This window comes from Paraniabella hibiscisoli (assembly GCF_022512515.1).
GTDB classification, from domain to species: Bacteria; Bacteroidota; Bacteroidia; order Chitinophagales; family Chitinophagaceae; genus Niabella; species Niabella hibiscisoli.
The window spans coordinates 224,615-674,531 of sequence record NZ_JAKWBK010000001.1; the positions used below are offsets into that span (position 1 = coordinate 224,615).

General features: G+C 41.7%; 577 protein-coding genes, 1 other RNA gene and 41 pseudogenes (2 of these 619 cut by a window edge). 264 read left to right on the forward strand and 355 right to left on the reverse strand.

Features of this window, described 5'->3' with window-relative positions; translation table 11 throughout:
• The 5 genes from MKP07_RS01425 to MKP07_RS01445 all read left to right on the forward strand — a co-directional run.
• On the forward strand, positions 1-82 hold the 3' end of the coding sequence (locus MKP07_RS01425; protein ID WP_240844669.1) for an amidinotransferase domain-containing protein. 440 nt of this gene lie to the left of the window's left edge; only the last 82 of its 522 coding nucleotides appear in the window; its start codon lies off the left edge, out of view; the stop codon is at positions 80-82.
• Between the two features lie 20 nt (positions 83-102).
• Positions 103-483 (forward strand): arginine deiminase family protein, encoded by a 381-nt coding sequence (locus MKP07_RS01430; RefSeq protein ID WP_240850607.1) that lies wholly within the window; start codon positions 103-105, stop codon positions 481-483.
• 156 nt (positions 484-639) lie between these two features.
• Positions 640-996: an arginine deiminase family protein gene (locus tag MKP07_RS01435; protein ID WP_240844670.1), complete on the forward strand. Its 357-nt coding sequence runs from the start codon at positions 640-642 to the stop codon at positions 994-996.
• A gap of 71 nt (positions 997-1,067) precedes the next feature.
• Positions 1,068-1,991, forward strand: a complete 924-nt coding sequence (ctlX, locus tag MKP07_RS01440) for a citrulline utilization hydrolase CtlX (RefSeq protein WP_240844671.1) — start codon at positions 1,068-1,070, stop codon at positions 1,989-1,991.
• 82 nt (positions 1,992-2,073) lie between these two features.
• Positions 2,074-2,589 (forward strand): DUF1684 domain-containing protein, encoded by a 516-nt coding sequence (locus tag MKP07_RS01445; protein ID WP_240844672.1) that lies wholly within the window; start codon positions 2,074-2,076, stop codon positions 2,587-2,589.
• A 60-nt stretch (positions 2,590-2,649) separates the two neighbouring features.
• On the opposite strand, the gene MKP07_RS01450 is transcribed toward MKP07_RS01445, so the two are convergent.
• The 6 genes from MKP07_RS01450 to MKP07_RS01470 form a co-directional block, all read right to left on the reverse strand.
• Positions 2,650-3,537 (reverse strand): SDR family oxidoreductase, encoded by an 888-nt coding sequence (locus MKP07_RS01450; protein ID WP_240844673.1) that lies wholly within the window; start codon positions 3,535-3,537, stop codon positions 2,650-2,652.
• 331 nt (positions 3,538-3,868) lie between these two features.
• The gene (locus MKP07_RS01455) at positions 3,869-4,726 is read right to left on the reverse strand and encodes a sigma-70 family RNA polymerase sigma factor (protein WP_008585204.1); all 858 of its coding nucleotides are present in this window, start codon (positions 4,724-4,726) and stop codon (positions 3,869-3,871) included.
• Positions 4,727-4,896: 170 nt separating this feature from the next.
• The gene (locus MKP07_RS37470) at positions 4,897-5,052 is read right to left on the reverse strand and encodes a hypothetical protein (protein WP_262919105.1); all 156 of its coding nucleotides are present in this window, start codon (positions 5,050-5,052) and stop codon (positions 4,897-4,899) included.
• A 56-nt stretch (positions 5,053-5,108) separates the two neighbouring features.
• The gene (locus MKP07_RS01460; RefSeq protein ID WP_262919106.1) at positions 5,109-6,182 is read right to left on the reverse strand and encodes a prolipoprotein diacylglyceryl transferase; all 1,074 of its coding nucleotides are present in this window, start codon (positions 6,180-6,182) and stop codon (positions 5,109-5,111) included.
• Between the two features lie 187 nt (positions 6,183-6,369).
• Positions 6,370-6,576, reverse strand: a complete 207-nt coding sequence (locus tag MKP07_RS01465) for a BrxA/BrxB family bacilliredoxin (RefSeq protein ID WP_240844674.1) — start codon at positions 6,574-6,576, stop codon at positions 6,370-6,372.
• Entirely contained in the window at positions 6,573-6,785 is a 213-nt protein-coding gene (locus tag MKP07_RS01470; protein WP_240844675.1) for a BrxA/BrxB family bacilliredoxin, read from the reverse strand. The genes MKP07_RS01465 and MKP07_RS01470 overlap by 4 nt, the downstream gene beginning before the upstream one ends.
• 203 nt (positions 6,786-6,988) lie before the next feature.
• Here MKP07_RS01470 and MKP07_RS37475 point away from each other — a divergent pair, with 203 nt between their 5' ends.
• The 4 genes from MKP07_RS37475 to MKP07_RS01485 all read left to right on the forward strand — a co-directional run bounded on the left by MKP07_RS37475 (position 6,989) and on the right by MKP07_RS01485 (position 8,919).
• Complete coding sequence (locus MKP07_RS37475; protein WP_262919107.1) at positions 6,989-7,384, forward strand: Hsp20/alpha crystallin family protein; 396 nt, start codon at positions 6,989-6,991, stop codon at positions 7,382-7,384.
• Positions 7,381-7,545 carry an Hsp20/alpha crystallin family protein gene (locus tag MKP07_RS37480; RefSeq protein WP_317235924.1) on the forward strand — a complete coding sequence of 55 codons (165 nt, stop codon included), beginning with the start codon at positions 7,381-7,383 and terminating at the stop codon, positions 7,543-7,545. Before MKP07_RS37475 ends, MKP07_RS37480 begins: the two co-directional genes overlap by 4 nt.
• A gap of 127 nt (positions 7,546-7,672) precedes the next feature.
• Complete coding sequence (locus MKP07_RS01480; protein ID WP_240844676.1) at positions 7,673-8,773, forward strand: hypothetical protein; 1,101 nt, start codon at positions 7,673-7,675, stop codon at positions 8,771-8,773.
• Positions 8,770-8,919 carry a hypothetical protein gene (locus tag MKP07_RS01485; RefSeq protein WP_240844677.1) on the forward strand — a complete coding sequence of 50 codons (150 nt, stop codon included), beginning with the start codon at positions 8,770-8,772 and terminating at the stop codon, positions 8,917-8,919. Before MKP07_RS01480 ends, MKP07_RS01485 begins: the two co-directional genes overlap by 4 nt.
• Positions 8,920-9,098: 179 nt before the next feature.
• On the opposite strand, the gene MKP07_RS01490 is transcribed toward MKP07_RS01485, so the two are convergent.
• The 18 genes and pseudogenes from MKP07_RS01490 to MKP07_RS01575 all read right to left on the reverse strand — a co-directional run bounded on the left by MKP07_RS01490 (position 9,099) and on the right by MKP07_RS01575 (position 25,607).
• Positions 9,099-9,293: a hypothetical protein gene (locus MKP07_RS01490; protein ID WP_240844678.1), complete on the reverse strand. Its 195-nt coding sequence runs from the start codon at positions 9,291-9,293 to the stop codon at positions 9,099-9,101.
• A 287-nt stretch (positions 9,294-9,580) separates the two neighbouring features.
• Positions 9,581-10,983, reverse strand: a pseudogene (locus tag MKP07_RS41950) (MFS transporter).
• A gap of 50 nt (positions 10,984-11,033) precedes the next feature.
• The gene (locus MKP07_RS01505; protein WP_240844681.1) at positions 11,034-11,696 is read right to left on the reverse strand and encodes a beta/alpha barrel domain-containing protein; all 663 of its coding nucleotides are present in this window, start codon (positions 11,694-11,696) and stop codon (positions 11,034-11,036) included.
• Between the two features lie 115 nt (positions 11,697-11,811).
• On the reverse strand, positions 11,812-12,270 hold the full coding sequence (locus MKP07_RS01510) for a YhcH/YjgK/YiaL family protein (RefSeq protein ID WP_240844682.1): 459 nt from the start codon (positions 12,268-12,270) through the stop codon (positions 11,812-11,814).
• Positions 12,271-12,376: 106 nt separating this feature from the next.
• Complete coding sequence (locus MKP07_RS01515; protein WP_240844683.1) at positions 12,377-13,402, reverse strand: sugar kinase; 1,026 nt, start codon at positions 13,400-13,402, stop codon at positions 12,377-12,379.
• Between the two features lie 124 nt (positions 13,403-13,526).
• Entirely contained in the window at positions 13,527-14,369 is an 843-nt protein-coding gene (gene kduI / locus MKP07_RS01520; protein WP_240844684.1) for a 5-dehydro-4-deoxy-D-glucuronate isomerase, read from the reverse strand.
• 133 nt (positions 14,370-14,502) lie between these two features.
• Positions 14,503-15,276 (reverse strand): SDR family oxidoreductase, encoded by a 774-nt coding sequence (locus tag MKP07_RS01525; protein WP_394803610.1) that lies wholly within the window; start codon positions 15,274-15,276, stop codon positions 14,503-14,505.
• A 30-nt stretch (positions 15,277-15,306) separates the two neighbouring features.
• Positions 15,307-16,718: pseudogene (gene uxaC, locus MKP07_RS41955) on the reverse strand (glucuronate isomerase).
• A gap of 158 nt (positions 16,719-16,876) precedes the next feature.
• Positions 16,877-17,866, reverse strand: coding sequence for a UxaA family hydrolase (locus MKP07_RS40900; RefSeq protein WP_317235752.1), 990 nt, complete (start codon positions 17,864-17,866; stop codon positions 16,877-16,879).
• Entirely contained in the window at positions 17,851-18,132 is a 282-nt protein-coding gene (locus MKP07_RS40905) for a UxaA family hydrolase (protein WP_394803524.1), read from the reverse strand. Before MKP07_RS40905 ends, MKP07_RS40900 begins: the two co-directional genes overlap by 16 nt.
• Positions 18,093-18,368: a hypothetical protein gene (locus tag MKP07_RS40910; protein ID WP_317236123.1), complete on the reverse strand. Its 276-nt coding sequence runs from the start codon at positions 18,366-18,368 to the stop codon at positions 18,093-18,095. Before MKP07_RS40910 ends, MKP07_RS40905 begins: the two co-directional genes overlap by 40 nt.
• A gap of 159 nt (positions 18,369-18,527) precedes the next feature.
• A complete protein-coding gene (locus tag MKP07_RS01545; protein ID WP_240844687.1) occupies positions 18,528-20,015 on the reverse strand; it encodes a UxaA family hydrolase in 1,488 nt (495 codons plus the stop codon).
• Between the two features lie 58 nt (positions 20,016-20,073).
• On the reverse strand, positions 20,074-20,319 hold the full coding sequence (locus tag MKP07_RS01550) for a hypothetical protein (protein WP_240844688.1): 246 nt from the start codon (positions 20,317-20,319) through the stop codon (positions 20,074-20,076).
• Positions 20,320-20,426: 107 nt separating this feature from the next.
• Positions 20,427-21,512, reverse strand: coding sequence for a tagaturonate reductase (locus tag MKP07_RS01555; protein ID WP_240844689.1), 1,086 nt, complete (start codon positions 21,510-21,512; stop codon positions 20,427-20,429).
• Positions 21,513-21,605: 93 nt separating this feature from the next.
• Positions 21,606-23,408: a glycoside hydrolase family 88/105 protein gene (locus MKP07_RS01560; protein WP_240844690.1), complete on the reverse strand. Its 1,803-nt coding sequence runs from the start codon at positions 23,406-23,408 to the stop codon at positions 21,606-21,608.
• 154 nt (positions 23,409-23,562) lie between these two features.
• Positions 23,563-23,886: a hypothetical protein gene (locus MKP07_RS01565; protein WP_240844691.1), complete on the reverse strand. Its 324-nt coding sequence runs from the start codon at positions 23,884-23,886 to the stop codon at positions 23,563-23,565.
• On the reverse strand, positions 23,879-25,207 hold the full coding sequence (locus MKP07_RS01570; RefSeq protein WP_240844692.1) for a glycoside hydrolase family 28 protein: 1,329 nt from the start codon (positions 25,205-25,207) through the stop codon (positions 23,879-23,881). The genes MKP07_RS01565 and MKP07_RS01570 overlap by 8 nt, the downstream gene beginning before the upstream one ends.
• Positions 25,208-25,403: 196 nt before the next feature.
• On the reverse strand, positions 25,404-25,607 hold the full coding sequence (locus MKP07_RS01575; protein WP_240844693.1) for a hypothetical protein: 204 nt from the start codon (positions 25,605-25,607) through the stop codon (positions 25,404-25,406).
• A gap of 353 nt (positions 25,608-25,960) precedes the next feature.
• On the opposite strand from MKP07_RS01575, the gene MKP07_RS01580 reads away from it, so the two are divergent.
• Positions 25,961-26,905 (forward strand): tetratricopeptide repeat protein, encoded by a 945-nt coding sequence (locus MKP07_RS01580; RefSeq protein WP_240844694.1) that lies wholly within the window; start codon positions 25,961-25,963, stop codon positions 26,903-26,905.
• Positions 26,906-26,910: 5 nt separating this feature from the next.
• Here MKP07_RS01580 and MKP07_RS43545 read toward each other — a convergent pair whose 3' ends face one another.
• The 4 genes and pseudogenes from MKP07_RS43545 to MKP07_RS01590 all read right to left on the reverse strand — a co-directional run bounded on the left by MKP07_RS43545 (position 26,911) and on the right by MKP07_RS01590 (position 29,398).
• On the reverse strand, positions 26,911-27,270 hold the full coding sequence (locus MKP07_RS43545; RefSeq protein ID WP_449589528.1) for a hypothetical protein: 360 nt from the start codon (positions 27,268-27,270) through the stop codon (positions 26,911-26,913).
• Between the two features lie 18 nt (positions 27,271-27,288).
• A pseudogene (locus tag MKP07_RS41960) lies at positions 27,289-28,577 on the reverse strand (toprim domain-containing protein); the annotation flags it as partial.
• A gap of 8 nt (positions 28,578-28,585) precedes the next feature.
• On the reverse strand, positions 28,586-28,888 hold the full coding sequence (locus MKP07_RS43550; protein ID WP_317235755.1) for an ATP-binding protein: 303 nt from the start codon (positions 28,886-28,888) through the stop codon (positions 28,586-28,588).
• A gap of 258 nt (positions 28,889-29,146) precedes the next feature.
• Positions 29,147-29,398 (reverse strand): hypothetical protein, encoded by a 252-nt coding sequence (locus MKP07_RS01590; protein WP_240844695.1) that lies wholly within the window; start codon positions 29,396-29,398, stop codon positions 29,147-29,149.
• 193 nt (positions 29,399-29,591) lie between these two features.
• Between MKP07_RS01590 and MKP07_RS01595 the strand changes: the two genes are divergently transcribed.
• Positions 29,592-29,810 carry a PLDc N-terminal domain-containing protein gene (locus MKP07_RS01595; RefSeq protein WP_240844696.1) on the forward strand — a complete coding sequence of 73 codons (219 nt, stop codon included), beginning with the start codon at positions 29,592-29,594 and terminating at the stop codon, positions 29,808-29,810.
• On the opposite strand, the gene fabZ is transcribed toward MKP07_RS01595, so the two are convergent.
• From fabZ to lpxC, 3 genes are all read right to left on the reverse strand, one after another.
• Entirely contained in the window at positions 29,807-30,181 is a 375-nt protein-coding gene (gene fabZ / locus MKP07_RS01600) for a 3-hydroxyacyl-ACP dehydratase FabZ (RefSeq protein WP_240844697.1), read from the reverse strand. The genes MKP07_RS01595 and fabZ overlap by 4 nt on opposite strands.
• Positions 30,166-30,408 (reverse strand): UDP-3-O-acyl-N-acetylglucosamine deacetylase, encoded by a 243-nt coding sequence (locus tag MKP07_RS01605; RefSeq protein ID WP_394803525.1) that lies wholly within the window; start codon positions 30,406-30,408, stop codon positions 30,166-30,168. The genes fabZ and MKP07_RS01605 overlap by 16 nt, the downstream gene beginning before the upstream one ends.
• 68 nt (positions 30,409-30,476) lie before the next feature.
• The gene (lpxC, locus tag MKP07_RS01610; protein WP_240844698.1) at positions 30,477-31,208 is read right to left on the reverse strand and encodes a UDP-3-O-acyl-N-acetylglucosamine deacetylase; all 732 of its coding nucleotides are present in this window, start codon (positions 31,206-31,208) and stop codon (positions 30,477-30,479) included.
• Between the two features lie 342 nt (positions 31,209-31,550).
• Between lpxC and MKP07_RS01615 the strand changes: the two genes are divergently transcribed.
• Genes MKP07_RS01615 through MKP07_RS01630 form a run of 4 tightly spaced genes read left to right on the forward strand, consistent with a single transcriptional unit; the run spans position 31,551 to position 32,866 of the window.
• Complete coding sequence (locus MKP07_RS01615; protein WP_240844699.1) at positions 31,551-31,886, forward strand: hypothetical protein; 336 nt, start codon at positions 31,551-31,553, stop codon at positions 31,884-31,886.
• Positions 31,876-32,349, forward strand: coding sequence for a hypothetical protein (locus MKP07_RS01620; protein ID WP_240844700.1), 474 nt, complete (start codon positions 31,876-31,878; stop codon positions 32,347-32,349). Before MKP07_RS01615 ends, MKP07_RS01620 begins: the two co-directional genes overlap by 11 nt.
• Complete coding sequence (locus MKP07_RS01625) at positions 32,325-32,489, forward strand: hypothetical protein (protein WP_240844701.1); 165 nt, start codon at positions 32,325-32,327, stop codon at positions 32,487-32,489. The genes MKP07_RS01620 and MKP07_RS01625 overlap by 25 nt, the downstream gene beginning before the upstream one ends.
• A gap of 47 nt (positions 32,490-32,536) precedes the next feature.
• The gene (locus MKP07_RS01630) at positions 32,537-32,866 is read left to right on the forward strand and encodes a hypothetical protein (protein WP_394803611.1); all 330 of its coding nucleotides are present in this window, start codon (positions 32,537-32,539) and stop codon (positions 32,864-32,866) included.
• Positions 32,867-33,144: 278 nt separating this feature from the next.
• Here the strand turns inward: MKP07_RS01630 and MKP07_RS01635 are convergent, their stop codons facing one another.
• The 4 genes from MKP07_RS01635 to MKP07_RS01645 all read right to left on the reverse strand — a co-directional run bounded on the left by MKP07_RS01635 (position 33,145) and on the right by MKP07_RS01645 (position 34,414).
• Positions 33,145-33,312 carry a hypothetical protein gene (locus tag MKP07_RS01635; RefSeq protein ID WP_240844703.1) on the reverse strand — a complete coding sequence of 56 codons (168 nt, stop codon included), beginning with the start codon at positions 33,310-33,312 and terminating at the stop codon, positions 33,145-33,147.
• 161 nt (positions 33,313-33,473) lie between these two features.
• Positions 33,474-33,677, reverse strand: coding sequence for a hypothetical protein (locus MKP07_RS01640; protein ID WP_240844704.1), 204 nt, complete (start codon positions 33,675-33,677; stop codon positions 33,474-33,476).
• 32 nt (positions 33,678-33,709) lie between these two features.
• Positions 33,710-33,835, reverse strand: coding sequence for a hypothetical protein (locus tag MKP07_RS37485; RefSeq protein ID WP_262919110.1), 126 nt, complete (start codon positions 33,833-33,835; stop codon positions 33,710-33,712).
• Between the two features lie 18 nt (positions 33,836-33,853).
• Positions 33,854-34,414: an RNA polymerase sigma factor gene (locus tag MKP07_RS01645; RefSeq protein ID WP_240844705.1), complete on the reverse strand. Its 561-nt coding sequence runs from the start codon at positions 34,412-34,414 to the stop codon at positions 33,854-33,856.
• 112 nt (positions 34,415-34,526) lie between these two features.
• On the opposite strand from MKP07_RS01645, the gene MKP07_RS01650 reads away from it, so the two are divergent.
• On the forward strand, positions 34,527-35,177 hold the full coding sequence (locus tag MKP07_RS01650) for a C40 family peptidase (protein ID WP_240844706.1): 651 nt from the start codon (positions 34,527-34,529) through the stop codon (positions 35,175-35,177).
• Between the two features lie 120 nt (positions 35,178-35,297).
• Here the strand turns inward: MKP07_RS01650 and MKP07_RS01655 are convergent, their stop codons facing one another.
• The 10 genes from MKP07_RS01655 to MKP07_RS01700 all read right to left on the reverse strand — a co-directional run bounded on the left by MKP07_RS01655 (position 35,298) and on the right by MKP07_RS01700 (position 41,742).
• Positions 35,298-35,966, reverse strand: coding sequence for a hypothetical protein (locus tag MKP07_RS01655; RefSeq protein WP_240844707.1), 669 nt, complete (start codon positions 35,964-35,966; stop codon positions 35,298-35,300).
• Positions 35,967-36,232: 266 nt separating this feature from the next.
• Positions 36,233-36,601, reverse strand: a complete 369-nt coding sequence (locus tag MKP07_RS01660) for a hypothetical protein (protein ID WP_240844708.1) — start codon at positions 36,599-36,601, stop codon at positions 36,233-36,235.
• Between the two features lie 106 nt (positions 36,602-36,707).
• Complete coding sequence (locus MKP07_RS01665; RefSeq protein ID WP_240844709.1) at positions 36,708-37,313, reverse strand: hypothetical protein; 606 nt, start codon at positions 37,311-37,313, stop codon at positions 36,708-36,710.
• Positions 37,314-37,464: 151 nt separating this feature from the next.
• A complete protein-coding gene (locus MKP07_RS01670) occupies positions 37,465-38,007 on the reverse strand; it encodes an inorganic diphosphatase (protein WP_114792064.1) in 543 nt (180 codons plus the stop codon).
• Positions 38,008-38,070: 63 nt separating this feature from the next.
• Entirely contained in the window at positions 38,071-38,472 is a 402-nt protein-coding gene (locus MKP07_RS01675; RefSeq protein WP_240844710.1) for a hypothetical protein, read from the reverse strand.
• 5 nt (positions 38,473-38,477) lie between these two features.
• Positions 38,478-38,900 carry a hypothetical protein gene (locus tag MKP07_RS01680; protein ID WP_240844711.1) on the reverse strand — a complete coding sequence of 141 codons (423 nt, stop codon included), beginning with the start codon at positions 38,898-38,900 and terminating at the stop codon, positions 38,478-38,480.
• The gene (locus MKP07_RS01685) at positions 38,897-39,052 is read right to left on the reverse strand and encodes a hypothetical protein (protein WP_240844712.1); all 156 of its coding nucleotides are present in this window, start codon (positions 39,050-39,052) and stop codon (positions 38,897-38,899) included. Before MKP07_RS01685 ends, MKP07_RS01680 begins: the two co-directional genes overlap by 4 nt.
• Positions 39,053-39,156: 104 nt before the next feature.
• Positions 39,157-41,067, reverse strand: coding sequence for a phosphoenolpyruvate carboxylase (locus MKP07_RS01690; protein WP_317235927.1), 1,911 nt, complete (start codon positions 41,065-41,067; stop codon positions 39,157-39,159).
• A gap of 16 nt (positions 41,068-41,083) precedes the next feature.
• Complete coding sequence (locus MKP07_RS01695) at positions 41,084-41,383, reverse strand: phosphoenolpyruvate carboxylase (RefSeq protein WP_262919111.1); 300 nt, start codon at positions 41,381-41,383, stop codon at positions 41,084-41,086.
• Positions 41,384-41,391: 8 nt separating this feature from the next.
• Complete coding sequence (locus tag MKP07_RS01700; RefSeq protein ID WP_240844713.1) at positions 41,392-41,742, reverse strand: hypothetical protein; 351 nt, start codon at positions 41,740-41,742, stop codon at positions 41,392-41,394.
• Positions 41,743-42,478: 736 nt separating this feature from the next.
• Between MKP07_RS01700 and MKP07_RS37490 the strand changes: the two genes are divergently transcribed.
• Positions 42,479-42,604 (forward strand): hypothetical protein, encoded by a 126-nt coding sequence (locus MKP07_RS37490; protein WP_262919112.1) that lies wholly within the window; start codon positions 42,479-42,481, stop codon positions 42,602-42,604.
• Positions 42,605-43,564: 960 nt separating this feature from the next.
• Positions 43,565-43,816 carry a hypothetical protein gene (locus MKP07_RS01705; protein ID WP_240844714.1) on the forward strand — a complete coding sequence of 84 codons (252 nt, stop codon included), beginning with the start codon at positions 43,565-43,567 and terminating at the stop codon, positions 43,814-43,816.
• Positions 43,817-43,893: 77 nt separating this feature from the next.
• Here MKP07_RS01705 and MKP07_RS01710 read toward each other — a convergent pair whose 3' ends face one another.
• The 4 genes from MKP07_RS01710 to MKP07_RS01725 form a co-directional block, all read right to left on the reverse strand.
• Positions 43,894-45,156 carry an aminotransferase class I/II-fold pyridoxal phosphate-dependent enzyme gene (locus MKP07_RS01710; protein ID WP_240844715.1) on the reverse strand — a complete coding sequence of 421 codons (1,263 nt, stop codon included), beginning with the start codon at positions 45,154-45,156 and terminating at the stop codon, positions 43,894-43,896.
• Between the two features lie 73 nt (positions 45,157-45,229).
• On the reverse strand, positions 45,230-46,348 hold the full coding sequence (locus MKP07_RS01715) for a penicillin-binding transpeptidase domain-containing protein (protein ID WP_240844716.1): 1,119 nt from the start codon (positions 46,346-46,348) through the stop codon (positions 45,230-45,232).
• Positions 46,273-46,917, reverse strand: coding sequence for a PBP1A family penicillin-binding protein (locus MKP07_RS01720; RefSeq protein ID WP_240844717.1), 645 nt, complete (start codon positions 46,915-46,917; stop codon positions 46,273-46,275). Before MKP07_RS01720 ends, MKP07_RS01715 begins: the two co-directional genes overlap by 76 nt.
• A complete protein-coding gene (locus MKP07_RS01725; RefSeq protein WP_240844718.1) occupies positions 46,914-47,753 on the reverse strand; it encodes a transglycosylase domain-containing protein in 840 nt (279 codons plus the stop codon). The genes MKP07_RS01720 and MKP07_RS01725 overlap by 4 nt, the downstream gene beginning before the upstream one ends.
• 160 nt (positions 47,754-47,913) lie before the next feature.
• Here MKP07_RS01725 and MKP07_RS01730 point away from each other — a divergent pair, with 160 nt between their 5' ends.
• From MKP07_RS01730 to MKP07_RS01740, 3 genes are read left to right on the forward strand one after another with little or no spacing between them, the layout of a single operon-like run.
• Positions 47,914-48,135 (forward strand): AtpZ/AtpI family protein, encoded by a 222-nt coding sequence (locus MKP07_RS01730; RefSeq protein ID WP_240844719.1) that lies wholly within the window; start codon positions 47,914-47,916, stop codon positions 48,133-48,135.
• Entirely contained in the window at positions 48,122-48,529 is a 408-nt protein-coding gene (locus tag MKP07_RS01735; RefSeq protein ID WP_240844720.1) for a hypothetical protein, read from the forward strand. The genes MKP07_RS01730 and MKP07_RS01735 overlap by 14 nt, the downstream gene beginning before the upstream one ends.
• On the forward strand, positions 48,522-49,151 hold the full coding sequence (locus MKP07_RS01740) for a SprT-like domain-containing protein (RefSeq protein WP_240844721.1): 630 nt from the start codon (positions 48,522-48,524) through the stop codon (positions 49,149-49,151). Before MKP07_RS01735 ends, MKP07_RS01740 begins: the two co-directional genes overlap by 8 nt.
• On the opposite strand, the pseudogene MKP07_RS01745 reads toward MKP07_RS01740, so the two are convergent.
• From MKP07_RS01745 to MKP07_RS01760, 3 genes and pseudogenes are all read right to left on the reverse strand, one after another.
• Positions 49,152-50,260 (reverse strand): annotated as a pseudogene (locus MKP07_RS01745) (carboxylate-amine ligase).
• 132 nt (positions 50,261-50,392) lie between these two features.
• The gene (locus tag MKP07_RS01755) at positions 50,393-50,809 is read right to left on the reverse strand and encodes an ATP-grasp domain-containing protein (RefSeq protein WP_240844722.1); all 417 of its coding nucleotides are present in this window, start codon (positions 50,807-50,809) and stop codon (positions 50,393-50,395) included.
• On the reverse strand, positions 50,806-51,330 hold the full coding sequence (locus tag MKP07_RS01760) for an ATP-grasp domain-containing protein (protein WP_240844723.1): 525 nt from the start codon (positions 51,328-51,330) through the stop codon (positions 50,806-50,808). Before MKP07_RS01760 ends, MKP07_RS01755 begins: the two co-directional genes overlap by 4 nt.
• 206 nt (positions 51,331-51,536) lie before the next feature.
• Here MKP07_RS01760 and MKP07_RS01765 point away from each other — a divergent pair, with 206 nt between their 5' ends.
• The 5 genes from MKP07_RS01765 (at position 51,537) to MKP07_RS01780 (ending at position 55,023) form a co-directional block, all read left to right on the forward strand.
• Positions 51,537-52,346, forward strand: coding sequence for an alpha/beta hydrolase (locus tag MKP07_RS01765; protein ID WP_240844724.1), 810 nt, complete (start codon positions 51,537-51,539; stop codon positions 52,344-52,346).
• Between the two features lie 85 nt (positions 52,347-52,431).
• Positions 52,432-53,598: a thioredoxin domain-containing protein gene (locus tag MKP07_RS01770; RefSeq protein WP_240844725.1), complete on the forward strand. Its 1,167-nt coding sequence runs from the start codon at positions 52,432-52,434 to the stop codon at positions 53,596-53,598.
• Positions 53,561-54,478, forward strand: a complete 918-nt coding sequence (locus MKP07_RS01775; RefSeq protein WP_240844726.1) for a hypothetical protein — start codon at positions 53,561-53,563, stop codon at positions 54,476-54,478. The genes MKP07_RS01770 and MKP07_RS01775 overlap by 38 nt, the downstream gene beginning before the upstream one ends.
• Before the next feature lie 93 nt (positions 54,479-54,571).
• Positions 54,572-54,769: a DUF1543 domain-containing protein gene (locus tag MKP07_RS41965; protein ID WP_394803612.1), complete on the forward strand. Its 198-nt coding sequence runs from the start codon at positions 54,572-54,574 to the stop codon at positions 54,767-54,769.
• Positions 54,770-54,783: 14 nt separating this feature from the next.
• Positions 54,784-55,023, forward strand: coding sequence for a hypothetical protein (locus tag MKP07_RS01780; RefSeq protein ID WP_240844727.1), 240 nt, complete (start codon positions 54,784-54,786; stop codon positions 55,021-55,023).
• Positions 55,024-55,032: 9 nt separating this feature from the next.
• On the opposite strand, the gene MKP07_RS40930 is transcribed toward MKP07_RS01780, so the two are convergent.
• From MKP07_RS40930 to MKP07_RS01800, 3 genes and pseudogenes are all read right to left on the reverse strand, one after another.
• Complete coding sequence (locus MKP07_RS40930; protein ID WP_240844728.1) at positions 55,033-55,257, reverse strand: helix-hairpin-helix domain-containing protein; 225 nt, start codon at positions 55,255-55,257, stop codon at positions 55,033-55,035.
• Positions 55,258-55,325: 68 nt separating this feature from the next.
• Positions 55,326-56,203 (reverse strand): annotated as a pseudogene (locus MKP07_RS01795) (hypothetical protein).
• 20 nt (positions 56,204-56,223) lie between these two features.
• Positions 56,224-56,757 (reverse strand): excinuclease ABC subunit UvrC, encoded by a 534-nt coding sequence (locus tag MKP07_RS01800; protein ID WP_240844731.1) that lies wholly within the window; start codon positions 56,755-56,757, stop codon positions 56,224-56,226.
• 237 nt (positions 56,758-56,994) lie between these two features.
• Here MKP07_RS01800 and MKP07_RS01805 point away from each other — a divergent pair, with 237 nt between their 5' ends.
• Genes MKP07_RS01805 through MKP07_RS01815 form a run of 3 tightly spaced genes read left to right on the forward strand, consistent with a single transcriptional unit; the run spans position 56,995 to position 59,162 of the window.
• A complete protein-coding gene (locus MKP07_RS01805; protein WP_240844732.1) occupies positions 56,995-57,801 on the forward strand; it encodes a metallophosphoesterase N-terminal domain-containing protein in 807 nt (268 codons plus the stop codon).
• Positions 57,802-57,836: 35 nt separating this feature from the next.
• Complete coding sequence (locus MKP07_RS01810) at positions 57,837-58,562, forward strand: calcineurin-like phosphoesterase C-terminal domain-containing protein (protein ID WP_240844733.1); 726 nt, start codon at positions 57,837-57,839, stop codon at positions 58,560-58,562.
• Positions 58,563-58,619: 57 nt separating this feature from the next.
• On the forward strand, positions 58,620-59,162 hold the full coding sequence (locus MKP07_RS01815; protein ID WP_240844734.1) for a GNAT family N-acetyltransferase: 543 nt from the start codon (positions 58,620-58,622) through the stop codon (positions 59,160-59,162).
• Positions 59,163-59,221: 59 nt separating this feature from the next.
• On the opposite strand, the pseudogene gpmI reads toward MKP07_RS01815, so the two are convergent.
• Positions 59,222-60,732 (reverse strand): annotated as a pseudogene (gene gpmI, locus MKP07_RS01825) (2,3-bisphosphoglycerate-independent phosphoglycerate mutase).
• Between the two features lie 256 nt (positions 60,733-60,988).
• On the opposite strand from gpmI, the gene MKP07_RS01830 reads away from it, so the two are divergent.
• The 10 genes and pseudogenes from MKP07_RS01830 to MKP07_RS01875 all read left to right on the forward strand — a co-directional run bounded on the left by MKP07_RS01830 (position 60,989) and on the right by MKP07_RS01875 (position 67,402).
• A complete protein-coding gene (locus MKP07_RS01830; RefSeq protein ID WP_240844736.1) occupies positions 60,989-61,378 on the forward strand; it encodes a DUF4783 domain-containing protein in 390 nt (129 codons plus the stop codon).
• A gap of 148 nt (positions 61,379-61,526) precedes the next feature.
• A pseudogene (gene nadC, locus MKP07_RS01835) lies at positions 61,527-62,386 on the forward strand (carboxylating nicotinate-nucleotide diphosphorylase).
• A 45-nt stretch (positions 62,387-62,431) separates the two neighbouring features.
• A complete protein-coding gene (locus MKP07_RS01840; RefSeq protein WP_240844737.1) occupies positions 62,432-62,734 on the forward strand; it encodes a translation initiation factor in 303 nt (100 codons plus the stop codon).
• A gap of 151 nt (positions 62,735-62,885) precedes the next feature.
• A complete protein-coding gene (gene apaG, locus MKP07_RS01845; protein ID WP_240844738.1) occupies positions 62,886-63,272 on the forward strand; it encodes a Co2+/Mg2+ efflux protein ApaG in 387 nt (128 codons plus the stop codon).
• 176 nt (positions 63,273-63,448) lie between these two features.
• Positions 63,449-64,057: a 2'-5' RNA ligase family protein gene (locus MKP07_RS01850; RefSeq protein WP_240844739.1), complete on the forward strand. Its 609-nt coding sequence runs from the start codon at positions 63,449-63,451 to the stop codon at positions 64,055-64,057.
• Positions 64,058-64,205: 148 nt separating this feature from the next.
• Entirely contained in the window at positions 64,206-64,577 is a 372-nt protein-coding gene (locus tag MKP07_RS01855; protein ID WP_240844740.1) for a radical SAM family protein, read from the forward strand.
• Positions 64,578-64,594: 17 nt separating this feature from the next.
• Positions 64,595-65,203, forward strand: coding sequence for an SPL family radical SAM protein (locus MKP07_RS01860; RefSeq protein WP_240850613.1), 609 nt, complete (start codon positions 64,595-64,597; stop codon positions 65,201-65,203).
• Positions 65,204-65,424: 221 nt separating this feature from the next.
• Entirely contained in the window at positions 65,425-65,913 is a 489-nt protein-coding gene (locus MKP07_RS01865; RefSeq protein ID WP_240844741.1) for a ribonuclease H-like YkuK family protein, read from the forward strand.
• A gap of 164 nt (positions 65,914-66,077) precedes the next feature.
• On the forward strand, positions 66,078-66,578 hold the full coding sequence (locus MKP07_RS01870) for a DEAD/DEAH box helicase (RefSeq protein WP_240844742.1): 501 nt from the start codon (positions 66,078-66,080) through the stop codon (positions 66,576-66,578).
• A gap of 8 nt (positions 66,579-66,586) precedes the next feature.
• The gene (locus MKP07_RS01875; protein ID WP_240844743.1) at positions 66,587-67,402 is read left to right on the forward strand and encodes a helicase-related protein; all 816 of its coding nucleotides are present in this window, start codon (positions 66,587-66,589) and stop codon (positions 67,400-67,402) included.
• A 171-nt stretch (positions 67,403-67,573) separates the two neighbouring features.
• On the opposite strand, the gene MKP07_RS01880 is transcribed toward MKP07_RS01875, so the two are convergent.
• The 5 genes from MKP07_RS01880 to MKP07_RS01900 all read right to left on the reverse strand — a co-directional run bounded on the left by MKP07_RS01880 (position 67,574) and on the right by MKP07_RS01900 (position 70,518).
• Positions 67,574-67,957: a DUF4153 domain-containing protein gene (locus MKP07_RS01880; RefSeq protein ID WP_240844744.1), complete on the reverse strand. Its 384-nt coding sequence runs from the start codon at positions 67,955-67,957 to the stop codon at positions 67,574-67,576.
• A complete protein-coding gene (locus tag MKP07_RS01885) occupies positions 67,902-68,942 on the reverse strand; it encodes a DUF4153 domain-containing protein (protein WP_240844745.1) in 1,041 nt (346 codons plus the stop codon). Before MKP07_RS01885 ends, MKP07_RS01880 begins: the two co-directional genes overlap by 56 nt.
• 52 nt (positions 68,943-68,994) lie before the next feature.
• Positions 68,995-69,285 carry a winged helix-turn-helix domain-containing protein gene (locus MKP07_RS01890; protein ID WP_240844746.1) on the reverse strand — a complete coding sequence of 97 codons (291 nt, stop codon included), beginning with the start codon at positions 69,283-69,285 and terminating at the stop codon, positions 68,995-68,997.
• Positions 69,286-69,302: 17 nt separating this feature from the next.
• Positions 69,303-69,917 carry a hypothetical protein gene (locus MKP07_RS01895; RefSeq protein WP_240844747.1) on the reverse strand — a complete coding sequence of 205 codons (615 nt, stop codon included), beginning with the start codon at positions 69,915-69,917 and terminating at the stop codon, positions 69,303-69,305.
• A gap of 106 nt (positions 69,918-70,023) precedes the next feature.
• Entirely contained in the window at positions 70,024-70,518 is a 495-nt protein-coding gene (locus MKP07_RS01900; protein ID WP_240844748.1) for a hypothetical protein, read from the reverse strand.
• A gap of 301 nt (positions 70,519-70,819) precedes the next feature.
• Between MKP07_RS01900 and surE the strand changes: the two genes are divergently transcribed.
• Both surE and lpxB read left to right on the forward strand, forming a co-directional pair.
• Positions 70,820-71,668 carry a 5'/3'-nucleotidase SurE gene (gene surE / locus MKP07_RS01905; RefSeq protein WP_240844749.1) on the forward strand — a complete coding sequence of 283 codons (849 nt, stop codon included), beginning with the start codon at positions 70,820-70,822 and terminating at the stop codon, positions 71,666-71,668.
• A 48-nt stretch (positions 71,669-71,716) separates the two neighbouring features.
• Positions 71,717-72,859: a lipid-A-disaccharide synthase gene (lpxB, locus tag MKP07_RS01910; protein ID WP_240844750.1), complete on the forward strand. Its 1,143-nt coding sequence runs from the start codon at positions 71,717-71,719 to the stop codon at positions 72,857-72,859.
• Here the strand turns inward: lpxB and MKP07_RS01915 are convergent.
• The 3 genes from MKP07_RS01915 to MKP07_RS01925 form a co-directional block, all read right to left on the reverse strand.
• The gene (locus MKP07_RS01915) at positions 72,845-73,009 is read right to left on the reverse strand and encodes a DUF6728 family protein (RefSeq protein WP_240844751.1); all 165 of its coding nucleotides are present in this window, start codon (positions 73,007-73,009) and stop codon (positions 72,845-72,847) included. The two genes, lpxB and MKP07_RS01915, sit on opposite strands and share 15 nt — an antisense overlap.
• Positions 73,010-73,176: 167 nt before the next feature.
• Complete coding sequence (locus MKP07_RS01920) at positions 73,177-73,731, reverse strand: hypothetical protein (RefSeq protein ID WP_240844752.1); 555 nt, start codon at positions 73,729-73,731, stop codon at positions 73,177-73,179.
• A gap of 90 nt (positions 73,732-73,821) precedes the next feature.
• Entirely contained in the window at positions 73,822-75,231 is a 1,410-nt protein-coding gene (locus tag MKP07_RS01925) for an FAD-binding oxidoreductase (RefSeq protein WP_240844753.1), read from the reverse strand.
• 257 nt (positions 75,232-75,488) lie between these two features.
• Here MKP07_RS01925 and cysM point away from each other — a divergent pair, with 257 nt between their 5' ends.
• From cysM to MKP07_RS01955, 7 genes are all read left to right on the forward strand, one after another.
• Positions 75,489-76,253 carry a cysteine synthase CysM gene (gene cysM, locus MKP07_RS01930; protein ID WP_240844754.1) on the forward strand — a complete coding sequence of 255 codons (765 nt, stop codon included), beginning with the start codon at positions 75,489-75,491 and terminating at the stop codon, positions 76,251-76,253.
• 130 nt (positions 76,254-76,383) lie between these two features.
• Positions 76,384-76,776 (forward strand): hypothetical protein, encoded by a 393-nt coding sequence (locus tag MKP07_RS01935; RefSeq protein WP_240844755.1) that lies wholly within the window; start codon positions 76,384-76,386, stop codon positions 76,774-76,776.
• Positions 76,777-76,781: 5 nt separating this feature from the next.
• Positions 76,782-77,078, forward strand: coding sequence for a hypothetical protein (locus tag MKP07_RS01940; protein WP_240844756.1), 297 nt, complete (start codon positions 76,782-76,784; stop codon positions 77,076-77,078).
• Positions 77,079-77,143: 65 nt separating this feature from the next.
• Positions 77,144-77,992, forward strand: coding sequence for a DUF885 family protein (locus MKP07_RS01945; protein ID WP_240844757.1), 849 nt, complete (start codon positions 77,144-77,146; stop codon positions 77,990-77,992).
• Positions 77,989-78,120, forward strand: coding sequence for a hypothetical protein (locus MKP07_RS37500; RefSeq protein ID WP_262919114.1), 132 nt, complete (start codon positions 77,989-77,991; stop codon positions 78,118-78,120). Before MKP07_RS01945 ends, MKP07_RS37500 begins: the two co-directional genes overlap by 4 nt.
• 23 nt (positions 78,121-78,143) lie before the next feature.
• Positions 78,144-79,103 (forward strand): mandelate racemase/muconate lactonizing enzyme family protein, encoded by a 960-nt coding sequence (locus tag MKP07_RS01950; RefSeq protein WP_240844758.1) that lies wholly within the window; start codon positions 78,144-78,146, stop codon positions 79,101-79,103.
• A gap of 136 nt (positions 79,104-79,239) precedes the next feature.
• Positions 79,240-79,797: a 2'-5' RNA ligase family protein gene (locus MKP07_RS01955; RefSeq protein ID WP_240844759.1), complete on the forward strand. Its 558-nt coding sequence runs from the start codon at positions 79,240-79,242 to the stop codon at positions 79,795-79,797.
• A 3-nt stretch (positions 79,798-79,800) separates the two neighbouring features.
• On the opposite strand, the gene MKP07_RS01960 is transcribed toward MKP07_RS01955, so the two are convergent.
• Entirely contained in the window at positions 79,801-80,130 is a 330-nt protein-coding gene (locus MKP07_RS01960) for an MmcQ/YjbR family DNA-binding protein (RefSeq protein WP_240844760.1), read from the reverse strand.
• Positions 80,131-80,302: 172 nt separating this feature from the next.
• On the opposite strand from MKP07_RS01960, the gene MKP07_RS01965 reads away from it, so the two are divergent.
• From MKP07_RS01965 to MKP07_RS02030, 14 genes are all read left to right on the forward strand, one after another.
• The gene (locus tag MKP07_RS01965; protein WP_240844761.1) at positions 80,303-81,445 is read left to right on the forward strand and encodes a right-handed parallel beta-helix repeat-containing protein; all 1,143 of its coding nucleotides are present in this window, start codon (positions 80,303-80,305) and stop codon (positions 81,443-81,445) included.
• A gap of 80 nt (positions 81,446-81,525) precedes the next feature.
• Positions 81,526-81,888, forward strand: coding sequence for a hypothetical protein (locus MKP07_RS01970; protein WP_240844762.1), 363 nt, complete (start codon positions 81,526-81,528; stop codon positions 81,886-81,888).
• Between the two features lie 166 nt (positions 81,889-82,054).
• A complete protein-coding gene (locus MKP07_RS01975) occupies positions 82,055-82,258 on the forward strand; it encodes a DUF5123 domain-containing protein (protein WP_240844763.1) in 204 nt (67 codons plus the stop codon).
• Entirely contained in the window at positions 82,225-82,617 is a 393-nt protein-coding gene (locus MKP07_RS01980) for a hypothetical protein (RefSeq protein WP_240844764.1), read from the forward strand. Before MKP07_RS01975 ends, MKP07_RS01980 begins: the two co-directional genes overlap by 34 nt.
• Complete coding sequence (locus MKP07_RS01985) at positions 82,614-83,417, forward strand: glycoside hydrolase N-terminal domain-containing protein (protein WP_240844765.1); 804 nt, start codon at positions 82,614-82,616, stop codon at positions 83,415-83,417. The genes MKP07_RS01980 and MKP07_RS01985 overlap by 4 nt, the downstream gene beginning before the upstream one ends.
• A 128-nt stretch (positions 83,418-83,545) precedes the next feature.
• The gene (locus tag MKP07_RS01990; RefSeq protein ID WP_240844766.1) at positions 83,546-84,172 is read left to right on the forward strand and encodes a glycosyl hydrolase family 95 catalytic domain-containing protein; all 627 of its coding nucleotides are present in this window, start codon (positions 83,546-83,548) and stop codon (positions 84,170-84,172) included.
• A gap of 83 nt (positions 84,173-84,255) precedes the next feature.
• Positions 84,256-84,492 (forward strand): hypothetical protein, encoded by a 237-nt coding sequence (locus MKP07_RS01995; protein ID WP_240844767.1) that lies wholly within the window; start codon positions 84,256-84,258, stop codon positions 84,490-84,492.
• Between the two features lie 414 nt (positions 84,493-84,906).
• Entirely contained in the window at positions 84,907-85,347 is a 441-nt protein-coding gene (locus MKP07_RS02000) for an alpha-L-fucosidase (RefSeq protein ID WP_240844768.1), read from the forward strand.
• Positions 85,278-86,246: an alpha-L-fucosidase gene (locus MKP07_RS02005; protein WP_240844769.1), complete on the forward strand. Its 969-nt coding sequence runs from the start codon at positions 85,278-85,280 to the stop codon at positions 86,244-86,246. The genes MKP07_RS02000 and MKP07_RS02005 overlap by 70 nt, the downstream gene beginning before the upstream one ends.
• Before the next feature lie 166 nt (positions 86,247-86,412).
• Complete coding sequence (locus MKP07_RS02010; RefSeq protein WP_240850614.1) at positions 86,413-86,739, forward strand: sulfatase-like hydrolase/transferase; 327 nt, start codon at positions 86,413-86,415, stop codon at positions 86,737-86,739.
• On the forward strand, positions 86,736-87,260 hold the full coding sequence (locus MKP07_RS40935; RefSeq protein ID WP_317235757.1) for a sulfatase-like hydrolase/transferase: 525 nt from the start codon (positions 86,736-86,738) through the stop codon (positions 87,258-87,260). Before MKP07_RS02010 ends, MKP07_RS40935 begins: the two co-directional genes overlap by 4 nt.
• Complete coding sequence (locus tag MKP07_RS02020; protein ID WP_317235929.1) at positions 87,233-87,619, forward strand: sulfatase/phosphatase domain-containing protein; 387 nt, start codon at positions 87,233-87,235, stop codon at positions 87,617-87,619. Before MKP07_RS40935 ends, MKP07_RS02020 begins: the two co-directional genes overlap by 28 nt.
• Before the next feature lie 32 nt (positions 87,620-87,651).
• Complete coding sequence (locus tag MKP07_RS02025) at positions 87,652-89,097, forward strand: sialate O-acetylesterase (protein ID WP_240844770.1); 1,446 nt, start codon at positions 87,652-87,654, stop codon at positions 89,095-89,097.
• Between the two features lie 27 nt (positions 89,098-89,124).
• Complete coding sequence (locus MKP07_RS02030; RefSeq protein WP_240844771.1) at positions 89,125-89,925, forward strand: lipid II flippase Amj family protein; 801 nt, start codon at positions 89,125-89,127, stop codon at positions 89,923-89,925.
• On the opposite strand, the gene priA (MKP07_RS37510) is transcribed toward MKP07_RS02030, so the two are convergent.
• From priA (MKP07_RS37510) to MKP07_RS02040, 3 genes are all read right to left on the reverse strand, one after another.
• The gene (gene priA / locus MKP07_RS37510; RefSeq protein ID WP_262919115.1) at positions 89,918-90,880 is read right to left on the reverse strand and encodes a replication restart helicase PriA; all 963 of its coding nucleotides are present in this window, start codon (positions 90,878-90,880) and stop codon (positions 89,918-89,920) included. The genes MKP07_RS02030 and priA (MKP07_RS37510) overlap by 8 nt on opposite strands.
• Positions 90,881-90,912: 32 nt before the next feature.
• Complete coding sequence (gene priA / locus MKP07_RS37515; protein ID WP_262919116.1) at positions 90,913-92,358, reverse strand: replication restart helicase PriA; 1,446 nt, start codon at positions 92,356-92,358, stop codon at positions 90,913-90,915.
• A gap of 80 nt (positions 92,359-92,438) precedes the next feature.
• The gene (locus tag MKP07_RS02040) at positions 92,439-93,059 is read right to left on the reverse strand and encodes a lysophospholipid acyltransferase family protein (protein ID WP_240844772.1); all 621 of its coding nucleotides are present in this window, start codon (positions 93,057-93,059) and stop codon (positions 92,439-92,441) included.
• Positions 93,060-93,427: 368 nt separating this feature from the next.
• Between MKP07_RS02040 and mtaB the strand changes: the two genes are divergently transcribed.
• Positions 93,428-94,717, forward strand: a complete 1,290-nt coding sequence (gene mtaB / locus MKP07_RS02045; protein ID WP_240844773.1) for a tRNA (N(6)-L-threonylcarbamoyladenosine(37)-C(2))-methylthiotransferase MtaB — start codon at positions 93,428-93,430, stop codon at positions 94,715-94,717.
• A 9-nt stretch (positions 94,718-94,726) separates the two neighbouring features.
• On the opposite strand, the gene MKP07_RS02050 is transcribed toward mtaB, so the two are convergent.
• The 7 genes from MKP07_RS02050 to MKP07_RS43565 form a co-directional block, all read right to left on the reverse strand.
• Positions 94,727-94,936: an OmpH family outer membrane protein gene (locus tag MKP07_RS02050; RefSeq protein ID WP_240844774.1), complete on the reverse strand. Its 210-nt coding sequence runs from the start codon at positions 94,934-94,936 to the stop codon at positions 94,727-94,729.
• A gap of 76 nt (positions 94,937-95,012) precedes the next feature.
• Positions 95,013-95,327, reverse strand: coding sequence for an OmpH family outer membrane protein (locus tag MKP07_RS02055; protein WP_240844775.1), 315 nt, complete (start codon positions 95,325-95,327; stop codon positions 95,013-95,015).
• Between the two features lie 296 nt (positions 95,328-95,623).
• Positions 95,624-95,776 (reverse strand): hypothetical protein, encoded by a 153-nt coding sequence (locus MKP07_RS43555; protein WP_240844776.1) that lies wholly within the window; start codon positions 95,774-95,776, stop codon positions 95,624-95,626.
• Positions 95,764-99,459 carry a DNA-directed RNA polymerase subunit beta' gene (gene rpoC, locus MKP07_RS02065; protein WP_317235758.1) on the reverse strand — a complete coding sequence of 1,232 codons (3,696 nt, stop codon included), beginning with the start codon at positions 99,457-99,459 and terminating at the stop codon, positions 95,764-95,766. Before rpoC ends, MKP07_RS43555 begins: the two co-directional genes overlap by 13 nt.
• Positions 99,437-99,922, reverse strand: coding sequence for a hypothetical protein (locus tag MKP07_RS43560; RefSeq protein WP_449588738.1), 486 nt, complete (start codon positions 99,920-99,922; stop codon positions 99,437-99,439). Before MKP07_RS43560 ends, rpoC begins: the two co-directional genes overlap by 23 nt.
• Before the next feature lie 104 nt (positions 99,923-100,026).
• Positions 100,027-103,572 (reverse strand): DNA-directed RNA polymerase subunit beta, encoded by a 3,546-nt coding sequence (rpoB, locus tag MKP07_RS02070; protein WP_240844777.1) that lies wholly within the window; start codon positions 103,570-103,572, stop codon positions 100,027-100,029.
• The gene (locus MKP07_RS43565) at positions 103,557-103,829 is read right to left on the reverse strand and encodes a hypothetical protein (protein WP_240844778.1); all 273 of its coding nucleotides are present in this window, start codon (positions 103,827-103,829) and stop codon (positions 103,557-103,559) included. The genes rpoB and MKP07_RS43565 overlap by 16 nt, the downstream gene beginning before the upstream one ends.
• Before the next feature lie 234 nt (positions 103,830-104,063).
• Between MKP07_RS43565 and MKP07_RS02080 the strand changes: the two genes are divergently transcribed.
• From MKP07_RS02080 to MKP07_RS02090, 3 genes and pseudogenes are all read left to right on the forward strand, one after another.
• On the forward strand, positions 104,064-104,696 hold the full coding sequence (locus MKP07_RS02080; protein ID WP_240844779.1) for a ComEA family DNA-binding protein: 633 nt from the start codon (positions 104,064-104,066) through the stop codon (positions 104,694-104,696).
• 23 nt (positions 104,697-104,719) lie between these two features.
• Positions 104,720-104,788 (forward strand): annotated as a pseudogene (locus MKP07_RS02085) (hypothetical protein); the annotation flags it as partial.
• An 87-nt stretch (positions 104,789-104,875) separates the two neighbouring features.
• Complete coding sequence (locus MKP07_RS02090; protein ID WP_240844780.1) at positions 104,876-105,067, forward strand: helix-hairpin-helix domain-containing protein; 192 nt, start codon at positions 104,876-104,878, stop codon at positions 105,065-105,067.
• Here the strand turns inward: MKP07_RS02090 and MKP07_RS02095 are convergent, their stop codons facing one another.
• From MKP07_RS02095 to rplK, 8 genes are all read right to left on the reverse strand, one after another.
• Entirely contained in the window at positions 105,068-106,252 is a 1,185-nt protein-coding gene (locus MKP07_RS02095) for a hypothetical protein (protein ID WP_240844781.1), read from the reverse strand.
• 129 nt (positions 106,253-106,381) lie between these two features.
• Positions 106,382-107,377 (reverse strand): hypothetical protein, encoded by a 996-nt coding sequence (locus MKP07_RS02100; protein WP_240844782.1) that lies wholly within the window; start codon positions 107,375-107,377, stop codon positions 106,382-106,384.
• 128 nt (positions 107,378-107,505) lie between these two features.
• Positions 107,506-110,955 (reverse strand): Ig-like domain-containing protein, encoded by a 3,450-nt coding sequence (locus tag MKP07_RS02105; protein WP_240844783.1) that lies wholly within the window; start codon positions 110,953-110,955, stop codon positions 107,506-107,508.
• A gap of 446 nt (positions 110,956-111,401) precedes the next feature.
• Entirely contained in the window at positions 111,402-111,701 is a 300-nt protein-coding gene (locus tag MKP07_RS41970) for a transposase (protein ID WP_394803526.1), read from the reverse strand.
• A 285-nt stretch (positions 111,702-111,986) separates the two neighbouring features.
• On the reverse strand, positions 111,987-112,358 hold the full coding sequence (gene rplL / locus MKP07_RS02110) for a 50S ribosomal protein L7/L12 (RefSeq protein ID WP_114792121.1): 372 nt from the start codon (positions 112,356-112,358) through the stop codon (positions 111,987-111,989).
• 187 nt (positions 112,359-112,545) lie between these two features.
• Positions 112,546-113,160, reverse strand: coding sequence for a 50S ribosomal protein L10 (gene rplJ, locus MKP07_RS02115; protein ID WP_240844784.1), 615 nt, complete (start codon positions 113,158-113,160; stop codon positions 112,546-112,548).
• Positions 113,161-113,225: 65 nt separating this feature from the next.
• Positions 113,226-113,918 (reverse strand): 50S ribosomal protein L1, encoded by a 693-nt coding sequence (gene rplA / locus MKP07_RS02120; RefSeq protein ID WP_240844785.1) that lies wholly within the window; start codon positions 113,916-113,918, stop codon positions 113,226-113,228.
• A 58-nt stretch (positions 113,919-113,976) separates the two neighbouring features.
• Positions 113,977-114,426 carry a 50S ribosomal protein L11 gene (gene rplK / locus MKP07_RS02125; RefSeq protein WP_240844786.1) on the reverse strand — a complete coding sequence of 150 codons (450 nt, stop codon included), beginning with the start codon at positions 114,424-114,426 and terminating at the stop codon, positions 113,977-113,979.
• 242 nt (positions 114,427-114,668) lie between these two features.
• Here rplK and MKP07_RS02130 point away from each other — a divergent pair, with 242 nt between their 5' ends.
• From MKP07_RS02130 to MKP07_RS02175, 11 genes are all read left to right on the forward strand, one after another.
• Positions 114,669-115,595 carry an SMP-30/gluconolactonase/LRE family protein gene (locus tag MKP07_RS02130; protein ID WP_240844787.1) on the forward strand — a complete coding sequence of 309 codons (927 nt, stop codon included), beginning with the start codon at positions 114,669-114,671 and terminating at the stop codon, positions 115,593-115,595.
• A gap of 98 nt (positions 115,596-115,693) precedes the next feature.
• The gene (locus MKP07_RS02135; protein ID WP_240844788.1) at positions 115,694-116,119 is read left to right on the forward strand and encodes a hypothetical protein; all 426 of its coding nucleotides are present in this window, start codon (positions 115,694-115,696) and stop codon (positions 116,117-116,119) included.
• Positions 116,120-116,121: 2 nt separating this feature from the next.
• Positions 116,122-116,616, forward strand: a complete 495-nt coding sequence (locus MKP07_RS02140; RefSeq protein ID WP_240844789.1) for a hypothetical protein — start codon at positions 116,122-116,124, stop codon at positions 116,614-116,616.
• A gap of 201 nt (positions 116,617-116,817) precedes the next feature.
• Positions 116,818-117,642 (forward strand): asparagine synthetase B family protein, encoded by an 825-nt coding sequence (locus MKP07_RS02145; RefSeq protein ID WP_240844790.1) that lies wholly within the window; start codon positions 116,818-116,820, stop codon positions 117,640-117,642.
• Positions 117,615-118,514 (forward strand): asparagine synthase-related protein, encoded by a 900-nt coding sequence (locus MKP07_RS02150; RefSeq protein WP_240844791.1) that lies wholly within the window; start codon positions 117,615-117,617, stop codon positions 118,512-118,514. The genes MKP07_RS02145 and MKP07_RS02150 overlap by 28 nt, the downstream gene beginning before the upstream one ends.
• Before the next feature lie 241 nt (positions 118,515-118,755).
• Positions 118,756-118,974: a PqqD family protein gene (locus MKP07_RS41975; protein WP_394803614.1), complete on the forward strand. Its 219-nt coding sequence runs from the start codon at positions 118,756-118,758 to the stop codon at positions 118,972-118,974.
• A 10-nt stretch (positions 118,975-118,984) separates the two neighbouring features.
• Positions 118,985-119,425, forward strand: coding sequence for a lasso peptide biosynthesis B2 protein (locus MKP07_RS02155; protein ID WP_262919117.1), 441 nt, complete (start codon positions 118,985-118,987; stop codon positions 119,423-119,425).
• Positions 119,416-119,919, forward strand: coding sequence for a hypothetical protein (locus MKP07_RS02160; RefSeq protein WP_240844793.1), 504 nt, complete (start codon positions 119,416-119,418; stop codon positions 119,917-119,919). The genes MKP07_RS02155 and MKP07_RS02160 overlap by 10 nt, the downstream gene beginning before the upstream one ends.
• 76 nt (positions 119,920-119,995) lie before the next feature.
• Positions 119,996-120,424: a hypothetical protein gene (locus MKP07_RS02165; RefSeq protein ID WP_240844794.1), complete on the forward strand. Its 429-nt coding sequence runs from the start codon at positions 119,996-119,998 to the stop codon at positions 120,422-120,424.
• Positions 120,391-121,197, forward strand: coding sequence for an ABC transporter ATP-binding protein (locus MKP07_RS02170; RefSeq protein WP_240844795.1), 807 nt, complete (start codon positions 120,391-120,393; stop codon positions 121,195-121,197). The genes MKP07_RS02165 and MKP07_RS02170 overlap by 34 nt, the downstream gene beginning before the upstream one ends.
• Positions 121,194-122,141 carry a nucleotidyltransferase domain-containing protein gene (locus MKP07_RS02175; RefSeq protein ID WP_240844796.1) on the forward strand — a complete coding sequence of 316 codons (948 nt, stop codon included), beginning with the start codon at positions 121,194-121,196 and terminating at the stop codon, positions 122,139-122,141. The genes MKP07_RS02170 and MKP07_RS02175 overlap by 4 nt, the downstream gene beginning before the upstream one ends.
• 282 nt (positions 122,142-122,423) lie before the next feature.
• On the opposite strand, the gene MKP07_RS02180 is transcribed toward MKP07_RS02175, so the two are convergent.
• The 7 genes from MKP07_RS02180 to MKP07_RS02210 form a co-directional block, all read right to left on the reverse strand.
• On the reverse strand, positions 122,424-123,308 hold the full coding sequence (locus MKP07_RS02180) for a glycosyltransferase family 2 protein (RefSeq protein ID WP_240844797.1): 885 nt from the start codon (positions 123,306-123,308) through the stop codon (positions 122,424-122,426).
• Positions 123,309-123,331: 23 nt separating this feature from the next.
• The gene (locus tag MKP07_RS02185) at positions 123,332-125,158 is read right to left on the reverse strand and encodes a hypothetical protein (RefSeq protein WP_240844798.1); all 1,827 of its coding nucleotides are present in this window, start codon (positions 125,156-125,158) and stop codon (positions 123,332-123,334) included.
• Positions 125,155-126,093 carry a CARDB domain-containing protein gene (locus MKP07_RS02190; RefSeq protein WP_240844799.1) on the reverse strand — a complete coding sequence of 313 codons (939 nt, stop codon included), beginning with the start codon at positions 126,091-126,093 and terminating at the stop codon, positions 125,155-125,157. The genes MKP07_RS02185 and MKP07_RS02190 overlap by 4 nt, the downstream gene beginning before the upstream one ends.
• 20 nt (positions 126,094-126,113) lie before the next feature.
• Positions 126,114-127,481 carry a C25 family cysteine peptidase gene (locus MKP07_RS02195; RefSeq protein WP_240844800.1) on the reverse strand — a complete coding sequence of 456 codons (1,368 nt, stop codon included), beginning with the start codon at positions 127,479-127,481 and terminating at the stop codon, positions 126,114-126,116.
• Positions 127,478-128,407 (reverse strand): hypothetical protein, encoded by a 930-nt coding sequence (locus MKP07_RS02200; protein ID WP_240844801.1) that lies wholly within the window; start codon positions 128,405-128,407, stop codon positions 127,478-127,480. Before MKP07_RS02200 ends, MKP07_RS02195 begins: the two co-directional genes overlap by 4 nt.
• A gap of 238 nt (positions 128,408-128,645) precedes the next feature.
• Positions 128,646-129,236 (reverse strand): PorV/PorQ family protein, encoded by a 591-nt coding sequence (locus MKP07_RS02205; RefSeq protein WP_240844802.1) that lies wholly within the window; start codon positions 129,234-129,236, stop codon positions 128,646-128,648.
• Positions 129,215-129,547: a hypothetical protein gene (locus MKP07_RS02210; RefSeq protein WP_240844803.1), complete on the reverse strand. Its 333-nt coding sequence runs from the start codon at positions 129,545-129,547 to the stop codon at positions 129,215-129,217. The genes MKP07_RS02205 and MKP07_RS02210 overlap by 22 nt, the downstream gene beginning before the upstream one ends.
• 219 nt (positions 129,548-129,766) lie before the next feature.
• On the opposite strand from MKP07_RS02210, the gene tyrS reads away from it, so the two are divergent.
• Positions 129,767-131,047 (forward strand): tyrosine--tRNA ligase, encoded by a 1,281-nt coding sequence (gene tyrS / locus MKP07_RS02215; RefSeq protein WP_240844804.1) that lies wholly within the window; start codon positions 129,767-129,769, stop codon positions 131,045-131,047.
• Positions 131,048-131,083: 36 nt separating this feature from the next.
• On the opposite strand, the gene MKP07_RS02220 is transcribed toward tyrS, so the two are convergent.
• The 5 genes and pseudogenes from MKP07_RS02220 to MKP07_RS02235 all read right to left on the reverse strand — a co-directional run bounded on the left by MKP07_RS02220 (position 131,084) and on the right by MKP07_RS02235 (position 133,994).
• A complete protein-coding gene (locus tag MKP07_RS02220) occupies positions 131,084-131,839 on the reverse strand; it encodes a sulfite exporter TauE/SafE family protein (RefSeq protein ID WP_240844805.1) in 756 nt (251 codons plus the stop codon).
• 5 nt (positions 131,840-131,844) lie between these two features.
• The gene (locus MKP07_RS02225; protein ID WP_240844806.1) at positions 131,845-132,510 is read right to left on the reverse strand and encodes an SGNH/GDSL hydrolase family protein; all 666 of its coding nucleotides are present in this window, start codon (positions 132,508-132,510) and stop codon (positions 131,845-131,847) included.
• 111 nt (positions 132,511-132,621) lie between these two features.
• The gene (locus tag MKP07_RS02230; RefSeq protein ID WP_394803710.1) at positions 132,622-133,278 is read right to left on the reverse strand and encodes a GIY-YIG nuclease family protein; all 657 of its coding nucleotides are present in this window, start codon (positions 133,276-133,278) and stop codon (positions 132,622-132,624) included.
• Between the two features lie 6 nt (positions 133,279-133,284).
• A pseudogene (locus MKP07_RS41980) lies at positions 133,285-133,368 on the reverse strand (hypothetical protein); the annotation flags it as partial.
• Positions 133,356-133,994, reverse strand: coding sequence for a 3'-5' exonuclease (locus MKP07_RS02235; protein WP_240844808.1), 639 nt, complete (start codon positions 133,992-133,994; stop codon positions 133,356-133,358). The gene MKP07_RS02235 and the pseudogene MKP07_RS41980, both read right to left, overlap by 13 nt.
• Positions 133,995-134,103: 109 nt before the next feature.
• Here MKP07_RS02235 and MKP07_RS02240 point away from each other — a divergent pair, with 109 nt between their 5' ends.
• From MKP07_RS02240 to MKP07_RS02265, 6 genes and pseudogenes are all read left to right on the forward strand, one after another.
• A complete protein-coding gene (locus MKP07_RS02240; RefSeq protein ID WP_240844809.1) occupies positions 134,104-134,784 on the forward strand; it encodes a hypothetical protein in 681 nt (226 codons plus the stop codon).
• A complete protein-coding gene (locus MKP07_RS02245; protein WP_240844810.1) occupies positions 134,781-134,936 on the forward strand; it encodes a hypothetical protein in 156 nt (51 codons plus the stop codon). Before MKP07_RS02240 ends, MKP07_RS02245 begins: the two co-directional genes overlap by 4 nt.
• Positions 134,937-135,067: 131 nt before the next feature.
• On the forward strand, positions 135,068-135,607 hold the full coding sequence (locus MKP07_RS02250) for a class I SAM-dependent methyltransferase (RefSeq protein ID WP_240844811.1): 540 nt from the start codon (positions 135,068-135,070) through the stop codon (positions 135,605-135,607).
• Positions 135,604-136,017, forward strand: coding sequence for a methyltransferase domain-containing protein (locus MKP07_RS02255; RefSeq protein ID WP_240844812.1), 414 nt, complete (start codon positions 135,604-135,606; stop codon positions 136,015-136,017). Before MKP07_RS02250 ends, MKP07_RS02255 begins: the two co-directional genes overlap by 4 nt.
• A gap of 62 nt (positions 136,018-136,079) precedes the next feature.
• Positions 136,080-136,391: a hypothetical protein gene (locus tag MKP07_RS02260; RefSeq protein ID WP_240844813.1), complete on the forward strand. Its 312-nt coding sequence runs from the start codon at positions 136,080-136,082 to the stop codon at positions 136,389-136,391.
• Positions 136,392-136,507: 116 nt separating this feature from the next.
• Positions 136,508-137,082, forward strand: a pseudogene (locus tag MKP07_RS02265) (peptidylprolyl isomerase).
• Positions 137,083-137,085: 3 nt separating this feature from the next.
• Here the strand turns inward: MKP07_RS02265 and MKP07_RS02270 are convergent.
• The 4 genes from MKP07_RS02270 to MKP07_RS02285 all read right to left on the reverse strand — a co-directional run bounded on the left by MKP07_RS02270 (position 137,086) and on the right by MKP07_RS02285 (position 140,240).
• Positions 137,086-137,847, reverse strand: coding sequence for a sugar phosphate isomerase/epimerase family protein (locus MKP07_RS02270; protein ID WP_240844814.1), 762 nt, complete (start codon positions 137,845-137,847; stop codon positions 137,086-137,088).
• Positions 137,848-137,903: 56 nt separating this feature from the next.
• On the reverse strand, positions 137,904-138,518 hold the full coding sequence (gene lpxD, locus MKP07_RS02275) for a UDP-3-O-(3-hydroxymyristoyl)glucosamine N-acyltransferase (RefSeq protein ID WP_240844815.1): 615 nt from the start codon (positions 138,516-138,518) through the stop codon (positions 137,904-137,906).
• A complete protein-coding gene (locus MKP07_RS02280; RefSeq protein WP_240844816.1) occupies positions 138,503-138,946 on the reverse strand; it encodes an LpxD N-terminal domain-containing protein in 444 nt (147 codons plus the stop codon). The genes lpxD and MKP07_RS02280 overlap by 16 nt, the downstream gene beginning before the upstream one ends.
• A gap of 76 nt (positions 138,947-139,022) precedes the next feature.
• The gene (locus MKP07_RS02285; protein WP_240844817.1) at positions 139,023-140,240 is read right to left on the reverse strand and encodes an HD domain-containing protein; all 1,218 of its coding nucleotides are present in this window, start codon (positions 140,238-140,240) and stop codon (positions 139,023-139,025) included.
• A gap of 139 nt (positions 140,241-140,379) precedes the next feature.
• Between MKP07_RS02285 and MKP07_RS02290 the strand changes: the two genes are divergently transcribed.
• Complete coding sequence (locus MKP07_RS02290; protein ID WP_240844818.1) at positions 140,380-140,640, forward strand: hypothetical protein; 261 nt, start codon at positions 140,380-140,382, stop codon at positions 140,638-140,640.
• A gap of 72 nt (positions 140,641-140,712) precedes the next feature.
• Positions 140,713-141,495 carry an MBL fold metallo-hydrolase gene (locus MKP07_RS02295; RefSeq protein WP_240844819.1) on the forward strand — a complete coding sequence of 261 codons (783 nt, stop codon included), beginning with the start codon at positions 140,713-140,715 and terminating at the stop codon, positions 141,493-141,495.
• Positions 141,496-141,614: 119 nt separating this feature from the next.
• On the opposite strand, the gene MKP07_RS02300 is transcribed toward MKP07_RS02295, so the two are convergent.
• The 19 genes and pseudogenes from MKP07_RS02300 to MKP07_RS41985 all read right to left on the reverse strand — a co-directional run bounded on the left by MKP07_RS02300 (position 141,615) and on the right by MKP07_RS41985 (position 156,260).
• The gene (locus tag MKP07_RS02300; RefSeq protein ID WP_240844820.1) at positions 141,615-141,854 is read right to left on the reverse strand and encodes a hypothetical protein; all 240 of its coding nucleotides are present in this window, start codon (positions 141,852-141,854) and stop codon (positions 141,615-141,617) included.
• A gap of 142 nt (positions 141,855-141,996) precedes the next feature.
• Entirely contained in the window at positions 141,997-143,448 is a 1,452-nt protein-coding gene (locus tag MKP07_RS02305) for an alpha/beta hydrolase family protein (RefSeq protein ID WP_240844821.1), read from the reverse strand.
• Complete coding sequence (locus MKP07_RS02310) at positions 143,432-144,265, reverse strand: TolB-like translocation protein (protein ID WP_240844822.1); 834 nt, start codon at positions 144,263-144,265, stop codon at positions 143,432-143,434. The genes MKP07_RS02305 and MKP07_RS02310 overlap by 17 nt, the downstream gene beginning before the upstream one ends.
• A 65-nt stretch (positions 144,266-144,330) precedes the next feature.
• Complete coding sequence (locus MKP07_RS02315) at positions 144,331-145,821, reverse strand: glycine--tRNA ligase (RefSeq protein ID WP_240844823.1); 1,491 nt, start codon at positions 145,819-145,821, stop codon at positions 144,331-144,333.
• A 51-nt stretch (positions 145,822-145,872) separates the two neighbouring features.
• Entirely contained in the window at positions 145,873-146,025 is a 153-nt protein-coding gene (locus tag MKP07_RS02320) for a YdeI/OmpD-associated family protein (protein ID WP_262919566.1), read from the reverse strand.
• A 99-nt stretch (positions 146,026-146,124) separates the two neighbouring features.
• Positions 146,125-146,388: a DUF1905 domain-containing protein gene (locus MKP07_RS02325; protein WP_240844824.1), complete on the reverse strand. Its 264-nt coding sequence runs from the start codon at positions 146,386-146,388 to the stop codon at positions 146,125-146,127.
• Between the two features lie 59 nt (positions 146,389-146,447).
• Positions 146,448-147,317 (reverse strand): outer membrane beta-barrel protein, encoded by an 870-nt coding sequence (locus MKP07_RS02330; RefSeq protein WP_240844825.1) that lies wholly within the window; start codon positions 147,315-147,317, stop codon positions 146,448-146,450.
• Between the two features lie 232 nt (positions 147,318-147,549).
• Positions 147,550-148,248 carry a hypothetical protein gene (locus MKP07_RS02335; RefSeq protein WP_240844826.1) on the reverse strand — a complete coding sequence of 233 codons (699 nt, stop codon included), beginning with the start codon at positions 148,246-148,248 and terminating at the stop codon, positions 147,550-147,552.
• Between the two features lie 16 nt (positions 148,249-148,264).
• Positions 148,265-148,678 (reverse strand): hypothetical protein, encoded by a 414-nt coding sequence (locus MKP07_RS02340; RefSeq protein ID WP_240844827.1) that lies wholly within the window; start codon positions 148,676-148,678, stop codon positions 148,265-148,267.
• The gene (locus MKP07_RS02345; RefSeq protein WP_240844828.1) at positions 148,564-149,232 is read right to left on the reverse strand and encodes an anti-sigma factor; all 669 of its coding nucleotides are present in this window, start codon (positions 149,230-149,232) and stop codon (positions 148,564-148,566) included. The genes MKP07_RS02340 and MKP07_RS02345 overlap by 115 nt, the downstream gene beginning before the upstream one ends.
• 55 nt (positions 149,233-149,287) lie before the next feature.
• Positions 149,288-149,773, reverse strand: a complete 486-nt coding sequence (locus MKP07_RS02350; protein ID WP_240844829.1) for an RNA polymerase sigma factor — start codon at positions 149,771-149,773, stop codon at positions 149,288-149,290.
• A gap of 117 nt (positions 149,774-149,890) precedes the next feature.
• The gene (rodA, locus tag MKP07_RS02355; protein WP_317235930.1) at positions 149,891-150,319 is read right to left on the reverse strand and encodes a rod shape-determining protein RodA; all 429 of its coding nucleotides are present in this window, start codon (positions 150,317-150,319) and stop codon (positions 149,891-149,893) included.
• Positions 150,320-150,330: 11 nt separating this feature from the next.
• On the reverse strand, positions 150,331-150,684 hold the full coding sequence (locus MKP07_RS02360; RefSeq protein ID WP_240844830.1) for a hypothetical protein: 354 nt from the start codon (positions 150,682-150,684) through the stop codon (positions 150,331-150,333).
• A gap of 13 nt (positions 150,685-150,697) precedes the next feature.
• The gene (locus tag MKP07_RS02365) at positions 150,698-151,213 is read right to left on the reverse strand and encodes an FtsW/RodA/SpoVE family cell cycle protein (protein WP_240844831.1); all 516 of its coding nucleotides are present in this window, start codon (positions 151,211-151,213) and stop codon (positions 150,698-150,700) included.
• 35 nt (positions 151,214-151,248) lie between these two features.
• The gene (locus tag MKP07_RS02370) at positions 151,249-152,007 is read right to left on the reverse strand and encodes a penicillin-binding transpeptidase domain-containing protein (RefSeq protein WP_240844832.1); all 759 of its coding nucleotides are present in this window, start codon (positions 152,005-152,007) and stop codon (positions 151,249-151,251) included.
• Positions 151,998-153,374, reverse strand: a complete 1,377-nt coding sequence (locus MKP07_RS02375) for a penicillin-binding transpeptidase domain-containing protein (RefSeq protein WP_240844833.1) — start codon at positions 153,372-153,374, stop codon at positions 151,998-152,000. Before MKP07_RS02375 ends, MKP07_RS02370 begins: the two co-directional genes overlap by 10 nt.
• A gap of 332 nt (positions 153,375-153,706) precedes the next feature.
• Positions 153,707-154,084, reverse strand: coding sequence for a rod shape-determining protein MreD (locus tag MKP07_RS02380; RefSeq protein WP_240844834.1), 378 nt, complete (start codon positions 154,082-154,084; stop codon positions 153,707-153,709).
• 151 nt (positions 154,085-154,235) lie between these two features.
• Positions 154,236-155,111 (reverse strand): rod shape-determining protein MreC, encoded by an 876-nt coding sequence (mreC, locus tag MKP07_RS02385; protein ID WP_240844835.1) that lies wholly within the window; start codon positions 155,109-155,111, stop codon positions 154,236-154,238.
• 124 nt (positions 155,112-155,235) lie between these two features.
• A pseudogene (locus MKP07_RS41985) lies at positions 155,236-156,260 on the reverse strand (rod shape-determining protein).
• Between the two features lie 275 nt (positions 156,261-156,535).
• Here MKP07_RS41985 and MKP07_RS02400 point away from each other — a divergent pair.
• From MKP07_RS02400 to MKP07_RS02415, 4 genes are all read left to right on the forward strand, one after another.
• Entirely contained in the window at positions 156,536-157,498 is a 963-nt protein-coding gene (locus tag MKP07_RS02400; RefSeq protein WP_240844838.1) for a transketolase family protein, read from the forward strand.
• A 98-nt stretch (positions 157,499-157,596) separates the two neighbouring features.
• Positions 157,597-158,163 carry an RNA polymerase sigma factor gene (locus MKP07_RS02405; RefSeq protein WP_240850617.1) on the forward strand — a complete coding sequence of 189 codons (567 nt, stop codon included), beginning with the start codon at positions 157,597-157,599 and terminating at the stop codon, positions 158,161-158,163.
• 28 nt (positions 158,164-158,191) lie between these two features.
• Positions 158,192-158,710, forward strand: a complete 519-nt coding sequence (locus MKP07_RS02410) for a hypothetical protein (RefSeq protein WP_240844839.1) — start codon at positions 158,192-158,194, stop codon at positions 158,708-158,710.
• 182 nt (positions 158,711-158,892) lie between these two features.
• Positions 158,893-159,174: a hypothetical protein gene (locus MKP07_RS02415; protein WP_240844840.1), complete on the forward strand. Its 282-nt coding sequence runs from the start codon at positions 158,893-158,895 to the stop codon at positions 159,172-159,174.
• A gap of 257 nt (positions 159,175-159,431) precedes the next feature.
• On the opposite strand, the gene MKP07_RS02420 is transcribed toward MKP07_RS02415, so the two are convergent.
• The 4 genes and pseudogenes from MKP07_RS02420 to MKP07_RS43580 form a co-directional block, all read right to left on the reverse strand.
• Positions 159,432-160,025 (reverse strand): MBL fold metallo-hydrolase, encoded by a 594-nt coding sequence (locus MKP07_RS02420; protein ID WP_240844841.1) that lies wholly within the window; start codon positions 160,023-160,025, stop codon positions 159,432-159,434.
• 38 nt (positions 160,026-160,063) lie between these two features.
• Positions 160,064-161,896, reverse strand: a pseudogene (locus tag MKP07_RS43570) (methylmalonyl-CoA mutase family protein); the annotation flags it as partial.
• A gap of 35 nt (positions 161,897-161,931) precedes the next feature.
• Positions 161,932-162,660: a hypothetical protein gene (locus MKP07_RS43575; RefSeq protein WP_240844843.1), complete on the reverse strand. Its 729-nt coding sequence runs from the start codon at positions 162,658-162,660 to the stop codon at positions 161,932-161,934.
• Positions 162,657-163,394 (reverse strand): cobalamin-dependent protein, encoded by a 738-nt coding sequence (locus tag MKP07_RS43580; protein WP_240844844.1) that lies wholly within the window; start codon positions 163,392-163,394, stop codon positions 162,657-162,659. Before MKP07_RS43580 ends, MKP07_RS43575 begins: the two co-directional genes overlap by 4 nt.
• Positions 163,395-164,038: 644 nt before the next feature.
• Between MKP07_RS43580 and MKP07_RS02440 the strand changes: the two genes are divergently transcribed.
• Positions 164,039-164,326 (forward strand): hypothetical protein, encoded by a 288-nt coding sequence (locus MKP07_RS02440; protein ID WP_240844845.1) that lies wholly within the window; start codon positions 164,039-164,041, stop codon positions 164,324-164,326.
• Positions 164,327-164,376: 50 nt separating this feature from the next.
• On the opposite strand, the gene MKP07_RS02445 is transcribed toward MKP07_RS02440, so the two are convergent.
• Entirely contained in the window at positions 164,377-166,809 is a 2,433-nt protein-coding gene (locus MKP07_RS02445; RefSeq protein WP_240844846.1) for a TonB-dependent receptor, read from the reverse strand.
• Positions 166,810-166,844: 35 nt separating this feature from the next.
• On the opposite strand from MKP07_RS02445, the gene MKP07_RS02450 reads away from it, so the two are divergent.
• The 3 genes from MKP07_RS02450 (at position 166,845) to rpiA (ending at position 168,974) form a co-directional block, all read left to right on the forward strand.
• Positions 166,845-166,994, forward strand: a complete 150-nt coding sequence (locus MKP07_RS02450) for a hypothetical protein (protein ID WP_240844847.1) — start codon at positions 166,845-166,847, stop codon at positions 166,992-166,994.
• An 83-nt stretch (positions 166,995-167,077) separates the two neighbouring features.
• A complete protein-coding gene (locus MKP07_RS02455; RefSeq protein WP_240844848.1) occupies positions 167,078-168,259 on the forward strand; it encodes an aspartate aminotransferase family protein in 1,182 nt (393 codons plus the stop codon).
• 37 nt (positions 168,260-168,296) lie between these two features.
• Positions 168,297-168,974: a ribose-5-phosphate isomerase RpiA gene (rpiA, locus tag MKP07_RS02460; protein WP_240844849.1), complete on the forward strand. Its 678-nt coding sequence runs from the start codon at positions 168,297-168,299 to the stop codon at positions 168,972-168,974.
• Between the two features lie 80 nt (positions 168,975-169,054).
• Here rpiA and MKP07_RS02465 read toward each other — a convergent pair whose 3' ends face one another.
• From MKP07_RS02465 to MKP07_RS02505, 9 genes are all read right to left on the reverse strand, one after another.
• Positions 169,055-169,246 (reverse strand): hypothetical protein, encoded by a 192-nt coding sequence (locus MKP07_RS02465; RefSeq protein WP_240844850.1) that lies wholly within the window; start codon positions 169,244-169,246, stop codon positions 169,055-169,057.
• A gap of 20 nt (positions 169,247-169,266) precedes the next feature.
• Entirely contained in the window at positions 169,267-169,560 is a 294-nt protein-coding gene (locus MKP07_RS02470; RefSeq protein WP_240844851.1) for a hypothetical protein, read from the reverse strand.
• A 234-nt stretch (positions 169,561-169,794) separates the two neighbouring features.
• Positions 169,795-170,112 carry a hypothetical protein gene (locus MKP07_RS02475; RefSeq protein ID WP_240844852.1) on the reverse strand — a complete coding sequence of 106 codons (318 nt, stop codon included), beginning with the start codon at positions 170,110-170,112 and terminating at the stop codon, positions 169,795-169,797.
• Between the two features lie 16 nt (positions 170,113-170,128).
• A complete protein-coding gene (locus tag MKP07_RS02480; RefSeq protein WP_240844853.1) occupies positions 170,129-170,404 on the reverse strand; it encodes an RNA polymerase sigma factor in 276 nt (91 codons plus the stop codon).
• Positions 170,405-170,435: 31 nt separating this feature from the next.
• Positions 170,436-170,702, reverse strand: a complete 267-nt coding sequence (locus MKP07_RS02485) for an RNA polymerase sigma factor (RefSeq protein WP_240844854.1) — start codon at positions 170,700-170,702, stop codon at positions 170,436-170,438.
• Between the two features lie 315 nt (positions 170,703-171,017).
• Entirely contained in the window at positions 171,018-172,250 is a 1,233-nt protein-coding gene (gene hisS / locus MKP07_RS02490; RefSeq protein WP_240844855.1) for a histidine--tRNA ligase, read from the reverse strand.
• Complete coding sequence (locus MKP07_RS02495) at positions 172,229-172,378, reverse strand: hypothetical protein (RefSeq protein WP_240844856.1); 150 nt, start codon at positions 172,376-172,378, stop codon at positions 172,229-172,231. Before MKP07_RS02495 ends, hisS begins: the two co-directional genes overlap by 22 nt.
• A gap of 43 nt (positions 172,379-172,421) precedes the next feature.
• Positions 172,422-172,982 carry a low molecular weight protein-tyrosine-phosphatase gene (locus MKP07_RS02500; RefSeq protein ID WP_240844857.1) on the reverse strand — a complete coding sequence of 187 codons (561 nt, stop codon included), beginning with the start codon at positions 172,980-172,982 and terminating at the stop codon, positions 172,422-172,424.
• 23 nt (positions 172,983-173,005) lie between these two features.
• A complete protein-coding gene (locus tag MKP07_RS02505) occupies positions 173,006-173,704 on the reverse strand; it encodes a MarR family winged helix-turn-helix transcriptional regulator (RefSeq protein ID WP_240850618.1) in 699 nt (232 codons plus the stop codon).
• 81 nt (positions 173,705-173,785) lie between these two features.
• Here MKP07_RS02505 and MKP07_RS02510 point away from each other — a divergent pair, with 81 nt between their 5' ends.
• Together MKP07_RS02510 and rlmN are read left to right on the forward strand one after the other, a co-directional pair.
• Positions 173,786-176,110, forward strand: a complete 2,325-nt coding sequence (locus tag MKP07_RS02510) for a TonB-dependent receptor (protein WP_240844858.1) — start codon at positions 173,786-173,788, stop codon at positions 176,108-176,110.
• 333 nt (positions 176,111-176,443) lie between these two features.
• Entirely contained in the window at positions 176,444-177,364 is a 921-nt protein-coding gene (gene rlmN / locus MKP07_RS02515; RefSeq protein WP_240850619.1) for a 23S rRNA (adenine(2503)-C(2))-methyltransferase RlmN, read from the forward strand.
• A 159-nt stretch (positions 177,365-177,523) separates the two neighbouring features.
• Here the strand turns inward: rlmN and MKP07_RS02520 are convergent, their stop codons facing one another.
• From MKP07_RS02520 to MKP07_RS02545, 6 genes are all read right to left on the reverse strand, one after another.
• Positions 177,524-177,931, reverse strand: coding sequence for a hypothetical protein (locus tag MKP07_RS02520; protein WP_240844859.1), 408 nt, complete (start codon positions 177,929-177,931; stop codon positions 177,524-177,526).
• Positions 177,928-178,503, reverse strand: a complete 576-nt coding sequence (locus MKP07_RS02525; RefSeq protein ID WP_240844860.1) for a hypothetical protein — start codon at positions 178,501-178,503, stop codon at positions 177,928-177,930. Before MKP07_RS02525 ends, MKP07_RS02520 begins: the two co-directional genes overlap by 4 nt.
• Positions 178,504-178,594: 91 nt before the next feature.
• A complete protein-coding gene (locus MKP07_RS02530) occupies positions 178,595-179,191 on the reverse strand; it encodes a helix-turn-helix domain-containing protein (protein WP_240844861.1) in 597 nt (198 codons plus the stop codon).
• Between the two features lie 139 nt (positions 179,192-179,330).
• The gene (locus MKP07_RS02535; RefSeq protein WP_240844862.1) at positions 179,331-180,005 is read right to left on the reverse strand and encodes a sensor histidine kinase; all 675 of its coding nucleotides are present in this window, start codon (positions 180,003-180,005) and stop codon (positions 179,331-179,333) included.
• Positions 180,006-180,404: 399 nt separating this feature from the next.
• The gene (locus tag MKP07_RS02540; protein WP_240844863.1) at positions 180,405-180,515 is read right to left on the reverse strand and encodes a winged helix-turn-helix domain-containing protein; all 111 of its coding nucleotides are present in this window, start codon (positions 180,513-180,515) and stop codon (positions 180,405-180,407) included.
• A 35-nt stretch (positions 180,516-180,550) separates the two neighbouring features.
• Entirely contained in the window at positions 180,551-181,078 is a 528-nt protein-coding gene (locus MKP07_RS02545; protein WP_240844864.1) for a response regulator transcription factor, read from the reverse strand.
• 127 nt (positions 181,079-181,205) lie between these two features.
• Here MKP07_RS02545 and MKP07_RS02550 point away from each other — a divergent pair, with 127 nt between their 5' ends.
• Together MKP07_RS02550 and MKP07_RS02555 are read left to right on the forward strand one after the other, a co-directional pair.
• Complete coding sequence (locus MKP07_RS02550; RefSeq protein ID WP_240844865.1) at positions 181,206-182,993, forward strand: hypothetical protein; 1,788 nt, start codon at positions 181,206-181,208, stop codon at positions 182,991-182,993.
• Between the two features lie 2 nt (positions 182,994-182,995).
• Positions 182,996-183,547 (forward strand): hypothetical protein, encoded by a 552-nt coding sequence (locus tag MKP07_RS02555; protein WP_240844866.1) that lies wholly within the window; start codon positions 182,996-182,998, stop codon positions 183,545-183,547.
• Positions 183,548-183,608: 61 nt separating this feature from the next.
• On the opposite strand, the gene MKP07_RS02560 is transcribed toward MKP07_RS02555, so the two are convergent.
• The 5 genes from MKP07_RS02560 to MKP07_RS02580 form a co-directional block, all read right to left on the reverse strand.
• Positions 183,609-183,959 carry a RidA family protein gene (locus MKP07_RS02560; RefSeq protein ID WP_240844867.1) on the reverse strand — a complete coding sequence of 117 codons (351 nt, stop codon included), beginning with the start codon at positions 183,957-183,959 and terminating at the stop codon, positions 183,609-183,611.
• A 187-nt stretch (positions 183,960-184,146) separates the two neighbouring features.
• Positions 184,147-184,608, reverse strand: a complete 462-nt coding sequence (locus MKP07_RS02565) for a transglutaminase-like domain-containing protein (protein WP_240844868.1) — start codon at positions 184,606-184,608, stop codon at positions 184,147-184,149.
• The gene (locus MKP07_RS02570) at positions 184,557-185,120 is read right to left on the reverse strand and encodes a transglutaminase N-terminal domain-containing protein (RefSeq protein WP_240844869.1); all 564 of its coding nucleotides are present in this window, start codon (positions 185,118-185,120) and stop codon (positions 184,557-184,559) included. The genes MKP07_RS02565 and MKP07_RS02570 overlap by 52 nt, the downstream gene beginning before the upstream one ends.
• A gap of 89 nt (positions 185,121-185,209) precedes the next feature.
• Positions 185,210-186,145, reverse strand: a complete 936-nt coding sequence (locus MKP07_RS02575) for an alpha-E domain-containing protein (RefSeq protein WP_240844870.1) — start codon at positions 186,143-186,145, stop codon at positions 185,210-185,212.
• Between the two features lie 93 nt (positions 186,146-186,238).
• Positions 186,239-187,687: a circularly permuted type 2 ATP-grasp protein gene (locus tag MKP07_RS02580; protein ID WP_240844871.1), complete on the reverse strand. Its 1,449-nt coding sequence runs from the start codon at positions 187,685-187,687 to the stop codon at positions 186,239-186,241.
• Positions 187,688-188,348: 661 nt separating this feature from the next.
• Between MKP07_RS02580 and MKP07_RS02585 the strand changes: the two genes are divergently transcribed.
• A complete protein-coding gene (locus MKP07_RS02585; protein ID WP_240844872.1) occupies positions 188,349-189,650 on the forward strand; it encodes a phenylacetate--CoA ligase family protein in 1,302 nt (433 codons plus the stop codon).
• Here MKP07_RS02585 and MKP07_RS02590 read toward each other — a convergent pair.
• Positions 189,647-190,108, reverse strand: coding sequence for a hypothetical protein (locus MKP07_RS02590; RefSeq protein ID WP_240844873.1), 462 nt, complete (start codon positions 190,106-190,108; stop codon positions 189,647-189,649). The genes MKP07_RS02585 and MKP07_RS02590 overlap by 4 nt on opposite strands.
• 253 nt (positions 190,109-190,361) lie before the next feature.
• Between MKP07_RS02590 and MKP07_RS02595 the strand changes: the two genes are divergently transcribed.
• Genes MKP07_RS02595 through MKP07_RS02610 form a run of 4 tightly spaced genes read left to right on the forward strand, consistent with a single transcriptional unit; the run spans position 190,362 to position 194,394 of the window.
• Positions 190,362-190,913, forward strand: a complete 552-nt coding sequence (locus tag MKP07_RS02595; RefSeq protein WP_240844874.1) for a TonB-dependent receptor plug domain-containing protein — start codon at positions 190,362-190,364, stop codon at positions 190,911-190,913.
• A gap of 19 nt (positions 190,914-190,932) precedes the next feature.
• Entirely contained in the window at positions 190,933-192,408 is a 1,476-nt protein-coding gene (locus tag MKP07_RS02600; protein ID WP_240850620.1) for a TonB-dependent receptor plug domain-containing protein, read from the forward strand.
• A gap of 11 nt (positions 192,409-192,419) precedes the next feature.
• On the forward strand, positions 192,420-193,466 hold the full coding sequence (locus MKP07_RS02605; protein ID WP_240844875.1) for an HmuY family protein: 1,047 nt from the start codon (positions 192,420-192,422) through the stop codon (positions 193,464-193,466).
• Positions 193,467-193,500: 34 nt separating this feature from the next.
• The gene (locus MKP07_RS02610; RefSeq protein WP_240844876.1) at positions 193,501-194,394 is read left to right on the forward strand and encodes a DUF6607 family protein; all 894 of its coding nucleotides are present in this window, start codon (positions 193,501-193,503) and stop codon (positions 194,392-194,394) included.
• Between the two features lie 224 nt (positions 194,395-194,618).
• Here MKP07_RS02610 and MKP07_RS41995 read toward each other — a convergent pair whose 3' ends face one another.
• From MKP07_RS41995 to MKP07_RS02625, 3 genes and pseudogenes are all read right to left on the reverse strand, one after another.
• A complete protein-coding gene (locus tag MKP07_RS41995) occupies positions 194,619-194,912 on the reverse strand; it encodes an alpha-L-rhamnosidase C-terminal domain-containing protein (RefSeq protein WP_394803615.1) in 294 nt (97 codons plus the stop codon).
• Positions 194,913-194,939: 27 nt separating this feature from the next.
• Positions 194,940-196,186, reverse strand: a pseudogene (locus MKP07_RS42000) (family 78 glycoside hydrolase catalytic domain); the annotation flags it as partial.
• The gene (locus MKP07_RS02625; RefSeq protein ID WP_240844879.1) at positions 196,147-197,151 is read right to left on the reverse strand and encodes an alpha-L-rhamnosidase N-terminal domain-containing protein; all 1,005 of its coding nucleotides are present in this window, start codon (positions 197,149-197,151) and stop codon (positions 196,147-196,149) included. The gene MKP07_RS02625 and the pseudogene MKP07_RS42000, both read right to left, overlap by 40 nt.
• Positions 197,152-197,550: 399 nt before the next feature.
• On the opposite strand from MKP07_RS02625, the gene MKP07_RS37520 reads away from it, so the two are divergent.
• The 7 genes and pseudogenes from MKP07_RS37520 to MKP07_RS02650 all read left to right on the forward strand — a co-directional run bounded on the left by MKP07_RS37520 (position 197,551) and on the right by MKP07_RS02650 (position 202,218).
• The gene (locus tag MKP07_RS37520; protein WP_262919120.1) at positions 197,551-198,081 is read left to right on the forward strand and encodes a class I tRNA ligase family protein; all 531 of its coding nucleotides are present in this window, start codon (positions 197,551-197,553) and stop codon (positions 198,079-198,081) included.
• Entirely contained in the window at positions 198,081-198,974 is an 894-nt protein-coding gene (locus MKP07_RS37525; RefSeq protein ID WP_262919121.1) for a class I tRNA ligase family protein, read from the forward strand. Before MKP07_RS37520 ends, MKP07_RS37525 begins: the two co-directional genes overlap by 1 nt.
• Positions 198,950-200,787: pseudogene (locus MKP07_RS37530) on the forward strand (DUF5915 domain-containing protein). Before MKP07_RS37525 ends, MKP07_RS37530 begins: the two are co-directional and overlap by 25 nt.
• 213 nt (positions 200,788-201,000) lie before the next feature.
• Positions 201,001-201,195, forward strand: coding sequence for a hypothetical protein (locus tag MKP07_RS02635; protein ID WP_240844880.1), 195 nt, complete (start codon positions 201,001-201,003; stop codon positions 201,193-201,195).
• Positions 201,196-201,278: 83 nt separating this feature from the next.
• Positions 201,279-201,434 carry a hypothetical protein gene (locus MKP07_RS02640; RefSeq protein ID WP_240844881.1) on the forward strand — a complete coding sequence of 52 codons (156 nt, stop codon included), beginning with the start codon at positions 201,279-201,281 and terminating at the stop codon, positions 201,432-201,434.
• On the forward strand, positions 201,413-201,655 hold the full coding sequence (locus MKP07_RS02645) for a TraR/DksA family transcriptional regulator (protein ID WP_240844882.1): 243 nt from the start codon (positions 201,413-201,415) through the stop codon (positions 201,653-201,655). The genes MKP07_RS02640 and MKP07_RS02645 overlap by 22 nt, the downstream gene beginning before the upstream one ends.
• A 92-nt stretch (positions 201,656-201,747) precedes the next feature.
• Positions 201,748-202,218, forward strand: a complete 471-nt coding sequence (locus MKP07_RS02650) for a YcxB family protein (RefSeq protein WP_240844883.1) — start codon at positions 201,748-201,750, stop codon at positions 202,216-202,218.
• A 5-nt stretch (positions 202,219-202,223) separates the two neighbouring features.
• On the opposite strand, the gene MKP07_RS02655 is transcribed toward MKP07_RS02650, so the two are convergent.
• Together MKP07_RS02655 and MKP07_RS02660 are read right to left on the reverse strand one after the other, a co-directional pair.
• Positions 202,224-202,487, reverse strand: a complete 264-nt coding sequence (locus MKP07_RS02655; RefSeq protein ID WP_240844884.1) for a GNAT family N-acetyltransferase — start codon at positions 202,485-202,487, stop codon at positions 202,224-202,226.
• Positions 202,445-202,609 (reverse strand): hypothetical protein, encoded by a 165-nt coding sequence (locus MKP07_RS02660; RefSeq protein WP_240844885.1) that lies wholly within the window; start codon positions 202,607-202,609, stop codon positions 202,445-202,447. Before MKP07_RS02660 ends, MKP07_RS02655 begins: the two co-directional genes overlap by 43 nt.
• 217 nt (positions 202,610-202,826) lie before the next feature.
• On the opposite strand from MKP07_RS02660, the gene MKP07_RS02665 reads away from it, so the two are divergent.
• The 5 genes and pseudogenes from MKP07_RS02665 to MKP07_RS02690 all read left to right on the forward strand — a co-directional run bounded on the left by MKP07_RS02665 (position 202,827) and on the right by MKP07_RS02690 (position 206,386).
• Positions 202,827-203,063 (forward strand): acyl carrier protein, encoded by a 237-nt coding sequence (locus MKP07_RS02665; RefSeq protein ID WP_114792255.1) that lies wholly within the window; start codon positions 202,827-202,829, stop codon positions 203,061-203,063.
• Between the two features lie 117 nt (positions 203,064-203,180).
• Positions 203,181-204,435, forward strand: a pseudogene (gene fabF, locus MKP07_RS02670) (beta-ketoacyl-ACP synthase II).
• Positions 204,436-204,498: 63 nt separating this feature from the next.
• Positions 204,499-205,170 (forward strand): ribonuclease III, encoded by a 672-nt coding sequence (gene rnc / locus MKP07_RS02675; protein ID WP_240844886.1) that lies wholly within the window; start codon positions 204,499-204,501, stop codon positions 205,168-205,170.
• Between the two features lie 43 nt (positions 205,171-205,213).
• Complete coding sequence (locus MKP07_RS02680; RefSeq protein WP_240844887.1) at positions 205,214-205,549, forward strand: aminotransferase class V-fold PLP-dependent enzyme; 336 nt, start codon at positions 205,214-205,216, stop codon at positions 205,547-205,549.
• Positions 205,479-206,386 (forward strand): annotated as a pseudogene (locus MKP07_RS02690) (cysteine desulfurase family protein). The gene MKP07_RS02680 and the pseudogene MKP07_RS02690 overlap by 71 nt, the downstream one beginning before the upstream one ends.
• A 79-nt stretch (positions 206,387-206,465) precedes the next feature.
• Here the strand turns inward: MKP07_RS02690 and MKP07_RS02695 are convergent.
• Positions 206,466-207,545 carry a DUF7151 family protein gene (locus MKP07_RS02695; RefSeq protein ID WP_240844890.1) on the reverse strand — a complete coding sequence of 360 codons (1,080 nt, stop codon included), beginning with the start codon at positions 207,543-207,545 and terminating at the stop codon, positions 206,466-206,468.
• 233 nt (positions 207,546-207,778) lie between these two features.
• Here MKP07_RS02695 and MKP07_RS37535 point away from each other — a divergent pair, with 233 nt between their 5' ends.
• The 4 genes from MKP07_RS37535 to MKP07_RS02710 all read left to right on the forward strand — a co-directional run bounded on the left by MKP07_RS37535 (position 207,779) and on the right by MKP07_RS02710 (position 209,615).
• On the forward strand, positions 207,779-208,144 hold the full coding sequence (locus tag MKP07_RS37535; RefSeq protein WP_262919122.1) for a zinc-binding metallopeptidase family protein: 366 nt from the start codon (positions 207,779-207,781) through the stop codon (positions 208,142-208,144).
• On the forward strand, positions 208,107-208,256 hold the full coding sequence (locus tag MKP07_RS37540; RefSeq protein ID WP_262919123.1) for a M20/M25/M40 family metallo-hydrolase: 150 nt from the start codon (positions 208,107-208,109) through the stop codon (positions 208,254-208,256). The genes MKP07_RS37535 and MKP07_RS37540 overlap by 38 nt, the downstream gene beginning before the upstream one ends.
• A 46-nt stretch (positions 208,257-208,302) precedes the next feature.
• Positions 208,303-209,145, forward strand: a complete 843-nt coding sequence (locus MKP07_RS02705) for a M20/M25/M40 family metallo-hydrolase (protein ID WP_240844891.1) — start codon at positions 208,303-208,305, stop codon at positions 209,143-209,145.
• A gap of 92 nt (positions 209,146-209,237) precedes the next feature.
• Positions 209,238-209,615: a GxxExxY protein gene (locus MKP07_RS02710; protein ID WP_240844892.1), complete on the forward strand. Its 378-nt coding sequence runs from the start codon at positions 209,238-209,240 to the stop codon at positions 209,613-209,615.
• A 219-nt stretch (positions 209,616-209,834) separates the two neighbouring features.
• On the opposite strand, the gene MKP07_RS02715 is transcribed toward MKP07_RS02710, so the two are convergent.
• From MKP07_RS02715 to MKP07_RS02720, 3 genes are read right to left on the reverse strand one after another with little or no spacing between them, the layout of a single operon-like run.
• Complete coding sequence (locus tag MKP07_RS02715) at positions 209,835-210,236, reverse strand: hypothetical protein (protein WP_240844893.1); 402 nt, start codon at positions 210,234-210,236, stop codon at positions 209,835-209,837.
• On the reverse strand, positions 210,128-210,457 hold the full coding sequence (locus tag MKP07_RS42005; protein ID WP_394803616.1) for a family 16 glycosylhydrolase: 330 nt from the start codon (positions 210,455-210,457) through the stop codon (positions 210,128-210,130). Before MKP07_RS42005 ends, MKP07_RS02715 begins: the two co-directional genes overlap by 109 nt.
• The gene (locus MKP07_RS02720; protein ID WP_240844894.1) at positions 210,454-210,936 is read right to left on the reverse strand and encodes a glycoside hydrolase family 16 protein; all 483 of its coding nucleotides are present in this window, start codon (positions 210,934-210,936) and stop codon (positions 210,454-210,456) included. Before MKP07_RS02720 ends, MKP07_RS42005 begins: the two co-directional genes overlap by 4 nt.
• 227 nt (positions 210,937-211,163) lie before the next feature.
• On the opposite strand from MKP07_RS02720, the gene MKP07_RS02725 reads away from it, so the two are divergent.
• Positions 211,164-212,057, forward strand: a complete 894-nt coding sequence (locus MKP07_RS02725) for a tetratricopeptide repeat protein (RefSeq protein WP_240844895.1) — start codon at positions 211,164-211,166, stop codon at positions 212,055-212,057.
• Positions 212,058-212,167: 110 nt separating this feature from the next.
• On the opposite strand, the gene MKP07_RS02730 is transcribed toward MKP07_RS02725, so the two are convergent.
• The 8 genes from MKP07_RS02730 to MKP07_RS02770 all read right to left on the reverse strand — a co-directional run bounded on the left by MKP07_RS02730 (position 212,168) and on the right by MKP07_RS02770 (position 219,963).
• Positions 212,168-213,307, reverse strand: a complete 1,140-nt coding sequence (locus MKP07_RS02730; protein ID WP_240844896.1) for a cytochrome-c peroxidase — start codon at positions 213,305-213,307, stop codon at positions 212,168-212,170.
• A 4-nt stretch (positions 213,308-213,311) separates the two neighbouring features.
• Positions 213,312-214,571 (reverse strand): DUF6850 family outer membrane beta-barrel protein, encoded by a 1,260-nt coding sequence (locus tag MKP07_RS02735; RefSeq protein WP_394803617.1) that lies wholly within the window; start codon positions 214,569-214,571, stop codon positions 213,312-213,314.
• A gap of 395 nt (positions 214,572-214,966) precedes the next feature.
• Positions 214,967-215,158, reverse strand: coding sequence for a DUF4876 domain-containing protein (locus MKP07_RS02745; protein ID WP_240844899.1), 192 nt, complete (start codon positions 215,156-215,158; stop codon positions 214,967-214,969).
• Positions 215,149-216,312, reverse strand: a complete 1,164-nt coding sequence (locus MKP07_RS02750; protein ID WP_240844900.1) for a DUF4876 domain-containing protein — start codon at positions 216,310-216,312, stop codon at positions 215,149-215,151. Before MKP07_RS02750 ends, MKP07_RS02745 begins: the two co-directional genes overlap by 10 nt.
• A gap of 12 nt (positions 216,313-216,324) precedes the next feature.
• The gene (locus tag MKP07_RS02755; RefSeq protein ID WP_240844901.1) at positions 216,325-216,981 is read right to left on the reverse strand and encodes a TonB-dependent receptor; all 657 of its coding nucleotides are present in this window, start codon (positions 216,979-216,981) and stop codon (positions 216,325-216,327) included.
• An 11-nt stretch (positions 216,982-216,992) separates the two neighbouring features.
• On the reverse strand, positions 216,993-218,084 hold the full coding sequence (locus MKP07_RS02760; protein WP_240844902.1) for a TonB-dependent receptor domain-containing protein: 1,092 nt from the start codon (positions 218,082-218,084) through the stop codon (positions 216,993-216,995).
• 31 nt (positions 218,085-218,115) lie between these two features.
• Positions 218,116-219,090, reverse strand: coding sequence for a TonB-dependent receptor (locus MKP07_RS02765; RefSeq protein ID WP_240844903.1), 975 nt, complete (start codon positions 219,088-219,090; stop codon positions 218,116-218,118).
• Positions 219,091-219,384: 294 nt separating this feature from the next.
• Positions 219,385-219,963: a hypothetical protein gene (locus MKP07_RS02770; protein WP_240844904.1), complete on the reverse strand. Its 579-nt coding sequence runs from the start codon at positions 219,961-219,963 to the stop codon at positions 219,385-219,387.
• A gap of 710 nt (positions 219,964-220,673) precedes the next feature.
• Here MKP07_RS02770 and MKP07_RS02775 point away from each other — a divergent pair.
• The 5 genes from MKP07_RS02775 to MKP07_RS02795 all read left to right on the forward strand — a co-directional run bounded on the left by MKP07_RS02775 (position 220,674) and on the right by MKP07_RS02795 (position 224,288).
• Positions 220,674-221,093 carry an RNA-binding S4 domain-containing protein gene (locus MKP07_RS02775; protein ID WP_240844905.1) on the forward strand — a complete coding sequence of 140 codons (420 nt, stop codon included), beginning with the start codon at positions 220,674-220,676 and terminating at the stop codon, positions 221,091-221,093.
• A gap of 174 nt (positions 221,094-221,267) precedes the next feature.
• Positions 221,268-221,771 (forward strand): RNA polymerase sigma factor, encoded by a 504-nt coding sequence (locus MKP07_RS02780; protein ID WP_240844906.1) that lies wholly within the window; start codon positions 221,268-221,270, stop codon positions 221,769-221,771.
• Positions 221,761-222,372: a hypothetical protein gene (locus tag MKP07_RS02785; RefSeq protein ID WP_240844907.1), complete on the forward strand. Its 612-nt coding sequence runs from the start codon at positions 221,761-221,763 to the stop codon at positions 222,370-222,372. Before MKP07_RS02780 ends, MKP07_RS02785 begins: the two co-directional genes overlap by 11 nt.
• A gap of 45 nt (positions 222,373-222,417) precedes the next feature.
• The gene (gene trmD, locus MKP07_RS02790) at positions 222,418-223,026 is read left to right on the forward strand and encodes a tRNA (guanosine(37)-N1)-methyltransferase TrmD (protein WP_240844908.1); all 609 of its coding nucleotides are present in this window, start codon (positions 222,418-222,420) and stop codon (positions 223,024-223,026) included.
• Positions 223,027-223,178: 152 nt separating this feature from the next.
• Positions 223,179-224,288: a DUF2911 domain-containing protein gene (locus tag MKP07_RS02795; RefSeq protein ID WP_240844909.1), complete on the forward strand. Its 1,110-nt coding sequence runs from the start codon at positions 223,179-223,181 to the stop codon at positions 224,286-224,288.
• A gap of 163 nt (positions 224,289-224,451) precedes the next feature.
• Here the strand turns inward: MKP07_RS02795 and MKP07_RS02800 are convergent, their stop codons facing one another.
• Both MKP07_RS02800 and MKP07_RS02805 read right to left on the reverse strand, forming a co-directional pair.
• The gene (locus tag MKP07_RS02800) at positions 224,452-224,625 is read right to left on the reverse strand and encodes a hypothetical protein (RefSeq protein ID WP_240850621.1); all 174 of its coding nucleotides are present in this window, start codon (positions 224,623-224,625) and stop codon (positions 224,452-224,454) included.
• Positions 224,625-225,848, reverse strand: a complete 1,224-nt coding sequence (locus MKP07_RS02805; RefSeq protein WP_240844910.1) for a class II fumarate hydratase — start codon at positions 225,846-225,848, stop codon at positions 224,625-224,627. Before MKP07_RS02805 ends, MKP07_RS02800 begins: the two co-directional genes overlap by 1 nt.
• Positions 225,849-226,189: 341 nt before the next feature.
• Here MKP07_RS02805 and MKP07_RS02810 point away from each other — a divergent pair, with 341 nt between their 5' ends.
• Positions 226,190-228,301 (forward strand): heavy metal translocating P-type ATPase, encoded by a 2,112-nt coding sequence (locus MKP07_RS02810; RefSeq protein WP_240844911.1) that lies wholly within the window; start codon positions 226,190-226,192, stop codon positions 228,299-228,301.
• A gap of 286 nt (positions 228,302-228,587) precedes the next feature.
• On the opposite strand, the gene MKP07_RS02815 is transcribed toward MKP07_RS02810, so the two are convergent.
• From MKP07_RS02815 to MKP07_RS42010, 13 genes and pseudogenes are all read right to left on the reverse strand, one after another.
• The gene (locus MKP07_RS02815; RefSeq protein WP_240844912.1) at positions 228,588-228,980 is read right to left on the reverse strand and encodes an Imm7 family immunity protein; all 393 of its coding nucleotides are present in this window, start codon (positions 228,978-228,980) and stop codon (positions 228,588-228,590) included.
• 173 nt (positions 228,981-229,153) lie between these two features.
• Entirely contained in the window at positions 229,154-229,477 is a 324-nt protein-coding gene (locus MKP07_RS02820) for a hypothetical protein (protein WP_240844913.1), read from the reverse strand.
• Positions 229,478-229,479: 2 nt separating this feature from the next.
• Positions 229,480-229,992 carry an MFS transporter gene (locus MKP07_RS02825; RefSeq protein WP_240844914.1) on the reverse strand — a complete coding sequence of 171 codons (513 nt, stop codon included), beginning with the start codon at positions 229,990-229,992 and terminating at the stop codon, positions 229,480-229,482.
• Positions 229,986-230,411 (reverse strand): MFS transporter, encoded by a 426-nt coding sequence (locus tag MKP07_RS02830; protein ID WP_240844915.1) that lies wholly within the window; start codon positions 230,409-230,411, stop codon positions 229,986-229,988. The genes MKP07_RS02825 and MKP07_RS02830 overlap by 7 nt, the downstream gene beginning before the upstream one ends.
• Before the next feature lie 66 nt (positions 230,412-230,477).
• Positions 230,478-230,963, reverse strand: a complete 486-nt coding sequence (locus MKP07_RS02835; RefSeq protein WP_240844916.1) for a RagB/SusD family nutrient uptake outer membrane protein — start codon at positions 230,961-230,963, stop codon at positions 230,478-230,480.
• Positions 230,944-231,354: a hypothetical protein gene (locus MKP07_RS02840; protein ID WP_240844917.1), complete on the reverse strand. Its 411-nt coding sequence runs from the start codon at positions 231,352-231,354 to the stop codon at positions 230,944-230,946. The genes MKP07_RS02835 and MKP07_RS02840 overlap by 20 nt, the downstream gene beginning before the upstream one ends.
• Before the next feature lie 32 nt (positions 231,355-231,386).
• Complete coding sequence (locus MKP07_RS02845; RefSeq protein ID WP_240844918.1) at positions 231,387-232,046, reverse strand: RagB/SusD family nutrient uptake outer membrane protein; 660 nt, start codon at positions 232,044-232,046, stop codon at positions 231,387-231,389.
• 139 nt (positions 232,047-232,185) lie between these two features.
• Positions 232,186-234,045, reverse strand: coding sequence for a TonB-dependent receptor domain-containing protein (locus MKP07_RS02850; protein ID WP_240844919.1), 1,860 nt, complete (start codon positions 234,043-234,045; stop codon positions 232,186-232,188).
• The gene (locus MKP07_RS02855; protein ID WP_240844920.1) at positions 234,042-234,371 is read right to left on the reverse strand and encodes a hypothetical protein; all 330 of its coding nucleotides are present in this window, start codon (positions 234,369-234,371) and stop codon (positions 234,042-234,044) included. Before MKP07_RS02855 ends, MKP07_RS02850 begins: the two co-directional genes overlap by 4 nt.
• Before the next feature lie 23 nt (positions 234,372-234,394).
• On the reverse strand, positions 234,395-234,799 hold the full coding sequence (locus MKP07_RS02860) for a TonB-dependent receptor plug domain-containing protein (protein WP_240844921.1): 405 nt from the start codon (positions 234,797-234,799) through the stop codon (positions 234,395-234,397).
• An 8-nt stretch (positions 234,800-234,807) separates the two neighbouring features.
• Positions 234,808-235,023 carry a carboxypeptidase-like regulatory domain-containing protein gene (locus tag MKP07_RS02865; RefSeq protein ID WP_240850624.1) on the reverse strand — a complete coding sequence of 72 codons (216 nt, stop codon included), beginning with the start codon at positions 235,021-235,023 and terminating at the stop codon, positions 234,808-234,810.
• Between the two features lie 2 nt (positions 235,024-235,025).
• Positions 235,026-235,205, reverse strand: a complete 180-nt coding sequence (locus MKP07_RS02870; RefSeq protein WP_240844922.1) for a hypothetical protein — start codon at positions 235,203-235,205, stop codon at positions 235,026-235,028.
• A 70-nt stretch (positions 235,206-235,275) separates the two neighbouring features.
• A pseudogene (locus MKP07_RS42010) lies at positions 235,276-236,795 on the reverse strand (trehalase family glycosidase).
• A gap of 153 nt (positions 236,796-236,948) precedes the next feature.
• On the opposite strand from MKP07_RS42010, the gene MKP07_RS02885 reads away from it, so the two are divergent.
• The 14 genes and pseudogenes from MKP07_RS02885 (at position 236,949) to mnhG (ending at position 245,716) form a co-directional block, all read left to right on the forward strand.
• Entirely contained in the window at positions 236,949-237,437 is a 489-nt protein-coding gene (locus MKP07_RS02885) for a cupin domain-containing protein (RefSeq protein ID WP_240844925.1), read from the forward strand.
• A 117-nt stretch (positions 237,438-237,554) separates the two neighbouring features.
• Positions 237,555-237,794 (forward strand): helix-turn-helix domain-containing protein, encoded by a 240-nt coding sequence (locus MKP07_RS42015; protein WP_394803527.1) that lies wholly within the window; start codon positions 237,555-237,557, stop codon positions 237,792-237,794.
• A gap of 117 nt (positions 237,795-237,911) precedes the next feature.
• Positions 237,912-239,828, forward strand: a complete 1,917-nt coding sequence (locus MKP07_RS02890) for a RecQ family ATP-dependent DNA helicase (protein WP_240844926.1) — start codon at positions 237,912-237,914, stop codon at positions 239,826-239,828.
• 133 nt (positions 239,829-239,961) lie between these two features.
• Positions 239,962-240,396 carry a hypothetical protein gene (locus MKP07_RS02895; protein WP_240844927.1) on the forward strand — a complete coding sequence of 145 codons (435 nt, stop codon included), beginning with the start codon at positions 239,962-239,964 and terminating at the stop codon, positions 240,394-240,396.
• Between the two features lie 17 nt (positions 240,397-240,413).
• Positions 240,414-241,319, forward strand: coding sequence for a proton-conducting transporter transmembrane domain-containing protein (locus MKP07_RS02900; RefSeq protein ID WP_240844928.1), 906 nt, complete (start codon positions 240,414-240,416; stop codon positions 241,317-241,319).
• Positions 241,301-241,978 carry a hydrogenase subunit MbhD domain-containing protein gene (locus tag MKP07_RS02905; RefSeq protein WP_240844929.1) on the forward strand — a complete coding sequence of 226 codons (678 nt, stop codon included), beginning with the start codon at positions 241,301-241,303 and terminating at the stop codon, positions 241,976-241,978. Before MKP07_RS02900 ends, MKP07_RS02905 begins: the two co-directional genes overlap by 19 nt.
• A 32-nt stretch (positions 241,979-242,010) precedes the next feature.
• Entirely contained in the window at positions 242,011-242,268 is a 258-nt protein-coding gene (gene mbhE / locus MKP07_RS02910) for a hydrogen gas-evolving membrane-bound hydrogenase subunit E (protein ID WP_240844930.1), read from the forward strand.
• Between the two features lies 1 nt (position 242,269).
• Complete coding sequence (locus MKP07_RS02915; protein WP_240844931.1) at positions 242,270-242,683, forward strand: Na+/H+ antiporter subunit B; 414 nt, start codon at positions 242,270-242,272, stop codon at positions 242,681-242,683.
• 1 nt (position 242,684) lies between these two features.
• Complete coding sequence (locus tag MKP07_RS02920) at positions 242,685-243,041, forward strand: Na+/H+ antiporter subunit C (protein ID WP_240844932.1); 357 nt, start codon at positions 242,685-242,687, stop codon at positions 243,039-243,041.
• A 437-nt stretch (positions 243,042-243,478) separates the two neighbouring features.
• Positions 243,479-244,269: pseudogene (locus tag MKP07_RS02925) on the forward strand (complex I subunit 5 family protein).
• 38 nt (positions 244,270-244,307) lie between these two features.
• On the forward strand, positions 244,308-244,538 hold the full coding sequence (locus MKP07_RS02930) for a hypothetical protein (protein WP_240844933.1): 231 nt from the start codon (positions 244,308-244,310) through the stop codon (positions 244,536-244,538).
• Between the two features lie 11 nt (positions 244,539-244,549).
• Entirely contained in the window at positions 244,550-245,026 is a 477-nt protein-coding gene (locus MKP07_RS02935; RefSeq protein WP_240844934.1) for a Na+/H+ antiporter subunit E, read from the forward strand.
• Entirely contained in the window at positions 245,023-245,295 is a 273-nt protein-coding gene (locus MKP07_RS02940; protein ID WP_240844935.1) for a monovalent cation/H+ antiporter complex subunit F, read from the forward strand. Before MKP07_RS02935 ends, MKP07_RS02940 begins: the two co-directional genes overlap by 4 nt.
• A complete protein-coding gene (gene mnhG / locus MKP07_RS02945) occupies positions 245,288-245,716 on the forward strand; it encodes a monovalent cation/H(+) antiporter subunit G (protein WP_240844936.1) in 429 nt (142 codons plus the stop codon). The genes MKP07_RS02940 and mnhG overlap by 8 nt, the downstream gene beginning before the upstream one ends.
• Positions 245,717-245,748: 32 nt before the next feature.
• On the opposite strand, the gene MKP07_RS02950 is transcribed toward mnhG, so the two are convergent.
• The 7 genes from MKP07_RS02950 to MKP07_RS02975 all read right to left on the reverse strand — a co-directional run bounded on the left by MKP07_RS02950 (position 245,749) and on the right by MKP07_RS02975 (position 248,847).
• Entirely contained in the window at positions 245,749-246,129 is a 381-nt protein-coding gene (locus MKP07_RS02950; protein ID WP_262919125.1) for a DoxX family protein, read from the reverse strand.
• A 66-nt stretch (positions 246,130-246,195) separates the two neighbouring features.
• A complete protein-coding gene (locus MKP07_RS02955; RefSeq protein WP_240844938.1) occupies positions 246,196-246,765 on the reverse strand; it encodes a dihydrofolate reductase family protein in 570 nt (189 codons plus the stop codon).
• Positions 246,762-247,178, reverse strand: coding sequence for an SRPBCC domain-containing protein (locus MKP07_RS02960; RefSeq protein ID WP_240844939.1), 417 nt, complete (start codon positions 247,176-247,178; stop codon positions 246,762-246,764). Before MKP07_RS02960 ends, MKP07_RS02955 begins: the two co-directional genes overlap by 4 nt.
• A gap of 2 nt (positions 247,179-247,180) precedes the next feature.
• Positions 247,181-247,570, reverse strand: a complete 390-nt coding sequence (locus MKP07_RS02965; protein ID WP_240844940.1) for a VOC family protein — start codon at positions 247,568-247,570, stop codon at positions 247,181-247,183.
• A gap of 17 nt (positions 247,571-247,587) precedes the next feature.
• Positions 247,588-247,857, reverse strand: a complete 270-nt coding sequence (locus MKP07_RS02970) for a DinB family protein (protein ID WP_240844941.1) — start codon at positions 247,855-247,857, stop codon at positions 247,588-247,590.
• A 107-nt stretch (positions 247,858-247,964) separates the two neighbouring features.
• Positions 247,965-248,093, reverse strand: a complete 129-nt coding sequence (locus MKP07_RS37545; RefSeq protein WP_262919126.1) for a hypothetical protein — start codon at positions 248,091-248,093, stop codon at positions 247,965-247,967.
• Positions 248,094-248,262: 169 nt separating this feature from the next.
• On the reverse strand, positions 248,263-248,847 hold the full coding sequence (locus MKP07_RS02975) for a Crp/Fnr family transcriptional regulator (protein WP_240844942.1): 585 nt from the start codon (positions 248,845-248,847) through the stop codon (positions 248,263-248,265).
• Positions 248,848-248,987: 140 nt separating this feature from the next.
• On the opposite strand from MKP07_RS02975, the gene MKP07_RS02980 reads away from it, so the two are divergent.
• The 6 genes and pseudogenes from MKP07_RS02980 to MKP07_RS03005 all read left to right on the forward strand — a co-directional run bounded on the left by MKP07_RS02980 (position 248,988) and on the right by MKP07_RS03005 (position 254,097).
• Positions 248,988-249,518 (forward strand): Fic family protein, encoded by a 531-nt coding sequence (locus tag MKP07_RS02980; protein WP_240844943.1) that lies wholly within the window; start codon positions 248,988-248,990, stop codon positions 249,516-249,518.
• On the forward strand, positions 249,515-249,685 hold the full coding sequence (locus tag MKP07_RS42020; RefSeq protein ID WP_394803528.1) for a Fic family protein: 171 nt from the start codon (positions 249,515-249,517) through the stop codon (positions 249,683-249,685). The genes MKP07_RS02980 and MKP07_RS42020 overlap by 4 nt, the downstream gene beginning before the upstream one ends.
• A 47-nt stretch (positions 249,686-249,732) precedes the next feature.
• Positions 249,733-250,077, forward strand: a complete 345-nt coding sequence (locus MKP07_RS02985; RefSeq protein ID WP_240844944.1) for a hypothetical protein — start codon at positions 249,733-249,735, stop codon at positions 250,075-250,077.
• Between the two features lie 341 nt (positions 250,078-250,418).
• Positions 250,419-252,426 (forward strand): annotated as a pseudogene (gene ispG / locus MKP07_RS02990) ((E)-4-hydroxy-3-methylbut-2-enyl-diphosphate synthase).
• Between the two features lie 396 nt (positions 252,427-252,822).
• A pseudogene (locus tag MKP07_RS03000) lies at positions 252,823-253,442 on the forward strand (lysoplasmalogenase).
• Positions 253,443-253,458: 16 nt separating this feature from the next.
• Positions 253,459-254,097 carry a class I SAM-dependent methyltransferase gene (locus MKP07_RS03005; protein WP_240844946.1) on the forward strand — a complete coding sequence of 213 codons (639 nt, stop codon included), beginning with the start codon at positions 253,459-253,461 and terminating at the stop codon, positions 254,095-254,097.
• Here the strand turns inward: MKP07_RS03005 and MKP07_RS03010 are convergent.
• The 11 genes and pseudogenes from MKP07_RS03010 to MKP07_RS03060 form a co-directional block, all read right to left on the reverse strand.
• Positions 254,087-254,527: a hypothetical protein gene (locus MKP07_RS03010; protein WP_240844947.1), complete on the reverse strand. Its 441-nt coding sequence runs from the start codon at positions 254,525-254,527 to the stop codon at positions 254,087-254,089. The genes MKP07_RS03005 and MKP07_RS03010 overlap by 11 nt on opposite strands.
• A gap of 10 nt (positions 254,528-254,537) precedes the next feature.
• A complete protein-coding gene (locus MKP07_RS03015) occupies positions 254,538-255,014 on the reverse strand; it encodes a hypothetical protein (protein ID WP_240844948.1) in 477 nt (158 codons plus the stop codon).
• 47 nt (positions 255,015-255,061) lie between these two features.
• Positions 255,062-255,385 (reverse strand): cupin domain-containing protein, encoded by a 324-nt coding sequence (locus MKP07_RS03020; RefSeq protein WP_240844949.1) that lies wholly within the window; start codon positions 255,383-255,385, stop codon positions 255,062-255,064.
• 277 nt (positions 255,386-255,662) lie between these two features.
• Positions 255,663-256,064: an RCC1 domain-containing protein gene (locus MKP07_RS42025; RefSeq protein WP_394803618.1), complete on the reverse strand. Its 402-nt coding sequence runs from the start codon at positions 256,062-256,064 to the stop codon at positions 255,663-255,665.
• The gene (locus MKP07_RS03030; RefSeq protein ID WP_240844951.1) at positions 255,968-256,639 is read right to left on the reverse strand and encodes an RCC1 domain-containing protein; all 672 of its coding nucleotides are present in this window, start codon (positions 256,637-256,639) and stop codon (positions 255,968-255,970) included. Before MKP07_RS03030 ends, MKP07_RS42025 begins: the two co-directional genes overlap by 97 nt.
• Positions 256,633-257,409 carry a PL29 family lyase N-terminal domain-containing protein gene (locus tag MKP07_RS03035; RefSeq protein WP_240844952.1) on the reverse strand — a complete coding sequence of 259 codons (777 nt, stop codon included), beginning with the start codon at positions 257,407-257,409 and terminating at the stop codon, positions 256,633-256,635. Before MKP07_RS03035 ends, MKP07_RS03030 begins: the two co-directional genes overlap by 7 nt.
• A 188-nt stretch (positions 257,410-257,597) precedes the next feature.
• On the reverse strand, positions 257,598-257,864 hold the full coding sequence (locus tag MKP07_RS42030; RefSeq protein WP_394803619.1) for a helix-turn-helix domain-containing protein: 267 nt from the start codon (positions 257,862-257,864) through the stop codon (positions 257,598-257,600).
• A 204-nt stretch (positions 257,865-258,068) separates the two neighbouring features.
• A pseudogene (locus tag MKP07_RS03045) lies at positions 258,069-259,108 on the reverse strand (ATP-binding protein); the annotation flags it as partial.
• The gene (locus MKP07_RS03050; RefSeq protein WP_240844955.1) at positions 259,105-259,464 is read right to left on the reverse strand and encodes a hypothetical protein; all 360 of its coding nucleotides are present in this window, start codon (positions 259,462-259,464) and stop codon (positions 259,105-259,107) included. The gene MKP07_RS03050 and the pseudogene MKP07_RS03045, both read right to left, overlap by 4 nt.
• Positions 259,458-260,249 carry a hypothetical protein gene (locus tag MKP07_RS03055; RefSeq protein WP_240844956.1) on the reverse strand — a complete coding sequence of 264 codons (792 nt, stop codon included), beginning with the start codon at positions 260,247-260,249 and terminating at the stop codon, positions 259,458-259,460. Before MKP07_RS03055 ends, MKP07_RS03050 begins: the two co-directional genes overlap by 7 nt.
• Positions 260,222-260,488: a hypothetical protein gene (locus MKP07_RS03060; protein ID WP_240844957.1), complete on the reverse strand. Its 267-nt coding sequence runs from the start codon at positions 260,486-260,488 to the stop codon at positions 260,222-260,224. Before MKP07_RS03060 ends, MKP07_RS03055 begins: the two co-directional genes overlap by 28 nt.
• A gap of 367 nt (positions 260,489-260,855) precedes the next feature.
• On the opposite strand from MKP07_RS03060, the gene nadB reads away from it, so the two are divergent.
• The 8 genes and pseudogenes from nadB (at position 260,856) to MKP07_RS03095 (ending at position 265,648) form a co-directional block, all read left to right on the forward strand.
• Positions 260,856-262,379, forward strand: coding sequence for an L-aspartate oxidase (nadB, locus tag MKP07_RS03065; RefSeq protein ID WP_240844958.1), 1,524 nt, complete (start codon positions 260,856-260,858; stop codon positions 262,377-262,379).
• A 127-nt stretch (positions 262,380-262,506) separates the two neighbouring features.
• Positions 262,507-262,707: pseudogene (locus MKP07_RS37550) on the forward strand (LpxL/LpxP family acyltransferase); the annotation flags it as partial.
• A gap of 131 nt (positions 262,708-262,838) precedes the next feature.
• Positions 262,839-263,384 (forward strand): lysophospholipid acyltransferase family protein, encoded by a 546-nt coding sequence (locus MKP07_RS37555; protein ID WP_262919572.1) that lies wholly within the window; start codon positions 262,839-262,841, stop codon positions 263,382-263,384.
• A 19-nt stretch (positions 263,385-263,403) separates the two neighbouring features.
• An RNA gene (gene ffs / locus MKP07_RS03075) (signal recognition particle sRNA small type) lies at positions 263,404-263,502 on the forward strand.
• A gap of 160 nt (positions 263,503-263,662) precedes the next feature.
• Positions 263,663-264,316, forward strand: coding sequence for a fructose-6-phosphate aldolase (gene fsa, locus MKP07_RS03080; protein ID WP_240844959.1), 654 nt, complete (start codon positions 263,663-263,665; stop codon positions 264,314-264,316).
• A 98-nt stretch (positions 264,317-264,414) separates the two neighbouring features.
• The gene (locus MKP07_RS03085) at positions 264,415-264,570 is read left to right on the forward strand and encodes a hypothetical protein (protein WP_240844960.1); all 156 of its coding nucleotides are present in this window, start codon (positions 264,415-264,417) and stop codon (positions 264,568-264,570) included.
• Between the two features lie 62 nt (positions 264,571-264,632).
• Positions 264,633-265,223 carry an ABC transporter permease gene (locus tag MKP07_RS03090; RefSeq protein WP_240844961.1) on the forward strand — a complete coding sequence of 197 codons (591 nt, stop codon included), beginning with the start codon at positions 264,633-264,635 and terminating at the stop codon, positions 265,221-265,223.
• A gap of 2 nt (positions 265,224-265,225) precedes the next feature.
• Positions 265,226-265,648 (forward strand): ABC transporter permease, encoded by a 423-nt coding sequence (locus MKP07_RS03095; RefSeq protein ID WP_240844962.1) that lies wholly within the window; start codon positions 265,226-265,228, stop codon positions 265,646-265,648.
• A 75-nt stretch (positions 265,649-265,723) separates the two neighbouring features.
• Here MKP07_RS03095 and MKP07_RS03100 read toward each other — a convergent pair whose 3' ends face one another.
• The gene (locus tag MKP07_RS03100) at positions 265,724-266,434 is read right to left on the reverse strand and encodes a TrmH family RNA methyltransferase (protein ID WP_394803620.1); all 711 of its coding nucleotides are present in this window, start codon (positions 266,432-266,434) and stop codon (positions 265,724-265,726) included.
• Between the two features lie 44 nt (positions 266,435-266,478).
• On the opposite strand from MKP07_RS03100, the gene MKP07_RS03105 reads away from it, so the two are divergent.
• The 4 genes from MKP07_RS03105 to MKP07_RS03120 are packed head-to-tail and all read left to right on the forward strand — an operon-like array spanning position 266,479 to position 268,836.
• Entirely contained in the window at positions 266,479-266,985 is a 507-nt protein-coding gene (locus MKP07_RS03105; protein WP_240844964.1) for a hypothetical protein, read from the forward strand.
• 56 nt (positions 266,986-267,041) lie between these two features.
• Positions 267,042-267,809, forward strand: coding sequence for a BamA/TamA family outer membrane protein (locus tag MKP07_RS03110; protein WP_240844965.1), 768 nt, complete (start codon positions 267,042-267,044; stop codon positions 267,807-267,809).
• Positions 267,806-268,294, forward strand: coding sequence for a hypothetical protein (locus MKP07_RS03115; RefSeq protein WP_240844966.1), 489 nt, complete (start codon positions 267,806-267,808; stop codon positions 268,292-268,294). Before MKP07_RS03110 ends, MKP07_RS03115 begins: the two co-directional genes overlap by 4 nt.
• Complete coding sequence (locus MKP07_RS03120) at positions 268,288-268,836, forward strand: BamA/TamA family outer membrane protein (RefSeq protein WP_449589529.1); 549 nt, start codon at positions 268,288-268,290, stop codon at positions 268,834-268,836. Before MKP07_RS03115 ends, MKP07_RS03120 begins: the two co-directional genes overlap by 7 nt.
• On the opposite strand, the gene MKP07_RS03125 is transcribed toward MKP07_RS03120, so the two are convergent.
• Positions 268,782-269,621, reverse strand: coding sequence for an LOG family protein (locus MKP07_RS03125; protein WP_240844967.1), 840 nt, complete (start codon positions 269,619-269,621; stop codon positions 268,782-268,784). The genes MKP07_RS03120 and MKP07_RS03125 overlap by 55 nt on opposite strands.
• Positions 269,622-269,737: 116 nt before the next feature.
• On the opposite strand from MKP07_RS03125, the gene MKP07_RS03130 reads away from it, so the two are divergent.
• From MKP07_RS03130 to MKP07_RS03150, 5 genes and pseudogenes are all read left to right on the forward strand, one after another.
• Complete coding sequence (locus MKP07_RS03130; protein WP_240844968.1) at positions 269,738-269,959, forward strand: endonuclease/exonuclease/phosphatase family protein; 222 nt, start codon at positions 269,738-269,740, stop codon at positions 269,957-269,959.
• A gap of 88 nt (positions 269,960-270,047) precedes the next feature.
• Positions 270,048-270,506, forward strand: a complete 459-nt coding sequence (locus MKP07_RS03135; RefSeq protein ID WP_240850627.1) for an exodeoxyribonuclease III — start codon at positions 270,048-270,050, stop codon at positions 270,504-270,506.
• Positions 270,506-270,826 (forward strand): DUF4286 family protein, encoded by a 321-nt coding sequence (locus MKP07_RS03140; RefSeq protein ID WP_240844969.1) that lies wholly within the window; start codon positions 270,506-270,508, stop codon positions 270,824-270,826. The genes MKP07_RS03135 and MKP07_RS03140 overlap by 1 nt, the downstream gene beginning before the upstream one ends.
• A 295-nt stretch (positions 270,827-271,121) precedes the next feature.
• Positions 271,122-271,390 (forward strand): annotated as a pseudogene (locus MKP07_RS03145) (HU family DNA-binding protein).
• 80 nt (positions 271,391-271,470) lie between these two features.
• Positions 271,471-271,617: a 30S ribosomal protein THX gene (locus MKP07_RS03150; protein ID WP_240844970.1), complete on the forward strand. Its 147-nt coding sequence runs from the start codon at positions 271,471-271,473 to the stop codon at positions 271,615-271,617.
• Positions 271,618-271,673: 56 nt separating this feature from the next.
• Here the strand turns inward: MKP07_RS03150 and MKP07_RS03155 are convergent, their stop codons facing one another.
• The 4 genes and pseudogenes from MKP07_RS03155 to pyrH all read right to left on the reverse strand — a co-directional run bounded on the left by MKP07_RS03155 (position 271,674) and on the right by pyrH (position 273,860).
• On the reverse strand, positions 271,674-272,000 hold the full coding sequence (locus MKP07_RS03155) for a DUF6686 family protein (protein WP_240844971.1): 327 nt from the start codon (positions 271,998-272,000) through the stop codon (positions 271,674-271,676).
• Between the two features lie 388 nt (positions 272,001-272,388).
• The gene (locus tag MKP07_RS03160; protein ID WP_240844972.1) at positions 272,389-272,649 is read right to left on the reverse strand and encodes a pyridoxine 5'-phosphate oxidase C-terminal domain-containing protein; all 261 of its coding nucleotides are present in this window, start codon (positions 272,647-272,649) and stop codon (positions 272,389-272,391) included.
• 53 nt (positions 272,650-272,702) lie between these two features.
• Positions 272,703-272,774, reverse strand: a pseudogene (locus MKP07_RS42035) (pyridoxamine 5'-phosphate oxidase); the annotation flags it as partial.
• A gap of 375 nt (positions 272,775-273,149) precedes the next feature.
• A complete protein-coding gene (gene pyrH / locus MKP07_RS03175) occupies positions 273,150-273,860 on the reverse strand; it encodes a UMP kinase (protein WP_240844973.1) in 711 nt (236 codons plus the stop codon).
• A 92-nt stretch (positions 273,861-273,952) separates the two neighbouring features.
• Between pyrH and MKP07_RS03180 the strand changes: the two genes are divergently transcribed.
• The 5 genes from MKP07_RS03180 (at position 273,953) to MKP07_RS03200 (ending at position 276,637) form a co-directional block, all read left to right on the forward strand.
• Positions 273,953-274,099: a hypothetical protein gene (locus tag MKP07_RS03180; RefSeq protein WP_240844974.1), complete on the forward strand. Its 147-nt coding sequence runs from the start codon at positions 273,953-273,955 to the stop codon at positions 274,097-274,099.
• A 37-nt stretch (positions 274,100-274,136) separates the two neighbouring features.
• Positions 274,137-274,895 carry an aldo/keto reductase gene (locus tag MKP07_RS03185; protein WP_240844975.1) on the forward strand — a complete coding sequence of 253 codons (759 nt, stop codon included), beginning with the start codon at positions 274,137-274,139 and terminating at the stop codon, positions 274,893-274,895.
• Between the two features lie 70 nt (positions 274,896-274,965).
• Complete coding sequence (locus tag MKP07_RS03190) at positions 274,966-275,121, forward strand: hypothetical protein (protein ID WP_240844976.1); 156 nt, start codon at positions 274,966-274,968, stop codon at positions 275,119-275,121.
• Positions 275,122-275,209: 88 nt separating this feature from the next.
• On the forward strand, positions 275,210-276,082 hold the full coding sequence (locus MKP07_RS03195; protein ID WP_240844977.1) for a carbohydrate kinase family protein: 873 nt from the start codon (positions 275,210-275,212) through the stop codon (positions 276,080-276,082).
• A 267-nt stretch (positions 276,083-276,349) separates the two neighbouring features.
• Positions 276,350-276,637 (forward strand): hypothetical protein, encoded by a 288-nt coding sequence (locus tag MKP07_RS03200; RefSeq protein ID WP_240844978.1) that lies wholly within the window; start codon positions 276,350-276,352, stop codon positions 276,635-276,637.
• A 75-nt stretch (positions 276,638-276,712) separates the two neighbouring features.
• Here the strand turns inward: MKP07_RS03200 and tsf are convergent, their stop codons facing one another.
• The 14 genes and pseudogenes from tsf to MKP07_RS03260 all read right to left on the reverse strand — a co-directional run bounded on the left by tsf (position 276,713) and on the right by MKP07_RS03260 (position 288,030).
• On the reverse strand, positions 276,713-277,546 hold the full coding sequence (tsf, locus tag MKP07_RS03205; RefSeq protein ID WP_240844979.1) for a translation elongation factor Ts: 834 nt from the start codon (positions 277,544-277,546) through the stop codon (positions 276,713-276,715).
• A gap of 211 nt (positions 277,547-277,757) precedes the next feature.
• A pseudogene (rpsB, locus tag MKP07_RS42040) lies at positions 277,758-278,577 on the reverse strand (30S ribosomal protein S2).
• Positions 278,578-278,735: 158 nt separating this feature from the next.
• Positions 278,736-279,125 (reverse strand): 30S ribosomal protein S9, encoded by a 390-nt coding sequence (gene rpsI, locus MKP07_RS03215; protein ID WP_240844980.1) that lies wholly within the window; start codon positions 279,123-279,125, stop codon positions 278,736-278,738.
• Between the two features lie 95 nt (positions 279,126-279,220).
• Positions 279,221-279,388, reverse strand: a complete 168-nt coding sequence (locus MKP07_RS43585) for an uL13 family ribosomal protein (RefSeq protein WP_317235761.1) — start codon at positions 279,386-279,388, stop codon at positions 279,221-279,223.
• Positions 279,389-279,395: 7 nt separating this feature from the next.
• Positions 279,396-279,662 carry a 50S ribosomal protein L13 gene (rplM, locus tag MKP07_RS43590; RefSeq protein WP_317235762.1) on the reverse strand — a complete coding sequence of 89 codons (267 nt, stop codon included), beginning with the start codon at positions 279,660-279,662 and terminating at the stop codon, positions 279,396-279,398.
• A 184-nt stretch (positions 279,663-279,846) separates the two neighbouring features.
• On the reverse strand, positions 279,847-281,277 hold the full coding sequence (locus MKP07_RS03225; protein WP_240844981.1) for a SusE domain-containing protein: 1,431 nt from the start codon (positions 281,275-281,277) through the stop codon (positions 279,847-279,849).
• A 145-nt stretch (positions 281,278-281,422) separates the two neighbouring features.
• The gene (locus MKP07_RS03230) at positions 281,423-282,646 is read right to left on the reverse strand and encodes a DUF5004 domain-containing protein (protein WP_240844982.1); all 1,224 of its coding nucleotides are present in this window, start codon (positions 282,644-282,646) and stop codon (positions 281,423-281,425) included.
• Between the two features lie 29 nt (positions 282,647-282,675).
• Positions 282,676-283,860 carry a RagB/SusD family nutrient uptake outer membrane protein gene (locus MKP07_RS03235; RefSeq protein ID WP_240844983.1) on the reverse strand — a complete coding sequence of 395 codons (1,185 nt, stop codon included), beginning with the start codon at positions 283,858-283,860 and terminating at the stop codon, positions 282,676-282,678.
• Positions 283,861-283,877: 17 nt separating this feature from the next.
• Positions 283,878-284,063, reverse strand: coding sequence for a hypothetical protein (locus tag MKP07_RS03240; protein ID WP_240844984.1), 186 nt, complete (start codon positions 284,061-284,063; stop codon positions 283,878-283,880).
• A 28-nt stretch (positions 284,064-284,091) separates the two neighbouring features.
• Positions 284,092-284,364, reverse strand: a complete 273-nt coding sequence (locus tag MKP07_RS03245; protein ID WP_240844985.1) for a hypothetical protein — start codon at positions 284,362-284,364, stop codon at positions 284,092-284,094.
• A gap of 101 nt (positions 284,365-284,465) precedes the next feature.
• A pseudogene (locus MKP07_RS03250) lies at positions 284,466-285,518 on the reverse strand (TonB-dependent receptor domain-containing protein); the annotation flags it as partial.
• Positions 285,519-285,538: 20 nt separating this feature from the next.
• On the reverse strand, positions 285,539-287,170 hold the full coding sequence (locus MKP07_RS03255) for a SusC/RagA family TonB-linked outer membrane protein (protein ID WP_240844986.1): 1,632 nt from the start codon (positions 287,168-287,170) through the stop codon (positions 285,539-285,541).
• Between the two features lie 123 nt (positions 287,171-287,293).
• Complete coding sequence (locus MKP07_RS42050) at positions 287,294-287,458, reverse strand: NrtR DNA-binding winged helix domain-containing protein (protein ID WP_394803621.1); 165 nt, start codon at positions 287,456-287,458, stop codon at positions 287,294-287,296.
• On the reverse strand, positions 287,452-288,030 hold the full coding sequence (locus MKP07_RS03260) for an NUDIX domain-containing protein (RefSeq protein WP_240844987.1): 579 nt from the start codon (positions 288,028-288,030) through the stop codon (positions 287,452-287,454). Before MKP07_RS03260 ends, MKP07_RS42050 begins: the two co-directional genes overlap by 7 nt.
• A 308-nt stretch (positions 288,031-288,338) precedes the next feature.
• Here MKP07_RS03260 and MKP07_RS03265 point away from each other — a divergent pair, with 308 nt between their 5' ends.
• From MKP07_RS03265 to MKP07_RS03295, 7 genes are all read left to right on the forward strand, one after another.
• Entirely contained in the window at positions 288,339-290,795 is a 2,457-nt protein-coding gene (locus MKP07_RS03265) for a DUF4961 domain-containing protein (RefSeq protein ID WP_240844988.1), read from the forward strand.
• A 135-nt stretch (positions 290,796-290,930) separates the two neighbouring features.
• Positions 290,931-292,181 carry a 6-bladed beta-propeller gene (locus tag MKP07_RS03270; RefSeq protein WP_240844989.1) on the forward strand — a complete coding sequence of 417 codons (1,251 nt, stop codon included), beginning with the start codon at positions 290,931-290,933 and terminating at the stop codon, positions 292,179-292,181.
• A 231-nt stretch (positions 292,182-292,412) separates the two neighbouring features.
• Complete coding sequence (locus MKP07_RS03275; protein ID WP_240844990.1) at positions 292,413-292,820, forward strand: hypothetical protein; 408 nt, start codon at positions 292,413-292,415, stop codon at positions 292,818-292,820.
• Positions 292,821-293,045: 225 nt separating this feature from the next.
• Positions 293,046-293,633, forward strand: coding sequence for a hypothetical protein (locus MKP07_RS03280; RefSeq protein WP_240844991.1), 588 nt, complete (start codon positions 293,046-293,048; stop codon positions 293,631-293,633).
• A complete protein-coding gene (locus tag MKP07_RS03285) occupies positions 293,579-295,060 on the forward strand; it encodes an outer membrane beta-barrel family protein (protein WP_240844992.1) in 1,482 nt (493 codons plus the stop codon). The genes MKP07_RS03280 and MKP07_RS03285 overlap by 55 nt, the downstream gene beginning before the upstream one ends.
• 81 nt (positions 295,061-295,141) lie before the next feature.
• Positions 295,142-296,977 (forward strand): NAD-dependent DNA ligase LigA, encoded by a 1,836-nt coding sequence (gene ligA, locus MKP07_RS03290; RefSeq protein WP_240844993.1) that lies wholly within the window; start codon positions 295,142-295,144, stop codon positions 296,975-296,977.
• Positions 296,941-297,255, forward strand: a complete 315-nt coding sequence (locus MKP07_RS03295; protein ID WP_240844994.1) for a BRCT domain-containing protein — start codon at positions 296,941-296,943, stop codon at positions 297,253-297,255. The genes ligA and MKP07_RS03295 overlap by 37 nt, the downstream gene beginning before the upstream one ends.
• Positions 297,256-297,262: 7 nt before the next feature.
• On the opposite strand, the gene MKP07_RS03300 is transcribed toward MKP07_RS03295, so the two are convergent.
• Positions 297,263-297,457 (reverse strand): Lrp/AsnC ligand binding domain-containing protein, encoded by a 195-nt coding sequence (locus MKP07_RS03300; protein ID WP_317235932.1) that lies wholly within the window; start codon positions 297,455-297,457, stop codon positions 297,263-297,265.
• A gap of 17 nt (positions 297,458-297,474) precedes the next feature.
• Complete coding sequence (locus tag MKP07_RS03305) at positions 297,475-297,735, reverse strand: winged helix-turn-helix transcriptional regulator (RefSeq protein ID WP_240844995.1); 261 nt, start codon at positions 297,733-297,735, stop codon at positions 297,475-297,477.
• 553 nt (positions 297,736-298,288) lie between these two features.
• Here MKP07_RS03305 and MKP07_RS03310 point away from each other — a divergent pair.
• Entirely contained in the window at positions 298,289-299,218 is a 930-nt protein-coding gene (locus tag MKP07_RS03310) for a DUF3078 domain-containing protein (protein WP_240844996.1), read from the forward strand.
• A gap of 4 nt (positions 299,219-299,222) precedes the next feature.
• Here the strand turns inward: MKP07_RS03310 and MKP07_RS03315 are convergent, their stop codons facing one another.
• Together MKP07_RS03315 and MKP07_RS03320 are read right to left on the reverse strand one after the other, a co-directional pair.
• Positions 299,223-300,095: a glycosyltransferase gene (locus tag MKP07_RS03315; protein WP_240844997.1), complete on the reverse strand. Its 873-nt coding sequence runs from the start codon at positions 300,093-300,095 to the stop codon at positions 299,223-299,225.
• Positions 300,092-300,331, reverse strand: coding sequence for a hypothetical protein (locus tag MKP07_RS03320; RefSeq protein ID WP_240844998.1), 240 nt, complete (start codon positions 300,329-300,331; stop codon positions 300,092-300,094). Before MKP07_RS03320 ends, MKP07_RS03315 begins: the two co-directional genes overlap by 4 nt.
• A gap of 97 nt (positions 300,332-300,428) precedes the next feature.
• On the opposite strand from MKP07_RS03320, the gene MKP07_RS03325 reads away from it, so the two are divergent.
• Positions 300,429-300,671 carry a hypothetical protein gene (locus MKP07_RS03325; protein ID WP_240844999.1) on the forward strand — a complete coding sequence of 81 codons (243 nt, stop codon included), beginning with the start codon at positions 300,429-300,431 and terminating at the stop codon, positions 300,669-300,671.
• A gap of 234 nt (positions 300,672-300,905) precedes the next feature.
• On the opposite strand, the gene MKP07_RS03330 is transcribed toward MKP07_RS03325, so the two are convergent.
• The 5 genes from MKP07_RS03330 to MKP07_RS03350 all read right to left on the reverse strand — a co-directional run bounded on the left by MKP07_RS03330 (position 300,906) and on the right by MKP07_RS03350 (position 303,875).
• A complete protein-coding gene (locus MKP07_RS03330) occupies positions 300,906-301,292 on the reverse strand; it encodes a ribonuclease E/G (protein ID WP_240845000.1) in 387 nt (128 codons plus the stop codon).
• Positions 301,293-301,306: 14 nt separating this feature from the next.
• Complete coding sequence (locus MKP07_RS03335; RefSeq protein ID WP_240845001.1) at positions 301,307-301,705, reverse strand: ribonuclease E/G; 399 nt, start codon at positions 301,703-301,705, stop codon at positions 301,307-301,309.
• Between the two features lie 8 nt (positions 301,706-301,713).
• Positions 301,714-302,244: a ribonuclease E/G family protein gene (locus MKP07_RS03340; protein ID WP_240845002.1), complete on the reverse strand. Its 531-nt coding sequence runs from the start codon at positions 302,242-302,244 to the stop codon at positions 301,714-301,716.
• Positions 302,245-302,562: 318 nt separating this feature from the next.
• The gene (locus MKP07_RS03345) at positions 302,563-303,447 is read right to left on the reverse strand and encodes a tetratricopeptide repeat protein (protein ID WP_240845003.1); all 885 of its coding nucleotides are present in this window, start codon (positions 303,445-303,447) and stop codon (positions 302,563-302,565) included.
• 104 nt (positions 303,448-303,551) lie between these two features.
• Complete coding sequence (locus MKP07_RS03350) at positions 303,552-303,875, reverse strand: HU family DNA-binding protein (protein WP_114789766.1); 324 nt, start codon at positions 303,873-303,875, stop codon at positions 303,552-303,554.
• A 126-nt stretch (positions 303,876-304,001) separates the two neighbouring features.
• Here MKP07_RS03350 and mutY point away from each other — a divergent pair, with 126 nt between their 5' ends.
• From mutY to MKP07_RS03390, 11 genes and pseudogenes are all read left to right on the forward strand, one after another.
• Positions 304,002-305,102, forward strand: coding sequence for an A/G-specific adenine glycosylase (gene mutY, locus MKP07_RS03355; protein WP_240845004.1), 1,101 nt, complete (start codon positions 304,002-304,004; stop codon positions 305,100-305,102).
• 124 nt (positions 305,103-305,226) lie between these two features.
• Entirely contained in the window at positions 305,227-305,514 is a 288-nt protein-coding gene (locus tag MKP07_RS03360) for a single-stranded DNA-binding protein (protein WP_240845005.1), read from the forward strand.
• A gap of 8 nt (positions 305,515-305,522) precedes the next feature.
• Positions 305,523-305,645: a hypothetical protein gene (locus MKP07_RS37575; protein WP_262919131.1), complete on the forward strand. Its 123-nt coding sequence runs from the start codon at positions 305,523-305,525 to the stop codon at positions 305,643-305,645.
• Positions 305,646-305,702: 57 nt separating this feature from the next.
• Positions 305,703-306,401 carry a DUF21 domain-containing protein gene (locus MKP07_RS03365; RefSeq protein ID WP_240845006.1) on the forward strand — a complete coding sequence of 233 codons (699 nt, stop codon included), beginning with the start codon at positions 305,703-305,705 and terminating at the stop codon, positions 306,399-306,401.
• An 87-nt stretch (positions 306,402-306,488) separates the two neighbouring features.
• Positions 306,489-306,677, forward strand: coding sequence for a hypothetical protein (locus MKP07_RS03370; RefSeq protein ID WP_240845007.1), 189 nt, complete (start codon positions 306,489-306,491; stop codon positions 306,675-306,677).
• The gene (locus MKP07_RS03375) at positions 306,662-307,042 is read left to right on the forward strand and encodes a transporter associated domain-containing protein (RefSeq protein ID WP_240845008.1); all 381 of its coding nucleotides are present in this window, start codon (positions 306,662-306,664) and stop codon (positions 307,040-307,042) included. Before MKP07_RS03370 ends, MKP07_RS03375 begins: the two co-directional genes overlap by 16 nt.
• Positions 307,043-307,218: 176 nt before the next feature.
• Positions 307,219-307,562, forward strand: a pseudogene (locus tag MKP07_RS03380) (DUF3109 family protein).
• Positions 307,526-307,669, forward strand: coding sequence for a DUF3109 family protein (locus tag MKP07_RS37580; RefSeq protein WP_262919132.1), 144 nt, complete (start codon positions 307,526-307,528; stop codon positions 307,667-307,669). The pseudogene MKP07_RS03380 and the gene MKP07_RS37580 overlap by 37 nt, the downstream one beginning before the upstream one ends.
• Before the next feature lie 42 nt (positions 307,670-307,711).
• Positions 307,712-308,275, forward strand: coding sequence for an LUD domain-containing protein (locus tag MKP07_RS37585; protein ID WP_262919133.1), 564 nt, complete (start codon positions 307,712-307,714; stop codon positions 308,273-308,275).
• Positions 308,262-308,753, forward strand: a complete 492-nt coding sequence (locus tag MKP07_RS37590) for an LUD domain-containing protein (RefSeq protein ID WP_317235933.1) — start codon at positions 308,262-308,264, stop codon at positions 308,751-308,753. Before MKP07_RS37585 ends, MKP07_RS37590 begins: the two co-directional genes overlap by 14 nt.
• 5 nt (positions 308,754-308,758) lie before the next feature.
• On the forward strand, positions 308,759-309,223 hold the full coding sequence (locus tag MKP07_RS03390) for a LutB family protein (RefSeq protein ID WP_240845009.1): 465 nt from the start codon (positions 308,759-308,761) through the stop codon (positions 309,221-309,223).
• On the opposite strand, the gene MKP07_RS03395 is transcribed toward MKP07_RS03390, so the two are convergent.
• Genes MKP07_RS03395 through MKP07_RS37600 form a run of 3 tightly spaced genes read right to left on the reverse strand, consistent with a single transcriptional unit; the run spans position 309,140 to position 311,318 of the window.
• Positions 309,140-310,231 carry an alpha/beta hydrolase family protein gene (locus MKP07_RS03395; RefSeq protein ID WP_262919134.1) on the reverse strand — a complete coding sequence of 364 codons (1,092 nt, stop codon included), beginning with the start codon at positions 310,229-310,231 and terminating at the stop codon, positions 309,140-309,142. The genes MKP07_RS03390 and MKP07_RS03395 overlap by 84 nt on opposite strands.
• Positions 310,232-310,254: 23 nt before the next feature.
• Positions 310,255-310,749 carry a DPP IV N-terminal domain-containing protein gene (locus MKP07_RS37595; protein ID WP_317235934.1) on the reverse strand — a complete coding sequence of 165 codons (495 nt, stop codon included), beginning with the start codon at positions 310,747-310,749 and terminating at the stop codon, positions 310,255-310,257.
• Positions 310,731-311,318 carry a DPP IV N-terminal domain-containing protein gene (locus MKP07_RS37600; protein ID WP_262919135.1) on the reverse strand — a complete coding sequence of 196 codons (588 nt, stop codon included), beginning with the start codon at positions 311,316-311,318 and terminating at the stop codon, positions 310,731-310,733. The genes MKP07_RS37595 and MKP07_RS37600 overlap by 19 nt, the downstream gene beginning before the upstream one ends.
• Positions 311,319-311,441: 123 nt before the next feature.
• Here MKP07_RS37600 and MKP07_RS03405 point away from each other — a divergent pair, with 123 nt between their 5' ends.
• Both MKP07_RS03405 and MKP07_RS03410 read left to right on the forward strand, forming a co-directional pair.
• On the forward strand, positions 311,442-311,963 hold the full coding sequence (locus tag MKP07_RS03405; RefSeq protein ID WP_240845010.1) for a LacI family DNA-binding transcriptional regulator: 522 nt from the start codon (positions 311,442-311,444) through the stop codon (positions 311,961-311,963).
• Positions 311,911-312,483 (forward strand): substrate-binding domain-containing protein, encoded by a 573-nt coding sequence (locus MKP07_RS03410; RefSeq protein ID WP_240845011.1) that lies wholly within the window; start codon positions 311,911-311,913, stop codon positions 312,481-312,483. Before MKP07_RS03405 ends, MKP07_RS03410 begins: the two co-directional genes overlap by 53 nt.
• An 8-nt stretch (positions 312,484-312,491) precedes the next feature.
• Here the strand turns inward: MKP07_RS03410 and MKP07_RS03415 are convergent, their stop codons facing one another.
• On the reverse strand, positions 312,492-313,073 hold the full coding sequence (locus tag MKP07_RS03415) for a 5' nucleotidase, NT5C type (protein WP_240845012.1): 582 nt from the start codon (positions 313,071-313,073) through the stop codon (positions 312,492-312,494).
• Between the two features lie 377 nt (positions 313,074-313,450).
• On the opposite strand from MKP07_RS03415, the pseudogene MKP07_RS03420 reads away from it, so the two are divergent.
• Positions 313,451-314,328, forward strand: a pseudogene (locus tag MKP07_RS03420) (MFS transporter).
• On the forward strand, positions 314,312-314,569 hold the full coding sequence (locus MKP07_RS03425; protein WP_240845013.1) for a hypothetical protein: 258 nt from the start codon (positions 314,312-314,314) through the stop codon (positions 314,567-314,569). The pseudogene MKP07_RS03420 and the gene MKP07_RS03425 overlap by 17 nt, the downstream one beginning before the upstream one ends.
• Here MKP07_RS03425 and MKP07_RS03430 read toward each other — a convergent pair.
• From MKP07_RS03430 to rsmA, 5 genes are all read right to left on the reverse strand, one after another.
• Positions 314,556-314,828 carry an HIT family protein gene (locus tag MKP07_RS03430; protein WP_240845014.1) on the reverse strand — a complete coding sequence of 91 codons (273 nt, stop codon included), beginning with the start codon at positions 314,826-314,828 and terminating at the stop codon, positions 314,556-314,558. The two genes, MKP07_RS03425 and MKP07_RS03430, sit on opposite strands and share 14 nt — an antisense overlap.
• Before the next feature lie 195 nt (positions 314,829-315,023).
• The gene (greA, locus tag MKP07_RS03435) at positions 315,024-315,497 is read right to left on the reverse strand and encodes a transcription elongation factor GreA (protein ID WP_240845015.1); all 474 of its coding nucleotides are present in this window, start codon (positions 315,495-315,497) and stop codon (positions 315,024-315,026) included.
• A gap of 143 nt (positions 315,498-315,640) precedes the next feature.
• A complete protein-coding gene (locus MKP07_RS03440; protein ID WP_240845016.1) occupies positions 315,641-316,219 on the reverse strand; it encodes an NAD(P)-dependent oxidoreductase in 579 nt (192 codons plus the stop codon).
• A 4-nt stretch (positions 316,220-316,223) separates the two neighbouring features.
• On the reverse strand, positions 316,224-316,562 hold the full coding sequence (locus MKP07_RS03445) for a Rossmann-fold NAD(P)-binding domain-containing protein (RefSeq protein WP_240845017.1): 339 nt from the start codon (positions 316,560-316,562) through the stop codon (positions 316,224-316,226).
• 20 nt (positions 316,563-316,582) lie between these two features.
• Positions 316,583-317,335 (reverse strand): 16S rRNA (adenine(1518)-N(6)/adenine(1519)-N(6))-dimethyltransferase RsmA, encoded by a 753-nt coding sequence (gene rsmA / locus MKP07_RS03450; RefSeq protein WP_262919137.1) that lies wholly within the window; start codon positions 317,333-317,335, stop codon positions 316,583-316,585.
• Positions 317,336-317,546: 211 nt separating this feature from the next.
• Here rsmA and MKP07_RS03455 point away from each other — a divergent pair, with 211 nt between their 5' ends.
• Positions 317,547-317,870: a hypothetical protein gene (locus MKP07_RS03455; RefSeq protein ID WP_240845019.1), complete on the forward strand. Its 324-nt coding sequence runs from the start codon at positions 317,547-317,549 to the stop codon at positions 317,868-317,870.
• A gap of 5 nt (positions 317,871-317,875) precedes the next feature.
• Positions 317,876-318,627, forward strand: a pseudogene (locus tag MKP07_RS03460) (PdxA family dehydrogenase).
• Between the two features lie 36 nt (positions 318,628-318,663).
• Here MKP07_RS03460 and MKP07_RS03465 read toward each other — a convergent pair.
• From MKP07_RS03465 to MKP07_RS03515, 11 genes are all read right to left on the reverse strand, one after another.
• Positions 318,664-319,161 carry a hypothetical protein gene (locus MKP07_RS03465; RefSeq protein ID WP_240845020.1) on the reverse strand — a complete coding sequence of 166 codons (498 nt, stop codon included), beginning with the start codon at positions 319,159-319,161 and terminating at the stop codon, positions 318,664-318,666.
• A gap of 193 nt (positions 319,162-319,354) precedes the next feature.
• Positions 319,355-319,735: a hypothetical protein gene (locus tag MKP07_RS03470; RefSeq protein WP_240845021.1), complete on the reverse strand. Its 381-nt coding sequence runs from the start codon at positions 319,733-319,735 to the stop codon at positions 319,355-319,357.
• A gap of 53 nt (positions 319,736-319,788) precedes the next feature.
• Entirely contained in the window at positions 319,789-320,265 is a 477-nt protein-coding gene (locus tag MKP07_RS03475) for a hypothetical protein (protein WP_240845022.1), read from the reverse strand.
• Between the two features lie 6 nt (positions 320,266-320,271).
• Positions 320,272-320,670, reverse strand: a complete 399-nt coding sequence (locus MKP07_RS03480; protein ID WP_240845023.1) for a hypothetical protein — start codon at positions 320,668-320,670, stop codon at positions 320,272-320,274.
• A complete protein-coding gene (locus MKP07_RS03485; protein WP_240845024.1) occupies positions 320,657-321,781 on the reverse strand; it encodes an ATP-binding response regulator in 1,125 nt (374 codons plus the stop codon). Before MKP07_RS03485 ends, MKP07_RS03480 begins: the two co-directional genes overlap by 14 nt.
• Entirely contained in the window at positions 321,720-322,619 is a 900-nt protein-coding gene (locus tag MKP07_RS03490; RefSeq protein WP_240845025.1) for a sensor histidine kinase, read from the reverse strand. Before MKP07_RS03490 ends, MKP07_RS03485 begins: the two co-directional genes overlap by 62 nt.
• Positions 322,595-322,825 (reverse strand): hypothetical protein, encoded by a 231-nt coding sequence (locus MKP07_RS03495; protein WP_240845026.1) that lies wholly within the window; start codon positions 322,823-322,825, stop codon positions 322,595-322,597. The genes MKP07_RS03490 and MKP07_RS03495 overlap by 25 nt, the downstream gene beginning before the upstream one ends.
• Positions 322,826-322,872: 47 nt before the next feature.
• Positions 322,873-323,580, reverse strand: coding sequence for a LytR/AlgR family response regulator transcription factor (locus MKP07_RS03500; protein WP_240845027.1), 708 nt, complete (start codon positions 323,578-323,580; stop codon positions 322,873-322,875).
• Positions 323,581-323,696: 116 nt separating this feature from the next.
• Positions 323,697-325,280 (reverse strand): F0F1 ATP synthase subunit alpha, encoded by a 1,584-nt coding sequence (gene atpA / locus MKP07_RS03505; RefSeq protein WP_240845028.1) that lies wholly within the window; start codon positions 325,278-325,280, stop codon positions 323,697-323,699.
• Between the two features lie 551 nt (positions 325,281-325,831).
• Complete coding sequence (locus tag MKP07_RS03510; protein WP_317235935.1) at positions 325,832-326,080, reverse strand: DUF4920 domain-containing protein; 249 nt, start codon at positions 326,078-326,080, stop codon at positions 325,832-325,834.
• Positions 326,014-326,247, reverse strand: coding sequence for a hypothetical protein (locus tag MKP07_RS03515; RefSeq protein WP_240845029.1), 234 nt, complete (start codon positions 326,245-326,247; stop codon positions 326,014-326,016). Before MKP07_RS03515 ends, MKP07_RS03510 begins: the two co-directional genes overlap by 67 nt.
• Before the next feature lie 49 nt (positions 326,248-326,296).
• Between MKP07_RS03515 and MKP07_RS03520 the strand changes: the two genes are divergently transcribed.
• The 9 genes from MKP07_RS03520 (at position 326,297) to MKP07_RS03560 (ending at position 331,089) form a co-directional block, all read left to right on the forward strand.
• The gene (locus tag MKP07_RS03520; protein WP_240845030.1) at positions 326,297-326,887 is read left to right on the forward strand and encodes a DUF6580 family putative transport protein; all 591 of its coding nucleotides are present in this window, start codon (positions 326,297-326,299) and stop codon (positions 326,885-326,887) included.
• A 165-nt stretch (positions 326,888-327,052) separates the two neighbouring features.
• On the forward strand, positions 327,053-327,463 hold the full coding sequence (locus MKP07_RS03525; RefSeq protein ID WP_240845031.1) for a hypothetical protein: 411 nt from the start codon (positions 327,053-327,055) through the stop codon (positions 327,461-327,463).
• A 69-nt stretch (positions 327,464-327,532) separates the two neighbouring features.
• Entirely contained in the window at positions 327,533-328,666 is a 1,134-nt protein-coding gene (locus tag MKP07_RS03530; protein WP_240845032.1) for a hypothetical protein, read from the forward strand.
• The gene (locus MKP07_RS03535) at positions 328,663-329,142 is read left to right on the forward strand and encodes an MBL fold metallo-hydrolase (protein ID WP_240845033.1); all 480 of its coding nucleotides are present in this window, start codon (positions 328,663-328,665) and stop codon (positions 329,140-329,142) included. Before MKP07_RS03530 ends, MKP07_RS03535 begins: the two co-directional genes overlap by 4 nt.
• A 223-nt stretch (positions 329,143-329,365) precedes the next feature.
• Positions 329,366-329,605: a hypothetical protein gene (locus tag MKP07_RS03540; protein WP_240845034.1), complete on the forward strand. Its 240-nt coding sequence runs from the start codon at positions 329,366-329,368 to the stop codon at positions 329,603-329,605.
• A gap of 20 nt (positions 329,606-329,625) precedes the next feature.
• Positions 329,626-329,916, forward strand: a complete 291-nt coding sequence (locus MKP07_RS37605) for an ABC transporter transmembrane domain-containing protein (RefSeq protein ID WP_317235936.1) — start codon at positions 329,626-329,628, stop codon at positions 329,914-329,916.
• A 56-nt stretch (positions 329,917-329,972) separates the two neighbouring features.
• Positions 329,973-330,635, forward strand: a complete 663-nt coding sequence (locus tag MKP07_RS37610; protein ID WP_317235765.1) for an ABC transporter ATP-binding protein — start codon at positions 329,973-329,975, stop codon at positions 330,633-330,635.
• Positions 330,635-330,886 (forward strand): P-loop NTPase family protein, encoded by a 252-nt coding sequence (locus MKP07_RS03555; RefSeq protein WP_240845035.1) that lies wholly within the window; start codon positions 330,635-330,637, stop codon positions 330,884-330,886. Before MKP07_RS37610 ends, MKP07_RS03555 begins: the two co-directional genes overlap by 1 nt.
• Positions 330,880-331,089 (forward strand): hypothetical protein, encoded by a 210-nt coding sequence (locus MKP07_RS03560; protein WP_240845036.1) that lies wholly within the window; start codon positions 330,880-330,882, stop codon positions 331,087-331,089. The genes MKP07_RS03555 and MKP07_RS03560 overlap by 7 nt, the downstream gene beginning before the upstream one ends.
• Before the next feature lie 24 nt (positions 331,090-331,113).
• Here the strand turns inward: MKP07_RS03560 and MKP07_RS03565 are convergent, their stop codons facing one another.
• The 35 genes and pseudogenes from MKP07_RS03565 to MKP07_RS03715 all read right to left on the reverse strand — a co-directional run bounded on the left by MKP07_RS03565 (position 331,114) and on the right by MKP07_RS03715 (position 352,892).
• Positions 331,114-331,503, reverse strand: a complete 390-nt coding sequence (locus MKP07_RS03565; RefSeq protein ID WP_240845037.1) for a DUF1398 domain-containing protein — start codon at positions 331,501-331,503, stop codon at positions 331,114-331,116.
• A 175-nt stretch (positions 331,504-331,678) separates the two neighbouring features.
• The gene (locus tag MKP07_RS03570) at positions 331,679-332,176 is read right to left on the reverse strand and encodes a sensor histidine kinase (RefSeq protein WP_262919579.1); all 498 of its coding nucleotides are present in this window, start codon (positions 332,174-332,176) and stop codon (positions 331,679-331,681) included.
• Positions 332,156-332,320 (reverse strand): annotated as a pseudogene (locus tag MKP07_RS37615) (histidine kinase dimerization/phospho-acceptor domain-containing protein); the annotation flags it as partial. The pseudogene MKP07_RS37615 and the gene MKP07_RS03570, both read right to left, overlap by 21 nt.
• Positions 332,321-332,348: 28 nt before the next feature.
• Positions 332,349-332,873: a GAF domain-containing protein gene (locus MKP07_RS03575; protein ID WP_240845038.1), complete on the reverse strand. Its 525-nt coding sequence runs from the start codon at positions 332,871-332,873 to the stop codon at positions 332,349-332,351.
• A gap of 168 nt (positions 332,874-333,041) precedes the next feature.
• A complete protein-coding gene (locus tag MKP07_RS03580) occupies positions 333,042-333,461 on the reverse strand; it encodes a class I SAM-dependent methyltransferase (RefSeq protein ID WP_240850639.1) in 420 nt (139 codons plus the stop codon).
• On the reverse strand, positions 333,449-333,697 hold the full coding sequence (locus MKP07_RS03585; RefSeq protein WP_240845039.1) for a hypothetical protein: 249 nt from the start codon (positions 333,695-333,697) through the stop codon (positions 333,449-333,451). Before MKP07_RS03585 ends, MKP07_RS03580 begins: the two co-directional genes overlap by 13 nt.
• 378 nt (positions 333,698-334,075) lie before the next feature.
• On the reverse strand, positions 334,076-334,495 hold the full coding sequence (locus MKP07_RS03590) for an alpha/beta hydrolase (RefSeq protein WP_240845040.1): 420 nt from the start codon (positions 334,493-334,495) through the stop codon (positions 334,076-334,078).
• 81 nt (positions 334,496-334,576) lie between these two features.
• Complete coding sequence (locus MKP07_RS40965; RefSeq protein WP_317235766.1) at positions 334,577-335,095, reverse strand: helix-turn-helix domain-containing protein; 519 nt, start codon at positions 335,093-335,095, stop codon at positions 334,577-334,579.
• 8 nt (positions 335,096-335,103) lie between these two features.
• Positions 335,104-335,421, reverse strand: a complete 318-nt coding sequence (locus tag MKP07_RS40970) for a hypothetical protein (protein WP_317235767.1) — start codon at positions 335,419-335,421, stop codon at positions 335,104-335,106.
• A gap of 131 nt (positions 335,422-335,552) precedes the next feature.
• On the reverse strand, positions 335,553-336,389 hold the full coding sequence (locus MKP07_RS03600) for an SDR family NAD(P)-dependent oxidoreductase (RefSeq protein WP_240845041.1): 837 nt from the start codon (positions 336,387-336,389) through the stop codon (positions 335,553-335,555).
• Between the two features lie 125 nt (positions 336,390-336,514).
• Positions 336,515-336,670: a CFI-box-CTERM domain-containing protein gene (locus MKP07_RS42055; protein ID WP_394803622.1), complete on the reverse strand. Its 156-nt coding sequence runs from the start codon at positions 336,668-336,670 to the stop codon at positions 336,515-336,517.
• Positions 336,664-337,281, reverse strand: coding sequence for a hypothetical protein (locus MKP07_RS03605; RefSeq protein WP_240845042.1), 618 nt, complete (start codon positions 337,279-337,281; stop codon positions 336,664-336,666). The genes MKP07_RS42055 and MKP07_RS03605 overlap by 7 nt, the downstream gene beginning before the upstream one ends.
• A gap of 9 nt (positions 337,282-337,290) precedes the next feature.
• A complete protein-coding gene (locus MKP07_RS03610) occupies positions 337,291-338,610 on the reverse strand; it encodes a Na+/H+ antiporter (protein WP_240845043.1) in 1,320 nt (439 codons plus the stop codon).
• Between the two features lie 94 nt (positions 338,611-338,704).
• Positions 338,705-339,292, reverse strand: a complete 588-nt coding sequence (locus MKP07_RS03615; protein WP_317235937.1) for an NAD(P)H-dependent oxidoreductase — start codon at positions 339,290-339,292, stop codon at positions 338,705-338,707.
• 76 nt (positions 339,293-339,368) lie between these two features.
• Positions 339,369-339,593: a VOC family protein gene (locus MKP07_RS37620; RefSeq protein WP_262919139.1), complete on the reverse strand. Its 225-nt coding sequence runs from the start codon at positions 339,591-339,593 to the stop codon at positions 339,369-339,371.
• Entirely contained in the window at positions 339,593-339,757 is a 165-nt protein-coding gene (locus MKP07_RS37625) for a VOC family protein (RefSeq protein WP_262919140.1), read from the reverse strand. The genes MKP07_RS37620 and MKP07_RS37625 overlap by 1 nt, the downstream gene beginning before the upstream one ends.
• 394 nt (positions 339,758-340,151) lie before the next feature.
• Positions 340,152-341,048 (reverse strand): hypothetical protein, encoded by an 897-nt coding sequence (locus MKP07_RS03625; RefSeq protein WP_240845044.1) that lies wholly within the window; start codon positions 341,046-341,048, stop codon positions 340,152-340,154.
• A complete protein-coding gene (locus MKP07_RS03630; RefSeq protein WP_240845045.1) occupies positions 341,036-341,200 on the reverse strand; it encodes a hypothetical protein in 165 nt (54 codons plus the stop codon). The genes MKP07_RS03625 and MKP07_RS03630 overlap by 13 nt, the downstream gene beginning before the upstream one ends.
• A gap of 75 nt (positions 341,201-341,275) precedes the next feature.
• On the reverse strand, positions 341,276-341,848 hold the full coding sequence (locus MKP07_RS03635; RefSeq protein ID WP_240845046.1) for a hypothetical protein: 573 nt from the start codon (positions 341,846-341,848) through the stop codon (positions 341,276-341,278).
• A 50-nt stretch (positions 341,849-341,898) separates the two neighbouring features.
• Positions 341,899-342,609 (reverse strand): SMI1/KNR4 family protein, encoded by a 711-nt coding sequence (locus MKP07_RS03640; RefSeq protein ID WP_394803623.1) that lies wholly within the window; start codon positions 342,607-342,609, stop codon positions 341,899-341,901.
• Positions 342,610-342,651: 42 nt separating this feature from the next.
• Complete coding sequence (locus tag MKP07_RS03645; protein ID WP_240845048.1) at positions 342,652-343,491, reverse strand: VanW family protein; 840 nt, start codon at positions 343,489-343,491, stop codon at positions 342,652-342,654.
• A 108-nt stretch (positions 343,492-343,599) separates the two neighbouring features.
• The gene (locus tag MKP07_RS03650; protein ID WP_240845049.1) at positions 343,600-344,019 is read right to left on the reverse strand and encodes a GDYXXLXY domain-containing protein; all 420 of its coding nucleotides are present in this window, start codon (positions 344,017-344,019) and stop codon (positions 343,600-343,602) included.
• On the reverse strand, positions 344,006-344,887 hold the full coding sequence (locus MKP07_RS03655; RefSeq protein WP_240845050.1) for a DUF4401 domain-containing protein: 882 nt from the start codon (positions 344,885-344,887) through the stop codon (positions 344,006-344,008). The genes MKP07_RS03650 and MKP07_RS03655 overlap by 14 nt, the downstream gene beginning before the upstream one ends.
• A complete protein-coding gene (locus tag MKP07_RS03660; protein ID WP_240845051.1) occupies positions 344,881-345,078 on the reverse strand; it encodes a hypothetical protein in 198 nt (65 codons plus the stop codon). Before MKP07_RS03660 ends, MKP07_RS03655 begins: the two co-directional genes overlap by 7 nt.
• Positions 345,068-346,072, reverse strand: a complete 1,005-nt coding sequence (locus tag MKP07_RS03665; RefSeq protein WP_240845052.1) for a DUF2157 domain-containing protein — start codon at positions 346,070-346,072, stop codon at positions 345,068-345,070. The genes MKP07_RS03660 and MKP07_RS03665 overlap by 11 nt, the downstream gene beginning before the upstream one ends.
• Positions 346,073-346,275: 203 nt before the next feature.
• Positions 346,276-347,121, reverse strand: coding sequence for a rhomboid family protein (locus MKP07_RS03670; protein WP_240845053.1), 846 nt, complete (start codon positions 347,119-347,121; stop codon positions 346,276-346,278).
• 55 nt (positions 347,122-347,176) lie between these two features.
• Positions 347,177-347,599, reverse strand: coding sequence for an RDD family protein (locus MKP07_RS03675; RefSeq protein ID WP_240845054.1), 423 nt, complete (start codon positions 347,597-347,599; stop codon positions 347,177-347,179).
• Positions 347,600-347,827: 228 nt separating this feature from the next.
• Complete coding sequence (locus tag MKP07_RS03680) at positions 347,828-348,841, reverse strand: XAC2610-related protein (protein WP_240845055.1); 1,014 nt, start codon at positions 348,839-348,841, stop codon at positions 347,828-347,830.
• Positions 348,842-349,180: 339 nt separating this feature from the next.
• A complete protein-coding gene (locus MKP07_RS03685) occupies positions 349,181-349,783 on the reverse strand; it encodes a tetratricopeptide repeat protein (RefSeq protein WP_240845056.1) in 603 nt (200 codons plus the stop codon).
• 42 nt (positions 349,784-349,825) lie between these two features.
• Positions 349,826-350,947, reverse strand: a complete 1,122-nt coding sequence (locus MKP07_RS03690) for a hypothetical protein (protein ID WP_240845057.1) — start codon at positions 350,945-350,947, stop codon at positions 349,826-349,828.
• 218 nt (positions 350,948-351,165) lie between these two features.
• A complete protein-coding gene (locus tag MKP07_RS03695) occupies positions 351,166-351,318 on the reverse strand; it encodes a hypothetical protein (protein WP_240845058.1) in 153 nt (50 codons plus the stop codon).
• Between the two features lie 42 nt (positions 351,319-351,360).
• On the reverse strand, positions 351,361-351,888 hold the full coding sequence (locus MKP07_RS03700; protein ID WP_240845059.1) for a zeta toxin family protein: 528 nt from the start codon (positions 351,886-351,888) through the stop codon (positions 351,361-351,363).
• Positions 351,889-352,000: 112 nt separating this feature from the next.
• A complete protein-coding gene (locus MKP07_RS03705; protein ID WP_240845060.1) occupies positions 352,001-352,288 on the reverse strand; it encodes a hypothetical protein in 288 nt (95 codons plus the stop codon).
• Positions 352,289-352,419: 131 nt separating this feature from the next.
• Positions 352,420-352,578, reverse strand: coding sequence for a hypothetical protein (locus MKP07_RS03710; RefSeq protein WP_240845061.1), 159 nt, complete (start codon positions 352,576-352,578; stop codon positions 352,420-352,422).
• 98 nt (positions 352,579-352,676) lie between these two features.
• Entirely contained in the window at positions 352,677-352,892 is a 216-nt protein-coding gene (locus MKP07_RS03715; protein WP_240845062.1) for a helix-turn-helix domain-containing protein, read from the reverse strand.
• 398 nt (positions 352,893-353,290) lie between these two features.
• Here MKP07_RS03715 and MKP07_RS03720 point away from each other — a divergent pair, with 398 nt between their 5' ends.
• The 4 genes and pseudogenes from MKP07_RS03720 to MKP07_RS42060 form a co-directional block, all read left to right on the forward strand.
• Positions 353,291-353,755, forward strand: coding sequence for a hypothetical protein (locus MKP07_RS03720; protein ID WP_240845063.1), 465 nt, complete (start codon positions 353,291-353,293; stop codon positions 353,753-353,755).
• A 10-nt stretch (positions 353,756-353,765) separates the two neighbouring features.
• Positions 353,766-354,296 (forward strand): hypothetical protein, encoded by a 531-nt coding sequence (locus MKP07_RS03725; RefSeq protein WP_240845064.1) that lies wholly within the window; start codon positions 353,766-353,768, stop codon positions 354,294-354,296.
• 98 nt (positions 354,297-354,394) lie between these two features.
• The gene (locus MKP07_RS03730) at positions 354,395-354,931 is read left to right on the forward strand and encodes a DUF2059 domain-containing protein (RefSeq protein ID WP_240845065.1); all 537 of its coding nucleotides are present in this window, start codon (positions 354,395-354,397) and stop codon (positions 354,929-354,931) included.
• Between the two features lie 118 nt (positions 354,932-355,049).
• Positions 355,050-355,205: pseudogene (locus MKP07_RS42060) on the forward strand (hypothetical protein); the annotation flags it as partial.
• A gap of 47 nt (positions 355,206-355,252) precedes the next feature.
• Here MKP07_RS42060 and MKP07_RS03735 read toward each other — a convergent pair.
• The 4 genes from MKP07_RS03735 to MKP07_RS03750 all read right to left on the reverse strand — a co-directional run bounded on the left by MKP07_RS03735 (position 355,253) and on the right by MKP07_RS03750 (position 359,277).
• Positions 355,253-355,519 (reverse strand): hypothetical protein, encoded by a 267-nt coding sequence (locus MKP07_RS03735; RefSeq protein WP_240845066.1) that lies wholly within the window; start codon positions 355,517-355,519, stop codon positions 355,253-355,255.
• Between the two features lie 211 nt (positions 355,520-355,730).
• Positions 355,731-356,420, reverse strand: a complete 690-nt coding sequence (locus MKP07_RS03740; protein ID WP_240845067.1) for a DUF4062 domain-containing protein — start codon at positions 356,418-356,420, stop codon at positions 355,731-355,733.
• An 86-nt stretch (positions 356,421-356,506) separates the two neighbouring features.
• Complete coding sequence (locus MKP07_RS03745) at positions 356,507-358,183, reverse strand: ribonucleoside-diphosphate reductase subunit alpha (RefSeq protein WP_240845068.1); 1,677 nt, start codon at positions 358,181-358,183, stop codon at positions 356,507-356,509.
• Between the two features lie 347 nt (positions 358,184-358,530).
• On the reverse strand, positions 358,531-359,277 hold the full coding sequence (locus tag MKP07_RS03750) for a ribonucleotide-diphosphate reductase subunit beta (protein ID WP_240845069.1): 747 nt from the start codon (positions 359,275-359,277) through the stop codon (positions 358,531-358,533).
• Positions 359,278-360,855: 1,578 nt separating this feature from the next.
• On the opposite strand from MKP07_RS03750, the gene MKP07_RS03755 reads away from it, so the two are divergent.
• From MKP07_RS03755 to MKP07_RS03765, 3 genes are all read left to right on the forward strand, one after another.
• Positions 360,856-361,335, forward strand: a complete 480-nt coding sequence (locus tag MKP07_RS03755; RefSeq protein WP_240845070.1) for a GNAT family N-acetyltransferase — start codon at positions 360,856-360,858, stop codon at positions 361,333-361,335.
• Positions 361,336-361,494: 159 nt separating this feature from the next.
• Positions 361,495-361,662 carry a hypothetical protein gene (locus MKP07_RS03760; protein ID WP_240845071.1) on the forward strand — a complete coding sequence of 56 codons (168 nt, stop codon included), beginning with the start codon at positions 361,495-361,497 and terminating at the stop codon, positions 361,660-361,662.
• Positions 361,663-362,328, forward strand: a complete 666-nt coding sequence (locus MKP07_RS03765) for a hypothetical protein (protein WP_240845072.1) — start codon at positions 361,663-361,665, stop codon at positions 362,326-362,328. It begins immediately after the preceding gene.
• A gap of 438 nt (positions 362,329-362,766) precedes the next feature.
• On the opposite strand, the gene MKP07_RS03770 is transcribed toward MKP07_RS03765, so the two are convergent.
• Positions 362,767-363,168, reverse strand: a complete 402-nt coding sequence (locus tag MKP07_RS03770; RefSeq protein WP_317235938.1) for a transposase — start codon at positions 363,166-363,168, stop codon at positions 362,767-362,769.
• 12 nt (positions 363,169-363,180) lie between these two features.
• On the opposite strand from MKP07_RS03770, the gene MKP07_RS42065 reads away from it, so the two are divergent.
• Positions 363,181-363,501: a type II toxin-antitoxin system RelE/ParE family toxin gene (locus tag MKP07_RS42065; RefSeq protein ID WP_394803624.1), complete on the forward strand. Its 321-nt coding sequence runs from the start codon at positions 363,181-363,183 to the stop codon at positions 363,499-363,501.
• Between the two features lie 84 nt (positions 363,502-363,585).
• Here MKP07_RS42065 and purH read toward each other — a convergent pair whose 3' ends face one another.
• From purH to MKP07_RS03810, 7 genes and pseudogenes are all read right to left on the reverse strand, one after another.
• Positions 363,586-365,112 (reverse strand): bifunctional phosphoribosylaminoimidazolecarboxamide formyltransferase/IMP cyclohydrolase, encoded by a 1,527-nt coding sequence (gene purH / locus MKP07_RS03775; RefSeq protein ID WP_240845074.1) that lies wholly within the window; start codon positions 365,110-365,112, stop codon positions 363,586-363,588.
• 25 nt (positions 365,113-365,137) lie between these two features.
• Positions 365,138-365,685: pseudogene (locus MKP07_RS42070) on the reverse strand (aspartate/glutamate racemase family protein).
• Between the two features lie 173 nt (positions 365,686-365,858).
• Positions 365,859-367,471 (reverse strand): annotated as a pseudogene (locus MKP07_RS03785) (ComEC/Rec2 family competence protein).
• Complete coding sequence (locus tag MKP07_RS03795) at positions 367,363-367,890, reverse strand: hypothetical protein (RefSeq protein WP_394803529.1); 528 nt, start codon at positions 367,888-367,890, stop codon at positions 367,363-367,365. The pseudogene MKP07_RS03785 and the gene MKP07_RS03795 overlap by 109 nt, the downstream one beginning before the upstream one ends.
• Positions 367,891-368,079: 189 nt before the next feature.
• Positions 368,080-368,367, reverse strand: a complete 288-nt coding sequence (locus MKP07_RS03800; RefSeq protein WP_240845079.1) for an RNA polymerase alpha subunit C-terminal domain-containing protein — start codon at positions 368,365-368,367, stop codon at positions 368,080-368,082.
• 31 nt (positions 368,368-368,398) lie between these two features.
• Positions 368,399-368,821 (reverse strand): SRPBCC family protein, encoded by a 423-nt coding sequence (locus tag MKP07_RS03805; protein WP_240845080.1) that lies wholly within the window; start codon positions 368,819-368,821, stop codon positions 368,399-368,401.
• 109 nt (positions 368,822-368,930) lie between these two features.
• Complete coding sequence (locus MKP07_RS03810) at positions 368,931-369,566, reverse strand: MBL fold metallo-hydrolase (RefSeq protein WP_240845081.1); 636 nt, start codon at positions 369,564-369,566, stop codon at positions 368,931-368,933.
• A 94-nt stretch (positions 369,567-369,660) separates the two neighbouring features.
• Between MKP07_RS03810 and MKP07_RS03815 the strand changes: the two genes are divergently transcribed.
• From MKP07_RS03815 to MKP07_RS03830, 4 genes are all read left to right on the forward strand, one after another.
• Positions 369,661-369,942: a carboxypeptidase-like regulatory domain-containing protein gene (locus MKP07_RS03815; protein WP_240845082.1), complete on the forward strand. Its 282-nt coding sequence runs from the start codon at positions 369,661-369,663 to the stop codon at positions 369,940-369,942.
• Positions 369,943-370,033: 91 nt separating this feature from the next.
• Positions 370,034-370,360, forward strand: coding sequence for a hypothetical protein (locus MKP07_RS03820; RefSeq protein WP_240845083.1), 327 nt, complete (start codon positions 370,034-370,036; stop codon positions 370,358-370,360).
• Positions 370,348-371,214 (forward strand): DUF5686 family protein, encoded by an 867-nt coding sequence (locus MKP07_RS03825; RefSeq protein WP_240845084.1) that lies wholly within the window; start codon positions 370,348-370,350, stop codon positions 371,212-371,214. The genes MKP07_RS03820 and MKP07_RS03825 overlap by 13 nt, the downstream gene beginning before the upstream one ends.
• Positions 371,205-372,128, forward strand: a complete 924-nt coding sequence (locus MKP07_RS03830) for a DUF5686 family protein (protein ID WP_240845085.1) — start codon at positions 371,205-371,207, stop codon at positions 372,126-372,128. Before MKP07_RS03825 ends, MKP07_RS03830 begins: the two co-directional genes overlap by 10 nt.
• Before the next feature lie 194 nt (positions 372,129-372,322).
• Here MKP07_RS03830 and MKP07_RS03835 read toward each other — a convergent pair whose 3' ends face one another.
• Positions 372,323-372,505 (reverse strand): SemiSWEET family sugar transporter, encoded by a 183-nt coding sequence (locus tag MKP07_RS03835; protein ID WP_240845086.1) that lies wholly within the window; start codon positions 372,503-372,505, stop codon positions 372,323-372,325.
• Positions 372,506-372,604: 99 nt separating this feature from the next.
• Here MKP07_RS03835 and MKP07_RS03840 point away from each other — a divergent pair, with 99 nt between their 5' ends.
• The 12 genes and pseudogenes from MKP07_RS03840 (at position 372,605) to MKP07_RS37635 (ending at position 379,047) form a co-directional block, all read left to right on the forward strand.
• Complete coding sequence (locus MKP07_RS03840) at positions 372,605-373,345, forward strand: ligand-binding sensor domain-containing protein (RefSeq protein WP_240845087.1); 741 nt, start codon at positions 372,605-372,607, stop codon at positions 373,343-373,345.
• Positions 373,346-373,380: 35 nt separating this feature from the next.
• A complete protein-coding gene (locus MKP07_RS03845) occupies positions 373,381-373,578 on the forward strand; it encodes a hypothetical protein (RefSeq protein WP_240845088.1) in 198 nt (65 codons plus the stop codon).
• A 64-nt stretch (positions 373,579-373,642) separates the two neighbouring features.
• The gene (locus tag MKP07_RS03850) at positions 373,643-374,026 is read left to right on the forward strand and encodes a hypothetical protein (protein WP_240845089.1); all 384 of its coding nucleotides are present in this window, start codon (positions 373,643-373,645) and stop codon (positions 374,024-374,026) included.
• A complete protein-coding gene (locus tag MKP07_RS03855; protein ID WP_240845090.1) occupies positions 373,968-375,104 on the forward strand; it encodes a triple tyrosine motif-containing protein in 1,137 nt (378 codons plus the stop codon). Before MKP07_RS03850 ends, MKP07_RS03855 begins: the two co-directional genes overlap by 59 nt.
• On the forward strand, positions 375,050-375,643 hold the full coding sequence (locus MKP07_RS03860) for a sensor histidine kinase (protein ID WP_240845091.1): 594 nt from the start codon (positions 375,050-375,052) through the stop codon (positions 375,641-375,643). The genes MKP07_RS03855 and MKP07_RS03860 overlap by 55 nt, the downstream gene beginning before the upstream one ends.
• Positions 375,585-376,343 carry a response regulator gene (locus MKP07_RS03865; protein ID WP_240845092.1) on the forward strand — a complete coding sequence of 253 codons (759 nt, stop codon included), beginning with the start codon at positions 375,585-375,587 and terminating at the stop codon, positions 376,341-376,343. Before MKP07_RS03860 ends, MKP07_RS03865 begins: the two co-directional genes overlap by 59 nt.
• Positions 376,344-376,422: 79 nt before the next feature.
• Positions 376,423-377,067, forward strand: coding sequence for a hypothetical protein (locus tag MKP07_RS03870; RefSeq protein ID WP_240845093.1), 645 nt, complete (start codon positions 376,423-376,425; stop codon positions 377,065-377,067).
• The gene (locus tag MKP07_RS03875; protein ID WP_240845094.1) at positions 377,064-377,465 is read left to right on the forward strand and encodes a hypothetical protein; all 402 of its coding nucleotides are present in this window, start codon (positions 377,064-377,066) and stop codon (positions 377,463-377,465) included. The genes MKP07_RS03870 and MKP07_RS03875 overlap by 4 nt, the downstream gene beginning before the upstream one ends.
• A gap of 34 nt (positions 377,466-377,499) precedes the next feature.
• Positions 377,500-378,060 carry a hypothetical protein gene (locus MKP07_RS03880; RefSeq protein WP_240845095.1) on the forward strand — a complete coding sequence of 187 codons (561 nt, stop codon included), beginning with the start codon at positions 377,500-377,502 and terminating at the stop codon, positions 378,058-378,060.
• 123 nt (positions 378,061-378,183) lie between these two features.
• Positions 378,184-378,543, forward strand: coding sequence for a septal ring lytic transglycosylase RlpA family protein (locus MKP07_RS03885; protein WP_240845096.1), 360 nt, complete (start codon positions 378,184-378,186; stop codon positions 378,541-378,543).
• An 85-nt stretch (positions 378,544-378,628) separates the two neighbouring features.
• Positions 378,629-378,805: pseudogene (locus MKP07_RS37630) on the forward strand (YqgE/AlgH family protein); the annotation flags it as partial.
• A 95-nt stretch (positions 378,806-378,900) separates the two neighbouring features.
• Positions 378,901-379,047, forward strand: a complete 147-nt coding sequence (locus MKP07_RS37635) for a YqgE/AlgH family protein (protein ID WP_394803625.1) — start codon at positions 378,901-378,903, stop codon at positions 379,045-379,047.
• A gap of 18 nt (positions 379,048-379,065) precedes the next feature.
• Here MKP07_RS37635 and MKP07_RS03895 read toward each other — a convergent pair whose 3' ends face one another.
• The 13 genes from MKP07_RS03895 to MKP07_RS03950 form a co-directional block, all read right to left on the reverse strand.
• Positions 379,066-379,872 (reverse strand): alpha/beta hydrolase, encoded by an 807-nt coding sequence (locus MKP07_RS03895; protein WP_240845097.1) that lies wholly within the window; start codon positions 379,870-379,872, stop codon positions 379,066-379,068.
• Between the two features lie 34 nt (positions 379,873-379,906).
• On the reverse strand, positions 379,907-381,259 hold the full coding sequence (locus MKP07_RS43595; protein WP_240845098.1) for a vitamin B12 dependent-methionine synthase activation domain-containing protein: 1,353 nt from the start codon (positions 381,257-381,259) through the stop codon (positions 379,907-379,909).
• Between the two features lie 5 nt (positions 381,260-381,264).
• Positions 381,265-382,590 (reverse strand): dihydropteroate synthase, encoded by a 1,326-nt coding sequence (locus MKP07_RS43600; protein WP_240845099.1) that lies wholly within the window; start codon positions 382,588-382,590, stop codon positions 381,265-381,267.
• A gap of 11 nt (positions 382,591-382,601) precedes the next feature.
• A complete protein-coding gene (locus tag MKP07_RS03910; protein ID WP_240845100.1) occupies positions 382,602-383,033 on the reverse strand; it encodes a PDDEXK nuclease domain-containing protein in 432 nt (143 codons plus the stop codon).
• Between the two features lie 68 nt (positions 383,034-383,101).
• The gene (locus tag MKP07_RS03915) at positions 383,102-383,695 is read right to left on the reverse strand and encodes a DUF1016 N-terminal domain-containing protein (protein WP_240845101.1); all 594 of its coding nucleotides are present in this window, start codon (positions 383,693-383,695) and stop codon (positions 383,102-383,104) included.
• A gap of 9 nt (positions 383,696-383,704) precedes the next feature.
• A complete protein-coding gene (locus MKP07_RS03920) occupies positions 383,705-384,325 on the reverse strand; it encodes a homocysteine S-methyltransferase family protein (protein WP_262919141.1) in 621 nt (206 codons plus the stop codon).
• Positions 384,326-384,330: 5 nt separating this feature from the next.
• Entirely contained in the window at positions 384,331-384,720 is a 390-nt protein-coding gene (locus MKP07_RS37640; RefSeq protein WP_262919142.1) for a homocysteine S-methyltransferase family protein, read from the reverse strand.
• Positions 384,721-384,995: 275 nt separating this feature from the next.
• Positions 384,996-387,371 (reverse strand): outer membrane beta-barrel protein, encoded by a 2,376-nt coding sequence (locus tag MKP07_RS03925; RefSeq protein WP_240845102.1) that lies wholly within the window; start codon positions 387,369-387,371, stop codon positions 384,996-384,998.
• Positions 387,263-387,946, reverse strand: a complete 684-nt coding sequence (locus MKP07_RS03930) for a carboxypeptidase-like regulatory domain-containing protein (protein WP_240845104.1) — start codon at positions 387,944-387,946, stop codon at positions 387,263-387,265. Before MKP07_RS03930 ends, MKP07_RS03925 begins: the two co-directional genes overlap by 109 nt.
• Entirely contained in the window at positions 387,946-388,410 is a 465-nt protein-coding gene (locus tag MKP07_RS03935; RefSeq protein ID WP_240845106.1) for a hypothetical protein, read from the reverse strand. The genes MKP07_RS03930 and MKP07_RS03935 overlap by 1 nt, the downstream gene beginning before the upstream one ends.
• A 29-nt stretch (positions 388,411-388,439) precedes the next feature.
• A complete protein-coding gene (locus tag MKP07_RS03940) occupies positions 388,440-388,805 on the reverse strand; it encodes a hypothetical protein (protein ID WP_240845108.1) in 366 nt (121 codons plus the stop codon).
• Between the two features lie 208 nt (positions 388,806-389,013).
• Complete coding sequence (locus MKP07_RS03945) at positions 389,014-389,190, reverse strand: hypothetical protein (protein WP_240845110.1); 177 nt, start codon at positions 389,188-389,190, stop codon at positions 389,014-389,016.
• Between the two features lie 216 nt (positions 389,191-389,406).
• On the reverse strand, positions 389,407-391,968 hold the full coding sequence (locus MKP07_RS03950) for a TonB-dependent receptor (RefSeq protein ID WP_240845112.1): 2,562 nt from the start codon (positions 391,966-391,968) through the stop codon (positions 389,407-389,409).
• Positions 391,969-392,693: 725 nt separating this feature from the next.
• Between MKP07_RS03950 and MKP07_RS03955 the strand changes: the two are divergent.
• Positions 392,694-393,744: pseudogene (locus MKP07_RS03955) on the forward strand (IS3 family transposase); the annotation flags it as partial.
• Between the two features lie 134 nt (positions 393,745-393,878).
• Here MKP07_RS03955 and MKP07_RS03960 read toward each other — a convergent pair.
• From MKP07_RS03960 to MKP07_RS04065, 22 genes and pseudogenes are all read right to left on the reverse strand, one after another.
• On the reverse strand, positions 393,879-394,139 hold the full coding sequence (locus MKP07_RS03960) for a hypothetical protein (RefSeq protein ID WP_240845114.1): 261 nt from the start codon (positions 394,137-394,139) through the stop codon (positions 393,879-393,881).
• A gap of 501 nt (positions 394,140-394,640) precedes the next feature.
• On the reverse strand, positions 394,641-396,209 hold the full coding sequence (locus MKP07_RS03965) for a TSUP family transporter (RefSeq protein WP_240845117.1): 1,569 nt from the start codon (positions 396,207-396,209) through the stop codon (positions 394,641-394,643).
• A 45-nt stretch (positions 396,210-396,254) separates the two neighbouring features.
• Positions 396,255-396,629 carry a serine O-acetyltransferase gene (locus MKP07_RS03970; RefSeq protein ID WP_240845119.1) on the reverse strand — a complete coding sequence of 125 codons (375 nt, stop codon included), beginning with the start codon at positions 396,627-396,629 and terminating at the stop codon, positions 396,255-396,257.
• Between the two features lie 56 nt (positions 396,630-396,685).
• Complete coding sequence (locus tag MKP07_RS03975) at positions 396,686-397,192, reverse strand: serine O-acetyltransferase (RefSeq protein ID WP_240845121.1); 507 nt, start codon at positions 397,190-397,192, stop codon at positions 396,686-396,688.
• 88 nt (positions 397,193-397,280) lie between these two features.
• Positions 397,281-397,607: a hypothetical protein gene (locus tag MKP07_RS03980; RefSeq protein ID WP_240845123.1), complete on the reverse strand. Its 327-nt coding sequence runs from the start codon at positions 397,605-397,607 to the stop codon at positions 397,281-397,283.
• Positions 397,595-398,326 carry an assimilatory sulfite reductase (NADPH) hemoprotein subunit gene (locus MKP07_RS40975; RefSeq protein ID WP_317235941.1) on the reverse strand — a complete coding sequence of 244 codons (732 nt, stop codon included), beginning with the start codon at positions 398,324-398,326 and terminating at the stop codon, positions 397,595-397,597. Before MKP07_RS40975 ends, MKP07_RS03980 begins: the two co-directional genes overlap by 13 nt.
• On the reverse strand, positions 398,287-398,937 hold the full coding sequence (locus MKP07_RS03990; RefSeq protein WP_240845125.1) for an assimilatory sulfite reductase (NADPH) hemoprotein subunit: 651 nt from the start codon (positions 398,935-398,937) through the stop codon (positions 398,287-398,289). The genes MKP07_RS40975 and MKP07_RS03990 overlap by 40 nt, the downstream gene beginning before the upstream one ends.
• A gap of 99 nt (positions 398,938-399,036) precedes the next feature.
• The gene (locus MKP07_RS03995) at positions 399,037-399,618 is read right to left on the reverse strand and encodes a flavodoxin domain-containing protein (protein ID WP_240845127.1); all 582 of its coding nucleotides are present in this window, start codon (positions 399,616-399,618) and stop codon (positions 399,037-399,039) included.
• A 2-nt stretch (positions 399,619-399,620) separates the two neighbouring features.
• Positions 399,621-400,745 (reverse strand): flavodoxin domain-containing protein, encoded by a 1,125-nt coding sequence (locus MKP07_RS04000; RefSeq protein WP_240845129.1) that lies wholly within the window; start codon positions 400,743-400,745, stop codon positions 399,621-399,623.
• Complete coding sequence (gene cobA / locus MKP07_RS04005) at positions 400,735-401,616, reverse strand: uroporphyrinogen-III C-methyltransferase (protein WP_240845131.1); 882 nt, start codon at positions 401,614-401,616, stop codon at positions 400,735-400,737. Before cobA ends, MKP07_RS04000 begins: the two co-directional genes overlap by 11 nt.
• 14 nt (positions 401,617-401,630) lie before the next feature.
• Entirely contained in the window at positions 401,631-402,101 is a 471-nt protein-coding gene (locus tag MKP07_RS04010; protein WP_240845133.1) for an elongation factor 1-alpha C-terminal domain-related protein, read from the reverse strand.
• A gap of 23 nt (positions 402,102-402,124) precedes the next feature.
• Positions 402,125-402,871: a sulfate adenylyltransferase subunit 1 gene (locus tag MKP07_RS04015; RefSeq protein WP_240845135.1), complete on the reverse strand. Its 747-nt coding sequence runs from the start codon at positions 402,869-402,871 to the stop codon at positions 402,125-402,127.
• 49 nt (positions 402,872-402,920) lie between these two features.
• Complete coding sequence (locus MKP07_RS04020; RefSeq protein ID WP_240845137.1) at positions 402,921-403,286, reverse strand: four helix bundle protein; 366 nt, start codon at positions 403,284-403,286, stop codon at positions 402,921-402,923.
• A gap of 92 nt (positions 403,287-403,378) precedes the next feature.
• Entirely contained in the window at positions 403,379-403,732 is a 354-nt protein-coding gene (locus tag MKP07_RS43605) for a phosphoadenosine phosphosulfate reductase domain-containing protein (RefSeq protein ID WP_317235942.1), read from the reverse strand.
• Positions 403,636-404,286, reverse strand: a complete 651-nt coding sequence (gene cysD / locus MKP07_RS04030) for a sulfate adenylyltransferase subunit CysD (protein ID WP_240845139.1) — start codon at positions 404,284-404,286, stop codon at positions 403,636-403,638. Before cysD ends, MKP07_RS43605 begins: the two co-directional genes overlap by 97 nt.
• A gap of 144 nt (positions 404,287-404,430) precedes the next feature.
• Positions 404,431-404,853, reverse strand: a pseudogene (locus MKP07_RS04035) (phosphoadenosine phosphosulfate reductase domain-containing protein); the annotation flags it as partial.
• A 49-nt stretch (positions 404,854-404,902) separates the two neighbouring features.
• Positions 404,903-405,184, reverse strand: coding sequence for a phosphoadenosine phosphosulfate reductase domain-containing protein (locus tag MKP07_RS04040; protein ID WP_240845141.1), 282 nt, complete (start codon positions 405,182-405,184; stop codon positions 404,903-404,905).
• 68 nt (positions 405,185-405,252) lie between these two features.
• Positions 405,253-405,432 (reverse strand): thioredoxin domain-containing protein, encoded by a 180-nt coding sequence (locus MKP07_RS43610; protein ID WP_240845143.1) that lies wholly within the window; start codon positions 405,430-405,432, stop codon positions 405,253-405,255.
• A 56-nt stretch (positions 405,433-405,488) separates the two neighbouring features.
• Entirely contained in the window at positions 405,489-405,887 is a 399-nt protein-coding gene (locus MKP07_RS43615; RefSeq protein ID WP_240845145.1) for a redoxin domain-containing protein, read from the reverse strand.
• 246 nt (positions 405,888-406,133) lie between these two features.
• A complete protein-coding gene (locus MKP07_RS04055; RefSeq protein ID WP_317235943.1) occupies positions 406,134-406,436 on the reverse strand; it encodes an RrF2 family transcriptional regulator in 303 nt (100 codons plus the stop codon).
• A gap of 500 nt (positions 406,437-406,936) precedes the next feature.
• The gene (locus tag MKP07_RS40980; protein WP_240845147.1) at positions 406,937-407,203 is read right to left on the reverse strand and encodes an LptF/LptG family permease; all 267 of its coding nucleotides are present in this window, start codon (positions 407,201-407,203) and stop codon (positions 406,937-406,939) included.
• A 26-nt stretch (positions 407,204-407,229) separates the two neighbouring features.
• Complete coding sequence (locus MKP07_RS04065; protein WP_240845149.1) at positions 407,230-408,531, reverse strand: LptF/LptG family permease; 1,302 nt, start codon at positions 408,529-408,531, stop codon at positions 407,230-407,232.
• On the opposite strand from MKP07_RS04065, the gene MKP07_RS04070 reads away from it, so the two are divergent.
• A complete protein-coding gene (locus tag MKP07_RS04070) occupies positions 408,509-409,168 on the forward strand; it encodes a hypothetical protein (RefSeq protein ID WP_240845151.1) in 660 nt (219 codons plus the stop codon). The two genes, MKP07_RS04065 and MKP07_RS04070, sit on opposite strands and share 23 nt — an antisense overlap.
• A 36-nt stretch (positions 409,169-409,204) precedes the next feature.
• Here MKP07_RS04070 and MKP07_RS04075 read toward each other — a convergent pair whose 3' ends face one another.
• Complete coding sequence (locus tag MKP07_RS04075; protein WP_240845153.1) at positions 409,205-409,582, reverse strand: START-like domain-containing protein; 378 nt, start codon at positions 409,580-409,582, stop codon at positions 409,205-409,207.
• Positions 409,583-409,933: 351 nt separating this feature from the next.
• On the opposite strand from MKP07_RS04075, the gene MKP07_RS43620 reads away from it, so the two are divergent.
• From MKP07_RS43620 to MKP07_RS04100, 5 genes are all read left to right on the forward strand, one after another.
• Complete coding sequence (locus tag MKP07_RS43620) at positions 409,934-409,990, forward strand: hypothetical protein (protein ID WP_240850646.1); 57 nt, start codon at positions 409,934-409,936, stop codon at positions 409,988-409,990.
• Positions 409,974-411,137 carry a signal recognition particle protein gene (gene ffh, locus MKP07_RS04085; RefSeq protein WP_240845155.1) on the forward strand — a complete coding sequence of 388 codons (1,164 nt, stop codon included), beginning with the start codon at positions 409,974-409,976 and terminating at the stop codon, positions 411,135-411,137. Before MKP07_RS43620 ends, ffh begins: the two co-directional genes overlap by 17 nt.
• A gap of 234 nt (positions 411,138-411,371) precedes the next feature.
• Positions 411,372-411,848 (forward strand): 30S ribosomal protein S16, encoded by a 477-nt coding sequence (gene rpsP, locus MKP07_RS40985; RefSeq protein WP_317235768.1) that lies wholly within the window; start codon positions 411,372-411,374, stop codon positions 411,846-411,848.
• An 80-nt stretch (positions 411,849-411,928) separates the two neighbouring features.
• Complete coding sequence (gene rimM, locus MKP07_RS04095; RefSeq protein ID WP_240845157.1) at positions 411,929-412,462, forward strand: ribosome maturation factor RimM; 534 nt, start codon at positions 411,929-411,931, stop codon at positions 412,460-412,462.
• A gap of 56 nt (positions 412,463-412,518) precedes the next feature.
• The gene (locus tag MKP07_RS04100; protein WP_240845159.1) at positions 412,519-412,857 is read left to right on the forward strand and encodes a hypothetical protein; all 339 of its coding nucleotides are present in this window, start codon (positions 412,519-412,521) and stop codon (positions 412,855-412,857) included.
• A gap of 130 nt (positions 412,858-412,987) precedes the next feature.
• On the opposite strand, the gene MKP07_RS04105 is transcribed toward MKP07_RS04100, so the two are convergent.
• Entirely contained in the window at positions 412,988-413,215 is a 228-nt protein-coding gene (locus tag MKP07_RS04105) for a hypothetical protein (protein WP_240845161.1), read from the reverse strand.
• A gap of 170 nt (positions 413,216-413,385) precedes the next feature.
• On the opposite strand from MKP07_RS04105, the gene dinB reads away from it, so the two are divergent.
• The 6 genes and pseudogenes from dinB (at position 413,386) to kbl (ending at position 417,061) form a co-directional block, all read left to right on the forward strand.
• Complete coding sequence (gene dinB, locus MKP07_RS04110) at positions 413,386-414,552, forward strand: DNA polymerase IV (protein ID WP_240845163.1); 1,167 nt, start codon at positions 413,386-413,388, stop codon at positions 414,550-414,552.
• A gap of 111 nt (positions 414,553-414,663) precedes the next feature.
• Positions 414,664-415,286: pseudogene (locus MKP07_RS04115) on the forward strand (ATP-binding protein).
• Between the two features lie 55 nt (positions 415,287-415,341).
• Positions 415,342-415,569 (forward strand): DUF4143 domain-containing protein, encoded by a 228-nt coding sequence (locus MKP07_RS42085; RefSeq protein WP_394803626.1) that lies wholly within the window; start codon positions 415,342-415,344, stop codon positions 415,567-415,569.
• A gap of 4 nt (positions 415,570-415,573) precedes the next feature.
• The gene (locus MKP07_RS04120; RefSeq protein ID WP_240845165.1) at positions 415,574-415,771 is read left to right on the forward strand and encodes a DUF4143 domain-containing protein; all 198 of its coding nucleotides are present in this window, start codon (positions 415,574-415,576) and stop codon (positions 415,769-415,771) included.
• A gap of 103 nt (positions 415,772-415,874) precedes the next feature.
• Positions 415,875-416,171: an aminotransferase class I/II-fold pyridoxal phosphate-dependent enzyme gene (locus tag MKP07_RS43625; RefSeq protein WP_449588757.1), complete on the forward strand. Its 297-nt coding sequence runs from the start codon at positions 415,875-415,877 to the stop codon at positions 416,169-416,171.
• 14 nt (positions 416,172-416,185) lie between these two features.
• Entirely contained in the window at positions 416,186-417,061 is an 876-nt protein-coding gene (gene kbl / locus MKP07_RS04125; RefSeq protein WP_449589530.1) for a glycine C-acetyltransferase, read from the forward strand.
• A 246-nt stretch (positions 417,062-417,307) separates the two neighbouring features.
• Here the strand turns inward: kbl and MKP07_RS42090 are convergent.
• From MKP07_RS42090 to MKP07_RS04140, 3 genes and pseudogenes are all read right to left on the reverse strand, one after another.
• Positions 417,308-418,242: pseudogene (locus MKP07_RS42090) on the reverse strand (ABC1 kinase family protein).
• A gap of 249 nt (positions 418,243-418,491) precedes the next feature.
• On the reverse strand, positions 418,492-418,587 hold the full coding sequence (locus tag MKP07_RS42095; RefSeq protein ID WP_394803627.1) for a hypothetical protein: 96 nt from the start codon (positions 418,585-418,587) through the stop codon (positions 418,492-418,494).
• A complete protein-coding gene (locus tag MKP07_RS04140) occupies positions 418,548-419,165 on the reverse strand; it encodes a hypothetical protein (protein WP_240845168.1) in 618 nt (205 codons plus the stop codon). The genes MKP07_RS42095 and MKP07_RS04140 overlap by 40 nt, the downstream gene beginning before the upstream one ends.
• Before the next feature lie 216 nt (positions 419,166-419,381).
• Here MKP07_RS04140 and MKP07_RS04145 point away from each other — a divergent pair, with 216 nt between their 5' ends.
• From MKP07_RS04145 to MKP07_RS04165, 5 genes are all read left to right on the forward strand, one after another.
• Positions 419,382-419,999, forward strand: coding sequence for a hypothetical protein (locus MKP07_RS04145; RefSeq protein WP_240845169.1), 618 nt, complete (start codon positions 419,382-419,384; stop codon positions 419,997-419,999).
• On the forward strand, positions 419,992-420,309 hold the full coding sequence (locus tag MKP07_RS04150) for a hypothetical protein (RefSeq protein WP_240845170.1): 318 nt from the start codon (positions 419,992-419,994) through the stop codon (positions 420,307-420,309). The genes MKP07_RS04145 and MKP07_RS04150 overlap by 8 nt, the downstream gene beginning before the upstream one ends.
• A gap of 82 nt (positions 420,310-420,391) precedes the next feature.
• Positions 420,392-420,778, forward strand: coding sequence for a hypothetical protein (locus MKP07_RS04155; protein WP_240845171.1), 387 nt, complete (start codon positions 420,392-420,394; stop codon positions 420,776-420,778).
• On the forward strand, positions 420,742-421,569 hold the full coding sequence (locus MKP07_RS04160) for a hypothetical protein (protein ID WP_240845172.1): 828 nt from the start codon (positions 420,742-420,744) through the stop codon (positions 421,567-421,569). The genes MKP07_RS04155 and MKP07_RS04160 overlap by 37 nt, the downstream gene beginning before the upstream one ends.
• A complete protein-coding gene (locus MKP07_RS04165; RefSeq protein WP_240845173.1) occupies positions 421,560-422,033 on the forward strand; it encodes a hypothetical protein in 474 nt (157 codons plus the stop codon). The genes MKP07_RS04160 and MKP07_RS04165 overlap by 10 nt, the downstream gene beginning before the upstream one ends.
• On the opposite strand, the gene MKP07_RS04170 is transcribed toward MKP07_RS04165, so the two are convergent.
• From MKP07_RS04170 to MKP07_RS04190, 5 genes and pseudogenes are all read right to left on the reverse strand, one after another.
• A complete protein-coding gene (locus MKP07_RS04170) occupies positions 421,994-423,487 on the reverse strand; it encodes a M14 family metallopeptidase (protein ID WP_240845174.1) in 1,494 nt (497 codons plus the stop codon). The genes MKP07_RS04165 and MKP07_RS04170 overlap by 40 nt on opposite strands.
• Positions 423,484-423,648, reverse strand: coding sequence for a hypothetical protein (locus tag MKP07_RS04175; RefSeq protein WP_240845175.1), 165 nt, complete (start codon positions 423,646-423,648; stop codon positions 423,484-423,486). The genes MKP07_RS04170 and MKP07_RS04175 overlap by 4 nt, the downstream gene beginning before the upstream one ends.
• An 11-nt stretch (positions 423,649-423,659) precedes the next feature.
• Positions 423,660-423,920: an SDR family oxidoreductase gene (locus tag MKP07_RS04180; RefSeq protein ID WP_240845176.1), complete on the reverse strand. Its 261-nt coding sequence runs from the start codon at positions 423,918-423,920 to the stop codon at positions 423,660-423,662.
• Positions 423,921-423,938: 18 nt separating this feature from the next.
• Positions 423,939-424,402: pseudogene (locus MKP07_RS04185) on the reverse strand (SDR family NAD(P)-dependent oxidoreductase); the annotation flags it as partial.
• Complete coding sequence (locus tag MKP07_RS04190; protein WP_240845178.1) at positions 424,399-424,593, reverse strand: hypothetical protein; 195 nt, start codon at positions 424,591-424,593, stop codon at positions 424,399-424,401. The pseudogene MKP07_RS04185 and the gene MKP07_RS04190, both read right to left, overlap by 4 nt.
• 79 nt (positions 424,594-424,672) lie before the next feature.
• Here MKP07_RS04190 and MKP07_RS04195 point away from each other — a divergent pair, with 79 nt between their 5' ends.
• The 15 genes and pseudogenes from MKP07_RS04195 to acpS all read left to right on the forward strand — a co-directional run bounded on the left by MKP07_RS04195 (position 424,673) and on the right by acpS (position 434,502).
• The gene (locus MKP07_RS04195; protein ID WP_240845180.1) at positions 424,673-425,425 is read left to right on the forward strand and encodes an isoprenyl transferase; all 753 of its coding nucleotides are present in this window, start codon (positions 424,673-424,675) and stop codon (positions 425,423-425,425) included.
• 191 nt (positions 425,426-425,616) lie between these two features.
• The gene (locus MKP07_RS04200) at positions 425,617-428,340 is read left to right on the forward strand and encodes a BamA/OMP85 family outer membrane protein (RefSeq protein WP_240845182.1); all 2,724 of its coding nucleotides are present in this window, start codon (positions 425,617-425,619) and stop codon (positions 428,338-428,340) included.
• Positions 428,341-428,499: 159 nt separating this feature from the next.
• The gene (locus tag MKP07_RS04205; protein ID WP_240845184.1) at positions 428,500-429,012 is read left to right on the forward strand and encodes an OmpH family outer membrane protein; all 513 of its coding nucleotides are present in this window, start codon (positions 428,500-428,502) and stop codon (positions 429,010-429,012) included.
• Between the two features lie 93 nt (positions 429,013-429,105).
• Complete coding sequence (locus MKP07_RS04210) at positions 429,106-429,669, forward strand: OmpH family outer membrane protein (protein WP_240845186.1); 564 nt, start codon at positions 429,106-429,108, stop codon at positions 429,667-429,669.
• Positions 429,670-429,743: 74 nt separating this feature from the next.
• On the forward strand, positions 429,744-430,274 hold the full coding sequence (locus MKP07_RS04215) for a glutamate racemase (protein WP_240845188.1): 531 nt from the start codon (positions 429,744-429,746) through the stop codon (positions 430,272-430,274).
• 34 nt (positions 430,275-430,308) lie between these two features.
• The gene (locus tag MKP07_RS04220) at positions 430,309-430,566 is read left to right on the forward strand and encodes a hypothetical protein (RefSeq protein WP_240845190.1); all 258 of its coding nucleotides are present in this window, start codon (positions 430,309-430,311) and stop codon (positions 430,564-430,566) included.
• A gap of 30 nt (positions 430,567-430,596) precedes the next feature.
• Positions 430,597-431,187: a Crp/Fnr family transcriptional regulator gene (locus MKP07_RS04225; RefSeq protein WP_240845192.1), complete on the forward strand. Its 591-nt coding sequence runs from the start codon at positions 430,597-430,599 to the stop codon at positions 431,185-431,187.
• A 62-nt stretch (positions 431,188-431,249) separates the two neighbouring features.
• A complete protein-coding gene (locus MKP07_RS04230; RefSeq protein WP_240845194.1) occupies positions 431,250-431,543 on the forward strand; it encodes a hypothetical protein in 294 nt (97 codons plus the stop codon).
• Positions 431,544-431,822: 279 nt separating this feature from the next.
• Positions 431,823-431,978 (forward strand): 50S ribosomal protein L34, encoded by a 156-nt coding sequence (gene rpmH, locus MKP07_RS04235; protein WP_114789870.1) that lies wholly within the window; start codon positions 431,823-431,825, stop codon positions 431,976-431,978.
• A 3-nt stretch (positions 431,979-431,981) separates the two neighbouring features.
• Positions 431,982-432,230: a hypothetical protein gene (locus MKP07_RS04240; protein WP_240845196.1), complete on the forward strand. Its 249-nt coding sequence runs from the start codon at positions 431,982-431,984 to the stop codon at positions 432,228-432,230.
• A gap of 11 nt (positions 432,231-432,241) precedes the next feature.
• Positions 432,242-432,469, forward strand: a pseudogene (locus MKP07_RS42100) (helix-turn-helix domain-containing protein); the annotation flags it as partial.
• A gap of 169 nt (positions 432,470-432,638) precedes the next feature.
• Positions 432,639-433,307: an SDR family NAD(P)-dependent oxidoreductase gene (locus MKP07_RS04245; RefSeq protein WP_317235945.1), complete on the forward strand. Its 669-nt coding sequence runs from the start codon at positions 432,639-432,641 to the stop codon at positions 433,305-433,307.
• A 119-nt stretch (positions 433,308-433,426) separates the two neighbouring features.
• On the forward strand, positions 433,427-433,831 hold the full coding sequence (rnpA, locus tag MKP07_RS04250) for a ribonuclease P protein component (protein WP_240845198.1): 405 nt from the start codon (positions 433,427-433,429) through the stop codon (positions 433,829-433,831).
• Positions 433,806-434,036 carry a membrane protein insertion efficiency factor YidD gene (gene yidD / locus MKP07_RS04255; RefSeq protein ID WP_240845200.1) on the forward strand — a complete coding sequence of 77 codons (231 nt, stop codon included), beginning with the start codon at positions 433,806-433,808 and terminating at the stop codon, positions 434,034-434,036. Before rnpA ends, yidD begins: the two co-directional genes overlap by 26 nt.
• Before the next feature lie 91 nt (positions 434,037-434,127).
• Complete coding sequence (acpS, locus tag MKP07_RS04260; RefSeq protein WP_240845202.1) at positions 434,128-434,502, forward strand: holo-ACP synthase; 375 nt, start codon at positions 434,128-434,130, stop codon at positions 434,500-434,502.
• Here the strand turns inward: acpS and MKP07_RS04265 are convergent.
• The 3 genes from MKP07_RS04265 to MKP07_RS04275 form a co-directional block, all read right to left on the reverse strand.
• Positions 434,499-435,845 carry a PSP1 domain-containing protein gene (locus MKP07_RS04265; protein ID WP_240845204.1) on the reverse strand — a complete coding sequence of 449 codons (1,347 nt, stop codon included), beginning with the start codon at positions 435,843-435,845 and terminating at the stop codon, positions 434,499-434,501. The genes acpS and MKP07_RS04265 overlap by 4 nt on opposite strands.
• Positions 435,846-436,068: 223 nt before the next feature.
• Positions 436,069-436,926: a DNA polymerase III subunit gene (locus tag MKP07_RS04270; RefSeq protein WP_317235946.1), complete on the reverse strand. Its 858-nt coding sequence runs from the start codon at positions 436,924-436,926 to the stop codon at positions 436,069-436,071.
• The gene (locus MKP07_RS04275) at positions 436,923-437,270 is read right to left on the reverse strand and encodes a hypothetical protein (protein WP_240845206.1); all 348 of its coding nucleotides are present in this window, start codon (positions 437,268-437,270) and stop codon (positions 436,923-436,925) included. Before MKP07_RS04275 ends, MKP07_RS04270 begins: the two co-directional genes overlap by 4 nt.
• A gap of 132 nt (positions 437,271-437,402) precedes the next feature.
• Here MKP07_RS04275 and MKP07_RS04280 point away from each other — a divergent pair, with 132 nt between their 5' ends.
• On the forward strand, positions 437,403-438,491 hold the full coding sequence (locus MKP07_RS04280) for an MBL fold metallo-hydrolase (protein WP_317235769.1): 1,089 nt from the start codon (positions 437,403-437,405) through the stop codon (positions 438,489-438,491).
• Positions 438,492-438,577: 86 nt separating this feature from the next.
• Complete coding sequence (locus MKP07_RS40990) at positions 438,578-438,796, forward strand: rhodanese-like domain-containing protein (protein WP_317235947.1); 219 nt, start codon at positions 438,578-438,580, stop codon at positions 438,794-438,796.
• An 11-nt stretch (positions 438,797-438,807) separates the two neighbouring features.
• On the opposite strand, the gene MKP07_RS04285 is transcribed toward MKP07_RS40990, so the two are convergent.
• The 8 genes from MKP07_RS04285 to rsfS form a co-directional block, all read right to left on the reverse strand.
• Positions 438,808-439,290 carry a hypothetical protein gene (locus MKP07_RS04285; protein WP_240845208.1) on the reverse strand — a complete coding sequence of 161 codons (483 nt, stop codon included), beginning with the start codon at positions 439,288-439,290 and terminating at the stop codon, positions 438,808-438,810.
• Positions 439,268-440,179 carry a hypothetical protein gene (locus MKP07_RS04290; RefSeq protein WP_240845210.1) on the reverse strand — a complete coding sequence of 304 codons (912 nt, stop codon included), beginning with the start codon at positions 440,177-440,179 and terminating at the stop codon, positions 439,268-439,270. The genes MKP07_RS04285 and MKP07_RS04290 overlap by 23 nt, the downstream gene beginning before the upstream one ends.
• Positions 440,180-440,232: 53 nt before the next feature.
• Positions 440,233-440,427 (reverse strand): SWIM zinc finger family protein, encoded by a 195-nt coding sequence (locus MKP07_RS04295; RefSeq protein ID WP_240845212.1) that lies wholly within the window; start codon positions 440,425-440,427, stop codon positions 440,233-440,235.
• Positions 440,428-440,555: 128 nt separating this feature from the next.
• Entirely contained in the window at positions 440,556-440,849 is a 294-nt protein-coding gene (locus MKP07_RS04300) for a gamma-glutamylcyclotransferase family protein (protein ID WP_240845214.1), read from the reverse strand.
• 165 nt (positions 440,850-441,014) lie between these two features.
• Complete coding sequence (locus tag MKP07_RS04305; RefSeq protein ID WP_240845216.1) at positions 441,015-441,647, reverse strand: LutC/YkgG family protein; 633 nt, start codon at positions 441,645-441,647, stop codon at positions 441,015-441,017.
• Position 441,648: 1 nt separating this feature from the next.
• On the reverse strand, positions 441,649-443,004 hold the full coding sequence (gene ftsH, locus MKP07_RS04310) for an ATP-dependent zinc metalloprotease FtsH (protein WP_317235770.1): 1,356 nt from the start codon (positions 443,002-443,004) through the stop codon (positions 441,649-441,651).
• A 136-nt stretch (positions 443,005-443,140) separates the two neighbouring features.
• Positions 443,141-443,710 carry an ATP-dependent metallopeptidase FtsH/Yme1/Tma family protein gene (locus MKP07_RS40995; RefSeq protein ID WP_317235771.1) on the reverse strand — a complete coding sequence of 190 codons (570 nt, stop codon included), beginning with the start codon at positions 443,708-443,710 and terminating at the stop codon, positions 443,141-443,143.
• Positions 443,711-443,770: 60 nt separating this feature from the next.
• Entirely contained in the window at positions 443,771-444,169 is a 399-nt protein-coding gene (gene rsfS, locus MKP07_RS04315) for a ribosome silencing factor (RefSeq protein ID WP_240845219.1), read from the reverse strand.
• A gap of 140 nt (positions 444,170-444,309) precedes the next feature.
• On the opposite strand from rsfS, the gene MKP07_RS04320 reads away from it, so the two are divergent.
• A complete protein-coding gene (locus MKP07_RS04320; protein ID WP_240845221.1) occupies positions 444,310-444,996 on the forward strand; it encodes a biotin--[acetyl-CoA-carboxylase] ligase in 687 nt (228 codons plus the stop codon).
• A 314-nt stretch (positions 444,997-445,310) separates the two neighbouring features.
• A complete protein-coding gene (locus MKP07_RS04325; protein WP_240845223.1) occupies positions 445,311-445,883 on the forward strand; it encodes a hypothetical protein in 573 nt (190 codons plus the stop codon).
• A 25-nt stretch (positions 445,884-445,908) separates the two neighbouring features.
• Here MKP07_RS04325 and MKP07_RS04330 read toward each other — a convergent pair whose 3' ends face one another.
• From MKP07_RS04330 to MKP07_RS04370, 8 genes and pseudogenes are all read right to left on the reverse strand, one after another.
• The gene (locus MKP07_RS04330) at positions 445,909-446,280 is read right to left on the reverse strand and encodes an outer membrane protein assembly factor BamB family protein (RefSeq protein WP_240845224.1); all 372 of its coding nucleotides are present in this window, start codon (positions 446,278-446,280) and stop codon (positions 445,909-445,911) included.
• Between the two features lie 34 nt (positions 446,281-446,314).
• Positions 446,315-447,105, reverse strand: a pseudogene (locus MKP07_RS04340) (glycerophosphodiester phosphodiesterase).
• Positions 447,106-447,158: 53 nt separating this feature from the next.
• On the reverse strand, positions 447,159-447,467 hold the full coding sequence (locus MKP07_RS04345) for a DUF4157 domain-containing protein (protein WP_240845230.1): 309 nt from the start codon (positions 447,465-447,467) through the stop codon (positions 447,159-447,161).
• Positions 447,468-447,641: 174 nt separating this feature from the next.
• Entirely contained in the window at positions 447,642-448,166 is a 525-nt protein-coding gene (locus MKP07_RS04350) for a YceI family protein (protein WP_240845232.1), read from the reverse strand.
• Positions 448,167-448,274: 108 nt separating this feature from the next.
• A complete protein-coding gene (locus MKP07_RS04355; protein WP_240845234.1) occupies positions 448,275-448,940 on the reverse strand; it encodes a DUF2461 domain-containing protein in 666 nt (221 codons plus the stop codon).
• 50 nt (positions 448,941-448,990) lie between these two features.
• A complete protein-coding gene (locus MKP07_RS04360) occupies positions 448,991-449,392 on the reverse strand; it encodes a hypothetical protein (protein ID WP_240845236.1) in 402 nt (133 codons plus the stop codon).
• Between the two features lie 2 nt (positions 449,393-449,394).
• Complete coding sequence (locus MKP07_RS04365; protein ID WP_240845238.1) at positions 449,395-449,718, reverse strand: hypothetical protein; 324 nt, start codon at positions 449,716-449,718, stop codon at positions 449,395-449,397.
• Positions 449,719-449,801: 83 nt separating this feature from the next.
• Positions 449,802-449,917: the final stretch of a GntR family transcriptional regulator gene (locus MKP07_RS04370; protein ID WP_240845241.1), read on the reverse strand. 256 nt of this gene lie beyond the right edge of the window; the window shows 116 of its 372 coding nt (coding positions 257-372); its start codon lies off the right edge, out of view; its stop codon occupies positions 449,802-449,804.

Here is a 449,917-nt window from a genome sequence, read left to right on the forward strand (position 1 = left end):
CAACGTTTTTATTACCGGTAGTTATAAAAATGCGGGAATGCTATTTCCCCGGTTCCCAATTTTATTTTCACCAGGGATATAGGTATCGTCATTAATGATCATATTCTTTTAAATAAGCCAGCAAAGCAGGCCCGTACCCGGGAGGCGCTGTTGATGAAATACATCTTTTTCAACCACCCACTTTTTAAAAACTATCGCGATAATATTATAGAATTACCAGAAAGCCCCCAGCAATTTTTACTGCCGGCAGATTCAGAAGACAAGCTGGTAACCCTGGAAGGCGGCGACATCATGGTTATTAGCCCGGAACATGTACTGATCGGCGTTAGTGAACGAACTTCTATGGAGGCCGCTCATATTGCTATTAAAACATTATTCGAAAAAAATGTAGTAAAGAAAATATCAGTTATCAAAATCCCTAAAAAAAGGGATTACATGCATATTGATACCATTTTTACCCAGGTTAAAAAAACATGTGGGTAATGTTGGGCAAATTCTCTAGAAAGCATGTAAAAAAGAAGATGCCGACGATATTCAAAAAGCGCTGGACACAAGAAAAAAGAGGAAAGTATCAGCATCATTCAATTTAAAAAGAAGGACATCGGGGATCCTGTTTATTTCGACACCCTTGAAGATCTTTTGATCGATATCAGCAAAAATGATTTGAAATGCGAAGACAAAGTGAAGTTCATATACTCAGGCAATAACGAATTCCCTTTTGATGTACGTGAGCAATGGACAGACAGCTGCAACTTACTGGCACTTAAAGATGGTGTTGTGGTAGGCTACGATCGCAATGACAAAACGCTGCAGGCTTTTGTTAAAGCTGGTTTCAAAGCTGTTCCCGTTAAAGAATTATTGCAACAGCTGGAGACAGACGCTATTACTCCTAAGGACATTAAAAATACGTTCATCATCATGCCTTCGGCAGAACTGTCCCGGGCACGTGGTGGCTTCCATTGCATGAGTATGCCCTTATTAAGAGACGAAGAATAATGTTAAAACAGTTACTTGAAAAACCTTGAAGAAGGCTCCATCACAAATCAACTAACATCTGTCGATAAAAAATGACTACTTCCACCTTATTAATGATTCGCCCGGCGGCATTTGCTTTTAATCCGCAAACTGCTGTCAATAATAGTTTTCAAAAAATAACTGAACAGCTGCATGTACATGAAAAGGCATTGCTCGAATTCGACAATTTTGTTAGCTTACTAGGAGTATACGGTATTAAAGTTACCGTTATACAGGATACCTTAGAACCGCACACACCGGACTCTGTGTTTCCTAATAACTGGATATCTTTTCATGAAGATGGCACTATTGTGCTTTACCCCATGTTTGCCAACAATAGAAAACTGGAACGTAATAAAAGCGTAGTAGAAAAATTAAGCGAGACTTTCTTTATCCGGTCTACCATCGACTTAACGGAATATGAACAAAAAAATGCGTATCTGGAAGGAACCGGCAGCATGGTGCTGGACAGAGATAATGAAATAGCATACGCCTGTCTGTCTCCCAGAACTAATGCCTCTGTTCTATACGACTTTTGTGATTCGATAGGTTATAGCCCTGTATTGTTCAATGCTGTTGATGAAATGGAAAAGGAAATTTATCATACTAATGTTATGATGTGCATGGCTGAAACCTATGTCGTTGTTTGCCTGGACAGTATAAAAGACTCACTGCAAAAGCAGATGTTGGCCGATAAGTTTAATGAAACAGGCAAGCTGGTTATTGAGATCAGCTTACAGCAAATGAATCATTTTGCAGGCAATATGTTGCAGGTAGAGAATATTGCAGGTAATCAATTCCTGATTATGTCAACGCAGGCGTATAATAGCCTGACGGAAGAGCAGATCACTCTTTTGAAATCATTTAATCCGATCATTCATTCGTCGCTTAATACGATTGAACAAAATGGCGGAGGCAGCGCCCGATGCATGATGGCAGAAGTCTTCCTACCCTTAAAAAACAACAATTTTAACTGATGATAAAATGGTATGCTTTTTTCTTTGCGTCTTTTCAATGAAAAGTTTTAACACTGAGGCACAGCAATCTTACAGCGACAGTTTGCGAGCTTTTATAAACAACTATACGCTTAACCATGGGGTAGTAAAAAACCAGGACCAACAGTATTTACAATTTTTCCCCATAGATGAAAAGGCAAGAATAAATGCTCGTTTTGAACCGGTAAAAAATGCAGAATGGTTTATCCTGCCCACATCAAGTGGCCGTTCTAAAATGTACCGGCAATATGGAAAGCTTCGTTTTGTTTATGAAGATGTCGCGCAAGAATTATACGTTTATCAATCGCAAGCATTATTGCTGGATCCTAAACATGCAGACCACCTGTTCCTGCCTTTTACTGATCTTACCACAGGCCAAGAGTCTTATGAAACAGGGAGATATATTGACCTCTCCATTTCTGAGATAAAAAACAATCAAGTAACAGTTGACTTTAACAAAGCTTACAACCCTTATTGCGCTTATATTTCGGGCATCTACAGCTGTCCTATACCACCTAAAGAGAACCGGTTAAAAGTGGCTATTAAAGCCGGAGAGAAAAAGTATCTAAAGGCACATTAGAAAGGAGCAAAACCTGTTATCGGCTATATTATCTTTAAGATGATCTGTTCACAATAAGTGCTATCGCAAGGTATCTGTCAACCCCTCGCTAAAGCTTACAGGCTGATACTGCAGCTCACTTATCGCTTTATTAATATCCAACCCGCCCTTCAAAGGCCGCTGAGCCAACTCTTTAAACTCATCCTTTGTCACCGGACTTAGTAAGTGGTCGGAAACATCAAGATAAGCCGCCACTGCCTCCGACATTTCAAACGGGGTTAATATATCTTTACCTGCAATGTTAAACACCCCTCCTGCTTTTTGTTTAATAATAGCAGCAATTCCATTGGCAAGATCGGCTACATAAGTGGGTGTGCGCAATTGATCGCTTACTACATTGAAAGGTTGCCTGTTCTTAATTTTTTCAGCAATCATTGTAATGAAATTTCCCCGGCCATATAAAGGCTTACCATACACGAAGGAAGTGCGAACAATGGCCCAGCCATGCTGATACTCCATTACGGCTTCTTCTGCATCCGTTTTTGTTTTCCCATAGTAACTTACCGGGGAGGGCTTATCCTCCTCCTTGTACATCCCTTTATTGCCATCAAAAATAAAATCCGTTGACAGGTATATAAAGAAGCTTTTATAAGCTTCCGCATTTAATAATAGTTGCACTGTGCCAAACACGTTTGTATCAAAAGCATCCGACTGTTTCAATTCACAATCATCAGGCTTACTCATAGCCCCGCTATGTACCACCATATCAGGCTGGACAAACTCAAAAGCATCATGCAGAGAAAACGGATCGGAGAAATCAACCTGGATAAAGCGATAGTTCTTATTAGTGTTGAAGGAGGACAGGTCTCCTGTGCGGGAAGACGCGTACACTTCATGTCCATCAGCCAATAATTGAGCCACCACATAACTACCCACAAAGCCATTGGCTCCGGTTACAAATACCTTCATATCAATTCGTTAAATCGTAAATAGTAAAATTTTTTTAACAGATTTTATAATGCTAAAATAGAATTCATTTTGTTTCATTGTACAAATTTTTAAACCCTATATAAATACATGATGAAAACAAAACTGATGAGCATGCTGAAGGGGCGCTGGCCGGGCAGGCTTTAGCACCAACAGGCGGAATCATTTAGTGCCAATACAAGCCTCAACAATGGTGTTCTTAGCAACTTGGGCATCGGCTTTAAGATATTCTTCTAACCTACCATTAAAACCCTTACACGAAAAAACTCCGGCTTTGACCGGAGTTTTTAATATCTGTACATTTACAATGATCTTAACCTAAGTAAGACTTCAAGGCACTGCTATATCTTGCTTTTTGCAGGCGTTTAATCGCACGTTCCTTGATCTGGCGAATACGCTCTTTAGTCAAATCATATTTCTGACCAATTTGCTCAATCGTAACGCCATTTTCTCCATCCAGGCCGAAATAAGCATTTACAATCTCAGCCTCACGAGGCGAAAGCGATTTCAATACGCGACGGATCTCATTACGTAAAGAATCTTTCATAACATCATCATCCGTATCCGATCCGCCTTCCAGCAAATCACCCATAGCAACATCTTCAGCTTCGTGTACCGGTGCATCCAGCGATGTATGACGGGTATTACTCTGGAAGATATTATTGATCTCTGTTTCACTCATCTCCAGCAATTCAGACAGTTCTTCGGTAGAAGGCTCTCTTTCATGCTCCTGTTCAAAAGCCATATAGGCTTTATTAGCTTTGTTATAAGTACCAATTTTATTCTGAGGTAAACGAACCAAACGCCCTTGTTCAGCCAAAGCCTGTAAAATACTTTGACGAATCCACCATACGGCATAAGAAATGAACTTAAACCCTTTAGTTTCATCAAAACGTTGTGCCGCTTTAATAAGCCCGAGGTTGCCCTCATTGATAAGGTCACTCAGAGATAAACCCTGGTGCTGGTATTGTTTCGCAACTGAAACTACGAAACGCAGGTTGGCCTGAACGAGCTTGTCTAAAGCGCGTTGGTCACCCATTTTTATTTTTTGAGCAAGAGTAGTCTCTTCCTCTGGTGTGATCATTGAAATTTTAGAGATCTCCTGAAGGTATTTTTCAACCGCCTGTGAATCCCTGTTGGTAATCTGAGTAGCAATTTTGAGCTGACGCATATTTTAATTGAATCTCCTTTTGGTAACTTTAGTGTAGGATTGTACCTAAATATAAATAATAACATGCAAAAGTACGCAGAAATTAGAAGAAAATCAACAGATATTAGCTAACATATTCTAAAATCTGTCAATCCCCCTGTAATTTTTTCGCTTTACTATATTATAACGTATTAAACAGCGGTTGGTTTTGCTTTTTTGTAATTTGTTTGAGCAAATATAATCATGGCAATGCCTCCTAATATGATGGCAAAAGAGATTAACTGTGCCTGCGTCATTTCAATTCCGAGAAAGTGCATTTTTACATTTACACGGATGCGTTCGATCATAAAACGCTCCAGCCCGTTAAATACCAGGTAAATACCAAATAATAATCCGGGTACTTTTATTTTTTACGAAGCATCCATAATACGCCAAATAAAATAAGACATAGAATGATCTCGTATAAAGATGTAGGAAACACAGGAACCGGCAAATGATTACAATATTGAAGATCAGCGCAATTGGCCAACCTTACACCGGTTTCATTAACATTATGAGGAAAATCGTATGCAAAAAACCAATCTGGCAGAAAGCTCAAAAAGCCTGGTTTGGAGAAAAACGTATGATGGGTATCATGACGAGCAAAAAACTCAGCGTTGGCGTTAACAGCAGCTTCGAAATCGCCTTGTACTGCGGGCAAAATACCACCATTAGGCGTTGTTTTAAAAGCAGCATTGTAAATCCCCCAATCGCCATCCCCTGAAACCTGGCAGCCTATTCTACCCAGGCCGTATGCCAGCATCATTACAGGTCCCATCACATCCACAAAATGAATAAACGGGATCTTGTGCTTGCGGGTAAACCACCAAAGAGCGATACCGGCCAGGATCAATCCTCCATAAAAAGTAAGGCCTGAGGCTGAAAAAATAGAAGAAGGATCTTTGATAAAGGAATCCCAGTTCTCAAACGTATCGAATATTTTAGCGCCAACCAGTCCGAATATCAGAGCGATCATCGTGATCTCTCCCACCCTATCGTGGGGCCACACGCGTATTGTTCTGGTTTCGGGCTTTGCAAGCTTTTGCTTATTCTTTTCCCGCCATTTCATGGCAGCGAAAATGACCCCAAGAGCTATTCCAGCAAGCCAGTTTCCTTGTGAGGAAAAGATATAATCCTGGGGATTGATGTTAAGAGAGTTCTTTAAAAACAGAAGTCCTAATATTTTATAACCTAGTATAAAACCCAATATAAAATTAGTAGCCAGCTCACTTACCGATGCAGGATGCCCTACAGTAATTGTTTCTTCCGTTGGCTGAAAAATCCCCTCCTTGCTTTTTCGTCTGAGCTCTTTTGCCAATACCACAGAGCATACTATGAAACCTATAGCTACAAAAAAACCAAAAGAATTTACAAAATGTAAAAACTTCCATTCTACACCAAACCAGTCGCGGAAAACATAATATAAATTAGGATACATGCAGCAGGTAATTTAATTTATTTGCGGCAATATTACGATAAATTAGGTGTAAAAGATGATCAATTAGAAGCAGCCCTAAGGGAAGTTGAGGTTTGACAATACTTTTGACACTACATTTATTATTGAAAAGGGGATGTACTTTATAAAGCACATCCCCTTTCAACTATTATACTTACTACCTACTAACTTAACTGCAATATTCATCAAAAGCGGCCAGCAGATTCTGGGCGATCATTTGTGCAGAGCGACCTTCAATCATGTGCCTTTCTATAAAATGCACCAATTTCCCATCTTTAAACAATGCTATAGACGGAGAAGATGGAGGGTAAGGCAATAAATGTTCACGCACTTGCTTTACTGCATCGAGATCAAAACCAGCAAAACTGGTAGTCAAATGATCAGGTTTTTTTCAGCATTGGCTACCGCCATTAATACGCCTGGCCTTGCTGTACCCGCTGAGCAGCCACATACTGAGTTAATCACTAAAAGATTAGTACCGCCTTCTGCAAGGCTGGCATTTACCTGGTCGGGAGTTTGCAATTCCACAAACCCGTTATCTGTTAATTCCTCTTTCATAGGAACCACTATTTCTGCAGGATACATATCGCTGTTTTAAATTTTGATTAATTACTGATTTATTTAACGCAAAAGTAGATAAAAAGTTTTCCTGAATTAAAGGGGACTTTATATCCCGCCTTCTTTTAAAATTGTCGCCACCCAAATAAACCTCCGCAAATGAGCAGAAGCGCTGATACAGAGGTTAAAACATGTCAAAACACAAGTCCTAATTAACAAAAAGAGACTTTTTGTCGCAATTTACATTCAATAAAAGTCATATTGTCATTAAAAATGCATTGGTTTATAATTTGACTACTTCCCGGTATAACAAATTATTTCAAAAATTAAAATTTAATACAATGACCAACGTAAAATTTAACGGCGTTCCCTTTGAGAGAACTTTTACCAGCTTAGTAGACGACTTCTTTACTGAAATACCAGGATTATTGAAAACGGAAGTGGCTAAACCTAATATAAAAGGACATGCTCCTGTGAATATTACTGAGCACGAAAATGAATACGAGATTGAAGTGGTTGCACCCGGCTATGATAAAAGTGACTTTAAGATAAAAGTAGAGAATAATATTTTGACTATTTCTGCTGAAAAAAGGCGGAAGATCAGAAAGAGTCAGGTAAATCTATAAGAAAGGAATTTCAACTACGGTCTTTTAAAAGAACGTTTACTATTGATAATAAAATAGATAGTGAAAAGATCAATGCCCGTTTTGTTAATGGAATCCTAATAGTAACATTACAACGCAAGGAAGAAGCTAAAGCGGCGTCAAAAGATATAGAAGTACAATAATAAGTTTTTCTCATAAGCAGTTAGTTTTGGTTTAAACCCTTCGTTTCCACGAAGGGTTTTTTATTTTTGTGATCTAAAAAGGAACCAATCCCCGCTTTTCGCCGTCTTATGCGTAAATTTGCGTTTATTGAAAATTCAAGTCCCTGAAATGCGTTATCCTATTCTTATTTTTTTACTATCGCTTTTTTCGGTCACCCACGCCCAGGTGAGGCCCGATAGCATAGTATTAAAGCCGATACACGAGATATCCCAAATTTTTTCTCTCGACACAGCCCTGAGAATTACTAATTTCAGTCCGTTCTTTTCATTACATGTGGATTCCAGTTTAAATTATAGGTTTTCAATAAACAAAGATTCCAGGAAATATTACTGGTATCTTAAAAATGCACCAGCTGGATTTAAAATAGATAAGGACAATGGCACTTTAAGCTTTCGGTCTAATAAGTCACTTTTCTTATCGGGCCGTTTAAAGTATGACAGAGAGTACCCTATTTCTTTCGGAATCCAAAGTCTCTCCAACCCTTCTGATAGACTGGACACTACATTAAACGTAATTTTTTACAGTACTGATGTTGTATATCCAAAAATTAAGCCCTCCGTTGTGAGCCCCGTTACTATAAGTGAAGGTGACCGTCTTAGTTTTAATGTGCTTTGCGAGAATGGCAATTTCCCCATTGAGAAAATATTAATGTCAAGCGATATATCCATCGGCAATTTTAAGCTTCCCAAAACCTGCGATGATAATTTTGAATGGGTTCCCGGCTATGATTTTGTTACGGAGAAAGATGCCAAGGGTGAAAGAATTGTAAACCTGGAATTTATTGGCACTACAAATTTCAATTTTGCTGATACGGCCAGGGTAAGAGTGGTGGTTAAAGACGGATTAAACTATGACATCGCCACCAAAGAGTATAATGATGCATTAAACCTTATGAAAATATGGATACTCAGGTATAAATACACTTTTTATCAACTTGACAAAAAGATCAAAAAAACAAAAGGCTGGCGTTCCGGCTTCGATATTACAACAGCATCTACTACTTTAACAGGCACAGTGCTCGCAACTACGGCAGATAAAGAGGACACTAAAAAGCAAAATACCGGAAAAATTTTGCCGAGCATCGGCGTGGTGGCTATGCCTGTAAAAGAAGCAGCAGCTCCACAAAAACAACTGAGCAAAACCAGGCAACTTTATTGCGTGTTAACATTAAGCGCCTGGATTATATGATGACAGAGACACAGCTATTAGGAGCCCGGGATCCACTGATTAGCACCAAGACAGAAACCCTGAAAAAGAGCTACGCCAAAGCCAGGATCAATTACGGAGGTGCCTACCGAAATGTCGGAACGCTTTTCGGAAAAACAACTGAATGAATACTTTGACAATCCGAGGGTGCAAAAGAAGTATAGGTTCAGGTAAATTTAACCCTAGCAATTTATAAAATAACAAAGAGGCTTTTCTGCAATTTGCAAAAAGCCTCTTTTTATTGGAGCTGGAACTATTGACTTTGGAATTATCGGCTTAGTTGTTAGGCAATAATCAGGTATAAGAATTATTTTCCGGGAAGGCATTTTTGAGCAGCGGACGCCATTATTTCTTTTACTTCGTCAGAACTTACTTTATCTGCATCTTTATACGTATACTTTTTCTCAATTATTTCACCGCTTTCCTTACACATGCAGGTAATAACGGCAGAGTCGGGCTGCTGCCCTCTTTCCTCATAAGTTTTTTTGCAGAAACGATACAATTGCGCATAAATTCCTTTCTCTCGCCCTGCGTCCAGCCCTTCTCGCCTTTTTTATCAGCACCCGAACCACAGGCGCCTAAAAGAACCACTGAGCCGATTAATAAAAAACTTACTTTTTCATCGTATAATTTTGAATGTAAAGAAAACAATAATGATGCAAAAATCCGAGCATCCTTTACGATTCGAACTTCCGGCTTACTATTCGCAGCAGCACCTCCACATCATAGCACTAAAAGCCGCCTCAGATACTGAGACGGCTTCCTGTAATTCGTTCGCTAGTATATACCTTATAAATCGGTAATCGGTGCGTATTTAGGCACCAGAGATTTCATTACGATCCAACCTATTAAATAAGCAATGGCACAAAAACAAAATATAATAAAATAGCCTGCTGGTTTACCTTCAAAACCTAAAAACTCGAGGTTGTTTTCACCAGCGTAAACAAAAAGTTTACCCGCTGTTTTTTGGAGGAACATGGAACCCAAGCCACCAGCCATACCGCCGATACCCGTGATAGTGGCAATTGCTTTTTTAGGAAACATATCTCCTACAGTTGAAAAGATATTGGCTGACCAGGACTGATGCGCAGCACCACCTAACCCTATCATAATAACCGGCAGCCAGGGGGATATAGTTCCCAAAGGCTGAGCTAATAATACCAGCAAAGGCACAAAAGCAAACATCAGCATAGCTTTCATGCGTGCTGCATAAGGATTCTGCCCGGTTTTTTTGATGATAATAGAAGGTAATTTTCCACCATAAATAGACAACATAGTGATTGCATACAAGGTGAAAATGAGCGCTACTCCCAAACCTTCTGAAGTTTTAATACCAAATTGGGTGCTGAGATAAGAGGGTGTCCAGAACAGGAAGAACCACCATACCCCATCTGTCATAAACTTACCAAAAGCAAAAGCCCAGGTTTGCTTATAATTGAAACATTTAAGAAACGAGATCTTTTCTGTTTCAACTGCAGCAGCTACACGCTCTGGTTGCGCTTCATTTTCTCTATCAGAAAGTATATAAGCTAACTCTTCTTTATTCACTTTGGGATGCTCTTCAGGCTTTTTATACATAAATACCCAGAAGCCCATCCATATAAACCCTAATGCACCAATAATGATGAAAGACATTTCCATCCGAATACGGCTGCCAAAGGTGGGATTGAAAGGGGAGCTAACAATGCCCCAACTGATGCACCTGCATTAAAAATACTCGTTGCATAAGCCCGGTCCTTCTTAGGAAAGTACTCAGCAGTGACCTTAATAGCAGCAGGAAAATTACCAGCTTCACCTATTGCAAGCACAATGCGTGCTACTATAAAAGCATACATACTTATCGTAGATATAATTACAGCAGTATCGCCTGTTGCCTGTACTAATTCGGCAGCAGAATGAAGTCCCACGTACTGCTCGGTAATTACGCCGCAAAGCGCATGTAAACAAGCACCTACTGACCAAACACCAATGGCCCATAAAAATCCCTTCTTAGTACCTAACCAGTCAACAAACCGCCCGGCGAAGAGCATCGATACCGCGTAAACGATGGAAAATATAGAAGTGATAGTTCCGTAGTGATCCTCGTTCCAGTGGAACTCGGGTTTGATAAATTCATCCCACGTAAGAGATAATACTGCCTGTCGAGATAGTTGATGGTAGTAGCTACAAAAAGTAGTATGACCATCGTCCATCTGTAATTGGTCATTTTTCCATTTCCATTGGCTTGCTGCATGTCGTTAGTTTATTTTTTGATTGATTGAATAGTGGCAAAAACTTCTTTAGTAGCGCTTTCAATGGTTGCGTAATCTTTATTAGCCATCAGCTCTTTGCTGATCAATTTACTGCCCATACCTACCGCGCTTACTCCAGCTTTAAACCAGCTTTCAATGTTTTCTTTTGTAGTATCTACCCCACCTGTTGGCATAAAGATCAAATTGGGAAACACCGGCTTAATCGCCGATAAATATTTTGGCCCTAATGTGTCACCCGGAAATAATTTGATAAACCTTACACCTGCGGTTTCTGCTGCGATGATCTCTGTGGGAGTCATACAACCAGGAGCATATAATACATCATTGGCAACTGCATATGCTGCAATCTCGGCTACATAACCCGGACTTACTAAAAAGTCAGCGCCAACAGCCAGGTACTCTTTTACCTGCGTCAGGTTTTTAACGGTTCCAATACCTAACAAAAGACCCGGCATTTCTGCATTACGTACTTTTACCATTTTGGCAAAATTGTTTAAAGCAGCTTCACCGCGGCTGGTATATTCAATTGCTTTAACGCCTGCTTTATATACAGCACGTAAAATTTCCACGCTTACTGTTTCGTCTGCATTAAAATATAGAGGCAGCATGCCTTGCTCTACTATTGCATCAATTGCCTGTTGTGTTGTAGCCATTTAAATTTAAGATTTGAGGCCTGTCTGCCGACAGGCAGGTTTAAGGGTTGAAATAAATTCAAGACTTAAACAGTTATTGTTATTGTTTTTTAATGGACCTGTCAACCTATCCCACCTAGATCTTCACCTTGATCACCATTTTTTTAATACTCCCCTCGCCTACACCGATCATAGGTGCGTGCACATCTTCAGGAAAAAGAATCACAAACTGGCTATCAGTCAGGTTAAAATACATATCTGGCTTCTCATCCCAGAACTGTACATCTTTTGCATCGTTATACCCACCTTTGTCGGTGTCACATTTTTCTATAGGTTTCCAACCTATTTCTTCAACGCCGCTGATGCATACCTGGATATCGATATGCTTGCGATGACATTCAAATTTCTCCAAAGCTTCTTCGCGGCTTTTACCTTCTTTATCAGACACAATGGCTTTCAACTCATCGCCTTGTATTTCATATGTGCCCGGTTCTATTGTTGCTAAGTCAGTGGCAGCAATATATTCAAATGCTTTGGCAAACAGCGGATGAACACTGTTATACTTCTGTGCGTTCTGTAAGGAATCAATAATCATAGTGATATGTTTGAAGTACGAGATACTATATCAGATGTAAGATGTGAAATGTACGAGGAAATTTACTCCGCTCGTACATCCTACATCTTATATCGTACATTATTAATTAACGTTGTACCCTTCCGCTGGCGTCGCCTTTCATCAGTGTTTTTACATCACTTAATGTAGCGTGGTTTAAATCGCCGGGAATAGTGTGTTTTAATGCTGAAGCAGCAACACCAAACTCCGCTGAATCAGCCATGCTCATACCGGTAACCAGACCATAAATCAATCCACTCGCAAAGCTATCACCACTACCTACACGGTCTACAATACGCACATCATACTTGCGTGTATGATAGAACTCGTTACCATCACTTACCAACGCGCTCCAGCCATTGTCGCTGGCGCTATAGCTTTCGCGTAAAGATGATGCAATGTATTTGAAGCCAAATTTTTCTTTCATTTGGCGAATCACGTCTTTATATCCATCCAGGTTTAACTCACCTTTTGTGATATCACTGTGAGCCGCTTTAAAGCCTAAGGTTGTTTCTGCGTCTTCTTCGTTACCGATACACACATCTACATATTTGCACAATTCGGTCATTACTGATTGTGCTTTTTCTTTGCTCCACAATTTTTTGCGGTAGTTTAAATCGATAGAAGTAGTAATGCCTCTTTCTTTTGCCGCTTTCAAAGCTGCTTCAGTAAGCGCTGCAGCTTTATCGCTTAATGCAGGTGTGATACCTGTGGTGTGGAACCAGTCTGCACCTTCAAAAATAGCATCCCAGTTAAACTCGCTTGCATCCACATCGGCAATTGATGCACCTGCACGGTCATAGATCACCTGCGAAGCACGCATAGAAGCACCTGTTTCTAAAAAGTAAATACCCAGTCTTTCACCACCTAAAGCCACATGTTGCGTATCAACGCCATAACGACGCAAATGGTTAATAGCAGATTGTCCTATAGCATTATCGGGCACTTTCGAAACAAAAACACCATTTAAACCATAGTTAGATAAAGCTACCGCTACGTTGGCTTCGCCGCCACCATAGGTAACATCAAATGAATCTGACTGAACAAAACGTTGAAAGCCTGGTGTGGAAAGGCGCAACATTATTTCTCCGAGTGTAACTACTTTTTTTGACATGACTTCTTATTGAAAAATTGAGTATTGAAATTGTTTTAGTTTACTGATAACCATTGCACCACTGTACAAATGAGAGTCTGAAGAATTTCTTCTCGCTGCCTTATGCAACAAGCTGGCATCTTCATTATTTTACGCTATGTACAGGCGCCGGATCCATATCGCTGTATACCAGGTTTTCGCCCGCCATACCCCATATAAAACCGTAGTTGGCGGTACCACAGCCAAAGTGTGTGCTCCATGGTGGAGAGATCACCGCTTCGTTATTGGCCATCACCAGGTGACGAGACTCTGCCGGATTGCCCATAAAATGGAACAGGCGTTGTTCTGCCGGTAAATCAAAATAGAAATAGGCCTCCATGCGGCGTGTGTGTGTATGCGGCGGTACCGAATTCCATACACTACCCGGAGCCAGAATGGTTAAGCCCATTACCAATTGGCAACTTTGAAGACCTTCGAGGTGAATGTATTTATAAACGGTTCTTTTATTGGATGTTTCAGCTGCACCTAAATCTACCGGAGAAGCCTGTTCTTTCGTAAACACTGCGTTAGGATATGTAGCATGTGCAGGAGCCGACAAGATGTAAAAAATAGCCGGAGCCTTTTTGCTTGCCGAAGAGAAGCTTACTTTTTTAGTCCCTTTACCCAGGTACAGGCAGGAAAGTTTTTCTAATTCAAATTTTTGGCCGTCGGCTGTTACCGTTCCTTTACCACCAACATTGATGATGCCCATTTCACGACGCTCCAGGAAATACTCAGCACGTAACTCCGGATGATTACCCAATGTTAATGCTTTGGTTGCAGGAACAGCGCCACCGATAATAACGCGGTCGTAATGAGAATAAACCAGTTTTATGGTATCGGCTACCATCAGGTCTTTTACCAGGAAATTGTCGATCAGCTTCTGGGTGTCCATCGTCTTGGCCTCCTCAGGACCCACCGCAAAACGGATTTCCATATCTCCATCCACGAAAGTGTTGGTTTTATAATCTTTGAATGCAGGTGCTGCACTTATCTTTTTGCCATTAGTTCTTTTTTTATGTACGTATCTGACTTATACATCCCTATAACATATCGGGACAGCCTGATATTGTTTTTAATAATTAGCGCCCCATCCAGCCGCCATCTACAACAAGAATTTCCCCGTTTACATAGTTGCTCGCCTGCGATGCGAGGAAAATTGCGGGCCCAGCAAAATCTTCAGGAGTTCCCCACCTGCCAGCCGGGATACGGCTCAATATAGATTGGCTACGATCGGGATCGTCGCGCAATGCCTGTGTATTATCGGTAGCAATATAACCCGGAGCAATACCGTTTACATTTACACCTTTTGAAGCCCACTCGTTAGACATGGCTTTGATAACACTGGCCAATGCACCCTTGCTGGCAGCATAGCCCGGCACCGTAATACCGCCCTGGAAAGTAAGTAATGAACAGGTAAATATGACCTTACCACCTCCCTGCTCAATCATTTGACGGCCGAACTCGCGGGCCAGAATAAATGGTGTGTCAAGGTTAATTGCTAACACACTATCCCACCATTCATCCGGATGCTCTGCAACCGGTTTGCGCATAATAGTTCCGGCATTGTTAATCAATATATCGATGCGCTCGTTTTCGCTTTGCACATTTTTGATAAAAGCATATACACTATCCCTGTCGGATGCGTCCAGCTTATAAAATTTAAAGCTACGTCCCAGCGCCGTAACCTGCTTTTCTATTTCAGAACCAGCTTCAACTGTTCTGGAGGCTACGATTATATCAGCACCGGCCTGTGCAAGCCCAAGGGCCATACCGGCACCAATGCCTTTATTGCCACCTGTTACCAATGCTGTTTTGCCGGATAAATCGAAAAATTCAAGCTCATTATTTATTATTTAGAAGCGGATGCTAGTCCGCCGAAGCTACTATTTTAATTGTAAGTTGAAGTATTTGTTGGCATTATTAAAGCAGATATCCTGGATTACCTGGCCTACCCATTCGATATTCGCAGGCAGCTCTCCATTCTCTATATCGTTACCAAACAGATTGCACAATATTCTCCTGAAATACTCATGCCTGGGGAAAGACAGGAAGCTTCTTGAATCTGTTAACATTCCAACAAACTTACTCAGCAAACCCATATTGGATAAGGCATTCATTTGTCTAATCATGCCATCTTTCTGATCGAGGAACCACCAACCCGATCCCCATTGGATCTTACCGGGAGCAGAACCATCATTGAAATTCCCGATCATGGTTGCCATCAACTCATTGTCTGCAGGATTCAGGTTATACAGAATAGTTTTTGTGAGTTTATCTCTGTCGATCAAACCACCCAGGAATTTTGAAATAGCGCGTGCCTGAGGAAAGTCACCGATAGAATCCCACCCGGTGTCGGGTCCTAGCTCACGCATTGCTTTTAAATTATTGTTGCGGATGGCGCCCAGGTGAAACTGCTGAACCCAGCCCTTTTCATGATCCCACTCTGCAAAATATACCAGCATAGCCGAACGGAATTTGTTTTGTTCCTCTATGCTCAGTTCATCGCCGCTGTATACCTTATCGAAGATCTCATGTATTTCATGTTCTGTGTAATCTTCAGCATATATCTGCTCCAATCCATGATCGGAAACAGAACAACCCATGGTTGCAAAAAGTCGTGACGCTTTTTCAATGCATCCAGGAAATCTTTAAAAAAGACAATATGTACGTTAGATGCGGCTTCCAGTTTTTTCGCATAGGCGATGAAATTAGCAGCGTTGCTGACGTTCATTGCATTGTCGGGCCTCCAGGCCGGAATGATCGGAATTTCGAAGCCGTCGTCTTTTACTTTCTGATGATGCTCTAATGAATCAACGGGATCGTCGGTGGTACAAACTGTTTTAACATTCATCTTGCGTAAAAGATTTCTTACGCTGTATTCGGGTGTTTGCAACTTAGCGGTACACTCATCATATATTTTGCGTGCTGTTGTAGCATCCAATACATCATGCACATCAAAATAGCGTTGCAGCTCCAGGTGTGTCCAATGATATAATGGATTACGCATGGTGTAGGGCACTGTTTCGGCCCACTTTTCAAATTTTTCGTAATCGCTTTTATTACCGGTGCAGTAAGCTTCATCTACCCCATTGGTACGCATAGCGCGCCATTTATAATGATCACCGTACAACCATATTTGTGTAAGGTTCTCAAATTGCTTATCGTTCGCTATCTGATCCGGAGGAAGATGGCAGTGATAATCGATAATCGGCATTTGTTTCGCATACTCATGATAGAGCGTTTGTGCCGTTTTAGTTTCCAGTAAAAAATTCTCGTCTAAAAATTGTTTTGCCATATCGCCTTTGTCAAATTTTTTGATTTTACGAATACGCGGAAATATTTTAATTAATTGTATCGTTTGAAAATATCGCGAAACGTGAAAAATAATTAGAAAATCTTGATTACTTTAAACGATTCTACATATATTAATATTCAAACGTTTGAATTAAAAAACTACAAACTCACACCGCGCTTCCATGGAATAAAATCGTCCTGGTTTAGTAATACTGCTTTGGGGATCACCTCACCACTTGCAGCTTTGATGCAATATTCCAGGATATCTTCACCCATTTCTTCAATTGTCTTTTCTCCCTCCACTACTGGTCCGCAATTGATATCAATAATATCGTTCATTCTTTTAGTCAGTACATTATTGGTTGATACCTTAATGGTAGGACAAACAGGGTTACCTGTTGGCGTACCCAAACCTGTAGTGAACAATATCAAGGTGGCTCCGGATGCTGCTTTACCCGTAGTGGCTTCCACGTCATTACCTGGTGTACAAACCAGGCTCAGACCCGGTTTCGTAGCCGGCTCGGTATAATCTAAAACATCGACTACCGGTGAAGTACCTCCCTTTTTTGCCGCACCTGTACTTTTAATCGCATCGGTAATTAAACCGTCTTTTATGTTACCTGGTGAGGGGTTCATATAAAAACCAGACCCCACCGCTTCTGCCTGGCTATTATAAGTAGTCATCAGGTGAATGAACTTCTTCGCTTTATCTTCATCAATCGTTCTGTCGATCAGCTGTTGTTCGGCTCCGCATAATTCTGGAAACTCTGCTAATAAAACTTTACCGCCTATGGCAGCCAACAAATCGCTGGTATAACCTACCGAAGGATTGGCACTAATACCACTGAAACCATCACTGCCACCACATTTTACACCCAGCACCAACTTAGTTAAGGGCGCTGGTTGACGCTCGATTTTATTGGCTTCAATCAGTCCTTTAAATGTATCTTTAATAGCGTCGCTGATCAATTGTTCTTCACTTTGCGATTGTTGCTGTTCGTAAACTAACAGCGGCTTATCAAAATTGGGGTTGCGTAATTTGATTTCTTCCAGTAATTGCTTTGTCTGCAGGTTTTGACAACCCAGACTTAATATCGTAACACCTGCTACGTTAGGATGATCGGCATAAGCAGCTAACAACCGGCCCAAAACACCGCATCCTGACGGGTACCGCCACAACCACCCTGGTGATTCAGAAATTTGATACCATCTATATTTTTAAAAACCCTGTCGTTGGGTGTTGTTTGCGCAGCTGGTGCCAGGTTGAGCGAAGCAATATCTTCACCATGCTGGTAGGCTTCTACCAAATGATGCGCATACCTTTTATATTTATCTGTTACAGCATAGCCCAGTTCATTATGAAGCGCTTCACGGATCACGTCCAGGTTACGGTTTTCACAAAATACAGTAGGCATAAACAGCCAATAATTAGCCGTTCCAACTCTCCCATCTTTACGGTGATAACCATTAAAGGTCCTGCCTTCAAATTTTGAAACATCCGGGGAGTCCATTTGTAATGGTAGGGACGATACTCAAAAGGATCCGCGGCATGCCTGGTATTCTCGGTATTCATTACGCCGCCTCGTGGAATAAAATTTTGCGCCTTCCCCACTAATACGCCATACATGATGATCTCGTCCCCCGCCTGCATATCATTCGTAAAAACTTATGCTTCGCATTCACATCATCCTGCAGCACAAAATCTTCACCTTTGTATTGAACGGTTTGCCCTTTTTCAGATCTTTAAGAGCAACTATTACATTATCGTTTGGGTGTACCTTTAAAACTAATTCAGCCATGGCAATATTTTTTACAATGTTACGCCCATTTTGAATATCGCGATTTCTTTAAATCCAGTTAGCTCATGTTTTAACTGTTTGCCGCTGGCTACTTCTACTATAAAATCTGCAAATTCCTGCGTCACTTCGTCTTTATCCCGTCCTTCCAGTAACACACCTGCGTTAAAATCGATCCAGTTTTTCTTAAAATCGAATAAGCGGGTATTGGTTGAGATCTTCATGGTTGGGACAAAGCTGCCAAATGGCGTACCACGGCCTGTCGTAAATAATACGATCTGGCATCCCGATAAAGCCAGGGCTGTTGATGCTACCAGATCATTACCCGGAGCATTTAGCAGGTTTAATCCCTTTACTTTTACAGGTTCCGCATAGTCCAGTACCGCTACCACTTCAGAGTTACCACCTTTTTGTGTGCACCCTAAAGATTTATCTTCTAAAGTACTGATCCCGCCTTTTTTATTACCGGGTGACGGATTTTCGTAAATCGGTTGATCGTGTTTACGGAAGTATGTCTTAAAGTTATTGATCAATGCTACCGTATCATCAAATACCTGCTCGGTAGTACAGCGGTTCATTAATATCGTTTCCGCACCAAACATTTCAGGCACTTCGGTAAGAATAGAAGTTCCACCTTGCCCGATTAACCAATCAGAAAAACGCCCTACCAGAGGATTCGCCGTAATTCCGCTAAAACCATCACTGCCGCCACATTTCAAGCCTACTTTTAAAAGAGACAATGGCAGCTCTTCACGTTTGTCGGCCCTCATCTTTTCTACCAATTCGCTCATCATTTCAAAGCCGGCTTCTACTTCATCGGCTACATCCTGCGAAATCACAAACTTTACACGGTCTTCATCAAAAGTGCCCATGGCCACTCTGAGTTCATTCTGCTGGTTATTCTCGCAACCGAGGCTCATAACCAACACTCCACCCGCATTAGGATGTTTAGCCAGCGCAACCAATGCATTCTTGGTATTCTCATGATCATCTCCCAACTGAGAGCAACCATAGTTGTGAGAAAACACACGGATATCATCGATATGACTTACATCCAGCTCGTTTTTAATACGATTGATGATGGCCTGCGCCTGCCCGTTTACGCAACCTACTGTAGGTACGATCCACAGCTCGTTCCTGATCCCCGCCTCGCCGTTATAACGCCTGTAACCTTTAAACGTAAGATTACTTTGCGGGATATCGAGCTTACCACCTACCGGGTTATACTGATACTCCAGATTGTCGTGTAAATTGGTTTTTACATTATGTGTATGCACATGTTCGCCCACTGCTATGTCATTTAAGGCATGGCCAATAGGATAACCGTACTTGATGATGTCTTCCCCTTCAGCGATCGGCCTGATCGCAAATTTATGGCCTGTTTCGATTGCATTCTTTGCAATTATGGCCTCGCCGTTTACTGTTAACAAATCCCCTTCTGCAATAGCATCAATAGCTACGCAAACATTATCATTGGGGTGTATTTGCAGATATTTTTCCATTTCCGAATGTTTCCTTTTATTTGATTGTTTTCCGAGAGATCAACCTATGGTTGATGATTTATTGTAACAGTTCTGTTACCGCAGCTTTCATTCCTTTACTTAAAATTGCTTCTACTGCAACTGCCACTTCATCAGCAAAACCCGGCAGGTCTTTTAATGGAGCAGTCCATATTTTACCATTATTGATGATACCATTTACCCACCCTTTGATATCTTCTTTATTAAAGGTGGATTGTATAAACTGAACAAACTCAGGTGTATCATTTGGCGTGAAGCTTACTTCAGACTGACCACTGTATAACACCAATAATGCCGCCAGGGAAAAAGTAGTCAGCTTAGCTTGTTTGCCTAATTTATTGTAATTATCCGCTACTGTTGGGAAATCGCGGGTTTCCCATTTGGACAGTGAGTTTAAAAGATATCTTTCAGATAATGCTTCAGATAAGGATTATAGAAACGCTCCAGGATCTTTGCTGCGAAAGCTTTCAACTCTGCAGGATCCTCGCCAATGCCTGGTAACACTTCTTCAGCTACCATACGGTTAATGAATTGTTCCACCTCTGGTGTGTTAAAAGCATCCATCACTGTCTCACAACCCAATTGTAAAGCAACAGGTACCATTGCAGTATGTGCACCATTCAATACCCTAACCTTCTTCGCTCTGAACGGGCGGATATCATCCATGAACAATACGTTCAAACCGGCTTTATCTAATGGCAGTTTTTCTTTAATGCTGCTATCACCGCCAATGGCCCATACGTGAAAGTATTCACCTTTCACCACCAGGTTGTCCTCAAAACCAATCTCTGCTTGTATATCGCCAATGGTTTCTTTTGGGAAGCCCGGTACAATACGATCAACCAATGTGTCGTAAAAATGATTGGCTGTTTTTACCCAGCTGATAAAGTCATCGCCCAGGTTGTTGGCTTGCGCATGCTTGATAACAAACTCTCTTAAAGTAGAGCCATTATCTTCAATCAGCTCGCAGCAAACAATTTGTAAGCCTTTTGCTGCATCTCCATTAAATTTTTGAAAACGCTTGTGTAACAAAGCGGTCATTTTTGCAGGGAAAGACTTGGGCGGCTCCGCATTCAGGTCATCGCCTTCTTCATAGCGGATACCCGCTTCCGTAGTATTTGAAAAAATGAGCTCCAATCCTTCATTTAAAAATAACTCTTCGTATTTTTTATACTCCGTGTAAGGATTAATAATATCTGTGATGGATTTGATCAAGGCTACTTCCTTTACGGGTTGCTTATCCTTGATCCCTTCTAGATATACATGGTATAAGTTATCCTGCTTTTCGAAAATCTGCTTTACCACTTCGCCTCCGCCAATAGGCTGAACCAGTGCAATTCCATGATTCATGATACCGTCGTTATTGGCTTTATCAATCATCCAGTCTACAAATGCTCTAAGGAAATTTCCTTCGCCGAATTGCATAATCTTAACCGGGTATACCGGCTTTTCCACAGTGGTTTTATTTAACGGTTTCATCTATTTGTCTTTTATTATTTTGAATGGTCTGATGTTATTCAGATTTTTAGATATTAGTATTGAGATGTTCGTACTTAGACAAGGGTAATTGTATTACTTACCGTTTTTCAACAACCATTTAACGAGATCGCTGGCTGCATTAAAGTTTTCGTACTTAGCAGGCAATTTTCTGCCATCCACATATTCATTATAAATCCATGGATCGCCCAATACAAACACTTTCCCCTTACCTAGCTGGGCAACTGCCATTACATCAAAATCTTTTGTTTTAACGATTGCTTTTGCCGGGCTTTTAACTGTTAGCGAGCTAATCTCTTTTATATACAAAGACCGGCCGGCCTTGAATATAGGATTACCCGCCTCTGTTTTTACTTCTCCCTGCTCATAATTGCTTCCCTTTACCATCAGCTGATCATCTCCATTAAAACGTACGCCAAATTTTTCTGCCAATAGGTTGATATGCACCTGCTCCGCATTCACCGAATTATTACCCAACAAAACCAACACACCGCCAGCTTTTACCCAATTAGCAATTGTGGTAGCATACGCTTCGGTCATGTAATTAGGCTTAGCCGTTTCTTTCTCTGTATCTGCATCTACAATAATATATACTGAGGCTTTGGAAAGAATAGACGTTGTAGGTGCATCTTTTAATGTATGCAGTTTTGCACCATACTGTTCAAATAGATTTCCTAAGAATTGGTACCCGTTATTATCGCGTTCGTCCCAAACATAATGAAAAGGAATTTGTACGCCTGATGGACCTTTTTGCCATTCGTTGTTAAAGAAATTATCTAATACCACAGCCTTGCCTTTCCCGGTTGCCAATTTGGGCAGCATCTCTATTTCGTTAGCTGCCATGATGAATGCTCCCATACCTTTAGGATCATTCTTAATTACCTTTTCACGCATATAGTAATCAAAGCTACCATCACGATAAGGTTTGCCACCCAACCCGGAAACAGAAACCGTTCCTTCGAGGTTAGTAAAGCCGTCTTTATCTTTTGTCAACTGAAGTTTCGTTAATCCATCAAAAGCTCTTTTGGCATTAGCTGCATAGCTGGATGCTATATAGCCTTTTCGCGCACCTTTAGCTAATGTGTAGGTAAGCATAGCCGTTGCCGAAGACTCCAGGTAATTAGGTTTGCGGTTGGGCAGGTCTACAATATCGTACCACATACCCGATTTGGCATCCTGTACTTTTACTACTGCAGCAGCAAAGCGCTTTAATATATCAATGATCTGTTGGCGGCCCGGATGATCCTGAGGAAAATAATCCAGCGCATCTACCATTGCCACACCATACCAACCTAAAGCACGTGCCCAGAAATGAGGCGACTTCCCTGTTTTTTTATCTGCCCACTGTTGTTCTCTTGCTTCATCATACCCATGATATAATAAGCCCGTTTTAGGATCGCGGCTATTTTTTTCCATCAGCACAAACTGTTTCGCCACATCATTAAAAACAGTATCCTCTCCAAACACCTGTGCATATTCTGCATAAAAAGGCTGTCCCATATAAAGACCGTCCAGCCACATTTGCCACGGGTAAATCTGCTTATGCCAAAACCCACCTTCTTTGGTTCTCGGATGCGCTAATAATTGCTTGCGTAATAGCTGAGCTGCTTTTTTGTATTTCTCTTTCCCTGTTACCCGGTAAATGGTCAGCAACACCTTTCCATTATTCAAGTGATCAATATTATAATGATCCTGGTCGTAATCTTTGATCGTGCCGTCTTCACGCACAAAATGATCCATGCTATGCTCAATATAATTAAACCATTTACCATCGCCGGTGGCTTGCCAAATACCTTCTATACCTTTTAATATAACCCCCTGATCATAACTCCACCTCGCCGCGCGTCCTGGCGTCACACTAAAAGAGTCTGGCCACATGTGCATGGCAGTTAATGCCACGCTGTGAATAAGGAATCTCCTGCGCCTGTGCCTGCAGGGATAAAAAGCTAACTAAGAGGTATAATATTTTCTTCATCATTTTTTCGAACCGGTTTTGATATGAATGATCAGACGAGATAACAGTTAAATAAATTTATTTGATCTGCACCGAACTTTCACCGGCGCCTAATTCAGCTTTTGCTTTTACTTTGGTATTGCTGTAATTGGTTTGTTGTACCAATACAGATTTTGTTCTGTCACCGGCTACGCGTATCAGCAGGTCGGTTCCTTTCGTATAATCGAGCCCTTTTACAGAAATGTTATCGCTGTTAATAATATCGATAACAGGGTCTGTTTTTTTAGTAAATACTTTTACGTTGTTCAGGGTAATATTGCTGGCCTCCTGTATATCAACACCTATATCAGATTGAAATACCGAATTTTCTATTTTAATGTTTTTTACATGCATCTCAGGCAATCCCCTGATGAAAATGGCTTTTTCGCGCCATTGCAGTAAATATTGCTGATATTAATGTTCCTAAACTGTGGAGTGGTTTCATCAACCGGTAACATCTGCACTTTGGGTAGCTCTCTTTTTCGCCTTCCATTGGTACAGGATCGTTACCCATATAATACATGTCAAATAATACCGCATCGCCAGGAATATCTTTCATATAAATGTCTTTAATAAAGATATTCTCTACAATACCGCCGCGGCCCCGGGTTGTTTTAAAACGAAGTCCAATATCTGAACCAACAAACGTGCAATTGCTTACATAGATATTTTTAGCGCCACCGCTCATTTCACTTCCTACCACGAAACCACCATGAGAAGCATAAACCGTGCAGCCCCTAATGATCACATCCTGCGTAGGCATCGCGCGGGCACGGCCATCAGCATCGCGACCGCTTTTAATACAAAGACCATCATCACCAACGTCAAAAACACTGTTTTCAATTAATACATTACGGCAGCTTTCAAGATCGATGCCGTCTCCGTTTTGTGCATACCAGGGATTTTTTACCTGTATATTTCTTACCGTAATGTTGCTGCTCATTAAAGGATGCAGGTTCCAGGCCGGTGAGTTTTGAAAAGTAACACCCTCCAGTAATATCTTATCACATTTAGTTAATACCAGCAGGTTAGGACGCAGAAAGTCTTTGATAGATTGATAGTGCGCTTCATCTCTGTCAGGAGTTATCCTTCCCGGATCTTTCATGTCCTGTCCTTTGGCAAATCCCTCAGAAGGCATCCACAAACGGCCGTCTTTAGAAACGATGCCACCGGAGGCTACCAGTTTTTTCCATTGAGACTCGGTGAGCTTATCTTTTTTAACCATACGCCATCCATCGCCATTACCATCAACAATGCCCTTACCGGTAATAGCTATATTGGTAGCATTTTCTGCTGAGATAGGTGATTGATTACGCATCTGGTCATATCCTTCCCAGTTGGCTTTTACCAGCGGATATTGTGTTTTATCTTTTGTAAACAATAATGTAGCACCCACAGCCAGGTTTAAGTTAACATTGCTTTTGAGCACAATTGGCCCTGTTAACCACAAACCCGAAGGAACCTGAACAACCCCTCCTCCTTTTTTGCTGCAGTCGTCAATAGCATTTTGAATGAAACGTGTATTCAACTGATGGCCATCCGGAACGGCGCCATATTTTGTAATATTATACGTAACTGCTTTAAACTTCGCTTCAGCAACTTTTGGTAGAATCCAGTTTGTTTGAGCAAAAACGGTTAATGAACCAATAACAAGCAATAACGATAAAACAACATTTTTATACATCTGCAATCTATTAGAACGTACAAGGTACTCACAATCCCTTTTGCCGAAACAATAAGCCAGTACTTTATTTACGCAAACGTTATCGGTTACAGGCATTTAGTAAAAAAGAACATCCCTTTTAAAAAAACTACATCAGGTATAAATTAAAAACCCGGCAAACAAGTTGCCGGGTCAATATATTGTTTAACACTGGGTATTACCAATCTTGTTTTGCAAGACCCGCTTTAATAGCAGCCAATGCTTTTTCTTCTCCCAAAAGGGCTGTTAACTTGCTGCCTTTGCCATCGTGGCCTTTGGCAATGTACCCACCTTTCGCAGTTCTTGAGATCACGGCTTCCTGGATCGGTACATTCTTTTCTTTGGTTTTTACATTGTAAGCTGTAAGGGTTACATCTGCCATAGCTATTATTTTTTGATTAAGAAAAATTGAAATTAAGGGTTTTACTTAGAACTGAAGGCAATTATTCGATGAAACAGCATTTTTATAACTAAATAATTAGTTATATTTGTCTTATAAATTTTTGTTTATTGCCTATAAATTATAAAAGAAAATATGAAAAACCTTGCTATTCTATGGATGATGCTAATAACATTTAAAGGAAATAGTTCTTTAGCACAAGCAGTATATGATCGTGCTCAATTTCAACAATTTATTCAAAACCAAGAGTATAGCCAGGCCGTTCAGCTCCTGAAAAAGCTTCTCCACCGGGCTTCGATAAAGAATACTACCTCAATTTAGGATATGCCTATTTTATGAACGATGAGGAAAAGAGTGCGCTGCCTGTTTATCAGGCGGTTTATCAGCAAGACCCGTCAGATGGGCCGGCAAATTTATACCTGGCTATTATTTACCAGAGATTGAAGAAATACGCCTATGCACTTGGACATTACAAAAATCTTACGGTTTTGCAGCCAGCGCAATATAAGTACTGGTTTTATGCATCAACTATTTACAATGCACTGGATGAAAGAGATTCTGCATTTGCTTATAATGAGAAAGCTTATTTGCTAAATCCCCGGGCGGCCAATGTAGTATTACGGTATTCAAGTGGTCTGGCCTACAAAAAGGAGCAAAAAAGAGCTGTCGCAGTCATTGATAGTTTTTTACTCAGTGACTCAACTAATGAGGAGGTTGTGGCCCGGAAAATAAACTATAGTGCAAGGGAAAATAAATACAAGGAAGTTATCTTTTGGGGAGAACGATTGCTAAAGGACTCAGCAATACAACCATCTGCCTACATTAGCCTGGCTTACGCTTATCTGAATACAAAAAAACTAGACCAATGCCTGGCTCTTTGTGATTGGCTGGAGCTACAGGGAATGAAGAGTGAACCAACCACTTATTGTGCAGCTTTGTGTTACGCGCAGAAAAAGGACTTTGCCAGGAGTAACCTTTTGCTGGATGAATGCCTGAAGCAAAACCTGCTGGAGGAAGCTAAAACTTATTTTAGAAGCAAGGCCGACAACTACGAAAAAACTAAAGAATATAAAAAAGCTATCGCACAATACGATAGCTCCTATTATATTTTTCAAAACCCTTATGACCTGTATTACAAAGCCCGGGTATATGATGTTAACCTGAATAATAAAACACAGGCTTCTGTTTTTTACAAAAAATTCATTGCAGAAAAACAGAAGCCTGAAGGCCCAACTGAAGAAAAATTATTCAATTACATTAAGGAATACATTAAACCTTAATACTATTAGATATCCAGTTTAGCGTATTTAGCATTGGTTTCGATAAACTCACGTCGGGGTGCTACCTCATCTCCCATCAGCATACTAAATACCCTGTCTGCTTCAGCAGCACTTTCAATGGTAACCTGTTTTAAGGTACGGCGATCCGGATCCATAGTAGTTTCCCAAAGCTGCTCTGCATTCATCTCTCCCAAACCTTTATATCGCTGTATGTTTACAGATTCTTCTTTACCTGCACCTAACCTTAGCACCAATGCCTTGCGTTGCTCCTCATTATAAGCATAAGCCGATTCTTTTCCTTTCTTTACAAGATATAATGGTGGCTGGGCCAGGTATACATATCCCTGCTCTACCAATTCTTTCATGTAGCGGTAAACAAAGGTCAGAATCAATGTGGCAATGTGGCTACCGTCCACATCGGCATCCGTCATAATGATCAGCTTATGATAACGGAGTTTGGCAAGGTTTAAAGCTTTAGGATCGTCTGGCGTACCTACAGTAACACCCAATGCTGTATAAATATTACGGATCTCTTCATTTTCGTAAATTTTATGCTCCATCGCTTTTTCTACGTTCAGGATCTTACCTCGCAAAGGAAGAATAGCCTGGAAAGACCGGTCACGGCCCGATTTTGCCGTACCGCCTGCCGAGTCTCCTTCCACCAGGTATAGTTCGCAACGCTCCGGATCACGATCAGAACAGTCGGCCAGCTTACCGGGTAAGCCGCCTCCGCTTAGAACCGATTTTCGTTGAACCAGGTCGCGTGCTTTCCTTGCGGCCGCTCTCGCCTGGGCTGCAAGAATTACTTTATTGATGATGTTTTTGGCATCCTTTGGATTTTCTTCCAGGAAGACTTCTAAAGCACGGGCCAGGGTAGTTTGTACTACACCGCTTACCTCGCTGTTACCCAGCTTGGTTTTTGTTTGTCCTTCAAACTGAGGTTCCGGAACCTTCACAGAAATAATAGCACTCAAACCTTCGCGAAAATCATCCCCTTCAATGCTAACTTTTGCTCTCTCAAACAACCATTCTTATCACCATAGGTTTTAAACACCCGGGTCAGGGCCTGCCTGAATCCGGTAACGTGCGTACCTCCTTCGATGGTGTTGATATTATTTACGTAAGAATAAATATGCTCACTGTAAGAATCATTATAGGTAAGGGCTACATCTACAGCCACATTAGTGCCCGCATCATGCCCCTCAACCGTGATCACACTAGGTATCAGCGCCTTGCGCCCCGCAGCCTGGTCCAGCATTTCTACAAACTCAGTAATGCCTCCCTCGCTGTAAAATACTTCTGAAAGAACCTCGCCGTTATCGTTCTTTTCCCGTAAATCGGTCAGTGATATACGGATGCCTCTGTTCAGATAAGACAGCTCTCGCAGGCGTCCTTTGAGAATATCAAACTTATATTCGGTAACCGTAAAAATGGAATCGTCCGGCCAGAAATGCTGATGAGTTCCTGTTTTATCCGATACGCCAATTTCCCGAACAGTGTATTGAGGTATACCAATATGGTACTCCTGCTCAAATACCTTACCCTCCCGGTGAACAGTGGTGATCATCTTGGTGCTTAAGGCATTAACGCAACTCACACCTACACCATGCAAACCTCCGGAAACCTTATAGCTGTCTTTATCAAACTTTCCGCCGGCATGCAACACGGTCATTACTATTTCTAAAGCCGACTTGTTCTCTTTTTATTGATACCGGTTGGAATACCCCGGCCATCATCCTGTACAGAAATGGAGTTATCTTCATGAATGAAAACTTCAATGTTCTTACAATGGCCGGCAAGGGCTTCATCGATAGAGTTATCAACCACCTCATACACCAGGTGATGCAGGCCTTTAATCCCAATATCTCCAATATACATCGCCGGGCGCTTACGCACCGCTTCCAAGCCTTCTAAAACCTGTATACTATCGGCACCATAAACGGGTTTTTCTACTGCTACTGCTTCGTTTATTTCTTCGCTCATAAATATTTAAAAATGTATAAGATACAATAAGAATAGTCCTCTTTTTACCAAGAACCGATTCAAGCATCTCATCAGGCTAAAATCAATAATAGATTACACAATAATTGATGCCCGTAAGGCAACGGACAAATTTACGAAAAAATGAGCGTTTATTGGGCTTTAAATTGAAATGTGAATAGTTGGTGAACTTCGTGCGTGGCAGCTATTTTAACAACCCAATATGGCTGCTAAATACCTGTTTTTCAGGCAATAAAATTTCTAGTTCTGCTTATTGAAAGTGAGGGGATCAACATTAGGTAATGCGGGATGAAACTTTTTTATGGTAAAAGACTGCGCATTGTCGGAAAAAGTGATTTTGTATGGTACATTTTTGGCGCCTCCGGTTGACAGATCCGATAAGTAAATTGAATCGCCTGTGCTATTAAGCCGATACATAAAGAAGTAACCGGTTGAGGCGACATGGAGCGTAAGATTGGGCAGGTTCTCCTCTCCGGCAGGTGGCGCACTCACTACTATAGATGCGGCCTTTGCACTGCTTTCTATCCAGTTGCCCTGGAACCTCCCGTTTACACTGTCATCCGTTTTGTCTTTTTACAGGACACTGCAATTAAAGCAATCATTACAAAAACTAACAGGCTTATACGTTTAAGGATCATGATAGTATTTATTTTCGAATATTGAACTAAATTAGCTAAAAAACCGAATGGCTACACTTGGAACAAACGAACTGATTATCATAGCGGTTATCGCAATTATGTTTTTAATACCTCTTTTTGCTTTGATAGATATTTTACGCAACCAATTTAAAGATAGCTCCAATAAAATTATCTGGGCGCTGATTGTACTGTTCTTTCCTATTTTAGGTGGAATTCTTTACTTTCTCTTTGGAGTAAAGCAAAAAGTATCCAAAATTGATTTTTAACGCTTCACAATCTGAGCCACCAGGTCGGCCTCACAGCAAACTTTGTTACCAACATAGGTCGTTCCCTTCATCTCACAAATGCCTCTTCTTATGGGCGCAGTTAGTTCCATTTTAAGGATGAGCGTATCGCCAGGCTTCACCATATTCTTAAACTTGCAATTGTCTATTTTCAGGAAATAAGTATCATATTGACCTTCAGGACTCAAATTGATGGCCAGCATGCCTCCGCATTGTGCCAGCGCCTCAATCTGAAGTACGCCAGGAAATACCGGGTTTTGCGGAAAATGTCCCTGAAAAAACCATTCGTTGAAAGTCACATTCTTTATGCCCACAATTTTCTCATCCGTTAAATCAATTACCTTATCAACCAATAAAAAAGGAAACCGATGAGGTAAGGTTTTTCGATATGCTGAATATCGTAAACAGCCGGCATTGTAGGATCATAGCTAGGTACGTCTTTGATGTGCTTATTGGCTTTGATGTGTTTTTTGATCACTTTTGCAAATGCCACATTAGAGCTATGCCCCGGACGATTGGCAATAACCCTTCCCTTTACCGGGTAGCCGATCAGCGCTAAATCGCCTACTATATCGAGCAATTTGTGCCTGGCCGGCTCGTTAGGGAACCGGAGCTCCAGGTTATTTAGGTAGCCTTCGCTTTTAACTTCTATATCGTCTTTTTTGAATATTTTTTCAGCCGGTCCAATTCCGCACTACCTACGGGTTTATCAACCACAACAATTGCATTATTGACATCTCCTCCTTTAATCAGGTTGTGATCCAATAACATTTCCAACTCATGTAAAAAGCAAAACGTACGACAGGATGAGATCTTATCCTTAAAATCTCTCATACTTTTCAGCTCTGCATGCTGCGTTCCCAAAACCGGGGAATTAAAGTCGATCAAAGTCGTTATCTGGTACTCACGCGCAGGCATAATCACCATTTCTACCCTTTTATCTTCGTCTGTAAGGTACAGATTCTCATCTATCGAATACCAGGCTTTGGCCGCATTTTGCTCCTCCACTCCCGCTTCTTCAATAATTTCTATGTAAGGCATAGAGCTGCCATCCATGATGGGCACTTCCGGACCATTTATCTCGATCAGGCAATTGTCAATACCCATGCCTACTAAAGCCGCCAACAGGTGCTCCACTGTACTTACTTTGGCACCATTGGCTTCCAATGTAGTACCCCGACTGGTATCAGTAACCAGATCGCAATCGGCCTTGATAACGGGTTTATTAGGCAAATCAACCCTTTGAAACTGGAATCCGAAACCTGCATTGGCGGGCTTCAGCGTTACATCAGCCAGTATACCGGTATGTAAACCTGTGCCACTTATGCTTACTGACTTCTTTAACGTATGTTGTTTATCAGGATTGAAATTATTACTCATAGTCATTATTGAATTTGGCAAATATAATAATCTTGCCACATCTGTCATATTTTATAGTTCAATAGCGCTAAAATCGCCTAAGTCAACACCCTGGCTCAGGCTCCGGCCCTCTTTATTATCGATTACGATGTTTGCGTTCTGATAACAACCTCCTGCCAAAAATAGTTGTACATTCCCTTGTATATTTACGCTTTTGGCAGGAATAAGCTTTGATAAAACTTGTAGTTTCTCTGCATAATTTTGAGCCTGATAATTACATTAACCCGATTGGAATTTTGACATTATGAGTATTGAACTGAAAAATATAAAAGCGCCCTTTTTATAGGTGTTGCAGGCGCTGGCATGAGCGCCATAGCCCAGTATTTACAAGGTACGGGCATGAAGGTAAGCGGCAGTGACCGTTTTTTTAATGAAGGAAAAGCCGGTGACATCCGGACCAAACTGGAGGTTGAAGGTATACAGTGTTACCTGCAGGATGGAAGCGGTATTACAGCAGAAACAGACCTGGTAGTTGCTTCTACCGCCATTGAGGATACAGTAGTAGAAATAAAAAAGCCCGGGAACTGGGCATTCCGATTATTAAAAGATCTGAACTATTGGCCCTTATTGCTGCCAGTAAAAAACTATTGCGGTAGGTGGCACCAGTGGCAAAAGCACGACTACTGCAATGTTGTTTGATATACTAACCTTTGCCGGGCTTTCTCCATCTATTATCAGTGGAGCCGGGCTGGTAAGCCTTATTAAAAAAGGTAAGATCGGGAACGCTTTTGTTGGGAATAGTGAGTGGCTGGTAATAGAAGCCGATGAAAGTGATGGTTCTATTGTTCAATATCATCCCAAAATCGGGCTATTGCTCAATATCGAAAAGGATCACAAAGAACTGGACGAATTAATGCAGGTTTTTGAAACTTTTAAAAATAACAGCGAGTTCTTTATCGTTAATCAATCTAACGAACATTCGAGGAAACTCTCTTCCCACCTGGTGAATGATTTTGAAATTGAAGGTGAAAACAGGGGGCGGGCTTCTTTGCTACCGGTTTCCAGCAAAAGGGTTTTAAAATTTCTTTTGATATTGAAGCTCAACATTTCGACCTTAATGTTGCGGGCCGCCACAATATGGAGAATGCGGTGGCAGCCGTAACAGTGGCTGTGCAAGCTGGTGTTCCGTTGAAAGTTGCCAGCGAGGCGCTGGAAAAATACGAAGGAATTTATCGCCGCTGCCAGGTTTTGGGTAACAAAAATGGCGTATGGGTGGTAGATGACTTCGCGCACAACCGGTAAAATGCGCCGCGGCTATTAAAAGTTGCCAGCCAGTTGCAGACAAAGTTATTGCCTGGTTTCAGCCGCACGGATACACACCTACCAAATTTCTCCGAAGCGATTTTGTTAAAGAGATCTCCGAAGCCCTTAGACCTCAGGATGAAATATGGATGAGCGAAATATTTTATGCAGGGGGCACCACTACCAAAGATATTTCGGCCAATGATCTTATCAACGATATTAAAGCACTAGGTAAAAACGCTTATTTCGTAGAAGATCGCAGCCAACTGCTTGACAACATAAAACCGCACCTACAGGATGGCGATGTATTGCTGCTCATGGGAGCGCGGGATCCTTCGCTGGAACAGTTTTCTAAAGAAATATTTGAGGGGCTTTAAACCGCCATTGCGGGCTGCTCGCGCTTTTGCGGGTGGCCCAATAAATAGTAACAAAGTACCATTAACAAGCCTTTTTTGCTTCTGCTGTAGGATTCTCCAGGTCGAGACTGCAAACAGTGAGGGGTTCCCGGGCATCTTCAGCTATGATTTCTACTTCTTTATTATTGAGGAAATTGAGGTAGTACTTTTTACCGTCGATTAGGATAAACTCCCTGCTACCTTCTTTTTCAGCTTTCCAAGATTAGTTCCGTACTCGTTTTCAAGTACGATCTTGTTTTTTAAAAGACCCTTATTTCTACATTTAAAATGCCTTTTTCTCCATCTTCAGACTCGATATACACTTTATCTGATTGCCCCTGATAAGCAAGGGTCAATAATTTACGTCCATTGCTCCACAAGCTAAAGGCAGTATGCCCCAGGTTGCTTGTTATAGTCTTCCACTGCATAATTTTCGATTTTTGCACCCCAAAGGTGGCAATTAAAATTAGCTTTTGGAGCCAGTTAACATTAAATTAATATTGAAAAAGGGCAGTTTATGCGTAAAAAACTACTTGTTATCACCAATTGAAAAAAGGCACAATTTTAGTGTTGCAACTTTATTCTGGTCTTATGGATTGATTTTCCGGTGTAAATAAATGTATACCAGTATAATGATGATCAAAAAGATAATGATCGAAAAATAAAGGGTCCAATTGGTTTTCAGCTTCATCTTGTCCCGCAGCTCATTTTTCTTCGAGACACGTTTTTTAAGATCCCTGTTTAAGCCATCTACCATCAACTCCAGCTTTGCCTGATCCTTCAGCTCCTGCAATCCGTCTAATGCATCGCTCTCAAAAGCATCGTCTATTGCTTTTTTTCAAGATCATGCTTTTCTGCCTGTGCCAGTTCATCTTTCAGGTACTTTAATAGCTGATCCTGGCTCGTAGTGCCGCCTGCATCGGATAATATGTCTTTTAAATCATCTTGCATTGGTTGAATCAGCTGCTTTCATTTTTTCTGGATACTGAGCTTCAGATTCCTCTTCCCGTTCTGAATATGACTCTTCACTTTTAACATCGGGTAGCCCGTGTTCTCGCTTATTTCCTGGTAACTTTTTTTCTTCAGATAAAACAAAGTTACACATTTGTATTGCTCTTCATTAAGGTCCTGTAAGGCTTCCTGTAGCATTTCGTCACTTACAGTGAGAGAGCCGGCATCCGATAAAACATCAGCATCTTCCGTCACCTGGCTATTGGTATCATTAAGCTCTATCAGACCTTTCCCCTTTTTATCCCGTAATATGGTAAGACATTGATTTTTGGCTACCATGTATAACCAGCTTTTGAAGTAATCGATCTTGTATTTCCCGGCCTCCTGTATTACTTTTAAAAAGACCTGCTGTACACAATCACGTGCATCATTCTCATCCTTCAAATACTTCATACAAACACCCAGCAATAACAAAGTGTAGCGCTGCAATAAAATGCCCAGCCACTCATTATTCTGAGTTTGCCAGAAACGCTGCAACAGCTCTTTATCGTTAACATCCTGGTATTTGTCTTTCCCCACCGGCTAAAGTTATAACGTAAAGATGCAAACCCGACCCAATTCCATAAGTTTTTGCAGATATATTGGTCTGGCACTCCCAAAAGATCAATCAGGAGCCTTTATATTTACATATATGAAGGCCGTATATGCAATCGTTACCGTACCCGCAGCTCCTGTACGCAAGAGCCCCAATCACAGAAGGGAAATGAGCAACCAATTGTTCTTTGGAGAAACGGTACAAATTACAGCGAGCAAAGATGACCAATGGCTGAAAGTAAAAAGCCTCTACGATGGTTACACCGGGTGGTTAACACCCCATCTTGTTACAGTTATTGACCAGGATACGGCCATGCAGGAGTCTTCGTTCCTGGCGTCACAATTTCTTACCCCCATTGAGTTTGATGACCAGATTATGCAGATACCGTTGGGGGCTACCCTGCCGGGGTTCAAAAATGGTAAAGGAGTAATAGCCAGGATGCCCTATCGCTGTTTGTCGAAACCTATCAACACCGCTACGATTAAAGACCCTAAAAATCGATTACTGGAAAATGCACATCTGTGGCTGAATGCGCCGTATTTATGGGGAGGTAAAACCATATTGGGTGTGGATTGCAGCGGCTTTGCGCAGACCCAATACAAATTGGCAGGGCTACCTATACCAAGAGATGCCTGGGAGCAAGCCTTAAAAGGTGAGCCCGTAACCTCATTAAAAAGGCACAACCTGGCGATCTTGCTTTTTCGAAGACAGGGAAAAGATCGTGCATGTAGGGATTTTACTGGATAGCAAGACGATCATACATGCCGCAGGAAAAGTGCGTATTGATACCATCGACCCCAGGGGTATAATCAATAGAGATACCGGTATTCGTACCCATCGGCTGAAGCTGATAAAAAGATTTATGCATTAGTACTTGCGCCAGTTCTCCAGATCATTAAACTGATCTGAGCTGCGTCCGGGATAATGTCCCAGAGGATATGCATAATCGTTAATGACTATAAAATAGCATTGAAGCTTCAGTTGTATCTCACCGGAATTGGTGAGTGGGTTCCAGCTCAGCTCCATGGCTTTGAAAAGCGTCAGGTTTTTAAACCAAAACTTTATCACATCTTCATCCTCTACAATATCCCGTTTTCGTAACACGGTCTTTTTACTATTTACATAAAGCCGGCGCATACGGTTTGAGATCAACCAGATTTCATTCATAACTTTCGCCCTGACATACTTTGAATCGGTAAAAACCCCTGTTATTTCGTAAGCATATACAGGCACCTGCCTTGAATAATAGGTAATCAGGCCTTCGTTGCGCAAACCTACTTTTATACTGTTGGCATTAATGCCAAAGGGGTTAAATATCTTGTAATTCCCGGAGATATCCAGACTGCTTCCATTTTCACTCCGGTTGAATTCTTTATTTAAAAGAGAGCGGTCGTTCTTCAGCGAATTATAAAAGATGGGGAAAGCCCCTTCAAAAGGATCGACCCGGAAATAGTCATTCACCAGTTTTACAAAATCTGCCTGGGAGAAAGCAGACCCGGTAGTCATACATAATATCAAAACGATAAAAGCCTTCATTTTAGATAGATAATGTTATTTGACATTCTGTTTCCAGGTCAACAGATCGTATTGCTCGTCCACCCCTCTTCCAGGATAATGACCAAGCGGGTAGGCTCTGTTATCGATTACGGCCAAACATATACCAACACTTACTTCAATCTCATTTGACACCTGCAATATCTGCCAGTTAAGGTAACAGGAGGCCTGGTTTTTATAACCTGAGAAGAAAAATTTTCTGTTGTCTCCATTGTCATCCAGCGTTCTTCGTTGTAGAGGCTTCGGCTCTACTCCTGTAAAAAATCAGCGGTGTATAATCTTCGAAAACGGTTTACCATTTGCCAATAGTCTTTTCTTATTTTTCTCCTCCCGATAGGACTATCCGGAAAACGGGCTACCAACTGATAAATGTACATAGGGGTTGATACGCCAAAATAGTGGCGAAGGCCGATACTCCTGATATGCATTTCTACATTGTTGGCATTTAGGCTAAACGGGTTAAAAACTTTGTAGGTCCCTGAGATAGAATAATTGGAATAATTATCTGTCAGTTCTTTCTTTTGCAGCAATTGTTTATCATAAGACAACGCCTTTGTAAAGGTTGAGAATTTTGCATCAAATGGATTTACCCGAAAATAGTCTCCTGCAAATTTCACGATTGCCTCCTGCCCTCTTGAGACCACCGATATTAAAAGAAAAAAGATACGGTTAGTATTTTACCCATAATTACGCAGTTGATTATTTCAATATATAAGTATCCAATTACCAGACGCGTCGAAACGTGTTCTTATGGTTAACCGGGTAAGCGTAATTATTAACCTGCTCTAATCTTAAAATAATGGTCAATCCCAGCTGCTTTGTCTTCGCAAGCGTTTGCCAGCTCACGATTACCGGTTCCAGGGGAGACCCAGAATCGTTAAAAGTGGTTATCTCGCCATCTTCGATATTATTATATCCTTTCAGGTTTTGTCGCTGCGTATCATACAGGTCTTTTCGAAACTTTTTAACCAACTTCCTGTAATCTTTTACTACAGCCTTCCGGGCTAACTCGGTGTCGGGAAAGTAAGACGTTAACTGATAGGTATAAAAAGTAAAAAGTGACCGGCTTTTTGCCCGGTAAACATTTTCGTAGAAAAGCATGTCTACCTTGTTCGCATTAATGCTGTATGGATTGAAAACATCATACTCGCCTTTTACAAAGTAGCCTGTTGTATCAGTTTGCCTGTAAATCTCCTTTTTCAACAAAGACGGGTCTTTTGTTAAAGCATCAACAAAGGAAGAAAAATTGCCCTTAAAAGGATCAACACGATAATACTCTTTGACGGTTCGTGTAAAATTGGTCTGGGCCACTATAAAAGAGGCCGGCAACAATAGAAGGATGGCAAAAAATATTTAAGCATATCTGGATTGTTAGCTGTTGGATACGGACGTGCTTATAAATAAAAAGGTTGCATTGGGCTTAAATTATCAGTTAGCAGCTATTAAAAAGGACCTGCAAGCAGGTCCTTCGTTTATTTTATTATTTTCTATATTTTTCTTTGTAGTAGTCTATCGCCTCCGTTACAATGGGAAGCGCAGTTTCTTTATCCTGGAAGGTATCGATCACCACTTTTTTATCCTCCAGTACTTTGTACTGCTCAAAAAAGTTGCGCATTTCCAGTAAAAAGTGCTGAGGCAGCTCATCAATATTGTCATACTGTCTAACAGAAGGGTCGTTGAGTGCTACCGCAATAATTTTATCATCGCGTTCACCACTATCAATCATCTGCATGTTACCAATTACCTTGGCCTGCACCAGGCAAAGGGAGCGGATCGTTTGCGAACATAGAACCAGGATATCTAACGGATCCATATCCTGCCCCAGGGTTTGAGGAATAAAACCGTAGTTTACCGGATAATGGAAAGAAGAATAAATAACCCTGTCTAACTTTAGTAATCCTGTTTCTTTATCGATTTCATACTTAGATCTTGAGCCTTCAGGAATTTCTATGATCGCATTAACATACTCGGGAGCATTTGCGCCGTAACTTACACCATGCCATGGATGTTGTATAGTTGACATAAGGTTCTATTGATTTTTGAAAATTATTTAAAAGTCTGCAAAAATATGCTTTTAACGGTAGTTCTATTCATGGTCAAACAGGTATTTAAAATCTACCAGCCATTTGCCTTCTTTTTTGACCACTTTTAATGTATCCTGGTTTTCTTTATGAAAAGAATTGGAATAAATGATAATACTTGTAGAATCATTAACCAGTTTGCGGCTATGAATATTAATGCTGGCATCCCAAAGGCCTTGTTTTTCATCTGACGATAGCTCCATACGCGACACCGCATCCAGCCGCTCATCATTTAACGAATCATGGAGCATAAAATCTGCAGCCCGGTCATACTTGCCTTTTAAAGCCGCCTGCACAAATCCTCTTGCCGCGTCCAGATCATTTTCGGCGGAGTCCTGTTCACTGCCACTTTTACATCCGGCAAGCAACAACATTGCCATAACTCCTATTAGTCCAATAAACTTCATAACTACTATTTTAGATCGTCTAATTTTTTCTGAATTTCATCCAGCATTTTAGGGTCCATATTTTTCAACACGCTATCGGCCATCTTCATTCCCTTTTGTATTTCCTCGCTGTTCATATTAATAGAATCCTTGATCTCTTCGCCCTGATTCTGCACGCTTTTCATTCCCATTCGCATTAATGTGCCCATGGTAAAATCCACTTTCCAGCCGTTGCTTTGCTTCAGCAGCTTGAATTCAGCATCGGGTCTTTGCTCAGTTTTACTCTTAACTACGATAAAAGCAGAATCGCCCATCACTCTTGCCGGCTCAATAATGACATCCTGGAAATCTTTCATGGGATCTGACTGAGGCAGGGAATCTTTCATCTTTTCAGCCATATCCAGGCCCTTTTTCATCATTTGCATGGTAGGCTTACTATCAGAAGTCACATATTTGCTCGCCCCATCAATATCTTTTTTGCCAGGTGCTCAAAAAACTCCTGTAATACAGCATTGGGATCATTGCTGGTAACACTGCTGCAGGATAATAACAAAACAGCAACTACCAGGCAATAGGTTAATGTATTCACTATATTTCTCATAGTTTCTTTTTTGGAAACAAATGTAAGCAGGAGTTTCTATATAAAAGATTAATAAAAAAAACCGGAGCTCGCATGAACCCCGGTTTCTATCTTATTTAATTAATTTAAGCTGAGTTACGCCCAGCATTAATGATACCAAAAGAACAGCGCATTACCAGTTTTCCGTAGGTGTCTTTTAAACCTTCGTTATCTTCTCCGTTCGCATCTAACGCGCGTATTTTCGACATAGCATACTGCTGGATCGTTAGCAGCGGTAACACAATTCTTTCCCGCATGGATATGGAAAGTTTATCAACCGGGTAATTACCCATCAACTCCTCGTTACCCGAAAGCTTTAAAATGTACCCAAGGGTGAGCTGATACTCCTCGTAGATCATGTTCCAGAGTTCGCCGTAGGTTTCGTCCTGGGACATGTACGCCGTTAAAGGAAAATAGGATTTAGACATCGCCATTTCACAATTATCGATAAGTGTTTTGAAGAACAACGATTCATCATATAATTTCTTCACATCTTCAAAACGACCGATATATTCCATTTTTTTAAGCGCAGACCCTACGCCGAAAAAGCCGGGCACGTTCTGTTTCAACTGGCTCCAGGCACCGGCAAACGGTATTGCGCGAAGATCTTTTAACGAAATACCGCCTTGTGTTTTACCACGTTTAGCCGGACGACTACCGATATTGGTTTCGCTATAAAAACGAAGCGGACTTATTTCGTATAAATAGCTGGCTAATAAGGGGTGCTCTTTCAGCTTTTTATATTCATCAAAACCGTAAGAAGAAAGTTCCTGTAATAATTCTTCCTGCTTTCCTGTTAAAGGGGCATGACGATCTACATGTATGTTATTGGTAATACCTGCATTCAGCAACTGCTCCAGGTTGTATTGCGCAGAATCGATGATACCGAAATTGGAACTAATGGTTTGCCCCTGTATGGTTAACTGTATCTCCCTGTTAGAAATATTGTTACCCATAGATGCATAAAACTTATGGGTTTTACCACCGCCTCTTGACGGAGGACCGCCTCTGCCATCGAAGAAGATCACTTCGAAACCATAATACCGGGTAATACGGGTAAGTTCTTCTTTTGCACGGTATATACTCCAATTCGCCATTAAATAACCGCCATCCTTAGTACCATCGCTAAATCCCAGCATAATTGTTTGGGTATTTTTACGACGTTTCAAATGCTCTTTATAAGCCGGAATGCTATACAGGGTTTTCATAATTTCGCCTGCATTACCCAGGTCATCTATCGTTTCAAATAAAGGGACGATATCTACATTAATGTCATCATTGGCAAAGCCCTGCATTTTAAATAGGGCAAATACCTCAATAATATTTAAGGTGCTGTTACACTGACTGATGATATAGCGGTTACAGCCAGCTTCACCATTATACTCCTGTATGGTTTTTACCGCCATTGGTATCTGGGCTGTATCGGCTGCTACTTCATCTTCGAAAATACCTGGATCTACCACCCCATTTATCTGAAGCAAGGCTTTTATTTTTTCAGTCTCGGAGAGCTCTGTATAATTGCCTGGAATAATACCATCTGATTTGTCGGCTACTGTTTCAAACAGTTTTTGGTGTATTGTACTTTCCTGCCTTATATCTAAAGATGCAAAGTACAAACCGAACAAGTCTATTTTATTAATAAGGCTCTGCACCTGAGAAGTAAACAAAGAGTTGTGCTTCTCTTCCAGTATTGCCTTTACAGTTACAAGGGTGTCCTTGATTTCCTGGGTGGTGATATTTATTTTAAAGCCAGGTACAAATACATTATCATACAACTTCAGTTCAAGCGCGGCAATGGGCTCTTCCACTCCTGGGAAAGTAAGTCTGCGTTTTAGGCGACGGATATCCAGGTAGTAGCACTTTAGAATAGCGCCACGCAAAGCATCGGCCACTTTTAAAGTAGTGTCGCACTTTACAAAAGGATTTCCATCGCGGTCTCCCCCGGCCAGAAACCCATTTGCAGCACAGGGTTCAGGTCCGTTACTGCGTCGGGGAATTGGCTTTTCAGTTCATTCACAATTCTTCCCGCAGCCGTATAAAAACATTCTCAAGGAACCAAACCAGGCTGATAGCTTCATCAAAGGGCGTTGGCTTTTTCTTATTTAAGAATGGTGTTTTACCCAGCTGCTGGAGGTAAGTATTAATTTCTATAGAGTCATTCCTAATAAGCGCGCTGCTTAAATCGTGAATAATACCTAACACAGACCCAGGATAAAACTGAGTAGGGTGCGCGGTTAATACCAGGCGTACACAGAAAGTCTTAAGTATCTCAGCCAGTGAGTCCTCATTATTGTTCTGCACCACATCGCTCATCACCTGCTTTAGGGTGCGGCACCGCTAAGATCGTGCGTATTTTTATAAGAGGCGTCTTCCAATGCATCAAACAACACTACCTGCCGCTCTACATATTGAGTAAACCTGAACAGGAGATCCAGCTTCTCCTTCTCGGTAATTAAGCTGGTATGCTTATTAAAAAAATCATTGATAATATCAATGGGGCTTTGAGCTTTCCCATAACCTTCTTCACAAATACTTGAAAAAAGAGACAGCAGTATACCAGTCTTTTCCATCTTATGAAAAGGTAGAGAGGTAAAGAGACTGTTGTAAAGCTGGAATCTGGTTCCAACCTCTGTCCTGAAGTGATGTAAGCTCCTGCTAACAGCAATATCCATTATTCTTAAATTATATTTTTCCTTTTATTCTTCAACAGCAGGCAATAAAGCCGTTAAGATAATATTTTTAGATAGATGAGGGCAATTTTTTGCTGTTTAGCAAGTATAAAAGGTCTTATATACTCAAGTGATTTCGTAAAAGAACGCTTCAGATTAGTAATAAGCAGGAACAATTTTTCATGTGATCAAAAGGCTTTATTTTTGGGCTCTTCATAATCGTGCATACCGGTTGGTTGCTAACTTTTACGCTATAACCTACCTCATTTAGAGACTATTTCAAGCCCTTGGGCATCATTCAATTTAAAAAAGCAAACAATTGAATATCAGACAAATAAATAACCATTCTTAAATTTCAGCTTCCTAAAAAGTGCTAAACATTGGTTTCTACCAGGCTTTGAGGCTTGCTATCTTTGTGTCATCATTACATAATCGAATACAAACTACCGGTATAGATTATAAGAGCTCAACACCAACTTTCGCTTGTCTCGTTTTGTTTGCCGCCCGGCGATTAAGGTCCATATTGACGAGAAATAATTTTGAAGACTTTAAAAAAAGGAGACAATTATGAAAACAGTTCTTTTAAAAGCAAAGCAAATAGCCTTTCAATTAGGGGTATTATTTGCAAACACTTTGACAACCCATTCGGTGTCAAACAAACAAAGCAAATGGCTTCCCAGATAATGGTAACCCATTTTTAAACAGTGATCAATTTTAAAAACATATAAAACTTTATACGATGAAAACATATTTTTCTACAACAAAAACTTTCGCATTTGCATTAGTAACTCTTTTTGCAACCTCTTTCACTGCGCCTGCATTTGCGGCCGAAGAAGATGAGAAAAAGCAGAGATCAGCTATGTAGGTAATGTTAACGACTTACCTGTTTACAGGCTGTCTTTAAACAACAAGGCTAATGAGATCTTCTTTGTAGCAGTTACCGACAATGATGGTAATGTTATCTACAATGAAAAAGTAAGCGGCGCTAAAATCGTTCGTAACTATCAGTTTGATGCTGATTTGTACAGCGAGTATGATCTTACTTTTACTATCTCTAACTTAAAAGGTAAAACTGTTAGTGTTTACAATGTAAGCAAAAGCAAAAAAGTTATTAACGAAGTAGCGGTTAATAAAGTAAAATAATTTATACAAATTATTCCCTATAGAAAATGGCTTCTGCAAATGCAGAAGCCATTTTTTTGCTGTCCGGCCTTGGTGCTTCTAAATAGCGATACTTAAAATCACTCCTTGGGTATCATACAGCAACAAATAACAACTAGCTAGTAATCATAACATTACACAAACAAATACTCTTCTTGCCTTCTGAAATCGCTCCATAAGATGGTTATACTGCTATTTGCAAGCATATTACCTTTGCACTCCCAATTACAAATCCATACACCAAGTCAAGTTAATTGGGCAAACACTATTTCGATTAAATCTTTGATACTTGTACCTGGGCGCTCCCGCTAAAATGGTCAAGTTTATAAAAGCAGAGGTTTTGCAGAAATCATTTCAACTAAAAAAAGTTTGGTTTTTACCTGCTTCAGTTGAACCATATACCCGGCTGATAAAGCTGACTCACTTAAGATGATCCGGACCATTGCAGGTGACAGAGAAGCTATCGGCGGTATACATTATTTAACAATAAAAAACTCATTCAAATGAAATCGTATTTATCAAAAAAAAAGTTGTTATCCTGGCTTTACTGGCTATTGTAGGAACTACCTTAGCTGCATCTGCCTTAACAGCAAAATTCAACGACAACAGCAATAAGGCGGGCATTAGCTATCTTGGCGTACAGGACAATCTATCTGTATACAGGTTGGCACTGAAAAACAGTACTAACGAAACCTACTTCATTTCGATCAGCAATATAGAAGGCGATGTTATCTTCTGTGATGAAGTAAGTGGAAAGGCTATTGTGCGTAATTACCAGTTTGATAACAAAATTTACAACACAGACGACAGTCTTACGTTTACTGTATCTGATTTAAAAGGTAAAACTGTAGCTACCTACAAGGTAGACAGGGCTCAGAAAACAGCCTATGCTGTTGATACAACAAACGGGAAATAATTGTTCCCCGGTTTTTTAAAAGCATAAAAAATACCCCTCGGATATCGTGGGGTATTTTTTATAAATAGTTCAACAATTTATTTCCTTTCGTCTGCCATATCAGGAATAGCATTCACTTTATAGCTGCCGGCATCTAGCTTTTCTTTAACCGCAGTAAATGCCTCCAAGGTGAGTTGTATATCTTCATCGGTATGTACAGCTGTTGGTATGAGCCTGTAAATAATGTGGCCGCGAGGTATTACCGGATAAACGACGATAGAGCAGAAAATTTTAAAGTTTTCACGCAGATCCATTACCATGGCGGTTGCTTCTTCTACGCCTCCGTTCATATAAATCGGGGTAACTACCGAGTCTGTTTTTCCAATATCAAATCCTCTCTCTTTTAATCCCTGCTGTAATTTTAAAGCATTTTCCCAAAGTTTATCCTTTAATGCAGGTTGACTTTTCAGGAGTTCGAGACGCTTTAAATTACCGATCACCAACGGCATGGGCAGGCTTTTAGCAAAGATCTGGCTGCGGATATTATAACGGATGTAATCGATGATCTTTCTTTCACCGGCAATAAATGCTCCTATAGAAGCCATTGACTTGGCAAAAGTAGAAAAATAAAGATCTATCTGGTCCTGAACGCCTTGCTCTTCACCTGCGCCGGCGCCGGTTTTTCCGAGCGTACCAAAACCATGCGCGTCATCTACCAGAAGCCTGAAATCATATTTATTTTTAAACGCTGCGATCTCTTTTAATTTGCCCTGGTCTCCCGCCATACCAAATACGCCTTCGGTTACCAGCAATATGCCTCCTGCCTTTTGCCTTTCAATTAAAGAAGTAGCTCTTTGCAATTGCTTTTCAAGATCTTCCAAATCATTATGCTTAAAAACATACCGATGACCGGCATGCATACGCAGTCCATCTATGATACAAGCATGGCTTTCCGCATCATATACAATCACATCGTGACGGCTACATAGTACATCTATAAGGCTTGACATTCCCTGGTAACCGAAATTCACCAGTATGGAATCTTCTTTCTGTACAAACGCAGCCAACTCCGCCTCCAACTGTTCATGATGATTACTATTACCACTCATCATGCGCGCACCCATAGGTAGCGCCAAACCAAAATCTTTAGCACCATCGGCATCAGCCTGCCTGACTTCGGGGTGATTAGCCAGACCCAGGTAGTTATTCAAACTCCATACTATCATATCCTTACCACGGAACTTCATCCTGTTACCTATTTCGCCTTCCAGCTTTGGAAATGCAAAATATCCATGTGCTCTTTCGCGATGCTGTCCCAGGGGGCCGTAATTTTTCAGTAATCTTTCGAAAATATCTGCCATATACTACAATGTAATTTAATATGAGTAAAAAATTCGTGCAAATATAACATGCAAGTTGCAAAGACAGCTGATATCATTTAAAAGCAGCAGCCTGTCTAACAAGATTCCCTGCGTCACAGACATTTACACTAAGTCCTTTATAATTAAATGTTCTAAACGAATAAAGCCTGCTTTCGCAGGCTTTGAGCTCTATTTTTCTCGTCTTTTTTACCGAATATTTTTTGAAAAGTCCCTTCTTCTTTTTGGGTTCTTCCTGTGTGCCAATGGGTTTCTCTTTTTTGGCACTTGTATCTTTTACAGGTTGTTTCTTCTTATTAGGATCATCCGGCAGCGGTGCAGATTCGGGGCCTATATATTCATTATTGTTCTGCATATAGTCTTCCTCAGTTCCTACGCCCATATCTTCACCCGCAGCTGCGGGTCCGTTACCGGAATCATCTTTTACATATAAAGATGGATCTGCACTTACAGCTTCATTACTCATGGTAGGAGGCTCCGCAAATCTTTCATCCTTTAAAATCCCCAGATCTTTATTCGCATATACTTTCTTGAAGAAATGCTCCCAGATAGGACGTGCTGCCTGGCCGCCAAAACCGCCGGCCCCTTCATTCCTGATAAAACGGTCGTCACTACCTACCCATACACCGGCCAACAACTGGGGTACAAATCCCATAAACCAGGCATCACTATTATCGTTAGTAGTACCTGTTTTACCCGCCATCTCTGCCGCTCCCAACCGGGCCATCAGCCCAGCTGCAGTGCCTTTAACTACAGCGCCCTGCATCATTCTTGACATTGTATAGGCAGTCGCTTCACTAATTGCTTCTCTTCTATTAGCACTATAGTCAAATCTTTTGATCACATTCCCATTCCTGTCTTCAATCCTGCTGATAAAATACGGTTTCGTAGAAAAACCGCGGCCGCCGAACATAGAGTAGGCCCACATCATTTCAAATAAGGACAGCTCGCAAGAGCCTAATGCAATAGAGGGAAAGGGTTGCACTTTTGTAGGTACACCGATTCTTTGCAGAAAATCTACAAAGCGCCTTGCTCCCACCTGTTTCATGATGTATGCGGTAGCGCAGTTTTTCGACCATGCCAGCGCATTTGCCATTGTCATAGTACCTCCGCCACATCCTTTTCCGGCGGGCACCCATCCATTACCAGGAAAATACTGTGCAACATCCTGCACCGGTGTTTCGGGGTATAATTCAACTCTTCTACGGCCTCTCCATAGAGTAAAGGTTTGATAGTTGATCCTACCTGTCTTTTGGTATTAATATTAACGTGATCGTACTTAAAAGTATTAAAACCAATACCACCCACCCATGCTCTTACTTCACCTGTCGAAGGGTCCATGGCCATAAAACCGGCCTGTGTAAACAATCGATGGTACTTAATAGAATCATAAGGCGTCATTATGGTATCCCTGGAGCGCTCCGTATTCCAGGCAAACACTTTCATAGGCGTTTTCTCAAGAAAGCTCGCTCTTATTTCCTTATCGCTTAACCCATCTTCAGCGGAATTTTTCCACCGGTCACTGGCTTTCATTGCCGCTTCCAGTATATTATCGCGCTTGTTCCAGACACTTCCATTTTTTACAAAGCCTTGCCTGATTACGTTGCGGTATAACTGGGGAGCCTGGGCAGCAACTGCTTCTTCAGCATACATCTGCATTACCGGGTTGATGGTTGTATAGATCTTTAACCCATCGTTATAAATATTATAAGAGGAGCCATCGGGCTTGGTAATATCTTTCAATATTTTTTAACCTCATCGCGCAGTACCTCCCGGAAATAAGGAGCGAACCCCAGATCTTCGGCTGGCTTTTTGTAATTAAGATCGATCGGCTTCGCCTGAAGATTTGCGGCCTCAGCAGCAGTTATATTACCATTTTCAGCCATTCTACCCAATACCAGGTTTCGTCTGTCCATAGATGCTTTAGGGTTACGGCGTGGATTATAAATACCGGGACCATTAATACTTCCAACCAATAAGGCGGCTTCTTCTACATTTAATTGTCCCGGCTCCTTTTGAAAAAATCGCTTCGAAGCATTTCTAATGCCAAATACGTTATCCGGATAAGGCACTGCATTCAGGTACAAAGCCAAAATCTCTTCTTTGGTAAAGTTCCGCTCCAGCTTAACAGCAATAATCCACTCCTGAAGCTTCTGGATAACTCTTTTAAGCGGGTTGTTTGCCCGTTTATTGAACAAAGCCAAAGCCAGCTGTTGTGTAATAGTACTACCCCCACCCTGCGAGCCGCCGGAAAATACAGCCCTCAATGTGCCTTTTATATCGATGCCTGAATGCTCGTAAAATCTTTTATCCTCAGTAGAAACCAATGCGTTAATAACATTAGGCGAAATCTCTTTATATTTTACAATACTTCTGTTACCCGATGGCAGATAATACCTCCCCATTAAAGTTCCTTCACTTGCATAAACTTCGGAGGCCTGGGCAATGGTTGGATTTTCGAGTTCTTCGATAGAAGGCATTTTACCAAACACTCCGTAATTGGCCATTAAAATAACCCCTATAAATAATACAAAGCCAATAAAAAACAACCGCCAAAATATTCGTACCGATTTCTTCATTCAATATGCTATTTAAAATTCTTCTCTTAGTGAAGCAAAATTGCAGTAAATCTACATTTTAAATTAATTATTTATTTCTTAAAATTCAAATCTGCTTTCAAACCTATCATTTTATGCTATTTGCCCTCATTCAAGTAGCTTTATCAGCAAATATCATTCCTTGCAACAGAAAAAGTATAGTCCCTGGTTTCGCTATTTGGGTATTACCGCACAATTGCTGGTTTTAATTGGCCTTGCCCTTTACGGCGGAATAAAACTTGACGACAGATTTGATGTAGCGCCTTTATTTACAGTAGCCTTACCTTTGCTGGTATTGGCTGTTACATTTTACAAACTAATTAAAGAAACAGGGAAAAAGGAACACGATAATGGACGCAAGTAAAAAAGGGTTTAATCCGCTTAAATTGATGATACTGGTTTTTGTACTTTTAAGTGCTTTCTTCCTTATTTTCAGGGAAACGCTGACGAAGGCAGGTGCAGACACCAATGTGTTGATCGTAGCCAATATCATTTTATTTTTAATCGGGATTTTTACCGTAAGAAATGGTTTGAAAGCAATTGGCAATCCTAATCCGCATGTATTTGTACGTGTATTTTATACCGGGTTTATTATTCGCCTTTTTGCCTGCGCTATTGCAGCGTTCGTTTATATTTCCCTTACTGATGGAAAAGTAAACAAAGTGTCGCTTTTTGCCAGCCTTGGTATATATATACTTTACAACGTAATAGAAGTTTCTTCTTTACAAAAAGCTTTAAGGAATAATAAGAATGGCTAAAAAGGAAGTTCCTTTACAACAACTAGCCGAATACCTGCCCGATCACACTTTTGAGGCGGTTGTTGCATATCTTAATTTTTACAAAGTACATTTAACCATCGCTAAAAGCAGGAAATCTGTTTTGGGCGATTACCGTCATAGTATTAATACGCAGCACCACCGCATCAGCGTCAATGGGAACCTGAATAAGTATGCATTCCTGATTACCTTATTACATGAACTGGCACACCTGGTTACATTTGAAAAATATGGCAACCGCGTTCAGGCACATGGAAAAGAGTGGAAAACGCTGTATGGACAGATACTGGCCCAGTTTATCGAGAAAAAGATCTTCCCGGCTGATATTGAAAATGAATTACTCGCCACCCTACACAATCCAGGGGCTTCTACCTGCGCCGAAGAAAGCCTACAACGCATCCTGTACCGTTACGATACAAGAAAAGAAGGCTATTCACTGGTGGAAGCTATTCCTGAAGGGCAATTTTTTCGACTGAAGGATGGCCGTATTTTCCAGAAAGGCAAAAAGCGGACAAAAAGGTATAGTTGTGTGGAAATATCTACGAATAAAACCTACCTGTTCAGCCCGGTTTACGAAGTGCAGCATGTAAAAATTTCTCAATAATCAAATCCCGTGCAGAAAACTATTGCTGATATATTTAGCCACGTGGGCCAGATCTTTGGTTTCTTCAAAAACAGCTAACTGCCTGTCTGCCCCTGTACCGTTTTCCAGTATTTTATGAACATAATCAATTCTATGCTGACTACCCAGATGTGGGATTACCGGATCTACAAAATCAAGCAATTCGTAAATAAGCGCTCGGGTATTCACTTCCTCCTCTTTACCAAAGTCGATCAGGTAACCATCTAACCCATAACGGCTGGCCCGCCATTTATTTTCATTGATGAGGGGACGGGAATATTGTATGTAGTTCAGGTTTTTGCTGCGCAACATATATATGCGTGCGCAGATTGCCTGGAACAAAGCGGCAATCGCAATGGTTTCATCTACCGTCATCGGTATATCGCATATCCTGAACTCTACGGTGTTAAAGAAAGGGTGCACTCTCAGGTCCCACCAGATCTTCTTGGCATTATCGATGCAATTCGTCTTAATAAGCATTTTCACGTAGTTGTCATAGGCTTCAATGCTCTCAAAAGCATCGGGGATACCGGTGCGCGGAAACTTATCAAAAACTTTGGTGCGGTAAGATTTATATCCCGTGGTACGCCCCTCCCAAAAAGGCGAGTTGGTACTTAACGCAAAAATATGCGGCAGAAAGTAGCGGGTAGAATTGGCGATGTGGTTAGCCAGCTCCCTGCTCTCCATGCCTACATGCACATGCAAACCAAAAATGAGATTGCTACGGGCGGCTTCCTGTAGTTCTGCTATAATCTCGTTGTAGCGCTGATGATCAGTAATCAACTGTTTTTCCCAATGACTGAAAGGATGGGTTCCCGATGCTCTAAAGTTAAACCCAGGTCGCCGGCAATATCGTGGATTGTTTTGCGTAACAGGGAAACATCTTTATGGGCTTCATCAATATCCTGACAAATGTCCGTCCCCACTTCCACTACTGCCTGGTGCATTTCGGCCTTCACTTTATCCTTGATCGTTTTTTGTCCTTCCTGAACAATCCGCTGCTCATGGCTTTTAAGCTCGTAGGTTTCCGGGTCGAGCACCATGTACTCCTCTTCTACGCCTAGTGTAAATGTTTTATAATTTAAGACCATCTTTTAAAATTTGCTAATGTGATAATTAGCCAATGAGCCAATGTAAATGCTGATTATTTACTAGAACGATCCTATATCAAGCGCTTTTGCCAGGCAGGCACTAGCGAATCATCACATTAGCACACTAGCATTTTATTTCCCTGCGCTCTGTTTTACGTATTCACCCCATGTAAGATTATCACCTCCGTTATTCGCTAAAGCTTTTTCGATGGCGAAGTTGGCGGAGGTTTCTACTACCCATTCGAAGTTTTCTGCACCCACACTTGCCACATCAGCATCCGGTGCAGGATTACAGAAATCTATGGCATAAGGAACACCATCCCTCAACGCCAGCTCAACCGTATTAAAATCGTAGCCAAGATATTTATTAATCTTTAAAACGATATCTGTCATTTCTTTCAGTTTCTCTTCGGTCGGGGAAAAGTCAGCCTTATAACGCAAATGATGTGGGTTACGCGGCTCATAGGGCATAATTCGCACATGCTTGCCACCAATACAGTAGCAGCGATAATATTCTTCAAAAACAATTTCTTCCTGCAAAAGCATCACCAGCTGGCCCGTTTCGTTGTGCTTCTCAAAAACTCTTCCATGGTGTTTAGCTTGTACACATTTTTCCAGCCCCCGCCGGCAAAGGGCTTCATATAAGCAGGAAACCCTACTTCTTCAAAAATGCCCTGCCAATCCAAAGGATAAGACAGATTACTAAAAGAGTCTGCGCTGGTATCATCCGGCATTTCATTAGACGGAAGTATAGCTGTTTTAGGCACAGGCACACCTATCTGCGTCATGAGGCAATTATTGAAGTATTTATCATCGGCGCTCCACCAGAAAGGATTATTAATAACTGCGGTTCCTGTAAGAGCGGCGTTTTTTAACCAGGTGCGGTAAAACGGCACATCCTGCGATATACGGTCAATGATAACGGAATAACCGCTACCTACACCCTGTAAGGCTTTTTCAATTTTTACAGGCTCGGCAATAATGCCATCTACGTTTTTGCTGTTTACCCTCTCTACAAAGGCTTCCGGAAACGATCTTTCCTTTCCGTGCAGAATACCGATTTTTTTCATGTTTAAATTAGTTTGTTGGTACAATAATTATGGTGCGGTTATTTATATGGTCTTCAAAAATGTTCGTGATTAAAAATACTTCTCTATCAAATATATTTTTTAAAATGATATAAACAAAAATTGTTTCTGATCAACTATTAAACATTACTGGAAACTGAAATTAATAATTAAATAATATTGAAAATACATTTACTATTTTTGATTTAATGGAAACTGCAGCCGAATTAGAATTGGTTACCGATACCTTAACCATCGCATCAGCACATTTAAAAAGAGAAGTTGCGCTTAATTTATATCTACCTAAAAATGTTGTCAACCCGGCAACTATCAGCTTATTGCTGATCAACGACGGACAAGATATGGCGGTTATGGAATACGATAAAATATTGCATGACCTCTATCTGCAAGATGCTATTCATCCCATATTATCGGTGGCTATTACAGCCGGTAGCGAGAGAACACAGGAATATGGTGTGGCTAAAAAGAAAGATTATCTCGGTCGTGGGTCGAAGGCCGGCGCCTACAGCAAATTTATTATAAACGAATTGCTGCCTTTCATAAGTGAAACGTACCAGGTTACTCAATTTAAAGAGATAGCCTTTGCCGGGTTTTCTCTGGGAGGCTTGAGCGCGCTGGACATGGTTTGGAATAATCCTGAGGTTTTTTCCAGGGCGGGCGTTTTTTCAGGTTCGCTCTGGTGGCGTAGTGTAGACCAGCATGACGGTAAATATGACGATAATAAACACCGTATTATGCAACAACAAATACGCAAAGGCGCGTATGCCCCGGGTTTAAAATTCTTCTTCGAGTGTGGCAAGCTGGACGAGAGCGGGGACCGTAATAATAATGGCATTATTGATTCGATTGATGATACGCTTGATCATATTAAAGAGCTATTTGCCAAAGGTTATGGGCCTGAAGACATTGCTTACTTAGAACTGGATGAGGGGAAACACGATGTGCCCACCTGGGGCCTGGCTATGCCTGCGTTCTTAAAATGGGGATGGGGTAAATAAATTTAAAGTTGGAGATTTAAGGTTTGAGGTTTAATGTTGTTTATAGAACTTTGAACTTCCAAACATTGAACCTTAAACTTCAAACATGTCCAATGCACTTATCCATGAAACCAGCCCTTACCTGCTGCAACATGCGCACAATCCTGTAAACTGGTATCCCTGGGGAGAGGAAGCACTACAAAAAGCAATTACTGAGGACAAACCCATTCTGGTTAGTATCGGCTATGCCGCCTGCCACTGGTGTCATGTAATGGAACGGGAAAGCTTTGAAGACGAAGCAACCGCAGCATTGATGAACGAGCATTTCATCAATATTAAAATTGACAGAGAAGAAAGACCCGACCTGGATCATATTTATATGGATGCGGTTCAGGCAATGGCCGGTAGCGGCGGATGGCCGCTCAACGCATTTCTTACCCCCGACAAAAAGCCCTTCTATGGAGGCACTTACTTTCCTCCGCAAGCCGTAATGAACCGACCTTCCTGGAAAGAGGTATTAGTAGCGGTTTCTGATGCATTTAAAAATCAACGGACCGATATAGAGGAACAGGCTAATGGACTTACCCAACATCTTTTCCAGGCCAATAGTTTTGGCATTAGCGCAGGTGAGCAAATTATTAATATTGATCAAATAGATGCGGCCTGCGACAACCTCCTTAAACAGGCCGACAAGCAATGGGGTGGTTTTGGAGCGGCGCCCAAATTTCCGCAAACCTTCTCCATACAATTTCTACTGCGATATTATACCTTCGAAAATAAAAGAAATCCGCAACTGGCTGACGACGCATTAAAGCAGGCGCTATTAAGCCTGGATAAAATGATTGAGGGTGGAATTTATGACCAGATCGGCGGAGGATTTGCCCGCTACTCTACCGACCCTGAATGGCTTGCCCCACACTTTGAAAAAATGTTATATGATAATGCGTTGTTGATAACTACTTTAAGTGAAGCTTATGCCATTACCCAAAATGAATATTACAAAAGAACTATTGAACATACACTAACATTTATTGATCGGGAGCTGACGCACCCGTCGAATGGCTTCTACGCGGCACTCGACGCCGACAGCGAAGGAGAAGAGGGCAAATACTACGTATGGCAGCTGAAGGAAATACAGGAACTATTAGAGCTGATGCTGCTGTTTATTGCGACTATTATAACGTATCTGCTAATGGCAATTGGGAAGAAAAAATATCCTACGCATACTGGAACCATTGCCGGTGTTTGCAGCCAACCGGCAATACAAAATTGAAGATCTTCAGTTACTATTGGATAAGTGTAATAATATATTGCTTGCCGTAAGAGAACAACGTGTCAAGCCCGCCCTTGATGATAAGATCATTTTAAGCTGGAATGCATTAATGAATACTGCATATAGCAAAGCTTACGCAGCAACAGGCAATACAGCTTACAGGCTGAAAGCCATTAATAATATGAAATTCCTGCTATCTGCTTTTCAGACCGCTGAGGGCCGTTGGCAACATGTATGGAAAAACGACACAGCAAAATACCCTGCATTTCTCGATGACTATGCCTACCTTATCCAGGCGTTGTTGCAGTTAAGCAGGGTTACGGCGAATACAGAATACCTGGTTCAGGCGAAGGAACTTTGCGAAAAAGTAATCACTGATTTCTCAGAACCCGACGGCTATTTTTATTATACACCCGAACAGCAAACCGACATTATTGTACGGAAAAAAGAAGTGTATGATGGCGCAACGCCAAGCGGGAATTCGGTTATGGCGCAAAACCTGTTAGAGTTGGGGCTATTATTTGATCAACGTGATTGGCTGGAACGTTCTTATCAAATGACCAAAGGACTAGGTACGGTAGCAGTCAAATATCCTACCTCTTTTGGAGTATGGTTGGCAGGCCTTTACCAGCAAATAACCGGAACTAAAGAAGTAGTGCTGATAGGCGATTTCGAAAATTCATTAAGTGAGCTGCTATCACAGCCTTTATTACATAGTATTATTATGGCGGCTCCTAAGGCAATCGAGGCTTTTCCTCTTTTAAAAGATAAAAATACGGACAAGCCTCTTGCGCTGTTTTTGTGCGAGAACTACGCCTGCCAACAACCTGTATTTTCGGTTAACGATTTATTGAAACAATTGAACAAGGATGGCTTATAAACTTTTTACTTACTGCTGGGTTGTACGCCAGCGGGAAGGCATACAGAACAACATGATGTATTTTTTTGCATTGGAAAAGATCTAAAAGATATCATCCCTGAAATCAAAGCCTTTTCGCCCGGGTCTGGTAAAATACATATCGATAGCTGGCGTGAAGTCACAACTGTTGACGGCTTTAGTATCTCCATAATAGAGAAAGCAGTCAAACCGAAAAAAATCAACATCTCTTCTTCATTAACCTGGGCGGCTACTTACCAGGCTCTTTTGAAGAACATCATTATAAACTGCTAACCGTAGCAGAAGATATGTCGCAAGCAATTAGAAACGCCAAACAAACTTCTTTCTACAGGGATTATAATACCGAAGATAAAAGTGGCATCAGCCATGTAGACAATAAATACGGGGTAGATGTGGATGAGATATTAAATGTAGCTGATATTCTACCTATACATCAGAAAGAACAGTTTTCTATTTTATTGAAACCGGAAGACAGCCTCAAAGAAGATCCGTTACATATAGGGTATTTAAAACTGGATAAAGTTTGATTTCATCCTTTATTCGGGCTTATTGTCACCCTCACTATTAAAATAATCCCAAACCACTTTGGCCTTTGCCATGCCAACTATCGCAGCCAATTCCTCCAAAGTTTTCTCCCGGATATTTTTTACAGATCTGAATTCTTTAAGCAATTGATCAGCTGTGGCTTTACCTATCCCTTTAATATCTTCCAGCTCATTTTTAAAAGTTCCCTTGCTGCGCTTTTGCCGGTGAAAGGTCACCCCAAACCGGTGTACCTGGTCTCGTATAAAACGGATAAACTTCAGGCTACCGCCATTGTAAGGAAGTTTTAAAGATTCTTTATCACCCGCAAAAACAGCTCCTCCTCATTTTTGGCAAGACCTACCAATGTGATCATTCCGTGCAATTCCAACTCCTCTATAGCCTCCATCGCAGCGCCCAGCTGTCCTTTGCCTCCATCAATAATCACCAGCTGCGGAAAGTCCTGCTGCTCCTCCTTCAATCTCTTATAACGGCGATACACCGCTTCTTTCATAGAAGCAAAATCATTGATACCCTGCACCGTCTTTACATTAAAATGGCGATAGTCTTTTTACTGGGCACCCCATTCTTAAAACAAACCATCGCACTCACCGGGTAGCTACCCTGGAAGTTGGAGTTATCAAAACATTCGATATGTGTAGGCAGATCCTGCAACTGCAGATCTGTTTGTAATTCTTCCAGCACTTTGATCTGGTCTACGTTCCGGCTGATTTTCAAACGCTCCTTATTCTTTAGCTCTTCGATAAAATAACCGGCATTCTTTTCAGAAAGCTCCACCAGTTTTTTACGATCGCCTCCTTTGGGCACCATTATCTCTGTATTCATTTCAGGATATTCGATCTCAAACGGAACCACGATCTCGCGTACATCACTGTGAAAAGTGGAACGCAAATGTTGAATCGCATATACCAGTATTTCCTCGATTGGTTCATCCAGGTGCGTTTCCAGTTTATTGGTTTGCGTTTGTACAATCGTACCGCCCCTTACCATAAGGTAGTTAACATAGGCAATGTCCTTATCTTTCAAAATACTGAACACATCCTTATCCCCACCTTTCATGCCTGTTACTACAGAACGCGATTGATAGTAATCTTCCAGGTACGCAATTTTCTTCCGGGTATATTCGGCTTTTTCAAATTGAAGATCAGCAGCAAGCGCCTTCATTTCTTCTTTAAAATGCCTGATCACCGCGACAAATTTCCTTTTAACAGATCCCGCACCTGCTTTATGTTATCATCGTAGTCTTCTTTAGCCTGATAAGCTTCGCAAGGTCCCTTACAGTTACCCAGGTGGTACTCCAGGCATACTTTAAATTTGCCTTTTGCAATATTATTTTTTGTAAGATTAAGGGTACAGGTTCTTAGAGGAATCGCCCTCCTGATAAACTCTAACAATTCCCTAACCCGGAAAACAGAGGTATAAGGACCAAGGTATTCAGAGCCATCATTTACCGGCTGCCGTGTTAAATATACCCTGGGGAATGGTTCGTTTTTTATAACGATATAAGGATAAGACTTATCATCTTTAAGATTGATATTATATCTAGGCTGAAACTGCTTGATCAGCGAGTTCTCTAAAAAGAAAGCATCCTGCTCGCTGTTTACAATAGTGAATTCAATTTTGTGAATCCGCTGTACGAGCTCGTGGGTTTTGTAATTGGTAAAGGTTTTATTAAAATACGAGCTTACACGTTTACGAAGGCTTTTAGCCTTGCCCACATAAATAATCTTATCTCCTGCATCAAAATACTTATAGATGCCGGGCTGCAGGGGATAGTGGACGCTATTTTCGAGAATTCTTCCTGGGTCATATCAATCACTCATCTTATGAAACCACAATGATAAGCATGATTCCGCTAAACTTAATATTGGCGTAATAGTGAACTTATACATTTGCCGCCATTCTAAGCTAAAATTACAAAGCATATTATCAGCAACTAAAAAATAATTGAAATCATGTTAAAGCAACTCTTTTTAACAGCGGGACTGGCTTATTGTTTAGCCGCAACCGCTCAAAGCAATGTAACGGGCTACGTTTACATTGATAAAAATAATAACGGCCAGTTGGATAAAAAAGAAACAGGACTGGGTGGCGTAGCAGTTTCCAATGGCAAGGATATAGCCTTAACTGATAAAAATGGCCTTTACCAACTTCCTGTTGGCAATGATAATATCATCTTTGTTATTAAACCTACCGGCTATCAGTTTAAAAGAAACACCTACAACCTATCGGAGTTTTATTATATCCATAAGCCACAGGGTTCTCCGCAAACTTCCAAATATAAAGGTGTGGCCGCTACTCCAGCTCTTCCGAAAAGTTTAAATTTTGCACTTTATCAGCAAGCGGAGCCGGTTGATTTTAGCGTATTGGTTTTTGGCGACCCACAGCCCTACAATGAGCAGGAGCTGGGTTATTTTGCCAAAAGTATTGTGGATGATGTACGCACGGGCGGCCACGTAAAATTTGGTATCAGCCTGGGAGATATAGTAGGCGACAATCTCGACCTGCATTTACCTTACAAAGAAATCATGACCCGGCTGAAATTACCCTGGTATAATGTAATGGGCAATCACGATATGAATTACGAAGCTACTACCGATTCTTTATCAGACGAAACCTTTGAAAGAAATTTTGGTCCGGCCAATTATTCATGGAACTACAGCAATACCCATTTTATCATATTGGATAATATCCTCTATCCTGATCCACGTGATGGAAAAGGTTACTGGGGCGGCTTACGTCCTGACCAGATTGAATTTTAAAAAACGACCTGGCACTGGTTGATAGAAACAAACTGGTGGTAATTTCCTTTCATATCCCCTTCAGCAATGAAGGCGGCGACGCCATCAGGCTGGAAGACAGGCAAGCGATATTTGACCTGTTGAAAGATTTTGATAATTGCTTGTTAATGTCGGCCCATACACATTTTCAGAAACAGATCTATTATAAAACAGCCGATGGCTGGAAAGGTAAAAGCCAGGGCCTACACGAGTACAATGTGGGTACTACTTCGGGCGACTGGTATTCGGGAGAATTAGATGCAGCGGGTATCCCCGACGGAACCATGCGGGACGGAACACCCCGTGGCTATGCTTTTTTAAACATACAAAACAATAAATACAACCTGCGCTACAAAGTAGCCGGTAAAGACAGCGCTTACCAAATCAGGATCTATGCACCGAAGATTGTAGCACATAATAGTCGCGGTGCGGCTCCGTTCTATGTCAACTTCTTTATGGGATCGGAAAACGATGTGGTAGAATACAAAACAGACAATGGCAAATGGTCCGCTATGCTGCGCGACTCTACATTCGATTATACTTACCTGGACATGGTAACAAGATGGGACGAAACAACGACCTTACTGCAAGGCAGACGCCCTTCTGCACCCGTTGCTACAGGCCATTTATGGTCAGCGCCGGTTAATAAAAAACTAGCTCCCGGCAAACATACTATTCATGTAAGAGTAAAAGATGTGTACGGCAATGTACATGAGGAACAACAAAGCTATACTATTCAATAGTGTTTTACTGCATTCAATATTAGCCCGGTATCTGCCGGGCTTTTTTATATTTATAAAATGATTCTTCCTGTCAATGAAAATACTACGCTGGTTTTCAACGAGGCTAACCACGCTGCCGCATTATTTGCGGTGGTAGATACTAACCGCCCGCATTTATCCAGATTCCTGCCCTGGGTGCCCTATATGCTATCAGTAGCGGATATGGAGCGCTACCTGGTGAAATGTGAAAACTTAAACCGTGAAGGTTTAGATACAAGTTTTAATATTTTTCATCAGGGCGAGATCGTTGGCAGAATTGGGTTAAGCTATATTAACAGGTCCAACAAATCGGCTAATATTGGGTATTGGCTGGCTGAAAAAGCACAGGGCAAGGGAATCATTATCAATGCTGCAAAACAACTATTGGGATTGGGATTTGAGCAGCTTGATTTAAACCGGATCGAAATAAAAGCGGCCACTACCAACGAACGCAGCAAAGCTATACCCGAAAAACTAGGCTTTAGCTTTGAAGGTATTTTACGGGAAGCAGAGTGGGTAAACAATGAGCTGCTGGATCTGAGGCTTTACGCGTTATTACGTTCTGATTGGACTAAAGAATAGTAAAAGCCTCGTAGCTTTTATAACTACGAGGCCTAACAATTATGTTCCAAACGCTACTTTTACAACGAAGCCGTGTCGACCAACACTTCTCCGGTCATTTGAGCTGGTATGGGTAGTTTCATAAAGCTCAGGATCGTTGGCGCGATATCGCCTAACTTACCTTCTTTTATTTCACCACGCCAGTTATTATCAATAATGAACAACGGTACCAGGTTCAGCGTATGCGCCGTGTTCGGACTACCATCATCATTGATCATAAAGTCTGAGTTACCATGATCCGCAGTTAAAAACACTACGTAATCCTGCGCCAACGCCTCAGTAACTACGCGCTCCACACAGTGGTCCACCGTTTCCACTGCCTTGATAGCTGCCGAAAATACGCCTGTATGGCCCACCATATCTGCGTTAGCAAAGTTCAGGCAAATAAAATCTGCGGACTGGTTTTTAATTTCAGGCAACAGCGCCTCAGTTAATTCATTAGCACTCATTTCCGGCTGCAGATCATAAGTGGCTACTTTGGGAGAAGCTTTCAGTATCCTGCTTTCACCTTCAAAAGGCAGCTCGCGGCCCCGTTGAAAAAGAAGGTAACATGCGGGTACTTTTCGGTTTCAGCAATACGTATTTGCTTTAGTCCATTTTCTGACACTACCTCGCCCAACGTTTTGGTAAGGTCTTCATTTCTGAAAATAGAATAAACAGCCGTGTATTTATGATCATACACCGTCATGGTAGTATAGTCCAGATTCAGGCGCTTCATGCCAAATTCGGTATTGTCTGCCTGGGTCAACACCTCGGTTATTTCCCTGCAACGATCGGTACGGAAGTTAAAACACAACACGTGGTCGCCCTCTTGTATGGTTGCTACCGGCTTATTATCAGCTCCTACTACTACTGTTGGGTTGATGAACTCATCGGTAATATTCTCTTCATAGCTCTGCTTTACAGCCTCCACGCCGCTGGTAGCCGTATCACCCGCACCATTCACGAGGGCATCGTAGGCTTTACAAACTCTTTCCCAGCGCTTATCTCTATCCATCGCGTAATAACGACCACTAACCGTAGCAATTTTACCCAACCCAATAGTATCAATATGATTTTGCAGGTCTTCAATAAAATGTAAACCGCTTTTTGGGTCGGTATCGCGGCCATCTGTAAATGCGTGCACATATACATCCTTAAGACCATGCGCTTTACAAATATCCAGCAACGCTTTTAGATGGCTGATATGTGAGTGAACGCCGCCATCACTAACCAGGCCCATCAGATGCATAGGTTTATTGCTGGCTTTTGCAGTTTCCAATGTTCTTATCAATTCAGCATTTTGCGCCAGTTCCCCTGTTTTTATAGCCACATTAATGCGCTGCAATTCCTGGTAAACGATGCGACCCGCTCCTAAATTAAGGTGCCCTACTTCCGAATTACCCATTTGACCTTCGGGCAGACCTACCAGTTCGCCAAAAGTGGTTAAAGTTGTATGCGGATATTGGCTGTATAAGGATTTGGTAAACGGCGTATTAGAGTTCTGAATTGCATCGGCTGATGCAACTTTTCCTAATCCCCAGCCGTCCATTATAATTAAAATAGCTTTTTTTGTGCGGTTGACATTTTTTTGACAATTGATTATCAGTTAATTAATATATTTAATAAAATTATTAATGCGCGTAAAGTTAAAGAATGCCGGGAGAACAAAGGGTGCAGTCTGGCATATTTTTAGCACTTTTGACAAAATATCGTAATAATTAAACATGAAATAAAGCATAAAAAATATTCATTGAGCTATTAAATAATGAATATTTTTCCTGCCGAAATCAATAAAAAGTATACACATGAAAAAGTTTATTGGTATTGCGTTGGTTGCCGGTTCTATTTTATTTACTTCTTCGTTATATGCCCAAAGCCTTGACGGAGTGGTTACCGGAATCAAAAATGGCAATGCAGTACAGGTAACTGATAATGCCGGAGCCAATTTTTCTCTTACTATTATGGATAAGAGTAATAACTATAGCAAGACAGAGGCGCAACAAGCTATAAAAGATTTTTTTGCGAAGAACAGCGTAAAAGGTTTTGATGTAAAGCACAAGGGAAATTCACCTAATGGTCAGTATGCCATCGGCACTTTATCTACCGGCAGTGGTAACTACCGTGTTAATATCTTTATGAAGAAAGATGGCGGCAAAGAGGTTATAAAAGAATTACGTTTTCAGTTGATTGAGTAAGTTATAAACCATATTTTGGCAATGCCTCTCTGCATGGGAGGCATTTTGCTTTTAATAAGAACACAGGGGAGTTACTATCAAAACGGCTTTTACGTTTGGCAGATGCAATAGCACTCATTTAAAAAGCATCATTTATCTTGCACGTATTATGACACAGGAATTTCAGCAAAAACTAAAACATCTGGTAGACGAAGCATTAGCAGAAGACATTGGCAGCGGCGACCATTCTACCCTTTCCAGCATTAGCGCAGAGGAAGAGGGAAGTGCAGTGTTAAAGATCAAACAGGACGGTGTTTTAGCAGGCGTAGATGTTGCCCGGTTTATTTTTGAGCATAAGGAACCGGGATGCAGTTTTGAAGTGTTTAAAAGGGATGGCGAGCCTATGTTCGCCGGAGAAAAAGCTTTTGAAGTAGCTGCACATGAACATACCATACTGCAGTGTGAAAGGCTGGTGCTCAATTGCATGCAGCGTATGAGTGGTATTGCCACGCTTACCAAACAGTATACAGATAAGCTCAAAGGTTATAAAACGAAGCTGCTGGATACCCGTAAAACCACGCCCAATTTCAGGTTGCTTGAAAAAGAAGCCGTGCGTATCGGTGGTGGCGTCAATCACCGGTTTGGGTTATACGATATGATCATGTTAAAGGATAACCATATTGATTATGCAGGAGGAATAGAAAAGGCCATTAACAAGGCTTATGACTACGTAGTAAGCAACAACCTGGATATTAAAATAGAAGTGGAAACCCGCTCCATAGAAGATGTAAAAAAGTAATAGCCATTGGAGCGGAAAAAGTTTTCAGGGTAATGCTGGACAATTATACAACCGAACAAATTACTGAAGCTTTGCATTTGATCGCAGGGCGTTTTGAAACAGAAGCCAGCGGTGGCATCAATCTCGAAACCATTGAAAGCTACGCAGCGACAGGCGTTGACTATGTAAGCGTAGGCGGCTTAATACACCAGGCCAAAAGCCTGGACCTGAGTTTAAAAGCAGTACTTTAGCAAATGATGAGTAGTGAGTAATGAGTAACTTCTTAACCAGAACCCATGTCAAAAAATAAATCAAATAGTCCATTTGTATTCAGCACCAACCCCGATTTCAAATTGGATAAGGATACTGAAGAAGTTGTTACATTGGCGCCCGCTGCGCAAAAAATACGGCTGCAGCTGGAAACCAAACACAGAGGCGGTAAAACTGCCACTGTGGTATTAGGCTTTGCAGGTACTGCAAAAGATCTTGAAGAGTTAGGTAAAAAGCTCAAATCCTTTTGCGGCACCGGGGATCGGCCAAGGACGGTGAAATTATTATACAGGGGGATCACCGGGATAAATTACTTCAATGGTTCCTGAAAAACGGGTATATGAATACGAAAAAAACGGGTGGTTGATTATTTTTGCATTCTCTCATCTTTGCCGGTCATCAATTAAATCCTTTAGATTAAGATGAGGTTTATCAAAAAAATAAAGTAAAAATGACTATTTTTACGAAAACGCACTTTTCATGAGCAGCATGATCTCAGCAGGCATAATGGTGAATGTAGAGGTTTTTTATCAACCTGAATACAGCAATCCGCTGCAGCACGAGTATATGTTTGCTTATCGCATCACTCTTGAAAATTACAACCCCCATCCCGTAAAACTCCTGCGCCGCCACTGGAATATATTTGACAGCAACGGTGTATACAGGGAAGTAGAAGGCGAGGGCGTTGTTGGCGTACAGCCGGTATTACAGGCCGGAGAAAGCTACCAATACATGAGCGGTTGCAACCTCAGCACCGATATGGGCAAAATGAAAGGCGTTTATGAAATGGAAAACCTGGACCTCCGTAAAAAATTTCAGGTGCTCATACCTGAGTTTGAAATGATCGTACCGGCAAAGGCCAACTAATAGGCTGCTATACCCGCCCGATTTCCCTTCTTTATTTTATCGCGAACACTACTTCATTACCATCTTTATTAATTAAAGATTGCAGCTGCATGCTTTGATATGTTGAAAACTAATTCTTCGAATTACTAATTTTATTAGTAATATTGTACTAATATTTTTAGTTTTAAAATTTGATTATGCTCGCAGATATTAAAACACCGGCCGTTGCTGAATACCTATTATTAATTGAACCCCGCAAAGATCTGAGTAATGTTATCACCAACATCAAAAAGGCTTTTTATGATCAATACAAAGCCCCGGAAGCGCTTAAGGGAAAACCACACCTTACCCTTGTGAACTATAAGCAATACACCAGCTTTGAAAGTCGTATTGTTCAAAAACTGCGCACCGTCTCCATGCAGATCTCTCCCATCGCTATTGATCTCCAGGATTATGGGTCTTTTCCATCCCACACTATTTTTATAAACGTGGTTTCGAGAAGCACCCTGCAAAACCTTGTAAAAAACATCCGTACCCATTTACAGGTTTTAATGAAAATGGACAAAGACAATAAGCCTCATTTTATTATGGAGCCGCATATAACTATCGCCCGGAGATTAAAGCCCTGGCAGTACGAGCAAGGGTGGTTGGCTTATAGCCATCAAACCTTCAGCGGCAGGTTTATTGCCAACGCAATGGTTTTGCTGCGAAGAGCAACGCCGGATCAAAAGTATGAGCTGGTCAGCAGATTTGAGTTCCAGGGAATGCAGGTGGGCGCCTCCCAGGCTATGCTTTTTGACAGCTAAGGAGCATTCTCGCACCTATTAAAACAAGTACCTAACCAATGGACAAGAAATTAAAACAAGATCATTTTAAAGTAGCGGTGTCTTCAAAAAAGAAGAGCAGCAATACCTGCAGGGACGCGGGGCACAGATCAATACGCGTAATCGCTTTTTGAAAGATGAGCGCGTGAAAGAACATGTGGAAGGTATTGACGATTGGGATGAGCCCAACCTGGCTACCCAGTACATTGAGCAGGAAGCTAAAACGATCGTTAACAAAGTAGAAAGTCCGGATGTGGGGATGGCTTATAGCATGAATGCTTATGCCGGGTGTGAGCATGGCTGTATTTATTGCTATGCCCGTAATGTGCATGAATACTGGGGTTACAGCGCAGGGTTAGATTTTGAGAGAAAGATCATTGTAAAGAAAAATGCGCCCCAGCTGTTGCGAAAGCAACTCATGCACCCCAAATGGGAAGTGATGCCTATTATGCTAAGCGGCAATACTGATTGCTATCAACCAGCAGAAAAAAATACCGCTTAACCAGGGGCTTGCTGGAAGTGTGTAACGAGTTTAACCAGCCTGTGGGCATTCTCACTAAAAATTCGGGCATCTTAAATGACAAAGATGTATTGCAGGAAATGGCTCAGAAAAACCTGGTGAGAGCCATGGTCTCTATTACCTCATTCAATGAAGACCTGCGTAGGGTTATGGAACCACGTACTACCACAGCTACGCAGCGCTTAAAAGTAATTGAGGAGCTAAGCAAGGCAGGGGTTACTATGGGCATCATGATGGGACCTATGATACCTGGCTTAAATGAACATGAAATGCAGCGGATCATGAAAGCCGCATCGGATGCCGGCGCCACATTTACCGCTTATACTTTTATCAGGTTAAACGGAGCGATCAAGTTTTTATTTCATGATTGGTTGTATAAAAATTTTCCTGACAGAGCAGACAAAATATGGCACCTGATAGAACAAAGCCATAACGGGAAAGTAAACGATAGCCGCTGGGGTTTGCGCATGCGCGGAGAAGGTAGCATTGCGGATATAGTAGCCCAGCAGTATGCTAAATACGGCAGATTATACCATATGAATGAAGGCCGCACAGGTCTTAACCTAAACAGTTTTAAGAGGCCTGGGCAGCAATATACCCTGTTCTAAATGCTGCGCTACCACATTGCACCAGGCAATAGGTCTGCGAGAATTTATAGCTGGTAATATAATCTTAATATAACGGAGCCGCAAAGCTTCCTAATTTTAGCACTTATCCTGAGTAATAAACCCCATGCATATCATGTATGCTTTGCCCATTCACATGCTGTGCATAAGTTTATTTGCTTTATATAACGAATAAATAATAACGTTGTGAAACACTAATTTCCATGCAGCATCAAACAAAACAATGGAGGAAGTTGACGGGCGAGTACCTCAAGAACTACATTGCAGACGAGGTACATGGCGCCATACTCCGCGAAAAAGAATTAGGCCACACGCTTAAAGTGTGCATTGGCACCGACAGCCAGGTAAAAGGCTCCCAAACAGAATTTGCTACAGTGATCGTTTTCGTTCGTAAAGGCCGTGGTGGCTTTATGTTTTTAAATAACGAAATCACGCGCGAAAGAATGAGTATTAAACAACGCATGATGACTGAAGTAGCAAAAAGTATTGATGTGGCTTATCATTTAAGCAATGTCTTTTCCGATCATAGTATTGATATGGAAGTGCATGTAGACATCAATACCAGCCCTTTGTACAAAAGCAATGACGCGCTAAAAGAAGCGATCGGTTATATAACCGGAATGGGCTTCTCTTTTAAAGCCAAGCCCGAAGCTTTTGCAAGTTCCTGCTGTGCCAATAAAGTGGTACAGTAAACCGGTTTACCTGATCATTCGTTTATGTCGCAGCAATGTCTCCCGACAATGGGGACTATTACTGCGTTTGATGATCATGACTATGCGGCCAGGTATATCTATTAGAGATAGTATTACCTAAAGGCGAAACTCTTATTCCCTTTAAATTAGTTTAGATTTGCCGGATGAATGAGATCAATAATACGAATGCCTATTTACGTAATTTAAAAATAAAAGAGCTGAATGATATGCAGTTGGCTACCATTGCTGCTGCCGGAACGCATCATGACATGATCCTTTTATCCAATACAGGATCAGGCAAAACCCTGGCCTTTCTGTTACCGATGCTAGCTACGCTTAAAGCTGATATAAACCTGGCACAGGCATTGATCCTCGTACCCAGCCGGGAGCTGGCTTTGCAGATAGAAGCTGTATTGAAACAAATGCAAACAGGTTTTAAAGTATTGGCTTGCTATGGTGGACATAAAAGAGAAATTGAAGAAAATAGTTTGATAGAACCACCGGCCATCATTATAGCTACTGCCGGGCGCATGACAGATCATATCCGCCGGAAAAATATCGATTTATCGGAAATCCAGTATTTGATATTAGACGAATTTGATAAAAGCCTGGAGTTAGGTTTTTGGAAGAAATGCAGTTTATTATTGAAGCATTGCCTGCAGTAAAAAAACGTATGCTTACTTCTGCAACGTTTTCTGAAACGATTCCCGATTTCTTAAAAATGGAGCAAGCCCAAACACTCAACTTTCTTTCCGGTGACGCAATAACAGCAGAGGCACTTGACATCAAGACCGTACTTTCTCCTGATAAAGATAAACTGGAGACTTTACTTCAATTGATTTGTTACGTAAGAAATACGTCTACCATTATATTTTGTAACCATAGGGACTCCGTAGAAAGAACCAGTCAATATTTGACTGACAAAGGCTTAATCAATGTATTCTACCACGGCGGCATGGAGCAGCAGGAAAGAGAAGTGGCACTCACTAAATTTCGTAATACCAGTTCAGATATTCTGGTAACCACAGATCTTGCCAGCCGGGGCCTGGATGTAGCCAATATTCGCAACATCATTCACTACCATCTGCCTGCCGACGAAGCGTCCTTTACCCATCGTAACGGACGCACTGCCAGAAACGGAGCCACAGGAAATGTATATGTTATTTATTCTGACGGTGAAAAAATGCCTGAGTATTTTACTCCATCTGAAACGCCGCTACAATTGACCGAAACCCTTTCTTTTCCAGACAAGCCCAAATGGAGCACCCTGTACATTGGCGCGGGCAAAAAAGACAAGATCAATAAAATTGACATTGTAGGATTTTTATTGCAGAAGGCCCAGCTAAAAAAAGATGAAATAGGCCTGATAGAAGTAAAAGACTTTATGGCATTTGCTGCAGTGCGAAAATCTAAAATTGGCATTGCACTGGAGCTTATTAAAAACGAAAAAATAAAAGGTAAAAAAGTAAAAATAACGATAGCTAAATAGCGCTCTAAAAGCATCGAAGTTTTACCTATTCGATAAAATCTTTTTGTTTCAGAAATAGAATTATTTACAATAATCATCTCTTAAACCGACGATTATTGCCGGTTTGTAGACGCTTGCTAAGCCTCCACGAACCGGCAAGTTGTACAAGTAAGTGTTGGCTTTGCTGATAAGCTACAGGCTAAGTGTGAGCCAGTATAAACTTGTAGATAAAAATGGTTGGGGCTGCCTCTTATAAACACCTTCAACCAGCGTCTTTCTATCCATTCCTTTTTCGATGTAAATCCTGTTAAGCAACGCTTTATTGTAGTCTAACGACTCGAGGTATTGCCAATCGGGGTTAGCAAAATGCCGGGTATTGTATTTCGTTACGATCCAGCTCCAATTGATAAAGCTGCTTATTACCAGCACATAGAAAGCGGCCCAGATCATCCTGTTGATTAAAAATATATTTGTCTTTTTGCTTTTTAGTTTAACCCAGGTGGCAAAAAGCCCAAACAAACTAAGCAAAAGAAATATAAATACACCTATCCTTTTTAAAAGTAAGACCGTAGGCATTTACATATTCCAGGTTTCTTAAAAAAACAGTTAATATCAATAATACATTAAGGGCAATCCATACAAAGGACAGCTTTTTAAGCAGGCCGGATTGTAGGTCAAAATTGAGCAGTCCCTGGAAGTAGATCATAATAACCGCAATGGCCATAACAATTGAGAGGATGAGCACATATACACGTTCGTGCACTTCGCTGCTTAAGTTTCCTGATGAAGTGGCTGCTCCAAACTGTTCTATTCCGTAAATGATGATAAAGAAAATCAACACAAGGTTCAAAAGTACCAGCGAGATTTCTCCGCTGCGTCTTTGGGAAACTACATCCAGCAAATGAAAACCTTTATGTCTTCTTTGTACAAAACCTTCAGAAAAATCATCTTTCAGAAAGCCATTATATGCAATAAATATTTTGGGTACCGATGAATAGAAAAAATTAAACATCAGGAAAAAACCAAGTGCTGTTAACACTGCCAATTGTAAAAAATCGAACTCCAGATTTATCATAAACAAAGAAGCAAATTTGTCGCTGGCGGCGGTATACACACCTATGAAAATAGCGACCAATATACCCGGGATCAGCACATAACTGATTGCTTTTTTGAGCAACCCATCGCTAGACAACCGGACACCCAGCCATTTCTGTGGCGTTAATACGCGAAAGACGAAAGTTATATAATTGAAGGCCGTATTAAAGGGCAATACCAAAACGTTCAGCCTCGGATAAAAGGCCTTAAACCCAACCAGCAATAAGGATAAGAATAACGCTACAAAACTGATGAAATCTCCATACCAGGCAAATGCCCCAACAGATAAAAGACTGGTTACAGAAAGTAGCCAAAACATGGGAGTACGTTTTACAGCAGGTGTTATATTTAGCAGGAATAGCCAGGTCATCAGACCAAAAAGGCTAAGATTTAATCCGGGGGTTTGGTTATAGAATAATGCTACAAAAACAATCACCGAAATAAGGAAGAAACAATTCTTTTTCATATTTTAAATTTAAAAGCACTTTGCAATTCAAAGTTACTGCGCAAAAAAAGGACTATCCTCTTAATAGTTTTTCCAAAGCGTTAATATGTTTTTCAAATGCTTCTTTTCCCGCTTTTGTAGCCTTATAAGAGGTTTTAGGCTTCTTACCAACAAACTCCTTTTTCACTTCGATATATTTTTTCTGCTCCAGCGCATTAATATGGCTGGCCAGGTTACCATCTGTCACCTGCAAATGATCTTTCATCTCCAGGAAATCGATCCAGTCGTTTACTACCAGAACCGACATGATACCCAGCCTCACCCTGCTTTCGAAATCCTTATTTAAATGCTCTAGTAAGCTCATCACAGAAATTAATAGTATTACCGATACTTCTTATACATCAGTAAACCGTATACAATATGCAACACCCCAAAACCCAGTGCCCAAAACACCAGTCCGTAACCCGGTATAAACATCGCAATAACACCTAAAAAGGCCTCACAATAGCCCAGGTTTTGTATATCCGAAAAAGTATACCGGCCTGCATTTATTAATGCCAGTCCGTAAAATACCAACATTAAAGGAGCCATGATGATGAAGTGGCCATGATACATTGCAGCCAGGCAAAATAAACCTCCAAAAACCAATGGAACAAATAAAGCAATCAATAATTTTTTGGTAGTGGAGGTCCATATCTTATGCCCCTGCTTCTTTGTTTTACTTACCGTAAGCGCAATGCCCAGGCCAACAGCAGCTATAAGAACCGTTACCGCGAGAAGGGTTAACTGTGTAACCACACCTGTTCTACCAACTCCACTATAGTCCTGAAAATAATCGATACTGTTTTTCTGAAGAATGTAATAAGCAGCTAAAGCACCTGCCAAAGCTATAATACCGGCAGCCACACCCGATAAGCCGTTGAGCGAAATAAACCGGGAGGATTGCTCCATCATTTTCCGGATATGTTGTAAGTCGTCTTTTAACTCCTGACTCATAAAAGCACTTTGAAATACAAAGTAACTATTCTAAAACGAATCTGCCAAAAAATAAAAAAGAAAAAGTCGCTTTTCAGCGACTTTAACCAACTATTTATTTTGAAAACTATCTGCGCCCTCTTTTTACATACTCCCTGTCATTGTTACGGCTGTTGTTATTACGTGCATTATTCCATTCTTTATGTTTAGGGTGATACTTGCTTTCATAATATTTATACTCACGGCTATCACGGATCACTACCTGGTTATGTGTATTCCTGTACCTTCCGTAGTTCTGTATATCGCGTCTGTTATCACGGAAAGGTTCATAATTTCTGTTTACTACTACCTTGTAAGTATTGTAAAGGTTTACCCGTCCATAAGATGCAGGTAAAGACCGCCCGTAAACCCAGCTACGCCTGTTAGGGTAAATAAACTGCTCGCTCGCCACATCATAATAAGCATTATACTCAGGCAGGTAATAGTACCGCGCATAATCGTAGCCTACTGGTCCCCATGCCGGCTGGTTACCGATATTGATGTTAATGCGAACCTGTGCACTGGCACTTTGTGTTAAGCTAAAACCGGCAATCACTAACGCAGCAAAAATGAACTTTTTCATGATCTTTAATTTTAAATGTCTTCCCTTTTAAAGGGTGGGACGGGTTTACAATTTTTTGTAAAGCGCTTTGATTAATAGACGCCGTTTGAAATCGAAAAGGTTGGTATCTTTTTCACTTTATCAAATTATTAGCAAATCATTTTTTTACAATTATTACGTTAAATAAGCTACTGTTTGTGCCGGAGTGTATTGCTCAACCTGTATATCACCACGCAAGCCATTCAAACGGTTGGGCACTTGTAAAGAGAGACCAACTAACCAACCTTTCAACTTACCAACTTATCAGTTAAATTTGCTTCCTATGGCAAAAGCAAAGAACAGCAAACCGGTTATCCTGATCACCAATGACGATGGTATTACATCACCTGGTATCAGAGCTTTGTACGAAGCAGTTAAAGATCTTGGACAAATAGTTATTGTGGCACCAGACAAACCTCAATCAGGTATGGGGCATGCCATCACCATCGGTCATCCCCTTCGCTTGCAGCCCTCTGATCTCTTCCCCGGTATTGATGCCTACTCCTGCTCCGGCACGCCGGTAGATTGTGTGAAGCTGGCTGTTGATAAAGTATTGCATCGTAAGCCAGACCTTTGCCTGAGTGGTATTAATCATGGTCCTAATCATAGTATCAATGTAATTTACTCAGGTACCATGTCTGCCGCCATGGAGGCTGCTATTGAGAATATTCCGGCGGTTGGTTTTTCACTGATGGATCATAGTATGAATGCTGACTTTTCTGCGGCCCAGCACTATGCGAGAGTGATCACTGAAAAAATGCTAAAAGATAAACAAACTAAACATATTCTGCTGAATGTAAACATCCCCAACTTTCCATTGTCAGAAATAAAAGGCTATAAGATCTGCAAGCAGGCTTATGCTAAGTACCAGGAGAAGTTTTTGGAGCGCAAAGACCCCAGCGGCAAGAAATACTATTGGTTAACCGGAGAGTTTGTCAACTTCGATAACGGAAGAGACAGTGATGTTTGGGCGCTCGCTAATAACTACGTGAGTGTTGTTCCCGTGCAGTTTGATTTAACCAATTATGACCTTAAAGCGAAACTGGAAAAGCAATGGAAGGACAAGCCTGACCGTTCGGTTAAAGCGCCGATTAAGAAGATCGTTAAAAGATCCATGCGAAAATCTGAGTAAGAAAATCAGCTGCCCTGGAAGTTTAGATAAATAAATAGATACGAAACTTTGAGTCAACAGAAAAAATATTACATCATAGCCGGCGAAGCATCGGGCGACCTGCATGGCGGCAACCTGATACATGCTATGAAACAACAGGATCCGGCAGCCGATATACGTTGCTGGGGTGGCGATAAGATGCAGGCAGCGGGTAGCACCCTGGTAAAACATTACCGGGAACTAGCGTTTATGGGTTTTATAGAAGTGGTAAAAAATCTGGGTACTATTCTAAAAAACTTAAAATTCTGCAAACAGGATATTCTTGCATTCAAACCTGATGTTCTGGTGCTGATAGATTACCCCGGCTTTAATCTACGGATAGCCAAATGGGCTAAAGAACAGCAGATAAAAGTGGTGTATTACATTTCTCCTCAAGTTTGGGCCTGGAAGGAAAACCGGGTAAAAATGATGAAGCAATGTATTGATGAGATGATTGTAATATTACCATTTGAGAAGTCTTATTTTAAGGATAAATGGAACTGGAATGTAACCTATGTCGGACACCCCTTAATGGAGGAGATCGCCCGAAAGCAGGCACAACCATCTGACCTCGTAATAACTGACGCAGCAGGCAATAAAAACGAAAAACCTGTAATTGCATTATTACCCGGCAGCCGCAAGCAAGAGATTGAAAAGAAACTACCGGTTATGCTTGAAGTAAGCAAAGCCTATCCTGATTACCAGTTTGTAGTAGCACAGGCCCCTTCTTTGGATAGCGAGTTCTATCATACTTATACTAATCAGTACCCCAATGTAAGTGTCGTGAACAACCGCACTTACGATGTTTTGCTGCAATCGAAGGCAGCCCTGGTTACCTCGGGTACTGCTACTTTGGAAACGGCCTTGTTTGGGGTGCCTGAGGTTGTGTGCTATAAAGGTTCTGAAATCAGCTACCAGATAGCCAAACGGGTGATCAGCATCAAATACATTTCGCTGGTAAACCTTATAATGGATAAGGAAGTAGTAAAGGAGCTGATACAGCAGGACATGAATGTTACCAATCTTGTTGCTGAGCTCGACAAATTACTGAACGATGCTACAAAGCAGCTGCAGATACGGGAAGATTATGCTCAGCTTCACAACATACTGGGAGCGGGTGGTAATGCCTCAGCAAAAGCTGCTACAATTATAATAGGCTCAGCTTCGCAATAGTTTTATCGCCAATATGATCATACAAATGATAAACAGTAAAATACTGAGGCGGTTAATATTGTGCATATACCCCACCCAGCTGCTTTTAGGCCTGTCGGGATCTTTCTTTTTCAGGAAAAGATATTCAGCCAGTTGTTTTAATACACCCATGCCATTTTATTTAATAGTGAGCTGCTAGTATTCGGGGTCATAGCTATTGTACCTCTTCTGAAATAGTCCCACATTCACCCCTGCACGTAACACAGGTACAATACGAACTCTCTCTCCGCCGGTATTAGGATCCCTGGAAAGATCTACATAAGGACTGTTCCTGTTTCTTAATACATCTGCAAGAACCGTGAAGTAAAAAAAGTGGTTCCGCCTTTAGCCCGTCCTGTAGAAAGCCCGCCACCCAATAACAACGAGGTTGCGCTGGCGCTGTATTTGTCCGAAATTCTCCCCGAACCGGAAGCGGTGTAATTCACATTCGTGAAATTGTGCTCCAACTGTGCCTGTGCAAAAAGAAATGGGATCGGGTAAGCTCTTGCAAAAATACCCGGACCATATACATGCTGTCTTAATTTATCATTGTAATCATAAACATCTCTCGACCCTGTATACACATAGTTTAAAACCACACCGGCATCAAAGTAATCGTTTAGTTTATATCCCAAGACCGGACTTGCCCCCAATAAAGATCCCCCTGAATAAAAGGAAGCAGTTACTCCACCTCCGGTAAAAAGGTTGTCTTTTTTAAAACCTTTTTCCACTGTAGGTTCCGGACCTTCATTCGCATTTCTCACTTTTACTTCTTCGCTCTGCGCCAAAGCTGCTACGCTTAATACCAACATCAATGTCATCGACATACCTGCTATACCAAAAATTTTCTTCATCTATATCTGTTTAGTTTTACCACCGGTAAAAATAGTACATATTTACAATGACCGTATACCCCTGTTAACCAGATCAATAATTTAACAATCTTAATCGAATATCTTACCTGCATTCAGGATATTATTCGGATCAAATACTTTTTTAATATCCCGCATGATCTGCAGTTGTCTTTCTTCAAAAACAATATCCATAAATCCCTTTTGTATCAGTCCAATGCCATGCTCACCGCTGATAGTACCGCCCAACTGCTTTATTAATTGAAACAGCTCCCGTATAATAATATCCATTTCCGGATTTTGATAGCTATTGGGAATACCCTCCTTTTTTATACGTATATGCAGGTTACCATCTCCCGCATGCCCGTAAGCTACCGCATCAAAATTATATTGCCGGCCCAGGGCTTTTAACCCTCTAATAAGCTTGGGCAATTCGGCCCGGGGCACCACGGCATCTTCTTCAATGGTATAGCCCGCCATTTTTACATATTCAGCCACTTTACGGCGTAGTTTCCATAATGCTTCTTTTTGTTGTGCATCCTCAGCTAATAAAAGTTCCCCGGCTTCATATTGCTCCACTACTCCGGCTATCTGCTCCATTTCTTTCAACAATACGTCTGCATCGTTACCGTCTACTTCTATCAATAAATGAGCTTCTATTGGGTCGTTCACCGGCATCGAATGAGTGTCTACCATGCTGCTTACGATCTTTAGTGCGTTGATCTCCATCAGCTCGAGCGCGCTTGGCGTATATCCTGCCCTGAAAATAGCACTTACAGCTTCACATGCTTTTTCCAGGCTGGCAAACGGAGCCAGCATCAGCAAATCATATTTAGGTAAGGGAATTAAACGTAACACTATTTTGGTAACAATGCCCAGGGTGCCTTCGCTACCTACTATCAGCTGTGTAATATTATATCCTGTTGAATTTTTCAGCACATTGGCACCGGTCCATATAATTTCGCCCGTGGGCAACACCAGTTCCAGGTTTAACACATAATCTTTCACCACTCCGTATTTTACCGCTCTGGGACCACCGCTATTTTCTGAAATATTCCCTCCTATAAAACAAGATCCTTTGCTGGCAGGATCTGGCGGATAAAACAACCCTTTTTCAGCAACAGCATTTTGCAATATTTCTGTAATGACACCGGGTTCGGTGGTTACCTGTAAATTACGCTCGTCGATATCTAAAATCTTGTTCAATCTTTCGGTAGATATTACCACACCCCCTAAGTGAGGCAGTGCGCCACCTGTCAGGCCTGTTCCCGCACCTCTCGGCGTTACCGGGATGCGCCGTTCATTGCATATTTTCAGAATATCACTGATTTCCCGAGGCGTAGCGGGCTTTAATACTACTTGTGGAGCAAAGCTCAGTGTCTCCGTTTCGTCACGGCTGTAATGCTGTAAAGATGCCTCATCTGCAAAAAAATGGTCATTTCCCACTATCGATCTGAACGATTTTGCCACCTCCTCTGTTATTATGTTCTGCAAATGCACCATCGGTGTAAATATAACTTTTTTAAATTGATGCGAAAATGGGGCAATGGTTGAAAAGCGAGAGGTAAAAGAACAGCTACGGTTAAAAAGCAGGATAGTCGATAAAATTAACATACTTATCTTTGAACGATTCAAAATAAAAAAATGGCGGGAATACTTGACCAGATTGGTAATACACCTTTAGTAGAGCTAACTAAAATAGCGGTAAACAATAAAGTAAAAATATATGCCAAGCTGGAGGGAAATAATCCAGGGGTAGTGTGAAAGACCGGGCCGCCTATGGTATGATCAAGGGCGCTTTGGACCGCGGTGAAATTAAACCGGGCACTCGTTTAATTGAAGCCACCAGCGGTAATACGGGTATTGCACTGGCAATGATCGCGAACCTGTTTGGAATAGATATTGAGCTGGTAATGCCTGAAAGCGCTACCAGGGAACGCGTGCTAACCATGCAGGCTTTTGGCGCCAAAGTCACACTTACACCTAAAGAAAGAGGCATGGAAGGCTCGATCGACTATGCAAATGATAAACTAAAATCGGGTGGTTATTTGATGCTCAACCAGTTTGGCAATCCTGATAACCCGGGTATGCATTATAAAACAACGGGGCCGGAAATATGGAAGGATACCGAAGGGCAGATCACTCATTTTGTATCTTCGATGGGTACCACAGGTACGATCATGGGTGTTTCCCGTTACCTGAAAGAAGTGAACCCCAATGTACAAATTGTGGGCTGCCAGCCAACCGACAACTCCAGCATTCCAGGTATACGAAAATGGCCTGAAGCCTATTTACCCACCATCTTTGATCGCAGTCGCATTGATCGCGTGATGGAACTCGACGAATCGGACGCCCGTACCATGGCTAAAAGATTGGCCCGCGAAGAAGCTGTATTTGCCGGAATGAGCAGCGGAGGTGCGGTACATGCGGCCATCGAACTTTCTAAAGAACTGGAGTCGGGGGTTATCGTTTGTATTATTTGCGATAGAGGAGATAGGTACCTTTCTTCCGACTTGTTCGATTAATCGACTGCAAAACTATTTTGAATGCCGGTGCCTTTAAACAGCGTACCGGCATTTTTTTGCGTCATTTCGAATAAAAACATTTCTGTTCAATAAGAAGCATTTATCTTCATTTCTTACTAAAGTTTTATACATGAAAAGGTTCCTCTCCATTTGCCTGCTGCTGGCATACTGCACTGCTTTTTCTCAAAACGCCAACTCTCTTTATCTCCAAACCAGCGAAGTGCATGATATTATGATACGGTACCAGGCTGACAAGGGAAGCATTATGCGTTTTTACGGCGGCAACGAAGGATGGCGTAGCGAAGGTGGCTTTAACACACCTGAACGACGAGATCGGCTGTTAAAACTGATAGACAACTACATTCAGGAACTTGTGCATATGCCTTTTGAAACCATGAATATTAATGGTAAGGCAGATTACCTGTTATTTAAAAACCAGCTGGAAGACCAGCAATATCAATTAAAAAAGAAGAAAAAACTTATAGTGAAATCGCAGGTTTACTTCCATTCACCAACCGGGTGATACAGATGCAAACACCCCGCAGGCGCGGGCTTTCAGTAAAAGGCGAGGAAATAGCGAAGGAGATGGAAGATATGCGCAAAGGAGTAATAACACTGATAAAAAAACTGGATGGTAGTCCGGCTCTTGAAAAAGACCAAGCCCAGGTCGCATCCGGATCAACAAAAGCGCTACAAACCCTGCTGAAAAATTATTTCAACTTTTACAACGGCTACGATCCCATGTTCAGCTGGTGGGTACCTAAAACCTATTATGCGCTGGATAGTGTTTTAGGTGTATACGCTACGGCCTTATCAAAAAAATAACGACCCATGGTATTCAAAAAGATGATGGAAGCGGTATTATTGGCAATCCTATAGGACGCGAAGAATTGATACGACAGCTGAAACTTGAATTTATCCCCTATACACCAGAAGAACTGGTAGATATTGCAAACAAAGAATTTGCCTGGTGTGACGCTGAGCTGTTGAAGGCTTCTAAAGAAATGGGCTTTGGCGCTAATTGGAAAGCAGCACAGGAAAAAGTAAAGAACAGTTATGTGCCGGTGGGGCAACAACCAGCGGCGATGCTGGAGTTATACAACCAGTCGGTCGATTTTTTAAAGAAACACGACCTGGTTACCATTCCCCCTATTGCTGAAGAAACCTGGCGCATGACTATGATGTCGCCGCAGCAACAACTGGTAAGCCCCTTCTTTCTAGGAGGCGAAACGTTAATGATCTCCTATCCCACCGATGAAATGGCTTATGATGATAAGCTAATGAGCATGCGGGGCAATAATCCTCATTTCTCGCGGGCAACGGTTCATCATGAACTGATAGCCGGGCATCATTTGCAGGGTTTTATGAATAATCGTTATAAAACCTACCGCGATTTTGGCACTCCATTCTGGCATGAAGGCAACGCACTGTACTGGGAATTTATTTTATGGGACCTTAACTTTCCCCGCGGACCGGAAGATCGCATCGGTATGTTGTTTTGGCGTATGCACCGTTGCGCCCGTATTATTTTCTCTTTAAATTATCATTTAAACAAATGGACTCCGCAACAATGTATCGACTTCCTGGTTGACCGGGTAGGCCATGAAAGAGCGAATGCGGAAGGTGAAGTGCGCCGGTCTTTTACAGGCGGATATGGCCCCCTCTATCAAATTGCTTACATGATCGGAGGACTACAATTTTACGCATTGAAGAAGGAATTGGTAGATACAAAAAAATGACCTACAAACAATATCACGATGCCATCCTCCGGGAAAATAGTATGCCGCTTGAGATGCTTAGGGCTATTTTAACAAACCAGGATCTGAAAAAAGATTTCAAAACCAACTGGAAATTCTACAACAAATAATTGCATCATTTTTATATATCACAATGAGTATTTCTTCAACAAAAGTAAAATCCTTTCAAATTTTCAAAACCAGTGCGCGGCTTCCCAAACCTATTTCAGATGCAACGCATACTTTGAACGAAATATCTTTCCTCGTATTGCGGCTGCAACTGGAGAATGGCATTACAGGCGAAAGCTATCTCTTGTCTTTTCAATATTCTCCCAATGCTATACTGGGCGCATTAAAAGATATGCTGCCACATATTAAAGGGCTTGAAGCCTTTGAAACAGGTAAGGCAGAGGCACTGCTCTATCACCAGTCGGAATACTTTGGCGCTAACGGGCTGAACAAATGGGCTGCCGCTGCAATAAACATTGCTATGTGGGATGCATGGGCCAGATCGCTGGATCAGCCCGTATGGAAATTGTGGGGCGTTCATAAAGACCAATGTGCTATTTATGGCAGTGGCGGTTGGCTCTCTTATTCTATTGATGAACTGATTGAAGAAGTGACCAATTACAAAGCACGTGGTTTTAAAGCTGTGAAGATAAAAGTAGGTTCTTCCAACTGGAAAACGGATGCAGAGCGCCTGAGATTGGTTAGAGCCGCTGTTGGTGATGATATCAACATTATGATGGATGCTAACCAGGGTATGCAATTACCCGAAGCAATTCAGTTGGCTCACAAGGCCAGAGAACTGAATATTTACTGGTTTGAGGAACCCCTACATCATCAGAATTTTGAAGGATACAAAACACTAAAACAACAAACCGGCATATCGCTGGCTATGGGAGAACGTGAATACGATATGCAGCCATTAAAGGAGCTTATTGCAAGAAGCGCATTGGACATCTGGCAACCCGACATTTTAAGGATTGGCGGTGTAGAAGCCTGGCGATCGAGCGCAGCTCTTGCTGACGTCCATCACCTGCCGGTACTACCTCATTACTATAAAGATTATGACGTTCCACTTGTTTGCAGTGTGCCTAATGGCGTTGGGTAGAAAGCTTCGACTGGATCGACCCGCTTATTGATCACCCGATGTTAGTAAAGGATGGATTTGCATTTCCACATAACCGGCCAGGTTGGGGTTTCCGTTTTTGGATGAGCACTTAGAGGAAATAAAATGGTAGTTCTATATGTCAAGGGCTAACCTGTATTTTATAGCCGTCATTCCGCACCAGCAATTGCAGGATAAAGTCAGAAAGATTGAACTGGACTTTGCTCAACGTTTTAATAGCAGCAGGGCATTGAAAGTGATGCCGCATATCACGTTGAAAGCTCCTTTCATTATACCTCCGGAGCTACACGATTCATTACTGAAGTGGTTTGAGGATTTTAAGCCGGCACAAAGAGCGTTCACAACAGCATTAAATGGATTTGGTGCTTTCACCAATAACTTACACCCCGTTATTTTCATCAAGCCTGTGAACCACACAACGCTAATCCTCCTGCAGCATAACCTCATTCAAAGCTTTAAAGGATTTGCACCCTTCGTCATACAACCAGTTGACAAAAAATTTGTTCCCCACTTAACGGTAGCCTATCGCGACCTGACGCCGGATCATTTTGAAAAAGCATGGGATGAATACAAGGATCAGGCATTTGAAGATCAGTTTGAAATAAATGCACTCCATCTGTTACAACACGACGGCACAAAATGGAACATTATTGCTACCCAGACTTTAGACGCTTAACCCCTATTTCTTTTTCGTCTTAGCCACAAGGTCGTATGAATGATCAATCCACTCTTTTAATTGCTTAAATGGGACTGATCCATCAGCAACAATAGTATTCCAATGTTTTTTATTCATGTGATAACCGGGTTGTACGCAGTTATATTGCTCCCTCAGTTCCAAAGCCAGGTCGGGGTCACACTTTACATTAAAGGAGACGGGGTCTGCATCCATTCCCATCAGCAAAAATATCTTACCATTCACCTTATACACCAATGTATCGGGGCCGAAGGGTAGGGTTTTTTCCACGTCAGCCTTTCCTAAACAATAATCTCTGATACTTTCTATATTCATAAAAATTAATATAGTTTATATGCAACCGTTTGCGCGTTAACCATCCGTATAAAAATACTAACTTGATGTGTTTTATAGGCTCGATTGTTTAAAATTTCTCAATAAGAATTTACAAATAGCTTTTAACTGATCCTGCATATGCTGTATTACTCAAAAAATATTTTTTGCTGGTTTGCTATTGGTTTTAGGATATACGGCAATAGCTCAAAAAAGCCTGTATGTTTCCCTAAAAGGTAAAGATAGCAATCCGGGAAATTTATCCCTTCCGTTTCTTTCGGTACAACGAGCCATAACAAAAGCCAGTGCCATAACAGGAGATGTTGTTATTCATATAGCAGAAGGCATTTATTACCTGGATGAGACCATACAATTACGTGCCCAACAGTTTAAACCCCGATCGCTAAAAATACAAGGTTCAGGATCGGTAATTATTAGTGGCGGTAAAAGGTTAACCTTAAACTGGAAACCCTTCAAAAACGGCATTTACGTAGCTAAAGTAGCAGGCAACATAAATTTCGAAAGATTATTTTGTAATAACCTGCTCCAGGTTCTAGCTCGTTATCCCAACTACGATTCGGCCGCAACAACATTTAATGGGACAGCAGCAGATGCTATTGCTCCCCAAAGAGTACAAAAATGGTTAAACCCTACGGGAGGATATTTACATGCGCTGCATGGAGGTGAATGGGGTGGATTTCATTATCGTTTTACCGGGGTTGATAAAAACGGTAATTTAGAAATGGAAGGCGGTTGGCAAAACAACCGGCCCAGTAAACTGCACCCGGACATGAGGTTTACAGAAAATATTTTTGAAGAACTCGATGTACCAGGAGAGTGGTTTCTGGATAAAGACAAAAAATTATTATACTTCTATCCGCCTGAGAACGCTCCCCTTTCTACTGCAAAAATTGAAGTATCTCATTTAGCTAAAAGCTTTGTTATTGAAGGAACTGTTCAGCAGCCGCTTCGGAATATTACTTTTTCCAATCTTCATTTCACACACAATGAAAGAACTTTTATGGAGACCAAAGAGCCATTGCTAAGAAGCGACTGGACCTTTTATCGTGGTGGCGCTTTGCTTTTTGATGGTACAGAAAACTGTACAGTAACGGATTGTACTTTTGAGGGATTGGGCGGCAATGCGATCGTGTTCAGTAATTATAATAAAAACAACCTGGTAACGGGTTGTCATATATACAATATCGGCGCTAATGCGGTGGCCTTCGTTGGTGATATGAAAGCGGTGAGAAGCCCGTCTTTTAGCTATGGGAGCCATATAGCTTATACCAACATGGACAAAACGCCGGACCATTAAGTAATAACTACCCGCAACACTGTTCTGTAGACAACAATCTCCTGCACAACCTGGGACAAATAGAGAAGCAAGCTACCGGAGTGCAGATAGAAGTAGCATCTCAAATAAAAGTGAGCAGGAACAGCATTTACAATTTACCCAGGGCGGGGATTAATATTGGCGATGGTTGTTTTGGAGGCCACCTGATAGAAAATAATGACGTCTTCAATACGGTGCTTGAAACGGGTGACCATGGCTCTTTTAACTCCTGGGGAAGAGACCGGTTTTGGGCAGCCGGAAGAAGTTATATGGATAGCCTTGTAGCTGTACATCCTGAATTGATACTGCTTGACGCGAGGAAAACAACCGTTATACGCAACAACCGATGGCGCTGTGATCACGGCTGGGACGTTGACCTGGACGATGGTTCTTCTAATTATCACATTTATAACAACCTTTTTTAAATGGTGGTTTAAAATTCAGGGAAGGTTTTTTCCGGAAAGCGGAAAACAATATTATGATCAACAACAGTTTTCATCCGCATGTGTGGTTTAAGAATAGCAATGACGTATTTACCCGAAATATTGTGATGAAAGCTTACGCACCAATTGGCATGAATGATTGGGGAAAATGATCGATCACAATCTCTTCCCCGATGAAGCCGCTTTAGAAAAAGCAAGGGCGAATGGAACAGATCAAAACAGTTTGGCGGGTGATCCGCTTTTTATAGATCCTGTCAACGGCAATTTCAATGTAAAAGCCAATTCGCCTGCGCTTAAAGCGGCTTTAAAAATTTCGACATGTTCCATTTTGGAGTACAAAAACCTGCCCTGAAAAAAATTGCCCGTCACCCCCAAATACCCGCATTACAAATAGTAAAAGAAGCCGATGAATTTAGCCACCCCATTGAATTTAGCGGAGGGCTGATTAAATCGGTAGCCGGTTTAGGTGATCGATCCGCCTACGGCTTACCAGACGAAACAGGGGTCATCATTATGGATGCAGGCAAAGGCTTACTGGCTCAATCCCATTTACGCTCAAAGGATGTTATAGTAATGATGGATGGCAAAAAAACCAGGAACGTAAAAGACTTCCTGGATACCTATAACGCACTTAAAAACTTTAATAAAACCATCCTGGTTTCCATTATCAGGAACCAGCAACCATTAGACATTAATTTAAATACCAAATGACAAAAACCTCTTTACTACTGTTTTTATTTACCCTGCTGGCTGTAACTGCAAAAGCACAACCCCGCGCAGCACATAACCTACACTTCAGTCAGCTGGCTAAAAGATGGGATGAAGCCATTCCGCTGGGTAATGGCATGTTAGGTGCCCTGGTATGGCAAAAACAGGGGCATCTAAGGCTTTCGCTTGACAGGGCAGATCTATGGGATGAAAGAAAAGCACTGGATCTTTCTCAATTCAATTTCGCGGATGTGCAAAGATGGGTTGCGAATAAAACCTATGACTCTGCGCATCGCCTGGGCGACCGGCCTTATGATGCCAGTCCCTACCCTACCAAACTTCCCGCTGCCGCAATCGAATTCGACATCTCGTACCTGGGCAAGGTACTATCTAATGTGCTTGATATAAATACGGCGTTAAACACGGTAACATTTGAAAACGATGTCCTGTTCAAAACTTATATACACGCTACTAAAGAAGCGGGCTATTTTTCATTCGAACATATTGACGAAAAGAAAGTTCCCGATATAGCCAGGCTATTGTCGCCAAAGTTGATCGCACATAACTATAACAGCGGCATTTCTTCTGCAGACAAGGATAACAGCCATGCAGGAGAAGGATTAGGAAAATTAGGATATACCAAAGGCACGGTTTTTCAAACACCTAATAGCATCCATTATCATCAACCCACTTATGATGGTCATTATTTTGAAGTGTTGATCAGCTGGAAGAAATTTCCCGGCAACCGCATCATTGGTCAGTGGATCATATCTAATGATAAAAAGCACAGGCTTCAGAATTAAGCACTACCAGTAAGGAGCCAACTAACTGGGCCAGTCACGCCGGCTGGTGGAAGAATTTCTGGTCAAGGTCTTCTGTTTTATTACCAGACACCCTGATTGAAAAGCAATACTATCTTGAAATGTACAAGTTGGGGGCTGTATCTCGTCCTGCTGCTCCTGCGATAACACTACAGGCCGTATGGACCGCTGATAACGGAAGTCTGCCGCCATGGAAAGGCGATTTCCATAACGATCTGAATACGCAACTGAGCTATTGGCCGGTATATACCGCCAACCGTTTACAGGAGGGAGAAAGCTTTATTAACTGGCTCTGGAATAATAAAAAGAAGAACGAGCAATACACCAGGCAGTATTTTGGTGTGAATGGTTTGAATGTACCAGGTGTAGCTACGCTTAATGGAGATCCTATGGGAGGCTGGATACAGTATTCGCTCGGGCCAACTGTAGGAGCCTGGTGCGCGCAACATTTTTACTGGCAGTGGAAATATTCTATGGATAAAACATTTCTGCAAGCCAGGGCTTACCCCTATATACATGATGTGGCTAATTACATGGAGCAGATCACTTTTTTAAAGAACGGCAAAAGAATGCTCCCCTTAAGTTCCAGTCCGGAGTACCACGACAATGCTATTACCGCCTGGTTTACCAGTTGGAGCAATTTCGACCTGTCGCTAGTGCAGTTCCTGTTTAAGGCAGCGGCTGAAGTAGCATTAGCTTCTAATAAAACCGCCGAGGCTGATCACTGGAAAAAATAAGTGCTCAGTTACCCGCTTATGAAACCAACCAGACAGGCTTTACGGTTGCGCCTGGCGAGGACCTCAACTCATCGCACAGGCATATGTCTCCTTATATGGCTATTTACCCTTTAGCGCTTTTAGATATCAACAAACCGGAGGATAAAAACATTATCCGGAACTCACTGAATAGAATCGAGGAAAAAGGAACCCGGGCCTGGTGTGGCTACTCTTTTAGCTGGATGGCATCACTCTACGCCAGGGCATATGAAGCAGATAAGGCGGTGCAACAACTACAGATCTTTGCTTCCAATTTCTGCTCTCTAACAGCTTTCATTTAAATGGTGATCAAAAAGGCGGCCAGTACTCTAATTTTACTTACCGGCCATTTACACTCGAAGGAAACTTTGCTTTTGCTCAGGGTGTACAGGAATTGCTGTTACAAAGCCGGGATGGATACATCGAAGTATTCCCTGCGGTACCCCGTAGCTGGAATAATGTATCCTTTGACCGGCTCAGAACTGAAGGCGCTTTTATTGTATCTGCCAAAAAGAAAACGGCGTACCTACTACCATAACGATTACAGCCGAGCAGGGAGGTTTACTACAGATAAAACTACCCTTCAGAACATGGATCACAAGGAGTATTTCCATGTCAGCGTTTAATACCGGTAAAGAGGGTATCATTTCTTTAAAAATGAAAAAAGGACAGACCATCATTATTGAAAACGGGTACGAATAACTAAACAAAAACTAATGAAACGTATAATCTTATCAATAACCATATTGGTTTGGGCAAACACCCAGGCACAGCAGATCACGGCTACAAACCGGGCCAGCTGGTTTAAGGAAGCCCGGTTTGGCATGTTTGTGCATTGGGGACTATACAGCATATTGGGAGGCACTTATAAAGGCCATACCATGCCCGACAAAAGTTTTAAGAATGGCAATAGCTGGTATGCAGAATGGATACAACAAAGGCTTGAAGTGCCGCAAACCGAATATCGGGCATTGGCAAAACAATTCAATCCCATAAACTTTGATGCCGACAGCTGGATCAGGGAAGCTAAAGATGCGGGCATAAAATACTTTGTAATAACTTCCAAACACCACGATGGCTTTGCTTTGTGGGATTCGAAAGTTTCTACCTACGACATGGGCGGCACTTCGTACAAAAAGATCTCCTGGGAGATTTAGCAAAAGCCTGTAAGAAATATGGTTTAAAATATGGTTTTTATTACTCTCACTGTGAAGACTGGGAGCATCCCGGCGGAGCTACGCCCTCCTGGACGCCTCAAAAAACAGATGCACAATTCGAGCAGTACTGGAATGAGAAATGCTTACCCCAGGTAAAAGAGCTTATTGAACGTTACAATCCTGACCTGTTTTGGTTTGACACCTGGGGAGATGAGCAGGAAAAAATATTTATATCTGATAAGCGGCGCGACCAATTAATAGCGATGATCCGCAAGCTAAGCCCCAAAACGCTGATTAACGGGAGAATATCATGGCTCAATCCCGGCAACGATATCGACTTCCTTGAAATGATGGACAATGATTATCCAAATGAGTTATTGCAGCGTCCCTGGCAAACACCTGCCACTATGGTACATTCATGGGGCTGGCATGCCAAAGACTACAACTGGAAAACAGCCAAAGAAATGATCGGCTACCTGGTGAATAATGTATCGAAAGGCGGTAATTACTTATTAAACATAGGTCCTAAAGCTGATGGCTCCATTCCCCCTATGGCTATAAGGCGGTTAAGAGAAATGGGCGGCTGGATGCTCGCCAATGGAGAAGCAATATATGGCGCCCTGCCTGCTACAATAAAAGCACCTGAAAATATCCGGTTAACGCAAAAGAGTATCGACGGGAAGAATTACCTATACGCTTCCATCCTGAAATCGCTCGAAAGTAAAAGCTTTTCGTTGCCTCTCCTATCCGGCAAAATAGCGTCCTGTAAAATGCTGGACACGGACATGCCCATTCAATACCAGGATAATAATGATCGCAGCACATCATTTATATTACCCGATAAAATAGCAGCTGCAGAAGATGGTGTACAGGTAGTACAGATTGAGCTAAAACCATAATTACTATTTTTACAGTAGTAAACAACAAGCCATTATTATCAAAAATTTCAACATCCATCATGCGCCTGATCATTGTCCTGCTTTTCACGTTTATAGCTTCTATCCTATCTGCTCAAAAAAGCCAAATATTATTTTAGTCCTGGCTGATGATCTGGGTTACAGCGATATCAGTTGTTATGGCAACCCTTTAATACAAACGCCGTTCCTGGATAAAATGGCGCGAAATGGTGTGATGGCTACTAATTTTGTCACCACCTCTCCTATTTGTTCTCCCTCTCGTGCATCGCTGCTAACAGGCCGCTATTGCACCCGGTCGGGCATTACTTACGTGATTGGCCCGGGTAACAAAATCACGATGCCTGAGAATGAGGTAACCATTGCTGAAGTACTACAACCTAATGGCTATGCAACAGGCGCTGTAGGCAAGTGGCATGTAGGCGATTATGGTAGTGGCTTACCCAATCAACAAGGTTTCGACTTTTTTATGGAATGATGTATAGTCATGATTATAGAAGCCCTTATGTAAAAACGGATACGGTAATTAAGCTATTCAGAAACACTACTCCCGAAATCTATCAGCCCGCTGATAGTATACTGAATGATCTTTATGTAAAAGAAGCTACCGGATTTATTACTAAATCGGTTAAAACGCAAAAACCCTTCTTCCTGTACCTGGCTCATAATATGCCACACTTGCCGGTTGCTTTTGCAGCGATGAAGAAACGGGGAAAAAGTTCGGCAGGTGGTGAACTGGGTGATGTAATAGAGGAGATGGATGAAGGATTATCCAGGATATGGAAAGCTGTTGAGCAAGCCGGGCAAGCGGATAACACAATTTTCATATTCAGCAGTGACAATGGTCCCTGGCAGAATGCCCCACAACGAATGTATGACGATGGTTACAGTCAGCCCTATCATGTAGGCGCGCGGGTATCTTCAGAGGCTGGAAGGCCCTTTCTTATGAAGGCGGACATCGCGTACCTTTTATTGTTTACTGGAAGGGACACACTTTAAGCAATGAAGTGTTGCTGAAACCGATATCCAATCTTGACGTACTACCCACATTAGCCCAGTGGACTAAATCGAAACCACCGGCGAATACTTTAGACGGTCAATCCATATCCGGATTTCTTACTACAAAAAACTACAATCAGTCGCATCGGCCTATTTACTATCACAACACAAAACTAGAGGGCGTAAAAGAGGGCGACTGGAAATTGCGCATCACCCAAAAGGATAGCGGTGAACTACGGGAGTTATTTAACCTCGCATGGGATCCTTCTGAAAGAGTCAATCTCTTTGAGTATCCGAAATACAGCAAGGAGAAAGAACACCTGCTACAATTATTTAAAGAGTTTCCTAAAGGCAAATAAAGCCTTAACTTCAAGCCCTTAAATATAGAATAATGATTGTAGCAATGCCCCGCGTTTTGTTTAAACAACTATTGAAAGCTCTTTCTTTTTGCTTTTTCCTCACCATATCATTTACTGCTTTTAGTGCTATCCGACTACCGAATATCATTGGCAGTAATATGGTGTTACAACAGAAAAGTGAAACGGCCATCTGGGGCTGGTCTAATCCCTCTGAGAAAATCTATATTACTACCTCATGGAACAATCAAAAGGACTCTGTAGTAGCTGATGGTAATGCCAAATGGAAATTAAATCTAAAAACACCGGAAGCGGGAGGCCCTTATACTATTACGTTAAAAGGCGAGAACAGCATAGTACTGGACAATATTATGATCGGCGAAGTATGGGTATGCTCGGGCCAGTCGAATATGGAATGGAGCAGCCTACAAAAGCTTCAGCAAATCATTGACGAAATGCCCAATAGCCAGAACAACAATATCAGGCTTTTTCATGTGGCTAAAACAACATCGCCCTATCCACAGGATTATGTAGAGGGCAGCTGGAAGGTTTCGGGTCCTGATGCCTTGAAAGGCTTCAGCGCGGTTGCCTATTTTTTCGCAAAAGAGCTACAGCAAAAACTAAATGTGCCGGTTGCAGTAATTAATACAAGCTGGGGCGGTACACCCGCAGAAACCTGGACACCAGCAGAAAAAGTAAATAGCAGCGATGTATTAGCAAAGTCTGCTGCCATGCAAAAAACAGTGCCCTGGTGGCCTGTAACACCTGGTTATGCTTATAATTCCATGATCTATCCACTACTGAACCTTTCTATAGCAGGTGCTATCTGGTACCAGGGAGAAGGGAATACGGTGATGCCTTTTACTTACGGGCAGCTATTCGCCGAAATGATACAAAGCTGGCGAGCCGCCTGGAAGAAGGACTTCCCGTTTTATTATGTACAAATAGCTCCTTTTAATTATGGCAATAACAATGTAGGTAACCTGATACGTGAGCAACAGGCCAAAGTACTTAACCTGCCCAAAACAGGCATGGTGGTTATTTCAGACCTGGTGAATGATGTAAAAAATATTCACCCCACTAATAAAAAAGATGTGGCTTTGCGGCTTGCTAATTATGCGTTAGCCGAAACTTATGGGAAAAGCTTAACCAGCTATAAAAGTCCTATGTTTAAACGGATGGATATAACAGGCAATAAAGTCAATTTATATTTTGATAACGCAGCTAACGGTTTTAAATTGAATGCGGGTAAAGCGGCTACTGAATTCTATTTAGCGGGACCTGACAAAGTATTTGTACCGGCGGTTATTAAAATAGAAAAAGACCGCTTGGTAGCTTCCAGCCCCGAAGTTAAAAACCCCGTAGCAGTACGGTTCTCCTTCAGCAATGGTGGCATGTCCAATATCTTCAGCAAAGAAGGGTTACCGGTTGCCCCTTTCAGAACAGATGACTGGGTAGTAGATACGAGTAAAGTGAAATAGTTTCATTGTAACATATACATTTGCTTTATGTCTTCGCAGATAATTATTGTACTGGCGTTAACTTTTTTGATCAACCTGATTACCACACTCTCTTATTCGGTTAGAATAGTAGGCGTTCGCACTGGTCGGATTGCTATCTCGTTTGCATTGTTTAATATCCTCGTTTTAATATCCAGAACAGCGAATGGTTTTCAGGCGCCGCTATTGGCTAAGACTGTAGAAAATGATATTAAAGCAGGTATCAATGGACATGCCGATGTATTCAGGTGGATTATTTTTTCCTGCTCGCTGGCTACGATAGTGGGAGGTTTTCTTATTCCAACATTTCAGAGAGTCTTGTCCAGGGCGGTTGTAAGCTTCAGTTATCATAAATCAATGTCGAAGCTGGTGCTGCATGGATTTTCGAAAGCGGGTATCCTTTATTTCCGAAATAATGTAGCAATACCGGTGAAAGAAAATATCACTATGCTCAACTTTCAGGCGAAATTTCCCTGGAAGGTCTTTTTACTGAACATTATAGCTGTAGCTATTCTTACTGTTGGCGTCCTATCTGCAGTTTATGCTTCTTATGTTGATCCGGATTATAGGACGACCGCAAGCCAGCTATCTGCTTTTATCAATGGTTTTGCTACTATTTTAATGTTTGTATTTATCGACCCTCAATTATCAGTAATGACTGATGACGTAACTATGGGTAAATGTGCTGAATCTACTTTCCGGAGATATATTATATACATGACCATCGCCAGGCTACTGGGCACTTTTTTAGCCCAACTGCTTTTTATACCCGGTGCTGAGTTCTTGGCATATTTAGCAAGAATCATTTAAGATTACTATACCCCTCTACGTCCGGTATTACTACCACCGATTTATACCGGGGTTCCTGGTGCAATACAGCAACCTGGTAAAGAATATCTTTTTTACATTGCTCCAGCATTTTGGCATTACGGGGTAATTTCAATAACACCTCCATCAAATACTGGTTTCTAAGCCGGTTAATAACAGGTTCCGCAGGCCCTGTAATATAGTCCTTATACCGGTTGGACAAAGCGCTTGTAAAAATCTGGGCGGCATCCTGCACCACCTCTCGTATCTTGCTTTTAAAGGTGAGCTTAATAATTCTCGAAAAAGGAGGATAAAAGAATTGCTCCCGTTTAGTTATCTCATCGTTGTAAAGCGCGTCATAGTCATGTTGCTGCACCTGCATTAAAACAGGGTGTGTTGGTTGCGAGGTTTGCACCAGTACTTTTCCTTTACCATGCTTTCTTCCCGCGCGACCGCTCACCTGCTCCATCAACTGGTAAGCTCTTTCGTTTACCCTGAAATCGGCAAACGACAAAATACCATCCGCATCTAAAATGCCCACCAGGTCTACGTTTTCAAAATCTAATCCTTTAACCACCATCTGGGTGCCTACCAGTATATCAATATTCAATTGCTCAAAATTCTGGATCAGCTGGTCGTGCGCATTTTTACCTCTCACAGAATCCATGTCCATGCGGGCCGTTTTAGCCAGAGGGAAAATTTCCTGCAACACTTCCTCAATACGCTCGGTACCAAATTGTTTTTGCACAAAATCGTGGCTGCCACAAGCTGCACAGGTGGTCATTGGTGCATAACTGGTTCCGCAGTAATGGCAAACCAGTTTGTTATAAAATTTATGAAACGTTAGCGACACATCACAATGCTTACATTGCGGTATCCACCCGCAAGCATTACATCGCTGGTAGGGCGTGTATCCACGCCTGTTCTGAAACAGTATTACCTGCCTAGCGGCATCCATTGAAGCCTGTATAGCATTGCACAAAGGCTCACTCAAAATTGCCGCATTGGGATCTTTATTTTTTGCCGGCGCATATCAACCATTTCCAGCACCGGCATTTCTACATTACCGTAACGCTGCGTAAGTTTTACCAGGCCATACTTCTCTTTTACAGCATTATAATAAGACTCCAGAGAGGGTGTAGCACTTCCCAGCAATACTTTACACTCTTCATACAAAGAAGACATGTAAATAGCTGTATCCCTGGCATGATAGCGCGGTGCCGGCTCCATTTGTTTGTAAGAGGTATCGTGCTCCTCATCGCAAATGATCAATCCCAGGTTTTCGAAAGGCAGGAACAAAGCTGAGCGGGCGCCGAGCACAATTTTCAACTCTCCATCTTTCACTTTATTCCATATTTCTACTCTTTCGTTCTGCGAAAACTTGGAATGATACACACCAATATGTCCGCCAAAATGTTTTTGCAAACGCCTGATTGTTTGTGACGTGAGCGCAATCTCCGGCAACATGTATAAAACCTGCTTGCCCTCCCTTATACGATCCTCTATCAGGCGTATGTATATCTCGGTCTTACCACTGGAGGTAACGCCATGCAGTAAACAAATAGGCTTATCCGTCAACGATGTCTTAATTGCTTCAAGAGCCACATTCTGTGCTTCAGATAACTCAAAATTGATGTCAATATTTTTCGCTCCCCGCTTGATCCGGTCTACCACTCTCCTTTCAGCTATTAATATGCCTTTCTCTATTAATCCTTTTAACTGCGCATCGGTTGCCCCCGACTTTTTAAGTAATGCAGCCTTAGTGATCTCTCCCTCAGTTTTTTGAAAATGCAGGTAAGCCAACAGCAGCTCCATTTGCTTTTCTGCACGCTGTAATCTTTTATCCTCGTTGAGCAATAGTTCCAATGATTTCTCCGAACTGTATTCGGGGCTCAACAAGATATAGTCCTCCTTTTTGGGAATATAGGTTTCTTTCAATGCCTCCCATACATAACAGATCCGTTTTTGTATCAGCCGGTTGATCACCGGGTAAATATGAGATGCGTCAAGTATCAACTGCACTTCGGGCAATTTCAGTTCTTTCCTGATCAGCAGTGCTTCGGCTACGAGGTATTCTTCATTATCCAATTCAGTAAAGTCCTCGCCAGCTTCTTCATTAAACACAATGATGGATTCACTACTCAATTTAAAATGCGCGGGTAATGCGGCCGCCATTACCTCTCCCTGCGTGCACATATAATAGCCCGAAATCCACTCCCAAAGCTGCAGCTGTTGCGGATATACGACCGGTTGCATATCAAGAATGTTCAATACTTCTTTGGCCTCAAAAAATTCAGGCGCTTCATGGTGTAACTGTTTTACAACACCTGCATACCTTTTATTTTTACCTAAGTTCACTTCCACCCGACATCCCACTTTAATACCCGACAGCAAATGTTCGGGTACTAACCAGGTATAATTAAGAGGCAATGCCAACGGAATGATAATTTCCGCGAAGACCTTTTTTTATTGGTTTGATCGTATAATCCCAGCTCCTGCATGTGTTATCAATATAGTTACAATTTCGAGATCCAGTCTGCCTTATATTTTACTAATGCCTGCTCCATATCGTCAAAAACGGTTTTTTTGAGCAAATGATAATCTTCTCCTGCTTCTACCTTGTTCAGATACACTACCCTGCATTTCCCGGGCGTTAAAGAAAAAATTGTTTCATAATGCATTCTTCTATAAGTATCTAAAAACAACACCGGCTGAACAGGGGTTTGTGTTTCCACGGCCAGCTTAAAAGCGCCATTATAAAACTCCTTAAGAGGGACGGTTGTTTCATTAAATGTTCCTTCAGGAAATACAAATATGGATATTCCTTTGTTTAAAACGGACCTAAGTGTTTTCAAACTAGCGGCACGATGAGCGGCATCTCTTCTATCAACGGTGACAATTGCATTTTTATAAATAAAGCCGAAAACCGGCACTTTGGTCATTTCAATTTTCCCCAGTGGTCGCAAAGGCTTTCGAAATACTTTAACCAGCATGGGAATATCGAGATAAGAAATATGATTGGCTACAATAATACTTTTTTCATTCGCGTTAAAAGGTGCTTCATATATCGATTTTACCCTTATGAAAGTAAAAGCAAACCAACAGTCGGCCCAGAACACACAGAGCCTGTAAATCATATTTCCACCTTTTATCCGGCCAAAAAAACTTGCTATAATTACCAGTGGGAATATCAACAGCATCAGGGCCACAAAAATGATGGCAGCATAAATACTGAATAGGAAACGAAGGATTGTCATATACTGTAGCAAATGTAATGATTAGTTGATTGGTTGATTAGTTCACCAGTTGATATGTTGACTACCTGCCCGGCGGCAGACGGGGTTAACAAGGGTACACAAAATCTAATTCTTTTTGGGCAGTGCCCCAAAAGAAAAAACGGTCGACCTAAAAACATCCAAAACAGACAGCGGCATGTCCACTACCCTTCCTGGGAAAGGTTTGGGGAGATCAACCTTTCAACTTTTCAACGTACCTTTGCGCTCATATGCAGGGCGCAAAATCAGTGGCTTTTCACACGTTGGGATGTAAACTAAATTACTCTGAAACCTCTTCCATTTCGCGAATGATGGAAAATGAAGGGTTTGTGAAAAAGGAATTTACTGAAGCGGCAGATGTGTACGTTATTAATACCTGTTCGGTTACAGAAAATGCCGATAAGGAATGCCGGCAGCTGGTGCGTCGCATACAGCGCAAGGCGCCCGAAAGCATTGTGGTGATTACAGGCTGCTACGCCCAGTTGAAACCCAAAGAAATCGCAGAAATTCCCGGCGTCGACCTGGTGCTGGGCGCTGCCGAAAAGTTTAATATCACCAAACATATTAAAGAAATATCTAAAGGAGATTCAGCTAAAATATGCAGTTGCGATATTGAAGAAGTGTCCGGGTTCAATTCTTCATTTTCCATCAACGATCGTACCCGTACCTTCTTAAAAGTGCAGGACGGCTGTGATTACAACTGTTCGTTTTGTACGATACCTATGGCGCGGGGTAAAAGCCGTAGCGATAGTATTGCCAATGTGATCAAAAGCGCGCAAAGCCTTGCGGCAAGCGGGGCTAAAGAAATTGTACTTACAGGTATTAATTTAGGTGATTTTGGAAAAGGCCCCGATGGCAATGAACCTATATCTTTTCAAAACAGGGAGGAGAACTTTTACAAACTGATACAGGAGCTGGACCAGGTGGAAGGTATTGAACGCTATCGCATTTCTTCTATCGAGCCCAACCTGCTTACCAACGAGATCGTGGAGTTTGTGGCCAATAGTAAAAGATTCATGCCGCATTTTCATATTCCGTTGCAAAGCGGAAGCAATACGGTGTTGGGTATGATGCGCCGCCGGTACAAAAGTGAGCTTTATGCAGAACGTGTTGGCCTAATAAAAACCTTAATGCCACATGCAGCTATAGGCGTTGACGTTATTGTTGGTTTTCCCGGTGAAACAGACACAGCGTTTAAAGAGACCTATGACTTTCTGCATGCTTTAGACATTTCTTACCTGCATGTGTTCACTTATTCAGAAAGAGATAACACGCATGCACTCACCCTCGGCCCCGTGATAGATATGCACACCCGGCACGAAAGAAACAAGTCACTTCGCAATCTTTCCTACATGAAAATGCAGTACTTCGAAGCCAATCATGCAGGCCAGACCCGAAAAGTGTTGTTTGAAAATCACAATAAAAATGGGATGATGGAAGGATATACTGATAATTATATCCGCGTTAGTGTTCCTTATAAAACCGAATGGGAAAACAGTATTGTAGAATGGCGTTTATAATGGGGTTTTCTACTTACCCTTATTTGCTTTATACTGTTGATTTAACCCTTTTATCACCTCGCTGGTAATATCATAAGCCGTGTCGCTGTAATAGAAGAAAGGCTCGTGAGAAAATATAAAGGAGTAAGTGCCGTCTGCATTAAACTTCTTGAGGTAGTCCTGTATATCCTTAATCACACTCATATTTTTAGAAGCCAGCCAGCTTTGATAGCCATCCATTAATGATTGTCTTTTTCCAACATTTGACGCTGCGTGGTTTCCAAGTCTTCCCTCGCCGCAGCCGCCTGCTCTTCCGTCATGCTAGCCCCCTTTGCTGGTAGCCTTCATATTTATTCCTGTATGCTTTGTCCATCTTATTCAGTTCGGCATCTAAACTTTCCTGTCTTCTTTCAACCTCGTTCGATACCGCTTTCGCCAGTTCATACCTGCCTTGTATAGAATCCATATTCATGTAGGCAAAAAGCAGTTTCTTACTCCCCAGGCTGTCTTTAATTTTCAAAACACTCCCAGCCGTTGTCACTTTTTCCGAGCCGTTTGTAAACTGCTTATATAATAAAAATGATACCGCAACAACCAGTAAAGCATTTACAATCAATAAGGCTTGTTTCATCCGAATATTTTATATTTTTTAATCAGGTCGGATAGGAACGCCCCACCAACATCCTCCCTTTATGAAACCGTTTTAAATGGGCGTTTCACAATTACCTTAAAATTTTAAACTGCAATATACTCATCAATTAAAGAAAAAGTGCAGATGAAAACCTTTCTTATGAAAGGCTTAACGAGAATTACAAGATTTTAGATCGAAAAGTTAAGAGTTAACATGCGAACTACCAAGTTTCTTGCATAAAAAAGAGCAACCCTGGTATTACCCAGAATTGCTCTTGCAAATTTTTATTTTAAGAATTACTCTTCCTCATCAAACGCCATGGCTTCGCGGGTAGTTTGTAACAATTCGTATTCTTCTTTGCTTCCTACGATCATGTTTTCAAACTCACGCAAACCTGTACCGGCAGGAATATGGTGACCGGTAATTACGTTCTCTTTCAGGCCCAGCATCTCATCTGCTTTACCGTGTATAGCTGCGGAAGATAATACTTTAGTTGTTTCCTGGAACGAAGCTGCAGAGATCCAGCTTTGTACACCCAGAGACGCTTTGGTAATACCCAGTAATGTAGGCGATGAAGTTGCAGGTTGTGCATCCCTGAATTCAACAGGCTTTTATCATTACGACGTAATACAGAGTTTTCTTCTCTCAGGTCACGCAGGCTGATGATCTGCCCCGCACGTAGCTTAGCAGAATCACCCGGATCGGTAACTACTTTCTTCTCGTATACATAATCATTCTCGTCAACAAACTCAAATTTATCTACTAAATCATCTTCAAGGAAACGTGTATCTCCCGGATCAACGATATTTACTTTACGCATCATCTGGCGTACAATTACCTCAACGTGCTTATCGTTGATTTTCACCCCCTGTAAACGGTAAACCTCCTGTATCTCGTTCACCACATACTGCTGTACGGCAAACGGTCCCTGGATAGAAAGAATGTCCTGAGGAGAAACCTGGCCATCACTTAAAGAGGTACCTGCTTTTACAAAGTCACCATCCTGTGCCAGGATCTGACGCGTTAAAGGAACCAGGTATTTTCTGGTAACGCCATCTTTAGCTTCGATGATGATTTCGCGGTTACCACGTTTTACGGCACCCATTGTTACCACACCATCAATCTCAGAAACCACTGCAGGGTTACTTGGGTTACGTGCCTCAAACAATTCTGTTACGCGAGGCAGACCACCCGTGATATCCTTCAGTTTACCTAAGATACGAGGGATCTTCACTAACACTTTACCAGCTTTCACTTCATCCCCTTCATCCAGCATGATGTGAGAACCGGTAGGTAAGTTGTAAGATTTATCCGTTTTACCTTCTACAATGATGGAAGGAATTTTCGTTTTATCTCTTGTTTCAATTACCACTTTCTCGCGGTGACCTGTTTGCTCATCCGACTCTTCGCGGTAAGTGATACCTTCAATTACATTATCAAATTTCAGCTCACCATCTACTTCCGCTACGATAACATTGTTATAAGGATCCCATGAGCAGATCGCTTCTCCTTTGGAGACTTTCTGACCATCTTTCACCAATAAAGTAGAACCGTAAGGAATGTTATTGGTAATTAATAATCTGTCTGCTTTTGTATCAATGATACGCGCTTCACCGGTACGGCCAATAACCACTTTCACTTCTTCACCTTCAGCATTGGTAGTAACAACAGAACGCACACCGTCAAACTGTATAGTACCATCAAACTTAGCAACCAATGTAGATTCTACCGAAGCAGAACCGGCAACACCACCCACGTGGAAAGTACGTAATGTAAGCTGTGTACCAGGCTCACCAATTGACTGGGCAGCGATGATACCTACCGCATCACCTCTCTGCGCCAATATACCGGAAGCAAGGTTTTTACCATAACATCTAACGCAACATCCGCGTTTGCTTTCGCAGGTTAATACAGAACGGATTTCAATAAACTCAACACCAGCGTCTTCAATTTGTCTTGCAACTGCTGCTGCTGAGATCTCTGTACCAGCTTCAATGATCAACTCATCAGTTTGAGGATGGAATACATCATGTAATGAGGTACGTCCTTCAATCCTGTCTGATAATGGTTCGATCACATCTTCGTTATCTTTTAAAGCAGATGTATTGATACCACGTAATGTTCCGCAATCTTCTTCAGTAATTACCACATCCTGAGATACGTCTACCAGACGACGGGTCAGGTAACCTGCATCCGCCGTTTTTAATGCCGTATCCGCAAGACCTTTACGCGCACCGTGCGTAGAGATAAAGTAATCCAATACATTCAGACCGCCTTTAAAGTTAGAAAGGATCGGGTTCTCAATGATCTCAGAACCTGTAGAGCCTGATTTTCTTGGTTTCGCCATCAGACCCCTGATACCCGCCAGCTGTTTGATCTGCTGTTTAGAACCACGGGCTCCTGAATCCAGCATCATGTAAACCGAGTTAAATCCTTGCTTGTCTGAAGCCAGTTCACGGATCAACGTTTCAGTTAATCTGGTATCCACACGGCTCCAGATATCTACGATCTGGTTATAACGCTCGTTATTGGTAATAAGACCCATGTTATAGTTGTCCCAAACCTCATCTACCTCACCTTTAGCGTTCTCCAGCAATTCAGCTTTGATTTCCGGAATGATCAGGTCATTAATACTGAACGATAAACCACCCTGGAAGGCAGTACGGAAACCTAACTGCTTGATATCATCCAGGAATTTTGCTGTTTTAGGAACGTTAGTGATCTCGATGATATTACCGATGATCTCACGAAGCGCTTTCTTTGTCAACAAAGCGTTTACAAATCCAACTTCAACGGGAACGTGCTGGTTGAATATAACACGACCAACTGTGGTCTCTAATAATTTAAATTCGAGTTCGCCATTTTCATTACGAACATTGGTTTTTACTTTAATCCATGCATGCAGATCAACACGCTTTTCGTTATAAGCAATGATCACTTCTTCTGCAGAATAGAAAGCCTTGCCTTCACCACGAACTTTTTCAGTTTCGGTAGTTTTCTTACCCTTAGTGATGTAATACAGACCGAGTACCATGTCCTGAGAAGGAAGGGTAATTGGCGTACCATTCTGAGGGTTCAAAATGTTGTGAGAAGCCAGCATCAATAACTGAGCTTCCAATACTGCCGCATTGCTTAAAGGAACGTGTACCGCCATCTGGTCACCATCAAAGTCGGCGTTGAATGCAGCGGTAACTAATGGGTGTAGCTGGATGGCTTTACCTTCAATCAGTTTAGGCTGGAAGGCCTGGATAGATAAACGGTGCAGTGTTGGGGCACGGTTTAACATGATCGGGTGACCTTTCAGAATATTTTCAAGGATATCCCAAATAACCGCTTCTTTTTTATCTACCAGTTTCCTTGCAGATTTTACGGTTTTTACAATACCCCTTTCAATCAATTTGCGAATGATAAATGGTTTGAACAGCTCTGCCGCCATATCTTTTGGCAAACCGCACTCATGCATTTTCATTTCAGGGCCTACAACGATAACCGAACGACCAGAATAGTCAACACGTTTACCCAAAAGGTTCTGACGGAAACGACCTTGCTTACCTTTCAGTACGTCTGAAAGCGATTTTAAGGCACGTCCACCTTCAGCTTTAACAGCGTTAGATTTACGGCTATTGTCAAATAAGGAGTCGATGGCTTCCTGAAGCATACGTTTTTCGTTACGTAAGATTACCTCAGGCGCTTTAATTTCCATTAAGCGTTTTAAACGGTTGTTACGGATAATCACACGACGATATAAATCGTTCAGATCAGAAGAAGCAAAACGACCACCATCCAACGGCACTAAAGGACGCAGTTCTGGTGGAATTACAGGAATGTATTGCATTACCATCCACTCAGGGCGGTTAGTAATACGGGTATTCGCATCACGGAAAGCTTCTACTACGCTCAAACGCTTTAATGCGTCTGCTTTACGTTGCTGAGAAGTTTCTGTAGCGGCGCTGTTTCTCAGATCAAAAGATAATTGATCCAGATCGATACGCTGTAACAGGTCATGAACCGACTCAGCACCCATTTTTGCAATGAATTTCTGAGGATCATCATCAGGTAAGTACTGGTTGTCTTTTGGTAAAGCATCCAGTATATCCAGGTATTCTTCTTCAGTTAATAAATAAATCACCATAACCCTGCCCTTTATCTTCACGCACACCTGCCTGAATTACTACATAACGCTCATAGTAAATAATGCTCTCTAATTTCTTAGAGCTCATTCCCAACAGGTAACCAATTTTATTAGGAAGCGATTTAAAGTACCAGATGTGAACTACAGGAACCACTAATTTAATGTGTCCCATTCTTTCACGACGTACTTTTTTCTCAGTTACTTCAACACCGCAACGGTCGCACACAATACCCTTATAACGGATACGCTTGTACTTACCGCAGGCACATTCATAATCTTTTACCGGGCCAAATATTCTTTCGCAGAACAAGCCATCCCTTTCTGGTTTGTAAGTACGATAGTTGATGGTTTCAGGCTTCAATACTTCTCCAAAGCTCTTCTCCAGGATAGAGTCAGGCGAAGCAAGGCCAATTGTTATTCTTGAAAACGCTGCTTTTGGACGATTGTCTTTTTTAGTAGCCATGTTTCTATTTAAAGTTTTTTATTTAAAGATTTAAGAATTTGAACGCTGACTTTTTTGAAGATGCCCATGAACCATTTACAATGATCCATGAACATTTCTCAATATTATTCAAACGTCAGGTCAAGACCTAAACCTCTTAACTCGTGTACCAATACATTGAATGATTCAGGAACTCCGGCGCGAGGCACGTTTTCACCTTTCACAATGCTTTCGTATGTTTTAGCGCGGCCAATGATATCATCCGACTTAATGGTTAATAATTCCTGTAAGATGTTAGATGCACCATAAGCTTCGAGTGCCCAAACCTCCATCTCACCAAAACGCTGACCACCGAACTGAGCTTTACCACCCAGAGGTTGTTGTGTGATCAATGAGTATGGCCCGATAGAACGTGCGTGCATTTTATCATCCACCATGTGGTGTAGTTTGATCATATAGATCACACCCACGGTTGCTTTCTGGTGGAAGCGTTCGCCGGTTTCTCCATCATACAGGTAAGTGTGACCAAACTTAGGTATACCCGCCTCATCACAATAGGTTTCTATCTCTTCAGTAGAAGCACCATCGAAGATTGGAGTAGCGAATTTTACACCCAGGTTTTTACCAGCCCATCCTAAAACAGTTTCGTAAATCTGTCCGAGGTTCATACGCGAAGGTACCCCTAGTGGGTTCAGTACGATATCTACAGGTGATCCATCCTCAAGGAACGGCATATCTTCCTGGCGTACGATTTTCGCAACGATACCCTTGTTACCGTGACGACCCGCCATTTTATCACCCACTTTCAGCTTACGCTTAACCGCTAAGTATACTTTAGCCAGTTTCAATACACCCGCAGGTAATTCATCACCTATTGAAATATTGAACTTCTCTCTCTTGTAGCGACCTAACTCTTCGTTGAACTTAATATTATAGTTATGCAACAAAGTATTTACCTGGTCGTTGATCTTCTCGTCGGTAGTCCAGCCCAAAGGATTGATGTTCGCATAATCCAGTGAAGCCAGGTTCTTAGCATTGAACTTAGAGTTTCTGCCGATCACGATTTCTTCGAAGCTGTTTTTAACGCCTAAAGAAGTCTGATTTTCCAATAAGGTTCCCAGTTTTTCTAAAAGAACGTTCAATATATCCTGCTCATTCTTTTCGTGAACGCGATCTAATTTTTCAATGGCTGCTTTTTCACGAACCTTAGCATTCTTATCTTTCTTAGCACGTTGGAACAGTTTCTTGCCGATCACCACACCTTCAACCCCGTTTGGAGCTTTCAGAGAAGCATCTTTTGCATCACCGGCTTTATCACCAAAGATGGCACGCAATAACTTCTCTTCAGGAGTTGGGTCACTTTCACCTTTTGGAGTGATCTTACCAATCAGGATATCGCCTTCTTTAATTTGTGCACCAATGCGAATGATACCATTCTCATCCAGGTCTTTAGTAGCTTCTTCAGATACGTTAGGTATATCAGCAGTTAATTCCTCTTCTCCTAATTTAGTATCACGCACTTCCAGTTCATACTCAGAAATGTGGATGGAAGTAAACATGTCTTCTTTTACTACACGCTCGCTGATCACGATGGCATCCTCGAAGTTGTACCCCTTCCATGGCATGAACGCCACTTTCAGGTTTTTACCTAACGCAAGTTCCCCATTCTGAGTGGCATAACCCTGTGTAAGGAAATCTCCGTTTTTCACCTTCTGACCTTTCTTTACAGTAGGCATCAGGTTGATACAAGACTCCTGGTTGGTTTTAATGAACTTCGTCAGCTTGTATACTTTCAGATCTTCTTCAAAGCTTACCAGCTTCTCATTCACATCTCTGTCGTAACGCACATGAATTTCAGTTGCATCTACGAATTCCACCACACCATCACCTTCTGCGTGTATCTGTATCCTTGAATCGCGCGCTGCTTTTCCTTCCAAACCGGTACCTACGATAGGTGCATCAGGGCGTAATAATGGAACGGCCTGACGTTGCATGTTTGATCCCATCAACGCACGGTTGGCATCATCATGCTCCAGGAACGGAATCAGGGAAGCGCTCAAACCTACAATCTGGTTAGGAGCTACGTCCATGTATTCTACTTCCGATTTATCCAGGATAGGGAAGTCACCTGTTTCGCGGCTTTCAATTTTATCTTCAACAAAATTACCATCAGCATCTAACGCGGTATTTGCCTGGGCGATTTTAGCTGAATCTTCTTCTTCTGCACTTAAGAATTTCAGTTTCTTAACATCCACTTTACCATTCACTACTTTATGATAAGGCGTTTCGATAAAGCCCATTTCATTGATAGTAGCGTGTACGCAAAGTGTAGAGATCAGACCAATGTTCGGTCCTTCCGGCGTTTCAATAGTACACAAACGACCATAGTGTGAATAGTGTACGTCACGAACCTCAAAGCCGGCTCTCTCACGACTCAAACCACCTGGCCCGAGCGCTGAAATACGACGTTTGTGGGTAATTTCAGACAGCGGATTAGTTTGATCCAGGAACTGGGATAACTGGGAAGTACCAAAGAAAGAGTTGATCACAGAAGAAAGGGTTCTTGCATTGATCAGATCCACCGGGGTAAATACCTCGTTATCACGAACATTCATTCTTTCACGGATGGTACGTGCCATACGAGCCAGACCCACACCAAACTGAGCATATAATTGCTCGCCTACAGTACGTACACGACGGTTGCTCAGGTGATCGATATCATCGATCTCCGCTTTACCATTGGTTAAACGTACCAGGTATTTGATGATCTCAATAATGTCAAGCTTGGTCAGGGTTTTTTGTTCCAGCGGAGCGTCTATATTCAACTTACGGTTGATTTTATAACGTCCTACTTCACCCAGATCATAGCGTTTATCGCTAAAGAATAATTTATCGATAATACCACGGGCAGTTTCATTATCAGGAGCATCAGCACCGCGTAATTGACGGTAAATAAACTGGACCGCTTCCAACTCACTGTTCGAAGTATCTTTATTTAAAGTATTGTAAATGATTGCATAATCACCACCTACGTCCTCTCTCTGGATAAATACGGTTTCGATCGCCATATCTACGATGGTTTCGATAGCCTCTTCATCCAGTACAGTATCGCGCTCCATCACAATTTCATTACGCTCGATAGACACAACCTCACCAGTATCTTCATCCACAAAATCTTCTACCCATGTACGTAATACGCGCGCTGCTAATCTTTTGCCAATATGCGCTTCCAGTGCTTTTTGTTCTCCGGCCACTTCATCTGCCATACCAAACAGCTCCAGGATATCCTTATCTGTTTCGTAACCGATAGAGCGCAATAAGGTAGTAACCGGGAATTTCTTCTTACGGTCGATATACGCATACATTACGTTATTAATATCTGTAGCAAACTCCATCCATGCTCCTTTAAAAGGAATTACACGCGCAGAGTAAATTTTTGTACCGTTCGGGTGAACAGACTGACCAAAGAATACACCCGGAGAACGATGTAATTGAGAAACAACCACACGCTCAGCACCGTTGATCACAAAAGTACCACGGGGAGTCATGTAAGGAATGTTACCTAAAAACACGTCCTGAACGATTGTCTGGAAATCTACGTGCTCTTCGTCGTTACAGCTTAAGCGAAGTTTTGCTTTAAGCGGAACGGCATAAGTTAAGCCGCGCTCCATACACTCATCGATCGAATAACGGGGGGATCAATAAAGTAGTCTAAAAATTCCAGCACAAAGATGTTTCTCGTATCGGTGATAGGGAAATTATCTTTGAATACACGGAACAAGCCCTCAATGTTACGCTTGTCGGGTGTAGTCTCCAGCTGGAAAAACTCTTTAAATGATTGAATCTGAACTTCGAGCAAATCTGGCGTTTCAGCCAAATGTTTGATTTTCCCGAAATTCACTCTTGATTTTACGCTTGTAGCAGACATAAATAATACACCGGTTTTAATGATTCACCTATAGAAACGCCAAAAAGGACCACTTTTATCGCTAAAAGAAATCCTGCTGAAATTCAATTACTTGAATACGTTTCGTAAGTCAAAATTTTATTGGCCAAAATAAAAAGGACTGCAAAGTTAGGGGATAAATTATAAAGAAAAAACTTATTAGCAATAATTTTGCCAAATCTTATTTTGATAGTGATTTTTATAATTCGTAAATTTATGAAAATAGCTATCTATGAGCCTGAAACACATGGTGAAAGAGTCTTTTACTTTTTCAAAAAAGAACGCGTAGGGATCATTTTCCTGGTTCCTGTTATCCTGGTTATCGCCTTTCTTCCCTTTTTTCAAACGCAGCAAGATGAGGTCCGGGTGTCACCTGAAGACTCGATCTGGATGCAGACCGCCCAAAATCTGCAGCAAAAAGAACAGGATGAATCAACAAACGCATCAGGAGAAACATCTGAACCTGTGGCCAGCTACCAGGCTGATCATACAGAAGGAAGTTATGCCAGCTCGCCGAAAGGAACGGCTTTTAATTTCGATCCCAACACCCTGGACGCCGAAGGTTTCAAAAAGCTGGGACTAAGAGACAAAACCATCCGCACCCTCATCAATTATCGTAACAAAGGGGGAAAATTCAGAAAACCAGATGATCTGGCCAGAGTGTACGGCCTGAGACAGGAAGAGTTTACCCGTTTGAGACCTTATGTATCCATTCCAAACAGTGCATCTGCGAGCAGCTACACTCATCAAAATGATAACCACCGGCAGTCGGAGAACCACAATTATACTCCCCAGAAAACAAGCCCCGTTATGCTGCCAAAACCATCGAAATTAATACAGCCGATATAGGAGGTTTTGAATCGCTGTACGGGATTGGAAACAAGCTGGCTACTAAAATTGTCAATTTCAGAGAAAAGCTGGGTGGGTTTTACTCAATCGAGCAGGTTGGAGAAACGTATGGAATTCCTGATTCGACCTTTCAGAAAATAAAACCTCAGTTAAAGGTTGATGCAGGCGCGATCAGGAAAATGAATATCAACACGGCCTCCTACGATGAGCTTAATAATCATCCTTATATCAGCGCGAAACTGGCGTTCCAGATTTTAAAGCAACGGAAAGAAAAAGGAAATTTTACGGATATTGAAGCTATAAAAGAATCGGTGGCACAAACTGCCGACTCCTACGAAAAAGTTGCCAGGTATATTACTACCGGTAACTAATTATTTATTAACCACCTGAATGATATTGCTATACTTAAACTGGCCATTAATATCTACCTGCTTAATGCGTATAAAGATTTTTTCAATATCACTATGATCAACAATATCAGCTCGCTTATTACAGGCAATAAAACCTGCTGCTGACAGTACCGTCAGGATTATTAAATAAAACCTGCTGCGACGGTTAAATCCTGCTACGCTTAGTAAGCCTAAAACAACAGGAATAGATAAAAGCCCAGCAAAATCTGATGTTGTTATGCTCGTACGGTAATATTGAATAGCAGGTGAATTTCCGTTTAATGACGGAACAGTTTTTAAAGTATAGAAAGTGCTGCCATCTTTTGAGGCTTCTACTTCAAAATGATCATTATTTGTTTCCTGCTGGGTTGACCAGTTTATATTAATGACATTACCAGCTTTTACTGCTTCGAGCGTACCGAAAGTAACTGGCAAAGGCGAAGTTTCTACTGTTCCTGTGAATGAAAAATCACTAACGCTCGCCGTGCCGCTGGCAGCTGAAGCACCCCAACCATAAAGCCTGAAAGTGATAGGAGCGGCGATGTTTTGAAATGCTGACATATCCAGTTCAATTAATACGCCGGTTTGATTAGCAGGATCTGCAATAGTGGCTACAAACAAATCGTTCGCAAACCCGTCAACACTCGAACGGCCTGAAAATGATACAGGACCTGTAAATGATCTTTGAATAGTTAAAACACCGTTGGAAAAGTCTATTCTTTTACCAGCGTCAGGCGTCAGCGTAAAGCTAAAATAAGCATTCAGATCTGGTGCAAGCGTATTCCAGCTGTCAGCATTATACTCATCAGTACCATTTACACCATTGATACCCGGCCCCCTGCCAATACCCGAAACCGTAATACCTGTAGCAACAACATCACCAACCGTAAAGGGGTTCAGCGTATTCGGATTACTGTAAGTTATGGAATTGCTCCACAGATTACCCTGCGCCGAAATGCCGGCCACAGCGATAATTCCAACGAGGACAAGAATAATTTTTTTAATCATAAAAAGAATAATAGCGATTGTTTTGCTGCTAAACTGAAACGGAAAGGCAAGTATCTGAAATATCAAATTAATATTGTTTTTAATAGCATAAAGCATACCAATAACATCTTCTCCCGACAAAGTTCTCCCACTACTACACTTATTGTTGCGGAGCAGCATAAAACAACTTTATCAGATTAAAATATTGTTGAAATATATCTTTTCTTACAAAACAGCTTACTAAAAAACCCGCGATATAATCGCGGGCTTTCGTGTTAAAAGGGCTGGCTACGTAACAGGGCTTATACCCTATTTTTTAACTACGGTAACTACTTTAGAGTACCTCACGGTTCCATCAATATCTGTTTGTCCGATTCGAATATAAAGAGTGGGTGTTTCACTGGTATCCACGCTATCCTTCTTCCGGCAGGAAAATAAAACCACCGCTATAACAATTGCCAGTAAAGGGGTTGTAAGATATATTTTCTTGCGCGCCGCAGGATAAAGCATTGCCATCAATAACACCAAAACAGAAGCGGTGAGCAAGGAGAAACCAGATAATTTCGCTAATTCCTTCCAACTGGTAGAAAAGCTATATTTCAGCTCCGCATCTGAGTTGCCGTCTGTTGCCTGTGTAGCAACAGTAGCAATCTGGTGAAAGTCTGTTCCATTGTGTGATGCATTAACAGAAAACTCCTTATTATTTTTTTCACTCAGGGTTTGCCAGTCAACCTTAAGTTGACTTCCTACGAAGGCGGCTTCTACACTTCCAAAAGCAACAGGCAATACTCCGTTGGTATACCCATAAACCGATACCGCATCATTAGTGGTTGAATTGCCTACTATGTTTGAACCGGGTACGATATTAACGTTGATGCCGTGACCGGTTGCCCCCGCATTTTGTGCCGAAGCTTCGGTTACAATGGCCTGAAAGATGATACTTCCTCCGCTGGGGTCTTCAAACGTGCTACCTGGTATTGTTTGGTTTTGAGTGCCGATAAGGGTTGCCGATTGCGCATCATAGGCCCAGGTAAAATAAGTAGCAAATGTGCCCGTTACCGGTACAGCGCCGCCTCCATCGGTGATAGGAATCATCTTCTGAAGATTTACGGTAACCCGTGTTGGCTCTGCAGTAATGGTAACCGGAATTGTGGATTGGTTAATAAAGTTAAAGTTTAAAGTTACCGTTCCATTTACCAGTGCAGGCGTTGGGGCCACTGTAGCGCCGTTCACAGCTATGTCCTGAGCCAATATTGCCTGCGTGAAAAACAACGCGATGATTAAGGAGACTAACGATTTTTTCATAATTACTTTGTTAATTGTTGCTGAATAAGGTTTAGATTATGGATTTTGAGATGGTGCATAATTAATTCGATCACTGTCTGTATTATTTAGTGTATTAGCGTCGCCACCCGATGCGTCAAAAATGGTGACTATGATGTTATCAGAGCCAGTTGCACCGTTACCATTGAACAGTAAGGATACAGCAAAAGAACTTGCAGACTGCCCGGCAATTGTCTGCCGGTTATTAGTACCTCTAACCGGAACCGATAGCTCAGAGTATTTTCTCCCAGGTAAGTCCAATCTGCATTTTGTACAGGGATGCCCGCCACTATTGTTTGAGAAGGGTTATAGGTTTGCATGGCGTAGTTGGGTGACTTGGGAATAGTAACATAAACCGGCGTTCCATTGGTCGTAAGCGCATTGGCTGTAGAAATGGTAACCCTGGCATTTAAAGTAGCGGTACCGGTAACCTGGGTTGGCAAAACAAGTATATTGGCGGTAAGATCTACCCCAGCCACTTCGTTCACGTCAACATATAACGTTCCCATGCTGTTCAGTTGCGCATTGGTACTGCGTGAAACCTTGTACGTGAATTGTGCTGTTCCTGAGTAGCCGGGAGCCGGTGTGTAGCTATAAGCTCCGGTTGTTGCTAATGTTAATGTCCCTGTAGGGTTTGTTATACTTTGCTGCTCTACCACCAATGCCGCTCCTTCCGAGTCAGTGTCGTTGGAGATTACGTTACCGGAAACGGCTTCACCTTTAGTTCTGTCAAAATCATCTCCTGCAGCTACTGCGCCGGGATTTGGCAATACTACCTCCGTTACAAAATATGCGCTTCCACATTTACTGCCACCAGGCTGTTCGCACACGTTGTACGTAAGCGTATCCCTGCCTACGAACCCGGTTATGGGTGTATAAGAAATTGTTCCGTCACCATTTACAACAGCGGTTCCATGCTTAGGTTGTACAGAAATAGTAGGCAAGCCAAAGGTAGCACCGGATGTACTTACTTCATCGTTATTTCTCACCGGATAAGATATAGCCGTATTTACTTTAGTGGTGGCAATATCCGTGTTGACAATCGGTGGAGTAAGATTCACATCGGTAGCGTTACCCACTATAATCGTAAGGTTTTCCTTTCTCACCATACCGTTGGATGGATCGGTGAGTGTGGTTTCGTAAGTATAAACACCTGTCTGAGTGGCCTGGTGTGTGTAAGTACCGTTAGCATTTAAAATAAGTGTTGCACCTGAAGGGTTAGCCGCCTGATCTGCGCCATTGGCTGAACCCGAGTTGGAATATACCGCACCAGCAGGCTTTTTATCATTTGTAGCTACATTACCTGTAAGCGGTACATTTATAATACCGTAATTGATATCAGGCAACGTAAAGAACGAACTACAACTCAGGCCAGGCGTTCCTACCGGTAAAAAACGGGTATCTACTGTTGCATAAAACACATCTATATCTTTAAGAGCGCCCACGACGGTGGTGGTAGATATCTGGATTTCGTCGTACGGTAAGCTTGTTAAAAATCCAACGTTATAAACACCGGAAGTTGTGCCCAAAATGGGTATGATCACCTGCAGATTGAGAAGCTCGGCAGCAGAGCGGGTTTCCTGCTGTACTCCGTTGTTCCAGGTTGTTCTTATTGAGCTAAGCAGATCGGCATATAGTAGTGCATTGTTATTATTTCGAATAAGGAACCCTGCTATAGTACCTGCCGGGAATGTATTGGCCGGCGCAGATACGGAAATTGATCCGGTAGCAGCAACACCTGCTGTAATCCTGATATTGGCAAAATCGGTAGCTGCCGCGTTATTATCAATCACTTTTTCGGCATCGGTAACGGCACAACTTACGCATGCTACACCTGAGATACCAGACCGTGCATTTTCAATAATAGCGCCGTATTCAGGAGTTTTAATAATATTAGTGGTGTTACACTGCACCTCTCCGGCGCAGTTTTTCTGAATCTTTACTCCAAATACCTGTATAGTACCAAGATTAGCTCCTACCGGCTGTGTAAACTCAATTTGCACCTGGTCAAAACTGCCATTGGCAACTACACCAACTGTTTGCCTGATATTATCCCCCAGCAATCCGGATTTGGCGCCCACCAGTAACGCATTGCCTGTGGTAACCTGCACCTCTGTAGTTCCATTGTAAAGCCTGATAATGGCGGAACCCAGTACTGACGCGTTTAGCAGAGAGGCTGTTTGCACGTCAAAACCCACATAGGTTCCGGCAGCGTAAGGTGTCAACGCATTTTTAACCGCAATGCGTCCACGGCTTAATCCGGATACAGCCAGGCTAATAGTGGCGGCACTGTTTGGATCAGCGTCTATTATATTATCCAAGCCAGCGATATTATTACCCACTGCAATGGCGCCGTCCACGCCGGTATTAACCATATTCACGAAAACAGGATCAATAGTGGAAACAAGATTAGTTGGCACATTACAGGTAAAATCAGTAGCCCGGTTACAATATTGTTTAATAACGGCGTTGTAAACAGCTATGGCGCCCAGGTTTACATTAGCCGGTTGGGATAAAGTGTATCGAATTTCATCAAATGAAAGACTCGTTTTAAAGCCCACAGTGTATCGCCCCGTACCCGATAATAGAGGAGCTGAAACTAGTAGGGCGCTACCCGGCACAGACTCTCTGAAAACACCTTTCTCATAGGTACTTACACTTGTATTAGCCAAAAGACTCAATGACAGAGCGCTTGTACTTGCTATCTCAAATCCAGCAAAATAACCGGCAGGATGACTCGTGTTGCCTGCTTCTCTAACAGAAATATAGCCTGTAGATAGTACGCCTAGCACCGGCAATGTAATAGTACCGGAGTTATCTGTATTGCCATCTACCACGTTCCCTATATTAGAAAATATGCTTCCAAGCAAACTTACATCTGCTATACCGGTAGTACCCGTGCTAACTATTGCAGGCGAAGTATTTTGTACCAACGCAGTTGTTATGTTACATGCCGGTATCGCCAACGGCGTTTGCGCTCTTAATATCTCGGCATAATAAACGCTGCGCGTACCAGCGCCCACGGCGGAAAAATTGATACGAACCCTGTCAAATTCTTTGCTGGTTACAAATCCTACTTTACCTAGTCCTCCACCCAGTAGTGAAACAGATAAAAGGCCACTTCCTCCGTTATAAGTGTCTTGCAATGTGTTACCCAAATACGTAGTTATGGTTATAGAACTGGCCAGGTCTAATATACTGGCTGTGCCTATTACAAAACCTGCATAAGAACCTGCCGGGTATATGCCAGCACCGATTGCATTGTTATCTTTTACTTCTATCCAGGCGGCACCCGCAACCGCATAAGTCCAGGTCGAAGGATTAGTTAAGATGTTATCAGTAATATTTTCTTTATTACCAAATACATCAAACCCTAATGCAGTACTACTTGTTACTGTAAGATTAGTAAAAACATCAGAAGTTAAAGGACGATAAAGATTAAAGGGTGCTGAGGATACCTGAGCCTGGAGTTTTGTACCGGGCATTATCAGCAATAGTTGGCAAAATAAGAAAGTCAGGGCAATACGATAGAATCGCGTGAGATTAGTGTTAAGTCTCATAACGTATAGGTTTTTAAAATTTGCGTAAATGCGTTAAAAGACACCACATCAATCATGGTCGTAGTATTTCAATTAAGCTCTGCTGCTAACAGGCTTCATTGCGCACTACACGACACATTTCAGAATATGAGTTTTAACGGCCTTTCCGTCGGGCTTATTTGATTTTTAGTGTTCTAAATATCCAGGTAACGGTGGACTAGGGCTGGTATCGCGGGCTTAAACGTGATTATTAGGGCTTCTATACTACCTGTTACCGGGCTTTGAAAATGAATTCTTTGGAAAAGGTACTACAATTCGTTTAACAAAAAAAATATCATTGTTAACTTTTTTTATAAACAATTTACATGCCATTCTTATGTAACAAAAAAGAAGCCGTCTCAAAAGTATTTGAGGAGGTTTTTTTATTTTGTGGCTCTTAGGCTGTGAGGTTTTTCAAGTTTTCTTTTTTATGGCTGGGATAAGTTCATAAGACATCCAACGCCTTTTATGCGGATTGTTTTGTTGTTTTTGAGCGATATTGGGCTTTTGTGAGTTTTTGCAGGTTGTGTGCCAGCGCTATCAGCACCTGTTTCCATCAATACTTCTCCAATTCCTCTTAGCATAAAGCGCCTAAAGCCCTTGTTATGCTTGATATTGGCAAATACAGGTTCTACATCTGCACAGCGGTTCTTTCGCCTGGCGATTCCTTCGGGACTTCGCAACCGTTCAGCTGCTTGCTGTTTTAAGATCCGTAGCCGATGATTCACTTCTATTACCGGTTACCTTTTTGCCCGTGACACATTTCACGTAAAGGACAGTCATTGCAGTCAGCTGCCCGGTAACTCTTCCGGATCCGGAGGCAGTAACATGGCCTGTTGCGGATTGTACGTTTTGAAGATTACATTTAATTTACCCATCAATTATTAACGCCAACACAACTAACTGCTAATCATATACGAACAGTAACCTATTTTTATTTACATCTGTGCATAACCCCACAAAAAAGAGACTGTCCCTTTGAGACAGCCTCTTGAAAACTATATAAGTTAGAATTAAGCTACTTCAACATCAGCTCCAGCTTCTTTCAGCTTAGCTGCGATATCTTCAGCTTCTGCTTTGCTCACACCTTCTTTAACAGGTTTTGGAGCGCCGTCTACTAATTCTTTAGCTTCTTTCAAACCTAAACCAGTTAAGTCTTTAACGATCTTAACAACGTTTAATTTAGAAGCACCACCGCTTTTCAGGATAACGTCAAATGCTGTTTTTTCTTCTACAGCAGCTGCGCCACCACCGTCGCCAGAAACTACTACTGCTGCAGCAGCTGGTTCGATGCCATACTCAGTTTTTAAGAAATCTGCTAATTCCTGTACTTCTTTTACAGTTAAGCCTACCAGGCTTTCTGCTAAATTTTTAATATCTGCCATTTTGTTTAATTTTTACCGTCTTCACTTCCTTAAAAAATGGATCCGACGGCGGGTTTTAAAAAAATTGTACCCCCATCCCTTCAAGGGATAACTTGGGCGGTGATTTATAAAAAGAACTAAATCCTTGTGACTGATCTCCCCATTGTCCATTCTTTGTCATCCTCAGAACAACAATTTGGGAATTAAATTACTCAGCAGCAGGTTTCTCTTCTGCTGCAGGAGCTTCAGGTGCTGCAGGAGCCTCAGGAGCCGCTTCGGCTGCAGGAGCTTCAACCACTGGCGCTGTTTCAGCAGCAACCGGGGCAGCATCGCCTCCTTCTGATTTATTCTGTAATGCACCAATAACACGCTGAATTGGAGAAAGCAACAAGCCAATAACTTCGCCGATAAGCTCGTTCTTGGTTTTGATTTGCGTTAATGCTTTCAGCTGGTTGTCACCTGCATACAGGTCACCATTGATAAAAGCAAGCTTCAATTCTGGTCTTTCAGCTTTTGCTTCGCTACGGAAAGAACTTAAAATAACAGCTGGTTCTTTTGGATTCTCAGAAAACATTAAAGCGGTTACTTTATGTAGAGAATCGTAAACGCCAGCATATTTTTCAGCATCCAGAGACTCTAATGCTTTTTTAATCAGCGTGTTCTTAGCCACTTTCATTTCAACATTTTTGTCGAAACAAGCGCGGCGTAGTTTAGTTACCTGCGCTACAGTAAGTGATTCTGTATCGGTTATGTAGAAATTGTCGTACTGAGAGAACTTACCCTTCAATACTTCAATTACTTCGTTTTTTTGATCTTTAGTCATTTTATTTCGATTTGACTGTCCCACCAGGGCGGGATGATTTTTTAAAAAATTGTTGCGTCGCCGTATTAATGAACAAAGCCTTTAGTGTCTAAAGCAATGCCTGGGCTCATAGAGCTAGCCATGCTGATACCTTTTAAATAGGTACCTTTTGCTGTAGAAGGTTTTGCTTTAACGATAGCGTTGATGAACTCCTGTCCGTTCTGAGCGATTTTTTCAGGAGAAAAGCTTACACGTCCGATAGAAGCATGAATAATACCTGCTTTATCAACTTTGAACGCGATTTTACCACCTTTTACTTCGTTTACTGCAGCTGCTACATCGTTGGTAACCGTTCCGGTTTTAGGGTTAGGCATTAAGTTACGTGGGCCTAACACTTTACCTAATTTACCAATTTTAGGCATTACAGCAGGAGTAGCGATGATCACATCAATATCTGTCCAGCCGCCTTCAATTTTTTGAATAAACTCGTCTAAACCTACGTGGTCAGCTCCCGCTTCAATAGCAGCAGCTTCTTTATCAGGAGTGCAAAGTACCAACACTCTTTTTGTTTTACCGGTACCGTGTGGTAAGGTAACAGTGCCGCGAATTGCCTGGTCTGCTTTTTTAGGATCTACGCCTAAACGTACATGCAGATCAACAGAAGCATCGAATTTCGCAACATTTATTTCTTTAACCAATGCAGAAGCTTCGTTAAGCGTATAGGCTTTGTTAGCATCCACCTTGGAATTTACAGCTTTTCTTTTCTTTGTAATTGCCATTGTAATTCTTTTAAGGCCTGCCCGGAGGTCTAAAGGACTCCACTGGAGCAGACGGGGGTTATGGATTAATTTTCCCAGGGGCTTTACCTTCTACAGTTAATCCCATGCTGCGTGCAGTACCAGCAACCATTTTCATAGCGCTTTCCTCAGTGAAGCAGTTAAGGTCGGGCATTTTATCTTTAGCGATAGCCTCAACCTGATCCCATGAAACTTTACCCACCTTAATACGGTTACTTTCTTTAGAACCTTTTTGAATTTTAGCCGCTTCCATCAACTGTACAGCAGCAGGAGGCGTTTTAATTACAAAGTCGAAACTTTTGTCGGTATAAACTGTGATTAATACAGGAAGTATTTTTCCTGGTTTGTCCTGTGTGCGTGCATTAAACTGCTTGCAGAACTCCATGATGTTAACACCTTTGGAACCTAGCGCCGGACCGATTGGAGGTGCAGGATTGGCCTGACCACCTTTACACTGCAGCTTTACAAAGCCGGAGATTTCTTTTGCCATTTTTAAATGATTTATTGGTTCAAACGCTCTGCCGGTTATTCCGGAAAGAGCTCCCAAATTCCTCGTTCTGTATAAATATTATTTGTACAGAAAACCTAAAAAGAACTAATTGGGGTGCAAAGGTAAGTGTTTTAGTTGAAATGTTGATACGTTAACGGTTAGTTTAGGCGTTTATCCGGGAGGCTGCCTATTGAAGGAACAAAACTAATTGGTTTGAAAGGTATTATTGATAATTTTAGTCGATGAAATACATGCTTTTAATATTTTTTGCCGCACTCTCAGCCCCCGTTCTGGCACAAACGGCGCCATTTTTCGACTCAACGGGTATTATTGCAAGCAACTTCGAAGGCCTTATGAAGATAAAGCACGAATTTGCTTTCACGGAAGGTCCTGTTGCCGATAAGGACGGTAAAGTTTATTTTACGGATCAGCCCAATAACAAAATCTGGCGCTACGACCCTAAAACTACCGTGTTATGGGAATTTAAAAAAGATGCGGGCCGGGCCAACGGCCTGGATATAGATGCAAAAGGAAACATTATAGCCTGTGCCGATGAAAACAATGAAATATGGTCGATTGATACCCGTGGGCATATCGTAAAAGTATTATTGGGTAAAGTAGATGGCAAAAAGCTGAATGGCCCCAATGATTTATGGATCGACCATAAGGGCGGCATTTATTTCACTGATCCTTACTACCAACGCGACTACTGGACGCGAACAGCGCCGGAAATACGGCAACAAAATGTGTACTATTTACCCAGTGGAGCCACCCAGCCCATAACAGGAAGTAACGAACTGGTTAAACCCAATGGCATTACCGGCTCAGCCGATGGGCGCTATCTTTTTGTAGCGGATATAGGCGACAATAAAACCTACAGGTTTTCGATCAACCCCGATGGCACTTTATCAGAAAAACAACTATTTATTTCTCAGGGCTCAGACGGGATTACCCTGGACAACAGGGGAAATCTCTATTTAACCGGTAATGGTGTTACGGTTTACGATTCTGTGGGAAAGAAAATAGCCTATATTCCTGTGCCTGAAAAATGGACGGCCAATATTTGTTTTGGAGGAAAAGACCGGGATATTCTTTTCATGACCGCGGGTCCTTCTGTTTATTACTTAAAAATGAGGGTTAAGGGAGATAAAGTGCTAAACAGCAAGTAAACGGCAATTTCAATACTGCGAAATATTAATTGTCCAACTTAAAATTCACCCGCTACTTTTGTATTCAAAGCCAATGATTATGGCTATCAAATATTTCAATGACTTATCATTACCTCGCATTTGGTATTCCCGTAATTTCAGAAATCGAGCTTCCGGCATTATTTCCGCTGAAAGAATCGCAGAACGCGGACAATCCAATATATGTACGCTTAGGCACGGCACCCGACCAACTGGTTGAAAAAGGGCAAAATGCTGACAGGTGCGCTGTTTGCAATGCAACTGAAATGCTTTATACAATCCCGGATAAAATAAGGCTGTATATTTCAAACGGGAACCAGATAACGATTGAACCTATCGACAGCGACTATGAAACAAACCTGATCTACTTTTATTCTAACGGCCTGGCGGCCGCATTATACCAACGGGATATCATACCTTTTCATGTATCGGGTGTATTTACCCAACCAGGAAAAGTAGCTCTTTTGCGGCACCCTCAGGAACAGGCAAGTCTACCCTGGCGGTAAAATTGCAGGAACTGGGATTTCAGCCGTTTACCGATGATACTGCTATATTATTTATGAAGGATGGAAAATGTTACGCCCAGGCCTCCTACCCTATGATCCGCTTATGGGAACAAACGCTTGATCAACAAACCGTATTAGACACGAGTGATAAGCAGAAACTTTTTGATGATGGAGACCGGGATAAGTTTGGCTTTTCATTCCATACGCAATTTGCTACGGCCCCGGTGGAAGTTGAAAAAATAATCTTTCTGAGCAAAGAGGGTACAGAAATGCGGCTTTCAGCAATTGGAAAAATGGAGGCTTTTAAAGTGTTAGCGGATAATGTATACCGCAATCACTGGATACCCATGATACAAAAAAGCAAGTTACAGTTCTCATTGATAGGTCAAATATTGAATAAAATACCTTGTTTCTTGGCTCTGCGTCCCAAAGATGTCAATAGCGTATCAGAATTCCCTATATTCCTGAAAAAAATTTTGCAAAATACTAATAACTAGTTAATTTGCACACCGTTAATTAACAATAAATCTTATTTTATGGAAATTAAAAAAACATGGATTTTACCAGAAGTAACTGAAATAGAAATAAACTCAGCAGGCGCTGCCGGCGGAGACCTTGACGTAAAGTCATAATCTATATTAATTTTTTTAAGCAGGGAATAATACTCCCTGCTTTTTTATGCTTTAAAATGCCTCGTCATGAGCCTGATATGGGGATTTTGTAACTATCAAAACGACGATGATGGAATGCTTATACATAAGCAGATGTATGATCCCATCAAGGACTTCCCTCATAGCAAGCATCATTTTGAAACACAAAGAAATGTTGGTGCAGGACACATGCTGGTAGCCAATACACCTGAGGCTGTTTATGAAAATCTCCCGATTTATCTTAAACAAGAACAAGTACTTTTCACAGCACAGGGGAGAATTGACAACCGGGTTGAGCTTGCCGGTAAATTAGGATTAAAAATTGACGACAGATGCACTGACGGAACACTCATTTTGCAATCTTACTTGAAATGGAAAAGGGATTGTGTTCAATACTTAAAAGGTGACTGGAGTTTTGCAGTTTTTGACTATTCCGACCAAGCATTATTTATAGCGCGTGATCAAATGGGGTATACCTCTTTGTATTATTACCAAGATGAAACAGGTTTTTACTTCAGCTCTTCCATTAAAAGTATCCTATCACTTCCCAGTTATAAGAGAAGACTAAATGAGCTTCATTTCGTCCGACATCTAACCTTATGGGATGACTCGATCGATAAACATGGCACCTACTTCCAGGACATATTTTCGCTGCCAATAGCGCACATGCTTTCAGTGAAAAACAGGAAAGTGAGTCAGGAACGCTACTGGCATCCTAAAAACATCTCGATCAGCTATCGTAAAAACAAACAGGATTACGCTGATGAAATGCTCCACCTTTTTCAATCGGCAGTAAAAGCCAGGTTGCGAAGCCACAAGCCAGTAGCCTCTATGCTAAGCGGGGATTGGATAGCAGTGCTGTTAGCTATATAGCAGCCGACCTATTAAAGCCGCAAGGCACTGTACTCACTACATTTAGTCATGTTCCGCTTTTTGTCAAAGAAATTCAAAGCGACAAAGAGCAGCATCGCCGAATCTTAGATGAAACACCTCTTATAACGGAAGTAGCCAATGCTTCAGGAAATATTAACCCAATTCTTCTGTCATCTGAAAAACAAAGCATAGTGCAAGGGATGGTAGAAGCTATGAATGTCTGTAATGCTCCGTCTCACGGATCAGCCAATTTATATTGGGTATATGACATCTACAAAACAACATCGCAAGAAAAATTTGGAACACTGCTAAGCGGTGAAGGGGGTAATGGCAGTATCTCGTTTGCTGGTACAGACTATTTGCTCCCCTTTAATCTAGCAAGCTTAATCTTACATCCTTATCAGTTTTTAAGAACACAAATAGCAAAAAGAATCGGCAAAAAATACTTTAATAAATATCTTAATAAAAGAAGAGATGTTGTTGATAGCCTTGAAAAATATGTGTCTAATATATTTCTTAACCAGTCGGTTTTAGACGCATATAATATTAAGGAAGACATCGCAAAAAATGACAAAGAGATATACCGGCATATTTCTGACGTCCAAGAAATAAAAGAACTTTTTATTGACTTTTATTATTTAAGAAGTCTAAGAGGGGCTGTATGCGGGCACTACTATGGATTTGAGTTACGAGACCCTTGCACCGACTTAGATCTTATGGAATACTTTTTTAGCATACCCAATGAAGCTTTTTTTGATGACCATTACAATAACCGGATGCTGGTAAAACGTATGATGAGTGGCAAAATCCCTGACAAGGTTTTGTTTGAAAAAGAAAAGGTCTGCAAAGTGCTGACATATCATATAGAGTAAAGGCACAGCGCACAGAAATTACCGAAGCTATCCATACAGTAAGAAAGAGTGCTGCCGCAAATCAATATATCAATACAGGTGATTTGACAAAAACCTGGCAATCGTACTTAAAGGAAGAGTATATACAACCGTATCAAATGCAACGACTCTTAAAGGCTTTACAATTTGCCTTATTTTTACAAACTAATTTTGATTAGTTTAAATATATCAGCATGGGCTACCAATTTAACGCAAAAGACATATTAATAACTCAGCTAGAGAAGAAGGTGTAGCTTTTAACAGCGCTACCAATGAGTATTTCTCACTGAATGAAACATCCTTTAAAATTCTTAAAGGAATTGAAAACAACTCATCAGTAGAAGCGATATGCCAGCAACTGGAAAACGAATATGATATTTCGAAATTAAATTGTGAAAAAGAAGTAAAAAACACCATTAACTTTTTGTTTCCAGGAAGTTGATTATTGAAGAATGATCAACAAAATCAAATCGTTTAAGCAGTTAAGCCCTTCAAGGAAAATTATAGTGCTTCAAACATTCTGGCTCTCAGTGTATACCTACTTTCTTTTTAAGTTTTTCAATCAAAGGGCCCGGCTCGGGAAAAAAACAGCATTGATAACAACTGACCATCAGTTACCTGACAAAAAAGCGAATGATATAGGTTGGGCCATACAAGTTGTCGCAAAATATATTTCCTGGAAGAACGTATGCAGGCACCAGGCATACCAGGCTAAGTTACTTTGCAACTTTTATAAAATACCTTGCCTGATTTTTATAGGCTTTAAAAAAGACCCTAATAAGAAAGAAATAGAAGCACATGCATGGGCGGTTGCGGGCGGAAAAATAATAACAGGTTTTTGTAATCCTAATGAATATATTATACAAAGTGTTTACCAAAACAAATGGCAATAACTTTAAGTAACTTCAGCCCTAAAGATCTGGCAAAGAATATCAGGCGTTCGGTAATGCTTTTATGGCATACCAGTCATTCCCTGGCGCTACTAACTTTATGCCTGCATATTGTACAGGCTATGCTACCAGTACTCTCATTGTACCTTGTAAAAATACTGGTAGAAGGTGTTACGAACAAAGCAGCATTCTCTCAACTTATTCCTCTAATCGTATATTTTGCTATTGCCCAATTGTCGCTGGCCCTGGTACAACAATACGCGAGCTATATTATTACTATTTATCAGCCCAGGCTCACCGACTACCTGTCGAAGCAAGTGTTGGAAAAAGCCGTAAGTGTTGACTACGGGTATTATGAGAACCCTGCTTACCATGATAACCTGCACCTGGCACAGCAACAGTCACTTTTTAGAGCCGGTATGCTTTTAACCAGCTTTACCAGTTTTATTACTTCAGGCTTTGCGTTGTTATTTCTATTGGTCTTTTTATCAGCATGAAATCCTTTTTTGCCTTATTCTTTATTGCCTTTCTCTACCACTGGCGGCGATAAAATGGTATTATGGCATCGCCATTATGCAACAGGAGCGAAAGCTAACGCCACTCGAAAGAGAAAGCAATTATTTACATCACATTTTAACTGGTGTAAGCTTTGCAAAAGAAACCAGGGTTTTTGGGTTTGGCTCCTTCTTTATAGAAAAATTCGTCAGCATTCGAAGAACCATTCGTATGCAAAAACAGCGTTTAAACAGTAAACTGACCCGTTATAGCCTCGTTGCAGAAGCTGTGGAAATCATTGCTATGGCGATCATATTTGCTATATTATCGAAGCAAACTATCGAGGGAGCAGTAACCCTGGGATTATTCGTAGTCTACATCCAGGGCTTTCAGAACCTGCAGCATAATTCAAAAAACTTCCTGCAAAGTATTGTTCAGATTTTTCAGCAACGTATTTTTTACAGGATCTCTTTTTGTTCCTGGACATCCCTGTATCTCCAAAGGTAGGTAATCAAAATCCTTTTCCTATCCATCACTCAGGCCTTAAAATTGACAATCTTTACTTTCAATACAACTCTACCGGGAGGCCGATACTTCAAGACATTTCCCTTCAATGCCAACCAGGGCAAATTATTGCTATTGTAGGAGAAAATGGTTCGGGAAAATCTACATTAATAAAGCTCCTGGCTAAGTTGTACGAAGCAGAACAGGGAAGCATCTTATTTGACAACACTCCGTTGCGGGATATACCCGAAGACGCATATAAAGACCGGACGGTATTCCTGTTCCAGGATTTCGAGAAGTATTTTTTCACCATCGAGGAGAACATTGTCATGGGCGAGCAAGGCCCCACGAAAACAATGGAAAATATTGAGGCTGCTGCACGGTCAGCGGGGGCTGAAACTGTGATATCAAGACTACCGCAGGGTTACCAAACCCGCATGGGACGCATATTTGAAGGTAGTGCACAGTTAAGCGGTGGAGAGTGGCAAAAAATTGCCCTGGCAAGAGTTTTTTACAGGAAGGATGCTGAACTTATTGTTTTGGATGAACCTACCAGCGCGTTGGATGCGCCGGCAGAATATGAGATATTTAAACAGATCAAGGCTATTGCAAAAAATAAAATGGTGATTTTGATAACGCACCGGCTATATAATTTAAAGATTGCTGACCACTTATATGTAATGCAGGAAGGTCGTATTGCGGAGGAGGGATCTTTTGATGAACTGATTAATAAAAAAGGCGTATTTGCCGAACTTTATAATATGCAGCAGTTATGATACCTACCCAGGACGTGAAATCAAAATATGGAATTGAAATAGCAGTAGTGCTGTTGTGTTGCAGGCTGCATTTTAATACCGAAGAACTATCAACCTTACAGCGCTGTATTGATACGGATACAATAGACTGGAACGACGTTATCTATCTTTCAAAGTACCATAGAATTGAACCCATTGTTTACAAAATATTAAGCAAAGTCCGTTTACCTGCGGCAGTTGTGTCCCGAATAAAACAAAGTCAGTTTGCCTTAGTGCAGAATAACTTTAAACAAGCACTGGAAACGGAGAGAATTATTACACTCTTGGAAACTAAAGGTATTGAATGCACACCCTACAAGGGGGTAGCTTTTTCGGGCCAGTTTTATGGCGATATTATTTCAAGGGAATCAAGCGATATAGACCTTGTTATTTCTCATAAAGATTTCAGAGAGGTATTAAAACTCATGATAGCAGATGGTTATCTTTTTGAGAACGAAGTTGAATACAGCTACTTTAAAGAGCAAATTTTCACCAAAAGTAACAGCCTCAATTTCGACAAGTTTAAAAATGATGTCAGAGAATTTCATATTGAGTTTCACTGGAGGATAACCGAAAATTTTATAAGGATCCACAAGCAGGCACATGCACAATTATTCAACAATTCGGATAAAATTACTTTGGCCAGGCGCGAGGTAAATGCTTTAAATGCCAATGCGCATTACCTTACGCTTTTTATTCATCATTCCAATCACGACGGCTTCAGAGTACTTAAAAATATCGTAGATCTTTGCCAGATTAATTATGCAAATAATTCCGCTATCGATGCTCTATATATTAAAGAAGCCTTTACAAATCTCCGATTGGTAAAGGCAGCAGACGTTTGTTGTTACCTCTCCTCTGAATTAATGGGAGTTCATCTCCCTTCTCCCATACAGGCAATAAAAAAACAGTATCGGAGAAAGTAAAAGCCTTTTTATAGAGCGACTCCTGGGTAAAAGATCCTACCGGGATACCGCCCTGGACAACCTCGACAACAGAAGCCAGTTATTCCTCAAAGACTCTTTGTCGGAGAAAATTGCTTTTATTCTTGCCGGCTTTAAACAAAGAAGCATGCCTTCCGCGGAAGATCTCCAAACATTTAAACTACATCGCAACTTTTATTTTCTCTACCCGGTTCTTAAATCCTTCAGAGTACTAACCAAGGGCATTGACGACAAGCATATCAGAAAACACCGGTAATTTGATGATCAACGATGATAGCCTCTGTATAAATGATAAAAAACCAGCAGATGCACCACCTTTAACCTGATAATGAGTGGTATACGTGAACTTTCAGCAGCCTGCATCAATATCTTCCTTGGAATTAAATGGTATAACATTTTCCCCGCGGCAGATTTCAAAAGACGGGTACGAAAAATATCTTTTGCCCAGGGGTGCTTTTTCAGTAGGTATTTTAACCCTTCATTGGCAAAAGCCTCCCGTTGTTGCAAAGCAAAATCCAAAGACTTCTCCATTACCCCGAAGGCTAGGGCACGTTGGTTAAAAAGAATTTTCAAGCCAAATTCTTTTTGTATCCTGCATCCCAATTCTGTATCTTCTCCTCCGTATGTTAAAATGCCTTCATCAAAACCATTCAAAGCGACGAACACTGAAGCGGGCATAGAAACATTTCCAGTCAAAATATATCTGGCAGGTAATTCGGCCAGGTCTTCCTGAAATTGGTTCATACCACGCGTCATATCGTACTCTCCCCAAATATTTCCCTTTTCGTATTTTATTTGCCCTAATGAAATTATATTTCCCCTACTGAGAGCCGAATAATGCGATTGAAGATAGTCGCTTTGTACCACCAGGTCGGAATCCAGAAACAAAACATAAGTAGCCGTCAAATGAGCCAATGCAAGATTACGTGTTGCGGCTCTTCCATGATTCTTCTTATCGGAGTGTTCGAGCAACGCCAGCGGAAACTGAAACCGGCTCTCTAACAAATATTCTAAAGTACCGTCGGTAGATCCATCCACAGCAATCCATACTTTAAAATTTTGTAGCGTCTGTACCTCTAAGCCTTCCAGGCACTTCCGAAGTTCACCCAGGTTATTATAAGTTGGGATAACGATATCAAATAACAACATAAAAGCATCGTTTAGCGTATCGATTACCTGATCAACACCATTTTGCCATAACCTTTATTGAAATACTTATCAGTATTATTATCCTTGGTGCTGTATTTATCCAGGGTTCTGCCATTAAGATTGGTGAGCACCCTGTACAAATAAACCCCATTACCCAACTTTTGGCCATATTGATCGGTTCCATCCCACTTATACTCGGTAATATTTCTACCAATCCGTAAAGGCCCCAACTCAGCCTTAGTGATTTCTCTAACAATTTTACCTGTCACCGTCAATATTTGTATACGTATGTTCTGGGGTATATCAGAACCTGTTAGCGTAAATACAAATGCCGTTGAACTGGTGAAAGGATTTGGGTAGTTGAGTAAATTAGAGATCATAGGTTTATTAATCACCTGAAATGCGATGCGGTAATTGAGAGCGCCTGCTGTATTTCCACTCTGATCCTTTGCACTCACGATTAATTCATAATCCCCATCTGCCAGCAAGTTTGGTTTAAAGGTCACCATCGCTGTATTTCCATTATTGCCACCCTGGCTAGGCGGTGTTAATACCAATGTATCATTATTAAACTGGTAGTCCCGCACCGCACCGTCCGGATGTTTTAGCTGGACTTTTATCAGCTCTGTATTGTTCAGCAACATATATTGAGAGTCATCTGTCAGCTTCATGATAATATTAGGCTTACTAGATACAATGTCACGGTTTAAAATACGGGCACCATCAAAGGTTACATCCAGGTAAGGATTCGTAGTATCGCCTCTCACATAAAAATTCTGGTATATAAAATTGTTGAACTGGTGTTGCTCCGGCTGATGCATGCCTGGGTTGAACTCCAAAAGGGCAAGATTACTTCCTGCCAGCGATTTTGTATTGACAGGTATATTGATCCTTACGGTATCACCTGCTATCAAAGGTTTTAAGTTGGGAAGCGTAACAATGCTTTCCACATTATCTTTATTTCGTATAGAAAGCCTAACCTTTAGGCTATCAAAACCAATACTGCTTACATTTTTAAATGCCATGCTCAAATTCAAAGGAGCGCCCACATCAACTGTATCTATCTTGTTATAGTAAAGATTAGGCGCTACAGCACCTTCGGGAACAGCAGTACCGTAAACCCTCCAATACTTTAGCTGGTAGGGAGACCGGTTAGTTGTATCTGTAGTTTGAAGACTAACCCGAAGACCAGGATAATTTGCTGCATTAATAGAAGACAGGTCAACCATATTTTGAGAAACAGGTATATCACTTATTAATTTATCTTCTGCCCCATTTTGATCAATGCCGGAAACAGTAATAAACGCCTGGTCCGTTGAAGGATTTTCCAGGCTGTTGCCATCCCAAACTAATTGACTCCAGGATTTAGCCTTGGAGAAAGCGGAAGATTTGAGTATACCCGTTGTACGACTTACAGGAACAGTAATAGTCACTTTTAAAAGATCTCTAATATCGGTTCCAACCACCTGCGCTAAGGGAACTGTTTTACCTTTTTGATAAATAAAAATATATGGAACTGTGTCACGAACCAAGTCTAGTTGAGTAAGCCCTATTGTCTTTAATTTATGGTAGAGCGATACATTATTTCCAAAAACAGCAGTGTCTGCCTGCCAAATAGAAGGCAAAATCATTTGTTCCATTTGGCCGCTCGTAAGCCCTACATAAAACCCTGTTGGTATAGAATCAAGAAAATTCATTACTACCATTCTCGACGCAGGAGTCGAAACATCAAATTGAAAAAACTCAGGTTTAGCATTCTGATTCCATGGAATAGGTCTATAACTACCGTACTTACCGCTTGTACCTAAGTCTACGTTCTTAACAGGAGTTAAATCTATATTATTGATCAAATAAAAACGTAAAGAATTTTGTTGGGGATTTGACTCAATGTTTGGCGGTCCAAGAAAAAATACTGGTGATAAACATCGTCGATTTGTAAAGCGTAATCTCTTACTGAAGTTGGAGTGATCGTAGGGAAAATCGCATTGCTTATTGTGATAGTCGACTTAAGACTGTCATACACCCATAGCCCCGACTCTTTAATTTTTATATACTCATTTAAATCATCATTATTAAACTGCGCATAATGCGATTGGCTATACCCGCTATTGGCGCCGGGTATATACGTAAAAGATGCACCGCTCCAAACCTGCTCCTGACCTGAAGAAGGAACAGCAGCCACCCGCCAGTAATAAACAACGCTATCTCTAAAAGTTATGCTGGGCGAAAACTCAACAACACCGCCCGTTGAATTTTTTGTTTGAGATACTTTCGCAGACGAACTAAACAGCTTGCTTGTATCCATCTCCATAATATAACTCCTGGATCCTGCAAAAGGATTACCAGTAGATGCAGCAAACACAATGCCCTGCTTGTTTACAATTGAAAGATCGTACGGGTAGATGGGCTTAATATCGTCTTCGTAAATAAATATATCTTTCGTCAGCGTATTATTATTCTCAAAAAGTTCTTCAATATTGTTTTCCGGATCAATTGTAATCGTAAACTTATTAGCCCCTTTATCCATGGCAGGGTCTATTTCAATTTGATAATTGATGGAATCCGCATAGCGTATACCGGGTAGTGTGTCACGCCTTACGATCTTTGTAGACATATCAGCATAAGTTCTTTTTAACTCTACTATGAGATCACGGTTCACCGCCTTCCCCAAATTGAGGATTTTAGCTTTTATGGAAAAGTTAGATTCCGCTACTGATATAATACCCGGCGTTACGGTTACCATCGCGTCCTCTATTGCATAGTCTGGCTTGCTAAACTGGTACAACCTGATAGCCGGATCTCCGTTTAACGTATACTCTTCAGCTTGCGCCCGGTCAAAAATATTTGACTGCCCCCGGAAGCAGCGAAATAGTTAGTAATGGTTTTTTGCATTAGCTCACCCAATGTAAGTCCGTAACCTGTACGGGCAAGAAGCTTATACAATTCGCCATTATATTGTCCCAAATTAGATACATAACCGAAACTGGTCCCCGCCATCATGCCCACACTCCCTCTCTCTTTGGCAAAAAGGTATCTCTCTGATATCGTATTAATGGCAGATATCCTGGATTGATCGAAAATAAAGATGTCCCCCACATTACACCCCATCATGTGAAATACGGGATATTTTCCGAAGTTGGAGTAATTTGCAGGGTCTTCTAAGTTGTAAGCTAAAGTGGTGGCAGCAGAATGACCAAAATAGGTAAGCAGGTTTACACCACTATTCATCAGGTTTTTTAGTCGCTCCGTAGCCGTTTGCTCACTACCGGGTATGGAACTCTTTACAAAATCTGTTACCTGGGCACCATGGAGCGTATCCCGAATAATTGCCTCATGCGCATTCAAATAACCCGACAGTTGCCCAATAAGACCCTGGTCATTGGCCCCCACCATGTGAATAATATTTTTCTTCCAGGAACTGGCGTTTACACCGGCCACGGGAGTAAGCTCCTGCTCATATTGTTTTACTTTGTCCAGGTAGGTCGTCAACTCATCCCCGCTAATAACAGAAACGCGGCCAATCGGCGTTAGCGGAACCGAGCTGCTTCCTTCAGCAGCTAGTAGCACATCAGAAGCAGGTTCGCCAAATGTAGGAATCATGTGAAGCCGCTCCATTATTGCATTGGATTCGTTATACCGCGCAGAGGTATACTTGACGCCTCTGCCTATAATGAAAGTGTTCTTAATTTTTGTGGCATATTTGCTCCTGGCCATACGCAGGAAATTTCTTACGGACAGGGGACTTCCTTTAATTCCGTAAGCGAACTGATCTGTGAGTTGATCAATCAGGTATATTTTAGCATTATAACTACCTCCCGCCATCGAACTCCTGTAAGCACGGTATGCTTCGACAGGCTGAGCGCCACCCGAACCATTTAAAATAGCCCTGTGGGTGATCATCAGATAATCGCCCTGGTTAGCAGTAGCTGAATAATCTACGAAGTTCCTGGTTTCAAAATTGCTGATTGTTCTGATATTGGCCGTTGCGGTATTCGCTATCACTATTTCAGCATTAGCAACTGTAGGCTGCAGGTATACCTTTATAAGAGCCGGATTGGAAGCATCTGCCTCATATCTCCGGCCGGTGCCTAAATCGTACAAAACCGGCGTTCCGGAATTGCTAAAACCAGCTATCTCCAGGTATTTGCCACCTGCAACTCCAGGTAACTTCAAACGAAAATTACCGGCACCCCTAAATTAAAACTACGGGGATAAGTAATTTCAAAGGTTCCGATCTTGATCCGGTTATTAGGTACCGTAGCTATATTAGCTACAGATATATTTTCGGTGGAACCATTAAGGGTTGATACAGGCAAATTGTTAGACAACCTCGAATAACTAAAACCATTTAACGTGGTATTCCATAACTCTACATTATTAAGCTTCACTTGCACGGTACGGCTGTTAGGACTATTGCCCACCACATTCATACTCACTTGCATCTGGGGCGCTCCGGCTCCTGTAAAAGGAAACAGGCTGGTCTGAGTTAAGCTGCGTGTTTGGTTTTCTGATATTTCATTAGAGGTCCAACCTTCTCCCTCTTCAAAAGATGCCGATATAGCGGCTTCAGAAACAGCGCCTCCGTACGGACCCAGGTGTATGGTTTCATTAGGATAAATAGCTGCTGTATGCATAAAATAAGGCTCAGCAACTGCACCGGCCGGTATGGTATTAGCCGTTGGCACAAGCCTTTTATTGCTGCCAGCTGTATTAATAGTAAGGAAATAAGCCGCCGTATCGGTAAACAAACTTTTACTGTTATTAATCTGGTCTAAAGGGTTGCGGTATAAAACCTGATCCGCTTTACCATCATTGGCTTCACCCCAAAACTCTATGAACCCGCCTGCAGCCAATACTCCGGTTTGATTAGATGTATAAATGGCTACTTCTTCACCGTTACGCCATAGCTGGAAAGCTGACACATCAGCATTACCCAGGTTGATGGCGGCCAGGGCCGTTTGTGGAATACGATAAAGGCCGGTAGTTCCTACTTTAAATTTATAATAGGTTTTACTATAGTCGATCCATTCATTATTGAATGATTGCGCCGTTGCGGCCACCGTATACAACAGGAAAAATATAGTCAGCAGTTTCTTCATCGAATACTCATTAATTTAAAATACCGAGGATCTCTTTTCGCGATTCAAATCCAGTCTTAGAGAAAAAACATGGGTAAACAAAGGGTTTGATTGATTGGCCAGGTTGGCGAACGCATAATCTATTACAACAGATTTGACCCTAAAACCCACACCCACACTGGGCTGGTAGATCCAAACCTTTTTTGGTTGAGCGTATCTCCGTCGGCTAACCCCTGTTGAAAATTATTAATCCCTCCTCTTACGAAAAAATATTCTTGTACCCATATTCTAATCCAACTTTAGGATCGATACTAACTGCATCGCTGCTCACCACCGTATTTCTTTTCCCATCAAAAGTCAGGTCAAAGTCAGTTTCGGCCAATACCGTTGAGGTTTTACCAATATTAAAAACACGGGATGCTCCTACTGTTACTCTTGGTGCGGTAAGCTCCGATGATTTAACCGGGATATCATTTTGGGTAAGGTATAGCACTTCTTTTTCTTTCTCGCTAAAATTGAAGGTCCAGGTATTAAAGGTGCTGGTTATGTCCTTTGCTACTATTCCAAATCTCCATTTGTCTTTAAACACCTGTAAACCAGCGTCCAAACCAAACCCCCAGGCCTGGGCAAATTTGCCTACATTTCGATAGATCACTTTTGCATTGGCCCCAAAATTCACCATACTATTTTCCGTTTTGCTGAGGTTTTGTCCGTAAGACAATAAGAAGGCATAATCAGCAGAAGAAAAAGTCTGGATATTATTATAATTAAGCGACCCATCCGGGTTGACCAGGAAGAGTGTATTGGGAATATCATCTACTGCAAACCTCATAGCGGAAAGGCCCAACACTCTTTTTCATTGGTGGTGGGTATAGCTACATTCGCAAAATCATATTTCCCTATCCCGGCAAAATACTCAGAGTGCATTAAGTTCACTTCAGTACGGCCCTGTACATTCACCAACCCGGCAGGGTTCCAGTACCCCGCCGTTCCGTCGGTTACAGAAGCAGCCTGGGCGCTACCCATAGCCAGGCCACGGGCGCCTGCCCCTATATTCAAAAATTCGTTGGAGTATTTTCTAAACTGCCCAACAGCCTGCTGGCAACAGAATTGAACTGCCAGAACAGTGCTTACAAAGGGTATAAATTTTCTTATAGTCACTAAACAGTTATTAATATTTACCGGTCAGCTCTATACTGCGCTTACTTAAATGGCCTGTTAGTCGTCAAGGTCACCATAATGGCAGTACTATCAGCATTTTATCACATTACCAAATTAAAGGGCTGATGCGAAATTAACATTATCATACTAATCATCAATAGAATTAGTTAAATGCTCAATAATATTCGCCCAACAAGGTAAAAACGTACTTTTGCGCCCATGGATTTAATAAAAGAACTGAAATGGCGTGGAATGGTGCAGGACATGATCCCCGGTACCGATGAACAACTGAAAAAAGAAATCACAACCGGTTATATTGGCTTCGACCCTACAGCAACCAGCCTGCATATTGGCAGCCTGGTACCTATTTTACTGTTGGTGCACATGCAAAAAGCAGGGCACCGTCCTATTGCTTTAGTGGGTGGCGCAACAGGCATGATCGGTGACCCGAGCGGTAAAAGTGAGGAAAGAAACCTCCTGAATGAGGAACAATTGGCTGAAAATGTAGCCGGTATCAAAGCCCAGCTGGAAAAATACCTGGACTTTGACCCGTCAAAACCCAACGCCGCCTTAATGGTGAACAACTACGATTGGTTTAAAACGATTTCGTTTATCGATTTTCTACGCGATGCCGGGAAGCACATTACGGTGAACTATATGATGGCAAAGGACAGTGTGAAAAAACGATTTGAAGGTGAAGTAGGCATCAGCTATACAGAGTTCGCTTACCAAATGATGCAGGGCTATGACTTCTTCCATCTGTTTAAAGAAAATAATTGTAAACTGCAGATGGGTGGCAGCGATCAATGGGGTAATATTACTACCGGGACGGAGTTCGTGCGCCGAAAAGTGCAGGGTGAGGCTTTTGCATTTACCTGTCCGCTGATCAGAAAAGCGGACGGCACTAAATTCGGTAAAACAGAAAGCGGGAACATATGGTTAGACCCTGAACGCACTACACCTTACCAATTTTACCAGTTTTGGTTGAACGCCAGCGATGCGGATGCCGAAAACTGGATCAAAATATTCACCTTTTTAGATGAACCAACTATCAACCAGCTGGTTGAAGAACATCAACAAGATCCGGCTAAACGTGTACTACAAAAGTCACTGGCCCGCGAGGTGACAAGCTTTGTACATGGCACTGAGGCTTACGAGCAAGCTGTAGCCACTACAGAAAAGCTTTTTGCTGACCAGAACAAGCCCGCTGAAGAAATGAGTATAGAAGATCTGGAAGGTATGGCAGGAGTTGTAAAATCAACTATTAGCAAAGAAGCTATTGAGAACGGAATTGATATCGTAAGTTTTCTGGCTGACGCAAAAATAACCGCCAGCAAAGGCGAAGCCCGCAAATTAGTGCAGGGTGGCGGTGTACAGTTGAATCGCAGAAAAGTAGAAGACGCACAGCTATCAGTGGGCAACAACAATCTGCTTCACAGCAAATATCTCCTGCTTCAAAAAGGGAAAAAGAATTACTACCTCGTTGAAGTAACCGGATAAAAATTAAAGGGAGTTGTCGCTCCCTTTTTTATACACTTATCTTTTCAGGAAAATAAAAATTGCACCGATAAAAGTCAACCCGATAATTAAACGCCGGTAACTGGTGTCCTTTATTAATGCTACAATTTTAATACCCAATAAAAACCCCACCAGCAAGGCAGGCAGCAACATCGCATCCGTTTTTAAAGTATTGGCTGTAACATTTTTCCAAACAAATACCTGGAAGGGTAGTTTAAAGAAATTGATCGCCAGGAACACCCATGCCGCCGTACCGATAAAATTATTCTTGGGCATGCGCATCGCTAAAAAATAAATATTAGCAAAAGCGCCTGCCAGATTCCCTATCATAGTGGTAAAACCAGAGATTAGTCCCATACCGGATACAAAGAATTTATTGGATGGAACGATCATCGTTTTCCTTACCTCGATATACAGCATAATAACTACAGTGATCACAATGATCGTAGCCATTATTTTTCGAAACACAGCTTCATTCATATGCTGACCGGCAAACACGCCTACCAGCACACCAACGACCATCCAGGGAATCAGCTTCCAGAAATGCTTCCATTCCGCATGCCGGTGATAGTATTTTACGGCCATCAGGTCGGCTGCACATAACAAGGGTAACACTACCCCGGTGGATGCCTTACCACCCAGCACTATGGCCATGAGGGTTACATTCAGCATATCAATACCCTTCAAACCAGCCTTGGCCAGGCCGATAAAAAAGGCCGATAACGCCAGGAGCACCCAATTAGTTAAGGAGTAATCTTCAAATAAAGCCTGCAATAGATCTATTTAATTTTTTTCAGCGTATTCCACATTTCCTGTGCGACCAAAAGGTTACCTGCGCCATTCAGATGTACTTTATCCGTAGTCAAAATGCCCTTATCCTGGTTACGCGGGTTGTTTATTTTGAGATAATCCATAAAAGATTTGCGCAAATCAACAACCGGTATATTATTCTTACCGGCATATTCCCGTATCCATTTGGAATAGAAATTAAGGTCTCCATCCTGCAGGTTAGTACCATCATTAAACTCCCCAATCACCGAAGGCGTACACATCACCACCTGGATACCCTGGGCCTTCATTTTGGTAATCATTTTATCATAAAAAGCACCAAACTTACTTAGTTCAGTTCCGGTTCCACTGGTTGTTTTATGCCAAACATCATTAATACCAATATAAACCACTACCACATCTGGTTTTTGATCCAATACATCTTCCTGGAAACGATAAAACAGGTCGTATACGCGGTTGCCACCTATGCCCTTACCAACAAACTCAAAAGCATCTCCTTGCTTATCGAGCTTACAAAGGCTATCTACTTTAGGAATATAGCCTCCGGCATCTGCACCCTGCCTGGTTATAGAATCTCCAAAAAAGATTACTTTCTTCTTTTTAACAGGCTGAAAGGAAATAAGCGCGATGGCGGCAAGCGTTAGTAGATACTTCATTTGTTGATATTTTTTATTGAGTGGAAATGTTTAATACTGTTTGGAGCTTATCGTTAATTAAATTAACGGGTACAAGTTTAAACAAAAACCGGTAGAAATCATTCATCCAGGTTAGATTATAGCATTAAAAGTTTTTATCCTGGTGGGATATCGCTTGGCATAACTGAAAAGCATATTGGTTATCGTGCTATTTTCTTTGTAGGGTTGTACAAGGCTTTTAACTACTTCCGGTTCGTCTACTACAGTGTTTAGAGGTATAAATCCCATCCCATAAAATTTCCCCTGCCACACAAGAATGCATGAATTTTGGTCACGGGTGATACCCTCATCAATAATAACAAAAGATGGCAGGCTCTTTAGCTTATTGATAGCCGATTCAACCCGCCAGTTATAATCGACTGTCGCCTCCTTTTTATCACAGGCCCCTTTGCATATAATAGCATGCGTTGTTTCATCGTATATTTTTTCGCCGATAAAGCAAAGCCGGGGACAAAGATTAAAATCCTGAACGAGCTGTCGTAATGCTGCCGCCGCATTTTCTAAATGATGGTAAGAACTGACCACTTCATACCGACTGTTCACTTTATCTACGGCCAATCTTGTATATCCATTCTGATCGTAATAGCGAATAATGCCATACATATCTTCCCTCCTTTTTTGGGCAGCATTAAAACGTGGCCATAATCTTTTTATCTCCGAGGACTCTTTTACAGCAGCCATCAATTCTGTACCACATTCTTCAAAACTAATACGGTATACTTCCCGCATAAAATTCTGCTTTTGCCTTGAGGTTGAATTATTACTGAAATGGCTGCTTACCCTGTAACGTATATTTTTAGCCTTGCCTACATATACCACTTTTCCTTTCTCGTCATGAAAATAATAGACCCCGCGGTATAGGGCAGGTTTTCAAAATCCGTTTTAGGAACATTAGGTGGCAACACATGCTCTTTAGAAGTACGCTTCAGACTTTTAAGTATATGCCCCTCTTGATCATGCTCCAGCAGCATTTGAAATAATGCAACCGTAGCGTCGGTATCGCCACCAGCCCTGTGATGGTTGACATGCTTTATACCCAATGCATTGCATAATTTGCCCAAACTGTACGACTGATATCCGGGCAATATTTTGCGGCTCATCCTTACCGTACACAGCTTGTTCGCATCATAAGTATACCCGCAGGCTTGCAACTGGTTGCGCACAAAAGAGTAATCGAAGTTTACGCTGTGGGCCACAAATATTTTATCTTTCAGCAATTCATAAATACGTTCCGCCACTTCTTCAAAAACAGGCGCTTCTGCTACCATCGCATTGCTGATCCCCGTTAATGCTTCTATATAGGTAGGTATACGATGCAGTGGATTGATCAGCGTTTCATACCGCTCCACCACCTCGCTCCCATCTAAAACAACGATGCATATCTCGGTTATGCCATTAGCATCAGCATAACCACCCGTAGTTTCTATGTCAACAATTGCATACATGTACGACTCACTAATTTCGGAAAATTATTTGTCTTTTTCCTATGCAAAATTCGGAATACAGCGTCATAGATTTTGATAAATCTGTTTGTGAAAAAACAAAGCTTTGTATATGCGCTTTTCGGTTAAATGCTTTTTCTCTTTATCTTTTATATATATCATTGGTTGCCATGCTACTCCGTCAGCAAACGTGGGATTAGTTACACCCGATGCGCTCGTTGCAAATGAACCGGTATATGATACCACTCAAAAGAATATTCATATATTGGTAGCATTGTGCGACAATAAATACCAGGGAATTGTACCCGTTCCGGCAAAAATCGGGAATGGCCAGGATCCCGACAATAACCTGTACTGGGGTTGCGCTTTCGGCGTACAAACCTATTTTAAGAAAAGCAGCTACTGGACATTTATTAAAAGCATTAAGCAGGATGGCATAAAAATGCAAAGGCTGGTGTTTAAAAACCGGCAAAAGAATATATATCTTATAGCTGATGCTTACAATGGCATGTATATTAAAGAATGTACCGTTGATTTTTTAAGGAGTTGCTCCGGCCAGTTAAAAGAAGTGTTAGAAGTTGATGGTAAGCGTATCGGTATTAATGGGAACGCTTCGCTACTTGCTTATGTAGGCCATGACGGATTGATGGATTTCAGGCTGTCTGAATCTTTTCAGAATGCCGATGGTAAAAAGCGCGATGCCATTATACTGGCTTGCATCAGCAAAAATACTTTGCCCCCCATTTATCACAAACCCAGGCCCGGCCACTGGTTTGGAGCACCGGTCTTATGAGCCCTGAAGCCTATACGCTGCATGATGCGCTGGATGCTTATACCAATGATCAATCGCCGGAAGCTATCAGAAGCGCAGCTGCCAGAGCTTATGCGAAATATCAAAAATGTAGTGAAAAAGCCGCCAGGAATTTGTTGGTGACGGGACTCTAAATCTAGGTCACGGTTTAAACCGTGACCTGAAGATGACTTCCGCCCTGCAATTGGGGAATATGTATCCGTTCCTGAAACTTTGTTACTTATAACCTGTCCGAAAGTTTATTTTCGTGCAAATATTTGTATTGATGAGCGGAGCAGATAAATTCGAGATGTTTAAAAACCGGTTAACCAAGGTTTACAGGCATTTGCAAAAAATAGCCAGGAAGCAAAATATATCCTGTTACCGGATTTATGATCATGACCTGCCTGAGTTCCCTTTTATTATAGAAAAGTATGGCGATACGCTTTATGCATCTGAGTATAAACGAAATCACAGCCTCAATGAGGAGGCACACCAATTTTGGATGATGCAAAGTACACAGGTTATGGCAGATGTACTTAGCATAGCGCCGGAAAATGTATTTACCAAATTGAGACAACGCAAAGCAGGCCGTGAAGGACAATATCAGAAGACTGCTGAAACGAAAAGTGAATTTATTGTAGAGGAAAATGGCTTACAATTTATCGTAAACCTGGCCGATTACCTGGATACCGGGCTGTTCCTCGATCACAGAACTACCCGAAAAATGGTGCAGGAGCAATCTGCAGGCAAGCGGGTACTGAATCTGTTCGCCTATACAGGCTCTTTCTCGGTATATGCAGCAGCCGGGGCGCAGCACAGGTGACTACAGTAGATTTGTCCAACACTTATACCAACTGGGCTAAACGCAATATCGAACTGAATGGCTTTACAGATGAAAGCCGGTATATTTTTATAGCTGCCGATGTTATACAATACCTTCAAACACTGGCCCCTGCTTCTTTTGATATTATTGTGATGGATCCGCCTACTTTTAGTAACAGTAAAAAAATGGATGGCGTTTTGGATATCCAAAGAGATCACGTTTCCCTGGTCAACAACTGCCTACATGCCCTCTCCCCGGGCGGTTTACTTTATTTCAGCAATAACTACACGAAGTTTCAGCTGGATGAACAAGCAATCCCAGCCTCTTCCATCAGGGATATTACCAAAGCTACTACGCCCTTCGACTTTGAAGGCAAGCTTAAAAGAAGCTGTTTCCTGATCACCAAATAGAGTCTTACCTGAATCATTTACTTTTGCGACATGTTTAATAATGACGATTTACAGGTGCGTTGGTGGACTTTGGAAGCCAAACTAGTGGAGCGTTTTGGCAAAAAGCCGGATATGGAAACTATCCTTTTTTGATTGGCATTCAGGAGTTAGGCACAGTAGCAGAAAGGTTTACCAAAGAACAAAAGCAAGATTTGATGCATATAGCGGTGTGCAGGTTACTGGTACCCAGCGGTTATTATGAGCTCACTGCCACCGACCCCGATGGCTGGCCACACTACAAGCAGTTAAAACCCATGCCCGACCTGAATCCGTTTGAACAGGAAAGTTTCCTGAAAGACCATGTATTGCTTTATTTTGAAGAAAACGAAATCTGATGTCCAGGCTATTTGTAATATTATTTTCCCTTGTAGTTTTAAGTTGTACATCTCAACAAAAAATTCGTAAAGCAGACCTCAGAAAAGATATACTGCTGGAAACTAACCACGGCTCTATGCGTGTCCGGTTAAGTGATGAAACACCTCTGCACCGCGACAATTTCATCAAGCTTGTCAAAAGCAAGTACTACGATGGTGTTTTATTTCATCGTGTCATCCATAAATTTATGATACAGGCCGGCGATCCCGACAGCCGTAAAGCAGCAGCGGGCAAACCGTTAGGCGAAGGCGGTCCGGGTATATGTGTCCCTGCTGAATTTAAGCATGATCTTTTTCACAAAAAGGCGTGATAGCTGCGGCGCGTGAAGGTGATGATGTAAACCCGCAAAAAGCCAGCAGCGGCAGCCAGTTTTATATTGTACAGGGTAAGGTTTGGACCGATGGCGGCCTGGATACACTGGAAATAAAAAGGTTGAATGGAAGAAAAATCCCGCAGGAACAACGTGCGGCGTATAAAACGGTTGGCGGCTCTCCTCACCTGGATCAAAACTACACCGTATTTGGCGAAGTAATAGAAGGCTTGCCTGTTATTGACAGTATTGCGGCAGTAGCTACCAGTAAAGGAAAGGATAAAGACCGCCCGTTAAAGGATGTAGTGATCAGAAAAGCCAGGCTGGTAAAGCGCCAATAATAGTTAGAATAGTTTTTCTATCGTTTTATGGCTACTTAGTATTTTACCAAGTGGGTCTTCAGCATCCGAAGCCATTTCAACAATGGCGTATTCAAGTCCTGCAAGGCTTTGGTTCGCAATGACAGGTGCAAAATCGATCATTCCGCTACCAATGGCGGTAGATTTTTTCGTATCAACATCAATATCCCGAAAATGCCATAGCGGAAAGCGACCAGGAAATCTTTCAAAAATTTTTACCGGATCCTGTCCCGCAAGTCCCATCCATCCCAGGTCTGGTTGAAAAACCACCAGTTCGGGGTCGGTATAATCCAATAAAATGTCAAAAGGCAATACACCACCCATTGGGGAAAACTCATGGGCGTGGTTATGATAGCCCACCTTAATACCATATGCACGGGCAATTTCCCCTACTTTATTTAACTCATTAGCAGCAGTCTTGTAGCTATCCACGCTTATTTTCAATTCGTCTCTTAAATTGAAAACCACAAAATATTTCATACCCAATTGTGCAGCATAATCGCAGACAGCGGGCGCTGTATTAACATCAAGCTGAAAATGTCCGCTGATAATTCTTAACCCGTGACTGTCAGCCAGGCTCTTTAAATCTTTCGGCTTAAAGCCCTGAATCGTACGTTCATCAATATTGAATCCGGCAGGTTCAACTACTGAATACCCTGCTGTCGCCAGTTTTTCAAGCGTTGTTTCCGGTTCTTGTAGCAACACATTTCTTAAAGACCATAGTTGTGCGCCTGTTGCCGGTTTCATTAAAAGTATATTGGATATGGTTACTCTTACGGAGTTAGAATCAATTGAAATAGTTGCTATTCCACCGCTGGTTTCAATTGCAGTATTACCTGCTCCAGCTCTTTGATACGTTTTTCAAGGTCGGGCAGTTTACGGCTCAACGCCTGGCTTCTCAATGCAGAGGTGTATTCGTGTGCAGGTGAACCTGTAACAGCTTTGCCCGGTTCAAGGTTCTTGCTTACCCCGCTTTGTGCATTTATTTTAGCACCATCTCCAATTTGCAAATGGCCCACGATACCAGCCTGGCCACCGATCATTACACCCTTACCTATTTTGGTGCTACCGCTGATACCTGCCTGAGCAGCTACCACTGTGCTACTGCCTATTTCAACATTATGTGCAATCTGAATGAGGTTATCCAGCTTAGCTCCCTTTCTTATAATAGTGGAGCCAATAGTGGCACGGTCAATGGTACTGTTAGCACCTATCTCCACATCATCTTCCACAATTACGTTACCAATTTGAGGCACTTTAGAGAAGCTTCCGTCCGCCTGCGGCGCGAAACCAAAACCATCACTGCCTATTACCGTACCGGCGTGTATGGTAACATTATTACCAATCTGGCAGCTATGCAGCACTTTCACACCCGGGTGCAGAGTTACATTGTTACCGATGGTTACATTATCGCCCAAAAAACACCAGGGTAGATTTTTGAACCACTTCCAATTTTTACCTGTTCTCCCACATAGGCAAAAGAACCAAGGAAAATATCATCGGCGTAGCTGGCAGTTGCCGCTATATAAACCGGTTGCTGAATGCCTTTTAGCTGCTGCTGCCGAAACTCCTGGTACTTTCCCAGCAAAAGAGCAAAAGCGCTATACGCATCTTTTACCTTTATAAGAGTAGTATTAACCGCTTGTTTCAATTCAAGCGAATCATTAACAATAACAATTGTTGCTTTTGTATTGTATAAATATTCTTCGTACTTAGGGTTAGCTAAAAAGCTCAATTCCCCCTCTCCTGCTTCTTCAATTTTACCAAAGGACTTTACAGTGGCGTCAGGGTTGCCGTCAACCTTCCCATTTATTAGCAGTGCAATTTGCGAAGCAGAAAAAACCATTCTTGGATTTTTAAAATATTTTATTGGAATCGAAAGTAGGTAAGTAAATAATTATTAAAAGTTAAAAATCGTAAACTTAAACCCGTAAATAGCAAAAGTAGTATTTTTTGACAGGCTCACTGATTTTTACGTCAATCAAAGGATCATCTACCTGTGAAATATCTTTTAAAGATCCATCTTTATATAAAATGTTGATACTTTCATTATCAGCGTTATACAACCGGTTGGAGGCATCTCCGCCAAACGCAAAATAGTCCATATCCTTTTCATCAATACCCGTAGCCAGCACTATTTCTTTTATTTTCTGCAGTTGGAAAGATTCCTCTATTGGGGTAGACTGCAGCTTAATGCGCATTATTTTTCGCTGGATAATGGCTTTACATAAAAGAGAAAGGACTGCATCGTTATGACTGCACCAGTTTTTTACAGTAGCCATGATGTCATGGTCATCCATCTGGCAAAAATCATCCAGCAGGGCTTCAATAGCTCCGTTGCTGTGGCTTCCCTGTAAAAACCGGTTAAAAGCAGGAGTGGCAGCAGTAGTTTCTATCCCGGCTGCAATCAATGCTTTGGCCCGGCGAATGATCATGATCAGCATTTTTTCGGCAGCAACTACTGTTTTATGCAAGTATACCTGCCAATACATCAGCCTGCGGCTTAACAGGAATTTCTCTATAGAATAAATAGCTTTTTCTTCAACTACCAGGTTACCATCATTCACTGCCAGCATTTTGATGATCCGGTCATACCCGATAACGCCCTCTGCAACACCGGTAAAAAAGCTATCTCTATTCAGGTAATCCATGCGGTCCACATCTAACTGGCCAGAAACCAACTGGTGTAAAAACTTCTTGGGATAGTGATCAGTAAAAATATCGATGCCTGTTTGAAGCTGGCCGTCAAACTCCTCATTAAGTTTCTGCATGATCAGTAAGGACAGGCGTTCGTGATGGGTATCCTGAATGAGCTCCTGCTCCAGGGCATGGGAAAAAGGCCCGTGCCCTATATCATGCAATAGAATGGCTAGTTTTGCCCCCAGTTCTTCTTCCTCCGTTATTTCTGCCCCCTTGCCTTTAAGTTCCCTCAATGCCGTGCACATTAAATGGTATGCCCCCAGGGAGTGATGCAGGCGGCTATGTACCGCACCCGGGTATACCAGGTGCGCAAAAGCCATCTGGTGAATATTACGCAACCTTTGATAATAAGGGTGGGAAATGATCTGCAACAAAAGCGGATGATCGACAGTAATGAAGCCGTATACCGGGTCGTTGATAATTTTTCGAGCCTGGGCCATAATGTATTAAAAAAGCAAATGTAGTACGAGCCTGCCTATTTTTCACATTCCCCATAATATTAACATGCTCCTGCTTCCCTTTTTTAAACCTTTATCTTTGTGCATTAACAAAAAAATGATCAAGTATACTCAAAATACATTGGATAAGCTGGAAGCGATTCCGGAGCAGTGCGGATATATTTTAAGGTATGAAAGAGGGAATTTTCAAAGCGGTTATTGTATTTTAGATAATAAAAAAGTAGTGGTTTTAAATAAATTCCTTCAAACAGAGGGACGCATTAATGCCCTGATTGAAATTATTCCCAAACTCAATATCGATACAGAGCTGCTCGATGACAATGCAAAAAAACTCTTTGCTGAAGTATCAGAAAGGGATGATTCAAATGAAGCCGGAGCATAAACTCCGTCATTTTATTTAACTGACTAAGGCTCATCACCGATTAATCATTTTCATCACTCATCATTTACAACCTTGCCTTACCCTCCACTACAAATAACGTTCTTAGGTACCGGAACCAGCTCAGGAGTACCCATGGTGGCTTGTGGTTGTGAGGTGTGTTCGTCTTCCAATACCAAAGACAAAAGACTCAGGTCGAGCATACTGGTGCAATCACCCACTACTACGCTGGTTGTCGATTCCGGGCCAGATTTCAGGCAGCAAATGCTTACGAACCAGGTAAATAAGCTTGATGCGATCTTGCTCACCCATTCTCATAAAGACCATATTGCAGGACTCGACGATGTACGGGCTTATAATTATTTCCAGCAAAAACCCATGGATGTTTATGCTACGGATGCTACGCTTAAACGGGTAAAGGTTGAATTTGACTATGCTTTTGCCGAAATCAAATACGCAGGTGTCCCTTCGATACAATTGCACAGCCTTAACGATACCAGCTCTTTTCGGGTTGGAGATATGGATATACAGCCCATACCTGTGTGGCATATGTACATGCCGGTTATTGGCTTTAGAATAGGAGATTTTACTTATATCACTGATGCCAATCGTATTGAGGAAAGCGCTAAAGAAATGATCAAAGGATCTAAAATACTCGTTTTAAATGCTTTGCGAAAAGAGAAACATATCTCTCATTTTTCTTTGCAGGAGGCACTTGACCTAGCCGACGAATTAGGTATTCCAGAAGTGTATTTCGTACACCTGTCTCACCAAATGGGTTTACATGATGTGGTTTCGCAGGAGCTTCCATCAGGCCGTTTTTTGGCTTATGACGGATTAAAAATTCAAATACCCTAACATTTGTTAGTTTAATTGAAAAAGATATATTATATTTACACTGACCTCTTTAGCTTGTCAGGATAGTCTCAAAGTTTTACCGCCATGTAATAAAAACATGGCGGTTTTTTATTGTACTCTTAGCAGTACAGTACTAAAAAAAAAAAAAAAGCGGCCAAAGCCGCTTCCTTATATACTATGCTGTGTTTTTGCGGATTTACCGCATCTTTAACGCCCTGAGGAACTTTGTCCCAGAGGTTTTTGCCTGCATCACTTACTTTGTCTTTTACGTTCTGTTTTTGCTCCGGGGTCATTTTATACTTCCAGTAAGCAAAAGCTGCTAAACCTAACGCGATTAATCCGCTTGTTTTATTTTTCATAATTATTGGTTTTAAATGTTGTTAACCGAATAAACCATAGACTAAAAGTGTGCCATTACTTCGCCAGAATCTTAAAATATGGTCAAAAAAATCCCGGCCTTTGTCACCCGGGATTTTAATAATATAGCACTATGATTTTTAGCTATTTGAGATACTGTGCGAAAAAGCCCAGCATTGTTTTATAGAATTCTATCCTATTATCTTCCCGCTGAAAACCATGCCCCTCGTTGTATTTTACAACGTAGGGTACATTAAATCCTTTGGCACGTAAGGCTTTTACAATCTGGTCAGACTCATTAATATTTACACGTGGATCGTTGGCGCCCTGGACTACTAATAAAGGCTTACGGATCTTATCTAACTGGTAAACAGGCGATACTTCTTTGGCGATTTTGGCTTCTTCAGGATTATCCAGGTCGTACCAGATCTGCTTTACCATTTCCTTATAAGGTTTCCAGTATTCAGGGAAAGAAGCAAAGAAGGTTTCAATATTCGACACCCCCACGTAATCCACACCACAGGTATACAAGTCAGGCGTTTTCACCAGCCCCATCAAGGTAGCATAGCCACCATGACTACCTCCGTAAATAGCGGTCTTGGTTTTATCCACCCAGCCCTGTGCAATAGCGTATGCTACACCATCTTCAATATCATCCATTAGTTTACGGCCAATTTGCTTGAAGCCGGCTCTTAAGAATTCTTTTCCATAGCCACCACTGATTCTAAAGTTTACCTGCAATGTAGCATAGCCACGGCTGGCAAAAAGCTGCGTTTCGGGATTAAACCCCCAGCTGTCCCTGATGCCTTGCGGACCACCATGCGGGTTTACTACTAATGGCACTTTCTTGCCTTCCAATGCGGCCTTGGGCAAAGTGATATAACCATGGATGGTTTTACCATCGCGGCTTTTGAACGAGATTGGCTTCATTATAGCCATATCGCCTTCTTTCAATTGTGGCATTAAATCATAGAGGAAAGTGGTTTTGCCAGTAGCAGCATCATAGATATAATACTTGCCAACTAACCTGTCGCTGGTTACATATACCAGGTATTTGCTTTCATCATCTGTTTTACCTGTTAAACCAAACTGGTAACCTTTAAACTCTTTGGAAAGATTATCATAAATCTTTTTGAAAGTAGCGCTAACCGGTATGATCTCATCTTTTTCTCCCTCATAATTGAAATAATCTACCTCGTAGTTTCTTTTGCGTGAAAGTCCGATACCCGACACATCAAAGTCTTTGTTACCGAAAACTTCTTTGATCTTTTCTTTCTTCTTAAAATCGTATAAAATGATGCGTGCTTTATCAGAATCCAGGTTGGTTACTACATACGCTTCATCGGGGTTGGAAGGGTTATAACTAAAGGACTGTATATTGAAATTATCATCCCAGTTATTGGTAAAATATAATTCAAACTCTTTTCCGCCAGCTGGTTTGTAGAAGTACTGAGATTTAATACCCTGGAACATTCTGCCAAAGCCTCTCAGGTTACCGTCTTTATCAAAATCATATCCAACGATGGGGTTAGCTACATCTTTATTCTCGTACAACTTTTCAAGCGCGCGGTTACCACGTTTACCTTGTAGGTTCAAAAACCTGTTTATTGTCTTTGTTCATGGTAATGATCATGTAATTCTTCTGATCTTTCAGGATCCGCTCGATGCTGGCCTGCACGCCATCAAAAGGTGTCAGATCTAGTACATTTCCACCGTCAACATTAGCCGCATAAATATGAAAATTTTCATTTCCTCCATTATCCATTACATATACCAGGCGTTCGTCGTTGATCCAGCCATAACCTTTGATCAACTCATCTTTCTCTTCTATCGCCCTGGCCACTTTACCGCTGGCGATCTCCTTCACATACACATGTCGCTTACCATTTTCTTCTTTCTCCATGTAAGAAAGATATTTACCACCTGGCGACAACTGGAATTGGGATGACTTAGGACGGGCAAAATAGTCCTCTACTTTGTATTTGTAATCGCCTTTATCCTGCGCTATGATCTTTTGAATTTCTGCGTCGCCCGATGGCAAAGTGGTGTCGCCGGGTTTGGTAACTACTGTTTTGGTGAGCACCAACGGCAGGTTCATGCCTGCCTGCTTGAATTCACCCGTGATCGTTTTATCAGCCAGGGTCCCGCTGTAGGTTAAGCCGGCAGCCTTTACGCTTAAGGACAATTTATTATCTGCAAAAGCAGTGCTATCAACCGGTATACCCGATGCTCCCTGGGCGGGACTGTCCATTGTAGTAACCCATTTATCACTATCTTTTTTGATATGAAATACCAGCGGAATTTTAGTGCCCTGTACTTCGAGGGTTCCCTTCCAGGATCCTGCAATATCCTGTGCTTTTATTAATGTCATAGAAATAATACAAACAATAAAGGTGAGAAAGAGTTTTTTCATTGTACAAAATTTAGGATGGTGTTAAAACAAAAAGCACATCCTGCGAGATGTGCTTTTGTATATTTTCAGCTAATAGCCCGGGTAACGATGTCCCCGATCTTTTCTATAGATATTCTTTCCTGTTCCATACTATCGCGATGGCGTATAGTAACGGTGCCGTCCTCTTTAGTTTGGTGATCGATGGTTACGCAGAACGGAACACCCAGGGCATCCATTCGTCTGTAACGTTTACCGATAGCATCTTTCTCTTCATAGAAGCATTTAAACTCTCCGCGGTATTGCGCCATAATCTCCTGTGCGATTTCAGGTAAACCGTCTTTTTTCAGCAAAGGGAAAACCGCCAGCTTAATAGGAGCCAGCTTGGCCGGGAATTTAAGTACTACCCTGTTATCCTGCTTTTCCGGTGTGCTCAGATCTTCTTCGGTATAAGCTGAACAAACCATGGAAAGAAACATACGATCCAAACCAATAGAGGTTTCGATTACATAAGGAATATAGTTACCATAAGGCTTGCCGGTTTCGGGATTCACATCATTATCGAAGTACTGCATTTTCTTTTTGCTGAACTCCTGGTGTCTGGATAAATCATAGTCCGTGCGGCTATGAATACCCTCCAACTCTTTAAACCCGATAGGAAAATTGAACTCTATATCGCAAGCTGCATCGGCATAGTGCGCCAGCTTTACGTGATCGTGAAAGCGATACTCTGTATCTGGCACACCCAATTCCAGGTGCCATTTTAAACGGGCCTGCTTCCAGTACTCATACCATTCTTTCTGCGTGCCAGGCCTGATGAAAAACTGCATTTCCATTTGCTCAAACTCACGCATACGGAAAATAAACTGGCGTGCTACGATCTCGTTACGGAAAGCTTTACCAATTTGTGCTATACCAAACGGGATCTTCATCCGGCCGGTTTTCTGCACATTCAGGAAGTTTACAAAAATACCCTGTGCTGTTTCCGGGCGCAGGTATACCTTATTGTTCTCATCTTCGGAAGAAACCGTAGAACCAAATTCGGTAGAGAACATCAGGTTAAACTGGCGGATATCCGTCCAGTTGGCTGTACCGCTAACCGGGCACTTAATTTTATTATCGTCGATGATCTTTTTCAGTCCTGTAAGATCGCCCGCCGCATCAGCTTTTTCCATTTCGCTGATAATGGCAGCCGCTTCTTCTTCTTTACCGTCCGCCTTTAACTGCTCTGTGTGAGATTCTATTAAATGGTCTACACGGTAACGTTTTTTACTGTCTTTGTTGTCGATCATAGGATCGTTAAACCCGTCCACGTGACCGCTGGCTTTCCAGGTAGTAGGATGCATAAATATTGCCGCATCGATCCCTACAATATTATCCTGTAGCTGGGTCATCCATTTCCACCAGTAATCCTTTATATTTTTCTTTAACTCAGCACCCCACTGACCGTAGTCGTAAACTGCCTGTAAGCCATCGTAAATTTCGCTGCTTGGAAAAATAAAGCCGTACTCTTTACAGTGCGATATAATCGCCTGAAACCTGCCTGCCGGCAAAGCAGTTTTATTTGTATCTGTTGCCATAAGGCTGCAAAAATAAGGGCGTTTTTTGATTTGGGGTTTAAGAATTGATATTTAGCTTTTCCCTTTGTGATAGCGGATCATTTGCCCGTAATCCATTTTATTATTCAGGCCGAAAAGCGCCTGTGCTATGCGCTTTGTTTTGGTAGCATCAGTTTTCGCATCATCAATCCATTTGCTGAAATAGTTTTGATGCGAGGGAGCCAGGGTTTCAAAAAAGCCCGGGCCGCCGGATCATCATCCAGGCAGGCTAGCAGGTCTGGGTTAAGCTCATACTTTTTTCATCTACTTCGAGCGTAGCGGTTATCATAGCCCCTGCCTTTTGGCAATTCCCTTTCGCATGGACGCATTAACAGCCATAATATAATTTCCCCCGCCGGCAGGTAAAAGTGTTACACCCGAAACAGGATGCTGATCTAATGTGCCTTTTACGCGAAATGCTTTTTTACTACCGGCTTTCAGTTGCTCCGCCAGCTCTGCAGGTATTTCAATATAGGTCCAGCCGGTTTTATCACCGTTTTCCGCAAACTTTTGAAGAGCAGCTGTAAAATGAATACTGTTAGATTTCATACCTATCTGCGTATCTTATGCCTGATATCGTAAATCACACATTATATACCTTACCTACTCTAATTGGTTTGTACTTTACCAAAAACCTCCATGGGTTTGATCCGTACACCAAAATTATAAGGCGTCATATCCAGTCCCCGCAGGTACATGCTTTTGAAAGCATAAGATCCGTATAGCCTGATAATACCCAGGTTCAATTCGGCTATATAGGATAGCTTCCAGGGCCGGATATCAAAATCACCACGCGACTTGGCTTTTCCCTCATCGGAGTTGACATACTTATTTCTTGCGGAATACAGGTATCCTACGCTCATTCCCGCACTCAACTCAACGGCATATAAGTTATGGGGCGTTAAATTAAAGTTCAGCATTAAAGGAACGGTTAAATAATCTGCAGCGAGTTTGTTCTTTTTATAGGTTCGTCCAAAGGTTCCGTCAAACCCCAACGCCGGCGCATTTTCTACGGTTGCCGTCTGCTGTTGATACCTTATGGGTTGTTTATAATGATAATTATTCAGCTCCAACCCGATACCATAATTAAAGTTCACATAATGATTAATGATACTTACCTGTTGCGTAACCACCCAGATATTGACATTACGTGACTTAAAGGGTTTCAGGCTCATCCAGTCGGCGTTAACGGCAGGTGTGGCGTACTCCTGTGCCTCGATACTGGAATAATCTGTATTATCTACGAAATTGGAAAAACCGATGTCTACAATTCCCCACTGTGTACGTACTTTTCTGGGATTGGTACGACTACTTAATTTCTTCAGGAAACCTTTTTTAGGTGGTGCTGCAAATGCCCCGGGATCATTATCCCTGATGATGGTAACACCACCTATTTCAAGGGTGTCGGGCTTCGGTTGGTCCTGCGCTATACCAGAGACGGCCCATGATAAACAAAGTACGGAAAGCAAAAATCTCATAATCCCGTAAAGATACATTTTAGCAAGAACCGAAAAGTTAAAATTCGAGCCGCAAATTCAGTTACTGACAAATACTATCAGAACCTGATTCCCACATTATAAGGGGTCATATCCAACCCGTCTTTAAACATACCTTTAATGGCATAAGACCCATATAAACTGATCACACCTAAATTCACCTCAGCTACATAAGATAGTTTCCAGGGATTTAAATTAAGGTTGTCTTTCAGCTTTAACTTGCCTTCGTCGGAGGTGATGGTTTTATTGCGCGCACTGTATAAATAGCCTGCGCTGATACCCGCACTAAAGCCCCACTCCTTGGTTTTTTTGCGGAGAGCTCCAGTCCTTTTTTATGCTTTTTTGTAATGGAGTAACCACCTGTATGTTTTCCAAAATCAAAATTCAGCATCAAAGGAAAGGTGACGTAATCTGCTGCTAATTTATTTTTAGAATAGGTACGACCTGCTGTATTATCCCATTCTACATAAGGCAGATTGTCGTTAAACCGAACCGGGTTCTTAAAGCGGTAATTATTCAATTCCAGGCCCAGTGCATATTTCAGATTCACGTTATGATTGATAAGGTTCACTTTTTGACTTACCAGCCAGATATTTACATTCACCGACTTACCGTTCCTCAAGTCGAACCAGGAAGCATCAGCACCAGGAGCAAAAGCCTGGGCGCCCGCCGAAGTGTAATTGGTATTATCTACAAAATTAGAAAAGCCCAGGTCAATTCCACCAAACCAGCTGGTAGTGATATTTTTCCGGCGTGTAGTTTTTTCCCATACCTCGCCGTTAGTATCTACAATCACTTTTTTATTATCCTTATCGGTAATAACCTGTACTGTTACAGAAGAAGTATCTTTTTGCGCATAAGCCGCGGCCGACATCACCACACACAGGGCAGTTGGTAAAAATTTGCGTAACATATATTGTATTTTAGTATTATTTTTCTACACGAATGGCAAACCCTGCGACATTTATATTATCGCCACCATCAGATAAGATATCCAATGCGCGGTCGCCGATCTGCTTTTTAATTTTTTTAAACAGCGATTTTTTTTCTTTCACCGGCTCCTTTGCTGATAGCAAAGAAGTTGATGTTTCTGCTACGGGTGGCTGGGAAATTGTTCCTACAGGTTCTTTGACAGGCTCGGGCGATGATTGAACCGGATTGCCTTTAACTCCGTTTCCATTATTGGTGGTAGCCAGAGAATTGCTATTAGTTACTTCTTTTCTGCCTGCTAAAGGCTCAGGTACCGTTGTAGGCTCAATTGGGCTTTGTTTAGCTCTAGCATATGTTTTGCCTTGTTTTTGAGTATTCTCGTCATCCGCTTTAGCAGATGCAGCCTCCGGCATAACAGGCGTATCCGTATGAGTAATGGTATCAACAACCACCGCGCCGGGACGACCGGCTGTGTAACAGGTGGCGTATTAATTGCCACACGCTCATCATTAGCCTCTTCCTGCTCCGACTGATTTAAAACCAACCAGGTACTCACACACAATAATAAAGATGCGGCAATAGCCAACTTACGCCAGTCCATACTTCTTACTGCGGCTCTTTTATATAGTTTTTCTTTAGCCGGGTATTTTATTGAAGTGTCTGCTTTTAAATAAAGCTTGCTCAAAGTATCTAACTCCAATTTTAGCACCTTGTCGCTCATAGCCTCATGTTCCACTTTGCCAGCCAATTCCTTTCCCGCCTCACCATCGAGGTAGGTGAGCAGATCTTCTTCTGTTAATGCGGCGCTTCTGATCAGTTTTTCTTTACCGGCAAATCCAATATTCTCATCGCCGCCAAAAACCGTTTGCTTTAACAAATCCAGCTCAACAGCCAGTTCAGGATTTTGCTTAACAAACGCTTCGACCATTTCTTTTTCCTCCGCCGACAATTCATTGTCAACGTACATTAAAAAAACTCCTCGTAATTATGTTGATTAATTTGCATTGTTAACTTCTTTGTTGTTAAACCAGATTATTCACACTTACCAGGTAAGATTTTAACTGTAACCTGGAACGATGCAGGTATACTTTCACCTGCGATGCATTCAGCCCGGTAATTTCGCCAATTTCTTCATAGCTATACCCTTCATAATCTTTCAATAGAACTAAAGAGCGGTTTTGTTCTGACAGCCGGGATAAAGCCTGCTCTAATACAGCTTTTAAGTTATTACGCTTTTCTTCAACACCCTGGTCCAGGCTTTCAAATGACTCATGTAAATCCATCCTGCTGGTTTTCCGATAATGATCTACCATTTTGTTATAGGCCACTCTAAACAGGTAAGCTTTTGCCGTATCCAGGTTAATATCCGACCTGTTCTGCCACAACACTTCGTATGCATTCTGCACCATATCTTCTGCATCCGCCCTGTGCCGCATGGTTTTCAGCATAAAGCGATACAAAGCATCTGAATAATCCGTTACACAATCATTGTAGTCTTTCTCAGTCATAAAACAGCCAGAACCTTAATTATCAATTACTTTACGATCATTTAACTTCCGATTGCAGTACAAAAATTATTTAAATGCCCGCCCTCGTATCTATTATACGGGCAGGGAAATAAAAAGTTACAAAAAAATAAAAAAATTAACGAAGCACCATCTGGCGGTCAGCATCAGCCTGATGAGAATAAAAAGCATTACTGAAAAGGTGAGTAAAGAAGTACCTCCATAGCTTATGAGCGGTAATGGAATACCGATTACGGGAGCAAGACCGATAGTCATGCCCAGGTTAATAGCAATATGAAAGAAGAAAACGGAGGCCACACCGTAAGCATAACAACGGCTAAAAACACTTCTTTGCCGCTCCGCAATTGTTACAATTCTAAATAAAAGCAGCAGATAAAGGCCGAGCAAAACCACACTCCCGGCAAAACCAAAGCCTTCACCAATGGTGTCAAAAATAAAATCGGTGCGTTGTTCCGGCACAAAACCATACCTTGTTTGTGTTCCGCTTAAAAGCCCTTTACCTACTAATCCGCCACTGCCAATGGCTATTTTGGATTGCTTTACATTGTAATCGGCTGTATTTTTTGCTTACCGGTTTTGGCATCCACTTTCATTTCACCTTTAATATACTCTTCAGGTATATCTCTTCCGATGGTACTAAAAATACGTTCCACCTGGTGTTTTTCAAATACATGGGTGAATAAAAACGGCACCCCAAACCGCTGTACACCAATACAAAGCAGTCCGATCAATAAGATCTTAACTAAAACACTTTTATCTCTTTTTATCTGCCGCTGGTTTAGCAAAAGCACAATACCAATAATTACCGCCAATATAATCGCCAGCAGGTTTTTGTCTAGCAACAAAGTAGCAACTACCAGTGTTGCGGCTGCAAAACCAATTACAATATACATGGGTGGAAGCCCTTCACGGAACATTACCAGGAAAAAGCAAAAAACACCAGGGCCAGCCCTGTTTCTTTTGCAAAATGGTTAATACCGCAGGGGCCAGCGTTAGGCCGGCTGCAATCAATTGCGACTTCGGCCGGCTAAAGTCCATTTCGGGCAGCGAGAGGTATTTTGCCAAAGCCAATGCTACGGTTATTTTACAAAACTCTGCCGGCTGAAACTGGAAACCGCCGATACGGATAATTGATTCCGTACCTTTTACAGCAGAGTGGAAGGGAAATACGAGTAGCAACAGCAATATGCCCCCGGCATACCAGAGGTTAGCAGTCGCCGGAAAAAACTTACTATCGGTTAATAGAATAAACAACCCGAGAGCCATTGCTACACAGGCATAATAAAATTGCTTGCTGTAATCTGTTTTGTAGTTTAAAAAGCTCTGCAACACCGGATCGCCATCTTTATAGGTTACCGCAAAAATAGCCAGCAGGCCAATAGCCAGTAAAATAAGGTAAACAATGATTAGCACGTAATCCACCCCTTTTGATATCTCTGTTTTTCGCTGTGTCATGCTTATGCCGGATGTGTAGCTTTAGATTGTTTGGAATATTTTCTGGTATCTGTTAATATAGCCACCGCGGTTGCTATATTCTTTTTCCTCTGCTCTTCTTTTTTCTTTTCTTCTTCTAATTTTTTACGCTTAGCTGCACTGTCGGCTGTAGCCCTGTTGCGTCCACGGAATTTTAGAATCAGGCTGCTATCCTGGTAATCCTTTAACCACTGGTGAGCCCTGGCAGAGTCCGTCAAGTATTGCAACCTGGGTAAATAAGGTGGCATTAAGTTTACTTTAGCGGTTCTTTCTACATCTGCTTCACTTTTGGCATTTAATGTATCAAACAGGTATTTTTCCATCATCAGGCGTGCAATAGGACCTGCGGAGGACCCTCCATATCCACCGCTCTCCACTACCACAGCAACACATATTTTCGGGTCTTCTTTAGGGGCAAAACAAACAAACATCGCGTTATGCGGTAAATCCCATTTCTTGCCACCAATGATCCTTGAGTTTTGAGCGGTACCGGTTTTTGCACAAACATTAATTCCCTGAATTCTTACGTTACGGGCAGTACCATGCGTAACTACATCCTGCATACCATTGATGGTTGCGCTGAAAGCTGTATCTGAAATATGAGTAAGCGCATCATGCCGGGTGCGATATTTACTCATAAATACTGAGTCGGCGATGGTTTCATTTTCAAGACTATCCACAAAATGCGGTGTATAGTAATAACCCCGGTTAGCAATAATACACATGGCGTTAGCTAATTGCAAGGGGTGGCCAGCATTTTATCCTGCCCGATACCCAGTGTGAGGTTGGTACAGGAGTTCCAGGAGCCCCGGTATTCTTTATCATAAACAGCTACTGTAGGAATATTCCCCATATTTTCACTGGGCACATCTACACCGAGGCGAACACCCAAACCAAACAAGTTCATATAATCTTCCCAAACCTCGTATCCCTTTTTAGCATTTCCGTATTTACGGTTGTCCACTACTTTTCTATATACATCTACAAAATAGGAGTTACAGGAGTTAGCGATTGCAGCTCTCAGGTTAGCAGCGTGTCCTCCTCCGGCATGAGTACAAGCCGGCTTCCCCGCACCGCAGGCAAAATAACGTCCGCCACAAGGATAACCAAACGCAGGTGTTATAACGCCTTCATCCAAAGCAACCAAGCCACCAAGGGGCTTAAAGGTTGAGCCGGGAGGATAACGTCCCTGTATCCCCCTGTTTAAAAGAGGTGATGCCACATCCAGGTTCATCTTCTGATAATTCTTTCTGAACTCGGGTCCCGTAAGGTCATTGGGATTAAATGTAGGTCCTGAAGCCATTGCCAGGATACCTCCAGTTTTAGGATCGATGGCTACAGCGGCACCTACTTTATTACTGATCAGTTTTTCGGCAAGCGCCTGTAATTCTACATCAATATGCGTTTTCAGTCCGCGGCCGGCCACGGCCATTGTATCAAACTCGCCGTTCTCGTAGTGCCCAACCAGTCGGTTCTTATTATCCTTTATCATGTACTCAATACCCCGCTGTCCCATCAGCACTTTTTCATAAGTATATTCCAACCCGTTTTTCCCACGATAGTCACCCATGCGGTAAAAACCACCAGAGCGTTCTATATCACGCTGATCGGCTTCACTGATATATCCTAAAATATGTGCTCCCACATTAAACGGGTAAGATCTCACAGGTCGGGCTACCAGGTTAAAGCCAGAAAACCGCCAGCCATTCTCTTCAAACCGGGCCTGCATTTCCGGGGTCAATAACGACATGAATATGGAAGGCCTCACCCGTGTATTCTTAACCACTGCATCCACAATTTTTTGCCGGAACTCAGCAGTATCAATATTCATCAGGCTGCAAAAGGCTGAGGTGTCGATATTCTTTACTTCGGCAGGTGTAACCATCAGATCGAACATAATAATATTGTTCAAAATGGGCTTTCCCTTGCGATCGAAAATAATACCTCTCTCAGGGTAAACTATTTTTTGGAAAACAGCATTATTCATGGCCAATTCGTGATACTTCCTGCCAAAAATCTGCAGGTTCACCAATTGAGCTAGTATAACGATGAAGACGGCCAGGAAAATGGCGCGTATGATATAACTCCTTGACTGATTGAATACGGACATGTAAAAGGGAAAACTTTAGCAGGATAACAATAATAGATGCAAAAGTACATACAGAGCTGCGTTGCTTTAACTATTTCTACCTAAAAATTTAATAATACTTTGCAGCTCCCGATACACTCAGTTATCACCGGGCCAACCTCGATCTATGCTTGAAGGTATAAAAGGTTCTAACCAGGCAAACATGTTATTGGAAAGCATAAATGACCACTAATGAATGCTCTATTTCCATACAGCTCGTTAGTATATCACGGAGGTTTAGGAAAACTACAGGTCAACTCCATGAACGAAGCTGTAGCCAAGGCCATCAAACAACAAATTGTATAAGAGGTAAACTAGGCTGTATTCGACCTGAACTTTAGCTTGCGTGGAAAGATCAGTTCGGCTATGATGATCATTAGCATGCTGATGGCAGTTGTTATAATCACTTTCATCAAAAAATGAAGGATAGAGCCAAATGACAGCCACTCCAGGAACAGCAGGTAAAAGTTGTGGCAAAAAGCAAGGATCAACGCATATAATAAATAAGCGTTCCATCCCATAGCTTTGGGAGAAGGTTCTTTATAGCTAAACTCTGTCGCGTCTTTAGGCGCAAAAAGATTAATAATAAAAGGGCGTAGAAAAGCGATCAGCACGCTGGCAGCTGCATGTAGTCCCGGCGTCATGGTGTAATAATCTACACTGATCCCTAATAAAAAACCGAGTATCAGCACCCATCCTTTTTCATATAGAAAGGGAGCCATAAGATAAAAAGAAAATAAATATAAGGAGTGATCAGCTGGTGCAGGTGCGGCATTATGTTTAACACATATACCTGCAAAAAAACAAACAATATAAAGCGAATGGTATTTCTTACTAGATCACTCATTTATTCCCTCCTTTCTTATCAACCATATCATGCGTTGCTTTATCTAATTGCTCCAACTCATTGTAATGAATATTCTCCACCACAAAAACCTGCTGAAGGCTGGTTAAATTAGCTGCTGGCTGTACTTTTAAAATAAAGAAGTTACTGGATTTATCGATCAGCACTTTGGAAACAATGCCCACCATACGGCCGGGAGGATAGCTCCGCGAATAAGTTCCTGTTAAAATAGTATCCCCTCTTCGTACCGAATCGGTTTTAGGAATATTGTTCAGCGTCAGCTCCTGCGGCGACTTCCCATCCCAGCTCAACATACCGGCGCTGCCGGTTCTCTTGAGCTGTACACTGAATTTATTCACTACATTCAGCAGGCTCATTACCTCACTAAAGTTCTTACCGGTATTGATCACTTTCCCAACCAATCCGCCATTGGAACTAAACACGCCCATATCATCACCTACGCCTGTGCTGCTTCCCCGGTTGATCTGAAGATAATTTTTATCGCTGGCCGAAGTGCTGTATACTACCTGTGCACTTCTCCACGCATAGTGACGATTACTGCCCAAAGTATCTCTGTAGGTTGAATCGCGCATCACCGTTGTTCCCGAATCTGCTACCACGAAATTCGCGTTCAATAAATTCATCAGGGAGTCATTCAGCAGGTGCACCCGCCTGTTTTCTTCCTGCATGGTAAAAAAATCTTCTAGTGAATTATACTTGCCGTTAAAATAGGAAGTAATCCCTCCGGCAAAGCCAAGGCCTTTCGCCCGGTGCGATCTGTTATAAGTAAACAGAAAGTACAATGCAATGATCTGCAGTACCAGGAACAGGATAAAAACTGAGTAACGCCGGATGAATAAAAAGATATTGCGCATGGCTCCTTTGGATGTTGAAAAGTTAACAGGTTGATCAATTGATAAGGAAGATAATTAAGTGCATCCGCATATAAACCTGCTCATACTTATTTAACCTGTAAACTTATAACCTATCAACCCACAATTATCTCATTACAAATGGATACCTGTCATAGTTCTGCAACGCAATACCCGTGCCTCTTACTACACTTTTCAGCGGATCATCGGCTATATGTACAGGCAGCTTAATCTTCTGGCTTAATCTTTTATCCAAACCTCTTAACAAGGCGCCACCACCTGTAAGGTATAAGCCACGGCGATAAATATCACTGGCCAGCTCGGGAGGTGTTTGCTCAAGCGCTTTTAATATTGCTTCTTCGATTTTAAAAATACTTTTATCCAGGGCTTCGGCTACTTCCTGGTAGCTTACCATAATCTGTTTAGGGATACCGGTTACCAGGTCACGCCCGTTTACAGGAATATCATCAGGTGGGTTGTCCAGGTCTTTCATAGCAGCACCAATCTGTATCTTGATCTGCTCAGCAGTACGCTCCCCTATTAAAAGGCTATGGTACCTTCTTAAGGCTTCCATAATGTCGGCTGTAAATTCATCACCGCAATACGTATACTCTGGTCGCAAACAATACCTGCTAATGCAATAACCGTAATACCTGTAGTTCCACCACCGATATCAATGATCATGTTACCAACCGGTTCCTCCACATCAATACCAATACCTAAGGCAGCAGCCATCGGCTCATGAATCAGGTATACTTCTTTGGCGCCCGCCTGCTCTGCACTGTCTCTAACCGCGCGCTTTTCTACTTCCGTAATCGAAGAAGGGATACAGATCATCATTCTCCAGCTGGGTGGGAACAATGGTTTTTTAGGATACACCAGCTTTATCAGCTCGCGTATCATTAATTCGGCCGCATTAAAATCTGCAATCACACCATCTTTTAATGGTCTAACCGTTCTGATGCTTTCATGCGTTTTTTCGTGCATCATCAATGCACGTTTACCAACCGCCAATACCTCCTTCGGGTTATTGCGGTTAAGTGCTACAATACTTGGCTCATTTACAGCCACTTCATCGTTATGTATAATGAGGGTATTTGCGGTACCCAAATCCATTGCTATTTCCTGAGTAAACCAGTTGAAAAGTCCCATTCTGCTATATATTCAAAATTGTGTTGGCAAAGGTGAAGTAATTTCCCGAAAGTAACAAAGCAAATGAACAAAACGCTTTATTTTTCGGCATTTGCACATTATTAACAGAATTTTTAATCTGAAGTTTAACGGCTTCATTTCTGCATTAAAAGTGCGACCAAATACTAACCCCATAACAGCCCATTCCCACGCTTTCCAGCTTTATCTGTTGTTAACCCAAAGGAATGGTTTTTTTCAGTACGTTTGCCGGATAACTAAAGTTAAAACCAAAAGAAATGGCTTTAAAAGACATTCAATCAACAGGAAGTAAAGATACCCGTAGCGGCTTCGGCGATGGTATAGTAGAAGCAGCGCGTAAAAACGAAAATATTGTAGCCCTCACCGCCGATTTGTTAGGCTCGATGAAACTGAACCAGTTTGTTAAAGAGTTTCCCGAAAGATTTGTGCAGTGTGGTATTGGCGAAGCCAATATGATCGGGGTTGCTTCAGGATTATCCATCGGAGGAAAAATTCCTTTTACTACCACTTTTGCTAACTTCAGTACAGGCCGGGTATACGATCAGATCCGTCAATCTGTTGCTTACAGCGGCAAGAACGTAAAGATCTGCGCTTCTCACGCCGGTGTTACCCTGGGAGAAGATGGCGCTACCCACCAGATCCTGGAAGATATTGGTTTGATGAAAATGTTACCTGGTATGACGGTAGTGGTACCTTGCGATTATACACAAACAAAAGCAGCTACGCAGGCTGTTGCAGAATACGAAGGACCTGTTTATCTGCGTTTTGGTCGTCCAAGCTGGCCTATTTTCACCAAAGAAGAAGATTTCAAGATCGGTAAAGCACAATATTTCTCTGAAGGTACTGATGTAACTATTTTCGCCTGCGGTCACCTGGTATGGAATGCCATACAGGCAGGAGCTGAGTTAGAAGAAAAAGGTATTAGCGTAGAAGTGATCAATATACACACGATCAAGCCTTTAGATGAAGAAGCCGTGATCAATTCTCTTAAAAAGACGAAATGTGCGGTTACCGCAGAAGAGCATAACATTATTGGCGGATTAGGGGATGCTATTGCACAGTGCGCTGCTAAAAACTTCCCTGTACCTATTGAATATGTGGGTACTAAAGATACTTTTGGCGAAAGCGGAACACCTAAGGAGTTGCTGAAAAAATATGGCATGGACATTCCAGACATTGTTGCTGCTGCCGAAAAGGTTATGGCAAGAAAAAATGCTTAATATTTGTGATCGAATTATAGTAGCAAACCCGCGCCATGTCGCGGGTTTCTTTTTTAGTTTAAACCTTTCCCTATCTTGAAAGTCTTATCAACTCATTGATGGAGCGCTCCTTTCTTTCTGATGACGAACTTTTATTGCTGTTTCGTGACCCGGTTACGAAACAGAAGGCATTTTCCCAGGTTATCGACAAATACAAGGAGAAGCTCTATTGGCACATACGCAGGATGGTTTTAATACATGAGGATGCGGATGACGTACTGCAAAATGTATTCATAAAAATGTGGAAAGGGCTGGATCAGTTCCGGGAGGAAAGTAAACTCTACAGCTGGCTATACCGGATAGCTTCCAACGAAAGCATCACCCATCTCAACCGGATAAAAAAACAGAAACAGGTTGAAACGGACGAAGAAGCATATAGTTTCCTGGAAGAGAAAGTAAAAGCGGACTCTTATTTCGATGCGTCAAAGGTTGAATGGAAACTACAATTGGCTATTCAAGCCCTTCCCGAACAACAGAAGTTGGTTTTTAACCTGCGTTATTTTGACGACATGCCCTACCAGGAAATGAGCGAGGTACTAGGTGTAAGCGTAGGAGCCTTGAAGGCCAGTTATCACCACGCTGCGAAAAAAGTGCAGGATTACCTGGTAAATGAATTAAACTTTTAATACCCTTGCGGGTCTATTTTAGTAAGAGATGAATGAGCACAATGACATATTAAAGGCATTGCGGCAGCAAATGAAAGAACATGATCAACATGATGGACCATTTCATGTTCCGGAGGATTATTTTCCTGAACTTGAGAACAAAATTCTTGCAACAGTTTCGGACGAAGCCGCCGCTGACCCAATGATATTTACCAATGAGGGTAAAAGGCAAACGTTTACTGTGCCCGATGGTTATTTTGACGATCTCGGGCAAAACATTCTCAAAAAAACCACATCACCTGCGTCTGTCAGGAGGCTATTCACCTCCAAATGGCAACAGATTGCAGCAGCAACCATTACCGGGCTGATCGTTTTAAGCGGCATTTATTACCGGGAATCGTCTGACTCGCGTCCAATTGCCATTCAAAATCAACCCAACAGTACCCCAGCAATCCGTAATATCAGCGTTAATGAGCTGACCGATTTTGTGGAGGATGCCGCTACCGGCAATATTAAAGGCAACGATAAAAAAATTCCGTTGACATTAATCAACTTTTTCAACAAGTAAGCAGCCAGGATTTAGAAAGTTTTTTAAACGAAACTGCCGCTAACCATACTGAATTATTTTAGATAGCTATGATCCAATACCGTCAAATATTACTTGTTTTTGCGGCACTTTTAGTGTGTTGCACCAGCATATGCGCTCAGCAAAAACCTCCCTCAAAAGTTGATGATGTATTCTTTGAATATGTGTCAAAAACGCTAGAACTAAAGCCTTCAGACGCAGCACAGATGCGACCTCTGGTTAAAAAATACCTTAATGAAAGAAAGAAGGTTTATGGCCGGTTTTCCGACCCGCTGGAGCGGGAACAGGAGATTCTAAACATCAAAATAAACTCCCGGAAAGAGATGGCCTCCATCATTGGCATACAAAAGGCCAATGCCTTTTTTCAAGCGAACAGAACTTTCGCCGTAAGATACGCGAAGAGCTTAAAGAGCGTGATAAGGAACGGAAGAAAAATTAATGTTTAAACTTTTTTTCAATAAATTTTTTTGTCTGATAGTATTTCCTATTTTTGCAACTGGTGTTTTTCATAGGTTAGCAACGGCCAGCTCTTTTAGGGCAGGCCTTTTTTTATCTGCTACTTTTTCATTCTCCAAAACGTTTTACCGGTGTTTGAATGTCATGATAAAACAAAAACTGCCAATCACCCCCTTCCTGCAACCATTTTTCCCGCAATTGCATAGCTTTTTTCCATCATAGTCATACTTGGCTGCAAACCTTGTTTTCATCTGTGAAAGCTGGGGGCATCGTCGGCGCCAAAGAAAATCGTCTCTCCGCCCTCATTCAGCCAAATTACGCGGTGAAATTTCGAATGGGCGCCGGTAACCTCGTAACTGATTCCATCGGCAATAAAGCCCGTTTCAGCCTCCGTGAGCACCAGGTTATCGGACTGCTGTAGTAACTCCAGCAAATCAGTATTGTATGAGGCTGAACCTATTTCCAGGGCATAATCCAGCTCCTGTTGCTGAATATGGTAAGTGGCATTTTCAAAAGCAAGCTGCCTCGTATAAGGATTGATCAGTCCGCCTGCATGGTCTTTATGTAAATGACTCATAATAACCTGGGTAACATCAGTAGCGTTAATGCCATTGTCGCGCAGATTTTTATATAATTGAAACTGGCCGTCATCGTCGATAAGCCCAAGACCTGTATCCAATAATATGATATCGTCAGCGGTTATTACTACAAAAGGCTGAATTTCCACTAAAAGGCTGCCTCTGTTGCGGTCCGCCATTTCGTCTTCACTTAACTTAAAGGGAATAAATTTCTTTGAGGCATCTACGGTGAATGCGCCTTCCGATAAAGGTATAATTTTCATAGAAGCAAAAGTAGCTGTTATTACGAGGAGAAAAATGGCTACATATTCCTCCTATACTGCCCTCCAACCTCATATAAAGCATGTGTAATTTTTCCCAGCGAACAAAATTTCACACAGTCCATCAATTCCGCAAAAAGGTTACCATTCTGAAGCGCCACTTGCTTAAGTTTTTGTATTGCTTTCGCGCCTTCCTGTTGATTTCTTTTTTAAAAGCCTCCAGGTTGGCAATCTGCAGTTCCTTTTCCTCCGTTGTGCTCCTGATCACTTCCTGCGGCAGGATCGTTGGGCTTCCTTTCTTACTTAAAAAGTATTGACCCCCACCAGCGGTAACTCCCCATTGCTTTTCTGCATTTCATAATGCATGCTTTCTTCCTGTATCTTATTGCGCTGATACATTCTTTCCATCGCTCTAATACGCCGCCTCTTTCGCTGATGCGCTCAAATTCGGTCAGCACAGCAGTTTCAACCAAATCAGTTAGTTCTTCCAGGGCAAAACTTCCCTGCAAAAAGTTTTCTGATTTAGCGCTACCCAATTCACGGTTAATGATCAGCTGTATGGCCATAGCTCTTCTCACACTCTCTTCAGTGGGCGTAGTAATCGCCTCATCATAAGCATTCGTATGCAAAGAATTACAGTTATCATATATAGCGTATAGAGCCTGTAAAGTGGTACGGATATCATTAAAGTCAATCTCCTGAGCGTGCAAACTTCTACCCGATGTTTGTATATGATATTTTAATTTTTGTGAGCGCTCGTTAGCCCCATACTTCTGCTTCATTGCTTTGGCCCATATACGCCGTGCTACCCGGCCTATCACACTATATTCAGGATCCATGCCATTACTAAAAAAGAAAGAAAGGTTAGGCGCAAAATCATCTATATGCATACCCCGGCTTAAATAATATTCTACATAAGTAAAACCATTGGCCAGCGTAAAAGCCAGTTGGGTGATAGGATTAGCTCCTGCTTCCGCAATATGATAGCCACTGATGCTGACGCTATAAAAATTCCGCACCTGGTTATTAATAAAATACTCCTGCACATCGCCCATCAGTTTCAGCGCAAATTCTGTAGAAAAAATGCAGGTATTCTGCGCCTGGTCTTCTTTCAAAATATCTGCCTGCACCGTTCCCCGCACCTGCTTTAAGGTTTCCGCTTTTATATTCTCATAAACATCAGCAGGCAACACTTCATCTCCACGTAAACCTAGTAGCTTTAACCCAAGACCGCTGTTACCTTTTGGAAGATCACCGGCATAAACCGGTTGACCATTCTCCTTAAACTTCTCCTGTAGCCGGCTATTCACTATTGACCATTGACTATTTTTCTCCAACCACTTCTCACATTGCTGATCTATGGCCGCGTTTAAAAAGAAGGCCAGCAATATAGGCGCAGGACCATTAATCGTCATGGATACTGAAGTAGCCGCATCACAAAGATCAAAGCCACTGTATAATTTCTTGGCATCATCTACGGTTGCAATACTCACACCGCTATTACCCACTTTCCCAAATATATCTGCCCGATGCGCAGGGTCTTCACCGTATAAAGTAACACTATCAAAGGCAGTGCTCAAACGTTTGGCCGGCTGATCGAGGCTTACATAATGAAAACGCTTATTGGTACGCTCGGGCCCACCCTCTCCTGCAAACATCCGGGTTGGGTCTTCACCCTGGCGTTTTAATTCAAATACACCTGCAGTAAACGGAAATTTACCGGGCAGGTTTTCCTGTAACTGCCATTTTAAAATATCACCCCAATCCTTATACTTCGGCAGCGCGATCTTTTTGATCTTCGAACCGCCTAAAGACCAACTGATCAAAGATTGCCGGATCACTTTATCCCGCACCTTATACTCGAAATAATCCTGGCTATAAGCCTTAATTATTTCCGGCCAATCATCTATTAGTTGCTTATTTCCCAGCTCCAGATTGGCCAACAGTTCCAGCTTTTTTCGTCAATAATTGCCTTTACATTCTCCAGCAATTGACCTGCGCCTTCGAGCTGGTATAATTGCGAAGCTATGGTCGATTGAGACACCACCCATTGATCATAGGCTTGTATTGCCTCTGTTACTTCGGAGAGATAGCGCACCTGCTTTGAGGGGATGATCTGCGTTTTCCCTGTACTATTACCCTCAGGCAGTTCAACAGTCCTGTTCCAGGCTATTCCGGTTTTCGACTGAATGGCTTTTACAATGCGATCGAATAATTCATTTACGCCTGCATCATTGAATTGTGAAGCTATTGTACCAACCACCGGGATATCCTCCTCTTTTGCAGTCCATAACTGGTGATTACGCCTGTATTGTTTTTTCACATCCTGCAAAGCATCCAGTGCGCCGGGCTTATCAAACTTATTGATACAGATCAGATCAGCATAATCCAGCATATTGATCTTCTCCAGTTGAGACGCGGCGCCGTATTCAGGCGTCATCACATATAAGCTCAGGTCGCAATAGTCCACAATAGAAGCATCGCTTTGTCCCACGCCTGCGCTTTCCAATATCACCAGGTCAAAGCCCGCCGCTTTACAAATGCTGATCGCCTCCCGGGCTGTCTTGCTTAAAGCAAGATGATCATTACGGGTGGCCATGGACCGCATATAGGCACGCGAGTGTGAAATGGCGTTCATACGGATACGGTCGCCCAGTAAAGCGCCACCCGTCTTTTTCTTGAGGGGTCAACCGATATAACTGCAATGGTCTGATCAGGAAACTGATGCAAAAAGCGACGTACTATTTCGTCTGTAACAGATGATTTACCTGCACCGCCGGTACCTGTAATACCAAGCACAACACCCTCCCTATTTTCTGAAACCGGAAAGCCTTCGACAGGCAAACCCAGCTCCGCATTGGTTATAGCCCTTGCTATACGGCGAACATCTCTGCTTTCGCCCAGAGGGGGTGTATCATTCCAGTTTTCAGCTGCTTTAAAATAATCAGTTTTACGTGCCCGACTCAGCAGGTCTTCGATCATACCCTCCAATCCCATTTGCCGGCCATCATCAGGCGAATAAATATGCTCGATACCATACTCATGCAATTCGTCGATCTCTACCGGTAAAATAGTACCACCACCGCCGCCGAATATTTTTATATGTCCACAACCAGCCTCCTGTAACATGTCAAACATGTATTTGAAGAACTCAATATGTCCGCCCTGGTAACTGGTTATAGCTATAGCATGTGCATCTTCTTCAATTGCACACTCCACTATTTCATGCACGCTCCGGTTATGCCCCAGGTGAATGATCTCCGCACCTTTACCTTGAAGAATACGGCGCATGATATTAATAGCGGCATCATGTCCGTCGAATAAAGAAGCGGCTGTAACAATTCGTATCGTTGTTGTTTGTGTTTCGTTCATATAGCGGGTACTGATCTTAACAAACTTACATGAAAATCAGCAACCGGGCTTCACCTCCATTGGGTGTATTTCAAATTTTCGCTAAAGTCATGCCGTCGAAGTGCAGCGCCTCGGAAATAGTAGAGATTTCCTCGGGCGGATGCATGAATCATTAATATATCGCTGCGATGCAGCTCTACCCCCTTTGTGATTATTGTTTTACTGATATATCGCAGCTATGCTGCTTTTATTATTGTGTGATCATTGCCGCATAGCGGCATCGTATTAATAGCTGCCATAATAATTCGTCAGCTATCTGAGCTGCGTAGCAGTGATATATTCTGTTTTAAACAAAGAGGAATTGATGCGATCGTTCTAGAGATTTCCCCGCAGGCTCAAAGGGATCTGCAAAAGGAACTATAGCATAAGCGAAAATTTGAAATGCACCCCCTCCACTTGACTAACCAGGAATCATCTTAGATAGAAAGTAAAAAAACATATCGGTATTTTTACAGCTAAATGCTTACTCACAAAAAACTAAAAATCGGGACCATTATTTTACATGGCTTGATACTTATTGGTGCGGACATGGAATAGCGCCTTTTTTTCTGCTTGAAATAGTCGGATTTTTAAATGCCAAAGAGACTAACACCAACTTTTCATTTTTGCCCGAAGAAAACCATTTTTTTGCCGTCGGACTGACTGCCATCCTGGGTAAGATAGTCATTATTATTTCCTTGTTTATTGTACAGAAAAACCGAAAACTACTATTTCACATATCAGGACTATGCCTGCTTTGGCTAAGCGTTATTTACTTTGGATATGATGCGGCTAATGACTCTTATGTACATATTGCCTGGGTCACCGTAGTCCCCTTTTTTATTTGTACTATTTTAACCTTTACAGGCAAGTACCTGAAAAAAGCATATCATTGGCTGGGAGAGAATTTATAGAGGCACAACAAAAGTCACTTTCTTTTGCTGCACGTCCAATCTTTTTAATTTTAAAACTTCAAGGTAATACTGGCCATTGCCGATCTCGGCATTTGAGGTGCCAATACGCCCTGCCCTGCAAAATACAGCTCATCCGTCAGGTTATCCAGTTTCAAGCCTAACCTGAAAGATTTGGTTTCATAGAACACCGTTGCATTGAGCAGTGTATAAGCCGGTATGGTGAAAACACCGGTTACCGCAGAATTCGCTGTTTCGAAATCGCCAATATAGTTACCGCCAAAACCAGCTCCCAGCCCTTTTAATCTACCACTGGGTATACCATAGCTGATCCAAAGATTAGCCAGGTCTGCCGGGCCTGCACTTGGAGGTCTTCTGCCCTGTGTAGCAGCTACCGCTGATTGAGTAAGCTTGCTGTTATTATGCGAATAACCTGCTACCATGTTCAAGCCGCTGAAAGGATTAGCGATCAACTCCAGCTCAAAGCCTTTGCTAAACTGCGTACCATCCTGTACCTTGATATTGTAATTAGCGCCATCCCTTACCAATTGTTCATCGCGTACCACATTGGTCACCTCAATTTCGTAATAGCTGGCAGTAAGGTTCAACCGGCCGCTAAACATATCCAGCTTCACACCTGTTTCCCACTGATTCGCCTGCTGCGGTTTTAAAACCCCTGAAATATCCGGTACAGGTTGGGTTACAGGAGCCACATTGGAGAAGCCATTCATATAATTGCCGAATACAGAAAGACGGTCCTTAATCACCTGGTATACCAGCCCTAGTTTGGGAGATAAAGCAGTTTGACCATATTTTGAATTAGCTAATACGGTGTCAGTTGCCAGGTCGTAAGTACCATTTCCTTCAAAGCGATCCAGCCTCAAGCTTACCATTGCCAAAAGATTATCCGTAATATTCAGCACATTTGATGCATAAGCGCTATAGATATTGGAACGTGTATTATTTCTTACGCCCCTGGCCGTGCTGGCAGCCAGCCTGGCATCAACAAGCGCCCTGTTTAGCTTTGAATAATTAGGGTCAGTCGGATTTAAGGCATTTACAAAATCTAAAACGATATAGGGAGAGTTATCATTTTTGATGCGCTGGTTTACATAGTCCAGTCCTACCAGTAACCTGTTACGCATCTTCCCTATCTTAAAATCACCCACAAAATTCTGCTGTATATCTAAATTGGCGTTCATGGTATTCTGGTAAGAGATATTTCTTTCCAGGCTATCATCGGTTGCTTTACGTATAAACTGGTACTGGTAGTATCCTTCAGACTGACGGGTATTGTTGGAGAGAATGGTTTGTGAAGTCCATTGACTGGATATCTGGTAATTAAAGATAGCCCTTAGATTAGCTGTTGGATTTTTCATAGAAAGATCGTTATTGGTATAAGATCTTTTGAAATTAAATCCTAATTCTTCAGGTGTATGAGCAACGAACGGCCTTGTACGATTTAAAAAAATAGCAGAAGGCGTGGTAAACTCCGATGTATACAACTCTGCATTCAGATTAATCCTCAGTCTTTCGTTTACCCGGTACTCCAAGGCAGGGGCCACAAAGAAAGATTTTCTGAAACCCGCATCCTGCCAGCTGTTCTGATTCTGGTAAGCAACATTCACCCTGCCCAATAAGTTTTTCTCTTTATTGATAGGACCGTACACATCGGCTGTAAGCCGGTTTAGATTAAAACTACCGTGTATAAAAGAAACTTCACCTCCGAAACTTTCCTGGGGCTTACGGGTAATAAGGTTGATAACGCCACCGTAGGTAGCCACCGCACCGCCATAAAGCGTAGCAGATGGACCGCGTAATACTTCAACTTTTTCAACATTAGCGGGATCAATTTCTCCGTTTGTTTGCGTAGGCACTCCATCAACCATGGATACTTCGGTTCTGAAACCACGAAGACTGTAATAAGTAGCTCCGTCTGAATTGATACCCCTATTTGCCGACACTTTAAAAATACCCGGTGCATTCTTTAGCAGGTTACTGAAATCGGTGGTAATCTGCTCTTTGATCAATTCTTTGGATATACTGCTGTAAGCCTGGGGATTTTCCAGGTTGCTCAGCGGCATTTTTGCTACCGTCTGGCTTTTCTTTACCAGGAATTTATTCTTACCGGCTGTTATAATTACCGTTTCCAGTTCAGCGCTATTGATCTGCAAAGTAAACACGGGCTTCGCTGTTTGAACCGAAGCTACACTCACCTCCTGCTCTTTGCTTTCGTAGCCCAATAACGTAACCTGTAATGTATAAACACCCGGCTTCAGTCTTGCAAATTCAAAACCACCTTCGTTATCTGTAGCGGTACCCTGCTTTGTATTTTTAATCACTACACTTACATTGGCGGCTGGCCGGTCGTCGGAAGTTTTAACCATACCTGCAATAGCTCCAAATTTTTCCTGGCCCAATACATTTAAGCAAAGCATAGTGCAGATAACAACTGCTAACACGCGGAATACCATCAATTTTTTCATTAATTTGGTTTTGTGGCCGCAAAAGTAGGTCTAGTATGAAGCAGGGAGTTTACGAGATGCGGAAAATTATCGATCTGAGAGCATCTATGCATTTTTACGCAGCCTCTTACCGCCAGGACGCAAGGGCGGCAGGTTCTGAACGAGAGCAGCGTTGTTGTTATTTAAAAGCCCTGGCGGTTAAATAGCCATCTATAATCTAAGATTATATTATAATAAGTAAAACTCACTGAATCGTAGAATTCTCTTCCCTTTCTTAACTTCGCCCCGCATGAATCAACGGGAACTATTTTTGCGCCATGTAGCGCAAACTTCTACAGCGCCACTGGCATTAGAAATCACGAAAGCAGAAGGCGCCATCTTGCGCGATGTAAATGATAAAGAATACATTGATCTTATCGGGGGCATTAGTGTGGCCAATGTAGGCCACAGGCATCCAAAGGTTATTAACGCTATACATCAGCAGCTGGATAGCTATATGCATATTATGGTGTATGGTGAATTTGTAGAAGCGCCACAGGTGCAATACGCTCATTATCTGGCGCAGCACTTACCCGAAAATCTGAACTCGGTTTATTTTACCAACTCAGGGGCCGAAGCGGTTGAAGGCGCCATGAAGCTAGCCAAACGGGCTACCAACCGTACCCAGATCATTGCCTGCGAAAATTCTTATCATGGATCTACCCAGGGCGCTTTGAGCATTATCGGCAGCGAATACTGGCGCAATGCCTACCGGCCGCTTTTACCAGGCATCCTGCATTTGCAGTATAACAGCCAGGAGCTCATTGATACTATCGATACGAATACAGCCTGTGTAATACTGGAAACTGTACAGGCGGAAGCAGGCATTATTGTGCCTGAAGCAAACTGGCTGCAAGCAGTACGGAAAAAATGTACCGAAACAGGAACCCTTTTAATATTGGACGAGATACAGGCAGGTTTTGGCAGAACGGGCAAACTTTGGGGATTTGAGCATTTTGGAGTAGTGCCGGATATTGTTCTGCTGGGAAAAGCATTAGGCGGTGGCATGCCCCTCGGTGCTTTTGTGGCAGATAAGGAATTAATGATGCAATTGGCAGACAACCCGGTGCTGGGGCATATCACTACTTTTGGCGGTCACCCGGTTTGCTGTGCTGCAGGACTGGCGGCCATGCAGGCATTGATTGATGAAGCTATGGCAGACGGCGCAACTCAAAAAGGCAACCTGTTCAAGTCGCTACTTCAGCATGAGCAAATAAAAGCGGTGCGTCATATAGGTTTATTAATGGCAGTGGAGTTTGATAGTTTTGAAACCAATAAAAAAGTGATCGATGCAATAATTGAAACCGGTGCGTTAACAGATTGGTTTTTGTTTGCATCAAACTGCCTGCGTATTTGTCCACCGTTAACGATCAGCGAAGCAGAAATACGGAAAGCCTGTACTATCATCATAGATGTGCTCAACAAAAATTAAGACATTATACCCAATCGCAATTACACAAAAGAATACAATGGATACCGCAAACAACGAAAAGAAAATGGCAGCGCTGGAAGCTGTAAAAGAAATTAAAGACGGCATGACAATAGGACTGGGCACCGGCTCTACGGCTTATTATGCCATACATGCTGTGGCAGAGCTGATCCGGCAGGGTATGACGCTCAAAACCGTTCCAACTTCCGAGCAAACCAAACAAATGTCTATAGAGTTAGGTATTCCTATGGTAGATATTAACAGCATTGATTCGATTGACGTGACGATCGATGGAGCTGATGAGTTCACCCAAAACCTCGAACTGATCAAAGGAGGAGGCGGCGCACTTTTAAGAGAGAAGATTGTGGCCTCTATCACTAAGAAACAGATCATCATCACTGACAGCTCCAAAATGGTACACCAGCTGGGAAAGTTTAAAGTACCGATTGAGGTGATCCCTATGGCCTGCAGCTATGTAATGCGGCAGTTAACCGCAATTGGCGGCATCGGGCTGGTACGTACAAAAGAAGGCAAGGACTATATCACCGACCAGGGTAACCTGATCATTGATGCCGACTTTGGATTGATTGAACACCCGGCGGTGTTAGATGAGCAGCTGAACAAAATTGTGGGCATAGTAGAACATGGTTTATTTATTGGCCTGGCTCATAAAGTTATTATGATCAGGGACGGCGAAACAATTACCTTTTCTGCATAGTAATGAATTATAAAAGGGCTGTACCGGCAAACGCCCTGTACAGCCCTTCTCTTTTTCGAACCGGGCACTAATCCCTGGTTTCACTTTTTTATGGCCGGCCGCTCACCGTCCTTATACCATTCTTCCCCATGCATCTGCTTACTACGATGTTCACTGCAAAACCTCCCGTTATGGCGCTTTGCAAAATATTTCTCTCCCGCAAATGCATAAAAACTTCCAAACGTTATTACGGCAGCCGTCAAACCGATCCAAATACTTTTTCTTCTGTTCATTGCTTGTTTTTTAAAGGTTATTAAATGGATTGAGTTGCAGCTGCTTTACGATCACGGCCTCCGCAACCATATTGAAAACGTTCTTTGAACTGGGCATACTCCTCATCCGTCATGTTTCTTACCTTGTCAGCAAAGCGGGTAAAACGCTCATGGCGCCTGCTTCCCGGCCCCCAGGACCCACGCCCGAACAAACGGAATAATAAGCCTACAATGAGTACCAATACAGCTACCCGCAACACGAAGAAGGGTATAAAAAATAAAGCGGCTCCAATAAGGACGCCTCCTATTATGGGTTTTACAATTGATCTGTTCATAACTATTTTTTTTAATTGTTTACCTATAGAATAACGTCCCTTGATCGTAAATTACTTTAGAAAAAACCGCTTTTGCTGCAGGTTTTGGCTTTTTGCCGGTGAAAGCACCTGTAATGCCGGTTAGCCATTATTGTAAATTATCACTTACGTTAAAAGAGCTTTTGCACTATTACCCCCAAATAAAAATGCGAAGAGAAAACTCCCTTCGCATTGCTACTATTTCGCTTTAATTATTTAAGAATGCATCCCGCATCGGCGCTTCCAGGCTTCCCTAAATTTTTGCCGCTCTTCCTCACCCATATTTCGATACTTGTCTCTCAGTTCACCCCGGGATCCGAATTTTTTACGACCGCCGCCACCAAATCCACTGAATAATATTTTACTCAGCACCAGTATACCCATCGCCTGCCAGTAATTCACCGGCCTTACAGGAAGTACATCGGGTAATACTGCATTCCAAAGCAGCATTACAATGGCGCTAAATAAAAAGACAGCCGCTGCGCCACAGAGTACCATCAGTATAACCGGCGGCCGCCCACATTTTCTTCTCATGCTCATAAAATATCTTTTATAAATTACTTAACTCGTTGTACAAATACTGCAATCGTTTACGCAAATGTTGTACCGCATAACGCTTACGGCTGATCACAGTCTTAATGCTTTCACCACTTTTATCGGCTATTTCCTGCAAGGTCATATCCTCCAGCTCATTCAACACAAAGGCTTCCCGCTGCGCTACCGGTAGCTCTTCCAGGGCCTCAAATAAAGACTCCCAAAAAAGCTCCTTAAAATCTTCGAGTTCGGGGTTATCATTAATAGCCAGTAAAATATCCTTAAAATACACATCGCCGTCCTCCCCTTCGTACTGGTAATCTTCAATAAGTTATCGGGCTTCTTTTTCTATACCTGTCGGTGATCTTATTGCGGGCCACGGCAAATAACCATCCGCTTACCTCTTCGATAGTTTGAGTGGTTGACGTATTGGTAAACTGGTACCATACATCCTGCAGAATATCTTCGGCATCGGCATCGGTATTTACCTTTCCGCGTATGAAGCCAAAAAGCCGCTTACTGTAATTTCTCACAGTATCCACAATATTCTGCTTTTTGTCTTCGGCCATTATCGCTATTCCGTCCGCCATTAAAATAGTAAACGGACGATGGAGGAAATTACTTTAAAAAATCTGAATTACGGTTTTAGAGACTGATTTTGAGTATACAAAAATCTGTTAACCCGGTTTAAGATGTAGAATGCCGGCGGATACCAGATGGTGAGCATGTTGAAATAACGCTGCAATTAAATGGTCAGTAAAGATACCAGCAACAGAATAGATGGCATTTTCCTTGCCTGCCGCCCGGTCAGGCGGGTGTCGCAATCAGTTTATCTACAGTGCTAAGGGCATCAATGGCTGCTACTAACAATAACATCCCTGCATCTTCCGGTATAGCCTCCATTATTACCAGCTAAAATGCAACAGATCATTAAAATTCACCTGTTGCTGCTTTCCCGTTGCCAGGTTTTTGACATTTACTACACCCTGTTCTAATTCCTTGCTTCCCAGCGCCGCTATATAAGGAATGGCCTTTTTCTCAGCATATTTAAACTGCTTATCAAATTTGCTGTTCTCGTGAAACACTTCACAGGCAATACCCTCATTACGCAGTGCTTGAGCCAGTTCTATTGCTTTGGCAACTTCAGCTTCGCCTAAATTGAAGAATAAGAGCTTCGTTCCGGTTGCTACTTCTTTTGGGAAAAGATCCAGCTCGCTCATTACATCATAAATACGATCGACCCCAAATGAAATACCTACTCCCGGAACATTCGGTACGCCAAATAAACCGGTCAGATCATCATAACGGCCTCCGCCGCCAATGCTACCTATTTGTACGCCGTTGGCTTTTACCTCGAAGATAGTTCCGGTGTAATAGTTCAGGCCCCGGGCAAGTGTAAGATCAATTAGGGGTGAATAGGGAATAGCGAGTGGTGAATGGGAAATAATGTACTCCAGTTCTTCAACACCCTTTAAGCCGGTTTCGTTTTGGGCGAAAATGGCTTTTAGTTGTTGTAATTTTTCTTCGTTGCTACCGCTAATATTTAAAAAAGATTCGATGGTCTGAATCTGCGCTTCATTTAAACCCCGGCCTGATAATTCTTCTTTTACTTTTTCTATACCGATCTTATCCAGTTTATCGATGGCAATGGTAATATCGATCATTTTTTCAGCGCCACCACAAATATCTGCAAGGGCAGCCAATACTTTCCGGTTGTTAATCCTGATCTCTACCTCCACTTTCAGCTTTTGAAACACCGTAGCGTATATATTTACCAGCTCTAACTCGTTCAGTAAAGATTTACTACCCACCACATCGGCATCGCATTGGTAAAACTCGCGGTAACGGCCTTTCTGAGGGCGGTCTGCCCGCCATACCGGTTGCATCTGGTAACGTTTAAAAGGCATGGGCAACTGCTGATGGTTCATGGCCACATAGCGGGCGAAAGGGATGGTTAAGTCATAACGCAGCGCTCTTTCCGTGATATCTTTACTGGATTTACCTTCAGTAATTTTAGCAAACCCTGCCTGGATCTTCTCCGCCTTGGCTTCATTATCTAATCCGTTATTTAATATTTTAAAGATCAGCTTATCGCCTTCTTCTCCATACTTCCCCATTAAAGTTTCGAGGTTTTCCATGGCGGTGTTTCCAGCGGCTGAAAGCCATATAACTCAAAAACAGTACGAATGGTATTGAAAATATAATTACGTCTTCTTACCGTATCCGCTCCAAAATCTCGCGTTCCCTGTGGTATTGTTGGTTTCATTTTTTTGTCGATTGTCGATGGTCCATTGACCATGGTCTATTAGCTATTTTCTATATTTCTCTATTATCGCCTCGCAGGCACTGTCAATCATATCGTATACATCATGATAGCCGGGTTCGGGACCATACCATGGATCGGGCACATCCCTGTTTTCGCCGGGATAAATTTCGTTCATTAATAACTCCACTTTTGATGCATCGAATTTCCCCTTGGCGATCCATTTTATTTCATCTACTACGTCCTCGGCCATTGCATAGATCTTGTCGTATTTTTCAAAATCGGCTGCAATAAACCTGCGGGAGCATTGCCCGCTAATATCCAACCCTCTCGCTTTTGCTACTTTTTGAGAAAGCTGATGTGGGGCCTCACCCGTATGATAGCCATTGGTTCCCGCACTATCCACCCTCCAGTTTAAACCGGCCTGGTCTACCCTGTGCTGCAAAATGCCTTCAGCCAAAGGACTTCGGCAGATATTTCCGAGACATACCATCAAAATATTCATCCTTCCTCCGTTATTACTTTTAATCAATGTAAGCAGCCCGCTAAAACGCTGTACAGGCCTTATTTCACGGGCGCAAAGATAAGCGCCATTACAAATTGTCAATCCTCTTTCCCCAGGGAACGCAATTAATTTCTTTCTGAGTTGTAATCCCTGTTACAGTCGGGCATATAATCCTCCAACGAGTGTAATTGCTTGTTGTTATAGTTGTCGAAATGAAACTGATCCAGCTTTTTAAGGAGGTTTGCCAGCTGGTATTTTTCGGCATCCGCTAAATTCCCGGCAGCAATAATCCCTAATACATCCATTTTTTGAAAAGCGCTAAAAAGGGCTTGTCTACCGTTAGGAGTTATCGTCATCAGTTGGCTGCGATGATCATCCGGATTGTCCGATTGTGTCATATAACCTGCTTTTATTAAGCGTTTTACAATTTCAATCCCACTGCTTTTCTCTATAACATTTTTTCTTATCAACTCAGTTTTAGAGATAGCATGCTGCTGCATAGCTGTGGCCAGCATACCGAATTCCTCAATTGTATTGATCGTTGTACCTGCCAGCGCCGTTTTTGCGTAAAATTTGATATAGCGATATAAAAACAAAAAATGCTGGGCTATCACCCGCTCTATATTATCAGGATACGTTTTTCCTTCTGTAATAAAAGGACCGGATTCCGCACTTATAAAACTGTTTTTCAACTCAGTTAAGTCCTGCTTTTCGTTAATTGAGTCAATCATTCCTGCCAGGGTAAGCGCTTCTTTGTCAGCCACTGTCGATTCATACGCTTCCAACTTTTCTAATAGCACCTTTAAAAGTTGAATACTGTTCATCAAAATGTATGTTTTTGTTCCAAAATTACTTAAAATTTATTGCTATCTCATTTAAATTGTGTTTTTTGTACTAAAAAACCAATGCCTAAGCCGATATTGTATGTTTTAATACTATTTTTATGCTATTCGAGAGCCTTTTCTCAAACCACGGGAAACATCAATGGTATAGTAAAAAACAAAAACACCCAGGAGCTTTTAACCGGTGTAACTATTGTTGCTGAAGGCCCCGATACGGTCACCGCTGTAAGCGATAGCAAAGGTTTCTTTTCAATCAACACGCGTGTAGGCAATTATGCAATTAAAGCCACCTCTGTAAATTATGATGCGCTCTACCAGTATAATATTACGGTAAGCTCAGGTAATGCTACCATTATTGAACTGGAATTACAGGAAAGCTCAAAGCTGCTTGAAGGGGTGACGGTAAAGACCGGTAAATCGGTAATGGCCACCAATATGATCACACCGCTATCCACCCAAAGACTTACTTCAGAAGAAATTAAGGTAAACCCCGGAGGAAATTTTGACCTTTCGAAAGTGATACAGGTATTACCTGGTGTGGGCGGCGGTACCACCCCTAGCCGGAATGATATTATTGTACGCGGCGGCGGCCCGGCTGAAAATGTGTATTACCTTGATGGCATTGAAATACCCGTGTTGAACCATTTTCAAACCCAGGGCGCCAGTGGCGGTGCTACGGGTATCATTAACGTATCTTTTGTAGACGACATACAATTAACCTCATCGGCATTCGACAGTAAGTATGACAATGCGCTGGCATCCACCTTTGTGATTAAACAAAGAAATGGTAACCCTGAAAAAACGGGCGGCAACCTCAGGCTTTCCGGGAGCGAATTTGCCGCTACACTGGAGGGTCCTGCTGGCCCTAAAACCACCTACCTGGCTTCTGCCCGCAGATCTTATCTAAAGTACCTTTTCACCCTGCTTGACCTTCCTATAAGGCCCGACTACTGGGACTTCCAATACAAAGTGAATCATAAGATCAACAAAAAAACCGAACTTAATTTTATTGGTATTGGTGCTATTGACCGCTTTAAACTGGAAGCACCTTCCAATTCAGATGCCAATACCGAATATACACTCAGAGCCAACCCATTGATCAATCAATGGAATTATACTGTGGGAGCTACTTTGAAAAGGCTGGTCAATAATGGATTTTATACCCTGGCCTTAAGCAGAAATATGTTCTCTAATGGCTTGCGCCGGTATGAGAACAATGCAACAGAGTCGGGTGCCTTGCTTTACGATCTGAACAGCCGGGAAGCAGAAAACAAGCTGCGCCTGGATGTAAATAAGTTCAAAAATGGCTGGAAGTATGCTTATGGCCTGGGCGGACAGTACGTAAAATATAATGCCGACCTGTTTAATATACTGCCTGCTGATGCTGATAATGCCACACAACCCACCACCATTAGCAGCCAAACCGATATTGATTTCTTCAAACTTGGCGCTTATGGGCATGTAAGCAAGCGCTTTTTTGAAGACCGGCTGCTGCTTTCGGCTGGTGTTCGGTCTGATGTAAATAGCTTCACCACAACCGGCATGAATCCGCTGAAAACATTATCGCCCCGATTATCACTTGCCTATTACTTATCCGATAGCTGGAACCTATCAGCTTCAGCGGGTAGCTATTATAAAATTCCTGTTTATACAAGCCTCGGTTATAGAAATGCATCAGGAGCCTTAGTGAATAAAGACCTGGAGTATATTCAATCTATACACTATACAGCGGGCATCCAGTTTATACCGCGAAATGATTTCCGGTTTACACTGGAAGGGTTTTATAAAAACTACAACAACTACCCGGTATCGGCAACAACCGGTATTTCCATCGCCAATATCGGTACTGATTTTTCCGCTATCGGCAATGACGTGTATCGCTCATCGGGTAAAGGAAGAGTGTATGGTGTAGAAGCCTACGCGCAACAGAAACTGGTGAACAACCTGTTTTACGTAGTGAGTGCGACTCTGTACCGGTCAGAATTTTCGGGCAGCGACAACCGCTTTATCCGCTCTACCTGGGACCTGGGCTATATCGTTGCTTCCACGCTGGGTTACAAATTTAAACGCAACTGGGATATAGGCGTTAAGTATCGGATCGCAGGAGGACAGCCTTACACTCCGTTTGACATGACTGCTTCGCAAGCCGCTTACCTGACAACCGGCAGGGGCACCCCTGATTACAGCCAGCTCAATTCCGAAAGGCTGCCATTCTTCCAGCAGCTGGACCTGAGAATTGATAAAAGATATTATTTCAAAAAGACCAGCCTGGATCTTTTTATAGATTTCAGAACGTGTTGTTGTATAAAACGCCCGGCCTGCCAGATTATACTTTTCAACGCAATGCAGATAACACCGGCTTTGCCACTACCGACGGGCAACCGATAGCCCCTAACGGAAGCAATGCCATCCCTGTTATCCTAAACGATCGATCGGCCAATATTGTACCTGCGATAGGATTTATCTTTGAGTTTTAAGTATTTAGGAAGCCCTAAGCCGCAAAACCGCTGCACTGGCTTTCTAAGAGCAGATTTTTGAATGCAGACTGGGTGTTGTTTTACAATAATTATTTCAAAAGTGCAACATTGGGTATCTTTGCAAAATGGCAGGAAAACAGAATATCAGAGATCTGACGCTCTCAGACCTCGAAAACTACCTATTATCTATTGGTGAAAAAAATTCAGGGCAAAGCAGATTTTCGAATGGCTTTGGTTGAAACCCGTGCAGCATTTTGATGCAATGACAAACATTAGCAAGGATTTACGTGAGAAACTGACTAATAATTTCACCTTCCCTTCTATAACCGTAGATACCGTTCAGCACTCGGAAGACGGTACCATCAAATCGAGGTTCAAGACCGTTGAAGGTCACCTTACCGAAGGTGTGTTGATACCTACAGAAGAGCGGAAAACCGCCTGCGTAAGTTCTCAAATAGGGTGTAGCCTTAGCTGTAAGTTCTGCGCTACGGGTTATATAGACCGGAAGCGCAACCTGAATTTTGATGAGATTTTTGACGAAGTTGCGCTGATCAATCAACAATCTTTGGAGGTTTACGACAAGAAACTTACCAATATCGTTTTTATGGGTATGGGTGAGCCTTTGTTGAATTACAAAAATGTATTGAAAGCCATCGAAAAGATCACATCGCCTGAGGGATTAGGAATGAGCCCGAGACGTATTACTGTTTCTACTGCCGGCGTTGCTAAACAAATCAAACAATTGGGTGATGACAAAGTAAGGTTTAAACTGGCTTTATCCTTGCATGCGCCGACCGATAAAAAGCGGCATGAGATCATGCCTATTAATGACAGTAATAATATCAAATCGCTGATAGAAGCGCTGAACTATTTTTACAAACAAACCAAGAACGAAATTACTTTCGAGTATATCCTCTTTAATAATTTTAACGACTCCATACAGGATGCGGACGACCTGATCAAGATCTATAGACAGGTACCATCGGATCTGATTAACCTAATCGAATACAATCCTATCGAATTTGCCCAGTTTACCAAACCCTCCGAAGAAAAGGTGGAGGCGTTTATGAAGCATCTCGAAAAAAACAGGGTAAATGTACGTTTACGCCGTAGCCGCGGAAAAGATATTGATGCCGCATGCGGGCAGTTGGCGAATAAAGGATAGGAGGAAGATATCTGGATATTAGATGTGGGATGTACGGGTACACCACCACCACAACTTACATACTACCGAAGAACTGAGCTTTTTCCACCGGCAACTACAAAGTATAACTGAAAAACCTGCAACATGTAAGCGTTGCAGATTTTTTGTTTTACATCTCTGTTACTTTAAATCGCTTTTCTTTAACGACGACAAAATACCAAACTGTTGATTTTTTGTATCGAGTATCAAAACCTGGTGTAAAAACAATTTATTTCCCGTCATGCCGCCTATCCCCGCTTTTAGCATCCGCTCTACCTGTGAGGTGCTGGCACCTTCCATATAAGTTACAGACTGCAGAGAAAGTTTTGTACCGACTATATTGATGCAAGCTGTAGATGGATAAGTATTAGCAGTTAAGGTCCTGTCCCATGATTTTACCTGATGCTGCATCGGTTTTGCTCCGGACTCAGCTAATTGTAAACAAGTTTCTTTGTTGGTTAGCAGTTCAAACATGCTTGATCCCGTATCGAAAAACAAAAGGGTTTCTTTTGCGTTTATTTTTGCGGGCAACAATACACTTTTATTCACGTAGGTGAAGTTTGAAAAAAAAACATCTTTTGTTTTAGCCTATGAGTAACCGACGATAAAAGGTGGATCTTTTTATCCGGATAATCAAGAACTACAACCCGATAATCTATCAGGTCGGCCCCAATTGTTCCGATTATTTCTTTGCGCCCCTCCCTCCAATCTGCAGCAGCATTATCAAATTGTTGTACCAGGATTTTACAGGCCGTAGCCGGTGTTTGACCTATCCAAAAATTATACTCCCCGATCCTGTTGTCATTTTCTGTCAAGGGGACTGCATCCGGGTATTTCAGCCGGATAGCATCGAGTTTATTTTTATAAAATATTGAAGAAGGAGCGCCCAAATCGAATTGCATATAAAATATGCGTGGGCAATTTCTTAATCTTACCGGAATGAGCATAGCTGTGTACGCTTCCCATTTAGAATGAACGGAATCGCCCTGCCACTCAAAAGAAATAGTAGATAGCCCCGAAGGCAATACTAATGATCCAACCGATGCGGATTGAGCCCAAAGGCTGCAGATAGGAAAAATAACAAAAGCAATAATAATGGGTAGTAAGTTTAATAACTTCATTTTAATTGGTATTTTTTGCATGCAAACCTAAAATGAAGTAACGGTCAACAAACCGGCATTTACCCGACATTTACCCGACACTCAATAGTAATCAACATTTTACAGAGGCTAATTTCAGTTGATTGATCTGTTGGAGCGTTGCCACAATAATAAAAGCATTGAGCAGGTACATTGCAAAGAATGGCAGTAAATAACTTATCAAATATGTCTTATTGAAATGAGCGGCCACAAGCAAGTTATAACCGAGCGTTAGCAACATTAATGCATGAAGTGAAATGATCCAGTAAATTTGTTGCCGGATAATGGTTCGCGCAGCTGCTACAGTTTCAGGATGACTAAGTCCATGCTTTCTCAAAAGGTAAACAGGAATTAAAAAGTGTACGAATGGAATGACCAGGTAACTGAAGCAGGATAGGCAAAGGTTTTGTAAAAAATGCTTTTCATTACCGGCAACCACACTTTCAGGCAAACCTGGTTTGTCTTCCAAACCCTCATTCTCCGTTTCATTTATCAGCTCTTCAAAACTTGTTTCCAGTGCCTGGGCCAAAGCCTTTATAGTAAATGCCCTGGGAATACTTTCACCATTCTCAATTCTTTGAATGGTTCGAACGGTTACATGGGCAAGACCCGCCAGATCCTCCTGGGTAAGCCCTTGCTTCTTTCTCGCCAGTACTATTTTTTTTGACAACTCCATTGCAGTAGACTACTACAGTAAAGATAAGTATTGTATTTTCTTTAGCTTCGGAGGCGCCTGTTACCGTATTGCCTGGAGGAGGTTGCATAGCGTGTACATATACATAGACCACCATGTATCGTACATAAAAAGTCTAATCCTTCTTCGCTCTTAATGTAAACCCGATAGTGGTGCCTACATCCTGCGTACTCCGTATATGTATGGTCTGACCATGCGCTTCAATAATATGTTTGCAAATGGCCAGCCCGAGGCCGCTACCCGTTGCGTCCATGCTACGGCCAATATCCGTTCGGTAAAAGCGTTCGAAAATGCGAGGCAGGCTTTTTTCGGCAATGCCAACGCCGTCATCACTTACTTCAATCAATATTCTTTTATCATCAGTGCGGTAAATACCTGCCTTAATAGAACCGTTATGCTTACCATATTTAATGGCATTTTCAAAAAGGTTTAAAACAATCTGCCGTATTTTTTCTTTATCGGCATGCACAACAATGGGCGCTTCACAACCTTTTTTAATGCTAAACTTAATGGCCTTGGGTTCAGCCTTAATAGAAATGCTTTCGAAAGTATCTTTCAGCAGATCCTGTACCACAAAATTTGTTTTCACCAATACCAGTTCGCCACGTTCAAGGCTGGAGATCTCATCGAGGTCCGTCAGTAAATTGGTAAGCCGCTCTACATTTTTAGCAGTCTTCTCCAAAAATTTCCTGCGCAGCACCGGGTTTTCGGGTTCATCCTGCAGCAAAGTATCTACATAACTTTGTATGGTAAAGATGGGCGTTTTGAATTCGTGCGAAAGGTTTTGCAAGAACTCCCTCCTGAACTGTTCATTAGCCTTTAACTGATCTACCTGCTTCTGATTCTCCTGGGCCCAGGCTTCTACATCCTCGGTAACTTCACCAATGCTTTTTTGGGTAAAATATACTTGTAATAAGTCTCCTCGCGTTTGGTTGCTTTTGTTTGATAAATAAATTTATAGATCAGCTTTATTTTACGATAAATAAAATTGTCTAACACAAAAGAGATCAAAATATAAGCGCGGTGAGCAGGATCACGAATGAAACCAGTGCAAACAGCCAACGCTTTTCCACCGCGTATAATAAAACACTTACGGGTACGGCCAGTGCCAGGGCTGTATAAAATGATAACTGCTTGGGGAAAGATTTTTTGGATTCATCCGTTTCTAAGATTCAGGGCTTCACGGTTCTTAAACCTCAAATTTATAACCCACTCCTTTAACGGTGGTAATACAATCCATATCCAGCTTCTGACGTATTTTGCGAATATGCACATCGATCGTTCTGTCGCCTACTATCACGTCATTACCCCAGATAGCATTTAAAATCTCGTTTCTTAAAAAACACGACCGGGTTTTAATGCCAGCAGGTACAATAATTCAAACTCCTTCTTCGCTAACACAATCTCTTTGTCTTCTATCTGAACCAGGAATTTCTCCGGATCAATACTAATATTACCCACTTTAACCGCCTTGGAATTATCTTTCTGCACTCTTCTTAAAAGAGCTGCTACCCTGCTCAACAGAACTTTAGGGCTTACGGGCTTGCTTACATAGTCATCTGCTCCCGTTTCCAAACCACGTACCTGGGTAACTTCATCATTCAGTGCGGTCAAAAACATGATCAAAGTATCCTTGAAAGCCGTTTGCCCGCGCAGCACCTGGCAAACCTGTACACCCGTTTTTTTCGGCATCATCATATCCAGTATGATCAAATTGGGCTTATGCTGATAGGCTTTGTCTATTGCTTCATCCCCATCTTTTGCTGTAATTACTGTATATCCTTCTTTCTCAAGATTATAGGATAAGATTTCTAAAATGTCTGGCTCGTCATCTGCAATTAGTACTTTATAGCCTTTATCCATTTTAATAATAATTTAAAGCAAACGTAACAGTAATTTGTTTTATACGGAAATAACCGGCTTTTGTTAAGCCTATCTTAATGTAAATTTAATATTGCAAGCTCCTTCAACTATGTGTTTAATATAAAAAATGTTACAAACCGGCTTAATTATTGCTGCTGTGTGGTTGATTTTTACAAATACCAATAAATTTGCTGTCACCTTATATACTATGAATTCTTTATCTATCACTATTCTGAAAAGAATACTTCCTTTGCTGGCGCTGCTACTTTTTACGGTTAACGCTGATGCCCAGAGACGAAAAAAGAAAAAGCAAATAGCCGAACCCGTTAAAATTGTTGATACGATCCCTGCTTACAAGATCGCCATCAACAGGCAGATCATGCACGAAAAGTTAGAAAAGGAGCAGGCTTCTTTGCTTTCTATTGATGGTAAAGCAGATAAGCTCTTAACCATATCAGCCGACGAACAGCTAAACGCGGCAGTGACAGACGCAGCTACTAAAAGAGTGGATTGGCTGCAATATGAAATAGAGACCAGTTCCACTATTGATGCTCGCCTGAAAGCCAATTACCTGGATGGTCTGACCACCATTCTGAAGTACGTAAAAACCTATAGCCGCAGCAGGCAATCGGCCCTTAATTACCTGCCACAGGTTATTGCTACCTATAAGCAACTCATTGAAGCTAATACCAAAAACCAATCCATTGCCCCTATTATACAGCCACTTTCGTTTGAAATAGCCAATGCGGCGCTTCAACCGGAAGTATTTAAAGATAATACCGGTTACAGCGATGTAAGAGACCTGATGATACTTAAAACCGCTGACCGTTATCCGGAAAAGGCATTTGCAGCGCTGAAAGCATATCCTGAATCACCGGTAGCAGACAGTTTGATTAGGGTGATCGGCCATAAGTATCCCTACCTGGTTTACGATTACGCACAGGCTAACAATAAATTCAGCTATCGCCTTCAAAACATAGAGGACGACTCGCTGATCGTTCATATTGTTTCTATGGCTCGCAATCCTAATAAAAGCGGGCAGTTTTATTTTCCCTTCCTGGACAATATTGTGAAGGGAAAAATAACCATGGAAGATATCGACAAGGCCAAAACAGACCCTGTAAAATATTTCCGCCTGCTGGTGCAAACACAAATAGATTATACGCAACGCGCATTAAACGGCGATACAGCGATGGGCCATACCAGCCTTTTAAAGAAACTGGAGCAGAAAGCTAAGGACGACTTTGTGGCTAAGATCAACGGACTACACGAAATGTCTGACGGGGTTCGTTTTCGTTGCCTGCAACCATTAACAGCCGAAGAGTTATATTATGTTGCGGTACTTACCAACGGACTTATTTATACCAGCAGTTATACCAATGGTGTTTACCCGTTAATGATGCGCAAAGCCAATCAAAAAGGCGATGAGCTGTTGAAGAATATCCATTTTGATCATTACAGAAAATTCCTAAGCCAGGCCGCATCCTATAATACCTTAAAGAACTTTTTGGGAAGCTTCTCTAATAACGCAGACGCAACGGACCTGATGAAGGCATTTGTTACGGGGCTGGAAAAAACAAATGGGCTGGAAGACGGTGTGGACGTGGCAGACTCTTATGCCAGTATAGCTGAGACCTTGCCGGACCTGTCGAAGGATATGTTAGCAAACGTAAAATTAAACCTGGACAGAAATCATAGCGACAACAATAAAAAAGGTATTGCCATCTACGATATTCTTTATAACCTGTTCCTGTCGGCAGACTCATCCAATCATGTAGATCTGACCAGTAAACTGGAAATTCCACCGGTATATAATGTTCCGTTCTCTACACTTACCAACGAAAATGGGGAAGTAATATCGCAGGTATTTTTTACGGAGACCAGGATGGACGTAATATCTTCAACGGTTTTTTAAACATGTTTGGTGGTGGTAACTGGAAGGTGGACGGCAGCAACAAACAATGGGTCGTTATCAAATCAACCAAAGGCAAACCCGTATCTATTTATGCTAATCGCCCGCTGGATGAAAACAAAGGCCTGGATGATAAAGCCCAGCGTGCATTAAATGATTACCTCGATGAGCATAACCTTCACCCAACCGTTACGATACACCGGGGCCATAGCTATTATGCAGAGGCCACTATCGGTTATATGGCACCCACGTCTAAAATTGTGTTTATGGGGTCCTGCGGTGGCTTTAACCTGATTGACTCTATTCTTAAAAAATCTGAAGACGCACATATTATTGCTTCCAAGCAAATCGGGCGTACTTCAATCAATAAACCTTTCTTTTATTTATTAACAGAAAAGCTGCGTACCGGTACTGATATCGACTGGATCCCTTTTTGGAAAGAATTTAAAGGAAGGGCTAATGTAGCCGGCTTTGAAGACTATATTCCACCCTACAAAAACCTGGGCGCTATTTTTATAAAAGCCTATAAAAAAGAAACCGGCGAAACGGATGTATAATAAAGAAGCTGCCTCAAAAATGAAACAGCTTCGTAAGTATGTAGTCTTTTAAAAACAAGAATTATACCGTAGCAAAAACCTGCACTTCTACTTTCCATTCAGGGCGTGCTAAACGCACTACCTGCATAGTGGCGCGTGAAGGTGTTTGTCCCTGATCAGCCGCAACCCAGCCTTCCCATACCTTATTCAACTCATCAAAGTCGTTGATATCGGTAAGATAAATATTGGCAAAAAGGATATTAGCTTTATTAGTGCCGGCTTTTTCCAATAAGGCATCAATACTGTCAAAAATATTTTGCGCCTGAGAGGCAACGGTATCCCCATCTGCCACTTGTCCGGCTAAAATCACCAGGTTTCCGGCTTTCGAAGCCTCACTCATACGAGGATTTTGTTCTATTCTTTGAACACTCATTTCTTTTACGTTTGCTTAGTTAAAAAGTTAGAAAAATATTTTATTATCGATCGCATAAATATATCAATAAAAAATTATCCTGCCTCTTCCGGCAATCTAAAGCTAACCGATCGTTCGTTCATAAATGAAAAAGATCGCCTCCCAATTTTAGAAGCAACCTTTTCTTAGTTATCTGTAAAAGTTATTGTTACTGTTGCTGCTGTTGTTGCATCTGCTCCATATAAAACCGATATGAATTGGTTTCAGTAGATGGAACCGGCTTGTCCGATTTATAACTGAAAGCGGGTTGGTTCACCGTTTCTTCAATAGGAACCACTGTTCTATTATCGATGGAAACCAATACTTCCAATACGTGGTGCGAAGACCCTTTGTAAGTGCCCTTTACCGGTGTTACATCAGAGAAGTTTCTACCTACAGCCAACCTTATATGCCTGTCGCTGGCGATACAATTATTGGTGGGATCCAAACCGATCCATCCATAATCCGGTAAATAAGCTTCTACCCAGGCATGAGTAGCACCTTCTCCTCTAAACTCATGATTTTTGGGGCAGATATAGCCGCTTACATAGCGTGCGGGAACCCCTACCCTTCTTAACATCAGCAATAAAAGATGGGCAAAGTCCTGGCAAACGCCGCCTTCAATTTCCATATTTCATCCACTTTGGTTTCTACACTGGTAATGCCCTGTTTATACTCAAAATTTCTATAAATATGCTCAGAGAAACCCAGTGCATTCACAAACGGTGTTTTACCGCTGTCAAACATCCCCTCTAAAAACATTTGTAATTCATCGGCACTTTCAAAAGCTTCCTGGTGCATAAAATCGATATATGGAAACTGTTCCTGTACCGTTAGCAGGCGCTCCCATTGATCCGCTGCCGGCATCTCGTTTTGAGGAACCTGCACTTCCTGGGTAACTACTTCTGCTTCCGAAGAAACCACCAATTCATTATGAGGCGCTACTATAGAAAACATGCCCAGCTTATTCCCGAAATAATCTATAAAAATCTCCACCGAAGGATTTTGAGTAATTGTTATTTTATGACTCACCAACTGCTGCAGTGCATCCTGTATGGGATATAACATAATCTGGTTGGTACATTCAACTGCCGGACTGCTGTAAGAATAGCGGGTAATATGTTTGATCTTAAATGATGGCATTCTTAATTTTTTGAAACGTTTTGGTTCTGCAATGCTAATATCAAAATTTTATTTCGTAAAATCGGAATTTACCATTGCAGCAACCCGGCTTAATTATAACCGAAATAATGTTTGTTAAAAGCTCTTGCTATATTGTGCAGATCTGTACGGGTTTGCGCCAGCAAACTCCTGATACTATCTCCTTCTTTTAAATTGCAGGAACTATATTTAAGATTGTTCAAACCTTTCCCAATCAGAAAGTCCACATGCTCATAGCTTTCAGGAATACTTTGCCCATACAACCTTTTAAAGTACCGGCTGATATGCGAGGTACAATACAAAATGGAGTGTACAAAATCTTCGTCGTACAATATCTGCTTTATAATAGTATCGGGTTCTACGATGCCACGGGATGACTTTAAATAAGCTTCATATCCCGAAAGAGAATATAACAGGTACCTCAGCGAGGGTGTCGCCGTTTCATGCGCCATATCATAATCAATCTCTTTGAGCTTGATATCAGTAACATCTGTTGTGATCACCGCTCTCTCTACATAAAGTCCTACATTTAAAAAATTGTAAGCTTCTCCACGCGACATGGTAACATTAATTGTACCGTATAAGAAAAGTCCGTGTTTCAGCAAAGCATCCAAAGCGGTAATAGGATCACCATATTTAATGGTGCGTTGAATGCTTCCCTCCCTGATCAGTAAATAATAGCCATTAAGTGTGTGCCACATTTCTTTGGTAATATGATCCTGCACAGCCTTGGCATTCTCCCGCGCACGGGTAATATTATTGATGAGAGAAGCATCGTTATCCCTGTCCAACATCACGTAGTTCAATACAGCACGCGAGTCAAACTGGATGGGTTCAATCTTAGCAGCATCGAGGTAGCCGTAAGTTTGCAACACCGTCTTCCAATTGTATTCTCTTATTTCATCCTGGGACGCAATATAGTTGGTTCGCAATACCCTCAGCAACCCATTGGTTCTTTCCATATAGCGAGCCAACCAAAACACCGATTCTGCAACACGACTTAACATTTTAAATTCTAAATTTTAAACTTTAAATGACTATTCACCCAGTCAACTTGTCAACTCCGTCTGCCGCCGGGCAGGCAGTAACTCTTAACTTTTCTATTCCCCCAAGACCCAGGTATCCTTACTGCCTCCTCCCTGAGACGAGTTTACCACCAAAGAGCCTTCCCGCAAGGCAACGCGCGTTAACCCGCCAGGAACGATATTGATACCGTCAGGTCCATACAGTGCGAAAGGTCGCAGGTCTACCCTTCTCGGCTGCAGCTTGCCATCAATATAGCAGGGAGATGAGGACAAATTAATAATGGGTTGGGCAATAAAATTTCTAGGGTCTTCCAATATCGCTTTTTTATACTCTTCCATTTCCTCTTCCGTCGCTTTATTCCCCATCAGCATACCATAACCACCCGACTCGTTCGTTTTTTTGATGACCATATTGCCCATATTGGCAAACACCATGGATCGGTTTTCTGGTACATCCAATCCATAGGTAGGAACATTTTTCAGAATGGGCTCTTCATTCAGATAATAGCGGATCATGTCCGGCACATAAGAATATACCGCCTTATCATCTGCTACACCATTACCCATGGCATTTACGATAGCCACATTACCTTTTCTGTAAGCCCAGTAAATGCCCGGTACACCCAGTATACTATCTGGGCGGAAGGTAAGCGGATCAATAAACTCATCGTCTACACGGCGATAGATCACATCCACCTTCTGCAAACCGCTCGTTGTTTTCATATAAACATGATGGTTTTCCACTACCAGGTCTCTGCCTTCCACCAATTCGATACCCATCAGGCGTGCCAATGTCGTATGCTCAAAATACGCCGAATTGTACACGCCTGGGGTTAGTAAAACAACGGTGGGGTTACTGGTTTGCCGGTTAGCCAGGCCCAGCAGATTCTTCAGCAATAATGAAGGGTATTCGATCACCCTGCGTACATTATTGCGCGGTATTAAATCAGGAAATATTCTAAAGGTAATGCTCCGGTTCTCCAGCATATAAGACACACCCGAAGGCGTTCTCAGGTTATCCTCCAATACATAAAAGCTGCCATCTGCATCCCTGATCAAATCAATGCCTGATATATGAGAATAGATATCGAAGGGCACATTGACATTCATCATTTCCCTCAGAAACAAGGGACAGGAATAAATAAGCTTAGCCGGAACAATACCATCTTTTATGATGAACTGCTGGTGGTATACATCTTTCAGAAATACATTTAATGCCCTCAAACGCTGCTTTACCCCGGCCTCAATAATTGCCCATTCCTTAGCCTCAATGATGCGAGGTATGATGTCAAAGGGGAATATCTTTTCCACCCCCTCATTATCGCTATATACGGTAAAGGTAATTCCCTGAGTCATGAAGAGCTTTTTTGCCAGCTCGTCCTTATTGCCCATTTCTTCGGCCGAAAGGCCTTCAAGGGTTTTAACCAGGTGGAGATAGCTTTCTCTCACCCCGGTCTGGCTCATCAACTCATCCCAAACATTAGACTGTGTATGATAAGATTCTAAAATTTTCGGTAATGTCATAATACAGGCTGCGTTTGCTTTAAAATTGAATATATATATAAAAAGGATAGAAAACAAAGAATATTTTAATATATAAAATATAGTAAATGTTAATATTTCAAACCAAAAAATACAAAAAACGAATTTATAATATAAATTATAACATATAAAAACAATATTATCTAATATATAAGACATCCAAAGCCTGGTATTTCATCAAATAAAATACAAATACATTACTTTAATTTATTATACCTATACCGAACCTACCTTTTGAGATTAGTTCAATTTTATATATTAATTTTTATTAAATCCTATTTTCACCAACCAAATCCTTTTATCTTCGCCAGGCTAATAAATCATTGTATCGAAAACTATAATCAATGAAAGGACACGCAACGCTACAAAAACCCAGGCAGGTTTTGAGAATCATTAAATTGAAAAGAACCATTACAAAAAACACCGAACTGTTCAGTACTCTTTACTGGAATTACTATGCCATGAATTTTTTGTCTTAGCAGCCGGATCAATACCGTTTTTTGTAACTCAAATATGCCAGGAGGGTTCACTACATCAGCAGGCTACCGAACGCTGTACATTCGAGTGCCAATACGAGCCATTAATTGAAGTTAAAATCTTCTCCGGATGATGTAAAAATCAGGACGAAAACTTTTATCTACATTTGGCGCATGAACGAGTTACCATCTATTTCTTTTCAGAAAGCGTCCTCCATAAAGACCTACCAGGAAAAAAGCTGGCGGATCTTTTAGTATATCTGCAAACCCATTCGGCTTACTACCAGGAACTGTTCCAGGTAAATGGTATACAAATTCAGGACATAGGAAGTATAGATAATCTGTCGTTAATACCTCCAACAGAGAAAGAGCACCTGCAAATGAGGAACAAGGAGTTCCTGTGTGTAGCCCAAAACAAGATTATTGAATATACTGCCACTTCGGGCACAGTAGGTAGCCCGGTAACTGTTGCACTAACCGAAAATGACCTGCAAAGGCTGGCGTATAATGAGTACAGCTCTTTTGCCTGTGCCAATGGCACTTCTGAGGATATTTACCAGTTGATGCTGACCCTCGACCGTCAATTTATGGCCGGCATGGCTTATTATAGCGGTATCCGTAAACTGGGCGCAGGTGTAGTGCGCGTAGGCCCGGGTGTACCCTCCTTACAATGGGAAACGATAGAAAGACTTAAACCTACGGCTATTGTGGCAGTACCTTCTTTTATTATCAAACTGATACAATATGCGGAAGATAATGGCATTGACATTAATGCCTCTTCTGTAAAGAAAGCCGTTTGTATAGGGGAGAATATCAGAACCGAGCAACTTGAACCTAATATACTGGCACAAAGAATAACAGATAAGTGGAACATACAGCTGTTCTCTACCTATGCGTCTACTGAAATGCAAACGGCTTTTACCGAATGTGAGGCAGGCAAAGGAGGTCATCTAAATCCGGAACTACTGATCGTAGAGCTGATTGATGACAATGGCCAGCCAGTTACAAATGGAGAGCCTGGCGAAGTAACCATTACCACCCTGGGTGTAGAGGGAATGCCCTTATTAAGATATAAAACCGGTGATATTTGCAGGGCTTATACCGAACCCTGCAGTTGCGGCAGGCATACCTTACGACTTTCGCCTGTGATCGGCCGCAAAAAGCAAATGATCAAATACAAAGGTACGACCCTGTTTGCTCCTGCTCTATTCGAGATCATTCACCGGATAGACGCCATAAAAGAATACGTAGTGGAAGTGTACAGCAATGAAATAGGAACCGACGAAGTGCTGTTGTATCTTACGGCAGTCAACGACCTCGAAGAAACGCAAAACAAGATCAAAGCTTATTTACAAGCGAGACTACGCGTAACACCTCATATTAAATATATAGAACCCGATGTAATGCAAAAAATGCAGTTCCCGGACGGAGTGAGAAAACCGGTGAAGTTTATTGACCGGAGAAACTAGCTAATATTTATACTCCAATGTTTTATAGTATCCCTGCTGCCCTGAGATATCGATGGATATTTTATTGGTGTTTTTTGCCTGATGGGATAAAGATCAAAACTATAGGTTCGTACACCTGGCATAGCACAGCCAACTCCATAAGTTAATGCAATTTTTAAACCATGCAGAGGAGGGTAAACTGCAGCAATAGAAACTTCATGCAGTACATCAAGACTTGCTGGGTCTGTACAGCCGCTGGCCAGGCCTAATTTTAATGTCAGGCAATCCCCGGATATAGAAGCATCCATAATAGTGAAAACATCCGAAGCTACGGTAGCAAAGTTTTGAGCGTTGGCAGTAACAGCATTCCCACATGGCTGACTCGTCCTGGCCTTCTCGGTATTTTCCTCAACTGGTGAAGAACGCTTGCAGGAAAAACCAACAATAAGTAACAAAATGGGCAGATAGATTAGTTTCATATGTATATTTTTATTATCCCAATTCCGGCCTCGGCCAAAAGAATAGGTTATTTCTATTAATAACGCAGGCTACCGGAATAACGCAACTGGGTAAAGATTCTTTACATCCCAAAATCAGCACTATTCGTCCTGTAAAATACCAGATTGTCATAACACAGTAAAAGTTTTCCCGATCTCGTAAATAGAATTTCCCGATCTCATAAACGATTGCTTGAACTTATTAAGAGTTTTGCCCTCTTATTACGAAAGGAAAATGAAGGAACTTTACAAGCATCTGCTATTTATATTAACTGCACTATCGGCTAACCAATACTTACACGCACAAAGCGATACCAGCAAAGTATTGGAAGAAGTTACGGTTAGTACGGGACAGTATGCACCCCAGTCCTTAAAGAAATCAGTGTACAAGATAAAGGTGATCACTGCCGAGCAAATCAAAGCAAGAGCAGCGTTAAACCTGATACAGGTGCTGAATATGGAACCCGGTATTCGCTTCAGCAATGATAATACCCTGGGGGTTACTGATATACAGCTAATGGGAATGACGGGACGTAGCATAAAAATATTACTGGACGGTGTACCTGTGGCTGACCGTAACGATACCCGCGAAAGCCTGAACCAGATTGACATACAAACTATAGAGAGGATTGAAATTGTAGAAGGACCTATGAGTGTCATCTATGGTTCTGATGCATTGGCCGGGGTGATCAATATCATCACTAAAAAAATAAGAATACCCGCTTTACAGTTGGGGCACGTGCTCAGGAGGAAACCGCAGGGGATGAGTATAGCTTTTAGGGAATAAAGGATCGCACCTTCAATCGATAAACGCTTCTTTTTCCAAAAACAAATTTTTCGTAAACGGAGCTTTTACCCGTAATGATTTCAGGGGTTATGGGGGTAATTATGGCCGTGATAAAAGCTGGAAGCCCAAAGAACAATGGTTAGGTAATGCCACAATTGGTTACCGTGGAGAAAAGAATACAATTTACTACCGCATTGACGGGCTGGATGAGAATATTGCAGCTAAGGGTGCTATTAATATGAATACTTATAAAGCATTTGATCAGCAATTTATCACCAGCAGGTGGATGCACCAGGTGCAGGACGACTGGCATATTAATCAAAAGTTCCACCTCAACAGTGCCATTTCTTATACCGATTATAGCCGCCGCACTCATAGCACCCGCCACGATTTTACCAACAATACAGATGAACTAACCACCGGCCTCGGAGAACAGGATACTGCCGTGTTCACCACTTTATTCTTCCGGTCGCAGGGACATTATAAGATTAATGAAAAGCTGTCGGTACAACCCGGTGTTGAATACAACCGTAATGCAGCTTCAGGCGCCAGGATAGAAGGCTCGCCGGTAATTAACGACTTTGCCTTTTTTGCATCAGCAGAGTGGAGGCCTTTAACGCGTGTTAATATACGCCCTGGTTTCAGACTGATTAAAAACTCCCTGTATGATGCACCGCCTATTGTACCTGCACTCAATGCTAAAATTGGCTTGAGGGATAATATTGATCTGCGTTTGGCTTATGCTCAAGGTTACCGGGCCCCTGCACTCAGAGAATTATATTTTGATTTTGTAGATGCCAATCACAAAATCTACGGTAACAAAGACCTGGAAGCCGAAACCTCTAACAGCATTAATGCGGCGCTAAGCTGGCGTTATGGCACTCAACTACGCTCTACTTTTACTTTCAGCAGTTTCTACAACGTATTTAAAAACCTGATCGACTATGGCACAGACCAGACCGATGGCACCATCACCCGCATGATGAATATAGATGAATTTAAAACGACCGGGGCTTCGTTCGAGCAAATGTTTGTATACAGACAATGGCAGCTTAATATCGGCGCCTTATACATCGGCCGGTATAACCGGTTAAGCAGCGAAGACAACGTTAGCCGCGAAGTACCAAAGTTTAACTGGTCGCCGGAAGCCAATGCCAGCCTGTATTACAACTGGAAAAAAGCTGAAACTACGCTGGCATTTATGTACAAGTATACAGGCCCTCGTCCGACATGGCAATATGTAAGTATAACTACCAGTAACGAAGTAAAACTCACCCAGTTAAGTAGCTTTAGTTGGGCTGATTTTACTGCTACCAAAACGTTACTGAAAAACATTACCCTACAAACAGGTATCAAAAACATTTTTGATATCAAAAACGTAAACAATACATCGGCCGGCGATGGTGTACATAGCGGAGGCGGAGGTGCATCTCCTATTGGCTACGGCCGTTCCTATTTCCTCGGTATTTCTTATCAATTTATAAAAAATAAATAATCAATACACACATGAAACAATTACTCGTGATGACGATGGCCGTAGCAGTACTGGCCTCCTGCAGCAAAGATGAAGATCCTATTATTATTGTACCACCATCTAATGGTAGCATAATTACGCTCAATGGGCTTATAGCCAGCGAAGCGGGTACCAGTGCGGGCAACTCAGTCTTTGTAGACTTTAGTACAGAAAAACAATTTCCGGTAGCCAGAGAGAGCTGGGACCTGGGATTTTATACCGGTTCAGATTTTCGGGTCATAACTAATAACACGACGTTTGCTTTTGCAAAAGTTACTGGCAAAACTGACATCAACACCGTAGGCTCAGCTGATACTATTGGGGTAGTTCTTTCATTCAACCAGGTATCTCCTCCCTTATTAACATCCGGTATAGCCGATGACCCAAGCGGTGATCTATCAAAAACAGCCATACCCGCTATCTCTGCAACTGAAGCAGATAATAAAGTTATTATAATAAACAGAGGAACAAACGGAGGAATTGCTGCAAAAGATTTTATAAAAATCCGAATACTAAGAAGTAGCAACGGCTATACGCTCCAGTATGCACCGCTCACTTCAAGTACCTTTAGCACCGCTCAAATAGCCAAAAGTGGAGACAGCGATTTTGCATATATAAGCCTGAGTAATGGCGCCACAGTTACCACTTTTCCTACAAAAGTAAACTGGGACATTCAATGGGGCTATTCAGTAATGGCGTTTGGAACTTACTATTACGGATATTCAGACGTTGTTGCCATCAACCATAGAAACGGAGTTCAGGGATTACAAAGAATATACAGCAGTGCGGAAGTTGCAGCTGACGCCTTTACTAAGTTTAATAAAGATAGCGTTGCAAAATATTCTCTATCGTCAGACAAATGGTCAATCGGCAGCAATTGGAGAACAGCCTCACAGACTGTGACCAGCGTTGCAAAAGATCGTTTCTATATTGTAAAAGATCAGGCAGGGAACTATTATAAACTCAAATTTGTAAGCTTCGCAGCTCAAGATGGCGGTACCCGTGGGAAGCCGCAGATTGCTTACGAATTAATCAAGTAATTTTAATACGATCAAAAACTATCAAAAAAGAACAATGAAAAAACTATTGTGTATCGCGGTGGCAGCAGCTTTGGCCGTGCCTGCAACCGCTCAAAATGGCAAGGAAAATATTAATAAGCTCTGCGGATGCTTCGAGGTTACTTTTAAATATGCCGAAACATTCTCGCCGGATAAAGATTATAAATTTCACGACCGCGAAAAAATACAGGGAGCTACTGAATTGTCTTTACCTATTATCAACACCGATAAAAGAGTAGTAATACAACACTTATTGGTAGTAGGCAATGGCATGGTGGTAAAACACTGGCGGGAAGACTGGACTTACGAAAACCCGGTACAGTGGAACTACAAAGGCGATAAGGTTTGGGAAAAAGTGAACCTGAACAAAGCAGATGTAAAAGGCAAATGGTCACAGTCCGTATGGGAAGTAACCGATGCACCACGCTACCAGGGCTCAGCGCCATGGCAGGTGGTAAACGGTCATACGATCTGGGAAAATACGGCTGATGCTCCGCTTCCTCGCAGGGAATATACCCAACGTTCAGATTATAATATCCTGCAAAGAACCAACCGCCTGGTGATCAACGGTAACGGATATGATCATATCCAGGACAATAAAAAAGTATCACGTGCCAATGGCGCCGATAAAGTAATTGCAGAAGAAAAAGGTTTGAACCTGTACGAAAAAGCAGATGACTCAGATTGCGAAGCAGCTACTAAATACTGGAACGAGCATAAAGGTTTCTGGACTGCTGTACAGCAGGAATGGGATAAAGTATTAACACAAAAATCATCCATCAAACTGGTGAACGATAATGAGCTGATGGGTACTTTGTTTAAACTGGCCGACGACTGGAAGGAGAAAAAACTGACAGCCGCCGATGCAAATACTACTGTGGCAGCAGTGTTAGCAAAGCATATACAGTAATTGAAGCGCTAGGGTTGTTGTATCTAACTTGATGCCTTTGATCAGGCTGTCAACAAAATATACTACCAAAGTATAAAATAAATGTCGTCCTGAGCTTGACGAAGGACATTAATGGTCCGTCGCCTATGACTTCGTCAAGCTCATCCTGACAGCAAAAATTTGAGAGAAACATTCATTTTCTAAATAGTGGATATACGCCGCGTCATTTTTGGCGTGGCATTTTTTTATTCCGAAAAGCTAAAACTGTGCCTGCCCCCAGCCACTTGCTGTGCCGGTTGACCGGGTATTACAACCGATGCAATACAACCCTTAGGAATAGTAATATCTAATTGTACTTTATTGCCGGTTCTTTTCCATGCAGACCTGATTGTACCGTAAACGGACTCATGATAACCTTCTGCAAACTGCAGCTCTTTTATAAAGGCCGGTTTAATAGTGATCTTTTTAAAAGCAGGAACAGACTCATCCATCTGTATCCCGGCAAGGGCTTTATACATCCACGCCGCAATAGCCCCCATAGAAGGGTGATTACGCGAAGCATCACCAATATTCCTGCCGACATCCCAGGTTTCAAAAAGGCTGGTGGCATCATAATTTTTGATCCAGTATCCCCAGGACGGAAGGGTTTCCTTGGTTACCATTTTATATACTGTTTCTGTATAACCAAACCTGGACAATACTTCCGGCACGATCAATGAACCTATAAAGCCAAAATCAAGACTATAGTTATTGGAAGCTATTGTTTTGTCCAGCTTTTTAGCCAGTGTTTCCCGGTACTTCTGCGGCGCAATATTCATGTACAATGGCAATGCATAAGAGAGCTGCGTTTGATTCGCATAAGTCATTTTCTGTTCATCGAAATAATGTTTATTGATGCGTGCTTTAAGATCTTCGGCTTTGGCTGCATACTGCTTCTCCTCTTCTGGTTTACCTAACAAAGCCGCCATGCGCGACATCAAGACATAGTCCCAGTAATAATAACAGGACACCATAAAATCATTAGGCGTGATGGCCTTATAGTACAGCCAGTCTCCCAGGCCGTCTTTTAAAAGTCCCTTATCGTTTTCGATAGTAGCCAGGTATTTTAAATACCGTTGAGCTGTAGGATACACACTGCGTATACTTTCTACATCACCATAGTATTGATACAATAGGGACGGCACAATGAATATAGCGGCGTCCCATACGGGCCCGGCCCATTCTGAATTCCAGTTCCAGGAAGTGGGTACAATGCCCGGCACATTACCATCTGCGCTTTGCGCATCAGTCATATCCTTCACCCATTTGGCATAGATGCTGCCCGAGTTATAGCTGAGCATACCTGCTTCCTGCACCATAAAGCCATCGGCCATCCAGCCATTTTTTCGCGGGTGGGACAGTCGGTAGGAATACCAAATAAATTGCTGAGATAAGAATTGCTGCAGATATCGAAAATCTGGTTTAACAATGGATTCGAGCTTTTAAAGCTGCCCGCTTTATCCACCAGGCTATGCATGCGCAGGCCCTCCATGGTAATGGTAGAAAGATCAATCTTTTTATCAGATGTCATTTCGATATACCTGAATCCATGATAAGTAAAATCAGGAACAAAAGTTTCTTTACCTGTACCTTTCAGATGATAGATGTCCATCTGGATCACATCCCTCGGATTCCGGGGTCTTAAATGCATATTAATATTACGCTGATCAATGCGGCCGGTACTATCTGTCATTTCCGCATGGCGTAAAGTAACCCGGGTTCCCCCCTCGCCTCTTATATGCAGTTGGGGCACACCAGCAAAATTGACACCCATATCGAACACATAGCAGGTATCATTGATCTTTTTATCGATTTTGCCCGCAACACTTCTGACACGCCGATGGATGGCATCGACTGGGCTTCCATAAGCGGAGCCGTGGCTGCTGTAACTATTGCCGGCTGCCAACCCTGCGCGTCAAAACCTGCAGTAGCCCATCCTGTTTCTTCTTTTGTGGCATCATAAGTAGTTCCGGCATGAATATTATCAAAGCGAACAGGGCCGGTTGCCGTAAGCCAGTCCGCGCCTGTTTTAATAATCTCTTTGGTACTGTTTGCATATACTATATGAACTTCGCCTATCGCCTGCGGACGTTTGCGCCAGGGTGCTTTATGAAAATTCCATACCGTTGGCGTTTGTTCGTTAAACCAGCCATTGCCCAACTGTATACCGATACAATTATCGCCCCTTTTCAATTTTCCAGTAATATCATACACATTATATAATATGCGTTTGCTGTAATCGGTAAACCCGGGATCCAGGGAATGGGGATTGAGACATTCGCCGTTAATATAAAGCTGGTAGTATCCCAGCCCGCTGATATAACATCTGGCTGAAACGATTTTGCTTTCGGCGCTAAAAATCTTCCTGAACCGGGGAGAAGCATCATATTCGATACTCTGGTTATCGGTAATCCATTCGCCGGTCCAGTCAGAAGCCTGCATTTTAGCTGTTTCAAACCAAACCGGGGCCGATTTAAAAGATTTATTACCGGCCTGTGCTTCCACCCTCCACCAGTACCGGGTATGTGCCTTCAGCGAATTGCCATTAAAATAAATCATTTGCGCATCGCCGGTTTGAACCTGGCTGTCCCAAATATCCGCCCTACCCTTAAGCAACAGTTTTTTATCAGAAGCCACCAGTATCCGGTAGGAAGTTTGAGTAGCCGTTTTGGCGTTTGTCCACTGCCAGCTTAATCTGGGTTTCGACTGATCAATACCAAGGGGGTTCCCGGTATTCACAACGCAGACCGGTAGGGCCGTTTTGACTCATGGCCGGGAAAACTGAGCTGAGCAATATCCATACCAGCGTAATCTTAAAAATAGTTTTGAAAAATTCTGATCGGTTCATAGCAAGAGGAAGTATTCGTTTACCTAATGGCGGAAGATAATCCATTTCGGGCTATTTTACCCGGCTGAGAGGCGGATACAGTATAAAAGCCCTATATTCCTTACCTTTGCACTCATTTTTTAGCGTATTATGAGTGCAAAATATCAGGAGTTTTCGGGTTTGAATCTACCCGCAATAGAAAAGGAAATATTATCGAACTGGACAGCAAATGAGGCGTTTGAGAAAAGTGTTTCTTTGAGAGAAGGCGCTGAGCCTTTGTTTTTTACGAAGGGCCACCCAGTGCCAACGGCATGCCGGGCATTCACCACGTTATTTCGCGCACCCTTAAAGACCTGGTTTGCCGGTATAAAACCATGCAGGGCTTCCAGGTAAAACGCAAAGGCGGCTGGGATACGCATGGCCTGCCCGTTGAGTTAGGTGTAGAAAAAGAGCTGGGCATTACCAAAGAAGATATTGGCAAAAAAATTACGGTTGAAGAATACAACCAGAAATGCCGGGAAGCCGTACTGCGCTTTAAAAGCCAGTGGGACGACCTTACCCGTAAAATGGGCTATTGGGTTGACCTGAATGATCCCTATATCACTTTCAAAAATGAATATATTGAAACGCTGTGGTGGATCTTAAAGCAATTGTTCAATAAGGGGCTTTTATACAAAAGCGTGAGCATCCAGCCTTATTCTCCTGCTGCCGGTACAGGCCTCAGCTCGCATGAGCTCAACCAGCCTGGAACTTATAAGGATGTAAAAGATACCAGTGCCACCGTATTATTTAAGGCGGTTAAAAATGAAAAGCTGGCTGATATAGCTGGTGATGTTTTTTAATGGCCTGGACCACTACCCCATGGACCTTACCTTCTAACCTGGGCTTAACTGTGGGACCCAATATTGAGTACAGCCTGGTTCAATCCTTCAATCCATATACACATGAGGCACAAAATGTGGTAATAGCAACGGCTTTGCTGCATAAGTATTTTAAAGCAGAGGGTAAAGATGCGGATCTGGCAGCTTACCAGAAAGAAGATAAGATTATCCCCTGGAAGGTGATTAGCACTTTCACCGGCAAAGAACTGGAGGGGTTAAGATATGAGCAGTTGATGCCTTTTGAGGCCAACAGCCTTGAAGCGGTACAAGCCATCACGCCGGATGCAGATCCATTTAAAGTTGTGATCGGCGATTTCGTTACCACAGAAGACGGAACCGGTATCGTGCATACGGCTCCTGCTTTTGGTGCAGATGACTATAAAGTAGGTCAGAAAAACAACCTGGGCATTGTGACCCTAGTAGACCGTGAAGGGAAATTTGTTCCCGGTGTGGGAGAATATAGCGGCCGTTATGTAAAGGATTATAAAGACGAAGCCAACTATGTTGATGTAAACGTTGATATTTCGGTAGACCTGAAATTGAAAGGCAGAACCTTTAAGGTAGAGAAATACGAGCACAATTACCCGCACTGCTGGCGTACCGATAAACCTGTTTTATACTACCCGCTGGATGCCTGGTTTATCAGAACCACGGCCCTGCGCGATAAAATGGTGGAGTTGAACAAAACCATACACTGGAAGCCCAAGTCAACCGGCGAAGGCCGATTTGGTAACTGGCTGGAGAATATGGTAGACTGGAACCTGAGCCGTAGCCGCTTCTGGGGAACGCCGTTGCCCGTTTGGAGCACTGAGGATGGGGAAGAGATCAAATGCATCGGTTCTATGAGGAGTTAAATACCGAGATCAAGAAGGCCAGCGAAGTTTTGGGCGGAGAGGTTAACAAACATTACCTGCACGATGGCATCCTCGACCTGCATAAACCTTATGTGGATGAAGTGATACTGGTAAGCGATAGTGGAAAACCGATGCGCCGTGAGCCCGACCTGATCGACGTATGGTTTGATAGTGGGGCCATGCCTTATGCACAATGGGGACTGGATTACGAAAAGCTGAAAGCCGGAGATCCGAAACCGTTCAATCAGCCCTTTGATCACAATTTCCCGGCCGACTTTATCTGTGAAGGCGTAGATCAAACCCGTGGCTGGTTTTATACCCTGCATGCCATCGGCTCTTTGTTATACGAAAATGTTGCCTTTAAAACAGTGGTGAGCAACGGTTTGGTGCTGGATAAAAACGGCAACAAGATGAGTAAGCGCCTCGGCAACGTGGTGGATCCGTTCGACACCATTGAAAAATTTGGTGCTGATGCTACCCGCTGGTACCTGATCACCAATGCATCGCCCTGGGACAATCTTAAATTTGATATTGATGGTATTAAAGAAGTACAACGCAAATTCTTTGGTACTTTATATAATACCTACCAGTTTTTCGCTTTATATGCTAATGTTGATGGCTTTACCTTTAAAGAGCCTTACCTGCAAATGAACGAAAGGCCGGAAATCGACCGCTGGATCATTTCTTCGCTCAATACCCTGGTAAAAAATGTACATGTGGCGATGGACGACTACGAGCCGACGCAGGCCGGGCGTTTAATAGAAGATTTTGTAGATGAGCATTTAAGTAACTGGTACGTACGTCTTTGCCGCCGCCGGTTCTGGAAGCCTGCCCGCCGTAGCTCAGGTTCAGCCCAGGCAGGCGGGGGAGAGTATGAGGCAGATAAAGTATCTGCTTACCAGACTTTGTATGAATGCCTGGAGACCGTATGCCGGTTGATGGCTCCTATTGCCCCCTTCTTCAGTGATGCGGTATTCCGTAACCTGAACAGCATTACCCAGCGTCATAGCGCAGAAAGTGTGCATCACGCCTTTTTCCCAAAAGCCGATGAAGCCCTTATAGACCCATCGCTGGAGGAAAGAATGCAACTGGCCCAGGATGCTTCTTCACTGATCTTATCCTTAAGAAAGAAGGTGAATATTAAAGTACGTCAGCCTTTGCAAAAAGTGTTGATCCCGGTTTTAAACCCTTCGATGAAAGATCAGCTGGAAAAGATCGAAGAACTGATCAAATCAGAAGTAAATGTGAAAGAAATAGCTTATCTTACCGAAACGGAAGGTTTTATCAAGAAAAAGATCAAACCAAACTTCGTTGCTTTGGGTAAAAAGCTGGGTCCTAAAATGAAGGCAGTTTCTGGTGCGCTGGCTCAATTCAGCCAGGAAGACATCAGTCGCCTCGAAAAAGAAGGTAATTATGAATTGCTTATTGATGGCGAAACCGTATCACTGAACGTGAACGAAGTAGACATTAACAGCGAAGATATTCCGGGCTGGACAGTGGCCTCCAAAGGAGCGCTTACAGTAGCTCTGGATATTACCATCACCCCGAATTACAACAGGAAGGCGACGCTCGTGAGTTTATCAACCGTATTCAGAAGATCAGGAAGGATAGTGGTTTTGAACTTACAGATAAGATAAATGTTGTTATTGACACAAGTGAAACATTAAAAGATTCGCTGACGGCCTATAAAGATTATATTTGCGCGGAAATTCTCGCAGAAAATTTATATTTTCAGGCTGTTACATCCGACAATGGTATAGAAATTGATGTTAACGAGAACATTTTAAAAACGATTGTTTCTAAAAAAGGGTAAAATAAATGGCTACAAAAAAAGCACACCGGTTAAGAAAACAGCTCCGGCCAAGAAAACAGCTCCAACAAAAGCGGTAGCAAAAGCTCCTGCTAAAAAACCTGCGCCATCTGCAGGGGGAGCGGCTCCAAAAAAACTGCCCGTCCGGCAGGTGGTGCAACTCCGGCTAAAGCTGCCAGCAAAAAACCCGCTCCCGCTAAAACTGTAGCCAAAGCAGTGCCTAAAAAAGCAGAACCTGCAAAGGTTGCTAAAGCACCGGCCAAGAAGGTGGAGCCTGCTAAAACCGTTGTAAAAGTGATCCCTAAAAAAACGGCGGCCAGCAAAGTAGTTGTAGAAAAAACACAGGCACCGCCGCAAAAAAAGCCGGTACCCAAAGTACCACCCAGAAAAGAAACAGGTAAACCCCTGTAGTACCTAAACTGTCTACCAAAAGTGCAGTAAAGTACACACCGGATTTTACCAAAAGCATTTTAGACACCCATAAAAACGAAAAAGTGAAATCAGTAGTAAGGTATTCAGATAGTGATTTACAGGAGTTCAAAGAGATTATCCTTAGAAAGTTAGACGCCGCAAAAAAGAGCTGGCCTATTTACAGGGACTTATCACCCGTCGTGATGAAGGTGGTGATATGGACGAAGGTCGTTATATGACTATGGAAGATGGCAGTGTAAGTATGGAACGCGAGCAACTGAGCCAATTAGCAAGCCGCCAGATTACTTTTATCGACCACCTGGAGAAAGCGTTAATGCGTGTTGAAAACAAAACATACGGTATTTGCCGCGTAACAGGTAACCTTATCGACAAAGCCCGCTTGCGTGCCGTGCCTCATGCTACTTTGAGCATCGAAGCTAAGTCGATGATGAATAAATAAGCTGGTAACAGTATTAAAATAGTAAAGCGAGGCGGCAACGCTTCGCTTTTTTCTTATCCTCCATTTGTTTTCAAGTACTCCTTATATATATAATGACCATTTCATTCGATTACGATAAAAAACAGGTAATTCAGGCCTTACGCTATCATTTTATATCTAAAACGGAACTCCGTATTATGATTATACTGGTGAATGCGTTTGCCATTTTATCGCTGGTATTATATGCATTGGGAAAGATCACCCCTACCGCCTTCCTTACCTATTCCTTTCTCTGGATCGTATTAATGGCCAGCTTGTGGTTTATTTTACCTACCGCAGTGTACCGGCAGGCCAAAACATTTCAGCATTCATTTAATATGTATTTTAATGATACCGACTTTACACTGGAGCATGAACGGGGAAAAAGAAGCTGGCCTTACACAGCCTTACGTAATTATAAGGAAACGCCTAATTTCTTTCACCTGTATTTTGATGCCAAATCGTTTCTGCTGGTTCCTAAAAACGCATTTGATGACCTGGAAACACTGCAGCGTTTCAGAGATCTGTTGAAAAGCAAAATATAAGACTGCTAATTAATACGTTTCTTCATCAGGATATGGGCAATGGAAAGCTTTAGAAATTCATCGCCTGTAATAATGTATCCCATTTTTTCATAAAACCCGGCTGCGCTCGAGCGGGCATGCATTGATATCTCGCGGTAACCTATGTCCCGTGCTATTGTTTCAGCAAATTCCATCAGGGCACGGCCAATCCCTTTCCCCTGCAATTGGTTTCTTACCGCCATTTGTCTCAAGATAACGCCAATATCGCCACCTTCACCAACATGCAGCAACCCAGCATTTTTTCTTCTTCAAACGCACCGATCAGTATATTTTCCCTGTCTGCCTCAATATCGGTGCCTTCCAGTTCCATCCCCAATGGTTTGCGCAGAATTTCGTTGCGCAGGTCGATCATTTGCTGATACTTTTGTACCGTAATCTATAATTTTTAAGGCCATCCGGATTGTTTTACAAGACTGATTTTACGATAACCGTTGTTTGTAAAATAGTGTTTTTTTTGGCTTAAATTCAACTTTTTTAAAGCATGACAACATTTTTACATTTTTTTTGTTTCTCATACTTATTTAGTCAAAAACTCTATTTTTGCACTCAACAAACAAAAACAATCAGATATGTCAGACATTGCATCAAGAGTAAAGAAAATCATCGTTGACAAATTAGGCGTTGACGAAGCAGAAGTAACTACCGAAGCATCTTTTACCAACGATTTGGGCGCAGATTCTCTCGATACCGTTGAGTTGATTATGGAATTTGAAAAAGAATTCAACATTTCTATTCCTGATGAGCAGGCTGAAACAATTACCACTGTAGGCCAGGCTGTATCTTACTTAGAAGAGCACGCTAAGTAATAACTTTAGAAACAAATGCTTCGGTTGCCGGGCTTACCGGCGATCCGCTAGCAAAATTTTATATCCGCCTTTGAAGTGGTTACCCATGCAAAGGCGGTTTTTATTAACGTAGAGCTAATGGAATTTAAAAGGGTAGTAATTACTGGTATGGGTGCTTTGACACCGCTGGGGAATACGGTAGACGAATATTGGAACGGATTGATCAATGGCGTATCAGGTGCCGCACCTATCACCCAGTTTGATGCATCGAAGTTCAGAACCCGGTTTGCCTGTGAAGTAAAGAACTTCGAACCTACCAATTTCCTGGATAAAAAAGAGGCTCGTAAAATAGACCGCTTTTCCCAGTTTGCACTAGTGGCAAGCGACCAGGCAATGGCCGATGCAGGGCTGAATAAAGAAAATATCAACCCCGACAGAATTGGTGTGGTACTGGGCAGCGGTATCGGAGGCTTAATTACTTTCCAGAACGAGGTAATGGATTTCGCCAAAGGCGATGGCACTCCCCGTTTTAACCCTTTCTTTATTCCTAAAATGATCCTGGATATTGCTGCAGGACAGGTGAGCATGCGGCATAATCTACGTGGTCCTAACTACGCGGTAACCAGTGCCTGTGCCAGCAGCACCAATGCGATGATCGATGCGATCAACTTACTACGCTTAGGCAAAGCAGATATTATTGTTACAGGTGGTAGTGAAGCCGTTATCAGCGAAGCTGGTGTTGGCGGCTTTAATGCTATGAAAGCCATGAGCGAACGTAACGACGACCCGGCTGCTGCCTGCCAGCAGACCTTATGACAAAGATCGTGATGGCTTTGTAATGGGTGAAGCAGCAGGTATTTTAATACTGGAAGAATTAGAACATGCAAAAGCTAGGGGCGCAAAAATCTACTGCGAAATAGTAGGTGGTGGCGCCAGTGCCGATGCTTACCATATTACAGCTCCTCATCCTGAAGGGTTGGGCGCTAAAAATGTAATGCTGGCGGCTTTAAGCGATGCCGGCCTGAGCATTACCGATATAGATTATATCAATACACACGGAACCTCTACTCCATTGGGAGATGTAGCTGAAACCAAGGCCATCCTTGATGTTTTTGGAGAACACTCCTATAAACTTAACATCAGTTCTACCAAAAGTATGACAGGCCATTGCCTGGGAGCTGCGGGTGTAATTGAAGCCATTGCCTGCATCAAAAGTGTTATGCACGATATTGTTCCGCCAACGATCAATCATTTTACAGACGATCCGGATCTGGATCCGAAATTAAATTTTACCTTTAACAAAGCACAAAACCGCGTGGTAAACGCTGCCTTAAGCAATACTTTCGGTTTTGGAGGGCATAATGCCTGTGTTATTGTAAAGAAATACACATAAACATAAGTGAGTTTTATTAGGGACCTTTTTTCCAGGAGTTCTGATACATCTCTTAAAAAAGAGTTGAAGAATATATTGGGTTTTGCACCCGATAACTTTCAACTTTATAAAACGGCCCTAACCCACCGGTCTATCAGCGAAAACGTAGATGAAAACAACGAAAGGCTGGAGTACCTGGGCGATGCAATACTTAGTTCCATAACAGCCGACTACCTTTTCAGACGCTACCCCTATCACGGTGAAGGTTTTCTTACCGAAATGCGCAGTAAAATGGTGAACCGCCAGCAGCTGAATGATGTGGCGGTAAAAATGGGCTTGAAAAAGATTGCCAAATTCAACAAGCTCGACAACTGTCTTAAAACCAGCCATATTTTTGGGAATACACTGGAAGCCCTGGTAGGCGCTATTTACCTGGATTATGGGTATAAACGCACTTGTAGATGGGTACAGGACTACCTGATAGGGCCGCACATGTTTATGGACGAGTTGGAAACCCGGGAGATCAATCACAAAAACAAACTATACGGCTGGGCTAACCGCAATGGCAAAGTGCTTGAATTTAACCTCCTGAGTGAAAAGATAGAAAATGGCCGGAGGTTATTTACCATGGCCGCCGTTGTAGATGGAGAAGCCCTTGCACAAGGCAGCGCTTTCAATAAGAAAGACGCTTCTCAAATTGCTGCTAACACTGCACTAACGTTACTGGGTATTAACCAAAGCGAACCCGTACAATAATCACCGTTTTATAGTTCCTGTCCCTTTTTATTACCTTTAGCTGATGGTAAAAGAGATGCCCGTGTACATGGACTACAGCGCTACAACGCCCTGCGATGAAAGAGTAGTGCAGGAAATGCTCCCCTATTTTACGCAATATTTTGGCAATACCGCCAGCCGTGTACATAGTTTCAGCTGGCAGGCAGAAGCTGCCGTAGAACAAGCCAGGGAAAGAGTAGCCAGACTGTTACAAGTACCAGCCAGGGAGGTTGTGTTTACTTCAGGAGCTACAGAAGCCTGTAACCTGGCATTGCGGGGGCATTTTCGAAATGTATGCAGTAAAAGGCAATCATATTATTACCACCAAAACAGAGCACAAAGCCGTTTTGGATACCTGTAAGGCTTTGAGAGAAAAAGGAGCATCTGTTACTTACCTGGATGTGGATGCTAATGGGATCATTGATCTGCAACAGCTGGAAGCAGCAATCCAACCACATACTATTTTAGTAGCTGTTATGTTCTCTAATAATGAAACCGGCGTGCTGCAACCTGTAGCGCGAATAGGTGCCATTTGCAAACAACGCCAGGTATTATTTTTTGCGATGCCACACAGGCAGTAGGCAAAATACCCGTGCATCCCAACGAAGCAGGCATAGACCTCATGAGTTGCAGCGCTCACAAAATGTACGGACCAAAGGGTGTGGGCGCTTTATATATCAGAAGTCGTAATCCCCGGGTTAAAATAATGCCTCAACTTACGGGAGGTGGCCATGAACAAAACATCAGAAGCGGTACTTTGAATGTGCCGGGTATCGTAGGTTTTGGTAAAGCCTGTGCTTTATGCAGCGAAGAGATGGCTACGGAAGCCACCAGACTGGAGACCTTTCGAAATACACTTACCCAGGCACTACTCGAAATACCAGGTAGTTCGCTGAACGGGCATATTACCCAACGCCTGCCTCATATTTCCAATATTTCATTTAACGGACTTAACAGCAGCCTGTTGTTATCAGCACTTAATAAATCACTGGCACTTTCGGCGGGGTCAGCCTGCACCAGCGGCAGCCTCGATCCTTCCTACGTTTTGGCCGCAATGGGCTTACCCGAGCAGGTGTCGCGCGCTGCGCTGCGCTTTAGCCTGGGCAGGTTTACTACAGCAACTCACATTGATTTTGCTATTGAAGAGGTTTGGAAATGTGTAACTGAATTAAGAAACCAGATCCCTGTATTTGAGTAATCAGGCATCGGCCCCATGCACAAAAAAGCCCCGGCGCATGGGCCAGGGCTATATTTAAAAAGAGGCTAATAGCGTCGCATTAATCTACCACCAAAAGACCTACGGTAACATTTAAGAAGTTATCGCAATAAGTTATGGGCGATGTTGAACAAACATTTTCCAGGTTGATCGTGTTTCCTGAAATCAAGGTAGTGGTAACATTGGTATTGTTGCTTAACACCAGGGTTTTTGCCGTGTTTATTGCAGGACTGATAGTACCGGTATACTTTCCTGCAGCTGTCCGGCTCCATGTAACAGTAACGCCCAGGTTATTTACTAATGGAACTCCTACCGGAGCGCCGGTTCCCTGCTGGCTTACCACTGTCGCATACACCCGGTTGGCATTACACATATAAGAAGTCTTACTAATCTCAGATTGATCTAACACATTATTCCGGTTCATGTCCGTACCATAATTGATACGGGTACCACCACCTGCGCAATTGGCACCGATAGGCTCGGGTACCACATCTACCAGGCTGTTATAACCATTGGTGCCGGTACCGCCTGCCGCATTACAGATATATTGCGTGCTTTGCACTTCACTGTTATCCAATACATTGTTACGATTAATATCTAAACCCGCACTTATTTTAAAACCGCCGCTGGCACAATTGGCGCCGGCAGCTTCTGCCACAACTGAGGTCAGGGTGCTGAGTCCATCATTTCCATTGCAGATATAGGCAGTGGTTTGCACTTCAGCAGCATCCAGCACATTATTGCCATTGGTATCTACGCCTGAAGTAACCTTATATCCACCTTTTGCGCAATTGGTTCCCGCACTTTCTGTTACAAAGGAGATCAGCGAATTTCTGCCATTGCTGCCGGTACCTCCGTTGCCATTGGTACCGTTACACAGGTATTTGGTAACCTGCACTTCGCTGGCATCCAATACGCTATTCCCATTCAGATCTATTCCGGAAAGTACCTTATACCCTCCATTGGCACAGTTAGTACCTGCGGGCTCGGTTACAAAATCGATCAGGCTATTTTTGCCATTAGTGCCATTGGCACCATCAGTACCGTCTGTTCCGTCAGTACCATTTCTGCCCTGGGTTCCTTTTTTGCAACTAAATAAAAGGGCACAGAACAAAGTAACTACAATAAAATAAGTTCTCATTTTGTTTTGGCCTAGAGGGGGTAATGTTTAAAGGCTAATCCGCCGCAAAAATACTATAAACCAGTTAAATAAAGAGAATTTTATCGTCAATGCCATATGAGTGTAAGAGAGTATAGAATATATTGAAAACGGCTTTGTTTTTTTGAAATTTATCATCCGATGCCACTTATCATTGTCCTGGTATAAAAATTATCTAAATCTACTACCTTCGTAAGCATAATAAAACATTCTATATGAGCCAAGTTTGGAAAGAATACCAGGAGCAAAACCAGGAAAGATTTTTGAAAGAAATGATGGATCTGTTACGTATTCCATCAATCAGCGCTAAAAGTGAACATAAAGATGATATGATCCGGTGCGCTGAAGCGGTGAAGGCATCTTTACTGGCCAGTGGTTGTGATAAAGCTGAAGTGATGGATACGGGCGGGCATCCGGTGGTTTATGGCGAAAAAATGATTGATCCGACAAAACCTACCGTATTGGTTTACGGGCATTATGACGTACAGCCTGTGGAACCACTGGAGCTGTGGCATACACCTCCTTTTGAGCCTACTATTAAAGATGAAAAAGTATTCGCGCCGCGGCAGCGCAGACGATAAGGGACAGTTTTACATGCATGTGAAAGCCCTGGAAACCATGGTGAAAACCAATACCATGACTACCAATATTAAGTTTATTATTGAAGGCGAGGAAGAAGTAGGCTCTCTCTAACCTGGGCAGGTTTGTAGCAGCCAATAAAGAGCTATTAAAAGCCGACGTGATCCTCATCAGCGATAGTTCTTTGCTGAGCATGGAGAACCCGTCTCTTGACACGGGCGTGCGTGGGCTAAGCTATATTGAAGTGGAAATAACCGCGGCAGCGCGCGACCTGCATAGCGGTACTTATGGAGGAGCAGTGGCCAATCCGATAGTAGTATTATCTAAAATGATCGCCAGCTGTCACGATGAAAACAACCATATTACCATACCTGGATTTTACGATGACGTAAATGTGGTTTTGGAAGAAGAAAGAGCGTTGATCAATAAAGCGCCTTTTAACGAACAGGAATATAAAGACGAAATTGGCATCCAGGAATTATGGGGTGAGAAGGGCTTTAGCACTTATGAACGCACCGGCATCAGACCAACACTGGAACTTAACGGTATCTGGGGCGGCTATACCGGTGAAGGAGCGAAAACGGTGTTACCAGCCAAGGCAACGGCGAAGATCTCTGCAAGACTGGTTCCTAATCAAACCAGCGAAAAGATCACTGAATTATTATTAGCTCATTTCAGAAAAATAGCCCCTTCCTGCGTAACAGTGAATGCTTTTGAACATCATGGTGGCGAGCCTTACGGTACACCAATCGACAGTAAGGGTTACCAGGCGGCAAGCAAGGCGCTGGAAGCTACTTTTGGCAAAACACCGATACCGGTAAAAGGTGGCGGCAGTATTCCTATTTGTCATACACTCGAAAGCGAGCTGGGCACTAAAATCATCTTCATGGGCTTCGGACTGGATAATGACGGATTGCATAGCCCGAATGAGAAATACAATATCGAGAACTATTATAAGGGCATCGAAACCATTCCTTATTTCCACCAGTTCTTTGCAGAATAAAGTGAATGCCACGAATGCACGAATAGTTATTACTTATTCATTCGAGCATTCGTGGCTAATATAATATTGCTGACACTTATAAACCACCACCTATGAACGAACCAATCATCTTTAAAGAAGAAAGCTATGAAATTGTAGGCGCCTGCATGGAAGTACATAATCATCTGGGTGCAGGGTTTGCTGAAATAGTTTATAAGGATGCGCTGGAATATGAGTTTAGACAACGCGACATTCCTTTTGAAAGAGAAAAACAGTATACTGTCCAATACAAAAACATCCTGCTACCTCATTTATTTTATGCCGACTTCGTTGTGTTTGATTGTATCATTCTCGAAATAAAATCTGTTTCACAGTTCACTAATGAATTTACAGCACAATGTATTAATTACCTGAAAGTGTCGGGTAATCAGTTGGCCATGCTGGTAAATTTTGGCTTAGCGCGTCTGGCTTATAAACGTATTGTCTGGTAGTAGTGCCTTATTGAAGAATTTTATAACGCCACGAATGCACAAATGATACGACAAAAGTCTTGAACTTATTAGGTAGTTAGCTATTTGCTCATAACATCGAAGAACATAATTCGTTTCAACGAATCAATAAAGCTCTTCCATTGATTTACTAACTTTTTCTGAACATCTCAAAAATTCGTGCATTCGTGGCAAATCTGCATAGCTCATTTCAAAACCCTACTACAGCGGCTTCACTTTTATATAATCTACTTCGAACACCGCAGGAAAGGTGGTGAAAAATAAGCCTTCTATATTACAGGCATTGCTATTATTCCCGGCTGGTGTCTTCTGATCTTTTAAACAACGGTTCGGCATAGGTAAGTATCCCAACTGCTGATCTGGCTGGCCTACCCAGCGGCCACCTACCGCCATATTCACACATATATCCCAGGTTTCGTTAGCGCTGTTTGGGTAACGTTTCTCAACGGAGGTCCTGTCAACCAGGTGCAGGTCACGGATCGTTTGTATATCCGTTAGTTTATAATACCCGTATGGTGTACCATCGAGGTAGGCCGTAAAGATGATAGGATCGAGCAGCTCGTTATTGTTTTCATTAGCGCTTTTAATTTCCACCGCCCACACATGCCAGCCGCCGGTTCCGGCAACGGGCTCTTCAAAAAAACATGCTGTTGCGTGGTGTTCGCTCCTATTGTATTGGGAAAATGCAGGGTAAATTTAGAGTACCCGGGCCGATAGCCGCCAAAATACTCCATAATATCTACTTCTCCCCAGGAAGCGCCATCTTTCCTACGCAGCCAGAACGCAGGTAAAACGCCCTGTCCATGCGGAATACGTGCTCTTATTTCATACCGGGCGAATAAGGAAAATACCTGGGCGTAGCAGCTTCACGGGTATTGATCAGCCCTGACGTCCAGTACCGGGTACCTGCAGGTAACCCCTCCTGCGGTGATGCACGCATAATACCATCGCTACTAACAAAAGACATTACAGGCGCCTGGTAGGCGGGCCCGGAGAAAGTTTCTTTACGCGAAGTGATCTTCAAAGTTCCATTGGAGACCTCCAGGTTATCAGGGCGATACCATTGGGATTCGAAGTTGCCTGATGAGTAAGGTAGCGACATTCTCAACCACTTAGCCGGATCAACGGCTGTGCCCGAAAAGTCCTCGTAGAAATAATACTGTTCTTTTTCAACAGGTGGATCAACAGGGGCAGGTTTTTTACAGGACGCCAGCAATAATACAACGATCATCCATTTTATACCAGCAGTAATAGAATTACGAGGATGGAGCTGTTTATGTATCCATTGGTGAACAAGCATCATATTATAGCTTCAGATAATAAAGTTAAGCAATAATAAAGCCGCTTTCATCAGGTCTGGTAATTGATGTTCACATTGGTGGGTTCACTTTGCAGTGTCTTCTAACCTCGCAATTTGCCTGTTCTTTTTGTTGCTTTACCGATAAAAATTGGTTCTTTAATAGCGGTATCTTTTCTTTGAAGCACTAAGATTATTTTATTCACTCAGCTATTGCTACAAACATTTACCCTATGACTAAGTTGCTCGGAGGAGTTACCCTCTTCTGCTTTATATTCATAGCTGTTGCGCCGGTACTGGCGCAGGATAATACCGAGCTCAAACAAATGCATGATGCTGACCAGGCCGCCCGTATGCAACAACCTATTAACTGGGACATATTGAATGTGCAGGACAGCCTGAGAAAAATAAGAGCTTACCAGTTGCTGGATTCGGGTAAGGTAAATACCGGACAGGATTATTATCATGCTGCCATGATCTTTCAACACGGCGCATTTGGCGATACGACCTCATCGGCTATGGCGGTAAAACTGATGCGCAAAGCCCTGGAAAAAGATTCCAGCGTGAACCGGTGGTTACTGGCAGCAGCTATTGACCGGAACCTGATGTATAGCGGCAGGCCTCAGATCTATGGCACACAGTATACTGCCAATATGGAAAATCCGAAAATGCATTTATACACCATCGACAGTACAAAGGTTACCGATGAGGAACGGCAATACTATTTTGTAGATACTATGGCGGAGATCAGGGAAAGGGAGCGAAAAATGAGTTTGCAGCCTTTAGACAAATTATATAACCCGGCTCAACCCATCAGCGAAGCTATTGCTGCTATTAAAAGGGAACATCAAAAAGGCAAAAGCTCTTTATATGCAATAGATGAAAGAGCCATCAATGGCTTTGGCTACAGTTTATTGAAATCTCAGAAAACAGAAGATGCGCTTGCTATATTTAAGTTGAACACAGTATTATATCCGGATGGTTATAATACATGGGATAGCCTGGGTGAATGCTTGCTACAATTCAATCGTAAGAACGAAGCCATCAAAGCTTATGAGCAATCTGTAAAACTCAACCCCAAGCATAAAGCCGGTATAGAAACATTGAAAAAGTTGAAAGCGGAGTAAGACGTATTGGTCCCGGCTTCTTCTTTGAACCATTAAGACATGAAGGTTCATTAAGGCTTAACTATTCTGAACTCTTTCATGGTTCATGCTTCAGCTGTATGGGGATTTTATTACTTCGGCAACTCAGGCCTGCGCATGCGATAAGGCGTACCCGTTAATGTATTCAAGAATGCCACCAGCTGTTTCTTTTCCTGGGGAGTCAGGTTCAATGGCTTTATCAACTTATCGGTTTTAGGGAACATCGGATCATTGCGCTGCTCCTCTGTTTTAGCCGGTTGAGGCATACCACTGTTATAAACATTAACGATTCCTTCTAAGCCATCAAACAAACCATTGTGCATCCAGGGACGGGTTCTGTTCAGCTCTCTTAAAGAAGGCGTACGGAATCGGCCAACATCTTCATTTTTCTTTGTTACGTTATAGCGTCCCAGGTCTTCAAATTTTCTTTTATAATAAGTCAACCCGATATTATGAAAGCTGGTATCGGTTAAGAAGGGGCCGCTATGACAGTTCATACAGCGGGCCTTTGTTCTGAACAGATGTAAGCCGGCCACTTCATCATCGGTAAACTCTTCGTAATCGCCGCCCAAAAACTGATCGTACCGGCTGGAGCGACTTTTAATGATTTTTTGAAATGCAGCTAAAGCCCGGGATATCTTATCAAAGTCGATCTCCTTACTTTGATAGGCCTTCTCAAATAAGGTTTCATAGCCTTTTATTTTACCCAGCTTTTCACCCAGGGTAGGCACATCCATATTCATTTCATGGTGAGCGCTCAAAGGCTCTACCATCTGGGTTTCAAAACTATTGGCTCGTCCATCCCAGAACAGTTCCTTATTAATATGTACATTCAGCAGGCTCTGCGTATTTCTCGTGCCCTGCAAATGGTCATTCCCTAAGGCAAGCACTCTTCCATCCTGCCAGGACAGGTCCGGATCGTGACAGCTGCTGCAGGAGATCTGGTTGGAACCTGACAAACGCGGGTCAAAGAAAAGTATTTTACCCAGGTGCGTTACGGGGTCTTTATCGGCTTTAAACCAGGAAGTATCGTCTTTAGGCATCGCCGTCATTTCGCTCCATATAGCGCCGGCATCTATTGCAGGTCGCGGCCATTGCGCCACAGGACGACTGTATAAGTTTCTTAAAGAATCATTATAGGTTTTAAACACCGGCAAAGCCCGATTCGTAAAAAGAAAAGAGCCTAGTCCAACGAGGACAATAAGGCCTATGACCAGATAGATTTTTCGCATGAGGTTACAAAAATATTTGAAATCCTAATGAAATCTGCAATTGATTTTTACCGGTATATGTGGGGACCAGTGTCCGGTTAATATCGCTATCCTTAAGTTTTTGCAGGTAGTTGATGTTTAAAGAAATGGAAGAACCTGCTAATCTTAACATAGAAGGCGAGTAATACATAAGGCCCAGTTTGCCGGTGAAGAAAGTTGATCCGAGAAAATCGTATTCAGGATACACAATACTTTTTGTAAAAACATTTACCTGGGTCTCTGGCACCTGCAAACTGTTTGTAAATGGCAGGATCAAACCCGGCTGGGCAGTGATCTTTAAACTATGGTTTTTCCCATAAAGGTATTTACCTCCTTGAACAGAGAAATCGGCTTTGGTATTTTCATAAAAATGCATTGCAAGAAAGTCCTTCTTGGCAAAATGGCTAACCTGGGCTTCAAAACCCAATTCGATATTTACTCTTTCCTTTTTCTTCAATGACAGTAAGTATTGAACCTGGGCGTTATGTTCGTCAAAAAGGTAATTAGCTCCACCCGGTGAAGACATTAGTTGTGCCGTACCTTCATTGATTTCTGCATTAAAATGGACCTGGTGATTCCTTACCGAATTGTCAGTAAAAATTAACGCATCCAGTTTTTGAGTTACAAGCTCATATTTGCTATGTATTGTTTCCTTAATTGGGTTATTAATGCTGTCGGTATTGGTTAGTAGATTAAAATTTTTTCTTGCTAAAAAAGTATTGCTATAATTTACTTTTACATTCCAGTTATATAGTATTGTGGAAGCGCTAAATTTCCAACCGTCTATTTTATCTCGTGATTGGGAATAGGCTTCTTTACCATACTTTGCCGTATATCCATAGCCCGTGTTTAACCACAATTGACGTTCCGGATAAAGCTGGCTTCTTGCATACATACTGTTTTTAAATCCAATATCAAAATCACCGTCCGCCTTGCCTATCACATACTCACCCCCAAGAACAGTATTTCCTACTTTATAAAATAGACCGGGCGTATACGTAAGCTGAAATAATTTGTTATCGGGCCTGGGATCTACAGAGCCGGTAGACCAATGATAGTTGTAATTGAGTAAAGATCCTAAGTAGAGTCCTTCAATCAAGCGATATCCCATACCTGCTTCAAATCGGATGTTTTGCCGTTCATATTTACCTGGCTTAATCGCAAAATGCGTAAATGGCTCTCCCGCCTGTAAGTCTCCCGCAAGATTGTTCGCCAGACTATCATCCCACTGTTTATCAAAAAGAATTTCCCCATTATCTTAGCTTTACCAATGGTAGTAAAGCCTTCTGTATACAGGGTTGCCGCCTTCGAACTGTAGGCTTCAGTTGGAAGTCTGACAGCCCTTCTATTGTTTTTATAAGATAACTGTAAAGTACTTGCGGCAGGTAGGGTATCTCCTAAAAGTTGGGCAACGTTACTTTGAATAAATTGTAATCTGATTTGCTGCGCCGTATAAATATATAAATTATCTGAACGCCGTCTTTGTCCTCTTTCTATTTGCAATCGCTTATAGAATTCCGGACTGATAGCAGATAGTGTATCTTGTAAAGTTTGTATCTGTGCATGGCCCTCGGCTACGCACAGATACAATAAAATAGTGAGTAATAATATTTTAAAAACTCTTAGCATTCTTTATCTTACTTATTTAGAAAAAGAAGCATCTAATTTAGACGGATCCGCCTTTGTTTTTGTTTCAAAATCATTTGCAGAATTATTAGTATCCTGTAAAATTCTTCTTCCATCAACTGTTTTTGTAATCTTACGAATTAAAGATTGAGAAGAATATTGTCCTCCTGTAACAAAAGCTCCTGTTGCGTCTAAGCTTATCGGCAACCGTTTAGAGTCCTACCGGTTTCTAAAGGGGTAATAATTTCAACAGCATCCAAAATTGATACAGTTATTGGCACTTGCAAAGAAGGGTTAGTCCCTGCAAGAGGCAATGTATAAATGGGTCTTAATGCAATATTCACTCCCGGAGCTTTAAACATTATGAAATCATCCTTTCCGGTTGCATCCATCACCCAGTCATTACTACCTAAACAATTCAATACTGCAAGATTCGGTACAAGTGGATTATCTACATCGGTACCGAATGGCTTAAAAGTAGTTGTACCGCTGTAATTAGCTCTTTTATACTCTACAACATTTGTCTCAAAATCAGCATTGCTCAAATTTATAGTTACCGCTGGATCTAAAATCCCTTCATTACCTACTTGTTTGCCATCATTGTCGATATACGGCTTCGTATGGTCTAATGCAGTTTGAGCTATAATAATACTTTTTCCGGGAGCCAACGGGTGATCCTTTCCTGTTCCTGGAATCATAAACAAATGACGGAAGTAAAGGTAGTCCTTATTAGCATCGCCTGTACCTGACGGCATTCCGCCTATAACCGTTGTCCAGTCAAGAGGAACACCTCCGGCGGAAAGTGCGGTATTACGCGCCTGGGTACTTCCCACATAAAGACTGTCAAGATAGATGGTTTGATTTGAATTGTTATATATTTCAACAAACTGATCTCTAAAAATCGCCCCTGATTTAGTATTAGACCCAGCATAATAAATCTGCTTAAAAACCAAGTCGCCTATTTTGCCACTTTGCAGTTGTAGCTTCACACTAGCATTCGTATTCAATGCTTGTGTTTCTGTAGCGTTATACGCTACGTTAGAACCTACAGAAACATTAGTTAAAGTAAAAAATTCTTCGGCAGTATAATTTTTTGAGACAGCTATGGTGTAGTTACCCGGAACAATACTTGCAAAAACTGCTACCCCATCCGCGTTAGTATTTGCAGTATTTTCCTGCCCATTTATCAGGTTGGTAATTTTCACTGGCATATTATTTTTAGGTAGTCCTAATGCACTATCGGCGCTAGAGTAAGCTACCTGAACACTTAGTGAAATGGCCTGAACAGTTTGAATATCTGACTTTCTGCAGGAAAACAAAAATGTTAAAAGCAGAACAAAAATGAGAAATTGTTTTTTCATGATATATAGATTTTATAATTGCAGGCTTGCGCCAATAGTAATACTTACTGGTTTATAATTATACAGGCTAACGCTCGTGGCTCCGTCACCATTTGAAAAGGTATAAGCCTGAGGTTTCCTGTTTAAAACATTAAATGCGCTAACAGACAATCTAATATTTTTCCTTATTTCCTTTGCAACACGCACATTGAAATTCCAAAATCCCTTTGAAGGAAAATAATTCTTCTCGTTATCTGTTGATCCAAATCCCCTCCGGAGATAGGCCATGCCTTCGCTTCTCGCTTCTTCTTGCGTAAGAAGAATTTTTTCACCCGTAGCAAGCGTATAACTAACAGGGTAGATATTTTTAGCATCCTGCTGTTGTTTCAACAGTGGCTCATAATCAGCAACCACACTTACTACAAATCCAATTTTGGGAATATGAGTGTTGGTATTAAAGCTAAGAACTGCGCCTTCGGACTCACTTCTTTTATTAAGGAATTCAGTGTAAACAATCCCTTTTTCTTGCGCAGTGACAGACGCAACCTCTGTGCTAGTAAGATTTGACCCGTAATATTTTGAAACAGTATAACCTGCCCTGATGGCCAGAGAGGTAGCTAAAACGGCTACAATTTTTGTTTGGAAAGAAAACTGCAAGCCATAATCTTCCGAACTAAGGCCATTATTCATACGCGTTCTCTTCAAGTCCCACATTCTTCCATATTCGCCAGTAGGAAAATAATTGATGGTACTATCCTTATTGATAGAGTAATTATAAATAGGAACATCTGTAGGGATATACTCTTCGTAAGTATTAAAGCCATTTTTATTTTTTTATAAAACAAAAACAACGAGGCACTACCTATTTTGGGTGAGTTAAATGAAACCCCTTGCTCGGCTTGATACGTAACGGCATTTCGAAGATTTCTATTTTCAGCTAGTACTTTTTGCGTATAAACCAGGTATAAACTACTTCTGGTGTATCCAGTGTACAGATTAAGTAACGGTATATCAAAATATGTTGGCGAGGGATACAAATGCGCGAGCGATGGTGATTTGAAAGTTATCCCATAAGAACTGCTAATACTCCAATTTTTATTTAAAATATAATTGAACGATAACCGAGGTTGCGGATTACCTCTGCCATTTTGCATACTCCACCTAAAACCAAGTCCTAGGTTAAATCGTTTATCAAATAATTGGCCTCTTAGATTATCCTGGAAGTAAAATGCTACACTATATTCAAAGCGAACACTATCAGAGTAGTTAAACGGTCTTTCATTTTGGCCGCCATTTAGGTTTACCCAACGTGGCGCATTAGGATCAACGATATTGCCTCGTCCTTTATTTCCGGATCCATTAACAGCAACCCCAAATGAAAGCTGATGCTGGATATTCCATAACTTTAGCAACTTCGACTGCATATCTAAATTACCACTATAAGAAATAGGCTTACCGTCTATTTCTTCAACTGCAAGATACTGTCCGGGTAAAAAGTACCCAGCGTATACACCTGTAGTATCTTTATAACCAATTCCTTTAGGTAAAGTATTGAATGCTAATTGTGCGTAAGAATATTGTTTTCCTATTGAATAATTAAAGCTTGTAGATACATTGTCCAAAAACTTCTTATCAAAGTTGAATAAAGTGTTATTACTAAATCGGATGCTCTTTCTTTCTGAATAACTCATTACTCTCGAATCATCGTCAGGATCCGCCTTAATATCATCTAAATTGGATGAGGTATTTGCCGAAAACGAATTAGTTCCAGTTTTGAATATTTTTTGGTCCATTTGACACTTGCACTAATATTATCATAGCTTTTCAATTTATCTCGGGGTCGTCGTTACTATTAGTATAGCCTCCGCTTATATTTAAAGCGCCGAATTTCCCTCCCAGCTCTACCCCTTTTGTAAGTGAAAAACTGCTGCTTCCACCATTAAAGTTTATATTGGCATTATAGGGAGTTCTCCCCGCCTTCGTTGTAATAAGTATGGCACCATTGGTAAAGTCTCCATATCGTGCGGTACCAACTCCCTGGATCACTTCTATACTAGCGATATTGGACATAGGTATATCACGTAAATCAAAGCCATTATACGTCACATCCAGTACAGATTGATGCAGGCCGAATACGTAGGAACCACTCAACCCTCTTGATGATAAACCTCGACTTTGCATATCTGTTTCATTGCTAATGCGAATCCCGTCTATGAATATGGCTACTCCAAAAGAATTATTCATAGCATCTGCGCCACCAGAACTGGTTCTTAATGTGATTGTTTGGGGCGACTGTAAGTCTGGGGCGACTGTTTTTCTACCAGGCAATGTATTTAGCACATCCATTAATGAAAAAGCCTGTAACTGTCTAATAGCTTCCTCATCAAAAACGATAGAAGAGGCTGAGTTCTGGTTTTTGATCGTACCCGTTACCACTACATCATTCAATGTTAAACTCAGGTTGGCCAATACCACTTTCACAACAGAAGCGTATTCAGCCTTTTTTAACACAATGGTTTGGGTTGCCTTATTTACATGCGAAATTTCCAGCGTAATGCTGTCTAACCCTAAAAAATCCGAAGAAAACTCGAAAATACCATTCGCATTGGTTGTCTTTGATGCGAGCTCGGCTCCATCTAAACTCAATTTTGCGGTAGCAAACTGTAATGGCTTACCTTGCGTATCCTCTACCCGGCCGTGGATGCCCCCGGCATTTTGTGCGCATAACGCAGAAGCAATAAAATTTGCTACAAGCGAAAACAGCCCAATATAAAAATATTTAGCGATAGTTCTCTTCATTTCGAGTTGCAAAATTATCACCAAGTCAACCCCTTGTGTTTACGAAATGCGGAAAATTATACTCTTAATAGAGAAAAATGATCTCGTTTCTCATATATCAATAGAAATTGAGTTAATCATTTCGACTTAAATACATAAGTATGAGAAATAATTTTTAAACACAACTGATTATAAAAATCCCGACTGCTTGAGACAATCGGGAAGAATTAGCAACTACTATTATATCAAAGCCATTTATTAGACCTTGTCACCCAACTAGATCCTATCTCTTTAGATATTTTAGAGAAATAAAACTCATTGAATTTTAAAAAATGATCCATCTGGACAATCTTGCGCTGCTTGGTTTAGCGCACTTCGTTCGCTGGGAGAGTTAGAAGCTTGAAACTTCACGGTCATTACACCCTCCATTGGACCGATCCAAATAAAACTAGACGTTGGGGTACCATAATACTTTGTACCTCCAGGACAAAGAACCTCATAAGGAATTTGATTGATTCTAGCCAAATTTATAGCAATATCATCATTACCTACCCCGCCGTAATCTTCTATTATCTCCGATGGCGCCATAACGCCACTCATTATACATTCATTAGCATGCAATTCATATTCGCAATCCATAGAGGATATGCTTCGAACTAGACTGGTATTTAGTGGTAGGTTATGATTAAAAACAACCAATGTATCCTTCAATTTGAAAAACTGAAATCCTTGGACTCTGATTTCAAAGTCCTCTTTATATCCCTTGGCTTTTAATATCTCAATCCTTTCATGAATATATTCATCAGCATTTTGTACTTCATCAACACTTGTATCCTTGTTACATCCTATAGCTAGCACCATAGTTAATATACAAAACAGAAATAATTTTTTCATAACTTTTTTTTTAAACATTGACTATTTGACATAAAATTTTTAAGCTAAAATAATTGTTCTTCAAATTAAGAACGCTAGAAAATAAAAAATGATCATTTCTGTTGGGGAGATTTGTTTTTCATTTCATTTGTGTTTTACTTCTTTAATATCGAGAGTTTTTAACCCCAAAGTATTAACAGAGGGATAAATTTTTTATGTAAAGAATTCTTCCATTGCACACACCTAAAGTGAAAGTTGCGCTTTTAAAATTATTTTGGCTTGGAAAGGCATTTGACTTCAGTCCATCTATTGTTATAAGACGATGTCTTTCAATTTGAACTAACTTTATCGTCTCATACAACTTCTTCAGTCTGCAACTGCAGTCATCTTCTCAACTCTACATGAAATCTATTATAGTGTGTGAAAGTTTTAATGTTGTTTTCCGGTGTAGCTGTATCCAAAAGAGCTAGCTGCATAATATTTTATTGGTGATTCAATCTTGGTCGTATTTTCTAGCATTGGGCCGCAAAAAACAGGTTAAAATAAATAAGTCGGTTAATGCTAATCAAAAATAAATCTAAATCAATGCACCTGTTTACGAAATGCGGAAAATATCAATTGACTAAAATCAATTTCATTGTTTCAACATAGTGTACATTCAGGAGTGAACAGGAGAACTACCTGAACCCGGTCCAATACGGAAATAAAAAAATCAATGTAATTTTGACCTGATGACAGACAAAGAAAAATTACGCCTCGATAAATATTTATGGTCTATCCGCCTGTTTAAAACCCGGCGGATTGCTACCGATGCCTGCAACGATAACCGGGTGAAATACCAGGAAGAATCGGCCAAACCGGGTAAAAACGTGCACTTGGGAGATATATATGATATAAGAACCGAAGGCCGTAAATGGCGTATTAAAGTAACCGGGCTTTTACATACCCGTTTGAAATACGAAGAAGCCATCAAATATTACACTGATCTGACTCCGCCTGAAGAACTGGAAAAATCAAATAACCAGGCTGCTTCCTTCTACAGCGGTAAGCGCCTGAGCAAAATTGGCCGTCCTACCAAAAAGAACGTCGCAGCCTGGATGGCTTTATGGACGGGGACGAACTACCCGAAGAAAATTTATAACGGACTGTAACGAATGCTGTTCGCCCGGTACTAACCTATTACATGAAGTGTTACCCCGCCTGTTGCAGTCGGGCAGGTGCCAGGATGCTATGACGCAAAGGAGAAAAAGATCTTTCTTTGCTAATAAGCAGCGCGCCTTTGTGGCTTCGCGATTAACAAATAGTATCATTATTCAATCACCATTTTGGCAGAAAAAGAGCAGGCATTTTTACAACTCATGAAGCAACATGCAGGCATACTGCATAAGGTTGCCCGCCTGTATATGGATACCGATGCCGACCGGCAAGACCTTATACAGGAAATGATGGCGCAGCTCTGGCGTTCTTTTCACAGCTTTAATGGTGGCAGCCAGTTTTCCACCTGGATGTACCGCGTGGCATTGAACACCGCATTAACCTGCCTGCGCAATAATAAAAAGCACACCGATCACTTAGTATACGCCGAAGCGCCTGAAGTGGCCGACCACAGTGTTCATCCGCAAAAGCAGGCGCAGCTGGATGTTTTTTATGCGGCCACCCATTATTTAAACCCGGTTGAGAAAGCACTGATCTTTTATTTCATGGAAGGCCTTTCGCACAAAGAGATCGGATTACAGCTGGGCATCAGCGAAGTAAATGCCCGCGTAAAGCTGAACCGCACCAAAGAAAAATTACAGAAAATCATTAAATCATTGGGCTATGAATTTTGACAACTTAAAATCAGAATGGGATAAAGAAAGCACCGAAAATGTGCAAATACCCGATGCCATAGAAAAGCTGCAAACGGCCAAACACCCGCTGGCTCAGCTAAAAGCTACAATGAAGAAGGAGTTGCAAATGCAGGTAGTTAGCCTGGCATTATTTATTTTCTTCCCATTCATTCTTCAAATGGAGTCTTCGCTCTACCTCATCTATTACCTGGGTTTTATGCTCATCACCGTTATATCTGTGTATTACCTGGTAGCATTTTCAAAGTTTTACAAAACAGTCGATTCCTTCGACCTGGCTACAAAAGACCAGCTACTGGAAATTTACTTTGACCTGCGTTTGAATATGGAACGGTATAGGTCCTGGGCTTTTTTGCTTACCCCCTTCCTGATGTTCACCATTGGGCTTTTCTCCTATAGCCATTTATTAAGAGCGGGAAAGTGGGACAATTTTACCGGGCTGCCCGTTGTGCTCTTGTTTGTAATAGGATTTGCCTCGATGATCTTTATGATCGCTGCTACCAACTGGTGGCTAAAATACTATTATGGAAAATATGTTGATCAACTGAAAGCCGTGATCGATTCACTAAAAGAAGACAATTAACGGGCCTGGCCGGAATAATATCTGCCTACGGCTTAAATTTGCAGCATGCATATCGATATACTTACCGTGTTACCCGACCTGTTGACCAGTCCTTTTGAGCATAGCATTATGAAACGTGCGCAGGATAAGGGCCTGTTGACCGTTAAAGTACATCAACTACGCCAATGGGCGGTGAACGAGTATGGACAAATAGACGACTATCAATATGGTGGCGGGGCAGGTATGGTAATGATGTGCGAACCCCTGGCTAATGCCATTGAGCAATTGTCGAAAGACCGGACTTACGATGATATTATTTACTTAACACCGGATGGTGAGCGCCTGAACCAGAAAATGGCCAACAGCTTTTCGCTTAAAAATAACCTGCTCATGATCTGCGGGCATTATAAGGGTATTGACGAACGTATCCGCCAGCAATATGTAACCAAAGAAATATCTATTGGCGATTATGTATTAAGCGGCGGTGAGCTGGCGGCGGCAGTATTGGTAGATTCTATCGGAAGACTGCTACCCGGCGTGTTGGGTGATGAAACCTCAGCCCTCACCGATTCTTTCCAGGATAATTTACTTGCCCCTCCTGTATATACCCGCCCCGTTGATTTTCGTGGCCTTAAAGTACCGGATGTATTAATGAGCGGCGACCACAAAAAATAGACAACTGGCGCTACGAGCAGTCGGTTCAGCGTACTAAAGACAGGAGGCCTGACTTGCTGGAGGATTAACTTTTATATATACGGTATTTTTCATCAGCAGACGGTATAGAACAGGGAGACCCGCTATCGTAGCTTTGTATAAATACTTTTGCCATGAGAAATCAATTTCTAGTAATCCTGCTTTGTCTTGTTTCATCCATATGCGTGCAAGGGCAGTCGTTAACCACATTACCCAGCGGCGGCAATAAAAAAGCCACTGTAAGTGAACAGGTAGGACTAACGGATATTACGATACAGTACAGCCGGCCGGCAGTGAAAGGGCGCGAAGGAAAGATATGGGGAGCCTTGGTGTATGAAGGATTTGGCGACCTGGGTTTTGGTAATAGTAAGGGCGCCCCCTGGCGGGCAGGTGCCAATGAAAACACAACCATCAGCTTTTCTAATCCTGTTAAGATAGAAGGACAGCCCATTCCTGCAGGCACTTATGGTTTCTTTATCGCCTATTATCCCAATGAATGCATATTGATATTTTCTAAAAATCATAATTCCTGGGGTAGCTATTACTATAACGAAGCAGAAGACGCTCTTCGGGTGAAGGTAACGCCTCAAAGCCTTGACAAATCGGTTGAGTGGCTGCAGTATGCATTCACCAATCAATCAGAATCTGCTGCCGCTATAACTTTAAGCTGGGAAAAATTATCCATCTCTTTCCGGGTAGAAACAGATTATGTAAATGATCAGTTGAATATGTTCAGACAGGAGCTAAGAACAGAAAAAGGCTTTGCCTGGCAGGGATGGGAGCAAGCGGCTCAATGGTGCCTGCAACATAATACCAACCTGGAGCAAGCCTTATTATGGTCAGATTCTGCTACGGGAAAGAGCTTTGGCGGAGACCAGCAATTTGCTACCTGGAACACCAAATCCCAAATACTCGAAAAGCTGGGGAAAAGCAACGAAGCTGCGCAGGCCATTCAAAAAGGATTGCCCTTTGCGGGCATGAACGATATGCATCAATACGCACGCACCTTGATACAACAGAAAAAAACAAAAGAAGCCGTAGCTGCATTTAAAGCCAACTTTAAAAAATTTCCGGGTACTTACACAACGCTGATGGGAATGGCAAGAGCTGCTTCTGCTGAAGGTGATTACAAAGCATCATTGAAATATGCACAGCAGGCTTTACCACTGGTTACAGAAATCAATACAAGGAATTCTATGCTCGGGATCATAGAAAAGTTAAAGGCAGGAAAAGATATCAATTAAAATACAAAAGCCACGGATACACTGATCATATTTGTACATTCATTGCATTTAATATTTTGTTTTATATTCCATAGCTTACTATGAAATAAAAAGCCTCGAATACACAAATCATATACATCATCTGTGCATCCGTGGCTATATTTCTTTAAAAGATAAGTAAAGCCTATATTTTCCCCACCATCTTCGCAGGTATTACCCACTCATCAAATTCTTTGTCGGTCAAATAACCCAGCTTCAAAGCCATCTCTTTCAAAGTCGTTCCTTCTTTATGCGCTTTCTGTGCTATTTCAGCTGATTTGTAATAACCAATCTTGGTATTTAATGCAGTTACCAACATCAATGAGTTATCCAGGTGTTTTTAATATTAGCCTGAATTGGCTCTATGCCCACCGCACATTTATCGTTGAACGAGACACAACCGTCTCCTATCAGCCTGGCACTATTCAGGAAGTTGTAGATCATCACCGGCTTAAATACATTCAACTCAAAATGGCCATTAGCACCTCCGATGCTTATCGCCACATCGTTACCCATTACCTGTGCCGATATCATCGTTAAAGCTTCACATTGGGTAGGGTTTACTTTACCCGGCATGATAGAAGAGCCCGGCTCATTATCCGGTATAAAGATCTCGCCAATGCCACTACGCGGACCGCTTGACAACATGCGGATATCATTCGCTATTTTCATCAGGCTTACGGCAACTGTTTTTAATGCTCCGTGTGCTTCAACAATCGCATCGTGTGCCGCCAGCGCTTCAAATTTATTTTCCGCTGTTTTAAAAGGTAGCTTGGTCAGTTTCGCGATCTCAGCCGCTACGTTTACATCGTAACCTTCAGGTGTGTTAATACCCGTTCCTACTGCTGTCCCCCCCAGTGCCAATTCACTCAGGTGAGGTAGTGTATTTTTTATCGCTTTTAATCCGTGATCCAGTTGCGATACATATCCGCTTATTTCCTGACCCAGTGTTAACGGAGTAGCATCCATAAAGTGGGTGCGACCGATCTTCACCACTTTCATGTATTGTTTGCTCTTCTTCTTTAAAGTATCGCGCAGCTTTTCAATACCCGGTATGGTTACTTCTACCAGTATTTTATAAGCCGCGATGTGCATAGCTGTTGGGAAAGTATCGTTACTGCTCTGGCTTTTATTTACATCATCATTCGGATGCAGGAATTTTTCTTTGTCGGTCAGCTTTCCGCCGTTCAACACATGACCTCTGTAAGCTACCACCTCATTTACATTCATATTGCTTTGGGTACCGCTACCGGTTTGCCATACCACTAATGGAAACTCTGCATCCAGCTTACCATCCAGTATTTCATCGCATACTTTACCAATCAGCACACTTTTATTTTTAGCTAATACTTTAGCCTTTTGGTTGGTAATCGCAGCGGCTTTTTTCAGGTAAGCAAAGGCGCGGATAATTTCTTTGGGCATTCTATTGGTATCCTGCGCTATTTTAAAATTCTCAATAGAACGCTGGGTTTGTGCGCCGTAAAACGCCTGGGCAGGCACTTTTACTTCTCCCATGGTGTCCTTTTCAATCCTGTATTCCATAATTATTTAAAATTTATTTAATAGGTGATGCTAACAAACGTACAGAAAAATTCTCATCCGTTTTTTACTTTGTGTTATAACATTTTCGTAAACGTTTGCGTTCTTTCCGATGCACTCCCCATAACACCTGCCATTCGGGGCTTTATCCTACCAATTCTTCATGCGGTGGGCCCCGGCTATGGCTTTACGCAACCCCATTGCAATAATAGTTACTGATTCTGCAACCTTGTTTTAATAATAGGCGGGGCGAAGGCCCGGGGCATTTCAACCTTGCAATAACTTTGCATGTTATAATAGTGAGTTATGGAAACCAATAAAAAATACAATGGAAAGTAGAGGGCATGGACTGTGCCACCTGTGCACTAACCATTAATAAATACCTGAATAAAGAAGGCGCAAAAGATGTAAAAGTAAATTTTGCTACCGGCGCTGTAAGCTTTGAAAACAATAGCAATCTCGCGGTTGATAAAATCACGAAAGGCCTGGCAGACCTGGGTTACACGGTTGCTGGTGAAGCATCCCATCATGATCATGCACACGGGCATAATCATGAAAACAGTAAAACAGGTTTCTTAAAAAACAACGCCCAACGCTTCTGGTTTTGTTTGCCTTTTACGCTGATATTGATGCTACACATGATACCGGCCCTGCATCATAGCTGGATCATGCAACCCTATGTACAGCTGGCCTTGAGCTTACCGGTTTATATAGTAGGCATATCTTTCTTCGGGGTAAGCGCCTGGAAAAGTATTCGTAATGGCATGCTCAATATGAATGTGCTGATCGCCATTGGCGCCACGGCTGCTTTCGTTTATAGCCTGTATGGAACTTTAACCGGCCAGGATGCCTATATATTTTACGAAACCGCAGCTACTGTAATCACATTGGTTTTCCTCGGAAATTTCATTGAAGAAAAAGCGGTAGACTCTACACAGGCACAATTAAAAAAATTATCAGAAAGCCAGGTGGTGATGGCTAATATGATCGCCTATGATAATGAACATAATGAAAATGTGTTCCCGGTAGAAACCAGCTCCCTGCGTACCGGAGACCTGATCCTGATCAAAAGCGGCGAGCAGGTGCCAACAGACTGTAAGATACTCTGGGGCGACGTGAGCGTGAACGAGGCCATTATTACAGGAGAAAGCGCACCTGTTCAAAAAGGTTATAAGCAGGAGCTGATTGGCGGCAGTGTAGTAACAGATGGTACAGTGAAGGCCCAGGTAACAGCTGTGGGTAAGGATACTGTTTTAGCCGGCATCATTAATATGGTACAGGAAGCCCAGGGAGAGAAACCACCCGTGCAGCAAATGGCCGATAAAATCAGCGCCATTTTTATCCCTGTAGTATTGGGCATTGCTGCAATAACACTGGCAGCAAACTGGATCATTTTAAAAGAGTTTACCCCAGCCCTGATGCGCGCTATTGCTGTATTAGTCATTGCCTGTCCCTGTGCCATGGGCCTGGCTACCCCTGCTGCTATTGCGGTAGGATTAGGAAGAGGCGCCCGCAATGGTATCCTATTTCGTAATGCCACCAGTCTCGAAAACTTTAAAAATATAAAGCAGGTTGTATTTGATAAAACCGGCACACTTACTACGGGTCAGTTTGCCATCACCGATTATACAATACTGGATAATCGTATTGATGAACCTGCATTCCAACTGCTGGTGTATTCTATGGAAAAGTACTCCAATCACCCAATAGCCAAGGCTCTTATTAAAGAATGGAAAACCAAAGGAGAGATACGCTGGCAGAAGGTAGAAGAAATAAAAGGTGAAGGCATGCGGGCGCTGGATAAAGCCGGGAATGAGTACCGGGCCGGTTCTTATAAAATCGCAGCACATTTAACAAAAGATGACAGTCATAATATTTATGTATTGGAAAATAATACACTGATAGGTTACATCAATGTAGCAGATGAGTTAAGACCCGAAGCCAAACAGGTAGTAAGCTATTTTCACAACCGGGGCATTAAAACCGTATTGCTGAGCGGCGACAAGCAATCGAAAGCGCAACATATTGCCAACACACTCGGCATTGACGAAGTGATCGCTGAAAAAACACCCGAGCAAAAGCTGCAGATCATTGCGCAGAAAAATGCTGAAACGCCGACAGCCATGGTAGGCGACGGCATTAATGATGCGCCTGCTCTTGCAAAAGCCACCATTGGTATTAGTATGAGCGATGCTTCGCAGATAGCTATGCAAACCGCACAGGTGGTGCTTATGAATCATGGCTTAAAGAACTTACCCATGGCATTGGGACTTGGGAGGCATACTTATAAAACCATTAAAGAAAACCTGTTCTGGGCTTTCTCTTATAATATCATTGCCATACCCATCGCGGCTCTTGGCTTTTTAACGCCTTCATTCGGCGCATTGATCATGGCATTTAGTGATGTAGTGCTGGCGGCCAATAGCAGCCGGTTGCTGGTGAAGAAAGTGGATTAAACCATGAGTTAGTTGTGTGCCATGAATTCACGAATGATAATAAAAAAGCTTCCGTATATTCGTGGTGATAAGAACAAAAATTATTTAACTTATCTGGCATAGCTGTTGTCATAAGTATCTGTCCATATCGGTCTTTTTAGTGTCATACCGTCTATTGCTTCTTTCTTCGCCTGAGATATCTTACTATGAAAACAAATAGTAAACCGCCACCACAAGCAAACTCAGATGTAGGCAATCTGGAGTAATAAGTTGCATTTTTTATTGTTTTCTTTAGCCCTGATAAGACCTAATACTGTTCTATTATAGAATTCGTTGGAGACAGCATTGAATCTTTTAATTCCTCTACCTTTCCTTTGGCCATTCGGTATATCGTAAAATTATAAACATCTGCCTCATCATTTCTCAAATAAAAGATACCATATGAGCCAATTGCCGTTTTCGTAATAAACTCCCATATTTCCAATACATCGTCAATTTCTTTTCCCCAATGGTTTATATATCCTTCCCAACGCAGGATGGCAGCCCCATTGATAAATTGCACTTGTGTTCGGGACTTAGTTTCCAAAATCTTATTATTAATATCCTTTATAATTTTACGCAATTGCAAATCTTCATCCAGGTTCTCCTCTTCGACTTTGTAGCTCGCACTTATATTTGCCCAGCCGTAATATTCTACCATAATTCATACTTTTTCACCGTTATTGGTGTTTATTACCGCCATAAATGTAGTCGATCATTTCCTTTTGTCTATGCTTATAAATATAATATATGCCACGAATGCACAAATGATAGTAAAACATCCGTGCATTCGTGGCAATAAAAAACAATATTTATCTGCTGGCAGGTTACCCTCTATGCCGCTGCATTAGCTGACGCTACGGCAACAGACTGGCTCTTCTTCTTAATAATCCGCTGTATTACCAACACTGAAACAATCAACAATATCATCGGGATTAGTAACACATAAAAGGCCTTTATCCCTCCTACTTCTCCAAACAGTATACCCACGATCCGCGAACCGAGGGTACCTCCAAGAGCAGAAAAAATAATGATAAGGCCGGACATGGGCGAATGCAGATTCTTCGGCAAATGGCTTAATACCGTTGAATTGAGCAATGGATAAATGGGAGCTATGAACAAGCCTATCAAAGGTAACATAAAACCTAACAGCGGCACATCTAAAAAGCTGGCCAGCCTGGTAATAGGCGCAGCAATATTGAGCTGTGGCAGTATAGCGAGCAACAAGGCGATAGACAACAACGCACAGCCAATGACAATAACCGCCCAGGAAATTTTTTAGACAACCAACCGGCAACAAACCTCCCTACCGCCAGTGATATGGCTAACAGCGATGCCATCTGTACACTTAGCTTTTCTGAAAATGAAAATATCTTTTCGTTAAAACGGGGTAGCCAGGTCATGATCCCTTGTTCAATCATCACAAAGAAAAAAGCCGAACAGATAAATACCAATACCAGGGGAACAGCGATCAGGGAGAAAGAGCTTTTAAGATCCTCCCTCCAGTTAGCACCGGCAGTGGAGGCAGGTATTTGAACATTCGATAAAATAAGGAACAGGAAAGAAACAACAATACCACCGCAAAGCAACAGGTATACATTGAGCCAGGCATTGGTATCCGTTTCCGAATAAAAAGCGGGGAACAGGAAATAAGCACTGGCAATACCTACCATAAAAATCCTTCTACGGAGCTCATTAAGGCCGAATGCTGCCGGGGCCCGTCGGTAACCACACCAACCAAACTATACACCGATAACTTGATCAACGCAAAGCTTACTCCTACTGATAAGAACATCATTTTGGCTGACCAGAAACTATTGCCAAAGCGCATACCCAGGCAGCCTACAAATACAATGGCAAGCGCGATCAGCATGGCCCTTTTATAACCCAGCCGCGGTAAGAAAGAAGCAATAAAAAAAGATACAATGGCAATGGGCAGGTCTTTAAACGCTTCCAATATAGAAGCTGCTTTTTCATCCACCCCGTATACATTAATAGACTTAGCAATAACAATACCCACACTATTCAACAGTATGGCAAAAACAAAATAGTTGATATAAAGCGAGAGCTTGATTTTCCAGTTAGTTGACATAACCTAGACTTTAAAAATGAAAGGCCATTAATTTGCTAATGGCCTTTCAGAAAACAACGGAAGAAATTAGTATCCTGTATTTTGCTTCAGATTCGGATTTACCGCAATCTGCTGGCTTGGTATTGGGTATACCAATGTTTTAGGATCGGGATCAGCAGCTTTCTCCTGCCAGGCTACGAGATACTTACCAAACCGGATCAGGTCCTGCCTTCTCCACCCTTCCCAATACAGCTCGCGCGCACGCTCGTCCAGCAAATTATCCAATGTCAAAGAACCGAACGCAGTAATGCCCCTATTAGCTCTTATCGCATTTACCAAACCCAGCGCTTCTCCTGCAGTGCCTGTACCACCTCTTAAAATGGCTTCAGCCTGCATCAGCAACACATCCGAATAGCGATACACCACCCAATCATTATTTCTTTGCCCGGTAACACTATAATCAAATGCATATTTCATGGGTCGGATACCTGCGGTTTCCAACGTAGCCCCTGAAGTGCGTATAGTTACTTCGCGGGTAAACACTAAGGGCGCATTAGCCGGGTTCCTGGCCATTAAAGGGCATTCGTTTTCCAGTCATATTGTTGCCCTGCAAAAAAGCCAACATTCTGCCGGTTAAATCCTTTGGTTTTATTATAAGTGGTATCAGCCGGATAATTATAATAAATACCTCTGCGCTCATCATTGGCGGCAAACTTATCGTAGTAGTCAGATAAGGTAGACCAGCCGTTCCAGCCCCCGGGCTCATATTGTAGTGGGCAATAGTGTTCCAGGCCCTGTCCACATTACCACCCCTTTCACCGTTCTTATTTAAAAGGGTATAAATGTTTTCTGTAGATTTCACATCGTTATCTGGTGCAAAATTATCAAAGTATTTGCCGGCTGCAGACACGCTGTATAATCCGGAGCTTTTGATTTCATTGGCCAATGTGATTACCCGATTCATATCCTCTGCGGCAAACGTCGGCGCCTGCCTGTTCAAAAAGCACCCTTATTCAGGTATATTTTCATCAGCAAAACTTTGGCTGCATTTCGGTTGGCAACATAAGCAGCCGTGGGACCGTTGAGCGGTAAGCTGTTCAAAATTTCATTCAAATCTTTGACCATATAGTCAATGGCAGCCTGTGGCTGGAGCACTTCGGGTGCAATCCTGAAATCTTCCAAAGCAGCCCCTTCTCTTACGGGAACCACACCATACAGGTCTACCATATCAAACATGGCTAAAGCCCGTATAAACCTGGCTTCAGCGGCCTGTTGCGCACTGGGGCTATATTTCAACACATTGGTAGCATTATAAATAGCCGTACCCAGGCTTACAAAAGTACTGTTCATATAACCGTTGTCCGCATTCCAGGTATGCAGGTGAATAGCGCGGTGCATACCATTATCATCCCAGTCGCCACCCCGCGTGGGGGCGATAGCCGCATCGGTTGAGACCTCCTGCATTACCCATCTTTGCTCTTGTTGGTAGGGCGTATTCAAAGAAGTGTAAGCGGTAACCAAAAGACCCGCCGGATCTATATTGGCATTTCCTTCGCCCAGCTCTCCTTTAAACTCCTCATTGAGCTTGGTGCAGGAAAACGTTCCTGCCGCCACCGAGCCCATCAGTAATGTATATAATAAATATTTCGATTTCATCTGTTTAATTTTTATGTTCCTCGGGTATTATCCGTTGAAACAGGTTATCAATGGACTGTATAAAGCATAAAAATTTACTTCCGGTTTTCAGTTGTTGATGCAATCCTTTTATGCTTTGCCTTATCATGAGATTCCAGCTTTATAAAGAAAAGTTGACTCCTAATAAAATGGTTCTTGCCGGAGGATAAGGCAGGTACTCAATACCTAAAGAAGGAATACCATTAGTGGCACCATCGGTATTTACTTCAGGATCAAAGCCGGTGTATTGGGTAATAATAAACAGGTTTTGCCCGGTAAGCGATACATTGAAGTTCTTCAACGTATTTCCAATATTACCTACTCTATAACTTAAAGTAAGATTGGCCATTTTCAGGTAATCGCCTTTCTCCAGATATCTTGTAGAAGGTGCCGCTGAATTAGAGATCGACTCTTTTACACCGGTATTAAAAAATGAGGATCCGATATTCCTTAGAGAAAGGTTACTTAAACCAAGCGTGGTAGCCGCTGTATTATTAAACAGGTAATGTCCCATTGCGCCATTCATATTAGCGCCCACTGTGAATTTTTTATACGTTACGTTGGTTGAAATACCCAGCAATGTGGTTGGGTTGGGACTATTGTTATAAAACTTATTGATGGCCGGATCGTTGGCACTGCTGATGCTGCCGTCTGCCCCGCGGTACATGCTCATGCCGGTTTGAGGATCGATACCTTCATGAATAGCGAGGTACCAAACATTCAACGGCTGACCATTTACCATTCGCTGGCCCAATACGCCTGAAAAACCCTGGCCTCTCAACGCGCCTGTTTCGTAATATCCTACCAAACCACTTACACTATTTTTTAAGAACGTAACATTACCGGTGAGGTCCCAGGTCCAGTCCTGGCTTTTTACAATGGTTCCTGTAAGTGCAATCTCAACCCCTTTGTTCACCACTTCACCATCCAGGTTTACCCACACACGACCCGCAGGCGCCGGCTGGGCCAGTGTTTGCTCAAATAAGGCATCAGTTGTTTTTTTATTGAAGTAATCAATCGATCCATATAAACGATTATTCAAAATAGAGAAGTCGATACCCGCATTGATCGTAGCAGAGGTTTCCCATTTCAGATCAGGATTACCATAGTTGGCCTGGCTGATGCTGCGGTTGCCAAACACCAACCTGTTTAAAGAAGCTCCAGAAGGAAACTCCTGGTTACCGGTTTTACCCCAACCCAATCTCAATTTAAGCTGGTTGATATGACTATTACCTTTTAAGAAGGCTTCTTCAGCGATATTCCAGGCAATGGCTACAGATGGGAATATTGCATACTTGTTGTTAGCCCCAAACTTGGTAGAACCATCTCGCCTTGCAGTAGCGGTAAACAAATAGCGACTAAGATAATTAAAACCACCCCTTACAAAAAGAGACTGCAGCTGGTTGGTTGGACTTCTGTAAGATGCGATCTCCCTTGTAGCCGGAGTTGAATATTGCATATAGTCAAAATAGTCTAACCCAACATAATTAAAACCGCGACCGAAACTTATGTTATTATTAAAATTATAGTCGAGATATTCATAACCGGCAACGGCATTGATATTCCAGTCATCACTTACCTGTTTATTATAGGATAGGGTATGCGTCATTTGCTGGTTGGTTTCTCCATTATTTGAGATGAAAGCCTGCTCATCGTTTAAACCGTTGGCGGGATCAATAATGCCGGCTCTGTATATACCTTCACGATTACCGGTTTGCCTCATCACACTGTAGATAAAACGATATTCGAGGTCGTCGGTAAATTTGTAATAGGGCGCCAGGTTTACCACCATGGTATTGGTTACCGACCGGTCTTTAAAAGCGTCAATGCTGGCTAAAGGATTACGGGTAGAGGTATTGATAAATGTAAGATTGCCCTGATCATCTCTTAACGGGCGGGTGGGGTTCCACTGCAAGGCCTGGGATATCAGGTTACCCTGCGAACCTACCATAGCGCTGATAGGCGCATACTGGTTATTCATCTGTGTGAGAAATAAGGCGAAATCAATCCAAGCCTCCTGCTTTCGAGAAAGCGGAAGTTGCCCGTAAAATTGGCGGTATATTTTTTTAATTGAGATCCGATGATAATACCGTTCTGGTTCTGGTAACCTCCTGACAGGCGGTATTTACCATGCTCTGTACCACCCGATACATCTGCATAATAATTTTGCGTTACCGCATTGCGCGTAATTTCTTTAAACGCATCCACATCGCTTCCAAAATCTGCATTCGCGGCTTCTGCAGGGGTATAATAGTTCAATGCCTCTCTGAATCGTGATGCATCTAGTACGTCGGGATATTCACGCATATTGGAAATACCGGTTGCCGCTCCTACTGAAAGAACCGGAGGACCGGCTTTACCTTTTTAGTGGTGATGATCACTACCCCATTGGCGCCCCTTGAACCGTATATAGCTGTAGCAGATGCATCTTTTAAGATATCCATACTGGCTATATCGCCGGGGTTCAGGTAGGTAAGCGGATTTCCCCGGTCGGAAGAAAAATCGCCGCGCCCTTCAGGTAAAGGAGAGTTGCCCGACATGGGCACTCCGTCTAAAACAAACAAAGGGTTATTACTGGCTCTTATGGAAGAGTTACCCCTGATACGTACTGTAACCGACCCACCGGGTTGGCCGGTATTATTGATCACCATTACACCAGGTGTTTTACCCTGTATCAACTGATCAGGATTGGTCATTACTCCTTTATTAAAATTTCGTTCGCTGATCGTCACCATCGAACCGGTCAGGTCTTTTTCCGCGCCGTTCCGTAGCCGATCACTACTACTTCATCAATACTCTGTGCTACCGGCGTAAGTGTAAAATCAACTGTTTGGGCTTTGCCATCAGCAATATTAACCGATTGGGTGCCGGATGTGTACCCTATAAACGATGCCGTAACCGTATAGTTACCATCTTCGAGTTTGCTAAAAGAAAAAGCGCCATCGCTTCCTACAGAAATACTTAAGTTTTTTCTACTATTACTACTGTAGCGCCGGCCAAAGCTTCTCCCTTATCGGAGCTCACTTTACCGCTGATTGTGCCGGACTGCGCATAGCTGTTGAAGGCGAAAAGCAATTGCAGCAGCAGGAATACTCCTGCAATTCTTGCAGTTCGCCCGATCCATAAAGGTGGTCTTTCCATAATCATTGAGTTTAAAGTTTGAATTAAAAAGAGATTCATTGGCAAAACGTTTATTAATTAATAGCTATTCTCATACATTTTTCATTTTCAGGTAAACCCCATTGGTCCACCCAAAGCCGTCCTGGTTGGGGTACTCTCCACCGGTATCCTTGTCATCATAACTCTTTACTACCGGGTACTTCTCCATTAGCTTTCCTGTTTGTGCAAAACGATGTTCTACATTGTTTATCCAGCTGCTCCTGATTCCATCGGCCAGGCCTGAATCACCATATTGCCGGGCAGCTTTGTAGCCTACCCATTGCAAAGGCGCCCAACCTTTGGGAGCATCCCATTGTTGCTCTGTTACTACATCAGTAGTCAGCAAGCCTCCATCCTTTAACAAATACTCGTTTACAAACGCCAGAACATGCGCTGCACGCTCAGCCGAACTAATACCTACATACAAAGGGAACAGCATAGCAAGCGATCGTGATCCCGTATGATGTTTATGCTGGAAATGATAGTCTTTATACACTTTATCCTGCTCATCCCATAAGTAATTTTCAATGGCGTCAACTCTCCCGGCAACTATCGTTTCAAATTTTATTCTCATGTTCCTGTTATCTGAAACGGTATAGGCATCTAACAATGTTTGTTCAAGATGCAGCATCATACAGTTCAGATCAACCGGAATAATTTCTGTAGTACAAATACTGTGCAGATTCTTACCATCTGCCAGCCAGCGGCGGCTTGAAAAATCCCAGCCAGACTCACAGGCAGCCCTTAAATTGCGATATAAATTTTTATTTCCGGGCGCCAGCTCCATTAAAGCAACATCCAGCGCATAACCTTCGGGCCGGGGAGTGTTTTCTGCATCCCAATAGCGGTTTAATAAAGAACCGTCTTCCATTTTTACGATACGCAGATCAGCTTGCCCACCGCTCAGGCTTTCTGCACCTTTCATCCAGAAAGCGTATTCTTTTTCCAGCGCTTCCAGATATTTCACCAGTACAATTTCTCCCCTGACATCCTCCAGTAGCCGCACCATAGCTGAATAAAAGGGATCTGCGAACGCGTAAGATAGTAGGTACGACTGGCGTTGGGTATAAACCCGATACTGTGAATCAGGTAAGTAAAATTGTCGATCATGCCTTCTACCAGGTCTAACCGGCCGCTTTCAACCAAACCCAGCATGGTGAAATAACTGTCCCAATAATATAATTCATTGAACCTGCCGCCAGGAGCCACATAGGGATGGGGTAAGCCTATCAAAGAACCATTATCTGTAGTATTGATGCGGGTTAGATTATCCCATAGTTTTAAAATATAGTCGTCGATATTAGCTACCTCCCGTGTAGATTTGAGATTAACCTGAACAGGCAATGAAAAATTTTCTTTCACAAAAACCAAAAGATCAAAATCGGGATCATTCTTCTGGTTCTCATATTTTGCTGCAATATGGGGCAATGCATACAGCGGCTCTGCATCAACAAAAGTCTTTTGATCCTTAAACACATGCCGGGCCTGTACATCGGCCAGCAAAACCCCAATAACTGAAGCGTTTGTAGCAATCATACTATTATGTTTTGAAATGAGCAATCGGCAAAGCATTCAACTACCTGGCAGCAATCATCCGGTTTTAATCCAGATAGTTTACATCGTTTATACATAACAAAAGTCAACAACCTGGCGCGATTTACATACAACACTATTCACTTTTTATTGAACGCTATTAATCATTTTTTATTTATATTTAACAGAATAATGAAAATAGAATACGAAATTGTAAAAGCCGACCCCGGCAGCTCCTTTAGACTTCTACATCATAAAATGGTTCGGGAATCCGATTTTGTGTGGCAGTTTCATTATCACCCGGAGTTGGAACTTGTTTTTGTACCGGCGGGAAGCGGCACAAGACATGTTGGTAATCACCTGAGCACTTATCACCAGGGAGACCTGGTGCTGATAGGCAGCAATTTACCCCATTCGGGCTTTGGCCTTAACTCTTCCGGACTACACGAAGAAATTGTGCTGCAGGTAAAGCCGGAAATACTCCCCCTGCATTTTGCAGAAATGACCCGGGTGGAAGCAATGCTGGACAGGGCAAAATATGGTCTGTCATTTTCCGGAACCGTCAAAGAAGAAGTAGGCGCCGTTATGAAGGCGATGGTTCATCAACCCCTTTCAAAAAATGTTGCTGCTGCTGGAGATTATGGAAATATTAGCGAATTCAGAAGCGTACACTATTCTTAACAGCAGTATTGTATCCCCGGCATTACTTTCAAACATAAAGCCCGCCTGCAAAAAGTATTTTCTTATGTAGAAAAAGAGTACGCGGGCAACGTACAGGTACAAAAAGCGGCAACCCTGGTGGGACTATCGGTACCTTCATTTTGCAATTTTTTTAAAAAAACCACACAGATCACTTTTTCTGATTTTGTCAATCAGTACCGGATACAAAAATCTTGTATGCTGCTTCACCAGGACAAAAGCATTTCGGAGGTTTGCTTTGAATGCGGTTTTAATAACGTCACCTATTTTAACCGGCTATTCAAACAGGTTATGAATGAAACACCCTCGGGCTTTAAAAAAGAAAATAAGCCGGTTTAGCGAAGTGGCTTAACGGGTAATACTTACTATATCCTGAAATTTTACTCCTCATCCACCTGGCTTCTTTACAGTTATATAATAATTGATGTATTTTAGAGCCGGCGTAATTAGCCCAATATGAACTCACTGGCGCAGGAAACTCTTAAAGAATATTTTGGCTTCGATCATTTCCGCCCGATGCAGCAGGAAATAGTAGAAGCCGCATTGCAGGGTAGCGATGTGCTGGCACTAATGCCTACAGGCGGAGGTAAATCTCTTTGTTACCAGGTACCGGGTCTTGCAAAAGATGGCTTATGCCTGGTTATATCCCCTCTTATTGCTTTAATGAACGACCAGGTACAAAACCTGAGAAAGAAAAACATTACCGCCTTTAGCATACATGCAGGCATGCAGCGAAAAGATGTGATCAGCGTACTGGAAACAGCGGCTCACAGCAATTGTAAATTCCTGTATGTATCGCCTGAGCGACTTGAGAGCGCGCTGTTTAAAGAATACCTTCCAGGCCTGGGTGTCAATTTCATAGCGGTTGACGAAGCGCATTGCATATCGCAATGGGGTTACGATTTCAGACCACCTTATTTACGTATTGCCAAACTCCGCGAAGAGTTACCCGGCATACCTGTTATAGCACTTACCGCTTCTGCTACTCCACTGGTACAGCAGGACATCTGCGAAAAGCTATCTATCGACACTGAAAACAGGTTCAGAATATTTCGACAGTCGTTTGAAAGGCCCAACCTTTCTTACAGTGTGTTCAATACAGAATCCCGCATCAATAAAATTGTTTCTGTTTTGAAATCAGTACGGGGATCAGCCATTGTGTACTGCAAAACCAGGAAACGCTCCAAAGAGATCAGTGAGCTACTGAATGCACAAAACATTAATGCTGATTTTTATAATGCAGGTCTTTCGTCTGATGAAAGGGCCGAAAAGCAGGAACGCTGGATCAAAAATCAGATACGCGTAATGGTATGTACCAATGCGTTTGGCATGGGCATTGACAAGCCCGATGTACGTATAGTAGTACATGCGGATGTGCCTGATTGCCTGGAGAATTATTACCAGGAGGCCGGGCGCGCAGGTAGAGATGGAGAAAAATCTTATGCTGTATTGTTGTATGATGCCATGGAGCTGGACGCCCTGAAAGCGCTACCTGATATGCGTTATCCGGGCATCGATGGCATTCGCGATGTTTATAGAAACGTGGTGCATTACCTGCAATTACCCGAAGGTGAATCGCCGGGACATAGTTACGATTTCAACCTGAAGGACTTTATCAAAAAATTTTCACAGGATATTCAAACCACTCTTTTTGGCCTTAAGGCACTGGAACAAAATGGGTGGCTTAGTTTTAACGAACAGGTTTTTAACCCGGCTACGGTACGTTTTAATATTTACAAAAATAATTTGTACGAGTACGAAAAAAACTTTGCTGATTATGAGCCGATCATCAAAATACTGTTACGCACTTACGAGGGCATTTATGATTACCCGGTAGCGATTTCAGAAGGATATATCGCCTATCTTTTAAAATCTGATACTGCGGTTGTTAAGGATCAGCTACATAAGCTACACGCAGATAGGGTCATTATATATGAGCCGCAAAAAGAAGACCCGCAGGTAATGCTTACAAGAACCCGTATAAAAACGGCTTTATTACATATAGATACCGAAGAACACCTAAAGCGTAAGAATATTTTTACGGAGCGGATCGACAAGATTATTGATTATGTAACGGACACCAGCAATTGCCGGAGTAAAATTATCGGCAATTATTTCGGCGATGCTAAAATGAATGATTGTGGCATTTGCGATAATTGCCTGAAAAAGAGAAAAGCTACCCTGTCACAGGATACATTTAATAAAATTGCCGACGAGCTGCAACAACTGCTGCAGGTAGCTTTGCCTGCAGAGGAGGTTTTTAAGCGATTAAACAGGTACTCTAAAGATCACGTATGGACGGTTATTAATTTTTGGGTAGATGAAGAAAAACTAAGCATTGAAAAGAACGGCAACATCCGTCTTTCGCATTGATGTTTCATTGCATTCGGCATCTTCCACGTCGTAATTTCATATGTATGCACCTCTAAAATTGAGGTTCCTTTTTTGCGGAAAAACGACCTGTTTTCCTTACTTTTAGCGCAATCGGAAAACAAACCTGTTATACATGCTTTTAACGGTATTGGCTGGCTTACTTACCTCTGTTCTTATTATTCCCTTTGGCAAAATTATCAAATCAAAGTGGAGCATTTTACTCATGCTCCTACCTCTGGGCTTATTTTTTTATTATTTAAGATTGGTGCCCAATGTTTCATTAGGAGAAGTGTTTCAGCAATCTACTAAGTGGATCCCCTCTCTGGGTGTTAACCTGGATTTTAAGCTGGATGGCCTTTCGCTGCTATTTGCCTTATTAATTACCGGGGTGGGAACAGCAGTTTATTTTTATGCACGTACTTATTTAAAAGGGCATCCTTACTTTGACCGGTTCTTTGGCTACCTGAGTTTATTCATGTCAGCCATGCTGGGTATGGTACTCTCAGACAATATGCTGCTTCTTTTTATTTTCTGGGAACTCACCAGCATCAGCTCTTTTTTCTCATAGGATTTAATAACAGCGAGTTGAGCTCCCGCAAAAGCGCACTTACAGCGCTCTCAGTTACGGGTATGGGTGGTTTTTTTCTTTTAGCAGGTATTATATTGTTAGGAAATGTAGCAGGCACTTATTCCATATCTGAGCTGATACATGCGCGCGATACGATCATCCATCATGCACAATATCCATTGATACTGGTATTATTTTTCATGGGGGCTTTTACCAAGTCGGCGCAGTTTCCCTTTCATTTCTGGCTACCAGGTGCGATGAAAGCACCCACCCCCGTGTCAGCCTACCTGCACTCTGCCACGATGGTTAAAGCCGGTATTTACCTGTTGGCAAGATTTGATCCTGTATTAGGTAATACGCCTATGTGGAGTTACCCGCTCATGATCGTTGGCGGCTTTACCATGTTATTTGCTGCCGTTCACTCTCTGTTACGTGTAGACTTAAAAAGTATACTGGCCTACTCTACTATTTCGGCATTAGGCATTTTAACCTTTCTCATTGGCCTGGGCACCAGGGATGCGGTAATTGCTGCCAGCGTTTTCATCCTCGTGCATGCCCTGTACAAAGCTGCCTTATTTCTCGTTACCGGCATCATTGATCATGAAGCGCATACAAGGGACATTACCCGTTTATCGGGCCTTCGTAAAGTCTTGCTACCAGTAGCTATTGCCGGCTTTCTGGCCGCTTTATCCAGCGCTGGTGTGCCTTTAACCTTTGGATTTATTGGTAAAGACCTTATTTACGAAGCAACACTTCATGCAGGCTCTTCCCTGATGCTGGTGCTTACCGTATTAGCTGTCATTACTAATATTTGCCTGGTAGCGGCAGGTTTTATGGCGGGCATCAAGCCATTTACAGGTTCCCTGCCTTCATCATTTCAAAAATACACCTTCCTTATACTTCTATGTGGTTACCACCATTGATACTGGCTGTATTAGGTGTGGTGTTTGGTTTGATGCCGCATTATATTGGAGAAGTTTTTTCCTTACGCGCTGCCAACACCATGTTTGGAGCTGATACGCAACTCAATTTAAAAATATGGCATGGCTTTAACACCGTGCTGTTCTTAAGCCTGCTAACATTAGCGGCGGGTACAGCACTTTACTTTTTCAACAAGCCGAGCCATGCAAAAAGCAATGCGGTGCATCGTTTTAAAGTGTTGGCCCCTGAATTCCTGACGGAACGCTTCACGGCAGGGATCTTTAAATTTTCTGATTGGTATACCAGTACTTTTCATAACGGTTATCTACGCTCCTATCATTTAAAGATCATTCTTTTTACGGAAGCTTTATTGGCTTACAAGCTCTGGTTAAGCGGCCCCATAGATATCAATTTTTATAACCTGGCCATGTTGAGCGTATATGAAGTGGCCATTGTAGCTATCCTGATCGGGGCGTTGATCATCATGATTACCACCCGAACCAGGCTTACAGCCGTAGTGGCCATGAGTGTTATTGGTTATTGTATTTGCCTGATGTTTGTTTTTTACAGCGCGCCCGACCTCGCCATGACCCAGTTTACTATTGATACGCTCACCACCGTACTCTTTGTACTGGTATTGTACAAATTACCACCATTTTAAACCTCGGTACCCGAAAAGAACGTTACCGGGACATGGCCGTTGCATTAGGTTTTGGGCTTATTCTTTGTATGGTGGCATTACAGGTGCATCACGAACCTATTGAAACCGCTACCAGTGATTTTTATGGATCAAAGGCCTACCTGGAAGCGAAAGGAAAAAATGTAGTAAATGTGATACTGGTAGACTTCAGAGGTATTGATACTTTATTTGAAACAGTGGTGTTGAGCATTGCAGCAATTGGCGTATACAATTTATTAAGGCTGCGCTTAAAACCATCAGAAAAAGAATAATATGAGAAGTAGCATCTTACAAACAGCAACGCGTTACCTGCTTCCTATACTATTATTATTCTCGGTTTTCCTGTTGTTAAGAGGCCACTATTATCCCGGTGGCGGGTTTGTAGGAGGACTGGTAGCATCCATCGCATTTGTATTGCACAGTTTTGCGAACGGTACAGATGCAACGATGACATTATTAGGCAGAAAGCCCCTATCCCTGATCCCAATGGGATTGGGTATTGCAGCGCTTAGTGTGATGGCGCCTATGCTATGGGGCCTGCCTCCTATGACAGGACTCTGGCTGGAAGGAAAATTCCCCATTATAGGGTCCTTCGGTTCAGCCTTGTTTTTTGACCTGGGAGTATACCTGGTAGTAGTGGGCGTGGTTTTAACTATTTTATTTACGATATCGCTAACAGACGATTAATATGGAGTTACTACTGATATTGGTGATTGGATTATTATATGCAGGCGGAGTATATATGATACTGCGGCGAAGCATGGTAAAGCTTTTATTGGGTATTATGCTATTAGGCAGCGCCACCAACATACTCATATTTGTATTGGGAGCCATTGTGAAAGGTAAACCGCCAATTATAGATAGTTCCGCTGATGTAATGGACAGATCGTATGCCGACCCTGTTCCGCAGGCGTTGATACTAACGGCCATTGTGATCAGCTTCGCCCTCACGGCTTTTGCTATCGTACTATTAAAGCGTGTATACGCGTTGGTTGAAACAGATGATTTAGATAACCTAAACACTCCGGAGGAAGAAGATATATGATGGGGAATTTTATTTTAGCTCCGGTTTTTATTCATCTGCTCATCGCCATCTTTCAATTGATCGCATGGCGCAAAACAGTTACACAGCGTATTTTATCGGTGGGCGGCGCCCTGGGTGCATTAGTTGCTGCCAGCTTATTGTTCAGGAAGGTTTATCTGCATGGCACTTTTACGGTAAATGCATCCAACTGGGAAGCTCCATTCGCCATCGTTTTTGTAGCCGATCTTTTAGGGGTCACCATGGTATTGCTTACGTCTATTGCCGCTTTTGCCGTATCTATTTTCTCAGCAACAGGCCTCAGCCGGCAAAGAATGCTGTATGGCTATTTCCCGATATTTCATTTCCTGGTAATGGGCTTAAACGGGGCCTTTTTAACCGGTGATATTTTCAACTTATACGTATGGTTTGAGGTGATCATTATTTCGTCCTTCGTACTGATGACATTGGGCGGACGAAAGACCCAGCTGGAAGGTGCGTTAAAGTACATGTCGATGAATATACTGGCCTCTATGTTTTTCTTAACGGGCATTGGTATATTATACGGCATGACAGGCTCTCTCAATATGGCCGATCTGGCTATTAAAATGCACGACGTTCAGAACCGCTCCCTGGTAGGTATTACCTCCGTTTTTTTCATTCTCGGGTTTGGTATTAAATCGGCAGTATTCCCTTTATATTTCTGGCTACCGTCTTCCTACCACACGCCTCCTTCGGCAGTGGCAGCCACATTCGGCGGACTTCTTACCAAAGTAGGTATTTACGCCATTCTTCGCGTAAACAGTCTCATATTTATCCCTGATAACTTTACCCGAAACCTGTTGATGGTTATTGCCGTACTCACCATATTGACCGGCACTTTTGGCGCGCTCAACAAAACGAGTATACGCAGATTATTCTCTTATTTAATTGTATGCCATATAGGCTTTATGGTGGGTGGTATTGCTATGTTCAGTAAGCTGGCGCTGATGGGAACACTTTTTACCTGGTGCACGACATCATAGTAAAAACCAACCTGTTCCTTATTTCAGGCGTCATCATGCAGCTTCGGGGCGTGGTTACGATGGAAAAACTGGGAGGACTTTATAAAGAATATCCGAAGATATCTTTACTAATAGCCATCGTACTATTGTCATTGGTAGGCATACCGCCATTATCAGGGTTTTGGCCCAAGGTGTATTTATTCAGGGAGGCATTTAACCAGCATCAGTATTTTTTGTTGCCGCTTTAATTATAGGGAGCCTGGCCACCCTTTACGTAATTGCTAAAATGTGGGCAGAAGTGTTTTGGAAGGAAGTGCCCGCAGATGTGGTAGTTGACAACAAATTCGAACCGATGCCGTTTTTAAGGAAAGTATTGCTGCTTGCCCCTGTTGGGATACTCGGTATTGTATCCGTTTATATAGGGCTGAACGCAGAAGTGATTATACAGGTGGTAGACAGGATTGCCGAAGAGTTGCTGGACACCAGTTCTTATGTAAATGCAGTTTTTAAAAATTAAAACAGGAAATTATGATTAAGAATTTTCTGATGAACCTCCTGCTCTCTTTTTTATGGGTAGCGCTTACAGGTTCTCTTTCTTATTCCGGTTTTGCTTTTGGTTTTATACTCGGCTTTTTTGTGCTCTGGATCATGAACAAAAATGAGGAAGAGCAGCGATACTTTTACCGGGTACCGAAAATATTCAGCTTCGTTTTTTATTTTCTCTACCAGATGATCAAAGCCAATATTGAAGTGGCTTATGATGTAATTACACCCAAATACTTTTTCAGGCCAGGTGTTGTTCGTTATCCTTTAAGCGCCAGATCCGACTTCGAGATCAATGCACTTTCTACGCTGATTTCGTTAACACCTGGTACGCTTATACTGGATGTTAGCGAAGACAAAAAAGCATTATATATACATGCCATGTATCTTAAAAGTCCGGAGCAATTTGTAAAGCAGTTAAAAGAAGGCATGGAAAAAAGACTATTAGAAATTATACGATGACATTAGCCAACTATTTTGATTTCGTTATTCTGCCTATACTCACTCTTTCGGTGGTATTGGTTTTTGTCCGGCTGTTTAAAGGGCCGGCAATCGTAGACCGTGTTATTGCCTTAGACCTGATCATTACTATTGGTATCGGCATTATTACGGTTTACAGTATCAGGCAAAATCAAAAGATATTACTGGATGTAGCCATCATATTGGCGCTGATTGCATTTTTGGGCACCATTGCCTTTTCTTATTACATAGAAAAACAAAAAGATGATTAATATAATTTTAGCTGTACTCAGCACCCTGGGCGCACTGGCTATCTTATTCGCCTCTATCGGTATTTTAAGAATGCCCGATTTTTACCTGCGGTTATCGGTTACGGTAAAAGCTTCCAGCCTCGGCGTAGGTCTTTTACTGATCTGTGCAGCCATTATGTTCCCCGGCGACGCTTCGGTAACCACAAAAGCTATCGCTATTATCTTCTTCCTTATCATTACAGCGCCCATTGCAGCACACATGATTGGCCGCACTGCCTATTTTATAGGTACACCTTTATGGAAGGGCACGGTGGTTGACGAACTGGACGGCATGTACAATAAAGAAACCCATGAACTGCAAAGCGATCCCCGTCAGGCTGTTGATAAATCAACCTCACCGCTTGATGACCAGATAGCCGATACTGAAGATGAAACGAAGTAATTGGAGTTTGCTATTATAAAAAATGGTAAGTATTAGCTTACCATTAATTGATATTTTTTCCAGTTATCACCAATCATCCAAAGATTGATCAAAAACAGAACACCGGATATAGCCAATCCAGTTGGGTCGCCATTATAAAAAGTTGCATTATGACAGATGATGCCAACCATTACCGGCAGTATCATAATTGCACCCAAAGCTCTCGTTCTCGGAAAAACAATCAATATTCCAGCCACCAGCTCAATAAGGCCTGTTAGAGGTGTTAGCCAACTCAATGTGCCAAAAGCTTCAAAAACGGGCTTCATGTCGGGCGTCATTTCCGGCATGGGCATGTAATGTAGAAATTTATCTAACCCTGCATTGATAAACATCAGTGCAAAAAGCACGAAAAAAATTGTTTTTACAATTTTCATTTTAGTTTGATTTTAAGGTGATATTAACGTGTGTTTAGAGCGCTTATTCGTAAAGCTAAAACTTTTCTATTTTTCTGCGAGATATTTTAAAGCGATTTCCCCGTTAGCAAACCTCCGGGTTTCGATGAGCGTAAGCCTTCGTTGACAAAAACCGCTTTTAAAAAGAGGAATACCTTCTCCGAAAAGAACCGGGTTTACAAAGACCCAGTACACATCAATGAGGTTGCCCTCCATCAATTGGTTCCCTATATCGGGGCTGCCAAAAATAACTATCTCGCTGCCTTTGCAGCTTTTAACCTTCCGTACATATTGAGACAGGTTATCATCAACAAAAGACAGGTTGCCCTCACAAGGCTGCGATGGGCTTCGCGTGGCTATTATTTTATTGGCAGCATTATACCAACCGGCATACTTTTTCTCGGCATACGTTGCTCCGGGCTGATCGCCTGCTTCAGGCCAGAACGAGTGCAATAATTCATGCGTAACTCTTCCGGATAAAATAGTATCCGCCTCCTTACATATTTCGGCAACGAAATCCAGGTTATCTTCACCTGATTCAAAACCATCCAGCGCCCCGGCTTTATTAGCTACGTACCCATCTAATGAAATATGGGCGATCCAAATAATTTTCCTCATTGTTGTTCTACATAATTTTTAAACCTATTCAGCACCGATTGGCAAAATTGTTTTTGTATTTCGATAGCTATTCCTGGTGCCGGTTCAAACCGCTCCCTTACGATGGTATTATCATCTATCTGCTGAAACTCTACCAACGCCTTTCGTCCATCGTTTAATGTATAAGCAATTATTTCAAAAGGAACTACCTGTTTATAGATTCCGGCATGTTCAAACCCTTCGCTGCCGTCCTTTCGCTCCATTTTAAATCTAAAGCCAGCGCCTGCTGCCAGTTCATTATCCACCTCCGGGCAATGCCACTCATCAAAAGGAATATTCCATTGCCTAATATGCTCCGCCTCCGTCCAATATTCCCACACATTACTTACCGGACGGCCTATTAAAACCCATGCTATTAAACTTTCTGTATCCATTGCTACTTCATTGAGTGAAGACCAATAGTATTTCCTTCGGTATCCTGCGCGATAGAGCAGAAGCCATATTCACCGATAGACATTTTAGCCTGAGTTACTTTACCACCGGCAGCTTCAACCCGGCTTTCTTCTACCGCACAATCTTCACATCCAAAATATATAGTAACATTACTACCCCCGGCTTTCATCCCCTCCATTTTTACCAGGGTACCGGATGCACCGAAACCTTCCATATTTCCCGGGAAGGAACGCATGTCCATTGATTGATCTGTAGGGTCAGACATTTGGTCCAGCTTTACATCGAATACGGCTTCATAGAACTGAGTGGCACGATTCATATCATCCACATAAATTTCAAACCAGACTACCGGATTTCCTTTTTTGTTTTCCATGACTTATATTTTAAGGTTTATTGTGTATTTGCTAAACGGTCCTCAATATTCCTGATCTGGTTCAGATGCCGTTGCGTATGAACCTGCACAAACCGCAACCATTCATACCGGGTCAGGTACCCCATAAAAGGGAACTCCATACCCAGGCATAGCTGAGACAAATCTTTTTCAGCACTTATCGTCATAAGAGTTGCTTTATTGGCCGACAGCTTTTTCAGCAGATCTTCTTTTTGATGGGGTGGCAAATTTGGGGTGACGGCCTCCGCCGCCTTTGACTTTTGCTCCATATCCAGGAAGATGCTTTTCAGCGTCTCTTCATTTTCGTTGTAGGGCCGCCCTGCTTCTTTTACATCACTATCAGGGATACCCCTGCTACAGATCGCAATATGCTCCGCTACCTGGCAATCGTCCAGCTATCTTCAAAAGGCAGTTTATTAAAAACCTCTTCAGGTACTTCACCAATAGTTTGAATCACATCATCAAAGACTGTACTGATCTCCTGGCTTAGTTGTGCTGTTTCCATATTTGATTATTTTGGGGTTCAATCGTTACTCAAAAATAGGATCAGATACAGGTGCAGGTGCTTGTCATTTGGCAAGTAATACAACAGGCACTCCTTAAAAAGAAATACTTGCCAAATGGCAAGTAGACAGGGTGACAAGTAATTGATAGATGGACTTGGGACTACTTCTTTATCCGGCAGGATAGGTAGCCACTTCTTTCCTGATCCGGCTTAAGGAAGTATCGGTAACACCCAGGTAAGAAGCAATTTGCTTTAATGGTACATTCTGTATGATCTGTGGTTTGGCATTCAGCAATTTTAAATAGCGATTGGTAGCTGTTTCCTGCACCATATCGAGCGATCGCTGTTTAATAGCAAATAATTGGCTGGTAAACCAAAGACGCCCCCAATCTACATAGGCAGGTATCCTACTAAACAGCGCCTGGAAAACATCAAACTCAATCTTCAGCATAACACAATCGGTAACGGTTTGTATGTTTTCAGGAGAAGGAATGCGTTGAAACAAAGAAGCAGTAGAAATCACGATCTCTCCTTCGGTAAAAAATTCGGTGCTGATCTCATCATTGTTGTAATCAAATACATAAGCCCGGGCTACTCCTTCCTGCAATACATAATATTCGTTAGCTACTTTTCCTTCCCGCAAAAGAAGGGTACCTTTTGGTACTTCCATTAACTCATGCGCATCAGCGATTTGTTGAAAATCGGCTGCTGACAAAAGGGGGTGGTGGTAAACCGCTTTTAAAATCTGGTGCATAAAAATTAATCTAAAATAATCAAAATACCTAACGCCCGTTGCAGCAAATGCAGTTTTTTAAACCTCAAACCGTACAAGTTACTTATCGTTCCTCAGATTATCTATTTTTGTCTTTAGTTAATACCTCAAAATTGTTCATTATGTCAATTCTGGATAACATCGACAAGCTATATAAAGAATTAGTCAATTTATCGCCTTTATCGAAGGCGCAACAAAGAAAGTTAGACGAGAAATTCAGGCTTGAATTTAATTATAATTCTAATCACCTAGAAGGAAATACCTTGACTTATGGCGAAACAAAGCTTTTGCTGATCTTTGGAGAAACAAACGGGAGCCATGAGTTTAGAGAATATGAGGAGATGAAAGCTCATGATGTTGCTTATGAGCTTATAAAAGAATGGGCTAATCAAGCCGAACACGACCTTCTTGAAAAAGATATCAAAAACCTTAATGAGATTATTTTAGTACAACCTTTTTGGAAAGAAGCAATTACTGAAGATGGGCAAACTACTCGTCGCCAAATTCAAATCGGGAATTACAAAGAACAGCCTAATTCCGTTAGGCTGGCCAACGGAGAAATATTTGAATATACAAGTCCTTTAGATACGCCGATAGCCATGCAGGAACTGATGGATTGGTACAATACAGAGAAAAAAATTTACATCCGTTGACTTTAGCCGCAATGCTTCACTATAAATTCGTACGAATTCATCCTTTTGATGACGGAAATGGGAGATTGGCCAGGCTTTTACTGAATTATGTATTGCTGAAAAATGGCTACACACCGGTTGTTATTAAATCGGATGATAAAAAAATTATCTGCAAGCTTTACACTTAGCTGATGTTGGAGAATACGAGGCATTTGTTAATTATATAGGAGAACAATTGTTATGGTCTTTAGATTTAGCTGTTAGAGCCGCAAACGGTGAAAAAATTGACGAGCAAGACGATATCAACAAATCCATTTTCTTATTTAAGAAAGAACTAAAAATTAAAAATTCCAGTATTGAAAAGAAAACTTATGATAATGTTGTCAATATTCTAGCAAATTCGGGAGTAGAATTATTTGAAAGAATAAAAAAAACGCTGTACAATTTCAACGAGCTTTTTCATGATGTAGAAGTCGGTACACATTTACTCAAGAAACTCAGCCAGATTATGACATTGATAAAAGGTCCGGTGGACTTACTCTTTACAATACTACAACCACAAAGCTCATTGACTTTTTAGATAAAGGACAATATCAGTTAAAGACCTTCGGCATTGAGTACCATTGGAAAGGATATAAACCATCGACACCTGCGTTTGAAATCGGCGTATTTACTTTTTCAGGTTTGATGAATACTCATATACTATTGAAAATATAACCTCTTGGAACAAACGGGAACGTTATGTCGAAAATCATTATGATAGTATTATTTCTGAAAATGACATTCAATTTATCATAACCGATATAGCTCAAGATATAATGAGAGAAATAAAACAAAGAAGTTTTATAGATTAGAAATTTTATAAATAGCACCTTCGTTTCGACTTCCATCCTTTCGACCATTCAATCTTATCTTTGCAGTATGGAATTATTTGCGGAATCATTAACTCAATATAAAAGACTGTTAACCAAAGAAGAAAAAATAGGAGACCTGCTTCTGGGCAATAACCATCCTATAAGGGTGCAAACCATGACCACCACAGATACGATGGATACGATTGCCACGGTAGAACAGACGATCCGTTGTATTGAGGCAGGTGCTGAACTGGTAAGAATTACTGCGCCTTCAAAAAAGAGGCGGAGAACCTGCTGAACATCAAAAACGAACTGAAGAAAAGAGGTTATAACACGCCCTTGGTTGCCGACATACATTTTACCCCCAATGCGGCTGAAGTGGCGGCGCGTATTATTGAAAAAGTAAGGGTAAACCCCGGCAACTATGTTGATAAAAAGAAGTTTGAGCAGATAGAATATACTGATGCGGAATACGCCGAAGAAATAGACCGTATCCGCGAACGCTTTACACCATTGGTGAAGATCTGTAAAGAATATGGCACGGCCATGCGTATAGGAACTAACCATGGCAGTTTGAGCGACCGCATCATGAGCCGGTACGGTGATACTCCCATTGGTATGGTGGAAAGCGCTATGGAGTTTTTACGTATAGCCCGGAACGAAAGCTACCACCAGATTATTCTAAGCATGAAAGCAAGTAACCCGCAGGTGATGGTACAGGCGTATCGCTTGTTGATCAAAACCATGCAGGATGAGTTTGGCGAAATATATCCTTTACACCTGGGTGTTACCGAAGCAGGCGACGGAGAAGAAGGTCGCATTAAATCAGCGGTAGGTATTGGCACTTTAATGGAGGACGGTATTGGAGATACCATCCGTGTTTCGCTTACCGAAGACCCTGAGCTGGAAATACCGGTTTGTAGGGATATTGTAAAGCGGTATGAAAATAGGGTTGACCAGTTGGCCAGTTTAAAGGTTGAAAAGGATAGTACCAATGACCAACCTATCAACCTTTCAACTTACAACCCTTTCAATTTCAAAAGGCACCAAACCATTGCTGTTAATAATATTGGCGGAGGCCAGGTACCCGTGGTAATTGCGGATCTTAGCAAAACAGGCAACATAGCACCTGCTTCGTTAAAAGGTATTGGCTACACGTACAACGAGGCAGATGATAAATGGAATATAGCAGATGCTGCAGCTGACTATGTCTATATTAATAAACCCAATATTGGTTTTGCTGTACCTGGCACATTAAAAATAATTACTCCTTATCAAAACTGGCTGATTGCAACTGATAAGGCCAAGTACTTTCCCATTTATGGCGCAGAAGAGTTCCTCGCACTAGAGCCGGCAGAAAGTGATATTCATTTTGTGATGATCGATTGCCCGCTGGAGGAACACTACCTGAAACAGGTTACGCAAAAACCCAATGTGGTTTTGTGCCTGAGCAGTACACAAAAAATGCGATGCAAACCGTAAGGGCTGCCTGTGTAAAATTGCAGCAGGAACGTATTACAGCACCTATTGTATTTATAACAGACAGCAATTGGAATACTGCAGATGAGCACCTGATCCACTATGCTACAGAGACAGGGGCATTGTTCCTGGATGGCTTTGGTGATGGTATTTGCCTGGGCATGACGAAAAATGCCTATACCCAGGCGGCTACATTAAACGCATCCGGAAGAAATTATCTTAATAATCAATCTCCCGAGCAGTTCGTCAATAACACCGCTTTCAGCATATTGCAGGCAACGCGTATGCGTATTTCCAAAACAGAATATATTTCATGCCCTTCCTGCGGCCGCACTCTATTCGATCTGCAGGAAACGACTACCAAAATCCGGTCGGTAACCAACCATCTCAAAGGCGTTAAAATAGCTATTATGGGATGTATTGTAAATGGTCCGGGTGAAATGGCAGATGCTGATTTTGGGTATGTGGGAAGTGGACCGGGTAAAATTACGCTCTATAGAGGCAAGGAAGTAGTGAAAAGAAATGTTAACAGTGAGGTTGCGGTAGATGAGCTGATTAATCTTTTAAAAGAAAACGAAGCCTGGGTAGAACCTTAGTGGATCAATGGCACTATTACCACGGAAACCAGCATTTCTCCTCTATTTCAAAGAAGGAAAAAACGCATTCATTGACGATAACGGTAGGTTCATCGAAAAAACACACCAACATTTTCCTGACTGAGCATTTTTTCTAAAATTTGCACATCGATGTTAAGAAAATAACCAGTTGGTAAACACTTACCGTTGCTGACAAGAAATAAGTAAATCTTAACCACCAACCTTATCTTACAAAACAGGCTATTCTTCAAGGATAGCCTGTTTTGCTTTCAACAATACAAGTTTTTTTGTTCTGGTTGCTATGATACACTGCTTATCTTTAGCATGCCATTTTGCAATACATATATGAAACCTGCTTACATTTTTATCATAGTTGTAGCCTGCTATTTTCTGGGGATGATACTTAGGCAAGATGCTATACAGCTTATATTCAAGCCACTGCTGGTAAGCTCGCTGCTTTTCTATTTTGTAGTAAACACTAAGCAGGTAAAATCGACCTTAAAGAAGTGGACAATAAGTGCATTGATATTTTCTGTAGCCGGCGATACGCTCTTAATGTTTGCCAATGTCAAAGAGTTGTTTTTCATGCTGGGACTTTGTGCCTTCCTGGTAGCCCATCTTTTTACATCTATACATTTCACCAAATACGCACGCATAACGATATTACGGGCAAATGGTATGTGGCGATCATTGTAGCTATTTATTATTTCCTGATCATCAATTTCCTGCTCCCCTACCTGGGTGGTTTAAAATACCCCGTAATTGTTTATGGCTTAGTGATCAGCTTTATGCTGCTGGTAGCCATGCATCTTTACGACCTTGAAGACAATCTTACTGCACGCTATCTCTTAACCGGCGCTATTCTTTTTGTAGTATCCGACTCCATTTTAGCGATCAATAAATTCTATCAGCCCTACCCCTGGGGCGCATGGGCGATCATGGTCACGTATGTAGTGGCGCAATGGTTATTGGTAAAAGGTCTTACCCGGTATATTAATAATACTACTGCGGTTTAAGCCGCATCTTTGCATCATGTCATTACCCCAAAAGCTGGAAACCTATTTTTTAAATGATAAGTGCATAGAAATCTATGTGCCGGAGGAGCGAGCGATACAGCAGCTGTATCGCAACAATAAACAGGATGCTTACTGGGCTAAAGTATGGCCTGCATCAGTTGGACTTTGTCTTTTCCTGGAGCAATACCCTCATCTCATCCGCGATAAAAAGATACTCGAACTGGCAGCCGGGCTGGGATTATCGGGATTACATGCCGCACCTCTGGCGCAACATGTAACTATTACTGACAGAGAACCACTTGCCGAAGTTTTTGTAAAACAGTCTGCATTGCGGCTCGGGTTGAAAAATGTAACAACCAAAACCCTGGACTGGAAGGATGCTGCCCAAGAACCCCTTCCCCAGGTTGTGTTGTTAAGCGATGTAAACTATGAACCACCAGTGTTTAATGTCCTACAGAAAATAATAGATCACTTTATTACCAACAGGGCAACTGTTATTATAAGTACTCCACAACGTTTAGTTGCTAAACAATTTATAGAGACTTTACTACCATATAAAATGCTGCATTGGAATGAAACGATTTTACTTAATAAAGCGGAAACGGCTGTGAGTGTATTCGTGTTAAATCGTGTGGAGCAAGATATTAATCAATAATAACCGGTTTTGTGTGGTCGTATACGTTAATAGCTACTACATCGCTACCAGACACTGCTTTAATCGTAAAATTCTCCTCCCATCCCCTGTTGGTGAGGTTTATTTCTTTCAATGTCCATAAACCGCTCTTATCCGTGGTTAGGTTAAACACCTGGTTCATACCTTTCAATGGACCAGCTCCTTTTAATAGTTTTTCGCCTTTATACATTTTTGCGAAATAAGTACTGGTAACATAGAGCTTAACCTGACTACCCGGCTTTGCTTTACCATATATTTTAATATACCCTCTTACTTTTTGATTGCTCCTGGGGTAAATAATGGAAACAGTTGAGTTTGCTGCCTGGTAAACGGGCCGTTCTCCATTTGAATAGGCGGCATTAAATGTAGGGCTATTGACCATAAAAAAGGCTATGGCGATGTAGATGTTCATGATTGATCATTTATTTAGTAGCGGATTCTTTTAATTCGCAAGCGGCAATCCAGAAGTTGTTTACAACCTGGGTAACAGCATTGGCATCTTTATATTTGTTTTTAGATATAAGCAGTTTGTTGTAACCTATGTCTATAAACCTTTCCCATGCGCCAATGAAATAAATCGTTCTTTGAGTGATAATAGGTGGACAAGGAGGTTGACGGCAAACGATATCCTGCTTTCGAGTTACTGATTGCGGTATTATTTTATATTGATTCAATAATTTCTTATTGCGGTAATGGCTTAATCCATTCTTCCTGTCAACTTTAATCACATCGCCTTTTTTAAAAGGCAGTAGGCTATTCGTTACATCGCCTATAACAAAAGTTTTCTCCTCCCAAAACGGATCTCCCGGCTTTTTGACTATTATATCAGCATGCCTATTTTGCGCAGCAATGTGAATGTTAAGTAACCATACTAGCAGTACCGGAAAAAGTGTTTTCATACAAGATATATTTCAATTAAAATACAGGACACGATCACCTTTGGATTCTACCATCCGTCAGGAACGATATCTTCGGGTATACTTCCATGTTCACTGATATAACTGAAAAAAGCTTCAACTTTTTTGGGTGCCGGTTGAAATATAGTGATCAGGCAACCCGGATTATCGTCCATCGGGTTGGTAACGGTATGCATGGTCCCTCTTGGAATAAAAGCTGTATCACCCGCCTTTACCAGGTGATCTTCTCCATCGATCTGCACCATAAACGATCCCGATACGACGTAGATAATTTCGTCTTCGTATGCGTGTACATGGGGCGGTGGCCCGCCTTTCATTTTAAATAACCTGGGTGTAGATGTTTGGATAAACAAATGTCCATCTGTATCTGCCGAAGAAATTTTGCAATGTAGAAAGGCATCTTTGGGCGCTGCAGGCCTGCCGTTATACCTACTTTCGCCCCCTCTTACAACAAATCCCTTTTTTAGCTGCCGTCCGCTTATCGCTTCTTCCCGCTTATACTTCGACTTACCCCAAAAAAGACAAAGCAGGCATGATCATCAGGGCAGATCTGATAAAGTTCTTTCTTTGCATCTTACGAAAGTTTAGATTAACTGTTGTAACTACTCGCTGATTTTTTTACCACCATTATTACTCAAAATCCGGAATAAGTGTAAACGCAGTTCTGTATTCTGCATCTCCTAGTCCTAATTGTCCGTAGCGGTTAGAGCCGGTAGTATACATTTTGCCATTTGTTTTCAAAATTACCGAATGCAGGTACCCACATCCTACCGCTTTTACACTACCCGTTACAGGTTCAGGCACCAACCTTGCTTCGGTGCCGGCAAGTCCTAACGGCCCAACAATGTTGGCGCCGGCAGCAAACAAACCTCCATGAGTTTTTACTATTAGAGAATGCCATTCTCCTGCAGCTGCTGCAATTACATCGCCAGTAACTAATACAGGGTTTTTCTGATTGATGGTGTTCCCAATGCCCAGTTGTCCAAAGTCATTTTTACCGGTTCCATATAAAGTACCGTCGTTTTTAATAATGAGTGAATGAAAAGAGCGGCTGCAATGGCTTTTACATTGTCTGTAACTAAAACCAGTGTTTTTTGATTCTCTGTATTGCCAATACCCAATTGTCCCACATCATTTCTGCCGGTAGCATAAAGCTTTCCGTCATTTTTCAACACCAGGGAGTGGCCTTCTCCCAAAGCCATTGATTTCACATTGTCTGTAACCGGACCTAATTTATATTGAGTAGGATTGTTACCCATTCCCAATTGACCAAAGTCGTTTCTGCCACAAGCATATAGTTTTCCGTCCGTTTTTAAAACATAAGAGTACCCCTGGCCAGCTTGTACATCTTTTACGTCTGTGGTAACCAATACGGGTATACTCTGATGAATGGCATTACCAATACCTAGCTCTCCATCAAAATTTTGCCCTGTTGTATACAGCCTGCCATCCTTTCTAACAATCAGCGTGTGCTCAAAACCAGTTGCAACGGATGCAACATTATCCAGAATAAATCGGGGGCTAATTTCAGTGGCCGGCGTCGTAATGCCTAATTGTCCGCGGTCATTTTCGCCGGTGGCGTATAAATTCCCGTTACTGTTTAACAAAAAGTACTGTTTGCTCCTGCAAAAATCCGCCAGGTTGGAGCCGTTCCGGCTTTAGGCAATGTGTAAGTACCTCCCATGTAGGTGATCACTATGGTTGTATCATTTTCTGTAATACCAAACCCGGTAATACCGCTGGGACCTTGTGGTCCCGCAGGTCCTTGTGGTCCTGTTTGACCCGTTTGACCGTTTGCTCCAACCGCTACAACAGGATTGCCGTTTTTATCTTTTACCGTGCTCCAGCTAATGCCATTGTCATAACTGATCATCCAAAAGTTGGTTTCGGCATTTATCTGTAGCAGCGGCGTAATACCATTTGTGCCGTTTGTGCCATTATTGCCATTGTTACCTGTTACTCTTAGCTTTTGCCCGTTTTGTAGCAAAAATTCGCCTGCCAGTGTCCAGTAAAATTGGTCATCCGTATCCTGCTTTACGCCAATGCGTGGTGCATCTACGCCGTTGGTGCCATTTGTCCCATTAGTTCCGTTCGTACCATTCAGTCCATTTTTTAGTTCAATGGTAGTGCCGTTGCTCATACTTAGCACATAGCCGGTAGGCGTAGCCGCGTAAGAGGTAACGCTTATTTTATTCTGCAAAGCAGTAGTTATACCCTGCAGGCTTTTAATATCCGTATTAATGGTACTGATGCTGGTTTGCAGCTGTGCAATCAGGTCCTTTTGTTTGTCCAATTCGTTGCGAAGCGCATCAATGTCTTTTTTCTGGCAGGCAGTGAAAGCCCATAGCAGAAGCGTAAAGCCAATTATCTTTTTCATTTCATTTTTATTTTCCTGTTGTTAAAGGAGATATATCCATTACATTCAATCAGGATCAAAACTAATTGGGGAAACAAAAAAGGCATTTGCTATTGTTGCAAATACCTTTGAAATTATTCAACCTAAAATGTTGATAATTAAATCATTTGATTTTGTTGCAGACGCATTTGCATTTGTTGCAGCGGTATTTATCCCTGCTTTCCAACCTCGCTGGGAGGGTAACCAAAATGCTTTGCAAAGCTGGTTGAGAAATTAGCAGGGTTACCATAACCTACCATATAACCCACTTCGGCCACCGTGCCAATATTCTTCTGTAAGAGTTCGTGCGCCTGCTGCATACGCACAGAACGGATGAGTTCGCCGGGCGTTTGGCCAATAATGCCTTTTAACTTACGATGTAGTTGGGTGCGGCTTAACCCCACTTCACGGCCTAACTCTTCAGCGCCAAACTGCACATCGTCTAACCGGCTCTGAATGGATTCTTTTACCCGGGTGAGAAAGCTTTGTTCTATGGAGGGTAATGCTGCTGCACTGGTTAGCCACCCATTGTTTTTGCCGAATTTCTCTTTTAAAACCCTCCTGTTTTCAATTAAGTTTTCAATTAATGCCAGCAATTCGGCTTTATCAAATGGTTTGGCCAGGTAGGCATCGGCGCCTGTTTTAATGCCCTGTATTTTGCTATCCTGGTCGGTTTTGGCGGTTAGCATAATAACCGGTATATGGCTGGTACGTTCATCTTTTTTAACGTGTCGCACAACTCGTACCCATTTTTGGCGGGCATCATTAAATCAGTGATCGCCAGGGTTGGAATCATTTCTAATGCAATAGCAATTCCCTCAACGCCATCTTTTGCAGTTAACACCTGGTAACTATCACTTAAAGAAAGTTCAATAAATTGTCGCAGCTGTTCGTTGTCTTCAGCAATCAATATAGTTTCTTTATGATCTCCTTCATGTTCAGCCATTGGAGCCGCAGGCTCTGTAACCAGGTAGCTCTGTTCCTTATCTCCGGCTGCCGGGGTAATTGCCTCCGCATTTTCTTTTGCAGGTTGATAGGGTAGTATTACCGTAAAAGTGGTACCGATATCTTCTGCACTTTCTACTTCTATAGCACCACCTAGCAAGGTCGTCAATTCTTTAACCAGCGCAAGGCCGATACCGGCGCCTTCGCGGGTGCGGGTGTCAGATGCATCTGCCTGGTAAAAGCGGTCGAAAATGTAAGGTTGCTTTTCTTTTGAAATACCAATGCCATTGTCTTTTACCTTTATCAGAAGTTGTTCGTCTTTTTTGTGAAGTGAAACCACTACTGCACCATTTGTATGAATGAATTTAAGTGCGTTCGACACCAGGTTCTGAACAATTTTCTCCAGCTTATCCATATCAGCTTCTACCCAAAGCTGATCCATATCCGAGGCAAATTTCAGCTTGATATAATTATGTTCGGCCAGGGACCCAAATTGCTGCACGTGCATACGCAGCCATTTCACCATATCAATGTTCCGATACCTGATATCCATTTGTCCGTTTTCAATGCGGCTGAGGTCCAGTAGTTGATTGATCAGCTGCAAGAGCCGTTCGCTATTCTGCAAAATGTAGCCGGCGTATTGTTTTGCAGTAGCCGCATCGGGATGCTGCAGTAATTCTTTGGCCGGGTTAATAATCAGCGTTAGCGGGGTTTTAAACTCATGCGTAAGGTTCACAAAAAACGGGATTTAGCCGCATCCATCGCTCTCAGTTTTTCTGATTGCTCCCGTACCTGTGCCGTTCTCTCCAGCACCGTCTTTTCCAGTTGCTCTGCCTGCTCCGAAATCAGCTTATTCTTCTCTTGCTCTTTTGCGATGTTTTCTGCGGCCAAACGGTCATTTTCTTTGAGCTGAGCAGCCAGTTTGCGATTGGTAGAAGCTATATCCATTGCCATATAAATGGAGAAAACAACCGGCATGAGCAGGTTACCCCATCCGAAAAAGATCATTACCTGGTTCAACGTAAACCAGTTCAACTGGTTAGAACCAATAAATATCCCCATCAATATAAACAGTATCATTCCTGCTACCAATAACCATAGTTTTTTATTGCCCTGCGTATGGAGCGGAGCAGCACCAGTAAAACATCTGTAAAAAATATCAGCATAAAAATATTCTGATACCATTTCTGAAATAAATCAAAAGCAGGAATGGTCCATGCACGGTACCAGTCAATAATTGCCCATACCGCTACAGGTACAGAAAGCAATAGCATAATGATGGTTTTGCGTCGCGGTATAAACCCATAACCGGCATAGTACAACAGGAGCAAACCAAAACTAAAATTGAGTGTTACAAAACCCATAAATACCCGGCTGTAAAAAACCTGGGTTAAGGGGTCAGTAGTTACAATAGTTTCGTAACGGGCATATAAACCCAATGCCACCACACCTACAAATAATATATAGTAAAGATTTATTTTCTGACGGGGATAGAAGATGAACAATAGAAGGTGTAACACAATAAGGATACAGGCCGCAGCAACGCTCATTAAAAGCTGGTCCATCATTCGCTGATGGTCTTTTTGCCGGCTGTTCATGATATGTAAATCCTGCAACTGAGCCTGAAAACCGTAAAAGTTAGGATAAGGCCCGGTGTAATTACTATAACGAATAGCGAGAAGATGGGGTAAAGTATCAGTAATGGCCATCGGTATAGTTAGATATGGCTGCCGGGAAGCAGTCATCGTTTGCGCCGATAAGCCCACTTTACCCAAAGCTCCCACCCGCTTACCATCCAAATACACTTCAGACGCGCCGTCCTGGTTAATGAACATACCCCAGGTATTCGTTAAAGAGTCGCTCGCTTTTTTAGCCAAATACGAAACCAGCCAACACCGTTCCAACCTTTTGGCAGGGCGGCGTCACTATATTGGTCAGTTCCGAAGGCAGTATTGCCCACCACCTGCCAGCTACTATCCAGGAATAGTGGATCGGCCCATTTCGGGTTATCGCCCGGGGCAAAACGAAAAGAAACTTTTTGCAGCGATTGTGGTTTCTTCGGATCTGTTAGCATAACAACATCGGCCTGTCCATAAATGTCGAAAGCCCTGCACATTAATACTAGAACAAAAAACAGGGGAACAAGTATTTTATGTTTAACCAGGACTCGCATTAGATATTTCGTATTGGATAGCGTTAAAGATATTATTTAAATAGGGAATATTATATAATTCAACCCCACCAAATGATAACCAGAGCCCTGAATATACGTACATTTGATGTCACATAATCAGGACGTACAAGTGCGAAACACCTGTCCGGGCATTTCATAGGGGCAGGCAATGGAGATGCTACTTGCTTTACTGCCAATAAATTATCTTTACACACATGCAACAAGTAGATTTTTTAGTAATCGGAACAGGAATAGCCGGTCTTACTTATGCTTACAAAATGGCTGAAAAGTATCCCGATAAAAAGTATTGGTGATCACCAAAGCAGCGGCAGACGAAACTAATACGAAGTATGCACAAGGCGGTGTAGCAGTAGTAAACGATTTGGAGAAGGACAGTTTTGAAAAGCATATAGAAGATACATTAATTGCAGGTGATGGATTGTGTAATGAAAAAATAGTAGAGATTGTAGTAAAAGACGGACCCGACCGGGTGCAGGAGTTGATTGACCTGGGAGCTAATTTCGATAAGGAGTCCGACGGAGATTATAAACTGGGCAAAGAAGGTGGCCATAGCGAATTTCGCATTATCCATCATAAAGATATCACCGGCTGGGAAATGGAGCGTGCCCTGCTGGAAGCTGTGGCCCGTTTAAATAATATTGAAATCATAAAGCACTGTTTTGTGGTGGATATAATTACACAGCATCATCTGGGCTACCTCATTACCAAATCCACTCCCGATATTGAATGCTATGGGGTATACGCGCTTAACCTGCATACAAACGAAATAGAAACCATCCTGGCTAAAACCACCTACCTCTCCAGCGGGGGTAACGGCCAGGTATATCGAACCACTACAAACCCCGCTATCGCTACAGGAGATGGCGTAGCTATGGTATACCGCGCTAAAGGCCGTATAGAGAATATGGAATTTATCCAGTTCCATCCCACTGCCTTGTACGAGCCCGGCCTCAGAGGTCAGGCATTTTTGATTACCGAAGCAGTACGTGGTGATGGCGGCATACTACGTAATAAAGAAGGAGAAGCCTTTATGGAACGCTATGACGACCGTAAAGACCTCGCTCCCCGCGATATTGTGGCGCGTGCGATCGACAATGAAATGAAAACAACCGGTACCGAACATGTATGGCTGGATTGCAGGCATTTTGCTACGGAAAAGTTTGTTGAGCATTTCCCCAATATTTACGAGAAATGCAAAAGCGTGGGTATTGATATTTCAAAAGATATGATACCGGTTGCACCTGCGGCTCATTATAGCTGCGGCGGTATTAAGGTAGATGAATGGGGGCAAACCTCCATCAGAAACCTGTACGCGGTAGGCGAATGCAGCAGCACCGGCTTGCACGGCGCTAACAGGCTCGCCAGTAACTCATTGCTGGAAGCCATGGTATTTGCGCACCGCTGCTTTGTGCATGTTTCTCAAAAAGTTGACAACAACGATCTGCCTGAACACCCTACTTTCAAGCTGAATATACCGGCCTGGAATGCCCTGGGTACCAACACGCCGAAAGAGTTGATCTTAATCACCCAAAGCCTGAAAGAAATTCAACAGGTAATGAGCGACTACGTGGGTATTGTTCGCAACAATATAAGGTTGCAAAGGGCCATCAGGCGTATTGACCTGCTTTGGGAAGAAACAGAGCAGCTTTACAAAACCAGCACACTTTCGCCAAATATTCTCGAACTTCGCAATCTGATAACAGTAGGTTATTTAATTGTAAAAGGTTCCAGTTTCCGTAAAGAAAGCCGTGGGCTGAACTACAATACCGACTATCCGCAAAAAGGCGAACTGTTGCAAAATATTGTTTTATAAGTGGAGGAGATAGTAAGTAGTTTATAGCGAGCGGCTATGGGGCAATGGACACTGAGCGATAAGCCGTCCCCTACCCACTATGCGCTATCCCCAATTTACGATTCACCACTCACCATCAACTTTTCTCATGTATTATATCGTTTACGGTTTTCTATATCTCTTCTCTTTATTGCCACTAAGAGTTATTTACTGGATCTCTGATTTCTTTTACTTTATTGTTTATTATATAGTTGGCTATCGCAAAGAAGTGGTAATGCACAACCTGGCGATTGCATTTCCAGAGAAAACGGTTAAAGAAAGAACACGTATCGCTAAAAACTTCTATCACAAATTCATTGATTCGATGATTGAGACGATCAAGCTATTATCGGCTCCCGACTCTTTTTCGAAAAACACTTTACCGGTAACTGGGAGGTATTTAATCAATACTACGCTGAGGGTCGTTCGGTACAACTACACCTGGGACATAATTTTAACTGGGAATGGGGCAATGTTTCCTTACTCATGCATAGCCAGTACAAATTCCTGGGTGTGTACATGCCGCTGGCAAATAAAATTTTCAACCGGATATTTAAGAAAATACGCTCGCGGAGCGGAACTGTTTTACTCAGTGCACATCATATGACACGGGAATTCCTGCCGCACCGAAATACACAATACTGCCTGGGCCTGGTAGCAGATCAAAGTCCCGCAAATTTAGGCAAGGCAGAATGGTTCCATTTTTTTGACCGGAAAACAGCTTTCACCATGGGACCAGCAAAAAATGCTGCCAAAAATAATACGGTTGTAATTTTTGGTTTTATCAGTCGACCAAAAAGAGGCTACTATCATGTAACGTTTTCGGTTGCTGAAGAATTTCCTACAGCAGAAAGTGCCACTACGCTGACATCTGAGTTTGTAAAATACCTTGAATCAGTGATCAAGGCCAATCCGGATATGTGGCTGTGGAGCCACCGGAGGTGGAAACATGAATGGAAAGAAGAATATGGCCCGGTAATTCAATAAAAAAGCACTATATTTGCAGTCGCAGGTCTCATACGGCCAGCTCCTGTTGAAACTCCCCAGGGCCGGAAGGCAGCAAGGATAGATGGTTGAGCGGCGCGATGTGAGTAGCCTGCTTTTTTGTGCCCGTACTTTTCGCTTTAGCTTTATTATACTACTTTAGCTGTCTCTAAGACAATGTTGAACCACGTTCTTTCGATGGGAGATGTTAATGCATCCCTGACAAATGACCGGGCAACACTGACGCTACATATTTATAGCTAAAACAAAAAAATAAAATCATGAAATTTTTTATCGACACCGCAAATCTCGATCAGATCAGGGAAGCGAATGACATGGGTATATTGGATGGCGTTACCACCAATCCTTCCTTAATGGCTAAAGAAGGCATTAAGGGCCATGATGCCGTTATGAAACATTACGTGGATATATGCGAAATCGTAGATGGAGATATAAGTGCAGAAGTGGTGAGCACCGATTTTGAAGGCATTATTGAAGAAGGTAAAAAGCTGGCAGCACTGCATAAGAATATTATTGTAAAAGTGCCCATGATCAAAGAAGGGGTGAAAGCTATTAAATGGTTTACCGACAATGGTATTAAAACCAATTGCACCCTGGTATTCAGCGCAGGCCAGGCCATTCTTGCTGCCAAAGCCGGAGCCAAATACGTATCTCCTTTTATCGGACGTATAGATGATAGCGGTTGGGACGGTGTACAACTGATTGAGCAAATTGCCCATATCTATAATGTACAGGGTTTTAAAACCGAAGTGCTGGCCGCTTCTATTCGCAGCGCTAATCATATTATTCGTTGTGCTGAAGTGGGCGCCGATGTATGTACCTGCCCGCTGGAGCCAATCCTCGCATTATTAAAACATCCGCTCACAGATAATGGCCTGGCTAAATTTTTAGAAGACGCTAAGAAGTTTCAATAAATTATAGATGAACAATTGATGAGTTGGTAAGTTAACCGGGAACAATCCGGGACACTTATCAACTTTTCAGTTTTTCTGCTTTCAATCCATCACAGTAATTGAACATTTCAACCTTTATTGCCAACCGCATTGCATTTAACCGAAGCCGGTCTTTTTCGCGGTTTATCATCAGGCTTTCTATTGTAGCCACAGTAATTAGCGTGGCGGCCATGCTGATTACACTGGCTTTTGCCAATGGCTTTCAGAAAAAGTAAGCGAAAAAGTATTTAGCTTCTGGGGGCATGCCCGTATACAGGAAACGCTCCCTTACAATTCATTGATTACCGAAGAAATTCCCCTTATTGCCAGCAGCGAAATAGAAGAAGGTATTCGTAAAACACCTAATGTACACGCCGTATATCCTTTCGCCACCCGATATGCGATACTTAAAACAAAAGACGAACTGCAGGGCATTTTAGTAAAAGGCCTTGATAAAAGCTATGATTTCAACAACCTGAAAGAATTCATAATAGAGGGAACTCCTATCCATTTCAACGACAGTACTTACAGCCGGGATATTATGATCTCGAAGAAAACTGCGCAGGAACTGCATCTAAAAGTAAATGACCGGGTATCTATTTATTTTATCAGGCCCGATGGTTCCAAAAGGCGTGATAAGCTTACCATCAGTGGCATATTCAAAACAGACATTGGCGACTTTGACAATTCATTTGCTATAGGTGACATACAATTGATCCGGAGGTTGAACAACTGGCAGCAAAACCAGATTGGCGGCTACGAGGTAATGTTGCAGGACTTTAAAAAACAGATACCACTATACATCAATTGTCTCAGCTACCGGGCTTTAACGAAAACTGGAGCGTTCAGAATATCAAAGAGTATATTCCCAATATTTTCGACTGGCTAAATATGCAGGACACTACCAGGAATGTGTTGATTGGCATTATGATCGTTGTAGCAGTCATTAACCTCATCACCTGCCTGATCATCCTGGTGCTGGAACGCATGCGCATGGTGGGTGTGTTAAAGTCTATAGGCGCTTCAGACTGGACTGTTCAAAAAATATTTCTGCGCCACAGCCTTATTATTGCGTTGCGGGGCATCCTCATTGGAGCTATAGTAGGTTTAGGTATTTTATACGCACAGGTAAAAACCGGTTTTATTAAACTGGATGAAGAAGCCTATTATATGGACAGGGCTGCCGTACAAATCACCCCTTGGGAAGTAGTAGCCATTTGCGGCGCCACTTTTCTCATTTGCCTGCTGGTACTATTAATCCCGTCTTATATTGTAAGAAAGATACAGCCCGTTAAGGCCATCCAATTCAGGTAAAACAAGGGAAAACAATTGATAATAAGCGATTGACTACTCACTATTCGCCTTTGACCATTGACTATTCACCATTCCTCACCTCAAATGAGAAAGGATAATACCCGTTGCTACAGCGGCATTTAGTGATTCGGCCTCTCCCCATTTCTCAATAGTAATTTTTTGTGTAACCCGGCTCATCACTTCCGGTCTTATACCTTTCGACTCATTTCCAATCAGGATCAGGCCATTAGTTATAGCAGGTATATTTTTTAAAGGGGCGCCGTCTAATGCAGCGCCATAAAAGGCTAAGCTTTTCTGCTCATCCATCCAGCTTTCCAAATCCGTATATAATAATTTAACCCTGAAAATACTTCCCATCGTAGATTGAACCACTTTGGGATTATACGCATCTGCACAATCCCTGCTGCAAATAACCTGGTATATTCCAAACCAGTCACCAATCCTGATAATCGTCCCGAGGTTTCCAGGATCCTGGATGCCGTCAAGAATAAGGCCGGGCTGATCCCTTTCAAATTTGAAGTGCTCAACTCCCGGCACCGCTATAACAGCCACCACCTGGTTAGGCGTTTTCAGCTGTGATATTTTCTCCAGCTCAAAATCGGCTACTATTTCGCAATCGATATTTTTACACAGGTCCTCATTCAATACCCACCACTCCTTCAACGCATATAGCTTCTTCACGTCCAGGTGTTGGGCAACCAAAGCTTCTCCAACTATTTTGGGTCCTTCAGCCAGGTAAACCCCTTCTTCATCCCTGAATTTTTTTGGCTTAAACTTTGAATATATTTGACCTCAGATTTATTAAGCATCCTTTTAATATAATTCATCCATTGAATAATAGCATTCAATCATACAAAAATATACATCTTCTTTTCTTACCCCTTATAACGGTATTTATTTTTTCCTCCTGTACACTCTTTACCGTAGTTAGAAACGAACCTCAAAACAAACCGTATATCTTTCAAACCTCTATAAATATAGCAGATAATGACCTTAAGAAAGATGAAAAATCGAGACTGGAAGGCGGTTTATATGAGCAATTAGACGATAGTATTGCCGCCAGGAAACTGGACAAAGTTTTTTGGGAAGTATTAAAAAACCCCCAACCGCTCGACACCGGCCTCATCAGCCGGTCGCTGGAATTTATGAACAATTATATGGTGGCGGAAGGTTACTTTCACGATTCGATCAATTATACCACCCAGATAAAAAAGTTGGTGATCAGCAAAGAGCTTTTATTGACTTTAATGTTTGGCCCGGAAAAGCTACCCGCATTGACTCACTGGGCTACGATTTACAAAATGACAGCCTGCAACATCTTACCGATAAGAACCTGAAGGACGCCCTGATCAGGAAGGGTGATCCGTTTGCACAAACGCCTATTTCGCTGGAGATGGACCGTCTGGTAGAATTATACAGGAATAACGGTTACCTGCTGTTTACACGCAATAACCTATATGCGCTTTGGGATACGCTGGACCTTGACCTGCTCCAACCCGCACTGGACCCTATGGAACAGGTAAGCCAGATGCAAAAACTCCAGGAAAGAAAAGAAAACCCCACTGCCAACCTGGAGATCAGGCAGAAGCAGCTAGCGGATACCATCAGCCTGCAAAAGTATTATGTGGGCAATGTAACCGTATATCCAGATGTAAGAGCAGACACTACCAACCGGGCAGAAAAAGTAACTACCATCCGTAACGTTACTGTTGTACAGCGGTCAGATAAGTTTAAACCCAGGATATTTCCCCAATATGTTTACCTGACCCGCGGCGAACTATATCGTCAAAGCCGCTATATGCGTACAATGAACCGATTTAACAACCTGGGTACCTGGCGGTTGGTGGATATACAACAAATTCCGCGCGAGCGCACCGATACTGTAGATTTTGTAATGCGGCTTACACCGGCTCCTAAGTATAACTTTACGACTAACCTTGAGGGAAGTTTTAGCCAAAGCGTTATTAGCGGAAACTTTGTAGGCCTTGGCCTTAACGTTGGGCTACAAAACAGGAATTTTTTAAAAGGGGCTAACCAGTTAAATACCAATATAAGGGAGGGCGTAGAACTTGGAGGACTCAACTCAGGCCAGTTCATTCAAACGCGCCAGATCAGCTTGAGCAACTCATTGATATTCCCCGCTTTGTTTTCCCCGGCATGAACAATTTCAGGCAGTCATTCAGAGGTAATATACAATCCGTACTAAGTTTAAATGCAGCGAATACCGAAAGAAGGGTATTATTTAATCTTACCAGCTTCAACACCTCCTGGGGATATGAATTTGGCTGGCGTTCACGGGAGTATGCATTAACCAACCGAACCTTTAACCTGGGAATCAAGATACCCAATATCGAATATTCCTATATCCGGAAAAGAGACAGTCTTTTATCCCTGATCAGGGACAACCCCTCTATTCAAAACCTGTTCTCTGATGGTTTAATTACCTCTGTGATCACTAACTTCTCAATGCCCTGGAACAGTGCCAACAGGAGAAGTATAAATGTTTTAAGAATGAACCTGGAGGCTTCTGGCCTGCTCACCGGATTCGTGCGGAACAGCTTCATTGATGAGCAACTATATCGCTTTGTTAAGCTGGACGCAGAATATGCAAAGCTGCTAAAACTCTCTCAAAAACCGGGCTGGTAGTAAGGGGCTTTGCTGGTGTTGGCTACGAGCTGGATGCCACAGCCAATCCATTAAAACGCTCACAGCTACCATTTTTCAAACAGTACTATAGCGGTGGCCCTAATAGTATGCGGGCCTGGCAGTTACGCAGGTTAGGGCCTGGCTCAACGGTCAAATATTACGAGAACGATGAATCTATTGAAGGAGAGTTTATAGTACCTGACCGTTTTGGAGACGTGCAGCTGGAAGCTAATATCGAATACAGGCTGCCGCTGTTTAATATTGCAGGCCTACCCATTAACGGTGCTATCTTTACGGATATTGGCAACATCTGGTATCTTAAAAAAACCGCCGGTCTTGAAGAAGAGCGATTCAAATTATCGCGCCTGGGTAAAGATATTGCCATTGGCTCAGGCGCCGGAATACGGGCAGATTTCAGCTTTTTTGTAATTCGCCTGGACTATGCCTACAAAGTAAAAGACCCGAGCCCCGATGGCCGGTATGCAGCCTACCAGAATAAGTTTTTCGCGTATCCTTTTTCAAGGGTAGTCAACTGCAGATAGGAATCGGTTATCCGTTTATATTCTAACCTATTTTTTTCAAAAAACCACGGGATACGCTTACGTTTTTTTATTTTATAGTTGGAGGTAATGTACTTACTGATATGGCCCATTGCTTCATCAATATCATCAGTAAGCAATACCAGATCAAGGTCCTCCGGCGAGATAGTGCCTTTTTCAGCCATGTCTTCAATCGCAACCATCAGGTCGGCATAAAATTCTTTACCGAAGATCACGATGGGGAACTGGGCAATCGTTTTTGTTTGTATCAACGTTAGGGTTTCGAAAAACTCATCCATTGTACCAAAACCTCCCGGCATAATAATAAAAGCATAGCTGTATTTGATCAGCAGGGTCTTCCGTATAAAGAAGTGATCAAAGGTCACTGCCTTGGTAAGATACTTATTATAATGTTGCTCAAAAGGCAGCCTGATATTGCACCCTACAGACTCGCCACCCGCCTCGAAAGCGCCACGGTTAGCGGCTTCCATAATACCAGGGCCTCCTCCGGTCATTGTGGTAAATCCCGTACCGGCGATCCTTGCACCAAACTCCACGGCCTTCTGATAATAGATATGATCTTCTTTAAACCGGGCAGAACCAAATACGGTCACACAGGGGCCTACAAAATGCAGGTTTCTCATGCCTTTCAAAAACTCTCCGGCTACCTTAAAAAGAAACACAAACTCATACCCCCTGCTTTTAGGTCCTTCTAAATACACGTGCTCTTTAGCTGGTATAATCGGCTCCGCAATTTTCTCTGCAATTTTCTCTTTTTCTTTCATCATTTTTGAATCGTTTTTCTGTACGCTACAAGGCGGTATTGTCTCTGGCGAATATAAATTTAAATATCATAAACATGCAACATCTTATTTTTGTCCTCCATACACTTTAAGTAAATTTTATGCGTATTATCAGCTATAACGTAAACGGTATACGGGCTGCCGTTAAAAAAGGCCTGCTCGACTGGATGAAAACAGATCCGGCAGATATCATTTGCCTGCAGGAAACCAAGGCAGAAAAGGACAATGTAGACTGCACTCCTTTTAACGAATTAGGTTACCACGACTACTGGTTTTCAGCACAAAAAAAGGATATAGCGGTGTGGCCGTTTTTACCAAAATAAAACCGGATAACATTGTGTATGGCACAGGCACCAGGTAAGCGATGAAGAAGGCCGCGTTATACAGCTGGACTTTGGCGATACCCGCGTTATTAATGCTTACTTTCCTTCGGGCACTAGCGGAGATCTCAGGCAAGCCTTTAAGTACATGTGGCTTGATGAATTCTTTGTTTACCTGAACGATCTTAAAAGAACGCATCCCAAACTTATTCTTTGTGGCGACTACAACATCGCTCATAAGGAAATAGATATACACGATCCCAAGGGGAATAAAAAATCATCCGGTTTTCTGCCGGAAGAAAGAGCATGGATGGACAAATTTGTTACGGAGGGATTTAACGATACCTTTCGCCTCATTCACCCTGATGCCGCTCATAGGTACAGTTGGTGGAGTCAGCGTTTCCCCAGCGTACGATTAAATAACAAGGGTTGGCGCATTGATTATATTACGGTTACTGATCCGCTTAAAAACAAGGTTTCCGACGCTGAAATATTTCCTGATGTGAAGCACAGCGACCATTGTCCTATTTACGTTAAACTCGAGGCATAATGGAACTCAATACCGCTCTTATATACAATATCACCAATAAAGTGTCGCACCATATACATAGCGAGTGGCTGGCGTGGATGAAAACGCACCATATACCCGCTGTTTTGGCTACAGGATGCTTTCTGAAAGCAGTTTTACTAAGGTTAAAAGGTGTGGATGATGAAGAAGGTCCCACTTATGCAGTTCAGTATCATGCTGCCAGTGAAGCTGATTATGAACGTTATTTATCCGATTTTTCAACCGGCCTGCGCCAGGAAAGCCTCAACAAATGGGGCGATCAGTTTATAGCATTTCGTACCATTATGGAGGTTGTGAATTGAATGTGCATAAGATTTTATTTGCTGTTGGCCGATTCAAAAAAAATGTATATTAGTCTACAACCCTTTACTAGTCTGCATTTCAGCGAAATAAGCCTAAAACCCTTTACTGTAGCGGCTTTCAGCAAAAGGCACTTTTATTGTCAACCACCTGGCCACTGATTAAATATTGCGCAAATCCTTGCCACACCTGCATTGTAGCGGATTAACAAAAGCATAATTATAACAAAATATTTTGTTGGTATGAATGAAAAGCTTCTAAATTTGTTGGCAATTAAAACTCATTAAAATATCAACTATGAACAAAGCAGAATTGATTGAAAAGCTTGCTAAAGATGCGGGTATCACTAAAACTCAGGCAAATGCCGCTATAGACTCTTTCACAGAGGCAGTAACAAAAACCCTGAAAAAGGCGACAAAGTAACTTTGGTTGGCTTTGGTACTTTTTCTGTTACTAAGAGAGCTGCACGTAACGGACGTAACCCTCAAACAGGCGCTGTTATTAAAATTAAAGCTAAAAAAGTGGCTCGTTTTAAAGCAGGTAAAGAGCTTTCTTCTAAAATCTAAAAGAAGTAAATCAAACTCAATAATGCCCTTGCTAACGCCGGGGCATTTTTTATGGCCGATATAGCCATTTTTTTGTACGTTTGCAAAAATTTTTAATTATGGGAAGAGGCGATAAAAAAACCGCAAAGGGAAAACGTTTTAAAGGGTCATACGGCAAAAGCCGCCCTGCAATTTCTCCTGAGGTAAAGCAAAAATTAGCTGCCAAGAAAGAAGAAGCAGCTAAGTAATTTGATACTTTAGGGCGAAAAAATTATATAACAGGAACCTTTCGGTTCCTGTTTTTTTATTTAAACAAACAAAGTAACTCCTGGGTTTTGATCTCACTATCAGCCTCTTCCAGCGTTTTGTAAAGCCGGGTCAATTCACCGGGCGTTAATATCAGGTGCACATCCTGCGAGGGAGTGGCGATCATAATGATCTTTGAATCCTGGTTTACATTGGAATAAGATTGCAAAGCCTTGTATTTTACCTGTTTACAAAAGATGTAAAAATCGGCTTCATTTAAAGTAAGCATCGTTGAAATAAAAGCTACCTGGTAGTGACCACACTGCTTGCAGCGCACTACGTAACCTTCTTCGCCATAATAGAGAGACTGAAAATCACAGGCCATATAAAATAGTTTTTAAAACACAAAATTTGCATTTGTCATTAACTATTATATGCCGTATCGGGAATTTTCTTTTACGAGATCGGGAATTTTATTGGTAGTTGAACAGTTGACTGGCTTACAGTTAAACAGGATTATCTATAAAAATGATATTCGATCTTACAACTTAAAATATTACTCTCTTTAGCATGGCGCTGCGCATAAACATCTTCAAAAGACATAATACCAGAGATGATGGAACCATAGGGTATATATCATACGAGAAGACATTGTTCACACCGAAGCATTGCACTTCATCCTACACAACTGCACTACGTTTGATCGTACGGTACTTATAAACCTATAAACTTGTCATCTTATCAACCAGTTAACCTATTAACCAGCCCCACCATCAAGGCGCCAGCCTTTCTATTTTCCAGGTTCCATCGTTTTGGATGGTATAAAGTAACCGGTCGTGCAGGCGATTGGGCCTACCCTGCCAAAACTCAATAGTATGAGGCTGAACAATATAACCGCCCCAGTATTCGGGCTTTTCAATGGGTTTACCGGCATCAGCTTCTGATTGTAAGCTACTAAGCCGCTCAACAAGAAATTTTCTGTCGGGCAACACGCTGCTTTGCGGTGAGGCCCAGGCGCCCAGCTGGCTGCCCACCGGCCTTGAGAAAAATAGGTTTCGCTGTCTTCTTTTGAGACCATGGCAACAGAACCTGTGATCCTTACCTGGCGTTCCAGTTCTTTCCAGAAGAATACCAGGCAGGCCCTAGGGTTTTGAGCCAGCTCCTGCCCTTTACGGCTTTCGTAATTCGTGAAAAAGTAAACCCTTTTGGAGAAAAATCTTTCAGCAACACAATCCGGGCATCCGGTAAACCGTCAGCAGATGCAGTAGCAAGGGTCATTGCGTTTACTTCGGTCAACTCAGCATGAACGGCTTCCTTCCACCATTGTTGAAACTGGTCGATCGCATCGGGAAGCGCATCGGTTTCCAGCAAGCTTTTTAAGGAGTACTGTGTACGGATATCTGCAATAGACATAACAAAAGATTTAAAATCATGAAATGATTGAGCAGGATCAAAGGTCGTATACCACTTCAGCAACAGCAATGACCATCCTCCTTAATCAACCTGATTATTATCACTGATCAGGCGTCCATCATCAGCTGATCAATGTACCTACATCTTCGCCCAAAGCCACCCTGGCAAGATTGCCTGGACTGTTCATATCAAAAACAATGATAGGCAGGTTATTCTCCATGCAAAGGGTAAAGGCTGTCATATCCATAATACGGAGGTTATTTGTTAAACACTCCTGGTAGGTAACTGTTTTATAACGGGTAGCAGTAGGATCTTTCTCGGGATCTGCTGTATACACGCCATCTACACGCGTTCCTTTCAAAATCACATCTGCCTGTATTTCTATAGCTCTTAAAGAGCCAGCTGTATCTGTTGTAAAATAAGGGTTGCCTGTACCCGCGCCAAAAATCACCACCCGGTCTTTCTCCAGATGCCTGATTGCCCTGCGACGAATATAAGGCTCCGCAATCTGCTCCATATTAATGGCGCTTTGCAAGCGGGTAAACATACCTGCTTTTTCAAGTCCGGCCTGTAAAGCCATTCCATTGATTACTGTAGCCAGCATTCCCATATAGTCGCCATGTGCACGCTCAATACCGGTTTGAGCTTCATTCATTCCACGATAAATATTACCGCCGCCTATTACAATGGCCACCTGCACACCCAAATCAACAACAGACTTAATTTCCTTGGCATACTGCGTAATTACATCCGCATCCATACCGAAATTCTTATTTCCCATTAAAGACTCTCCGGAAAGTTTTAACAGAATCCTTTTGTATTTAGGCTGCATCTTTTTTATTTTTTAGTTAATTGTTCAAAATTGCCCGGCGAAGATAGGAAACAGTTAAAAAGTTTATAAGTTTATCATTTAAAAGTTTTAGAATGAAGCGCCAACCAGATATCGGCATTCATTGTTTATTGGTTAAGATTAAAATTGATGCCCGACCCGAATGCTCCAATGCCCGGTTCAGCAGTTGGTTATATACCGGCAAGGTTGTTGAGCATTTTAGCAGAGTAGCTGTTGATTAACGGGTTATTCAATATAAACATTTAAAATACTTAAAAGATGAAAAGGAAATTAGGCAACAGTGATATTTCGGTTACACCCATAACGATGGGCGCATGGGCTATAGGAGGCTTTATGTGGGGAGGTAACGAGGAAAAAGATTCTATTGCTGCTATACAGGCCTACATAGACAATGGTGTTACATCTATAGACACGGCACCTATTTATGGCTTTGGGTATAGCGAGGAACTGGTTGGTAAGGCCATTAAGAATTATGATCGAAGTAAAATAGAAATACTCACTAAATTCGGCATGGTGTGGGATATTGAAAAAGGAGACTTTGCCTTTGAAGGTAAAAATAACGAAGGCGACCTAAAGAAAATATATCGCTATGGCGGGTATGAACGCACGATCAGTGACGTAGAGCTTAGCCTTAAAAGATTGCAAACAGATTATATTGACCTGATCCAACTCCACTGGCCCGACACTACTACACCCATAGATGAAACGATGAAGGCAATGGAAAAGCTATTGCAGGATGGTAAAGTAAGAGCTGTTGGCGTATGTAATTATAATGCGGCGCAATTGGAAGAAGCAGAAAAAACGGTGAAGCTGGCAAGCAACCAGGTTCCCTATAGCATGTTGAAACGTGATATTGAAGCAGAAGTAGTACCTTATGCATTAAAGAACGATCTGTCGATTATTGCCTATAGCCCAATGGAGCGCGGACTTTTAACCGGCAAATACGAGAATATGTCAGCTTTGTCGGCAGATGATCATCGAAATAGCTATTTTAAAAATTTGACTTCGCAGCAGTAAAAACGCTGACCGACCACCTGGCAGATCTGGCAACAAAATATAACGCTACTATTGCACAGCTGGTGTTAGCATGGACCTACCATCAGCCATCTGTGCAACAGCATTGGCAGGCGCGCGCAACGCCCAACAGGCCGAAGAGAATTCAAGGGCATTACATATAACGATCAGCGCTGAAGATCTGAAGCTGATAGACGGATGGCTTACTAACCGCTTTCAGACTCAATAACATCCTGAAACAAAACATTATAAAGTCCGGCCAGACGGGTCGGCTCTACCCCTACTGTACTTTATTACTTAATGGCTAAATTAGATACATGAATACGATTTGCTTTGGCGAAATTCTTTGGGATATATTACCGCAGGAAAAAGTTCCGGGTGGGGCTCCGATGAATGTTTGTTACCATTTAAACCAGTTAGGACAAGCAGCAGCCATTATTTCTAAAATAGGAAAGGACGAAAACGGCCAGGGTTTGTTTGATTTTTTACAGCAGCATAAAGTAGATGTTTCCTTAGTGCAAACAGATGAGCAACATGCTACCGGCACCGTAATTGCCACACAGAAGGGCAATGAAATGGAGTACGATATTGTACAGCCGGTTGCCTGGGATTTTATCGATGCAACAGAACAACTGCTTGATAAAGTTTCACAGGCTTCCTATTTTGTTTGCGGCAGCCTGGCCGCCAGGAGTGAGCTTTCCAGAAACACGTTGTATCAGCTGCTCCATGTCGCTCAGACAAAAGTGATTGACATTAATCTTCGTCCCCCTCATTTTGAAAGAGACACTTTAGAACATCTTTTTCAACAGGCCGATATTTTAAAGCTCAACGACCATGAACTCGCTATGATAGCAGGTTGGTATATTAACGAGCCGGACTTTGAAAAACAGGTAATTTTCCTGAGCGATCAGTTTTCAATTCCCACAATTATTATAACCAGGGGTGCAAATGGTGCAGCACTTTACTACAATAATGCATTCTACTACCATAATGGCTACAAAGTAACCGTTGCCGACACCATTGGTAGTGGAGATGCTTTTCTTGCTGGATTCCTGTCAAAGCATATCCAACAAAATAATGCGCCTGAATCCTCTCTGGATTTTGCCTGCAAATTGGGCGCTTTTGTTGCTTCGCAGAAAGGAGCTTGTCCACCTTATAATGCAAGTGAGGTTGATCAGTTAATTAGTTGAAAAGTTGACTGGCTGATCAGTTGACTGGTTTAAAATTATTGTCTAACTTGTTCAAATCTTTCAGGGCACTAGACTGAGGCTTTCTCACGATATAAATAAATGGGTCTTATAATAAAGCAAATTTACAATCATATAGGTTTTCGCTTATGGAAGCTATGTTCCGCCTTGGGCGGATGCTATGCGCTTTCTTCAGAGTAAAGGTTACATACCTATGTAATAAAAAATAGGTTCTACGAAAAGAAAGCCTACAGTATTAAATAACAAACTATGACAATCGAAGATTTAAAAAACACATTAAACAACACTGAGCCACCATCCCATTTTTCTGACCTTCAAAAAGGTATTTGGCATGCTGCCAAAGGCGATTGGGACGCCGCGCATAATATAGCGCAGGCGCATGAAGGTTCAAAAGATTTCGACCATTTACATGCGCATTTACATCGAGTAGAAGGCGATGACTGGAATGCAGGTTACTGGTACCGGAGAGCCGGAGTTGCAATGCCAACAAAATCGCTTAGTGATGAGTTAGATGAATTGATACTACAATGGGGCTGATTTCGGTCAGGCTTCTAAGCATAAAAAAGCGCCTCATTACTGAAGCGCTTATCAAATATATCCTTAAGGTTTTTATTAACCTAAAGCTACTCTTTTGAACTCTAAAACTTTTACACCGTTTTCTTTCAGGTAGTCGCCAACAGATTTGCTACCATCTTTTACGAAAGCCTGTGCAGTTAAAGTTTGTTCTTTAAAGAATGCACCTAATTTACCTTCAGCGATCTTAGAGATCATTTCTTCAGGTTTGCCAGCCATTTTAGGATCTTCTTTCATGATATCCATGATAACCGCTTTCTCACGGGCTACTACATCAGCAGGAACACTGTCAGCATCTACTGCAACAGGGCTTAATGCCGCAACCTGCATTGCTACATCTTTACCAGCTTCAGCTGCTTCTTTATCTAAAGCAACCAATACACCGATACGGTTAGCACCATGAATGTAAGAAGCCACATAAGGAGCCGTTACCTTTTCAAACTTAGTGATACCGATTTTTTCACCGATTGCAGCTAATTTATCATTGATCAATTCTGCAATTTTAGTTCCGTTTACAGAAGCTTCGTTTAATTCTTCAGCAGAATTTACGTTATTTTCGATAGCCGCATCAGCGATACTTTTTACGAATGCGATGAAATCTTCATTTTTAGAAACGAAGTCAGTTTCGCAGCTTACGCATACAACGATACCGGTTTTGTTATCAGCCGTAGTTTGTGCGATTACCACACCTTCTTTAGCTTCACGGTCGCTACGTTTTGCAGCCACTTTCTGACCTTGCTTACGCAACCAGTCGATAGCCGCTTCAAAATCACCATTTGTTTCTGTAAGTGCTTTACGGCAATCTAACATACCCGCACCGGTAGCCTGGCGCAGCTTATTAATATCTTGTGCTGTAATTGTTACTGTAGACATATTTTTTGTTTAAAGTTCAAGGTTGCATGTTTTAAGGTTTCAAACATAAACCGAAAACGTTTTAATGTAATCTTATTTTATTATTAAGCCATCAGAGCGTACACTTCATTGGTTGCTATCGAAATGCCGTCAACTGTTGACAATAAAAAAGTTCATAGTTCACGGTCCATAGCAATGAACTATCAACCATGAACTATTAACTCAATACGAATTATCTTCTTGGAGCTCCGCTTCTCGCGCCGCCACCGCCGCCAGTGCTTCTTCTGCGCTGACCGCCTTGTCCCTGACCTTGTCCGCCACCGCGTCCACCACGTCCACGACCAGCTTCAGCTTCAGCTTCAGCCTGTATTTTCGCAGCTTGCTTTTCGTTCTCATCAGAGAAATTATCTTCTACATCATCATCTTTAGCAGCTTGTCTTTCAGCCAGGCCTTCTTCGATCGCAGCAGTAATATAATTTACTACGATCGCGATAGATTTTGTAGCATCGTCATTTGCTGGAATTGCAAAATCAACTTTATTAGGATCGCAGTTAGTATCTACTACACCAAAAGTGCTTACACCAAGGCGTTTTGATTCTGCTAATGCGATATGCTCATGACCGATATCAACAATGAATAAAGCAGCAGGTACACGGCCCAGTTGAGCGATACCACCTAATACTTTCTCCATTTTATCTTTATCGCGGGTTAAAGTAAGACGCTCTTTTTTGTAATGCTATCGAAAGAACCGTCAGCCAGCATTTTTTCGATGCTCTGCATTTTCTTTACACTCTTACGAACTGTGTTGAAGTTAGTTAACATACCGCCCAACCAACGCTCAGTAACATAAGGCATGCCTACTTTCTGTGCGCATTCTGTAACGATATCTTTTGCTTGTTTTTTTGTACCAACAAACAATATTTTTTACCGCTGCGTGCAATTTGTTTCATTGCAGCTGCAGTTTCCTGCAGGCACTCAACAGTTTTGTTCAAATCGATGATATGGATACCTTTTTTCTCAGCAAAAATGTAAGGTAACATTTTAGGTTCCATTTCTTTTTTAAGTGACCGAAATGTACACCCGCTTCCAGAAGCTGCTGTTGTAATGATGTATTATTATTTTCCATTTAAAGTATAAGTTTAAAGTTTGAAGTAAAAAGTTTAAAGTTTGCCTAAGGATGCTAACCTTAAACTTTAAACATTTAAACAAATTAACGTTTAGAGAACTGGTAGCTCTTTCTTGCTTTTTTATGACCAAATTTCTTACGCTCAACAGAACGTGGATCACGTTTCAGTAAACCGGCAGCTTTTAAAGCAGGGCGGTATTCAGCGTTAATATCTACCAACGCACGGGCAATACCCAGCATTGCAGCTTCAGCCTGGCCTTTAACACCACCACCTGCAGCATTGATTTTAACATCAAATTTATCTGCCGCTTCGATTGTTTTTAAAGGACGCTCAACCTGGTTTTGAAGGTATACCAGTGAAAAATAATTTTTATAATCTTTATCGTTTACAGTGATAGCACCAGTACCCCTGCTGATGAAAATCCGGGTAACTGCTTCTTTACGGCGACCAACTGCATTTTTTTGCTTTTCCATTTATTTGAAGATTTTAGTAGTTAGTAATTAGTAATTAGATATTAGACATTGTTGGATTCGCATCTAAATACTAGGACCTAAATACTTTGTACTAATTAAAATTTAAGTTCTTTAGGTTGTTGTGCAGTGTGAGGATGGTTACCACCTGCATATACAAATAATTTTTTGTACATTTTACGACCTAAACGGTTTTTAGGTAACATGCCTTTTACCGCTCTTTCAATAATTACTTCAGGACGACGTTTTTGTAAATCGCTGGCCACTTCTTCTTTACGGCCACTTGATACCCACTGAAAGTATCATATACTTTCTGATCCATTTTTTACCGCTTAATTTAACTTTCTCACAGTTGGTAACGATGATATAATCGCCTGTGTCAACGTGTGGAGTGTAAGACGCCTTGTGTTTACCGCGTAAAATAGCGGCAATACGGGAACACATACGACCTACGGTTTGATTAGTACCGTCTACAACGTACCAGTTACGCTGCACAGTAGCCTCGTTCGCATGCTTCGTGGTGAAATGTTGTTTGCTCATTTTTTTAAATTCTATTTGTTATAAAAAACCGGGCTATCCCCGACCCCTTCCGAACCAAATCGGAATTGGGAGTGCAAAAGTAGGCAGTATATTGCAAGAAAGGAACAAAAAAAGGCGCTATTTTTTATAGCACCTTTGCAAATAATTGATTTTCAATAATATTTTTGCTGGTAAAATAAAGCACCTAGTTCTTTATTAACGAATACCTCCAGTTCCCACCATTATTTACGCTTAAAGTAACCGTGTACGTACCGGCTGAAGTAATTGAAATATTGGCACCATTCAACTCCAGCATGCCATCTGGTCCGTCATCGCCCAGGTTCAGGTCCCAGCCATCATTAGCACGGAACTTAATAGCACCCGTACCTAAAGTCAGGGTAATGGACCATTTTTGGGTAGCAGCATCATAAGTCATATCCTTATCTACATCCCATGAGCCCGTAGCATCACCGATCAGGCCAAAGCTATTGATTTTAGTAGCTGACCAGCTCATTGCGGTTGTGTTCACTTTAAAAAGATAAACACCTCCTGACGCCAGGCTAAAGTTACTGCCGTTTCCAATGGTGGTAGCATCTACCATTCCATAATCACCGGCATTCCAATCATTACCTTTCACTATTTTAAATTCAGGAGTATTGTTGTCAAAGTCTATAAATCCCGCATATTCTGAATAAGGTCCTCCTACCGGTGTCATTGCAACCAGCTGCGGCGCAGTGGCGGGCGACCATCCCTGGAAGTTGCCCGCTACATTTAATGCCTGCGGATAAACATATTTGATCAATCGGCTTACGGAAAAATCATTTGTATATTCAGACACCTGGCTCCAGGTACCAGATATTGCCATGACGGTCCACTTCAACAATGGATTTACGCTAAAATCGCCATACCCATATTTTACAAGAGAGTCATTAAATTGCTTATGACTGATAGAAAGCAAAGTATCGGCTCCTGCTGTATTAGAATTAACAGAGAATAAAGAACTACCATCTGCTTTTGCAAATAAAACTTTGTATTTTATTGCCCCACCGCCACTTGCAGGGTTAGACTTTGTCCAGTTAAACTTCAATAAGTCTGTGGTAGAGGAGGGAGACAGCTCTATAGAAGAGCTTGACGATGCAGGTCCTAATAAGTAAAAAGGAGAAGCGCCATCTTTCATGCGGGTAATATCAATAAAAAACTGGTTTTGCGCAACAATAGTTACGTCGCCATTAGTTGCTTTTACTGACCATAGTAATTCAGATACGGCACCATCGGCAATACCTTTTGCTTTCAGTGCGTCATCTATTTGTTTTGCGGTTAAAGCAACAGAAGTATTAGCCCCTGCATCAAACTGTATCAACGGTATATCGAAGTTGGCCGCATCATTCGTTCTTGCTACAGCCACTAAAGTATAAGTGGGTGATTTATGAAGCCCCGGCTTAGATTCGTTCCAGCTAAAAGTGATCGCAGTACCGGGAGTGGCTGCGTTTAAAGCCAGCTTGGTACCTGTACCCGGACTTTTCAGCGTAAAACCTACCAAGCCTTCTCCTTTGGCTGTCATGTCACTAAACTCTGTTTTCTTACAGCTCCCCAACACCAGCGTAAATAATGGTAATATATAAAGCAATGTTTTCATCAGAATATTTTTATTTTTTTATATGGCCTGAATGAAGCGCCTTGTCTATGTTGCCAGCTGCGACGCTTCAACTATTCTTATTTTAAAGAAGTAAAAATTATTTCTGTTTCCGAGCTGGACACATTTTGTGATGCGCCCGTAGTGCCTAAAACAGTACCATTAAATTTATATTTGAATTTGGCGAGCTTTTTCCTGCCGGAGCTGTAAAAGAACGGGTAGGAATCATCGCAGCACTCCAGGTGGTTTCATTCACCTTTTTAGCATTGATCGTTAACGGCTGCCCGACCTGGTTACCCGCATCATCAAATATGGTTACGGTAGCACTTACCGGTGTCATTCTTTGCTCATCCACCGTTACTGCGTAAGTTCTGTCGAAATTTAGTGTTATAACGTCATCGACATCTGCTTTGGCAGGAAAAATCCTCAACATAGTAGGTACAAATACCAGCGGATCAAAAGTAAAAGGCTTAAAATCTCCTGTTTGTTTAGATCCATCTTTACTTTTTAAAAGAAAACCAAACGTCTTTAGCTCTCCCGGGGATTGACCAAACATAGCAGTTGCTATAAATTTAAACTGCCATTTGTTATTGCCTAAGCTGGTAACTTTTGCTCCGTCTGACGAACTGCTCCAGGCCCCGTTAGTAATCCCATCTTTTCCACCACCAATATCAGGATTAGAAAAGATCCATAGATATGCTTCAGTTGCGCCAATTAATGTTTTGCCAATGTCCGGATTTGAGACATCAACAGTAACGGTAATTTCATCTTCGGCAGTAAAAGACGAAGGAGAAATAGTAACCTGCCCAAATGAGAACACACTAATAAAAATACCTGCCAATAATGTAAATACTTTTTTCATTCTTTCAGTTATTTTATTGTTTAGTAAATTCATAGTTATAAGAAATCTGTACCTTACCTGATCCGTCTTTTTCTCCTTTCTTAACACTAATTTCTCTGAACCGGCAACAGGATAACCGCCTAATATTACTATCTCATCTGTGCTTCCGCTGGTGAATGTAATATCTTTAGGAAAAGCCGGGTCATCCACCTTCCAGCTACCGGTGGTAAGGTTGATTATTTTAGGTGAACTACCCGGAGTAGTTATAAAATCAGCAGGAGCTCCATTAGCCGCATTTAATGTAAGCTGAAAGTCGCTGTAAGGAAATAAAGTAGTCAGGTCCATCGTTTGATAAGGAAAGCCTTTGCGTTTCGCATCTTCATCGGTTTGGGTAACTTTTGTTAATTTCCAGGTACCTGATAAGGAACTAAGTATGCTCCTTTCTTCACCTACAATACCGCTTGTGTCGGGCCGGCAGGAAAAAACCAGTACGGTTATTAAAGCAATCGATAGAATTAAAAAATTTTTCATCGTATGTTTTTTAGTCTTCACGTAAACAATTAGAAACATCCTCCTTCAGGATTTAACTGGAAGGATTGATTGGCATCATACTCTGCTTTAGGAAACTGTAAAACAAAGCCATTGCAGCTCCACACGGATCCGCGCCTATCTATATTCTGACCCGAGCGCGCCCCAATTCTCTTTATTTCCTGGGCTCTGTTTCCTTCACCAACCATTTCAAATTCACGCTCTGTTCGGGCATTCGTGATAACTGACGCAGCGCTTGCTGTAGCGGGTAAGTTAAAGGTTGTAGAACCATAGGCCCGGGTAAGGATATCGTTGATATCTGTAATAGCAGTAGCCAGGTTAGCGCCACCCGATTCAGCGCCTGCTTCAGCCCTGATCAATTTGATTTCTGTTAGGTGTACCAATGGCAGATCGAAATTGTTTTTATTGTATTTGGTTAATACATTATATCCTGGCTGCAAAGTATTGCTGTACCATACTTTTCTTTTATCAACCGACCTCGCGTTGGCTACCGTGTAATACTGGGTAGTAAATCTAAACCCTGGAATACTAATATCTGACCGGAAATTATCTCTTAACCCGCCGCCTGGTGTGAAAGCGCCTATGGAATCCCTGATCACCAGAATACCCTCCTTACTTAATCCTTTTGAAAAACGATTGGTATAATTGGTGTCCAGGCTAAATTTCTGACTTGTAATTACATCATTAGCAGCACTAAATGCATCAGGAAAATGATTCTGCTGAAAATACACTTTAGCCAGGTAGGCTTTGGCCGCCCATTTGGTGGCAGTATAAAAAGTACCATCTGCTGCCACATCCGGCAATAAGCTTTCCGCATCTTTTAAATCTGTAATAACCTGTGCATATACATCAGCTACTGTTGACCGTTGTACCGGATTAATATCAACTGTTGTTCTCAACGGAATGCCTAAATGCGAATTATCAGGTGTATAGCCCCAGGGCTGTGCAAACATTCTTACCATTTCAAAATGTCCTATAGCCCTGAATAGTTTTGCTTCACCTTCTACTAAATTCCGCTGTGTTGTAGCCAGGTTCAGCTTACTTAAAATAATATTACTCCTGGTAACAACGGCATAGGCTTTTTTATAATAATCATCGCGGGTGCCACCAAAAATGGAGTTTTGTCTTTTATACACCTCGGAGTAATCACCGGTAAAGAAATCTCCCAGGTATTCATCGCCCAACAATTCGTTCATTACCTGATGCCGCCCTCCTAAAAAACATTATCAGATAATAAAGTGTACACCCCATTTGCAAACGCTATAATATCTGACTCGCTTTTTAATGCCTCGGCTTCTGTCATCTGTCCTTCGGGTGGCCGCTCCAAAAATTTACTACATGATATAGTCCCTACAACTATAGCCAGTATTAAAATGGTAATAAATCTATTTTTATTCATACAAATAAGTTAATCGGGTTTACAAAAATTAAAATCCCAGGTTGAGCCCAAATACAAATGTTTTTTGATTGGGAGCCGTTAAATAAGTAACATTAGGACTTAGGTTCCTGTCTTGTGGATTGTCAAAATCACGTGTTATTTCCGGATCGCCTCCCGGGTACTTGGTAAACGTTAATAAATTAGAACCGGATACGTAAACTTTTAATGTTCTAAAACCAATTTTCTTTAACGTATTGGCGGGCAAATTGTAACCAAGGGTCAGCTCTCTTAATCTTAAATAGCTGGCATCATATAGAAACATAGTTGAGTTAAATTGGTCCTCACTGGGTACGCCAGGGTATTTAGCAGCATCATAGGTTAGTCGCGGATATTTTGCATCATCGCCAGGTTGTGTCCATCTATCTAAAAAGTCTGTTCTGAAATTCCAGTTCTTTTTGATGTTCCTAAAAATTGATATTTCCCTGAATTGTCATAAACATTACCGCCAATTACGTATGTAAACAAGGTTGATAAATCAAACCCTTTGTACTGTAGTGCCGTGTTAAAACCACCAATATAATCTGGCATTACGCTACCAGCAAATACCCGATGATCTAAGGAGAATGTTTTTGTCTGATTTCCATTTTTATCTAACCATATAGGTAAGCCATCAGTAGCATCAACCCCGTAATACCGCACCAGGTAGTTAACACCAATAGGCAATCCTTTTACAACACGGGTATCGTTTGTGCCGCCGCTTACGGCATCTGGTCCCAACTCCCAGTTTAAAACTTCATTGTGGTTTTTCGCGATATTACCACCCACCGACCATTTAAGGTCAGCCTTATTGATAATTTTGTAGTCAATACTAAATTCAAAACCTTCATTTAATACCTTGCTATCGAACAGATTTCTTGGAATATCGGGTACCCCTACAGAAGGCGAGATACCAGGGCTCATAATGGTAGAGGTAGTAACCTTTCTGTAAAAAGCTAATTCGCCCGTAATCCGATTGGAGAACAACGCATACTCTAAGCCCAGGTCTACGTTTTGCATTTGCTCCCATTTCAAATCAGGATTACCTAAATTATTTAAATATAATGTTGGATTGCCATTATAAGGGGTTCCGCCAACCTGGTAGTTATCATAATAAGCGCCTGAACCAATACTCGCATTACCCACTATACCCCAGCTGGCTCTTAGTTTTAAGAAGTTAATGGCGCTAACATCTTTCATAAAATCTTCCTGGCTCAATACCCAGGCGCCCGAAGCAGCCGGGAAAAAGCCATGCTTGTTATTGGTACCAAATTTGGACGAGCCATCAACCCTGCCTGTCAGTTGAAATAAATAGCGATCTTTTAATGAATAATTAATTCTTGCAAAAACACTGTTAAATGTATAAGCCTCCGCCTCTTTGGTGGTAGCCTGAGGAGGGGTCTGAGATTCTCTCTCCTGGATAATCTGGTCCCTGCGCTTACGATATAAAGAAGCATTTCCTAGGTAAGGCGCACTGGTAAACTCCCTATTTCAAATAAATAATTTTCTCTTATATATTCTTGCGCCTCAACCCCAGCAAGGAAATTAAATTTGTGATCGCTACCTATATTCTTCAAATAATTTACCGTTACATTGCCATTTTTATTGGTGCCCCAATAAGGAAAACGTTTAGCATATCCTGAATCAGGGTTAGCTTGATTGATCCAGATATTGGACTCGTATACATCATCAATAGCTGTTGTATATTCTACTGAGCCATTCGCTCTAATAAACAGGTTTTTTATCGGCTGATATTCCAACGATAACCCTCCTATAAACCTGTTATCAATTTCTCGCCTCTTTGTCTCCAACATGCGGCGCATAGGATTTGCCCCGTTCGTAAAATAGCTTCCGTCTTCATTATAAACCGAAAAAAATGGTAGCGCTCCGCTCATTGCATCGCCAATACCACCATCCCAGGCTGCAGGTACCCGTTTGTTAACGCCCCTGTTCCATCCGGAAGTTAATGACAGTTTCAGGTTGCTCAGGATATTATAATCAATATTCAATCTTGCACTTAACCTTTCGTAAGCATTACTCTTAATATACCCTTCATTATTGCTATAAGAGAGGTTGGCAAAAGTTTTAAATTTTTTGGTACCCTGGCTCATGCTAAGATTATGCTCATTGATAAAGCCGGTCTGTGTCAGTAAATCCCACCAATCTGTATTATTCTTAGCAGCACTTTCATAGGTAAACCCGCCCGGAATATCAGCGTATCCTGTATTACCATCATTTACCCAACCTTCCTGGCGCAACTGCAACCATTCTGCAGTACTTACAAAGCTTGGTTTTCTTGTATAAGTAGATGCCCCCAACCTGGTGGAATAATTAAAGGCAGGCTTACCAGACTTACCACGTTTAGTAGTAATTAGTATAACACCATTGGCACCACGCGAACCGTATATACCGGTTGCACCGGCATCTTTCAACACCTCTATAGACTCTATATCGGCGGGGTTAATAGATGCTAAAGGATTCTGGTTCATCCCACTCCTGTTGTCCTGCCGCAAAAACTGGTCAGAGCCAATTGGAATCCCATCTACAACGTACAAGGGATCGCCACCGGCTGTTACCGATCCCACACCCCGTATCCGGATCACTGATCCTGAGCCTGCCAAACCATTTCCCTGCATTACCTGTACACCCGGGGCCTTACCTTGTAGCGCCGCTTCAAAACTTGGTGCTACAATAGTATTGAGCTTATCCCCGCTAACTTTAGAAATAGCCCCAGTAACCTCCCTTTTTCTTTGAGTACCATAGCCGATGACTACTACTTCATTCATCTCCTGCGTAGTAGCAGTTAACACGATCTGGAGAAAGCTAGAGTCCCCGATGTCCACAATTTTAGTTTCGTAACCAACGCCTGAGGCAGATAAAGACTGGCCGGCAGCTACGTTAGATAGCGTGAACGAACCATCCTGGGCACTTACGGTTCCATTGGATGTTCCCACAATCTGGACACTTGCTCCGGAAATTCCCTGACCATCCTTTGAGTCAGTTACTTTCCCCGAAATTGTCTTTTGAGCAAACGTGGTAGACGCTACCATCAACAACAGCATAGTGGCTGTTATGACAAACAATCTTTTCATAAACATAGACAAACAATGTTATTTTCCCAAACAATTATGTGTATCAGGTACACAATAGATTTTCGATACGAAAGCAAAGGTAATGGAACTATGTGTATTAAGTACACATAGTAAAAATATTTTTTAGCTTTTCCGGGAAACCGAAGCTTTGGCTGCCTTAGTTTTAAATTTATGGAGCTTTCCGGGACGATGCGTGACATCTTCTTCCAACTCATCTAGTTCTGATAACCAGCTTTTTAGAGCAATCTTCTTCCTGAAGTTTCTACGATCTAACGGTGTTCCTAAAATGGCTTCATATAATTCCTGTAAAGCGCGAAGGAGAACTTTTCGGGTAACAGGTTATGTACAACAGGGTGTTCCATGATCTGCTCCCTTAGCATTTTGATACAGGTATCGATGATCTGTTTATGGTCAAAAGCCAGCTTTTTAATGCCCTTAACAGCATGCCAATGTAAATCATTGCTGTCGATGTTTAACTTGTGGCTATTTATATCTACCAGGGAATAATAAGCGGTACTTACTACCCGGCCAGAGGGGTGACGATTCACACTTCCAAATGTATGTACCTGCTGTAAAAACACATCATCCAAACCGGTACGGTCTTTCAGCACCCGGTAAGAGGCGGCGTCCAGATCCTCATCTGGTTTTACCAGGTCGCCCAATAAAGAATACAAGCCTGAAAACTCTTCCAGGTCTGACTGTATTAACAGTACCTTCAACTCCTTATCTTCGTAACCGAAAATCACACAGTCTACCGACACCGCAATATTGAAATACTCCAGGTGACTACTTTTCTCTGCTGCTGCACTTTTTAGAAGGGGGTTACTCGTCATGGCTTTTACAATGTGTTCTATATACACAAACCTAATATAATTTTCCTAATAAGGCAAACATTGCAAAAATTCTTTTCCTGCCGGGAAAAACAATCCGCTATTTAAAAACTTCCGCTACATTTGTGTATTAAATACACATTAATACACCGTTGCCTGTATTGTCTTGCCACATTCTGTTACCGGTGTCATCTGATTAATGGTTTTTAGACGCAAAACGTATATATGAAACGATTTCTATTACCTATACTCCTTTTCGTGATCACCCTGGGATGTAAAAAACAAACCCGGACGAACCATCTCAACCGGAGCCGCCGGTTACCACACCCATCGTACAAATGGGTTTGATTACCACTGATAAAAACTTTCCGGCTGCAAACGAACCAGTCACCATTAACTTTAATCCGGCCAAAGGAAACGCAGCATTGAAGAGCATTACCGGGGATATATATATTCACTGGGGCGTTGTTACCAATAGCAGTAACGGCAGTTGGAAATATGTGAAAAGCGATTTCAACACGGCAGACCCATCCTCCCGGATGAGCCGCCAAGCAAACGGCAGCTACTCTATTACTATCACACCGCAAACATATTTTGGTGTGCCCCTGGGCGAGCAAATACTAAAAATAGCCATGGTTTTTAAAAATTCAGATGCCAGTATTACAGGCCGTAATACCGATGGAAGCGACATCTATCTTCCCGTTTACAACAGTGCTTTAAATGTTCGGTTTTTACGTCCCGAACTGGATCCCGCTTTAATACCAATCCCTGCTACTACAGTAGCTACTGTGGGTCAACAAATTGAAATAAGCGGCGTTGCTTCTCAGCCATCGGGCTTAAGGCTTACCTTAAATGATATAGAGTTTGCCAGTGCAACAAATGCTACGCAAATTACCGGCAAAGCAACCATTACTACTGTAGGAGAACAGGTCGTAAAAATAATCGCTAATGGTTCTGTACAAGAATCATTTAAGCTAACCGCGGGAGGCGCTGTCACCACCGCAGCTTTACCAACAGGTGCCAGGCCCAATGGTGTGACGTTTTTAAATAATGGCAGTTCTGCTGTACTGGCCTTATATGCTCCGCAGAAAAACTATGTATATGCGATCGGAGATTTTAATAACTGGACGGCAACTACCGCCAGCTACATGAAACGCACCGCTGACGGTAATACCTGGTGGGTACAATTGGACGGACTTAATCCTAATACAGAATATGCTTACCAGTTTTGGGTAGACGGGACACTTAAAATTGCGGACCCCTATACCGAAAAAGTGCTGGACCCGGGGAATGACCCATACATTCCGGTAGCAAACTATGCTAACTTCGGCACCTACCCTACTGGCAAAACAACTGGCATCGTCAGCACTATGAAGGCCAGCCAGCCATTGTATAACTGGACGACACCCGTTATTACCAGACCTGCAAAAAACGACCTGGTGATTTACGAGTTGCTTCTGCGTGATTACCTGGGCGCTAATAACTACCAGACACTAAAGGACACTGTTAACTATTTAAGTCAATTAGGCGTGAATGCCATTGAATTGTTACCTGTAAATGAATTTGAAGGTAATAATAGCTGGGGTTACAATCCTTCATTTTACTTTGCATTAGATAAATACTATGGTAGCAAACCAATGCTGCAGGCTTTTATAGATGCCTGCCACGCGAAAGGTATTGCGGTGATACTCGATGTTGTTTTTAATCATGCAGAGGGGCAATCGCCTATAGTGCAACTGTATTGGGATGCTGCGAATAACAGGCCTGCCGCCAACAATCCCTGGTTTAATCCTGTAGCACCACATAGCGCTATAAAATTTGGCAACGACTTTAATCATGAAAGCCCGGCTACGCGAAGTTTTGTAAAAGACGTGCTCAGGTTCTGGATGCAGGAATATAAAATAGATGGCTACCGGTTTGATTTTACCAAAGGCTTCACCCAAAAAATAACATCAGATGATGGAGCCATGAGTGCGAAAGACGACAGCCGTATCGCTATTTTAAAAGATTACAATAACTATATCAGGTCCATCGATCCTAATGCCTATGTTATACTGGAACATCTATGCAGCGATGAGGAAGAGCGGCTGCTCGCAGCAGAAGGCATGATGCTTTGGAATAACCTGAACCATACTTTCATGGAAGCAAGCATGGGATGGCTGAATAACTCCAACCTGAACCGTGGTATCTATACAACACATGGATTTGCACAGGCTGATGGTCTGGTAAGTTATATGGAAAGTCATGATGAGGAACGCATGATGTACAAAAACCTGCAATATGGTAATGCCGCAGGAAGCTACAATGTAAAGGATCTGAATACCGCATTAAAAAGACAGGAATTATGTGCAGCATTTCTATTGGCCATGCCAGGCCCCAAAATGATCTGGCAGTTTGGCGAGCTGGGATATGATATATCCATTGATCATAACGGGCGTACCGGCGAGAAGCCGCTTTTATGGGACTATAATAAGCAGGCAGCAAGGCTGGCTTTGAAAAATGCCTTTGCCCGGTTGATCGCGCTAAAGAAGAACAATAGCATTTTCAGATCTAACAACATTGTTTCCAGCCTGGCAGGTGCGGTGAAATACATCAAATTAACAGAAGGTGCCAATACGGTAGTAGTGGTGGGTAACTTTGATGTAACTAATCAAACCGCATCCATAGACATGGGAGCTGCAGGCACCTGGTATGATGCGGCCAACAACAGCACTGTTACACTGGCAGGAAACAGCTACAACGGTACGCTGGCCCCGGGCGGGTATCATATCTTTTCAAAGACTCCCTTACAATAACAGAGCAATTTGAACTATAAAAATGCGCTTTAAATCAGCGCATTTTTATTTTGACCTATTTCATAATAATACGTTAAAACGATTACGAAATATTCGTAGACCAGTTAAGATATTTATCTTGCTGCAAAATAGTTTATGAGAATATTGACCTGGCTTACCTGCCTGGCCTTATGTCCTATGTTTGTATGGGCGCAGGACAAAGCCTTATACCTGAATCCTGAAAATGCACTGGGCCTCAAAGCCTCCGTAATATTTTCTGAAGCTGAGCTGATACCCCTGGAAACCACCAAAGCCAGCAGCTTTAATAATGTGCAGAATTTCCTGGTAACACCTCATCATTTTGTGCTGCTCGACAATATAGCGAACGCCGTACTCATTTTTGATAAACAGGGAAAGTTTCTATACAAGTATAAGAAGAAGAAATTCCGGATAACAGGTGTTCAATACGTAGCTTCAAAAAATGCGCTCTTCATCAAAGCCCTCAATAAAAACTATACCATTCCCGAACTGAAAGCGCAGCAAATGATTGAGCAATCAGTCAAAACAGATTTTTCAAAATACACCAGCCTGGAACTATTGTACCTGGATAAAACCTCGAACTACCGGGTTGAGAATCTGCCAACACCCCGTTATGCGCTTAACAATATTTTTTATTTAAACGGCTACTACCTCTCAGTAAGCAGCCGGTACAACAAATATTTAAAAGATACCATAGATTATCACCTGGATCTTATCAAAGACAATAAAATCGTAAAATCATACTTTCCTTTTATTAACCTCCCTAAGCTACCGCCCTACTATTCCAACGTTGATTTTTCCATTAACAACACGCTGGATGAAAATTCACTCCTGATTCAAAAGCAGTTTGACAATACTATTTACAGGCTTACGCCCGACTCGCTTTATCTGGAATATAAATTTGTTTTCCCCGCTGATCAGACAATGACCGGAGAGTTCCAGTCTACCATGTTTCGCAGCAACATAGAACATAACACAGCCGTTAATAAAAACAATAAAGTAATATCAGGTTTAAATAACCTCGTAGAGCATAAACACTTATTATTCTTTTCTGCAAGAGCTGTTAATTACGCACAAAAAAACTATCTCTTCAACACGGTTGACAATAAACTGTATGACCTGGGGAAAATAACTACAGACAGCGTTGTGTACAATTTGCCTCCCAAGATCTTCTCATCTATTACAGAGCAGGATGAAGAATATGTTTACACAAGAATATCAAGTGTAGACCTGTTAAAAGAAAAAGATAAGCTGCTCGCTCAGAATAAAGAGCTGCCTTCAAAAACAAAGAACCTGTTAACTAAGCTCGATAAGTTCGACAATGCGATCGTTATTAAATTAAAAGTAAAACCATCAACTGCTAAATAATGAGAACTGTATTATTGCTATGCTTCATAGCTTTCCTCCCATCGGCATTGATGGCACAAAAAATACCGGCGGTGTCAAGGGTATCATCTACGATTCGATTAACGATTATGCTTTACAATCGGCCTCTATATCCGTTTATAAACAATCCGACTCCAGCATTGTAGAGTTTCAGCTCAGTAATACCTCGGGGAATTTGATATTAAAAATCTACCACCGAAAGTACCCCTGTATATGATCGTATCCCACACAGGATACAGGCCGGTGGTAAAAAACCTTCAGCTGGATAGTTTGAACATGGTCACAGATTTCAAAAAATTATTCCTGTACCAGAAAGCAGAAAATGAAATGGATGAGGTGGTGGTAAAAGCCGTACAGCCTATAAGAATGAACGGGGATACGCTTGAAATAAACCCGGATGCTTTTAAACTGGATTCGAATGCAGTAGTAGAAGACATGCTGATGCGGGTACCCGGCCTTACGGTTTGGGGCGATGGAACGATTACCATGAATGGCCGAAAACTGGAAAAAGTATATGTAGATGGCAAACCTTTTTTGGCGGAGCCGCGCAAACAGCTACACAAAATCTGCCCAAAAACGCTATTGAAAAATTCAACTGTACCAGGAAAAAGACCTTTCTAAAGTACAGCAGTCTGAAGAAAAAGCAGACTCATCATACGCTATGAATATTAAGCTGAAAGCTGATAAAAAGAAAGGTATGTTTGGTAAAGTAGGAGCCGGCTACGGAACAGATGAGCGATACACAGGAGACGGAGTTATGCAATTCTATAACAAACGGACACAGGCGGGCTTTGCTGCGGGTATCAATAATATCAATAAGGAAGAAGGCACAGGCGAAAATGCTTTTTGGAAAACACGTTTAAGTCTAATTTCAGGGTATTCTTTGGCGGACGCGGTGGTAGCGCTGACGGTATCACCAGGCGAACTTACGCCAATGCCAAAGTACAGCATAGTTTTTCTGAATCTGATAATTCGCAATTCTACAACCGCATGTCGGCAGACTATGGATACCTGAATACCCTAAGAAACGTATTAACTAATACAACCAATATTCAGAATATCACGCAAAACAACAGCAGCTATAAATTATCCAACATTAGCGAGAGCAGGGGCATGAATAATGCTACCAGTAACAATGTGAAGTTTATGTATGAGAATCGAAAACAATTCGGCAACTTCGTAAACATTACAGCCAATTATACCAACCAGTTTACCACAGGCGATAACGAATCTACCACCAATGTTTTCAAAAACGATTCTACCGCAATAAGTACCGCTCTTAATCGCAGCAGGTCTACCACGGTTAATGACAACCTGAACATGTTTGGTTTTATACGCTCGAACGATGCCGGACAGTTACAGGACCCCGCAAAAACTTTATGTTGTTTTTTAACGGAGGTTACAATAACTCCAGCAGCAATAGCAATACGGTGAGCCGGTTCCTCTCGTATATCGACACCATTCCTTCTGATTTAATTGACAGAAAGTACAATAACCTTAATCGTAATTATAATGCCAGCTTAACCCTCAACTACGATGGTTTCAAAAGCCTGATATTCGGCATCTATAACTTCTTTAACATTGACCTTTCCCTGGCCAACGATATCAGCATCAACAGAAGTGAGATGGATTCGCGGGTTTCCGACCTGGATACGCTCACCAATTTATACAGGCAGAATGACCTTTTGACCAATAACAATATACTCACGAACTTTTCTTACAAACCAGGTTTTAGTTTAAGAAAGTCTATCAGTAAATCGGTATGGGAAAAATACAATTACTGGTTCTCTATGGGCGTGGAATTAAAATACCAGTTCCTGAATCAAAAAAATGAATCCAGCTTTTTGTTTCGCAATTTAGATAGGAATTTCACGGCTTTTACGCCCAACCTGAACATGAATTTTAATTACACTAAGAACAACGCGTATAGGATCAATACCTATTTATGGGCAAATATGAATCAAACCCCTGCTTCTATTGATCAACTGTATCCCTTGGTAGATAGTACCAACCGGTATAGTATTATAGCAGGTAATCCTAATCTTAAAGCCTCTACCAACACCTATAGTAACTGGAACTTCGACATTAGCCGGGCCAAAATGAATACCAAAAGTAACTACAGTGCAAGCATAGGTTTAAACTACAACAATACAGCTAATGCCGTTAGTGATAATCTTGTATACGATAGCTCAGGCAGAAGTATCCGTTACCTCATCAATGTAGATAATCAAACAGCTATCAGTGGAAACTTTAGTTCCCGGTTTTCGACTAACCTTAGTAAATTAAGCAATATCAACTTTTCTTACAGGCTCAACTTATCTACCAACGAACGGCCAGGATTTATTAACTCTGTTAGTTCCACATCTACCAATAATTCAATTTCAAATAACCTTAGTGCTACTTACAGTCTCATAGACAAATTCAATATCACAATAGGCGAAACCATTGCCACTAATAGAAGTATACAGCAAAGTTCCAGTCGCATCAGCTCCCTTATACGTAACTATACCACTTCCGGAAATATCAACTATTTCCTTACAAAGGAGCTCACATTGAACACATCGCTCAACTATCAGAACAATATAGCAGCTAACGGTAATTCTGCAAAAGCTACGATCTGGAATGCCAACGCTATTTATCGTTTTATGCAGCAGAAGGCAGAGTTAAAACTTTCAGCTTTCGACCTTTTACGCCAGAACCGGAATATCACCAATTTTATTGAACGTAATACGGCAACAACAACTATTTCCAATGGCCTGCAACAATATTTCATGGTCACCTTCTCTTACTATCCAAGGAAATTTGGAGGAAGATCGGGAGTGCCGCCCCCACCGTCTGGAGCCATGATGATAGTTAGGTAAAATGATCAAAAGCCGTCTTTCACAGGACGGCTTTTTTCTGTGCGCCAAAAACTTTACTTTTAGACCTGTTTATCCGTTTATATGTACAGCAAAGAAAATACCATCGCCCTGCAGGAAACGACGCAGGCGCTTTTAAAAGATACTCCTGAAACGCTTACCTCCCTGGAAAGTACTGAACAGCTACGCCAGGCATTGCGTTTTCATGAATACCGGTACTACGTTTTAAGCGACCCGTTGATTGCTGATGGGGAGTATGATCAGCTATTTAAGCTACTGGAGAGAACAGAACAAGCTCATAAAGACTGGATCAGCAAAGATTCCCCCACGCAAAGAGTGGCCAAAGAGCTGACAGGCAATTTTGTAACGGTACAACATTTGGTGCCAATGCTGTCTCTGGACAACTCGTATAACGAAGCCGACCTGAAAGATTTTGACAGGAAAGCTAAACTACTATCCAAACTGGATACGATCACCTATTGTGTAGAACCCAAATTTGACGGCGGTAGCATCTCTCTTATATATGAAAATGATTTGCTCGTACGCGGCGCCACCCGTGGCAATGGTGTGGCAGGAGATGATGTAACCACCAATATAAAACAAATACGCACGCTCCCTCTCTCTGCACGCTTCAGCGATTACGGATTGCAGCAGGTTGAAATTCGCGGTGAAGTGCTAATGAATAAAAACAGCTTTAAAAAGTATAACGACTCTCTGATAGAAAAAGGTTTAGCGCCCCTGGCAAACCCACGCAATGCAGCAGCAGGAACGCTTCGCATTAAAGACTCCGCGGAAGTGAAAAGAAGAAACCTGGAAGCCTTTGTTTACCATATTAGCGATTATACACTACTCCCCGGAAGAGAAATACCTGAAGAGCTGACCACGCATGAGGGCTCTCTGAAACTCCTATGGGAGCTGGGTTTCAGAAGCCCGGTTAAAGAAATGCGTGTATTTGACGGCATTGATCCGGTAGTAACGTACTGCCTGGAATTTGAGGGTAAAAGAGATGACCTCCCCTATGAAATTGATGGAATGGTCATCAAAGTCAATAGCTTCGATCTGCAGGATCAGTTAGGCATGACCTCTCACCATCCAAGATGGGCCATGGCTTTTAAATTTAAAGCCCGCCAGGGAACCAGCAAATTATTAAATGTAGATTTCCAGGTAGGGCGCACAGGCTCTATTACCCCGGTTGCCAAAATCGACCCGGTATATATCGGCGGCGTTACCGTAAGTTCCATTTCTCTGTTTAACGAGGATGTAATAAGGGAGAAAGACCTGATGATTGGCGACACGGTATTGGTTGAAAGAGCAGGTGATGTGATCCCCTACATCGTAAAACCGCTCTCAGAATTGCGTACCGGGGCAGAAACGAAAATAGAATTTCCTCAAAATTGTCCCGTCTGCGCCAGTAGCTTAGTTAAAGAAGAAGGAGAAGCGGCCTGGCGCTGTGTAAATATTGAATGTCCTGCCCAGGTGGTAGAGCGCATGATCCATTATGTAAGCAAAGATGCGCTGGACATTAAAGGATTCGGAGAGGCCAATATCAAGAAGTTTTACGATCTCGGGTTATTAAAAGACATTCCCGGCATTTACAGGCTCGACTTTGAAGCCATTGGCAAGCTCGAGGGGTTTGGCGCCAAATCAATTGAAAAACTTAAAGAAGCGATACAGCAAAGCAAAAAACAGCCTTTGCACCGGCTCATTTTTGCCCTGGGCATACGGTTTGTAGGCGAAACAACAGCCAAAGTGCTGGCGCAGAAAGTAGCTCACCTGTTGGATCTCCGCAATTTTTCGCAGGAAGCCTTACAGGAACTGGAAGATATCGGCCCAAAAGTAGCGGGAAGTATTGTTCATTTTTTAGCAGCGAGGACAATATTAAAATGCTGCAGGAACTGGAAGAGATGGGTATTGAAATGAACAATAGCATCAAACAAATGCATGGCGGCGGGGAACTAGAAGGCGTAACTTTTCTTTTTACCGGAACACTTCCTACACTAAAAAGAAGTGAGGCTGAAGAAATGGCGGAAGCTAAGGGCGGAAAAATACTGGGCGGCGTTAGCGCCAAACTCAACTATCTGGTGGTAGGTGAAGATGCCGGCAGCAAATTGGATAAAGCCAAAAAATTAAATACCATAAAAATTATCAGCGAAGCCGAATTCCTTAAAATGATCGCTTCAGAAAATACCGGTTCTTAGGAGCCGGTTATTGATCCAATACTTTCACACTTCTTGAAAAGCTCTCTTCCAGGGATATAAAGGTCTCGGTTCGTTCAATGCCCTTTATTTTCTGCAGCTTTTCGTGCAACACATCTCTTAATTCTGAGATATCCTTACATACAATTTCAGCAAACATGCTATAATTGCCGGTGGTATAATTTAAACGTACTATTTCATTGATCTTATGAAGTTCCTTAGCTACCGAATCATATAACGAGCTCTCTCTCTCAGGTAAATACCAATAAAAGCAATTACATCATACCCCAGGAGCTTAAGGTCGGGATTTAAACGGGTACCTTTTACTACGCCATCCTTTTGCAGCTTTTTAATACGCACATGTATAGTACCTCCCGAAACAAATAATTTCTTTCCCAGGTCGGCATAAGAGATTTCTGCATCGTCCATCATATGCTCAATAATCTGCAGATCGAGCTTATCAAGATTTAATTTAGAATTCATATTTCAGCAGCTTTAATTTGATATAATCTAATACTATTCGCAATTTATTGAAAAAATACTATATTTTGAAAAAATTATTAAAATATTTGGAACGAACGCCCATTTATATTTATTTTTGTTCTAACAACGCCTGATAATACAGGTAAAGTTCTTAAAATTGTGGGGTGATGAAACTTTTGGCAGACATGCCCTCTTGTCTCGAGGGTGAGGATCACGGAATAAACACAACATAGAGCCGACCGTCAGGCCGACCAGGATTGACCACTAACTTTGTGTTGCGGCTAACCGCCTCGTGGAGGTTCGACCCCTCCCCTACAGCATATTAAACCTTCGCCATTGGCGGAGGTTTTTTTATTGCCAACTTTTTGAGGATGAAGATGCTTACAACATCTTTATTCATAAAGCGTTCAATTTGGCCTAGCTGTAATAGTCATTGTGTTTTTGCTTAGTACCCACTACTCACCCATTACACCACAGTAGCCAAATATAAAATTAATTTCCAACAAACCTTTCGGCGTCAGATACTTATTTTTGTAACCAACACAAAACAAATATGAAAAAGATACTATTTATAGTTGCTTTTTTAGGCAGCTTAACTGTTCTGGCCCAGGACGAGACTGTAAAAAACTTAAAGAAAGATTCAGAGAGACAGATCAAGAAGGACCCCAGTGATACCACTACCAAAACCTGGAAGACCGGTGGTTTTATTGGATTGAACGCAGCACAGGGTTCATTGAGCAACTGGGCTGCCGGAGGCGATAAATTTTCTCTGGCCCTTAACGGTAATCTTAGCACCTACGCTTTCTATAAAAAGAATAAACACTCATGGGATAATACACTGGATATTAACCTCGGATATATGAACACCACATCGCTGGGAAGCAGGAAGAATGATGACCGTATCGACCTGGTTTCAAAATATGGATATGCTATTGGTAAGAAATGGAATATAGGCGCGCTGTTCAATTTCAGGTCGCAGATGTTTAAAGGCTACACCTACGACAGTGATGGCAATCGTACTTTTAGTTCTAACTTTTTATCGCCTGCCTATGTATTACTAAGCCCGGGACTCGAATGGAAACCGAATAAAGAGTTTTCTGCTTTCATGTCTCCCGCTACCGTAAGATGGACCATCGTAAGAAATGACTCACTTTCGGGTGTGGGCGCTTATGGTGTAGATAAAGGCAAACACGCAAAAACCGAGTTCGGTGCTTTTGCTTCACTTAATTATTTCAAAGAAGTTAATAAAATGTTCTCTTACAGAAGCCGCCTGGACCTGTATGCCAACTACCTGGATAAGCCTAAAAATGTAGACGTTTATTGGACCAACCTGATCAACATGAAGCTTACCAAATACCTGACACTTACCTACAGTCTTGACATGATCTATGATGATGATGTAAGATTATTTGGCGCCAATAACGAATCTCCGGCAGCACAGATAAAATCTATGTTGGGGTTAGGCTTCCTGGTAAAATTTTAGCCGCTTAAGACTTTTCAATAACTGACCTGCAGTCGGATAAAAAAGCGTCTACCGCTTTTGTCAATAATGTATCATCAGGATTGATAAAGCCATCATAAGCAAATTGTGAAGCACGGTAAAGAAGCTGCAGCAGGTTAAAATTGTCCTGATCAGCACTTATGGCGAATCTTTTGTCCATAAGATATTCTGCCAGGTATTGCTGCTCGGTTTGCCCCGGTGTAGGTATCAGCACTGATCTTTGTCTTAAAGCGTTAATATCCATTACCGAGCTATAACCGCTCCGGCACACAATTAATGCAGCTGAGCGCATGATCGGCTCCATTTCTGTTACGGGCAAATGGTTATAGACAGTTACGCCATCAATCGGGGGTAAGTCTTCCTGGAGTGGTTTGCCTCTTATAATAGTAACAGGCTGTTTAATATATTTTAACTGAGTCAAAACAGCTTGCTCAAAAATACTTCTCTGGGGTTCCGGACCGGAAAACACAAATAAAATCACCCCCTCTTTATTAGCAAAGGATGAGCTATGCACCCTTGTTAGCGCTCCCACATAAGAAACCGTATTGCGGGGCATTGAGGAAGGATGCGATAAAAGACCGGCCAGATTTTGAGCACCTTCAAAATCGGGTATCCAAACCCCGGAAAACCGGTTGATATACCTGTAATTAAATAATTGAGCCATATCATCCGCCCAACGGCCCAGCCCTGTTTGTATACGCAGCTGGTGGGTTATAAAAACACAGGGTATAGCCGGGTTAAAAAGCCCAAGCCGGTTATCGCTAATCACCCCATCAATCTTTTCGCGACGAATAACTTCTTTTAACCAGCTATTTTCCCGCTTTACAGCAGCTGCAATACGGGGCGCCTGCCGCATCATTTTCCATAAAAACCTTTGCGGGTATTGCTGTAAGCAACATTGTAACCTTCCAGAAACAAAAATTTATTATCGGGAAACTCCGCTGTTAAAACCTTTTCCTGCACCTTATTTCCCGCCATTACCACTTCTACATTGCATTTCAGCAAAGCCTTAATAACGGGTATACAGCGGGTGGTATGTCCTAACCCCCAGTCTAAAGGAGCTACCAATATTCTTAATTTTCGGGGAAAAGGCATAGATATTGCTAAAAATATACTAGAACTTAAACCTTTTGTTTGATCTAATTGTAAAATAAGGTAAATTTACTACTACACATTTTAGTTTGCCTGTAAAATGAATAAATATCGCAGAGATATCATTTTGGTCATTAAAGACGACGCTGTTTACCCTAATTCAATAGATACTCAGGTAGAATCCCTGAACTATGTAATTGCCTGTGTAGACAATAAAGAAGGTTTTTGCAAGGTTCATGAGCTGGTGAACCGGAACCGGATCACTTCCAGCAGCAGAAAAATACTGGCGGCCATAAAAAATGAACGTTTAAAACCATTCAGGTTTTTATTGAATAAAAATTAAAAAGCTCCTCAACGGAGCTTTTTAATTTAGAACTTAATTTCTTCCTCATTCGAATCGAAGAAGTGATATTCTGTCAGCTGATAGGCTGTATCTTTTTCAATTCTCGTTTTCTGACCAAATTTTTATTCCACTTAGACAGTTTACTGCTCCACCATAAGCCTTTGGTTAAATAGCCGTACACAATAGGGTGAACAATAAGCTTGAGGTTTTTGTGCTTGTGGGTAATAAGGTAGTTTAGATTTTTTCGATCTCATCTTCCAGTACCAGTGTTGAAGTTATTTTACCGCTACCGTTACAGCTGGGGCAAACTTCCTGGGTATTGATGTTCACCTCCGGGCGCATCCGCTGACGGGTGATCTGCATTAAACCAAACTTAGATATGGGTAATACCGAATGCTTTGCTCTATCGGCGGCCATTACTTCTTCCATCGTATCAAAAAGCTTCTTCTTATTTTCAGCAAGCTTCATGTCAATAAAATCCACAACGATGATTCCACCAATATCCCTCAGCCTTAATTGCCGGGCTATTTCAGCTGCAGCTTCCAGGTTAGTTTCCAGCGCATTTTGCTCCTGGTTATTACCTACATTCTTATAACCGCTGTTTACATCAACTACATGCAATGCCTCAGTATGTTCTATAATAAGATAGGCGCCACTGTTGAGTGTGTAACCGTTTTACCAAACGAACCCTTTACCTGCTTGGTAATACCCATCATATCAAATACATTACCCTGCGCCTGGTTCACAATCTCTGCTTTTTCAGGGGCTATTTTCTGTATGTAATTTTTGGTTTCGTTGTAGATATTTTTATCGTTGGTAACAATGCGGTTATAATCAGCACTTAAGAGATCTCTCAGAATACTATTGGTTTTGTTCTGCTCGCTAAAGATCTTCGTAGGTGCTACTGCGCCTCTCAGGTTTTGTTGAACAGTATTCCAGATATTTACCAGGTTACCCAGGTCTTCATAGAGTTCTGCAGTATTTTTCCCTTCGGCCGCTGTTCTTACAATTACACCAAAGTTCTTTGGCTTCACCGCTTCAATTATTTTCTGCAGTCTTTTTCGCTCTTCAGAAGAATGAATTTTTTAGATACTGCTACGATATTATTGAAGGGAGTTATAACAACAAATCTGCCTGGTAAAGAGAGCTCACAACTAAGCCGGGGACCTTTGGCCGCAATAGGCTCCTTTAAGATCTGCACCAATACATGCGGCTTACCACCCAATACTTCGCTGATCTTTCCGGTTTTTACGATCTCTGGCTCTACATCAAATTTTGAAAAATCTACGGGGTTGGCATCTGTGGCTGCCATGGCCATATTGGTAAACTTTAGTAACGATTTTGCATAAGGGCTCAAATCAGTATAATGCAAAAATGCGTCTTTCTCAAAGCCTACATCTATAAAAGCGGCGTTAAGCCCAGGCATAAGCCTTTTTACTTTGCCCAGGTATAAATCACCCACGGCAAAGCGGCCATCGCTTTTTTCGCTATGCAACTCCACCAGCTTCTTATCTTCTAACAAAGCAATTTCAACACCAGTGGGAGCGGCATTAATTACAATTTCTTTATTCATTGCATATGAACGTGTGCTATGCCTTAAAAGTAAATCTGACCAACTTTATCGGTTATACATGCAGGCAGAAAAGTATATGGCATTAAAGGATGGAAAATGCATATAACGATAAAGCAGCTGAAAACGAATATATTACATAAAACCCCGCAAATAAACTACGGGGTTATATGTAGAATATATTTCAATAAAAGAAAAGCTTATTTCTTTTTATGGCGGTTTTTTCTAAGTCTTTTTTGCGCTTATGAGTTGCAATTTTATGACGTTTTCTTTTTTACCACAAGGCATAGTTAAATAATTTAAATCTTGTTAATATAATAGTTAATTCTGCTTTTTTAAAGCATCAATCCTTTTTTGAAGCTCAGCCCTCATTTCCGTATGTTCTGTTGCCAGCGGTAATGCCTTCTGATAATATGCTATTGCATCCTGTTTTTTATCCTGCTTCTCATAAATATCTGCTAACAGCAATAAAGCCTGCAGATTTTTAGAGTCAAGTCGTGTTATTGTTTCAAGACGCTCTTTGGCCTTATCTGTTTGCCCGCTCATTAGCGAACCCATAGCCAATGTCATTTGTGCATACAAATTAGTGCTGTCTTTTGTAACCACTTCCCTGATCTTGGCAATTCCTTCCATGGGAGCATTGGATATACCTCCAAACATGTAAGTTGAACCCAACCCTACTTTTGCAGAGTCGTTATCAGGATTTAGCTTTAAAGACCTTTCAAACAAATCTTTTGCCTGCAACGCCATCCACTTCGCCATCTCTCCATTATCCACGTGTTGCAGGTTGTTCAAAAACAAATGGCCTGCAAAATTGAGGTTTTTTTCTGAATTTTCCAACCTTGCACCTTCAGCAACATACCAAGCGTAAGGAATAAACGCTTTTACACTGTCTTTCCAATACAAAGAAAGCTCGTTGAAAGCCTTTAATTTTTGCCCCTGATCGGGTGATTTTGCGATGGTGGATTCTAACGAATTTAATCGGGCAGCACCTGCCGGCAAAAGTGTTCCTTTGGCGGCGCTCAATGCGCTATCTATTGAAAATGATGAAGTTGAAACAGAACCAGCAGCTGGCTGGTCGGCATGTTCATGCTGATGACCTTCGTGTGAATTGGCCTTAGCCTCCGGTTTAATGCTCCCGAATGCCCATAGCAATCCAAGTGCAGCAATAGCAACGAAGATGGTAATATATTGAGGTTTCTTCACAATCAAAAAAATTTGGATTGCAAAGTTAACCCCAATACTATATAAATTGTTAAAAAAGAGTGGATAAAAACTCAATGACAGCTACGTTCTTCGTTTAGAACCTATTAATCGTCGCCATCTTCTCCGGGGCCATCATCTGGTTTTGGCTCCTTTAGCTTCTTCACTTCAATGCTAAACTCTTTCGCTGGTTTAAATGCAGGGATGTAATGCTCGGGAATATGTACCGCAACATTTTTCTTAATATTGCGGCCAATTTTTGCAGCCCGCTTTTTTGTAATAAAACTGCCAAAACCACGAATGTAAATGTTTTCGCCAGAAGCCAAAGTATCTTTAACCTCTTTAAACATTGTTTCGAGTGTAACCAGCACGTCTACTTTTGGTATGCCGGTTTTATCAGATATCTTGTTTACCAAATCTGCTTTTCGCATAGAATAGAATTAATATTATTTTAACGATTCAATTAAATTGTATAACAGCTTTTTACGCTTAATACTTCTAAGATATAAACAATTATTAATCCAATTTTTTTCTTTGAAAAAAATAAATAAAATCTTTTGAGCAATTTAACACATAACAACCTGGAAGTCAGCAATTTTTCAAAATTGCTGTTAAAGTGGCATAAGACGGATAATGACCGTCAGCTGCCCTGGAAAGGAGAAAAAGACGCTTATAAGATATGGCTGAGCGAGATTATTTTACAGCAAACAAGAGTGGAACAAGGCCTGGAGTATTATCATAACTTCATTCTTAACTTCCCAACTATTAAAGATTTAGCCGCTGCTGACGAGAAAAGGGTATTTAAATTATGGGAAGGTTTGGGCTACTACTCGCGTTGCCGTAACCTGATTGCAACCGCCCGGATTATTACAGAGGAATATAATGGAATTTTTCCGAGCAGCTATTATGATATATTGAAACTCAAAGGAGTAGGACCATACACAGCATCTGCCATTGCCTCCTTTGCGTTTAACCTGCCTCATGCAGTGGTGGATGGCAATGTTTACAGAGTGCTGGCCAGAGTTTTTGGGATTGGAGAAGCTATAGACAGTACTGCGGGCAAGAAAAATTTCCATCAACTCGCCAACGAGCTGTTAGACCGAAAGCAGCCCGGTAAATACAACCAGGCGATCATGGATTTTGGCGCTACCGTATGCAAACCTGCCGTACCGTTATGCGACTGTTGCACTTTTCAAAAATATTGTGAGGCCTATGCTGATAACAGGGTACAGCAACTACCGGTAAAGGAAAAGAAAATCAAACAGCGAGCACGTTATTTTTATTTCTTTATCATACAATGTGGCAGTAAAGTTGCCATAAGAGAAAGACAGGATAAAGATATCTGGCAGCACTTACATGAGTTTCCTCTTATAGAATTAGTGCAGGACGCCCATGTGGATGCTGCTATAGAAGAAGCTTTAAACAGGAAATGGATTACCGAAGATGCTATTGTGAAACAGGAATCAGCCGTTTACCGGCAAAAATTGACTCATCAAAGCATTACAGCCGTATTTATTAACACAAGGGTAAAGAAATTACCGGCTTCACTTAAAAACTACGATTGGATCGAAACTAATGACCTTGCGGCTCATTCTTTTCCAAAAATCATCAACGATTACTTAAACAGTGAGGAATTGTTACAAGAAGAAACGCACTAATTTACTCTAATCAATATTAAAAAATATAAGCTGCATGTATTAATTTTTCAGAATGGTTAAAAAAAATTAATTTTAGCATACTATAGCTTAATACATACTTACATAAGAAAAATCAATAATTAATATGAGAGGAGTTAATCGCGTAATGCTAATCGGCAACCTAGGTAAAGACCCTGAAGTGCAGTTACTCGAAGGGAATATTGCAGTTGCTAAGTTTCCTTTGGCTACTACCGAAACTTTTAAGGACCGATCGGGCAAGCTGGTTTCTCAAACAGAATGGCACACAGTAGTGTTGTGGCGTGGCCTCGCAGATCTTGCACAAAAATTTTTACACAAATCGAGCCTGGTTTATATAGAGGGCAGATTACGCACCAGAAGCTGGGAAGATAAGGATGGCGTAAAAAATATATAACCGAAGTAGTGGGCGAAAATTTAATTATGCTTGATAAAAAAGCTGAAGGGCTGACGCAGGAACATGATGACCCTGCGCCGGGTGGAACAGCTCCGGGCGAAGATGGAGAAGCTGATGCTATTAACTTTTAATTAGTTGCTATGATGCCGGAAAACCGGCAATAGTATTTTTCACTAATAATATTTGTTTTGTATACACAGAGCATTACTCATTTATTATTTACCGATTTTTTGCAGATAGAACTGCAGGCAACTACTCAAAGCAGTACTGTTATGGTAGTAGTTTTGCTGCTCCTGATTTTTTTATCCTTTTCTATTTCTGGCTCGCAGGCTGCCATTTTCTCTCTCAATGAGAAGGATATAGATGTGTTGAAAACCAAGCAGCAGCCTGCTGCCCGTAGAATTATTGATTTGTTGGATGAGCCAAAGGAAGTGTACACTTCTATGCTTATTTCCAAAACTGTTTTAAACATCTGCCTTATTATTCTAACCAACTACCTGATTGATGAATATACACCTGAAGAATACAAACATAGCGGCTACACTATTTTGCTAAAATGGCTGTTGATCGCGTTTCTCATCGTTTTCCCCTTAGAAATATTTCCGCGTGTATGGGCCAGACAGAATAGCTTAAGATTTGCTTACGAATGGCCTGTGCTGCTGTTTATTGTGGAAATGATCCACTACGTATTAAGGCGCATGAGCAAAGGTATTGTGGCTGTGGCTGATGGCCTGGGCAAAACTTTGGGCGCTGATAATGCCGAAGCCAATAGCCTGCAGGAATTTGATGAAGCCATAGATGTTCAAACGGATGATGAAGCTTCGCCGGAGGAAAAGAACATCATGAAAAGCATCGTGAAGTTTGGAAAGATCTCGGTAAAAAAGTGATGCGTAGCCGTTTGTATGTAAATGGTATTGAGTACAATACCACTTTCGCGGAGTTAGTTGAAAAAATTAAAGAACTACAATATTCAAATGCCGGTTTATAAGGGAGACCTGGATGAGATAGAAGGAATATTAAATACGAAAGACCTGATCCCTCATTTATATGAAGAGAATTTTGACTGGCATTCGGTTATACGCCCACCCTATTTTGTACCGGACTCCAAGCTGATTGAAGACCTGCTTTTAGAGTTTCAGAAAAAAGGATGCACTTCGCCATAGTGGTAGATGAATTTGGAGGCACCAGCGGCATCGTAACCATGGAAGATATTCAGGAAGAAGTAATTGGGGATATTAAAGATGAGTTTGATGTGGAAGAAATTGACAATAAAAAAGTAGACGACCATACCTATATTTTTGAAGGAAGCACCATGTTACGTGATGTTTGTAAAGTGTTACAGCTCCCTGTAAATACTTTTGACGAAGTGCGTGGCGACAACGAGTCTCTCGGTGGACTGATTAATGAAATTTCGGGAGAACTGCCCAAGGAAGGCGATATCGTAAGTTCAGGTGACTTTGAATTTACCGTACTGGAGGTAGAAAGAAACAGGGTTAAAAAAGCCCGCATTGTAATTAAACAGGCCTAATAGTTCGCGGCTTCCGATAACCTGTAGTACTTTTGCATAATGATCATAATCGAAAACAAAATAATCAGTGATGATGTGGCAGAGGCGCAATTTGTTTGCGACCTTACCAAGTGTAAGGGGGATGCTGTGAGGAAGGCGATGCCGGAGCACCCCTGACCGAGGAAGAGCTGGATGAAGTGAATAAGGCCTACGAGATTATAAAACCTTACATGACCCGGGATGCCATTAAGGAAGTTGAAAAAAAGGCAGGTATCAATATGATGATGAATTTGGCTGGGTAACACCTACCCTGCCCAGCGACAACGAAATATGCGTTTATGCGTACCGGGAAAATAATGGCCTTATCAAATGCGCCTTTGAGCAGGCATATAATGAAGGCAAAATAAAATGGAAGAAGCCTATCAGCTGTCATCTCTATCCCATCATTGCTTACCAGGGTAAACATGGCGATTATGAACGGTTGAATTATGAACCACGCAAAAATTGTGTAGCCCCGCTTGTAAGCTGGGAGAAAAATTAAAAGTTCCTGTTTACCAGTTTTTAAAAGAACCCCTGGTAAGAAAATACGGAGAGGAGTTTTACGAGGTATTAGAGCAGGCTGTAATAGCCCACAAGCATAGTGAATAGTTTTTATTGATCAACAGTAAATGTTAACAGCCTCATTTAAGCATGTCTCAAACAGCCACACTATTTAATAAGAAGAGTAAGGAGAAAGCAGCGGACAGAGATCATCGCCAGGTGATCAATTTTAATATTGGCAGGTATAATGCCCAGGTACCTGCGGGAAAAACGCAATTTTCTGACGTTGCACTGGCACGTGAAAGAGCGAAGAACCAGAAGTGGAAAGCCATTGAAACGCTGGATACTCAACTGGAGAATTTTGAAGCCCTTGTAACCCGGCGCGGTGCAAAAGTCATCTGGTGCGAAGATGCCAAACAAGCCATTGATGCCATTGTGAAGATCTGTAAAGAAAAGGACTGCCGCACACTGGTAAAGAGCAAAAGCATGGTTACCGAAGAGATCCATCTTAATAAGAACCTGGAGGCGCATGGCATAGAAAGTATTGAAACGGATTTGGGCGAGTATATTCAACAGCTCGATGGCGAGACACCCTATCATATTGTAACGCCGCCATGCACAAAAGCAAAGATGATATCGCAAGGCTGTTTGCAAAAAACTGGGCACGGATCCCTCCCTGAGCGCAGAACAACTTACCCTTATCGCGAGAGATAAGCTCAGGCAAAAATATGCAGAAGCCGAAGTAGGTGTAACCGGCGCCAATTTTATTATTTCTGATATTGGTGGCATTGCCATTACAGAGAACGAAGGCAACGCCAGGCTCAGCTGCTCCATGCCTAAAACACATATTGTGATTGCGGGCATAGAAAAAGTAATCCCGAACATGACCGATCTGGCGCTATTCTGGCCGCTGCTGGCTACTTTTGGTACCGGTCAGCGCATCACTTCTTACAGCACTATTGTAACTGGTCCTAAGCAGCCTGGTGAAATAGATGGGCCGGAAGAAATGTATGTGCTACTGTTAGATAACGGCCGAACGAATATGCTGGCCAATGAAAAAACAAGGGAAGCATTATACTGCATCCGTTGCGGCGCCTGCCTTAACGCCTGCCCGGTTTATAAAAATATAGGGGGCATACTTATGACACTACTTATAGCGGCCCTATCGGATCCGTTATTACCCCCCACTTAAAGCCCATGAAAGAGTGGAAGCATTTAAGTCATGCATCTTCTCTTTGTGGCAACTGTACTGAAGTATGTGCCGTTAAAATCAACCTGCATGAGCTTTTGCTCGAAAACCGGCACGAAGCCCAGCAGGAAGGCTATGCTCCTTTTACAGAAACTGTGGCATGGAAAATGTGGAAAACAGCTATGTTGAAGCGTAGCTGGATGAATATGGGCAATGGGAATATGAAAACTAAACTCATCAACTCTGTTGCCGGCGCCTGGACCAAAGAACGCAGCAAACTGGAGTTTCCTAAAAATCTTTTAATGAGCTGTGGGCAGAGCGGCGAAAAGGAAAAAGCAATTAACACAAAAAGGCCGGTTTTCGAAACCGGCCTTTCTTTGACTCCAACATTATTTAGCACCCGGCGGACAATATTGCCTCAGGTAGTTTGTATACAAAGTTTGCAGATGCGCAGAAGTTCCTTCGCCTTCTGAAATATTATGCGTCCGGTTAGGATAGCTCATCATCTGGAACTGCCGGTTATATTTGATCAGTTCATTAAACAGCATCTCTGCATTATTATAATGCACATTATCATCGCCCGTTCCATGTATATACAACAGGTTGCCTTTTAAATTTTTAGCATGAGTAATGGGAGAACCTTTGATATAGGGCGTTTCGTCCTGCTGGGGAATACCTGAATAACGCTCCTGGTAAATATTGTCGTAGGTGCGCTGGTTGCCTACTGCAGCCACGGCAATACCTGTTTTGTAAACCTCAGGAAACTGGAACATCAGGTTTAAAGTAGTTGAACCACCACCACTCCAGCCCCATACCGCAGTACGCTCGCTATCCAGGTAAGAATACTGTTTCAACAGCGCTTTAGCCCCCATAGCCTGGTCGTTAATATTCAGAATACCAATATTTTTATACAAAGCCTTGCGCCAGGTTCTTCCTTTAGGTACTGGCGTTCCGCGACTATCTATGGAAACATATATGTAGCCATCTTTAGCCATATCTCCTTTATAGAGAAAATTACGACCAGCGCCATAACTGTCTTTTACTGTTTGTCCCCAGGGCTCCGTGTATACATAAAAAACTACCGGATATTTTTTTGAGGCATCAAAATTGGCAGGCTTGGCCATCCAGGCATCCATTTGCACCCCGTCTTCAGTAGTTATGGTGATAAATTCTACATTCGATTTTGACTTCTCAGAAGCGGCTCCATCTATTTTAATACCTGTACCAATTGCTTTGTGATTGGCTACAGTAATCCACTCTGTTGACGGACGGGTGTAATAGTTGGAGAAACTATGTACGGCATATTTCGCACCGGGTGAAAGATTATAGCTATTGGTTCCCGGATAGTCAGCCGGCGTTAACCGTTCTGCATTACCTGTACCATTTAGCTTTGTACGATACAGGTATTTCTGTGTAGCATTTTCAGGAGAGGCATGAAAATAAAGATATCCGCCCGCTTCATCAATGGCCGAAATATCCATAACATCATACTTGCCCTTTGTTATCAGGGTTTCTTTTTACCGTCCCTGCTTACCCGGTATAAATGACGCCATCCATCTTTTTCTGCAGGCCACAAAAACTCTTTGCCACCATTCAGCCAATCCCATCCGCCGCTGGTATAGTCCTGGTCCCAGTTGGCAACAATATCGATCCAGGCACTGTCCTTTTCTGTATAAATAGTTTGCACTGCTCCTGATGCTGCATTACATAAGATCAGGTTGCTTTCATTTTGCCTTCTGTTCAAATGCTGTACGATCAGCTCGCTGTTATTGCCAGCCCATTCCATGCGTGGCACATACGAGCCCCAAACTGCGTCGTCGGCAATATTCATCCATTGGGTTTGAGCGTCAGTCAACGATACCACACCAATTTTAAATACAGAGGGTTTCTCTCCCGCTACCGGGTATTCTATTGGTATCAATTTGGGATAAATGGAGTCGGTGTTGTTTACCATATTATACACTTTGGTATCCCCTGCGACTATTTTCCAATAAGCGATCTTCTTGCTATCCGGTGCCCAGCGAAAGCCGTCCCGGCAAAAAACTCTTCTTCATAAGCCCAGTCGAATGTACCATTGATATTCTTGCGATCGCCATCGCTGGTTAACGCTTTTATAGCCCCAGAAGCCAGGTCTTCAACATACAGGTTATAATCACTTACATAAGCCACCTTACTATTGTCAGGGGATAATTTAGCAAACATAAGAGATGCTTCCGGTTTACCTTTTCCCAATTGTTGCAGGCGGCCCGAGGTCAGGTCTAACACCCAATAATCGCCACGTGTATCCTCACGCCACACCTGCCGGGTATTGTTGTAGATAAGCGCTTTCGATTCATCTTTACTGATCACAAAGCTCCTTACATCGATAGGTTTAGAACTACCGGATGGTGTTAGCTTTTCGGCAGATATCAAAACAGCTTTTGTATGCTGAGGCAGGGTATATTTTACAATAGCGCCTTCTTCGAGCTTGTAATAAGTATTTCCATCGGAGCCCCAGTTTACAGACTGTGCATTTGCTGCAACAAAACCGAGCAGCATAACGTAAAAGCAAAAAATTTTCCTGAACATGTATGGGTTGTTTTTTTGAAAGAGATCAACGAATGTACTGATTGCCGGACAAACCCTGTAGCAGAAAATGATAAACGGAGGACGCTGCTGAAGAATGCCCTGCAAGCTTTAAATAATCCCAAAATGTTACGTTACATTTGTTTGCATGCCAGAAAAATCAGGAAAAGTATCTTAAAAGATATAGCAAGGGAAGTGGGTGTTTCCGTTGCACTGGTTTCCTATGTTCTCAATAACCGTTTTGAAAACCGGATCAATAAAGATGTTGCGGAAAAAATAAGAACTACTGCACGTAGATTACATTACCAGCCTAACCAGATCGCTAAAAGTCTTAAGACCAATAAAACATTTACCATCGGGCTGGTTGTGGCCGATATTTCTAATCCCTTTTCTTCAGGCCTGGCCAGGATCATTGAAGATGAAGGCGCCAAATACGGGTATACGGTGATCTTTGGAAGTTCTGATGAGGACCTGGTTAAATTTGAAACCCTCACCAATGCATTTATCAACCGGCAGGTAGACGGACTAATATTGTTACCACCAGCCGGCTCGGAGCCGCTTTTGCTTCGCCTGCAACAAATGCGTTTTCCCTTTTGTGATTGCAGACCGTTATTTTCCCAAGCTGGAGGCGCATTGCGTAAATGTTGACAACCTGAAAGCTGCTTATGACGCTGTAAGCCTGTTTATTGAACACGATAAAAAAGCAGTGGGACTGATCAACTATAAAACAGACCTGGCACATTTAAATGATCGCACCAAAGGTTATATGAACGCTTTAAAAAGTGCAGGCGTAACGCCCAATAAAAACTGGGTGAAGAAAGTAGATATTGCTAACGACCCGCAGGAAATAGAAAAAGCAGTGGCTTCACTACTAACCACTGCTTCTGTAAATGCTATTTTCTTCGCCTCTAACCGTATTGCCGTACATGCCCTTAAATACATCCAGGACCAGCAAATAGCGGTACCACAAGATATAGAGCTGATCGGGTTTGACGAGAACGAGGTATTCGACTTTATTAAGCCTCAACTCTCCTTTGTTAAACAACCTATGCTGCAACTGGGCCAGATAGCCACTGAGTTACTTGTAGACATTATTACCCAAAACAAAAAGGAACACCTCATTTTTATTCCCGCCGAACTGGTTAAAAGAGGCTCTACCAATAACTAAATGCTCCTTTAGGCGTACCTGCTTATTGCAGGAGAGAAGTCTACCGGCGTTTCGTGAGCAGAGTACATTTGAGTATTTAAAAGCAACTGCTCTATTTCTCTCCAGTTGTGCACACGTATGTGCTTGCCGGCATCTGCCAGCTCATTGTGCGGCTGTGTGTATAAAATAGACTTCCCTTTAAAAGTATTCAGATTTTTGAAATGATCATCAATCATAATATCGGCTTGTATGATTGTTTTTAAACCACAAAAAACCATTTGCTGCCACTGTATAAAAGAGAAATGTTCGTTTAACCAGGCCTGTTTTTCCGGGAGAGACTGTGGAAACTCGGTGGCTGCTGAAACAATAAATACTTCAAATTTTTCGTTGAGCTTATATAAAACATCCTGGCTGTCTGCGATAACAGGCATATCCCTGAAAAATCCCGGCTGGTACACAAAAGTTCTCGCCTTTTTAAACATTTCATCATCGGTTTTTCCGGCTCCTTCTTCTCTTGTTTTTCTTACATCGGTATCTGCATAGTCATATCTAACAAACTGTTCATAACAGTCGGCCAATACACCATCCATATCTACTGCTATTCTTTTCATTATTACGTATTTTATGTTCGAGGGAGCTACCCGTTCGAACGGTTTTTAATTGTCCCTGTCCCGGTTTTATTCAGGGCGACCTTCGAAACCCGGTTTTACAGAGGACTTTTTAACGATCGCCCGGCACTTATGCATCGCAATCAGGGCTATTTCAATATTCTTTTACAACATCAATGCCTCTTAAACGGGGAAGTTTTGATGTGCAAAAATACAGATTTGTTTAAACGATTAAACATTTTAGCCTACCTTTGTGTATTAATAACACAATATTTCTATGTTTTGTTATTACAAATGAACAGTTTATGAACAAAAAATTATTTCCCCTCGCTCTGGGCGGATTAGCTATAGGAACTACCGAATTTATTATCATGGGATTGATGCAGGATGTAGCGTCGTCTTTGCAAATTAGCATACCCAAGGCCGGCTATCTGATCTCGGCCTATGCCATAGGTGTTATTGTGGGAGCTCCTTTACTGGTGGCTGCTTCAGTAAAGTATAGTCCTAAAAAAGTATTAATGGCATTAATGGTGCTGTTTACTGTATTCAATGGACTATCCGCTGCCGCTCCGGGCTTTTACAGCCTCATGGTTGCCAGGTTTTTCTCCGGCCTTCCTCACGGTGCTTTTTTGGCATTGGCGCTGTAGTGGCCTCTAAAATGGCCAAAGAAGGGAAGCAGGCGCAGGCCATATCAATGATGTTTGCCGGTTTGACCATCGCCAACCTGGTGATGGTGCCACTGGTTACTTATATGGGACATCAGTTAGGCTGGCGTTTTGCCTTTTTGGTTGTAGCGCTGATAGGTTTGCTCACCATCTTTTTTATTAAAATGTGGTTACCTCCAATACAGCTCAATAGCCAAAGCAGCATTAAAGATGAGCTTCAATTTTTTAAAACCCCTAAAGCCTGGCTGATCATTTTGATAACAGCCATCGGGTTTGGAGGATTGTTTGCCTGGTTTAGCTATATATCTCCTTTAATGACACATGTGTCAGGCTTCTCCATCCAATCCGTTTCTTATATTATGCTAATAGCGGGCGCGGGAATGGTAGCCGGCAATCTGATTGGTGGTATTATGGCAGATAAAATGCGCCCGGAAAAAGCTGCAGCGATTTTATTTATCGGCCTGGTGGTTGCATTAATTGCCGTTTTCTTTTTTCGGGAAACCAGACTCTGTCACTCGTACTTACTTTTTATGCGGTCTCCTGGCAATGGCGGTAGGTTCACCTATCAATATTCTCATGATACGTGCTGCTGAAAAATCGGCTATGATGGGCGCTGCATTTATGCAGGCAGCGTTTAATATGGCTAACTCTATCGGCGCCTACTTCGGGGGCCTGCCTATTGCTTTTGGCCTGGGCTATAACTACCCTTCTTTTATCGGCGCCATCATGGCTTTTGTAGGATTTCTGCTCAGCGTTACATTTATGATGCGATATGGCAATGCACGCAATCCCGATAAAATACTATTGAATCAGCAGGCGCCTACAGGTTGCTAATGATCAGGTGTTGCACCTCTTTCAGTTCGGCTTCGCTCAACTTTAATTTTGGCTGCTGAAAGTTCAGGTCATTCGCATCGTTTATCGGTATCAGATGTACATGAGCGTGCGGCACTTCTATACCTAAAACGCTGATGCCGCAACGATTACAATCGAATGACTTTTCGATAGCTTTTGCAATAGGTTTTGCAAAAACAAGCAGCGCACCAAGATAACTTTCAGGAACGTCAAATATTTTATCAATTTCTATTTTAGGCACTACTAAAACATGCCCTTTACGCAAGGGCATAATATCAGAAAGGCAATAAACTGGTCATTTTCTGCAACTTTATAAGAGGGGATATCGCCGGCTATAATTTTTGAAAATATGGTCATAATTACCTGATTAAAGAAGGTTGAAAATACAATAAAAAAACCGGCCGAAGCCGGTTTTGATGATCCTGATATATGAATATTATAAACTGATCTCCTCAACTCTGAACTGTATTAGTCCGGCAGGAGCCTGAACATCGGCAACCGCACCCGGCTCTTTACCCAGTATTCCCTGGCCTATAGGAGAACTAACTGATATTTTACCCGCTTTTAAATCAGCTTCCTGCTCGCTTACCAGCTGGTAGGTAACCTGTTTTTTAGTTTTCAGGTTGGTTAATTTTACCTTGGTTAAAATAGATACTTTACTCGTATCGATTGTACTTTCATCCAGTATACGGGCATTAGCTAATGCGCCTTCCAAGCCTGCAATTTTGGCCTCCAGGAGGCCCTGAGCCTCTTTGGCCGCATCGTATTCCGCATTTTCTTTAAGATCTCCTTTTTCACGCGCCTCGGCAATAGCCCTGCTGGCTGCAGGACGCTCTACGCCTTTAAAGTGCTGTAGCTCTTCTTTCATCTGCTCCAGCGTCTCCTTAGTTACATACTGAATAGCACTCATAACTCATCTTTTTTATATTAAACAAAAAAAATAACAACGCTCTGGAAGCTGCCCAGAGCGTTGCTATCAATTGTTACAAATATAATAAAAAGATCAGTTCATTAAAAAACGATTTGTTAAAGAAAAATACCCTGAAAAGGCTCCTAAAAGCCTAGTTTTCCGAGCAATACTGTAGCCATTTTTAAAAATGCCTCGTGCGTATAACCTGCAATATGCGGTGTTACGATAACAGTTTTAAAAGAAAGCAATTCTGCCAGCTGCTGCTTTTCAAATTCAGTATATGAATTTAGTTTTTCATTCTCCAATACATCCAGGCAAGCCCCTCTTACCTGGTTATTTTTTAACCCTTCAATAAGGTCTGCCGTGTTAATAACCTTGCCACGACAGGCGCTGATAATCAACGGCTGTTTTTTCAAACGCGAAAGAAAATGACTGTTTAACAGGTGATGTGTTTCGCTGGTAAGTGGTACATTAAAGCTGATAATGTCGGCCGATTCGCACACTTCCTCTAACGACGCTTCTTTAACATAGTTATTTGCATAGCCTGTTTTATATTTATCGTGTGCCAGTACAGTTACTTCAAAAGGTTGTAACAATTTAGCAAAGCTGCTTCCCGTATTTCCATAACCAATAATACCCACTGTTTTGCCATACAATTCGGTTCCCCGGTTTTCGTCCCGTAACCAGATGCCCTCTTTTACCTCAGGCACTGCAATGTTCATTTTATTAATCTGCATGAGCAGCAACCCCAACGAATGTTCGGCCACCGCATTGCGGTTCCCTCGGACTGCTGGCGCAGAGGACATTTTTTGACCGGGCATAGTCTACATCTACCAATTCCATACCGCTGCCTAATCGCCCTATCCATTCCAGCTGGGGAAGTGCATCGATCAGTTCCTTATCTACTTTGATGCGTGTGGTTAATACCAGTCCGCTAACCCCCTGTCCACTGGCTTTTATCTCTTCGTAAGAAATCTGCGGCTCATAGGCAACATCAAATCCTTTACCCGTTAATGTTTGCATTAAAATGGGGTGTGCATTACCCGTTACTATTACTTTTTTCATTTTATAATTATGCTATACTATTACTTCATTTTAAAAGTGAGGGCGGCGAAATCTTTAACCGTCAATTGTTCCGCACGCTGATTAAAAACCGGATCCGCCAGGTAGTCGGGCTCGAATAAGGACCGAACTGCATTGCGCAGGGTTTTGCGTCGCTGATTAAAAGCCGTTTTCACCAGCAGGAAAAAATGCTTTTCCGATTGCATGGGCTCAACGATTGCCTTCCGATACATTTTAATTACACCGCTCTTAACCTTTGGTGGAGGATTAAAACAGTTCTCATGCACATCGAAGAGGTACTTCACTTCGTAAAAAGCCTGCACGAGCACACTAAGTACACCATACACTTTATTGCCAGATGGCGCTGCTACACGTTGCGCCACTTCCTTCTGAAACATTCCTACAGCTACCGGCACCTGTTCTTTCCATTCAAGCACCCTGAAGAGAATTTGGGTGGAGATATTGTAAGGAAAGTTGCCGACTATGGTAAATTGGCCCTCAAACGGTGGCGATGCATCCAGGAAACTCTGATGTACAATCTTATCTTTTAGTTCCGGATAAGTACTGGATAAATAATCGACCTTCTCATCATCGATCTCAATTGCCTTAAAGTTGATATTGGGAATATCTTTCAGATATTTCGTAAGCGCTCCGCCCCCGGGGCCTACCTCCAGCAGTTGTGATAAATCCTCCTGTTGCAGCGCTTCAACAATCTTGCGGCAGATATTCTCATCTTTCAAAAAATGCTGCCCCAAAGATTTCTTTAATGTGTACATGGCGCAAAGTTACTTGGCTGGCAACTATTTTCTGTTGAATAATTTAGGCGTGCCTGTTGCAGTACACCGGCTAACGATCTGCCGGTCAACCAAATGATATCCGGGAACAAAGGCTTTGTTTACTTAGTTTTAGAACAGGGGCTGGTATCCCTGTGACAATAAGCCGGGCGCCTGAAAAATAATACCTACATTTACAGCCTATTTTTTTGATATGAGTACAAATAAACCCGCTATTGGCATTTCTTGTGGAGATATAAATGGGATTGGTATTGAACTGATCGTAAAAGCTTTTTCGGACACCCGGATTACTGAAATATGCACGCCCATTATTTTTGCCAATAATAAGACCATCAACTTTTACCGGAAGTTTGCGGGCGAAACCAATTTCAACTTTAATAATATAAAAGAGTTTACCAGGATCAACCCCAGGCAGGTAAATATTTTTAACTGCTGGGAAGAAGATGTTGCTGTAACACCCGGTATATTAAACGAAACAGGGGGAAGTATGCGGTACTCTCCCTGCAAAGCGCTGTAAAAGCCTTGCAGGAGGGCTCAATTGAAGGACTGGTAACGGCTCCCATTCATAAAAGTAATGTACAGGGTGAAGCATTTTCTCATACCGGCCATACTCCTTACCTGAAGGAAGCATTTGCAGCTAAAGATGTGGTGATGATGATGTGTGCACAGAATATGCGTGTTGCATTGGTTACAGAACATGTACCCATTAAAGATGTTGCCTCTCATATAACGGTTGAAGCGATATTAAGTAAACTCCACCTGGTGCAAGATTCATTAAAAAAGGATTTTGGTGTTAGTAAGCCGCGGATTGCCGTGCTGGGCTTAAATCCGCATGCGGGCGATGAAGGCCTGGTTGGCAATGAAGAAGAAAGCATTATTAAGCCGGCTATCAAAGAGGCCAGGAACAAAAATATCCTTGCCTTTGGCCCTTACAGTGCAGATGCATTCTTTGCACGTGGCCAGCATGAAAAATTTGACGCCGTACTAGCGATGTATCACGATCAGGGTTTAATACCGTTTAAGTCGCTCGCTATTGGTGAAGGAATCAACTTTACCGCGGGTTTAAATATTGTGCGTACTTCCCCGACCATGGGGTGGCATTGGATATAGCAGGCAAAGGAACTGCAGATCCTGCTTCATTTTTAGAGGCGGTTTATCAATGCGTAGACATTATTCAACATCGTTACGAATACCAGGACCAAAGGTCTAATCCTATAAAAAAGGTAATGCCTGAAGTAACAGCGAGGCTTATTGACGAAAGAATTGACGAGTAAAAGCGAGAGATTTTAAAGTCCTTTTGCTTCTCGCATTTAGTTCAGCATTTTCTTAACTATCGAGCTTTTGTTACCTGATGTTACTTTAAGATAATTACACAGGTCAGCATTGTTATACTGTTCTTCCTCGCTTATTACATGAAGTACGCTTAATATAGCCGGAGTAATAGAGGCCATTAAAAAATTTACGGTTTTATTACGAACCTGGGCTTGTCTTGCAATGTCATCAATGGTATCTACCAGGGTAACCCCGAATATCTCAGAGTTAATGCCTCGGCCTTTTTCAACAATATGAAAATCTGCACTAAAAAGAGTAGAAAATTTTAAAAAGGCGCATTCTCTGCCAATTTTGAAAATTTCGTCTGTTTTTTTATTGTGTTCACATTGAAAGTTCAATGCATTAATAGTTGCATCTATGATAAAGTGAACTGCAGATTCTATAGCGCAGGAAGGTTCTTTAAAATAGTCGCTTGCGGAGAGGATCAGGTCCTTTTCATTATTTAATTGTGATATGACGCGGTGTTTGAAGTCCATAACCAATTTCGTAATTGAGAAGCGTTAAAAAAGAGGGGCGAACGTTTGACCTGGAAAGGTCCCGAAGCCCACTCTAAGCCCTCTAAACCGCTGTAAAAGTAGCAAGCGGCTGGTTATGCGTTTGATGATATTCGATGAACAGGCCAATTTTTAAGCTGAATTACCCTTTTTTATAGATCAAATTCTTTTCGAGCTATAGCTCTGGTAAAATAGCCCAGTAAAAATACGACCACTCTTCTGCGTTCATCATTTTCCGTATAATTTGTAATGTTATTAAATGGTAAGGCCTGCCCCTGCCATAACTTGAATAACCAATCTTTAACTGATTGTAATTGGAAAACCTGGATGCACTTGTTTTCATAATAATTTTAAGGTTGCGCAGTAATTCGTTGGCTCTTAGGTCAGAAAGCGCCTGGTTCATTTGCTCACTTTCCGGGTTGTCTTTCCTCATATAGCTTTTCAACTCATTGTATAGCTTAGTACCAGGCGTAATAGGTGTTGCATCAGCATAACCCACAATTACCAAATGGGCAGTACGCTTAACATCCGGGTAGCGATTGGAAATGGCTGACATAGAATCTATTGCCGGTTGAAAAGACTGATTAACGCTGTTAAAAGCTGTAGGTGCTATACGGTAAATTCCGGGCTCAAAAAAGCGCCCATTCCGTATTTCTGAAAAGCTTCCATTTTAACAGCCTCATCTAAAAGCTGGTAAATCCGATCCCGTGTTGCTTTTTGAAGTTGAAAGGAATCTAACCGTCTAACATAGTCCTTTACATCCTCCTCGTAATTATTGGGACGGAAATTCTTTTTTGTTTCAAGGAAAAAATCTACCGCATCAACTGTTTGCTGAATTTTGCTCAGATCATCCTGTAAAACAGATAAAAGAGAGACGATCTTTCTGTTAATAGAGCTATCTACACCTTGCTGCCCTAATTTTTGTACCATTTCAGTTTGCAGATTGCTTAGTGCTGCAGAATCGGCATCAATAGACTCCCTGGTTGCTTTGCTTTTTTCTGCTGTAGCTGCAATTTTTTGAGTGCCACAGGAGGAAATTATTAAGGCCCCGATGATAACTGAGACGTATAGAATTTTCTTAATCATAGAGGTTTATTGAGGAAGTGGTTTTATAATAAACCCATCATTCGCGGGCGTTGAAGCTATTTTTTTAATCTTATTTTTCAACATTTTTGAATACGCCAGCTTTCTTTCTGGTGAGGTGCTCGTTTCGGGAGCAACTTCTAATTCTCCTGTAGCCACCGCAGCATCCCTGTTGAGAGAAATGTTGATCAACCCAACACTTTCGCCTAACTGGAGATCCTGGGTTGAAAGTAACAATTCATCCACAAATATACCTTTAGCCTTTAATAATTCGGTTTTAGATTCTGTGCTATTGGCTGCAACACGCCAATTATATAGCATAATAACCAGAAGCATGATAGCTCCAATCCACAGAAAAACCAGGGAGGATTTTGCCCGCTTTACATAAAAAGTACTAGTTCCCGGCATTGTCTTTTAATGTTTTACTGATTAAACTTTCGATTTCGTTTATAAAACTATTGCATTTTTCTGCCGTTGCGGTTTCTCCGTTATGGAGCAGCTTTCCTTTTTCGATAATTACTTTATATACTGAATGTTCGGGTCCTAAAGAAGAAAACGTTGATTTCATCCTATGTAGTAACCGATCAATGGCACCTACATCTCCTCCATTACTTGCCGCAGCCAGGTCCGTTTTATCTTTCAGCCATTGTCTTTCCATTTCCTTTAATATCTCTGCCAGCACTTCTTTGTCATCGCCAACTATTGAGGTCAGAAAGCTAAGATTATCATTACTTTCATCAGCACCAGTTCTCCCTTCTTCTAAAATACTGGAGCTTAGCGCCGGTTTTTCTATTTGTTTTAAATAATAAGCCATTTTTTGCACCAATAATTCTTCATCTACCGGTTTGGCCATATAATCTGAGAAGCCCGCTTCCATGCACTTCTGCACTTCACCCTCCGATACATAGGCCGTCATGGCGATTACAGGTGTTTTAAGATACAATTCTCTGCGTAACAGTGAAATAGCAGTATACCCATCCATCACCGGCATTTGAATATCCATTAATACCAGGTCAAACACTTCTTTTCTCAGCAGGTTTACAGCTTCCTGACCGTTATCAATAATGCGAGGGATCAGGTTGTGCTTACTGAAAATATGTTTGAGCAATATCTGGTTGGCCTTATTGTCTTCCACCAGCAAAACGCGGTAGTTTTCAAATGAATAAGTGGCAGCTACCTCGCTGCTTACAGTTTCTTCAATCACTTCCGCTTTTTCAAGTATACAGGTAAAGTTAAATTCTGAGCCTTCATTTACATGGCTGTATACAGATATGGAACCACCCATTCGCTCTACCAGGTTTTTTACAATAGTTAGTCCTAACCCAGTTCCACCGTGCTGCCTTTGAGCCCCTTGCTCCAATTGTTCAAAACGTTCAAATATAGTTCCTATTTTATCTTTGGGAATACCAACACCGCTGTCTTTTATAGTAAAACTCAGTTTGTAAAACTTCTGTTCCTCATCTACCCAAATAATACTGGCGCTTACTTCTATCCCCCTCTGTAGTAAACTTGATGGCATTGCTGATGAGGTTGATAAAAATCTGTTGCAAACGGTCAGGATCTCCTACTACATGCTGCGGAATCTGCTCATCGATAAAATAATTGTGCACCAGGCCCTTATCCTGGATGGTGGCCGAGAACATTTTTTTGATCCTTGTAAAAAGATCATACAGGTTAAAGGGGCGATGTGCAATGGTGAGCTTTCCGGCCTCTATTTTAGACAGATCCAATACATCGTTTACAATGTATAGTAAATTGTAGCCGCTGGATTTAATAATCTCTACATACTCTTTCTGTTTGGCATCCAGCTCGGTTCCATCAAGCAGGTTACCAAATCCAATAAGCGCGTTAAGCGGCGTGCGCAGCTCATGACTCATATTGGCCAGAAACTCGTCTTTTGCATTTTTGCTTTTAAGTGCAGCCAGTTCCGCTTCTTTTAATTCTTCTATTAGCTTTAGCTGTTGCGACTGCCTGCGGATGATGATGGTGGCTAACAAAAGAATGGCAATAATGGAAAATACAGCAAGTACACGGTTATACAGGGACAGTTTGCTCGCCTGCTCGGTATTGGTATCAAGGGTTTGCTGAAGATCATCTCTTAGCTCCCGCTGTAGCTGCATGCAATTTTTATACACTTTGTTGCCCAGGTCAAGTATTCTCAGGGAGTCTATATTCAATTTTACCTGTTGAGCGTTACTACCTTTAATGGCTGCCAGTATTTTCTCCGAAATGTTTACCTGGGTATCAATGATGTTGTTAACAGAATCTGCTCTTGCCTTGGTTGGCCCCTCCGCAAATGAACTTAATACATAAGCATTGTAGCCGAGGGCATTTACAGAATCCTGGATCGATTGCAACCGGGCTTTATCCACCGGTAAAGCCGTGCCCCTTTTAGCTTACTTTCTAGCTCAAAAGACGTATTAACGATCTCCTGGATACGGTTATTGAGATCAAAAGTTGAAACGGCCTTAAGATTCCCGGTTGTTAAAGCATTGGTTGCTTTATTGGTGAAAAACTGGGTCACTACAATTAGCACCATTAACGCAAGTGCTAAGGTAACCACAGAAAAGAAAGCTACATTTTTTTATTCATGGTTGTGCAAAAAAACCGTTACAGCAATTGCAGGCTTTTCAGAAGCGCATCTTTATACGACTCTGAAATGGGTATAGCCTGACCATGCACATAAACAATTCTATCTTCGATATAATCAATCTTATCGAGCGCTATGGTATAGCTCCGATGAATGCGCATAAATTTCTGAGACGGCAATTTATCTTCAATGGCTTTTAAACTGCCATGAACTACATAACTTTTTTGGGGAACATGTAATTTAATGTAATCGCCTTTGGCTTCGATCCACAAAATATCATTCATGTTCAGCTTCCGGATGACCTTATTATCTTTTACAAAAACAAAATCACTGGACTCATCTTTCCCGATCTTAACGTTCTCGTTGCTCAACAGCTCTTTTGCGCGCTCTACGGCATGTAACACCCTGGCCAGAGAAAAAGGCTTTACAATGTAATCTACCACGTTTAGCTCAAACGCTTCTACCGCGTAACCCTGTTTGGCAGTAGTGAAAATAGTAAGTGGCCTTTTCTGTAACATACGCAATAATTCAATTCCTGTTAAACCGGGCATCTCAATGTCCAGAAACAGCAGATCTATAGCATTATTCTCTATATAGGTTTTAGCTTTCAACGGATCGTCGAACTCTCCAATGATATTAATACCATCAATTTTGATCAGGATTTGCTGAAGCAACATCCGGGCTACTTTATTATCATCTACTATGAGGCAATTTACTGGGCGATCCATAATCAGTTTTAAGCTAATATACGTATTCCAAAAGTATTAAATTTAAACATATAAGCCCTGTTCCGCAGAACAAGGCTTATTTATTTTTCGAACCACCACCCTTTCGGGCAGGTTTCTTATGCTTTTTTATACTGTGGGATAAGGCTGTTCGCCAATTCTACCATTTGTTTCAGACCCTCTTCAGGTAAATTTCCTTTTTTGAACTCAGCCATCAATTCAGGTAATTTATTTTCCATTTCCAGCAAGAAGTGGTCTTCAAACTCCCTAACTCTGTTTACGGGCACTTCTTTAATTAAACCGTTGGTACCCAGGTAAATGATAGCAACCTGTTTTTCAACAGTAAACGGAGAATATTGCGGCTGTTTTAAGATCTCTACGTTACGGGCACCCTTATCAATTACGTTCTTTGTAGCAGCATCCAGGTCGCCACCGAATTTAGAGAAGGCTTCCAGCTCACGGTAAAGTGCCTGGTCTAATTTCAATGTACCAGCAACTTTTTTCATGGATTTGATCTGCGCATTACCACCCACGCGGCTTACGGAGATACCTACGTTGATAGCCGGGCGGATACCTGAAAGGAACAGGCTCGACTCCAGGAATATCTGGCCATCGGTAATCGAAATTACGTTTGTAGGGATATATGCAGACACATCACCAGCCTGAGTTTCAATGATCGGAAGTGCTGTTAACGAACCTCCACCTTTTACCAGGTGCTTAATAGAATCAGGAAGATCGTTCATATTTTTAACGATCTCATCGTTATTGATCACTTTTGCAGCTCTTTCCAGTAAACGGCTATGCAGGTAGAATACATCACCAGGGTAAGCTTCACGACCCGGAGGGCGACGTAATAACAGAGAAACCTCGCGATAAGCTACCGCTTGTTTTGAAAGATCATCATAAATGATCAGCGCAGGGCGACCTGTATCACGGAAAAACTCACCGATAGCAGCGCCGGCAAAAGGAGCGTAGAACTGTAAAGGAGCAGGGTCAGAAGCAGAAGCCGCTACGATAGTAGTGTACTCCATAGCACCATTGTCCTGTAATGTTTTCATTACACCGGCAATAGTAGATGCTTTTTGTCCGATTGCTACATAAATACAATATACAGGCTTACCTGCAGCGAAAAATTCTTTCTGGTTAATGATCGTGTCAACCGCGATAGCTGTTTTACCAGTCTGACGGTCACCAATGATCAACTCCCTTTGTCCACGACCTACAGGAATCATCGCATCAATAGCTTTGATACCAGTTTGCAGTGGTTCTTTTACCGGCTCACGGAAAATTACCCCAGGAGCCTTACGCTCTAAAGGCATTTCATATAATTCGCCGGCGATAGGGCCTTTACCATCAATAGGATTACCCAGGGTATTTACCACGCGCCCCACCATACCTTCACCTACTTTAATAGAGGCGATTTGTTTGGTGCGACGCACTTTAGATCCTTCTTTAATTCCTTTACCTTCACCCATCAATACCACACCCACATTATCTTCTTCCAGGTTCAACGCAATAGCGCGAACACCATCCTCAAACTCAACAAGTTCACCATAGCGTACATTTCCTAACCCGTAAACACGGGCAATACCATCCCCTACCTGTAACACAGTACCTACTTCCTCTAAATCTGCGTGGGCATTAAAATTGCTCAATTGTTCCCGCAGTATGGCGCTTATTTCGTCGGGTTTAATTTCTGGCATATACTTTATTTAAATATTGGTTTTATTGCGGCTATTTTTATAGCCTTTATTTTTCAGGGTGCAAAAGTAGTATATCGTAAGGTTTGTAACAAAATTTTATTAGCAGTAAGTGTTCTGTCAATACTAATATATAGGAGTGTATGAGGGTTACTTTTCAACTTTTGGAGCATTAATTATAAATAAACGAATGCTGACACTCTTTAAAAGACACAGATTTTTAAGCACCCTGCTTATTTTTTACTTTTTAGTGTTTGGGTATCTTATTTTCAACATTTTTATATTCCCACGTAGGTCTGCGCCGGGCTGTGACTTCAGTCCCTTAGTTTTCACATTTCTGGGTCCGGTGTTCGCAATAATTTGCTCACTTCCATTGTTGATCAAATTTTTTGTCAGCAAAAATCCGCTACGCAGAGACTACCTGCTATTTATTTTGTTGCTTATAGTACCGATATCAATATGTATTCTTTTTCTGGCACTGACTTAAAATACCATCTATTATTTCACTACCAAAACACCCTCGGCCAGGAATCTCAACTGTTTTTGAGGTTCTTTTATGGCGTCAATTTCTGCCTGGCTTTTTTTGCATCTTTAGCGTAATGCTGTAATTCTGCTACTGAAGTCGTTTTATTAAACGCAATTCCATCTAAAACAATCGATTTGCCCACAATATCCATAGGCACAAAGAAGGCATAATCCTTAAATTTTACAAACATTTTACTTTTATCTTCCAATTCTACCTCCATCCAGCAGCCTTTTTTTGGGCAAGATGCCAGTACTTTTCCGGAAATTTTAGTTTCGATAGAGTCTTTTTTGACAGGTCTTTAGACACCTGGGAAAGAGCTACTACCCCCTTAGCGTCTACCTTTTCTCCGTAGGTATCACCAGCATTGGCGGGGCCTGCAGGAGGTTGTGCATAACTAAACTTTACCGCGCAAACCAGTAGAAAAAGGATGATTATTTTTTTCATGTTACTATATATTAAGAGTGCAAATTTATAAAATATCTATTTTTGCAGCATGAACAAATTAAATGTAAGAGTAGGCGTACTGGTCGCCATTATTTTAGTAGCTGTTTTAAGCAGGCTGATTTTCTCTTATTATGAAATTTACAGCTTTTCTCCGCTGGTGGCGATTGCCCTGTTTGGCGGTTCGCAGTTTAAAAACAAAGGTTGGGCTTATTTTTTCCCGATCGCAGCTTTTTTAATATCTGACCTGGCTTTTTACCTGGTAGGTAAAACAGGTTTTTACGGTGTTAGCCAGTTTTTTGTGTATAGTGCGATATTGCTGATCACGGCCCTGGGAACCACTTTACACAATCCTAAAACGATCAAGATCTTAGGTTATTCGCTCACGGGTTCTGCTTTGTTCTGGATCATTTCGAATTTTGGCGTTTGGGTAGGTAGCCAAATACCGGGATCAATAGAATTTGAACCAGGTCTTACCCTGGGAATGACCTACCTTAGAGCACTGCCCTTCTACAATGAGATTAGCACGCAAATGTTTCGAAACGCTTTTGGCGGCGATATACTTTATACTTTTTTATTATTTGGCGTATACGCCCTGGCTCAAAAAACTAACCCTGCACTTCGTTATTCCAATTCACAATAAATAATCAAGCTGGCTCTATTATAGGTTTACACCAGCTATTGAACATATTGGAGCAGCGCATTGAAGCGCTGCTTTTTCTTTGCAACCATACCTACAACAAGAAATCTTTTAACTTTTTTACGTTATATATCAAATTACCTTTGCAGGCAAGATCAATTAATAGTTATGATAGGAAAGGCTTTATTATCAACGGCTTTAGCAATTATATTTTCAACTTCTCTATGGGCTCAGGACGGAAATGGAATCAATATCCCGATTAACCGTCAGCTTTTTCATGAAAATATCATTAAAGAAAAAAATTTACTGCTGGGTAGTGATGGTAAACAGGATGATGAATTTACCCTGCGGGGCAATGAAGATGCTGGTAAGCTGGCTACAGCAGCCATTAATAACCAGGTGGACGCCATCCGGTACCTGATAGAAACTGATACTAAAATTGAGCAGCGCCTGAAGCCTGGTTACCTGGTGGGGCTTACCGATATATTAAGACATATGCGTACCGGCTGGCGTAAAAGAGAAGTGTTGCCCAGCCATTTTGCTCAAATATTTTCTTTATACAAAAACTCATTGAAGTAAATTCTGCTAAGGAATCAATCATTCCTTTATGTACAACATTTCCCCTACGATATTGCCTATACGGCTACGTTGCCCCGTATTTTTGAAGAAAACCCTAATTACAGCGAGTTGAAAGACCTCCTGATCTTAAAATATGCGGCCCTGTACCCCAACAAGACTTTTTACCAGCTTACAAAATATACAAATTCCAAACATGCCGACAGCCTGATTAAGGCTATCGGACGCCAATATCCTGAGCAACTGTATTCTTATGCCCAGGCCGGCAATTCGCTGGGATATAAAATTCGAAGCATCAAGGATGATAATTTCGTAAAAACAGTGGTGGGGCTTTCTGAAATGAAAAGCGGGCAGATTTATTTCCCTTTTTTGGACAACCTGGTAAAAGGAAAGATCACCATGGGCGAGCTGGATGCGGCTAAAGACGACCGCGTAAAATATTACCGCCTATTGGTAAAAACGCAAATGGATTATGCCCGCCGTGCATTAAGCGGCGATACTGCCGTAGGTTTTACAGAACTGACCAATCGTTTACAGAAAAAGGCGAGCGACGAATTTGTGAATGAAATTAATGCCCTGCATGAGGCTACTAACGCGGTGCGGTTTAAATGCCTGCAGGAGCTTACGCCACAGGAGCTGTATTACCTGGCAGTACTTACGGATGGGTTGATCTACACCAGTAGCTATACTGCCGGAGTATACCCGCTAATGATGCAAAAAATGAATAACCGGGGCGATTCGTTGTTAATGAGTCTTTCGTTTGACCATTACCGCAAATTCATCAGGCAGGCCGCAGGCTATAATACACTTAAAAATTTCTTCGGCACTTTTAAAAGTAAAGATGATGCTACCGCTGTAATGACGGCTTTTGTAAACGGATTGGAAAAATCTAAGGGATTGGAAGATGGTGTGGATGTAGCAGACTCTTACGCCAGTCTTTATGAAACCCTTCCTGACCTGGCTAAGCAGATGTTGGGCAATATTAAGACGAATTACCAGAGAAATACGACGACCCGTAATAAACGCGGTATAGCGATTTATAATATCCTGGATAAATTATTCCTTTCGGCAGACCCTACCCGTAACATCAATCTCACCAAAGAATTGGGCATTCCGCCAGTGTACAGTGTTGCCTTTGACAATTTCACCAATGAAAAAGGCGAAATTATTACGCAAATGTTTTTTATGGCGATGAAGACGGGATGATGGATTTCGACATTTTCGTACGCACTTTCAGTAACGATCCAAAATGGAAAGTAGACCAAAGCAACAGCAAATTTGTGGTAGCGAAAACAACATCGGGCGTACCTATTTACCTCTACGCCAACAGGCCATTGGCCAATACACCCGACGAAGATTTTGTTGCTCAAAATGCTATGCAGGAATTTTTTGAAAAGAATAATCTATCTCCTACCGTAACCTTTCACCGTGGCCATAGTTACCATGCTCCCACCAGTGTCAGCTATATTACGCCTACCAACCGGGTTGTATTTATGGGCTCCTGCGGCGGTTTTTTCCTGATCGATTCTATTTTGAAAAAATCGAGTGATGCACATATTATTTCATCCAAGCAAACAGGCTACCGCGATATTAACCTTCCCTTTATACGCACGTTCCTGGAAACTCTTCGCCTGAAAAAAATATCGATTGGATATCTTTCTGGAAAGAATTTACATCAGTAGCAAAAGTTACAGGTATCGAGGATTATATCCCTCCTTATAAAAACCTGGGTGCTTTATTTATTAAAGCATATAAAAAAGAAACCGGGGAGGAGGACTTATAAAATGTTTCTAACAACCGGAAAGTTCCTTTATTGTTAACGAACGGCTTTTGTTCTAACTGTTCTAATTTTTATATCTTGCGCGAATGGAGCAGGGAAAGAAGTTATTTTTTGATGTTTCGAAGTTGCGACGCATATTTCAATATGCAGCTCCCTACAAAGGCCGGTTTTACTGGTCAGTGATACTGGCAATTGTACTAGCAGCGCTTACCCCCGTACGCCCATTGCTCATCCAGTTAACAGTTGACCAATACGTCGCACAATCTTTACCCAAAATGGTAATTTATGTTACCATTATACAAATGGGTATTATTTTGATAGAAACGCTGATGCGTTTTGCATTCTCTTTATTACCGCATGGTTAGGACAAGCAGTAGTAAAAGATATCAGGAATGCCGTTTACAAAAAAGTATTGGGATTAAACCTGAGACAGTTTGACCGTACACCTATCGGAACATTAACCACCAGGACGATCAATGACATTGAATCCATCAATGAAATTTTTTCGGATGGCCTGATCCCTATTATTGCCGATCTTCTTTCTATTGTGTGTGTGCTGGGTTATATGTTTTGGGTAGACTGGCAGCTAACGCTTATTGCGCTGATACCCTTCCCGATCATGATTGCAGCTACTTATTATTTTAAGGAAAGCATCAATAAATCTTTTTCAAAGTAAGAAATGCGGTAGCGGCATTAAATGCCTATGCACAGGAACATTTATCAGGTATGAGTGTGGTACAGGCTTTCGCTGCTGAAAGAAATGAGTTCAATAAATTTAAAGCCATTAACAAGCAGCACCGAAATGCCAATATCAATGCCATTTTCGCCTACTCGGTGTTCTTTCCTGTAATTGAAATTGTACTAGCCTTATCCATAGGTTTGATCGTTTGGTTTACTGCCAGGGAAGCATTAGGCCTTCAACAGAGTCAGCAGGGTGTAGTCGTTGCGTTTATTCTTTGTCTGAATTTACTGTTTAGACCTTTGCGCATGATCGCCGACAAGTTTAACGTAGTGCAAATGGGTCTTATAGCGAGTGACCGGGTATTTACAGTGCTGGATAATGACGACGAGGAAAAAGTTCCTGAGGGCGGCTACCTGTTACCGGAAAGCCGGGTAAAAGGGCAGATTGATTTTAAAGATGTAAGTTTCGCTTATGTAGATGAGCAATGGGTTTTAAAAGCCGTAAATTTTGACATAAAGCCAGGTCAAACCATTGCTATTGTTGGGCATACGGGTAGCGGTAAAACCACTATTATCAGCCTGATCAATCGTTTCTATAATATTCAAAAAGGAACCATTGAAATTGATGGTATGGATATCAAAAAATTACCTCCTGATTACCTGCGTGAAAACATAGGTGTTTTGCAGGATGTATTTCTTTTTCAGGCTCTATAATGGACAATATTACACTGCGTAACCCTAATATAAAAAGGGAACAGGTAATTGCCGCAGCCAAAATGATCAACATGCATGATTTTATCATGCGCCTTCCCGGCGGATATGACTATAATGTAAAGGAACGTGGTGCAACCCTTTCGCTGGGACAAAGACAATTGTTATCTTTTATTCGTGCTCTCTATACGACCCTTCTATTCTCGTGCTGGATGAGGCCACGTCCTCAATCGATACAGAAAGCGAATTGTTAATTCAAAAGGCTACGGATACGTTGATCCAAAACAGAACTTCCATCATCATTGCCCACAGGCTAAGCACCATTCGCAAGGCAGATAAAATACTGGTGCTTGATAAAGGTAAATTAATGGAAGCCGGCACGCATAGCGAATTAATGGCCAAAGGCGGCTTTTATGCGAGCCTCCACCAGATGCAGTTTGAAAAAGAGATAGCGTAAAACACGCTCTTATTTAGAGATAAACTAATGAGGAATGGTTTCCACTAAAATTTCTGTACCAGCCTTATCGTAATAAGTGCAAGTCATGTCGTTCATTACGATCACCCATTTTTCTATGCCTGATTTAGCGCAATCATTGCAGAAAGTAGGATAATCGGTTTTTCCTTGCTGATGCGCTTTAAGATCTGCCTGAAATTGCTCCCTATTAGCAGACTCACCAATCATTAGTTCGTTGTATTTAGGTTCGGCAGATATTTGATAATTGTCTGCTCCAAAATAATTAATGTGGCCATCGGCAACAAAAGCCTCATAGCCGGTTACACCCAACGCTTTTATCTCTTGAATATAGGAAGGAAAGTCTGCCCCGGATTTTACTTTGCTATGTGCCTGTTTGATTTGCTCTACTGTAAACATTGACTGTTGTTTTAATAATGATTGCACAAAGATATTCTAAACCCCGAGGGAGTAAAACTTCATCCCTCGGGGTTTCTTCCAATGCGCCCAGCACAATTTCTACAATTATTCCATAATTGCCGGATTATACACTCAAGGTAAAATTGGATGCATTAACCCAAGGAGACAAGTACGATTACTTTTTAGTGGTAAACATAAACTTGGAGCCTACACCTACAGTAGAGTCCAGGCTAATAGTACCGCCCATTTTGTTGATCAACTCTTTTACAATTGCCAGTCCCATGCCATAGCCCTTATCCCCGTAATTGTCTTTATCTTCCTGCGCTTCAAACAGGTTAAAAACCTTCTCCATAAACTCGTGGGCAATACCTTTACTATTATCTTTTACATAAAACGAATACTCCTGGTTATTATCAGCAATCCCAATTTCAATCTCAGTTATCTCTTTATCGTTGTATTTAATAGCGTTGGAAATTAAGTTGATCAATATCTGCTCCAGCGCAATTTTGTTGATATGGATAGACTCCAGGGATGTATTAAAATGAATGATCCGCTTATCGCTACATGCAAACAGATCTTTTATAGCCGTCCTCAGTTCATCCAATGAAACATTAGAAGCGCTTTCATGAAGTAGTTTATTGGACCGGCTTTGCTCCAACAGATCGCTGATCATGTTTTTAAGTTTTAACGAAGAGGCTTTAACAATATGCAGCAACTCTACTACATCTGGTTCTATTTCATACGCCGTGGTGAGTAAATCAGCCACGCCAATAATATTATTAAGCGGCGATCTTAAATCGTGGGCTACAGTACCTACAAACTTTTCAAGGGCCTTATTTTTTCACTCAAATTGCTGGTAGCTCCCTCCAGCTGCGCTTTTTCTTGCGCAATTCAATCAGCCGCATGGCCTGTTTTGATAATGCCTTTAATGACTTTAACTGAGTTTCCGAAAGTTGGGTGGGGCGGTCGTGTACGACACACAAACTGCCTAAAGCAAACCCATTTTCACTTATTAGCGGTACTCCCGCATAAAACACCACATATGGCTCTCCCGTAACAAAAGGGTTATCGGCAAACCGCTCATCTTCTCTCGCATCGGGCACCATGAACAACTCATCGGGAGTATTTATAGCGTGGGTACAAAAGGAAAGATGGCGTGGCACTTCTGAGCCAGGTAATCCATGACTGGACTTGAACCAAAGCCGGTCATTATCTGCTAAAGTGATCTGGGAAATTTTCGTATTACAGATTTGTGATGCAATTTCAGTTATATTATCAAAATCCTCTTCAGACAGGGTATCCAGGATATTGTAAGAATATAGATCTTTTAATCTCTCCTGCTCATTGGCAGGCATGGGATGAAACTGCATGTATATGTTTAGTTATGAAATATTTAGCTTTTCCAAATCATCTGCTGACAGCAGCAAGAATTTTCATTACAAAGATATGAAGACAAAATACACAGTAAAATTAAATCGCATATAATTATATGGCCTGTAAGTTATTTTAACAACAATTGCTTATCCGTCCCACGGAGACTATTTGGCAAGCGTTATAGTTGTAAACTCCCTCTGTACTATTTCGCCAGCTTTGCTCTTAATGGTTTCGGTTTCGTATGCAGTTGCTAATATTTTCCACGAAGTTGCAGCAACCAGCGTTTCAACCTTTGTTGTGTCATACAATTCAAACCCAAACTGTGTAAAAGGTAGGGTTTGCATAAACGCTTTTTGTGCAAATGTGATATTAAACCAACCGCCAGCTGTAGTGATCCTGTATATCTCAGACAAAAGACTTACCGGATCTGACCAGAAGTAGATCGTATTTACCGTAAAAACTTTATCGAAGCTACCGTCACTAAAAGGAGTCCGAGCACCGTCATACAGATAAAAAGAGGCCTCGCCATTATCGATCCATTTTTGATTTGTATGCCTCGCTGCATCCATCATCAGCTCCGACATCTCCAATCCTGAGTATTTGAGACGACTGGCCGTTTTAATAAATATCCGACATGACCACCATTACCGTGGCCCAATTCCAATACACGCTGCCCATTGCCTAGTTCGAGCTTATCGATAGAATGATGTGTCATCCCGATATTATTCTCGTTCATCATATTGGCTACATCTATACCAGCAGCACCATTAGGCTGCCTAAGCTGACCCGCTAATTGTTCCAATTCCTGTTGAGTTGCCATTATTTCTGTATAGTAGTATGTTAGATAAACTTTACATCGCGCATATATCAATAATGCATTATCATCTGCAAATTAGCTATTGTAACGATTTTCATTGTCACAGTTTAGCCATCTATATCTTTGCCAAACGATCTAAACTATTACTAATCTATGATGAACTTTAAACAACCGTTCTAATAATGTTTCCGATCTCCTTTGCCTTATTTACCGTCATAAAATGTCCGCCGTCCTCTATTACATAATCGGCTTTGACATTCTTTATAGGTATGATGCGGTCTTTGTTCCCATGGATATGAATACTATTTGCCGGCATCGTTTCATTTTCCCAATTGATGATTTCCTTGATGGCCCATTTAAAGAACTGAGGATCGGTGTCTTTTAAAATTTCCCGAAGCAGTTGTTTTTCTTTTTTTCCTTTACACCAAAAAACCAATAAGCAATGCGATTAGGGCGGGTTAAACTATACTCGGGAATGAACCTTCTAATTCTCAGCAACCATTTCATTAAGACGCCCCGCGGTAACTCATCCTTTGTTTTTGCAGAAGCTATTAATACGATCTTATCAACGGGAATCAGTTTAGCTATTTCGACAGATAACATTCCCCCAAATGACAAGCCGATTAAAACAGAATGAGGCGCTACCCTATTCTCCGCAATGCGTTCCGCGTAGTGAACCAGTGGTTCATTAGGCTCTGGTTTTATCCATTCTACATGGGTGATATCCAGGTCGCCAAAATCAATTTCATTGAAAACGCGCCGGTCAACGCCCAATCCGCTGAATATGTAGATCTTACTCAAAGTTTCATTCAATTAAGAACATGAATGTACAATAAGCCCTGTAAACATAGCCCAACCTCTCTGTAAAATCTATACTCCTGTTTAATTAAAAGATTGTCGGAACTCTAACGGCGAGAGGTTAGTCTTATTCTTAAATAATTTACTGAAGGATTGAGCATGCTCAAAGCCCAGCTCATAAGCAATTTCACTAACTGATAAGGCGGTAGTCGATAGCTTCTCTTTTGCCTTTTCGATCAGCTTGTTATGGATATGCTGCTGTGTAGTTAGCCCTGTTAATGCTTTGAGCAAACTGCCCAGGTAATTGGGGGTAATATGGAGCTGGCTGGCAATGTGCTGCGCTGTTGGCACTCCCTTGTTGATCAGATCATCACTGGCAAAACATTCGTCCAATGCCTGCTCCAACCGTTCCAGGATCTGGTGGCCGCTTTTCTTGCGGGTGATAAACTGGCGCTGATAGAATCGCTCACAATAATTCAGCAACACTTCGATCTGGGCAATGATAATATTCTGTGTAAACTGATCGATACCCGATTGATACTCCTGCTCTATACCTTTAAAAATACCCATTAATAGTGCTTCTTCTTTTTCCGACAGGAACAAAGCCTCATTTACATCATACCCAAAAAGTCGTAATTGTGAATGGTTTTAGCCAATGAAGTATTCCACAAAAAGTCAGGGTGAAATGCCAATAGGTAACCCGATGGTTTTGTAACATTATCAGCAGGCTTATCAATATGTACATGAATCAATTGCTTGGGCGCTACAAAGCAAACCAGCCCTTCATCAAAGTCGTATTGCTTTTGTCCATACCGGAACTTGCCCTGTATATCGCGTTTCAGACCTATAAAATAAAGGTCCTGTATCCAGCCTATCTCTTCCTCTTCCACCTGGTATTCGACCTGGCTGTAATCTACGAGGCTTACCAAGGGATGCTGTGGACCCGGAAGGCCGCAAATAGCATGAAAATCATTGATCGTATCTATTGTGTAAAGCTTGTTTTTTCATTTTAAATGATTTAATGTGCGGCAGCGATATTAGTGCTGCCGCATGTTATTCACTAAAAATCAGTTGACCTGCTAATACTTTCATACTGCGCTATTTCCTGACCCAATGCTTTCAGCGTTTTACCTGCCAGCTCAAAGGCATCAGAACCTAAGAGCAAATGTACAGGAGGATTTTCCATTTTTGCTAATGCGATCATGGCATCGGCTGCTTTATCCGGATCGCCGGGCTGGTTACCATCAATCTCCTTTTCATGAGCCGCCTGTATTTTCCTTGCTACGGAGTATGCCTCAATTTCGTTGGCAGGTGTATTTAAAGATCCACCCGATAGGAAATTAGTGCGGAAATAGCCTGGATACACTACTGTTGCTTTAATACCAAACTCTTTTACTTCTGCGGCGTAAGATTCGGTAAAGCCCACCATGGCAAACTTTGTGGCACAGTATACGCCCCAGCCGGGAAAATCACCTGTCAATCCACCTATAGAGGCAATATTAATTACAATACCGCTTTGCTGTTTGCGTAAATAAGGAGTGGCTTTACGTATTACATTCAATGCGCCAAATACATTGGTGTCAAAGTTAGCACGGGCTTCTTTATCGCTTAACTCTTCAAGGGTACCCAGTTGTCCATAACCCGCATTATTCACCACCACATCAATGCTGCCCAATTGCGCTACTGTTGTATCAATGGCACTACCCACACTGGCTTCGTCTAATAAGTCAACTTCCAAAGGCAACAGACCTGAATGCTCACCCAATGCGGTTTCAAGGCTTTGTAAAGAGCGGGAAGTTGCGGCTACTTTGTAACCTTCATTTAATAATTTTTTTACCAGGCTTAGTCCTAATCCTTTTGAGGCGCCTGTTACTAACCATACTTTCTGTGTTTTCATTATTTACTTTTTAGTTTTTAATAATTGACACAGCAAAGTTGATATAAGTAAAAGGCCGAAAGGTGACGAAAACAACGGATCTTGTAGCCAAAACAACGATTAGTTATTTTGCTACAGCCGCTCCGTTAATGGCTGTAGCATATACCTCCGGATGGCTTTTTTAGCGACTCATTATTTTTTATAAAGCGGGCGACGGATGGTGAGATGTAATAATACAAACGAACCAGCAAGCGACCTCCTGCTGTTTGCTGCAGCACATTATCCCGGTAACGTCTCAGCACCAATACTTCCTTGGCATCGTAGCTGCCATAACAGGCGGTTGCGATAAAGCAGCCTTCTGTTTTTTAAAGGTACCTGGTGGCACTATCTTATCTATATACTCCAGCGATTCTTTTAAGCCCTTCCCGGTTTGATCCTTGTAATATTTAACTGCATGCAGCTTACCTTTTGTACGGGCTATTTCAATAATCTGCTGATCCAACCTAGTTGTAGGAACTGATGCTTCTATTGATTCAGCGGTATTCCACTCTTCAACTATGCCATGGTCTACCAAACTATCCACATGCTTCTTACATTGATCCAGGCTCCATCCTGTAAGGTCTTTACAGTATTTAATTGCACCTAATTTGCCGCTTGCCTTTGCTACTTCAACAATCTGCTTATTGAGCATAGGCAGATCGGGTATAGCGCTGACCGGGGTATGATGTAATACTGGTGGCGTAGCCTGCGATGGCTGCTCGACGGCTTTTCGAGGCGTTTCATCTGTATCTATCGCTTTAAAGCAGTAACCACAGGACAGGCAGATTAAAGTTAGCTTGTCTCCGGTTTTCTCCGCAGTATTTAGCTGCTTCGATTGGCAGGAAGGACAGCGGATATCTAAAATGTTGCTCATATATCTAAGTTAGACAGTACGGGCAGTTTTACCAAACTTAACCCTCCGTATCTGCAATCCCGGTGTGGCTCGATGTAATAACAACATCTTTGCCTTTGCTAAACTTTTTACTACCCATGGCAACGTTAAACCCTGACCTAAGAGTGATAAAAGTACGACTGCAATAGACAGAAAGATAATCTCGTTACGCATAGGAAAAGCTTCATGATTCGTAAGGCTTAAGGGTAAACCTAACGCAATAGCCAGCGATACAATACCTCGCATACCGGCCCAGGAAATGATCAGGCTGGTTTTGGAATCGAAGAGTGCCTCTTCGCTGATACGACGCTTACCCTCAAAAGCCTTTTGCAGGTTAAATTGCTGCATAAACACTCTTATCAGCCTGATCAGAAAAGTAATAACGGTGATAATACCTGCGTATCCGATATAGGTCCATATCTGATTGGTCTCCATCCGTTTTAGCACCAACGGGAACTGCAACCCAATTAAAACAAATATCAACCCATTCAATAAAAAGATATTGACGTCCCAGAAATTACGTGATTGCTGCTTTATATGTTCGGGGAACCTGTTCTTGCTTAACCAGGACATATTTAATCCCAATACAACCACTGCGATCACGCCGGAGACTTCGAAATGCTCGGCCAGCAGGTACGTTACAAAAGGCATCAACAACATCAGGCTGATCACAACCATAGCATTGTCTCTAAAAAAGCGCAGAACAAACCCTAATAATTTTGCGATGATAATACCCACCAGGAAACCACCACCTAAAACGATCAAAAAGTCGAATAAGGCTTTCCACCACACAAAAGCCACGCCTGTTACTGCCGCAACCGCAAAGCGGTAAGCCACCAGCGCTGAAGCATCATTCACCAGGCTCTCTCCCTCAAGTATGGTAATCGTTTTATGAGGCAAGCCCAATCCCTTGGTTATACCCATTGCTGCAACAGCATCGGTTGCCGAAAGTGTGGCACCCAATACGAAGGCCAGGGGCCAGCTCATACCCGGGATTAAATAATGCGCTACTGCTGCAATACCCGCTGTAGTAATAAAAACCAGCCCTATAGCCAAAGAGCTAATCGTATTAATATTAGTCTTGAAATCTTTGGCAGAGATATTAAAAGCTGCATCATATAACAAGGGTGGTAAAAAGATCAGCATAATGATCTCGGGGTCCAGTTCGATAGCCGGCATGCTGGGTGTAAAACCAGCTATCATGCCTACAACAATTAATAATACTGGTACAGGCACTTTCAGCTTTTCGGCAAAAGCAGAAGCGCCTAACATTAGTGCCATGATGACCAGTATAATTGTATAATAATGCACTTCTATAAAGATACTGTTTGCAGGGAATAAACAAATGGCAATTGTTTCATGTTGGCTATATATTATACACCAGGATTCACCCAACCAAAGCGAACTATTTTAAACGGGTACCCATTTCCCTTACCGTTTGCAACCATTGTGAGCGCTTTTCTTCAGTAGCTGTTTTCACAATGCCAATATAGCTTACTTTAACCGGACTGATCCCACAGAACTGCAATACCGATTTCCGCAACTGGTTCACACTCGGCCTGCCGAAAGCCAGCCTGTAATAAATACCCGGTTGATCTAATGTAGTAATGATATGTGCTGTTTTGCCCTTGAGCAGCTTGTCCCACCACACCGATCCTTCGCGGTACTTAAAGGCATACCCAGGCAGAAAAACCCGGTCGATAAAGCCCTTGGTAATTGCAGGCAACCCGCCCCACCAAACAGGATGTACCCACACCAGGTGATCAGCCCATTGAATGCTTTCCCAGGCTAAGGCTAAGTCCGGCTCCCAATCCATTCGTTTACGATAACCATACTGCAGGTTAGGGTTGAATTGAAGATCAGCAATAGCCAGTTCCCTAACTGCTGCACCCGATTGAACGGCACCTTCTTTATAGGCAGCAGCCAGTGCGAAGCATAATGACTCTTTATTAGGATGACCATTAATGATCAGTATTTTTTGGACATATTCCAGGCTTTTCCGGGAAGACGGATCAACCGGCGATTTATTTTAAATTTTGCTGAATAGGTCAGAAAAAAAGGAGTAGTTATCATTCTGTTATTTCAACCAGGTTGCCTTCCGTGTCCAGTACTACACTTTCATAGTAGCCATCGCCTGTTGTTCGGGGCTCTCCTGCTATAGTAAAACCGTCTTCTCTTAATCGTTGAGTAAGCAGGTCTACCATTTCCTTAGAGCCTACTGAAATAGCCAGGTGTGCAATACCTGTGATCAATCCTCGCTGGCTTGTTTGAGACACAATATCCGGGCGATGCATTATTTCAATGCGGGCACCCCCTCTTTAAAAGAAAGAAAATAAGAAGTGAAATTTTTTATAGGGTTATGATAACGATCACTGGCTATCATATCAAAATAAGTACAATAAAAATCTTTTACTTTTTCAAGATCTGCTACCCAAAAGGCAGTGTGTTCAATTTTCATGGCCTAAAAATAGCCGGTTTGATTGATTCGCTTTTGTTAAAACGGCAAAACCTAATGAAGAGGATTGTTAACGGAGTGGAATTGACATGTCGCCGCTACGCGGCTAAGTACATTTGGGGTATGATTGTTATTGATATCGCACCGCTACGCGGTGCAGAAGATTGCATTTCAATAACTCCAGCTCGAAGAAAACGGCGTAAAGTTACTGTATCCCATAGCTGTATAATAACATATCGCCGCTACGCGGCTGAGTACATATAAGGCACGACTGTTATTACTGATATTGCACAGTTACGCGGCGCATATAAAGGAAGCATTCCAATAACTTTGGTTGAAGAACCAGCTTAGTGTATTCCATCGCTATTTAAGAGTAACCAACTGAAAACAACAAAAATCACTTCATCTTTTCCAGCCACTGATTCAACTCATCTTCACTCAACCAATTTTCAATATTGATGGATGCAGGCAATGTAGAAAAACTACGCTGCACATATAAGCCTCTTTGATACGAAGGCTCTTTTAAAAGGATCACCCTGCGGCCATCCAGCTGCTCAATATCTGCTGGATTCCCTTCGCTCCATATCCAGTGATCGCTATCACTGTTGCCAGTTTCCTTATGCGATGCCGAAAGTACGGGCCAGGTACACATATCCCATCTGCCTGCAACTGATGCTTCTCCGTCCTGGGGACCCGTGCCATTTACTACCGCAGTAAGCTCTGCATCGATGGTATCTCCCAGTTGGGGTATACTCATTAATAACAACTGTAATTGAAAATTATCGGCAATACCACTGATAGTCCCTGTAAAAGCTTTTTTCTGAGACAGTTCAACCACGAGTACCGGTTCGTTGAAAAGCACACTGAACAAAATGCTCAGCCAGCTGCAGGCATTGCTTACCTGAATATAAGGTTGCACCCGCTCGTACAATAAATTTTTGCCTGTATTAAAAAGCCCCTGATCGCTGCTGTAAGCAGACACCAGGCAGGGATAAATTTTCTCTAACCAATCGTCAGCCTCAATTTGTTCGGGATGTTCTGTTGCCGCAGCCTCCCGCATCTTATCCACTGCTTCATAAGGGTCTTCGTCCTCATCATCCGTAGTTTCCATAACACTTACAGATGTCTTCAATAATGGCTCAGCTATACCCAGCTTTTTAATAGCGAGCCGTTCCAGTTCATTTATAAAATATTTCCCTTTGTATCCTTTCTCTACCAGGTAGCCACATAGCATAATGGCATGTATAGCATTCACTTTCTTTGCTGTTTCAAATATACCAGCTAAAGATTGCATGGCTGCAGCCACTTCTTCGGGCTTTGCCGCTGGTAGCCGGTCAAAAAAAGATTGATGGCTTCTTTTACATCGTTATTATTGGTGGTGGCAGATGCAAGTACATCCGCTAGCGATTGCGCAGCCTGGGAAAAAGTTCGCTTTTGAGACGTCATGGAATGTTTTATATGAGTTAACAGTAAATGTAACTAAAGTGATTGTACAATAAACATGATGAAATATATTCTTTTTCATAATATCCAATTTCTCTCAACCAGATACGATTTGCATTTTTCACAAAATCCTGTTTCCTCATTTAACGGATTGCCCCCGTCAGCATTTCGCATGTAACAGGTTTTCAGCTGGCAATGCGGCAGTCCGGATGCATGCCCTAATTCATGAACAGCTACTTTATATAATTGCTCTTGTACCTGCGTTTTTGAGAGCCTGAAAGTTGAGACTACAGAAGAGCGCCCGGGCCGGTAGCTTAGTCCCATCACACCCCAATCGATAATATCATTTTTACCAACGCTAATGTCCTTATCGGTCACACCGAGCACTGTTACTTTTTGGTCCGGCTCGTTTGTTAACAAAAAGCTCAATAGAGAGTCTGCCCGGTATCTTTGTCGTGGCGGATAAAAAGCAGACTGAGGCAAATCGATTTCCTTACTAATTTTGACGGTACGAAAATGCTTCCTCAATTGCTTCGAAACATTATCTACCTGATTTTGAGAAATCCCCGAGAATGGCTGTATCACCAGGGTTTTGGCAATAGAAGGCGCTGCTTTCTCTTTTTCCACGCAGCTCGTTAATAACAAAGTCATTGCTGTAAATAAGATAAGTGTCCTTTTTATTGTGGATTGATATATTGCCATTATTTCGTAGGATTGGTCAATGCCTGTTCTAATAAACCATTAATGTAATTCATAATTTCTACTGCCCTCTCTTTAACCGAAGTTTGATACTTTACCCTAATGGAGCTACCTGAAAGACAATCAAAATACACCCATCCCCCGATCTTCCGCATGATATATTTCGGCTGAGTAGCAGCATTTAAGACTTTATCTGGCTGATACTTTTCTAAAAAACCTTCATGTATTTGCCGAATGATTTGAAGATTCATTATCATATCTCTGCCGACACTAATGTTCTTTTGCTCCCATTCAAAATAAGGGTCAAAATAAAGATTGTCTACAAAATCATATTGCCGCTCATAAAAACTTAGAACTGATGACAAATCCGGGAACTTAAGTGGGCTCTCAGCATGCCTGGGTAACATCAGGAAAGGTGTTGAGATATTGTCGATTATTGCTACTATGTCCCCGTCAATGGATCGGGCAATAGTAAGCCCATTTAATGCCTGCTCTTCTTCATCATTTTCCCATTGCCAAAAATCCATATAGTCTGCAAAATTGTTCCGGATAAAATAGGGATCAGGCTCCTCAACCATTAATAGCTCATTGATGGAGCCAAAACCTAATTGCTGCAAAAAGGACCTATAATCTGCAGGTATAGGAAAGCTTACTAATTGCTCTATTTGTTCGAGTTGCTTATCGGAAAGCGGTTGTAGCTTCCTATAGCAAATACATTTCCGTTCATAGAATTTATTCGATGAAGTTGAGTGAAGTTATTGATCTGGTGTGTCGCCCTTTTCTTCAATATAATTTTCAGGAATATAAGTTACCCTGGCAAAATTTTTTGTTATGAGCTCGGTTGCTATAACCTGGCCACTTTTAAACTTCAATATTTTATCCCGCCAGATCTCGTTTTTGCGGTAAAACTGCCCGTCTATTTTTAAAAATTGGTGATCCTTTTCTATGACATGATACGCATAGTCTAATTCAGCATCAATCCGGAGTTCCCCTTCCAGGCATTTATCTGTAAACCACAAATTGATCTGAAAAGTATGATCGGTATTATTAGTGAATTGATAATCGCGATAGTTATAAAAAACGGTAGCCCCGCTGCCGAAAGGTAAAACCCGCCCATCATCAGGAAAAGGATCAAAGGAATGATGATAACGCTCCGTAACTGTCAACGGGCTATGGATCACCAACCAGTGGATAAGGTTGGATATCTGGCAAATACCCCCACCAATGCCTGCCCGCGCTTCGCCAAAGGACAACTCCATTCCCAATAAATATCCCTTTCGCCTGGTAGGCAAACCCACTAATTTACAAAAGGAAAAAGTTTCGCCCGGCCTTATCAGGATGCCATCAATGCGCTTTGCTGCAATTTTCAAATTAGTTACTTTATTTACCTGCAACTGCCTGTCGCTGTCGCCCAGCTTTTTTAAAAGAACGGACTGATGTTTTTTTATTCTAAAAGGAAGTTTTTCAGTTGAATGTTTATGAGTATATTTTTTATGGTCGGAATACCATTGGCTATAACGCCTCAACCGCCTGGCCCAAACGGCCAGGAAGTATAATATGGGATGTCGCTGACTAATTAATTTCCTTTTTGTCACAGTAATATTGCATTAACAGGCTCATGAATCCTGGCTCACCTTACTCAATTTTCTTCCGCTGCTCATCATACAAGCCTACCAGCAGGCTATTGCCATTCCTGTCTACCCTTATCCCCCATATCGGGCGCTATCATATTTTTCGGCCTGCCCTTCTTCAAAAAAGAAAGATTCAGCTCCAATATTTACATTCCAGTAATCCGGCGCCGTATAACCGATAAGATACTCCCCTTTATGTAATGGAATTACATTTTTCTGAAACCGCACCCGGTTGGCAACACCATCAGCATCCAACCGCACTACACAATAACCACGCTTCGGCATGCTGTCGGCATTGAGGTTTTCAGAAATAGCATATCGTAATGTCATGTAATCGCCCTGCATTAAAGAGCGCGGATCAACGGGCGCCAATGCTAACAAAACCAGTTGTCCATCTTTTAATAACTTTTCCTTCTTTACAACTGAATAATTAATATATACCAGCAGCAAAGCGAGGTTTACCAATATAATGATCCATTTAAATTTTTTCATTCGTTATCCATTTCTTATGGGTGAACAGGTAGATGATAATAAAAAGAATACCCGACGAAAACAACAGTATCGACTTGGTGAGCAGCGTAATATTAAGGTCGTAATAAAACCGCGAAATAAAATAGATAAATGCCATAATGCCCAGCACCAACCCTGTTTTATCGTTTATAAAAAAGCTTAATAAAATGATCAGAATAGCACCGGAGATAGCGGGTGAAGAAACCGTAGGCAACAAAACCAAAACCGTAAAAACCCCAATTAAAATTTTATGCTGCAGGTTAAAGATATTGAGCACTTTGAATAGAGTAGTGACCACATATACAACCGCTGCTATAATTATGATAGCAGACAGCCAACTGTAATAGAAGTAAACGGGAACGAAACCGCCTTCACCCGCCAACACCAACCCCGCAAGAAAAGAGAAAACAAGCCCCGTTCTTATTGGATTATAGAGTTTGGGCAATATTTTACCACTGGTAATAATGGTGGCTTCATTCAAAAAGAAATAAGTCATTGCCAATGCCATTATCGCTACATATACATTAAGCAGATAATGCTGATGATTGGTCAGGATAAGGGTTAAGATACTTCCACTGATGATCAATACACATACAAAAGACGGTATATGGGTTTGAACAAAAACCAGTGCACAAAATGCGATAATGATGAAAAGCGTGAAAATGATATTCGCATCTACATGCATTCTATCCAACCCCAGCCCCATTAAGGTAAATCCAATAATAAAGAACGACACACTGATGGTATCCACTATTATGGTGTCCGCCTTTTTACTCAACAAAGCAGATCCGGCGGTAGCAGCTATCCCTAAAAGCAATAAGCCCATTTCAGAGTCGTACAGGCCTACCAAAAAAGAAACCCGATAAATGCCAGGCTTGCCAGTATACCACCTACCACAGACAATATTTTTACAGCAATGGACTGATGGCCGTGATCATTCTTTTGATAGGTAGCGGCAATAGCGTCCACATCATATTGAACGTTGTCATCTCCGTTAGCCATCTGTGTTAATAATGCTTCTATATGCTCCTTAGTTTTCATTTTCATTTTTTTCATGTTGATCTGCTAAAACTTTGTGAGATGTTTCAATAGCCCATTGCCGCTGCAGAGAAAGGAGCCCCCTTATTACCAGTGTTACACTGCCAATAATAAACATACAGACAAACAGGAGCATGGAACCATCGTCTGAGGTTTTGAGTAGTAAAGCAGATAATATGATGATGCTACTGAGAGGAATGATGGAGAGATAAACCAGTTTCCTGGCTTTTAATCCATACAGTATACCGGCCGCAAAAGCTATTATGGTGAATAAAACCAGGAAAGGAAAAGAACCAGCGTTTCCTTCAAAAACGCCTATTACCATGCCGATGGTGGCATAGGTTAACGAAGCCAATGCTATGGTGTTTAAAAACCAGCCAGGTGTATGCAAATCTTTTTTATACTTATACAGTAGGATGAAACCCAATAGCACCAGGGTATTCACAACAAAGAGCAGGGTGAAAATAAAAATCTCGTCCCAGTCTTTCGCCACTTGCTGGGTATATAATATGATGGTGGTGTTAACCAACAAAAGGTACAGCAGCCACAGCGGCGCAAAGTTCGACACTACCGTCCACAGGGTTATAAACACTACCCAGGCTAAAAAGAAATCATAGGCATTGGCTCCTGTTTGGTACACCTGTCCGAATACCGCAAACAATACACCTACCAAAGCGGCTGCACCGGTCAGTATAATATTCCTGGTATTCGTGTTGAGTTTAGGCAGAAATATTAAACCAGTCGTTACCAGGATCAGGGCCTCCACTAATCCTATTTTGGCAAACTTGTGCAGGCTGGCCCAATTATACGCAAAAAAGAAAATCACCCCGGCTACTGTAAACCCAACGCCCAGTGTTATAAAAAACAACTGCAAAAACTTTTGCCATGCTTCTTTATTATTATAAATATTAGCTTCTAATATACCCGCGACTCTCTTTTTGCCCAGGTTACTATGCCGGCTAACAATATGTACATCTTCCCGTTCTATATGGTTCATATACAAATATGTTTAAAATTCAGGACAACGCTTGTCTTAATGCCATGAATGCCCGCCTGAACGGAGGGGCAGGCACAAATGATTAACAATATCCCTGATTAGCTGTCTAAATTATAGGGATCGCAGGTATGATAGTTTTGATATTTGTCAAAAAATGCCAGAGAGACATTCGGATAAATTTGAATTGACTGCTAAAATCTCTTTCAACCACCTTTTTGAGCATACTGTCTGAGTTTTTCCTTCTCTCTGGCGCTCAAACTATTCATCCCTTTCTTATTTATCTTGTCCAAAATGGCATCGATCTCCTTTTGTGCATTATTCCTTTCCTCATTATACCGGTGATCGATCGAATAATAATTTTTATGACTTCTGAAATAAAAGTTGTCGACCCATAAAATATGTGGCCTTGTAACGATCAGGTAAATAAACGCAATTGTTGGAACCGCAATAATTAAAATAGTCGTATAATTTTCCAACAAAGCAGAAGGTACCATTATCAAAGCTACCAGCATTCCTATTAGGGCTCCTCCCAAATGCGCTTCATGCCCGATATTACCCTTGCTGGATTTAACTCCATAAATAGAGAATAATACATATACAATCCCATACAACCAGGCCGGAATTGAAACCGGAATGCCCCAGAAACCGATACTCATTCCAGGAAATAAAGCAATAGACGCGAAGATGATACCGCAGATAGCGCCCGATGCGCCTACAGCGCTATAGTCTCCATGATTTTTATGCACCAACAGGGAGAACAGCCCGCCGCCGATCAGGCTCGCAAAATAAACAATCAAAAAATTTACCCCTCCAAGGCTGCCTTCAATAAGCCCGCTAAAAGCATAAAGACTTAGCATATTAAATATAAGATGCGTCCAGCCCAGATGCAGGAAGCCCGAAGTAATAAAGCGTTTATAATCTTTATTAATAAGGATCTTATCGACTTCAAATTTATAGCCGTTAAAAAATAGCTCGTTATTAAACCCTTTGTAGGAGAAGGCGATGTTTACAATAATGAGTATTAGTCCTATAATTCCTGTGTCCGTCATTTGTAGGGTTGTTTAACTTCCATTAGTTGGGAATGATAATAACCTGGTACCATTATTACAATTTAATCATCACACTCCCTGCTACCATATCGTGTATCGCTCTTCGTTTTTTCGTAAAAAATATAGCGAGAAAAGAAATACCACCCAGGGCCAGCTTAAACACGTAGCGCAAAAGTGCCTGTAAAAAGTTGATCTTTTTATCACTATTATCAAATTGCCGCACCCTGATGCCTTTTATATAATTACCTACAGTAAAACCCAGGGTGGTGCATAGTGGTTCATACACCACCACTAAACCTACAAATAATCCAATTCTTACCCAATCAGGCACACGTTCGTACCTGTCTAATACCATAGCGATAACAAACATGGAAATAACAATAAGAGCAGCGTCAATAGCGGTTGATTGGATACGTTCTGTTAATAAGGGGTAATTTTCAGGTGATTCGTTACTTATAGGTTCTTTTACTTCTTCCATAGCAGTTTTTTGATTTTTCGGTTAACAGAATTGATTGTTTGCAAAAATAGGAAAGAGCATACAAAAATGAATAAGCCGTTCATTCTGGTGATAACTGTTACTATTATTCGTCATTTCGATGAGGTTTTCCTTAAAACCGAAGAGAAATTTGCCCAAAAAGCGAAGACCTCTCACTCCACTTTGCTTCGTTCGACGTGACGATTCTATTTCATCATTATCTTAATAACGTTAATACACATTATCCAACTTCACCTTTGTCAGTTTTTTCAAACTGCCTTTTTGTGTTTTAGTATCACCCTGCCAATGATAGGTTTTACTATTTATTTTGGTAATGATGCCAACTTTCCCCGCCTCCTCATATACCCGGTATACGGCACTCTCGTTTGTAAAATTAACCGCAAGATGCCCGGCACCATTTTCAAAAGTAAAATCATGGCTTTGATAAACTGCATCCAGCGGGTAAGAAAACTCTACCTCTTCATTCTTTTTTAAAACAGCATAATACAACATACGATCATTGAGATTGAAAAGCACTACCTGTTTTCCATTTTGAGGCACTTTAAAAGAGAGTATCACATCAACGCCCTCCTCACCCAGATCAATGCTCTTAGAAGTCGATGCTACCATTCTTTTGCCATTCCATTTTTCGATGGTGCTGATGTAAAAAGGTGTATGATATTCTTCTGTAACAATACTGATCTCTTTAGGTGTGTTATTTACTACGCTATATTCCGAAGACTGGTGCCAGCAGCAGCCATCCTTAGTCATGGTGTAGATCTTCTTTTCTTTTGCATCCACGCTAAACATGCCGCAGTTTTCCTGTGCCAGTTTGGTAAAAGCCTCATTGAAACGAAAACCCTCACCAACAGCCAGGTAAATACGAAACGATGGACCATGATAGCAACTGTTCTGTCCATCGCAAATAGCAAAGTCCTTTTTACCATCAAAATTATAATCTTCGTACATTATAAGGCTTTGCTCACCATAGGGCAGCGATTTTATATTAGCTTTTGCCTTGCCATCATGTAAGGAAAGCGCCAGCTCTTCTGCTGCTACTTTTATAAGCTGCTTATTAGTTTTAGTATTATAGATTGCTACCCAACCTTTACTAAACACTTCAGAAGTATCGCTGATAAAAATCTTGCCATAATAGTCTTTTGAGAAATGATCCACTTTAAAAACCGTTTGGCTCCAACAAAACGTGGAGATCAATAAAGCAGCCAGGGTAGCAATTATTTTCATATAAAATAGTTCTGTTGCAAATTTAAAGAGCCGTATCGAATTTAAGTATAGTTGTACACGACAACGCCCCTCGAAGTGAGCTTAACAATCAGAGAGCGCAGCAAATGCCACGAATACACGAATTTAAAAATCAGTGTAGTAACCGTACAATCAAGAAAAGAATATAAAATACTGGTACCCTTTGTCTTTTCTTTTTAACCCGCTCTGATTCTGATGCGATATAAAGTTGATAGGTTAAAAAATCATTTTCACCAAGTTTACAGCTTACGATCATATATTATTAAAATTCCTGTAGCTCATTATAGTTGTTGTAATGAACAATGCAGCACCGGCTTCTTTTTATTTCATCAAAATCATTTCTGCAAAATTCCTGTATTTCGAGTTAGGCTCCAGTGCGAGAAACTGTTTTACATTGGCCTTGGCGCTGTCGATATTATTTTGCTTATCATATGCTAAAGCAAGCCCCCAATAGCAGTCGGGAGATTTGGGATTCATCTTCCTGGCATAGTCGTAATGCTCTATTGCTTTTTTATAATCTTTAATGCTAAAATAGGTTGAACCTAAACCGATATAGCTGTTAAAATTTTTCCCGTTCAACTTAAGCGATTTATTGTAATTCTTAATAGCCTCTGAATAATTAGCCAGCACTAAATAAGCAGATGCCAAACCCATATAGCAATATGTCTTTAAACGCTCATCTTCTATTTTACATAAATGCTTATACACCCGGATCGCTTCTAAAGCTTTTCCTTCCTGAAGCAACTTCGACGCTTCCTGGTATTCAGCGTAGTGGGTAGAGGATTCCACTGTAACTGCTACAAGCCCGCTTTGGCCCATCTCTGTTCTTTCCCCATCTTTTTGCTTCTCTTTAGGAGCGCATGAAAAAATTGCAGTCAGAAATACGAAGGCAATTAAAGTGATAAAATTCAGCTTTGGAGTCATTACAAGTAAGTATTATTAACAGGCATTATTATTTAGCAAAATCTACTTTATACAGTTGAAGGTACTGCGCAGGCAAATGCAATGCCTGAGCTGATCTTGAAATAACACAGCTCGAACTATCTCCCCGCTTTTAATGGTAACTTTATCGCCTGACACTTTCACTTCGGAAGGTGTTTTAAATAAGAAAACATATTGCTTATCTTGATAAACACTTACGATATTTAAATCGTTTTGCTTTTCCACTTTTAAAAAATCCGGTGCGCGGCCTCCCATGGATGGAGGTATGGCATAATTGGCTGTGTTTATAACGAAACGCTTATCCTTGTTCAATGCAGTTAATGCCTTCGCTATTGGCTCATCATAATCGTACGAGCTCCCGGTTGATTTAATATTGGTGATCAGCTTCCAGTTCTTGTCATACAGGTTAAAAGCATCGCCATCTTTCACTGCTATATAATCAAAGCTCTCTTTGTAAAAATGATCCCAGGGCTTTACATCCTCCTTATATTGATATTGTTTCTCTGAAGAGTAATTAGTTGCGGCAGTATTATTATAAATACTAAACGGGAAGTCGTATTCGTTTGAACTAATCTCTTTCACCTTCACCAATTTTTTATCATTTTTAAAAACATAATAATTAGCATACTTTAAAGATTCCATCTGCGGTGCTCTGACTATTTGCGGAGGCGTCAATCCGTTTTTGTCTTTTTTAGGAGCAGGTGCAGGAGCCTGTTTTACAGGTTTGGGTACTTTTTGAAACTTTGCAACAATATAATCAGGACCCAGATTCTTAAACTCATAAAATTTTTCTTTCAGCGGAATTTGCAGCCCGGATACTTGTCCTCGCAAATACTCTTTCTTATTGTTGTTGATGAATACAAAATATTCATCCTGTATGTAAACATGATTGGGTTGAAATTCATCATATTCATTTTTACTGCCATTATATAAATGAAATACCAGGGTTTTACCCTTCTTATTTTCAAGTATGGCAAGACTATCAATAGTATTATAATCCTCCCAATCGGTGTAAATAGCATTAACTACATTATTACCTTTTAAGTCGGTAATGCCATACAAGCCGTTGTGCTGATACGTAAAATACTGTTGCTGGGCCCAACTAAATAGCGGTGCAATAAGAAGCAGGAATAATAACTTTTTCATAAGGGGTTTTGAATATTGAAATTTATTTTTTACACAGGTTATAATGTAGCTCTGGTCATAACTACCGGCAACACCAATGTCATTTAAGTAACTTGAGTACTCCTGCGCCGGTTTGCTTTTTACTTGTATATATAGGTTATTTTACTCCTTCCGCAGTACCAGCAGTTTGCATACTTCACTTCAAATACTTCAGCAATTTTACTGTGGCTGTTCAGATGTTACTGAGGTTTAATTCTTACAATTTTTTCATCCTTTATGATTACCAGTTCGCTGTTCTTTTGTTTTTTAAATTCTATAAGCTTCTGATAAGCCATTTCAAGGCCTTTTAAAATCTTTAGTTTCTCCTGCTGTTGAACTTCAATTGCCGTCATGGTAATTTTTTAAAAGATTATACTGATTCCCATTTATGATACTCAAAAGGCCATCGGTTTTTTTTCAGCAATCAAACGATGCACACCCTCTGAGTTATCAAAAATATATGCACCATCTACAATTGGCAAATATAATTCAAAAAGATTTGAGATACCTTTTAGATACCGTCGCCTGATAACATCATGGTCAATATTATGCCCTCCTTCTAAAACTCTGGTTCTTACCCGTTCTATTGCCAATTCAATAGATTGAAGCCAAAAGAACAATAATGTAACCCTATACCCTTGCTTCTTCGCCTTCATTACTGTATGTGTATAGCTCCGGGTAGAAAGCGTTGTTTCAAAAGCAAAGTTTTCATTGTTCGCTAACAGCTCTTCAATACGCTTTAACATTAACCTACCCGACTCAAACGAAACTTTTTCTGGCTGAAAAGGAGAAAGCCCCTTAGCAATTTCGTCCGCATTTACAAATTCCTTACAATCTAATATTTCAGGTAGAATAGTAAATGATGCCGTAGTTTTACCTGCACCATTACAACCTGCAATTATGTAAAGATTTTTACTCGCCATAATACAAACTTAATATCTTTTAAAATGCCTAGCGCTCATATACCCACCTCTGATATCTCTGGCAAATAGTTTTGAACCATTTAGGTATTAAGGTAGTTAAGAACCGGCAACTTTACTCAAATAACCTAATCATCTGCTCATCATTTGCATCTTTTGCTATTCTCTTACCCATTGCCCATATTTCAGCCTCCCACTTTTTCCACTTTTCAGTATTGGGGTTACTAACATGTACATAGGCATCAATATTAGTAGCTATAATTCTTATATTATATTCCACTCCATCTAAAGCAATGCCACTGTTAGCTTCAAAGAGATCAATATCAAATAAATGTTCCAAACCATCGAGCCCGTCAAGAGGTAATTTATCTATATAAACCTCATCAACGCCGTCTGGTCCCAAACTAAAAAGACCGCATATTTGTTCGTTTGGATTGGAATGTTCACGAAACTTATTTTCTTCAAACTGAATAGCGAAAAGACCGCCCCAGCCAACAAAAGAACGGGAGATGGTAACTATCCAGATGTATTTAACTAACTTTTCATTTTGCCTCCCCCATTCTCATCTCTGATCAACTGAATGCCGCTATCTAAGTCAGTGAGGCTTAATTTTGTGGCAAGCGATTTTTCAATCCTCTCAAAATATTCGAGGCTGTCTTTACGCACATTCGTTTTGTCATGTCTTCGGCTCATCTTAGTTGATATTTAAATTGCGCGCTCCCCGTTACCCTTAACTCTTTGAACCATTAAGGGATTAAGAGAACTCTTAATAATCCTTAACTCCTTAATGTTTACTTCTTCCCCGTTACCAGCAGCTCGCACACTTCTACTTCCAACACTTCAGCAATTTTAAATAAGCTCTCAACGGTAGGTTGATTATCATTGGTGCACCATTTGGAAACAGCAGCTTTACTAACACCCATTGTTTCAGCCAACCAAATATTGGTTTTCTCCTTTTCGATAAGGACAATTTTTATTCGATTGAAACGCCGTCTTTGTTTTGCCATTGGCTTGATTTGATTAAGCAAATAAGTAATAGAAAGCAACTAACGGAAAAAAGGCGAATAAGAGCTAAAAACAAAAAATAAATATAACTATAATTAATTAGTTAACTTTAAGTAAACTTTTCGTAATTTTGTTAGACTTAAATAAAGATAAAATGATTCATGTAGATACTTCTTAATGATCATCTAAATTTGCAAGCACATAAGTAATTATAGCGTGTTTGCTTTATTCTCGTTCTCCGAAACTACGACCTTCGAAACGAACCGGGAAATAAGGTAAATCGCTCACGTTTTGCGTGGGCGTTCTTATTCTGGTTCAGGGTGTCGTAGCCCTCGGAGACGGTAAGGACTAACCCACGCATTTTTTTGCGGGGTATCTTACTCACTTCAACACACCTGCAATGAACTACACCGCTATCCCACCCAACACCACTTTTAACGAAGCCGAATGGCTGCGCGTATTGTTTTTACTAAGCGATACAGAGCAATGGCTGCAACAACAGCATACCCAGCATTTTTACCAATTGCCGCTAAAGCAACATAAAAAGCTTTTGCGTAGTAGCTGGTATTTAAGCCCGGCCGCGCTGGCCCATATTATAGAGCGCCATTATTATAAAATAAGCCGCCACCCCTGCGCCGGTAAGTTTACCATTAACATACCTGAGTTGGTGGCTTATATACGCGAAGCTTTTACTGTAGCGCCCACGCCCGTACCGGATAGCGTTAACCTGCAACGCACATTAACTACGGCTACACCTATTGGCTTCGACAACCAGGGCAATACGGTAGCAGCGCTTACCATAATCAGCAATGCCGGAGGCCGCATTATTACTGCGTTTCCGGGCTTTATCTATTCACCGCTATAAATTACAACCTATGAACCAGCAACAGCTTTGCGGCTTACTCAACCGCACTACGCTCTTTTGCAAAGGCAATCCTTTAAAGGCCGATGCGTTTGCATTGATCAAAGAATTTTTTAGTTACGCTTCACCACAGGAGCATTTAAAAGCTATTGATGACTTTATTAAAGCAGCGCTACAGGAAGACAGCTACTGGCCGCATGGCAGTCCGGCTAACGGCTTGTTTTATAGCGAGCAGCTGGAGCTGTTAATAGAATCGGCTTATCTTATTAACATCAAACCTAAAAAGTATTTTTTGAAAAAACGTGCCGTTGTTAACCTACCCATAAAAGAGCTGCCTGTATTACTGTCTGCCGAAGAATACCAAAACCCGTTGCTGGTGATACAGCAGTTCTTTCAACAGTCCTTACTGTATTGGAAGCAGTTGTTATATGCCTGTACACATGGGGCGTTGTCGAATAGTTCTGTGGCGGAGGAAGTGGAGGCGGCGGAGGTGTTGGGGTTGTGTAATGAGTTGAAAAGGTTAGTATGTGCGTTGTCAGGCTGAGCTTGCCGAAGCCTCGAGCATGGGCGCCAAGGCCACGAATACACTAATGAATTACCAATAGCGACAAATAATATCGTATGTTTAATGTATATTGAATTATGAATAATCGAACTTCCTTGTTTTTTATTTTGCTATTTTTTAACACAGGCGTTTTTGCTCAAACTCAACAAGCTAAAATAAATTACATGCTGGATATATTGGGATGGACAAAAGCGATAACAGCCGAATTGAATAATTATAAAGATTACTACAGTCAGCTAGAAGTAAATATCGCAGACAAAAGAACTATAGATTCAGTAACTCAAAAATTGAGCAGTGAAGAAATAAGCACTAGATTAAGCAAAGATTTTAAACGACGTTTTACTCAAGGAGAGATTGATACACTTTATCTTTTCTTTAATTCACCAACCGGCAAAAAGTTTAAGAAAGAAGAATACCAGACTTTTGGGGAAATGAATGCTTTATTTACGGAAGAATACAAAACACTCAAAATTATTGAAGAGAGAAGCAAAGGATCAGCCTCTAAATCACCGGCTGATTTTTCTCTTGTAGACAGAGAAGATGGCATTTACGTAGTTAAACGAGGCTTATCAGAAGATCATATGAAGTATGATCTCGAAAAACGCCAGTATTAAAACTGGATATTTTTAAAGATATCAGTACTTATAGGACCTCGACCTACGATATGCAAATAAAAATCGAACTTACACAGTCCGGTCAAACTCAGTTTTACGAAATCTCAAAAAATATGTCGGGAAGCAATTAGCAATTGTTGCAAGTAAAACAATTATTGCTGCTCCGGTCGTAAATGAAGCGATCAACTCTAACGAATTGATTTTATCCGGTAGTGGAGATGTTAATGAAACAAGTGCTATTGTACAAAAGATTAAAGAAAAAATTTCTCAATAGTATCTATAATAACGTAATTAAGTTTGAAATTCTTCTCCAAGCTAGTATCATTTACTGTAATATGATTTCATTTTATCTAAAATGATGTCTAATTTCTCTTTTACGTTCCTATCTGTTTTTAAAATTAGTTGTGCATTAACTTTTCCGCTTTGACCTAACAGAAGATCTTCACAAGCTTGCATGGTCTGCTTATATATATCATAAGGATAGCCCTCAATTTGTTTACTCGGGTAATAGGCAAACTCAGCTAAAGCATTTTTCAAATCTTCAAAATCCCCCCTACAATATATGTACTTTTTGTAGCTAAAATCCAATTCAATAGTTGGTCATATAACTCAGCATACTTCATCGCCACATAATAAAGACCTTTTAAATCCGAAGGAACTCCCTCCTCTTTTAAAAACTTCGGCAACGCTATCTCGACTAAGCTTTTAAAGCCATCAAATATATTTGTAAAAGAAGATAACCGTTCTTGCCCCCAGTTAGGTACATTTTCATGATTATGAATTATATGTCTCGGCTCAATTAATATAGAATATTCAATATCATTCTTTCTAAACTCTCTTTTTCCATCTCATCTACAAATACCTGAGCAAAAAAAGCATACTCATATCCTGGATTTTTTTGAATTAGAATTTTCAACGCTCTCTCAGAAACATTAAGTTTAAAAAAATCAGGGATTTCGTCATCATATATTTGCCTAATTTTCAAACTCTCTTTAAATAAATAAGACAACTGAATTTTGAGAGTGCTTATAATTTCCTGAGCTCTTTCAAATGTAAAATTCCAAATCTTAGAGTTATTTCTTATTTCGTCAATAAACTCAAATACTTGTACATTATCTACTATACCATTAAAATTTCCATCCTTGTTGTTTTTCCAAAAATTCAATGCGATTAACACGCTTTTTTCAATAAAGCAAAATATAGGTATCCCCTTTTGCTTTGCAACCAAGAACTCGTTATTGGTAATTGACTTCCCGTTGCCAATAACGCTTCCGTATCGGCTTCCAATGATAAGTACGAGTATGTCGGCATGATCTTTTACTATTTTAATACAATTCTCCACAGTACTTAACTCGGGGGAAATAGGAAAATTCTCCGACTCCGAAAGAATAGGATTATGCCCCGAATTAGTAATAAATTCAGATATATCCGCCCGTATTTGAGCCAAGTCATAACAGGTTGAACTTACAAATATGTTGATGTTAGTCATACTTTTATAATTCTTACTGAGGTTACTTTGTTATAAAAAAGCCCGAACCACTTTGCAATGATCCGGGCTTAATCTTATTTAATTCTTTACGCTTCGCAGCTCACACAGGTAACCAAACTCGTTACCAGCTCTTTACTCACGCTTTGGCTGCGCTGGTAGTACAGGGTTTTTACACCTAGCTGCCAGGCTTCAATCATCAGCTTGTTTACATCTTTCACCGGCAGGTTGCTCGGTATGTTCAGGTTAAGGCTCTGTGCCTGGTCTACATACTGCTGGCGGATGGCGGCTTGCTGAATAATTTCCAGCTGGCTTATTTCTTTAAAGGTTTTAAATACCGATTTTTCTTCGGGCGTTAAACCCTCTACCTGCTGCACGCTACCGTGGTTGAGCATGATATTACGCCAGGTGTCTTCATTATCCAGTCCTTTATATTCCAGTAATTGTTTCAGGTATTTGTTCTGGCGCATAAAGTTACCTTTTGCCAAACCTGCTTTATAATAGTTGCTGCTGAATGGTTCAATACCTGGAGAGGTTTGTCCTAATATAGCGGAAGAAGAAGTAGTAGGCGCAATAGCCATGGTAGTGGTATTGCGGCGGCCATAGCCTTTTAATACTTCAGGCTCACCATAAATCCTTGCCAGGTCCATAGTAGCTTTATCGGCTTTCTCTTTAATGTCGGCAAATATTTTAGAAGTCAGTTGCTTTGCTCTTAACCCTTCAAACGGAATCATATTACGCTGCAGATAAGAGTGCCAGCCTAATACACCCAGACCTAAAGCACGGTGACGCTTAGCGAATTTATTGGCGCTTGCCAGGTAATGGTTGCCTTCTGTTTTATTAATGAACTCCTGCAATACCGCATCCAGGAAGAAGATCGCCAGGCGAACTGCATCTGTATCTTTCCACTCATCATACAGCTCCAGGTTCATAGAACTCAGGCAGCAGATGAACGACTCATCGTTGGTAGAGGGCAGCATGATCTCCGAGCAAAGGTTGCTGGCATTGATCATGTAGTTCAGATCTTTATATACCTGTGGTTTGTTACGGTTTACGTTATCGGTAAAGAAGATATAAGGCAATCCTTTCTGCTGGCGGCTTTCGAGCAACTTGGCCCAGATCTCACGTTTTTCTTTATCGCCGTCAACCATATCCTGCATCCAGTAGTCGGGTACGCATACGCCGGTAAACAGGTTTTGTATAGGGTGCCCAATGCTTTTGATCTGTAAAAATTCGCCGATATCCGGGTGGTCAATATCCAGGTAAGCTGCAAACGCGCCGCGACGCACACCACCCTGAGAGATGGTATCCATAGCCGTATCGAACAAACGCATAAAGCTTACCGCACCGCTACTTTTACCATTGTCGGTAACCGAGCTGCCACGGCCGCGCAGGTCGCCAAAATAAGCTGATGTACCACCGCCTATTTTTGTTTGCATGATCACTTCGCCCAGCTTATGGGTAATGCCTTCTATATGATCGGGTACGTGTACGTTAAAACAAGAAATAGGCAACCCTCTTTCGGTACCCATATTGGCCCAGATAGGCGAGCTCAGGCTCATCCAGCCACGCTCTACCATTTCCATAAACGCTTCTTTCAATTCCGGCTTATACAGGCGTTGCGCTGCTGCTGCACACACACGCTCAATAGCGCCTTCTACGGTTTCTCCCTTTAACAGGTAACCGCGATTGAGTATTTGCTCACTTTCTTCGTTCCTCCACCACATTTTCTCTGTGATGGGCGTTTTTTGTATCATTGGGTCCATTACTTCCATTTTGCTATAGGTTTTAACAGGTTTTAGTATTTATTGTTTAGGGGGCGTATTGTTAAGTTTACGGTTGATGGTTGACGGTAGCACCCGTCATCTGCCATCTATCCTCTGTCAACTAAAAAAGATCATCCGCCGTAATACTCTTATCGTGCTTGGTATAATCAACCGGGCGTTTTGCAAAGAAATCGTCCAGGCTATTGGCAAACACTTCTTCTTCAAACCAGCGCATGGGGCGATATTGCTCAGCGCTGATAAAATATTGTGATGGCAGACCAATTTTATTCAGGCTCTCATCTACACGGAACTTGATAAAGTTGCTCAGGTCTTTTTATTCAGGATGTCTACATCCCCTCTTCAAATATCCAGTCCAGTATCTGCTCTTCAATGGCAATCGACTCTTTTACCATATCGGTAATGCGCGAAAGCGTTGCTTCGTTCAACACCTCCGGATATTCTTCTTTTATTTTATTGATGAGGTAGATACCGGCATTCGCATGTATCTGCTCATCTACCGATGTCCAGGCAATAATATTACTTACATTCTTCATCCAGCCTTTAAAGCGGGTAAAGGAAAGAATAATAGCAAACTGGCTGAACAGCGATACATTTTCAATCAGGATGGTAAACAATATCAGCGCAATACTATACTCCTGCTTATCGTTCGACTTGGTATTTTTTAAAACATTAGATAAGTATTCGATACGTTCTTTAATTACCGGCACTTCTATCAGGGTTTCAAACTCATCGTTATAGCCCAGTACTTCTACCAGCCTGGAGTAAGCTTCGCTGTGACGAAACTCACATTCTGCAAAAGTGCTGCCCAATCCGTTCAGCTCAGGTTTAGGCAGGTGGTTGTACAGGTTACCCCAGAAAGATTTTACGGCCACTTCAATTTGTGCAATGGCCAGTAAAGCGCGCTTTACAGCATTCCGTTCAGCCGGTGTAAGGTGGCTATGGAAATCCTGCGTATCGGCAGTGAAATCCACTTCTGAGTGCACCCAGAACGATTTATTGATGGCGCTGGTAAACTGCAATACCTCCGGGTATTCAAAGGGCTTATAGTTTACGCGTTTGTCGAACAATCCCATGATCAAAAATTTTTAAAATAAGGTTCTATAAATTAGAAGAGAGACAAAGGGCCTTTAGTATTACCGGTTAAGTAAATGACTATCAAGCATTTCTGCCTTTCTTCTCTAAAAATATAATTTGGATTTTAACTTTCCGTTGTTAATGGCCTGGCTTACATCCGCCCCACTCATCTAACATCTTCCGGTTAAGCAATTGTTAATCACAATCCGCAAAACCGAGTACAAATTAATTCAATAAAAAACAGAAATAGTAAAGTTGTTATTCACACGATGTGCGAAACTTTGGTTGGATTTTTTGAAGGGTTGATAACCTGTTTTTTATAAATTATAGGTGCCGCCAAAATATAATTATACATTGAAATACTGATACTTATGTTGTATTGAATCGCTTAGCATACCGCGCGCAAACACAGTGCAGCAAAGGGTTTCAGGCTATTTATTCAAACGCTGTTAATACAGCCGCTGACCCTTGGTATTTAGGCTTTCAAAGTCCCTAAAACCCGCTACAGCGGCAGGTTTAATGCACATGCAGGCGTTAATAACCGGATGCACCTAAACTTCACATGTTTAAAGATGATTGGAGCATCATTATCAGCATTACATATTTATCCAGCGGGGCTTGCAATGCTTTATTATCGATAAACCGCCATTCCGTTTGGGTAAAGTACAGCTTTGTCGATTCGATCTATAGATTATAAGCTGTGTTTTATACATCGGCTGAAGTGTACCGGACCGCCGTCTGTATTAAAAACTTATCGGTTGGGGTCGTACAACCGCAATTTTGAGGTTCGGAACCACTCGGTCAGGGTTCTAAACATATCCGGCAGGGTACTAAACATATCCGGCGCGGTGTTGAATATATCTGAGGGGGCTATTTATATGTTTGAAGGGGTTGTAAACTCATTCGCTGAAGCTGTGAACCTGTCCGTTGAGGTCGTACAACCCCAATTTTGGGGTTCGGAACTGCGCGGTCGGGGTACTAAACACGTTGGGACAGGTTGCAACACCTATCCGGATATATAAATAACCGCGTGGGGCCTATGTTTTAAAGACCTGAACCTGTTTTCAACCTCGCTGCCGGGGTGTTGAACTCCATAAACGAAGCGATAAACCTTATTACATATAGCTTCAGCCTAGGCTCTGCGTGCTCATTCTCTGCGGTTAAATGGTTAGAGATTGTATTAACCGCGGAGAAAAGGAGAAATAGAGGTAGCGCAGAGCAAGAGCAGCATTACGTCAATTGCATTTTATCGGCTTGGCTGTATCAATTCAATTTTGAGATTAGCGACCCAGGTGTAAAAATTCCAGACTCAGCGTAGGCTCCGCGTGCTCATTTCTCTGCGGTTAAGTTGTTAGAGATTGTATTAACCGCGGAGAAAAGGAGAAATAGAGGTAGCGCAGAGCAAGAGCAGCATTACGTCAATTGCATTTTATCGGCTTGGCTGTATCAATTCAATTTTGAGATTAGCGATCCAGGTGTAAAAATTCCAGACTCAGCGTGCTCATTCTCTGCGGTTAAGTTGTTGGTAGCATCTTAATAGATCTGGGAAAGACATTATGTATTTGTAATATTGCCCTATGAATCTGAGAAAAATACAGGCAGCCGATAATGCTATATTGGCAACTATTATACGCAGTGCGTTTGAAGAATTTGACGCTCCCAAAACAGGCACGGTTTACTCTGATGCCACAACCGATGACCTGTTTACCTTGTTCCGCCAGGAACGATCGGTATTATGGGTAGCAGAGATAGATGGTGCAGTAGTTGGCTGCTGCGGCATTTACCCTACACCGGGACTTCCGCCTGATTATGCCGAGTTGGTAAAGTTTTACTTAAGCAAAGACGCGCGTGGTTTAGGTGTAGGCCGCGCGCTGATGGAGCAATGTACACAATCGGCTGTAGAACTTGGTTACACTCATCTATACCTGGAAAGCCAGCCTAAATTTGGTAATGCTGTTCGCATTTATGAAAAGCAGGGCTATCAGTTGCTGGATCAGCCCTTGGGTCAGTCGGGACATACCTCCTGCGATATATGGATGGTGAAGGAGTTGGGGTAAAGGATAAGAGCGAGTCTCTCAGGGCGAGTCCGCTATCGCTGAGACTCGCCTGCAGACTCGCCCGTAGACTTAGACTCGCCTGTGATGTCCATAGCCGAGTCTCAAAGCCGGCTGCGTGCGTTATGAAAATCTGTAAACGTTTTAATAAAAAAGCTACACATGAGTACAAAAGCCGAAGTTTTTTCCATACTGGAAAGAAATGTACCCAACTATTTTCTGAAAGATTATATCAACGGCATACTGAACGAAGAAGAAAATATGTTTTATGCATTTAGCGTTACTGACGTAAACCCTGAACGGCATAATGACTATCCACATATCAGTTAAATGGGCGGCTACTCTTCGTGGGGTGTCGACGAAGAAGATTGCCGGATTTATAGCGAGGATGGTAATAGCTACCAGTATAAAGATGTAAACCAGTGTTTGCAAGAAGGGATTTTTAAAGCATTTTCTATTAGTTTTTATGGATGTCTTTTCAATAATCGTTGGTTTGTAATGAAGGAGCTTAGCGTTTATGGGAAATTGGCAAATCTTATGGAAAGAACAGATGAGCTATCGGCGTTAACCCAAACCACTAATATATTCAAGCATTCTTATTTTTTGCCTATGGAGCTTCAGATCTTGCCTGATGGAGGAAACGGAAAACCCTTATTACGCGGCGAAGAGTTTCACGAGTTTATCGGTTATCCATCACTTGTAGGGTACATTATGCAGGAGGAAAAAATGAATGTAATGCAAGCCCATCAAAGATATCTTATTCTTGATGTTGTAGAACCCTTTATACGCAAACTACGCGCAACCCGCTTTAGCGAATTTAAGCGCATTAGTACCCGTAGTTTTATCCACCCGGAAATGATCTTCTCTACTCACCGGGACTATGCCCTCATACCATTAATTGTCGTAAATCAGCAAAACGAAGGACATTTATACTATTTTTTTGGCATGCTCAAAAAAACAATGTACAGATGGAAATATTTTGACTTAAAAAAGTAGATGACGATTATAACTATGATGAAGATATTATTGAAGACCTTTCTAAATTAACCTATTGGAATACAACTAATTTCTTGCAAAGCTTTTGCACTTTAAATGATGATACTTTTTGGAAACATCACGTGTTAGCAAAAGAAAACAGCACTTACCAATACTTGGAAGAAGTAGTTGTTGGGGCATTTTGACAAGGGCGAGTCTCTCAGGGCGAGTCCGCTATCGCTGAGACTCGCCCTAGGAACTCGCCTCGATGCTGAAACTCCCCCAATGTCCCATAGCCGAGTCTCAAAGCCGGCTGCGCGTTGGCGTGGACTCGGTGCCTAACGGTATGCGCCAGGTGCTAACGAGTCAGGTCGATATCTGCCAACTCTAAATAATGTAATACCTCATAACACCCCTGCTCACCGGTAGTATAGAATTTAGCAGAACAATGTAAATAGTTTACAGGATCATCGGCCAGCATCCATTTCCCTTTGCAGGGGTTAGCGTTGGTATAATTGAGTTTCTGCCGCAGGAATGCGTTAGTTCTGCACTCTTTCCAGTTAAAAGAACCTTCCCCACTTCATGCAGTTTATTTCTTTGCCTATCAGACATATTAACGTTCCATTCCAACTTTCGCAATAGTGTTTCCTCGCTCATTGCTTTCAAACGTTTTACAATGCCATAAGCCATAAATCGCTTACCATTTCCTACTATCGTGTTAATAGATTGAATTGTATTTCTGAAAGCTATCAAAACATGTATATGATTGGGCATAATAACATACCCTACAATGTAATGTCCTTTGTTTTTCAGATAATCAAACCACTTATATACTAAATCATAACCATCAACAATTTGAATAAGCGGACGTCAGTGCAGGCATGTGAAGGTGATAAAATACACGCCTTCGGGTTCGGTGATTTTTCTTTTGGTTGGCATAGCATAAAGTTACGATATAATAGCCGAGTCCTGCGAGACTCGGCTGCGGACGAAACGCAACAGGATATCATTGCAGCCTTTCTCACGCTGGCCAACTATCCCGACAAACACAAAGTTGATCAATACAAGACCCAGAACGACGGATCGTGGCGGGCATTCGAAATACATCATTGTAGAATTTCTTATCGGGTTAGGGGAAATGAGGTCAGGATTATAAGACTAAGGCACACGAGCCGCTCGCCATTGAAATATTAATTGAGATTATCTCTCAAGAAATTTTTCGTCCATAAAAAAAGGAGCTATTTACAGCTCCTTTCTATTTGTAAACCAATTTGTTTCTTAATGCTTAAAATGCCTCATACCTGTCAACACCATGGCCAGGTTATTTTCCTTACAATACTCGATAGAATCTTTATCACGGATAGAACCGCCTGGTTGGATAAATGCGGCTATCCCCGCGCTATGCGCTATTTGTACGCTATCATTAAAAGGGAAAAATGCATCACTCGCCAACACAGCACCACTCAGATCAAAACCAAACTGTTTGGCTTTTTCTAATGAGTGACGAACGGCATCTACGCGGCTGGTTTGCCCGGCGCCCTTGCCTACTAATTGTTTATTTTTTACCAATGCAATGGCATTCGATTTCAGATGCTTGCAGATGATATTCGCAAACTCCAGGTCGGCTTTTTCTTCGGCAGTTGATGTGCGGCCACCTTCTTCTTTCCACTCCGTATAAGAGCCTTCGTCGGTGGCTTGTTGCAATACGCCGTTCAAAACCGATTTGAACTGCACTTTTACCTGGGGCAATTCTTTCAACTGTAATAAGATCCTGTTCTTTTTAGATTTTAAGATGGTTAAAGCAGCTTCGTCAAATGCAGGCGCAATCAATACTTCAAAGAATATCTCATTGATGGCATTAGCAGTAGCTTCATCAATCGTACCATTGGTAACCAATACACCACCAAAAGCGCTTTCAGGATCACCGGCTAAAGCAGTAGCCCAGGCATCCGCTGTGGTACTGCGACCACCTACACCGCAAACATTGGTATGTTTAATGATAGCGAATACGACCTCATCATTTTTAGGAAACTCGGCAATCAGCTGTACCGCTGCATCCACATCTACCAGGTTATTATAAGAAAGTTCCTTTCCATTTAATTTTTCAAAAAGTTTATCATAGTCGCCGTAGAAAATGCCCTGCTGGTGCGGGTTTTCGCCGTAACGCATAATTTTAGGATGCGTTTCTGAATGGAAGAAATATTCCACGTCAGCATTTGTAGTATTGAAATATTTAGCAATAGCTACATCGTAATGTCCTACCGTTTCAAACGCCTTTGCAGCAAAGCCTTTACGCTGCTCGATAGATGTTTCGCCATTCTGCGTTTTTAATAAATCTGTAATAGCCGCGTAATCTTTTTTGGCAGCAACTACTAAAACATCTTTAAAATTTTTAGCAGCTGCACGTATCATCGACGGACCACCAATATCAATTTTTTCAATGATCGCCTTCTCTTCAGTTGTAGCAGCTACTGTTTCTTCAAAAGGATACAGATCTACAATCACCAGGTCAATCTCCGGAATATTATATTGCTGCATTTCCTGCACATCGCTTTCCAGATCTCTCCGTCCCAAAATACCGCCAAACACCGATGGATGCAGGGTTTTAACACGACCGCCTAAAATAGAAGGATAGGTTGTAAGGTTTTCAACCGGCACCACGGGTATACCCAGGTCTTCAATAAATTTTTGTGTACCACCCGTGGTATAAATAGTAATACCCAGGCGATCTAACTCTCTAACAATAGGTTCCAGGCCGTCTTTATAAAAAACGGAAATAAGGGCTGATTGAATTTTTTTGTTCATGATTGATTGGTAATGTGATGTTGTTTTAACTTAAAGCAAATGCCACCGCGGCGTTCGAATGGATCTTTGTAGTGTCAAATGCAGGGATGTTTAAATGCTCCTGTTTGATCAATAACGGAATTTCGGTACAACCCAGTATTACACCTTCTGCACCTTGTGCTACTAATTGATCAATAATTTGTAAAAAGCCGGCTCTGGTTTCATCTGTTACAATTCCTTTATACAGCTCAGCTTCCAGCTTTTGGGCAATATAATTTCTGCCTTCCTCATCGGGTATGAGGGCCTCGATGCCCTTTTCCAGCAACTTGTTTTTAAAAAGTCTCGCTCCATGGTAAATTTTGTTCCCAGCAATGCCACTTTTTTAAGATTTTTTCCCTGGATGGCTTCAGCAGTTGCCACAGCTACGTGAATCAGGGGCACATCAATAACCTGTGCAACCCTGTCCGCCAGCAAATGCATAGTGTTGGCACCCAGCAGAATAGCTTCCGCACCAGCTTTTTGAAGGCTGTCGCAGGCCTGGGAAAGGATGGAAAATGTTCCGTCCCAGTTATCAGCAAGGTTATTATTGTGAATTTCTTGAAATTAACAGAGTAAATGATGCATTCAGCATAATTAAGGCCACCCAATTTTGCATTGATGCCCTCGTTGATATAACGGTAATAATCAGTTGTGGAGACCCAGCTAATGCCGCCCACCAGTCCCAGTTTTTTCATTTAAATTGATCTGAATGAGTGCGCAAATGTACGCTAATACAGGCTCATTACAAAAGCGCCGGATGTGGCCACATTATGACAGGCAATTTGCAGGGAGTCGCAGTCCCGCACCCAATAACGGGCTTTCCAGGCCGGAACCGAGCCGTCAATTACGATTTGTGAGGGTTTGGCAGCTTTTACCAGGTCGGATATGTACAATCGCGGGTTACCTGATAGAATCACCAGGTCTGCGGATAACGGAGCTATTTCAACAGATTTTTGGAGAGGCTGGTTGATGCGTATCACCTTCTTATTATGAAAGATCAGCGCATTATCTAATTGCTGATCAACCGCAGGTTGCGGTGCCGCAGTTACCCGGTGCAAAATACGCGAAGGATTCAGCACATAATTCATCACTGAAGTGTTTGCCAAAGCTTCTGCATCTCCATAATAAGAATAATTTCTCCCGTTTATAATATCCATAGCAGCGTACCGGTTGGCATTATATACAATCAGTTTTTGCTGTTTAGCGGCATTGTAAAATGACACCGCTCTTATTAAAAAGAAAATGAGTAATCCCGATAGAGCCCACCAAAGGCCGGCTTTATACCGCTCCATTAAGCAAAATGCTATACCAGCAATACATACAAAGAGTAATACCGATTGAGCGAGGTTGATACTAATGCCCGACCATACTGCCAGGGGAAAATCCTCCATCCTTTCAATAAAAGTATTGAGCCACCAGATCAGGCCGTTGAGTAACGAGCCGATAAAAGCTGCAATAAATTTTATGGGAGATAGCAACACTAAAACCAGTGTTGCTACTAATACTACCGTAGACACCGGCACTACTACCAGGTTGCTCAATAGAAAGTAAACCGGGAACTGGTGAAAATAATATAAGGACAAGGGTGTGGTTAATATCTGCGCCGCTATACTTACTGCAGCCAGCTGCCATATAGCATCGAGTATTTTATTCTTAATGAATAGTAAGTTATAGATAGATTTATAAAACACAACAATGCTTAACACCGCCGCGTAAGAAAGCTGGAAGCCTACATCCCAGAGCCAGTAAGGGTTGTAACACAACTGGCAAAATGCTGATGCCGCCAGTATATTGTAAATAGAAGCATTGCGGTTGATCTGCTTGCCGACAGTAATAAAAGTAAACATTACGCAGCGCGTACAATGGAGGCGGCACCACCGGTTATAAACGAAAAGAACCAAAGCAAGGTGAGTACTAGCACAGCGTGTAACCATTGGGTCCTTTTCTTCCGGAGAAGGGGCGCAAACAACAGGTTCAACAGCCAATATAATAAGGCCAGGTGCATGCCTGATACGGCTATTACATGCACTACGCCGGTATTGGTGTAAGACTGCAACAGGCTTTTATCCAGGTCGTCTTTATAGCCGATTAACATCGCTTCCGCAAGGCCCTGCTCCTTGGTTCCTTTGATATGTGATTTAATAGCTTTCAGCACATAATTCCTGGTTTGCAGTAACCAGCTGCGATACCAGGGAAGATCATTCCCGGGCAGTTGATAATAATCTTTATGTGTTAAATATACCTGGTGCGTAATGCCATTAAACAGCGCATATCGTTTATAATCGAACCCGCCCGGATTACCGGCATTGCGTATTTCCTGCAGATCTTTTGTAATAAGCACCAGGTTGCCCGCCTGCAGTGAGGCATTGATGCTGTCTTTTTGAAATAGATAATAATGTTTCCGCTAATGGGGCTCTTGTTTCCGCTTTTAAGAATATGGGTAAGGTCTGCAACTGCTTTGTAAGATCGTTCTTTAGCTACCAGCGGCTCCGCCAACCTGGCAACCAGCATATCTCCGGCCTGATAGCTTTTCCCCAACCAATAGTGTTGATGCCGCACATCTTTTAGCCAGGTGAGCATCATACTAAATGCAATCAGGGCTATTATCAGTAGCCATCCCCTGAGAGGCGCCCATTTCCAGCTTTGAAAATTGCGGAGCGCACCTATGCTAAAGAATACTGCTCCTGAAATAATGAAGATGCCCATGCTAACAACAATGGAAAGTTGCAGATACCATTGCAGTATAATGCCGGTGATCATTGGTAGCAAAAGCCTTATGATAGGATTGTGCTTTAAAAACATAGTTAGCCTATACCTGATGTTTTAGGTTATATCGTAGGTTATAGTCATTACTAAGTTACAATAAAAATGAATCATTTATTATATATAACAGCAAATTATTATAGGCTAATGAATGTACAATCAGGCCAGTAAAACATACATGTAAGCTCAGGGCCTAAAACCAAGACCTTTTTGCCTTAGAGCATCTCTTAACAGGGGTAATGATGCTTTCCCCATACCATGTAATTTCAAAATATCTTTTTCAGAATAAGCGGACAGCTGCTGGATGGTTACAATACCGGCTGTTTCCAAAGCCCGGCGGGCGGGCGCGCTCAAAGCGGATAAGAAACCACCCGGCTTGTTCTGCTTTTCGCATTCAGGACAAACCGGGCAGTCGCTGCTTTTATAGTACTGGTGACCGTTTGGACAGGTTCTCAATGTTTTCGATGAAGGCATTCCGTTCTCGTTAGCGGGTTAAAACAATTAACTAAGCTTTCTCTGCATAGGCTTTAAAGTTGTTGAGAATAGCCTGCCAACCGGCCTGCTGCATTTCTTCCGAATTTTGAGATTCTGCTTCAAAATGCTCATCAATTTGGGTGCCGCCGTCAGCTTCTGTAAAATGAACCTTCACCTTTCTTCCATCGCCCAATGTATATTCGAGATACTGAGCTTCAGTAACTACATCAAAAGTGCCACCAAAATCAAAACCAAAACTGCCGTCTTTAGCTTCCATTCTGTAAGAGAATTGACCACCTGGTTTTAAATCATGCTCCGCTCTTGGCGAATGCCAATCAGGAGATGCCGTATTCCATTGCTGTATATCGGATGGGGTTGTCCACAACTTCCATACTTTCTCTACAGGAGCATTAACTAATGCTGATACGGTGATTACATTTAATTTTGTTTCCATAATAATTTTGCTTTGTTACACAAACATACAACGGCTAATCATCTGAGAAGATAGATATTAGCGACTAATTAAAGGTATTTTGCGACAGCCGTATTTCGCTAATCTTCTCTTACAAAAGGGTTGTTACGCTTCTCAAAACCAATACTGGTACCCCCACCGTATGGCCAGAATACACCTTAGTCTCGTCAGGTAAAGTATATAGCTCGGTCTTTATTGATTGCTCTAGCTGATCATAATCGCCACCCGGTAAATCAGTACGCCCAATGCTGCCGCTGAACAACACATCACCACTGATCACATAACCGTCTTTTTCGTTATAGAAACTTACACTGCCCGGTGAATGCCCGGGTGTAAATAGTACTTTTAACTCATTGTCGCCGATCTTTATAACATCACCAGGATTCAACCATTTCATTTCGCCGTTATAATTCTCAAAAGGCAAACCATACATATCCGCCGATTTAGGTGCGAAACTCAAAACCATTTTTTCAGTTTCGTGCAGGTATAAAGGCAACTGCCAGGTTTCGCTTACGAACTTGTTTCCAAAAACATGGTCCAAATGACAGTGGGTATTCAACAGATATACCGGTTTCAGATTTTTAGACTGTATAAAGCGAACCAACTCGTTGCGCTCCTCGTCAAAATAGCATCCGGGATCAATAATGCAGCAATCGCCATTTTCGGCGTAAAGCACGTAGGTATTTTCCTGTATCGGATTAAAAGTAAATTTATGTACGGATAACATTTTTTGTTAAAATTTTTGATTTGAAGCAAAAGTAATTGATGCAACTAAGACGACTACATATTTAGAATTTAAAACAATCGTAAATTTGCGTTCGATGAATCTTATCCTGAAGTTTTTAATCCTGCTTATCGGACTGACCACCTGTACCGTAACATTTTCGCAGAAAACATTAAGAGGCCTGGTAAAAGACGCTCATAGTGACGAAGCTATTGCTTTCGCCTCCATTACTTTCAAGGGCACTTCCATGGGCGCCATCACCGACTCGTTGGGAAAGTTTGCATTCTCGGTTAATGACTGGCCTTCAGATACGCTGATCATTAGCTATGTAGGTTATGAAACTTTTTTCTTACTATGGATCACGCTAAAAGTGAGTTAGATATTACTATTCCTATGGAGCGCGGCACAACCGACGATGTAGTAATTGTAAAATCTAAAATTGACAAGGGACTCTGGCTCTGGAAAAAATAGTGGAACATAAACCACAAAACAACCGGTACAAGTTTGACAATTTTTCTTACGAATTATATAATAAGCTGGAAATAGATCTTAAAAATTTCAAAAGCCTCCAGAGAATAACCCGGTTTAAACCACTACGGCCCATTAATGATCTGATCAATCAAAATATAGATACTTCGGAAGGTATCAAAATTTTACCTACCTACCTCACCGAAGCGATCAGTAATTATTACTACCAGAAAAAGCCGATGAAGCGAAGGGAAGAAATTATGGGCGCCAATACCAATGGTATTAAAAATGAAAGCATGGTCAAATTCCTGGGGGCATGGACCAGGTAATTAACGTGTACAACAACTTCATTAATGTTTTTAATAAAGAATTTGTAAGTCCTGTTAGTGACAACGGCGACTTTTATTATAAGTATACCGTAGCCGACACCCAATATATTGCCGGCGAGCGTTATTACCATCTTTTATTCAGACCCAGGCGTAAGGGCATGAACACATTTGAGGGGGATTGCTGGGTGCATTTTGGCAGTTTTGCCATTCAAAAAATGAACCTGGCTTTGGACAAAAGCGCTGACGTTAACTTCATGGAACGCTTCAGCTACATACAGGAATATACGCGGCTGGCTGATAGTAATTGGTTTGTAAGCCGCGAGAAACTGGTGGTGGATGTTGCTCCCGTAGGAGACAAAACACCGGGTATTATAGGCCGTAAAACCAGTACCTACCGCAATATAATAGTCAATGACAGTTCCGTGGTTGCCCGGCTAAAGCTCAATAAAGAACTGGAAGAAATCGTTACTGCTCCTGGCGCACAACAAAAAGACAATACTTATTGGGAAACAGCCAGGCATGAGGAACTCAGCAATACGGAAAAGAACATCGTAAAGATGATCGATACCATCATGAATGCCCCGGTATATCAAAAGCTAACCAAACAACTGGAATTTATGGGCACGGGCTATTTCGATGTGGGCAATGTGAGACTGGGATCTGCCTACAACTGGTTTTCAGGAAATGCCTGGGAAGGATTCAGGATGCGGTTTGATGTGGCCAGCAATAAGCATTTCAATAGAAAATTCATGTACCACACCTACCTGGCTTATGGCTTTAGCGATAAAAAGCTAAAAGGCATGGGCGAGCTGTTCTACCTGCCTAAAAAGATCCCCGTCAGTACTTGGCGCTGACTTATAAAAATGACCTGGATTTCGGGCAGCGCTATTATGGTGAAATTTCATCAGATAATATATTTTCCTTCGCGGTGCGCAAGCCAGGTGTTCCCATGAAATTTATGAACCTGGCCGAAGGCAGCTTTGAATTTTTCAATGAATTGCCTAACGGGTTTTCGGTTAAAGCTACTGCTGCCAATAAAACCTATACACCACTGGCGAATCTTTTACCTGCAGACGCATTTGGTGAAGGTTTAAAAAGATTAACGACTACAGAATTTTCGGTGCGCCTTCGTTTTGCTTTCCTGGAAAAATTCCTGGAGTCCACTTTTTACCGGGCGAGCCTTGGCAGCCCCTATCCTATTGTAGAAGCCACATATACCAAAGGCATATCAGGCGTTCTAAATAGCAGGTACAATTATTCAAAAATATTGGCCTCCGTTTCAGATTATATCAAAACACCGCCATTCGGCATTATCAACTATCAGCTATATGCAGGAAAAACCTTTGGCACCGCTCCTTATATGTTTTTAGATGTGGCACCAGGCAATGAAATGTATTATTACAACAAATATGCATTCAATACCATGATCCGTTACCAGTATGTTCACGACCAGTTTGCTGGTATCAACTATGAGCATAATATTGGTAACGGCATTTTTAAGTTAATCCCTAAATCAAAATTCAGGCAGTTCTACACCATCAAAGCCCTTTGGGGGTCGCTTTCTGATGCTAATAAGGCGCTTAATTTTCAACCTGGCCATAGCTTCTTGTCGCTCGACGGAAAAACTTACCTGGAGTTAGGAACAGGTGTAGATAATATACTGCGTGTATTACGCGTTGATTTTATCTGGCGGGTACTACCAGGAGAGCAGCCCGCATCTTCCATTAAGAATTTTGGTGTGTTTGGAAGCCTTCGCTTTAATTTTTAAGAGACTTTGTTTCAACTTATATTGAAACACATAGTAGTGTAGCGTTAGCATTTGTCTGAAAAAATTAGCTGTACAATAGTCCTGTCAAAAGTTCTACAAAGCTCCGGACGAACTTGCTGTGGTTTTGCCGAATTTAAGTTTCAGGAAGATCATCGTCAACGACAATACCAATATTAGTACATTGGTCAAAATAATTACCAGGTCTTTTTTAGCACGCCATAAATCACCCACAATACCTGGTTGGCAGCTGCTATTAAAAACATATTCAATGATACATCTTTGGCCGACTTTTCTTTGACCGTTTTGATAACCTGCGGCAAAAAAGTAAGGGTGGTTAAAAGACCAGCTACGTATCCGAGTATATCAACAAATTCCATATCAGTGGGTTTAGATTGCAAAAATAGATATACTGCTTCAGTTGAGCACTTTATCAATTTGTTTTATATTTGAGGGTAGCCCTGCATGGCCAAATGCTTATGACCACTTCTAAACTATTGCTTTTTATAGGAGCATTCTTTATATGCCAGTTTTCGTTTTGCCAGCAGCAAAGCAGCTTTAGACGATTAGGTGTAAATGACGGCCTCAGCCAGAACTCAGTGAGAGAGATTTTCCAGGACCGGCAGGGATTTATCTGGATTGGCACAGGAGACGGATTAAACCGGTATGATGGTAAGCAAATAAAAAAGTACCGCGAGAGCTTTCGTGATAAAAGTGCCAAACGCTTTCCGGGAAAAATCATCAACGGTAAAATTATACAGGACGACTATCAAAACTTATGGATGATTGTAGATGGCCAGGTGGTTAAAATGCACTTGACTACCGAAACATTTTCTATCATCAAAAGAGTGGGACGAGACCTTGATTGCCGTATTTTAGGAATACAGCAAAATGAAATTTTTGTAGCTACGCCTAAGGGTATTGTAATCATAAATGTCCGGGACTATACCCATCACGTAATTAATATCGGATCGGTATTTGGATTATACCTGCCTAATAGCAAAGACGTCTGTCTTTTATATACAAAAGAAAATAGCATTTATTTATACGATACAAAAAACAGGAGTAGTTCCCTGCTACTCAGTACCGGGAATCGGCTCCTCCAAAATCCCAACATCTGCAACAGTGCAACGCTTCTGTTTGTATCGGAAGGAAGCCTGCATGAGTTTAATATTGACAAGCGACTCATTACGGCATCTTATCCTATTCCCCGTCATTAATACAGAAGGGATTAATTCCGGTTCCTACTACCAAATTGCCCGGAGGAAAGATCGTTGCCAACCTCATCAACAATGGCTTTATGATCATTGACAGTGTTCAAAAAAATCTGAACATTACACCAATATTGAAAATGATCCGTTTAGCCTTTCATCCAACCTGGTATACATCTCCATTATTGATCACTCGAATAATTTATGGCTGGGTACTGAAGGCGGCGGTATTAGCATCCTAAACCTGAAACCGAAGCTCTTTGATGCCTTCCCCTGCATGCCATTGCTAACCGGGAGAGCTCCTTATTGATGGTAAAAGCCATTTATCATAAAGATGGTTGCATTTATATAGGCACCTATTCGAAAGGCCTGTTAAAAGTAAACCGCTTTACCAACACGTATGAAACCCTATTTGATCCGGTAAAAGCCAAAGACACCAGTTTTCATGGCATCTTCATTATAAAAGAAGACGACCAGAAACGAATATGGATGAACAAGGGCGCCCGTATTGGCCTAGCGGATCTTGAAAAGGGAGCTTTTATTAACAGCATTGATATTGGTTATAACAGAAAAGGCAGAACTCATAATATACCCCAATGCTTTAACCAGGTAGCACCCGACAGATTTATCCTTGGCACATTTTACTACCTACCTGATCCAATATACAAACGGGCAAATAAAATCTACTGACCTTGGTCTTTTAAACAAGCAGCTTGAAGATGATATTCAATCCATCTATACCAAGGACAATGGTGATATTATTATTGGAAAAGGAGAAGGCAAGGGCTATATCACTATAAGAATAGACGTTAACAATCAACCGCAAATAATTGAAGAAGGGCTTAATCAACTTACGGTGAAACATATATACCGGGATGAGCTGAGAAAAGCATTCTGGTACGCCACCAATGTAGGTATTGCTATTCAAAAAGACGGCAATAAAAAACTACAGATCATAGATGAACAGGACGGGCTAAGTAATGACTTCATCTATTCCATTGTTAAAGAGCACGACCATAGTTTCTGGATTAGCACGAACAAGGGTTTAAACAAATTAGTACTATCGAAAGGAGATAGCCTTGCTGTTCAATCCATCGAACAATATGGGCTGCAACATGGGCTCCAATCCAATGAGTTTAATACAGGCGCTTATTTCAAAGACGATCATTTTATTTTTTTCGGAGGAGTAACGGGTATTAACTGGTTTGATGAAAGAAAGTTTTTCAAGCGCTCTTTTATACCAAGGTCTTATGTCACTGATGTGTTGATTAATGAAAAGCCATTGGCTATTGACACGAGCATCAATTTCCTTAAACATATTCAGCTAAATTACGATGAGAATAATCTATTCATCAAATTTGCAACACTGGATTATACCAACCCGGATGTTAATCAATACCAGTACCGGCTAAAAGGATACGATGCGGAATGGATCAACACTACAACATTGCCCGAGGCACGGTATAGTAAGCTTAGCTACGGGAACTATTTATTTGAAATAAGATCCGCTAACAGTGAAGGTATTTGGTCAGCACGGCAACCCTTATTGTCTATTGTAATTAAGCCTCCTTTTTGGCTCACCTGGTGGTTTAAAATAGCAGCCCTGACAGCGTTTACTGCTATCCTATTCTTTAGTACCAGGTACTACTTAAAAAGAAAGCTTGAAAAGCAAATACGCATCATGGAAAAAAGCTGGCCGTTAATAATGAACGCTTGCGTATTTCCAGGGACATGCACGATGAGTTGGGCACAGGACTTAGCAAAATAGCCCTGTTATCTGAAGTAGGCAAGAAAAATAACACGTCGAACGAAGAGATCATTAATGAAATAAGCACCACCTCCAGGGGCTTAGCCGACAAAATGGGGGAAATCATCTGGACCTTAAATCCACACAATGACACCCTGGGCAATCTCGCTGCCTATTTAAAGGAATATGTATACGAAACCACCGAAAGCCTGCCGGTGCAAATAGAATTTAATTTTCCGGATGAGGTGCCCGACATAACACTTAGCCATTTGTACCGCCAGCAGCTTTTATTGGTAACGAAAGAAGCGCTCAATAACGCATTGAAGTATGCACAGGCTACGCGTATAGGCTTCAGCCTTGCCGTCACTGACCCACTTGTATTATTTACCATACAGGACGATGGTGTAGGCTTTGACTCAACCCAAATACTCAATCAAAAAACAGGAAAACGTAATGGACTGGTAAATATGAATGCACGTATGGAAAGCATAGGAGGTTATTATGAGTTGGTTGCCCGAAAAAAACAGGGTACAAAAATCACTTACGGATTTTACCGGTAATACTACTTTTTTACCCGGTAGGCAAGCAGAAAAAGGTTTTATATTTATTGATCAACATTCAATGGAGCATTACACCAAAATCAAAATCGCCTTAATTGAAGACGAAGAGTCTATCAGAACTTCACTGCTTACTTTGCTGTACCTGCAGGATGAGCTTGAAGTTGTTGATGCATTTGAAGATGGCGAATCAGCTTTGGCTTATCTGCAGCAAAAGCCTACAGATGTGTTATTATTTGACATCAACCTTCCGGGTATATCAGGTATAGAAACGGTTGCTAAACTTAAAACCATACATCCTGCTATGCAGTGCATGGCGCTCACCAGTTACGACGATGCAGAAAATGCTTTTAATGCCTTAAAAGCCGGCGCCACAGGATACATCCTTAAAAATACAGAGCCGGCAAAACTGGTTGAAGCCATTACAGACATTTATAACGGAGGGTCGCCCATGAGCAGCCAGATTGCAAGAATGGTGGTTTCAAATTTTGCCGCTACTAAAACGGCGCAAGTGCATTCAGATGCGCTCTCCCGCAGAGAGAATGAAATATTACAACTACTATCTAAGGGTTTCAGGTATAAGGAAATTGCTACACAGCTATTCATCAGCATAGAAACCGTACGTACACACATACGCAATATTTACGAAAAGCTACAGGTAAAAACCAGGGCAGAGGCATTATCAAAAATAAACAGGCAGTAGTAAAGAATACTACTTTTTCACATCCCAAGGCAAAGGGTTGCTCACTAATTTTACGCTCACACAAGTAAAACAACTCTGTATGAGAATTGCCCTCTCTATTCTTCTGGCAGCATTCAGTGCTTCCATTTGTATCGCGCAAACCCTTGGCGACTTCAAACCAAAAGATCAATCCTATGGATTGAATAAAATCAAATCTAACCGGCTTTATATTGCCTCGTTCACCGTAAATTACCAGGTGTATAATGAGAAGGAAGATTTTAAACAAGGCGGCAGTATGCTGGGTGGTGGTTATAAAGGTGATGCAAAGTCATCTTTATCCGTAGGCCTTGAAAACATCACAGAAGCAGGCGTACAAAGCATTACAGACAGACTATACCAGGCTTTTGTAAGCCAGCTCAAAGCAAAAGGTATTGATATTATCACAGCTGATGAAGCAGGCAAAACCGAAACTTATTCAGATTTTATAAAGATGTCAGGAGGTAAGATCAATGAAGCACAGTTTCCCGGTATGCTGGCATCGAGCCCGGCGGGATATGAGTACTTTGTAAAGAAGGTTGAAAAATCGGGAAAAGAAAAAACCGGTGGATTTTTGAATAACCCGGCTTTTGTTCATGCTAAACTATCCAAAGACCTAAATGATGCCACCATTGCAGATATTGACCTTTTTGTGCTTTTTGTACAGGATAAAGATGCCTGGGGTGGCGCCGCGCTAATATCAAAGTGAAAACAAATATGCGCCTGGCAGCTAATGAAGCCATTATTATGACCAAAAATGCCAAAATAAAACTGAAAGGTCAGAATGATGTCGTAGGCGTTAATAGCCAGGTAGCATTTTACTCTGGTAAGATGGGGGCGGGCATTGTCAGCAGTTATGTAGGAACCATGGGTAAGTCACTCGGTATAGACGGTGTTATTGAGGACAAGAAGCTACAGGCATTTGCAAAGAACAGCGCCGATTTTGTGGGCGTGAAAACCATCTATGGCACCTGGTACAATCCGTCTAATACCAGTTCTAAGTCTACTACTGTTATACCGGTTGATGAAAAAAGTACACAGACGGCGCTTATGCCGCCGGTAAAAAATTCATTGAGTTTCATACCGATGAGTTTCTTAAAAAGCTAAAATAGTACTCCTCTCTTAACCCAATTCAATAATCATGACACAAACCCAAACTACATTTAAAAGAATTTTCGCAACAATCATTTTATCGGCATTCATATTTGCTTCCTGTAAAAAAGATAGCAGCGGTGGAAGCAGCGATAACCTGGCATCAGGCGGTGCCTCTATCCAGTTTAATACCAGCAGCTCTTTCGGAGGTAAGAACGAATTCAAGTCCAACGCTAAAGAGCAATCTAAAGTAATCAAAGTAAATAACATGAGCAGAACCCAGATTACTTTTACCTGTGTGGAAACTAACCTACCTCGCCTGAGCACAGCAACCCTAACATTAATTGTAGCTCAGGGCTCCAGCACCATTAGTGGCGCTATTTCCGGGAAATTTGAAAACGGAGCCAGTGCTGCTACCCAGGGACAACTATTAATTGGAAGCTCTAATGCAGGTTCTGGCGCTGAATCTTATGCTTCCAGCACCGGCAATTTTACCATTACCAAATTAACAGATTCAGAAATCGAAGGAACTTTTGATGCAGCATGTATTAATAATACAACCAAAACCAATATCAGCTTAAGTAGCGGGAAATTTGCGGGGAAATTTTAATTATTCGCTCCGAAATAGGTTAACCATTTCAAACACAACACTCAGGGCCTCATTTTATGAGGCTTTGTTGTTTTTGGTGCTTTCATAGTTTTTTATGTGGATTATCGTTACTACTTTTCCGGCATGAATCAATTGATCCCAGCCCTTTTATTATGCCTTATCGCCTTCAGCAGCTGTAGCAGAAAGGTAATAGAAACCGGTAAGGCTTCTTTTTATGCTGATAAATTTGTAGGACGCAAAACTGCCAGTGGCACGGTATTTAAACAAAATAAATTAACCGCAGCGCACAAAACGCTACCCTTTGGAACCAGGGTAAAAGTGAAAAATCAGGCCAATGGCAAAACAGTTAAAGTGCTTATTAACGACCGGGGACCATTTGTACAAGGCAGGATCATTGACCTCAGCAAAAAAGCCGCTCAACGGCTGGATATGGTTAATGCAGGTGTTTCTACTGTTACCATCAAATACAAGAAAAAGAAATAATACCGGCTGTAATAATTATTGAAACCTGAAACAAAATATTACGATGAGCAAATACCAGGGTAAAATATTAAGCAGTACATCCTACATGGATGATCCTAATTTCGACAGCTCTGTTATTTTTATTGCAGAGCATAACGAGCAGGGAGCTTTAGGATTTATGATCAATAAAACTTTCGATCGTTCGCTAAACGAGCTGGTTGAATTCAGCAGCAGCCCTGCTTTTCCCTTATATGAAGGCGGACCGGTAGACCAGGAGCATCTATACTTTGTTCACCGCCGCAGTGACCTGATACCGGGAGGTGAGTTAATTACCGATACTATTTATCTTGGGGAGATTTTCAAAAGACAATTGAACAGATCAACAATGGCAATCTTACCTCAAATGACATTAAGATCTTTATTGGCTACTGCGGCTGGGATACCGGCGAACTGGAAGCAGAGATAGCGGAAGGTAGCTGGGACGTAAAAGAGCTGAACTTAAACGACTTATTTGTCAGTAAGTAAGCTCCTATAACTGAGTCGCTATTTACTGTGCTTTCTAATCCAGTCTACAATCAGGTAACAGGCTGGAGCATATACATTACCATGATTAAAACCCTGTAATTCATACAGCTGCACCTCTTCAACGCCTATTCCTTTTAAAACGGAATACAAATGCGCGTTTTCTTCGTACCGCGCCATCATTTCCAGGTTTTTATCGCCGGTAATCAACAAGGTTGGAGGTATATCCCTACGAACTACATTCAACGGCGCCAATGCGTCTACAATAGGCGTTTCCATCGGCAAGCCACGTTCCTTCCTGATAGTGTAATGCGTATTGGTTTGCCCACTTATGGGCAATAGTCCGCGAATACGATTTGCATCTATTCCAAATTGAGCTAAATACTTTTTATCCAACCCTACCATTAAAGCCAGGTAACCTCCCGCCGAATGTCCCGAAACGTAGATATCATCTGCGCTGCCGCCTAAAGAATCGATATGCTTAAACGCCCAGGCTACTGCTTCGGCAGCATCATCTATATAGGCAGGGCTCTTTGCTTTAGGACTTAATCGATAATTAGCTGCAATTACTGCAATGCCTTTATTCTTTAACTCCTGGGGTATCCCCTTCTCGCCGCCTTCCAGCCCTCCCCCATGAAACCACACTACAGTACCAAAGTCTTTCTTATCTTTAGGATAATAGATATCCAACACACAACGAGACTTTTTATACGCATCCTTTTCAGTTTTAGACACATAAGAGATATTTTCTTTAAGAATATACTCCTGCGCAAAAACACCAAATGTGATGCAACATAACAACACTGAGAGGACAAGCTGACGTAACATATTGTTCTTTTTATTTTGCCGGCAATGTAAAAAATTATTCCAACACAGGACTCAACCATCTTTCTGCATCTTCTATACTCATACCCTTCCTTTTTGCATAATCTTCCAACTGGTCTCTACCTATTTTACCTAAGCCGAAATAATGACTTTTAGGATGTGCAAAATACCACCCGCATACGGATGCCGGTGGATCCATCGCCAGGCTTTCAGTCATAGTTATACCTATATTATCCGTTACTTTTAATAAATCAAACAGCTTATGTTTCTCCGTGTGATCGGGGCAGGCAGGATACCCCGGAGCAGGTCTTATACCATCGTACTCCTCCCATATCAGGTCTTTATTGGTAAGATGCTCTTCCTTGGCATAACCCCAATATTCTTTCCTTGATTTTTCGTGAAGGCATTCTGCAAATGCTTCTACGAAGCGGTCAGCCAAAACCTGCACCATTATCTTATTGTAATCATCAAACTCAGCAGCAAACTGATCAATGTGCTTTTTAGCACCATGAATAGTAACCGCAAAGGCGCCCATATAATCCTGTCCTTTCTCCTTCGGCATTACAAAGTCCGCTAAAGAAAAGTTGAAATGTCCCGCCGCCTTCTTCGACTGCTGCCGCAATGATTCCAGCTTTACCTCTGCTCCATTAGCCTCAATAGTAATGGTATCAGCATTATTACTGGTGGCAGGCCAGAAACCGATAACGCCATCGGCTGTAAACCATTTCTCGTTTACAATACGTTCCACCATCTTTTGCGCTTCACCTAAAAGCTTGGTAGCTTCTGCTCCAAACTTCTCGTCACTCAATACCTGTGGATACCTACCTGGCATTTCCCAGGCAATAAAGAAGGGACTCCAATCCAGGTATTTTGCTATTTCTCCCAGATCAAAGTCTTTAAATACCTGAACACCGTCTACAGCTGGCTTAGTGGGTATATAGTTATCCCAATCCAGTTGTTCTTTAGCAGCAATTGCATCTTTATAAGCAATGAGATCTTTTTTGTTCTTATTCGCAAATTGCTGACGTAGTCCCTCGTATTCGTCATTTGTTTTTTGAAGTAGTACACTTTTTTCTTTACCCAATAAAGTACTCACCGCCGTTACACTTCTTGATGCATCCAGTATATGCATCACTCCATTATCGTACTGAGGAGCGATCTTCACTGCAGTATGCATACGGGAAGTAGTAGCACCGCCAATCAGCAATGGCTGCTTCATATTACGGCGTTTCATCTCGTGGGCTACGTGCACCATTTCGTCTAAAGAAGGAGTAATCAAACCACTTAATCCAATAATATGAGCACCCTCTCTCTCGGCAGTGTCGAGGATTTTATCAGCAGGCACCATCACGCCCATATCTATTACATCATAGCCATTACAGCCCAACACAACACCTACGATATTTTTCCGATATCGTGCACATCCCCTTTTACCGTTGCTAACAATATTTTACCAGCTCCTCCCGCCTGTGCTGATGGATTCGCCAGTTTTTCTTCTTCAATAAAGGGTGTTAACCAGGCAACAGATTTTTTCATCACCCGCGCACTTTTTACCACCTGTGGCAGGAACATTTTACCCGCACCAAACAGGTCTCCTACAACATCCATACCGGCCATTAAAGGACCTTCAATCACTTCCAGTGGCCTGGGGTATTTCTGCCTGGCTTCTTCTGTATCTGTATCAATATAATCTGTAATGCCATTTACCAGGGCATGTTTCAAACGTTCTTCTACAGTGTTATCCCGCCATGCATCATTCTTCTTTTCTACCTTACCTTCAGACTTAACGGTCTCTGCAAAAGTGATCAGTTTCTCGGTGGCTTCGTTATTATCGTTATTTCGATTAAGAATAACATCTTCACAAAGCTGTCTTAACTGGGGTTCTATTTCATCATACACCACCATTTGCCCTGCATTTACAATACCCATATTCATACCCGCCTTAATAGCATAGTATAAAAAAACGGAGTGCATAGCTTCACGCACCGGCTCATTACCTCTGAAGGAGAACGAGAGGTTACTTACGCCACCACTTATTCCTGTAAGGGGCATTAACTGCTTAATGCGGCGCGTGGCTTCAATAAAATCCACGCCATAGTTATTTATCTCTTCCAAACCGGTTGCTACTGCAAATATGTTAGGATCAAAGATGATATCCTGTCCTTTAAAGCCCAATTGCTCGGTTAGTATTTTATAAGCGCGATGACAAATTTCTACTTTTCGATCTTCTGTATCAGCCTGGCCTTTTTCATCGAAGGCCATTACAATAACTGCCGCTCCATAGTTTTGACAGGTTATCGCCTGCTCAATGAATTTCTGTTCTCCTTCCTTTAAAGAAATAGAGTTTACAATACATTTACCTTGTACACATTTTAAGCCGGCCTCAATAATTTCAAACTTTGAAGAATCGATCATCAACGGCACTTTACATATATCAGGCTCACTTTGTAAGAGGTTAACAAAGGTGGTCATAGCCTGTACGCCATCCAGTAGTGCATCATCCATGTTAATATCGACCACCTGGGCGCCGTTCTCTACCTGCTGGCGTGCTACGCTTAATGCTTCTTCATATTTGTTTTCACGAATAAGACGCGCGAATTTCTTAGAACCCGTTACGTTCGTTCTTTCACCAATATTGATAAAATTTGTTTCAGGACGTACTACTAACGGCTCTAAGCCTGAAAGACGGAGATATGGTTTGATGTAATTAACTTCTGACATGCGCTGTATTCTTATTTATTTTGCGGGTATTGTTGTAATAATTTCAATACTTGTTTTTCAGGGAAAAACATTTTGTATTTGCTGGCAAATATTTGTGTATTCTCATTACCCAAAGTATATCGTATTGTATTTTCTTTTTTGCTTTTGCATAGGATAATTCCTATCGTCTTATTTTCTTCTTTGCTTTTTATTTCCTGATCGTAATAATTAACATACATCTGTAATTGTCCTAAATCCTGGTGCTTTAAAGAACCAATTTTAAGATCGATTAATACAAAGCAACGCAATATCCTGTGATAGAAAACAAGATCTATATAATAGTCTTCATTATCTACCCGTATACGTTTTTGCCTGTCAACAAACAAAAACCCTTTGCCTAACTCTTTTAAAAAATCTTGTAGTTTACTGATGATAGCGGTCTCCAGATCGCTTTCCGTATACACGTCCTGCTCTTTGAGCTCCAGGAAATCAAGTATGTAGGGATCCTTGATAATGTCTGCCGGGGATGTTATTACATGACCTTTTTACTTAATTCTTTAACCCTTTTCTTATTGCGACTGAGAACAAGACGCTCGTATAATGCACTATCAAACTGCCTCTGTAACTCGCGCACGCTCCAACTTTCATTATAAGCTTCAACTGTATAAAAGCTTCGTTCGTTTAAATCGCCGATTTTCATTAGTAAAAGATAATGCGACCAGCTAAGTGTAAAAACGGATTTCCGAGACAGTGTCTCGGATTTTGAAACTGAAGATTGGGGTTTTCTTAATTTCCGAGACACTGTCTCGGATTTCACCTGCGCTTCAAGAAACTCAACATACGTTCTTTTATATTCATTATAAAAGCGGCGCATATTCTCCAAATTATCCACTGAAAAACCCTTTCCAAACTCCTTTGTAAGCTTTAATGAAATAGTTTTTAACACGCCGGAAGCATAACCTGCCCTGGTGCTGCCCTGTTGCTCAAACTCCACAATTAATCTACCTATATGGTAGTAGGTTTCTACCAGTGTAGTATTAATGATCCTGTACAGTTCTTCCTTAGATTGCTGTACCAGGTTTTTTATACCAGAAAATAATGACGTTATTCCAGGCTTGCTATTCATAGTAATAACTTACAAAACTTCCTCCACTACAGGTAGCACTCTTGGTTGTACAGTTTTTACCGCCTTCGCAATTTCCCTGATATGATCGGGTGTAGTGCCGCAGCACCCTCCTACAATGTTCACAAAACCCTGGTTGGCCCAATCATCGAGAAAAGCGGCCGTTTGTTCAGGCAATTCATCATACTCACCCATTGCGTTGGGCAAGCCGGCATTAGGATAAGCAGATACATAACAACCCGCAATCTGCGATAACTCTTCTACGTGCGACCTCATTTCCTGGGCGCCTAAGGCACAATTAAGGCCGATACTTAATGGATTGGCATGTGCTACAGAAATATAAAAGGCCTCCAGTGTTTGTCCGCTTAAAGTACGGCCGGATGCATCTGTGATGGTACCGCTGATCATAATCTCACACTCCGACCCCGGATGTTCTCTGAAGTATTTCTTTGCCGAAAATATAGCGGCTTTCGCATTCAGCGTATCGAAAATGGTTTCTATTAAAAGAATATCTGCACCTGCTTCTATTAATGCATTAATTTGCTCAGTGTAAGCCACTACTACTTCATCAAACGTTACTGCACGATAACCCGGATTATTTACATCGGGAGAAAGACTTAATGTCTTATTCAACGGTCCTATTGCCCCGGCAATAAATTTCGAGCATTATCGCCGGTCTCCTGTTGAAATTCGGCAATGGCATCTTTTGCGCATTTTACAGAAGCGATATTGAGCTCATGTGCAAAAGCCTGCATATCATAATCTGCCTGTGCAATAGAAGTGCTGCTAAAGGTATTGGTTTCGATAATATCAGAACCCGCCTGCAAATATTCTTTATGAATGGCCTTAATAATATCAGGGCAGGTAATACTTAAAAGGTCGTTATTGCCCTTCACGTCTGTATGCCAGTCTTTAAAGCGATCGCCCCTGTAATCTTCTTCGGTAAGTTTATAGCGTTGAATCATGGTACCCATAGCACCATCAAGTACTAATATCTTTTCATTCAATAAGTTTCTTATTGTACTCATTCGTAACCATTTAAATTTTTGCAATATTGAACTAGCTGTAAACGCTGGAACCAGGAGATTGGATCTTACGTTTATTAGTTCATTTTTTTACGCAGGGTGAACAATAAACAAATCCGCCTGCGGTATGCAAAGTTACGGCAAAAGTCAAAAATTTGGGCAGTGTGGTAATCTATAGATTAAAACACTAAAAATTATTTAAGTAGTAGTGCAAAACACTAAAAACCAATAGCCAGGTGCATACGCACTTGGCTATTTATCTATCAGGAAAAAGAAGTTTAGTTACGGCCCCGCATACCGCCGCCACCACCACCGCCAAAACCGCCGCCGCCTGAGCCTCGCCTTTCAAAGTTGCGGCGCTCCCCGCCTCCGCCTTCACCTCCTTCTCCACGACCTCCGCCACCTCTTCTGCCACCACCGCCAAATTTTCTTGGATAGTAAGAAAGCGTTACCATAAAGAATTGCTGCAAACTATTTGACACAGTAGTGCTCACATTATTTAAGCTTGACGTTGTTGTAATATTTTGATTCTTCTTCAATATGTCCATTGCAGACAACTTTACTTCGGCCTGTTTGGTTTTGAGGAAACGGTAGGTAGCGAAAGCATTCCACAAAGTGGAAGATTGACTAGTTGTATTATTAGTTACGTAGTTGATTGTAGTGCTGAAGGTAAGATCTTTTATAGGAGATAAATTCAGGTTACCTTGCGTGATATAGTTAATGGTATTCTGAGACTGCAAACTTCTGCTGCTCTGCCGGCTACTATTAGAATTAATAGCCTGTGAGGCCTGTATATTCCCAATGTCGCCTAACGTGTAAAAGACACCAAAATTATGCGTAAGATTGTTTGCAGTAGCAACATTCGGCAGGCCGTTAACGAAGTTGGGTGAAGTAGTGTTGGAGTAGTTGAGAGAATAGTTGAATTGTAATACCTTGTTATTTTTGAGCTTAAACGAAGCCCGTCCTATAAAGCCTGAATTATAGTTTCTACGGCCATCCATATTGATCAGATAAACAGTTCTTACACTCGAGCTGTCTACGAAACTACTGTCTATTATACCCCGGTTAACCTGACTTGCGCCACCATTTAACTCAAAACTTAGGTCGGCCTTACGCGAGGGCTGTTCACGTCTGTAATTGAAACTAAAATTCAATCCATTAGTTACAGATGGCTTCAGATTTGGATTACCTAAATTAATATTATATACATTGGTACTGGTATCAATAATGGGTCTTAATTGGTCTATGGATGGAATGGAAGGATTGGATGAACCATTCAGATTTGCTTCTACCGTATATTTATTGAAGCGTTGATAATTATAACCCACAGATGCAGATGGTGTAAAGAAATTGAAAGAGCGGTCAATGTTCCTGTAGTCAAAATTAGATTCATTACGCTCGGTAAGGAACTGCCCCTGCACATTCGCAGCTACGTTAATATATCGGTTAAAGCGATCTGACAAACGCCTTGAAAAATTCTTAGATAAACGAAGCGATGGACGGTCTTCAATTCGGGTCACCCGGTTATTATTAGTAAGCGAATCATTGATAATATATTTTGCTGTAAGAGAGTCAAAATCACTCACTAACGTATTAGATGCTGAATTAGAAAAGGACACGTTATTGTTCAATACCATATTAATATTCCACAGACTGAAATTGCCAAATAGTAACCGCTTTAATGCGTTGTAGTTCATTCCAAGACTAGTATTAAAACTTGAGGCATCATTATTATTTTTTCTGTTATAGTACCGGCTCGCAGTGGAGGGTTCATTCGAGATAAAATCTGTTATATTTTTACTTTCACCTTCCGAACTATTAAAACTCATATTATAGTTCACTCCAAAACTTTTCAGATTGCGATCATCGTCATCCTTGTTTCTGAAAGAAGTTGAAAAGTTGAGCCCATTACTGGAATTTACAGAGTTATTTGCATTGTTACTCGAACTTACCAGGCTACCGTCGCTCTCTTTAAACCTTTCCGTCAAACCTGTTGAATTTCTTTCGCTGTTAGCAGAACTAAGATTAAGGTTTACGGAAAAATCCTTATCCTGGTCTCTTTTATTATAACTCAAGCCGGCACTGTGGGTATTATTCTCCGATGTGCTTTGTTGTTCAGCATCCTGCAAGTACACGTTGTTTGGAGCTATAATGCGCGAATCGGTGCTGGACGTTGTCAGGTTTTGTGTGCTCCTAAAATCATAGTTTGCTCTTAGTTGATTATTAAAGCGGCTATTATTCGCCTGTGAAAAATCATATTGAAATTCTCCTCCTAAAAACAATATCCGGTTAATACCGTTACTGCCGAAGTTTGCTACATAACGGTTATTGGGGTTATAATTACGGTAAGTACTTTGCTGAAACATCTCGCGTAAACTCGCTGATTTATTGATATTATTCAAACTGGCGGCTATTCCTCCCCTCATCTTTTTGTTGTATGCCAGCCCCGACCCATCGAATTCATACCGGTCATCTGTTCCAATACCGGCTCCTGCTTTACCAAAGTACCCGAACTTCTTATCCTCTCTTAACCTGATATTCATCGTCAACATGGAGTCGGCAGGGTTGTCATCAATATTATCCTTACTATAATCGGTCTCTCTATATACCTGTATTTTTTCGATAGCATTCTTCGGCAGGTTTTGCGTAGCCATCGCAGGATCTCCAAAAAAGGTTTCCCATCCACATATACATTGTTTACTTTTCGTCCGTTAACGGTAATTGTCCCATCGCCCCACATGGTAACACCGGGAACCCTTCGCAGCATATCCTCCACTACAGCGTTAGAGTCGAGCTTAAAAGCAGCAGGGTTGATCTCGAGGGTATCCCCGTTCATAGTAATGGGAACCACCGCTTTAACCACTACCTCATCCATGGTGCCCTGACTCTTGGCCAGCATCAGGTTTTTAAAATTGAAGCTGCGATTGGAAGTATCTAAAGTGATCGTTTTAGAAAAAGGATTATACCCTGTAAAAGAGAAGTTGATATTAACCGGCGTAAAGAAAGGTATATCATTAAACGTAAAAGCACCATCCTCCCCTGTTATGTGATAATTCACCAGAGAAGAGTCTGACTTCTTATACAATGTTATTGTTACAGATTGCAGCGCATAATCATCGGCTGAATCTTTTACAATACCTGTGATAGATCCGCTACGCGTAGAATCTTTTTGAGCTGATAGTAAAGAGGGCAAAAGAGCTATAAGCATTGCAGTTAATAGTATCCGCATTATCCGATTTTATTTTTAGGTTTTAACTGAATGATAACCGGATTATCTGTACGGGTACCCTTTTCAAAATATTGTTTGATGGCTGGCTTATACTCCGGATTTTTAGCCTGGTTATTATCTCTGTTCTGAAACATGGTTGATGACGAAGCGCTCGTATATAAATAGTCGCCATCGCTGTATTGAATACTGCCCGACAGTACTGGTAAAAAAGCATTGGTACTATCAGCGCTTATTTTACCCGTTGCATAAAACCGGTTGGTAGATTCATCAAACAGGAAGTTGCGGTCTCGTGGGCTACGGTTGTAGTCGAGCGAGAAAAACAGGTAATGTTGCAGCTGGTAAACTCCGTAAAGCCGCCATACAAAGCTCCCGTTTTGCTCACGATATAGATCAAAGTCATTTTTAGACCGGAAAGGATTCGCAAAGAAAGCTTTCGACAAAGAGTTCTCAAATGGTAATATCAATGTATATAAAAGGGATGTACTGTCCGTTGTTAATTTATATATACCATAGTTGTAGGGGCGGGTAAATAATAGCGATCCAGGGTCACTGGTAGGAAAAAAGACACTTGTTCGGGCTTAAAATAGTAAGCATCGTTTCTTTTATTGTAAGGAAAATACTGGTTGATATTTCTTTCTCCATCATAGATCTTTAGCTCATATTCGGTTTGATCAGCAAACTTACGATTCGCAAATATGTAGCTATAAGCCCATTGATTTCCATTAAATATCGTAGGATCAACAAGAGACAGGCTAAACCCTTTTAACCGTTGAATTTTTTCCTTATGAATATCGTCCAGGTCATAGTAAGCCGACCAGGTGAATCTTGCAAAAGATTTGTTTGTTGGATCCTCCATCATTTTCTCTACTTCGGCGGGTGAGAAATTGTAATTCTTATTACTGCCGGAGATGAAGATGGCATTCCTTGATTTGTCTAACTGAATCGACTTAATGGTACAGTTAGGTGGACGGTATTTTTTATAAACTTCCCCTTCTTGTCAAAAAAGTAAATAAAGTTCGTATCGGCATCCCAAATAATAAAATATTTATCAGATACTAATAACTGTTTTATCCGGCCAAAAATACTTTTTTGGTTGTTTCGAGGGGTATATAGTCTATTTCCTCGAATACCTTCGATACATTAGCCCCCGATGCAAAACCTGGCTGAAAATACAGTTCCTTTCCGTTTTGGCCCATAGCGGCATAACATGCAGCCAGGCAAAAAATCGTTATCCATTTTCTCATAACCCCTTTGACGTTGGAAAAATCAATTTCCTGCAATTTTTAATTGAAAAACCGATATTAATTATCAGTTTGACTATTAAAAGATTAAAAGGTTTAAAAAAATAAAAAAGGCCCGCTGTAAAAACAGCACGCCTATAATCGATTGCCAAAATAAAAAATATATGAAAAACCTAAAAGGTAATAAACGATGCTATTAGTTAAAAGCATAGCTCAGGGTCACACCGAAAGTACGGGGATCACCCAAAACGCGGCGTAATGTCCTGCGTTACCACCTGCAGGTAACAATTGTTCAAAATAGCCTTTATCTAAGAGGTTACGTCCCCAGGCGAAAGCAGAGAATCCTTTTGTAGCTCTAAATCCAAGTCTCGCATTCACCAGTCCATAACCGGCTACATTTAAATAGGCCGATGGAGAAGGGCTGGAAGAAAAACCTGAACGGGCAAAGAAATCAGCTCCTATAAAGAAACGGTTAGCTCTTCCGAATAAAGACGATGGTGTGGAATATTCACCGCCTAAAGAACCTGCCCATTTGGAAATACCTGGTATTGCACCACCAGAAATATCCTTAAATGCTACCTGTACATTTTCTGCATTGGTAGCTCCTGTTTCCTCCAATGGTAAAGGGGCATTTGTGAATTTTACATAAATACCTTCAGAATAAGCCAAGGCCCCGTAGAAATTAAAGTGATGATTCAGGCGGTAAGATGCATCTGCTTCGATACCTCTTACACGCACTTTATCTGCATTAGCAATATACCCCCTGTTTACACCCAGCTCAGCCGATTGTACGTTGGTCTGGTAATCTTTAATATCAGAGTTATAAGCTGCTATATTGAAGGTAAGATCTGCAGTCAGGCTCGTTTTAACACCCACTTCATAATGCTTGGTATATTCAGGTCTGATAACCGCCAGGTCTGTTGCAGGTTGTCCGTTCACTGTTGGCAAACCTGCCACATTTACACCTACCGGTTTATAGCTGGTAGAAAAAGTACCGAAAGCATTTATTTTTCTTGAAGGCCTGTAAGCCACTGTTACCTGGTAGGTAGCATTACGCTCATAAGCATCTGCCTCATAAAACTGGTTGCTGTATACTCCATTTTTTAATGCCAGTAGCGCAGCATCTGTTGTTTGTAAACCACCGTAGGTTTTACGATCATATACAACCTGTTTTTCATCATAATTCAATCGTATGCCTGGCTGAATATGGAAATGATCAATAAACTCCCAATCTACGTTAGCGAATACCGCAGCACTTTTAGAGCGAATAGATGAATTCGTTTTTATACCATAGCCTTCGAAGAGACCCGGAGTTTTCCAAAGTGCGCTGGTAGAGCTTTGTGAAAAGCGCCACTGATCGCGACCAGACTCTTCTGTTCCGTCAATTTTCACCTCCTGCCCCAGGTAAAACACCCCAATAACACCGCTCAGCCTGTCTGTAATATCGCCGGCATACCTGATCTCCTGGGAGATATTTTTATGTTTGGCAGGGTTTTGAGATTTAGCCAAAGCCTGTAGGCCTGTAAAATCCCTGTCATTAGATGGATCCCAGTTCCAATAACGCCATGCTGTAGTAGCAGTAAGTGTACCTGGTCCTATCTTACTATCGATATTAACAGATGCGCCTCCGATTTCATTACCTGAGTTCCATGGTGTATCATGATCGATCACGCGCATAAAAGCGTCTACCTGACCTGCTTTATTAATGTTGGGCAAGGTATAATTCAGGTCAGAAGTTATCGCGTTAAACTGCCTGTAAGCTGGTCTTTTTGTTGTAACAACACCTGCTACCACCTGTGCATAACCATCAGGTCTCTGCTTATTATATTCACCCGCTAAAGTAACAGATGTATTGTCTGAAACATTATACAGGAACTGTGTACGTAGTCCTAAATTGTTGATATCATTTGTATATTTATCCGTGGCGATATTGTGCACTGTTCCGTCTCTTTGTGTTCCGGAGAAAGACACCCGGGCTGCCAATCTTTTGGTTAGTGGGCCTGTTACTGAGGCTTTAGCCTGTATAAATCCGAAGTTACCGTAGCTTACTTCGAGATTACCGCCTGGTACAAAACTTGGCTTGCGTGTAGTAATATTAATAGCACCGGAAGTAGTGTTTTTACCAAATAATGTTCCCTGCGGACCTCTCAATACCTCTATTCTTTCAATGTCTACAAAATCAAGTGTGGCAACCGCAGGACGTGCATAATACACTCCATCTACATAGTAACCCACACCCGGATCCAAACCGTCGTTAGTAAGGCCGAACGGAGAACCTAAACCACGTATATTAATACCGGTATTTCTTGGGTTGGAAGTATACATCTGTAAAGAAGGTACAATCTCTTTCACACGGGTAACGTTAAATGCACCCGATTCCTCGATCTGTTTACCACCTACTACTGATACATTAATAGGCACATCCTGTAATACCTCGCGGCGACGCCTGGAAGTAATAACAACGGTATCTGTCTGGTATAATACCTGCAGTTTCACGATAAGCGAATCCTGAAGATTTCTGACTGCTATATTTCGTATTGCATAATTAACTGATGATACCGTAACGGTGAAAGGCACTTTAGGAACCTGTGATAAAGTAAAAATACCTGCACCATCAGTTGTTGTACCCTGTGTAGTACCTTTAATTACTACGCTCGCCCCTGGAAGAGGATCATTATTTTCGTTGACTACTTTACCAGCCAGCTGTGCATTTGCCAGCAACGGCAGAAAGGCTAAAATAAGTAATGTTAGTTTTAATTGGCTCGATTGTTTTTGTTTCATTGTTCTGTGCTTTGATAAATTCTGGTGATATAGAGCTTGCATGCCCGGCGTATCGATTATTAAAAAAATGGGCTTTTACAAAGTCTATTATTTATGTAGACTAATATTATAAAAAATAGTTGGTCTTGTATTAACAGCAACAACAGCTTTTACCTGAAAAGGCGCTACAACAACAACTCTTATAATACTCTTGTGTGTACATATTTTTTAAACTGAGTGCAAATATAGGGGCTCTAAATTAGTCCACAAAAAAGTAGACTAATTTTTAAAAAATTCCTTTTTATAGGATAATAAGTCCATATGCATCTCCAACTGCTCAAAAGCTAGCTTTAGTTTCTTTTTCATGTACGTTAGATTTAATGTTATTTGATGTGATTGCAATCGTTGTTTTACAAATTTGTTGAATTAAACTAAATTATCCTTTCCATCATTAAGTTCTTTTTGGCGTTGCGAAATAGCCATTGATAAAAAAATAGAAATAAAGGAACTGTTAGAAGCCCTTTAGCGCCTTTTAAAATAAATATACACATAAATAGTCCTATCAAAGAGCCACCAATAATAGTATAAAGTCCTTTTTTGTTGCGAAAAATCCATAATTTCTTTCAATTTTGCCCTCTATAGTTGCGTTATATTTATTTATACTCTTTAGAATCTGCCTGTAGCCTTCCGTGTTTTTAGGACAGTTGAAGATTAGACTTGAATAAGTTAATTTTAAACTGTCAGATATGAAAAAGCAAAGATTTAGCGAGACGCAAATAGCGTCGATTTTAAAGCAGTACGAAGGTGGCCGCGAGGCCCTGGAGCTGTGTCGGGAGCATGGCATAAGCAAAGCAACATTGTATAACTGGCGTAAGAAGTATGCCGGCATGGATTCCAGCCATATCAGAGAGCTCAAGGCTCTTCAGGACGAGAACCGCCGCCTTAAACAAATGTATGCAGAGTTGATGCTTGATCATCAGCTTGCCAAACACATTATCGAAAAAAGTTATAAAGCCCTGTCAAAAACGAGAGCTGGCGGAATCTGTAATTAAAGAACAATCCATTAGTGTTGGCAGGGCTTGCAGAGTAATTCATTTGCAACGCTCTCTTTGGTATTATCGAAGTGGTAAGGATGATAGCGCCATTATCGATAAGCTTAGTTCTTTGGCGGATCGTTTTCCAACACGAGGTTTTGATAAGTACTATGCGATCATCCGCATTGAAGGAAACAAATGGGCCAGAAGCCGTGTGCTACGTGTGTATCGTGAGATGAACCTGTGCAGGCGCAGAAGGCATAAGAAAAGGCTTCCCTCACGAATCAAAGAACCGCTTCAAAAGCAATTACTGCCCAACCAAAGTTACAGTATGGACTTCATGTCTGATAGCCTGGTGAGCGGTAGAAAATTGCGCATATTTAAGGTGGTGGATGACTGTACGAGAGAGTCACTTGCAGTATGGTGCGATTATTCTATCACCGGTCAGAAAGTAACTGAGATACTGGAGCAGATCACTGCAGAAAGAGGAAAGCCTCTTCAAGTAAGAGTAGACAATGGGCCAGAGTTCACCGGAAAAGCTTTTAGTGAATGGTGCAGTGATCGATCAATAATTATTAAATACATACAACCCGGCAAGCCGATGCAAAATGCCTATATAGAAAGATTAAACAGAACATACAGAGAAGATGTGCTAGATGCGTATTTGTTTGAATCATTAGAGGAACTCAGAATACTCAGCGATGAGTGGCAGCATGGCTACAACCACCTAATGCCGCATCAATCGTTAAACAATCAAACGCCGGCAAAGGCCCATCAGTCGGCCCTGCCGGGGGCACTTCATTTAAAACATATGACTGAACGGCAACAGCAGAACCCTGATCAACCATTTAACCAACAATCATATATTTTAAATGAACAATCACCAATTTGTCTAACTTAGACCTGTCCTAAAAATGATAAGGCTTCATGCCCTACAGCTTCGGAAATAGGAGCTTGCCCTTTCTGTACTGTTTTATCATGGAAATTAAAATAGTGTGCCTGCTTGTCGTCCATTACGAATTCTACAGAACATGCCCTGGTATTCGAGTATAGTATTGAATACTTAGAAATCTTCGAAAACGGAACAGTAATATCTATATATTGACCATTCTTCAAAGTATTAAAGATTAGTGCTTCATCGTTAAATAATAGCTCCACCCTTGATCTTTTTAAATGAACATTAATAAGCCATGCAAAAAACCATATCGTTAAGATCAAGAGTAGATAAATGATGCTTTTTTGAAAATGTAATTTGTATCATATATAAAAGCCATAGCCCCTATTATAACCGTCAACAAAATAGCAATTAAGAAATGAAAAGGAGTATACCTTTTATAATTGAGCGAATACAGTACCATTGACTAAAATGATTATGATGACAAGATAATAAAGTTAGCAAAGTAATTCATGTGTTAGACCTCCTATTTTAATCCCTTCTATTCGAAAGTCATTACTATTGAATCAGCCTGCCACAACCTGCAACTTATAACAAATTATGGAAAATCTATAGAGTTCAAACACGAAGCTAAAGGTACTGTCGAAATTATTATCAAAGAAAGGAGACTGATTGAACGATTGTTTGACAACTTGAAATATGCAGTCAATCAATAGATTCGCAAAATAAGTCGCCTGTTCTGAAAATTTATTTTACATTCTCTTTTACAGAAACAATGCCTTGCAAATAGTAATAAGGCTCATTACTATAACCAGAACACCTACCACCAAAAACATTTTCCTTACCGGTAAGCGGGAGGTAAGCATTGCAGAAAAAGGAGCAGTGATGATGCCCCCTATCAGAAGGCCGGCAACAATATTCCAATGATGGATACCGATGGTAAAAATAAAAGTAACAGCGCTGGTAACCGTAAGAATAAATTTAGCAACAGTAGAACTGCCTATTACATAACGGGGTGTTCTGCCATTTTTGATAAAAGTGCCTGTAACCAACGGTCCCCAACCGCCGCCGCCAAAGGAGTCGATAAAGCCGCCCACTAATCCCAGCAAAGGAATATTTGTTTTTTTCTTTTCGATTTTCCGCTCCTTGCTTTTAAATACATTGGTCAGAATTCTTACCCCGAGATATAATGTATAAGCCGCGATAAACGGTTTAGTAATTGCAGCATATTTCTCCCCTACATAACTCAACAACAAAGCGCCTATTACAGCGCCTATAATTGCCGGTAACGCCAGCGCCTTGATCAGCTTTTTGTTGACATTACCTAACCTGAAATGGCTGATGCTGCCCGCTGCTGTAGTAAAAGACTCAGCAGAATGAATGCTGGCACTTACTACAGGTGGAGGTACATTAAGCATCAACAGGATAGTGGTGCATATCACGCCATACCCCATGCCCATAGAGCCGGCCACTATTTCGGCCAAAAAACCCGTGAGCAACATCCAGTAAAATAAATGATGATCTTTATTTAACGCCAGCAGAATATCATCAACAAGATCAAATGCATATAACGCATATATGCTTAAACCAACCAACAATACGATTCCTAATATGATGAGGTACCAGTTGGTACTCTTTTGCGCTTTAGCGACTACATCAGCAGACTCCACTATTTCCGCAGCCGGCTCCGTTTCTGATTCAAATGCTTTTAAAGCTTCGTCCGGGTTTTCAACCAAAGAGCGTGTCACATTATTCAACACTTTTACCTTATGATCAAAATCGCCTGATAGCTTATTACGTAAGGCCTGCATATTATCCAGCACATCATCTATCTCATCAGGTATTGCTTCATTTAGTGTTTCCTTCAAACGCTTGGCGATAGTTGGGGATTTCCCATTGGTAGAAATAGCTATCTTAAGATTACCTTTCTTTACAACAGAGCCCAGGTAAAAGTCGCAAAGCTCAGGCTTATCAGCCACATTCACCAGTTTCTCAAAAGCTATGGTATCTTCTCTTACCTGTTGCGCTACCTGTAAATCGTTTACTGCCGCAATTACCAAATCAGCGGCTTCTATATCTGCTTTTTGGTAAGCTCTTTCTTCCAATACGATAGTTGAATAAGGTGCTACAAATTCACGAACAGCATCGCTTATTTGGATGGCAACAAGCTTTATTTGCGTTGCAGGCGCATTCTTAACTACCGCCTGCAGTTTTTCTAACCCAATATTACCACCACCAATAATTAAAAGCTTCAATTGTTCCAGCTTCAAAAAAACCGGGAACAGATTGTTTCCAATATCAGCCTTATCATTAGTATGTGAAGATTCGCTCAATTAATGTACGATGTATAAATTGTACGATGTACGAGTTAAAACTGTTCAGCTATGTTCTGCAAAACAAAAATCTGACACTCTCCTGAACGGACGGGCAGATAGCAAAACGATAGTAGCAGCCAGCCGGCCTAATAACACTATTTCTTTTTTAGTGGTCTTTAAAATTTTGCTGACAGAATCCTTATGCGAAAAGCTGTCTTTATCGGCTACTTCACTTTGATTATATACCAGGGAATTGGGTGGTACGCTAAAAGTAACCCAGGCGTTTCCTCCAATAACACAATCTCTCCCGATAGTAATATCACCCAGAATAGTAGCTCCTGAGTAAATAATTACATTGTCTTCGATAGTCGGATGCCTTTTGGATTTTTTTTTTGTTTTTGCCGAATTCAACGCACCTACGGTTACGCCCTGGTACATTCTAACATCATTGCCAATTACCGAAGTTTCCCCGATAACAACGCCGGTACCATGATCTATAAAAAGTTTTTCCCAATAGTTGCATACGGATGAATATCGATGCCCGTTTTACTATGCGCGTATTCAGCAAAAAGTCTGGGTAAACCACGTATACCTTGTTTACGTAACTGGTTTGAAATACGGTAAACCGCAATGGCATAGAAACCTGGGTAGGTTTGCAATATCTGGCTTACATTCAATGCTGCAGGATCATTTGCTACGAACGCTGCTGCATCATCCTGCAGGGTTGCGTAAATATCAGGCAATGCGGCAAAGAAAACTTCAACAGCTTGCTGAGACTTAGCTCCATCATTCACCACATCGTATATTAATGTGGCCAGGTGACTTTGCAGCGAATAAAAGCCTTTCTCCAAATCACTTTCTTTCTGATTTACCCCTGTTTTAGGTATAAACAGAAATTGAAAGATATCATCGATAAACTGGTGTGCCAGGTCCTTATCAGGCAGGTTACCTAGTTTAGCATTATTTTGTAACAGGAGTTTTATAAAATTCTTACTGCTCATTTCTTAATAGTTAAATGTTGATGAGTTGAAATGTTGACAAGGAAAATACTACTTTTTAATTAACAAACATATCAACTTTTTAACTCTATTATAGAATCCATTTCCTGTGAGAAAAATCGCCGAAAGTTTCGTTATCTTTTTTCTCTTTGCTGTAAACTCCAAACAATTCATCGAGCGTTGTAAGTATCTGGTCTTCATTCAAACTATCTTTGAATTTCGTATTCAGTCTTTCGCCTAACCTATCGCCGCCTATGTGCAGATTATATTTACCATAAGCGGTACCTACAAAGCCTATTTCAGCATTAGGAGATCTGCCACATCCATTGGGGCAACCTGTCATACGCATAACAATATTATCATTATGCATGCTATGCTTTTCCAATATAGGCTCCAGCTTGGAGATCAAAGTAGGCAAATAACGTTGTCCTCTGCTAATGCCAGCGGGCAGGTGTTAAAAGCCACGCAGGCAATGGCATTTTTTCTCAAAGCGCCTGCTTTATCTGTGTGCTCTATAATGCCATATTCATTCAATAATACTTCTATAGCTGCTTTGTCTTTAGAGCTGATATCCGTAAGAATTACATTCTGATTGGCCGTAAAGCGGAAATTACATTTACCCAACTCCGCTATTTTAAGCAGGCCCGTCTTGAAGTCAATCCCTTCACCGTCTAATACACGACCATTTTCCACAAATACCGTATAATGCCATTTTTTATCTGCGCTTTGTGTCCAACCGTACCGGTCTATTCTTTCGGTGAAAGTGTAAGGGCGGGCAGGCTCTAACTTAAAGCCGCAACGCTTTTCAATTTCTTCACGATATTTATCAACACCCAGCTTGTCTACGGTATACTTTAAACGCGAAAGCTTCCTGTCTGCGCGATTACCGAAATCACGTTGAACGGTGATCGTTTCGTAAACAGCTTTTAATATTTTCTCTTCATCATTCTCCACAAATCCTAATACAGTCGCCAATCTTGCGTAAGTATTCGGATTGCCATGAGTAGTTCCCAATCCGCCACCGGCAGCCAGGTTAAAGCCTACCAGCTTGTCGTTCTCTATGATGGCAATTAATGCTATATCATTGATAAAAACATCTACATCATTATTAGGGGAACTGCTATACCTATTTTTAATTTACGGGGCAGGTAACGATCTTTATATAAGGGATCTTCTTCCGTTTTCTCTCCTATTTTTTCTTTATCGATCCAGATCTCGTACCAGGCCTGTGTTTTAGGCTTGGCCATTTCGCTGATTTTTGCAGCAAACTGAAATACTTCATCATGAACAGGAGATTCTCCAGGATTAGAAGTACAGCAAACATTACGGTTTACGTCACCGCAGGTAGCAATAGAATCTAAACCAGCCAGGTTAAAAGACTGCATCGTTGGCTTAATATGCGACTTTAAAATACCATGTAACTGTACGGTCTGTCTGGTAGTTATTTTAATCGTTCCGGTAGTATGCTCACCCGCTACATGGTGCATCGCCACCCATTGCTCCGGCTTCAGAAAACCTCCTGGTAAGCGCAGGCGCAGCATAAAGGAATACAGCCATTCGAGCTTTTTGGCACTACGTTCTTCGCGTCTGTCCCGGTCATCCTGCTGGTACATACCATGAAACTTGATCAGGTTGGTATCGTCTTCCCGAACGGCGCCGGTATAGCTGTCAGACAGGCTTTCCTTTAAAGTACCCCGCAGTCCGTTACTTGCTATCTTTATCTTTTCTACTGGTGATTGTTCGCTCATTTAACTTTAGTGTTGATATGTTTACAAGTTGATAAGTTTACAAGGCATATTCTCTGTTGTCCTTTTCAAACTATCAACATCTTAACTTGTTAACCTTCCTTAATATACATCCTTCTCCCAACGGCCTTCTTCTACTAATTGATGCAGGTATTTCTCTGCTTCTTCTTCTGTTTTATTACCATGCTCTTTGAAAATTTCTACAAGCATTTTTTCTACGTCTTTGCTGGTTGGCTCCCGCTTTCCGCTGATATACATATAAGCGCCATTGCTGATCCAGTCATATAGTTCAGCGCCCCTTTGCTTCATACGATGCTGTACATAGATCTTCTCTTTCTGGTCGCGCGAGAAGGCTACATCCAGGTTAGCTAAAGCGCCCGTTTGTAAGTAGTCCTGTAATTCCGTCTGGTACAAAAAGTCGGTAACAAAATGTTGTTCACCAAAGAATAACCAGTTACGTCCTTCAGCGCCCTGCGCATCTCTTTCAGCAATAAAGGATCGGAAGGGTGCGATACCCGTTCCCGGGCCGATCATGATCACATCTTTATCATTGGCAGGCAATCTGAAATGCTTTTGCTTCTGTATAAAAAATTCAAACTCTGTACCGGTGGGGTGAGTCGAAAAGAACTCACTGCTCACGCCGGTGCGCTTATCGTCTTCTACATAATATTCGTCCTTGCTCACCGTTATATGTATCTCCCTAAGCCATGGCTTCCGGGTGCTGACGAGATTGAATACAATCTTGGCGCCTGGGGCGTTAAGATCTTAATCACTTCCTCAAAAGCAGCCGCAGCCTTTATAGGATATTTCTTCAATAGGTCAGGAATGCTTAACCTCAGCTCTTCAGGAATCTCATAGCCCGTTATAGCAGCATACTGCTTTATGGTAGACTTAAGCGGGTATAATATATTTAAATGCTTCTTTAGCAGCTCACGTACCGGAGCCTTCACCTTTGCAGTTTGTATTTGCAGTTCAGGGTCTACACCAGTTAATGCAATGATTTCTTCTACAGCTGCATCACAGTTAGCAGGAATCAGGCCCAAAGCATCGCCCGGCAGGTAATCCAGGTCTTCATCGGTGCTGATCTCTACATGATACGTTTCTTTATTGCTTCCTCTATCGTTTAAATTGATATTGGTAACGATAATGCCATTATAATGTTTTTTACCAGCAGGCTTTTTATCTTCAACCAATGGAGCTACGACAGCCGGTACGCTTCCCACGCTGGTCTGCAATACTGTAGCTACATTGTCTATCCAATGCAGGGAATCTTCCTCGTAGTCCACATCACATTTTTTCAAAGGCAACATGCGATGAGCTCCTAAAGCTTCCAGCCGGGCATCGATATCCTCTCCGGTTTTACAAAACTGAGCATAGGACGTATCACCCAACGCCAATACGCCAAACTTCATTTTCTTCAGCTCTACAGCCTGCTCGTGCAGTTGATCATAAAACTTCTTAGCCAGCAGCGGAGGCTCGCCTTCGCCCTGTGTACTGATCACGACAAAGAAATACTCTTCCTTAGCCAGATCGGTAAACCTGTACTGATCCAGTCCGGCCAGTTTAACACCGATGCCTTTTTTCTTGGCGATACCAGCCAGTTGAGTAGCCAGTTTTTTAGAGTTACCGGTTTCGGTACCGTATGCCAGTGTAATTTTCTTATTCAGTGCTGCAGGAGTTCCCGATGAAGGAAGCCCGCCCTGTAATGCGCCAGCCTGACCGGCAATATAACCGTTCAGCCAGATCAGTTCTTCCCTGGAAAGTGTAGAAGTAAATTCTTTAATCTTCTGCAGTTTATCTTCAGATAACATGCTTTATTGGTTTATTAAGTTCATTGATGTTTTGGATTCCTTCTCCTACCGGAACAAAGTATTGCTCCTCGTGCTCACTATTTTTCAGCCATTTAAATTGTTGATGTAACGCCACTACCTTACCGATGATCACCAGCGAAGGAGAAACAAATTTCTTTTCTGCCAACACTTCATCATAATCATAAATATTGCACTCATGTATACGCTGATAACAGGTAGTTGCCTGCTCTGCCACCGCCACATGTACATCTTTTTGAACGCCGAATTGTTGGAGCTTTTCTACAACATTTCCAAGCGTTCCGGACGACATATAAAAAACCAGCGTATCGTTGGTTTTAGCCAGGTCCTGCCAATGTTCGTCAGTTACAATATCAGACTTATAGTAAGTTAAAAACCTTACTGAAGTTGCATAACCGCGAGCCGTTAAAGGAATACCGGCATAAGCAGCAGCTCCTAAAGATGCCGTAACGCCCGGTATAATTTCGTACGGAATTTTGTTGGCAATCAATACCTGCAGTTCGTCTAAAACATTAGAGAAGATAGATACGTCTCCGCCTTTTAAACGAACCACCCGTTTACCCTGTAATGCATAATCAACGATTAATTCATTGATCACCTGCTGAGGTGTTGAAATATTGTTGCGACATTCTTTACCCACCCTCACTATTTCAACATTAGCAGACACATAGCGATGCAGTATCACTTCACTCACCAGCCGGTCTATCAAAACCACTTCAGCTTCACGTAAAGCATTGGCTGCTTTTACCGTGATCAGATCAGGATCGCCAGGACCGGCAGCGGCCAATACCACTGAGCCTACACCTGGCTGCGGCGGATTTAAATGGCTTGTTGTAGGATGTGAAAGGATCATTGTTCAAAATGCTTTTAAGATAGTAAAACAGCGGCTACCGTGCTATTGCTGGTTTCATCCACCAATATCGCATTACCGTAATCACTGATTTTATCAAACGGATCGTATACCAAAGGCTGAGCGGTTTTGATTTTCGCCTTCACTACCTCGTTCAGCTTCACATTTTCTGTAACCTCAGTATGTTCTAAAGTATTTACGTCCAGTTTATATTCAATTTCTCTCACAATGGTACGTATAGTACGCCCTTTGTGTTGAAGGAAATATTTATTACCCTGTATCAGCGGCTTATTATCCAGCCAGCAAAGGATCACTTCTATTTCACTTTCTGTTTTGGGCTGATTATCGCTGCGAACAAATGTATCGCCACGGCTTACATCTATATCATCAGCCAGATGCAGTACAACTGCCTGCGGAGCAAAAGCTTCTTCAACTTCCTCACCGGCAATTTCAATTTTTGACAGCGTTGTTTCAATGCCTGCCGGCAATACGGTTATCTTATCTCCTTTTTTTACACACCGCTCACCACCTGTCCTGCATAACCTCTGTAGTCATGCAATTCTTTTGTTTGAGGACGTATAACATATTGTACCTGGAAACGGGGATCGGTATGATTGATATCTTCAGACACTTCTACTTCTTCCAAAAATTGCAATAAAGGTTGCCCTTTAAACCAGCTCATTTTAGCAGAAGGCTCTACTATATTATCTCCGTGTAAAGCGGCGATAGGTATATAAGTAACATTGCTCAAACCCAGCTGCGATGCTACCTTCTCGTAATCGGCTTTAATCTCGTTATAACGTTCTTCCGAGAAATCAACCAGGTCCATTTTATTGATCGCTACTACTACATGCGGCATTTTCAATAAAGACGCAATGATCGAATGACGGCGGGTTTGCTCTATTACACCTGAGCGCGCATCTATCAGGATAATGATCAGGCTGGAGTTAGAAGCCCCGGTGATCATATTACGGGTGTATTGCACGTGCCCGGGTGCATCAGCGATAATGAACTTTCTTTTAGGTGTATTGAAGTAACGATAAGCCACATCAATAGTAATACCCTGCTCTCTTTCTGCACGCAATCCGTCCGTAAGCAATGCCAGGTCAATACCGTCAGCGTTTTTATTTTTAGATTGCTTTTCCAGCGCTTCCAGCTGGTCTACCAATATGCTTTTGCTATCGTATAATAAACGACCGATAAGTGTACTTTTCCCATCATCTACGCTACCGGCGGTTATAAATCTGAGGATGTCCATTTTTGTTGATTAGTTGATTAGTTGATTAGTTGATTTGATGTTAATGCTGTTATTTTTTACCATTCAAATAGGTGATATAACCATTAAGCAACTTTCCAACCTCTTCTATTCTTTTTCTAAAATAATTTATTTGTTCTTCCGTTATATATTCTTCATCAAGAGCATCAATTAAGTGGTTTAGGGTTTCACTCAGAGAGCCTCTTGCAATAACACAAAACCGCAATCTGTCTGGTATGGTATGCCTTCCGTGTCCTTCGGATATTTGTGCACCTATAGAGCGTGAGCTTCTTATCAATTGATCCGAAAGTCGAAATTTCTCTATATCCGGAAACTTTTTGGTCAGTGCCGAGATTTCCTTTTTTAGACCCCTTGCCGCTTTCCATACTTCCAGATCTTCGAAACTTTGGTAAGACATAGTTTACTCGTTGATTCGTTAACTTGTTGATTGGTGATTAGCTTTAGTGATTTACCTAGTTAACTAGTCAACCGATCAACTAATCAACTTTACTAAAAGTACCCCCCCTTTTTCCTATCCTCCATCGCGGCTTCTGTAACGCGGTCATCAATACGGGTTTCACCGCGCTCTGATATACGGGTGGCCATTATTTCGGTTACTACTTCATCAAGCGTAGAAGCGCTGGACTCAACGGCCGCCGTACAGGTCATATCACCTACGGTACGATAACGCACACGTTTATTAACGATCACATCATCTTCATCGATGGTTATAAAATCAGAAACGGCGATCAACTGACCTTCGTGTATCAATACATCACGATCGTGCGCAAAATAAATAGATGGCAACTGTACCTTTTCTTTCTTGATATAGCTCCAAACGTCCAGCTCTGTCCAGTTACTGATGGGGAAGACGCGTACATTTTCCCCTTGTGGATACGGCCATTATAAATATTCCACAGTTCGGGACGTTGTAATTTCGGATCCCATTGGCCAAACTCATCACGAACAGAAAAGATGCGTTCTTTAGCGCGGGCTTTCTCTTCATCACGGCGGGCGCCACCGATACAGGCGTCAAACTTAAATTCTTCGATGGTATCTAAAAGTGTATGCGTTTGCAACCAGTTACGGCTCGCAAATTTACCCTTCGGCTCGGTCAGCTTTTTCTCGCGGATGGTATCTTCCACCTTACGTACGATCAATTCCGCACCCAGCTCTTTGGCCAGATTATCGCGGTATGCCAGAGCTTCAGGAAAATTGTGCCCGGTATCAATATGTACTAAAGGAAAGGGAATTTTACCCGGAGCAAAAGCTTTTTTGGCTAGCTGAACCAGGGTAATAGAATCTTTACCACCACTGAAAAGTAAGGCTGGTTTTTCGAACTGTGCAGCTACTTCGCGCATGATGAAGATGCTCTCGGCTTCTAACTGCTCTAAATAGTCTAATTCGTATTTGTTCATTTTTATTTTATTAGTCTCCCAGCTCCCATTTCTGCAAGAGAAAGGAAGACGACAATCGATTGTATGTTGGTTGAGCTTTAAACCGGACCCCTTCGACAAGCTCAGGATAAATTGCGATGCATGGTTGCCATATAACCGGAACGATCAACCGAGCGTGGCAAAACCGATGCTAACTATTCTTAAAGCCGGGCTCAAAATTATTTTAGCTGTTAACATGAAGACCGCATTCTTTATGCGACACTTCCCACCACCAACGACCGGCACGCGCATCTTCTCCCGGCTCAATAGCCGGGTACAAGGCGCACAACCGATACTGATAAAACCTTTATCGTGTAGCGGATTGTAAGGAATATTGTTTTCCTTAATATAGTCGATCATCTGCTCGTAAGTCCAATGTATCAGCGGATTAAACTTATACAACTGGCGGGCTTCATCCCATTCCAGCATTTTCATATCCTTCCTGTTATCCGACTGATCGGCTCTTAAGCCGGTGATCCATACTTTAGCGCCCTGTAAAGCCCTGTTTAAAGGTTTCACCTTGCGGATAAAGCAACATTCTTTACGATTTTCAACAGATTCAAAAAAGGCGTTAACCCCTTTTTCATTTACAAATTGCTCAACATCCGCGCTTCAGGAAAGTATACCTGGATATTGGTTTTGTAACGTGCATTTGTTTTTTCGAGTAGTTCGTAGTGTTCGTAAAAAGACGCCCCGTGTCGAGCGTAAATATTTTTACAGGCAGGTTATTGCGGGCAATTACATGAGTAAGCACCTGGTCTTCCTGTCCTAGTGAAGTAGAAAAAACAGTTCCGCCATCGGGGAACTGTTTTGCCACTATTTCTATAGCTTCTGCAATAGAAGCGTTTTCGATATCGTGTATTTGTTGTTCTGTAAACATTCCGGGTTCATTGTTTATGGCTCATGGTTCATAGCAAACGCCATGAACCATGAACTATTGTCTATGAACTATAAATTAGGTTGTGGTGTATAACGCAGGTAAGGTTTTACCACTTTTACACCTTTAGGAAACTTTTGGATTGCATCTTCTGTGCTGATAGCAGGTACCACAATTACATCTTCACCATGTGTCCAGTCTGCAGGAGTTGCTACGCTATGGTTCGCTGTTAATTGCAGAGAATCCAACACACGCAAAACTTCAGTAAAGTTTCTACCTGTAGAAGCGGGGTAAGTGATAATTAATTTTACTTTTTATCAGGGCCAATGATGAACAAAGAACGCACCGTTGCTTTTTCAGAAGCATTAGGGTGGATCATATCATATAAAGTTGCAATATTTCTTTCAGGATCAGCTAAAATCGGAAACTCAACATTGGTATTCTGAGTTTCGTTGATATCATTTCTCCAGCCGAAATGACTATCCAGTGCATCAACGCTAACTGCTAATACTTTCGTATTACGTTTTGCAAATTCTTCTTTCAATAAGGCTGTTTTGCCTAATTCGGTAGTACAAACCGGCGTATAATCTGCAGGGTGAGAGAATAAAATTCCCCAACCTTCGCCTAAATACTCATGAAAATTGATTTCACCTTCGGTTGATTGTGCCGTAAAGTCTGGTGCGATATCGCCTAATCTTAATGACATAGTATTGTAATTTTAAAAGTGGATGGCAAATATAAGCCATTTTTTATAACCCACCAACTTGGTAGAGTATTATCCTAAAAGTGCCATTTTTATGTCCCGTAATAGCTCAAAATTCTGCCAAAAAAATGTTAACTAATTGATTTACAGATAAATTTTTAAACCCGTATTTTAACCATTGGGTGGAATATAGAGAAATGGAGAACCAAAACTGCTGTTCGTAGAGATTCGACCATCTGTTGGCTCATGCTAATCTCTCAGATCTGCGAGCGTTTTACTTTCAAGCACTGCCAGGGTAGCGTCGCGCACTTCTACCATGGCATCATGTAAACCGCAATGCTTTTCGTTGCAGTTATCGCAGCGTTTGTAAAAATAAAGGCTCACGCAAGGTAACATGGCAATAGGCCCGTCTATAAGCCGGATAATTTTTGCCATTTTTATAGTCGAAGGCTCTACTTTAAAGAAGTAACCGCCTCCTTTTCCCTTTTTACTATCAAGGATATCAGCTTTTTTAAGCTCGAGCAGGATGTTCTCTAAAAATTTAAGCGGTATCTTTTTTTTTCAGAGATTTCAGAAATCAATACAGGTCCGTCCTTCTGCCTGTCGGCGAGGTACGTTAAAGCTTTAAATGCGTATTGAGATTTTTTGGTAAGCATATGTAATAGTCTACAAATTTACATGAAATTTCTCATTCATTAATTACCGCAGGCGGAAGAAGCAATTTAGCATTGCTTTATTGAAAAAAATAATCTAAAGTTGGGGGATATTCCACACCAATTACTGCTCACTACTGTAGGCAGCGTTCTATTGGTATTCAGTTATCAGGATTGTCTACCTAACTTCTTTAATATTTTTCGCTTCATTCGAGTATAAAACTCTTTGTTGAATAAGTTGGAGTCGTGCATAGCTTTATAAATCAGGAATACTCCCACCGGAACCAGTACGAAAGTGGAAAGCCACAGTCCCGAAAATGCACTCATTTCCATTTCTTTGGCCAGCTTTTCTCCGGGTAGAAACAAAATAGAACACCATAAAGAAAATAATGGCAAATATCATAGGTGTTCCCAGCCCCCTTTCCGGATGATGGAACCTAAAGGAGCGCCGATCATAAATAGTACAAGGCAAGCCAATGCTAAGGCAATTTTCTTATGCCACTCTATTTTATACTTCTGCAAAGTTTTTGCCTGCTCTACGATATTGTTGCCATTCATCTCCAGGTTATTACGGAAACTCTCCAAACTCGTTAATGCGCGGTCCTGTATTTGCTGTCGCGCACTATCAGGCAATAAGGCTGTAAAGCTGTTAGGATCCTTCTTCACCGGCTTCACTTTCGCCGCAGCTTTGGTCAGGCTATCTTTTTATGGCTTGAAGTATCTTTTTTATTTTTCGCGGTATCCTTTGCCGTAGTTGCAGACCTGGCAGAAGTATCCGGCTTTTTGTTTTTCAGGCTATCCTTGCTAATATTCCGTTGAGGTGGTGGTGAAAGAGGTCTCAGTCCCATTTTTAAGGAGTCTCTCCTTGCCTTGCGCCGGGTTGAATCCGCTATTTTTTTAAAACGAATAGAATCTTTCCGGGCCACGCGCTTCAGCGAATCTGCTTTCAGCTTCTGCCTGGTACTATCCAGCTTTACCTTTGCCCTTGCTGAATCTTTCTGCGCTTTTGTACTATCTTTTTTAACGCCCATGTAGGCGTCGATATTTGCTTTGAAATTGAAAATAGAGTCAGGAATCTTAATGCCTTTAGTAACGCTGTCCCTATAGTTTAAAATCATGAAGTTCGAATACATCGTAGCTTCAAAATTTTTGGATATTTCCCCGTTAAACTTGCTGATGGAGTCAATCGCCACGTCTAATTGCCGCATATTGTACATCCGCTCATTATTAACATTGGCACTATCATCGGTTTTGGTAAACTTAAAGGAGCTGATGTCCATCTGCATTTTATACTCCTTAAAACCCAGTCTTATATAATCGGTCGTAGAGTCTTCTTTACTTCCGCGCTCCTCATATCGCCAGCCGTTTTTAAATACGATATCCAGGTAACGCTTATCCGCCGAAGGCTTCATAACACCGTCCCTAGCAATCAGGAACGCATCCTGCAGGCCATTATCGCCTGACTGGTAAACAATCACATCCCTGATGATAGAGTCATTGGCTTTTTTTACCGATTTTGATGGCAAACTTGTCAATACCATCAAAAAAACACCTTCTTTAATGGCAAACGCAGGTTTTGCCAATACAATATCAGCTAATAAGGTTCTCGACTTCAGGTTGGCTACCGGTATTACATAATTGGCAAAAAGAAAGGCACCCAGCGCAATACAACTGGCCACAACAAACAATGGCCGCATAAAACGTAAAAGTGAAATGCCGGCTGACTTAATAGCCACCAGCTCAAAACTCTCACCCAGGTTACCAAAAGTCATTAACGAAGAAAGTAAAACGGATAAGGGTAAGGCAAGGGGAATTAAAACGGCACTTTGATACCAGATAAACTTTAAAATAGTAGCTGCGTCCAATCCTTTTCCTACAAAATCATCTATCCACAGCCAAAAGAACTGCATGATCAACACAAACAGCGTAATGAAAAAAGTGGCCACAAAGGGACCAATAAAAGCTTTTATAATGAGTTTATCTAACTTCTTCACCTGCTTAATAGTATATCTTTACCTGATGCAATTAGCAAAAATAAGTCTTTCGCCCCAGCATATAAAGCTTGTTACCAATGCCGGCTGGATTTTAACAAAGAATGAAATTCTGCTGCATATCAAAAAGGCGTTTGAGGAACTTTACAACTGGCAGCAGTTAACCATCCAATCACGTGCATTACCCGCAGATGTACTAAAACCAGGAGGGAAAATATCGCGTGGAGAAAATTACCTTGGGCTACCCTGGATTGTTTTAGACAATCCCCGCCACTTTATAAAAGGAAACATTTTTGCCGTGCGAACTTTGTTTTGGTGGGGTCGTTTTTTTAGTACTACGCTGCATCTTTCTGGCTTATGGCAACAAAAAGCAGGGCAACAACTGCTCAATGCTTTTGAAATCCTGCAAAAAGAACCTTTAAAAATATGCTACAGCGGAGATGAATGGGTACACGACATTAATAACAGCTCTTACCTACCTATTGAATCCATAGACCGGGAGCGCTTTGAGACAATAATCAAGGAAGCTCCTTTTATAAAAATAGCAATCCAAACCAGTATCAATAACATTGAAAATGCAATCGAAATACTAATGCAGCAGTTTGAATTTATCGTAACAATAATTGGAGATGGCAGCTAAACACTGTCATCTGTCAACTCCCGCCAGTTAACTCAATTAGTTACCCAACCTATGAAAAAGGTCTTTCACCTGGTAGTCCCAAAGCTGGCTTTGATCCTTTATTTCCCTTTTTTCGGCAAAATCGGTGATCACCAGTATAGTTTGGTTGGTTATTTCAGATTTTTCTATCTTAAACTCAAAATATTCGTCTTTCGGTGAGGCAGCCCACTTAAAACGGATAAAGCTCTCTTCTTCCTGCTCCAGCACTTCCGCTTCTTCGTAAGTACCGTTCCAGCCAAAATAGAACTTACCGTCACGTTCATCTACGTGCTCGGCAAACCATTCTCCCAACCCGTTAGAGGTAGCTAAAAACTCATACAATATAGTTGGGGAGCAGCGAACGGGATACTCCAAAGTGAACTTCTGTTTACTCATCGTCACGAAATATTATTACTCAATAAGTCGCAATTATATAAAATTTATCAAACAAACAAAATTTATTTTTATCAAGGTCGTTCTGTATATGTTCAGAATGCTGCCATTATGTTCAATTCCCATGCAGGTTTCAGCTGGCGTACAACTATCCTTAACCCACTTAAAAAGTGGTATATTTGCGCACATTTTGTAAAAACAGGATATTCAAAATAGTATGTTCAATAATCTACAGGATAAATTAGATACCGCCTTTAAGAACCTGAAAGGCCAGGGAAGGATAACCGAGCTTAACGTAGCATCCACCGTAAAGAAATTCGCCGCGCATTAGTAGATGCGGACGTAAACTATAAAATAGCGAAAGATTTTACCGATAAAATAAAGGACAAAGCTGTTGGGGAAAAGGTTTAACGCCGTTAGCCCCGGCCAGTTAATGGTAAAAATTGTAAAAGACGAGCTAACTGAGTTGATGGGTGGCGAAGAAGCGCCTTTTAACGCCAAGGGTAATCCTGCTGTAATATTGATCGCTGGCTTACAAGGTAGCGGTAAAACCACTTTTAGCGGTAAACTGGCTAACTTTTTGAAAACCAAGAAAGGGTTGAACCCTTTGCTGGTAGCGGCAGATATTTACCGCCCTGCGGCGATGGAGCAGCTCCGCGTATTGGGAGAACAGATTGGTGTTGAGGTGCATATCGAATTAGAGAATAAAGACGCGGTAAGTATAGCCCAGACTGCTGTAGCCAGTGCTAAAAGCAAAAATAAAAACGTAGTTATTATTGATACTGCCGGTCGCTTAGCTATAGATGAGCAGATGATGACCGAGGTAGCTAATATTAAAAACTCGGTGAACCCACAGGAAATTCTTTTTGTGGTAGATAGCATGACGGGGCAGGATGCCGTAAATACTGCCAAAGCGTTTAATGAGCGCCTGGACTTTAGCGGTGTGGTGTTGACCAAATTAGATGGTGATACCCGTGGTGGTGCCGCCATTTCCATTAAATACACAGTAAACAAACCTATTAAGTTTGTCAGCAATGGTGAAAAAATGGATGCGCTGGATGTTTTCTATCCCGAAAGGATGGCTCAGCGTATATTGGGTATGGGTGATATTACCTCATTGGTAGAACGCGCCCAACAGCAATTTGATGAAGAACAGGCTAAAAAGATCGAGAGCAAGATCCGCAAAAACAAATTCGACTTTGCAGATTTCAAGGCCCAGCTGGAGATGATCAAAAAAATGGGGAACATGAAAGATCTTTTGGGCATGATACCCGGCGTAGGCAAACAAATTAAAGATCTTGACATCAGCGATGACAGCTTTAAAGGTATCGAAGCCATTATTGATTCGATGACCCCCGAAGAACGTGGTAATCCAGATCTGATTAACGGAAGTCGCCGTAAGCGCATAGCACTTGGTTGCGGTAAAGACATTGCTGAAGTAAATGCATTTATGAAGCAATTTGAGCAAATGCGCGATATGATGAAAAATATGAATAAAATGGGGGCTTTTGGCAAAATGATGCCTGGAGGCCTCGGAGGAATGAAAAAGCCATTCTAAGCATTTAAACCTGTTTTTGTAGGTCAAGGCCACGGTTGGAACCGTGGCCTTGACGCATCGCAAGGTTTCAAATCATAATAAATCGTAAAAACTTAAAAATATTTTCTTTTTTAAAAAGTTTTGTGTTCGGTTTACATAAAAGTTTGTATACCTTTGATCCCCCAAATCAACTGATAAACCCTTTTGGTTTGGGATTTAATAATTATTTTTTAACGCCTTAAATTTCTATTTAAAATGGCAGCTAAAATTAGATTGCAAAGACACGGCTCTAAGAAAAGGCCCTTTTACTTCATCGTTGTTGCTGATGCCAGAAGCCCTCGCGATGGTAAATTTATTCAAAAATTAGGTACTTACAACCCTTTGACTATTCCTGCTACAATTGAGCTGGATCGTCAGAAAGCATTGGAGTGGCTGAACAAAGGTGCAACACCTACTGATACCGTTCGCCGTATCCTGAGCTTTAAAGGAGTATTATACCTGAAGCACTTATTACGTGGTGTAAAATTGGGTCTGTTTGATGAAACTGCAGCAATGCAGAAGTTCACAACATGGAGTGCAGAGCATGAAGAGCACATTAAAAGGCGCCAGCAGAAGGCTATCGACGAAAGAAGAGCTAAACGCAGAGTAGCCAGTGCCGTTCCTCGTAAAGTAGCTGAACCTAAAGCAGAATCTCCTGCACCTGAGGCAAATGCTGAAGGCGGAGAAGCTTAATTAGCTTATGGAACAAAAATTTAAAAGCGATTCGGCGATAAACCGGATCGCTTTTTTATTTTCCCTTATTTTGCAGCATTATGGCACAATCGCCAACTCCTAACTATATTAGCATCGGCAAAATTGCCGGCACACACGGCCTTAAAGGCGAAGTAGTACTGAAGCACGCTCTTGGTCAGCGAACAGCGCTTAAGGACCTTAAAACCCTGTTCATTAAAGATAAAACCGGTAGTTATTTACCCTGGTTCCTGGAAACTGCTAAAATCAAAAGTGAAACGGAAACCTTTGTCAAACTGGAAAGCCTTGACACTGTAGAAGGGGCCCGCTCTATTGTACAAAAAGAGGTTTGGCTGGCGGCAGCAGATTTTGAAAAGCACGCGGCTAAAAACTCGGTGATCAGCTTCATCGGGTACATCATCAGCGATAATGGTAAAGAACTGGGACAGATTGAAGAAATTATTGAACAACCTCACCAGGTTCTCTGCAGATTGAACGTTGAAGGCAAAGAAGTTTTAATACCGCTACATGAAGAAACACTGCAGAAAGTAGATGCCAAGGCTAAGATAGTCTATGTATCCCTCCCCGATGGCCTGCTGGACATCTATTTATCTTAACTTAAAAATAAAATGGGGACCGGGCTTATCCACAACAGGCCCGTACATTTGCGGGTATGAACATAAAACAGCATATCGCCAATCATTTGGTAGAAGTACACAGAGGTGGCAACTGGACAGATGTGAGTATTACCGGTATCCTGAAAGATATCAACTGGGTTCAGGCTACCACCGTTACGTCTTTCTCTCCCAATAGTATTGCTATGCTATTGCACCATATTACTTATTGGAACCGTATTGTAGCGCTTCGTGGTCAGAATATAGAACCGGAAATCAATGATAAAAACGGGATGAACGCACCTGTTTTAACAAATGATGCAGATTGGGATGATTTAAAAAAGATAATATTCATTCAGCAGAGGAACTGGCTACCATTATCGAGGGCTATGATATAGGCAGCCTGTACAACCCAATACTACCCGGCCATTCCAGCGCCTATAAGAACTTTCAGGGACAGGTAGAACATGTTCATTATCATTTGGGACAAATCGTTATGATCAAAAAATACATCCTGAATAATCAACATTAAAGATCCCGGCAGGTAGCGATAACCCGGGCATCCTTCACATCATTCCAATTATTGATTTTTATAGAATCCCCCGCGCAATTCACTCCGAACTGTGGTTGGGCTACATCACATGCTGCACAACTAATGCTGGTATAATAAATAGTTGTTGATTGGTATATACCTTTACCCAGGTAATGCTTAAACTCAGGACTGCAGCTGGATACAAATCCCCATTGTTGTTTCATTTTACTGATCCAAAGAGCATCACAGTCTGGATTGCTTTTTTTGAACAATCTGTAATTACTGCTATCGCAAATAAAAATGGCAAAAACAGTTTCATTGAGTTGGTTTTAAAAAAATAAAAACGGGCAAATGTTTCCTGGCACAACAAAGCTATAATTTTTAATTTTGTTCATTGAACAATCCCAAACCTTATATCGCCCATTTTGACCTGGATTCCTTTTTTGTTTCGGTAGAGCTATTGCTTCGGCCTGAATTAAAAGGTAAGCCGGTTATTGTAGGAGGATCGGCCAACCGGGGTGTGGTATCTACCTGTAGCTACGAAGCCAGGAAATTTGGTGTGCACTCCGCCATGCCAATGGCTACTGCGATGAAATTATGCCCACAGGCCGTAGTGTTAAAAGGCACTTACCAGCAATACAGCCATTACTCCAAAATGGTAACAGATATCATTGCCTCTAAAGTACCCCTCTTTCAGAAAGCATCTATAGATGAGTTTTATTGCGATCTTACAGGAATGGACCGGTTTTTCAATGTGAGCCAATACACCCAGCAACTTCGCACATTTATTATCAACGAAACAGGGCTGCCCATCAGCTGCGGCCTTTCATCTGCTAAATTCATCAGCAAAATAGCCACTAATGAAGCCAAACCCAATGGCTTCCTGGAAATTCCGCACGGAAAAGAAAAGGAGTTTCTCTGGCCGATGGGGATTGAAAAAATCAATGGGGTGGGTAAGCAAACGGAACAACGACTTAGGAATATCGGTCTTCACACCATCAAAGATATTGCACAAACACCGGTTGCTATATTAGAGAGAAAGCTGGGCAAATGGGGGAAGGAGTTATGGCAAAAAGCACATGGTTTGGGCAGTGCTGAGTTAACAACTGAGTGGAACCAGAAAAGCATGAGCCATGAAACTACTTTTCACGAAAATCAAACCAACATCGAGTTCATCCATAGCCAATTGGTAAGACTTACCGAAAAAAATGCCTACGATCTCAGGCAGGATGAAAAACTAACCGGGTGCCTTACCGTTAAAGTACGGTATGATGATTTTGAGACGACCAGCAAGCAGGAAACTATCCCCTACACCTCTTTAGACGATGAATTGATTGAAAAAGCTAAAGATATGTTCGATAAATTTTACCAGCGAGGCCGCGCTATTCGCTTGATTGGCGTGCGCTTCAGTCAACTGGTAGACACCGGTATGCAAATGAACCTGTTTAACGACCAGCACAATAAATTAAACCTGTACAAAGCGGTAGACGATATTAAAAACCGCTTCGGTGATAAGCTCGTTTCGAAAGCAGTTACAGGAAGCAGGAAACCCAAACAATAACGATCTATTCCCCAAATATTAGTATTTCCAGGGAATATAATCCCCAAATATTATTATTTTCAGGGATCGTAATCCCTAAATATTAGTATTTTTGGGGAACAATTCTAGTCTATGTATATAAGAAGCATTAAAAGCGAGATTGAATCAAAGTTTGGCAAAAAAAAAGCTATTGTAATTTTTGGCCCAAGACAGGTTGGTAAAACAACTCTTATTGAGCATATACTTGAAAACAAGTCCTATTTATTTTTAAATTGCGACGACCCAACAGCCAGTAGCCTTTTGACGAATGCTAATACAGAACAGTTGAGGGCGCTTATAGGGAATCACAAAATTGTTTTTATTGATGAAGCGCAACGCATCGAAAACATCGGCCTTACATTAAAATAATTACAGATATTTTCAAAGATGTACAACTTATTGTTAGCGGCTCCTCTGCATTGGAACTATCGAATACTTTAAAAGAACCGCTTACAGGCAGAAAATGGGAATATGAATTATGGCCCATTTCCTGGAAAGAATTTGAAGCAGGGACTGGATATCTTAAAGCGCAACAACAATTGGAGCTTAGAATTGTGTACGGAATGTACCCCGATGTAATTAACCGAACGGGAGAAGAAGAAGAGGCTTTAAAAGAATTGGCCGGAAGTTATTTGTACAAAGACCTATTAGCAATGGGCGGCATAAGAAAGCCCGAAGTACTTGAAAAATTTTGCAGGCGTTGGCACTGCAATTAGGGCAAGAAGTAAGCTATAACGAATTAGCGTCACTTATCGGAATAGATAAAAAACAATTGCTGCGTATATAGACCTTTTACAAAAAGCGTATGTCATTTTCAGGCTGGGAAGCTTTAGCCGTAATCTTCGTAATGAAATTAAAACCAACCAGAAGATATATTTTTTGGATACGGGGATCAGAAATGCAGTTATCGGAAATTTTACACCTCTAAGTTTACGACAAGACAAGGGGGCTCTGTGGGAAAACTTTCTGATTTCTGAACGACAAAAAAATAAAATATGAACGAATGAACGCACATCCTCATTTCTGGAGAACAGTACAGCAACAGAAAATAGACTATGTAGAAAATGGGAATGGTATAATTACAGGATATGAGATAAAATGGAACCCTAACGCCAAACTAAAACCTTTTTCATCGTTTAAAGAAACATATAGTGCTGATGTTCGCTTAATCCATCATCAGAACTTCAGGGAATTCCTTTAGCTGCTGCGCAACCGTTTGTCTTTACACTGTTCGTAAAAAGCTTTTTATTTGCAGTTCAAAAGCTTTGCAAATCCAAAAAAATATTCATTTTTAATCAGGAACTATGAACGAAAAATTTACCCAACGTATCGCAGGTGAAGTGGAGGAAATAAAAACCTCGGGCCTATATAAAAACGAAAGAGTTATTAATAGTCCGCAGGGAGCCGAAATAGAAGTTAACGGAGCAACCGTATTAAACTTTTGCGCCAACAACTACCTGGGCTTATCCTCACATCCCGATGTGATCAAAGCGGCCCACGAAGCCATCGAATCGCATGGGTATGGTATGAGCAGCGTACGATTTATTTGCGGCACCCAGGATATTCATAAAGAGTTGGAAAAAAGATCTCCGAATTTTTAGGTACAGAAGACACCATCTTATACGCCGCAGCATTTGATGCCAACGGCGGTGTTTTTGAACCCTTATTCAACGACCAGGATGCTATCATTTCCGATGCCTTGAATCATGCCAGCATTATTGATGGTGTAAGGCTTTGTAAAGCCCAGCGCTTTCGTTATGAGCATAACAATATGGAAGACCTGGAGGCTAAATTGCAGGAAGCAGCAGGCTGCCGTAGCCGGATCATCGTAACTGACGGTTCGTTTAGTATGGATGGCACTATTGCCCAGTTGGATAAAATTGTGGAACTGGCAGAAAAACACGATGCGGTGATCATGATCGATGAATGCCATTCATCTGGCTTCCTGGGCAAAACCGGTCGTGGTACGCACGAGTATCGTGGCGTAATGGGTAAAATAGATATTATCACGGGAACCTTAGGCAAAGCCCTGGGCGGCGCTTCCGGTGGATTCACTTCCGGCCGTAAAGAGATCATTGATATGCTGCGCCAAAAATCACGCCCTTACCTGTTCAGCAACACAGTAGCGCCTTCTATCGTGGGAGCATCTATTGCAGTATTGGACATGCTATCGGCATCAACGCATCTGCGCGATAAGCTGGAATTCAACACAAAATATTTCCGTGAAAAGATGACAGCGGCAGGTTTCGACATTAAGCCAGGCGATCATCCGATTGTCCCTATCATGCTATACGACGCAGTATTGGCGGCAAATTTTGCAGCAAAGCTATTAGAAGAGGGCGTTTATGTAATTGGTTTCTTCTTCCCCGTTGTTCCTAAAGGACAAGCGAGAATTAGGGTACAGTTAAGTGCCGGTCATGAGCAGGAGCACCTGGACAAAGCTATTGCGGCTTTTGCAAAAGTGGGTAAAGAGCTGGGCGTGTTGAAATAGTACTATAAGCGATTTTACTGGAAGTCACGGGCAATCATCCGTGACTTTTTGTTTTACAGAGCTTGCTGTGTTAGACATTTTTTCACCTCCGGTAATTTTCGAAATTGTTGATCGTAATATGAGTAGCCTTCAGCTCATGCATCATATTATACAAACCGAAAAAAGTACGGTTCATATAGATAAAATGTTTGGAACCCCTGTTGGTATTAAAATTGCGCATTTCACTGAGCTTGGCATATTGCTGTCCTAAAGCTGCAATCTCACCAAAAAAGCTTCATCCGAAAAATCGAAATACGCCGCATTAAACGGACGGGTAAACAACTCCAGCAGGTCGTAAAATAATTGTTTGAAATAAGCTTTTTCTTCTGCCGAGTCTTCAGCGGTCAATATCTCCAGTTCATATAGTTTTTCTTCAAACAGTGCTGGATTTCTAAGATTTTTCTGGTCGGCTAATTCAAAATAAGGTTTATAAAAATCAGCGGGGATTTCTTTAATACATCCAAAATCAATTACCAACAAATCATTATCGGCAGATACGAGAAAGTTGCCCGGATGGGGATCAGCATGTAATTTTTTAAGTACATGTAGCTGATACATGTAAAAATCCCAAAAGGTTTGGCCTAGTAAATTCCGGTCAGCTTCTGCCTGATCCTGCCGAACATATTCTGAAAAATGAATACCATCCATCCAATCCATCGTCAGTATTTTCTCGCAGGAGTATTCAGGGTAATAATCAGGAAATTTTATATGAGGCAAATGAGCACAGTCTTTCGCAAACTGCGGCTTCGTTTTAGTTCCAGCACATAATCGGTTTCTTCAAAAAGCTTTTGCTCCACTTCATCAAAATACTTCTCCGAGCCTTCCTTGCGAATATTAAACATCCGCATAGCAATGGGCTTTACCATTTTCAGGTCGGAAGAAATGCTTTCTTTTACACCGGGATACTGAATTTTAACAGCAAGTTTCTTACCATCCTTCCTTGCCTGGTGTACCTGACCAATGCTTGCAGCATTAACGGACTCAGGAGAAAACGTATCAAAAATAGCTTCCGGATTCTTGCCTAAATACTGCCTGAAAGTTTTACGAACCAGCGCTGCAGAAAGCGGTGGAACAGAAAATTGGGATAATGAAAATTTATCTACATAAGCTGCAGGTAATAAATTCTTTTCCATGCTCAGCATTTGCGCTACTTTAAGTGCCGAGCCTTTTAATTCTTTCAAACTATCATAAATATCCGTAGCATTTTGCTCATGCAGATTGGCGCGGGCTGCCGCTTCATCTTTGGTCAGCTTCTCCCGTAATATTTGATATAATTGATACCTACTTTAGCCCCCGCCTTTAACAGATTACCGGCACGTCCGATCTTACTGGTAGGTATAGAATTTAATGTTTTCATTCGCTACAAGTCATTTAATTGTTGGGCATTAACATTACCCCATTTGAAATTTCTCTTTCCACAGAAACTTGCCCAGATCTAACACCTTCGTCAGTAACGGATTATTGACCACATCAAAACCGGTGTCAATCGTTTTTTCGATATATATATCCGTTTTCTCAAACCCAGGCGAATCATCTTTTTCCAAAACTCAAGAACGCTTAAAAAATGTAACCATAAAACGCCCTCTTTCGATTTTCCGTTAAACTGTTTCAAGAACTCTGGCGCTTTTTCAAAAATGTCATCATTATCAAATGAAAGCGTTTGGCTGAATTGCCGATGGCTGGATTTCAGAGCACGAAGCAATCGATGTTGCTGCACCAGGTCGCCCTTCAGTAACAACAATATCAGCGACCGGTTAAGCTTAAAGTTTTCAAAAAGAATAAAGTATAAGTTAAGCAGCTTTTCTTTTGCGGGCATGGTATCAAAATGCTCAATTTGCCCGGCCAGCTCCAAAGACTTTTCAAAAAAATGAACGAGGTATGCCTGCTCCAGGCTATCAAACCCGGAGAAAAAATCGTAAAAATGCGCCTCGGCAAGCTGGTGCGTTTTCGCAAACTGGTACACACTTTCGGGCGGCCTGCCATGCGTTAAAAGATAATCGCTGTACCACTCCATTAGAGTAGTCTTATCGATCGGTTTGGTTTTCGCTTTATTTACATTTTTCATAACTGGTTGGAAGTTTTTTAATACTTAATAGACCGGATTATCAAAACTACTGAAAAGTAGAAACTCATTAGAACGATTAATAGCTAAACACAAGCTTCTTCAATTATAAAAACCAGGGGAACTTGCCAGCTTCTTTATAACAAAGGAAAAACAAATAAGGTTGCAACACCAAGCGTGGTTTGATTTTCTTTGCCGGATTAGCTTAAATTTAACGCTGTGTTAAAAAAATCATCCATACGCAAGGTCGTGTGTTTTTTATTTTGCGCTATTGCTATACTGCAAGCCAGGGCTCAAACCCAGGTGCAGCTGGCGCAATACCCTTCACCTATGCAGGAGCATGTACGACGCCATGAACGCGTTTCTTACAAGATGGACTCTTCGAATACCATTACACTGAATCATGTACTGGCTAAACCGGTAACGATCTATCTACCGCACAATATCCGGAAAGCAAAGCAAGCCGATTTATTGATCCATTTTCATGGCGCAGCTTCTGTTGTTGCCTATGCAGCGGCCCGAGCAAAACGTCCCTTAATTGCCGTTGCTGTAAACCTGGGATCAGGCTCATCTGCTTACGCACAACCTTTTAACAATACCGCCGTTTTTGAAAAGCTCAAACAAGCCGTTTTAGATACCATTGTGAAACAGCTTGGCCGCTCGTTACCTTCGGGTAAAATCATTTTAAGCGGGTTTAGTGCAGGCTATGGCGCCATCAGGAGTATTCTTTCTCACCCCGGTCACATCAAAAGCATTCACGCTGTTGTGCTTTTAGATGGTCTGCACACCAGTTATATTCCTGAAAGAAAACTACTCGCTGAAAGGAGGTTTGATTGACTCTGTCTCACTTGAACCATTTATTCAGTTTGGCAGGGAAGCCACCCACAAATCTTCCGGCAAAAAATTCCTGTTTACGCATTCGGAGATTTTTCCGGGCACTTTTTCCAGCACTACGGAAACAGCTGATTATTTACTACGTGTACTTGCCATTAAAACTAATGCGGTTTTAAAGCAGGGACCTCTGGGTATGCAACAGATCAGCGAAGCTTCAAAAGGCCATTTTTCCATACTCGGTTTTGCAGGCAATACAGCGCCAGACCATATCGATCATTTTCACGCTCTTTATTATTTTTTGCGTAAGCTGTAATTGATGAAGCATTCACTTAAATTTTGAGTATCTCCCTACTGTGTAGGGGCTGTTTGTTTGCAGGAATGCAGTAAATTGCCCTATGTTAAAAAATATCGTTCTCCTCATCAGCATTGTCATGGTGTCGACGGCCATTTATGCCCAGGACGCCAAATCCAAAACAACAGAATCAGAAAAGCCACAAGCCACTAAAAATGCTACTCCAGACCTGAAGTTTGATCCCGATGCTGTGGTTATCACCCATCATACTGTCACCATTAATGGGAAACCAGTACCCTACAAAGCTACTGCAGGAACACTACCCGTATGGGACGCTGACGGTAAAGCTATTGCAGGTGTTTTCTTTGTATACTATGAAAGAACGGATATTAAAGATAAAACTGCAAGACCGTTGACGATTTCCTTTAATGGCGGCCCCGGCTCTGCATCGGTTTGGATGCATATTGGTTATACCGGCCCTGTTTTTTAAATATAGATGATGAAGGCTACCCCGTACAACCTTATGGCTACACGCCCAACCAGTATTCTATTTTAGATGCAACAGATATTGTTTATGTTGACCCTGTTAATACCGGTTTTTCAAAGATGGTGGGTAAAGATGTTAGCCGCGAAAAATTCTTTGGCGTTAATGCCGACATCAAATATTTAGGCGACTGGGTGAACAGCTTTGTAAACCGCTACGATCGCTGGGCATCACCCAAATTCCTGATCGGTGAAAGCTATGGTACCACCCGGGTGTCTGGCCTTGCTTTAGAGCTACAGCAATCGCACTGGATGTACCTGAATGGCGTGGTGCTGGTGTCGCCAACCGACCTGGGTATAGAACGCGGTACAGCTACCGACGCGGCCTTGCTCCTTCCCTATTATGCTGCTACAGCCTGGTATCATAAAAAACAACCGGCAGACCTGCTGCAAAAGGACCTGACGGCGATGCTGCCCGAAGTAGAGAATTTCACGATGAACGAATTAATTCCCGCATTGAATAAAGGAAGTTTTTTGGAGGACGGAACCAAACAAGCACTTGCAGCAAAAATGGCCCGTTACTCCGGTATCCCGGAGAAGACCATCCTTCAGAACAATTTATCTGTTGGCACCAACCTGTTTTGGAAAGAGTTGTTAAGAAACGAAGGTTTCACTATTGGGCGCCTGGATTCGAGATACAGAGGTATTGATAAACAAGACGCCGGCAACAGTCGGATTTTAATGCAGAGCTTACAGCCTGGCTACACGCTTTTACACCACCCATTAATATGTATTTAAAAAATGAGCTGGGGTATAAAACAGACTTCCCTTATAACATGTTCGGCCCCGTTCATCCCTGGGATAATAAGGGCAATCAAACCGGTGAAAACCTGCGCCAGGCCATGGCCACCAATCCCTATCTACATGTATTGGTGCAGTCGGGCTACTACGATGGCGCCTGCGATTACTTTAATGCCAAGTACAATATGTGGCAAATGGATCCATCAGGTAAACTCAAAAACAGGATGAGCTGGGAAGGCTACCGCAGCGGCCACATGATGTACCTGCGAAAGGAAGATCTGAAAACCAGTACACAACACCTCCGCGAGTTTATAAAAAGGCCATTCCTCCACCCGGAATTCCGGCAAAATATTAACGCACCCTGTAAACCGGGTATGTTAAATAGGCGGGCTCTATCCAGGGGAGTTTTGATAAATGAAGTTCAACTGGGCGCCGCACTTTGGGCAAAGGCGGTGTCCTGACTGCGTCTGGCTTCTAATTTTTGTTGCAGGTCTTTATCAGACTGTAAATAACCCGCAGCGACATCTTCGAAATGATAATCGGAGTAGCCTTCTTTTTGCTGAAGGATCGCATCAAAGAAATTCCATTTGAAATAAGAGTCCTCTGCAGCAGGTTCCAGTACTTCAATTAAAAAGCGGTTGGCTGGTTGATTCATAGGTATATACCAATCTCCCTTTCTAAATTGGATGGCGCGGGAAGACGTGCTGAGCCGGACACCCTGATTAGGATGATGCCCTTCATACGGACGGGAGGCCGCTTTGTACTCTTCTATCCGGTACACATCTACGTTAATAATGGTATCGCGTTGAATAGGCTGCATGGCGATATTGTTAACCTTCAGTCTTTCAATCACCCTCCACCAACCCTGTGGAATGATATACGCCCGGGGTTTCTGTACCATAGCAGTTGATTGATAGCTATTGAAGAACGGCACCTGAAGGGTATAAGGCTTTGCTCTGTCGTAATATAACCTCGGCAAGCCGGATACCTCGCTGGGCTTATAGCCACTCTCATAGCCCTTGAATGTAATCGAGGCTGGCCTGGTTTTATCCAACTCCCAGCCAATGATAAACGATTCCTGCCTATTTGTTTTCTCTTTAGCAAGGGTTCTCAATTCCAGTATCCTTTGCTGTTCAACGCCAGCAAATTCAATAAAAGACTTCATTAACTCATAAGTAGATTGCACCCGCTGCGGATAAGGTTTCAGCATATGTGTTTCCGGTACAAAAGCAAAAGTATTCCACAATGCCGCATAACCACTGCTATAACGCGGGGCGTCCCAGAAAGCCTCCCATCCTTTTTCAACCTTATCCCGGTGATCAAAATTCACATAGGGAACCAGGTCATACCCTTTTTTCTTCATAGAACTATATAAAGCCGGTTCCATCACTTCGTTAAGATATTTCCCCATCTCTCCACCTAATTTATTGTGCTGCGATGTCAGTAAAGTCATTACATGCTGATAATCGGCTCCATTACTTACATGATTGTCGATAAGAATAGCAGGATCGGTTAAATGAAAAATTTGTGCAAATGACAAAGCTTCCTTAGCGTCAGCTTTTATAAAGTCCCTGTTAAGATCAAGATTCTGTGCATTACCTCTGAACCCGAAAGCTTCAGGTCCGTTTTGATCAATGCGATAATGGGCACTTCTATTTAAGCAGCCTCCAATATTATATACCGGAATAATGGCCAGTACTATTCCATTGGGGAGCTTCAGCTTTCCTTTGGCAATAGCTGCAGCCAGCAGCATACTTGCATCTATGCCGTCTGGCTCTCCCGGATGAATGCCATTGTTAATCAATATAACCAATCGCTTTTCTTTCCTTATTTGGAGGTAATTGTTAACACCGTCATCGCTAATCGTCACCAAATGCAAGGGCAGGCCTGCATCCGTCATTCCCATGGTTTTCATGGATATCTTACCGGATGCATTGTCAGCTTTTTTCCACCAATGGATGATATCATCATAAACCGGGGTTTGTTTTCCTGGGATTGCTCAAACAGGGTTGCCGGTACCTGGGCAAACATTATACAGGTAACCAGCAAAAAATGTATCAATAGCAGCTTCTTCATGTATTGTATAATCAGTTTTCTTTTCCTAATGTGTAATAAATACCCGCAGCCCATCTCCGCGGCAGCGCCCTTATTATATTGGACACGAACCTTGCCGGCTTGCCTGGCACGATTATCATTTTTCCTTTCATTGTTTTTTTAACCGCGATCTCCCCTACTCTGGCAGGCGCTACTTCCATAAAATCGCCCAACCATCCCAGCTTCTCTTTGGTGTCTTTTACAATTTCAGGCTTGGTATAAACCGGGCCGGGAGCAAGACAGCTTACACTCACACCTTTATTTTTCAATTGGTATCTTAGGGAATAGCTGAAAAAGCTCAGCCCCGACTTAGATGCCGAATAGATATTTTTACGGGTATCGGGCTAAAGCCTGCCATGCTGCTTACATTTAGAATAAAAGATGGCTGATTCTTTTCCAGCAAAGGCAAAAAATGTTGCACCATTATTACCGGCGACTCCAGGTTGAGCCTGATCATATATTTTACACTATCAGGAGGAAGTTTTAAAAAATCGTTGGTGCCGCCCATTCCTGCTACATTGCAAAGCATTTTTAAAGGCAGATTATTTTGCGTGCTCCAACTGGCCAGCCTGGGAGCAACACTCTCATTGGTCAGATCAGCAGATAAAATCTCCACCTGTATATGATACCTTTCTTCCAGCATTCTCTTTGCATTCCTTAACGGCTGTTCTGAGCGGGCTATCAGTACCAGGTTGTATTTTCTTTTTGCCAGGGCTTCGGCAATGGCATATCCTATGCCTTTGCTCCCCCGGCTACAATGGCAAAAGGCTGTTGATTTTTATAAATCAATGGAGATGGCAACTCCTGGGCATTGCCTAATGCCATAAAAAAGCTAAAAATACCTGTTAGCAGCAGGAAATTTATTTTTCGTAAAGTACCAACCTGCAATACCCTCCATGCTTTTAATAATTGAATGGACACTATCATTGAGTAGGGCTTTTTACAAATATTGCTTTTTATTTCAAACTTTGGCGATATTAATTACTTTTGTCGCCGCTTTCATGGTATGGATACCTTAATAAATCAAATCGACAGGGAAAAGCTCCCCAGGCATATTGCTATCATAATGGATGGCAACGGGCGTTGGGCGCAGGAGCAGGGAGAAGACCGGCTTTTCGGCCATTACCATGGCGTGGAGAGCGTTAGGGATATCGTGGAAGGTTGTGCCGAGATAGGCATTCAATTCCTCACACTTTACGCTTTCAGCACCGAAAACTGGGATCGCCCGGAATACGAAGTGGTTGGCCTAATGGAACTATTGGTTTCCACCATACGTAAAGAAGTAGAAACCCTGCATAAGAATAATATCCGCCTTCATGTAATCGGAGACATGAGCATGTTGCCGGCTTATGCACAGCAGGAATTGAACGAGGCGCTGGAGATTACCGCAGGTAACAGTGGGCTTAACCTGGTAATGGCGTTGAGCTATAGTGGCCGCTGGGAGCTGTTAAATGCAGTAAAAAGCATTGCTAACGAGGTTAAAAACAACCGTTTGCAATTGGAAGCCATCAACCAGGACACACTGCAAAAATACCTTTGCACCAGCGATTTTCCCGACCCGGAGCTGATGATCCGAACCAGTGGTGAATACCGGATCAGCAATTTTTTGCTGTATCAGCTGGCTTATGCAGAACTCTATTTTACGAATGTTCGCTGGCCTGAATTTAGAAAAAACAACTTATTTGAGGCTATAATGGACTACCAGGGAAGGGAGCGACGGTTTGGTAAAACTTCCAAACAGATCGAAGAATCTAAGTAATATGTGAAAATTTACCATAAATCGCCGCTGCTTAGGCTACTATCATTGCCTTGACCTTTTTTAACAGGAGTTTTCCAATTTTTACCTTTAATTTGCCGCCGCAATGGGAATAATGTGTAATAGTGTGGTGATAATATAATAACTTCCTGCTTTTGCAAAAACAAAATTGATTACCGATATTTAAATCCTTTATGCGTTTTTTTCTTTACAGGTTCTGCGTTACAATTATATCATTAACAACGGTAAACTATGTTTTTGCGCAAACAGACACCATTCCCGATGGAAATCTTTCACTCGAAATGCAGGAGTGGCAAAACCCAAGACAGCCCAAAGAATACGTTATTGCCGACCTGAAAGTAACAGGGGCCAATTACCTGGACTCTACTATTATACTTTCTGTAGCTGGCTTACAAAAAGGTCAAAGGTTTGTTTACCCGGGCTCTGATGTGTTCTCCCGTGCTATACAGAATCTCTGGAGGCAGAAGTTGGTAGCAGATATTAAAATTTATGTAACCAATATTATTGGCGAAAATGTAAGTATCGAAGTTTCTGTTAAAGAAATGCCCCGGTTGGGAGATTATAAGTTTGAGGGCGTTAAAAAAACCGAGCAGGAAGAGCTTGTGAAAAAGACCGCTATTGCTAAACAAACTACCATTCTTTCCGAAAATACCCGACGCAATATTATTGATGTTACCAAAACATTTTATGAAGAGAAGGGCTTCTCTGGTGTGACTGTAGATTTGGTGGAGAAACCCGATCCGATATTCAAAAACTCGAACACCCTTACCATCAAGGTAAATAAAGGGAAGAAAGTTAAAATAGATGGCATCAACTTCTTTGGTAATGAAAACGTAAGAAGCGTTAAGCTTAAAAAACAAATGAAGGGCACTAAGGAGATGACCAAAATGACCTTATTCCCCTCCTCTTATGTAAGCACCTATGGCCCTATTAAACAATATACTTTTGGGGAGTACATGAACGACTGGGGATTCTTAACCGGCACAAAATCGCTGGAGGTGTTGGATCCTTATTTCAGATTTAAGTTCTCCTCTTCCAAATTTAACCAGAAAAAATATACCGAAGACAAAGAAAAAGTATTAAACTACTTTAATGCTAAAGGTTACCGCGATGCCCAGATACTGGCGGATACCCAGGTAGTGCAGAACAATAAAATGTATGTTGATATTAAAGTGAATGAAGGACGGAAATACTATTTTGGTAATACTGTCTGGAAGGGAAACTCAGTGTACAGTGATACTGTTTTAAATAACATTTTAAATATCAACAAGGGAGATACTTACGACGGTAGTATTCTGAATAAGGCACTGGGTATAGAGCCCAGCCAGGATGCGCAGGATATTCAAACGGCCTATCGCGACCGTGGTTACCTTTTTATTAACGTTACCCCTGTAGAAACCAGGATCTACAATGATACCATTGATCATGAGATCAGGGTAGTAGAAGGTCCGCAGGCACGTATTAAGAACGTAAATATCCGTGGTAACGAGCGCACCAAAGAGCACGTTATACGTCGTGAAATGCGTACTTATCCTGGCGCTTTATATAGCCAGAGCGGCTTAATGCGTACCATTCGTGAGTTAAATGCCTTAAACTATTTCGAACAGGAGTCGATCAACCCCCAACCTGTACCTAATCAAAATGATGGTACCGTAGATATCAACTGGAGCCTGAAAGAAAAATCATCTGACCAGTTAGAGCTTTCTGCCGGCTGGGGTGGTGGTATCGGTTTAACGGGTACCCTTGGCGTAACCTTCAACAACTTCTCTATCAGGAATATCTGGAAGAAAGAGGCATGGGACCCATTGCCTGTGGGTGATGGCCAGAAACTGAGCCTTCGTGTTCAATCTAACGGCCGTGCCTTCCGCTCTTATAACTTTTCGTTTACCGAACCCTGGTTAGGTGGTAAAAAAAGAAATTCACTGATCCTTTCTTACAATAACAGTAAGTATTATAACCTGGCTGGTTTTACATCGCGCGGTACATACGAATACGATAAAAATAAATCACTTACCGTAAACGGGTTTTCGGTTGGTTTAGGAAAGCAATTGAACTGGCCTGATGACTATTTTTACATGACTTCTACAGTAGCTTTAACCCGCTATAATGTAAAAGAGATGGGGTATATTTATCAGTTACCTTTCAATACAGGAGTATCTAATAACCTCAGTTTAAAATTTGCGCTGCAGCGTAATTCAGTATCGGATCCCATTTTCCCACGTAGCGGTAGTGACCTGATGTTTAGTGTACAGGCAACGCCTCCCTACTCTTTGTTTGGTTCTAAAGACGATCAATTCAAGTTTGTAGAATACCATAAATGGCGATTTAACTCTACCTGGTATGTACCATTAGGAAGAGGCAAAGGCGAAAATAAAGACAGGCAGTTTGTATTAAAACTAGCTGCTAAATACGGTTTTATGGGTAAGTATAACCCCAAACTGGACTTTTCTCCATTCGAGCGTTTCCAGCTGGGTGATGCGGGCTTAAACAATACGTTCTCGCTGACAGGTTTTGACATCATTGCACACAGAGGGTATCCTATTTACAATACTTCAGACCCTACTATTAATCCTGACAACTCCAGCCAGGGCAATTTTGCCAACTTTTTCACCATCTTTAATAAGTACCAGGCCGAGCTTCGTTACCCGTTGGTAACCAACCCTAGTAGTACTATTTTTGGTCTGGCATTTTTTGAAGCAGCCAATGGTTGGAAAGATTACAAAGACTACAATCCTTTTAAATTACGTAGAAGCGTGGGTTTGGGTATGAGGTTTTACCTGCCGATGTTTGGTTTGCTCGGATTTGATTATGGTATTGGCCTTGACAGGTTAACACCGGGTGGTGGCATTAAAGGGGCCGGTAAGTTTACCTTTATGCTGGGCTTCGAACCAGAATAAACCGACAGGCTAATATTCTTTTAAAAGTTTTAACCTTTTTGCGCTTATTTTGAAGCAACTATACATTTGCTCCTTGCGTCAGACTTCAGATACTAAATCTTACTATTACAAACACGTCTCAACGGTTGATACCGGGCGGATTATTAAAAAAATAACAAGATGAAAAAAGTTTTTGTTTTGGGGGTTGCTTTATTGTTTGCCTGTGCCGGTGCCTTTGCACAGAAATATGCTATTATCGACACTCGTTACATATTTGAAAAAATGCCTGACTACAAACGTGTACAACAACAGGTAGATGCCCAGGCTGCTGCGTGGCAAAAAGAGATCGATACGAAACAAACCGAGTTAGATAAACTATATAGTGATTATGATGCAGAGCAGACAATGATGAGCGAAGATCTAAAGAAGAAAAAGGAAGATGAATTATTTAACAAAGAAAAAACACTTCGCGATCTGCAAAAGAAACGCTTTGGTTTTGAAGGAGAACTGTTCAAAAAAAGGCAGGAATTAATGGACCCGCTGCAAAAGAAAGTAGCAGAAGCCGTAAACAGGCTGGCAAAGGCCAATGGTTACGACCTGGTTTTCGACAAAAGTGAGGGCAAATCCATTATCTTTGCCGACCCTAAGTTGGATAAAAGTGATGACATCTTAAGGGAACTTAGATTGAAATAAATTTAAAACTTAAAACAAACTCAACTGTGAACGGAGCAGGCTTTGCTTTTACAACGCATTTGAGTTACCAAAAAAGAAAAGAAAAAACAAAAAATGAAACAAGTAAAATTTCTTGCGGTTGCGTTAGGTTTGGTATTGGTAAGTGTATTTTCTGCCAATGCTCAAAAAATCGGTTATGTTAGCGTAGACGCTTTGGTAGCTAATTTGCCCGAAGCACAACAAAAGCAACAGGAGCTTCAAAAATGGCAGCAGGATTCTATTGGTGGCACTTATACAAGATTAGCCCAGGAGTTCCAGGAAAAAGATAGCGCTATGAAAAAAGCAACTGGTTCGGTTAAACAGGTTTTAGAAAGAGACCTTGCTCAATTAAACGAAACACTTGCTAACTGGCAGCAAATTGCGCAGGAAGCTTCCCAGGCTAAACAAGCCCAGCTGTTCAACCCTTTGTATAAAAAAGTGTATGATGCCATTAATGCATATGCTAAAGAAAAAGGATATACTTACGTGTTAACACAGGATGCTTTTGTAGTGGCTCCGGATAGCGATAATTTAAGCCTTCCTATTGCTACCAAATTAGGCATTAAAGTAAATCCTCAAGGTAATGCGCCAGCTCCGGCAGGTGGTGCGGCTCCGGCATCTACTACACCTAAGAAATAAACAATCACAAATAATATTTATGAAACCGTCCATATCTGGACGGTTTTTTTATTTTTGATATATAACTACAAGCCATGTCACAAGCAGCCCCTATTGGTGTATTTGATTCAGGGTACGGCGGTTTAACGGTTTTAAAAGAGCTGGTTAAACGTCTTCCTCAATACGATTATTTATACCTGGGTGATAATGCCCGTGCGCCTTATGGTACCAGGTCTTTCGATACGGTTTATCACTACACCCTCGACGCCGTGAAATGGTTTTTCGAACAGGGTTGTCATCTGGTAATATTGGCATGCAATACCGCCTCGGCAAAAGCTTTGCGTACCATACAGCAAAACGATTTGCCCACAATAGCTCCTGAAAAAAGAGTTTTAGGTGTTATAAGACCGACTACGGAAATAATCGGCAGGTACTCGAAACCAGGGAAGTGGGTATTTTGGCCACCAAAGGCACAGTTGCCTCAGACTCCTATCCTATTGAAATTGCGAAATTTTATCCAGACATTCAGACCTACCAGGAGGCTTGCCCTATGTGGGTACCTATTATTGAGAATAATGAAATGGAGAATGCCGGTACCCATCATTTTATCAAAAAAACCTACATAATCTTTTTGAAAAAGGAGACAATATAGACGTGATTTTGCTGGCCTGTACGCATTATCCGCTGATGCTGCAGCAAATAAGAGAATATGTACCGGTACAGGTAAAACTGTTAACGCAGGGCGAAATTGTTGCCGAAAGCCTGCAGGAGTACTTGCAAAGACATCCCGAAATAGACCAGCAATGCGGCAAAAACAGTCGGCTACAATTTTTCACCACTGATGATGCTGCAGATTTTGACGAAAAAGGTTCTGCATTTTTTGGTGGCCCTGTTAAAAGCACACATGTAAGCATGTAAACCCATTGTAGCTCAACTTTGCAACATATTATGAATTTCGATCTGATTTTAAACAATATTGCCAGGTATGTTCTTTTAAGCAGTTCAGAAATTGAACAGGTCACATCACTTATCACCTACAGGAAACTAGCCAGAAAAGATTTGTTTCTGGAGGAAGGCCAGTCTTGTCAGTATATTGCATTTGTTCATTCGGGAGCCCTGCGGGCCTACCATTTAGACGCTGCAGGTAAAGAGTCCACCATCATGTTTGCATTGACAGATTGGTGGATAACCGATATGTATTGTTTTTTGAACGGGAAACCTGCTATGGTATTTATAGAAGCGCTTGAAAACAGTGAAATATTCCTGCTCAGTAAAGAAAACCTCGACCGGTTATTAGACACGCTGCCAAAGTTTGAACGTTTCTTTAGAATTCTGATGCAGAATGCTTATACGAGAGAACAACTTAGAATAATTGAAACCCTGTCGTTACCTGCCGCTAAAAGGTATGATAACTTCCTGGCCAAGTACCCGCAAATTATCAACCAGGTCACACAAAAACAAATAGCCTCTTACCTGGGCATCACTCCGGAGTTCTTAAGCACCATCCGTAAAAATAAAGCCAGGGGAACCATTTCTTAAAGTATCTTAAGAGCCATTGGCCATACAATTAGTTTCTTTGATGTAATCAAAAAAAGAATACAATGCTCATACTTATTGCCGGCCCGTACAGAAGCGGTACCAACGATGATCCCCAGCTGATGCAACAAAATTTACATAACCTGGAGGCTGTTGCCCTTTCGCTGTTCAGAAAAGGGTACACCCCTATTATTGGCGAGTGGGTAGCTTTGCCCCTGATACGGCTGGCCGGCTCCACTAAGCCCGGGGAGATGATGCGTGGAATGAAATACAATATCCTGTTGCTCATCAATTACTGGAGAAATGCGATGCAGTTTTTCGCATTGCGGGCGAATCAAAAGGTGCTGACGAAGACGTAAGAATTGCAACGGAAAGAGGATTAAAGGTCTTTTATCAGCTGGATGATGTACCTGCACTGCGGTAGATGCTTCACCCCTTATAGGGCCAATTTATGTGAGCACCCGGGACCGGGAAAGGCTGGTTGCCGTAAACTTTAAACTTTTTAAACTTCAAACTTTAAAATTTTCCCTACCTTTGCCGTCCTTTCACAAACAGGGGATGTGGTGATCTTCTGTCTGAAAATTAAACCGGCATGTTCTCCCATGCTATTAATTAAAAAGTGAAAAAATTAAAATAAAATGAAACGTACTTTCCAACCGCACCGCCGTCGTCGTAAAACTGTTCACGGTTTTCGTAAACGTATGCAAACTGCTAATGGCCGTAAGGTTTTAGCAAGCCGCCGTGCTAAAGGGCGTAAAAAGCTTACTGTGTCTGACGAAAGAAGACTGAAGTAATCTTTGATAAGCTTTCAAATTATTCGTAGCTCCGTTTTTCGGGGCTATTTTTGTTTTAGAAATAACTTTTCATTTACCAGTTATGGAGCCAAAAAAACCAGCAGCCGGGGTACCGAAATTGTAACGCAATATTTCGCGTTCATCGACCAACACCTGGCCGACTTATTGGAGGACCGGGTGGATGATATGATGACCATCACCCAGATTGCACAACATTTGTTTATAGCGCCAGGGCATTTAACTAATACCTAACCAAAGAAACCGGGCATCACCCCTGTTATTACTATGATCTGAAAATAATTGAGGTAGCCAATAAACTACTACTCCACAGCGATCTATCGGGGTCTGAAATAGCCAGGCGCCTCACTTTCGATCCATCAAATTTTGTCAAATTTTACAAAAGCATTACCGGCATTACCCCTGCTATTTTCCGGGAGAAGAAAGCACTGCCGCCTATACTTCCCATTGAGCAGAAAAAATATACCCGCTAGCGCCAGATTCTGTGACTGTCACATGCCCGTTTATAAAACAGGTGGGAATTTTGTGTCCTCTTTTTAATTAAAATAAAAAAATGACAAACAGAATCGCATTAATAACAGGAGGTAGCAGGGGACTTGGTAAAAACGCCGCCCTGGCATTAGCTCAAAAAACATAGATATCATTCTCACGTACAATAGTCAACAAGCAGAAGCAGAACAGGTTGTAAAAGAGATTGAAGCATTGGGAAGCAAAGCCGTTACCCTTCAACTAAATGTTGCTGAGACGGAAAGTTTTGACGGTTTTATAGAAAAAGTACAAAATGCCTTAACCTTAATTTGGCAAAGAGCAGACCTGGATATTTTGATCAACAACGCTGGCATTGGCATTCACAAACCTTTTACTGAAACCACTGAGGCTGACTTTGATATGCTTGTAGACATTCAGTTCAAAGGGCCTTTCTTTCTTACCCAAAAAATGCTCCCGCTTTTAAAAGATGGAGGTAGCATTATCAATATATCCAGCGGCCTGGCCAGGTTCTCTACTCCCGGCTATTCGGCTTATGCGGCTATGAAGGGTGCCATGGAAACATTAACCCGTTACCAGGCAAAAGAACTGGGTGCGCGGGGTATTCGTGTAAACATAGTAGCCCCTGGTGCGATCGAAACAGATTTTGGCGGCGGTGTGGTGAGAGATAACCAACAGCTTAATACATTTATAGCTTCTCAAACCGCGTTGGGCCGCGTTGGCCTGCCTGACGACATCGGCGGTCTTATTGCATCGCTTTGTATGCCCGAAATGAGTTGGGTAACCGCACAAAGAATAGAAGCATCGGGTGGTATGTTTTTATAAGGCCCACCGGGCAGTAGCGCGTTACGACACGCGCTACTGCTTTACCCCTCCAATTCGATCCGTAGGAATGTTTCAGGTTGTATATCTTTACAGCCGCAACAAATGCTTATATTTCACGAATGCCTACTCATATTTTTCCAAAATCGCAACGAATCAAAAGCCGGAAAAAGCTCCAACAGGTTTTTGCTGAAGGAAAAAGTGTGCGCACCAAGGACCTAAGACTGGTTTACCTGGCAGAAAAAAATGAAACAGGCGATGTTAAATGCGGTGTAGGTTTAACAACCCGAAATTTTAAACACGCTGTTGATAGAAACCGCATTAAAAGATTACTTAGAGAGGCTTATAGGCTGCAACAACACGATTTGAAAAGCCAGGTAGCCAATAATCATCCCATAAACCTGTCGTTGTTTTTACTTTATACGGGAAGAGAAATGCCATTGTACCAGCATATTTATGAAAATGTTGGGGTAGTTTTACAAAAATTACAGAAAGCCTTACATGCGGCAGTTCCTGAAAATACTTAGCTGGCCATTTATCGGTCTTATTAAAATATACCAGTGGGTTATTTCTCCCTGGTTGGGACCCAAATGCAGGTATACGCCCACCTGCTCTCATTACTCTTTACAGGCTTTTAAAAAATATGGCCTTTTTAAAGGGGTCTGGTTGTCTGTAAAAAGAATTTCCCGTTGTCATCCTTGGGGAGGAAGTGGTTACGACCCTGTTCCGTAAAATATTAAAGCTGGAAGTTTAAGGTTCAAAGTAATTGCGATCGCGAATTTTAAACCTTGAACTTTAAATCTTGAACCTTAAATTATAAATAATGGTAACTGGTATCGGGTTAGACGTAATTGAAGTGGAGCGTGTTCAGCAAAAAATAGAAAAAGAACAGGGCTTTAGAGAATTAGTTTTTGGACCAGAAGAAATTAAATACTGCGAGCCCAAAACACATAAATATGAGCACTATGCTGCGCGCTTTGCCGCGAAAGAAGCGCTATTTAAAGCTTTGGGAACAGGCTGGACCAGTGGAACGGCTTATAACGAAATTGTTATACTAGGAGACCAGTCAGGTAAGCCGGAAATTCACCTGAGAGGCGAAACTGCTCAAACACTCCGGGAGTTGGATCTTTCCAAAATAAAAATATCCATCAGCCATCTTAAAAATATAGCCGCCGCGGTGGTTATTATTGAATCTTAATTGGCCTGTTTATTACTGTTGTTACCGTTGTTGTTATTATTTTCCCGCCTTCTTTGAGGATTATTAGGCTGCTGTTGCTTATTACCGGCATTACGTTGCTGCTGGTTTTGCGGGCGATTATGATTGCTCCTGTTTTGTCCCAGCCTTTGTTGCTGTCCCTGGCCTCCGCCCTGGTTGGCTGTTACAGGCTGGATACTGTTACCCTGCGGAGGACCGCTTCTTCGTTGCTGTTTACGTTTTTTATCCGCTCTCTCCAGGCTACGTAATGAAATTTGCCCCACCACATCAACAAACGCGGGTTCTACTTCTTTCGGTTTGGTAGACACTACTTCAACTGCTTCCAACTCTTCTGGAACAATATTTTGGCGGTTTAAAGATTTGATCTTTCTAACCCTTTCTATAGTTAACGGATATTGCTTATTACTATCAGGCAAAGAATACCACATCAGGTTTTTAAAAATATCCTTTTTGATCAGGTAAGCTCTTCCTTTGGTTACTTCCAGCTGATCGCAGTCGTTCGGAAAACCTTGTAAGGCATCCAGGTAAGTATCCAGCTCGTAGTTCAGGCAGCATTTCAAACGCCCGCACTGGCCGCTTAGTTTTGTTTGATTAATGGAAAGATTTTGATAACGCGCTATCGATGTATTTACCGATTTGAATTCAGTAAGCCATGTTGCGCAGCACAATTCCCGCCCGCAGCTTCCTATACCTCCTACCTTCCCGGCTTCCTGGCGGGCGCCTATCTGGCGCATTTCTACCTTTACCTTAAACTCAGTAGCATACACTTTAATCAATTCTCTAAAGTCTACACGCCCGTCTGCTATATAATAAAACGTAGCTTTTCTACCATCCGCCTGCATTTCTACCTGGCTTATTTTCATATCCAGCTTTAGCTGACGCGCAATCGCACGGCTCCTGATTACCGCCTCTGGCTCTCTTTGCTTATTAATACCCCTCTGCTCCAGGTCTCTCTCCGTAGCGGTCCTTAACACTTTTTTCATGTCAGGATTGCCCTCTTTTACACCATATTTTTTCATCTGCAGGCGAACAATTTCACCCGTCAAAGAAATTTCACCTACATCAACACCACTCACTCCCTCTACCGTAACCAGGTCGCCTTTCTCAAAAAAATGAACCGTCGTATTCCTGAAGAAATCCTTTCTGGTGCCTTTATTAAAACTCACTTCCACCACATTGCAGTGGCTGTCCATATCTGCTATCGGAAGATTGCGTAACCAGTCGTACGTATTCATACGATTGCAGCCACCTGTACTACAGCCTCCGTTGCTATTGCAACCACCCGGCTTGCTGCCATTAGCAGTACCACAACTTGTACAACCCATTGTTTGTAAAATTATAATAACGGAAAAGTGCAGGCTGAAATATGGCGTACAACAAAATACAAGCAGGATCCAGGCCCTGTGTATCAAAAATATAAAAAACTGCAAATCAGTTTATTATGAAAAACCTTCTTCAAAAGTAAGGTTAAAATGCACGCACGTCTCTTCGCCTCTACACTATTCGCTTCCTCAAAAAAAATTACTTAACTCCTCAAAATCCTTTACCTCAATCATTCAAAAGTACAACATTGTCCTGAATGATATGATATATTTTAATAGTAAGGGCCATGAACAGCATCTTACCATTAGCGTTTCTTTCAATATAATAAGCGGCACGATCCAGCTCTTCTATGATCGCCTGTTGTTGTTCAATACTGGTGATCTTGTTTAATCGCAGGGCAAAATCCCGCTCTTTTTCAGGGTACTGTTGAGCCAGGTCGGGCATTACCTGCAACCTTAAAGCCAGCTGCAACAAGTGATTAAAATAGCGTAAAAATTGCTTTTGCCCCTCACGCCCTACCTGCCCGATTTCATCCACCCATTTCGACTGTGCCACCGGACCTGTTTTCATGATGCTGTTCAGCCAATCGCGCAATAAATTCTGCCAGTCCTCGTCAGAGTGCTGCATAATTTGCATAGCTTCCCGGTAATTGCCTTCGCTGATCGCTGCTACTCGGGTAGCAGTAGTTTCATCAGCTTTGTTGCGGGTTACCAGCGCTTTCTTTATGTCTGCATCTCCAGGCAAAGGCACTTTTATCAACTGGCAGCGACTCAGGATCGTTTGCAGTATTTGTCCCTCATTCTCAGCAACCAGCAGGAAAACTGTTTTTTCAGGCGGCTCCTCTATTAGCTTCAACAATTTGTTACCCTCATTACCAAGGTATTCGGGTAGCCACATTATCAGTACTTTATACCCGCCTTCGAAACTTTTAAGGTTTAATTTTCTAATAATATCATTACACTCGTTAGCAGTAATATTGCCCTGTTTATTTTCTGCGCCAATAAATTGCAGCCAGTCGTATACATTTCCGTAGGGATAGTTTTTTACAAACTCGCGCCATTCTGTAATATAATCGGCACTTATCGGCGGAGTACCGGCTTTTTCGTTACCACAGGATAGCTAAAATGAATATCGGGGTGCGCCAGTTCAGCCGCCCTCTGGCAGGAAGGGCAAACACCGCAGGCGTCAGCTAATACTTCTGGTTGAACTTCCGGCAGGTCGTCGCCAAACAAAGATGGTCCAGGGTCTTTCGGTACGCTGTTCGCTTTCTCACAAACAATATACTGTGCAAAAGCCAATGCCAACGGCAAGCCACCAGCGCCCTCCTTTCCCAACAGCAGCATTGCATGGGCCAGGCGATTTTCGCGCATCAATTCTGTCAATTCACTTTTGAGGTGCGACTGGCCTATAACATCTTTAAATTGCATGGATGCAAAATAAGCTTAATTAGCAAATTGGAGAAATAAGCGCCAATGGATGGAGGTACTATGATATCAATTGATCCTTTTGACCGATGTTGAACAAAAAATCTGGAAATTTGTAATACGAGGTACCTATTTATGAAGATCGAACAAATTTATACAGGCTGTTTGGCGCAGGGCGCTTACTATATTGTTTCCGGAAATGAGGCGGCCATTATCGACCCCTTGCGGGAGGTATCGCCTTATATTAATCGTGCAAATAAAGACGGTGTAACGATTAAATATATTTTTGAGACCCATTTTCATGCTGACTTTGTGAGCGGTCATGTTGACCTGGCTGCCCAAACCGGTGCACAGATCGTTTTCGGTCCTACCGATGCGGCTATCGGTTATGATGCGCTGATCGCTAAAGATGGGCAGGTATTTGAGATTGGCACTATTAAAATAAAACTGATCCATACACCTGGTCATACACTGGAAAGCAGCTGCTACTTATTATTGGATGAAAACGGTACAGAAAAAGCCCTTTTTACAGGTGATACTTTATTTATAGGAGATGTAGGAAGGCCCGATCTCGCGCAAAAAGTATCAGATGATCTCACCAAAGAAAAGTTAGCAGGTATGCTTTTTGAATCCCTTCGCAATAAAATAGCTCCTTTGCCAGACGATATTATTGTTTATCCTGCACATGGAGCAGGGAGCGCCTGTGGTAAAAACATGAGTAAGGAAACCAGCGACACCCTGGGACACCAGAAAATAACCAACTATGCTTTAAATATGGCCCTGAGCCAGAAAGAATTTGTAGAACAGGTTACTGATGGCTTGACAGCGCCACCCCAATATTTCCCGCAAAATGTGCAAATGAATATTGAAGGCTATGATAATATTACCGAAGTGATCGAGCGGGGCACCCAGGCTCTTTCTCCTGAAGCATTTGAAGAAGCGGCCAACCATACGGGCGCTGTTATTTTAGATACCCGAAAAGCCGATGAATTTTCGAAGGCCTTCGTACCTAATTCTATTAATATTGGCATTGATGGCAGTTTTGCCGTTTGGGTAGGCACTTTAATACCTGATGTAAAACAGGAATTGTTGATTATTGCAGAGGACGGACGGGAAGAAGAAGTGGTAACACGCCTGGCCCGTGTAGGCTATGACTACAGTATTGGTTATTTAAAAGGGGGATTGAAGCCTGGAAGGCTGCGGGTAAAGAGCTGGACCATATAGAAAATATTTCGGCTGCTGCTCTTTCGGCTATTGAAGGTGCCGAAATTATTGATGTAAGAAAGGAAACTGAGTTTGAGCAGGAGCATATTCAAGATGCTCAAAATGTTCCGCTGGACTATATTAATGACCACCTTTCGGCTATCAACCGGGATACAACTCAATATATCCATTGTGCAGCAGGTTACCGGTCTATGGCATTTGCATCTATTTTAAAAGCCCGTGGATTTGAAAATGTGGTAAATGTAACCGGTGGCTTTAAAGCATTAAAGGCCATTGACCGGTTTACTATGGAAACCGGGAGGTAATTCTATCGCTGCTATCCTAATTTTTGTTTTATAAACTGTATTAATTTATTGGGTTGGTACCACCGTCTCGTTTCACTTTCTGTAATAGCCAATTTGAGGTAATCAATATCGAAATTTTGTACCAGCTTTTCGGCAATTAAAGCAATAGCCTCATTGGACTGGGGATTTTCTTGTGGATTGTAAAAGCTTATCTGTTCAGCTCTTTTGGTTATCAGGGAGGCCAAAAGGCTTCTTTTGTCAGTTGCGACCATTATATCGAAGTATTCGGCTATCTGCTCATATGAAAACAGGCTATCAGTAACCTCTTCAATCATTTTTTTAACCCTGCCTTCAGAATGTAATACCTGGATATAGAACCTAGCTGACTGGCCCCTGTTTTGGTAAGCCGTTTTAGCCCTCGACAGGATCTGGGTTCTCCACTTCTTTTTCTCTTCTTCGTTGCTGATGCGATCTCTTATAAATTCATAGTCTTCAAATTCGAAGGTAAAAGGCAAAAAGAAAGCGCAATACATCTACCAATTTTGCTTCTTCATTACCTGTTTTATAAATATTTTTTAATAAAAGCCAGTACGGAATATTATACTCATCTTTATAATTCCCGTTTATTTGCTCTTTACAATACACTTCGGCGAGCAAATAATCACCGCGCTCTATTAAAGCCTCTATCAACTTATAATTAAAATCATTCTCGAAATAAAGCGGTTTAAAGTATTTACCATAGTCTGCGAAGAGATTATATTTTTTTACAGCATCGAAAAGAAGCATAGTGTATTGTTTCCCGTCAAAAAGGCCGTCGTGATACACTTCTTCATATTGATGCATTAATTGCTGTATCAGTTTATCTCGCCTATCCTCACCAATAACTTCGCACATATCAGCTAAATGCTTCAAATAGTACATTCTTACCCGTTTATGACCATCCGGTACCTGCATTACAATATAGCCAACGGCAGTGGTCCACGACTCTTCAGTATGTAGTTCTGTAATTGTTTGCAGGGTTTGGTGAAGCAGCCGCTCAATATACCTGGGAATGCGTATGCTGTTTATTTGTGCCGTATGATAATAATATTCGCAGGTTTGGATGGTATTATGAACACATAAAAAAGCGTTCGGGTCACATACGTTGTATAAGTACTGCCTAATTATACTCTGATGGGTTTCATTCCAAAGTTCTATTACTTTCTTTAACTGTGTCTGGTCAATAGTTTTCTTATTCTTAACCACCGCCTTCCAAACATTCCGAGTCAGGGTAATGCATTCTTCAGGGCTACACTTTTGCTGTATTGATTTGAAATGGTTGACAAACGAGAATTTAATGTCTGCATTTTTAGCTAAGATATTTGTAAGCCAGGCCTTAACCTCTTCATGAGAAATCTCCTCCAATAACGCCTCAGCTTCATCTTTCTTTTTAACTGCTCCCGTAATTTTAGTACCCTTTACATTTTTTGCTTCGCAAGATGGAGAAGCAAAGCCAACTTATGCACGCAGAAATCACTATTATCGCTACAGTCGCAACCAGCATCCGTTACCCCTAATGTGGCGTTTACCGACAGAGATACATCAAAAGTTTCGTTGCCTTTATCGATATATGCGACATACACACCCTTTTCAGTTTCATCGCATTCACGCACACTATACCTTTCTGCCGCTTTTAGAATGGCAGGGGAGAATATCTTCGCGTAATTTTTAAGACTAAGCTTCAAAAGGCAGGTAAAAATCAGGTTTTGCCGGCAGTAAGATCCTGTGTATTACTGGGTCGTTAATGTTTATTACCAAGGTAGTCCATCATGTGTTCTGACTCAATAACCGGTTTACCTGTCACCTCTTTATTGTACCAGTAAATCCATGCAATTACCTCGTCTCCGGCTTCGGTAGTAGTTGTCACTAAGGCTCTTTTATAATAGATATCCTCTCCATCATCAGGATATAATCCTTCATAATCATCCAGTTGCGCCAATATAAAAGACAACTCTTTAGGATTACGGATCTCGTATAACTCTCCTCTTATGATCCGCCCGGTATCGTCAGAAGTACCTACAGGAAAAGTGCCCATATCATATATGGTGCCTTTTACAAAAGCATTCCCTTTAGCTTAAAATACTTGGATATATATTCATAAGCAGGGCTTTTAAAACCGCTAAGGAGTGATCCGTAAACAAAAAGAAAATGACTATGTGTTTGCATAAATTTTCGTTTGATATGAACGTATGATACCTGATCAACTTTTATCATCTACCAGGAAAACATATACTTCTTTTGGCCCGTGAACACCTACCACCAGGGTCTTTTCTATATCGGCAGTGCGGCTCGGCCCTGTTGCAAATGTAATCAGCGATGGTAGTGCAGCACCGTATTTTTCTTTAACCCCATCCAGAGCTTCCTTTATATCGTATACCAATTGGCTGGTATAGGCGATACAAATATGCACGGGTGCATACACACTGGTATTGCGGCCGCTTTGTTCTGCAGCACTCATTACTATACTTCCCGTCCTCGCTACCAGGTATTCGCAGCTGGTAACCGCCACATCGCAACCGGCCAGGCTGCTAAAATCATTTAAAAACTGGAGGCCTCCCCGAAGTATACCGGTAAGATTATGGTCAATACAATAGATATGCTTCCATCCTTTGGCAACAGCCAGCTGGTTGAACTGATGCACCAGGTCTTTTTCGTCAAAACAGAAAGCAAATCTACCTTGTAAGGTAGTAAACCGCTCGGCAAATTCCACTTCAATATCCTGTTCCAGCGGCATAAAAACAGAGGACTGTCCTTCACTTTTTGGAAATGGGATAGGCGTTGGTTGTGCCAACGCCTCTCTTATTTTCTTTAAAATATTTCCCCTGGCAGACACTTTATTCGGGATTAGGTGAAGCCGTATTTGTGTTAGTACTGTTATTATAAGGAGGTAATGTACTTACATCTGCATCACCACTGGTTGTAGGTAATACCACATCTGCCAGTGCTTTTTTTTCTTCAAAAGGACGTTTTCCAATCAGTCGCTCCAGATCATCTTTAAACAATACCTCTTTTTCCAACAATGCTTCCGCTATGATGCGTACTTCCTCTTTTTTCTCTTCTATCAAAGCTTTAGACCTGGCATAAGCACTATCAGATAATTTTTTTACTTCCTGATCAATCAACTTACCGGTTTCCTCACTATAAGGTTTTTGGAAACTGCCTTCGCTTTGTGGGTCGTAGAAAGAGATATTACCAATTCGCTCATTCATACCGTAAATGCTCACCATTGCATAGGCTGTACGGGTTACCTGCTGCAAATCGCTCAACGCCCCGGTAGAAATTTTTCCAAAGAAAACCTGTTCTGCAGCACGGCCTCCCAAAGTCATACACATATCGTCTTCCAACTCCTCTGTAAGCGTCAGGTACTTTTCTTTGGGCAGGTATTGCGCAAACCCTAAAGCAGCAGTACCACGCGGAACGATCGTTACTTTTAACAGAGGATGTGCATGTTCCAGAAACCAGCCAGTTACAGCATGGCCTGCTTCATGATAAGCGATCACACGCTTTTCATCAGGAAGGATAATTTTGTTCTTCTTCTCCAAACCACCAATGATACGGTCAATTGCATCATTGAAATCCTGCATTTCTACTTCCGTCTTACCATTTCTTGCAGCAATTAGCGCTGCCTCGTTACAAACATTGGCAATATCGGCACCTGCAAAACCAGGTGTTTGAGCAGCCAATTTATGAATATCAAGATTTTGTGAGGTTTTGATCTCTTTTAAATGCACTTTAAAAATCGCTTCACGACCCGCAAGATCCGGCTTGTCGATAGTTATCTGCCTGTCGAATCTTCCTGGCCTTAATAATGCCGTGTCCAAAACATCCGGCCTGTTGGTAGCTGCTAGTACAATAATACCCGAATCGGTACCAAAACCATCCATTTCTACCAGCATCTGGTTCAATGTGCTTTCACGCTCATCATTGCTCATCATCGCATTTTTACCACGGGCACGACCAATTGCATCAATCTCATCGATAAAAATAACACAGGGCGCTTTTTCACGAGCCTGCTTAAACAGGTCACGTACACGGCTGGCGCCCACACCCACAAACATTTCTACGAAATCAGAGCCGCTTAAGCTAAAGAACGGAACTTGCGCTTCGCCAGCCATAGCTTTGGCCAGCAAGGTTTTACCAGTCCCCGGAGGGCCTACCAGTAAAGCACCTTTAGGGATCTTACCGCCCAAACTTGTATATTTTTAGGATTGCGGAGGAAATCCACGATCTCCATTACTTCCACTTTTGCTTCATCGAGCCCGGCTACATCCGCAAACGTAATGTTTACTTTAGTGCCTTTATCGAATAAAGTAGCTTTAGACTTTCCTATACTGAATATTCCCCCAGGGCCACCGGCACCACCGCGCCACCGCTCATTTTACGCATCAGCAGTATCCAAACACCCAATAACAAAACAAAAGGCAGAAGGTAGCTTATTGCTTTGGGTAAAAAGTCGTTATCCGACCTCACCTCGGGCTCGATCCTCGCCAAACCCGGATGCCGCGCATAGAATTTCTCCATCTGGTCGTTAAATACTTCCGGACTGGCAATTTCAAAATCAAATTGTGGCGTTTCTTCCGCACCCTTAACCACATTTTTATTCGCATTAGGATATCCCGCCAAAGAGTCTGCCTTTATCCAAACCCGCACCCTGTCCTTATTAGTAACGATGGTGTATTTTGAAACGTGCCCTTTCTGCAGCATATTTTGAAATTGGGAAATGTTGATCTCCTGCCTGGATGATCCCAATGGATTCAGGAACTGGAAGGCCAGCATGATCGCCAGTATAATGATGAAAGCCCAATAGCTACCGAATTTCGGTCCCTTTTTAGGCTCTCCCGGCGTGTTATTATTGTTATTATTTGAAAACGGATTTCTCTTTTCCTGCTTCGCCATTTTTTCTGTTTGATGTATAAGGTAAAAACCTTGTAAATTGTTTATTAAGACTTTAAATAATTATTGATGCTCTTCTACCACCGCATCGCTCCACATTTCTTCAAGATTATAAAACTTGCGGGTTTCGGGCTGCATAATATGTACCACTACGTCCACAAAATCTACCAGCACCCATTGCATACTTTGAAACCCTTCCTTATGGAAAACGTTCTCACCGCAATTTTCCTTTACGCGATCTTCAATATTATCGGCAATAGCTTTTACCTGCGGTTGGCTGGTGGCCTCGCATACAATAAAAAAATCGGCTACAGCTTCCGGAATTTTCCTCAAATCCAGCGAAACAATATTCTCTCCCTTCTTTTCCTGTATGGCGGCAATGATGGATTTGAATAATTTAGAATTTTTTGTAAGTTTTCCAGATAAATTTCTGCGTTTTGTTAGCGAAGCCAATGGTTCCAATAGAAGATGCGATTTTAATTAAAAGAAGACATTTAGTACCGAAAAGTGAAACAGTAGATGTGATGGCTATTTCCGGCTCACCACTTTATTTTGTCCGTGTTTCAGGATTCCTTATTTAATTTGCTCAAAAATAGCGAATATTGGCACAACAATCAGCAGATAATTGCCCTTTTCCGCCTGTAATCGAACTTTTATCCATCGATAGCACCAATAATTATGCCCTAAGCCGGTTAAAGCAGTCCAACCTGACGGAGCGTCAGGAAACACTGCAACATGGTTCGGCAGTTTTTGCGCATGAGCAGTATGCGGGTAAGGGGCAGCGGGGCAAAACCTGGCAATCAAAAAAAGGAGAAAACGTTCATTTAAGCGTGATGCTCAACCCCGAAAAAATTGGTTTACACCAGCAGTTTTTATTGATCGCACTGGTGGCACTAGCCGTAAGAACTGTTTTTGAGCGTTATGCGAAAAGCGACATTCTGATTAAATGGCCGAACGATATCTATTTTGGCGACCGGAAAGCCTGTGGCATTCTCATTGAAAATATAATAAGCGGACGGGATTGGAAATGGGCGGTGGCAGGTATCGGCATCAATATTAACCAGGTTGAGTTTCCTGAAGTGACAGATCGGCAACCGGTGTCCCTGAGACAGATCACCGGAAAAAGCTTTGACTGTCTTCCCATAGCCGAAGAAGTTAGAGCCGAACTATTGTTTCAGTATAATAATATCGACCCGTTAAAGTTAATGGCAGCATACAACCACTTTCTGTATAAAAAAATGAAACGGTTCTTTTTGAAAAAGATGGCCAAAGCTTTAAGGGATTGTTGAAAGAAGTGTCGGCCGATGGCAAACTTCAGGTTCAGATTAACACGGAAAATCTTTCTTTTGACTTTGGAGAGGTAAAATGGCTGATCCAATAGACTCCCTACATTTGCATTACCCAATATACGCTTATGAAAAAATCAGCTATAGCCATTGTATTATTTCTATACGCTTTCGCTTTACATGCTCAACAATATAAGGTGGCTATGCAGGTCGGGGCCAACACCAGTTTTGTCCCCCGATTTGAAAATTCAAATATCTACATCGAAAATTTTTTAATTCCTGGCTTTTATGAGCTTAATGCAGGCAATAGACTGAGTATGAGTTCCAATGAAGTAAGTATCAAAAAGCAGCCTGGTTTTTTTGCTGACATTGCGCTTGAGAAAATGCTGAAAAACAATTGGAGCCTTAGCTTGTCACTGGGAGTCAACCAGGTTAGTTATACCTACGATGGATCTATTGCCATACCAGAGTATTCCAATACGCCAGGTGAAGCAACTTCCTGGAGATCCTTAAATTTGAAAACCCTTGATCCTGATTATGGCAATACGAAAATGTTATACCTCACATCACGGGCCTTTCATATTGCAAAGAAATGGAGCAAATTTACTGTTGCTGCAGGTCCTCAATTCAACTACCTGCTAAGTAAAAAATACACGAACAGCATACTACTCGATACAGACCCATCGAAACAAGGATACGAGGATGGAGTTTTTGAGGCCAGGGGTGATGCCAGGAAGTTGCTGATTGGGGCCACCCTATCTGCAAAATACAATGTAACGCACCGCCTGTACATTGTAGCCGGCGGACAAAAATGGTTCAGCTCACTTTACGAGAAAGAAAACACATCGGCTAATGTTCACCAAAAAGCCGCCCCATACAGGCAGAGTTAGGCATTGGCTACAACATAGCCCGATTTTAACCAGATGCTGATGTGGCAGCCGTTGTAGCAGCAATAGCTGCTGCCGATGCCGCTATCGCCGCAGCATTAGCCTGATCCTGGGCCGCTGCGCCGGTATTCGCATTTGCAATGCTTATAAAGCTATAGCCCCAGCCTTTTAATTCATTCTTCCACAGAAAAGAGCCATCTTTAGCACTCAGGCAGATCAATATACCAGATACACCTATATAGAGTTTGGTATCTTCCAGAAAAATCTGGCCTACCGCATAACTCATAGAGGTTTTAATATACTCTTTCAATTTTACTTCCCAGGCAATCTCCCCGGTTTTCTTGTCTATCGCTGCTACCCTGCCATTGCTTAAAATAAACAATTTATTGTCGGTTCTCATATTTCTAAAGTTAGGTTATTCTTATTGATTGGATTTATTTGGCCAGCTTTTTTAGTAACAGCTCAGGCTCATTGGTGGTGATGAAGTCAATACCTTGTACAAGAAAATCTTCCATTACCTTTTCATCATTTACCGTCCACGCATTTGTTTTTACACCCAGGGTTCTGGCATTTTTGATCCAGTTTTTATCTTTTTGAAAAACACTGTAATGATAGTCTGCATCCAGCTTATCAGCCTTTAACTTTTCAGCAGACATATCTCCGTTCAAATACTGAACAGGGGCAGAAGGCTCCAGTTCCCGCACTTTTTGCATACATCATAATCAAAAGCAATGTAAACTGTTTGCGCCTGTCCTTTGAAACTCCGAACCATTTCCACCACTTTGGTAGCCAAACGCAGCGACCTTTCTTTACTAACTTTAGAAGTCTTTATTTCAGCCACCATGATGGTTTTCTTCTGGCCATACCCCTCCTTCAAATAAGCTTCGAGTGTTGGGATTTTTTCCCCGTTGGGCAAAGTCTTCGCCAATAGTTGCTGATAGGTATTGGTTTCGATTTCCATACCTAAAAACTTATCGTCGTGATTTACTACCAAAACCTCGTCACTGGTCATATGTATATCAAACTCGGTACCACCACAACCCATAGCAATGGCGGCCTTCAGCGAGGCTATAGAATTTTCAGGTGCACCTGTATTTTTAAAGGCGCCACGATGTGCGATTACTTTGTTCATAAAGGGAATTGACAAAGAGGCTACTTTCTTTTGAGAAGAGCAACCCGATAAAAATGCTATGCATACAGTAGCGAACAGTACTATTTTTTTCATCTGGCGAAATTAATTTATGGCTTACTAAATTAAAGCAGTTCTGTGATTATTCATCATTTTATAACACCATAACCCTGATCTGTTCTTCTCAATCGATATCGTCTGGTAATCCCGGAATCGGTTTCTGCCGCCCTGGCCTCACATTCCAAACCACATTTATAATATCCCACTTTTAAGGTTTGCCATAAATAAGTGGCAATAAACCTGATAAAACCCAGTCGCTCGTATTGCTCTATATGTTTTAATTCATGACGCAACCATCTTTCGTTACTTAAAAACTCATGCTGAGATACGCCGTATAAATGAATCCGGCTCCCTAAAACAATGGCCACATTTTTACTGCGCAGCTTTCGAGCTGCCAACTTTGCGATAAAGGAGTTTTCTTTTATGGTAAACGACTTCACTGGTATAAAACTAAGAAACAAATTAGATTATTCTTTAACCGCCGGGGAACAATCCTATGAAGGCGGCCAGCCCATAACAAAAAACGGCCTCCTCCGGGAGACCGCCTTTTTCTTTGTTTTCCTTCTTATCTATTAAGCTTCTTTAACTATTTCTATATTAGCGATCAGCTTTACATCTTCACTTACCGCAATACCACCAGCCTCTGTAACTGCATTCCAGGTAAGACCAAATTCTTTACGGTTGATTTTACCAGTTACTTCAAAACCACCAACTGTTTGTCCGTACATGCTTAAACCCACACCGCCATGCTCTACATTAAATGTAACGGGTTTGGTTACACCTTTCAAAGTAAGGTCACCTGTCAGTTTATAATCGTCACCATCTTTTTCAATTGCAGTTGAAACGAAAGTCAGTTTAGGATGAGTTTCCGTTTCGAAGAAATCTGCCCCTTTCAAGTGAGCATCTCTTTGTTCTACGCCAGTGTCGATACTATTTACATCGGCGCTAAAAGTAATTTTTGCGTCAGAGAAATCGTCTTTTTCTGCTACTACCGTTCCTTCAAAGTTTTTAAACTTACCGGATACTGTTGAAATTACCAGGTGTTTTACTTTAAAACCTACCTCTGAGTGCATTGCATCTATTGTCCAAGTTGCCATAAAATTTTTATTTTTTGTGATTTATAACACAAAGCTACATTTCATTGTTGCAACAGCAATTAATGTAGGTTAAGAAAATTCCGGCTATCTGGTAAAGCAACGTTAAAGCTACCCCAGGGCATTGTTCAGATAGTTATTTAGCGGCAACAGGGTTTCGAAAGCTGCAGTAACTTTTGTAACCAGGGTTTTGCTGGTCAGGTCAGCATCGTCGATATTACTAAGCGCTACAAAGCTTTTATGTTTTAAGTATTCAGCAGCAGGATTACCCGGCTCGTAACCTTTAGGCACGCGCGATAATACATAACTATCTTCCACCGACAATCCTCCGTAAGTTGTTTTAAATTTTTTAGAAAGAAGGATCTTTTCAAAATCGGCCAGGTTATAATCTATTTCCTGTCTCACTTTGGCCAGCATATCTGCAGGAGGTTGCCACATACCGCCGCCGGTAAAACTGGCTCCCGGCTCCAGGTGAAAATAATAGCCAGGCGTCATCGATTTTTTGCCTTCACTATTAATGAAAGCACCGAAATTAGTCTTATAAGGGGTTTTGTCCTTTGAGAATCGAATGTCCCTGTTAATGCGGAACATACAATCCTTTGCCGATAAATGCGAAATAGACGGATCTGTTTTTGAAAACTTCTGGATCACCGTATCAATAAACGCAGCAAAGTCTTTGCGAGCGTTTTCATAATCTTTACGGTTGTCATCAAACCAGGGTTTATTGTTATTAAGCTTTAGATCTTTTAAAAACTGCAGGGTGGATGATTGTAGCATAGTCGATTGTTTCGGCTAAGATAGCCTACAACCAGTTTATAAAAATAACCCTATTTTAAAAATTTACTATACCGGTAAGGAGCATTAAACACAGATGCTTCTGAGATATGTCCACTGAGCGTATCGATAGAAACAGCTTCCGAGAAGTTGATAGTGGACTGCCCGTTTAGATCGACCTTCAAATTTTTAATGTTTATATGGTCACCGATCCTAACGAAAGCATTATTAGCATTTATGGAGATATCAGAGAACACAGTCTTGTATACATCAAGCTTGAGGGCTGATTGATCGTTGGCTTTCTGGAGTTGGACTGTCTTATCCCCATCCGCATATAACGAAGCCTGGTTGAACAACTGAAAATTCATAGCGCCTAAGGCAACCGTACTGCTATCAATAGTAATAGTAGTTCCCCTGGCTATGATCGGTACGGCCCTGGGAAGTGTGATGTCCATCTCTATACCGTAAAAAAGTTAGGACCATCAGTTTTAACAACTGCTTTGAAACTGTAATCAACTACCAGGGTATCACCCGACCAACCTACACGGAGGTTGTCGGTCCGGCCTTGCTCAGGATTGGTTACATCATAATTTTTGAAAGAGTAGCTGAATTTATCGCCGTATTTAATATGGGCTTTTAACCCGAATTCGTTATTAAACGGAACACCATCAAGCTTAATAGCAGTAAAGGCTTTTACCTCTTTAGGGGCAGACACTTCGTAGCCTGTATTATTTTTAACGATATATCTATCGCTTTTTATTGCTGCTTTAAACCCCATCACCAGTATTAATGGTAATGAAAAAGCAGCAGCACCAGGCCCATCAATAATTTATTACTCGTCTTCATTCGTAAACATTTAGTTTGTTATGCGTACTGTTTCTTAAATTTCTCGTATTTCTGTTTCAGGTCTTCCGGCTCTATGCCCAACAGGTACATGTTCCTGAAGAATAAGGGCAATTCTTTTTCCATAAACTCCTGTT

Coding starts and splice junctions, on each gene's coding strand:
- ctlX (WP_240844671.1), top strand. CDS start 1,068: ATGACTACTTCCACCTTATTAATGATTCGCCCGGCGGCATTTGCTTTT.
- MKP07_RS01450 (WP_240844673.1), bottom strand. CDS start 3,537: ATGAAGGTATTTGTAACCGGAGCCAATGGCTTTGTGGGTAGTTATGTG.
- MKP07_RS01455 (WP_008585204.1), bottom strand. CDS start 4,726: ATGCGTCAGCTCAAAATTGCTACTCAGATTACCAACAGGGATTCACAG.
- MKP07_RS37470 (WP_262919105.1), bottom strand. CDS start 5,052: ATGATCGAACGCATCCGTGTAAATGTAAAAATGCACTTTCTCGGAATT.
- MKP07_RS01460 (WP_262919106.1), bottom strand. CDS start 6,182: ATGTATCCTAATTTATATTATGTTTTCCGCGACTGGTTTGGTGTAGAA.
- MKP07_RS01470 (WP_240844675.1), bottom strand. CDS start 6,785: ATGTATCCTGCAGAAATAGTGGTTCCTATGAAAGAGGAATTAACAGAT.
- MKP07_RS01485 (WP_240844677.1), top strand. CDS start 8,770: ATGATGACAGAGACACAGCTATTAGGAGCCCGGGATCCACTGATTAGC.
- MKP07_RS01505 (WP_240844681.1), bottom strand. CDS start 11,696: ATGGCTACAACACAACAGGCAATTGATGCAATAGTAGAGCAAGGCATG.
- MKP07_RS01510 (WP_240844682.1), bottom strand. CDS start 12,270: ATGATTATTGATTCCTTACAGAACGCACAGAAGTATAACAGTGTTCAT.
- MKP07_RS01515 (WP_240844683.1), bottom strand. CDS start 13,402: ATGTCAAAAAAAGTAGTTACACTCGGAGAAATAATGTTGCGCCTTTCC.
- MKP07_RS40905 (WP_394803524.1), bottom strand. CDS start 18,132: ATGCCTACTGTATTTTGTGAAAACCGTAACCTGGACGTGATCCGTGAA.
- MKP07_RS40910 (WP_317236123.1), bottom strand. CDS start 18,368: ATGCAGGCGGGGGACGAGATCATCATGTATGGCGTATTAGTGGGGAAG.
- MKP07_RS01545 (WP_240844687.1), bottom strand. CDS start 20,015: ATGGAAAAATATCTGCAAATACACCCCAATGATAATGTTTGCGTAGCT.
- MKP07_RS01555 (WP_240844689.1), bottom strand. CDS start 21,512: ATGAAACCGTTAAATAAAACCACTGTGGAAAAGCCGGTATACCCGGTT.
- MKP07_RS01560 (WP_240844690.1), bottom strand. CDS start 23,408: ATGTGGCCAGACTCTTTTAGTGTGACGCCAGGACGCGCGGCGAGGTGG.
- MKP07_RS01570 (WP_240844692.1), bottom strand. CDS start 25,207: ATGTATAAAAATGTTGTTTTATCGTTATTGCTTGTTATTGGTTCATTA.
- MKP07_RS01575 (WP_240844693.1), bottom strand. CDS start 25,607: ATGGCAGATGTAACCCTTACAGCTTACAATGTAAAAACCAAAGAAAAG.
- MKP07_RS01580 (WP_240844694.1), top strand. CDS start 25,961: ATGAACGATGAGGAAAAGAGTGCGCTGCCTGTTTATCAGGCGGTTTAT.
- MKP07_RS43545 (WP_449589528.1), bottom strand. CDS start 27,270: ATGAAAGAATTGGTAGAGCAGGGATATGTATACCTGGCCCAGCCACCA.
- MKP07_RS43550 (WP_317235755.1), bottom strand. CDS start 28,888: ATGAGCGAAGAAATAAACGAAGCAGTAGCAGTAGAAAAACCCGTTTAT.
- MKP07_RS01595 (WP_240844696.1), top strand. CDS start 29,592: ATGGCTACACTTGGAACAAACGAACTGATTATCATAGCGGTTATCGCA.
- lpxC (WP_240844698.1), bottom strand. CDS start 31,208: ATGAGTAATAATTTCAATCCTGATAAACAACATACGTTAAAGAAGTCA.
- MKP07_RS01615 (WP_240844699.1), top strand. CDS start 31,551: ATGAGCGCCATAGCCCAGTATTTACAAGGTACGGGCATGAAGGTAAGC.
- MKP07_RS01620 (WP_240844700.1), top strand. CDS start 31,876: ATGTTGTTTGATATACTAACCTTTGCCGGGCTTTCTCCATCTATTATC.
- MKP07_RS01625 (WP_240844701.1), top strand. CDS start 32,325: ATGGAGAATGCGGTGGCAGCCGTAACAGTGGCTGTGCAAGCTGGTGTT.
- MKP07_RS01635 (WP_240844703.1), bottom strand. CDS start 33,312: ATGCAGTGGAAGACTATAACAAGCAACCTGGGGCATACTGCCTTTAGC.
- MKP07_RS37485 (WP_262919110.1), bottom strand. CDS start 33,835: ATGCAAGATGATTTAAAAGACATATTATCCGATGCAGGCGGCACTACG.
- MKP07_RS01650 (WP_240844706.1), top strand. CDS start 34,527: ATGAAGGCCGTATATGCAATCGTTACCGTACCCGCAGCTCCTGTACGC.
- MKP07_RS01655 (WP_240844707.1), bottom strand. CDS start 35,966: ATGAAGGCTTTTATCGTTTTGATATTATGTATGACTACCGGGTCTGCT.
- MKP07_RS01670 (WP_114792064.1), bottom strand. CDS start 38,007: ATGTCAACTATACAACATCCATGGCATGGTGTAAGTTACGGCGCAAAT.
- MKP07_RS01675 (WP_240844710.1), bottom strand. CDS start 38,472: ATGAAGTTTATTGGACTAATAGGAGTTATGGCAATGTTGTTGCTTGCC.
- MKP07_RS01685 (WP_240844712.1), bottom strand. CDS start 39,052: ATGAGAAATATAGTGAATACATTAACCTATTGCCTGGTAGTTGCTGTT.
- MKP07_RS01695 (WP_262919111.1), bottom strand. CDS start 41,383: ATGAGCGATGTGGTGCAGAACAATAATGAGGACTCACTGGCTGAGATA.
- MKP07_RS01700 (WP_240844713.1), bottom strand. CDS start 41,742: ATGGATATTGCTGTTAGCAGGAGCTTACATCACTTCAGGACAGAGGTT.
- MKP07_RS37490 (WP_262919112.1), top strand. CDS start 42,479: ATGAAAACATATTTTTCTACAACAAAAACTTTCGCATTTGCATTAGTA.
- MKP07_RS01710 (WP_240844715.1), bottom strand. CDS start 45,156: ATGGCAGATATTTTCGAAAGATTACTGAAAAATTACGGCCCCCTGGGA.
- MKP07_RS01725 (WP_240844718.1), bottom strand. CDS start 47,753: ATGAAGAAATCGGTACGAATATTTTGGCGGTTGTTTTTTATTGGCTTT.
- MKP07_RS01735 (WP_240844720.1), top strand. CDS start 48,122: ATGGACGCAAGTAAAAAAGGGTTTAATCCGCTTAAATTGATGATACTG.
- MKP07_RS01740 (WP_240844721.1), top strand. CDS start 48,522: ATGGCTAAAAAGGAAGTTCCTTTACAACAACTAGCCGAATACCTGCCC.
- MKP07_RS01760 (WP_240844723.1), bottom strand. CDS start 51,330: ATGAAAAAAATCGGTATTCTGCACGGAAAGGAAAGATCGTTTCCGGAA.
- MKP07_RS01765 (WP_240844724.1), top strand. CDS start 51,537: ATGGAAACTGCAGCCGAATTAGAATTGGTTACCGATACCTTAACCATC.
- MKP07_RS01770 (WP_240844725.1), top strand. CDS start 52,432: ATGTCCAATGCACTTATCCATGAAACCAGCCCTTACCTGCTGCAACAT.
- MKP07_RS01780 (WP_240844727.1), top strand. CDS start 54,784: ATGTCGCAAGCAATTAGAAACGCCAAACAAACTTCTTTCTACAGGGAT.
- MKP07_RS01805 (WP_240844732.1), top strand. CDS start 56,995: ATGTTAAAGCAACTCTTTTTAACAGCGGGACTGGCTTATTGTTTAGCC.
- MKP07_RS01815 (WP_240844734.1), top strand. CDS start 58,620: ATGATTCTTCCTGTCAATGAAAATACTACGCTGGTTTTCAACGAGGCT.
- MKP07_RS01830 (WP_240844736.1), top strand. CDS start 60,989: ATGAAAAAGTTTATTGGTATTGCGTTGGTTGCCGGTTCTATTTTATTT.
- MKP07_RS01840 (WP_240844737.1), top strand. CDS start 62,432: ATGTCAAAAAATAAATCAAATAGTCCATTTGTATTCAGCACCAACCCC.
- apaG (WP_240844738.1), top strand. CDS start 62,886: ATGAGCAGCATGATCTCAGCAGGCATAATGGTGAATGTAGAGGTTTTT.
- MKP07_RS01850 (WP_240844739.1), top strand. CDS start 63,449: ATGCTCGCAGATATTAAAACACCGGCCGTTGCTGAATACCTATTATTA.
- MKP07_RS01865 (WP_240844741.1), top strand. CDS start 65,425: ATGCAGCATCAAACAAAACAATGGAGGAAGTTGACGGGCGAGTACCTC.
- MKP07_RS01870 (WP_240844742.1), top strand. CDS start 66,078: ATGAATGAGATCAATAATACGAATGCCTATTTACGTAATTTAAAAATA.
- MKP07_RS01875 (WP_240844743.1), top strand. CDS start 66,587: ATGCTTACTTCTGCAACGTTTTCTGAAACGATTCCCGATTTCTTAAAA.
- MKP07_RS01880 (WP_240844744.1), bottom strand. CDS start 67,957: ATGCCTACGGTCTTACTTTTAAAAAGGATAGGTGTATTTATATTTCTT.
- MKP07_RS01885 (WP_240844745.1), bottom strand. CDS start 68,942: ATGAAAAAGAATTGTTTCTTCCTTATTTCGGTGATTGTTTTTGTAGCA.
- MKP07_RS01890 (WP_240844746.1), bottom strand. CDS start 69,285: ATGAGCTTACTAGAGCATTTAAATAAGGATTTCGAAAGCAGGGTGAGG.
- MKP07_RS01895 (WP_240844747.1), bottom strand. CDS start 69,917: ATGAGTCAGGAGTTAAAAGACGACTTACAACATATCCGGAAAATGATG.
- MKP07_RS01900 (WP_240844748.1), bottom strand. CDS start 70,518: ATGAAAAAGTTCATTTTTGCTGCGTTAGTGATTGCCGGTTTTAGCTTA.
- surE (WP_240844749.1), top strand. CDS start 70,820: ATGGCAAAAGCAAAGAACAGCAAACCGGTTATCCTGATCACCAATGAC.
- MKP07_RS01915 (WP_240844751.1), bottom strand. CDS start 73,009: ATGGGTGTATTAAAACAACTGGCTGAATATCTTTTCCTGAAAAAGAAA.
- MKP07_RS01920 (WP_240844752.1), bottom strand. CDS start 73,731: ATGAAGAAAATTTTTGGTATAGCAGGTATGTCGATGACATTGATGTTG.
- MKP07_RS01925 (WP_240844753.1), bottom strand. CDS start 75,231: ATGGTGCATTTGCAGAACATAATAACAGAGGAGGTGGCAAAATCGTTC.
- MKP07_RS01935 (WP_240844755.1), top strand. CDS start 76,384: ATGAAAAGGTTCCTCTCCATTTGCCTGCTGCTGGCATACTGCACTGCT.
- MKP07_RS01940 (WP_240844756.1), top strand. CDS start 76,782: ATGCAAACACCCCGCAGGCGCGGGCTTTCAGTAAAAGGCGAGGAAATA.
- MKP07_RS37500 (WP_262919114.1), top strand. CDS start 77,989: ATGACCTACAAACAATATCACGATGCCATCCTCCGGGAAAATAGTATG.
- MKP07_RS01950 (WP_240844758.1), top strand. CDS start 78,144: ATGAGTATTTCTTCAACAAAAGTAAAATCCTTTCAAATTTTCAAAACC.
- MKP07_RS01955 (WP_240844759.1), top strand. CDS start 79,240: ATGTCAAGGGCTAACCTGTATTTTATAGCCGTCATTCCGCACCAGCAA.
- MKP07_RS01960 (WP_240844760.1), bottom strand. CDS start 80,130: ATGAATATAGAAAGTATCAGAGATTATTGTTTAGGAAAGGCTGACGTG.
- MKP07_RS01975 (WP_240844763.1), top strand. CDS start 82,055: ATGATCGATCACAATCTCTTCCCCGATGAAGCCGCTTTAGAAAAAGCA.
- MKP07_RS01980 (WP_240844764.1), top strand. CDS start 82,225: ATGTTCCATTTTGGAGTACAAAAACCTGCCCTGAAAAAAATTGCCCGT.
- MKP07_RS01985 (WP_240844765.1), top strand. CDS start 82,614: ATGACAAAAACCTCTTTACTACTGTTTTTATTTACCCTGCTGGCTGTA.
- MKP07_RS01995 (WP_240844767.1), top strand. CDS start 84,256: ATGTCTCCTTATATGGCTATTTACCCTTTAGCGCTTTTAGATATCAAC.
- MKP07_RS02000 (WP_240844768.1), top strand. CDS start 84,907: ATGAAACGTATAATCTTATCAATAACCATATTGGTTTGGGCAAACACC.
- MKP07_RS40935 (WP_317235757.1), top strand. CDS start 86,736: ATGATGTATAGTCATGATTATAGAAGCCCTTATGTAAAAACGGATACG.
- MKP07_RS02025 (WP_240844770.1), top strand. CDS start 87,652: ATGATTGTAGCAATGCCCCGCGTTTTGTTTAAACAACTATTGAAAGCT.
- MKP07_RS02030 (WP_240844771.1), top strand. CDS start 89,125: ATGTCTTCGCAGATAATTATTGTACTGGCGTTAACTTTTTTGATCAAC.
- priA (WP_262919115.1), bottom strand. CDS start 90,880: ATGGATGCCGCTAGGCAGGTAATACTGTTTCAGAACAGGCGTGGATAC.
- MKP07_RS02040 (WP_240844772.1), bottom strand. CDS start 93,059: ATGATTTACAGGCTCTGTGTGTTCTGGGCCGACTGTTGGTTTGCTTTT.
- mtaB (WP_240844773.1), top strand. CDS start 93,428: ATGCAGGGCGCAAAATCAGTGGCTTTTCACACGTTGGGATGTAAACTA.
- MKP07_RS02050 (WP_240844774.1), bottom strand. CDS start 94,936: ATGGATGGCTATCAAAGCTGGCTGGCTTCTAAAAATATGAGTGTGATT.
- MKP07_RS02055 (WP_240844775.1), bottom strand. CDS start 95,327: ATGAAACAAGCCTTATTGATTGTAAATGCTTTACTGGTTGTTGCGGTA.
- MKP07_RS43555 (WP_240844776.1), bottom strand. CDS start 95,776: ATGCTGGGCCTGAAAGAGAACGTAATTACCGGTCACCATATTCCTGCC.
- rpoC (WP_317235758.1), bottom strand. CDS start 99,459: ATGGTGATTTATTTATTAACTGAAGAAGAATACCTGGATATACTGGAT.
- MKP07_RS43560 (WP_449588738.1), bottom strand. CDS start 99,922: ATGGCTACTAAAAAAGACAATCGTCCAAAAGCAGCGTTTTCAAGAATA.
- rpoB (WP_240844777.1), bottom strand. CDS start 103,572: ATGGAGCGCGGCTTAACTTATGCCGTTCCGCTTAAAGCAAAACTTCGC.
- MKP07_RS43565 (WP_240844778.1), bottom strand. CDS start 103,829: ATGTCTGCTACAAGCGTAAAATCAAGAGTGAATTTCGGGAAAATCAAA.
- MKP07_RS02080 (WP_240844779.1), top strand. CDS start 104,064: ATGAAAATAGCTATCTATGAGCCTGAAACACATGGTGAAAGAGTCTTT.
- MKP07_RS02090 (WP_240844780.1), top strand. CDS start 104,876: ATGAATATCAACACGGCCTCCTACGATGAGCTTAATAATCATCCTTAT.
- MKP07_RS02095 (WP_240844781.1), bottom strand. CDS start 106,252: ATGCTGCTCCGCAACAATAAGTGTAGTAGTGGGAGAACTTTGTCGGGA.
- MKP07_RS02100 (WP_240844782.1), bottom strand. CDS start 107,377: ATGAAAAAATCGTTAGTCTCCTTAATCATCGCGTTGTTTTTCACGCAG.
- MKP07_RS02105 (WP_240844783.1), bottom strand. CDS start 110,955: ATGAGACTTAACACTAATCTCACGCGATTCTATCGTATTGCCCTGACT.
- rplL (WP_114792121.1), bottom strand. CDS start 112,358: ATGGCAGATATTAAAAATTTAGCAGAAAGCCTGGTAGGCTTAACTGTA.
- rplJ (WP_240844784.1), bottom strand. CDS start 113,160: ATGACTAAAGATCAAAAAAACGAAGTAATTGAAGTATTGAAGGGTAAG.
- rplA (WP_240844785.1), bottom strand. CDS start 113,918: ATGGCAATTACAAAGAAAAGAAAAGCTGTAAATTCCAAGGTGGATGCT.
- rplK (WP_240844786.1), bottom strand. CDS start 114,426: ATGGCAAAAGAAATCTCCGGCTTTGTAAAGCTGCAGTGTAAAGGTGGT.
- MKP07_RS02130 (WP_240844787.1), top strand. CDS start 114,669: ATGAAATACATGCTTTTAATATTTTTTGCCGCACTCTCAGCCCCCGTT.
- MKP07_RS02135 (WP_240844788.1), top strand. CDS start 115,694: ATGACTTATCATTACCTCGCATTTGGTATTCCCGTAATTTCAGAAATC.
- MKP07_RS02145 (WP_240844790.1), top strand. CDS start 116,818: ATGAGCCTGATATGGGGATTTTGTAACTATCAAAACGACGATGATGGA.
- MKP07_RS02155 (WP_262919117.1), top strand. CDS start 118,985: ATGATCAACAAAATCAAATCGTTTAAGCAGTTAAGCCCTTCAAGGAAA.
- MKP07_RS02160 (WP_240844793.1), top strand. CDS start 119,416: ATGGCAATAACTTTAAGTAACTTCAGCCCTAAAGATCTGGCAAAGAAT.
- MKP07_RS02165 (WP_240844794.1), top strand. CDS start 119,996: ATGCAACAGGAGCGAAAGCTAACGCCACTCGAAAGAGAAAGCAATTAT.
- MKP07_RS02175 (WP_240844796.1), top strand. CDS start 121,194: ATGATACCTACCCAGGACGTGAAATCAAAATATGGAATTGAAATAGCA.
- MKP07_RS02180 (WP_240844797.1), bottom strand. CDS start 123,308: ATGTTGTTATTTGATATCGTTATCCCAACTTATAATAACCTGGGTGAA.
- MKP07_RS02200 (WP_240844801.1), bottom strand. CDS start 128,407: ATGAAGAAACTGCTGACTATATTTTTCCTGTTGTATACGGTGGCCGCA.
- tyrS (WP_240844804.1), top strand. CDS start 129,767: ATGGATTTAATAAAAGAACTGAAATGGCGTGGAATGGTGCAGGACATG.
- MKP07_RS02225 (WP_240844806.1), bottom strand. CDS start 132,510: ATGAAGTATCTACTAACGCTTGCCGCCATCGCGCTTATTTCCTTTCAG.
- MKP07_RS02230 (WP_394803710.1), bottom strand. CDS start 133,278: ATGCGGGAAGTATACCGTATTAGTTTTGAAGAATGTGGTACAGAATTG.
- MKP07_RS02235 (WP_240844808.1), bottom strand. CDS start 133,994: ATGTATGCAATTGTTGACATAGAAACTACGGGTGGTTATGCTGATGCT.
- MKP07_RS02240 (WP_240844809.1), top strand. CDS start 134,104: ATGCGCTTTTCGGTTAAATGCTTTTTCTCTTTATCTTTTATATATATC.
- MKP07_RS02245 (WP_240844810.1), top strand. CDS start 134,781: ATGAGCCCTGAAGCCTATACGCTGCATGATGCGCTGGATGCTTATACC.
- MKP07_RS02250 (WP_240844811.1), top strand. CDS start 135,068: ATGAGCGGAGCAGATAAATTCGAGATGTTTAAAAACCGGTTAACCAAG.
- MKP07_RS02270 (WP_240844814.1), bottom strand. CDS start 137,847: ATGAAACCGGCAACAGGCGCACAACTATGGTCTTTAAGAAATGTGTTG.
- MKP07_RS02280 (WP_240844816.1), bottom strand. CDS start 138,946: ATGGTTTTTTCTGCTTCGCAAATTGCACTGCTAATAAATGGGAAGGTT.
- MKP07_RS02285 (WP_240844817.1), bottom strand. CDS start 140,240: ATGGCCCAGGCTCGAAAAATTATCAACGACCCGGTATACGGCTTCATT.
- MKP07_RS02300 (WP_240844820.1), bottom strand. CDS start 141,854: ATGAAAAATAAAACAAGCGGATTAATCGCGTTAGGTTTAGCAGCTTTT.
- MKP07_RS02310 (WP_240844822.1), bottom strand. CDS start 144,265: ATGAAAAAACTCTTTCTCACCTTTATTGTTTGTATTATTTCTATGACA.
- MKP07_RS02315 (WP_240844823.1), bottom strand. CDS start 145,821: ATGGCAACAGATACAAATAAAACTGCTTTGCCGGCAGGCAGGTTTCAG.
- MKP07_RS02325 (WP_240844824.1), bottom strand. CDS start 146,388: ATGAAATCTAACAGTATTCATTTTACAGCTGCTCTTCAAAAGTTTGCG.
- MKP07_RS02330 (WP_240844825.1), bottom strand. CDS start 147,317: ATGAGATTTTTGCTTTCCGTACTTTGTTTATCATGGGCCGTCTCTGGT.
- MKP07_RS02335 (WP_240844826.1), bottom strand. CDS start 148,248: ATGTTACGCAAATTTTTACCAACTGCCCTGTGTGTGGTGATGTCGGCC.
- MKP07_RS02340 (WP_240844827.1), bottom strand. CDS start 148,678: ATGCCGGAGGCTGCATCTGCTAAAGCGGATGACGAGAATACTCAAAAA.
- MKP07_RS02345 (WP_240844828.1), bottom strand. CDS start 149,232: ATGTACGTTGACAATGAATTGTCGGCGGAGGAAAAAGAAATGGTCGAA.
- MKP07_RS02350 (WP_240844829.1), bottom strand. CDS start 149,773: ATGACTGAGAAAGACTACAATGATTGTGTAACGGATTATTCAGATGCT.
- MKP07_RS02360 (WP_240844830.1), bottom strand. CDS start 150,684: ATGTATATTGTAATTGGTTTTGCAGCCGCAACACTGGTAGTTGCTACT.
- MKP07_RS02375 (WP_240844833.1), bottom strand. CDS start 153,374: ATGTCCGTATTCAATCAGTCAAGGAGTTATATCATACGCGCCATTTTC.
- mreC (WP_240844835.1), bottom strand. CDS start 155,111: ATGCGCAATATCTTTTTATTCATCCGGCGTTACTCAGTTTTTATCCTG.
- MKP07_RS02400 (WP_240844838.1), top strand. CDS start 156,536: ATGGCTTTAAAAGACATTCAATCAACAGGAAGTAAAGATACCCGTAGC.
- MKP07_RS02405 (WP_240850617.1), top strand. CDS start 157,597: ATGGAGCGCTCCTTTCTTTCTGATGACGAACTTTTATTGCTGTTTCGT.
- MKP07_RS02410 (WP_240844839.1), top strand. CDS start 158,192: ATGAATGAGCACAATGACATATTAAAGGCATTGCGGCAGCAAATGAAA.
- MKP07_RS02420 (WP_240844841.1), bottom strand. CDS start 160,025: ATGAAAATTATACCTTTATCGGAAGGCGCATTCACCGTAGATGCCTCA.
- MKP07_RS43575 (WP_240844843.1), bottom strand. CDS start 162,660: ATGAACGCCATTTCACACTCGCGTGCCTATATGCGGTCCATGGCCACC.
- MKP07_RS43580 (WP_240844844.1), bottom strand. CDS start 163,394: ATGAACGAAACACAAACAACAACGATACGAATTGTTACAGCCGCTTCT.
- MKP07_RS02445 (WP_240844846.1), bottom strand. CDS start 166,809: ATGAAAAAATTGATGGTATTCCGCGTGTTAGCAGTTGTTATCTGCACT.
- MKP07_RS02450 (WP_240844847.1), top strand. CDS start 166,845: ATGAAGCAGGGAGTTTACGAGATGCGGAAAATTATCGATCTGAGAGCA.
- MKP07_RS02455 (WP_240844848.1), top strand. CDS start 167,078: ATGAATCAACGGGAACTATTTTTGCGCCATGTAGCGCAAACTTCTACA.
- rpiA (WP_240844849.1), top strand. CDS start 168,297: ATGGATACCGCAAACAACGAAAAGAAAATGGCAGCGCTGGAAGCTGTA.
- MKP07_RS02465 (WP_240844850.1), bottom strand. CDS start 169,246: ATGAACAGAAGAAAAAGTATTTGGATCGGTTTGACGGCTGCCGTAATA.
- MKP07_RS02470 (WP_240844851.1), bottom strand. CDS start 169,560: ATGAACAGATCAATTGTAAAACCCATAATAGGAGGCGTCCTTATTGGA.
- MKP07_RS02475 (WP_240844852.1), bottom strand. CDS start 170,112: ATGAGAAGAAAATGTGGGCGGCCGCCGGTTATACTGATGGTACTCTGT.
- MKP07_RS02485 (WP_240844854.1), bottom strand. CDS start 170,702: ATGGCGGACGGAATAGCGATAATGGCCGAAGACAAAAAGCAGAATATT.
- hisS (WP_240844855.1), bottom strand. CDS start 172,250: ATGGAAAACCTCGAAACTTTAATGGGGAAGTATGGAGAAGAAGGCGAT.
- MKP07_RS02495 (WP_240844856.1), bottom strand. CDS start 172,378: ATGAAACCAACAATACCACAGGGAACGCGAGATTTTGGAGCGGATACG.
- MKP07_RS02505 (WP_240850618.1), bottom strand. CDS start 173,704: ATGAACAGTATTCAACTTTTAAAGGTGCTATTAGAAAAGTTGGAAGCG.
- MKP07_RS02510 (WP_240844858.1), top strand. CDS start 173,786: ATGCCTAAGCCGATATTGTATGTTTTAATACTATTTTTATGCTATTCG.
- MKP07_RS02525 (WP_240844860.1), bottom strand. CDS start 178,503: ATGAAGTTATTAAACTTACTACCCATTATTATTGCTTTTGTTATTTTT.
- MKP07_RS02545 (WP_240844864.1), bottom strand. CDS start 181,078: ATGGATAAAGGCTATAAAGTACTAATTGCAGATGACGAGCCAGACATT.
- MKP07_RS02550 (WP_240844865.1), top strand. CDS start 181,206: ATGTTACAAACCGGCTTAATTATTGCTGCTGTGTGGTTGATTTTTACA.
- MKP07_RS02555 (WP_240844866.1), top strand. CDS start 182,996: ATGTTTGGTGGTGGTAACTGGAAGGTGGACGGCAGCAACAAACAATGG.
- MKP07_RS02560 (WP_240844867.1), bottom strand. CDS start 183,959: ATGAGTGTTCAAAGAATAGAACAAAATCCTCGTATGAGTGAGGCTTCG.
- MKP07_RS02565 (WP_240844868.1), bottom strand. CDS start 184,608: ATGGAAATTGAAGGCGGCGTTTGCCAGGACTTTGCCCATCTTTTATTG.
- MKP07_RS02570 (WP_240844869.1), bottom strand. CDS start 185,120: ATGCCATCATTTAAGATCAAACATATTACCCGCTATTCTTACAGCAGT.
- MKP07_RS02575 (WP_240844870.1), bottom strand. CDS start 186,145: ATGTTAAGTCGTGTTGCAGAATCGGTGTTTTGGTTGGCTCGCTATATG.
- MKP07_RS02580 (WP_240844871.1), bottom strand. CDS start 187,687: ATGACATTACCGAAAATTTTAGAATCTTATCATACACAGTCTAATGTT.
- MKP07_RS02590 (WP_240844873.1), bottom strand. CDS start 190,108: ATGAAACTAATCTATCTGCCCATTTTGTTACTTATTGTTGGTTTTTCC.
- MKP07_RS02595 (WP_240844874.1), top strand. CDS start 190,362: ATGAAGGAACTTTACAAGCATCTGCTATTTATATTAACTGCACTATCG.
- MKP07_RS02605 (WP_240844875.1), top strand. CDS start 192,420: ATGAAACAATTACTCGTGATGACGATGGCCGTAGCAGTACTGGCCTCC.
- MKP07_RS02610 (WP_240844876.1), top strand. CDS start 193,501: ATGAAAAAACTATTGTGTATCGCGGTGGCAGCAGCTTTGGCCGTGCCT.
- MKP07_RS41995 (WP_394803615.1), bottom strand. CDS start 194,912: ATGGGGGCTATTGCGGCGTGGATGTATAAAGCCCTTGCCGGGATACAG.
- MKP07_RS37520 (WP_262919120.1), top strand. CDS start 197,551: ATGCCGGGCATTCACCACGTTATTTCGCGCACCCTTAAAGACCTGGTT.
- MKP07_RS37525 (WP_262919121.1), top strand. CDS start 198,081: ATGGCCTGGACCACTACCCCATGGACCTTACCTTCTAACCTGGGCTTA.
- MKP07_RS02645 (WP_240844882.1), top strand. CDS start 201,413: ATGGACGAAGGTCGTTATATGACTATGGAAGATGGCAGTGTAAGTATG.
- MKP07_RS02650 (WP_240844883.1), top strand. CDS start 201,748: ATGACCATTTCATTCGATTACGATAAAAAACAGGTAATTCAGGCCTTA.
- MKP07_RS02660 (WP_240844885.1), bottom strand. CDS start 202,609: ATGATCGACCTGCGCAACGAAATTCTGCGCAAACCATTGGGGATGGAA.
- MKP07_RS02665 (WP_114792255.1), top strand. CDS start 202,827: ATGTCAGACATTGCATCAAGAGTAAAGAAAATCATCGTTGACAAATTA.
- MKP07_RS02680 (WP_240844887.1), top strand. CDS start 205,214: ATGGTAAAAGAGATGCCCGTGTACATGGACTACAGCGCTACAACGCCC.
- MKP07_RS02695 (WP_240844890.1), bottom strand. CDS start 207,545: ATGAGAACTTATTTTATTGTAGTTACTTTGTTCTGTGCCCTTTTATTT.
- MKP07_RS37535 (WP_262919122.1), top strand. CDS start 207,779: ATGAGCCAAGTTTGGAAAGAATACCAGGAGCAAAACCAGGAAAGATTT.
- MKP07_RS37540 (WP_262919123.1), top strand. CDS start 208,107: ATGAAAAAGTATTCGCGCCGCGGCAGCGCAGACGATAAGGGACAGTTT.
- MKP07_RS02710 (WP_240844892.1), top strand. CDS start 209,238: ATGAACGAACCAATCATCTTTAAAGAAGAAAGCTATGAAATTGTAGGC.
- MKP07_RS02720 (WP_240844894.1), bottom strand. CDS start 210,936: ATGATGCTTGTTCACCAATGGATACATAAACAGCTCCATCCTCGTAAT.
- MKP07_RS02725 (WP_240844895.1), top strand. CDS start 211,164: ATGACTAAGTTGCTCGGAGGAGTTACCCTCTTCTGCTTTATATTCATA.
- MKP07_RS02730 (WP_240844896.1), bottom strand. CDS start 213,307: ATGCGAAAAATCTATCTGGTCATAGGCCTTATTGTCCTCGTTGGACTA.
- MKP07_RS02750 (WP_240844900.1), bottom strand. CDS start 216,312: ATGAAAAAACAATTTCTCATTTTTGTTCTGCTTTTAACATTTTTGTTT.
- MKP07_RS02755 (WP_240844901.1), bottom strand. CDS start 216,981: ATGAATAATGGCCTTAGTTCGGAAGATTATGGCTTGCAGTTTTCTTTC.
- MKP07_RS02760 (WP_240844902.1), bottom strand. CDS start 218,084: ATGGACCAAAAAATATTCAAAACTGGAACTAATTCGTTTTCGGCAAAT.
- MKP07_RS02765 (WP_240844903.1), bottom strand. CDS start 219,090: ATGAAGAGAACTATCGCTAAATATTTTTATATTGGGCTGTTTTCGCTT.
- MKP07_RS02770 (WP_240844904.1), bottom strand. CDS start 219,963: ATGAAAAAATTATTTCTGTTTTGTATATTAACTATGGTGCTAGCTATA.
- MKP07_RS02775 (WP_240844905.1), top strand. CDS start 220,674: ATGACAGACAAAGAAAAATTACGCCTCGATAAATATTTATGGTCTATC.
- MKP07_RS02785 (WP_240844907.1), top strand. CDS start 221,761: ATGAATTTTGACAACTTAAAATCAGAATGGGATAAAGAAAGCACCGAA.
- trmD (WP_240844908.1), top strand. CDS start 222,418: ATGCATATCGATATACTTACCGTGTTACCCGACCTGTTGACCAGTCCT.
- MKP07_RS02795 (WP_240844909.1), top strand. CDS start 223,179: ATGAGAAATCAATTTCTAGTAATCCTGCTTTGTCTTGTTTCATCCATA.
- MKP07_RS02800 (WP_240850621.1), bottom strand. CDS start 224,625: ATGTTGGTAACTGCATTAAATACCAAGATTGGTTATTACAAATCAGCT.
- MKP07_RS02805 (WP_240844910.1), bottom strand. CDS start 225,848: ATGGAATACAGGATTGAAAAGGACACCATGGGAGAAGTAAAAGTGCCT.
- MKP07_RS02810 (WP_240844911.1), top strand. CDS start 226,190: ATGGACTGTGCCACCTGTGCACTAACCATTAATAAATACCTGAATAAA.
- MKP07_RS02815 (WP_240844912.1), bottom strand. CDS start 228,980: ATGGTAGAATATTACGGCTGGGCAAATATAAGTGCGAGCTACAAAGTC.
- MKP07_RS02825 (WP_240844914.1), bottom strand. CDS start 229,992: ATGGTAGGTATTGCCAGTGCTTATTTCCTGTTCCCCGCTTTTTATTCG.
- MKP07_RS02830 (WP_240844915.1), bottom strand. CDS start 230,411: ATGTCAACTAACTGGAAAATCAAGCTCTCGCTTTATATCAACTATTTT.
- MKP07_RS02835 (WP_240844916.1), bottom strand. CDS start 230,963: ATGGCCAGGAACCCGGCTAATGCGCCCTTAGTGTTTACCCGCGAAGTA.
- MKP07_RS02840 (WP_240844917.1), bottom strand. CDS start 231,354: ATGAATCGGGTAATCACATTGGCCAATGAAATCAAAAGCTCCGGATTA.
- MKP07_RS02845 (WP_240844918.1), bottom strand. CDS start 232,046: ATGAAATCGAAATATTTATTATATACATTACTGATGGGCTCGGTGGCG.
- MKP07_RS02850 (WP_240844919.1), bottom strand. CDS start 234,045: ATGAATAACCAGTATGCGCCTATCAGCGCTATGGTAGGTTCGCAGGGT.
- MKP07_RS02855 (WP_240844920.1), bottom strand. CDS start 234,371: ATGCGTGAATATCCCGACGTACTAGATGCATCACGATTCAGAGAGGCA.
- MKP07_RS02860 (WP_240844921.1), bottom strand. CDS start 234,799: ATGGTGACGATCAGCGAACGAAATTTTAATAAAGGAGTAATGACCAAT.
- MKP07_RS02870 (WP_240844922.1), bottom strand. CDS start 235,205: ATGGAAAGACCACCTTTATGGATCGGGCGAACTGCAAGAATTGCAGGA.
- MKP07_RS02885 (WP_240844925.1), top strand. CDS start 236,949: ATGAAAATAGAATACGAAATTGTAAAAGCCGACCCCGGCAGCTCCTTT.
- MKP07_RS02890 (WP_240844926.1), top strand. CDS start 237,912: ATGAACTCACTGGCGCAGGAAACTCTTAAAGAATATTTTGGCTTCGAT.
- MKP07_RS02895 (WP_240844927.1), top strand. CDS start 239,962: ATGCTTTTAACGGTATTGGCTGGCTTACTTACCTCTGTTCTTATTATT.
- MKP07_RS02905 (WP_240844929.1), top strand. CDS start 241,301: ATGTGGTTACCACCATTGATACTGGCTGTATTAGGTGTGGTGTTTGGT.
- mbhE (WP_240844930.1), top strand. CDS start 242,011: ATGGCCGTTGCATTAGGTTTTGGGCTTATTCTTTGTATGGTGGCATTA.
- MKP07_RS02915 (WP_240844931.1), top strand. CDS start 242,270: ATGAGAAGTAGCATCTTACAAACAGCAACGCGTTACCTGCTTCCTATA.
- MKP07_RS02920 (WP_240844932.1), top strand. CDS start 242,685: ATGGAGTTACTACTGATATTGGTGATTGGATTATTATATGCAGGCGGA.
- MKP07_RS02930 (WP_240844933.1), top strand. CDS start 244,308: ATGTGGGCAGAAGTGTTTTGGAAGGAAGTGCCCGCAGATGTGGTAGTT.
- MKP07_RS02935 (WP_240844934.1), top strand. CDS start 244,550: ATGATTAAGAATTTTCTGATGAACCTCCTGCTCTCTTTTTTATGGGTA.
- MKP07_RS02940 (WP_240844935.1), top strand. CDS start 245,023: ATGACATTAGCCAACTATTTTGATTTCGTTATTCTGCCTATACTCACT.
- mnhG (WP_240844936.1), top strand. CDS start 245,288: ATGATTAATATAATTTTAGCTGTACTCAGCACCCTGGGCGCACTGGCT.
- MKP07_RS02950 (WP_262919125.1), bottom strand. CDS start 246,129: ATGAAAATTGTAAAAACAATTTTTTTCGTGCTTTTTGCACTGATGTTT.
- MKP07_RS02955 (WP_240844938.1), bottom strand. CDS start 246,765: ATGAGGAAAATTATTTGGATCGCCCATATTTCATTAGATGGGTACGTA.
- MKP07_RS02960 (WP_240844939.1), bottom strand. CDS start 247,178: ATGGATACAGAAAGTTTAATAGCATGGGTTTTAATAGGCCGTCCGGTA.
- MKP07_RS02965 (WP_240844940.1), bottom strand. CDS start 247,570: ATGGAAAACAAAAAAGGAAATCCGGTAGTCTGGTTTGAAATTTATGTG.
- MKP07_RS02970 (WP_240844941.1), bottom strand. CDS start 247,857: ATGGAGCAAAAGTCAAAGGCGGCGGAGGCCGTCACCCCAAATTTGCCA.
- MKP07_RS37545 (WP_262919126.1), bottom strand. CDS start 248,093: ATGGAAACAGCACAACTAAGCCAGGAGATCAGTACAGTCTTTGATGAT.
- MKP07_RS02975 (WP_240844942.1), bottom strand. CDS start 248,847: ATGCACCAGATTTTAAAAGCGGTTTACCACCACCCCCTTTTGTCAGCA.
- MKP07_RS02980 (WP_240844943.1), top strand. CDS start 248,988: ATGTCAATTCTGGATAACATCGACAAGCTATATAAAGAATTAGTCAAT.
- MKP07_RS03005 (WP_240844946.1), top strand. CDS start 253,459: ATGTCATTACCCCAAAAGCTGGAAACCTATTTTTTAAATGATAAGTGC.
- MKP07_RS03010 (WP_240844947.1), bottom strand. CDS start 254,527: ATGAACATCTACATCGCCATAGCCTTTTTTATGGTCAATAGCCCTACA.
- MKP07_RS03015 (WP_240844948.1), bottom strand. CDS start 255,014: ATGAAAACACTTTTTCCGGTACTGCTAGTATGGTTACTTAACATTCAC.
- MKP07_RS03035 (WP_240844952.1), bottom strand. CDS start 257,409: ATGAAAAAGATAATTGGCTTTACGCTTCTGCTATGGGCTTTCACTGCC.
- MKP07_RS03060 (WP_240844957.1), bottom strand. CDS start 260,488: ATGTGCAGGGCTTTCGACATTTATGGACAGGCCGATGTTGTTATGCTA.
- fsa (WP_240844959.1), top strand. CDS start 263,663: ATGAAATTTTTTATCGACACCGCAAATCTCGATCAGATCAGGGAAGCG.
- MKP07_RS03095 (WP_240844962.1), top strand. CDS start 265,226: ATGCAGGACACTACCAGGAATGTGTTGATTGGCATTATGATCGTTGTA.
- MKP07_RS03110 (WP_240844965.1), top strand. CDS start 267,042: ATGGACCGTCTGGTAGAATTATACAGGAATAACGGTTACCTGCTGTTT.
- MKP07_RS03115 (WP_240844966.1), top strand. CDS start 267,806: ATGAACAATTTCAGGCAGTCATTCAGAGGTAATATACAATCCGTACTA.
- MKP07_RS03125 (WP_240844967.1), bottom strand. CDS start 269,621: ATGATGAAAGAAAAAGAGAAAATTGCAGAGAAAATTGCGGAGCCGATT.
- MKP07_RS03130 (WP_240844968.1), top strand. CDS start 269,738: ATGCGTATTATCAGCTATAACGTAAACGGTATACGGGCTGCCGTTAAA.
- MKP07_RS03140 (WP_240844969.1), top strand. CDS start 270,506: ATGGAACTCAATACCGCTCTTATATACAATATCACCAATAAAGTGTCG.
- MKP07_RS03155 (WP_240844971.1), bottom strand. CDS start 272,000: ATGGCCTGTGATTTTCAGTCTCTCTATTATGGCGAAGAAGGTTACGTA.
- pyrH (WP_240844973.1), bottom strand. CDS start 273,860: ATGCAGCCTAAATACAAAAGGATTCTGTTAAAACTTTCCGGAGAGTCT.
- MKP07_RS03180 (WP_240844974.1), top strand. CDS start 273,953: ATGAAGCGCCAACCAGATATCGGCATTCATTGTTTATTGGTTAAGATT.
- MKP07_RS03185 (WP_240844975.1), top strand. CDS start 274,137: ATGAAAAGGAAATTAGGCAACAGTGATATTTCGGTTACACCCATAACG.
- MKP07_RS03190 (WP_240844976.1), top strand. CDS start 274,966: ATGGACCTACCATCAGCCATCTGTGCAACAGCATTGGCAGGCGCGCGC.
- MKP07_RS03195 (WP_240844977.1), top strand. CDS start 275,210: ATGAATACGATTTGCTTTGGCGAAATTCTTTGGGATATATTACCGCAG.
- MKP07_RS03200 (WP_240844978.1), top strand. CDS start 276,350: ATGACAATCGAAGATTTAAAAAACACATTAAACAACACTGAGCCACCA.
- tsf (WP_240844979.1), bottom strand. CDS start 277,546: ATGTCTACAGTAACAATTACAGCACAAGATATTAATAAGCTGCGCCAG.
- rpsI (WP_240844980.1), bottom strand. CDS start 279,125: ATGGAAAAGCAAAAAAATGCAGTTGGTCGCCGTAAAGAAGCAGTTACC.
- rplM (WP_317235762.1), bottom strand. CDS start 279,662: ATGAGCAAACAACATTTCACCACGAAGCATGCGAACGAGGCTACTGTG.
- MKP07_RS03225 (WP_240844981.1), bottom strand. CDS start 281,277: ATGAAAACATTGCTTTATATATTACCATTATTTACGCTGGTGTTGGGG.
- MKP07_RS03230 (WP_240844982.1), bottom strand. CDS start 282,646: ATGAAAAATTTTTTAATTCTATCGATTGCTTTAATAACCGTACTGGTT.
- MKP07_RS03235 (WP_240844983.1), bottom strand. CDS start 283,860: ATGAACGAATTGTTGGGCGATGAATACCTGGGAGATTTCTTTACCGGT.
- MKP07_RS03240 (WP_240844984.1), bottom strand. CDS start 284,063: ATGAATAAAAATAGATTTATTACCATTTTAATACTGGCTATAGTTGTA.
- MKP07_RS03245 (WP_240844985.1), bottom strand. CDS start 284,364: ATGTTTCTATATGATGCCAGCTATTTAAGATTAAGAGAGCTGACCCTT.
- MKP07_RS03255 (WP_240844986.1), bottom strand. CDS start 287,170: ATGAAAAGATTGTTTGTCATAACAGCCACTATGCTGTTGTTGATGGTA.
- MKP07_RS03265 (WP_240844988.1), top strand. CDS start 288,339: ATGGGTTTGATTACCACTGATAAAAACTTTCCGGCTGCAAACGAACCA.
- MKP07_RS03270 (WP_240844989.1), top strand. CDS start 290,931: ATGAGAATATTGACCTGGCTTACCTGCCTGGCCTTATGTCCTATGTTT.
- MKP07_RS03275 (WP_240844990.1), top strand. CDS start 292,413: ATGATCGTATCCCACACAGGATACAGGCCGGTGGTAAAAAACCTTCAG.
- MKP07_RS03285 (WP_240844992.1), top strand. CDS start 293,579: ATGTTGTTTTTTAACGGAGGTTACAATAACTCCAGCAGCAATAGCAAT.
- ligA (WP_240844993.1), top strand. CDS start 295,142: ATGTACAGCAAAGAAAATACCATCGCCCTGCAGGAAACGACGCAGGCG.
- MKP07_RS03295 (WP_240844994.1), top strand. CDS start 296,941: ATGCTGCAGGAACTGGAAGAGATGGGTATTGAAATGAACAATAGCATC.
- MKP07_RS03305 (WP_240844995.1), bottom strand. CDS start 297,735: ATGAATTCTAAATTAAATCTTGATAAGCTCGATCTGCAGATTATTGAG.
- MKP07_RS03310 (WP_240844996.1), top strand. CDS start 298,289: ATGAAAAAGATACTATTTATAGTTGCTTTTTTAGGCAGCTTAACTGTT.
- MKP07_RS03315 (WP_240844997.1), bottom strand. CDS start 300,095: ATGATGCGGCAGGCGCCCCGTATTGCAGCTGCTGTAAAGCGGGAAAAT.
- MKP07_RS03320 (WP_240844998.1), bottom strand. CDS start 300,331: ATGCCTTTTCCCCGAAAATTAAGAATATTGGTAGCTCCTTTAGACTGG.
- MKP07_RS03325 (WP_240844999.1), top strand. CDS start 300,429: ATGAATAAATATCGCAGAGATATCATTTTGGTCATTAAAGACGACGCT.
- MKP07_RS03340 (WP_240845002.1), bottom strand. CDS start 302,244: ATGAATAAAGAAATTGTAATTAATGCCGCTCCCACTGGTGTTGAAATT.
- MKP07_RS03350 (WP_114789766.1), bottom strand. CDS start 303,875: ATGCGAAAAGCAGATTTGGTAAACAAGATATCTGATAAAACCGGCATA.
- MKP07_RS03360 (WP_240845005.1), top strand. CDS start 305,227: ATGAGAGGAGTTAATCGCGTAATGCTAATCGGCAACCTAGGTAAAGAC.
- MKP07_RS03370 (WP_240845007.1), top strand. CDS start 306,489: ATGCCGGTTTATAAGGGAGACCTGGATGAGATAGAAGGAATATTAAAT.
- MKP07_RS03375 (WP_240845008.1), top strand. CDS start 306,662: ATGCACTTCGCCATAGTGGTAGATGAATTTGGAGGCACCAGCGGCATC.
- MKP07_RS37585 (WP_262919133.1), top strand. CDS start 307,712: ATGTCTCAAACAGCCACACTATTTAATAAGAAGAGTAAGGAGAAAGCA.
- MKP07_RS03390 (WP_240845009.1), top strand. CDS start 308,759: ATGAAAGAGTGGAAGCATTTAAGTCATGCATCTTCTCTTTGTGGCAAC.
- MKP07_RS03395 (WP_262919134.1), bottom strand. CDS start 310,231: ATGGATATTTCGGCCATTGATGAAGCGGGCGGATATCTTTATTTTCAT.
- MKP07_RS37600 (WP_262919135.1), bottom strand. CDS start 311,318: ATGTTCAGGAAAATTTTTTGCTTTTACGTTATGCTGCTCGGTTTTGTT.
- MKP07_RS03405 (WP_240845010.1), top strand. CDS start 311,442: ATGTTACGTTACATTTGTTTGCATGCCAGAAAAATCAGGAAAAGTATC.
- MKP07_RS03415 (WP_240845012.1), bottom strand. CDS start 313,073: ATGAAAAGAATAGCAGTAGATATGGATGGTGTATTGGCCGACTGTTAT.
- MKP07_RS03425 (WP_240845013.1), top strand. CDS start 314,312: ATGATACGTGCTGCTGAAAAATCGGCTATGATGGGCGCTGCATTTATG.
- greA (WP_240845015.1), bottom strand. CDS start 315,497: ATGAGTGCTATTCAGTATGTAACTAAGGAGACGCTGGAGCAGATGAAA.
- MKP07_RS03440 (WP_240845016.1), bottom strand. CDS start 316,219: ATGAACATTGCAGTGCCTGAGGTAAAAGAGGGCATCTGGTTACGGGAC.
- MKP07_RS03445 (WP_240845017.1), bottom strand. CDS start 316,562: ATGAAAAAAGTAATAGTAACGGGTAATGCACACCCCATTTTAATGCAA.
- rsmA (WP_262919137.1), bottom strand. CDS start 317,335: ATGTACACATTAAAGAAATCTTTGGGGCAGCATTTTTTGAAAGATGAG.
- MKP07_RS03455 (WP_240845019.1), top strand. CDS start 317,547: ATGAGTACAAATAAACCCGCTATTGGCATTTCTTGTGGAGATATAAAT.
- MKP07_RS03465 (WP_240845020.1), bottom strand. CDS start 319,161: ATGGACTTCAAACACCGCGTCATATCACAATTAAATAATGAAAAGGAC.
- MKP07_RS03470 (WP_240845021.1), bottom strand. CDS start 319,735: ATGTCAGCCATTTCCAATCGCTACCCGGATGTTAAGCGTACTGCCCAT.
- MKP07_RS03475 (WP_240845022.1), bottom strand. CDS start 320,265: ATGATTAAGAAAATTCTATACGTCTCAGTTATCATCGGGGCCTTAATA.
- MKP07_RS03480 (WP_240845023.1), bottom strand. CDS start 320,670: ATGCCGGGAACTAGTACTTTTTATGTAAAGCGGGCAAAATCCTCCCTG.
- MKP07_RS03485 (WP_240845024.1), bottom strand. CDS start 321,781: ATGCCATCAAGTTTACTACAGAGGGGGATAGAAGTAAGCGCCAGTATT.
- MKP07_RS03500 (WP_240845027.1), bottom strand. CDS start 323,580: ATGGATCGCCCAGTAAATTGCCTCATAGTAGATGATAATAAAGTAGCC.
- atpA (WP_240845028.1), bottom strand. CDS start 325,280: ATGCCAGAAATTAAACCCGACGAAATAAGCGCCATACTGCGGGAACAA.
- MKP07_RS03515 (WP_240845029.1), bottom strand. CDS start 326,247: ATGAAAAAAATAATCATCCTTTTTCTACTGGTTTGCGCGGTAAAGTTT.
- MKP07_RS03520 (WP_240845030.1), top strand. CDS start 326,297: ATGAACAAATTAAATGTAAGAGTAGGCGTACTGGTCGCCATTATTTTA.
- MKP07_RS03525 (WP_240845031.1), top strand. CDS start 327,053: ATGATAGGAAAGGCTTTATTATCAACGGCTTTAGCAATTATATTTTCA.
- MKP07_RS03535 (WP_240845033.1), top strand. CDS start 328,663: ATGATGGATTTCGACATTTTCGTACGCACTTTCAGTAACGATCCAAAA.
- MKP07_RS03555 (WP_240845035.1), top strand. CDS start 330,635: ATGGACAATATTACACTGCGTAACCCTAATATAAAAAGGGAACAGGTA.
- MKP07_RS03565 (WP_240845037.1), bottom strand. CDS start 331,503: ATGTTTACAGTAGAGCAAATCAAACAGGCACATAGCAAAGTAAAATCC.
- MKP07_RS03570 (WP_262919579.1), bottom strand. CDS start 332,176: ATGATCAGCGATCTGTTGGAGCAAAGCCGGTCCAATAAACTACTTCAT.
- MKP07_RS03575 (WP_240845038.1), bottom strand. CDS start 332,873: ATGCAGTTTCATCCCATGCCTGCCAATGAGCAGGAGAGATTAAAAGAT.
- MKP07_RS03580 (WP_240850639.1), bottom strand. CDS start 333,461: ATGTCGGAGCTGATGATGGATGCAGCGAGGCATACAAATCAAAAATGG.
- MKP07_RS03585 (WP_240845039.1), bottom strand. CDS start 333,697: ATGGCAACTCAACAGGAATTGGAACAATTAGCGGGTCAGCTTAGGCAG.
- MKP07_RS03600 (WP_240845041.1), bottom strand. CDS start 336,389: ATGAAAACACAGAAAGTATGGTTAGTAACAGGCGCCTCAAAAGGATTA.
- MKP07_RS03605 (WP_240845042.1), bottom strand. CDS start 337,281: ATGAGCAACATTTTAGATATCCGCTGTCCTTCCTGCCAATCGAAGCAG.
- MKP07_RS37620 (WP_262919139.1), bottom strand. CDS start 339,593: ATGCATCGCCCGGATATTGTGTCTCAAACAAGCCAGCGAGGATTGATC.
- MKP07_RS37625 (WP_262919140.1), bottom strand. CDS start 339,757: ATGAAAATTGAACACACTGCCTTTTGGGTAGCAGATCTTGAAAAAGTA.
- MKP07_RS03625 (WP_240845044.1), bottom strand. CDS start 341,048: ATGCAATCTTTAGCTGGTATATTTGAAACAGCAAAGAAAGTGAATGCT.
- MKP07_RS03630 (WP_240845045.1), bottom strand. CDS start 341,200: ATGACGTCTCAAAAGCGAACTTTTTCCCAGGCTGCGCAATCGCTAGCG.
- MKP07_RS03635 (WP_240845046.1), bottom strand. CDS start 341,848: ATGACTTTGTTATTAACGAGCTGCGTGGAAAAAGAGAAAGCAGCGCCT.
- MKP07_RS03650 (WP_240845049.1), bottom strand. CDS start 344,019: ATGAAAAAATTTAAATGGATCATTATATTGGTAAACCTCGCTTTGCTG.
- MKP07_RS03660 (WP_240845051.1), bottom strand. CDS start 345,078: ATGAAAACTAAGGAGCATATAGAAGCATTATTAACACAGATGGCTAAC.
- MKP07_RS03665 (WP_240845052.1), bottom strand. CDS start 346,072: ATGAACCATATAGAACGGGAAGATGTACATATTGTTAGCCGGCATAGT.
- MKP07_RS03670 (WP_240845053.1), bottom strand. CDS start 347,121: ATGACGGACACAGGAATTATAGGACTAATACTCATTATTGTAAACATC.
- MKP07_RS03675 (WP_240845054.1), bottom strand. CDS start 347,599: ATGGAAGAAGTAAAAGAACCTATAAGTAACGAATCACCTGAAAATTAC.
- MKP07_RS03680 (WP_240845055.1), bottom strand. CDS start 348,841: ATGAAAATAATTGCTACCCTGGCTGCTTTATTGATCTCCACGTTTTGT.
- MKP07_RS03685 (WP_240845056.1), bottom strand. CDS start 349,783: ATGACTCCAAAGCTGAATTTTATCACTTTAATTGCCTTCGTATTTCTG.
- MKP07_RS03690 (WP_240845057.1), bottom strand. CDS start 350,947: ATGAAAAAGTTATTATTCCTGCTTCTTATTGCACCGCTATTTAGTTGG.
- MKP07_RS03695 (WP_240845058.1), bottom strand. CDS start 351,318: ATGACGGCAATTGAAGTTCAACAGCAGGAGAAACTAAAGATTTTAAAA.
- MKP07_RS03700 (WP_240845059.1), bottom strand. CDS start 351,888: ATGGCGAGTAAAAATCTTTACATAATTGCAGGTTGTAATGGTGCAGGT.
- MKP07_RS03710 (WP_240845061.1), bottom strand. CDS start 352,578: ATGAGCCGAAGACATGACAAAACGAATGTGCGTAAAGACAGCCTCGAA.
- MKP07_RS03715 (WP_240845062.1), bottom strand. CDS start 352,892: ATGGCAAAACAAAGACGGCGTTTCAATCGAATAAAAATTGTCCTTATC.
- MKP07_RS03720 (WP_240845063.1), top strand. CDS start 353,291: ATGAACTACACCGCTATCCCACCCAACACCACTTTTAACGAAGCCGAA.
- MKP07_RS03725 (WP_240845064.1), top strand. CDS start 353,766: ATGAACCAGCAACAGCTTTGCGGCTTACTCAACCGCACTACGCTCTTT.
- MKP07_RS03730 (WP_240845065.1), top strand. CDS start 354,395: ATGAATAATCGAACTTCCTTGTTTTTTATTTTGCTATTTTTTAACACA.
- MKP07_RS03740 (WP_240845067.1), bottom strand. CDS start 356,420: ATGACTAACATCAACATATTTGTAAGTTCAACCTGTTATGACTTGGCT.
- MKP07_RS03745 (WP_240845068.1), bottom strand. CDS start 358,183: ATGGACCCAATGATACAAAAAACGCCCATCACAGAGAAAATGTGGTGG.
- MKP07_RS03750 (WP_240845069.1), bottom strand. CDS start 359,277: ATGGGATTGTTCGACAAACGCGTAAACTATAAGCCCTTTGAATACCCG.
- MKP07_RS03755 (WP_240845070.1), top strand. CDS start 360,856: ATGAATCTGAGAAAAATACAGGCAGCCGATAATGCTATATTGGCAACT.
- MKP07_RS03760 (WP_240845071.1), top strand. CDS start 361,495: ATGAGTACAAAAGCCGAAGTTTTTTCCATACTGGAAAGAAATGTACCC.
- MKP07_RS03765 (WP_240845072.1), top strand. CDS start 361,663: ATGGGCGGCTACTCTTCGTGGGGTGTCGACGAAGAAGATTGCCGGATT.
- purH (WP_240845074.1), bottom strand. CDS start 365,112: ATGAACAAAAAAATTCAATCAGCCCTTATTTCCGTTTTTTATAAAGAC.
- MKP07_RS03795 (WP_394803529.1), bottom strand. CDS start 367,890: ATGATCACCGGCATTATACTGCAATGGTATCTGCAACTTTCCATTGTT.
- MKP07_RS03800 (WP_240845079.1), bottom strand. CDS start 368,367: ATGCCTTCATCGAAAACATTGAGAACCTGTCCAAACGGTCACCAGTAC.
- MKP07_RS03805 (WP_240845080.1), bottom strand. CDS start 368,821: ATGGAAACAAAATTAAATGTAATCACCGTATCAGCATTAGTTAATGCT.
- MKP07_RS03810 (WP_240845081.1), bottom strand. CDS start 369,566: ATGTTATCCGTACATAAATTTACTTTTAATCCGATACAGGAAAATACC.
- MKP07_RS03815 (WP_240845082.1), top strand. CDS start 369,661: ATGAATCTTATCCTGAAGTTTTTAATCCTGCTTATCGGACTGACCACC.
- MKP07_RS03825 (WP_240845084.1), top strand. CDS start 370,348: ATGGACCAGGTAATTAACGTGTACAACAACTTCATTAATGTTTTTAAT.
- MKP07_RS03835 (WP_240845086.1), bottom strand. CDS start 372,505: ATGGAATTTGTTGATATACTCGGATACGTAGCTGGTCTTTTAACCACC.
- MKP07_RS03840 (WP_240845087.1), top strand. CDS start 372,605: ATGACCACTTCTAAACTATTGCTTTTTATAGGAGCATTCTTTATATGC.
- MKP07_RS03865 (WP_240845092.1), top strand. CDS start 375,585: ATGAGTTGGTTGCCCGAAAAAAACAGGGTACAAAAATCACTTACGGAT.
- MKP07_RS03870 (WP_240845093.1), top strand. CDS start 376,423: ATGAGAATTGCCCTCTCTATTCTTCTGGCAGCATTCAGTGCTTCCATT.
- MKP07_RS03880 (WP_240845095.1), top strand. CDS start 377,500: ATGACACAAACCCAAACTACATTTAAAAGAATTTTCGCAACAATCATT.
- MKP07_RS03885 (WP_240845096.1), top strand. CDS start 378,184: ATGAATCAATTGATCCCAGCCCTTTTATTATGCCTTATCGCCTTCAGC.
- MKP07_RS03895 (WP_240845097.1), bottom strand. CDS start 379,872: ATGTTACGTCAGCTTGTCCTCTCAGTGTTGTTATGTTGCATCACATTT.
- MKP07_RS43600 (WP_240845099.1), bottom strand. CDS start 382,590: ATGTCAGAAGTTAATTACATCAAACCATATCTCCGTCTTTCAGGCTTA.
- MKP07_RS03915 (WP_240845101.1), bottom strand. CDS start 383,695: ATGAATAGCAAGCCTGGAATAACGTCATTATTTTCTGGTATAAAAAAC.
- MKP07_RS37640 (WP_262919142.1), bottom strand. CDS start 384,720: ATGAGTACAATAAGAAACTTATTGAATGAAAAGATATTAGTACTTGAT.
- MKP07_RS03925 (WP_240845102.1), bottom strand. CDS start 387,371: ATGGCTACGCAAAACCTGCCGAAGAATGCTATCGAAAAAATACAGGTA.
- MKP07_RS03930 (WP_240845104.1), bottom strand. CDS start 387,946: ATGCGGATACTATTAACTGCAATGCTTATAGCTCTTTTGCCCTCTTTA.
- MKP07_RS03940 (WP_240845108.1), bottom strand. CDS start 388,805: ATGATGGAGGATCCAACAAACAAATCTTTTGCAAGATTCACCTGGTCG.
- MKP07_RS03945 (WP_240845110.1), bottom strand. CDS start 389,190: ATGAGAAAATGGATAACGATTTTTTGCCTGGCTGCATGTTATGCCGCT.
- MKP07_RS03950 (WP_240845112.1), bottom strand. CDS start 391,968: ATGAAACAAAAACAATCGAGCCAATTAAAACTAACATTACTTATTTTA.
- MKP07_RS03970 (WP_240845119.1), bottom strand. CDS start 396,629: ATGTACCAGGGCGTAACCGTAGGTGCGTTGAATTCGGCAAAAACAAAA.
- MKP07_RS03975 (WP_240845121.1), bottom strand. CDS start 397,192: ATGAGCAGTAAGAATTTTATAAAACTCCTGTTACAAAATAATGCTAAA.
- MKP07_RS03990 (WP_240845125.1), bottom strand. CDS start 398,937: ATGAGCGAACAATCACCAGTAGAAAAGATAAAGATAGCAAGTAACGGA.
- MKP07_RS04000 (WP_240845129.1), bottom strand. CDS start 400,745: ATGTTATCTGAAGATAAACTGCAGAAGATTAAAGAATTTACTTCTACA.
- cobA (WP_240845131.1), bottom strand. CDS start 401,616: ATGATCCTTTCACATCCTACAACAAGCCATTTAAATCCGCCGCAGCCA.
- MKP07_RS04015 (WP_240845135.1), bottom strand. CDS start 402,871: ATGGACATCCTCAGATTTATAACCGCCGGTAGCGTAGATGATGGGAAA.
- MKP07_RS04020 (WP_240845137.1), bottom strand. CDS start 403,286: ATGTCTTACCAAAGTTTCGAAGATCTGGAAGTATGGAAAGCGGCAAGG.
- cysD (WP_240845139.1), bottom strand. CDS start 404,286: ATGAACAAATACGAATTAGACTATTTAGAGCAGTTAGAAGCCGAGAGC.
- MKP07_RS04040 (WP_240845141.1), bottom strand. CDS start 405,184: ATGTTTACAGAACAACAAATACACGATATCGAAAACGCTTCTATTGCA.
- MKP07_RS43615 (WP_240845145.1), bottom strand. CDS start 405,887: ATGTCATTAAGATTAGGCGATATCGCACCAGACTTTACGGCACAATCA.
- MKP07_RS04070 (WP_240845151.1), top strand. CDS start 408,509: ATGAGTTTATCTAACTTCTTCACCTGCTTAATAGTATATCTTTACCTG.
- MKP07_RS04075 (WP_240845153.1), bottom strand. CDS start 409,582: ATGAGTAAACAGAAGTTCACTTTGGAGTATCCCGTTCGCTGCTCCCCA.
- rpsP (WP_317235768.1), top strand. CDS start 411,372: ATGGCAGCTAAAATTAGATTGCAAAGACACGGCTCTAAGAAAAGGCCC.
- rimM (WP_240845157.1), top strand. CDS start 411,929: ATGGCACAATCGCCAACTCCTAACTATATTAGCATCGGCAAAATTGCC.
- MKP07_RS04100 (WP_240845159.1), top strand. CDS start 412,519: ATGAACATAAAACAGCATATCGCCAATCATTTGGTAGAAGTACACAGA.
- MKP07_RS04105 (WP_240845161.1), bottom strand. CDS start 413,215: ATGAAACAACAATGGGGATTTGTATCCAGCTGCAGTCCTGAGTTTAAG.
- MKP07_RS04120 (WP_240845165.1), top strand. CDS start 415,574: ATGAACGCACATCCTCATTTCTGGAGAACAGTACAGCAACAGAAAATA.
- MKP07_RS43625 (WP_449588757.1), top strand. CDS start 415,875: ATGAACGAAAAATTTACCCAACGTATCGCAGGTGAAGTGGAGGAAATA.
- MKP07_RS04140 (WP_240845168.1), bottom strand. CDS start 419,165: ATGAAAAATGTAAATAAAGCGAAAACCAAACCGATCGATAAGACTACT.
- MKP07_RS04155 (WP_240845171.1), top strand. CDS start 420,392: ATGTTAAAAAATATCGTTCTCCTCATCAGCATTGTCATGGTGTCGACG.
- MKP07_RS04165 (WP_240845173.1), top strand. CDS start 421,560: ATGTATTTAAAAAATGAGCTGGGGTATAAAACAGACTTCCCTTATAAC.
- MKP07_RS04170 (WP_240845174.1), bottom strand. CDS start 423,487: ATGAAAACCATGGGAATGACGGATGCAGGCCTGCCCTTGCATTTGGTG.
- MKP07_RS04175 (WP_240845175.1), bottom strand. CDS start 423,648: ATGAAGAAGCTGCTATTGATACATTTTTTGCTGGTTACCTGTATAATG.
- MKP07_RS04190 (WP_240845178.1), bottom strand. CDS start 424,593: ATGATAGTGTCCATTCAATTATTAAAAGCATGGAGGGTATTGCAGGTT.
- MKP07_RS04195 (WP_240845180.1), top strand. CDS start 424,673: ATGGATACCTTAATAAATCAAATCGACAGGGAAAAGCTCCCCAGGCAT.
- MKP07_RS04200 (WP_240845182.1), top strand. CDS start 425,617: ATGCGTTTTTTTCTTTACAGGTTCTGCGTTACAATTATATCATTAACA.
- MKP07_RS04205 (WP_240845184.1), top strand. CDS start 428,500: ATGAAAAAAGTTTTTGTTTTGGGGGTTGCTTTATTGTTTGCCTGTGCC.
- MKP07_RS04210 (WP_240845186.1), top strand. CDS start 429,106: ATGAAACAAGTAAAATTTCTTGCGGTTGCGTTAGGTTTGGTATTGGTA.
- MKP07_RS04215 (WP_240845188.1), top strand. CDS start 429,744: ATGTCACAAGCAGCCCCTATTGGTGTATTTGATTCAGGGTACGGCGGT.
- MKP07_RS04225 (WP_240845192.1), top strand. CDS start 430,597: ATGAATTTCGATCTGATTTTAAACAATATTGCCAGGTATGTTCTTTTA.
- MKP07_RS04230 (WP_240845194.1), top strand. CDS start 431,250: ATGCTCATACTTATTGCCGGCCCGTACAGAAGCGGTACCAACGATGAT.
- rpmH (WP_114789870.1), top strand. CDS start 431,823: ATGAAACGTACTTTCCAACCGCACCGCCGTCGTCGTAAAACTGTTCAC.
- rnpA (WP_240845198.1), top strand. CDS start 433,427: ATGCCTACTCATATTTTTCCAAAATCGCAACGAATCAAAAGCCGGAAA.
- yidD (WP_240845200.1), top strand. CDS start 433,806: ATGCGGCAGTTCCTGAAAATACTTAGCTGGCCATTTATCGGTCTTATT.
- acpS (WP_240845202.1), top strand. CDS start 434,128: ATGGTAACTGGTATCGGGTTAGACGTAATTGAAGTGGAGCGTGTTCAG.
- MKP07_RS04265 (WP_240845204.1), bottom strand. CDS start 435,845: ATGGGTTGTACAAGTTGTGGTACTGCTAATGGCAGCAAGCCGGGTGGT.
- MKP07_RS04275 (WP_240845206.1), bottom strand. CDS start 437,270: ATGCAATTTAAAGATGTTATAGGCCAGTCGCACCTCAAAAGTGAATTG.
- MKP07_RS04280 (WP_317235769.1), top strand. CDS start 437,403: ATGAAGATCGAACAAATTTATACAGGCTGTTTGGCGCAGGGCGCTTAC.
- MKP07_RS04300 (WP_240845214.1), bottom strand. CDS start 440,849: ATGGGCACTTTTCCTGTAGGTACTTCTGACGATACCGGGCGGATCATA.
- MKP07_RS40995 (WP_317235771.1), bottom strand. CDS start 443,710: ATGGCGAAGCAGGAAAAGAGAAATCCGTTTTCAAATAATAACAATAAT.
- MKP07_RS04325 (WP_240845223.1), top strand. CDS start 445,311: ATGAGTTCCAATGAAGTAAGTATCAAAAAGCAGCCTGGTTTTTTTGCT.
- MKP07_RS04330 (WP_240845224.1), bottom strand. CDS start 446,280: ATGAGAACCGACAATAAATTGTTTATTTTAAGCAATGGCAGGGTAGCA.
- MKP07_RS04350 (WP_240845232.1), bottom strand. CDS start 448,166: ATGGCAACTTGGACAATAGATGCAATGCACTCAGAGGTAGGTTTTAAA.
- MKP07_RS04355 (WP_240845234.1), bottom strand. CDS start 448,940: ATGCTACAATCATCCACCCTGCAGTTTTTAAAAGATCTAAAGCTTAAT.
- MKP07_RS04360 (WP_240845236.1), bottom strand. CDS start 449,392: ATGGACATCACACTTCCCAGGGCCGTACCGATCATAGCCAGGGGAACT.